This window comes from Chitinophagaceae bacterium, from assembly GCA_016699815.1.
In the GTDB taxonomy this organism is placed as follows: domain Bacteria; phylum Bacteroidota; class Bacteroidia; order Chitinophagales; family Chitinophagaceae; genus Ferruginibacter.
Genome location: CP065012.1, coordinates 403,701 through 865,073, shown reverse-complemented (window position 1 = coordinate 865,073; position 461,373 = coordinate 403,701). Strand labels below are relative to the sequence as shown.

Here is a 461,373-nt window from a genome sequence, read left to right as displayed (position 1 = left end):
CGTATGTGATTGGGTATCAATAAAAAAGCCCTCTTAATATTAGAGGGCTTTTTTAATTTAAAACGGGTTCTTACAAAACAAGTACTCTTCCTGTTTTTATACGTTTGCCACCTCTGTCGGCAAGCTCAACTGTATAAATTCCTTTACTTAAATTAGAAAGGTTTACAGGCATATTGGTATATGGACCAAATATTGTGAAAATTTTGCTGTACACCCTTGCACCTTTACTATCAAATACATTTAAAGTGCGGCCACCCTGGTTGGTAATACTGTGATACCTCACATTAAATTGTCCGTTAGGTGCCGGGCTAGGATAAATAAATAGTGTAGCTGTTGCAGAATCTCTAATAGTATAAGATGCAGAAGTGGCCATACAACCATTTACGTCTTCTACTACAGCATAGTAATTACCAAGATGATCTACATCAACAGGCAGGTTTGCTTGTGTACCTGCCACAGATCCATCATATATCCATTCAATAGATTCTGCAGCATTGGGTGATGTAGCAACTGATAATGTAGTAGTGAGGCCGGGGAACAAAGCAGAGTAGGGATTGGCTGCAACAACAAGTGTTGGGTTTGGATATACGGTTAATGTGCCTGCTGTAGCCTGCAAAACGCTGTTACAAATAGGTACATACATTGAATCGTAATATACATAGCCATTCATATCGGGGTTAATTGAGCTAATGCTCAATGAACTTGTTGTGACACCGCTATATCCGCCACCATTACTTAATGCAGTAAAGGTTGCTCCTCCATTTGTACTTAAATACCATTGGTGATTAATTATAGAACCACCTTCTGGTTCTGAGGCAGTAAAGGTAACACTACTGCCATCGCATGCTGCCTGGTTATCTACTGTAGAAGTACCGGAAATGGCTTCATTAACGGTTACGGGTACTGTAGCTACAGTTGATTGACATGTAGCTGTACTGAAACTTACATTATAATTGTTTACACCTGCTGCAGTAGGTAGTACATAAACTGTAGTTGCAGGAGTTCCGGTGTAAGGAGTAGTTGCTGATGCATCCGTAAATATTGTACCTGCAGGGCCTGTCCATACACCTTGTGCAAAGTTTGGTGCAGTATAAGTAATGAATAATTCAGCTGCATTTACACTACCTACATCACCGCCACCAAGGTCTGCTACAAGTATGTTCCAGGTACCGTTGATGGTAGATAATAAACCTGCCCACGTAGTATTTGTTGTAGCGATATTACCAAAACTTGGATTGGTAATCAACCATCTTTCTGCGCCAAAGCTACCCGTTCTTGGAGCAGGTGCGCCACTTATAGCTGTGGTTGAAATAGAATCAATTGTTGTATTGGTAAAGTTTGCAGTACCATTACTACCTGAAGCATTATCCAATAATGCAAACATGCTTAATGAAGTGTTGTTTGGCGCTTGCAGGTTCATCACAACATCACCTACCCATGTATGAGGTAATGTAAATTTAATACCAATATTTTGGATAATAGAGCCTGCCGGTATTCCCGAAACTTGTATAGGAACTGCTAAAGCATTGGTTATTGGGAAGGTATTATCCGGAATATTAACCGGTAAACCTGTTGCAACAAACGTAGTTGTTTGTACAGAGGAAACGGTATTTGTTAAAGATAATTGTTGAATGGTTCCGCTGCAAATATTTGCAGATGGAGGATTTACCACAGGATTTAAAGGAGTGATAGATAATGTTACCACACTACTAAAATCAACTGCGGCGCAGCCACCCTGGTAAACTGCACGGTATTGGTATCCATTTATTGAACCAGGTGCATTTGTTATTAAAAGTGTTGCAGTATTTACATCACTGTAAGGTGCTGAGTTGGGTACATTTTGCCAGTTGGCAGAAGCACTTGTTCTATATTCCCAGAACACTGATGGGCTGCTACCAGCCAATCCTATATGGAAGCTGGCGTCCTGTCCGCAAGCTGTTGATTGGCTTGTGGGTTGCTCCGTAACGGTAACAGGGATACAGGGTAAAATATTTACCAGGTAATCTTCGGTTTCTCCAAATGCCAGGGCATTACAGGCATTTCCTCCGGTAAATAATGTTGAGAATTGTACCCTCACCCTCATACGGGTAACACCTGTTAGTGCAGTGCCTGGTACATTAATAGTACCTGCATGTATGCCACCACTGCCAGCGGCTGTTGTACCTAAAGATGTAAATTCACTGGCTTCAAATGTACCACTTTGGTTATAGTCAATCCATACACCCACGGCTTCTGTCCAGGAATCTTCGGTAGTTACAGAAATAGGCGCTGCATCACCTGCAGTAATATCTGTTGCAGGTATGGTTGAAGTGTAATCACCATATCCGTTAGTAGAGCAAGCAGATGTATTATTTAAAGATGAACCGAAGGTAACATTGGTCATTACATCATCATCGGTGCAATTGAAAGCAGTGGTTGGAGGAATGCAATAACAGGATGATGGCGGGTTCATCGTAATTCCAACTGGTGTTGAGGTTGCACTATTGGCACCGCAGTTTACTACGCATTGATAGAAAATAGCGCTTGACGTATTGGTAACATAAGTTGCTGTTGTAGCACCGGTAATATTTGTCCATGGGCCGGTAGCAGATGGGCCCGATTGCCATTGATAAGTTATACCAAGGCCACCTGGATCTTGTAATGATAAAGTAAAAGGAACACCGGGGCAAGCTGTAGTTGTTGTAGATAGGGTGTTTCCAGGAGTTGGCGTGCCACTGCAAGATGCGCCGTAAGTAACCTGGTCAATTCCCATATAATCAGAATTGTTACCTGCTGGTCCGCCATCTTCCACAAAATATCTAAAGGCAAATCTTCCAGTTGTTGGCCCGGCTAAACCTGAAAGTGTTACGGTAAAAAGCGTCCAGGTATCCGGGTAAGTTGCGTAAGTAGAGTTAATATCTAAAAGCAAAGTGGTAAAATCTCCAACCGAAGTTTCAGATGTTCCTGCATTAACGCTGGAGCCTGAAGTACTTAAACGTAGTTGGAGCCTGTCAGGAAAAATACTTCCTGTACCACGGGTATAAAATGAAATAATATTTCCATTGGCTAATGGAACTTCCGGGGTAAACAACCAGTTACTGATTGTTCCCGAACCTGCAACATTATTAAAATTTGCAGCAATGTAAGAAGTAGGTGCGCCATTATAGGCATTGAAAACAGTAGTGTTACCCTGAAACCAACCGGTACTGCCAATTGTTGGTCCACTAAGGTTTTGAGAGGCCCAGCCGGTTGGCAAAGGAATTGCCGTTGTAAAACCCTCGTTTATTTGGGCAAATACATTTGTTGCAACTAAGCTGCTGATGATTAATAAGAACAGCCTTGCTTTCTTGTAAAAATGTTTCATGTGATGAATGGTTTAATGAAAAAAAGCACTTTTGGTAAATTCAGTCATAAAGTTAGGGGAAAAAAAGGGGCTGACGAAAATCAGCCCCTTTTTTTTAAAAAAATATCAATCTTTTTTATAAAACTAATATTCTTCCTGTTTTAATACGCTTTCCGCTTCTTTCTGCCAGTTCTACGGTGTAAACACCTTTACTAAGGTTTGAAAGATTAACGGGCATATTGGTATACGCTCCAAAAATTGAAAATGTGTTGGAGTAAACTCTGGATCCTTTGCTGTCAAATACATTTATCGTACGGCCACCCTGGTTAGAATTACTGTAATACCTTACATTAAACTGACCATTATTTGTTGGATTAGGATAAATGAATAAGGTTGACGTTACGGAATCCCTAATGGTTATTGATGAAGAGGAGCCTTCGCATCCATTTTCATCTACCACAGTTACATTATAAGTACCTAATTCATCTACATTTACAGGTAAGCTTGAGCTGGTATTTCCAATAGTTGATCCATTGTAATTCCAGGTATAGCTTCCGGATGCGCCATTTACATTAATCGTTGTGCTTATTCCCGGGAATAAAGCAGATGGATTTGCTGATAAAGACGGTGTTGGATTTGCATGTACGGTAAGGGTTCCGTTTCCTGAATGGAGTGTACTGTTACATACAGGTATGTATAAAGAATCATAATAAACATATCCATCCATACCCATTGAAACACTGCTAATGGAAAGTGATGCTGTGGTAGCCCCACTGTAAATTCCACCGTTATGTACTTCAGTAAAGGTTGCTCCACCATCGGTACTCATATACCATTGGTGATTTACCGGCTGGCCGTTTTCGGGTGTAGATGAACTAAATGTAGTACCTGTTCCTTCACACGCTGATTGATCATCTACTGTTGATGTTCCGCTTAAAGGAATGTTTACAGTAACAGGAACGGTTGTTACACTTGATTGGCAAATAGCAGTACTGAAGCTTACATCATAATTGTTTACGCCGCCTTCTGTAGGCAATACATATACAGTAGTTGCAGGTGTGCCTGTGTAAGGAATGGTTGCGGCTGCATCGGTAAAGATGGTACCTGCAGGGCCTGTCCATGTTCCTTCTGCAAAAGTTGGAGAAGTGTAAGAAATAGTGATGCTCCAGTTGTTAAGCGTGCCATCATCCGATGCATCAAAATAATCATAAAATGCCAGTGTCCAGTCGCCATTTAAGGTACTATACAAATTATTCCAAGTGCTGGTAGTTGGAGTATATCCTACAGGGCCGCTTGGTGGGAAACCAGTTGGAACAGTAGCTGTCATGGCATCTGCTTTGAAAAGCCCTGTCCATGGGTTTGTGCCTGCATTTAGCACAGTGGTTCCCAAAGGACTAAATACGGTATTCGTAAAACCAGTAGATATGTCTACTCCACCAGTTCCTGTTAAGAAGTAATCAAGGTTTAATACTTGTCCGTTTGGCCCTTTCAGCACAAAACATGCATCGCCAATCCATGGGTGTGCAACATTTAATGTTACTTTAAAATCGGTAATAATTGAGCCTGCAGGGATACCGGAAACAGGTATCACATTTGAATCAAATAAACTTCCATCATCTGCAGAAGGTATTGCAAGGTTTACACTACCTGAAGCAAAGGTGGAAGATTGCAGGGTAGAAGTTAAATTGGTTAATGATAATTGCTGAATAGTACCTGCACAAATTGTTGCAGATGGTGGATTAACATCGGCAATTAAAGGCGTAACTGTTAAAGTCCCTATACTGCTGTGGTCTAATGCAGTACATGCCCCCTGAAATACGGCACGGTATTGATATCCCTCTAATGCTGATGTAACTGCAGTAATCGTTAGTGTGTTGGTATTTACACCGCTATAGGGTGCAGCATTAGGTACATTTTGCCAAATGCCGCTAGCACTTGTCCTGTACTCCCATGAAGCCGAAGGTGCGCTTCCGGTTAATGCTATAGAGAATGTTGCATTTTGTCCGCAACTTGCCGATTGACTTGTTGGTTGCGTTGTAACGCTTATTGGAACACAAGGAGTAACATTTACGGTGTAATCTTCTACTTCACCCCAATTATCGGTACCGCATGATCCATTATTATCGCTATCTGTATTATCATACAACCGTATTCTCATTCTTGTTGCACCAAGGGTAGCACCGGAAGGAATGATGATGGTGCCATTGTATGGTCCTGCACTGTTTGTAGGCGCTAAATACACTTGTTCACCCGGATCTGTAAAGTCAAAATCCTGGTTAAAATCAATCCATATTTTTATCCTGTCTCCACCAAAACCATTTGTTGAAGTTACGGTAAAAGGCATGGTTGCTCCGGCAATTACATCTGTAGAAACAGCGGTAAAATCCTGGTATCCGCTGCCGCCTGTTGAGCTATTATCAATAGTTCCTAATTTTACGTTTCCAATTCTTTCAAAACTGCCCGATGCACCTGCATCGCAATAGCAGGGTACCATATTAATAAGTACCGGTGTTGAAGTGCCATTGTTACCACTACAGGTAACAACGCATTGAAAATATGTTGTGGCTGTAAGTGTAGTGGTATAAGTAGCATTTGTTGCTCCTGTTATATTTGTCCAGGTTGTTCCATCTGCTGAAGATTGCCATTGGTAGGTAACTCCTGCACCGGAAGTGGCATTTTGTAAACTTAAGTTTAAAGGAATATTTTGGCAAATTGTAGTTGCGCTTGCAATAGTATTACCAGGAGCTGGCGTACCGGAACATGAACCGGTATTATAATCGAGTTTAAATGGCATGTCCTGTGCATTAGCACCATCTAATAAATTTACCCAGGTAGCAGCATTTATGTCATGTTGTTTGCCGTTCCACCCTGCCTGGGTTACCTGGCCCACAATTGTTGCCGGAGGTGAAAAGTTGCTGATACCACCATTACCCAATTGCCACTCTATCCAATATGTACCCGGGGTAAGTGAAGTGTTAATGTTTGCAACAATTTCCCAAATGCGCCTTGTAGTACCAGGTGCACCATTAAATATGCGATACATATTTGCATCTGCAGAAGATACAAACCTGTTGGTTGTAAGGTTGCCAAATATTGGCGTAGGTGAACCTACTGAAGGGTCGGTATTAAAAATTTGTATTCTCACATCTACAAAAGGAGATGTAGTACCAGCAAATCCTGTAGAATAGGCATAAAATCTTGCTGTAGTTAAATTCCAGCCGCCTGCAGGTACAGTAAAATCATCGGCAACGGTGAAGCCTGCAGTAATATTGGCGCCAAAACCGGCGTTGGTATTACCTGCCTGAACTTCGCTCCAGGTATATCCTGTAGGGGCGGCAGTACCTGTAGATGAAGTGGCTCCGGTGCTTAAAGGGCCGTTGGTATATGTTTGGGCTCCTGCCAAACCTGTAAATAAAGTAAGGAAAGTTATGGCTGTTAATGTCCATAATTTCGACAACTTAATTTTGTTGATAGTAGTTTTGGATTGCATCATTTTAATTTATTTAAAGAAGAGCATGGCTTAAGCAATGCATAATACCGGGTAAATTTTACCCGGGATAAAGAGATTATGTTACAAATTATTAATTGTCTTTTTTATCTGCTTTTAATTTTTCCCTGGAACCTTGTGAAGTAACAGCAGGAGTAAGTTTGCCTGCTTCAATAGCAGCAGCTTTTTCTTTTTTAATTTTTACTTTTTCCAGGTATTCAGGAGTGTTGTAAGGATTGGTGGATTTATCCGCTGTGCCAAATGTACGCTGGATAACTTTTTTCTTTTTGACAACTTTTGCCGATTCTTGCGCATAAACTAAATTGCCAAAACAAAACCCAACAAAAAGAGTAAGTAAGATTTTTTTCATTTTGATATATTTTACATTAACGTATTGTAGCCCAAATATAAGAGATAAAGTTTTACCGAAAAAATCATTATTATTTTCAAATATATGTTTGCCTGATTGAGCTTTAAATAGAAATCTTTTTTATCCCTATATTTGAAATGGGTATTATATAAATACTTAATCAGACTTGCAGCCAAAAAATGCAAAAACTTTTTTATTCTATCAAAAACTCATCAATTGTAAAAGGGCTGGTGTATGGTTTTGTTGGCATTTTTACATATCCCGGCTTAAATATTATTAACCGTATGAAAATTTACGGCATGGAAAACCTAAAAAATCTTCCCCGTAATAATGTACTATTTGTTAGCAACCATCAAACCTATTTTGCCGATGTAATTAGTTTTATACATATTTTTTGTGCATCCCGCTGGCGAAAAAAAAACAGGCTTGGATTGCCCTATTACCTATTATGGCCTTTTACCCGTATAAAATATGTTGCCGCAGAAGAAACCATGAAGGCAAATTGGCTTACCAAATTATTTACACTTGCGGGCGCCATTACGGTAAAGCGTACCTGGCGTGCCGAAGGCCAGGAAGTAAGGCGTGGATTGGACCCGTCGGACACCAGGAAAATTACTGAAGCTTTGCAAAAAAATTGGGTAATTACTTTTCCGCAGGGTACTACTAAACCATTTGCACCAGGCCGCAAAGGAACCGCATTTATTATAAAACAAAATCAACCTGTAGTGGTACCTGTGGTAATTAATGGTTACTGGAGGGCATTTAATAAAAAAGGGCTAAAGTTTAAAAAGAAGGGTTCGCAGCTTTCCGTAACCTTTAAAGAGCCTATGTATATTGATTACAACGATACTGCCGAAAATATTTTAGACAAAGTAATGGATGCCATTGAGCAAAGTAAAAAATATATGCTCAAAGGCAAGCACCATTTAATGAGCCTTGCCGATAAGTAAAAAAATACAAAATCTTTTATCCTTTTATAAACAAAGCTTTGAGCTCCACTGCTTCATTAGGGCTCATTTTACCACCAAGTATCAGCCGGAGTTGCCTTCTTCTTAATGCGCCATCAAAAAGCCGTATTTCATCATCAGTTTCGGGAATAATTTTAATAATGGGTTTTGGTTTCCCATTAGGATCGAGCGCTACAAAAGTGTAATAAGCTTCATTGCTCTTATATTTATATTGCTGCAGGGCATCTTCTCCCCACACATTAATGTGTATTTCCATGCTGCTGTTAAAAGCCCGGGTTACCTTAGCTTCTATATGCACTACGTTACCCAGTTTTATGGGAGATTCAAAAGAAATATTATCTACCGAAGCCGTTACTACCGGCGAAGCACAATGCTGCATTGCCGATAAAGCTGCGGCAATATCCATCCAGTACATCAACCGGCCGCCCATAAGGTTACCAAAGGTATTGGTATCATTGGGCAGTACAATTTCCGTCATTATTACCCTCGATTCGGATGCTTTTTTATCCATAATTTTTTTTGCAAAGATAGTGGCGAAAAGCTGTTTTCACCTGCCCTATATTATTTTGACATTAATAACTATTTTTGCTAAAAATTTTTCATCTTATATTGCCATTATGCTGTCATTCGATAACACCGAGCTTGCGTATGCTTACAAAACCAATGCTGAATTAAAAAAAGCCAAATTTCTTTTTTGGGCAATGAACAGCCCATTATTACTAAAAATAGGCCTTGCTATTACGCCGCCTGCTATTAAATGGAATTGCCCGTTTGTAAAACCGCTTTTACGCAAAACAATTTTTAGCCAGTTTGTTGGCGGCGAAAACCTGCAGCAAACCGCATCAGTAGCCAAAAAACTGGGTAACTATAATGTAAAAGTAATTTTAGATTATGGTGTGGAAGGTGGAATTAATGGCGAAGAGGGTTTTGACCATGCAACAGAAGTTTTTATTGATGTAATTAATTATGCTGCCACGCAAATTAATGTTCCATTTATGAGCATTAAAGTAACCGGAATTGCCCGGGGCGCTTTGCTGGAAAAATTAGATACATCAATGAAAGGCAGTGAAGGCACTTTAATGAACCGCTACAGCAAAGCGGTGGATGCATTATCGCAAAATGAAAAAGAAGAATGGCAAAAAGTAGTAAACAGGCTTGCTAAAATTTGCGAAGTTGCAGTGCATAAAAAAATAGGTGTTTTGGTAGATGCAGAAGAAACCTGGATACAAGACCCGGTAGATGCCATTACCCTAATGATGATGGATAAGTTCAATAAAATTGCACCGCTAATTTATAATACTGTTCAACTTTACCGCCACGACAGGCTGGCTTTTTTGAAAGAATGCCACAAGGCGGCGCTTGAAAGGGAATTTATACTGGCTATAAAAATTGTACGTGGCGCTTATATGGAAAAAGAAAGGGAAAGGGCTGCTGAAAAAGATTATCCTTCGCCCATACAACCCGATAAACAAAGTTGCGATAATGATTTTAATGATGCCATAAAATATTCGCTGGAGCATATTGGTTCCATTTCATTAATTGTAGCCTCACACAATGAATTTAGTAATATGCTTACCACCCAATTACTCGATGAAAAAAAGCTACCTCACAACCATCCACATATTCATTTTTCACAACTCTATGGCATGAGTGATAATATTACGTTTAACCTTGCCCACAGCAATTTTACCGTAAGCAAATACCTGCCATTTGGCCCCATAAAAGATGTAATCCCATATCTCATGCGCAGGGCACAGGAGAACAGTTCCGTATCTGGCCAAACAGGCAGGGAACTCAGCATTATTCATAAAGAAATGATAAGGAGAAAAGCGAAAAATTAGCAAAAAGACGGTGCAGGGTATTTATTTTATACCTACATTATTTTCATCACTTTATTTTCTGCAATTATATACACACTATCATTTTTTTTTGGGCTTACGATATGTGTACCTGTAAAATTTCCAAATGCAGGTAATACTGCATGATATTTGGAGAAATAAAAACAAGGAAGTGTTAACGACTGCTTGCCAGCCCCGCTCAATTTTACTGCCGGGTGAATATGCCCGCAAAAAGTATAAGAGTTGCCTGGTAATGCCGAAATATCTGCATCATGCATAAAGCAAAATTGATTCAATATTAATTTTTCCTCATAAAGCGAAATGCCTGCATCTCTGTACCATTGTTCATTCAATACATCGTGGTTACCTAAAACCAGTTGAAAATTTACATATGCAATACCTTTTTTCCACCTTAAAAAAAAATCATGCTCCTTGTTGGCATGGCTATGAAAAAAATCGCCGATAATTAATACATACTTTGGTTTAAAATATTGTATTAGCGATAGCAACTGCTGCATATCTTCTTTAAAAATGTTTTGAGGAATTCCGATACCGTTTTTGCGAAAATGGCCACTCTTGCCTAAATGCAAATCTGAAAGCAATAATGTTTTTTGGTTTTCCCAATACAGGCATTTTTGAGGCAACACTAAAAAATTTTCGTTTTGTATTGTATGTACTAAAAATCCCCTCATTTAAAACAAAGGTAAATGTGAAGAATTTTCATTTGCTTAATTTCTTTTGCCTGCTTAAATTGTGAAAAATTATTTTATTATGGAATTTACAACCATTGACCAGGGCGAATTTGAAAAACCTAAATTGACAAAAACGCTAAACATTCTTACTATTTTAACCATAATTGGTTCGGCATTTTTCCTCATTTCAATACTCTTAACACCTACTTGCTCCGGGTTTAGTAAAAAGATGATGGCCAAAGCTGCAGAATCTGGCCAGGAAATTTCTGCAAAGGATATGGAAAATATTAGAAAAGCCAATGTAAAATTGGAGATAATAGAAAAGAACATGGTTCCCTACATAGCAGTTAATATTCTTGGCGCCGGGCTTTGCCTATTAGGTGCTGTACTAATGCGTAAATTAAAAAAAGATGGTTACTGGCTTTACATTGCAGGCCAGGTATTGCCCTGGGTTGGTAATTTATTGATATTGGGAGCAGGATATTTTTCCGGGGAAATGGCAACCACTATGGTAATGGCAATGATAACTCTTTTGTTTATTGTGCTCTATACCATGCAGCGAAAAAATCTTATTTATTAGTTAAATATTCCTGCAATTTTTTTATAGCAAAAAAATGGCTAATTTTGCGCCTCAATAAATTGAAAATTTTTTATGAAGAAACTTCTTTTTGTTACCTTAATCACTGTACTTGCATTTTCCGCAAATGCACAAAACAAAACAGCCAACAGCTTAAGTTATAAAACGGCAGCAGGTATAAAAATTTGGGATGGCGCCGGCCTTTCCTTGAAAACTTTTCTTAACGAAAAAAATGCATTGGAATTTGTAGGCTTCTTTAATTCCGCAGGCGTAAGGGTTGTGGGCCTTTATGAAATTTACGGCGATTTAAATACCGAAGGCAACCTTAAATGGTATCTTGGCCCCGGTGCACACGTTGGTTTTTACAAAGGCAACAATAGTGTTATTGGTGTAGATGGCGTAATAGGTATAGATTACAAATTTGCAGAACTGCCTTTAAATTTATCACTCGACTGGCAACCCTCTTTTGAATTTACAAAGGGATATGGTTTTGCAGGTGGCTGGGGCGGCCTGGGCGCACGCTATACATTCTAAAAAAATAATGTTCAATATTTTAAGGCGAAGTATTAAACTTCGCCTTTTGTTTAATACAATTATCCGCTTTAAACTTCTTAATTTTGCAGTTATGACAATTGAACAAATTAAAGATATGAGAGACCGCATCCTGGTTTTGGGGAGGTTTCTTTGACGTGGACAAAAGAACGGCATTAATTGCCAACGATAAACAGCTTACACTTTCACCCGGATTTTGGAACGACAATGCCCGGGCAACAGCCATTTTAAAAGATATTAAAGAAAACGAGTATTGGGTAGATCTTTATAAAGCCGTAAATGGCGCAGTAGAAGACTTTGCCATATTATTCGACTTTTGGAAAGAAGGCGAAGCCGAAGAAGATGAAGTAAAAATGGCTCATATTAAAGCTAATGATTTAATTGAAGAAGCAGAATTTAAAAGTACACTCAACGACCCCAGCGATGCCTTACCTGCGGTGCTGGAAATCAATAGCGGAGCGGGTGGAACCGAAAGCCAGGACTGGGCAGAAATGCTTGCCCGAATGTACCGCATGTACGGCGAGAAACAAGGCTGGAAAGTTACAGAACTGGATTGGCAATGGGGCGATGGCGCCGGCATTAAAGCCGCAACCTACCAGTTTGACGGGCCTTTTGCTTATGGTTTTTTAAAAGCAGAAAGCGGCGTTCACAGGTTGGTGCGTATTTCACCTTTCGATAGCAATGCCAGGCGGCACACATCCTTTGCCAGCATACATGCCTACCCACTTGTTGATGACAGTATTGAAATTGACATAAAAGATGCCGATGTAAAAATGGAAACTGCAAGAAGCGGCGGTGCAGGCGGCCAAAATGTAAATAAAGTGGAAACCAAAGTTTTTCTCACCCACATTCCTACAGGCATCACCGTAGTGTGCCAAACCGAAAGGAGCCAGTTAGGCAATAGGGAAAAAGCTATGCAAATGCTTAAAAGCCGCTTGTATGAAGAAGAATTAAAAAAACGCAATGAGCTTAGGGATGCAACAAATGCCAACAAGAAAAAAATAGAATGGGGCAGCCAGATACGCAGTTATGTTTTTCATCCCTATAAAATGATAAAAGACCACCGCACCGATTACGAAGTAGGCAATATTCAACCGGTAATGGATGGAGAACTCGATGGATTTATTAAAGCGTATTTGATGCTGGAAAAAGAAGCAGAAAGTAATTAAGAAAATAAAAGAATATGGGGTATTAGAATGATAAAAAAAGTTGAAAAGACGAACTGTATCTTTGTGTGCTTATAATTAAGGATTTAAAATCTACTAATAAAATAAAATACCATGCAATACGGAGACTATTATTACCCTTTACCCGCTAATGAACCTGTATTGAGCTATGCTCCGGGCAGTGTCGAAAAGAAAAGGTTAAAAGAAGTTTTGAAAGAATTAAAATCTTCAAAAATTGATGTTCCCATGTACATCGGCAATGAAGAAGTAAGAACCGGTAAATTATCAGATATTCGCCCGCCACATGAACACCAGCATAGCTTGGGAAAATTTCATGCAGGCGAAGCAAAGCATGTAACCAAAGCTATTAATGCAGCATTAAAAGCAAAAGATAAATGGGCAGCGCTTAGTTGGGAAAACCGGGCCAATATATTTTTAAAAGCCGCCGATTTAATTGCAGGAAAATACAGGCCGTATTTGAATGGCACCACCATGCTTGGCCAAAGCAAAAATGCTTTTCAGGCAGAGATTGACAGCGCTTGTGAAATTATTGACTTTCTCCGTTTTAACGTTCATTACTTAAGTGAAATTTACCGGCAGCAACCTATCAGTAGCCCGGGTGTAAACAACCGTTTGGAGTATCGCCCATTGGAGGGTTTTGTATTTGCATTAACGCCATTTAATTTTACGGCAATTGGCGGCAACCTGCCCACAAGCGCCGCTATGTGCGGCAATACCGTAGTGTGGAAATGCGCCAACACACAGGTTTTTAGCGCTCAAATGTTTATGCGTATTTTAAAAGAAGCCGGCTTGCCCGATGGTGTTATCAACCTGGTTTTTGTAGATGGGCCTACAGCAGGCGAAGTAATTTTTAATCACCCCGATTTTGCAGGCATCCATTTTACAGGCAGCACAGGTGTGTTTAACCGCATGTGGGAAACCATAGGAAAAAATATGAACCTCTATAAAAGCTATCCCCGAATTGTTGGCGAAACAGGTGGTAAGGATTTTGTAATAGTACATAAATCTGCCGATGTAGATACCGTAGTTGCCGCCCTTGCCCGTGGCGCATTTGAATACCAGGGCCAAAAATGTTCGGCAGCATCAAGGGCATATATACCCTCAAATATTGCGGCTCAGGTAAAAAAGAAACTGGTAGATGAAATTAAAACTATGAAGATGGGTGCTGTGGAAGACTTTACCAATTTTATAAATGCAGTGATAGATGAAAAAAGCTTTGACAAACTCGAAAGCTATATTAAAAATGCACGCAAGCGCAACAGCGGAGCCAAAATTTGGGTGGGTGGCCATTGCGATAAATCCAAAGGTTATTTTATTGAACCTACCATTATTGAAGCAACAGACCCTAAGTATGTAACCATGTGTGAAGAATTATTCGGGCCGGTTTTAACCGTTTATATCTACGATGAAAGTAAATATGAAGAAACCTTAAAGCTGGTAGACAGTACTTCAGGATATGCATTAACAGGGGCCGTAATTGCCACTGACAGGCAGGCCATTGAAACTGCCGTAAACAAATTACGCAATGCTGCTGGCAATTTTTATATTAACGATAAACCAACAGGAGCCGTTGTAGGCCAGCAGCCTTTTGGCGGCGCAAGGGCAAGTGGTACCAATGATAAAGCAGGCTCTGCTTTAAATCTTTACCGCTGGCTGAGCGCAAGAACGATTAAGGAAACTTTTGTTGCCGCAACCGATTACAGGTACCCGTTTTTACTTGAAAAATAGTTTTAATTTTTTGTGAAAAACATGTGAACAATACCCACTGTTAAAGGCTTGCAACATCTGGTTTAGCTGCTGTTAAATGCGTACTTTTGCAAAAATTTTGAATACATGTTAACAAAAGTTCATTTTACACTTCCTGCAAATTATGTAGCAGGGGCAACTGAAGGTTTTTTACTAGGTGAATTTAATAAATGGAACCCAGAGGAAGCTGTGGCATTGCAAAAAAATGAAGATGGTTCCATGATAGCAGAAATCAAACTGGAAACCGGAAAATCTTATCAATACCGCTATCTTTTAAATGACGGCCGATGGGTAAACGATGGTACCAATACCATTTTGCTGCATGAGCAGGGCAATACTATTGAAAATTGCATAATTCATGTTCAGGCAAATGAAGAAAAATCTGTTCTGCCCCAAAAAACAGTTAAAGCTGCTGCACCAAAATCCAAAAAAGTAAAACCACAGGCCGATGACCTTACAAAAATTGAAGGCATTGGAAAAAAAATAGCCAGGCTTTTAAACGAAGCAGGTATTTACCGTTATAAAGATTTATCTAAATCGTCAATTAAAAATCTTAAATCAATTTTAAACGAAGCCGGAAACAAATTTGCATTGCATGAACCAAAATCATGGCCAAAGCAGGCTAAACTGGCTGCAGATGACAAATGGGTGGAATTAGGCGCATTGCAGCAATCACTAAATGGAGGAAAAGAATAGCAACCCTGTATGCTGTTTTTATATAAGATTATTCTGGATCATAAGTAAATATCAAATCCCTGTTATATTGCAGGGATTTGTTTTTTTGTAAAGGTTAAAACGGCTAATTTTATCGAATAAATTATCGCTTTTGAAAATAATTTTAGACAGTAACCAGTTGCAGTTTACCATTAAAAGGCTGGCCTATCATTTAGTAGAAGGTTATGCCTCGCTTAGTGATGTGGTTTTTATTGGCCTGCAACCCAGGGGAACTGCGGTGAGCGATAAAATAGTAGCCATAATTCAATCTCTGCTTCCCCATGAAAAAATACAATATGGTCTGCTGGATATAACCTTTTACAGGGATGATATACGGGAAGAACTGCACCAGCCGGCAAAAACAGATATTAGTTTTTCTATAGAAGGGAAGCAGGTTGTACTTATAGATGATGTGTTGCATACCGGCCGTACCATAAGGGCCGCATTAGATGCATTGAACGATTTTGGCCGCCCTGCCGGGGTAAAATTATGCGTACTGGTTAATCGCCGTTTTAGCCGGCAATTGCCCATTCAGCCTGATTATTGTGGTATTGCAATAGATACAAGCCCTTCTCAAAAAGTAAAACTCAACAGGCAAACCAACGAAGTGGAGCTTTACTAATGGTAAATGTTTTTTAATGGAAATAGCAAAACCCAATTTTTTACTTTAGCTTTGACTTTTAATGCAGCTTTCAACCAAACATTTACTCGGCATTAAAGAACTCACCTCAGGAGATATTTCATCTATTTTAGCTACCGCAACCAATTTTAAAGAAGTACTGCAAAGGCCCATTAAAAAAGTACCTTCCTTAAGAGATGTTACCATCGTAAACCTTTTTTATGAAAACAGTACCCGTACAAGGATATCATTTGAACTTGCCGAAAAAAGACTCAGCGCCGACACTATAAATTTTGCTGCATCGGGTTCATCGGTTTCAAAAGGGGAAACTTTATTGGATACGGTAAACAATATCCTTAGTATGAAGGTGGATATGCTGGTAATGCGCCATAGCTCAAGCGGTGCGCCACATTTTTTAGCCAGGCATTTGCCTCATACTGCAATTGTAAATGCAGGTGATGGAATAAATGAACACCCGTCTCAGGCATTGCTCGATGCTTTTTCCATCATTGAAAAACTCGGCACCCTCCAGGGGAAAAAAATTGTTTTGGTAGGAGATATTATGCATTCCCGAGTGGCGCTTAGTAATATTTATTTGCTTACCAAAATGGGCGCAGAAGTAATGCTGGCAGGCCCGCCTACTTTAATTCCAAAATATATTGAACAAGCCCTCAACGTAAAAGTAGAATACAACTTACGTAAAGCTTTGGAGTGGTGCGACGTAGCCAACATATTGCGTATCCAATTAGAAAGGCAAAACCAGGTGCTTTTTTCTTCACTTAGGGAGTACAACCTTTCCTATGGCGTAACTTCCAAAATGCTGGATTCTATAAAAAAAGATATTGTAATTATGCACCCTGGGCCAATAAACCGTGGTGTGGAAATTGACAGCGATGTTGCCGATAGCCGGCATTCCATAATTTTACAACAGGTAGAAAATGGCGTGGCAGTGCGAATGGCAATTTTATATTTACTTGCAGGTAACAAAAGCCAATCATAAATTATTAACTAAACTATTTCTTTATGAAAATTTGTTTGTTTCCGGGAACGTTTGACCCAGTAACCCTTGGCCATAAAGATATTATAGACCGTGCGCTCCCATTATTTGATAAAGTGGTGATTGGCATTGGCAGTAATATGAATAAACAACCCATGTTTAGTGAAGAACAACGCCTTAAATGGCTTAAAGATATGTATAGGAGCAACCCAAAAGTAGATGCTGTAGTGTATGGTGGACTTACCATTGAATGTTGCAAGCAGGTAGGTGCAGAATATATTTTAAGAGGCATCCGTTACGTAAACGATTTTGAATATGAAAAAGCCATTGCCGATATGAACCGCAGCCTAGCCAATAATATTGAAACTATATTTTTAACCTGCCTTCCTCAATATACTTCAGTTGCATCCACCCTGGTGAGGGATGTATTGAAAAACGGTGGCGATGTTTCTTCATTTCTTCCCGATGTGGTGAATGAATCTTTAAAACATATTTCGGTTGTTTAAGGGTAAACAATTTTTAATTTCTTTTATTATTAAATAAATTTTTGTGAGCAAACCTTCAATTTGGTTCAATAAAACTATTGACATTAGCCAGCTTAAATCTATAAAGCCCATGGGCATGAGTGCATTATTAGGTATGGAGTGGGTGGATATTGGCCCTGATTTTTTGAAAATGAAAATGCCGGTATCAGAAAATACCATTCAGCCTTATGGCTTATTACATGGCGGCGCAAGCTGTTCCCTGGCGGAAACTATTGGAAGTATTGGCTCTTATTTGGTAATAGATAATACAAAATATATTTGCGTTGGTATGGAGATAAATGCCAATCATATTAAAGGGGTACGAAGCGGATTTGTAACCGCAACTGCTACGCCGCTGCACCTGGGTAAAAGCTCCCATGTGTGGGATATTAAATTGGTAAATGAAAGTGGCCTACTGGTTTGTGTAAGCAGACATACCGTGGCCATTGTGGACTTTGACAAAATAAAATAGAACATATTATTAAGCTTTGTTGAAATTTCCAGCAGATTTTTTAAACTCTTTAGCCAACTGTCCGGGTTTTGAAAAAGACAGTTTTATTGCTTCACATGAAGCTGGAGAGCAGGTTACGGCTGTCCGGATCAACACCCAAAAAAATTTTTGCAACAACTTGAATTTCCCTTTTCGGAGCATGTTCCCTGGAATGCCGATGGGTATTACCTTCCTGAAAGGCCTTCGTTTACACTCGACCCTTTTTTTCATGCAGGCGCATATTATGTGCAGGAAGCAAGCAGCATGTTTTTAGCAGAAGCGCTCAGGCAAACCTGTAACCTTAAAGAAAATTTAACGGTACTGGATTTATGTGCAGCACCAGGTGGAAAATCAACACTTATTCAATCCTTGATTTCAGAAGACAGTTTACTGCTTAGTAACGAAGTAATAAAATCCAGGGTAAATATACTTTCGGAGAATATTGCAAAATGGGGCGCAGCAAATGTTGTGGTAAGCAATAATGATTCATCTGATTTTAGCAGGCTTAAAAATTTTTTTGATGTAATAGTAGTGGATGCGCCATGCAGCGGCAGCGGCCTTTTCAGGAAAGATGAAGCGGCCATGAGAGAATGGAGTTTAAAGGCAGTAGAATTTTGCAGCCAAAGGCAACAAAGGATTTTAGCTAATGTATTGCCTGCTTTAAAGCAAAATGGTATTTTAATTTATTCCACCTGTTCTTATTCCCTCCAGGAAAATGAGGCTATTACAAATTGGCTGATGCAACAAAAAAATATGGCTTCCCTGGAGCTTTCAATAAATCCATTATGGAATATTGTTGCGTCAAAAGCTGAAGGCAGCAATGCTATTGGATACCGATTTTATCCGAATAAATTAAAAGGCGAAGGGTTTTATATGGCTGCTTTCAGAAAAAATGAAGATATCGGAACCATAAAAATTGCAGTGGGAAATAAATTTAACCCGCTTTCAAAAAATGAAATAAACCTGGTGCAGCAGTATACCGATATTAAGGGCGATATTGCTTTATTTAAATTCAATAATGATGTATTTGCTTTTCCGCAAAAGGGGTTTGCCCATTTGCAACAATTGCAGCAAGTACTTTATTTAAAAAAAGCCGGTGTGCAGGTGGGCGCTTTGTTGCGTAATGAGTTGTTGCCACATCATGAGTTGGCTTTGGCTACACAAATTGCCGGAAAATTTCCTGTTATCGAAGCAGAGAAATCAATTGCACTCGATTATTTACGCCGGAAAGATATCCGTATTGAAACAGCGGTAAAAGGCTGGGCATTGCTAAAGTATAAATCACTCGGAATTGGGTTTATTAAAATTTTACCCAATAGGGCCAATAATTATTATCCAAAGGAATGGCGTATCCTTAACAAATAAGCATATTTTTTAACGCTATTTTTTTGCATCTTTGTAGCCACTAATTATTAACCATGAAAAAAATAATTGCCCTGTTGTTGTGTGCTTTGCCATTGGCTGCAATGGCGCAAAAAACACATACAGTTGCAGCCAAGGAAACACTTTTTTCAATAGGCCGTTTATATAATGTTCATCCCCGTGCACTGGCAGAGTACAACCATATTCCATTTGATAAAGGCCTTAGCCTTGGGCAGGTTTTAAAAATCCCATCATCGGCAGCGCCCATGCCGCAAACGGCTGCTACTACCGCTGTTACTGAAAAACCAGCCGAACCCATAAAGAAAAATGTTCTGGAGCCTGAAAAGAAATCAGCTCCCATTGCACAGGAACTCAAAAATTTACCGGCAATATATTATACAGTTCAACCCAAAGAAGGGTTATATGGTATTAGTAAGCGGTTCAACACTTCTATAGAGAATATTAAAAAGTGGAACCATCTTTCTGGTGAAAGTTTAACAATTGGTGAAAAGTTGATTGTAGGGTATGAAAATGGCAACGCTAAAACTGAAATTGTACAAACGCCAATTAATAAAAATTCAAAAAAGCAGGATGAGCCGGAAATAATAAAAGAAAAAGTAGAAATGTCCCAATCAAAACCTGTGCAGGAGCAGCCATCCAAAACTACAGTTACCAGCTTAGGTTTTTTCCAGGCAAAATACCAGGAGCAATCAACTAATAAAAATCTAAAATCAGAAACCGGCTTGGCCAGCACGTTTAAAAGTACCAGCGGCTGGGACGATGGAAAATTTTATTGCTTATACAATATGGCGCCGGCAGGTACCATAGTAAAAATAACTTCGGCGCAAACGCAAAAAATAATTTATGCCAAAGTGCTGGATGTAATTCCCGAAATGAAACAAAATGATGCGTTAACCATAATTGTAAGTAATGCTGCCGCCGCCAGCCTTGGTGATGGGGAAACCAACTTTAATTGTTCAGTTCAATATTAATGTAAAATGAAAAAATTTATTTTTTGTATTTGTTTTGTTACAAGCTTTTTATTTTTATCTGCCCAGGATATCCCGGAAGCATTAAAAAATGATTTTAGTATTGAAAAAGCAAACCTTGCCACCGCAGTAAAAAACCAGGGGCAAACGGGTACCTGCTGGTCTTTTTCCACCACATCATTGCTGGAGAGCCAATTGCTAAAAAATAACAATAGCAATATTAACCTCAGCGAAATGTTTACGGTACGAAATATTTATTTAGATAAAGCTACCAATTATGTTATGCGGCAAGGAGCAGCACAGTTTGGCGAAGGCGGGCTTGGCCATAATGTAATAGAGGCTATTGCCAAATACGGATCCATGCCCGAAGAGGCTTATAGCGGCTTATTGCCCACCCAGCAAGAGTATAACCATAGTAAGTTAGTGAATGAATTAAAAATTTATCTTGACAGCTTATTGAAACATAAACCACTTATGCCGCATTGGCAAAAAGGAGTAGCACAAATCTTGGATAAATACATGGGCGCAGCTCCTGATAAATTCAATTTTGAAGGCAAAGAATATACGGCAAAAAATTTTGCAGTAGAAGTCTTGAAGTTTAATGCATCGGATTATGTAAACCTTACTTCGTTTACGCACAAGCCTTTCTACGAGACTTTTATTATTGATATACCCGATAATTTCAGCAATGGGAGTTATTATAACATTCCAATGGAAGAATTAATAAAGGTTACCAAAGCAGCCATCAACAACGGCTTTACGGTATTGTGGGATGCCGATGTGAGCAATAACGGTTTCAGGCAAAAAAAAGGCTTGGCCTTGTATATTGACCCGGTTAAAAAAGTTGCTGCCGATTCTTTTACTGCCGATATGCCCGAAGCAGAATGGAACCCGGCTATACGCCAAAAGTTATTTGAAAACCTTACTACGCAGGACGATCACCTGATGCATATCACCGGGCTGGTTAAAACAAAAGAAGGCAAAGAATTTTTTACAGTAAAAAATTCCTGGGGAAATATTGGTCCGTATAATGGGCTCATTGAAGTTTCCGGGCCTTATTTTGCCATTAATACCATCAGCCTGGTAATGCCAAAGGCGGCGCTGAGCAAGGAGTTTTTGGCCAGGTTGAAACTAAAATAAATGCAGGTACTACGCAATTTACAAAATGGAATTTCCATTTATGGTAATGGGTATACTCGCCCTGCTTTCATGCCTTTCTATTTTATAGGTTACATAATAGCTGTTTTGTGTAAAAAAGTGCTCAGTAGCTAAAAAGTAAAAATAATTTTAAAAAGGCTTCATTAAATATAATTTATGAGCAGTAAGTACAAATTCCTTATTCAAACCTATATCCTCTTAAAAACTCATCAATCTTCATTTTCTTTTTTCCTTCAAGCTGCAATTCCAGTACGCTGATATATCCATTGCTACAGGAAAAGTACAAAAAATTCTTTTTATCCGATTGCCATTGCCCGGAAGGTATTTGTGGCTGCGTTTTAATTATTGCAGCTTTATAAATTTTTAATTTTTTATTATTAAGTATGGTCGAGGCAGCAGGGTAGGGCGATAATCCCCTGATTAAATTAAATACTTCGTTAGCTGGTTTATTAAAATTAATAAGGCAGGTTTCAGTAAATATTTTAGGTGCATGTTGCAAAGCCCTGTTATTATCTGTTAATTGAGGTTTAGCTTTAAGCGTTCCAGATGCAATGGCTTTTACGGTTTTAAGCAGAACAGCGGCGCCAATTTTTTTCATTTTATCATGTATGCTACCGGCATCATCCGTTTCTTCAATGGCAAAACCTTCCTGTAATAAAATATTGCCGGTATCTATTTCGTGTTGTAATAAAAATGTAGTTACACCGGTTTGTTTTTCGCCATTAATTATGGCCCAGTTAATGGGTGCGGCGCCCCGGTATTGCGGTAGCAGGCTTCCATGCAGGTTTATGGTGCCCAAGGGTGGCATATTCCATACTATTTCGGGCAACATCCTAAAAGCAACCACAATTTGTAAATCTGCTTTCAACTCTTTAAGTTGATCAATAAAATCCTTATTTTTTAACTTTTCGGGTTGTAATATTTTTAAATGTTTGCTTAATGCATATTGTTTTACGGCGCTTTGCTGCATTTGCATCCCACGTCCGGCGGGCTTATCGGGCGCTGTAATTACCGCAACAATATTGCAACCCTCATTTACCAAAACCTCCAATGAAGCAACGGAAAACTCAGGTGTACCCATAAAAACAATACGTAAATCTTTATATAGAATCATGCAACAAAGTTAATGGCCAAAAATAAAAAAGCGGCAGGGAAAACTACCGCTTCAAAAAATCATTAATCATAACTGCTATGGGAAAATTCCCAGTTCGGCATAGCTGGTTGCCACTTTATTAATAGCATTTACATAAGCTGCTGTACGCATGTCGGGGATAGCAGGATTGCTTTGCCATATATCCATAATTTCCCGTGTTGCAGAAATCATGGTTTCTTCCAGTCCGCTATGTACCAGGTCAACCTCTTCGGGCCCATGCATAATAAATTTGCGTTCCTCATCGCTCACTTGTTTATCGGTAAGGGTTTCCATTGTGGAAAGTATATGGGCATTTTGGTTTTCGGTAAATCGTTTTTCCATACGGCCGTAGCGTACATGGCTCAGGTTTTTTAGCCATTCAAAATAACTTACGGTTACGCCACCTGCATTAAGATACATATCGGGAATGCATAGGATGCCTTTTTTTGTAAAAACTTCATCGGCTTCAGGCGTACAAGGGCCATTGGCTGCTTCGGCTACAATTTTTGCTTTTACCCTGGGTGCGTTTTCGCCATTAATAACATTTTCTAATGCGGCCGGTACTAAAATATCGCATTCCATTTCCAGTGCATCGGTATTTTTTGCCAGGTTGGTTGCCCCTGGAAAGTTTAATATAGACCCTGTTTTTTTACGGTGTTGAAAAACCTCATCTTCATTAAGCCCGCTGGCATTAAAAATTGCGCCTTCGTATTCGGCAAGTCCTATAACTATTGCACCAGCTTCTCTAAAAAATTTGGCAGAGTGATAGCCTACATTACCCAATCCCTGCACTACCACTTTTTTGCCGGCAATACCTGTAGTTAAACCCATTTTTTTCATTACATCTTCCATATTGCACACTTCCCTGGTACCAAAGAAAACGCCCAGGCCGGTTGCTTCTTTTCTTCCCCTTACGCCACCTTGTGTTACCGGTTTCCCGGTAACGCAGCCTGCAGCATCTATTTCGCCTGGTTTAAGGGATGCATAAGTATCTACAATCCAGGCCATTTCCCTTTCGCCGGTTCCATAATCCGGCGCAGGTACATCTATGCCCGGGCCAATAAAATTTTTCTTTACCAACTCGGCAGTATAGCGCCTGGTAATTTTTTCCAGTTCATAAGTAGAGTAGTTGCGTGGGTTTATTTTTATGCCGCCTTTACCACCACCAAAAGGTACGTTTACAATGGCGCATTTATACGTCATTAACGCACTTAAAGCCATTACTTCGTCCTGGTTTACTTCATCACTAAAACGGATACCTCCTTTACATGGCGATTTATGCTGGCTGTGTTGCACACGATACGCTTCAATAACTTCAATTGTGCCATTATCTCTTTTAATGGGGAAGCGCATCCTGTAAACACTGTTACAGGCTTTTATTTGTTCTAAAATTCCCAAATCCCATTTGGTAAATTTTGCAGCTTTGTCAAAACTTTTTTCTACACTTTGAAAAAAACTGTACTGTTGTGAACTCATATGATTTATTTTTTTTGTGAAAAGGGCAATTACCCTGCAAGCAATAAAATTAATGCAACAAATGTATAAAAGCTTTAGGTGATTTAGTTCACCTGTTGGGCTTTATTGATTTTTCTCCAGCCTGGTTATTTTACGGTCTAATCTCCATACGTACAAAAACAAACCAATGAGTATTACCAGGCACACCGTAACTACCACATAAATTTTTCCATTACTCCTCATGGTATCTGCCATTTCAGGCTGGTTTTGGGCAAATGAGTTTATAGAACCCAGGCAAGCTAAAAATAAGATGCTGCAAAATCTTTGTAAATAATGGGCCGTAATTTTATTCATGCAATAAAGATTTTTCTTTCATTAATTCTAATCGTATTTTTAAAGTGCCAATCCATACGCCCAGCAAGGTCCAGCCGATAACTGCCGGATAAAAAACCATTCTTAGCCTGCTATCTATATCTTTAAAATTAAGGGCAGGGTTACCACTATCGCTGCCCGGTGCGCCAGGATGGAGGCTGCCAACAAGGCGGGGAATGATCCAAATGCTGGGAAAAAGCATGGAAAATGCAAAAATATTATACACGGCGCTTACCCTTGCTCGTTTATCCATATCTAAAAATGAACCCCTGAGTACAAAATATGCACAGTAAATTAATACGGCAATTGCTGCGCCAATAAGTTTAGGCTCTTTAAGTACTGCGCCAAGGCTTTGGCCCTGATCGGTAACCCAGGTATAATTGGCCCATATTGCGCCGGTAGCATAGCCTAATAACCCAAAGAGTACACCTACTGCTGCATAGTTTTTTGCATAAATATCGTAACGGTAGTTGTTATTACCCAAGTATTTAATACTATAGATAATACTTAAAGTAAAAAGCACCATCATTGCCATCCACATACACACATGAAAGTAGAGATTACGAATGGTTTCATTTAAAATAAACAAACGGGGAACATCACCTAAAAAACCGGCAACAATTGTATAAACCAGTATAAGAAAAGATAATATTTTCCACCAACTTTTACGCACCCTTTGAACTACTTTTGTAGATTGAGCCGCAAAGTTATGGTAAGGATAGTTATAAAACCTTCTTTTTTAAATTTTTAGAGGAGGAAATACAGAGATTAATTTTTTTTTAAAACTCTTGCCTAAATTCGGTAAAAAGCCCTAACTTTGCCGCCCCAAATAGTTCTTTAAGAATTTTTTTATTGGGAGTTTGCCTGTTGGCAGACGTTAACACCAAAATTTTTTAAAAATGGCAAAAGAAATTACCGGCTATGTCAAACTTCAGTGTAAAGGAGGACAAGCCAATCCAGCGCCGCCAATTGGCCCGGCACTCGGCTCTAAAGGTATCAATATCATGGAGTTTTGCAAGCAGTTCAATGCTCGCACCCAGGATAAACAAGGAAAAGTACTTCCTGTATTAATTACCGTTTATGCCGACAAATCATTCGATTTTATTATTAAAACTCCACCGGCTGCCGTTCAGCTAATGGAAGCTGCAAAAACTCAAAAAGGCAGTAAAGAACCCAACCGTATTAAAGTGGGTAAAGTAACCTGGGCACAGGTAGAAGCAATCGCTAAAGATAAAATGGAAGACCTGAATGCTTTTACAGTAGAAAGCGCCATGAGCATGGTTGCCGGAACTGCACGCAGCATGGGTTTAACCGTAGAAGGCCAGGCTCCCTGGGAAAAAAATTAATCATCAACCTGTTTGTAACAAAAGCAAACTTTAAAAATCTTTTACAATGATCTCTAAAAAAAGAAAATTAGCAAATGCTAAGGTTGATGCCAACAAAGCCTATACGCTGAGTGAAGCCTCAACTTTAGTAAAAGAAGTAAACACAACTAAATTCGATAGCTCTATTGACCTCCATGTACGTTTAGGAGTAGATCCTAAAAAAGCCGATCAGGCAATACGTGGAACTGTTTCCTTGCCACATGGTACCGGCAAAACCAAAAAGGTATTGGTACTTTGTACACCCGATAAAGAAGCAGAAGCAAATGCTGCAGGCGCCGATTTTGTGGGCCTGGATGAATTTATAACCAAAATTGAAAGCGGATGGACGGATATTGACGTAATTGTTGCAACACCATCTGTAATGCCAAAAATTGGTAAACTGGGTAAAGTGCTTGGGCCACGTAATTTAATGCCAAACCCTAAAACCGGTACGGTAACCAATGATGTAGCAGGCGCAATAAACGATCTTAAAGGTGGTAAAATTGCCTTTAAAGTAGATAAAGTGGGCATCATTCATGCCTCTGTAGGCAGGATAAGTTTTGCCCCCGAAAAAATTGCCGAAAACTGCCAGGAGTTCATCAATGCTATAATTAAATTAAAACCAGCCACTTCAAAAGGTACTTACCTCAAAGGAGTAAGCATGGCCAGCACAATGAGCCCCGGCATTATGATTGATACAAAATCTGTTCAAAACTAAACCTAAGCAATAGGTTATAAAATATATTTGTTATGACAAAGCAAGAAAAGAACGAAGTAATAGAAGTGCTTAAGGGCAAGTTTGCACAGTACAACAACTTCTATGTTACCGATACGGAGAGCCTTACTGTAGAACAGGTGAGCCAGTTACGCAAACATTGTTTTAACCAACAGGTAGAAATTAAAGTGGCTAAAAATACTTTAATAAAAAAAGCGCTGGAAAGCCTGGATGCGGAAAAATATGCAGCCGTTTATGATTCACTGCATAAAGTAACTGCACTTATGTTTAGCGAAAACCCCAAAAACCCAGCGGTTATCATCAGCAGTTTTCGTAAGCAGAGCAATGGTGAAAAACCTGTGCTTAAAGCGGCATTTATAAATGGGGATGTATTTGTAGGCGATAACCAGTTAAAGGCGCTTACACAAATGAAAACCAAAAATGAACTCATTGGTGAAGTTATCGGCTTGCTGCAATCACCAATTCAACGTGTTATTGGCGCTTTGCAAAACAGGCCCGAAGCAGCAACTGCGGAGTAATTTTTTTAAAATACACCTGGCTGACGGTACAAGAAAAAGGCAAAACAATTTTTTTAATCATCCTCCGGATCCGAAAATTTTTTGGATATGAAGGAGGAAAAAATTTAACTTAAAATGGCAGACGTAAAATCATTAGCAGAAAGCCTGGTAGGCTTAACAGTAAAAGAAGTTCAGGAATTAGCTGAAGTACTTAAAGCAGAATATGGTATTGAACCCGCTGCAGCAGCAGTAGTAGTAAGCGCCGGTGGTGATGCTGGCGGAGCAGCAGCAGCCGAAGAAAAAACGGCTTTCAATGTAGTGCTGAAAAGCGGTGGTGCAAATAAACTTGCTGTAGTTAAAATCGTAAAAGATTTAACCGGCCTTGGTTTAAAAGAAGCTAAAGACCTGGTAGATGGCGCACCTAAAGCTATTAAAGAAGCTGTAGATAAAGCCACTGCAGAAGAAATGAAAGCTAAATTAACTGAAGCTGGAGCCGAAGTTGAAATAGCCTAATTAAGCGTTCAATTTATTTTATTTAAAGGCTGTATCATATTTGATACAGCTTTTTTATTTTTAATAAATATCGAAAAGGTATTTTTTTCCGCAAAGCTTATATTTGCTGCCCAGCAATATTGATCACTACAGCTTCACTCAGGCGTTTTTTTACAAACTCTTCATTTCGTATATACAAGGTATTATTAATATCCAGTTTATTTTTTTGAGTAAGCTTTCTTTCGTAGGGCGAATATGAATACGTGTTGAAACCCTGCTGTAGTAAGAAATAGTGCATTTCTTTTTCATCGAACCCATATTGTTCCCCAAGGCCGTTTAGTTCCATAATTATTGCTTTTACCGCAGGGTTGGATAGCAATTTATTGCTGCCCTTCAATACTGCTGCCTCAAAACCTTCTACATCTATTTTCAATAAAATATTGGAATGATCAGGTTCTATTATATTGTCTAAGGTATCCACAGTAACCTTTACTGTTCCTTCCTCTTCTTTATATTTAATGTTATTAATGGTATCATAGGTTGAGGTAATCAACAGTTCTGTTTTCTCATGGCCAAGTGCAATATTTAGCGGCTTTACTTTGGGTAAAATATGATTGATGGCAATATTGTTCATTAAGTTTTTAAAAGTAGAAGGTACTGGTTCTACACTTATAGTATTTGCACCTACATGTCCGCTTGACAATATGGTATAGCTGCCAATATTGGCGCCCACATCAATAAATAAATCTTCCTTTCTTAAAAAGTGCATTAAAAAAACCATGTCTTCAAAGTCGTGTAGCCCGCAGTAATAATTTCCTGTTGCACCAGTCATTCCTTTTTTAATAATCAACCAGGTTTTATCGGTAAAAGGAACAATTACAGGGTAATTTAAAATTTTGGAAGCAAGTTGCCATTTTATAAACCGCTGAAAAGCTTTCAACTTATGTTGCCTGTTAAACGGATGATTGAGGATATTGGAAATTACCCTGGTAAAATTCATATTGCTTTATGCTTTAAAAAAAGATTGAGTGGAAACTTACCATTTTTTTATCGAAAAATCCGTGATAAATATTCACCTGCTGTTGGCAAGTGAGCAGTTATTCCATTATAAAAACCTTAAAATAATTTCATTTCAAAAAAAATGAGGCCTTATTGTGTAAATAGCCCAAAAACCGCCATTCAAATAAAAAAACTACTTAAAAATAACCAATAGTATTTTTTTTGTATACATTGTGTACTTATTAAATTTTTAATCTTTAACTGGCTAAAATGAAAAAAATTATAATCTCCTATGTTTTAATTTCACTGTCTGCAATATCAGGTGCACAGCAAATTGATGCCGGGCTTTTCCGTTTTCCGGATGTTTCCCATACACAAATTGTATTTACTTATGCCAATGATATTTGGATAATGCCCAAAACCGGGGGAACGGCACAAAAGCTTAGTTCACCTGCAGGCCTTGAAGTATTTCCAAAATTTTCTCCAGATGGTAAAACGGTAGCATTTAGCGCCAACTACGATGGCAATAATGAAATATATACGCTTCCAGTTACCGGCGGTGTGCCCGAAAGGCTCACGTATCATGGGTTTACAGAAAGGGTAATAGACTGGACGCCGGATGGAAAAAATGTACTCTTTGGTTCCGGAAGGGAAAGCGGCAGAAACAGGTTTGGCCAGCTTTTTACCATACCTGCAAAAAAAGGAGCAGCAACAAAATTACCCTTTGCTTATGCAGAGTTTGGTTCTTATTCGCCAGATGGCACCAAAATGGCCCTGGTTTTTGTTTCGCAGGCTTTTCGTAACTGGAAACGCTACCGGGGTGGTTGGAAAGCCAATATCCATATATACGATTTTGTAAAAAATACTTCACAAAATATTTCAAAGAATGAAGTTGCAGGTAGTGAATTTCCTATGTGGAACGGAGATTATATTTATTTTTTATCCGACCGTGGCGCAGAGCAACGTATGAACCTCTGGCGCTATTCTTTGGGTTCTGAAAAACTGGAACAACTTACTAAGTTTACCGAATACGATATCCATTTCCCATCTTCCGGACCCGATGATATTGTATTTGAACAAGGCGGAAAATTATACCTTTTTTCATTTGCCACCCAAAAATGCCAAAGCGTTAATGTAAGCCTGGTAATGGATAAAACCGATTTAAAACCCAAAAATGTATCAGCAGAAAAATATGTGCAGCATTTTTCCATAAGCCCCGATGGCAACCGGCTGCTTGCAGAAGCCCGTGGCGATATTTTTTCGTTGCCCGCAGAAAATGGTTTTGTGAAAAATATTACCCAAAGCCCGGGTTTTGCCGAAAGGTACCCGGCATGGTCGCCCAATGGCAAGCAACTTGCTTACTGGAGCGACGAAGGCGGTGAATATAATTTATGGATAAAAGAAAATGACCTTGCACCAAAAAAAATAACAAATTTCACTTCAGGGTTTAATTATAGTTTATACTGGTCGCCCGATAGTAAAATGCTGGCATTTATTGATAAAGCAATGAAGATAAAATATTGCGATGTTGCTACCGGCAAAACCTATGATATAGATAAGGCGCTTTATTTTATGCATGGCGCCTGCGAAGCTTTTATTTTAAGCTGGTCGCCCGATAGCAGGTGGATTGCTTATACACGGGATTTAAGCAATTTCCATAAAGCAGCCTTTATCTACGATACAAAAAACAAAACCACAAAGCAGGTAACCAGTGGCTATTATAATATTGGCGACTTGGTTTTTGATGAACAGGGAAAATATTTATTATTAACCACCAACCAGGCTTTTAACCCCTATTACAGCGATTTGGATAATTCATTTGTATATGGCAATTCTACACAATTGGCTGCTATTTCCCTGAAAAATTCAGATAAATCATTGCTCTATACACAAAATGATACAGTAGATATTAAATTGAATGATAAAAATGAAGGAAAAAAAGAAGAAGGAAAAGAGGATAAAAAGAAAGATAGTGTAAAATCAAAAAATGATATAAGCGCAAAAGAAAAAGATAAGGTTGATGTAACCATTGATTTTGATGGTTTGGAATCAAGAATGGTAATATTGCCGGTTGCCGCAGGCAATTATGCCAACCTTTCTGCTGTAAAAGGAAAAATTATTTACCAAAAATACCCTAACCTTGGCAGCCCCGATGATGCAAAACCAGCCTTAAAATATTACGATATTGAAGACAGGAAAGAAAAAAATATTTCAGAAAATATAGAGAGTTACCAACTGAGTGCAAACGGGGAAAAAATACTGGTAAAGCGGGGCAATAGTTATTCGGTAATTAAGCCATCGGAAAACCAAAAAATGGAAAAAATGATTCGCTTAAACGAAATGGAAATGAAGGTGGACCCTGCAATGGAATGGAAGCAAATATTTACCGATGCATGGCGCCTGGAACGGGATTATTTTTATGACCCCAACATGCATGGCGTAAATTGGAACCAGGTAAAAGAGCGTTATGAAATTATGTTGAAGGATGCGGTAACCAGGGAAGAAGTAGATTTTATTATTGGCGAAATGATAGGCGAATTAAATGCATCACATACTTATCATGGCGGTGGCGATATGGAAAGGTCGCCGGTAAAACCCGTGGGCTACCTGGGTATCAATTGGGAAGCAGATGGTAACTTTTTTAAAATTAAAAAAATTATTCGTGGAGCAAGCTGGGATGCTTCGTTAAAATCACCACTTGATGAACCGGGCATTGGCATAAAAGAAGGCGATTATATTTTGGCAGTAAATGGCATGCCCATTACAACCGAAACCGAGCCCTATGCTAATTTTCAGGGCCTTGATAAAAAAACAGTAGAATTAACCTATAATACAAAGCCTGAATTTGCAGGAGCAAAAACTGTAGTGGTGGAAACAATAGCCAATGAATATAATTTACGGTACATGGCCTGGGTAGAAGACAACCGTAGGTATGTAGCCAAAGCTACAAATGGAGAAGTAGGCTATATTTATGTACAAAGCACCGGTACCGACGGGCAGGAAGATTTGCTACGCCAACTCAATGCACAATGGGATAAAAAAGCATTAATAATTGATGAACGGTTTAATAGTGGCGGGCAAATTCCCGACAGGTTTATTGAGCAACTCAACCGTACACCATTGGCCTATTGGGCAACAAGAGATGGCGAGCCCTGGCCCTGGCCGCCTTTTGCTCACTTTGGCCCCAAGGTAATGCTCATAAACGGCTGGAGTGGTTCCGGCGGAGATGCCTTTCCTGATTTTTTTCGTAAGAAAAATTTAGGATTGTTAATTGGCACCCGTACATGGGGCGGCTTAATTGGCATAAGCGGTGTGCCAAACTTAATTGATGGAGGAAGTATTACTGCGCCTACTTTTAGGATGTACAACCAGGATGGAAAATGGTTTAGAGAAGGCCATGGTGTGGACCCGGATATTGAAGTAGATGAAAACCTTGCCGAAATGGCCAAAGGCAACGATGTGCAACTTGACAGGGCAATTACCGAAATTAAAAATGCCTTAAAAAACAAAGGCTATAATGCACCCGTAACGCCTGCTTACGAAAAAAGAAATTAAGTAAAATTTTATTTTAAACGAATGCCGGGAGTTTTCTTCCCGGTTTTTTTTATTAATTTAATACAATGCTTTTTAACTTTACACAGCAATTGAACTGTGAATATGAACATACCCATTTTAACCGATGAATTAATATTCCCCCCAGTAACCCAAACCGGCCCCACTGGTATTGTAGCCATAGGCGGCGATGTAACGCCTCAAAGGATTTTACTGGCTTATCAAATGGGCATTTTCCCCTGGTACGAAGAAAACTGCCCGGTGTACTGGCATTATCCCAATCCCAGGTTTGTACTTTTTCCCGATAAACTCCGTATCAATAAAACCGTAAAATCATTAATCAAAAAAAAATGTTTTGAAATTACCGTAAATCAAAGTTTTTCTAAAGTAATTGAAAATTGCAAAAATCTGGAGCGTACCAACCAGTTGGGAACCTGGATCACTAACGACCTTATGAACACATTTGTGCAGTTGCATAAAATGGGGGTTGCCCATAGCGTGGAAGTATGGCAAAACGAAAAACTTGTTGGCGGCCTGTATGGCATTAAGCTGGGCAAAATATTTTTTGGGGAAAGTATGTTTAGTAAAGTAAGTAATGCTTCCCGTTTTGGTTTTGTACACTATGTGCAGCAATTGCAAAATGAAGGCATACAAATAATAGACTGCCAAATGTACACCGATTACCTGGCAAGCTTTGGTGCAGAAATGATCAGTGCAGAAAGATTTACAAAAAAGATACATTCATTCATAAATAAGTAATCATTTTTTATGTGCAATTTCTATGGCCATAAAGTAGATAAGATGAATTTTATCCGGTTAAACAATATAGAGCTGGAGCTGGGCTATATTGCGGCAATAGAAGAATTACAGGAACTCATCAACGGCTTTAACTATGGCAAAGCTCCAGTAATCCGAAAAAAAAATGAAAGCAGTTACGAAGTAGTGCCCATGCATTGGGAGTTTATCCCTTTTTGGATAAAAACAATGGAGCAGGTGCAACAGGCACGCAGGCAGGGGATACCCTGGCTCAATGCTTCATCTGAAAAACTGCTGGAAAGTAAAATGTTCAGGGATGCAGCGCTCAAAAGAAGATGCCTGGTTTTGGCATCGCATTTTTTTGAATGGCGCAGTTTTAAACCTGCAACGAAAAAAAAAGAAAATAAATATCCATACTGTATTGAACTTAATAATAAAGAGTATTTTTTTATGGCCGGCATTTGGCAACCTTTTACCGATAAAGAAACCGGCGAAACCATGGATACCTTTGCCATTGTAACAACAAAGGCCAATGCCTTAATGGAGCAGTTGCATAACCATAAAAAACGCATGCCGGTAATACTCACCGAAAAACTTGCGGAAAAATGGTTGCAGAATGATTTAACTGAAGAACAAATTAAAGAGATTGCATCATTTCAATTACCCGCAAATGATATGGTTGCTTTTACTATTGCCAAAAATTTTAAAACAAGTATAAGCCCTTTGGAAGCTTTTTATTTTGAAGAGTTACCAGAACTAATAAAATAAAAAATACGTTACTGTATTTTGTTAGTGACCCCTCAGGGACTCGAACCCTGGGCCTACTGATTAAGAGTCAGTAGCTCTACCAACTGAGCTAAGGAGTCAATTTGTTCTCAACATTTCAGTAATAAAAAAAAATTGAAAACTCTTGCCACAAAATTTTTGTAGCGGGTAAAATTAAATTTTAAATTATTGCAAAACAAAACTAAGGCCAATTGTATCACAGTGAAACTACCTGGTTGCTTTAAATTGTATGCAAATCCCGTTAAATAAACATTTTTTTATATAACATTAGGTTTGTAGCAAAATATTTTGTTTTTTAAAAAACCAGGGTTAAGAAATGCCGGATTAGAAAAAATTTGAAGCATAAACTGTTTAAACTTTTGGCTCATACTAGTAAAATGGCAAAAAATACTACTATATTATAATTATTCAATATTTGACAGTTTGGTAAAATATCAAAAATCTTACCATCTTTATAAAAAACCGCATTTTGTTTCTATTAGTCCGGTCAAAATTCCCTAACTTTGCCGTCCTTTATGAAATTTGGGTTAGTGGCATTCCGCAAAACCCTTCTTAAAATAAAGGTCTTCGCACTTTAAAACGTTTTAAATAAATATGTCTGCAACAAAATCAAACGCTGCTAAACGTATCAATTTCGGTAAAGTTGAACTTTTAGCAGAGCAACCCGATTTGCTCGGAATCCAGATTCAATCGTTCAAAGATTTTTTCCAGTTAGAAACCACACCCGATAAAAGAAACAACGAAGGTTTGTTTCGTGTATTTAAAGAAAACTTTCCCATCACCGATACCCGGAACATTTTTGTGTTGGAGTTTTTGGATTATTTTGTAGATCCACCACGCTATACCATTGACGAGTGTATTGAAAGGGGCCTTACTTATGCGGTGCCTTTAAAAGCAAAGCTGCGCCTGAGTTGTAATGATGAAGAGCATGTGGATTTTCAAACCATTGTTCAGGATGTTTTCCTGGGCAATATACCCTACATGACGCCAAGGGGAACTTTTGTTATTAATGGCGCCGAAAGGGTTGTAGTAAGCCAGCTGCACCGTTCACCAGGTGTGTTCTTTGGCCAAAGTGTGCATCCCAATGGTACCAAAATTTATTCTGCCCGTGTAATTCCTTTTAAAGGTGCATGGATGGAATTTGCTACCGATATCAACAATGTAATGTTTGCATACATTGACCGTAAGAAAAAATTTCCGGTTACTACATTATTGCGTTCTATAGGTTACGAAACCGATAAAGATATTTTGGAATTATTCGGCATGGCCGATGAAGTAAAAGCCGACAAAAAAACACTGGAAAAAAATATTGGCAAGCGTCTTGCTGCCCGTGTACTGCGTACCTGGGTGGAAGACTTTGTGGATGAAGATACCGGTGAAGTAGTATCGCTGGAAAGAAACGAAGTGATATTAGAAAGGGACACCGTACTGGATGAAGCCAATATTGCCCTCATCCAGGAAATGGAAGTTAAAAGCGTATTTATCCAAAAAGAAGAAGTAAGCGGTGATTACGCAATTATTTATAATACCCTTAATAAAGATACTTCCAATAGTGAGCTTGAAGCCGTGCAGCATATTTATAAACAACTGCGTGGCGCCGATGCACCCGATGATGAAACGGCCCGAGGCATTATTGATAAATTATTTTTTAGCGATAAGCGCTATGATTTGGGCGAAGTAGGCCGTTATAAAATTAACCGCCGCCTGGGCTTAAATTTTCCTATTCAAAAGAAAGTGCTTACCAAAGATGATATCATCGTAATCATTAAAACCCTGGTGCAATTAACCAATGGTAAAAGTGAAGTAGATGATATTGACCACCTGAGCAACCGCCGTGTACGTACCGTAGGCGAGCAATTATATGCACAGTTTGGCGTGGGCCTTGCCCGTATGGCACGTACCATTCGGGAAAGGATGAACGTAAGAGATAATGAAGTATTTACTCCGGTAGATTTAATTAATGCCCGGACTTTGTCTTCGGTTATTAACTCCTTTTTTGGTACCTCACAGTTATCACAGTTTCTCGATCAAACCAACCCGCTTTCTGAAATTACCCATAAGCGCCGTATTTCTGCACTCGGGCCCGGCGGCTTAAGCCGGGAAAGGGCAGGCTTTGAAGTACGTGACGTACACTATAGCCACTATGGCCGCTTGTGTACCATTGAAACGCCTGAAGGACCAAATATTGGTTTGATTTCTACACTTTGCGTTCACGCAAAAATCAACGAAATGGGTTTTATTGAAACACCCTATCGTAAAGTAGATAATGGAAAAGTAGATTTGAAAAAAATTACTTTTTTAAGCGCCGAAGAAGAAGATACCGCAAAAATTGCACAGGCAAATATTGATATAGATGATAAAGGGAATTTTGTTGAAGACATGATCAAAAGCCGTCAAACCGGCGATTTCCCCATCTTACCCAAAGAAGAAGTAGAGTTTATGGATGTGGCGCCCAATCAAATTGTGGGCTTAAGTGCATCCTTAATTCCTTTCTTAGAGCATGATGATGCCAACCGTGCACTCATGGGTTCAAACATGCAACGTCAGGCGGTTCCGCTTATTAAGCCCGAAGTACCCATTGTAGGTACAGGCCTTGAAGCCAAAGCTGCCCGTGATGCAAGGATACAAATACATGCCGAAGGCGATGGTGTGGTAGAATTTGTAGATGCCAACGAAATACATGTTCGTTATAAAAGAAGCGAAGCACAGCAACTGGTAAGTTTTGAAGACGACCTTACCATTTATAAACTCACCAAGTTTGTGCGCACAAACCAGGAAACCTGCATCAACCTGCGCCCTGCTGTTGTTAAAGGCCAAAAAGTAAGTGAAGACGATTTCCTTACCGAAGGCTATGCTACCAAAGGCGGTGAACTTGCACTGGGCCGCAACCTTAAAGTGGCTTTTATGCCCTGGAAAGGCTACAACTTTGAAGATGCTATCGTAATTTCTGAAAAAGTTGTAAAAGAAGATTTATTTACTTCAATCCATATTAGCGAATTTGAAACTGAAGTAAGAGATACCAAATTGGGCGAAGAAGAATTAACGCCGGATATCCCTAACGTAAGCGAAGAAGCCACAAAAGACCTGGATCAAAATGGTATCATCCGTATTGGGGCCTCTATAAAAGAAGGCGATATAATTATTGGTAAAATAACGCCCAAAGGCGAAAGCGACCCAACTCCTGAGGAAAAATTATTGCGTGCCATCTTTGGCGATAAAGCCGGCGATGCAAAAGATGCTTCCTTAAAAGCGCCAAGCGGAACCGAGGGTGTAGTTATTGATAAAAAATTGTTTCAGCGTGCCAAGAAAGATAAAAATGCCAAAGTGCGTGAAAAAGCACAACTGGAAAAAATAGAAAAGCAACACGAAGACAATGAAAAAGATTTGATGGAGTTGCTGCAAAATAAATTGCAAAACCTGCTGAAAGATAAAACCAGCCAGGGCGTTACCAATAGCTTTGGCGAAATTTTAATTGGCAAAGGCGTGAAGTTTACCGTAAAAAATATTTCCGGTATAGATTTCAGCAATGTAAACCCACTAGGTTGGACGGGTGATGCAAAAACCGATAACCTTATCAACGTTTTATTGCACAACTATAATATTAAGTTTAACGAAGAGCTGGGCCGTTACAAAAGAGAAAAATTCAACATCAGCATTGGTGATGAGTTGCCTGCCGGTGTATTAAAACTGGCAAAAGTTTATTTGGCCGTTAAACGCAAACTAAAAGTAGGCGATAAAATGGCGGGCCGCCATGGTAATAAAGGTATTGTTGCCAAAATTGTAAGGCCAGAAGATATGCCTTTCCTGGAAGATGGCACACCCGTAGATATTGTATTGAACCCACTTGGTGTACCCAGCCGTATGAACCTGGGCCAGATTTATGAAACCGTATTAGGATGGGCCGGCGAAAAGCTTGGGGTGCGTTTTGCCACACCAATATTTGACGGCGCTTCTGTAGAAGAAATAGATGAAAGGGTTAATGAAGCTGCGCTACCAAAATTTGGCCATACTTATTTATACGACGGCGAAACCGGTGAACGCTTCGACCAAAAAGCAACCGTGGGCATTATTTATATGATTAAGCTGCACCACATGGTAGATGATAAAATGCATGCCCGTTCTATAGGGCCCTACTCACTCATTACGCAACAACCCTTAGGTGGTAAAGCACAATTTGGTGGCCAGCGTTTTGGTGAAATGGAAGTGTGGGCGCTTGAGGCTTATGGCGCATCCAACATTTTGCAGGAATTACTTACGCTTAAATCCGATGATATTATTGGCCGTGCCAAAACTTATGAGGCAATTGTAAAAGGCGATAATATCCCTAAAGCGGGTGTTCCGGAATCGTTTAATGTATTGGTGCATGAATTAAGAGGCCTGGGTCTTGAACTTACTTTTGAATAAAAAAAATTACTGTTTAGCAGTAGTGAAAACAAATATTTTACTGCTGTGATTTTGGCCAACTCTATTCTAATTATATTTTTTAAAAATTATTAGCTTTTAATATGGCATTCAAAAAAGAAAACCGACAAAAACAAACGTTTTCAAAAATTACAATCGGGCTTGCTTCACCGGATACTATTCTGGAAAGGAGCTATGGTGAAGTGCTAAAACCAGAAACCATTAATTACCGTACCTATAAACCGGAAAGAGACGGCTTGTTTTGCGAAAGAATTTTTGGGCCCGTAAAAGATTTTGAGTGTGCATGCGGCAAGTATAAACGTATCCGTTATAAAGGCATCGTATGCGATCGCTGCGGTGTAGAAGTTACCGAAAAGAAAGTTCGCAGGGAACGTATGGGCCATATTAAACTTGTAGTTCCTGTAGTGCATATCTGGTATTTTAAATCTTTACCCAACAAAATTGGGTATTTACTGGGCATGAGTTCCAAAAAACTCGAAACAATAATTTACTACGAACGTTTTGTGGTAATTCAGCCCGGTATGCGTGCCGATAAAGGTCAAAATTATGGCGACTTGCTTACCGAGGAAGAATACCTCGATATTTTAGATGCCTTGCCAAAAGAAAACCAAATGATGCCCGATGAAGACCCCGATAAATTTGTGGCCAAAATGGGCGCAGAAGCCGTTCATGCTCTATTGGAAAGATTGGACCTTGATCAACTGAGCTTTGACTTAAGAACAGCTGCAGCAAATGAAACATCTCAGCAGCGTAAAGCAGATGCTTTAAAGCGCCTGAGCGTAGTAGAAAGTTTCCGTGAAGCAAATTCAAAAATCAACAACCGTCCGGAGTGGATGGTTATGCAATACATACCAGTTATTCCACCGGAATTGCGTCCATTAGTTCCTTTAGATGGTGGCCGCTTTGCATCATCCGATTTAAATGACCTGTACCGCCGTGTTATTATCCGTAACAACCGTTTAAAACGATTACTTGAAATTAAGGCGCCAGAAGTAATTTTGCGCAACGAAAAACGCATGCTGCAGGAAGCTATAGATTCTTTGTTTGATAACAGTCGTAAATCCAACGCCGTAAAAGCCGAAGGTGGACGTGCATTAAAATCTTTGAGTGATGTGCTTAAGGGTAAGCAGGGTCGTTTCCGCCAAAACCTTTTGGGTAAACGTGTGGATTATTCCGGCCGTTCTGTAATAGTTGTGGGCCCCGAATTAAAAATGCATGAGTGCGGATTGCCAAAAGATATGGCGGCAGAATTATTTAAGCCATTTATCATTCGAAAACTTATTGAAAGAGGAATTGTAAAAACCGTAAAAAGTGCCCGTAAACTGGTAGATAAAAAAGAAGCCATTATTTGGGATATTTTAGAAAATATTTTAAAAGGCCACCCCGTAATGCTAAACAGGGCGCCAACGCTTCACCGGTTGTCCATACAGGCATTTCAACCCAAGTTAATTGAAGGAAAAGCAATACAGTTGCATCCTCTGGTAACTACGGCTTTCAATGCCGACTTTGATGGTGACCAAATGGCGGTACACGTTCCGCTAAGTAATTCAGCAATTTTGGAAGCGCAATTGCTCATGCTTTCATCTCACAACATCCTTAACCCGCAAAATGGTACGCCTATTACCCTTCCTTCACAGGATATGGTGCTTGGCTTGTATTATATCACCAAAGGCAAAAAATCTACACCTGAAGAAAAAGTAAAAGGTGAAGGAAAAGTATTTTATAATGCCGATGAAGTAATTATTGCCTATAATGAAAAGCAAATAGATTTACATGCCAACATAAAAGTAAAAGCCAACTGGCGTAATTCCGATGGCACATTAACCTATAAGCTTATTGAAACTACAGTAGGCAGGGTAATTTTTAACCAGTTTGTTCCCAAAGAAGTAGGTTTTGTAAATGCATTGCTTACCAAGAAGAACCTGAGGGAAATTATTGGTGACATTATTAAATGGACAAGTGTTCCGGTAACCGCCAAATTCCTCGATGATATTAAAACACTAGGTTACCGTATGGCATTCCGTGGTGGTTTGTCATTTAATATTAATGATCTTATCATTCCACAGGTAAAAGCAGACCTTATTGCAAATGCCCAAAGCGAAGTTGCAGAAGTGTGGGAAAGTTATAATATGGGGCTTATTACCAATAACGAAAGGTATAACCAGATTATTGATATCTGGAGTCGTGTAGATACAAAAGTAACGGAAACACTTATCCGTGAACTTTCAGCCGATAAGCAAGGATTCAACTCTGTGTTTATGATGCTGGATAGCGGTGCCCGTGGTAGCAAGCAGCAAATTAAGCAGCTTGCCGGTTTAAGGGGATTGATGGCAAAGCCACGTAAAAGCGGTTCCTCTGGTTCAGAAATTATTGAAAACCCCATTTTGGCCAACTTTAAAGATGGTCTAAGTGTATTAGAATATTTTATTAGTACCCACGGTGCCCGTAAAGGCCTTGCCGATACGGCATTAAAAACAGCCGATGCCGGTTACCTAACCCGTAGGTTGGTTGACGTTGCACAAGATGTGGTAATAAATGAAGAAGATTGCGGCACCTTGCGTGGTATTGCTATAAGCGCATTAAAAGATAATGAAGATATTATTGAACCATTGAGTGATAGGATTGAAGGCCGTACTTCATTGCATGATGTTTACCACCCTGTAACCGACGAATTAATTATTAATGGCGGTGAAGAAATAGATACAGAAACAGCACATAAAATTGAAGAAAGCGGAATTGAAACGGTTGAAATACGCTCTGTATTAACCTGCGAAAGCAAAAGAGGTGTTTGTGTAAATTGCTACGGTAAAAACTTAGCTAGCGGAATTTTGGCACAGCGTGGCGATGCAGTAGGTATTATAGCCGCACAGTCCATTGGTGAGCCGGGTACACAGTTAACGCTGCGTACATTCCACGTAGGTGGTGTGGCAGGCAGTGCATCTGTTGAAAGCAGCCTCTACTCAAAGTTTGATGGAACCCTGCAATTTGATGGTTTGCGTACTGTAGCTACCGAAGCTGTAGATGGAAAGAAAATACAAGTGGTTATTGGCCGTACCGGCGAAATAAGATGTATAGATGTAAAGAGCGACCGCTTACTCAACAGCATGCACATTCCTTACGGATCTGTACTTATTGTAAAAGACGGACAAAAAATTAATAAAGCTGATGTGATATGTACCTGGGATCCGTTTAACAATGTAATAGTAGCCGAAAGCAATGGTATTATAAAATTTGACAGCGTAATTGAAGGTATAACTTACCGGGATGAAGCCGATGAACAAACAGGTCACCGTGAAAAAGTGGTTATTGAAACAAAAGATAAAACAAAGTTACCGGCAATTGTTGTAGAAGGAAAAGATAAGAAATCTTATAACCTTCCTGTAGGTTCCCATATTGTTGTGGAAGAAGCCGATGACGTAAGGAGTGGCCAGGTGTTGGTAAAAATTCCACGTATACTTAGCAAATTAAAAGATATTACGGGCGGTTTACCACGTGTAACTGAACTTTTTGAAGCAAGGAACCCAAGCAACCCTGCCGTAGTTTGCGAAATTGACGGTGTGGTAACATTTGGCGCTATAAAAAGAGGTAACAGAGAAATTATTGTTGAAGCAAAAGATGGCGTAATTCGTAAATACCTTGTACCCTTAAGCCGCCAGATACTGGTTCAGGACGGAGATTTTGTAAAAGCCGGTTCACCACTGAGCGATGGCCAAATTTCACCTGCTGATATTTTGGCAATAAAAGGCCCATTTGCCGTACAGGAATATGTGGTAAATGAAATACAGGAAGTTTATCGTTTACAGGGTGTAAAAATTAACGACAAACACATTGAAGTTATCGTAAGGCAAATGATGCGTAAAGTAACCATTGAAGATGCCGGCGATACCAAGTTCCTGGAAGGGGATACAGAAGATAAAATGGACTTTAATACCGAGAACGATTACATTTTTGATAAAAAAGTGGTAACCGACCAGGGAGAAAGCGCCAAACTTAAAACCGGTCAAATTGTTTCTGTAAGGGAATTGAGGGAAGAAAATTCTACCTTAAGAAGGGCAGATAAAAAGCTAGCCGAATTCAGGGATGCAAAACCTGCAACATCTTCACCCTTGTTGCTGGGTATTACCAAAGCATCATTGGGCACGCATAGCTGGATATCCGCAGCATCCTTCCAGGAAACAACCAAAGTGTTGAGTTCTGCAGCCATCCAGGGCAAAACAGATGATATGCTCGGACTTAAAGAAAATGTTATCACAGGCCATCATATTCCAGCAGGCACAGGCTTAAAAGAATTTGAAAACATGATTGTAGGCAGCAAGGAAGAATATGAATTACTGATGACAACCAAAGAGGTAATGAGCTTTGATGAGGAAGAATAACAGGGTTGAATAATCAAAAATTATTAGAGCAGGTTTATGGCCTGCTCTTTTTTTATAGGTTAACCGGAAAGATTTAATGTAAAAGTATTTATTACTCTTTTACCTTCTTCAAAAACACCACATACACCGGAAAGTGATCGCTATAACCATAATTATACGTATTACCGTCCCAGGTTCTTTTTCCATACCCACGGTATTTACCCGTTTTTTGCACCAAAAAATCTTTATTGAAAATTAAAGCTTTATTATAAAAATAACCATCCTTTTCTTTATTAAGCCAGCCATGCGAAATGATCACCTGATCAAATAATCCCCAGGCATCCTGATAAGCCAATGTACCAATCCCTCGCCTGTACATTTCCACCCAGGGGTTAAAAAGTTGCCCGGGGCCCACTTCTTTCATTTTACCTTTTGCACCCAAAACTTTGGTAATGCTTGGGCTTATAGGATCATCATTTAAATCGCCCATTAATAAAACTTTTGTTTCAATATTAATAGCCATTAAGGAATCAATAACTTTTTTTGCAGTAGCAGCAGCTGCAGCCCTGCCCGGCATGGAACGCTCTTCGCCACCACTACGGCTGGGCCAGTGGTTTACAAAAACATGAATGGTATCTCCATCCAAAATTCCTTTTACATACAACACATCACGGGTAAGGTATGAGTCTTTTGCCCCACCAGGTAATTTTACAAAAAGTGGTTTACTATAAACTGGGGTAAAATATTTCGGGTTATAAATAAGCCCTACATCCACGCCACGTATATCTGGCGAATTATAATGCACATATTTTAGATGCCTGTTTTTTAATTTTTCCTGTTTCACCAAATCATTGAGTACGGTATCGTTTTCAATTTCTGCAACACCTAGCATGGCCAACCCATCAGGTGTAATATCTGTACCCATTTGAGAAATAACATCGGCAAGTCTGCTCAATTTATCCCAATAAATCCTTCCATTATATTGCCTTGTGCTATTAGGCAAAAACTCTTCGTCATTTTTATTTGGGTCGTTAATAGTATCGTACAGGTTTTCTAAATTATAAAAACCTATTAAAGAAACATTGTATTTGTTTTGTGCAAATGTTGAACTATTGATAATCAATAGACTAAAGAAAATAATTTTTTTCATAACTATAAAAAAGTAATCAAAGATAGGGTTTGCCTGAAAAATAATGGAAAATATTGGGTTATGGTTAAAGAATGTGTAGAAGTCTTAACAGTTATTTCGCAATTGCTCATTACCTTTGCCGCTCTCAAAAAAATGTAATTATGAGAAATTTTACTAAGGGTTTTGTTCTTTTATTATTTTCTGTTTTTTTAATACAGGTTATAGCTATTGCCCAGGAGTCGCAAAAAAACTCCAGGGATAGCGTTATCCTTCAGGAAGGCAGGGAAAGTATGCTGGAAAATATTCCGGTAATTTCTTTGGATGAAAGTGATATGCAGGATGGCAGCGCCCAAAATATTTCATCACAGTTAAGTGCTGGAAGAGATCCTTTTTTAAGTGGTGCTTCTTTTCATTTTAATGCCGTTAGGTTTCGTATCAGGGGTTATGATGCAGATATGTTTAGTACCTATATTAATGGTATGCCCATGGAAAACCTCGACAATGGCTTTACTCCTTATGGCCTTTGGGGCGGCTTAAACGATGTAATGCGTAACCGTGATCAAGTTCATGGTTTAAAAATTAATCCTTATGCCATGGGTGATATTGGCGGCCTCACTTATTTTGATACCAGGGCAAGCAGGCAGCGTGTGCAAACCAGTATCAATTATGCCATAAGCAATAGAAATTACAGTAACCGTTTAATGGTAACCCATAGTACCGGCCTCAATAAAAAGGGATGGGCATTTAGTGTTTCCGCATCTCGCCGCTGGGCTACCGAAGGATATTCAGATGGTTCTTACTATGACGGTTATTCAGGATTTTTAGCAGTAGATAAAAAAATTAACGATCGTAATTTGCTTTCTTTCACCGCAATGTTAGCTACAACCGAAAGCGGCAGACAGGGTTCTTCTGTTCAGGAAATGCTGGATATAGCCGGAGATAAATATTATAATCCATATTGGGGATATCAAAACGGCAAAAAAAGAAACTCCAGTGTTGCAAAAACAACTCAGCCGGTATTTATTCTTAGCAATGAGTGGAAACTTAATGATAAAACAACCATCAACTCTGCACTGTCTTATATTTTTGGTAACAGGAGCGTAAGTGGGTTGGATTGGTACAACTCTGCCGACCCAAGGCCCGATTATTACCGCTACCTGCCAAGCTACCAGCTTGATCCCGAAAATGTAGATGCAGTACGCCAGGCAATGCTCAATGATGTAAACCAGCGCCAGGTAAACTGGGACAGGCTTTACAATGTTAACTATGGTAATATTGCAACCATCAACAACGTAAACGGTATTGCTGGAAATAACGTAACCGGGAAAAGAAGTGTTTACATTGTGGAAGACAGAAATATATTTACGCAAAAGGCTGGCGCCAATACAGTTTTAAATACTTCGCTTGGAAAAAATATTGATTTTACCGCAGGTGCTTCTTACCAGCAGCAAAAGAACCATTACTTTAAAGATGTAAATGATCTTTTAGGTGGTGACTTTTATGTAGATTTAAACCAGTTTGCAGAAAGGGATTTTGCAACCGATAACCAGGCCAATCAAAACGACCTAAATCATCCCAACCGAATTTTAAAAGTAGGCGATGAATTTGGCTATAATTACGATATCAATATTAAAAAAGCTGCAGCCTGGGTACAAGCAGTTATTAAATTCAATAAAATAGATTTCTTTATTGCCGGCGAACATTCTTATACAGAATTTTACCGTACCGGAAATGCAAAAGTAGGTTTATTCCCAGATGATTCTTATGGCAAATCGGCTAAGCAAAGGTTTTATAATTATACCGCAAAAGCAGGGATAACTTATAAAATAGATGGCCGTAATTATATTTTTGTAAATGGTGCTTACCTTACCCGTGCACCATTTTTTGAAAATGCTTACATAGCGCCACGTACCAGAGATTTGGTACAGGATAACCTTACAAACGAAAAAATACATACTGCCGAAGCAGGTTATGTATTGAATGCACCCAAAATTAAAGCAAGGCTTACCGGCTACTATACCCAAATAGAAGACCAGATGAATGTACTTACTTTTTATCATGACGAGTACAGGAACTTTGTAAACTATGCCATTAGCGGAATTGATAAACAACATTTTGGTGGAGAGTTTGGCGTAGATGCAAAAATTTATAAAGGCTTAAGTTTAAATGCTACTGCAGCCGTTGGCCGCTTTTATTATACCAGTAGGCAAAATGCAACGGTAACGGTAGATAACAGCGCAACGCTTGTTTCTAAAGACCTGATTTACTCCCAAAATTACCGCTTGCCTACACCGCAGGAAGCTTATTCCATCGGGCTCGATTACCGCTCTCCAAAATATTGGTTCCTCAATATAAACTTCAATTACTTTGATAACATGTGGTTCGACTTTAACCCTTTACGCAGAACCGAATCTGCGGTAAGTGGCGTAGATCCTTCATCTCCGCTTTGGGGACAAATTATTGGCCAGGATAAATTGAAATCGCAATATACGCTTGATGCTTTTGCAGGATATTCGTGGAGAATGAACAATAAATTTAAGAACCTTAAAAAAGCAACCTATATTGTATTTAATGTGGGTGTAAATAATATCCTCAATAACCAGTCAATTGTTACCGGTGGATATGAGCAGTTGCGTTTTGACTTTGCAGAAAAAAATGTAAATAAATTTCCATCCCGTAGATTTTATGCTTATGGTATCAATTATTTTGCCAGCATTGGTCTCCGGTTTTAATCTTATTAATTTTCAACTTTTTAAATAAACATTTATGAACAGGTTTTTTAAAATTTCATTAGTTGCAATTTTCCTTTCAGGATTTGCAATTTTATTAAACTCGTGTAAAAAAGAATTTGATTCGCCTTCAGGCCCAAAAGACCAGGATATTGTAGCCAATACTACAATTGCCGATCTTAAAGCAATGCACCCGGGAAATGGCGCTTATACCATAGTAGGTACCGATATTATTATTTCCGGTATAGTGGTAGCCAATGATAAAAGCGGAAATTTATATAAGCAATTATATATAGAAGATGCTACCGGGGGTTTGCAAATTTTATTAGACGCTTCCAGCCTTTATGGATCTTATCCTATTGGCAGAAGGATTTATATTAAATGCAAGGGCCTTTGTTTAAGCGATTATAACAGACTCATGGCTTTGGGTGTAAAAGCCAATGTTGCCGGGTTACCTTCGCAGGAAGGTATCCCTTCGGCTTTAATTAACCAATATGTAATTGGTGGTTCTTTGGGCAATGCAGTAACTCCTCATATTGTAACTCTTAATGACCTTACTACAAATATGCAGGACCGCTACCTGGGTTCTTTGATACAGTTGGAAGGGTTTTACTTTCCTAATTTAAACCAAACCTATTCCGATACGTCTGCTTACAAATCAACTCAAAACAGGGATATTAAAAATTGTGATGGATTAACCACTATTATCCGTACCAGCGCTTATGCAAATTTTGCCGGGCAAAGAGTGGCACAGGGCAGAGGAAGCGTAACCGCTATTTACACTGTGTTTGGTAACACCAAGCAATTGCTAATAAGGGATACAGGAGATGTAAAATTTAATGAGCCTTATGATTGTCCTTTACCTGCAGGCGTATTATTCCAGGAAGATTTTGAGGGACAGGTAACGCCGGGCCCATTAGTACTCAATAATTGGTTTGTAGGAGCAGAAGCGGGTACAAAAACATGGGAAGCCCGTTTGTTTAGTTCTAATAAATATGCACAAATGAGCGCTTTCTCCACCAACGATGCATCTGCAAAAGCATGGATGGTAACAAAAGCCATCAACCTGGGAACTTTTGCTTCTAAAACTTTAACCTTTGAAACCAATGCAGGTTTTCATAATGGCGCTGTGTTAAAACTTTTGATCTCTACAGATTATTCCGGCACCGGCAACCCATGGGCAAGCGGCGTAAACTGGACAGACATCAGTTCATCGTCATCATTTTCACCTGGTTTGCCCAGTGGATACCCACCTTCTTTTACTCCATCAGGCAATGTAGATTTGAGCAGTTATTCCGGCACGGTATATATCGCTTTTAAATATGAAGGCGCAGATCCTTCAGGAAGCTCAAGTGACAAAACCACTACCTGGCAGGTAGATAAAATTAAAGTAACCGGTTTATAAATTTATTAATGTAGATGAAGCTGCAGATTGTTGCAGCTTCATCTTTTTATAAGATTTTGTAGTTCATTTTTTAATATGAAGTTTATGAAGAAAATATTTACCTTCTTATTGTTGATATGTTGTATGGCCGGTTTTTCACAATCCACTACACTGGTAATAAGCCAGGTGTACGGCGCAGGTGGAAACAGCGGTGCAGTGTTAAATGCAGATTATGTAGAGATACATAATATTTCTGCTACGCCTCAAAGTTTAAATGGTTTATCGGTTCAATACGAATCGGCAACACCTGCGGGCCAATGGAGCGGGGCAGCTGTTTTACCTAATGTATCCATTCCTGCTGGCGGATATTACCTGGTACAAATGTCAACTCCTGGTTCCAATGGAGTACCTTTACCAACGCCAGATTTTACAGCCGTAATACCCATGGGCGGATCAAATGGAATAGTAGCCATTATTAATGATATTGACACTATTACAGGTTGCCCTTCTACTAATGTAATTGACCTTGTGGGTTACGGAACGGCAACTTGTTTTGAAGGTGCTAGTGCATCTCCAGCAATTAGCGCCACTTTAGCCGCATTCAGGTTAAATAACGGTTGTACAGATACCAATGTAAACGGAAGCGATTTTTCTACAGGTGCACCAGCTCCAAAAAATAGCGCTTCACCTGCATTTATTTGTGGTGGTGGGCCTACACCTCAATTAACCGTAACCGGAACAATAAATGATTTTGGAAGTTTACAAGTGGGTAATACATCTGCATCCCAAACCTATAATTTATCAGGCACAGATTTAACCGGCGCACCGGGAAATATAACTGTAAGCGCACCTTCAGCAGATTTTCAGGTTTCAAACGATAACAGTACATGGTCGGCATCTGTAAATATTGCTTATGCTAATTCCACACTTTCTGCAACACCTGTGTATGTAAGGTTTTCTCCGCAAAGCGCAGGCTTAAAAGCAGGTGATGTAACCAATGCCGGTGGTAGTGCAGCTACAGTAAATGTTGCGGTGAGCGGTACAGGCACCTCATCAGGTGGTGGTACTGGCACATTGGTTATTAGCCAGTTTTATGGTGCAGGTGGAAACACCGGCGCATTATTAAATGCAGATTATGTAGAGATACATAATATTTCTTCTGTACCACAAAGCCTTAATGGTTTATCTGTTCAGTACGAATCGGCAACACCTGCAGGCCAATGGAGTGGAGCAGCGGTTTTACCCAATGTATCCATACCACCCGGTGGATTTTATTTGGTGCAAATGTCAACTCCCGGTGCAATAGGAACGGCCTTGCCTGCACCAGATTTTACAGCAGTGATTCCCATGGGCGGATCAAATGGAATTGTTGCCATAATTAATGATGTTGACACTATTACAGGTTGCCCTGCAACTAATGTAATTGACCTTGTGGGATATGGATCGGCCACTTGCTTTGAAGGTAGCGGCGCAGCGCCACTGGTAAGTGCTATACTTGCAGGCTTTAGGATAGATAACGGTTGTACAGATACCGATAACAATACCCCTGATTTTATTACAGCAACACCAGCCCCAAGAAACAGTGCTTCACCGGTGCAATTGTGTTCTTCTTTACCTGCCCCTTTGTTAACAGTAACTGGAACAATAACCGATTTTGGAAATATTGATATTGGTACTAATTCTGCATCACAATCATACAGCCTTTCAGGTGCAAACCTTACAGGCGCACCAGGTGTAATTACGGTTACATCTCCATCAGTAGATTTCCAGGTTTCAAATAATAACAGTACATGGGGAGCAAGCACAACAATTGCTTATACTTCTGCAGTATTGGCCGCAACAAATGTGTGGGTAAGATTTACCCCGCAAAGCGCCGGGCCCAAAGCAGGTAATGTAACCAATGCAGGTGGTGGCGCTGCTACAGTAAATGTACCTGTAAGTGGAAATGGTATTGTGCCTTCAACACCTACCATTACTGCAACAACGCTTACAGCATTTGGAAATATTTGTACCGGCACAGTTGCAGGCCCAAATTCATTTACTATAAATGGTACTAATCTTACCAATGCCAATATTGATATTGCTGCATTGGCCGGCTTTAGTTATGCTACATCATCTGCAGGGCCATTTAATGCTACTCTTTCATTAACACAACCCGGCGGAACTTTCAGCCAGCAAATTTTTGTACAATTCAATCCAACTGCTTCACAATCTTACGATGGAAATATTGCCATTAGCGGAGCTGGTACTACGGCAATTAGTGTTGCTGCAAGTGGCTCAGGAAATAATAACCCACCAATGGTTAGTACTGGTGCAGCATCTGCAATTACAAGCAGTAGCGCAACCCTTGCAGGAACTATTACGGATAATGGTTGTACTGCTGTAACTGCTTATGGAATTACTTACAGCTTAGTAAATGGTTTTACTACTGGTACAGATGTAGCTTCAACAAATATTTCTTCCGGAAGCTTTACTTCTTCCATAAGTAGTTTGTTGCCTTCTACTACTTATTATTACAAAGCTTATTCAACCAATAATGGTGGAACTGCTTTTGGCGTGCAACAATCATTCACTACTGCGGCTCCGGTTTTAACTGCTACCACTTTAAACAGCTTTGGTAGTTTGTGTGTAAATATTGCATCTGCAGCCCAAAATTTTACAATTACAAGTACTGCTTTAACCACAGCTAATGTGGTTGTAGGGCCATTGGCGGGTTATACTTTTGCTACTACAGAAAATGGTACTTATTCAGCCTCTCTTAATATTACTCAACCCGGTGGGGCTTTTTCACAAGTGGTTTATGTAATATTTACACCTGCTGCAATACAATCTTATAATGGCAACATCCCTGTTTCTGGCGGAGGAGCAAATACTTTGAATATTCCTGTAAGCGGAAGCGGTTATAATGCACCGGCCGATGTTGTTACCGGTGCATCAAGCGCCATTACTGCTAATACTGCTACACTTGCAGGTGTATTGGCAAGTACGGGTTGCAGTAATATAACTTCTACCGGTATTGACTTTAGTGGTATTAGTAACATGGGCATTTATACAAGGGTGCAATCTTCTAATTTAACTGGGGCAGATTTTTCTGTTAACCTTAGCGGCCTTGTACAGGCTACTAAATATTATTACAGGGCTTATGCCATAAATGATGCGGGCATTGCTTACGGTGTAATTGATTCATTTATTACAAAATCTATTCCAGATGGATTAACACTGTACAATATACCGGCAGCTAAAGGGCAGGTTTTACATTTTACCTTTAAAACAAACCGTACCGGCCATTATGCTGTGAAACTTTTCAATGCTTCGGGCCAACTGGTTTTCCAGAAAGGCTTTACCATGCAGCTTAATTTTATGGACGAAAGATTTGTAATCCCTTCTTCTCTTGCTCCCGGGGTTTATTTGTTTGTACTGGAGAGTGTAAACGGCTTTAGAGAAAAACGCAGTATCCTTATTCAATAAGCGGATAGCACAATATTTTTTAAAGCGGTTGGGTTTTCAACCGCTTTTATTTTTTTAATAAGGAGAATACAACGGTATCTAAAAACCTGCCATTATAAAATAAACATTCTTTAAAATAGCCTTCTTTAATAAAACCGTTTTTGATTAATATTTGTTGCGATGCTGCATTGGCAGGGTTGATATGAGCTTCAATGCTATGCAGTTTCATTTTGGTAAAACCATATTGAATAACGGGCTGAATAGCTTCATGCATAATGCCTTTGTTCCAGCAACCGGGGTGAAGGATATAGCCAATTTCTGCCCGGTAATTTAGTGGGTCAATTCTCCAATAGCAAATAGTGCCAATCATTTTCTCTGGCATTTCTTTAAATGATATAACCCAAAGAATGGCCTTGTTTTCAAACTCATTATTTTGAACCGTGGTGATTAATTTTGTTGCTTCTGAAAGTTTCTTCATGGGGTCCCGGTCAATATAACGCATTGCCTCTGCGTTGTTCCTTATAGCAAATAATGCAGCGGCATCTTTTTTTAAAAGCCGTCTCAATACCAGGCGCTGCGTATTGATTTTTGGAAAAGGATGAAAATTGAGGTGCAGCATTTTTTCATTTAAAAAATAATATCGCTTATTACAAAAATGGAAAAAATAAGGGAAGCAATTCCATTGGCTGTCATAAACCTAAGGGTTACTTTGCTCAGGTCGTTGGGTTTTACCAGGGTATGCTGGTAAAATAAAACCCCTGTAAATACAGCAGACCCAATCCAATACAGCCATCCAAACCCTCCATACCATCCGGCAAAAATTACACATATTGCAGAAAGTACATGCAGCAGTGAAGATATGCCCAGCGCATTTTTTTTGCCCACAGCAGACGGAATGGAAAATAATTTGTTTTCCTTGTCGAAATCTTCATCTTGTAATGCATATATAATATCGAAACCGCTCACCCAAAAAATTACGGAAAAAGAAAAGAGTAGGGGCAACCAGGCAAATTCACCGGTTACAGCAAGATAGGCGCCAATTGGCGCTAAAGATAAGCCCATGCCCAAAACCAGGTGGCATAACGGCGTAAATCTTTTGGTATAGCTGTAAAACAAAACTACAAATAATGCCAAAGGTGATAAGTAAAAACAAATTTTATTAATAAAAAATGTAGCAATAATAAATAGGATGCAGTTAATGATTACAAATCGCAATGCATGAGGAGAAGAAATGATCCCACGGGGAATTTCCCTTAAAGCCGTTCGAGGATTTTTGGCATCAAAACTGCGGTCTAAATACCGGTTAAAAGCCATTGCTGCCGAACGTGCCGTTACCATACAAACAATTATCAAAACAAAAATTTTTAGATAAAATTCTATTGGTGGGTTTAACCCATGCAACACATGCCCGTTTACATGAAACTCAAAGGGGTTTTGGAGTAGTAGCTTTATTGGGGAATCGTACCTCACAGCAAGGGCAAAGCCAATTAACGCAAAAGGCATGGCAAATACTGTATGCGAAAATTTAACCAGGGATAAATAATTTTTTATAGTAGACATGGTCAAAATGATATCAGAAAAAAGTTACGCAAATTTATATAGTTTTTGTATAGCCTAATGAGGCTGCGGTTTGCATCATATATTCGTAAGCGGCCTCGTAATTATTACTTATGTTACCGTCTAATATAGCATTGCGTATAGCATCTTTAATAACACCCACCGGCTTTGAAGGCGCAAGGTTAAAAGTTTTCATAATTAATTCTCCGCTTATAGGCGGCTGCCAGTTGCGGATATGGTCTTTTTCTTCTACTTCGGCACAGCGCCGCCTTACGAGTTCAAAATTTTCGATGTAGCGCTTTACTTTTTGTTTGTTTTTGCTGGTAATATCTGCCTCACAAAGCAACATGAGGCTTTCAAAATCTTCGCCGGCATCAAAGAGCAGCCTCCTTATTGCAGAATCGGTAATTTCTTCTTTACTTAAACTTATGGGCCGCAAATGCAGCTCTACCATTTTTTTTACAAACCGCATTTTTTCATTTTGTGGTAATTTGAGATGGGCAAATATTTTTGGCACCATTTTAGCGCCAACCACTTCATGCCCATGAAAGGTAAAGCCATGGCCTTCTTCAAATTTTTTGGTTGCAGGCTTGCCAATATCATGTAATACTGCAGCCCAGCGCAACCATAAATCTCTGGTGGTTTTTGCAATATTGTCCACTACCTGCAGGGTATGATAAAAATTATCTTTATGGCCTTTGCCCTCCACATATTCTGCACCGGCAAGCAGTACCATTTGCGGAAAAATTTCTTTTAGTAAACCGCTTTTATACAATAAGTCAAACCCTATTGAAGGGGTATCGCTCAGCAAAATTTTATTGAGTTCATCGGCAATGCGTTCTTTACTTACAATTTTTATCCTATGCACATTTTTAGTAATAGCATCAAATGCTTTTTGCTCGATATTAAATTGCAATTGCGTGGCAAAACGTATTGCCCTTATCATCCGCAATGGATCGTCACTAAAAGTAACTACCGGTTCCAAAGGCGTAATGAGGCGCTTTTCCATTAAATGTTTTAACCCATCAAAAGGGTCAATCAACTCGCCAAAATCACCATCATTAAGGCTCATGGCCATTGCGTTTATTGTAAAATCCCTCCTGTTTTGGTCATCCTGCAGGGTACCGCTGCTTACCTCGGGCTTTCGGCTATGCATTTGATAGCTTTCTTTTCTGGCGCCAACAAATTCTACTTCAATGCTGTTGCTTTCATTTTCACCGCCTGTGTTTTCAAAAAAATATTTAAACTGTGCCGTTCCAAAAGTTTTAAAAAAATTTACCATTGGCCTTGGCTCCAATTTTTCGGCAGTTTTGCTGGCCAGCGCTATGCCATCGCCTATGCATACAATGTCTATATCTTTTGTAGGCCTGTTCAATAGCTTATCCCTTACAAAGCCGCCTACAACCCAGGCTTTAATACCCAGTTCTTTGGCGGCCTGTGCCGTTTTTTTAATAATCAATAATTCTTTATCCGAACATGATAAATTCATGGGGCAAAAATAAAGCCTTTATAATTTTACAAAGGCAGTTTTTAATTATTAGTACTTTAATACAAATGCCTGCAAATGCAGGCATTTAAAGAATATGGTATCAAATATATTATTCCGGTGTATTTTCTTCTGGGTTTTCCAGCTTTTCCTGTTTAATTAGTTTTCCTAACCCGGTATCTGCTTTTTTGCTTTTTTGCGATTTTGGGGCAAACATTACATGCATCCTTTTTCCTTCCATTTTAGGCATGCCTTCAAGTGCGCCAATATCTTTTAACCTGTCGGCAAATTTTAGTAACAATAATTCTCCTCTTTCTTTAAACATAATAGCCCTTCCTTTAAACTGTACATGGGCTTTTACTTTATTGCCATCCTGCAAAAACTTTTCGGCATGTTTACATTTAAATTCAAAATCGTGGTCATCGGTATTGGGCGTAAAGCGAATTTCTTTAACCTCACTGGTTTTCGCTTTTGCCTTCATTTCTTTCTTCTTCTTTTTTTCGGAGTAAATGAATTTATTGTAATCAATAATTTTACAAACGGGTGGATTGGCGCCTGGAGAAATTTCTACAAGGTCCAAGCCCTCATCCTGGGCCATTTTAAGAGCTTCCGGTGTGGGATAAATCCCCGGTGTAATATTTTCGCCTACAAGCCGCACTTCGGGTACTTTTATCATGTGGTTGGTACGGTGCTCCTGCTGTTGTTCTTTTTTAAACCTGGGATTAAAAGTGCCCCTGGGTTGCCTGGGTGGAAATGCCATTTAATTGTTTTAGTTTACAATAGTATTTAGTGATGCAAATAAAGTTAAAAATTATTAACTCTTTGGTTAATTTCTTGTTTTATTGTTGAAATAAATTCTTCAATTTTTTGTGTGCCCAAATCGCCTTTTCCATGCTTGCGAATTGATGCCGTGCCTTCGTTCATTTCTTTTTCGCCAATTACCAGCATGTAAGGTACTTTCATTAATTCAGTATCTCTTATCTTTTTGCCAATCTTTTCGTTTCGGTCATCAATTTCTGCACGAATATCTGCATTTTTAAGAGATTGCAAAACCGAATTTGCGTAATCGGCAAACTTATCACTGATAGGTAATATTTTTACCTGTAAAGGCGCCAGCCATGTGGGGAACCTCCCGGCATAATGTTCCAGTAAAAATCCAATAAAGCGCTCATGTGTTCCCAGCGGCGCACGGTGAATAATCAACGGTATTTCCAGCTGGTTGTGTTGATTGGTGAATGATAGTTTAAAACTGCGGCTTTGGGCAAAATCTACCTGGTTTGTAGCCAGGGTAAATTCCCTGCCTATGGCGCTCCAAATTTGTACATCAATTTTTGGCCCGTAAAATGCACCTTCGCCTTTTACTTCTACAAAGGGTACACCGGTTTCAATTAAAACATTACGTACCAGTTCTTCGGTTTCCTGCCAAAGCTCGGGCTCGTTTACATATTTCTGGCCAAGTTTTTCGGGGTCGTGTAAGCTGAGTCGCATTACATATTTTTCAATGCCAAATATTTTAAAGTACTTAAGATATAAATTATTTACGGCTTTAAATTCCTGTGCAAATTGCTCTTTGCTGCAATAAATATGTGCATCGTTCATGTGCAGGCAACGCACACGCATAAGGCCAAATAGTTCCCCGCTTTGCTCATACCGGTAGCAGGTACCGTATTCTGCAATCCTGTAAGGAAGGTCTTTATAACTTTTGGGCTCGGCATCAAAAATTTTATGGTGGTGTGGGCAATTCATTGCTCTCAGGTAATATTTTTCACCATCCATTTCCATAGGCGGAAACATACTATCGGCATAGTAGGGCAAATGGCCACTGGTGAGGTACATGCTTTCTTTTGCAATATGCGGTGTAACCACTCGCTTATAACCCGCTGCATTTTCTGTTTCTTTGGCCAGCTTTTCCAGTTCTTCAATAATTACAGTGCCATTGGGCATCCATAAAATAAGGCCCTGGCCCACATTATCGTCCATGGTATAAATACCCAGTTCTTTGCCCAGTTTTCTGTGATCCCTTTTTTTGGCTTCTTCCAGCATGGCCAGGTATTCATCCAATTCTTTTTGTACCGGGAAGCTGATGCCATAAATACGGGTGAGTTGTTTGTTTTTTTCATCTCCTTTCCAGTAAGCGCCGGCTATGCTGGTGAGTTTTATAGCTTTTATAAATCCGGTATGTGGTATATGCGGCCCACGGCATAAATCGGTAAAATTTCCCTGGTTATAAAAAGTAATTTCCCCATCGCTGAGGTTTTGTAATAAATCAAGCTTGTATTGATCGCCTTTTTGGGTAAAATAACCTTCAGCTTCTTTCTTAGGCATTTCTTTTCGGGTAAAAACATTGTTCTGCTTTGCCAGTTCATTCATTTTCTTTTCCAGCAAAACAAGGTCTTCTTCTGTAACCTTGGTTTCGCCAAGATCCATATCATAATAAAAACCTTTATCTATTGCCGGGCCTACCCAAAACTTTACCCCTGGAAAAACAGCTTCTACGGCTTCGGCCATTAAATGCGCCGACGAATGCCAAAAAGTTGATTTTCCTTCGGCATCATCCCAGGTTAATAATTTTATTGAAGCATCATTATTTATGGGCCGGCTGGTATCCCATACTTCGCCATTTACTTTTGTTGCCAGTACTTTTCGGGCTAATCCTTCACTTATACTTTTAGCCACATCCATCGAATTAATGCCTTTTTCAAATTCTTTTACCGAACCATCAGGCAAGGTTATCTTTATCATTTTTTAATATATGTAGTAATTTTTTTGGAATGCAAATTTAACGAACTCTTTGCAGAGGAAAAACAAATGTGGAATAACTTTGAAAATCGGCCAAAAACCGCATCGAATATGATTAAACGGTTACTAATTTTAATAATTTTTACTTATGGGTTTTGTGAGGGATTTGCCCAAAAAATTACCGGGCAGTGGAAAGGTATTTTTATAGATAAAAGTACATCGAGTATGCACTGGGGCGGGGACAGGTGTGAATATACTTTAGAACTCGAAATGAATGGTACAGCAGTAAGCGGTTATTCCTATACTTATTTTACCGAAAATGGAAAAAGATATTATACCATTTGCAAACTAAATGGTTTTTATGATGCACATACAAAATATGTGGAGGTAAAAGAAATACAGCGTACCAAAACCAATGTACCAGTGAATGTTCATAACTGTTTTCAAATACATAAATTGAAGTATACAAAACAGGGCAACGATGAATTGCTGGAAGGTACCTGGGTTCCTGCAGAAGGGCAGGATTGGGATTGCGGTAAAGGAATTACCAGTTTGCGGCGCAGGGTGTTGAAAGATATTATTCCAGGGTATACCATGCCGGTGGTAAAAAATAATGTTGCACCTAAAAACAACACAAAGCCACAAACCAAAAACCATTTGGTAAAGAATAAAGCGCCACAAAAAAATATCGTAAATCCGGTAAAAAAGGCAACGGTAATTGCTAAAGATAACACCGCAAAAACAAAATCCACAGCACCCGTCATTGCCAGAGAAAAATCACTCATTAGAAAAATAGACCCGGTAGTAAGTGCTATTGAAGAGCCTGTTGTGGTACCATTGCCTGCCATATCCTTACCCAAAACTTATGAAAAACGGATAAGTTCAATTGTAAAAACCATACCTGTAAAAAATAAGCAATTAAAAATTTGCCTGTATGATAATGGCGAAATCGACGGAGATAGTGTATCCTTAATTTTTAATGGAAAACTTTTGTTATCTCATAAGCGCTTATCTGCCGGGGCTTTGAGTATAACCGTAGATTTGGATAATGATAATAATGCCGTAAATGAATTGGTAATGTATGCAGAAAACCTGGGCTCTATACCGCCCAATACTGCTTTAATGGTAATAACTGATGGCACCCAAAAGTACGAACTGAGGATAAGCAGCGATATGAAAAAAAGTGGGGCAGTGCGCTTTTTATATGTGCCCGATAAAAAGGAGCCATAATTTTACCGATGTTTTTTTTATAGGAATTGAATAACAGGAGTTTAATTTTAGTAATAATAGAGCCAATTCCACCAGTTTTTTCCATTTGCACGTTTGCCATTAATGAGATAAATTTGCCCACTTTTACTTAAACCAGAATTATAAAATTATGCGACAAATTGCATTCAGGGAAGCTTTGAGAGAAGCTATGTCGGAAGAAATGAGGAGAGATGAAAGGGTGTTTTTAATGGGTGAAGAGGTTGCGGAATATAATGGCGCCTATAAAGTAAGCCAGGGAATGCTGGATGAATTTGGGCCTAAAAGAATTATTGATACTCCAATAGCCGAATTGGGTTTTACAGCTATAGCCGTAGGCGCTGCACAAAACGGGCTAAGACCGATAGTAGAATTTATGACCTGGAATTTTGCCGTTTTAGCATCGGATCAAATTTTGAATACGGCATCAAAAATGCTGGCCATGAGTGGCGGGCAGGTAGGTTGCCCTATAGTGTTTCGAGGTGCAAATGGCAGCGCAGGCCAGTTAGGCGCACAACATTCAACTGCTTTTGAAAGTTTTTATGCCAATATACCCGGCATAAAAGTTATTTCAGTAAGCAACCCTTACGATGCAAAAGGCCTTTTAAAAGCTGCCATAAGAGACGATGACCCCGTTGTATTTATGGAAAGCGAAGTAATGTATGGCGAAAAGGGAGAAGTGCCCGAAGAAGAATATATTTTACCCATTGGAAAATGTTTTATTAAAAGAACAGGTAAAGATGTAACCATAGTATCTTTTAATAAAATGATGAAAGTAGCGCTGGGCGCTGCAGAAGAACTGGCCAAAGAAGGTATTGAAGCCGAGGTGATTGATGTGGCCACGATTCGTCCGTTAGACTGGCATACCATTTTGGAAAGCGTTAAAAAAACCAACCGCCTGGTAATTGTTGAGGAGCAATGGCCATTTGCTTCGGTAAGTTCCGAAATTGCTTACCGCATACAAAAAGAAGGCTTTGATTACCTGGATGCTCCAATAAGGCGTATCACCAGCGCCGATGCACCTATGCATTATGCACCCAACCTGGTTGCAGCATATCTTCCCAATGTTCCCCGTACGGTGAGCCTGGTAAAAGAAGTAATGTATATGAGAAAATAAAAAGTCAATTTTTTCGTAAATACCATGGAGATTATAAATGAAAAAATATATTACTTTATGGATATTTGTTGCTTTGGGTTACCAGGCCTACCCACAAAAATTTTTTACAACCTTTTTTGGGGGAATCAGTAACTATAATGGCGACCTGAATGGGTCAAACCTTTTTTTACGCAACTCCCGCCCGGCATGGGGATTGGGCATTATGAACGAAATTAACGACAGGATGTTCATAAGGGCAGATTTTACTTATGGTAAAATAAGAGGCGATGATAAGCTTGGCGATAAAAATAAATCCAGGAACCTTTCTTTTGAAAGTAATATTGCAGAATTTTCTTTGGCTTTTGAATACAGCCTTTTTAATTTATACGATTTCAAGGTTTCTCCCTATTTCTACACAGGCGCTGCAGTATTTCAGTTTAAACCTACTACACACGACAAAAACGGGAACTACATTATTTTGCCCGATTATAATACCGAAGGCCAGGGTTTTTATAAAGACCGGAAACCCTATAAATTACGGCAATTTGCCATTCCATTAGGTGCTGGTTTATTGTGGGCAATCACCGATAACAAACGCATTGGTGTGGTATTTGGATACCGCAAAGCTTTTACCGATTATTTAGATGATGTTAGCACTACTTATGTTAGCGCTACATCATTGTCTCAACATTATGGAAACGGCGCTGTGGCCATTGCCTGGCGTGGCGATGAAATTAATGGTGCTGCATACCCTGCCGAAGGCGCAGTAAGGGGCAATCCCAAAAGCAAAGATTCCTATTTTTTTTCAGGGCTTACACTTAGGGTGCGTTTACAAACAAAAGGTAAAAGAAGGATGGGCGACTTTGGATACCCCATTAAAAGAAAAGCCCGGTACGATTGCCCTGCTGCAGTTTGGTAAATGAATTAATCTATATCTATCCCAATTTTTTTCATGAGCAGCGATGCATTGAGGCTGGTACAAATACCTGGCTTTAATAAATAATCAAAATGCAGTTCTTCATTGGTTACCTTTACATCAAAGTGAAAGTTTTTTATATTGCCGGGATGTTCTTTTTCTAAACCGGCAAGGGCAACATCATGGGTAGCAATTATTGCCGGCGCTGCTTTGCGAATTAACTGTTTAATGAGTGCTACGGATCCGGTGTGCCTGTCCAGTGAATTGGTACCCCGTAGAATTTCATCCAGTAAAATAAAAACAGGCTCCCGGTTATTTACTTTTTCCAGTATGGATTTTAGTTTTTTTAATTCTGCATAAAAAGTGGAGGTGTTTTCTTCCAGGTTATCGGTAATACGCATACTGCTTATGAGTTGCACCGGCGCCATGCTGAATGCTGTGGCACATACAGGTGCACCTGCCATTGCCAATACAATATTAATCCCTACGCTCCTAAGGTATGTACTTTTGCCAGCCATATTGCTTCCGGTAATGAGCATAATTTTTTCATTTCCGGCAATTTCAATGCTGTTGTTCACCCTGTTTATCTCTGGTATAAGTGGGTGCCCCAATTTATTTGCGTTTATATTAAAATCCCCTTCTTGTATCGCTGGCATTACCCATTTGGGATGGTTGAAACGCAAAATGGACAGGCTGCAAAGGGCATCAAATTCAGCCAATGCACCCAGCCAATTTTTTATTGATGAAGGGTTTTGTTGTTTCCATTTTTCAAGTTCAAGCGCCTGTTGTAAGTTCCATTGCAGTAAAAGATTGAGCGGCGCAGCCATTACGAGGTTGTACCGCATATCCATTTTATGGAGTATAGTTTTTAATTTCTTAATTTCTATTGAAGCAGGAGTATTAGCGTTGCCTTTAAATTTCTCAAGAATTTGTTGCAATAACGGCGCCTCAAATTTTTCTTTTTCAATTAATGAAATTATTGCTGCAATACTGTCTATTTCATCAGTTACCTGAGATAATTTATTATGTATGGGTGAAAATACCTTATTTACCTGATAGGCTACAACTGCCATAAGAAATAATACAAGGTAAAAACCATTTAATGGGAAATAACCAAATATGGTAGTCGCAAAAGCCAGCAATGCTATTGCAGGCAAAACATACCTTAGCCATTGCCAATGCCTGAACTGGATAAAGGATGTAGGTTGCTGCATCCAGCTTTCTAAAATGGATGCAGAGTTATTGGTTAATTTTTGCCTTTTACCAATACAGCAAAGTTGTTGTATCCATATTTGTTTTTGAGAAAGCTCGTTAATAGCTTGTTGCCTCTTTTTTATTAAATCAAAATTGGCTGATTGTGCCAGCATTTGAGCTAAATTATCACTGCCTGGTTCTGTAAAACTCCGGTTTAGGTATTGAAATAATGAAGCATGTTCAAAAATATCAAGATCGTTGCTATAAGGATGGTCTTTATGATGGTATTGGGCTCCCGGCTCAAATTGAAAATATTCCCCGTTTAAAGCATTCCGTTCGTCCTCGTTAATGTCAATTAACCTTTCATTATCTTCCAAAGCCTGTTTATTGTTCAAGTCTTTTAAAACCAAACGGGTAAATAAAATTATTAAAAGGAGCGCTGCTATAAATATTGCCCACCACCCAATATCCCATAAAATATAAAGCGAAACAAATAAAGCTACCAATGCACCCAGCCGAAAAATGCCAAAGTACTTTTTTTTGGTGTTCAATATTTTTTGTTCCAATTGGAGCGTTTCCAGTCTTTTGTTGTAAAAAACATCAGGCATTGAGCAAAAGTAGCCGTTTAAATGCAAATAATTTGGCTTGCAGAAGCAAATGAAATTTGAAAATTAACATTAAATCAAAAAGCTAATTCGTAAATTTGCAGGCTGGCTTAATTTGAAAGATTAAGTTCAATTGGGGCCGTTTTGGTTTTGACAGCAAAGTTCTTTGTAGGTGTAAGCATGTACTGCGTTGCGTAATTAGCAGTTAAATCTGAATACGAAAACTTTAAATGGCAATACTTCGTATGCCATGGCTGCCTAATCAGTGATTAGATAGTCATTTGGGCCGCAGCACAGGATTGCCTGTTTCCAGATGCCGCCGCCGACTCAACAAACAAAACAGGTTGCTGCAGCAGCATGATGTTACTGTTGCTTAAGATAAACATCTAAGGAAATAGTTGGTTTGTTATGTTCCGGCTGTTTCCCTACAATTAATGCATAAATAAACATGTAGAAAGCTTACGATGGGTTTGTTTGGACACCGGTTCGAGCCCGGTCGGCTCCACATTTTAAAAGGAAGGGTGTACCAAATTTTATTTTATATAAACTTGTTGCACCCTTTTTTTATCCTATATCTTCTTCGTCTTGTTTAATGGAATAACTAAATTTCAACTCGCTGTTTAATTCTGTTTCGGCATCTTCAAAAACAGTAATTAATTTTTCAAATTTTTTTAAATGAAAAGGGCCCAGGTTCAGGAATTTTATTTTTGCCGGCAGCTCAATATACCCGGTAAGGCAATCATAAAGTGCATCAAGGTTATTGCCAAAATGTTCAGGCAAATTCAATTGATGTTTTATTTCCCTGTAAAGTTTTTTCCAGGTATGTATTTGTTGAAAATCTATTTTTACCAGCCTGTTCATTTTTGGGTAAAGGTTTTATAATGATCAAAGGTTACAAACAATAATCCATCGCCGGAAAACAGCAACCGGTCTGCATTACGATGGCCGCAATTATAATTTAAATCTGCCTCAAACCATTTTCTTCCTTTTTTTTGGGGTAATTGTCCTTCTCTATTGGTAAAAATATCGCCACCAATGGCTTTGCCCGGTAATACGTTGCAAAGGTTTCCTTTTGAAGCATTCCACCCACGGCGCCTTGCTTGCTGCTTAGTGATATAATAATCTGGTAATTTTACGTGTTTTTTTACAAAAGCTACCACTACATCGGTCTTTGTAAGTTGATCTATATCATTTACCTGGTTATTATTTTCAGGCTTCATTTCTTTGTTGCCCGTATTGTTTTCGGGCTTCCTGTTGTCTTCAATTGCCGGTGGGTTTTTAGGCGTATCAATATCTTTTGTTGCGGGTTTATAATTTTTAAAAACCAAAAGCATTATAATTACCAGGAGCAGTGCGATAATTATTATGCTTTTGTAGTCTTTTGTTTTTGATTCGTTCATACCGGTAAAATAATAAAAGCGCTACACTTATACTTATTTAATTTTAAACCTGAAGCCAAAATAAATGATTCTTTCATTAACAGGCCCCCATACCATGCCCGCATCAAAGTAAGGACTGAATGGGTCATCGGCAGAAATAATAATATTTTTTTGGGTGTAATTGGTTATATTTTCTGCACCAGCATAAAGGTCCCATTTTGTACCCAACGTTTTAGTAACCTGCGCCATCATTTGAATATAAGCTGGCGAAAAATCTGCCATTTGCTTATCTGTCGGGTTCGATGATGTATTTGGTATCCTTTTTTTGCCGTTCCATTGTGTAGTATAGTCAAATTTCCAATTGGATTCTGTTTCGTATGCAAGGTTAATAAATGCCCGATGCTTTGCAATAAGTGGTTTGGCAAGTGTTCCGCTCATGTATTTTGTTTTTACATCAAGGTAGCGGTAAGCGAGGCGTATATCGAACCTATCCAAAGGGGAATAATTTAATTCGGCTTGTATGCTGCTTGAATAAGATTTGCCCTGTAACGGATAAATATTTACCTGTTGCGGATTTGCGTCAACGTCAATTACTGTTTGCTTGTTAAAATTTGTACGGTAAGCATCAATACTCAAACTGCCATGGTTGGTATTGATTCGAAATTTATGGGTAAAATTGAGCCCAAAGTTCCAGGCTTTTTCATAGCCGAGGCCATAGCCGTAATTATTTTGCGACTGTATTAAAAAATTACGGTTACTTGCCAAATGGCTGATATTATCTGCAAAAATATTGGCAGTTCTAAAGCCGGAGCCTGCTGTAAACCTAAAGCTGCTGTTTTTGTCAATATCATATTTTAAGTGCAGGCGAGGGGTTACCAAAAAACCATATTCATTGTGTTGGTCTGCACGAATGCCGGCAATAGCGGTAAAATTAGTAATTGCACTCATGGTATATTCAAAAAAAGCACCGGGTACGGTTTCCCTTCTTTTAAAATTTTTATTGATGAAGTTTTCCTTTACGTTTTCATTGGTAAAACTTAAGCCGGTTCTAAATTTATGAAAACTGTTTCCTATAATGGATTGATAAATGAGGTTACCATATAAAGTATTTTGTTTTCCTGTGTAAGGCCTCATGCCATAATAAGCTTCATTTTTAAAATCTGTTGCAGAAAGTATAAGGCCCAGGCTTTTGAATTTTTTTTGTGGAAACGAAAAGCCAATTTTTGCAGTAGCGGTATATTGCTCAATGTTATAACCCAAGCCGTAGTGGTTGCTGGTAAATTTATCTTTGTTTGGATTAAAATCTACTTCGCCTGCCTGCTTTTTGTCATTCACCGCTTTTATGGCCAGTTGCACTATCCAGCCTTTGTTGTCCATATATTTCCAGCGGTTAATAAGGTTTATTTGCCTGCCCATAGGCATATCTAAAAAGCCGTCTTTGTTATTATCGTTTTTGGCAATTGCGGTACTGTAATGGGAGAGCAGTGCAGTGCTCCATTTATCATTTAATTTATGGATTAAGTTGAGGTTGCTTTCCAGCCTTCCCATATTATTGGCATAGCCGTTAAGTAATAATTTTTCAGCTTTATCAGGTTTTTTTTCTTCAATATTAATTTGCCCGCTAATACTTTCATAACCATTTACCACGCTGCCTATGCCTTTGGTTACTTCAATACTTTCCAGCCAGGTACCGGGTACAAAGTTGAGGCCAAAAGTTCCGGTAAGCCCCCTTATTTCCGGTACATTTTCAGTAATTAATTGTGAGTAGCTACCAGATAAACCAAGGAGTTGGATTTGTTTTAAACCGGTAACGCCATCGGAATAATTTACATCTACCGATGGGCTGGTTTCGAAACTTTCGGAAAGGTTGCAGCAAGCAGCTTTGGTGAGCTCTTTTGAAGTAATGGTTAATGTATTTAAGGTGCTTAAATTTGAAATGTAGGTTGACGGCCTTTTTGATTTTACAATTACTGCTCCAAGGTTTGTGGTAGAGGAGTTTTTGAGAATTACTTTTATTTCGCTTAAGCTGGTAATACTTACCGTGTCTGACTTAAAGCCTACATAGCTAATTACCAGCTGGGTGGGTATTTGCGTGGTAAAACGAAATACACCGTTACTGTCTGTCATTATCATGTTATTATTGTGCAGGCTATGGATAGATGCATTACCAATAGGGGTAAAAGACCCTTTTTTATTTTCTTCCATTACTACTCCGGTAAGAATGCCGCTAGCTGCAAAGCCAGCTTCATCGTTAATACCTGCGGGGCCCGAAGGGCTTTTACGGTTATATTTACAACAATCGGGTAAATTGTTATAATCATACGCAGATGCTTTTACATCATGCGTATCATGGCCTGATGCAGCAATTTTTTTCTCAATTTTTAAACGGTTCAGTTTGGTAGAATCATAGGTAACGGTTAGCATGTTGGTTTCTATAACCCATTCTGCAAAATTCACTTTTAATTTATGGGCTACTCCTTCAATTCTTTCTTTACACATTTCACAACTCCCCAAAACCCTGAAAGATTCGGTTTTTAAATTAATCTGGCTGTAGGTAAATTGAGTGAACAGCAGAAATACTATGGATAAACTTATTGTTTTCATTCTAAAATTATTATTGATAAGAAATAAAATTCATTAAGGCAATTATTGCTTATCAAAATCAAATCCTGAAAACACAAATGAATATATTTTTTCCCTGCTCAAATGGTTTTGGCGGGCTTTTATATGTAGTTGTATTTAAAAATGCTGTAAAGCTTGTAGCCTGATGTGGTAAAAAAGATAAAGGAAGTAATGTAAAAGATTTGTTAACAGGGTTTAAGCCTATATATTTCTGGTCTTGCTGGTCAATATTAAGGTTAAAATTTACCAGTTTATTCTGGCAGCAATTTTTTTTAAACGTTTCACCCGAAATTGGAAATGAAGCTTGCTTTTTACTTTTGCAGCAGGATGATGTTTTGGGTTTAACAACCTGCTTTGAACAATTTTTGCTTTGCTCTTTTAAAGAAACCGATTTTAAAATACCGCAACAATAAAAAAAGTTTACACTCAGCCCCAGGGTGGAGAAGCTGTAGCAAACCAATAATAGTATGGCGATAAATTTTTTCACCCTGCAAAACTAAATAAAAAAACATCTTTTTTTATAATAATCCGTCTTTTTAACTGTTAAATAGGCGCTAATCTGATTGTTTATCATGGTTAAAAGTTCGGCAAATGTGCATTGAAGAAAATAAATAGCTGCAAATGCTGTAAATCATTATAAATTTGGAGGTTTTTACCAGGCAAAACTAAAAAGTTTCTTTTGTGAGTAATAATGTTAATAAGGTATCTACCGTTGGTTTGTTGGTTGCGTTAGGTATCATATTTGGCGATATTGGTACTTCGCCGCTTTATGTATTTAATTCTATAATTAAAGGCAGGGAGATAAGTGAAGCGCTTATACTTGGGGCACTTTCATTAATAATTTGGACCATAACCATGCAAACTACGGTAAAGTATGTAATCATGGTTTTGCGTGCCGACAACAAAGGTGAAGGTGGCATTTTTGCACTTTATGCCCTGGTAAGAAGAAGGCGTAAATGGCTTGTGGTTCCGGCAATGATAGGAGGCGCTGCATTGCTTGCCGATGGCATAATTACACCACCCATTACAATTACATCTGCAATTGAAGGGTTAAAAGAAATACCCACTTTGGCCAATATGGAGCAATCTACAATTGTGGCTATTGTAATTGGTATTTTAGCATTGTTTTTTTTCTCCCAGCAATTTGGCACCCATTCCATAGGCCGGTTTTATGGCCCGGTAATGGCGGTGTGGTTTTCCGTTTTGGGCATTTTGGGTATAATGCATATTTCCGATGATTTTACCATTTTAAAAGCGCTCAATCCTTTTTTAGGGATTCAATTTTTAATTACCTATCCTGAAGGATTTTGGATTTTGGGAGCAGTATTTCTTTGTATTACCGGTGCAGAAGGTTTGTACAGCGATCTTGGGCATTGCGGCCGTGGAAACATCCGTATATCCTGGATTTTTGTAAAATCAATGTTGTTGCTCAATTATTTTGGCCAGGGCGCCAGCCTGCTCAAGCACCATACCGGAAAGGTAATGACGGCAGATGTAATTTATAACGATGGTATCAATGCCTTTTTCGACCTTATGCCGCAATGGTTTTTAATTCCCGGAATCATAATTGCCACTTCGGCAGCAATCATTGCAAGCCAGGCAATGGTTTCGGGGTCATTTACTTTAATTAATGAAGCCATCCGTTTAAATCTTTGGCCTAAAATGAGGATTATTTATCCATCAGAGGCAAAAGGCCAATTGTATATTCCCGGGTTAAATTTATTGCTTTTTGCAGGCTGTGTAGGTGTTGTATTATTTTTCAGAGAATCGGCAAAAATGGAAGCTGCTTATGGCTTAGCCATTATTACCACTATGTTTATGACCACCATATTATTTGCCAACTTTATGGTATTGCGCCGCTGGCCGGCATGGTTTATTTATATTTTCCTGGGCAATTATATTATAGTAGAAACGGCCTTCTTTATTGCACTAATGGATAAATTTAAACATGGCGGTTATATTACTTTAATGATTGGGTTGCTAATGTTTGTGGTAATGTTTGTGTGGCTAAAATCGAGAAAAATTAAAAACAGGTATGTAGAATTTGTAAGGGTAGATGAATATGTGCCCAGGCTGGAAGAGTTGAGTAATGATATGACGGTACCCAAATATGCCACTCACCTGGTATATTTAACCAGTGCAAATAACCGCAGGGAAATTGAACATAAAATAATGTACAGCATTTTGAGCGGCAAACCCAAGCGTGCGGATATTTACTGGTTTGTGCATGTAGATACATTGGATGACCCTTACACAGCCGAGTATAGCGTGGAACATATTATCCCCAACGATATCATCAGGGTAGAATTCAGGCTGGGCTTTAGGGTTGCACCCAGGATTAACCTTATGTTTAAAAAAGTGGTAGAAAATTTAGTGGCCAATAAAGAAGTAAATATTATGAGCCGTTACGAAAGCCAGCAGAAAAACAATATGGTGGGCGATTTTCAATTTATTGTAATGGAAAAATTCCTTAGCCAGGATAATGAACTGCCCTTTATTGAAAACATGATCATGAAAATTTATTTTTGGCTCAAAGAACTTAGCCTTAGTGAAGAAAAAGGCTTTGGCCTTGAGCAAAGCAATGTTGCCGTTGAAAAATTCCCTCTTATAGTTGCACCGGTTAGCCGCCTTAAACTCACCCGTATTTATGATAAAGAGGAGGAATAAATCATGAAATCCATATCTGCAATGGAATTATTCCAAATAGTACAACGCAAAGAAAGTTGCCAGCTAATAGATGTAAGGGAGGTGGTTGAACATAATGATTTTAATATTGGCGGAGACAACATCCCCATGAGTGAAATTTTTGAAAATATACAACGGCTTTCTCCAGATCAACCGGTTATTATTTATTGCCAAAAGGGCATCCGTAGCGCCATAGTAATACAAAGGCTCGAAGAAAAATTTGGTTTTATCAATTTAATTAACCTTAGCGGTGGGGTAGATGCCTGGAGAAAGGATATTATTGACTGATTTGATTTGCATTAGTTAATAAAGGTTACTTTTAATTAAAACTGCAAAGTGAACCCTTTATTAATTTATATATTGGGCGGTTATTTAGCGCTGTTACTTATTATTTACCTGGTACAGGAAAAATTTATTTTCAAACCTGAGAAACTCCGGCAGGATTTTAGATATAAATATGACATCCCGTTTGAGGAACTTTTTTTTAATGTAGCGCCGGGTGTAAAAATTAACGGCCTCCATTTTTTCAACGAGAAACCGCATGGTCTTATACTTTATTTTCATGGAAATACCCGTAGCATTAAAGGCTGGGCAAAGTATGCCAAAGATTTTTACCGCTTTAATTATGATGTGGTACTGGTAGATTACCGGGGCTTTGGAAAAAGTACCGGTAAAAGAAGTGAAATAGAAATGCTGGGCGATATGCAATTTGTGTATAGCCAACTTGTGCAACAATATACCGAAAGCCACATGATAGTTTATGGCCGCAGCCTGGGGAGCGGCTTTGCTACAAAAGTAGCCAGTGATAATAACCCACGCTATCTTATTTTAGATGCACCCTATTTTAGTTTTGCCAAAGCCATTGAACGGTTCCTGCCCATACTGCCGGTAAGGTTAATTTTGCGCTTTCATTTGCGTACCGATTTATGGCTGGGTAAAGTAAAATGCCATACTTATATCCTACATGGAACAAAGGATTGGCTTATACCCATAAGCCATAGTGAAAAGTTAAAAGCAATAAACCCAAGGATGATAACCTTAATTAAAATAGAAGGAGGCAAGCACAATAACCTTCCTTTTTTTGATGCCTATCATAATATCATCAGGGATATTTTAAAATACTAAAACAGGGAGTTTAAACAGCCGTTTTGTTACAACCTAATTTTTTTACCTACATGGTTATCAGTTCATATTGAAACTTTGGCTTTCCCCTTGTACCGCCATCGGCGCCTACTCCCATGCTCAGGCAGCGTAATTTATAATTATTGCCATTTGCATCTTTAATTAAATAAAATCGGTCAAGTTTTGCACCGGTTGCAGGTTGTGTGCTTCTCCATTTGCCGGCAATGACCCACTTTCCGGTTGCGGTTGCATTTGCCAATGCATTTACACTGTCTTTATTAAACGCAGTATATGCGGCTGTAGCTGCGTTGGCATCAGCATAAATTTTTTCTTTTACCTGCACATTGGATAAATGGTTTGTTTCAATAAGGTCGGAAAAATTATAGGGCACCATACCACCGCCAAAATTTGTTTGGTATAAGGAATAGGTCCAGGCCAAATCCCATGCATTTTTCCTGGGCTGTCCATTGTTCAATACCCCATTGTCAAACGAAAATAAAAGATAATGATAGGCTTCATCTTTTGCAATATGCACTGTTTGATATGTGGATGATAATATGCCGGCATATTGAATAGTGTATCCATTGGCACCATTGCGTAAAACCCTGAGCTTTATCCATGGCCTTTCTGCAATTCCTCCACCGGCGCCACGGTTTATAATAACTACATTATTATTGGCGCCTGTTGCAGAAATTTCAGGAATTACCGTTCCTGTAATTGCCCCATCTATATGATCAAAATATGCAAAATCGGCAGGTACAGGTGCTGCATGGTTTACCGCAAGTGTAAGGCCAATAGTATCGGCAGCATTTACTGCAGAAAGATCATTGATGGATAAAACTTTTGCTCCTGCACCCGAAGTATTATTCAGTGCAACCCTAAATTCGTTACCGCAATAAAAAGCAAGGTCCCAATTTGCCCTGGTTACATTTGTAGTAGTGTTGCTGCTTAAATCCAGGTAAACGGTATTGCCTGCTGTTGCACCACTCATTTCGGTTCCGGTTAATCCATTTAATACAAGTGTAGAACCGGTAGATGGCGGAACAATTATTATCGGGTCCTGGTCTTTTTTGCAGGAAGCAAAAAGGAACATTGAAATGATAACAAGGGCTTGCAATTTTTGAGTATTCAACATAATGGCTGGTTTATATTTTATTGATGTTTTGTATTTAATTGAAAGCTGAGGCCAATAAAGTATGACCTGCCATAGGACATATCAATGGCAGCACCGGTACTGTGTACGCCATCGGGATTGGTGGATGTATTGGTTAGCTGGGTTACGTTAAAAATGTTTTTTACACCACCCGAAACCGAGAAGTAGGTAAATAACTTTTTGTTTATTGTAAAGTCGGCAATATGGCATCCGTCAATATGGGTAAGGTGAATTTCCTGTGCCCCGGTGCTGGTATTGGTTACGGCTTCATAACCCGGTTTTTTTCCTGAAAATTTATAAAACAATGCCAGGCTTGCGCCAGTTTTTGAAAATTCGTAAATCATACTGGCATTTAGCTCGGGCGACCACATAAAATGCGGTAGGTTTTCATTTTTGAACCCTTCCGCATCTGCCAGTTGGTTATAGCGGCCAATATAGGAAAAGCCAAGGCTTGCAGTAAAATTTTTCGATTGCAGTTTATCCTCAATCATAATTCCTGTGGTTTTGTACTTATCTATGTTTACGGTAATGGTTGTATCTGTTGATGTAGGTGAAGTAGCGTAGTTAATTAAGTTGTTGAAAGTATTGTAAAAACTACTTAATGTAATTACGTTTTGATGGCCTTGTTTTGTTTTAGGCAAGGTACAGCTTAATGAACCGTTAAAGCTGCTGGAGTGCTCTGCTTTTAAATGTGGGTTGCCCACAATAATATGATTGGCATCTACAAAATTGTAATAAAGCTCTCTCAATGCCGGAGAGCGAAAACCATAAGCATACGCTACTCTTAAATCAAAATTATTGTACAAAGTAAATTTGGTATTGATAGATGGAATTACCGGCGGTGCGCTATAAACAGAATTTTTAATGAACCTTAAACCGGGCCTTATGTTTATTGTGTTGTTGGGTTTTATTTCTGAGGAAACAAAAAAAGCAAAATCATTTATTTCGGGGGTGCCGTCAATTCTTGCTCCGGTTGCTTTTTCATGATTAATATCTATACCCGGTTGCAAAGAAACAGCAGGTGAAATTTGGTACTGTAAAGTATTACGGAAAACTAAATTTTTAAATGTAGATTTATCCTGGCTGCCGGGCTCGTTACTTAAATAATTGATGCCATCGCTAAACTGGTGTTTAATGGTTTTTGTGCGCCTGCTGTAATCTGTAAAAGCCAGAATGGATGAAAGTTGCAGGTTATTATTAATATTCCAGTTGTTTTGCAGTTGCTGTAAAAATCTTTTGCTTATGTAATATTGGCTAATGGCTTCGTAAGTAACTGGGTTCATGGCCATGCGGTTGGAAATGTTTTCGTGCATGCCGTCTAATTTATAATAGAGATCAATTTTTTTATTATGAAAACCAATTCTTCCATTGCCCAGCCATTGTTCTTTTGGTCTCCAGCTTTTTCCTCTGCCAAAGCTATCGCCACCATATCCGTCAAAGTCAATATGGCTGCTGCCTAATGTGTAATTCCATTTTCCTTTTGAACCGCTAATGCCTGCGCTTTGTGTATGCACCCCTTTGTAACTAAAGGGATAATATTCCTTACCTGCTGTTTCTTCCTGCACTTTTGCAAAAATGGAAAAGCGGCTTTTTTCTGGTCTTTTAGAAATGAGGTTTACCACACCTGCAAGTGCATCTGAACCATAAGAAACACTCATTGGGCCTTCTACCATTTCAATCCTGTCAATAGTGTTTAAGTCAACCTGGTTAAGGCTTTCACGGGTATCGCCCCGGTCAACAAGGGGCACACCATCCAGTAATATTTTTACGTTGCGCCCACTCATGCCCATTATTTGGATATCTGATGTGCCTAGTGTATTATCATTTGAAAAACTTAGGCCCAATTGATTAAAAAGTACCTGCTGAATATTTGTAGCGCCACTTAAAAGTATGCGCTGGCTTTTAATAACATTTACTTTATAAACCGAATTTTTTAAAGACTGTGGCCTGTACTGCCCGGTAACTACCAATTCATCCAATATTTTTGAAGTAGTATCTATTTGTGAAAAGCCAATTGCTGCAGTGGAAAGCAAGGGTAATAGCAGGTAAATTTTTTTCATTGTTGAAGGATCTTATGAGGGATAATTTTGGTTGCAGGCAAAATTCAATCATTGTAAATGAAATTCATTTAAGAAAAAAAGAAAACATGGCTGGAATTATGAAATCTTACTTTGTTATGACAAACCTGGCAATACTTATGTCATGAGTTTGTCATTGTTAATTATAGGTAAGTTGTATTGGGTTGATCATTCTATAAAAAAATATTCTTGTTAAGTAACTGAATAGGATTTTTGAAAAAAGCCTGCAGGCCAGTTCATTATTTTTTGAGTATAATTGCTTCGAGGTATTTCAATTTTTTAGTATGAAAAATTTGCCGGTAACCAGCGCTTAAAAATAAATGTTGTTGCAGTGGGTTAAAATAAATTATGGTAATTGGTCGTGCATTTTTTTGTAAACTTATTTCAATATTTTCCAGCACGCCACTCATAATTACGTCGTCAAAAGGGTTGAAGAGAAAGATGCAGTCCACATCGGGCGGAATGGAAAAATAAAATGCATCATTGGTAAAAATGGAGTATTGAAGGTTGGGGAATTTTTGTTTGGTGAGGCTCAGGTTTTCGATAGCTTTTTGGCAAAATGATTTTGAAAAATCAACACCGGTAAGTTTTGTAGCGCCAAAATGAGCGGCAACACAAAGCGCCCTGCCTTTGCCACTTCCAATATCTACGATATGTTTATAAGAACCCATATCAACTTTTTGAAAAGCCCATTCCAGCAAGCCGTATGGAGAAGGCATATAAATTGTGGCATGTTCAATATCTATATCCTGCTTTTCCAGCGATTGCAATTCATCGGCTCCGGTGGTATTGATGCCATATTTTTTTTCACCTTTTATTTCCTGCTGCAGTAAATGCCAGGCAATACGGAGGTTCCAGTTTAGGGCAATATAAAAAAAATAGCGAATGAATTTCATGAAGCAAAAGTATAAACAATTTTAGCGGTAAGCTTATAATGCCATGTATTGGCCGGGCCTTAAATCAATTACTTTCAGTTGCAATGATTTGTTGCCGTTCCATTCATTTTCATCTATGGTAAAAACCAAATCAACCGGTTGGTTACCGAGGAGGTAAGAAAATTTATGGGCCAGGTTAAAACCAATGCCTTCAAAAATTTTGCTTTGCTGACGCATCGAAAATTTGATGTGATTGTCTTTTACAATTTTGCTGTAACCCGTGTCGCAAATGTTTTTTACTAAAAAATGGGGGCGCATATTTCCCGGGCCAAAGGGTTCCATCTGGCAGATAATATCATAAAATTTTTCGGTAATATCGGCAAAGGAAATTGTTGCATCTATATTTATTTCCGGTATCAGCAAGTGTTCATCAATAGTTGCAGCCACCACTTCTTCAAACTTTTGGCTAAAGGCGCCAACATTTTCGGGCAGCAAACTAAGGCCGGCAGCAGCAAAATGCCCGCCATATGCTGTGAGGTAACCCCGGCATTCATAAATAGCATCGTATAAATTAAAGCCGGGGATACTCCTTGCGCTTCCGGTTGCGGTATCCCCACTTTTGGTAAGCACAATTGTAGGGCGGTGGTAGCGCTCAATCAACCTGCTGGCTACAATTCCCACAACTCCTTTGTGCCAGCCTTCATTATATACAACGGTGGTTTTTTTTATTTCGGCTGTTTCAATTTTCCTTAGTATTTCCAGTGCCTGTAATGTAATACTGCTGTCGGTTTCTTTACGGTTGGCATTATCGGTATGCAAAGCTTCGGCATATTCAAATGCTTTGTGTTTATCTTTTTCTATAAACAGTTGCACCGCTTTTCGGGCATCATCCATCCTGCCGGCTGCATTTACCCTGGGTGCAATTACAAATACCACTGTGTTTATGGATAGTTTTTTATTTACGCCACCAAGTTCAATTAGCGCTTTAATGCCTGGCCGTGGATTTTTATTAATTACATCTAAACCATAAAATGCCATCACCCTGTTTTCTCCGGTAATAGGAACTATATCTGCGGCAATTGCCGTGGCAACCAAATCCAGGTAAGTAAAAATTTTATCTTGTGGGATAAATAACTTTTCGGCAAGTGCAGTTATGAGTTTAAATCCTACACCACAGCCGCATAATTCTTTATAAGGATAAAAACAATGCGGTTGCTTTGCATTTAAAATGGCCAAAGCTTTGGGTAAAATTTTATCGGGAAGGTGATGGTCGCATACAATAAAATCAATACCCAGCGTGGATGCATAAGTAATAAGTTCGGTAGATTTAATACCGCAGTCGAGGCAAATGATCAGTGAAAACCCATTTTTTCTGCAAAATCTATCCCGGCTTTACTCACACCATAGCCTTCTCTATATCGGTGCGGAATGTAAAAATCCAGCAATTGGGTTTCATAAACAGAACATAAAAAATCATACATGCAGGCAACGGCAGTTGTGCCATCCACGTCATAATCGCCAAAAACCAGTATTTTTTCTTTTTGTAAAAATGCTTTTTCAATTCTTGCTACGGCTTTATCCATGTCTTTCATTAGCCATGGGCTGTGGAGGTGCTCAAGTGAAGGCCTGAAAAAATTACGGGCTGCGGAAAACGTCTCTATATCCCTTTCTATCAATAAGCGGCAGAGGCTGGTATTAATGTGGAGTTGCTCTTTTAAAAGGGCAACTTTGTTCTCATCTACCGGTTGTATGGTCCATCTTTTTTCCAAACTAGTATTTTCGTTCTGTTGTAAATTTCACCAGGTTTTCTAAAGTATCCCTTACTTCACCCTGTGGAAATTGGTTTAAAATATCCAAAGCTTCAAGTTTATATGCATTCATCTTTTGCTCTGCATAAGATATGCCGCCTGTTTGCTGTACAATAGCTATAACTTCCTTTACTTTTGAGGTGTTCTTGTTCTCGTTTTTAATAATATTGATAATTTGCCTTTTGGTTGGTTTATCAACTTTGTTTAGCGTATATATTAATGGTAAAGTAAGTTTTTTTTCTTTTATGTCGTTGCCGGTAGGTTTCCCAATATCCTGGTTGCCATAGTCGAAAAGATCATCTTTAATTTGAAAAGCAATACCGGTTTTTTCACCAAAAATTTTCATTTTTTCGGTAATGGTTTTATCCTGCGTTGTGCTCCAGGCACCGGCAGCGCAGGCAGAGGAAAGAAGAGAGGCTGTTTTATTTTTTATAATTTCAAAATAAACCTGTTCTTCTAAATTAAGTTTTCTCGATTTTTCAATTTGCAGCAGTTCGCCTTCGCTCATTTGCTTTACGGCTTCAGATAAAATATGGAGCAATTGGATATCTTCATTGGTGGTTGCCAGTAACAAACCTTTGGAAAGCAGGTAATCACCCACCAATACAGCAATTTTATTTTTCCAAATGGCATTTATTGAAAAAAAACCCCTTCGTTCCATAGATTCATCCACTACATCATCATGCACAAGGGTGGCGGTATGGAGCATTTCTACAAGCGCTGCTGCCCTGTAACTCCTTTCATTTACCTCGCCATGTAATTTTGCGCTCAGTAATACAAACATGGGCCTTAGTTGCTTACCTTTTCGCCGGATAATATATTTCATAATCGTATCCAGCAAGGGCACATCGCTTTTAACGGCTCCAGAGAACCTGGATTCAAAAGTCTTCAGTTCTGCTTCAATAATATTTGCGCTAAACTTCATTTGTGGCGGCAATTTAAGCAAGCGCAGATGATTACCATAATATAATTATAAGAATAAGATAAAAATGTACTGTATTACAAAGCAGCTAATTTATTCTCGTGTTCATCTATATACCACAAATTTTGCAATCTCAATATATTAAATATTTAAATAATTGCTAAAAAAATTTGTATTTTGAGCCTCAACCCCATAAATTTGCAAATTAATCAACTCGTATATTTAGAAATCTATCAATCATTTAGTTATGTTTAGCAAAAAGTTCAACTTATTATTTATGGCATTTGCGCTTATGGGAACCGCCGCAATTGCACAACAAAAAGACGATGGAGGCTATAGTATATACGACTCTTCAGTTATAAGAGCCAAAAGCCTTCCGCAACAAACCGAGTTCATGGCCAATAATTACGACTATCCCGCAAAGCCTCGTAATATGTGGGAAGTGGGTGCCTCTATTGGCGCATTTACCATAAGCGGCGATGTATCTCCCGAATGGTTTACCATGCCTAACTTTTCCGTACATGTGAGAAAAGCATTAGGGTATGTGTTCTCTTTACGTTTGCAATATTTAAATGCAACCGGTAAAGGATTAAACTATACGGCAGCTCAAAATTATTATAAAAACCCAGCCTGGACAACCAGCCTTCCTGTAGGCCAAAGATATATGACCATTGGACCCGATGGTACCATTAATGACCAGGCAGGAAATACACAGGGTAATGTAGATTTTGTTTTCTATAACTATAAAGCCAAAGTTCAGGATTTAAGCCTGCAAGGCCTAGTAACTTTAAACAATATCCGTTTCCATAAAAATAAAACTGCCCTTCAAATTTATGCAGGTGGCGGTATAGGTGGTACTTTATACCAAACAAAAATTAATGCCTTAAATTCAAATGGTAATACTTATGCCAGCGCTTTTAATACCATTGCCTCTAAATATAATTATGGCGGATGGGATAGCAGGAAAGATGTAAAAAAAGATTTGAAAGCTGCTATGGATGATGATTATGAAACAGATGCCGAAAACCAGGGAAGGAGAAGGAAGCATTTGGGTAATAATACTTTCAGGCCATCTGGTTCTATTTTATTTGGTGTGGCATTTAAACTGGGCAAACGCATAAATATTGCACTGGAAGACCGCCATACCTTTATTAAAGACGATTTGATTGATGGGCAAAGATGGCAGGAACACCCAACTGGTGATGCTTCTCTTACAAGAGATTATGATTCATACAACTATGCATCTTTAGGCCTTAATTTTAATATTGGCGGAAAATCAGTTGAGCCGCTATACTGGCTTAACCCACTAAACTATGCATACAGCGAGTTAAACAATCCAAAACACATGAAATTGCCAAAACCAGTATTGGATGATGCTGATGGTGATGGTGTTACTGATCAATTTGACAGAGAACCCAATACACCTGCAGGTTGCCCTGTGGATACTCATGGTGTTTCTTTGGATACAGATGGTGATGGTGTTCCGGATTGCAAAGACAAACAATTAATTACACCTACCGAATGTCAACCGGTTGATGCAGACGGTGTAGGCAAATGCCCTCCTCCTGCATGTTGCGATTCACTAAGGGCGGCTCCGGTTTCTGCTTGCCCTACAGATTATCCAAGCGTTAATTTCCGTAACGGAAGCGCTTCTATAAGTTCTGATGCTAAAGCAATGTTATCTACTGTTGCAGCTAAACTTAAAGCTAATCCAAATTGTTCAATTACCTTAAATGCTTATCCTGAAGCCTCTAAAGCCTCACAAGCATTAGCTCAGCGCAGGCTCGATGCTGCAAAAGCTTACTTAGTTGATAAAGAAGGTATTAGCACCGATAGGATTACAACCAATAGCGAAATTGGGGGTGGCGATAAGAATACAGTTGACATCAGTTCAAACTAAAGATAGTTTTAATTCCACTTTTTGCTCAATGTACGGCCCTCCCATTTGGGAGGGCTTTTTTATTTAAGTAATCCTTAACTGGCCGCTTTTGGATAATATATATTTATAGCTGATTTTTGGCCAAAAACCGCTAATTTTGCGCTTCTTATGAAATTTAAAGTATTTCTTACCGGTATTGTTTTGGCATTAGTTTTTGCATCCTGCAGTAAATTTTCAAAGGTTCAAAAAAGTAAAGATGTTGATTATAAGCTAAAAATGGCCGATGAGTATTTTGCCAAAAAGAAATACAACCATGCACAGCAACTTTTTGAAGAATTGTTTCCTATTTATAAAGGCACACAAAAATTTGAAGATCTTTATTACAAGTATGCATATTGCTTTTTTTACCAGGATTTTTATATGGACGCTGAAAACCTTTTTAAAGGTTATTTAGAAGTGTTTCCCAATAGTGTAAAAGCCGAAGAAATAGATTATATGAGGGCATATTCTTTTTACAAGCAAAGCCCAAAGCTGGAGCTGGAGCAGGTAAATACCTTAAAGGCAATGAACATGATGCAAACATTTATTAATACACATCCTGGCTCGGCAAGAATAAAAGATGCCACAGAAATTATTGATAAATGCAGGGGAAAAATGGAAATGAAAGAATTTCGATCAGCTCAATTGTATTATAACCTGGAGCAATATAAAGCTGCGGCACTTGCATATACCAACCTACTCAATAATTTTCCTGAAACACAAAAAGGAGATGAGTATAAATTAATGGTAATTAAAGCATACTACCGTTATGCAAAATTAAGTGTAGTGGAAAAACAGGTTGAACGCTTTGAAAAAGTGATTGAAGAATACCAGGATTTTATGGACCGCTTTCCGGATAGTAAACTTTTAAAAGAAGCGGAAGAATATAACAACTTAAGTATAAATCATCTAAAAGATAAAAAAAATGAGCAAATTTCGTCGTCAGCTAAGCGCTAGTACCAGTAGTGTAGTAGAGCCAAAAAAATTGAGCGAACTTAAATCCAAAACTGGTAACCTGTATGAATCTATTTCTATAATTGGAAAACGTGCCAACCAAATTAATATTTCTATTAAAGAGGAATTGCACAGCAAGCTGGAAGAATTTGCCAGCCATACCGACAGCCTTGAAGAAATTCATGAAAATAAAGAGCAAATAGAAATTTCTAAAGCTTATGAACGTATGCCCAACCCGGCATTACTGGCTACAACAGAATTTTTGGAGGATAAAGTGTATTTCCGTAAAAACGACGAAGACCTGTTTAGCTAATAAGTTTTTAGCTTTACTTTTAAAATAGAATGTATAATTTTAACGGCGGTAAAACCGCCGTTTTTACTATATGAATCTTAAGGATAAAAAAATTTTGCTGGGTGTGAGCGGAAGCATTGCAGCTTATAAAACTGCTATGCTGGTGCGCCTTTTGGTAAAAGAAGGGGCAAAGGTAAAAGTAATTATGACCCATGCAGCAACCGATTTTGTAACCCCATTGACCCTTTCTACATTAAGCAGGAACGAAGTGCTGTATGAATTAAGCGACAATGCCACCTGGGCAAACCATGTAATGCTTGGGCGCTGGGCAGATATTATGCTTATTGCACCGCTTAGCTGTAATACCTTATCAAAAATGGCACATGGTATTTGCGATAACCTTTTAATGGCTGTTTACCTTTCGGCAACCTGCCCTGTAGCCGTTGCCCCGGCAATGGATGAAGATATGTGGAAGCATGCTTCTACTACTGAAAATAGAAATAAGATAAATTCATTTGGTAATATGCTATTGCCTGTAAATAATGGTGAATTGGCAAGTGGCCTTATTGGAGAAGGTAGAATGGCTGAGCCCGAAGAAATACTGCGATGGCTTTTGGACTATTTTCACAAAAAAAATGAACTCAGCGGAAAAAATGTTTTAATTACAGCCGGTCCTACTTACGAACATATAGATCCGGTGCGGTTTATTGGTAATTACTCATCCGGCAAAATGGGCATTGCCCTTGCAGTAGAAGCTGTAAACCGTGGTGCAAATGTTACACTTGTGCTTGGCCCCACTTTTGAGCCTGTTCCCAACGGCATTGATGTAATCCGGGTAAAGTCCGCCACTGAAATGTTTGAGCAATGCACTGCAAGATTTTCAAAAATAAATATTGCAATTCTTAGCGCAGCAGTTGCCGATTATGCCCCTGTAAAAGTGGCAAAGGAAAAAATTAAAAAAACAGAAGATCATTTTGAACTGGGTTTGCAAAAAACACCCGATATTTTAAAAACATTGGGCAGCCAAAAAAAAGCTGGCCAGTTTTTGGTGGGCTTTGCTTTAGAAACCAACAATGAAAAAGAAAATGCCTTAAAAAAATTAAAACAAAAAAATGCCGATATCATTGTGCTCAATTCACTGGCTGATAAAGGGTCAGGCTTTGGCCACAACAGCAATAAAATAACTATTTTTGACAACAATGGAAAAGAACTTGCTTTTGAATTAAAACCCAAAAAGCAGGTTGCAAAAGATATTATTGACACTATTATATCCTACACTCATGAGTAAAGTTTATTTAACCGTTATTGCAGCCACCCTTGCCTTTTCCACCTATGCTCAGGAGCTAAATGCCCGGGTAACCGTAATGGCCAATCAGGTAGGCAATGCCGTAAACCGGAGCACTTTTACCACTTTGCAAAATGCGCTGATGAATTTTTTAAACAACCGCAAATGGACATCAGATGTATTTGCGCCAAATGAAAAGATACAGTGTAATTTTTTACTCACCATTGAACCTGCAGGCGAAACTAATGTATATAATGCCTCGTTAACGGTTCAATCCGGCAGGCCGGTGTTTAACAGCAGTTATATTTGCCCGCTTATTAATTATAAAGACGACAATATAAAATTCAAATACGTAGAATTCCAGCAATTAGATTTTAACGATAAAAGGGTAACCGGACCCGATGAACTGGCATCGAATTTAACTGCTGTTTTTGCTTATTATGCTTATATGATTTTGGGTTTTGACTATGCTTCTTTTTCAATGCACGGCGGCGATGCTAATTTTCAAAAAGCGTTAAACGTAGTAAATAATGCACCGGATGGAAGGGGAATCAGCGGCTGGAAAGCTTTTGATGGCTTACGTAACCGCTATTGGCTGGTAGAAAATATGACCAACTCCCGATATGCTATTATGCATGATATTTACTATGGTTATTACCGCCAGGCGTTTGATAAATTAGTGGAAGATGAAAAAGAAGCAAGAAACGCCATGCTTGCAGTGCTAAGAAAAATGCAAACCTATAGTACCGATAACCCAAACACCATGATCGGCCAGTTTTTTTTTCAGGGTAAGTCAGATGAACTGATTAATATTTTTAAAAAAGCGCCACAACCGGATAAAGCGGCTGCAGTTGAAATATTATCTAAAATAGATATTTCCAATTCTTCAAAATATAAGGAGCAACTGAAATGATAAGGGTATCCTGTTTTATATGGTTGCTGGCATTTTTTAGCTGTAAGCAAAATAAAAATAATGAAATATTACCACCCAAAATAATGCAGCAGGTGTTGTGGGATTACATAAAAACAGATGCTTATATTACTAATTATGTTACTAAAGACAGTTCTCAAAATTCTCAGCTAATCAATGCTAATTTGCAGCAGCAAATTTTAAAAAGATACCATATTACAAAAGAACAGTTCGATAAAAGTTATGCCTACTATGTAGCTCATGGCAGTGAATTGGTAAAAATTACAGATTCTATTTTTGCAAAGAACCAAAGGGAACAATTAAGTAAATTTGTACCGGGTGCATTGCCGGCAAAAAAGAATAGAATGGATTCTGTGCAGATAAAAAAATCAAGAATAAAAAAATTAAGCATTGATTCACCTATAATTAAAAAGCCAAACATCAATAAAAAATTGTATGAATAAAGTTTTTAAAAATGCAGATGATGCCATTAAAGATGTGCAGGATGATGCAGTGATAATGATTGGCGGGTTTGGCTTATGTGGCATACCCGAAAATTGCCTCAAAGCACTGGTAAAAAAAGGAGTAAATAATATTACCTGTATTTCTAATAATGCCGGCGTAGATGATTTTGGCATAGGGCTTTTATTAAAAGGCCGGCAAGTGAAAAAAATGATTGCATCTTACGTAGGTGAAAATGCAGAATTTGAAAGGCAGTTGTTAAGTGGCGAACTAGAGGTAGAGCTTATTCCCCAGGGCACATTAGCCACACGCTGCATGGCAGCAGGGTATGGTATGCCTGCTATTTATACACCAGCTGGTGTAGGTACCGAAGTGGCCGCTGGAAAAGAAAGCCGTGTGTTTAATGGAAAAGAATATTTGATGGAATATGCATTTGATGCAGGGTTTGCATTGGTAAAAGCATGGAAGGGAGATAAGCTGGGCAACCTTATTTATAAAGAAACTGCACGCAACTTTAACCCTTTAATGGCAATGGGTGGTAAAATAACTATTGCAGAGGTAGAAGAGCTTGTAGAGCCAGGCGAACTTGATCCCAACCAGGTGCATACACCGGGTATTTATGTACACCGCATTTTCCAGGGAACAAATTATGAAAAACGCATAGAACAGCGCACCGTAAGGTCCAAAAAATCTTAATTACTTAATTATGGCATTAGATAAATACAAGTTAGCACAGCGAATTGCAAGGGAATTAAAAGATGGTTACTATGTAAATCTTGGCATTGGCATACCTACTTTAGTAGCCAATTATATCCCCGATGGAATAAATGTAACCCTGCAAAGCGAAAATGGCCTGCTGGGCATGGGGCCTTTTCCTGAAGAGGGACAGGAAGACCCGGATTTAATAAATGCAGGGAAACAAACCATTACTACTTTGCCCGGATCGGCTTTTTTTGACAGTGCCTTAAGCTTTGGGATGATAAGGGCCGGTAAGGTTGATTTAACCGTACTTGGCGCTATGGAAGTAAGTGAAAATGGAGATATTGCCAATTGGAAAATACCTGGAAAAATGGTGAAGGGGATGGGCGGCGCTATGGATCTTGTTGCCAGCGCTAAAAATATTATTGTGGCCATGATGCATACCAACCCAAAAGGCGAAAGTAAATTATTGCCCGAATGTAGCCTGCCATTAACCGGTATTAAATGCGTGAAAAAAATTGTAACCGACCTTGCTGTAATTGAAATCGTTAACAATCAATTTAAATTACTGGAAAGGGCTCCGGGAGTAACGGTGGAAGAAATTAAAAGCAAAACAGCAGGTAAGCTAATTGTAGAAGGTGAAATACCAGAAATGAAATTTTAAAAAAATAAAAGGTTGCCCGTAGAGCAACCTTTCCGTAATCATTAAATTTTTTATCGTACTTAAGCCACGGCTTTATTTACAAGTAATGCTGCTTCACTCAATAGTATGGCGCTTTGTACTTTTAAACCGCTTTCATCTATTAATTTTTTAGCCACATCAGCATTGGTACCCTGCAGGCGCACAATAATGGGTATATCAATATTGCCTATGCTTTTGTAAGCATCAATAACACCCTGCGCCACCCTGTCGCAACGAACAATACCCCCAAAAATATTGATGAGTATGGCTTTTACTTTTGGGTCTTTTAAAATTATTCGAAAGCCTGCTTCCACCGTTTGGGCATTAGCGGTTCCGCCCACATCAAGAAAATTTGCTGGTTCGCCACCACTCAGTTTAATCATATCCATTGTAGCCATTGCCAAACCAGCGCCGTTGACCATACAACCTACATTACCATCCAGTTTCACAAAGTTCAGGTTATGTTTTCCTGCTTCAACTTCTGTGGGGTCTTCTTCTGTAATATCCCGTAAGGTAATAAGGTCTGCATGGCGCATCAATGAATTTTCATCAAGGTTCATTTTGCAATCCACAGCAATTATTTTATCATCCGATGCTTTAAATAATGGGTTTATTTCCAGCATGGAGCAATCCAGCCCCGTAAAAGCATTATAAAGGTTGGTTACAAATTTTGTACAATTTTTAAATGCCTCGCCACTAAGGCCAAGGTTAAAAGCAATTTTTCTTGCCTGAAAGGCTTGCAGGCCACCGGCAGGATGTACCCATTCTTTAAAAATCTTCTCAGGTGTGTTATGAGCTACTTCTTCAATATTCATTCCTCCTTCGGTGCTGTACATAATTACATTTTGACCTTTGGAACGATCCAGTAAAATAGAGAAATAAAATTCTTTTCTCTCACTTGGGCCATCATAATACATATCGGCAGCAACAAAAATTTTATTCACCACTTTACCTGCCGGCCCGGTTTGTACGGTAACTAAAGTACCGCCCAATATTTTTTCGGCAAATTCCTGTATATCTTCCATTGATTTGGCAACTTTTACCCCATTAATGCCATTTTCCTTTATGGTGCCTTTTCCACGACCGCCTGCATGTATCTGCGCTTTTACAATCGCAAACTTGCTACCAGTTTGGGTTTTTATTTGGCGGTAGGCATCTTCTGCTTCCTGAACTGTTGTGCAGGCATAGCCATATTGTACGGGTACATTGTATTTTTTCAATAATTCTTTGGCCTGGTATTCGTGGAGATTCATTGTAGAAAAGATTTTGGCGAAGATAAGTAAAAAAATGCTTTCTCATTTTGAGCAAAATAAGCCTTGATATTTTTTTGGTGCATGCAATATTGCTGCCTTTTTTGGTAATAAATATTTTGTTCTTTGCCTGCTTTTTTAAATGGGATTATTTCAATTTTTTAAATTAGTAGCAGATTGTTTTTGGGGTGATTAAAAGAGACCATAATTTAACAAATCGTGCAAATTTAGATGGTACAGCAGGTTTGCCTATTGGAGCTTAAAACTTACATTTGCACATAAAATTTTAGGAATTATGATGCAAAAAATACATGAAGCAGTAGCCTATATAAAAAATATAATTAATGCAGAACCTGTAGCAGGTATTGTATTGGGCAGCGGACTTGGAAATTTTGCTGAGGAAATAAAAGTAAAGCATGAAATTGCTTATGGCGATATTCCTCATTTTCCCGTAAGCACTGTTGAGGGCCATAAAGGAAAATTAATTTTTGGCGAATTAAGTGGAAAAAAAGTAATTGCCATGGCGGGCCGATTCCATTTTTACGAGGGTTATCCCATTCAGGATATTGTATTTCCTATAAGGGTAATGAAATTCCTGGGTATTAAAACACTTTTTTTGAGTAATGCCGCAGGTGGTACCAATCCTTCTTTTAAAGTTGGCGACCTAATGATTATCAGAGACCATATTAGCTTTTTTACGCCCAATCCCTTGGTTGGAAAAAACGTGGATGAACTTGGGCCACGTTTTCCGGATATGTCGGAGCCTTATTCTTTGTCATTAATCAGTGAAGCCAAAAAAATTGCAGCCGAAGCAAATATTGATATTAAGGAAGGCGTTTACATTGCAGTTACCGGCCCAACATTTGAAACTAAGGCCGAATATAAGTTTGTAAATATTATGGGCGCCGATGCAGTAGGTATGAGTACGGTTCAGGAAAATATTACAGCAGTTCACATGGGCCTGCCGGTTTTTGCCGTAAGTGTAATTACCGATTTGGGGATGATGGAAGGCAACCACAGCATCACCCACCAGGAAGTACTGGAAGCCGCAAAAGCTGCCGAACCCAGGCTCACCCATATTTTTAAAGCGTTGATTGCACAGCTTTAATTGCTCCAATGAAAATAATATTTTTTTTATTGCTGGTTTTTGGTTTGCATTCTCTGGTTTTTGCACAGGATCTTGAAATTATCAGGCGGGCTGGAGCCATTGGAAAATCTGTGGGCGCAGGTTCCCAAAGGCAGGATACTATTGCTTTTGAACATCGTAAAGATGATACCCTTTTTTTAAGTTACCGTTACCTGGATTCTACAAGAAGAAGTACGCTGGATTCTTCCATTAATGATTTTGACCACTATTATTCCGTTCCTTCTTATTGGCAAAACCTGGGCAATAACGGAGCTGCGGCCACAGCACTTATTTATAACTCTTTTGCAAAACCCGGGTGGGATGCAGGCTTTCATAGCTTTGACCTTTACCGCTTTACCACCGAAGGAACAAAACTGTACAAAACAAACCGGCCTTTTTCAATGCTGGCTTACCAGTTGGCTTCAGGAAAAGAACAAATGATACAGGTTGTGCATACCCAAAACCCAAGGCCCAATGTAAACTTTGGATTTGATTACCGTTTAATAAATGCACCGGGATTATTCCTTAACCAAAACAACAACCATAATGCATGGCGTTTATATGGAAATTACCAGGGCAAACGCAAAAGGTATAACGGAACAATAATTTTATTGGGCAGTAATATTAGGGCATCTCAAAATGGAGGAATTGTAAACGACTCCCAACTGGTAGATAAAAACAGGAAGCAAAGATTTGCCGTAGATGTAAACCTTGGGGATATAAATGGCTACAGGCCAAACCCTTTTGTAACCTCGGTAAAAACTGGTAATATTTATAAAGACTTTACTTTTTTCTTACGGCAAAGCTACGACTTGGGTAAAAAAGATTCTATTGCCATTAACGACTCTACAACCGAATATTTATTTTATCCCAAATTGCGTTTTCAGCATACGTTTACTTTTAATAAATATAGCTATCGTTATTTAGATGTGGAAGCAGACTCAACACTATATGAAAACTGGTTTGCAATTCGCTTGCCCAATGCCAATGATACCGTAGTGCTCAATGAAAAATGGCAGATATTGAGCAATGATTTTTCGCTGTTGCAATTTCCCGATACTAAAAATACCGCTGAATTTTTTCTTGCAGGTGCCACTATTCAAAATATTAAAGGAACACTTGATTCGGGAAATACCAACCTGCATAATATTTTTGTGCATGCCGAATACCGCAATCGCACCCGTAATAAAAAGTGGGATATTTTGGCCAAAGGCGAATTATATTTCAATGGATATAATGCCGGTGACTATGGCGCTTATGCCAGCCTTAGCCGTTACTTTAATAAGCGCTGGGGTTATGTAAATCTTTTTTTCAATAATGTAAACCGGAGCCCATCATTTATTTTTGACCCACGCAGTAGTTTCAATTTGGGCAATGCCGGAAATTTTAAAAAGGAAAATATCATCAGTTTTGGCGCTACTGCCAATAACCCTTTTGTTCAATTGGGCTTTACCAATTATCTTATTACCAACTATGCTTACTTTGAGGGGAATACTAAAACTGCCCAGTTTTCAAAACCAATAAACATTAGCCGCTTTTCAGCTTCAACTAAATTAAAACTCAGTAAAAAAATTAACTGGTATATTGAAGGTGCTTTGCAGCTAACCGATGCAGCGGCACCAATTAAGGTACCCAATATTTATACCCGTAACAGGCTTGCTTTTGAAGGTAAATTCTATAAAAACCTCATGTTAAGTACCGGCCTCGATGTGCGGTATTTTACGCCTTATAAAGCTTATGGCTTTTCTGCAGTAACCGGGCAGTTTGTAACGCAGGATTCTGTAACTATAAAAAACCTCCCCGATGTTGCAGCCTACCTTCATTTTCGCATCAGGGGTTTTGCCGCATACATCCGGGCCGAAAATTTAAATACGGTAAGCACAATAAACGGGTTTGGATTTATTAATAATAACTTTGCAGCGCCGCATTACCCAACGCCGGGTTTAATAATAAGGGTGGGTATACGCTGGTGGTTTTTGAATTAATTACTGTGAAGTTTGTGCATACCATATTGGCCTTTCTTAAGAAAATAGGTAAAGCCATTTTTGTAAGAAAAAAAGAATGCTGCAAGTAACTATTCGCTGGCTTTTGCTATTCCGTAAACCAATTTATTAAGGTTGCGTTCTTTAAAAAAGTCAGTACAAATGGTATGGCAATAGTGCAGTATTTGCTCAAGCGCTTTGGCATTACCCAGTAAAATTTCGCCGGCCCTTGCTATGGCTTTTTCTTTGTCAAGGTTTTCGGTATGTTCCAAAGCTGCTGCAAGCTGGTATATACCCAGGCCTTTATCTTTCTCATTGCCCAGTTCATTTATCATCCAGCTCAGCGAAAAGAAATAATTTTTTTCCAGCAGTAAAAAATATTTATTGCTCCCTGCTTCAGGAAAAATATTATAAGGCGAGTTTAATATTTCCGGTGTTAAGTATTTAGGCAGTTCTGCAATAGGGTGGGCGCTGTTGGTATATTGAATACTGCCCAGCATGGCTTGCGGATAAATGCTTAACCAGCGTAGTTTTCTCCTTAATTCATGTACCTGCTCTTCCAGTTGGGTAAAGCCATTGCCAATTTTTTTATAAAAATCAAATATCTCTTTTATTTCATTATCATAAAAATCCAGCAACAACTTTATTTCCTTTTTCTCTTTTTTCCAATCTGCACCTTCTAGTTTTTCTTTAATACAAGTAATGCGGCTTTTATTTTCATCTATCCATCCGTCTTTAATCAGTATTTCATTTAAATCAGTTAATTTTTTTTGCATCTGCTCTTTTAAATATGCAATTGCCGTTTTGGGTATGGTTATAATGCCTTCAAATTCTTTAATATAAAAATCATAATAATCAATTTGGCCAAGGCCGTCTTCAATTATCTTAAAATAATTGTTTCTTATTTTTTTAAACTTTTTTTTATTGTGAAATGCTTCATGGATTTTTGCCAGGCCTTGCAGCATAAAAAAAGGCGTGCGGCCATTGTGCTGCAGTAGCCATAATGCCGGGTTGGGCTGCTTCGCTGCATTGATTATTAATTCATTTGTTTTTTCTAAAAAATGGATAAAACGGATATATCCGGGCCGCATAGTAATTGTTTTTATTGCTTAAGTTTAATTGGTTTACATTTCAAAAAAAGCCACAGAGCCACCCACCCAATCTTTATCTTTATTATAACGTGTACCAATCATTTTTCCTTTACTCAGTCTTGCCAGGTTAAGTACGCCTACGGGTTTTTGCCATTCGTTTTTCCAAAAATAGAATAAGCGAATTTCTGCTTTTGCCGGTTCATTGGGCGTTTCTATTACGGGAGCGTAGTTTACTTTTTTTTGCAATATCCAGTTTTCCGGGTCTTTTATGGCATCAATGTCTGATTGCTGTACATCAATTACCACACCCATTCCGGCAAATGAAAACAATGGTTTTAATACAAATTCATTTAAGTTTACAGCTTGTTTTATTTCATTGAGAAAATAAGTTTCCGGCACACATTGATGTTGTATAAAAGGCAAAGTAAATTTGCTGATGCGGTTGAACCAATTTGGGTGCGGCGCCCATTCTACATCATATTCTTTGCTTAAATCTATAATGGGTGGTAAATTTTCTTGTTTTTGCAGGTCGTCAAAAATTACCCTGTTGTAAATTCTTTTGATAGCTGTTTTTTTTCCTGCATTTTCATAATAAAGGTTTTTTCCATCGGCTTTTACTTTTGTGAGGCAAACGGTTTTAATGCCCAATAAAGTTTCGGTGCAATAAAAATCTATCCTGGTTTTTTGTTGCTCAGGAAAAATTTCCAATAAAATTACATTTTCGGCGTTCAGGTTGCCTACAATTATTTCTTTTAAGAGTTGGGTATAGGATTCTTTATTGTATCCGTTTAAATAAGGGCTGTAACTTGCAGGGAGTGCAGCATATTCGGCTGTGAGTTGGCTGTGGTACACCTGAAAGCCAAATAAGGTTGGGAAGCCCTGCATTTCTATAAGCTGGGGCTCCAGTTCGCCTGCAGCATTTTGGCAAACACCAAAATCAAAAACCAAAAACTGGGTGTGGGCATCCTCTCCGGGTACGTTCATATCTTTGGGGATGCTGTTTTGGGTAAGCTCCATAAAGTGCGGATCGGTTATTACTTCAATAATTTCATCGCAGGCGCTTAGCATTTTTTCTTTGAATGCTCTGGGAACAAAAACAGGTGTTTCGGCATTGCGAAAATCTAAAGCGCCTGGATGCAACGCTTCAATTTTTTGCATGTAAGTATCATATTTTTCCTGGGTAAATGAACGATTGAATTGGTCTCTTAATTTTTTATCCATAGTATTTAAATCTTGTAGCTAAAAGTACGCATAAAGCCATAAAAAAAATTTAATAACCTGTATTAAATATTTGTACTTTCATATCATAAAAAAAATAATTGTATGCAACATATCCGTACCGAAGATATTATCATCATAGATATTGAAACTGTTTCTGAAAAACCATTTTTTACAGCGTTGCATGAAAGCTGGCAGCAGCTATGGCAGGGTAAAGTGGAAAAACAACTTCCACAGGATGTAACGGCAGCAGATTTTTATACACAAAGGGCAGGAGTGATGGCAGAGTTTAGCAAAATTGTGTGCATCAGTATGGGTTATTTTATGAAAGAGCCGCAATTGAGGATGCGTATTAAATCTTTTTACGGCCACGATGAAAAAAAAATACTGGATGATTTTTTGGAAACTATGACAAAAATTGAAGGCCGGAACAGTAAATGGTGTTTTGCCGGGCATAATATCAAGGAGTTTGACATTCCATTTATTTGCCGCAGGCTATTGATCAACCGTATCCCTATTCCCCGGTTTTTGGATTTTCAAAATATGAAACCCTGGGAAACCAACCTGGTAGATACTTTTCAATACTGGAGGTTTGGCGATTATAAAAATTTTACATCGCTTAAATTGCTGGCGGCAGCGCTTGAAGTGCCATCGCCTAAAGACGATATTGATGGCAGCATGGTAGGTAATGTGTATTGGAAAGAAAACGACCTGGAACGCATAAAAATTTACTGCCAGAAAGATGTTGCCACTGTGGGTAATATTTTTTTGCGTCTCAAAGGAAAAGGCCTGGTTCACCCCGATGATATTGAGTATGTATAATAATTTTTTTGCTGTTAATAAGCCCACTTTACCCAAATAGCGCCCCAGGTAAAGCCACCGCCAAATGCTGAGAGAATAATATTATCTCCTTTTTTTAATTGGTTTTCCCATTCCCAAAGGCATAGTGGTATAGTGCCAGCCGTGGTGTTACCCAGTTTATGGATGTTGATCATTACTTTTTCTTTGGGTAAACTCATGCGGTTTGCGGTAGCATATATAATACGTAAGTTGGCCTGGTGGGGCACAAGCCATGCAATATCGTCTGCAGTAAGGTTATTGCGTTGCATCAGTTCATAGCTTACATCTGCCATTCCTTTTACAGCAAATTTAAAAACGGCTTGCCCTTCCTGGTACACATAATGTTCTTTGGCCAGTACGGTTTCAACCGAAGCTGGTTTTACAGAGCCACCGGCCTTTTGGTGTAAATATTGCCTGCCGCTGCCATCGCTTTTTAAAATACTGTCTTTTATACCTGTATCTTCCTGTGTTGGCTCTAATAATACGGCGCCGGCGCCATCGCCAAAAATAATGCAGGTTGCCCTGTCGCTATAATCAATAATACTGCTCATTTTATCGGCGCCGATAACTATTACTTTTTTATAACGGCCGCTTTCAATAAATGCAGCACCGGTACTAAGGGCATATAAAAAACCCGAACAGGCTGCGCCAATATCAAAACTAAATGCATTTACAAAACCTGCTTTATCGCTTACAATATTTGCCGTTGCCGGAAAAACCATATCCGGTGTAACGGTGGCACATATTACACATTCAATTTCTGCAGGATTGATGCCAGCTTTCATGCAAACTTCTTTCGCTGCTTCTGCTGCCATATCGCTAGTGCCTAAACCTTCACCTTTTAAAATTCTTCTTTCTTCAACACCGGTTCGTGTACGTATCCATTCATCATTGGTATCTACCATAGTTTCTAACTCCTTATTGGTAAGCCTGTACTCGGGTACATAACCACCCACAGCCGTTATGGCAGCATTTATTTTACTCATGAAAAATAATTTGCCACAAAATTAATGGAAAAAACAGGTAAGGTTTTACAGTAGCCCAATCTACATTGTATTACCGCCGGATTCATCCCGGATAAAATAATAAATAATTATGCAAAACTGTAATATATAGAGTGCTTCTTTATGCCGAAAAAACCTTATTTTCGCCACTTTACCAGTTAATAATGATTGCATACCTGGAAGGAAGATTGGCATTTAAAAGCCCGGCTCTATTGCATTTGGATGTGAATGGTATTGGTTACGAGGTGAATATAAGTTTACATACTTACAGCGCTATACAATCATTAGAAAAGGTAAAATTGTACACTTATTTGCAGGTAAAGGAAGATGCACATACTTTGTATGGTTTTTTTGAACCGCAGGAAAAGGAAATTTTTGTATTATTGATTAGTGTTTCGGGTGTAGGTGCAGCTACGGCAAGAATGATGCTGTCTTCTCTTAAACCCAAAGAGATTGTAGTAGCAATTTTGGTAGGAAATAGCAAGGCACTTGAAGCAATTAAAGGAATTGGCAAAAAAACTGCTGAGCGATTGGTACTGGAATTAAGGGATAAAGTGCAGCGCCATGAAAATACCGGAGAAATGCCAACAACCTCAAACAATACAATGGAATATGATGCGTTAAACGCTTTAACTGCATTAGGTATTCCAAAATCGCAGGCAGAGCAGGCTTTAAAAAAAGTTGCCAGCTCCCAAACCGGCGAATTACAACTGGAAGATTTGATAAAAAAAGCACTTAAAGCCATTTGACAGAATCTCTACGTAAACCCATTTATTACCTGAATGTCGCTAAGCAGAAATTCTTTCTTAAAATTGCTCATGATACATGTGCTGGTATTGCTATGGGCGCCAGTTTCCTTTGCTCAAAATAACGACAGCCTCCATTATCCTATTCACGACAGGTATTCAGATGTACTTTCTTCAGGCGGCAGAAGCGCTTTTGACCTCAACGACCCTTCTAATATTAAAGACTCTGTTGTTTACGATGCCATAAACCGCCGGTACACGGTTTATGAAAAAATTGGCGATAAATATTACCGGGTTCCCATTACTTACAGCTTTGATGAATACTGGCAAATGCGCAACAGCCAGGCCGAAGAAGAATATTTTAGAAAAAGGGCAAATACTACCAGCCTGCTCAACCGGGGAAAATTCACCAAACCAAAATTATCTTTATACGACAATTTTTTTAACCGGCTTTTTGGAAGCGGTAAAATAGAAATTAACCCACAAGGCAATGTAGATATAACCGCAGGTTACCAGGGCCAGAATATAGATAACCCAACCCTACCCGAAAGGGCAAGGCGCAATGGCGGGTTTGACTTTAATATGAATGCCCAGGTAAATGTAAATGCCAATATTGGGGACAAACTTAAGTTCCCTATAAACTATAATACCCTCGCCAACTTTGATGTAGATAACCAACTAAAACTGGATTATACAGGAAGCGATGATGAAATTATTAAAAGGTTTGAAGCAGGTAATGTAAGTTTTTCCAGCCGGGGAACTTTAATACCCGGGGCGCAACAACTGTTTGGATTAAAAACACAGTTGCAATTTGGAAAGCTATATATCACCACCGTATTGGCCAATCAAAAATCGCAAAGGCAAAGTATGGATTTACAGGGTGGAACAGCCGCACAGCCTTTTGAAATAAAAGCAGATGAATACGAAGAAAACCGCCACTTTTTACTAGGCCAGTATTTTAAACGCAACTACAACCAGCGCATGAGCAATTTGCCGGCAATTACCAGCCCGGTACAAATATTGCGCCTCGAAGTATGGGTAACCAATAAAACAGGTATTACTACAGAAACAAGGGATGTAGTAGGCCTTATGGATCTTGCCGAAGACCAACCCTACAGCCCTGTGGTTACACCTACAGGTACATTTCCTGTTCCATCAAATAATTCCAATGATTTATTGCAGCAGGTTTTATCAAGGCCCGACCCACGAAACCCTGCATTGGTGTACAACAATTTATTGGGCCTGGGTTTGCAGCCCGTTCAGGATTTTGAAAAAACCTTTGCCCGTAAATTAGATTCTACACAATTTATATGGAATGCTCAAATAGGTACCTTATCCTTAAGCCAGCCTCTGCAACCCGATGAAGTACTTGCTGTGGCTTACCAGTTTTCTTATAATGGAAAAATTTTCCAGGTAGGTGAATTTTCACAAGATGTACCGCCAGACAGTACAACGGCAACACAAAAAGTATTGTTTTTAAAATTATTAAAAGCCACCTCTCAGCGTACCAGCCTTCCGCTTTGGCAATTGATGATGAAGAATGTATACACTATTGGTTATGGTGTAATATCTCCACAGGATTTTAAACTGGATGTTGTTTACCAGGAACCCGGCCTTGGCGCAAAACGCTATGTACCTTTTGGTGATAAAGAAAATGGCACACCAATAATTTCTTTAATTAACCTGGACCGGCTAAACTCTCAACTGGATCCGCAGCCCGATGGCGTATTTGATTATGTAGAAAATTTTACGGTGGTTTCGCAATATAGCCGGGTTATATTTCCGGTGCTGGAACCATTTGGACGTGACCTAGCCAATAAAATTTATACCACCGTTCCCGCTACGGCAAAAGATACTTTATATTATGCATTGTATGATTCTATAAAAGCCGTAGCACAGCAATATCCCAACTTAAATCGCTTTGTATTAAAAGGCCTTTCAAAAAGTACAGGCTCATCCGATATAAGTATAGGCTATAATGTTCCCCGTGGTTCGGTTTCTGTAACTGCTGGTGGCCGCTTATTGCAGGAAGGTATAGATTATGATATTAACTACGATTTAGGTACCATTCATATTACCAACCAGGCCATAATAAATTCAGGTATTCCTGTACAGGTAAATTCTGAAAACAATGCCACATTTGGCCTGCAACAAAGATCGTACATGGGTTTAAGGCTTGATTATTTGGCAAAAAATACCGAAAAAGAACAACTCTCTTTTGGTTTAACAACCGTAAGGCTAAGCGAAAGGCCCTTCTTCACCAAAGTAAATTTAAACGACGACCCTATACGCAATACTATGTATGGTATAGATGTGAGCTACAAAAAAGATTTACCAAGGCTTACCAAGTGGCTGGATAAATTACCTTTTTATACAACAACAGTACCCTCTGCAGTAAATGCATATATTGAAGGAGCAGTTTTAAAACCCGGCCATGCACCGCAAATAGGCAGGGGAAATAATGGCGTAATTTATATAGATGATTTTGAAGGAAGCAAATCAGGTATTGATTTGCGTTTTCCACCAATAAGCTGGATGCTTGCATCTACACCCTCCGGCTCAAAAGATATTTTTGGAAATGCAATGTTTCCTGAAGCAGACTCATCCAATAGCCTGGTATATGGAAAAAACAGGGCTAAAATTTCCTGGTATCAAATAGAGCAGGCGCTGCAACAATACAAAGGCGCCAATAACCCTATTGAAAATGTAAACTTGCTGAGCGACCCAAGGACTCGTGCCGTATATCAAAAAGAAATTTTTCCGCAGCGTACCACAGGTTTTGGAGAAAGCCAGTTGGTAACTTTTGATTTATCTTTTTATCCAAGGCAACGTGGGCCTTACAATTACTCTTCAGCTCCTGCAGAAATTGAAGCAGCAGGTAATTTAATTAATCCCAAAAAGAAATGGGGCGGAATGATGCGTAGCCTGGACCAAACAGATTTTGAAACAGCCAATATTGAGTTCATAGAATTCTGGATGCAGGATCCCTATATTTTACCGGAGTACAATTCTTCCTCAGGCGGTAAATTATTTTTTAACCTGGGAAATATTTCAGAAGATATTTTAAAAGATGGCCAGCGATTTTATGAAAACGGCTTGCCAACACCCAATGCACCTGCGGCAGTAAACAATACTATTTGGGGCAGGGTGCCTCGCAATCCCATACAGGTAACCAATGCATTTAGCAATGTGCCCGAAGACAGGGTTTACCAGGATGTAGGCTTCGACGGGCTTTCCGATACGGCAGAAGTAAACTACCGCCAAATTTACTTAAATGATTTGGCAGCCAATTTTGGAACCGGTTCACCCATTTACCAGCAAGCATTGAATGACCCATCTTCTGATAATTTTAAAAATTACAGGGATGGAAATTTTAATGGGCAGGATGGGATACTTGCCCGTTATAAAAATTATAATGGCCCCGATGGAAATTCTCCCATCAATTCTGGCGGCGTTTATACCACAGCAGCAACTTTATATCCCGATGCTGAAGACCTCAACAGGGATAATACACTCAATGAAACAGAAGAATACTTTCAATACAAGGTTGATATTAAACGTACTGATGCACCCGAAATGCAAATTGGCAGCAACTACATTGTAGATAAAAAAGTGGTAAATATAAGTTTGCCCAATGGCACCAACAGAGATGAAACCTGGTACCAGTTCAGGATACCTATTGGCAGCTACGAACAAAAAATTGGCAATATCCCCGATTTTAAATCTATCCGTTTTATGCGGATGTATATGACAGATTTTGACGACAGCCTTGTGGTGTTACGTTTTGGCCAGTTGCAACTGGGCCGTAATATCTGGCGCAAATTTCAATACAAAGTAGATACCACAGGTATGTTCAATACCGCAAGCACTACACCGCTAAATGTAGGCGCTGTAAATATTGAAGAAAACGATAAGCGTGTGCCTTTGCCTTACCGTACACCCAGGGAAATTGAAAGGGTGCAAACAACCAGCAATAACGGTGTAAACCTTTTGCAAAATGAGCAGGCTATGACTTTGCAGTTTTGCGACCTGGATTTAAAAGATGCCAAAGCCGTGTTTCAAACATTTGCCGACAGGGATATGCGCCAGTTCAGGAAACTGCAAATGTATATCCATGCCGAAGAAGCAGTAAAAAATGCGCCGGGCAACCCGATAAAAGACAAAGAACTTACCGCAGTAATTCGCCTGGGAACCGATTTTGTAAACAACTATTACGAAATTCGCATACCGCTTTATGTAACGCCATTGAGCGCTGGAAATATGAACCCAGATTCGGATGCTTACAACGATACACTTTGGAACCCTCATAACTCACTTGACCTGGATTTTGCCGTACTCACCAGGCTAAAACAAAACAGGAACCTTTCTTCAATTCCAATTGGCCAAATTTATAAAGAACTGCAATCCAACGGGCAAACCTATTCAGTAATGGGCAACCCCAACCTTGCAGAAGTGAGAGGAATGTTAATTGGTGTGGAAAATACTTCACATGCCGAAGTAGCCTGCGGCGAAATTTGGGTAAACGAACTAAGGCTTTCATCTATTGATGAAAAAGGCGGATATGCCGCATTGGGCAGGGTAGATGTAAACCTTGCCGACCTGGGTACTTTATCCCTATCCGGCAATATGCATACTGCTGGCTTTGGTACACTGGAGCAAAGAATAAATGAAAGGTATCGGGATAATTTTTTCCAGTTTGATGTAACCGCAAATTTAGAATTGGGAAAACTGCTTCCTAAAAATACAGGGTTGTCTATACCCGTAATGGCAAGCTATTCCAAAACGGTAAGCAACCCCGAGTATGATCCTTATGATAAAGACATTAAGCTAAAAGATAAATTAGCCAATGCCAATGGCCCGCAAAAAGATTCTATAAAAAATGCTGCTGCGGATATTACCACCATTAAAACGCTCAATTTTACTAATGTAAGAAAACAAAAAACCAATGGGAAAAAGCCAAAAATTTATGATATTTCCAACTTTGATGTAAGCTACTCTTATATCAATACCCATATTCAAAGCCCGTTAATAGAATATAATGATGTAACACGCCATAGAGGCGTTTTGGGCTATAATTTTGCGCCACAGCCAAAATACATAGAACCATTTAAAAAATTATTTAAGAAAACAAAAACGCATTGGTTTGACCTGATTAAGGATTTTAATTTTAACTATGTACCATCGCAGTTAAGTTTCAGGGCCGATCTTACCCGGCAGTTTGGTGTAATAAGGGCAAGGAGCATTGGTGGCGATGATAAATATAAAGTGCCCGAAACCTTTGATAAATATTTTGTGTTTCAGCGGGATTATATTTTACGCTGGAACCTTACCCGATCAGTAACGCTGGATTATACAGCAACCAATAACAGCCGTATAGATGAACCTTTTGGCAGGATAGATACCAAAGAAAAGAAAGACACCGTTTGGAAAAACCTATTAAAAGGCGGAAGAAATACCATTTATAATCAAACGGCTTCATTTCAATATGCAGTGCCTACAAATAAATTACCATTAATAGACTGGACCACAATTAACCTAAAGTACCAGGCAACCTATAACTGGATTGGCGCCAGCCGCCTTGCTGTAAACCTGGGAAATATTATTGAAAACGGCCAGCAAAAAGAAGCTACTGCCCAATTTGATTTTACAAGGCTCTACCAAAAAAGTAAATGGCTGCGCCAGTTAGATGCACCCAAAAATATTGAGGATAAAGAAAAATGGAAAAACCGGGTAACTAAAGTAAAAGATACCGTAATAACTAAAACCGGGAAAAAAGTAATTAAAACACGGCGTATTGTAGATAAAACCGCAATGCCTTATGTGGGCACGGCAGGCAGGGTTTTGGGCAAATTACTCACCAGTGTTAAACAAGCCAATTTCTCCATTACAGAAATGGCCAATACAAGGTTGCCGGGCTATATGGACAGTACGCAATATGCAGGTGAAAACTTCAGGAGCATGCAGCCCGGATTCGATTTTATTTTTGGCAAACAGCCCGATAAAGCATGGCTCAATAAAAAAGCGGCACAAAATGTAATATCCAGGGATTCTACATTTAATACCATGTTGCAGCAAAATTTTGATCAGCGTATAACCGTTTCCGGTACTATTGAACCAGTAAAGGATTTAATGATAACGGTTAACCTGAGTAAAACATTTAATAAAAATTATACCGAAACCTTCCGCTTTGTAGATACCAGCGGCGGCCCTAACCCCAGCTTTATGCACCTAAGCCCTTATGCAGGCGGAGGCTTTGATGTTTCTTATATTTCATTTAAAACACTTTTTGAAAAAACAGGGCCCAATCAGGTTTCGGAAACCTTTAAAAAATTTGAAGCCAACCGAATCATTCTATCCCGTAGGCTGGGCAAGCAAAATCCTTATACGCAGCTCCAGCCAGGCCAGGGCCAGCTTGCCGATGGCTATTATTACGGGTATAATAAATATGCAGTGGATGTGTTGATTCCGGCATTTATTGCTGCATACACTGGCCAGGATCCTGATAAAGTGGGCTTGATTGACCAAAATAATGCAAATATTAAATCCAATCCGTTTAGATCTATAAAACCTAAACCAAACTGGAAAATTGATTATACCGGCCTTACTAAAATAAAGGGCATGGAAAAAATATTTACCAATTTCACCCTTTCCCATGGCTATACCGGTAACTTAAGTATGAACGGGTTTACTTCTGCATTAATGTACCAGGATCAAAGCAACTTTGGGTATCCTTCTTTTTACGATAGCACATCTGGCAATTTTATTCCTTTCTTTTTAGTACCCAATATCAGCATTGGTGAGCAATTTAGCCCATTAATTGGTTTTGATATGATGTTCACCAATCAATTGCAGCTAAAATTTGAATATTCAAAATCGAGGCAGTTAAGTTTAAGCTTATACGATTACCAACTGAGCGAAGTTAAAAGTACAGAGTATGTAATTGGCGCAGGCTACCGTAAACGTGGGCTTAAATTATTTGGCGGTTTAAAACTTCCAAAATTCCTCAGCTCAAAAGCTGATGGAAAATTAGATAATGAAATTAATTTCAGGCTCGATTTCAGGATAAGAGATAATATTACTTCCAACAACCGGCTTGACCAATCCACCAATTTCCCCACAGCTGGCAGCAAAGAAATTTCTATTAATCCCACTATTGACTATTACCTCAATAACAGGGTAAACATAAAACTCTACTTTGACCAGCGAAGGGTAATTCCATATATTTCCTCTAGCGCTCCCATAACTAATACCAGGGCAGGTGTGCAGGTGCGTATTTCACTTGCACAGCAATAGAGCTGTTGTTTTATTATTTCCCTATAAGAATTTTTTTCCAATATAAATGCCTTATACCACAAATTGCGTATGTCTTTTTTATTAAAATCAGATAATTTGTGAATAACTGGTAAATAAATTAAAAAAAAAATTACAGCATTTTCCACAAGGCAATTTTTTTATACTTGTATTTGTATATTTACGGCATATAAAGAACCCGGATAAAATTTTTTAGCAATGGTAAATACTTTAAAGGAACAATTTGAAGAAGCTGTAATTAATAGCAAATCACTTTCGCAAAAACCCAGCAACGAAACCTTATTAAAATTATATTCATATTATAAGCAAGCTACCGAAGGCGATGTAAGCACCGAAGCGCCATCTAACCCTTTTGATTTTGTTGCTAAAGCCAAATACGAAGCCTGGGTATCTTTAAAAGGCACAGCTAAAGAAAATGCAATGAACGATTATATCTACCTGGTGGAAAAATTGCAGGGATAATAGCCGTTCTTATTACTCTTTTAACATCTTTTGCCACAGAATTTATTTTTTGCCTGGCTTTTACAGCACAATAATATCCATCATATTATCGTAAAACAGGGATAAATGCTAATTTTAGCAGGTATTAACTCCCATTGAATTTAAGAAACATATACCTGGCTCTATTTTTCCTGCTTACCTGGTCGGTGGCCTGTGCACAGCAAAATCCATTATCTAATTTGCGTAAAAAATGGATTGGCAACTCTGCGGCTCCAATTGTAATCGATACACTTAGCCTGGTTCCAGGCACTTTTATTGCCGAAGGAGTACCTAAAAATTCCTATGCTTTGGATGAAATTAATGCTACCTTAAACTGGTTGCAAATGCCTGCTCTAGATTCGGTGCTTGTGCGTTACCGGGTTTTTTCTATAAAACTCAATGCCGTTGCAAGGCACTTACATTACGATAGTATACGGTTTAAATTTACTGCCGAAAACCCGGTTACCATCCGCAATGCACAAAACCCCGTAAACCCTTTATTTGATTTTGGCGGATTGAAAACCGAAGGAAGTTTTGGCCGTGCAATTTCTTTTGGTAATAGCCAGGATGCCGTGGTAAACAGCAGCATGAACCTTCAACTCAATGGCTATATTGGCGACAGCCTGGAAATTACTGCAGCCGTAACCGATAACAACCTTCCCATTCAGCCGGATGGTAATACCCAGGAGCTTAGGGATTTTGACAGGGTTTTTTTACAGGTAAAGAAAAAGAAATGGCAGGTAAATTTTGGCGATATTGAAATAAGGGAAAGTCAAAACTACTTTATAAAATTTTATAAACGTTTGCAGGGCGCTTCGTTTATTACCGATAATAAAATAGGTAAAAATATTAATAATTCATTGTTATTTAGCGGAGCAATTGCCAAAGGAAAATTTACTAAAAATATACTGGTGCCTCTGGAAGGAAACCAGGGCCCGTACAGGCTTTATGGCGCCAACAACGAACTGTATTTTGTAATACTTGCAGGAACAGAAAGGGTTTACATGGATGGCGAATTGTTACAGCGTGGAGAAGACCAGGACTATGTAATTAACTACAATACCGCAGAATTAACCTTTACCCCAAAACGACTGGTAACCAAAGACAGGAGGATACAGGCAGAGTTTGAATATGCCGACAGGAATTTCCTGAATTCTCAGTTTTATGTAAATGATGAAATCCGGTTTTCTAAAAAACTGGATATTTATTTGGGCGCTTATGCAAATACCGATGCAAAAAATTCAGCCATTGACCAAACCCTTGATGCATCACAAAAACAATTTTTAGCCGGCATTGGTGATAGCATTAACCTTGCTTATTACCAGGCAGCTTTTAGGGATACATTGGGTACGGGCAAAATTTTATATAAAAAAATTGATACACTTTATAATGGCACTTTGCACGACTCTATATTTGTACAATCCAATAATGCCGCCGACCTGCTGTATTCACTTGGGTTCACCTATTTGGGGCCCGGTAAAGGCAATTACCGGCAACTGCTCAATGCTACAAACGGTAAAGTATTTGAATGGGTGCAGCCCGATGCAGCCAATAACAAAATGGGCGACTGGGAGCCGGTAAGTTTATTGGTTACTCCCAAAAAGCAGCAAATTTTCTCCGCAGGGTTCAGCTATGCATTGTCCAAAACTTTTAAGCTAAAATCCGAACTGGCCATGAGCAACTATGATGTAAATACTTTTTCTTCAAAAGATAAAAGCAACGATAATGGCCTGGGTGGAAAATTTTCATTAACAGCACAAAATACGGGTATTCACATTTTAAACAAAACCTGGAAACTTAACAGCAACTTAGGTTATGAATTTGTGCAGCAAAAATTTAAACCGCTGGAACGCCTGCGTAATATAGAATTTTTAAGGGATTGGGCATTGGCCTTTGACGCAGCACTTACCGATGAAAAAATTATAGATGCCAGTGCCTCAATTTCCGATTCTGCAGGTAATCAATTTCAAATTGGCATAGTAAACTATATCCGCAGCGATGGCTATAAAGGATGGAGGCAATATTTGGTACATCAAATAGCCATTAAAGGCTGGAAGTTTAGCAGCAATAGCAGTTATACTTTGTTTAATACTTTATTAATTAAAGGAAATTTTTTTAGGCCGGGATTGGAGCTAAGCAGGCAACTAAAAAAAATGGGAAATTGGGAAACCGGTTTAAAATATAATGGCGAGTTTAACCAGAATTTAAACAAACAATGGGACACACTCAATACTTTAAGTTTTGGGTTTAATATTTACGAATTATATTTACGCAGCAACCAGGCATTGCAAAATAAATGGGCATTTTCCTATATTAAAAGAAACGATAAACTTCCCGTTGGCAATAAATTACTAAACGCCAACCATAGCGATAATTTTAAAATTGCTTCCGAGTTTTTAAAAAACGAAAATCGCAAACTAAGGCTTAGCTTCAATTACAGGGTTTTAAAAGTTACTTATGCTGGCTTTACAAACCTCAAGTCAGACAATAGTATTTTGGGCCGGGCAGAATATGAGTTTAATGAATTTAAAGGGTTTTTAAACGGCTTTTTTCTATACGAAACCGGGAGTGGGCAGGAGCAGAAAAGAGAATACAGTTATATAGAGGTACCTGCTGGGCAGGGCCAATTTACCTGGATAGACTATAATAATAACGGTATACCGGAACTCAACGAATTTGAAGAAGCCCTTTTTCCCGACCAAAAAAAATACATCAGGGTTTTTACGCCGGGTAACGAATATGTAAAAGCCAACTACATACAATTTAATTACGGTATTAACCTGGAACCGAAAATGATACTTAAACCCGGAAGGGGTTTGTTGCGTAAAATTATTACCAGGAGTAATACGGCATCGGTATTACAGATCAATAAGAAAGATTTATATAACGGTAATTTTTTGTTTAATCCTTTTAGTAAAGAACTTGCCGATACCAGTTTAATAACCTTAAGTTCTTTTTTTAGTAATACCTGGTTTTACAACCGTAGCAGTACAAAATGGGGTTTGGAATTTACGTATAGTAAATCTTCAGGTAAATCGCTACTGGCCTATGGATACGAAAGCCGGGCGCTGAGAAATATCATTGGTAAATTAAGGGTGAACCTGGGAAGGAGTTTTATAAGCAGCCTTGCCATTAAAGAAACCAAAAATGTTTTAAACAGCAGTGCAATAAGTTTTACTAATCGCAATTTTCATATCAATCAGTATAGCATTGGCCCCAATTTTAGTTATGTATATAAATCCAATTTCAGGGCAAGCTTTGAATATAGTTTTACACACAAGCAAAATACCATTGATTCAATGGAGAAGGCTACCAACCATTCACTTTCCGGCGGTATAAAATATAATATCCTTTCCGGAAGCAGTTTCAATGTAAATTTTACTTTTAACCAAATAAATTTTAATGCATATCCAGGAGCGCAAAATACTACTACGGGTTATATGATGCTGGATGGCTTGCTCCCCGGCAAAAACTTTTTATGGAATGCTGAATATACCCGTAGAATTGGTAGTTCTATTGAGCTTAGCATAAGGTACCAGGGCCGAAAACCAGGCAATACCCGAATTATTCATACTGCAAATGCGTCCGTAAGGGCTTTATTTTAAATTTTGGGTTCAAAATAAAATTACCCCGGAATACGGGGCAATTAAATGTTGTGGTTGCAACTGTACGTCTTTGGATAGATATTCGATTTTAAGCTTAGCTAAAAAGCCCGCCTTTTTTTAGTGGCCTGTAGGCTTCGCCAACTTTAAAGCCATTGTTAAATACTTCAATTTTGTAATTGCCCGTTTGGAAATTGTTATTTTGTTTCCAATCGAAACTAACGGTCTTTTTCTGGCTCTTAATATATTCTACATTTATTTTTTTTGTATAGGGTTTCGATTCTCCTTCACGGGTTACAAAAGTACCGGAGCCTAATGCCTCTACAGATATGGGGCTGCCATCGGGGCTGGTTATTATCACATACAATTCTTTAGTGCCCGAAGAGGTGATCCTGTTTTCATCCAAATCAAAAGTAATACGGAGCTTATCTACCTTTTTTGCTTTTGTAGTGGGCTTTTCTTTGCTGCTTCCTTTTTCATTTACACCCACAATATTAAAATTAGATACATGTAAAGTAGAACCTACATCAATGAGGTCGTCTTTTGTTTTGATTACCGTTTCCGCAGAATCCAGGTCCTTTCTTGCCCTGTCTCTTTGCTTGGTTACAAATTCTTTTTCCTGGGTTAATTGTATTTTTTCGCCCTGTAATACTTCTACCTGTTGCTTGTAGCCTTCTATATCGGTATTTAAAGAGGCAATAAGCTTTCTTGCTTCTGCTAATTCTGATTGTGTGGCGTTTGATTTAGTAATGATGGTTTGAATGCGGATTTTCTTTTCTTCAATTTCTTTGTCTTTTGCCGTTATTACACTGTCCTTTTTCGAATTAGATGTTTTTAGCATATCATAACGCATAGCCGCATCTTCCAGTTCTTTTTGTAATTCATCACGCTGAACACTTGTAGTTGCAATAACATTCTCTTTTTGATCAAGCGTTTCCTTGGTTTTATTTTTATCATATATAATATAACCCCAGGTACCTAACAAAGCTGCAACTAATACAGCGGTTAAAACCGTTCTACCTGTATTGCGGCCAGAAGGCGGAGGGGAAACCTCAGAAGGTTGCTTTTCTGTTTCGGGAAAATTTTCAAAAGCCATAATAATAATTTTTCAGTTTAATAATTGTTGTTAATTTATCATTCCAGTATTTAATACCTGCTCAATTATGCGGTACATTTGCCTGGGATATTGAAACATTTTAATATTTTTTCCAAAACTATGCCAAATTCTATTTTTAAAATGAAATAGCTCGTTAATACTGGTTTAAATTACAGGTAAACAGCATATTATAATAATATGAGTGTAGAAAAAATTATCAGCAGCTGGAAGAAAAAAAGCTTTAGTGCGGTATATTGGCTGGAAGGAGATGAAGATTTTTATATAGATGAAATTACTGCTTATGCGGAACACCATATTTTGCCCGAACAGGAAGCTTCCTTTAATCTTACGGTTTTTTACGGCAGAGATGCAGATTGGGCTTCGGTTATTAATAGTTGTCGCAGGTATCCCATGTTTGCAGAACGACAGGTGGTGATACTCAAAGAAGCCCAGCAAATGAAAGATATTGATAAGCTGGAAGCATATATTGCGGCTCCGCTTACAAGCACCCTGCTGGTAATTGCATTAAAAGGTAGCAATACCGATAAGCGCACTAAATTTTATAAGCTGCTTCAATCAAATACCGTTTATTTTAACGCTGCTAAAATAAGAGACAATAAAGTGGTAGATTGGATTACAGATTACATTGCTTCCAAAGGATTATCTATAAAACCCAATGCTGCGGCGCTTTTAGAAGAGCATATTGGCAACGACCTTAGCAGGCTGGCCAATGAAGTGGGCAAACTCCAAATTAACCTTAAAGGAAACCGTAAAGAAATTACAGAAGATGATATAGAAACCTATATCGGCATTAGTAAAGAGTATAATGTTTTTGAACTTCAGGCCGCTATTGCCTACCGAAACCTTGCAAAAGCCATTCAAATTATTAATTATTTTGAAAGCAACCCAAAAGCTAATCCTATTCAAAGAATTTTTCCGGCATTATACAGCAATTTTAGCAGGATAATTTCGGTATACGGGTTAACGGATAAAAGTGACAACGCACTTAAACCTTTATTTTATTATAATCCCGATGCGTTGACCCAGGCAAAAGCTATGATGAAAAATTATGGTTTACCAGGCATGGAAAAACTTATACTGTTGCTGCACTTATATAACCTAAAGAGCCTTGGTATAGGCGATACAGGCAATGATGGGGCCACGCTTTTAAAAGAAATGATGGTAAAAATAATAGAGTAACCTACATTTATAAGTAAAACTAAAACCGGTAATTAACTTGGCAAATAATATGAAGTTTGTGTTGGGGATTTTATTTTTTATTTTCCCATCAACGTTTGTTTTTTCTCAAAAAATTTTTGGTACGGTTTATAACGAAGTAGGCGATTTGCTCCCTTATTCCTCCATTACCATTAAGAACAGCACAATGGGCGCCAGCGCAAATGAAAATGCAAAGTTTTCCTTTAAGCTTTCCCCTGGAAAATATACCCTTATTTGCCAGCGCATAGGATATACGGCAACCGAAAAAACGGTTGAACTTAAGGCCAACGAAAATGTAGAATTTAGTTTTATTTTAAAATTGCAAAAACTTATTTTAGATGAAGTTGTGGTAAAAAGCGGAGGAGAAGACCCCGCTTATGAAATAATTCGCAACGCTATTAAAAAAAGAAAGTTTTATCAAAACGACGTAAAAGGCTTTTCCTGCAATTTGTACGAAAAAGATATGGTAAAGCTGCTCCACCTGCCCGATAGAATTATGGGATTTAAAGTACCCAAAGAAGACAGGCAGCAAATGCAACTCGATTCTTCCGGGCAGGGAATTATTTATCTTTCGGAATCGGTGGCAAAAGTTGATGTGCAAAGGCCCAATAAATTTAAAATGAATGTTACCAGCAGCAGGGTAAGCGGTAGCGGCAGTTTTGGATTTACGTTTCCGGCCTTTATTAGTTTTTACAGCAACAATATCAATGTATTTAGCGGCCAGATAAATCCACGTGGGTTTGTATCGCCTATTGCTGATGGGGCTTTAAATTTTTACCGGTATAAATTTATGGGTTCTTTTGTAGAAGATGGCAGATTGATAAATACCATACGGGTATGGCCCAGGCGCAGCTACGAACCTTTGTTTTACGGCGTAATTAATATTATAGAAGATAGCTGGCGCATCCATAGCCTGGACCTTACACTTACCAAAACCGCACAACTGGAGTTGCTGGATACATTACAAATTGTGCAACAGCATGTGCCTGTGGGCAACAATGTGTGGCGGGTAAAAAACCAATTGCTGCATTTTAGGTTTAAGCAATTTGCTGTGGCGGCATCGGGCAATTTTGTAAATGTTTATTCCAATTATGAAATCAACCCGGCATTTGATAAAAAATATTTTGACAAAGTGATTATTAAATACGATACGGCTGTGAATAAACGCAGCCGCCAATATTGGGATAGCATAAGGCCAGTGCCTTTGGAATATGAAGAATTGAAAGATTATAAAGTAAAAGACAGTGTTTATGATGCATCAAAAGATTCACTGTACAGGAAATTTAGTTTTGATTCTTTAAATAGAAAGCAACCTAAGTTTTCACTTTTCAGCGGGCTTTTAAACGGTTACAGCCGCACACATTACGGGCATAAAAAATATTATGAATGGGGCATAGAGCCGGTTTTGCCAAAAATGGAATATAATTTTGCCGAAGGCATTGTGCTCAATTTTTCTGCCCGGTATAGCAGGTATTTAAAAAGGCGTAAAAATAAAATTACCCTGCTGCCCTATTTGCGCTATGGTTTCAGCAATGGGCATTTTAATGCCTGGGCTTCTGTAGTTATAGATAAAAACAGGAATGCCATTTCGCAAATGCAAACCACCAAACGTTCCATAACCATTAGCGGCGGAAAAAGGGTGAGTGAATTTTACAAGCAAAGCGCTATAGATCCTTTGGTAAACAGTGTGTCTTCTTTACTTTGGGGCACCAGTTATATGAAAACCTACGAAAACTGGTTTGCCAATATCCATTATAAAAAAACTTTGGAGTCGGGTTTGCAGTTTTATGTAAATACGCTTTACGAAAACCGCATACCGCTCAACAACAGTACCCATTTTACCCTTCGAAAAAAAGACAGCATCCACATTACGCCAAATTACCCTGATGAAATAATGGCAGGCCAGTTTCAACCGCACCAGGCTTTTGTGGTTTCGGCAATGCTCAGTTTTAAACCGGGGCAAAAATATATTCAGTTCCCTTATAATAAAATTCCGGTAAGTTCAAAATATCCCACTTTCACCATTGCATATGCAAAAGGCATCAATCATATTTTTGGCAGCGATGTACATTTCGATAAATGGCTTTTCAGCATTAACGATGATATGAATTTTAAACTGGGCGGGCTTATGAAATATAAAGTTTCGCTTGGCTGGTTTATTAATAGCAAAGCCGTAAATGTTCAGGATTATCAGCATTTTAACGGTAATATTGGGGTGCTTGCAGGAGAATACGTAAACAGCTTTCAGGTAGCCGGATATTATAGCCAAAGTACCGTATCGCCATTGTATTCACTGGCGCATATTGAACATCATTTTAATGGCATGCTCACCAACAAAATACCTTTGTTTAAAAGACTGAACTGGAATTTAACCGCAGGTGGAAATGGGTTGCTTACCCGGCAAAATAAATATGGGGAAATGTTTGTTGGCCTTGAAAATATCCTCAAAATTTTCAGGGTAGATTGTGTGTGGGCTTTTAGGGAAACGTATAAGCCGGAGCTGGTGATGCGTATAGGAATGGGTGGCCTTTTAGGTGGAAAAATGCAACGTTCGCAAAATAAACCTGTACTTGAAGGTGGCTTTTAATTGATTATTGCAACGCTGATGATTTAATAAATCCCCCTAAATAAAGTACCTTTGCAGGGTTAAAATTTGGTTTGCCCTGCAAGCATCCAATCATTTTTTGATTTTTTACAAATTTTACTGTTATGGCAGTTTTGCACAACCGTGTAAACCAGGATGAGTTAAAAAAACGTTTATACGAGGAAACTGAAAAGCGGGTTACCGTTTCATTTTACCAGTATTTTTTTATTGAAGATACACAGCAGTTCAGGGATGATATGTATAAAGCATTGGCTGCATTAAATGTATTTGGCCGTATATACATTGCCCATGAGGGTATTAATGCCCAGGTGAGTTTCCCCCAATCGAATTTAGAAGGGTTTAAAAATTACTTATACAGTATTGGGCCTTTAAAAGATTTGAGGCTGAACATTGCCGTAGATGATGACGGAAAATCTTTTTGGGTGCTGAAGGTAAAAGTGAGAAATAAAATTGTGGCCGATGGTATTGAAGACCCTTTGTTTGATATGCGTAAAAAAGGCAAATATGTAAACGCAGAAGAGTTTAACCAGTTAACTTCCGATGTAAAAACAATTGTTGTGGATATGCGAAATCATTATGAATATGAAGTAGGGCATTTTGCCAATGCCATTGAAGTGCCCAGCGATACTTTTAGGGAGCAATTACCTATGGCTGCCCAAATGCTGGCCGATAAAAAAGACAGCAATATCATTATGTATTGTACCGGTGGTATCCGTTGTGAAAAAGCCAGCGCCTATATGCTGCATCATGGTTTTAAAAATGTATTTCATCTTGAAGGCGGCATTATACATTATAGCAACAGCGCCAAAGAAAAAAATCTTCCCAATAAATTTAAAGGAAAAAATTTTGTATTCGACAACAGGATGGGGGAGCGCATATCCGATGAAATAATTGCTCAATGCCACCAATGCGGCATGCCTGCAGATACGCATGTAAACTGCCTTAATGAAGCCTGCCACTTATTGTTTATACAATGCAGTATATGCAATGAAAATTATACGGGCTGTTGCAGCAATGAGTGTAAGGCGGTTTATCAGTTACCTGAGGAAGAACAAAAGCAATTGAGAAAAGGAATAGTTAAAGGGAGGATGGTTTTTAATAAATCCCGGCAAAGGTTGCGGCCCAAACTAAATAAAAGATAATGTATTAAGGCCCTTTATAATCGTACTGTATTTTAATCATGTTATTTAACCCGTAATTGGTGCTTATATCATAGGCCTTGCGGTATTTGCCATCAATAATTTCCAAAATTGATGTATTGGGTGGAATAAGCCCTAAATTATCTGCAACAAAAATAATATCATTATTGCCGGGCTGTAATGTAACGGTGAGAAACTGGGGTTTTTTCTTAACCGCAAAACCTTGTACAATCCATTGTTCATTCAGGCTTAAAGAAATGGTATCTCCATCTTCTACGGCATCATCCCAAAGGGCCAGGGTAATTTCTGCAGATGTAATTTTAAAACTGTCGAGTAGTTTGGTGTTTCTTTGTAAAGCCCTGTCGGTAATTTGTTTTTGCCCGGCTTGCGACGTGTTGATTCGGATGTTTCCCGGAAAATCTGGTATGGAGGGCTTGCTGGATTCCTCAGGATAATAATAAATTTTTGCCACAATAAAGGTTGCCGAAATATCGGCTTTATCCGTAAAATCCAAAGAGCGGTTTATCGTTCCAAAATTCACTTCCAGCTTTCCGGTATTGGGTGGAGTTTTTCCAAAATTGTCTGCAAAAAAAACCAGCAGGTTCATACCGGTATCGAGGCGTATATCATCATCGGGTTTAAACTGGCTTAAGTCAACATTATCAAATACAGATTTACCGTTTAATACTACGCTTACAGAATCTTCATCGGCCCGTTTGTTATCTGCCAGAGAAATATAACCAAAATCTGAATTTACATGAAAGGTATCAATAAGCCCATAATAAAATGATGAAGTGGAAGGGTTCAAAATTCTCTCAATAGTGGGGCTTTCCCAGGCATTGTTATTTAATTTTTGTAAAATAAAATTTTCATCTTTTAAAATTTCCCGTAACTGCAAAGCAGTGCTTCTTTGCTCTTCAATAAAAGTCATAATGCCCGGCATGGTAACGCCATATTTTTTTGCAGCTATCCTGTTTACCATTAAATAAGGTTCTCCCTTGTTATTTTTTTTCAATGCAAGGGTTCCATTTAAATAAACGGTCCACGACCCGGCGCTAAAGGGTTTTTCTTCTACGGGTATTTTATTACGGCCAATTGCCAGCTCACCGTTGTTTTTTTTCACCAGCAATAATTCATAGGTAGCAGAAAATTCCTTTAAATTAATTTTAAGCTGTGCCGGATAGAGTTGTTTTTTTTCGCCAGCAGCTATTTGAAGGGTTATAGAATAGCTGTTGCTGGAATCGCCGCTTAAAATGCCTATGGCCTGCCATGTGCCCTGGTACTTATCGGCTTGTGCTATAAGCAAAAACGGAAAATAAAGTAAAGTGCATAATATGATGAATGGCTTTATAGGCATTCGTTTGTTTTATTATTCAAAAATATCCAATTTATTTTTAGGCCTCCTGGAATCTTGCCAATGAAACCCTTTTAAATATTTGGAATCTGGCGGAATTTGTTTTAAAGGATATAAAGTTCCATCTACGGCATTGATGAATTTTATTTTATTCAACTCTTTGTTAATAAAATAAATATCTATTACATCGCCGGAACTTCGGTTCATGCCCACATAAGCGCTGTCGTCATCTATGGGAAAATATATACTTTCGGCTGGCGATCCTTTTACCCTCACATAATCTATATTGCCGTTAATAAAATAAGCATTAAGGGTACGCCCTGTAATTTGATTGTACATCTGCTCGTTTTCCCTGGCAATTACCATACTGTTGTAAAATACATATAACTGTTCCGGCTTTTGATTTTTGGTAAACAGGTACATAGTATCGCCGCTCACCTGGTTATTTCCATTCCAGCATACCGGGTTTTGATACATGCGAAAAACCGAGTCTTCGGTGCCGTAATACAGGCTGTCGCTGGCTGCCTGAAGTGAGTCATTGTATATTTTTACATGGTGAAAGGCCAAAAAATACCTTATGGTATCCTGCTTTTGCGATGTATTAATGGCAATAGTATTGTTTACCGTATCTCTTTTTACAACAGTATTTTTTGACGTAGAATCGTATTTTCTTACTCCGGAAAATAAAGTATCGGCAGTAATATAGGTACTGTCATTGTCCCGGTAAATTATCATTACCGGTTTACGGGTTCCTAAAAAGGTATTTTCTTTTTTATTCAGGTAAAGTTCGTCGCCCAGCATTATTATATTATTCACACTATCTACAATTTTACCTTTATCCTGTACTTGTAATATCCCGCTTTTTTCATCGTATGCAATTCTGCCGCCGGTTACGGAAAATGTACTGTCTGCCATAGATGTACGGTCAAAAAATTCTGCCTGTCCAGTTTCTAAATTATATATTCCGTTTTTGGTATTAATTACCGTACCATTTTTATTTACAATTCGGGTAGGCGCAATAAAATAAGCTTCTTTTCTAAGGGTATTGTAACGCAGGCTGTCTGCTTTTATATCGTTTTGTGGATCGGTAAGGTGAACAAATTTTTTGAAGAACACATCTTTGGTATCGGTAAAATAAGTGGCATCGGTACTCGTAAGTATGGTATTGCCGTTTACCACTTTGCCACCATTGGCATAGCTGCCTACGCCGCTGGCAATATTATAAACCATATCATCGGTAAGTAAAGTACCTTTTCCATCGGTAAGTTTTACTTTTTTCTTTAAATAGGCTATGCGTTCCTGGCCAATATATTTTAAATACTGGGCGTAGGTATGTACACTGTCGGCATCGTTGATATGTACATTTCCAAAACATTCGGCTATACCAGTGGCCTGGTTTACGGCTATACTATCGGCAGATATAGTGCTGTTGTCTTGTTTTACTATGGCATTGCCGGCAAGTGTTATTAATGTTGTGGAATCGCTCAATTGTAGCTGCCTCATTCTTTCTCCATTAACGATATTGATGGTACGAGTTGGTTCAGTTTGTGCATACAAAAATATGCAGCTTAAAAGCAGTGGAAATAAAAGTAAATATTTTTTGAAGGGTAGCGCTAATTTCAAGTGCATGTATTAATTACTGCAATATGCATAAATATTAGCTAATACAATCATAAAAATCAATTACCTGAGGTAGCCTTCTCAATATAATAAGGCGAATTTAAAGTATCGGGCAGGGGAATAAGCAGTGGCTCGTTTTTTTGTTTTTTGCCAAAAACAGATACGTTGATATATCTTTTGGGATGGAGCCTGATATCGTCTAAAAGCAGGTTGAGCTTATTGCCTGTTGAAGCCAGGTTTTGGTAAAGCGTAGGGTCATTCATTAGTTTACCAAAAGTGCCATTGGGGTTGTTAAATTGATTTAGGGCAACTTTAAAATGGTTAATAGCCGAATCTAAAGTTAGGTAGGTTTTTTGAATATCCAGTTGGGCAAATTTGTCGGTTGTTTTTTCCAGGTTAGAAGTGATGTTGCTTATTTTTTCGTTATTAGCGGCAAGGTTGCCGGTTATTGAGTTGGCATTTTTTAAGGTTTGTGCCAATGCGCCATTTTGGTGGTTCATCAATACATTTAAAGAGGCAGTAGTGGTTAAAAGCGCTTCTGATATTTTATTGAGGTTGTGGAGCATGGAAGCAATATTGTTTTTTGCCGAAGGATCCAATACGGAGTTTACATTACCGGTAAGCGTATCAATGGTAGTAATGGCTTTTCTTACATCGAGTAATAAAGGGTCAACCTTTGTTAATACTTCGCTAAACAGGCCGGCATGTGCAACAGTGGGAATGGTATCTTTATTTTTGAGAAAAGTTGATGCATTGCCCAAAATAATTTCTACCGATGATGTGCCTAATGGATTAGATTTTATAAACGCAACGGAATTGGAAGGTATCGTAATGTCCTTGGTGATATTCATTTCCACAGTAATGGTTTTCATATCTTTTGCAGGGGAAATTTTATATACCGTACCTACTTGCATACCGTTTATTAAAACCGGGTTGGAATTTTGCAGGCCCTGTATGTTTTGATATAAACCATAAAAAGTGGTGGCGTTGCTAAAAAGTTTTTTGCCTTTAAGAAAGTTAAGGCCAAGTATCATCAGTGCAATGGCAACAGCCACAAGTACGCCTACTTTGGTTTCGTTTGAAATTTTCACTTATTACAATATTTTGAATTCAATTAAGCCGGCCGGCTTAACTAATAAACGTACTTTGGGCTTTGTTTATTACTTTTTTTTAATTCCGGCAAAATTAAGTAATTATCTGGGAGTAGCGGCTGTTTGTATTGGGGTTGTTGTTTTATGTGATTCTATAATTTTTTTGTACCGTACAACAGCTTTGGTAATTACTTCAGCAAGTTCCTGCTGGCCTTTTTCACTGTTGAGATACCTTTCGTCTTCGGGGTTGTTTATAAAACCTGTTTCAATAAGTATAGCGGGCATATTGGTTGCCTGCAATACCCAAATCCCTTTTTGGCGCTGGTTTACACCCAGGGCAGTGCGGTTAGTTTTTTCCACTTCTTCATTTACCAGGGTTGCAATTCGATCGCTCTTTTCCTGGTAGCGCTTGGCATACATTTGTGCCATTACTTTTCCTTCGGGTGTGTTAAAATCAAAATTATTATAAGTAGAATCTGCTTCGCCGGTTTCAATTTCAAAATCACCCTCTTCTTTCATGATGGCTTTTAATTTGTCGCTGGTTTTATGTGCGGCAAATATCCATACACTGGTTCCGGAGCGGGTAAGCGGTAATTTAAAGTGTTCATACACCGGTACCGTAACCTGGTATGCTGTAGAAATTTTTTTTCTTTTCTTACCTTTTCCTTTGTAGCTAATTTTATGGCGTGTTACTTCATGTGTGCCAATTTGCCTTTTACCGCTTTTTAAAGGCCCGGAGTCGGCGTGGATGCATAAGAATAAATCGCCTTTTACTTCATTGGCAATATTGGCCTTCTCTTTAGGATCTTGGTAAATATCAGTTGTTCGGGTAGGTACAATAGTTACATCCGGCAACTGCTTTTTTAATTCTGCCACCAATTTTTTTGAAATGGCAAGGGTAATATCTTTTTCTTTTGAGCGTAAGGAATGTTCGTACTGGCCAATTGCGCCAGGGTCGTGAGCACCGCCATGGCCGGCATCTACAACAATTGTTTTTAATTTTTTGGGCAACTGTGAAAAAACAGTGGTGCTGAATAAGGAAATAAAAAAACAAAAATGTAAAAGTGCAATAGGTTTTACTTTCAACATCGGCATGCAGATTTTAATGGGTTGGGTTTATCACAATAATATTAACAATAGGTTTTGTATTAATAGCTAAATTTGCTGCTCTACAATTTATGCGCTACTGCTACAAAGTTAAGGTAAAAAATAAATTAACCTGGCTGTATGGGTTATTATTCTTATTGATATTAACACAATCATCTGCACTTTATGCAAATAGTGCAAATTATTTTCACACTTGTTTAACTATTTCATTACAACAAGAACCCAGCTTGCTACAGCAAGATACTACCACTAGAAATAAGAGGAACAAAAGTGCAGACACTGTTTCCCTTGCAACTATAGATACTTTTAATTTTAAAATGTCTAAAGATTCATTAACGGCCCCGGTAGTTTATCATGCCGATGATAGCATGGTGATGGATGTTCCTCAAAAAAAATTATTCCTCTATGGCAAAACATCTTCGGTAAAATATACCGATATGCATTTATCGGCACCATTAATTGCTTACGATCAAAAAACCAGCCTGGTAAAAGCACAGCTTTCAAAAGACAGTGTAGGCAATGTTGTGGCTTTTCCGGCATTTGTACAAGGCGATTCAAAAATGGTAAGCGATACCATTGTGTTTAACATGAAAACAGGCAAAGGGCTCACCAAGGGAACTTATACTCATCAGGGGGAATTATATGTTTACGGCGAAAAAATTAAACGGGTAGATGAAAATGTTTTTTATGCACTTAGGGGCAGGTTTACCACCTGTAATTTAGATACGCCGCATTTTGCATTTATCAGTAAGCAAATAAAATTCATTAATAAAAAATGGGCTTTTTCGGGCCCGGTTCACCCGGAGTTTGAAGGAGTGCCTGTGCCCATAGTTTTGCCTTTTGGTATCTACCCGTTAAATGCAGGCAGACATTCAGGTTTACTGGCGCCCACTTTTACTACCAACAATCAATATGGTGTAGGCCTTGAAAACCTGGGTTATTACCATGTGTTTGGCGATTACTGGGATTTGGAAACAAGGGCCTCTATTTTTTCATACGGAGGCCACCGCTTTACTGTGCGTCCACGTTATTTAAAATTGTATCGCTTTGCTGGAAACTTTGAATTTAATTATCTCAACACCAAAGTGCTGGATGTACCGGCTGCAAAATCATTTAATATAAGATGGAGTCATAGAATAGATAATAAAGCAAGGCCGGGTGTGAGTTTTAGTGCAAGTGTAAATGCTGGTAGCAGTAAATATAATTCCAGCGTACCCAATAGCCCTGTGCAAAATTTCCAAAGTACAATGACGTCATCTATTGCTTATGCAAAAGTGTGGAAGAACAAACCTTACAATATCTCTATTACTGCCAACCATGATCAAAATACTTTAACCAGGCTGGTAAACCTCAATTTACCTTCGGTAAATTTTAGCATGAATACCATTTACCCCTTTAGGAGAGAAGAGCCAATAGGGCCATATAAATGGTACGAAAATTTAGGTATTGGTTTAAATACACAGGCCAATAGCAAAACTTTTTTTTATGAGGACACTACAACAAAAGCAACGAAACAGATAGCAGATAATTTTAAATGGGGCGCAATACATTCCGTTCCCATTACTTTGTCATTGCCATCCCTTGGCCCGGTACAAGTTACGCCCAACGTAAGTTACAGGGAGCAATGGTACCAGCAAAAAATATTAAGAAAATGGAATACCGATAAAAAAAGGGTTGATACATTATCACTTAAAGAGGGTTTTTTTGCAGAACGGGATATTTCATTTGCAGTAGGCGCAACCACACGTATTTTCGGTATGTTTACCTTTAGTAAAAAAAGCAAAGTACAGGCAATAAGGCATGAAATAAGGCCTACTATAGGGTTCTCTTATAAGCCCGACATCAATAAAAATCATTACCAGTATATACAGTCAGATACCGCTGGCAGAATGCAATATTATGGCCAGTATGCCAATAATCTTTACCCGGGATTTAGCAAAGGAAAAGCTGGTAATATAAATTTTGGTATAGACAATATTATTTCCATGAAGGTGAGGAACAAAAAAGATACTTCGGCAGGGGCAGTTAAAAAAATTGTATTGTTAGATGGGTTTAATATCTCCGGGAGCTATAACCTATTGATTGATTCTTTTAAAATGAGCAATTTAAGCATTTCGGCACGAAGCAACCTTTTTGAAAAAATTCAAATTACAGCAAGTGCATCAATGGACCCTTATCAAATAGACCCTGCAACCGGCAGGAGGATTGATAAGCTCGTTTGGGGCAAAAGACCCTTTTCACTTGGCCGTATGACATCCGGCGGTATTTCTTTACAAAGTTCTTTTAATGGCGGCAACAACAAATCGGGAGGCGAAGACAATTTATCTATACCCAAAAAGCGTGGCGTAAATTTAGTAGATGATTTTGGAAATGCGATGAATGATTATGAGGCCGAAACACAATATATTCGAAACAATCCCGGCGAATTTGTAGATTATAATATCCCATGGGATATCAGCTTTGGATATTCATTGCGGTACTCTAATTTTTTAAATGCTAATGGCAGCTTTTCCAAATCACTAAGCCAGGATGTGAATATAAATGCATCTATGAACCTTACTCCTAAATGGAAGTTGGGCGCCAACGGATCATATAATATTTCAGCAAAAGAAATAGGAATGGTAAGCATGTTCCTTAGCAGGGATATGCATTGCTGGCAAATGTCCGTTAATATTTCTCCGGTTGGAAAGTTCAGGTATTTTAGTATCAATATTTCCCCCAAGTCTGCAATTTTGAGGGACCTTAAAGTAAACAGAACAAGGTCGTTTATGGAATTGTAAGTTACTTTATTTACTTTTTTTTAAAAGCGAGGTAAGCATAGAATCGTAAACTTTTTGTTTTAGTGCTTTATCATTATTTCCCGGTTCTATAGGTGTTAAAAAATGCATAGATAATTTTGTAGGCAACAAATAAAATGTTTTGTTTATGGGCATGGCTTTTTTTGTACCGGTAATAATACAAGGTAAAATGGGTTTTTGTGTATCAACTGAAAGTTTAAAAGCACCATCATAAAAATCTTTTAAAGGTTTGGCGCTGCGGTTCCTTGTTCCTTCGGGGTAAATGCACATGTGCATACCCTCTGCTAAAACCTTTTTCATTTCTTCAAAACTTTTTATACGGCTTTGTTCATTTTTTCGGTTTACCAGCACCGAACCCCGTTTATAAAACAGGCCAAATACCGGTACTTTTGAAAAGGAGTCTTTTGCAATGGTTTTGTTTGCCCCAGGTACAAATGGCGCCGAAAGAGGTACATCTAATAAGGCATTGTGGTTAAAAGTAACAATATAATTTTTGCCTTTTTCAAAATTTTCATAGCCTTTTATTTTCAAAGGACAAGCTATGAGAAACAGCCAAACCTTCATCCACACACGGGCTACGGCTATAAAATAATCCTGGCCTTTACATTGGTTATTAAATGCATAAGCCATCATTGATACGGGAAAAAAAAGGAGGAAGGTAAGGGTGAAGCTAAGCATACTCCAAATAGCCCAAATACGGCCAAAAATATTTTTTAATAAAGTCATGTTTTTATAATGCTTAAAATTAAGGGCTTAATAAGGCCCAGTCCACAGGTTCAATTCCATTTTTTACTAGTAATTCATTGGCTTTAGAAAAATGCCGGCATCCGTAAAAACCCCTGTCTGCCGAAAAGGGAGAAGGGTGTGCTGCCTTCAAAATAAAATGTTTGGTTTCATCAATTAATATTTGTTTTTCCTGGGCAAACCTTCCCCAAAGGATAAACACAATATTTTCTTTGCTATCGGAAATTTTTTGAATTACCGCATCAGTAAATTGCGCCCAACCTATTTTGGCGTGGCTAAAAGGTTCGCCGCACCTAACTGTAAGCGCTGCATTGAGGAGCAGTACACCCTGGTTTGCCCAGGATGTAAGGTTGCCATAACCTATGGGCATCTTTAAACCCAGGTCTTTTTCCATTTCTTTAAAAATATTTACCAGCGAAGGTGGTGGCGCTACGGTATTAGGAACAGAAAAACTTAGGCCATGTGCCTGGCCGGGGCCATGGTAAGGATCCTGACCAAGGATAACAATCTTAACTTTGTCAAAAGGAGTTTGGTTAAAGGCATTAAAAATGAGCGTGCCCGGAGGATAAATATTTATACCGGCTTGCTTTTCGGTTTTGAGGAAATATACCAGTTCGCCAAAATAATCTTTGTCAAATTCTTCTTTTAATATTTTTTTCCACGAAGGGTGAATTTGTACTTGCATATTTATTGAAGCATTAATTTTTCATTCGAAGTACAATTCAGATTAATTAATATCAAAAAACTTAGTGATCTGGATTGGATTCGAACCAATGACCCACAGCTTAGAAGGCTGTTGCTCTATCCAACTGAGCTACCAGACCAATTTTGGGCTGCAAATATAGCATACCCATTATATTTGCAGGTTAGTTTTTCGGCAAAGGTAAATATATACGAATAAATAATTATTTATAATAATAATTTAAACCTATATATTTGTTAAAAATTTGTTCGATTGGTTCAGTTTTAGGCATTACCTTTGCCACATCTTAACCATAAAAAACAACTAAGTCGCCCTTTGGCGCATTTAAATTAAAACTTAGCGTTTATGAAACAAAAACTTGCGTTAGCATTTATCTCGGTTCTGTTTTCTTTTGCCGCATTGGCGCAGAATTCGAAAAGTAATTTCCGTTCAGAAAAGAAGCCGGCACTTTTTGGTATCCATTTTAGTGCTGCTGATTTTACTACTCCCGTAACTTTTAAAAGCCAGGGTGTAACTCCACGGAACTTTGCCAAATTGAAAGATATGGCTCATGGATTTTCACTATCTTATTGGAAAGGAATAACTCCTACAATAGATTTCTCAGGAAAATTAAGTTCCATTTTTGCAGAGTATGCTGCAATGCGTAACGAATCAGGTAATTTTAAAGAATTTGGCCTGGAACTGGAACCCAGCCTTAATTTTCGCCCCATAAAAGATAATAACTTATTTGCTCCTTTCCTTACAACTGGTATTGGCGCAGGATATTATACCGGTGATTTTGGAGCTTACGTTCCAGCCGGTGGCGGTATCCAGGTAAACTTTAACAGCATGTCTTATATCATGTTGCAAATGCAATACCGCTTTACGCTTACTAAAGATGTAATGAAGGACAATATGTTTTATTCATTAGGTTTCCTCCAAAATTTTGGTCCTGAAAAACCTGCAGAAGTGGCTCCTCCACCTCCACCAGTAGTTTTAGACCGTGATAATGATGGTATTGCCGATGCTGATGATAAATGTCCTGATGTTCCCGGTTTAGCTTCTTTACAGGGTTGCCCCGATAAAGATGGCGACGGTATTGCCGATGCTGATGATAAATGCCCGGATGTAGCCGGTATTGCAAAATACCAGGGATGCCCAATACCCGATACTGATGGTGATGGCATTAACGATGAAGAAGATAAATGCCCTGCAGTAAAAGGTGTTGCCCGCTACCAGGGTTGCCCAATACCCGATACTGACGGTGATGGCATAAACGATGAAGAAGATAAATGCCCAACTAAACCTGGTGTTCCGGAAAATGCAGGTTGTCCGGTAATTGCAAAAGAAGTTATTGAAAAAATAAACTTTGCTGCTAAAAATGTATTCTTTAATTCAGGTAGCTTTAAGTTGATGCCTAAATCTTATAAATCATTGAACGAAGTGGTTAATATTCTTAAAGCAGATGAAAGCCTGTTCCTTGATATAGATGGACATACCGATGCTCAAGGTGCTGATGATAAAAACCAGGTATTGTCTGAAAACAGGGCAAAAGCTGTAAAAGATTACTTAGTAAGCAAAGGAGTTGCAGATAGCAGGCTTACTTCTACAGGTTATGGTGAAACAAAACCCGTTGCTGATAACGCTACAGCAGCAGGCCGTGCTAAAAACCGCAGAACAGAAATGACAGCTAGAAACTATTAATAATAGGATTTCTATAAATAAAAACCTCCGGAATTACCGGAGGTTTTTTTATGTTCCATATCTTTAATAGATTGTGGTTTATAATTGGGATAACTCAGTAAATAACTGTTGTTGTTTCTCGTTAAGATTTGTGGGTACAGTTACATTAAAAGTTACATATAGGTCGCCAAAATACTCTTCGGATTTGTAAATAGGGAACCCTTTGCCTTTTAACCGCATTATACTGTTATTCTGTGTGCCAGCATTTATTTTTAACTTCACTTTTCCATGAAGCGTATCTAATGTTATGGAGCCACCCAAAACAGCGGTATAAAGGTTGATGTCTTTATTTACATACAAATCGTTCCCTTTGCGCTGAAAAGCTGTGTTGTTTAAAATGTGAAATGTTATATATAAATCGCCTGCAGGGCCATTACTTAATCCACTTCCACCTTGTCCGGTGAGCTTAATTTTTTGGCCATCTTCCACACCTGCCGGAACGCTAATGCGGATATTTTTGCCATTGATGGAAAAGGTTTGTTTGTTGGTAGTAAATACATCGCTTAGGTTGAGTTGTAAAGTGGCTTGTATATCCTGTCCCTTCATTTTGCTACGGCCTTGTTTCCTTCCATTTCCAAATAAAGAAGAAAAAAAGTCGGAGAAATCACCATTTTCAAAATTGCCGGTAAATTCATAATCATCAAAACCTCTTCTTCGGCTCCCAGCATGTTGTTGCCGTGCTTTTTCAAAGGCATCACTATGTTGCCAGTCTTTGCCGTAGGTATCATATTTTTTTCGTTTGGCAGGGTCGCTTAAAACTTCATTGGCTTCATTTATCTGTTGAAATTTCCTGTTGGCTTCTGTATTATTGGGATTTACATCGGGGTGGTATTGCCGGGCAAGCTTTCGGTAAGCTTTCTTTATATCTTCTGCACTGGCAGTTTTGGAAACAGCAAGAATTTTATAGTAATCAATATATTCCATCTTACCGGGTATTTTATTTACGAATACTCCATAGCTTCTGCTATCAAATATTGTGCTATGCAGTAGGTAGCCATAATAGCAAGGCCATGTAACGGAAATGTTGTCATAAACTTACTGTAAGCCAGCAGGCTATCTGACAATACAAACAGCAATGCACCTAACACAAACCTAAACCCAATTTTTTTATCCAGGCTATTATAGGCATGAATGCTAAACAAAAACATACTGCCAATTACAAAAGTATAAATAATTACAGGAACTTTTAATGGCCCCAAATGAGGGTACAGGCAAAAAATAAAGTTAATAATATAAGCGAGCAGTAACAATCCAATAATTGGGCTTTGTTTTAAAAGAGTTGGTTTGACTTGTGGGATTTTTATAAAATAAAGGATATAAAGCAAATGGGTAATTAAGAAACTTGCTAAACCAAAAATAAACATATTGGCGTTTGAATTTTCAAACATGAGCAAAGTATCGCCTGCTGCAGCAAAAAGTAAACCGCTAATAATTAACCATGTATTTTTGTTTTTTGCTGCCGGTAAATACATCACATATACGGCAAGAACCAGCATGAGCAAAGGCTTGGTAAATAGCCTTAAAAAATCTTTTTGAAAGGCTATGAAAAGTAAATCGGTAATGGCCAAAAACAAAAAGAGAATTTTTCCATATCTCAAAAAAACATATTTCATACCATAAACTTAGGTTTAAAATTCAACATAGGTTTTTGCATCAAAAAATTTGCGCAGAGAATCTTTTGCCCTGCTGGTATCGGCTAAATTGTTTTTAAAAGGTATGTACAGTTTATATTTTGTAGAGTCTACCTGGTACATCATTACTTTATGGCCAAAGTTTGTATAACGCTGCAGCGCTTTTTCTGCTATAACTTTGTTGTTATATTCCCTAATCACTACTTTAAAAGTAAAGCTGTCTGTTGTTTTTTGGGTTAATAGTTGTAGAGAGTCGGCTTTTTGTTTTGCGGCAACACTATCAGTAAAAAGTTTTGCCCTTTCTTTTTCTACGGCAATAGAATCGGCTGCCTTTGCATTTTGTTCTTCTGTGTGTTTACTTTTATTTTGGTCGTAAAAATAATAAGCAACGGCAGCAGCACCGCATACTAAAAGGGTAATAAGACCGGCAAGCCATTTTTTAGAATTGCTGCTGGTTTTTTTGGGTGACGTGGAAAAATTGACTTCTGCAGATTCTTTTTCTTTTAACTGGCTGGCAGGGGAAGATAACTCCAGCTTTGGGTTCAAGGCATCTCCTTGTAAAAAAGCATAGGCACCTTGCTGTGTTTTGTATAAACTGCCCAGGCCGGGAATAATTAAAGGTTTTCCAATATTTAAAAATTGGCGGGTTAATATGGAGTAAGATTCCAAATCGGAACTTGCCAGGGGTTTTATTTTTCGGGTATGCTTTACAATAAAATCCAAAAGGCCTGCATCTTGCGCAGCATTGCTGTTATACACAAAATTGATAGCATTAGGCGGAAGTGAAACCGGATCATTTTCGGGTAAAAGGTCTACTTCAGGTGATAATTGAAATGTACCAATATTTTCAAGCGTTACGGATTTTGCTTCATATAGGTATTGTACAACCAGATTTTCTATTTTCATTTTAGATAATTAAATTAAACATTTGCTAAGATAGTAAAGCTATCCTTAATTTTACACTATGTTATCAGATAAGGAACTGAGTTTTATTGAATATTGGAAAGACCGAAGACTCCCTTACAGCAGTTTGCAAAGCAAAATTGCAAGGGGTTTACCTATGGCCACTCTTTTTTGTGTGCCGGTTATTATATTGTTGATAGTTGTGTATTTGTTTTTTCCCGACTGGTATGCAAAATTAGCACCCAGTTTTGGATCGGTAGTAGTAACGGTAATTGCACTGTTTATAGCCATGATTTTTATGGCTTTTTTTCGGATGCATTTCAACTGGGAAATGAATGAACAGGTATACCAGCAACTCCTGAAAAAAAAGGAAATGGAAGATGAATTTACCGGTAAACAAAACCAGTATTAGCTGAACATTTCCCTCACCTTATCAAAAAAAGATTTCTCTGTTTTTTCCGGGTGTGGTTCAAAGTTTTTAGAGCCCTGCATTTTTTCAAGCATGGATTTTTCTTCCTGTGTAACTTGTTGTGGGGTCCAAATACTTACATGTATTAACTGGTCGCCTTTTTCATAACCCTGTACCTGTGGAAAACCTTTCCCTTTTAAACGGAATATTTTACCGCCTTGGGTTCCGGGTGGTATTTTTATTTTGGCTCTGCCATCAATGGTGGGTACTTCTACGGTGGTGCCAAAAACTGCATCGGGAAAAGTTAAGTAAAGTTCAAAAGCAACATTTAGTCCATCTCTTTGTAATTGCGGGTGTGGTTCTTCTTCTATTTGTACTAAAAGGTCGCCTGGGCTACCGCCCCTTTCACCGGCATTACCTTTGCCCGAAATGCTCAGCTGCATTCCTTCACTTACGCCTGCAGGTATATCCATATTTACCGTTTCTTCGCCATAAACACGGCCTTCTCCACGGCATGCGGTACACTTATTTATTATTGTGGAGCCTTCTCCATTGCAGGTAGGGCATGTAGTTACCGTTTGTACCTGCCCTAAAAAAGTATTTTGTACACGGCGTACCTGGCCCGAGCCATTACAACTGCCACAGGTTTGTACGCTGGATTTGTCTTTTGCACCACTACCTCCGCAGTTAGTGCATAATATATTCTTTTTTACTTTAATGGTTTTACTGGCGCCTTTGGCAATTTCTTCAAAAGTCAATTTTAATTTTACCCTTAAATTAGTGCCACGGGAGCCGCTGCCACGGCGGGATCTTCCTGAGTTGCCCCCAAAAAAACTTCCAAAGCCACTGTCGCCAAAAATATCCCCAAACTGGCTGAAGATATCGTCCATATTCATTCCGCCACTACCATAGCCGTTGCCCCTGCCATTGCCAAATGCATTGTGGCCAAAACGGTCGTATTGCGATCTCTTGTCCGCATCATTCAATACCTCGTATGCTTCTGCTGCTTCTTTAAATTTGTCTTCTGCTTCTTTATTGCCGGGGTTCCTGTCCGGATGAAATTGCATGGCCACTTTGCGGTATGCTTTTTTAACTTCTTCGGCAGATGCGTTTTTTGCTACACCTAATATTTCGTAATAATCTCTCTTCAAAGTAAATGGGAGTTTTTTTAATATTGGGTGATGGTTAATTGCCTACTACAACTTTTGCAAAGCGGATGAGCTTATCGTTAAGATAATAGCCTTTTTGAAGTACATCCACTACTTTTCCCTTCATTTCTTCACCTGCATTAATTTGCGAAACCGCTTCATGTTTTTCTACATCAAAATTGCTGTGGATGCTTGGCATTTCTTTTAAACCTTTTTGCTGTAAAAGAGATTTTAGTTTAGCAAAAATGAGTTGGTTGCCTTCTGCTACTTTTTCTGCATCCGTTTGAATTTCCATTTGCTTTTCGCCACGGTCCATATCATCTAAAATTTCCAGCAGATTTACAATTATATCTTTGCCCGCTGTTTGTATAAGCTCAATTCTTTCTTTGGCGGTACGGCGTTTATAATTGTCAAATTCTGCAAATAAACGCAAGTATTTGTCTTTTTGTGTTTCCAGTTCAGCAGTTAATGTTGCTAATTCCGAATCATCTTCTTTTAACGGGTTATTGAGATGCGTTTTACCGGGTAATTCCGCATCGGAATTAATGTCTATTTCTATCTCTGAATTTTTGTTATCCTTCATTGATTCATGTTTCGTATGGTTATCCTTCATGATGCTAATTTTTTAATGGCTGCAAAGGTAAGCAGACAAACATTCTGCCAATACATTTTTGGCAGTCAAAATGGCACTAAAATAGTAAAGGGAAATAATTATTTAATTACCTGGAATTTTCCAGACTCTATTATGGAGCCGAATTTATCCCGTAACTGGTAAATATAAACCCCACGATAAAAATTATCGAGGTTTACTTTTAATTGAGAAGGGGGGTTTTTAAATTCCTGTACTTTTTTACCTATAAAGTTGTAAATCTCTATGGTATAGGACTTATCATAGCTATGTTGAAAGCTGAAGTTGATAACTACAGAAGCAGGGTTAGGATAAGTCTTTATCATTTTTTGCTGCATATTTACAGGATCTGTATCAATACTCCTGTTTTGTGCAAATGATGTAAAACTAAGTCCTATTGTAAAAATTAATATATATACTAAACGTTTCAATTTCACTTAAAAGTAATAAATATTCCGATAACAGCAAATTTAAATAATTATGGCTAAATACTTAACTCCAAATGGTTTCTCTTATTGTTATTTAAGATAGTATTTGCAATACAATAATATATAATTATTTCTTAATTTTTTTTGGCAAATAAATATAAAAAAATATTCAAATATAAATGAGATAGTATTAAAAACAGAGAGCCCTGCTCTGCAGCAGGGCCTCCGTTATCCAAACAATCCATAAAAACAAAATTTTACCTTAAGTGCACTTATTTTCAAATAATTATAAATATATATAAAACATATATTAATATGTATTCTTGCATTAAAAAAATATGTATCAGGAAATAAGTAGAAGTTGGTTAAGCGGTGTTTTTCTATGGTTATTTCCGGGTATAAAAATTATTATATAGAACGGCTAAAAAGTGAAAATATTTTTATGAGTGATTTCATTTTATCCACAAAAAAAATGTTTAGAGCCTTCTCATATAAAGCCTGGTAACGGCAGGGTCGGGCATTCCCCATGGGGCAAGTTTCATTATGGGCAGGTTTTTTTCTAAAAAGCGCCAGCTGCGGTTAAAAAAATCAAAGCCTGTAGGTGGGCTAATAAAATTTACAGTAAGCTTGCCGTATTGTTCTGTAGCCAGCCAGGTGCCATTTATTGTACTGTCGGCTTTTTTGGCCGTAATTGGGCCGCTTGCAAGGTCTGCGCCTTCCAATAATTTAATTTTAAAACCGGCAAACCTTGCTGTAACATCAATACCATTATTGTAAGCGGAGTCAATAACAAAATCGCTGTTGAGGATATTGTTTTTGAAATATTGCTGGGCAATATCCATTTGGGTATCTTCTACAATTTTTTTACAACTAAATAAGAACAGGATTAAAATAGCCGTAGCAATTGCAACAGCAAAGCGCCATTTAAAAAAAACTTTTATAAAAATGCTTTTGTGTGGCATGTGAATTTCGTTGTTTTGAGCATCCATCTTTTAGCAACTTTTGATAGGTATAACGTTGTACCTGGCAATATGTTGTTGCATAAGACAGTATCGGCATGCAAAATGATGCTTGTAATTATATAGCTTTTTTTCCGAACTAAATTATCGTGTTTTTTCATAAAAAAATAAAAATATTACAGAATATTGAAGGTAGCTTGCCTTTGGAGGAAATAGTTTAGTTAGTTTTATAAGGCAAAAGTATAACTATGAGTATAGGAGAAATTATTAAGCCATTAGAAACCTTTGCTCCACTTGCATTACAGGAAGGTTATGACAATGCCGGGCTTATTACCGGCAATGCAAATTGGCCATGTAGCGGAGTGCTGCTTTGCCTGGATGCCACTGAAGCAATTGTAAAAGAAGCCGTAAAAAAAGGGGCAAATTTAATTGTGGCCCACCATCCCATTATATTTCGAGGTATTAAAAAGTTAAATGGAAAAAATTATGTAGAAAATGCAGTAATTGCTGCTATTAAAAATGATGTAGCAATTTATGCCATACATACCAACCTGGATAATGTATTAAATGGCGTAAATGACCGTATTGCAGATAAGCTGAATTTGCAAAACCGTAAAATTTTGGCTCCCAAAACAGGAATTTTACAAAAGTTGGCTGTTTTTGTACCTCATGCCCATAAGCAAAAACTTATGGAAGCCCTGTTTGCAGCAGGTGCAGGGAATATTGGTAACTACAGTGAATGTAGCTTTTGTGTAGATGGCATGGGAAGTTTTAAGGGTAATGAAACCTCTAATCCATTTGCAGGCAAAGCCACGGAAAGGCATATTGAGCCGGAGAGCAGGGTAGAAGTAATTTTTCCGGAATGGCTTGCTGCACAAATTGTAAAGGCCATGAAAAAAGCACATCCTTACGAAGAAGTGGCTTTTGATATTTATTCATTAACAAATGCTTGCCAGCAAACGGGCAGCGGTATTGTGGGAACATTAAGAAAACCGGTAGAAACCACCGTTTTTTTGGCAAATTTGAAAAAGATTTTTAAGGTTCCTGTGGTGAAACATAGCCGTATTTTAAAGAAAAAAGTAAGAAAAATTGCTATTTGTGGCGGCGCAGGTAGTTTTTTAACCGGACATGCAATTGCTTGCGATGCAGATATATTTATTACTTCTGATATAAAATACCACGAATTTTTTGATGCCGACGATAAACTGGTTTTAGCCGATATAGGCCATTATGAAAGCGAGCAATATACAATTGAACTTCTTTTTGAGGTTTTAAAGCTAAATTTTCCTACCTTTGCCGTCCAAAAAACGGCGCTTAACAGCAACCCGGTGCGGTACTTGCTCTAATGGCTGAATAGGATTAATAACAGTACAAGTGAGTGACACAACCGTGGTTGATGGAAGTACAAATGCCCGTTACAAAAAAACAAAAAAATTTCTATGGCAAAAGTTGCAGATTTTTCAATTGAAGAAAAATTAATCTCTCTTGTACGCTTGCAAAAAATTGACAGCAAGCTTGACCAAATACAAATTTTAAAGGGGGAGCTCCCGATGGAAGTGAAAGACCTTGAAGATGAAATTGAAGGTTTGCATGCAAGGCAGGTAAGGGTAGAAGAAGAAATTAACGGCATCAACGAATTTATTGAGCAAAAGAAAGATGAAATTAAAGAAGCGCAGGCGCTGATTAAAAAATACGAGAAGCAAAGCGATAACGTAAAAAACAACCGAGAGTTTGAAGCCATCAATAAAGAAATTGAAATGCAGCAACTCCAGGAAAAACTTTGTGAAAAACATATTAAGGATGCTACGGAAGAAATAGCGGATAAAGCCCGGCAACTGGAATTGGCCAAAAAAGCCGTTGGCGCCAAAGAATCTAACCTTGCGGCTAAAAAAGGTGAGCTGGAAAAAATTATTGCTGAAACAGAAAAAGAAGAAAAGCATTTTGATAAAAACATACAGGCGGCAAGGGAAGATGTAGAGCCCAGGCTATTGATGAGCTATGACCGCATCCGCCAAAATTACCGCAATGGATTGGCCGTGGTGCCCGTAGAAAGGGATGCCTGTGGTGGTTGTTTCCATTCTATTCCACCACAAAAACAAAGTGAAATTAAATTGCGTAAAAAAATTATGGTATGTGAAAACTGCGGCCGTATTTTGGTGGATGACGAGCTGAATGAAGGCGTAGCTTTAAAATAATTTTTTATAAACTACTTATGGCCCTGCAATTTGCGGGGCTTTTTAATGATATGCTGTTTAATAAATTAAATAACTTTAATGTAGGTTTGCAACCAACATGATGCATAGCAACGAAAAATATTTTCCAACTGTAGCCATTGTAATTTTAAACTGGAATGGTAAAGCTTACCTGGAAAAATTTTTACCCATTGTACTCAAAAGCAGTTATGAAAATAAAACGGTAATTGTTGCCGATAATGCTTCTACGGATGATTCAGTATTATTTTTGCGTAACCACTATCCTGGTGTAAGACTAATTGAAAACGCAGCCAATGAAGGGTTTGCCAGTGGGTACAATAAAGCATTGCAACAAGTAAACAGTGAGTATTGCATATTGCTTAACAGCGATGTGGAGGTAACTGAGCAATGGATTGAGCCGGTAATTGCAATTATGGAGGCCAATAAAAAGATAGCAGCATGCCAGCCAAAGATTTTAAGCTTTAAACAAAAAAAATATTTTGAGTATGCAGGCGCTGCCGGCGGATGGATAGATAGCATGGGTTACCCTTTTTCCAGGGGAAGGGTTTTTGATTGTTGCGAAACAGATAATGGTCAATATAATAATGCATCACCCTGTTTTTGGGCAACTGGAACCGCAATGTTTGTAAGAACAGAAGTGTTTAAACAATTAGCGGGTTTTGATGAAAGTTTTTTTGCCCACCAGGAAGAAATAGATTTATGCTGGCGAATGCAACTGGCAGGTTATGCTGTTTTTGTACAGCCAGCGTCAGTAGTGTATCATATTGGGGGCGGCACTTTGCCCAGTGGAAACAGTAGAAAAGTTTATCTCAATTATAGAAACAACCTGGTTATGCTGTATAAAAACCTGCCTGTTTCTGAAAAAATTTGGAAAATACCTGTGCGTTTGGTATTGGATGGTATTGCCGCCTGCAGGGAATTAGTAAGTGCAGATGCCGGTTATTTTATGGCAGTAATTAAAGCCCACATGTATTTCTATGGCTGGCTCATTGGCAAAAAAAAGAAAAATAAATTTACCCCAAAACGACTGACAGGTTTACATGGAGTTTATAAAGGGTTATTGATATGGGAATATTTTATTAAAAAGAAAAAAGCCTTTGCAGAAATTGTAGGAAATAATTCATAAATTATTGATTTGAAACCTTATTTTTGCTACGAAAAAATATATAAAAATGGCACAAACAGAAAAAGAAATTATTGATAATGCCAATCTCGATCTTAAACACAATTGGGTATCCACATCAAGATTTATTTGGTTTGCCCAGGTTTTTTTGTTTATAGCTCTGGTTTTGGGAGGTTGTTATAATTTGTATACCCATCGATATAAGCATCCAGATGTAAAAGTTCCCGAAAATACCCTTTACAATCCGAAATACAAATAAAATTTTTTCATTCGGATTCAAGCTGTAAATTTGCACTCCGAAAAAAAGGAAGAATTCTTTTTATAAAGTATACGGAAGTAGCTCATTTGGTAGAGCATCTCGGCTGAGCCGAGACCAAGGTTGTGCTGGCTGGTTATTAAAATTTGCAAAAGTTCTTTTTTATAAAGTATGCGGAAGTAGCTCATTTGGTAGAGCACGACCTTGCCAAGGTCGGGGTGGCCGGTTCGAGCCCGGTCTTCCGCTCCATTTCCTCCGGCCTATTTGGCGGAGGTTTTTTTTTGAGACAGGATAAATTACCTTATTGCCCCGGTGGTGGAATTGGTAGACACGCAGGACTTAAAATCCTGTGGTCAGCAATGGCCGTAACGGTTCAACTCCGTTCCGGGGCACAAAATTTAAGCGGCATATGCCGCTTTTTTGTTTCCGTCATTATTATTCGCTTCCTTTTTATTGCTTATTTTTATTTAATGTTTTCTCAACTTTTTAACTGGAGAATTGGGCTTGCTGCTGCAGCCATAGCCATTGTTGTGGCAAGTTTATATTTATCTGATTTTTTGGCAAAAAAAATAGCGCTGGATGAAAGAAGAAAAATTGAACAATGGGTTGAAGCTGTTAAGGAAGTAGGTTCAAATATGGTGCAAACCAATTTAACCGGGAGGATATTAATTGAAAACAGTAAAGACATACCTATAATTGTTGTTACTGAAAAAGACAGCATCCTGGATCATCAAAATTTAGATAGCGCATCAATTTCCAAAGACCCTTCTTATATAAATAAAAAACTACGTGAGTTTAAAAACATTAATAAACCCATAATATGGAAAAACCCTTTTAACACAAAGCAAAATAATTTTGTTTATTATGGCCAGTCAAAATTGTTAAAGCAAATCCGTTATTTTCCCCTGGTTCAATTACTTGTGGTTTCCTTGTTTATTGGTGTGATTTTATATGCTATTCAAACCCGTAATAAAAGTACACAAAACCAGGTATGGGCAGGCATGGCAAAAGAAACTGCCCATCAGCTTGGCACCCCGTTAAGTTCTTTGCAGGGTTGGGTAGAAATGCTCAAAGAGTCAAACGGTAACGAAAAAATTGCTTTAGAAATGAGCAAAGATGTAGAAAGGCTTAAATTGGTTAGCGACAGGTTTGGAAAAATAGGAAGCACACCGCACCTTGAAGAAGAAAACCTGGTGAAGCAGGTAGAAAGTATGATTGCTTATATTAAAAGAAGAACACCGGAAAAAGTAAATTTTTCGCTTAATGTGCATCAGCAAACCCATATACCGGCAATGATTAATGCGCCACTATTTGACTGGGTGATAGAAAATTTATTGAAAAATGCCCTGGATGCCATGGATGGCCATGGAAAAATTGATATTGAAATTAAAAATGAAATTTCACAGGTAATAATTGATGTAAAGGATAGTGGTAAAGGTATAAGCAAGGCTAACGCAGCAAAAGTTTTTAAACCGGGCTTTACTACAAAAATGCGGGGTTGGGGCCTTGGCCTTTCATTAAGTAAACGCATTATAGAGCAATACCATAAAGGTGAATTGTATGTAAAGCACAGCGAGCCGGGCAAAGGAACCACATTTAGGATTGTATTAAAAAAATAATGAGATGAAGCTGGCTTTTGAAACTAGGTTATTAAAGTTTGGTAAAATGGGAGAAAAAACCGGCTGGACCTATTTTAATATACCCGCAGCCCTTGCCCATAAAATTGCACCAGCAACAAAAAAATCTTTTAGGGTAAAAGGAAAAATTGATAAAATGGAAATTCGGCAATCATCCCTTTTGCCCATAGGTGATGGTAATTATATTCTTCCGGTAAATGGCGCAATGCGAAAAACCCTCAACAAAAAAAACGGAGATAAAATACAAGTGGTTTTACAGTTAGATAAAGAAGAAATAAAAATAAATTCGCTTTTACTCGATTGCCTGGCCGATGAACCGGAAGCCTTAAAACAATTTAATGCCATGCCCAAATCGCATCAAAAATATTATTCCAAATGGATTGAAAGTGCAAAAACAGAACCTACAAAAATAAAACGTATTGCCCTTGCGGTGAGTACACTTGCCCAAAAAATGAATTATTCGGAGATGATACAGTCGCAGCAGGCAGGTAAAAAATAATTATTCTTCCACTACCAGTTTATAAGCTAGTATTTCCCTGCCATCTGCTAAAATTATTAATGGATATTCGCCTTCGGTTTTACAGGTGTAAGTAAATTGCATGCCCGCTTCTGCCGAAGAGAATTTAACCAGCATAGGTTTTGGTTTTTTTCTTTCTTCACCTGCAAGTATTTCCAGTTTTGTAATTTCTTTTTTTCCATTTTGCAAAATCGTAAAATTAATTTTCCCTCCTAATTTCGATTTCAGCATCCCGATAGCAGGAGCCGGTTTTTGAATACCCAGCTCAAAAGCAGCGGAGCCAATTACAGGCAAAGCATAAAAATCTTTCAGGCTTTTTGGCCCCGGGCCGAGTTGCCATGCGCCATTATCGGGGTAATTGCCCAGGTTAAACAAATTTTTATCCGCAAAAAAGTAAGCGCTGCAAAATTGTGGCGTAAAAATAGATTGCTTTTTATCGAGGAAGCCGGCTGCTTTGGCAGCATCTACATAATACCATTCATCTTTACTTTGGCCAAGTTGCACTACGTTCCAGGAGTGGTTCATTTCATCTGCCGGGTCGTTAATTTCTCCTGCAAAATTTTTGCTGTACCCATCTACCGAAAGGCACCGGATACCTGCCTGGCTGCACATTTCCTGAAACAGTAAAGAAAAGCCAAGTGGCGTTGCTTTTCGGAGTTCAATAACTTTCACAGGGTCGCTGTTTTTCTGGTCATTGCTCCGGGTGGCTTTGGGGTCAAGGGCAATATTTTTTGCAATCCAATAATAAATAGCACGGGCTTTACTAATTTTTTCAGGAAAAGCGAGTGTAATAGTTTGGGCAATTGTAGCTACATTTTTATCGCTCATGCTACCAAACTGTTTTACAGCGCTATCAACACTTGCAAAATTTTGCGCAATTGCCGGGGATACCAATACCGTAAAAAGGAACAGTAAAACATTTTTTATGTACCTCATTTTTTTCATGCTATAAAAATATAACAGGTAAAGTTAAAACTATCCAAAATAGGTGCAGGTTTTTTTTACATTTGCGGTCTATTGACGCATCAATTTATATGTATCTTTAACAAAATTCCCGGTTATATGAAAAAAATTACTTTTTTCCTTTTGATATTTATTTTTACTGCCTCCTTTTCTTCAAGGGCAGATGAAGGCATGTGGTTACCTCAGCTTTTGCAAAAGCTTAATGAAAGCCGCATGAAAAGCCTGGGGATGAAAATAAGCGCAGCTGATATTTACAGCATCAACAAAGGCAGTTTAAAAGATGCCATTGTAAGCCTGGGTGGTTTTTGCACTGCCGAAGTAATCTCTTCAAAAGGGCTTATACTCACCAATCACCATTGCGGTTTTGATGCTATACAAAACCATACCTCTTTAGAAAAAAATTATCTTAGGGATGGGTTTTGGGCAAAAGATAATGCTGGTGAATTACCCAATAAAGGGCTTTTTGTAACTTTTATTGTGCGTATAGATGATGTGAGCAATACCGTAATGAAAGGCGTAAACAACAATATGGACGAAAAAGAAAGGCAATCACTAATTGATAAAAATATAGCAGGAGCCATAAAAGATGTACAAAAAGAGGCAACTCAGGATGCTTTTATCCGAGGTTTTTTTGAAGGCAACCAATATTATCTTTTTGTAACAGAAACTTACCGGGATATTCGATTGGTGGGTGCACCGCCATCTGCTATTGGCAATTTTGGTAAAGATACCGATAACTGGATGTGGCCAAGGCACACTGGTGATTTTTCAATGTTTCGCATTTATGCTTCCAAAGAAAATAAACCGGCTGAGTATGCTGCAGACAATATTCCTTATTCCCCAAAAAAATCTTTAAAAATTTCATTAAAGGGAATCAAAGAAAACGATTTTACCATGGTATTTGGTTTTCCGGGAAGAACCATGGAATACCTGCCTGCAATTGCCGTTGAACAAATTAGAACGGTAAACGACCCTGCAAAAATTGCCATTAGGGACAAAGCACTGTTGATTATTGACGGTTATATGAGAAAAGATGAAGCTCTTAAAATTAAGTATGCTGCTAAGTATGCTTCCATTCAAAATGCCTATAAAAAATGGCAGGGAGAAGTATTGGGCCTTACAAAAACCAACGCTTTTTTAAAAAAGAAAAATTACGAAAATATTTTTCAGCAAAGGGTAAATGCCAATGCCGGCTTGAAGCAGCAATACGGTAATGTGTTGCAAAACCTGGCAGAAGCATATAAAAATATGGAACCCTTTGGCCTGGGAAGGGATTACTATAATGAGCTATTCAGTAAAATAGAATTGTATGCCATTGGTATGCAGTTAAACAGTTTGGTTACTGCCCATAGTAAAGGTGAAGCAGTATATGCAAGCCGTTTAAAGCAGGTGCAAACTTCTATTAATGATTTGCTGGACGAATATGATGTACAGGTGGATAAAAAAATTTTTGAAACCCTTATTGAAATATATGCCAAAAGGCAGGATAAAAATTTTGTGGCTCCTCAGCTTTTACATGAATTGGAAACTACCGATGGAAGCTATGCTGCATTTACCAACAGAGTGTACAGCCAGCAAAATTTATATAACAGAGACAGCCTGAATGCCCTTTTTGCTAAACCCGCAGAAGAAGCAATTGCACAAATAGGCAAATTTGATGCTATTAACCTTTTTAAAAGTTTACAAGTTACTTATCAACAAAATGTGCAACAGAAATTAAACGAATACCAGGCACAGATCAATAAATTTCAAAGGCTTTATACAAAAGGACAGTTGGAGGTAATGAAAGAAAAAAAATTTTACCCCGATGCCAACAGCACTTTAAGGGTTACCTATGGCCAGGTAAAAGGGTATAATCCAAGGGATGGGGTTTATTATAATTATTATTCCACATTGGATGGTTTAATGCAAAAGTATGTACCCGGAGATTATGAATTTGATGTACCCGAAAAACTCCGGCAACTGTATGCAACTAAAGATTACGGAATATATGGTCACAACGGCGTTATGCCAGTATGCTTTATTGCCAGCAACCACACCACAGGCGGAAATTCCGGCAGTCCTGTGCTGGATGCATACGGCAATTTAATAGGGTTAAATTTTGACAGGGTTTGGGAAGGAACCATGAGTGATATTAATTATGACGCTTCTATTTGCCGGAATATTATGGTGGATATACGATATGTTCTTTTTATTGTTGACAAGTATGCCGGGGCAACTCATCTCATTAAAGAAATGAGCCTTGTAAAAGCACGTTAAGGACAATTTGTTCACATTTATTTTTGGGGTAATTGAATTTTGTTGTTTACAAATTATTAAACTTTTAATTTTAAGGAGCAAAATCTTACTTACAAAATATTATGTAAGTAGTTCGAACAATTGTTCAGGATAAAAAAGATTATTATGCCCAAAAAAGGATACCAGCATGGTACACGAAAATTTCAATTTAGCGAAGCCTATGTTGACCAGGAGACCAAGAAGAAAATAGACGAGCACTTATTCAATTTCAATCATCAAATTTCAGCCGAAGATTTGCAAGGCGCCAAAACTGATATTTCCCTGCTTACAAAACCGGGGAGCCAGCAAAAAATAACAAGGGAGTAATATTTTTTTGAGTAAATTTATTTTTAACGAATCGGTATATACAACATATATTTTCCCCGAAAAAAATCTTCCTCAAAAATTTTTTCCAGTTCCCATATATAAGGCCTGCATTGACTTTCATGAATTTCACGGGAAAGGTCGCCGCCTTTTAGGCAAATGAGACCATTGGGTACATTGTTACCTTTTTCTTTATTTTTTTTGAGTAAAGGTTTACTCCATTTCCATAAATCTTTAAGAGGTGCTACGGCACGGGAAACCACTACATCAAAATTATTATCCTTAAAATCTTCAGCTCTTGAATGCGTAGTAATGATATTTTTAATTCCTGTTGCCTCTGTAACCTCATTTATTACTTTTAGTTTTTTATTGATGCTGTCTACCAGTTGAAACCTTGCGCCGGGAAAAAATATTGCCAGCGGCACCCCAGGAAAACCACCACCAGTGCCGAGGTCCATCACTTTCATATCCTGGGTAAAATTAAATTGAGTTGCAATAGCCAGGGAGTGGAGCACATGGTGCACATAAAAATTATCCATATCCTTGCGGCTTATTACATTTATTTTACTGTTCCAGTCCTCATACAAATGCTTGAGCAGTGCATACTGTTGTAATTGCGACAGTGAAAATTCAGAAAAATATTTTTGCAATATGCCACTATCCATTATTTCCAGGTTTGTGCAGGTTTTTTAAAAAGAGAAGTGGAAAATATAAGGTAATAAAAAAACATCCATATATCAAATAACCAAAACCAGGGGAGCAGGTCGTGTTCATTGAGCTTTTTGGTACTGCGATAAAAAATTAAAAATTGCAGCAAGTACCTAAATGAAAAAATACAAAGGCTAATTTGCCAGTTATAAAAAATACAACTCGCAACCAATAAAGGGTAATACAGTATTTGCGAAATGGCATAATGCGATAACAAAAACTTGTGCTTTGCTTTATAATATTTTGATGTGGTATAGTGCCTGCTTTTTTGGGCTTTCCATTGTTTCCAGCTTTGGGCAGGTTTGCTTAAGGTAAAGCTTTGTTTATCGGTATTAATCCTTGTGTTTTTTGCCGTTGCTGCCATATTAATAAACAAGTCATCATCTCCACCGGGAATGCTGTTATAAGACGAAAAACCTTTATGCCTGAAAAATACACTGCGTTTATATGAGAGGTTCCTGCCTACACCCATATAAGGAATGCCAGCCAATGCATAACTCATGTATTGTAAGGCAGTATGAAAAGTTTCCCAGCGTATGAGCTTATTTAATATGCCGGGTAGTTTTTGATAGGCGCCATAGCCCAGTATAATTTCTGTTTCGGGCCGGTAGGCATCCTGCATACTTTGTATCCAATACTCTGTTGCCGGTACGCAATCTGCATCGGTAAGCAATAAAATTTCATGTTTTGCCGATTTGATGCCTATGCTCAAAGGGAATTTTTTGCCCGGTATCATTTTAGCTTCCTGGGTAAGTTCAATTATATGCAATTGCCGGAACTGTTTGCGCAATTCTTCCAAAATGTATTTGCTTTCATCATAAGAATTGTCGTTTACCACTACTACTTCATGGGTGCTGTTGTATTGCTGTACGAGTATGCCCGGGAGGTTAAGGGTAATATTTTGCGCTTCGTCCCTTGCACATACAATTACCGATACAGCATGGGTTTGTGAAACATCTTTTTTTTTGTTTTGATAAAAAGCCAGCCTAATAAAAAAAAACAAGTAGTAAAAAATTTGAATAAAGGCGATAATACAAAAAGCAATAAACAGTATCAGCTGCCAGTTATGTTGCAGCAGTTTTGGTAAATCCATAAAGCAAAAATAAGCCGATATTAAGCTTGCTGAAAATAAAAATTCAGAAAAATAAAAAACTGTTTACGGTTCATTCACCACCGGCCTTATTTTAGGGTTTCAGCCAGCCATTTATAAAACTCTGCCTGCCATACTTGTGCATTCTGCGCCTGTAAAACCCAGTGGTTTTCGTCGGGCAGGTAAACCAGTTTACTTTTTATACCTTTTAATTGTGCTGCCTGAAAAGCCTCCAGGCCTTGTTCAATGGGCACCCTGTAATCTTTGCCGCCCTGGTAAATTAAAATTGGTGTGTTCCATTTCTCTACCAGGTTGCTTGGGTTAAAATTATCGTATGAGTTTTGGGCTTCTTTATTGTGTTTGTCCCAATAAGGCCCGCCCATATCCCAGTTTACAAACCAAAGTTCTTCGGTAGTGCCATACATGCTTTTAAGGTCAAAAACACCATCGTGTGCTATAAAAGTTTTAAAACGGTTGTTATGGATGCCGGCTAAATAAAAAATGGAATAACCGCCATAGCTTGCACCCACTGCACCCAACCGGTTTTTATCTACAAATTTTTCTTTGCTCATTTCGTCAATTGCAGTAAGGTAATCCTGCATTACCTGCCCGCCCCAGTCTTTGCTAATTTTTTCGTTCCAGGTAGTTCCATGACCGGGCATTCCCCTTCTGTTGGGCGCAACTACAATATAGCCATTTGCAGCCATTAACTGAAAGTTCCACCTGAAGGAATAAAACTGGGTGAGTGCAGATTGTGGCCCACCCTGGCAATAAAGTAACGTAGGGTATTTTTTTGTAGTATCAAAACCCGGAGGATAAATAACCCATACCAGCATTTGTTTTCCATCTGAAGTGGTCATCATTCTTCTTTCTGTTTTGCTCAACCCAATTTTTGCATATACATCATTATTTACTGTAGTTAATTGTTGCATGTTGCCTTTAGCAATATCTACTGTATATATTTCAGAGGCATGGTTCATGTCGGTACGGCCTACAACAAGCGTGCTTCCTGCCTGGCCTATAATATTGGTAACATCAAAATCGCCATGAGTAATTTGCCGTATAAGCGGCAGCATTTTTGTTTTGCCCGGGTATTTTAGTTCAAAAAGTTGCGTAGTGCCGTTTACTGCTGCAATAAAATAAATAAATTTTCCATCGTTGCTCCAGGAAAAACTGTTTACATGTAAATCGTCCCTAAACCTGGTGAGGTTCATTTTTATGCCATTGGCCATAGTTACAATATCCTGTTTATCGGCTTCATAGCCATCTCTTTCCATACTCAGCCATGCCAATACGCCATCTTTACTGTATGCAGGATTGAGGTCGTAGCCTTTCATTTCTGCCGTTAAATTTTGGGTAATACCGGTGGCAACATCATAAGCATATAAATCGGTATTGGTACTTACAGCATAGTCTTTACCATATTTTTTTTTGGTTACATAAATTACCTGCCTGCTATCGGGGCTCCAGATATAATCTTCATCTCCGCCAAAAGGTTTTTGAGGGCAATCGTAAGGTTCATTGGGCATAATATCCTTTTCCTCTTTTGCATTTTGGGTTGGGGCAATAAATACATGGTCAAAATTTCCATCTTCCCAGGTATCCCAATGACGGTAAGCAAGGTTATCGAATATATATACATTTGATTTTGTGAGTTGCGGGTAATAATCGGAGCCTAAAATATTTTTAACTTTCACTTCTTTGTTGCTGATGCGATATTTTCCATCGGGAGAAATATTTTTGTTGGCAAGCAACGAATCGAGATGAGTAATTATTTCTGCAGTTCCACCGGTAACGGGTACCCGGTAAGTTTTACGGCTACTTTTGTTGGTTTCTACATTTGGCGTGCTTACGCTGTACACTACCCACTTTTTATCTTTGGAAATGCCCATTGCAGAAACCCTGCCTAGTTTCCAAAGTAATTCGGGTGTCATTACCTCTTGTGCATTGGCAACAGAAAAAGAAAAAAGCAATAAAAAAAAGAGCAAGCGGTTCATAAAAAAATATTTTTTTAAAGTTAAGCATATTGCTTTAATGGCAAATAATATTAGCGCATCCTTATAAAATTATTATTGGTACTGCCAAATAAAAATTTATTTTTTTAAGGGATTGCATTTACCCTTATTCCTTCGCTATGGCTGCTAAATTCCGGCGCATACATACATTGAATACTGGTGATGCCATTGCTAAAATTACCGGCATGGGTTACATACATTGGGTATTCAAATACAAAATTGCCTTTGGGTAAATATGGAAAGAAAAAATTGGTGCTGGCATCTTTTGTGCTTTCGTAATAACCCAATCCGCCCTGCCATTTATAACTGCTGAGCACATTTACCGGTTCCATGCAGGCGGCACGCATATCTTTCATGTGTACATACTCCATTTCTCTGTCTGCATACAATTCTATACGCACCACAACTTTATCGCCTACTTTTAATTCGTCGCCTTCATTTATTACCTGCAATACTGGCCCGGAGGCAGAATTTTTTTCTACAAATAATTTTTTTACCAGTTTCAAAGGCGTTTGGGCGGTTGTTATTTTATCCAGGTCTTCAAAATATTGCCAATACACAGCGCCCCAGCTTGTAGCTGTAGATTGCGGCTTTACAGTTACTATTATATTGCCCATGCCCTGTTGTACTTTATTTCCGGCAATTGTTTGTTTAAAATAACCTGTTCCTGCTTCAACTTTATCATCTGCAGTACTAAGCGATAAATTTCCCAGTTGAATAGTTACATTTTTATCTTCGCTAAGCCAGTTGCTGCCCTTGAGTAATAGTGCGTAACATGCTTCGGCAGTGGCTTTGGTGCTTTCCCAACTGTTGGTTTGTTTGTTTTTTAAAAGCCATGTTTTTAAATTATCAACTGTTTGTAGGTTTTTATCAATATCCGAAAAAGCTTCAATTAAAAGAGAATGGCTCTCAATTGGCGACTGGTACCAATAGTATCCTCGTTTTGTAAAATCTTTCCAATACATGCCCATTTCTTCGCTCTCAATGGCATTTTCTTTTAAGGAGTTAATTATTTTTTTTGCGGTAATTTCATCACTATTGCGAAAAAGTGATAGCGCTATCATTCCCTGGTAATATTTCCCAAAACCGGTCCAATATTTTTTGGATTGACTGCGGTAGTAATTATCTGCTTTTTGCAAAGAAGAGCTAATGGGATATTCCGGAAAAAAACTACGCATGTACAAATATTGAATGGCATAACCAGAAAGGTTGTTCTGACTCAATTTTATTTTATGTTTTATTAGGTATATATAATCTTCTTTTATTCTTGCATCAAGATATTTCAACGCCTTTTCCACAATAGGGGTGAGGCTACTGTAATCATCTTTTGAAATGGCATTAAGCTTGCGTAAATGACCAATGCCGGTAAGGATGTATTGGGTGATATACCGGTCATCAGGTCCGCCTTTAAACCAGCTAAAACCACCGTTGGATGTTTGCGCTTCGGCAATTTTTTTAAGTGTATTATTTTTTTCATTGGCCAGGCGAACCAAATCAAAAAGAAGGGCAATATTTTTCTTTTGCTCATTTTCATTTTGCGCCTGCAATACCCAGGGTGTTTCTTGCAGCAATACCAATTTTAATTCTTCATTTTTTTGAAGATTACCCAATATAGCAGCGGTATCAATTGTTTTCCATTTTTCAAAAACAGCTTTTATTTTTGGCATACTGCCGGCAATAAATGCAGCTAAACTATTGGCATAATAGCGGTTAAAAGTTTGCTCCGCACATTCGTATGGATATTCCATTAAGTAGGGTAAGGATTGAATGGCATACCATGCCGGGTTGCTGGTAAATTCAACCGTAAGTGATTGATGGGTAAGCGTGCCACTTACATTGGCATTGAGCAGTTTGCTAAACGTAAAATTTTTATTGCTCGTATTACGCAGATTTAAGGGCAACGATTCGGTAACCAGTGTTCGGTTGGTTAATACAGGTAATGCCATTTCTTCACCATCAGAAAACGATCCGTCTTTTGCAATGGCTTTTATGCGGTAAACCATTGCGCTGTTGAATTGGTAAGGTATTTCCATGGGAAATTTTACCAATACACTTTTGCCGGCTGCAACTGTAAAATACTGGTTGGGAAAAACGTTTTTAAACCATCCGTCAACCGGTTGGTTGGTTGCTGCATCCAGCAGTTGCAATTGAGATGTGCCGGTAATTTCTTTATCACTGAGGTTTACAATTTTTGCGCTAAATTCCATTTGGTCTCCTTCTCTCATAAAGCGTGGCGCAAAGGGTTGTACCATCAATGGTTTTTGGGTGATTATGGTTTTTTCATCGTACACGCTGGCCAGGTTTTTATCATAAGCCAGGGCCATCATTTTCCAGCTTGTAAGCGCTTCGGGCATGGTAAATGAAAATTCAATCGTGCCTTCTGCATCTGTTTTTAAATCCGGTAAAAAGAGGGCGGTTTCATTAAAGTTTTTACGAAAAGTAAAATTGTTGTTTTGGGGGTTATTAACTTGCCTATCTGAAATACTGTCTGATAGTATTTCTGCTATGCCTGAAGCTTCTCTTTTTTGTTTAGGAAGTTTCATGTGTTTGGGATTGTCTGCATCGCCTTCTTCTATTTCTGTAGGAGCAGCCATAGCAATATTTCCTTCATTAATTTCAGCGTTATTCAACGTAGAAAAGCCGACAGTATTTTTTTGCTTTGGCTGAAATTCATTAAAGAGCAAGCCTTTATCCAGTAATACATCATAAAATTTTTCTTTCTCCTGTAGGTATTTTACAGATACGTTATTAAACTCAGTAGAATTGAGAAGCATAAAATTCCTTGAGGTAAAGCTGCTATAATTATTAAGTAAAGGCCAAAGGTTTATTAAAGAATTCCATGAATGAGGTTTAAACTGGTCAAGCGATGCATCGTACATGCTGATGAGCGCTTCGGCAGCAACCTTATCGGCTTTTTCGCCGCTAATTTTTATTTTCCATTTTTCTTCGCTGCCCGGCAATAATTTTTCCCTAAAAGTTTCATAACGGATATGTAGTTTTTTATTGCTCCAGGGTATTTGAATGGTATTGCTACCTGAATATACCCGGTTGTTTTTTACAAATACATAGGCAATATTAATACCGCCACGGTCATTTTCGGTAATCGTAAGTTCGGTATTTAAAGGTTTGTTGCCGGTTACAAATGCGTATTGGGTAGTGGTACTGTTTTCGTTTCTGCTTATAGAAACTATGGACCATATTTTATCAAATCCGGTTTTTAAAGTAAAGTTTGTTTTTTCTCCGGGTAAGGCTTTCTCATTTGCTTCGGCCATAACGGGATCCTTAATTGTGTTGTCTTTTGCAAAAAGGTATACCAATCTTTCTGCGTTTACTTGTTCCCCGTATTTATCTTTTGTAATTGCTGATATTTTATACCATCCTGCGGCTAAAGGTTTTTGGGAAAAACTGTATTTCCCATTTTCCTTTGTACTGTCTGTTTTTTCAGTAATGGTTTCATTTACAGGCCATGTGCCTGCCTGGTCTTCATTGGCATAAACATCATAAGGAAAATTTTGGTAGTATTCTTCTTTTGACATTATAAAAAGGTCGGGCTGGTGCCAGTAACGGTTACGGGAAATGCGATTGGGTGCGCTTAATTTTTGTAACGTAACTTTTACGGCCGTTTTTTCAAAAATACCATTGCTGTTTTTACTGGTTATTAAAATACTGTTGATGCTGTCTGCAGGTATTTTTTCAGCAGAAGCAATTTTGAGTTGCAGCGCCTGGTAGCTTACGTCAATATTTGTTTCTGCACTTCTTGTTTCTCCGTTAATATCGGTTACATTGGCAATTACCTGGTAGGTAAAAACGGGTTGATTTTTTTTGTCGGCGGTTTCATCGGGAATGGCCAAAAATTTAATACTAAAATTTCCATCGGCACCTGTTTGTGTAGTGCCATTGCTAATTTCCACTTGGTTATTGTTGCCATGGGGCGGCCATATTTTTCCCCTGTAACCCCACCAATATGGGTATTGCACCATGCGTACCACACGGTATTTTACCAGTGCGCCATCTATATTATTTCCAGCATAGCCTTTTGCATTACCGGTAACCTTAATGCTGTCGTTTACACGGTAGGTTCCAGCAGGCTTTATAATTTCTACTGAAAATTTGGGCCGTTTATATTCTTCCACACTAAATGCAAGCATGCCATTATTAACTGAGTCTTTTAAATAAAAAATTCCATTTAGCAATCCTTCCGGCAGTTTAAAACTACCGTTAAAAGAACCGTAATCATTTGCGGTAGATTGGAGCGATGTAATTTTTTTTGCGTTTGCATTTAATAGTTGTACTGTTGTTTTATATCCTGCTGCTATTTCACTTTTTCTTGTTTTTTGATTGGTGCTTAAGGCAATACCTTTAAAAAATACTGTTTGCCCTGGCCGGTAGATGCTCCTGTCTGCAAAAAAGAATGTACGGTGGTATTGTCCTTCGGGATAAACACTATTATGTCTTTCATAATAGTAATCATCGGTAAATAATTCATCTTTTTCGTGGGTTATTTGATACAGCTCGGAATTATAATCTTCATCTTTATTTACCAGTTGTACAAACCCGTTTTTATCTGTTGTGTATTTTTCTTTTTTTAAATCTACATAGCTGCGGCTGTTGTAATTGTAGTTTTGTTGCCAGGTTTGTACCGTAGCATTGGCTATGGGCATTCCAGAACTTCTGTTCAACACATACAGTTGAGACTTATTATTGGTTACATAGCTAATGTTGCTGATAAAAACAATTTGCTTTGCCATGTAATTGTTAACAGTTTTAAAATTTGGTTCCACAGAGGCAAGTATTATGTACGTTCCTTCATTTAATGAATTTGCTTTAATTTCTAAACTGTGGTTTTGAAAATCGTTGGTTTGCGGTAAATTAACTATCCATTCTTTTTCTGGTTTTTTAGCGGCAATTTCGCTCCATTGCTTACTGTAATCGTTGTAACTATGAATTTTTTTAAGTTCCTGTCGGCTGGTTTTTATGGCACGCAAATATATTTTTTCAATATTTTTAAATTGTACAAGTATGCGAAAAGGCATATTGGGCACATTCACTTTTTCTGCGCTCATTTGCAGTGAAGGGGCGTTGATTTGAGAAAGGAGGTTGCTGCAATTAATGGCGCCATCTGAGTTGGGATATTTGGTTATGGCAACTTCACAAATTTCTTTTGCCTTTTTTATTTCAAACCGGTTTGTCGTATCCGTTAAAGGGTTGTAATCATTTCCTTTGTTTTTATAAATAAGGGCCCGCAAATACATGGCTTGTGCTGTAGCAGGAAGGGTTGAATAATTTTTTTCAACAGCCAGCAGTGCATTTTCATACAATTGGCTTTTACTGTTAAATATACCTTGCTGGTTTACAAAATTGAGCCTTATTAAATCGGCATCTAAAAGCGCTTCTGTATTTATATCTGCAAGGTGAAATTTTAGTATGTTTTGCAGTAAATGAAGGGCCTGTAAATATTGGGAACTACTGTCTTTTGAGGAAAAAACGGTGGTTACAAACTGGTCCGCAGGCGAAAATGCTTTTTCATCGTTAATGATGAATTTATAGGAAGGGTCAGTTACATCGTTTTCCTCATCCATATAATAATTGAGCGCCCTGTGTGCCAGTAAATCATATAAAGTAGGCCGGAGTTGCCTTGTGTTTGTGCCTTTTTGTAAAATGGCTTCAAAGTTTTGTAAAGAAGTGTTTTTAAGTAAATCATCATTTTTTAACGATGCTGTATATAATGCATTTATTTGCAGGTTTAATTTTTGAAGGCTCCAAGTACTGATATCCTTACTGTTTTCATCAACCAGTGCAGTGCGGCTGTATAGTTTATAACGGTTAATTTTTTTATAATTCCAATACATGCCAGCCTGTATGGTTTGCAAAATATTTTTTGCAGGTGCGCTGGTTTTGCTTATTAAAGTATCGAGGGTGTAAATACTCTTCTCTAAATAAGTTTCTTCAAAATAACTGCGGCAAAGTATTAAATAAATGGCTGCTTTTACCTGCTGTGGCTGATTTTTGCCGGCTAAAGCCGATTGCATAATTTTGTTTATGCCTGCTAATGCGCTTTTGGGTAAACCTTTTTGTATAAGTTGATCTATTTTCTTCCATTCAGCTGTGTAATTATTCGTTTGTGCCATAAGGGTAATAGAAAATAACATACTGGACGAAACCAGGATGCAGGTTAAAAATTTTTTCATTTTCAATTGTATTGTTTCCATATTATCAGGATAAACAAGGTAATAAATTTTATTGTTTTATAGTGTATAGATGTTGAATTCTATATATTGCATAAGTATTCCATTAAATTATGGGTTTAACTTTTTATTAATGATTGCCAAGTAAACTAAGAACATTTTTACCAATCCTAAAAGTAGTATCAGCTTTATTTCACCTTAAAATCTACAACAATGAAACAAATTTTTACCCTTTTACTGTTTACCCTGTGTTTTTTATCAATTTCAGCTCAAAACAGGAATGGCCGCACCAAACTTACCATAACTAACGGCAGTAATGAGCAAATTAAAGTTCAGGTTGATGGCAGGCAATATAATATGAATGGCAGAAATGATGATGTTGCCATAAACAACCTTGCAGCAGGCTACCACTCTGTAAAAATTTACAAGGAAGACAGGAAACGGAATAACGGCAGATGGTCTTCTTTGAGCCGTTACAAAATTGTTTTTCAAAAATCCGTTTACCTTTCCAGGGGTTACCAGCTTGATTTAATGATTAACCGTTTTGGAAAAGTATTTATGGATGAAGCAGTGTTGGATAATAACTATTACAATGACCAGTTTCCTGATGAAGATGATGACAATAACTGGAGCAACCAGCACCGTGAAATGGACCAGCAGGTATTTAACCAATTAAAGACTTCATTACAAAATGAATCATTTGATAATAGCAAGCTAACCATGGCCCAGCAGGCAATTGCGGCAAATTGGGTGAGTACAAACCAGGTGAAACAATTACTGGAAGTTTTTTCGTTTGAAGACAATAAATTAGCCCTTGCTAAATATGCGTATCCTTTTACTACCGACAGGAATAATTATTTCCTGCTTTACGATACATTTACTTACAGCAGCAGTAAAGAAGCCCTGGCAAAATTTATAAGAGAATATAAAGATTAAATTATTTTTTACATTTAAACTGGTAATAAAAAGCCGGCTCAAAATGAGCCGGCTTATATTTTGAAACAACACCAAATTATTGCTTTACAAAACGCAAAGTTTGTTTTGTGCCATCTTCACTAAGGGTATTAATAAAGTATGTGCCTGCAGGTAAATGAGCCAGTTTTAGCATTAATGTATTTGAACCTGTGTTTAAAACCTGCGATTGGGTAAGGATAATTTTACCGGCAACATCAGTAATTTTTATGATCAGCTTTGATCTTACTGTACTTACCATTTCAATAGTGGCATTTGTTTCAACCGGGTTGGGAACCAACCTTGCCATTTCAAAAGCCTTATCGTTATTTAAAAGGGTAATAATTGTACTGTAATTTCTGTCGCCATCAGCATCTATTGTTCTTAAGCGGTAATAATTAATTCCGGTAACCGGGCTATTATCCGTATAATCGAAAGGTTGCTGGCAGCGAATATAATCAGCAGTAATATTATAGATGGGCTCAAACCTCCTGCCATCTGTACTGCGTTCTAAAACCATATTGGCTTCACCACTGGTACAATTTATTTTCCAGTTAATGAGGTTTGAAGTTTTAGAAAGTTTTGAACCCTTAATATATTGGATGGTTATGGGCAATGCTGCACCAGAAACACTTATGTTGAATGGAGCAGAGCTGCTGTTATAACCATAAACCCTTACATAATAAGTTTGGTTTGCCAGTAAACCGGTGAGGTTAAGTACTTCATTATCGCCGGTTACGGTTGCATCTGCACAGTCTATTGGAACCAGTGCGCCACAAGTTCCGGAAAATGCCTGTACAACAATATCCAGGCCGGGGAACGTGGTATTTTCAACTAAAATAGATGCACCGCCATTGGATGATGTAGTAAACTGATACCATACATCATTAGCATTGGGCGAAGTAAAGCCGCCACAATTTACCGCCGGCATTGTTTGCGTACCGCCAACATTTGTACTGCTAATAGCGGTTGGTCCAATGGTTATTGCGCCGGTGCATTCATCGTTTGAAGGCGCATCTGCCAAAGTTTGAAAATTCATCACTAAAGAATTTGCACTATAGCCATTGCCTGTACCAGTACAATTTTTTCTTACATATACAGAGTATATTGTAGTAGCAGTTAAACCGCTAATTGCCTGAGCAGAAACCGCAGGATTAATAACCGTACCACCAACTCCTGCTGTAGCGCCTGTTCCCGGAGTAAACCCCGGAGGACCATATTCCAAAACAAAATTGCCTGAACCACTCCAGGAAATATTTGCTGTATTTGCAGTAACATTTGCCACCGTAACATTTGTAGGAATGTTACATGTACTTGGGCAGGTAATTTGTAAAGAATAATTTCCATAGCTAAATACAGAATTATCGTATCCGCCCAAAAGTATATAGTAAGTTGTGCCTGCTGTTACATTAAGTAGCATCGCCGCTGGACCAAACATAAATCCGCAACCACTATTATCATAACCAACACAAGATGTAATTGTACCACAACTTGTGCCTGTATAAACCCTAAGGTAGTTGTCATAATCAGATTGTGCACAGGTAGAAATGGATACTTCCCCACTTGTTGCTGCGGTGTATCTAAACCAAACAGCTTTATAAAATCCGTCTGCAGTATTGTCAATACCACCACAACTTACGGCTGGTAAAACGTCATTAGTAGCATTTACTGTGCTTCCTGTATAAAGCGTTCCGCATGTTACCACCGTTGCGCCTGCGCAATTATCATTTGCCGGCGGAGGGCCAAGTGTGGTAAAAAATGCCACATCAGAGTTAAGGCTAAAACCGCTGCCTGTACCGCTGCAATCCTGGCGGATATATACATCATAAGATGTGCTGGTTGCAAGCCCGGTAATGGTTTGTACAGAAGTTGCAGGATTAATAACCGTGCCACCAACACCTGCTGCGGATCCTGTACCCGGCGTAAAGCCCGGAGGACCATATTCTAAAATAAAAGTTCCGGTTCCATCCCAGCTTACATCAACAGTGCTTGATGTAGGATTTTGTGCAAATACATTCGAAGGCCTTACACATGCTGTAGGGCAGGAAACCGATAAGCTGTAATCACCCGAACTGGAAGGGCCATAGCCCCCAAGCAAAACGTAATAGGTTGTTCCAGCTGTTACAGTTACATCAATGGATGAAGGACCTGAAAAAGTACCGCAACCATCATCGTCTGATGCTTCGCACTGGTTAATAGAAGCGCAATCTGCACCTGAGTAAACTCTTATGTAAGTATCATAAGTAGAGCCGCAGGCAGAAAAAGTAGATTGCCCGCTTACTGTAGGTGTATATTTAAACCATACGCCATGATAAATGCCAGTTGTTAAATCAACGCCACAATCAAGAACACCGGTTGGCAATACATCGTCAGTAGCAGATAATGTTGTACCTGCATAAGTAATGCCGCAGTTAACCGTAGTGGCAGTTGCGCAATTATCATTTGCAGGCGCTGGTGGCGGTGTGGTAACGCTTAAAGTAAATTCGCCGCAATCCGGCGGTGGCCAGGTATCCACAAAAATAAAATAAAGGCCATTGCTGGGAAAATTTACTACCGTTTGTCCAAATCCCGATTCATTGGTAAATACACCCCCAATTGCATTGGCAGATGTAGGAGGGCAGGAGGTATGTACCGACAAGATTTTCCATTCTGCAGAACCTCCTAAAGTAAATTGGTAACTTACGGGTGCGTTGTTTACAAACATACTGAAAACATAATCTTCCCCATCTCCGTAAAAAGATGAAAAATAACTTCCCTCGGGATAATCATTAACCGTACCGCATGTGGTTAATGTACCGCTGATATACGGTATGGATGTGATTGGGACACTAATGGCACAATTATTTTGTGCATTGGCAAAAAATGAAATCAATAAAAAAAACAACAGCAGGAGCTTGTAGAGTTTCTTCATACAATTAATTTAAAGTAATAAAAACTAATTACAGGATCGTTTATATAGGTGGGGAGCTATCAAAGTTATATAAAATGTGGACAAACCCAATAGATTTGTTGATAATTAATTTAAGGTAAAATTGATTTTTTTTGAAAGAATGCCGGCTGTTAAATGCAGGCTGCTATAGCCATTGCTACTCTTTCGCCATCCATTGCAGCGCTTACAATACCGCCGGCATAGCCAGCGCCTTCTCCACAGGGATATAAATTGTTAATTTGCGGGTGCTGTAAATTTTCCTTGTTTCTTGGAATACGAACCGGGCTGCTTGTACGGCTTTCTGTGGCAACTAAAATTGCTTCGTTGGTTAAATAACCCTTCATTTTTTTTCCAAATGATTGAAAGGCCCCGCTAAGTGCATTGGATAAAATTGCGGGTAGGATTTCATGAATGGCTGAACTATTGACTCCCGGTAAATAAGAATTTTGGGGAAGCGACGGTGAAATTTTCTTTTGAACAAAGTCCTGCATTCTTTGAGCCGGGGCAACAAATTTACCAGATCCTGCTTTAAAGCATTCCTGTTCCAGCATTTGCTGAAAATGCATAAAACGCAAAGGATCATTATTGTTTACGGCATCCTTATAATATTTATCCTGCATTAATGTATTATCATTTACTTCTGCTACCATTCCGCTATTGGCAAAAGGGTTATTTCTTTTAGATGGGCTCCATCCATTTACCACTAGTTCATTTTGGGCTGTAGATGCCGGGGCAATTATGCCACCCGGGCACATGCAAAAAGAAAATACCCCATTATTATTTACCTGTTGCACCATGGAATAGGAAGCCGGCGGCAGGTATTTATCCCTTACTGCGCAATGATATTGGATACTGTCAATTAATATTTGAGGATGTTCAATACGTACGCCAAGGGCAAAAGGCTTGGCTTCAATAAGCCATTTTTTTTGCTGGAGCAGCAAAAAAATATCCCTTGCGGAGTGGCCGGTGGCTAAAATAAAAGCATCAGCCAATATTAAACCGCCATCAGATGTGCCGGCACTGATAATCGTATTGCCGGAGGTATTAAAATCAATTAATTTTTTTTCAAATAATATTTCACCTCCATTGATAATGATGCATTCCCTTAGTGCAGTAATAATACCCGGGAGTTTGTTGGTGCCAATATGTGGATGAGCTTCAAATAAAATATTTTCGGGTGCACCAAAATGAACAAACAACTGTAATATCCTTTGAATATCGCCCCTTTTGCTGCTTCGGGTAAATAATTTGCCATCGCTGTAAGTTCCTGCACCACCTTCGCCAAAGCAGTAATTACTTTCGGTATTCAATATTCCTTCTTTATTCAGTTTTGCAAGGTCTCTTCTACGGTTTCTTACATCTTTTCCCCTTTCAATAATAATGGGCTTAATACCCGCTTCCAGCAATTTTAAAGCGGCAAATATGCCGGCAGGCCCGGCACCAATAATAATTACTTTTTTAGCATCGGGGCCGGGTATTTTGAATTGTGGCTTAAAATGGGAAAGCCGTTGGGGTGGTTCATTAATATATGCCGTAAGCGAAATATTGATAAAAACTTTTTTGCCACGGGCATCAATAGATTTTTTATGGATGCAATAACCGCTTAAAGCAGATTGATTTACAGGCAAAACATCAAAAATAGCTTGCTTTATACAGAGCTCATTTGCCGCTTGTGAAGGTAAAAGTTTAATAGAAAGTTTTTGTTGCATTGGTTGTGTAGGTTGCAACCCGTTGCCACTGACAATTTTTGAAAAAGGAAATCCAAAAATTGAAATTTGCTACGAGGTTAGATAGTTATTCTAAAATTCGTAAAAAAGAAAATTATTATAGGTTTATCCGTTTAAATTCCTTTTAAAAGGGAAGGTCGTCTACTGCATCCTGGTTTGTGGCAGTAAAAGTATCCAGCGGCTCCATATATTCACTATCCGTTTGTGATTTGTTGCCCGTTGGTAAAATTTGTTCTATCCGCCATGCGTCAAGGTTGGTGATATAATTTGTTTTACCGTCTCTTTCCCATTTGGAACCTTTAATATTGAAATATACTTTTATGTCATCTCCAATATTTACTTTATCAATAATGGCTGTTCTATCCTGCACGCACTGAAACTTTACATAATTTACCGCTGTACGTCCATTAAATTCATCGGTTTTTTCCACGGCAAATTCCCGGGTTTTAAATGTTTCAGTTTTTTGTACGGCATCAAATTTAGCCACCAATTTCCCCGTTAATTCGTAACTCATATAAAATGATTTTAAAAATTTTGCAGGTATCTTTTTAAGAAGGGTACCTTTATTTTAATATAAGGCAAATTAAAGCCTTTTCAAAGTTACAATATGTACTTATCATTACTTTAGTTTTTTATGCCCATCCCATCTTACTTTATTTAAAAAAGAATGTGGAAAAGTTGGGAGCATTGTAATTTTAAAGTTAGCCAAAATAAGTAGTATTCCTAATTTTTTTTGTAGAATGATATTTTTTTCCGGGCTGTATTATTTTGCCGGCAATAATAAGCTAAGAGGCGTTTCCATATTAGGTTTCCATGGAGAGGAATTAAGTATAAAAATGCTTAATTATGAGGGTACGGGTAATAATGGGAGAAATCAAAGGAAATTAAAATTTTTTTTTCAACAATTTATTTTGATATTCGCTGTCCTGCCGAAAATTTTTCCTGTATCAGTACATTTTTAGCAGAGAACCACCGGAAGAAAAAAAATAATAACTCAATATATAAATTACATTAATTGTAATGGAGAAAGCGTTTGATAAAATTTGGTCTAATTGCTTGGAGATAATAAAGGATATTGTAGAATGGCAACATTTTAAAACATGGTTTGAACCCATTAAGCCGGTAGCGTTAAAAGAAAAAGTTTTAACTATACAGGTGCCCAGCCAGTTTTTTTATGAATATCTTGAAGAACACTATGTATCGCTATTAGCTAAAACACTAAAAAGGGAATTAGGTAAAGAAGCAAGATTGGAGTACAGGATAATGGTAGATAGTGGCAACAGCAAAAATAAACCACTCACTATGGATGTGCCCGGCCATGGCTACAGGCAATATCCTAATAATGAAATGGATTTTCCTTTGGCAATCAACAATCATAAAGTAACCAACCCATTTGTAATTCCGGGATTAAAAAAGGTGCAAATAGATTCGCAGCTTAATGGTGCTTATATATTCGAATCGTTTATAGAAGGCGATTGTAACAGGGTTGCCCGAAGGGCAGGTAAAACTGTTGCAGAAAAGCCCGGCGCCACTTCCTTTAACCCTTTGGTGGTTTATGGCGGCGTAGGTTTGGGTAAAACGCATCTTGCCCAGGCAATAGGTAACGAAATAAAAAGGCTTCATCCTAATAAAGTGGTGCTTTATGTAAGTTCAGAAAAATTTATCAACCAGTTTATAGATCACAGTAAGAACAATGCAATAAATGATTTTATTCATTTTTACCAGTTGATAGATATTTTAATCATTGATGATATCCAGTTTTTTAACCGGGCAGAAAAATCGCAGGATGCTTTTTTCTCCATTTTCAACCATTTGCACCAAAGCGGTAAACAACTGGTTTTAACCAGCGATAAATCCCCCAAAGACCTGGAAGGTGTGCAGGAACGTTTATTAAGCCGTTTTCGATGGGGATTGAGCGCCGACCTGCAAAGCCCCGATTACGAAACCAAAATAGAAATTCTGGAAACTAAAATGAAGCAGGATGGCTTTGATATGCCCAAAGAAGTGGTTAAATACATAGCCTATAATATTAATAGTAATGTACGGGAGTTGGAAGGTGCATTGATATCATTATTGGCACAATCTTCGCTTAATAAAAGGGAAATAGATCTCGAATTGGCAAAAAAAGTATTACGCAACTTTGTGAAGTCGTCAAGTAAAGAAATTACTATTGATGCAATACAAAAAATGGTATGCGAATATTTTGGCGTGCCCTACGATAAGTTGTTGCAAAAAACACGAAAAAGAGAGATTGTACAGGCAAGGCAAATTACGATGTACTTATCTAAAGCATTTACCAAAAACTCGTTAAAAACCATTGGCGAACATTTTGGCGGAAGGGACCATACTACAGTAATTCATAGTTGCCAAACTGTAAAAGATTTAATGGATACCGACACTTTATTTAAAGAAAGTGTATTGGAATTACAGCAAAAGGTACAATTAGCAGCTATGTAAATTTCATAAAAGTAAATTTTATCAACCGGGGTTAAATCCCCGGTTTTTAATTTACGTAAATCCCCGAAAATGATTTGGGCATTATAATTTGGAATTGTATTTTTGCAGCCCTCAAAAAAGGGATTGTATTTGGAGAGGTGCCTGAGTGGCCGAAAGGAACGGTTTGCTAAATCGTCGTACGGGTTAAACTGTACCGTGGGTTCGAATCCCACCCTCTCCGCTGGTATTTGATAGCTGATAAGCAGTATCAAACAATAAGGCAGCTTAAAGGTTATTAATTTTAAGCGGAGATTAGAGGATTTAAATTATTGATATACAAATGTTCGGGATGTAGCGTAGCCCGGTTATCGCGCCTGGTTTGGGACCAGGAGGTCGCAAGTTCGAATCTTGCCATCCCGACTATATCTCAAGCGCCTTTCATTTTTATGAAAGGCGTTTTTGTATTTAAAAGGAGAGGTTTGCAAGTATGTAAAGTAATTTAAAAATGACTGGATACGCTGGAATTAAAGTTTAAATTATATGATTATTGTCATTTAATTTTTAGTAAAAAATGCTTAAACCAGTATTATTTTGGCAGATAAAACCATATTTAAAAATTATTTTTTTAGTGAGTTTGGCTACCAGTATAACTTAATCAATATCTGCGATTTATATAAAAAAATATTATAATAATATGACTACAATCATACTATAATTCATAATCACTGTTTACTTTTGTGCTCAAATTAATAAAAACAATAAAAATGAAAAAGCTAATCATAACAGGCATAGGCATTTTAGGCATTATGTTCTTTATTTCCTGTGGTGGTGCTGATACAAAACCAGCTTCCGATACAACATCTGCAGAGCAACCCAAAGCAACTACAGGAACAACTTCTGATTATGATCCTAAGCGTGGGGAAGGTAAGTTTGATTCAACCAATGTAACCATAGGCCCTTTGGATGCTGCTATGGCTGCAAAAGGCAAATCAGTTGCTGAAACAAAATGCTTTTCCTGTCATAAAACCAGCGATGAAAAGCTTGTAGGGCCAGGATGGAAAGGTATTACTGAAAGGAAAACCCCATATTGGATTATGAACTTTATTACTAACCCCGATCCTATGATTGATAAAGATCCGGAATTGCAGGCACAACTGGAAATTTGCCTGGTGCGTATGCCCAATCAAAATCTGGTGGATTTAGAGGCGAGGGAATTAGTAGAGTTCATGCGCCAAAACGACGGAGCAAAATAAAAGTTTCAAGTATATAAGACTGTTCGTTTTTTTTAAAGGCGGCAAAATTGAAAAAATTAGCCGATAGGGTAAGATTTGCATTTTTTTGAATTAGGAAACTATAATTTTCAAGTATAAAACTACATTTATGTTTATTAAAAAATCCCCATTATTAATGTTGGCTATAACAGCACTATATTTTAGCGCCTGTAAGCCAAAAAATACTGGTACTGCTGTGAGTGGTGATGCTGCATCAAAAGTTTATGTGGCACCCGGTAAGTATGACGAATTCTACAATTTCGTTTCCGGTGGTTTCAGTGGCCAATTGGCAGTTTATGGACTTCCAAGCGGTCGTTTACTTCGTGTAATCCCTGTATTTTCTGTTGATCCGGAAAAAGGCTGGGGATATAGCGAAGAAACCAAACCTATGTTGAATACCTCACATGGTTTTGTGCCCTGGGATGATTTACACCACGTTGAAATGTCAATGACCAATGGCATGGCAGATGGTAAATGGGTTTTTGTAAATGGTAACAATACCCCAAGGTTGGCACGTATTGACTTAACCACTTTTCGTACTGCAGAAATACTGGAGCTTCCTAATAGCGGGGGTAACCATAGCTCGCCTTTTGGAACAGAAAACTCTGAGTATATTGTTGCCGGTACCCGTTTTAGTGTTCCTGGTGATGATGTAAATGGGGACGTTCCTATTGATACCTATAAAGAAAACTTTAAAGGCCACATTAGTTTTGTAAGTGTTAATAAAGATAATGGCGAAATGAATATCGCTTTTCAGTTAAAAACACCAGGTGTAAACTTTGACCTTGCCCGAGCAGGTAAAGGAAAATCCAACGGCTGGTTTTTCTTCAGTACTTATAATACAGAACAAGCCAATACCTTACTTGAAGTAAATGCTTCTAAGAATGACAAGGACTTTATTATGGCGGTAAACTGGAAAAAGGCTGAAGAGTATATTAAAGCCGGTAAAGGCAAAAAACAAGCGGTAAAATATGCCCATAATAAGTTTAATGAGGAATCACATACTGCATCCAGTGAAATGAAAAATGAAGTAACCGTGCTGGATGTGGCTGAGTATCCTGATATTGTTTACTTCATCCCTTGCCCTAAATCGCCGCATGGTTGCGACGTAGACCCAACTGGTGAATACATTGTGGGCAGTGGTAAATTAGCGGCATTGCTACCCGTATTTAGCTTCGATAAAATTCAAAAAGCTATTGCCGATAAAGCATTTGAACAGGAAAAATATTCCGGCTTACCGGTTATTAAATACGAAGCAGCATTATACGGCGAAGTACAAAAACCAGGCTTAGGCCCATTACATACAGAGTTTGATGATAAGGGTAATGCTTATACTTCTATGTTTGTTTCATCAGAAGTGGTGAAATGGAATATTAAAGATTTAAAAGTAATTGACAGGCAACCTACATTTTATTCAGTAGGCCACTTAATGGTTCCCGGAGGAAATACTAAAAAACCATTTGGGAAATATTTAGTTGCTTATAATAAAATTACCAAAGACCGTTACCTGCCCACAGGCCCAGAATTATCTCAAAGTGCACAACTTTACGATATTAGCGGAGAAAAAATGAAATTATTACTTGACTATCCAACCATTGGTGAGCCACACTATGCTCAGGCAATACCAGCAGAATTGATTAAGGACAAACAAGTGAAGATTTTTGACATCAAAACCAATAAACATCCGTATGTTGCCAAAGGTGAAGCTGAAACAAAAGTGGTAAGAGAAGGAAATAAAGTACATATTTATATTACTGCTATCAGGTCGCACCTGGCTCCGGATAATATAGAAGGTATTCAAGTAGGAGATGAAGTACTGTTTCATGTTACCAACCTTGAGCAGGATTGGGATGTGCCACACGGATTTGCCATTAAAGGCGCTAATAATGGTGAGTTATTAGTAATGCCTGGTGAAACAGTAACATTAAAATGGGTTCCTGAACGCACCGGTATTTTCCCATTCTATTGTACAGACTTCTGTTCTGCATTGCACCAGGAAATGTCTGGCTATATCAGGGTTTCACCCAAGGGCAGTAATGTTCCTATTAGTTTTAAACTTGGCGTTAAAAGAACAGACTCGATACCCGCTGCAAAATAATTTGTAGGTTAGCAAACTTATTTACAAAGGGGCAGCATTAAAAGTTTGCTGCCCCTTTTTTATTGCTATGGATTTTTGGCAGAGCAATCCAGCATATGAAATTGAAAACTACTTGAAGATGGATGCTATTATGAATAAGAATGAATTTTAAAGAGGAAAGATTAAATTTATTGTATGGAAAACAAAATTTCAGGTTTCTCAAAATTACTTTTGCTGGCAGCAGCATTGTTTTTAATTGTATCCTTATTTGTTCCTTTATGGAGTATTTACCTGGATGCACCACAATACCCGGAAGGATTAATGTTGGAGATATGGCCAAATAAAATTGCAGGTGATGTTGATATTATTAATGGCCTTAATCACTACATTGGTATGAAAACTTTGAAAACCAGCGATTTTATTGAGTTTACGGTATTGCCGTATATCATTGGTTTTTTTGCACTTTTATTTTTACTTACTTTGGCCATAGCCCGAAAAAAATGGCTATACATAGTTTTTGCCAGTTTTGTAATATTTGGCATTATTGCTATGGTAGATTTTTGGAAATGGGAATATGATTATGGCCACAACCTTGATCCTAATGCTGCAATAAAGGTTCCGGGTATGGCATACCAGCCGCCATTAATAGGGTTTAAGCAGTTGCTCAATTTCGGCGCATATTCAATACCTGCTTTGGGTGGTTGGCTGTTTATCTCATCAGGCTTATTGCTACTTATTGCAGTTTTAAAAGAAAATAAATTTTTTAATAGGTTTAAAAAGAAAGGCCCTATTGCTGTAGCATCCATAGCCAGTATTTTTTTACTTGTATCCTGCAGAAGCAATGGCCCGGTACCTGTAATCCTTGATAAAGATGCCTGTGAGTTTTGTAAAATGAATATTTCTGATGCTCATTTTATGACAGAGTTAATAACTCAAAAAGGAAGAGTGTACAAATTTGACGATATCAGTTGTATGTTAAAATATGCTGAAACAGTTGACAAAGGAACTATTAAAAATTTTTATGTGGGCAATGTGGAAAAATCAAATGAATTTATTGATGCAACTACAGCCTGGTATATTACTCATACCAGCTATAAAAGCCCAATGGGAGGCAACACTGCAGCTTTTGCAACAAAAGAGGCGGCAGTAGCACAGGCAAATAAAATAACCGCAACAGCAGTAGATTGGAATACTTTACATCAAAATTCAGAAAAGAAGGAAGCAAGCAGCCATGAAGGGCACGATCATTAAATTATATAGTTTTAGTGCAACAATAGTACTGCTTTCACTTAATATTAAAAATACAAGTGCAGCCATATTAAAGGTGGGTAAAGGACAGGTATATAAACATATTAAGGAAGCGGTAACCCAAAGTAAAAATGGCGATACCATCATTGTGTTTAACGGGCTTTATAAAGAGGGAAATATCATTATTGATAAGTCAATTTATTTGTTAGGTGAGGGTTTCCCTGTATTGGATGGAGAAATAAGGTATGAAATTTTTTCTGTTAAGAGCAGCAATGTAACTATCAAAGGGTTTCAATTGCAAAACTCCGGGCGTACCGTAATGGAAGACCCTGGTGCAATTAAAGTGTATGAGTGCAGTAATATTTTGATTGAAGGCAACATCTTCATTAACAATTATTTTGGTGTTTACTTGCAATACACACAAAATTGCATTATTAAAAATAACGTCATTAAGGCCTCGCAAAAAGAAGAATACCAATCCGGAAATGGCATCCATTGCTGGAAGAGCGATAGCCTGCAAATTACTGGTAATAGAATAAGTGGGCATAGAGATGGCATTTACTTTGAATTTGTAACCCACTCCGTTATCTGGAGAAATGTTTCAAAAAACAACCTTCGTTACGGGTTGCATTTTATGTTTTCCAACGATAATGCTTACATTACTAACTACTTTAAAAATAACGGGGCAGGCGTAGCTGTGATGTTTACTAAAAAAGTAGTGATGATGAACAATACATTTGAAGAAAACTGGGGAGATGCATCTTACGGGGTTTTGTTTAAAGAATTATCGGACTGCTACCTATCGGGAAATAAATTTTTAAATAATACTACCGGAATTTTGTTTGATGGCTCTAACCGGATTAGGGTTGAATATAACCTGTTTAGCGGAAACGGCTGGGGAATGCGACTGCAAGCCAATTGTATGGAAAATGTTATTGCCTTTAATAATTTTATGGGAAACATTTTTGATGTAGCTACCAATGGTACACTTACTTTAAATCATTTTACTGAAAATTACTGGGACAAATATGAAGGATATGATTTAAACAAAGACAAATTTGGCGATGTGCCCTTTCACCCATTAAGCCTTTATTCGGTAATAGTGGAAAAAAACCCACCGGCAATGTTGCTTTACCAGAGTTTTATCGTAAATCTTTTAGACAAATCAGAAAAAGTAATACCGAGCCTTACGCCTGAAAATTTTGTTGACAATAAACCCAGTATATTCCCTTATCCATTATGATAGAAATTAAAAACTTAACTAAAAATTTTGGAAGGTTAACCGCATTAAATAATGTAAACCTGCAACTTAATAAAGGCGAATGTATTGCTCTTATTGGCCCAAATGGTTGCGGTAAAACAACACTTATTAAATCTATACTGGGAATGGTTTTGCCTGAAAAAGGCGAAATTTTTTTTAAAGAAAAAAATATTAAACAGGATATTGCCTATAAACACCAAATTGGTTATATGCCACAAATTGGGCGCTATCCGGAGAACATGAAAATAGGGCAGGTTATTGATTTAATAAAGAGTATCCGAAATGCTAAAGTGGCAACAGATACCACACTTTACGACCAGTTTTTATTATCAGGGATGCTGGAAAAAAAAATGCGTACCCTAAGCGGGGGAACTACTCAAAAAGTAAGTGCAACACTTGCATTTATGTTTAAGCCTGAAGTATTGATACTGGATGAACCAACAGCCGGGCTTGACCCGGTTGCTGCCGAGATCCTCAAAGCAAAAATTACTGAAGCAAAAAACTCCGGTTGCCTTATCCTTATTACTTCTCATTTACTAAGTGAACTGGAAGATATGGTAACCCAGGTAATTTTTATGCAGGACGGATTTTTGAAATTCCACAAGAATGTTGTTGATCTTAAAGCCGATACCGGTAAAGTAACTATAGCAAAGTCTATTGTTCATCTTTTAAAAAGTGAAGAGGCATGATGCGTATTTTGAAATATGTGGTTTTGGATATTTTAAAGAATAAGATTGTAATAGTATATGCAATTATACTGGCCTTGTTTTCCTGGAGCGCCTTTAGCCTTGAAGACAACAGCACCAAAGGGTTGCTTACTGTACTCAATATTATTTTGCTTACGGTTCCGTTGGTATCAGTGCTTTTTGCCACTATTTATGTTTATAACAGTAATGAGTTTATTGAACTGCTGGTAAGCCATCCGGTAAAGCGAAGTGTAATTTGGAAAGCTTTGTTTTTGGGTATGTCGGTGAGCATGGTTGTTTCCTTTATTATTGGGGCGGGTATTCCGTTATTGATTTTTGCCGATGCAGGCACGGCTTTAATGATGATTGTTTCAGGTTCCCTATTATCGGTAATTTTTGTTGCTGTTGCATTTTTGAGCGGTATATTGAGTAGGGATAAAGCAAAAGGTATTGGTGTTTCCATTATGCTTTGGCTTTATTTTGCACTTTTATTTGACGGGTTGGTTTTATTTATTTTTTTTCAGTTTGCGGATTACCCAATAGAAAAGCCTGTGGTATTGCTCAGCGCATTAAGCCCAATAGATTTGTGCCGGATACTCATTCTTTTGCGGATGAATATTTCAGCAATGATGGGCCACACCGGGGCAATTTTTAAAGATATTTTTGGTAGCCAGTTGGGGATTTTGCTTTCATTTATATTACTGATGCTTTGGGTATTTGTACCATTTTATATTTCTCTTATTAAATTTAAGAAGAAAGATTTGTAATGGGTTTAAAGGTTATTTGAGTATGAAGCCAGATATTACCGGTAAAAAGGACATTGTAATTATAATGCAGTTTTTTTATGAAAAGGCAAAAGCAGATAAAGTTATCGGCCACTTTTTTACTGATGTTGTTGAGGTAAACTGGGAAAAACATATTCCCACAATGAGTGCCTTTTGGGAGAATGTATTATTTTATACCGGTGAATATGACGGCAATCCGTTAGATGCCCATAAAAAAATTCATACCCAAAATGCTACATCTTCCCTCCATTTTGAACGCTGGTTACGCATCTTTAATGAAACAATTGACCAGCATTTTTCCGGTAAAAACGCCACAAAAATGAAATTACATGCAAGTGGTATTTCTGCTGTAATGCTGCAACAGTTATTATAGCTTTTATAAATTTACCGGAAAAATTAGGTTCTAAGTCTCGTTCAAGTTTATTTTAGATGCGCTGTTGTTTTTAAACTGCGAAGTAAATAACAAAAAGGCCGAAATGAAAAGGATAACTGCTGCGCCAAATAACATAATAGCAGAATGGGGAATAGTAAAGTAAAAAAAGGCCGCAAAACCCAAAATTGCCAAAACCAGTTCATTAATTACCACTCCACACAAAAAAGAAATTGCTGCAAACTTTGCAAGGTTGCTGGCTTGAATATTTTTTTTAACAAACATATAGCCAATAATAAAAAGACTGTAAATGCCCAACAGGATCAGGTGGAGGAATGCAATCACAATAGACCGGATACTAAAGGCAAAATGGCTTAAATACGGTACTACAGAAACTGCCTGTAATAAAAATTTTAGTGTAAGCGCCGTAGCTGCTGCATAAAAAAACACTTTTACCCATTTGGGGTAATTGATGGGCAGCTTGCTTAATGCCGGCCAAATTTTTACCATTAAAACCAGCCAGGTAACAAATTGTAAGATGCATGCTGTTACCGTAACAACGTATAACCAAGCCGGAAGTTTAAACCATAAGATAGATAAAAAATATGCGGGTATTACAGAAATGGCAAATAACCGGTAGTATTTGTTCAATACAGCGCTGCTCATGGGAAGCTTATTGGCAATAAGGGCAATAAAACCAAAGAAAAACCAACCACTATACTGAAAATGAAGGAAATAATAAACGGAAGCCAGGTAATTATATTGATCAATATTTTTACTAGCCATCATATATGCCAAATAAAATGGCCCGGCAGCAGAAATTACATTTAAAATAAGAGCTGTTTTTGCCCAGGGTTTTGCTGCATGTTGTGCCGGGAATTTTTTTGCATCGGCAATAAAAAATGCGGCAAAAAAAAATGCCGTTATAATAGAAAGCATAGAAAAAGCAATAGAAAAAAACTTATAACCCTGAATGGTGAATGCTATTAACATGCCAAAAGCACTTACCAGGTTAAGCAGAATAAGTATTTTGTATTTTGGCCTTGCTTTTAAATTTATATACGGTGCAACAAGTAAAAAAAATCCACAGTATAGCACGTGGCTAATCCATCCTGTAAAAGCAAAATGGGAGTGGGCGTGTAAAAGGTTTTTCTGCTCAAAAAAAGGAAAATCAAAGGCAATTTTATAACGCATCAGCGTTCCATATAAAGCAACAATTGCGAGGTTGAGTAAAGCAATCCGAAACCATTTTGGTGATAATATAACGCCCATTTTTTAATAATATAATTTATGATCTATAATTTTTACTTTTCCATGCTGGCTAAGCCTGGAGAGGGTACGTATCACAGTTTCAACCCTAAGGCCGGTAAAATCTGCAATTTGTTGCCGGGTAAAAGAAACCATTTCCTGTGCTTTGTGGTTGTTGTAGGTTTTTATATTCTCTAAAAACTGGATAATTTTTTCTTCAGGGGTACGGCTTACCCAAATTTGGGCAGATATGCTTTTTTGATAAAGCCTGTCGGCAAACTTGAAAAATAAATTTTGAAGAATTTGCGGATAATCATTAAAAATATCCAATAGCTTCTCCCTGGAAATTTTAATAACAACGCTGGCTGCAGTAGCTTGTGCCGAACTGGGGTATAATTTATTAATTAATAAGGGTGGCTCCCCAAAGCTTTGGCCGTTTGAAAAAATACCCTGTATAAATTCTTTTCCTTTTGTATTGCTGGTAAACACTTTTATGCAACCTTCTACTACCTGGTAATAAAAAATGGGTGTTGTGCCTTCATGAAAAATAAATTCTCCTTTGTTTACCCGGTAAGCTACAGCTCCATAGGTTATAAGTATGTTGTCATCAATTTGCATAGCGCTTGTTTATGAAATAATAAACCAATAATTTTTCCCCCAGTATCTAATGTCCAAATGCCTGGGTAAAGAACCGCATAGTACCAAAGGGGCTATGGATAAGATACCAAGTTTAAAAAAAATTACACTTTGTTTATAGCAAAGATGTTGAATTATTATCACGATAATATGCTATTTTAGAAATAAACATTTCTGCCATTTTATTTGCTCTCCATTTAGCTTCTTCGGCAATTGCCCCTTTAAAATGCTCATTAATGGTTTGCTTCCAAATGTCCAGCCAGGTATCAAAATGCTGCTGATGCACGGGTAACTTTGCATGTGGCGAGAAGGGCCCCCCTTTATAGGTTTGTTTTTCAAGCAACACGGTTTCCCAAAACCGGTACATTTTTTCCAGGTGCTGCGGCCATTTATTTTGAATTACGGTAGTAAAAACCGGGCCCAGTAATTCATTTTCCTTCACTTTTTGGTAAAATTTATCCACTAAAAATTTTATATCTTCCAGTGAGTAAATCTCCCTTTTTTCAGTCATTGGTTTTTATATTTTCAAAAAAGTTTTTCCTTTTTTCATTTGAATAGCCATGAATTGTACCGTTGTGCTTTCCAGCATTTCCAGTATCCCTTCTTTTACTAATTTAAATTTATTGTGCACAGGGCAGGGTTTTTTGTCGTTACATTTATTTAAGCCAAGCCCGCAGTTTTCAAATAAACTATTCCCATCAATCACTTCTACAATATGTTTTAGGCAAATATTTTGCAATTGATTTTTAGTAAGGTAAAACCCGCCATTGGGCCCTTTATCTGCGCTTACTACTTTGTTACGGGTAAGTTTTTGCAATGTTTTAGCTGTAAAGGCTTCCGGGCCATCAATAGCTGTTGCAATGGCTTTTTGGCCTGTTTTTTTGTTTTGCATAGATTGGCCAGCAATAAAAATAGTTGCTTTTATGGCGTATTCGCAAGCTTTTGAAAACATGTGTTGAATTTATTTTGCAAAGGTAAGGGATATCCCAAATGGAGGATAAATATGTCTTTTCCTATTTTAAATTATCTAATACTTTTTTTAACACTACAGCCTGGTTCATTTCTGTGTTTTTGGCAGAATATAACAGGGTTATTGTCTTGTTTTTTGCTATTGCTGTTATGCGCTCCAATTCATGGGAAACTTCTCCAAGCTCTTTTTTGTACCGCTTTTCAAATTCCGGAAAATTTTTGGGTTTATGGCCAAACCATTTTCTTAATTCGGATGAAGGCGATAAAGTTTTGATCCATTCGTTAAAATGCACTTCTTCTTTTTTTAACCCTCTTGGCCATAACCGGTCTACCAATATACGGTATCCATCTGCTTTTAAGGGTTTATCATAAATTCGCTTTATTTGAATAGATGACATAATGCTTAAAGTTACAAAAAAATTGCAAGAGTTGCATCTTAGGAATACATGAAATACAATTGTAATTACACAAGCATCAATCTTTCCACAAAAAGGGAAATAATATTACGGCAAGTGCAATTACCAACGCATCGAGGCCAATAATAATTCCGGTAAGTTGACCTACAGCGCCCTCTCTAAAAATTTCTGCAAAGGCTAATTTACTCAATCGCATTAGCAGCAGCAATAAGGGTAAAATAACCGGAAAGCCCAATATGGCAATAAGTGCCGCATTATGTTGTGCTTTTGCGGCAATAGCACTCATTAAAGTAAATACAAGGCTTAGGCTTATACCACCAAGCATCGAAATAAAAATAAAAATAAATGGGTTTACAACCGGGAAGCCGAGAAAAACATAAAAAAATAATATGCTGATCATATTCATGATGAGCAAAAGACAAATATTGTAAATTAATTTGGCTAAGATAAATTGCACGGGTGAAGCAATCGTGTAATAATACAACAAGCGTCCCCGGCTGTCCTGCAAAAAACTTTTGGCAACGGTATTTACACAAATAAATAATTGTATTACCCAAAACAAGGTTTGCCAGGTAATGGCTTCCGGTGCTTCGGGCAAAGCCAGGTAAATAATAAAAACGGTAGAAGCTATATAGAGGATAAGGCCGTAAAAAGTATGTTGCTGACGCATTTCCAGCATAATATCTTTTTTTACCAGCGCCAGTATTTTTGTAAAATTACTCATTCTATTACCTGTACAAAATATGCAGTAATGAGCCATTATTCCCCAATGGCATTGTTAACTTTTTTTGCAGCAATGCCTGCAACGGGGTTCGTAAATATCTTTTTCTCCCAGTAATACCTGGTCTTTACTGGCGCTTTTGCGGTAAGAAATATTAGCAATGCCCCCACAAACCACACAAATGGCATGAAGTTTAGTGATATAATCGGCTTTAGCCAATAATGCGGGCATTTGACCAAAAGGGTTGCCCTGAAAATCCATGTCCAGCCCGGCTACAATTACCCTAATGCCACGCATAGCCAATTCTTCGCATACGTTGCCTATTTCGGAGTCAAAAAACTGGGCTTCATCAATGCCCACAACATCAACTGCTTGTGCCAGCAATAATATATTTTGAGAACTTTCTACCGGTGTACTGTTGATAAAATTAGTATCGTGGCTCACAATTTTTACTTCATCGTACCTTGTATCTATTGCAGGCTTAAAAATTTCCACTTTTAAATTAGCAATTTTTACCCTTTTCAACCTGCGGATAAGTTCCTCCGTTTTACCGCTAAACATGCTGCCGCAAATCACTTCTATCCAACCCCTGCGCTCACCCCTTAAATTTGGTTCTATAAACATTCACTTAAATTTTTTGAAATTCTATTGTAACTTAGCTTGTAGCTTGCAAAGATTATTGTTTTGTTTCACAGGACAAAACAAATTTTGTATGAACCTTATTTTGTAATAAAATATTTCAATATGGAACGGGTGAAAACCCTAACCGAAAAGTTGGTTAATCAAATTAAAGAAGGGGCGTCTTCTGCACAGCTTTTGCTTACGGTACAAATGTTACAAAGTGAATTGCAGCATAAAGCGGCCAGTGCAACCGAAAACCCCGATAATAATTTTGTCGCCTTGCACCTGGCGCCTGTAATGGAAAGTAGGGTGGAAGTAAAAGTACCTGAAACTACCCTAAAGCAGGTTGAAATGCATGTACCAGTACCTGTTAAGGAAGAAGAAAAAATTGTAGAAGTATTGCAGGTAGATGAAGCAGAAATGGAAGCCGAACTGGAAGAAATTAAACGAAAAGCAGAAGAAATTAATAAATTAAGTACCCAAAACAAGCCCGGTTTGCTTTTTGACCCTATTGACGATATCCCAACAATGATCCATCAACAAACCGATGGACCGCCCAAAAAAGAAATACATGAAGTGTTGCCAACAGAACGGGGCGCTTCTTTAAATGAAAAATTGAAACAGGGAAAAATAGAACTTTCTGAAACCCTTGGCGAAACGCCGATAAAAGATTTAAAAAAAGCAATTAATATTAATGACCGTTATGTATTTATTAAAGAGTTGTTCCGGGGCGATGAAAATATGTACGAAAGAAGCATTAAAACTATCAATGGGTTTTCTATTTTTGCCGAAGCCGAATACTGGATACGCAGGGAATTAAAATTAAAACTGGGCTGGAACGATAAAAATGAATTGGTGAAACATTTTGAAAAACTGGTAAAACGAAGATTTACCCAATAAAGATTACCGTGTAATAAAGGAAATTATTTTTTCTGTTGCGCCTTTATTATTATAAATAAATAGTTTTGCTTTTGCAGCGTATCCTTCCCTCAATTCATCGCTTGTAATTAAATTGTTCAATACTTTTTCCAGCTCAAGGGTGTTTTCTACACTTATGGCACCGCCGTATGCTATCAAATCTGTTGCTTCGGGAAATTTTTCGTAGTTAGGCCCAAAAATTACGGGCATGCCATATACGGCAGCTTCAAGGATATTGTGCAAACCATCATCTCCAAAACCACCGCCTACATAAGTAATATGTGCATATTTATACAACCGGCTCAACATCCCAATATTATCTATCACCAATACATTTCCTGTTTGTACATTGCTTTCGGTGAGTTGAGAATAGAGCAGGCAACCCGTAAACCTGGTTTGAACTTCTTCTATATTGCTTTTTGCTGTTTCATGCGGTGCAATTATAAATTTAATAGCTTTATTATTTTTTACAAAATGCAATAACTCTTCTTCATCTTCGGCCCAGGTGCTTCCGGCAACAACTACTTTTTGGCTGCCGCAAAATAGTTTTATTAAGCCGGGCAATGCCTCAAAATTTTCAGCAGTATTAATTACACTGTCAAAACGGGTATCGCCGCTTACAGTAACATTTTTTTCAATGCCTATGATTTTCAATAATTCGGCCGATTGCTGGTTTTGTACAAAAATTGCTTTAAAACACAACAACATATTTCTCCAAAGGCTACCGTAAAATTTAAAAAAAGGCTGGCCGGGCCTAAATAAAGCCGAAATGAGTACCACAGGAATATCCCTTTTTTTTAATTCGGATAAATAATGGAACCAAAATTCGTATTTTACCCAAATTACCAGGCTCGGTTTTATTATGCTGATAAACTTCCTGGCATTAATTTCACTATCGGCAGGTAAATAAAAAATATAATCGGCCCCGGTATAATTTTTTTTATTTTCATAACCGCTGGGGCTAAAAAAAGTGATGACAATTTTATAATCGGGGTAAATGGATTTTAGCTGTGTAATTACCGGCCTGCCCTGCTCAAATTCACCAAGGCTTGCAGCATGCATCCAAATTACCGGAGATGAGTTTCCTTCAAATGACAGCTTTATTTTTTCCAGTAGCTGCTTTCTGCCTTGTACCCAAAGCCTTGCTTTGCTATTCCAAAAAGAAGCCAGGTGCAATGCAGCATTGTAAAAGAAAACAAATAAGCGGTAAATAATTTTACTCAATGGAAAAATTTGTATCAAAAATAATGGATATTTCTGCAAGCCGTGTTTGATAAATTATGCACTACCCAAAACCGGCAATACTGGTAAATTTTATACCTTCAAAGCTTGTATCATGCGTATTGTTTCTGGCTTTCAAAGCCTTATCTTTGCGCCGGTAAAATTAATAATATGAAGCCATTGCAAATGGTAGATACTAAAACACAGTATCAAAAAATTAAGGCAGAAGTAGATGCAGCCGTAGGTGCGGTAATGGAGAGCTCCCAGTTTATTGGTGGAAAAGTGGTAAACGATTTTGCGATAAACCTGGCGGCTTATCATAATAGTAAGCATTGTATACCCTGTGCAAATGGCACCGATGCTTTGCAAATTGCCATGATGGCTTTAGATATAAAGGCCGGAGACGAAGTGATAACACCTTCTTTTACCTATATTGCCACAGTAGAGGTTGCGGCTTTATTAGGTATAAAACCTGTTTTTGTAGATGTAGATCCCCAAACTTTTTGTATAGATCCAAAAGCCATTGCAAAAGCCATTTCGCCTAAAACCAAAGCCATAGTGCCGGTGCATTTATACGGCCAGGCGGCAGATATGGAAGCAATAATGAGCATTGCCAGGGAACATAACCTTTATGTAATTGAAGATAATGCACAGGCTATTGGCAATGATTATACATTTAGCAGTGGAAAAACCCAAAAAACCGGTAGCATTGGCACCATCGGTTGCACTTCTTTTTATCCCAGTAAAAATTTAGGCGCTTTTGGCGATGGTGGTGCAATGTTTACCCAGGATGATGCGTTAATGGAAAAATTAAAAATGATAGCTTCCCACGGGCAAAGCATGCGGTATTATCATGATGTGGTGGGATGCAACAGCAGGTTAGATGCAATGCAGGCGGCTATTTTGGATATTAAGTTAAAACATTTAAACGCCTATATAAAAGCAAGGCGCAAAGCAGCAGATTTTTATGATAAGGCTTTTGCCGGTAATAATAAAATCAACATACCTTTTCGTGCAGCAAATAATAACCATGTTTTTCATCAGTACACTTTACTTGTGAATGATGTAAACCGGAATGCTTTAAGTGACTGGCTTACGCAACAAATGGTACCCAATATGATTTATTACCCGGTGCCTGCCCACCGGCAAAAAATGTTTGATGCTTTTGGCGGGGGCAACTACCAATTGCCGGTTACGGATTGGCTTACCCAAAGGGTAATATCTTTGCCAATCCATACCGAACTGGATGAGGAGCAACAAAGTTTTATTGTAAATAAAGTACTTGAATTTGTTAACCAATAAACAAAATAGTTAAAATCGTATATGAAAATTGCAGTAGTTGGAACTGGTTATGTAGGCTTGGTAACAGGAACCTGTTTCGCCGAAACAGGAAATACCGTAACCTGTGTTGACATTGATAAGGGAAAAGTAGACAAACTTAATTCCGGCAGGATTACCATTTATGAACCCGGGCTCGAAAAAATATTTTTACGTAACCAAAAAGAAGGCCGTTTACATTTTACCACTTCCCTTGCAGATGCCGTTAAAGATGCAAGTATTATTTTTCTGGCCTTACCAACACCTCCTGGAGAAAACGGCAGCGCCGATTTAAAATATATACTGGGCGTTGCGGCAGATTTAGGCAATTTACTTGCTGCAAACGATTACAAAGTAATAATTGATAAAAGCACTGTTCCAGTTGGCACAGCAGATAAAGTAAAGGCGGCTATTATTAAAAATGGTGCGCCGGAAACATCATTTGATGTGGTGAGTAACCCCGAATTTTTAAGAGAAGGCGTAGCCGTAGATGATTTTATGAAACCAGACAGAGTAGTAATTGGTACTACTTCTGAACGGGCAATAAAATTAATGAACGACTTATATGCACCCTTTGTTCGCCAGGGTAATCCTATTATTTTTATGGATGAAAAATCTGCGGAACTAACCAAGTATGCAGCCAATTCATTTTTGGCAGTAAAAATTAGTTTTATGAACGAAATTGCCCAGCTTTGCGAAAGGCTGGGTGCAGATGTGGATATGGTACGAAGGGGCATTGGCAGTGATAGCAGAATTGGCAAACGCTTTCTTTTTCCCGGCATAGGCTATGGCGGCAGTTGCTTCCCAAAAGATGTGCAGGCCCTGGTAAAATCCAGCGATGAAGTAAAATATGAGTTTAAAATATTAAATGCGGTGATGGATGTAAATGTTACACAAAAGTTGCACTTGCTGCCCAAAATAAAAGCGTATTTTGATGGGTGTTTAAAAGGGAAAAAGATAGCTCTGTGGGGCCTTGCCTTTAAGCCCAATACCGATGATATCCGTGAAGCGCCGGCATTGGATATGATTGATGTATTGATTAGCGAAGGCGCAAGCGTTACAGCTTTTGACCCGGAGGCAATGGAGAATGTGCAACAGTTAATTAAAGATAAAATAAGCTATACCGAAAACCAGTATGATGCACTTGAAGGTGCCGATGCACTGGTAATTGCCACTGAATGGAATGAGTTTCGTACACCCGATTTTGATAAAGTACTTGCCCTCTTGAAAAATAAAGTAATTTTTGACGGGAGAAACTTATTTGAACTGGACCGTATGAAAGAATTGGGTTTCCATTATGAAAGTGTGGGAAGGGCAGTAGTAGCATCCAAATAAAAACCAGCATGAAAAAAAGAGTACTCATTACCGGTGCCGCAGGCTTTTTAGGCTCACATTTATGCGACAGGTTTATTAAAGAAGGCTATCATGTAATTGGCATGGATAACCTCATAACAGGCGATCTGAAAAATATTGAACACCTTTTTCACCTGGAACAATTTGAGTTTTTTCATCATGATGTATCAAAATTCATTCATATACCCGGTGAGTTGCATTACATTTTACATTTTGCATCACCTGCAAGCCCTATAGATTATTTAAAAATTCCCATACAAACTTTAAAAGTGGGTTCCCTGGGTACGCATAACTGCCTTGGTTTGGCAAAGGCAAAAAATGCAAGGATATTAGTAGCCAGTACAAGCGAAGTTTATGGCGATCCATTGGTGCATCCGCAAAACGAAGATTACTGGGGCAATGTAAACCCCATTGGCCCAAGAGGTGTGTATGATGAAGCAAAACGTTTCCAGGAAGCCATTACAATGGCCTATCATACTTTTCATAATGTAGCAACAAGAATTGTACGCATATTTAATACTTATGGCCCACGCATGAGGCTTAATGATGGGAGGGCTTTGCCCGCATTTATTGGCCAGGCGCTAAGAGGAGAAGATTTAACCGTATTTGGCGATGGTAGCCAAACCCGGAGCTTTTGTTATGTAGACGATTTAATTGAAGGTATTTATAACTTACTTATGAGTGATTATGTGTACCCGGTTAATATTGGTAATCCCGATGAAATATCATTGAAAGATTTTGCCGAAGAAATTATTTTGCTCACCGGTACAAAACAAAAAATTGTGTATAAGCCATTGCCGGTTGACGACCCCAGGCAAAGGCAACCCGATATTAAAAGAGCCAAAGAATTATTGGGATGGTCGCCAAAGGTAAACAGGGCGCAAGGTTTAAAAATTACTTATGATTATTTTAAATCTTTGTCCAAAGAAGAATTGAGTAAACAACCCAAAGAATTTGAAAGCAGGAAATAAACCAATGGTATCCTGAAAGAAAATTCAATAAAAAATTTTAAGTATCCAAATAAATGTACCAGGATTTAATTGAAAAGAACAAAAAGCTGGCAGTAATCGGCCTGGGTTATGTAGGTCTACCTATAGCGTTGGAATTTGCAAAAAAAATCAAAGTTATCGGCTTTGATATTAATGCAGATAGAGTAAAAATGATGCAAAACCGTATTGACCCAAGCCAGGAACTCGAGCCAGAAGCATTTGATAATGCCGAAATAGAATTTACCAATGACCTTGATGTATTGCGCCAGGCAAATTTTTTTATAGTTGCCGTTCCAACACCGGTAGATGATCATAATATCCCCGACCTTGTACCGGTTTTAAAGGCAAGTGAAACCATTGGTAAAGTGATTAAGAAAGGCGATTATGTGGTTTATGAAAGCACAGTGTATCCCGGTTGTACCGAAGAAGATTGCCTTCCTGTAATTGAAAAAATTTCAGGCATAAAAGTTATTAACGATTTTAAAATTGGTTATTCGCCGGAGCGCATCAATCCCGGCGATAAAGAACATACCATCACTTCTATTACAAAAGTAGTAAGCGGATGTGATGCAGAAAGCCTTGATGCTATTGCAAAAGTGTATGAGCTTGTTGTAAAAGCGGGTGTGTATAAAGCATCATCCATAAAAGTGGCAGAAGCAGCAAAAATTATTGAAAATACGCAACGGGATCTCAATATTGCCCTCATGAATGAGCTCTCTATCATTTTTGATAAAATGAATATCAATACTTACGAAGTATTGGAAGCAGCAGGAACCAAGTGGAATTTTCTTAAATTTCAACCCGGCCTTGTAGGTGGCCATTGCATTGGTGTAGACCCGTATTACCTTACTTACAAATCAAAAGAATTGGGCTACGACAGCCAGGTGATTCTGGCAGGCCGGGTAATTAACGATGGAATGGGCGCTTATGTTGCCAAAAAAATATTGCAGCATATTATACAAAACGTATCCGATGTAAAAGATGCCAAAGTGCTGGTAATGGGTGCAACTTTTAAAGAAAACGTAAGTGATATCCGCAACAGTAAAGTAGCAGATGTAGTAAAAGAATTAAAATCTTTTTCATTAAATGTAGATGTTACCGATCCACATGCCAAAAGCCATGAGTTGGAGCATGAATATGGGTTTGGCCTTGTGCCCAATATAGCCAGCGACTATGATGCGGTAATTATTACAGTTCCCCATTCGAAATACAAAGGCCTTGACGAAAAATATTTTAAAGCTATTTCAAAAGATAAAGCCGTAATTGCCGATTTAAAGGGCATTTACAGAAATAAAATTTCGCAAAGGGCTTATTGGAGTTTGTAAAATAATTTTTTAAGCATTGTTTATATGCCTATGCTGTTTCATTCAAAAAATTTATCTGGAGATTCTTTTCTCATAACCGGTGGCGCTGGTTTTATTGGTAGCCATATTGCCGGCTATTTGCTTAAAAACGGCGCTGCTAAAGTGCGTGTGCTGGATAATATGAGTAACGGCTTTGAACACAATCTTAACCTGTTGAAACAATACCCGGCTTTTGAGTTTATAGAAGGAGATATTAGAAATACGGAAACCTGCCAGGCCGCCTGTAAAGGTATTGATTATGTGAGCCACCAGGCAGCATTGGGCTCTGTGCCCCGAAGCATAAAAGAACCGGTATATTTTAACGAGGTAAATGTGGGCGGATTTGTAAATATGCTTAAGGCTTCAGTAGATAATGCAGTAAAGCAATTTGTTTACGCTTCTTCATCTTCTGTTTATGGCGATGAACCCACCTTGCCCAAAATAGAAGAAAAAGTGGGGAGATGCTTGTCGCCTTATGCGGCAACAAAAAAAACAAATGAATTATTTGCCCAGGTTTTTGCTGATGTGTATGGATTAAAATTACTGGGGTTTAGGTATTTCAATATTTTTGGCCCAAGGCAGGATCCAGACGGGTCCTATGCAGCAGTAATTCCATTATTTGTAAAAGGAATATTAAAGCGCAGCCCGGTTTATATTAATGGAGATGGTGAGCAAACCCGGGATTTTACCTTTGTAGAAAATGCAGTGCAAATAAATATTAAAGGAATGCTCACAAGCAATGAGCAGGCGCTAAATAAAGTTTATAATGTTGCCGTGGGCGACAGGTTCTCGGTAAATTATTTATACGAAACATGTAAAAGCCAGTTGAACAGCGATTGGGAAGCCACTTACCGTGAGCCAAGGAGCGGCGATATAAGGCATTCGCAGGCAGATATTTCTTTGGCAACAAAATTATTGGGTTACCAGCCAACTAAAAATTTTGAAGCCGGGTTAATTGAAACTATAAATTATTTCAAATCAATTTATTCAAAATAATTCAAGCAAATGCCGTTTATAGCTACAGGATTACCGGGGTTAATGGTTTTTGAACCAAAGGTTTTTGAAGACAGCCGTGGATATTTTTTTGAAAGTTATAATAGCCAGGTTTGTAAAGATGCGGGTATCTCTATTCAATTTGTGCAGGATAACCAGGCAAAATCTTCTTACGGTGTGGTAAGGGGCTTGCATTACCAGCTATTGCCATATGCCCAAACCAAATTTATACGGGTGCTGCAGGGCACCATACTCGATGCCGTTGTAGATATTAGAAAAAGCTCACCCACATATGCAAAAGTTTTTACTATTGAACTTTCTGCCGAAAATAGAAAGCAATTATTTATTCCAAAAGGCTTTGCCCACGGCTATTCTGTGCTAAGCCCAATGGCTGAAGTGCTTTATAAATGCGATGAATTTTATCATAAAGAATCAGAAGGCGGAATAAATTTAAATGATCCGCATTTGCAAATAGATTGGGGAATTTCGCCGGAGAAACAAGTACTATCTGAAAAAGATAAATTATATCCCGGCATATTTGAGTGTAACAACAATTTTGAATTTGATAAATTTTAAATAGGTTGGGCCATCCACTAAAAATACTGGTTACAGGCGCCAATGGCCAGCTGGGCATGGAGTTAAGGCAATTGGAAAAGTTTTATCCTGGCTTCCGGTTTTTCTTTGCAGGCAAAGAAGAATTATCCATAGCAGATAAAAAAAGTATAGATCAATTTTTTTCTGCTCATTTGCCAAATTACTGTATCAATTGCGCTGCTTATACGGCTGTTGACAAAGCAGAAACTGAAATGGGGCCAGCTTATAACATAAATGCTTTAGCTGTGGGTGTGCTGGCAAAAGCATGCAAAAAATTCCAGGCAAAGTTTTTTCATATTTCTACCGACTATGTATTTGCCGGCAATGGCAGCAGGCCTTATGCTGAAGTAGATGCAACTTCACCCTTAAATTTTTACGGTTATTCCAAACTTCGTGGTGAAGAAAAGGCATTAAAAGAAAATGCTGAAATCATTATCCTCCGCACTTCCTGGGTATATAGTAGTTTCGGAAAAAATTTTGTAAAAACCATGCTACGGCTTATGGCCGAAAAAGAAAGCATTAGCGTTGTTGATGATCAATATGGTTCACCTACTTATGCGGCAGACCTTGCAGGTGCCATAATGCAAATTATTGCAAAGGATAATTTTGTGCCAGGTGTGTACCATTATTGCAACAATGGCATCATTAACTGGCACCAATTTGCAACGGCAATAAAAGAATTTACTCAATCTAACTGTTTGGTAAACGCAATTTCTACTGCTGGTTATCCAACACCTGCAAAAAGGCCCTATTATTCTTCGTTGGAAACGCAAAAATTCCGGCACACTTTTAATATAATAATACCGGACTGGAAAGAAAGTCTAAAAAAATGTTTGGCTATTTTAATAAAACAGGGTAATTGATTTTCTTTTAGAAATAAAAAAAGCTGTTTTTCAACAGCTTCTCTTAATAAAGAATTTTGAACTTTATTTTTTCATCTTCTTTTTTAGGTTCTCATCAATAGTATCTAAAAATTCTTCTGTGTATAAATAATGTTCGCCATGTTTTACTTTATTACCATGGATGCAAATGGCGAGGTCCTTGGTCATTTTACCGCTTTCCACCGTTTCAATACAAACCGTTTCCAGGGCATTAGTAAAATCAATTAGTGGTTGGTTGCCGTCCAGCTTGCCACGAAAAGCAAGCCCCCTTGTCCACGCAAAAATAGAAGCAATAGGATTGGTACTGGTGGGTTTGCCGGCTTCGTGGTCACGAAAATGCCTCGTAACTGTTCCATGTGCAGCTTCGGCTTCCATAATTTTCCCATCGGGGGTTACTAGCACCGAAGTCATAAGGCCTAAAGAGCCAAAGCCCTGTGCAACCGAATCACTTTGCACATCGCCATCGTAATTTTTACAAGCCCACACAAAGTTTCCATTCCATTTTAGAGCGCTGGCAACCATATCATCAATAAGCCTGTGTTCGTAAACAATTTTGGCAGTTTCAAATTGTGGTTTAAATTCTTTTTCGTACACTTCCTGAAAAATATCTTTAAAACGGCCATCATATTTTTTAAGAATGGTATTTTTCGTTGAAAGGTATAAAGGCCATTTTTTGGTTAATGCCATATTAAAACAACTTCTGGCAAAGCCATAAATACTTTCGTCGGTATTGTACATAGATAAGGCAACGCCATCTCCCCTAAAATTATACACTTCAAAAACCTGTGGCTGCCCACCATCTTCGGGTGTAAAAGTCATGCTGAGTTTACCTTTTCCTTTAATTACTGTATCGGTTGCCCTGTACTGGTCGCCAAATGCATGACGGCCAACAATTATTGGCGCCGTCCAGTTGCTTACCAGCCTCGGAACATTTTTCATAACTATGGGTTCACGAAAAACCGTTCCGTCTAAAATATTACGAATAGTGCCATTGGGGCTTTTCCACATGTGTTTCAGGTTAAATTCTTTTACCCTTGCTTCATCCGGTGTAATGGTGGCGCATTTAATACCTACACCACAGGCTTTAATGGCATTAGCGGCATCAATCGTTACCTGGTCTTCGGTTTTGTCCCTGTATTCTATGCCTAAGTCAAAATATTGAATGGGAATTTCCAGGTAGGGTAGTATTAATTTATCTTTTATAAATTTCCATATTATCCTTGTCATTTCATCGCCATCAAGTTCCACTACCGGGTTGTTAACTTTTATTTTACTCATATTGTTTGCAAGTTTAGAATTGTGAATTGTGAATTGTGAATTGTGAATTGTGAATTGTGAATTGTGAATTGTGAATTGTGAATTGTGAATTGTGAATTGTGAATTGTGAATTGTGAATTGTGAATTGTGAATTGTGAATACTAAAAGATACGTAAGTTATATAAATTAACCAGAAACCAGTAATGTTAAACGCAAAACGGGTAAATAGAAAAAATGGTTACAAACCCGAGCTCTTTTTCAACTGTGCATCACCTGTTACTGTTCCCATATTTTCAATTATAGCATTTCCAAATTCTGTTGTTTTTAGTAATGTAGCGCCGGTCATTAAATTATAAAAATCTATGGTTACGGTTTTTCGCATTATAGTGGCTTGCAAAGCAGAGGTAATTAATGCTGCGGCCTCTTTCCAGCCCATATATTCCAGCATCATGCATCCGCTTAATATTACCGATGAAGGGTTCATGCTGTTGGTTCCTGCAAATTTTGGAGCTGTTCCATGTGTAGCTTCAAAAACAGCATAACCTGTTTTATAGTTGATGTTTGCACCCGGCGCAATACCAATGCCACCTACTTCTGCGGCCAATGCATCTGAAATATAATCGCCATTTAAATTAAGCGTTGCCACAACCGAAAAATCTTTTGGGGAAATTAATATTTGTTGCAAAAAATTATCAGCAATAATATCTTTTACCAGCAACCTGCCTTCATGCAGGGCTTTTCTTTGTACTTCATTTGCCTTTTCTTCACCTTGCGATTTTTTTATTTCGTCCCATTCGTCCCAGGTAAATGTTTTATCGCCAAACTCCTGCCTGGCAACTTCATAACCCCACTGTTTAAAAGCGCCTTCGGTAAATTTCATAATATTGCCTTTGTGCACAAGGGTTACACTGGGCAAATGATTTTCTAAAGCATATAAAATTGCAGAACGTACCAATCTTTTGGTGCCTTCGGAAGAAACAGGCTTTACACCATAACCTGAACTGCCTGGGAAGCGGATATTTGTTACACCCATTTCCTCTATCAAAAATTTTTCAAATTTTTTGGCTTCTTCGCTGCCAGCCTTCCATTCAATACCAGCATAAATATCTTCTGTATTTTCCCTGAAAATAGTCATATCTACTTCTTCAGGATGCACAACGGGAGATGGCACACCCTTAAACCATTTTACTGGGCGTACACATGCATAAAGGTCAAGGTCCTGGCGCATGGCTACATTTAGCGATCGGATGCCACCACCAATTGGTGTCGTAAGCGGCCCTTTAATAGAAATAATATAATCCTTCGCAATCTTTAAAGTTTCGGCAGGGAGCCATTCGCCGGTTTGTTTAAAGGCTTTTTCGCCTGCCAGCATTTCTTTCCATTCAATTTTTCTTTCGGCATTATATCCTTTTTCGATTGCATGGTCAAACACTTTTTGGGCTACTTTCCAAATTTCGGGGCCTATGCCATCGCCTTCAATAAAAGGAATGATGGGTTGATGCGGAACATTTAGCTTACCATTAGCACCCATTGTTATTTTTTCTGCCATCTTTAATAGAAATTATTTTTTGAAGCGCTGCAAATGTACAGCACAAACTACAAACAATAAAAACAGCCTTGGAATTCACAAGTTCCTGCCTTTATTTAATGTACAATAAAGCTGGAAATTCAGGCAATATACTATTTGATTTCTATGGAGCAATTCACCCATTCTGCATCAAAATGGGCATTATATTTTTTGTAAAAATCTATGGCAGGCTTATTCCAGTCCAAAACCTGCCAGGTAATTCCCGTATAGTTCTTGTTTTTGGCTACTTTAATAAGTGTATCCATAAGTAATTTACCTATTCCTTTACCCCGCATTTTTTCTGTTACTAAAATATCTTCTAAATACATCCGTTGCCCTTTCCAGGTGCTATAGCGGATATAATATAAAGCAAAACCTGAAATATATTCATTTTCATCAACAGTTGTAAATGTTGCAACATAAGCCCACCAAACAGGCGTAGGCCCAAAGCCTCCTTCAATAAACTGCTCCATACTTACCGTTACTTCATCTGGCGCTTTTTCAAAAAGTGCTAGCTCTTTAATTAATTTCATCATTGCCGGACAATCTGCTTTTGTTGCCGGCCGAATTTTAATATTCATTACAGGTAATGTTTATTTTTGCTTTGAAAAATAATGTAGCATGAAAAATTTACTCTTGCAATATGCAGAATATAATCTTTGGGCCAATAAAAGAATTGCAGATATTTTAAATGAGTTACCGGAAAATATCCTTAATCAGCAATTTCCTTCAAGCTTTAAAAGTATTTTGGAAACAGTGCAGCATTTATGTTTTGCAGAAAATTTATGGTATAAAAGAATTAAAATATCCCCAATAGAAAATATACCGGCAATTTCCCTGGATACAACAATCCAACAGCTTAATTACAGTTGGCTTAATTGTTCTCAATTATGGATAGATTTAATAAAGTACTGCAATGAGAATGAATTACAAAAAAACTTAGATTATACCAGCCTTAAGAGTGAAAAGTTTTGCCAGCCACTCTGGCAGCTTTTACAGCATCTTTTTAATCACCAAACCTATCACCGTGGCCAGTTAATTACACTGTTTCACCTTGCGGGAATCTCAGGGCTCCCTGCAACAGATTTTATTGTTTTTACACGCCAGGATGCTCATATTCAATAAATTTTTCACTAATTACTGAATTTTCTTTCATTTTATTTACCCAATTTTTTTACTATTAAAAATCTTATATCTTTGCATGACCTCTAGGGTGTTTTTTCATGCCCCTTGGTCTTGATTTATAAGGCAATTTTCTTGAATATCAAAATTTATTGGAACTATTTTGAGTTTTGCATTCGGCAATGCTTTAATTAATTGGTTTTTTACAAAATTTGTTTGGGTTGCCAGTGCGAAGCTTTTTATATTTTTTTTATGGCAAAGTATATTTTTGTTACAGGAGGTGTTACATCTTCACTGGGTAAAGGAATTATTGCAGCTTCGCTGGCAAAGTTGTTGCAAAGCCGTGGCTTAAAAGTTACCATTCAAAAATTTGATCCTTATATAAATGTAGATCCAGGAACTTTAAACCCATACGAACATGGCGAATGTTATGTAACCGACGATGGTGCAGAAACCGACCTGGACCTTGGCCATTATGAAAGGTTTTTAAACAGCCCAACCTCACAGGCAAATAATGTTACAACAGGCCGCATTTATCAAACCGTAATTAATAAAGAAAGAGAAGGCGCTTACCTGGGAAAAACCGTTCAGGTAGTACCACATATTACCGACGAAATAAAGCGGCGTATGTTGCTATTGGGCACATCGGGCGAATATGAAATAGTAATTACCGAAATAGGCGGTACGGTAGGCGATATTGAAAGCCTTCCATTTATTGAAGCCGTAAGGCAAATTCAATGGGAGCTTCCAGAGGAAGATTGTCTTGTGGTTCACCTTACACTTATTCCTTACCTTAAAGCGGCAAAAGAATTAAAAACCAAGCCTACACAGCATAGCGTGCGCATGCTTAGCCAGGAGGGCGTACACCCCGATATTATTGTATGCCGTACCGAGCATCCTTTATCGGCAGACATTAAAAGGAAAATTGCGCTTTTTTGCAATGTAAAACCCAATGCAGTAATTGAATCGGCAGATGCCAGCTCCATTTATGAAGTGCCACTAAAAATGCTGGAAGAAGGATTAGATATTATTGCTCTTAAACAGTTGCAATTAAATGGCTATGCTGCGCCAGACCTTGCCCTGTGGCGTGGTTTCCTGGCAAAACTCCACAATCCAAAATCAAAAGTAAAAATTGGGTTAATAGGTAAATACCTGGAACTGCAGGATGCCTATAAATCTATTTTAGAAGCTTTTGTTCACGCCGGCGCCTTAAACCAATGCAAAGTGCAGGTAGTGAATGTACACAGTGAATATATAAACCACAATAATGTTGCAGAAAAATTAAAAGACCTCGATGGCCTTTTAGTAGCACCGGGTTTTGGCAGCAGGGGAGTAGAAGGAAAAATTACTGCTGTAAAATATGCAAGGGAAAACGATTTGCCATTTTTTGGAATTTGCCTGGGAATGCAAATGGCGGTAATTGAATATGCTCGTAATATATTGGGATGGACCGATGCACACAGTACCGAAATGGAAACCGCCACAACTTACCCGGTTATAGATTTAATGGAAGCGCAAAAGCAAATTAAGAACAAAGGTGGTACCATGCGCTTAGGCGCTTACCCTTGCGAAATAGCCCAAAATTCACTGGCAGCTAAGGTTTATGCTGCTACTTCTATTACCGAAAGGCACCGCCACCGTTGGGAATTTAATAATAAATACCTGGCCGATTTTGAAAAAGCAGGTATGATTGCCAGTGGAAAAAATCCGCAAACAGACCTTGTGGAAATTGTAGAAATCCCTGCTCATCCTTTTTTTATAGGTGTTCAATACCACCCCGAATTAAAAAGTACAGTAGAGAAACCACATCCTTTGTTTGTTGGGTTTATAAAAGCCGCAAAAGAATATGCAGCCCAAAAAGAAGATTTGGGATCATCTGTATTAAGTAAAGATTAAAATGCCCGAAGCAAAAAAACTTAAGATGGATGAACTGAACCGCAAAACGGTGCAGGAGTTTAAACAAGCCAATAAAAATCCCGTTATTGCAGTTTTGGAAAATATACGCAGTGCCTATAATGTGGGCAGTGTTTTTAGAACAGCCGATGCATTTTTGCTACAAGCAGTTTATATCATAGGCTATACTTGCAGGCCACCGCATAAAGAAATTAAAAAAACAGCGCTTGGCGCAGAAGATACTGTAACCTGGCATTATTTTAAAACTTCGGCAGAAGCTATTGAACAATTAAAAATAGAGGGTTATAAAGTATATGCTGTGGAGCAGGTAGTTAATAGCCTTAAACTCAACCATATCCGGTTTTCAGAAAATGAAAAAGTTGCCGTGGTTTTTGGCAACGAAGTAAGCGGTGTGGAACAATCTACTATAAGTATTTGTGACGGTTGTTTAGAAATACCGCAAATGGGAATGAAACATTCCCTCAATATTGCAACCGCTGCAGGCGTGGTTTTATGGGAGCTCACAAAGAAATTTGTAAAAGTATAAACGCCTGTTAGTAAAAATATATTTAAAAGGTTTTTGCCCTAAAATATACTTGCCCTTTTTCTCCTATCTTTACAACATGGCAATTTTAAGGTTTAGGATTTATTGGGAAGAAGATGAAAGCGTTTACAGAGATGTAGCGGTAAAGCATACTCAAAATTTTTTAGATTTGCATGATGTTATCTTAAAAAGTTTTGAATTTGACAATAAACACAAAGCCACCTTTTACCGCAGCAACGATGGCTGGCAGTTTGGCCGGGAAATTAGCCTTGAAGAATATGAAAAACCTTATGTTGTTGCCCCGCTTTTAATGGCAGATACCATTATAGGCGATGAAATTAAATCGCCCAATCAAAAATTTGTATACGAATACGACTTTAATAAATACTGGCATTTTAGGGTAGAACTGATACAGGTGGAAAAAGAAGAAAGCCCAAAACTTATTTATCCCTGTTGTGTACGCATCGAAGGTTTAGCGCCTTCTCAATATGGTACCAAGGGCCTGGTAGATAAGCGCCTTGCAGAAATGGAAGAAAAATACGACCTGCAACCCGAAGCCCTCAATGATAATTTTGGCAGCGAAGGCGAAAGCGATGCAGAAACTGAAAGTGATACGGATGAACTTGCCGGCGAAGGAAATGAAAGCAATGACGGATATTAATTGCTGCCGGGTTTTATTTTTCACTATTTTCAAATAAAATATAAACCGGGTATATTATACACCATAATTTTTTCTATTTTTTGAGTTGAAGTATTGCATCATTATTTGCGGCCCAACAGCTATAGGTAAAACGGCGCTTGCCATTGAGTTAGCCAGCCATTTTTTTACTGAAATTATTTCTGCCGACAGCCGCCAATGTTATAAAGAACTGGATATAGGCGTAGCCAAGCCCACCGGTGAGCAACTTAATAATGTTCAGCATTATTTTATCAATTCTCATTCTATTTTTGACCAGGTAACTGCTGCCGGTTTTGAGCAATACGCAATGGCAGCTGCAGAAAAAATTTTTCTTAAAAATAATGTGGCCATTATGGTGGGTGGCACCGGCTTGTATATACGGGCCTTTACGCATGGCATGGATGAAATTCCGCCTATCAATAACGAAACCAGGAAAAAAATTTTGGCTCTCTATTCAGATAAGGGAATAAATTGGCTTTTGAATGAAATTAAAATACAAGACCCGGCGTACTATTTATCTGGGGAGATAAATAACCCACAACGCTCCCTGCGTGCCCTTGAAGTAAAATTGTCCACAGGAAAATCTATTTTGGACTTTCAATCCGGCATAATAAAAAACCGAAATTTTCAATGTATAAAAATTGGTTTGCAAATGAACAGGCCCTTGCTTTATTCCCGTATCAATAACAGGGTAGATGAAATGATAAAGCAAGGGCTTGAAGATGAAGCAAGGGCTTTATATGCCTACAAGAATTTAAATGCCCTGCAAACGGTAGGTTACCAGGAATTTTTTGAATATTTTGATGGAAAAATTTCCAAAAACCGTGCCGTTGAATTAATTAAACAGCATACAAGAAATTATGCCAAGAGGCAAATTACCTGGTTTAAAAAAGAGCCTCAAATACAATTTTGCAACCCTTCTGCTCAAGAAATAATTGCATTGCTGCAGGAGCAAATAAAATATTAAAATTTTTTATTTTAAGTAGTTTAAAACGGCAAAACAGGCTATTCGGCTTAAAAAGTATTATTTCTTCAATATTTTCGGGCATCTTGGCAGAAATCTTTGAAATTGTGGCAATGGCATTTTTTTTGAAAGCCACTTACTATTCATTAAACATTCTAAATATTATATGGACACAACTATGCAAAAGGGAAACATAAGGGTTCAAACGGAAAATATTTTTCCCATAATAAAAAAATTTTTATACAGCGAACATGATATTTTTATACGGGAACTGGTAAGTAATGCCGTAGATGCTTCGCAAAAACTTAAAACATTATCATCAATTGGCGAAGTAAAAGGCGACCTTGGCGACCTGCGGATTGATGTTAAAATTGATGCAGAGAAAAAAACGGTAACTATTTCCGACAACGGGATTGGTATGACGGCCGAAGAAGTAGATAAATACCTCAACCAGGTAGCGTTTAGCAGCGCCGAAGAATTTTTGGAAAAATATAAGGGCCAAAGCGAAGCCAATATTATTGGACATTTTGGGCTGGGCTTTTACAGTGCATTTATGGTGAGCGAAAAGGTAGAAGTATTCACAAAATCATTTAAAGAAAATGCTGCAGCCGTAAGATGGGAGTGTGATGGCAGCCCGGAATATACCATTGAAGAAACCGAAAAAAACGAAAGGGGAACTTCTATTGTAATGCATTTAAACGAAGACAGCAAAGAATTTTTAGATGCTTATAAAGTGAAACAAACCCTGGATAGATTTTGTAAATTTTTGCCGGTTCCTGTTTTTTTTGAAGACAAGCAAATTAACAATACCGCCCCGGCATGGATAAAAAAGCCCGCTGAATTAAAAAAGGAAGATTACGAAAATTTTTATAAAGAGCTTTATCCATTTAGTGAAACGCCTTTGTTTTGGATACATCTCAATGTAGATTATCCGTTTAACCTCACCGGTATTTTGTATTTCCCAAAAATTAAGCAGAATTTCGAAATCCAAAAAGATAAAATACAGTTGTACAGCAACCAGGTTTTTGTAACCGATGAAGTAAAAGATATTGTACCTGAGTTTTTGATGTTGCTGCATGGTGTTATAGACAGTCCGGATATTCCATTAAATGTGAGCCGTAGCTATTTGCAGGGCGACCCCAATGTGAAAAAAATAAATGCACACATTACCAAAAAAGTTGCCGATAAGCTGGAAGAAATTTTTAATAGAGAAAGAAATTCTTTTGAAGAAAAATGGGAAAGCCTGGGCTTATTTGTAAAATATGGTATGATGACGGATGATAAATTTCTTGAAAAAGCCAGCAAGTTTTTTATTATGCAGGATACATCCGGAAAATTTTATACCATGGATGAATATAAAGTTGCAACAGAAACACAGCAAAAAAACAAAGAAGGCAAGCATGTGATTTTATACAGCACCAACCCCATACAACAGGATGCTTATATACAACAGGCCAATGCAAAAGGCTATCTTGTAATAAAAATGGAAACCCTGGTGGATGCAGCATTTATTAATAGTATGGAAATAAAATGGAGCGATGTAGTTTTTACCCGTGTAGATGCTGATATTGCAGACAACCTGGTAGATAAAATTGATGCAGCCGAAAGTGTTTTAAGCAAAGACGATGCTGAAAAACTAAAAAAACTTTTTGAACAGCCCGGCGAAAACCTGCATTTACAGGTAGAAGTAAAAGGCCTAAACCCCGAAACGCCGCCGGTAATCGCAACAAGACCCGAGCAAATGCGCCGCATGAAAGATATGGCGGCTTTAGGTGGTGGGATGGCAGCATTTTATGCGCAAATGCCCGATGAAGTGAACCTTACAATAAATGGCAACCATGGAATTTTTAAAAATATCCTTTTGGAAACAGATATTGTAAAGCAGGAAAAACTGGTAAAAAATCTTGCAGACCTGGCCTTGCTCTCCCAGGGATTATTGAATGGTAAAAACCTCACCGATTTTATTAGCAGGAGCGTGGACTTAATGGAACATAAATAATACAGAAAGCAATAAATTAAGTAGCCGGTTAATTTTAACCGGCTTTATTTTTATTGAAAAACTACAGCGTGAATGCTTGAGTCAAAATTCAAAAAATTTCTTCAGCATAATCAAAATCATAAATGCCTTTATTAAATAACTATCCTTTCCATACAACCCGGCATATCTTCTGTAATGTAAAAATTATGATATTCATACACATCCGTAATTTTTTCCATTTTTTAAGTACAAATAAAATGTCCATAAAATTGCGGCTGTTTTCCTCAACAAAGCGAAAGCCTATTTGAAAACAGGTACATCTATTGCAAAACCCTTTATAGAGTTCAAGTTACTTGATACCATCCTGCAGGAACTTGCAGAATGCAATATGTAGTTTTGCAAAAAATTTTTTCTTGGCTTACAGGCATTGTACATCCTGCATAAGAAAATCAGCCATATCCACATCCAGTTTCTAAAAAAATGGATTTTGGCATCCAGTTAGGCTTACAGCTTTTTGCGAACGGATGGATATTTAAATGGAAGCCCGGGTTGCATAGCGGCTTTTGTTTTATATTGATTGGCTAAAGTAAATTTAGCGTATAAATTATTTTCTTTAGCCTGTGGGAAAAATAATTATCGCTTGGGTAAAAGGAGATAATACCCGCCTAATTTTCCTGCTTTGCAACAATCGCTTTTTTAATTTTTTCCCAAAGCCCGTCAAATGCCTGGTGGTTTTCATCTTTCCATTTTTGGCTGTAAGCTTTTATTTTTTCTACTTTATCTTTTTGGGTAATGGTAAAAAAAATGTTTATGGTTTCTTTATTGTTTTCAAAAGCCATTTGATTATAATATTCTTTTAATTGCTGCTCCTGTTTTATATTGCCCCTGGCTACTTCTCTTTCCATTTCTTCCCTAAGCGTCACTTTTTCATCGTAGCTGCCCACGGGCAATATGGTTTTTGCAATTACCGGCATAAGTTCTATAAGCATAAGGATGCATACAATAAGGTAATAGCGCATTTGCAGTGCATTGTTATTCTTAATGAGGTTATTTAATGCCTCAATACGGGTAAGGAACCCATCATTAAAATAGCCTGCAAATACAGCCTCTTCGGCAATTATTGCATTATTTATTTTTTTAACAGTGGCATCTGAACTATCAATTTTAGGTAAAATATTTTTTGCCATGAGCTGGTATTCGGCATCTAGTTTTTCATATTCTGCTTTTTTTGCCAAAGCAATATCTTTAATACCCACTTTACCGGTTCCGCCGCTTCCATCCGATTCGGCAAGGAAATTTTCCCTGGCCTTTTGTACTTCATCATATTTTTGGGTCAAAGTTTGTTGCAACGAATTTTTTTGAGTTTGCAATGTTGCTAATTGATAGGCATATAGCGTATCCAACTCATGGCGCTTACTAATTTTCTTTTGTTCATTATCAAGCGAAGTTTGCAATTTTATTTCTTTATTGAACATATAAAGTATGGCGGGCTGTGCCATAAAAAAACCAATGGTAAGCGCCATCAACCCACGAAATAGGAGTGGAAGAAATTTATGTTTATTGGTTTTGGTGATCCCTTTTATGAGTGTGCGATCTATAGTGAGTATGATAAAACCCATAAAAAAACCCAGGAATATAGAAATGGTAAATGAAGAAACAACGATACTGAAAAAATATGCCCAGGCAAGAGTGGCAAAAAGCCAGGTGGCGAGTACGCTCATCCCAATAATTTTATAGCGGTTACGGTCAATTTCAGCGTCAATGAGTATTTCTTTTTCTGCGGTGGAAAGCCACCATAAAAATTCGGTGAATAAGGATGGTGTATAACTCTCCCTTTGGGTAAGTGCAATATTTTTTTCCATTAATTTAAAAATTAGTTGTTACAGGTAAATGTCTGCAATAGGAGAGTTGAGTATGAAGCAAATGCAAAATAATATCTTTTCTATACCTTAATACCTCAATTTTGTATATTTAATATAAATAAACAATAAATTAACAGATTGACGGGAACAAGGTTTAAACCTGGGTTCTGCAAATTCATCAAATGCTTATCTTTGCCCACTTTTTAAATGGTTTTAAATTGATATTTTTACATTATGAAGAAATTTAACTTATGCCTGACACTTATTTTTTCCTTGTTTTTGGGTACGCAAGCACAATCTTCAAAAGGCTTGGGCAGCAACGACCCGGAAGCCAAAAAAGTATTGGATGATGTAAGTTCAAAATTCAGAACGTATAAAACCGTACAGGCAAAGTTTGTGCTTAAAGTAGAAAATGGATCGGGCAAAAGCATGGGCGCAAAATCGGGCTCTGTTTTTATGAAAGGTTCAAAATACAGGGTAAGCCTTCCCGACCAGGAGATATTTTCCGATGGCTCCAATGTTTGGACTTTTAGTAAAGAGGATAATGAAGTTACCATTACTAAAATTGATCCTTCATCCGGCTCATTAACCCCTCAAAAATTATTTACTAATTTTTACGATAAAGATTTTTTGTATAAACTAAATGGCGTGGCAACCCTAAACGGTAAAAAAATGAAAGAAGTGGAATTAACACCTGTAGATAAAACCAAGCCTTTTTTTAAAGTTTTACTGTATGTAGATAAAAGCGCAATAAACACTACAAAAATATTTGAAAAAAATGGTAGTCGCTATACATATAGTACAAGCAGCTTTAAGCCCAATGTGGTAATTGCAGATGCAACATTTGTTTTTGATGCCAAAAAATATCCCGGAGTGGAAGTGATAGATTTAAGATAGTAATTTAGTGAAAATATTTATTTTACCGGCAGTTTAATATTGCCGGTTTTTTTTATGTTTTAAATTGCCCTCTGTAGAAAAGTAAGCCATTATACCTATAAGCGAACCGAACAAAATTACAAAAACCCAAAAGGCTTTACGGTGTGGCTTTAAATTTTGATTTTTGAAAACTTTATAACAGCCAAATACTAAAATAAAAAATTCGGCAGCTACAATTAAAGCATATAAAAAATGAACAAAAACGAAATTTAATAAGATCATTTTGTTTGAGTTAAAATTAATTCCCCCACCTAAAACTGTTTACAGGCAAGCCTGCAAGGTCTAAAACCCGGTCAACAACAGTGGCTGCAACTTCATCAATATTTTTTGGGTGGCTGTAAAAAGATGGTGTGGCCGGGCAAATAATACCACCAGCAAGTGTAATGGTTTCCATATTGCGGATGTGTATTAAGTTATAAGGCGTTTCTCTGGCAACACAAATCAATCTTCTTTTTTCTTTTAAGATTACATCAGCAGCTCTTGTAATTAAATCATTGGAAATACCATTGGCAATTCTTCCTAATGTGCCCATGCTGCAAGGGCAAATAATTAGGGTATGGTACTGCCCCGATCCTGAAGCAAATGGAGCAGTAAAATCATTAGTTGCATAATGTTTGATGCCCATGGGAACCTTAAATTCTTCATCTAACTCTGTTTGCCATACCTGCTTTGCGTTGTCGGTAACTACTACGGAAATTTCATAGTGAAGGCTATTTAAACACTGTAATTTTGTTAATAATTGCCTGGAATACACCGAACCGCTTGCGCCGGTAATAGCTATAACAATTTTTTGCATGTGATATCCGTTTAACCCTTAATTTAGACTAAGCTACAAAATTTTATTTTTATGCAAAAACTTAGGAAACCGGTTTCCCTCATACTAATTTTATCAGTTGTATTTTCTTTTACTAATAGCCCCCACCAAAAGTGAAATGGATGGATTTTAAAGAAATGCAAGAGGCTTATGCAAAAGAACCCAGGCCCATTCTTATAGACATGTACACCTCCTGGTGCGGATGGTGCAAGGTGATGGACAAGAAAACTTACACTAACGAAAATGTAGTTGCATATATTAATAAAAATTTTTACGCTGTAAAATTTAATGCAGAATCAAAAGCTACCTTATCATTTTTAGGAAAAGATTATGCCTACAATAAAAAAGAAAAAATACACGAGCTTGCAAAAAAACTGGCAGGGTATGAGTTAGGTTTCCCTTCTACTATCTTATTAAGTAAGCCCGAGGCACCGCCTGCAGTAATTTCTGGTTATATGATACCCAGTGAAATGGAAGCGCCACTAAAATATTTTGGGAGCAATGCAAACGAAAAGCAATCTTTTATTGAGTTTGAAAAAGCGTTGAAAAAAGAATGGTAAAGCTGCTTTTTTTTGATTTTACTTAGAAGAAATTAATGGGTTACCCGGGTTTATTTTTAGCAGTAACGAAACCTGTAAGAAATGTTTGCCCTGTTTGCTGTTTTTCGAAATATCGTATTGATAAACATAAGCTGGCTGCAAAGTAACATATTTATTAAAGGTATATCCCGGCCCAAATAAAAACCTGCTCCTGCTAAAATGTGGCGCTTTATCAGTAAAAAATATTTCTTCAAAGCAGGTGAAATATAAGTTTCCCGACTTTCCATTTTTGTTGTTTAAAGGAACGGTTAATGCAAGTCTGTAGCGAAAGCGGTTACGGTAATCGGCACCTGAATATATTCTTTGTTCTACCCGTAAGCGCTGCTCAAGCTTTAGGGCTTTTAATTGATGGCTCATTACGGCTTGTTCCCAAATGCGTAACTCATCAATTGTTTTGGGTTTTTCAAAATTTCCTCCATTGGTGTAAGTGCCAAAATTACCTACGCCCAATGCAAACTTAAATTTTTTGCTGAGTGTATATTCAATCCCACCTTTAGCCTCATAATAAAAATAATTATTAAAAAACGATTGTGACCTTAGTTGCAATTCTCCAAATATGGCCCATTTATTCACAAATGAAAGTTGTGTATTTACTATTGTCCAGCTCCCAAAATGTGATTTTTGGGCAAACGCATTTAAGTAAAAGAGACTTACAATAACCCATGCAAAAAAATATTTCATAATGGTTACAATTTAGTCCAATTGTAATTTAGTTTATCCTTTGTGCCAATCTTTTTTTTCTATAGCATACTCAAAATGGTTCTCTAAATTGCCATTTTGTGTTATGGTATATTCCCGTACTTTTTTTGCACCAATCTTTAGTATGGCGGTCTGCGAACGTATGTTACTGGCTCCAATATGAAAGAAAACTTTCTCAACCTTTTTAAATGCATAATCAAGTAACAATTGCTTAACGGCTTTATTTGTACTTCCTCCCCAAAATTGTTTTGCTAAAAAAGTATAGCCAATTGCAATGGAGGATTTGGAGGCATTAAATTCGTAATAGCGTGTGCTGCCAATAATTTTGCCGGATTTTTTTTCTCTTATCAAAAAAGCAGATTGAGAAGCGAGTGCGCTGTTGAAATAATTGCGGAATACTTCCTTCTTGTACCTGTCCTGATCCGGGTGTTGTTCCCAAATTTCAGGGTCTGCAGCAACATGGTACAAGGCTTCAAAATCTTTTTGCTGAACCGCACTTAAAATTACTGTTTCGTTTTGCAGGCAATCAGGTTGCCAGTTAAAATCACCTTGACGCATCAATATTTTTTTTATACTTCTTAAGAAAAAAACCTTTCCACATTGTGAAAAAAAATGTGCAAAACAACTTTTCGTTAACAAATTTATCAATCTTTACTGGTCGAAGTATTGAAAAATTAACGAATTTTATTTTATAAATTTAAAATATCCATACAATGAAATTAAAGTTAATCCCCTTTATGCTGATATTAGCATTTGGTTTTTCAACCGCAAATGCCCAGGGTTTTAAAATAGGTATTAGGACCGGAACCGATATTCAGAAGCTGAGTGGAAAAACATTTAGCCAGGAGTTTGCTTATGGCTACCATTTGGGCGGAGCTTTTGAAATTGGTATTACACAAAAATTTGGGATACAGCCCGAAGTATTGTTTAGCTCGGTTAATATTGATACCGGTTCTTCTTTTAGCAGCATTTATAAATTTGAAAATATTTCCAAAGCAAAGTTGCAATACATCCGCATTCCATTATTGCTCACCTTTAAGCCCAATCCTTTTATGGTATTACAAGTTGGCCCACAGTACAGCATTTTAAGGAGCGCCGATAAAAACCTTTTGGAAAACGGGCAACAAGCTTTTAAAAATGGCGATTTCAGTATGCTGGGCGGTTTGCAAATTAATATTTCTAAAATTAGGATTTACGGCAGGTATGCCGTTGGCCTTACCAACCTTAACGATATTGACAACCAGGAAAAATGGAAAAGCCAAACGGTTCAATTGGGCCTTGGGCTTACTTTTTAAGGCCTTAATATAATAATTTTGCCTTTTGCATCAACGGTTACTACCGTACTTGGAGAAGCTATTTTCTGAACATCACGAGAAAACTCCACCACATAACTTACGCCTTTTTTAATGGCAATATCAACGTCGTAAAAATTTCCCGGCGCAGGGTAACCGCTTAAATTGGCAGAAGTGCTCACAATGGGTTTGCCAAATTTTTTCAACAGATCTTTGGCAAAACCTTTTTTTACAATCCTAATGGCAATACTACCATCTGCATTTAATAAATTGGGTGCAAGATTTTTGGCTTTGGGGTAAACAACGGTAACCGGTTTATGTACCCCTTTTATAAAATCAAATACTGTGGGGAAAGCTTCATTGGTAAATTGCGTAATTTCACTTTCATCAGCAATTAAAACAATCATACTTTTTTTCTCGTTTCTCTTTTTTAGGTTGAAAATTTTTTCAACTGCTCCTTTGTTTTGTGCATCGCATCCAATTCCCCATACAGTATCTGTTGGGTATAAAATCAATCCACCTTTCTGTAATATGTCCAGGCATTGTTCAATATCGTGTTGATATAATTTCATAATTGGGTGTAAACATCCATTACAGATGCGGCACAATTTTGTACAGTAAAGCGTTGGGCATATTGCCAGCCCTTTGTTTTCATGCTTTCCGTAAAGTTTGGGTCACTGTATATTTTTAAGATTGCTTCAGCAATTTCCTGCGGCTTGGCGGGATCTATTAAAAATGCGCCATCTCCGCCTGCTTCAGGCATGCTGCTGGTATTTGAAGTAATTACAGGCAACCGGCTCCACAAAGCTTCCAAAACGGGTATGCCAAAGCCTTCAAAATAGGATGGATATACCATGGCAGTTGCAGCTTGGTATATAGCCGGAAAATCTTGGGATGATTTAAAATCTTTACTTTGGGCCGCAACACGCTGCGAAAGAAAAATAATACGGCTTTCCAATTTATTTTCTGTAATAAATTTTTCTACTTTTTGCTTATAACAATTGCCTTCACCAATTATTACCAGCGGTAGCGGGCATTCATTGCGTAATAGTAACAAAGCTTTGCAAACATTCATCAAATTTTTTCTTTCAATTATGGAGCCAACGGAGAGTAAAAATTTTTCGGGCAAGCCATACTTTATTTTCACTCTTTGTATTGCTTCCTCCGGTAAGGTATGGCTAAATACAGGGTTACAGCTTTGGTAACAAACGGTAATTTTTTCTTCTGGTACTTTATAAAAATCTATTAAATCTTTTTTTGTTTGGTTGCTAATGGCAATAATGGCTTGTGCATGCGTACAGGCATGGCGGTATTTTTTAGTATAAATCTTTACATCAACAGGGTTAAACTGATGTGGATAGCGTTCGTGAATTAAATCATGTATGGTTACCACAGTTTTTATTTTTGTAGCATTAATGCCAAAAGGTATTTCCTGGCTTAGGCCATGATAAATATTTATTTTTAATTTTTCTAAATCTTTCGTAACATTTCTACTGCGCCAGGCAGAAGAAAATAGGTTATTGAAAAAACCTTCCGGTAAAATTTCTCTGGTATTTTCCTCTTTAAATGAAATTAAACCTGATGGTTTGGGATTAAATAAAAAATATTGGTGCTGGGGATAAAATTTGGCCAATGATGCTATAAGCGTTCGGCTGTAATGGCCGAGGCCCGTAGTATTATGAAAAGCCCTTTTTGCATCAAAACCAATGTTCATACAAGCAAAGATAAGCGCTGCAATATGTATTAAATGCTATGTTTTTTGTATTTAATATCTACGCTAACCTAATTTCTTATTTTTAAAATTGAATAATTAATTTCGCAAAAAATTTATAACATGAAAATACTCATACAAGAGGCTTGGGAAAACAGGGAATTGCTGAAAGAAGATAAATATACAGCAGCAGTAAGAGCGGTAATTGAGGAGGTGGACAAAGGCCGCTTGCGTACTGCCGAGCCAATGAAAAACGGCTGGCAGGTAAACGAATGGGTAAAGCAGGCCATATTGCTTTATTTTGGGGTGCAGCAAATGCACACATGGGATTTACCGCCTTTTGAATTTTACGATAAAATGTTGTTGAAAAAAAATTACCAGTCACTTGGTGTGAGGGCAGTACCACATGCTGTTGCACGCTATGGCGCTTATCTTGCAAAAAATGTTGTGCTTATGCCATCGTATGTAAATATTGGCGCTTATGTAGATGAAGGTACCTTGGTAGATACCTGGGCAACCGTAGGCAGTTGTGCCCAAATTGGCAAAAACGTACACCTGAGTGGCGGCGTGGGTATTGGTGGTGTGCTTGAACCGTTGCAAGCAAGCCCTGTAATTGTAGAAGATGGCTGTTTTATTGGCAGCCGTTGCATTATTGTAGAAGGCGTAAGAGTGGAAAAAGAAGCTGTTTTAGGCGCTAATGTAGTGCTTACTCAGTCCACAAAAATAATAGATGTTACGGGTAAAGTACCTGTTGAAACAAAAGGGCTCGTTCCATCGAGAAGCGTAGTAATTCCGGGAACATATAATAAAAAATTCCCAGCCGGGGAATATGCTGTTGGCTGCGCTTTAATAATTGGCAAGCGTAAAGAATCTACCAACCTCAAAACCAGCCTCAATGATGCTTTACGGGATTTTAATGTGAGCTGCTAAATAGCAAAAGCATTAATTTAAAAATGCAAATACAGTATCTTTGCGCTTCATTTATTGAAATAACTATATGTTCAATTCACTTAGTGAAAAGTTAGATTCGGCTTTTAAAAATATAAAAGGCCAGGGCAGAATTACAGAGCTTAATATTGCCAATACTGTAAAAGACATCAGGCGAGCATTGGTAGATGCAGATGTGAATTATAAAATAGCCAAAGAATTTACCGACAGGGTAAAAGATAAAGCCATTGGCAGTAAGGTTTTGCTGGCAGTAAATCCCGGTCAGCAAATGATAAAAATTGTTCAGGATGAGCTTACCGAATTAATGGGCGGTACAGAAACGGGGTTTGATGTTTCAGGGAACCCGGCAGTAATTTTAATTGCCGGTTTACAGGGTAGCGGTAAAACTACTTTTAGCGGCAAGCTGGCCAATTATTTAAAAACGGCAAAAGGCAAATCTCCGTTGCTGGTTGCCGCAGATATTTACCGGCCTGCAGCAATGGACCAGTTGGAGGTTTTAGGAGCGCAAATTAACGTGGATGTGTATACGGAAAGGGAAACTAAAGATGCAGTGCTCATAGCCCAAAATGCCATTAAAGAAGCTAAAGCAAAAAATAAAAATGTCATCATTATAGATACTGCAGGCCGGCTTGCCGTTGATGAAGCCATGATGACCGAGGTAGCCAATATTAAAGCAGCCGTAAACCCAAATGAAATATTATTTGTGGTAGATAGTATGACCGGGCAAGATGCTGTGAATACCGCTGCAGCTTTTAACGAGCGTTTAAATTTTAGCGGAGTAGTGCTTACCAAACTGGATGGCGATACAAGAGGTGGTGCAGCACTCTCCATTAGGCATACGGTAAATAAACCCATAAAATTTACCAGCAATGGCGAAAAGCTGGATACACTGGATGTGTTTTATCCCGAAAGGATGGCACAGCGTATTTTGGGTATGGGTGATATTGTAAGCCTGGTTGAAAAAGCCCAGGCACAGTTTGATGAAGCCGAAGCAGCAAAACTGGAAAAAAAGATCCGTAAAAACCAATTTGACTTTGAAGACTTTAAAACACAGTTACAGCAAATAAAAAAAATGGGTAATATCAAAGACCTTATGGGAATGATACCCGGCGTAGGCAAACAAATAAAAGATGTAGATGTAAATGATAATTCATTTAAAGGTATAGAGGCCATGATAAACAGTATGACCTTGCAGGAACGCCGCAACCCCGATATTATCAGCCCTTCCCGTAAACAACGTATTGCAAAAGGCAGCGGAAAAGACTTAGCAGAACTCAACCAGTTTTTAAAACAATTCGAGCAAATGAAAAGCATGATGAAAATGATGAATAAAATGCCGGCAGGTAAGGGTATGCCGGGCATTGGCCGCAGGTAATTAATGAATCTGTTCTTCCAGTACAAATCTCAAATTATTGTTCTTTAATGAGGTAAAAAGATTTTTTTTAATAAAAGGCAACCCATTTCAAAAGATGCCCGTTTGGTAATTATAAATCTTTAAAGCCCATAATACATTGCCGTTACAAGGCAACTTATTTGATATTATCCAGGGTTGCATCAACAACAACCGAGGTAGCCAAAGAGCCTTTTATTTACGCTACTATGGCTATGCGGCAGCTATTTGTGTACGCTATTGTAATAATGATGACGATGTAAACCTCATAATAAACGACGGGTTTCTAAAAATTTATCGTTCGCTTGGCCGTTTTAACCCCAAACATTCCAATTATGAGGCCGATTTAAAAGGCTGGATGAAACGTATTATGATCAATACGGCTATTGACCATCTCCGTAAACAAAATAAAAATTTTGTTTTAGCAGAAGTTCCCCCTCAACATTTTGATATGGCCCAGGAAACTGCAAGCTCTGTAGATCACCTGCAGTTTAAAGAAATACTTGCCATTATTCAAAAGCTTTCACCGGTTTACCGAACGGTTTTTAACCTGTATGTAATGGATGGGTTTAAACATGAAGAAATTGCGGCACAACTTAAAATTTCAGTAGGCACTTCAAAATCAAACCTGGCAAAAGCCAGGATGAATATTCAAAAGATGTTGAAAGAATCAGATTTTAATTATTATGAACAAAAAGCCATATAACCAGGTAGAAGAGAAAATAAAAACTGCTGCCCAAAATTGGGAGCCGATTTTTGATGAACAGGCATGGACGCAAATGGAAAAATTGCTCAATGAAACCGATGATCATAAACGGCCATTTGTATGGTGGTTTTGGTTGCTGCCTTTAACGATTGGTATTGCCACTGTAGGGTATTTCTATTTCAAAAAAGGCTCAACTTCAACTAAAGCCTACCGTCAAATGATCACAGCAATATCAACTGACACAAACAAAAACTTAAACGCAAATGTAGCTCAGCCACTCCTGGATTCTTTTTCTGATGCAACGGTAAAGGATGCAATACCTTCAACGAATATAGTAAGCACGGAAAGTAATGTAAAAAATAAAATTTTTGCAATAAATCAAAAAGAACGCACAATAAAGCTCCAAGCCAATTCAGCCAATAAAGAAAGTATTGGAAATATTCGCTTAACAAATAGCGATAACAACTATTCCAAATCAACACATTCTAAAAAGGTAAAAGAAAAATTAAATACCAGCATTACAAATGCAGGTACAGAAAACACCGAAAATAAAGACCTGCAAAATTATGAGGATGAAGAATCATTTAATGCCGCTTCTGAAAATTACCAGAAAACAGCAAACAATAATTTGCCCAAAGAGGAACCGCAATCAGGCACAGATAGCGCCCATAAGCAAAGAGAATTAACCATAGATTCAATAAGAATCTATGAGAACGATTCTTTGCCAATAAGCAAAAAAGAAACTCCTGCCCCAAAAACAAAAGCTTCAAAATTTTATTTTTCATTGCTCTCAGGAGCCGAAGGCAGCGGTGTGAAATTTCCCGGGTTAAATAAATTTAGTTTTCGGGCAGGCTTTTCTGCAGGGTATTATTTGAGCAAAAGGGTAAGCATACAGGCTGGTTTTTTTAAAGGAACTAAAAAATATATTGCCGGTAAAAAAGACTATAAGGCAAAGCCCGGCAGCTATTGGGGTACAGTTGACATTAAAAGAGTTGATGCAAATTGCCTGGTATATGAAATACCCGTTTCTGTTCGCTATGATTTTTCAACAAAAAATAACTGGCAAATTTTTGCAGGCACTGGTATTTCTTCTTTTATTATGAAAAAGGAAGAGTATGCTTACGATTATATTTATTACAATACTCTGCACCATGCAAAGGCATCATATAATGGCAACAAGCATTTGTTTTCTGTACTTAGGATTGATGTAGGCGTGGAAAGAAAGTTCAAGAGTAATTTTTCAATTTTTGTTCAGCCCGGCCTTGCCATACCCATGGCCGGAGTTGGCGAAGGACAAATAAAATTATTCTCCTCCGAAATTTTAATTGGACTAAAATTCAAACCACAAAAGAAAAACTAAGGCAACCAAATTATTCAATTGTTCGTATAAGCAGGAAACAGCTTGTATGTATAAAATTAAACTTTGGGCAACCTTAATGGTTGTTTTTATAACGGCCGGCAGCCAGTTAACTTCTTGTAGCAAAGGCGGCAACGATCCTAATCCCGACCCTTGCGCAGGCAAAACCATTGTAATTACCGCCACACCTTCAGCTTCAGTAGGCTGCGGCGCACCCAATGGAAGCATTACCGTAACAGCAACAGGTAGCAGCGGTTTCCAGTTTAAATTAAATGCTTCAGGAACTTACCAGTCTTCAGGAATTTTTAACGGATTGTCAGCAGGTACATATACCGTATTTGCCAAAGACGCTGCAGGTTGCGAAAAATCACAACCAGCAAATGTAACAGCAACCGGAACCGGGTTTACCATTAATGCTGTACCATCTGTAACCAGTGGCTGCGGCAGTTCCGATGGAGCAATTACCGTTACTGCAACAGGAAGCACAGGTTTTCAATATAAGCTGGGCGCTGCAGGAACCTATGGCAGTGCAAATACTTTTAACAATCTTGCCGAAGGCAGCTATACTGTATTTGTAAAAGATGCAGGCGGATGCGAAAACTCACAAACCGTATCGGTAATTTCAGGAAGCCCGGGTACAAAATTTTCTGCTGTGCGCACATTACTCAATGCAAAATGTATCGGTTGCCATAGTGGCCCTTCGCCTGCTGCCGGTAAGGACTGGACAGTAAACTGTACTGTTGTGGCCAATAAAAACCTCATTAATAACAGGGCTGTTGTAGTTGGAGATATGCCTCAGGGCGGACCTACTTTATCCGCTTCCGAAAAACAAATTATTACCGATTGGATAAATGCCGGTGGAAGACTTACAGATTAATGCAGTTATGAAAAAAATTACGTTTGTTTTTTGTGGTTATATTTTCTCTATGATGGTATCGGCACAGCAAAAGCAGGCCATTACCGATAAAGAAATAACTACATTTGAAACTGCTAAAGTTTTTGCCACATTTAAATCAACAAAGGTTATACTTTCTCATTCTGTTGATATGCTCCGTAAATCGCAATTGGATGTGAGAATACTGCATCGCTTTGGATATGTAAATAAAGGTATAAAAGAGTTGTTTGGCCTGGATGAAGCTTCTATGCACCTGGGTTTTAATTATGGATTAACCGATAACATTAGTTTAGGAATTGGCCGAAGCACCTATCGAAAAGAACTGGATGGTTTTATTAAATGGAGGATTTTGCAACAAACATCCGGGCAAAAAACAATGCCTTTATCGTTGGTTTTGGTTGCAGGCAGTACAGTTTGGGCAGAAAAAAGCTTTGCTACTCCAAAGCCTTCTGCAGCCGACCGGTTTTCCTATTATCTTCAGGTAATTGCCGCAAGAAAATTCAGCAACAAATTTTCCGGTCAAATAAGCCAGGTATTTGTACACAGTAATGCGCCACTTAATGGAGAAGCAAGAAATATTACCGCACCGGGCATTGGCTTAAAATATAAAATAAGCCGCAGAACATCTTTAACCCTGGATTACCAGCATATTTTAAAAGGCCTCAGTTCAATAAGCCATTACCCATTAGGAGTAGGAATAGATTTAGAAACCGGAGGCCATATTTTTCAACTCCACTTTTCCAATGCAACCGGTATGAACGAAAGGGCTTTTTTATACGAAACCTATGGTAGGTTTTTTAATGGAGATATCCGCTTTGGCTTTAACTTAAGCCGCTTATTTCATATAAGAAAAAATAGCTATTAAACAAGTTAAAATATTATTTTCTTTCATACAAATGATTTGTTTGGTAAATAGTATCCTGCTCATTATCTTTGTTCTCCTTTTTTAAGGAAAGTAAACCCTATTTATTCACAACCAAGAAAATTTCTATTTTTTATGGCTGTTAAAATGAGATTGCAAAGGCATGGCTCAAAAAAGAGACCATTCTATTTCATCGTAATTGCGGATGCCCGTAGTCCACGAGATGGTAAATTTATTCAAAAACTAGGTTCCTACAACCCACTTACCGTTCCTGCTACCGTACAAATTGATCGCCAAAAGGCGTTGGATTGGTTGCAGAAAGGTGCGCAACCCACCGATACAGTTCGCCGTATCCTTTCATACAAGGGCGTACTTTATTTAAAGCATTTGTTGCGTGGGGTAAGCCTTGGCTTGTTTGATGAGGCCACTGCTATGGAAAAATTTACTAAATGGAGTACAGAGCATGATGCACAAATGGCTTTGCGCCAGGCAAACCACAAAAAGGTACGCCAGGATAAACGCAATGTACCCTTTGTAAAAAAGGTGAAAGATGTGCCTGCGGCCGAAAGTCCGGCTCCTGAAGCCTCTGAAGAAGCAAAAACAGAAGAATAATATTTTGTTTGTTTCATCAAATCATTATCCTCCCTGTTTTGTACTGGGAGGATTTTTTTTATTGAAATTCCGGTTTCAAAATTTATTAATTTGCAGGCCATCTTATGTTGCAATACTTTAAAATAGGGAAATTTGTGTCCAGTTACGGCCTTGCTGGTGAATTACTGCTTGCGCATAAGCTTGGTAAAAAAACTGCATTAAAAGGTTTAAAAACACTGTTTTTAGAAGAAGGCAAAAACAGCTTTTTACCATATTTTATTGAAAATGCTGTGGCAAAAAACGATGAAGAAATTTTAGTAAAGCTGGAAGGAATCCACTCAAAGGAAACCGCCAAAAAAATTACTTCAAAAGAAGTATGGCTTGCCGAAAACGATTTCAAAAAATTTGCCGCTAAAGCAGCGCCTATTTCTATGCTGGGGTTTACATTATTCGACGGTAAGAACAGCCTGGGGGAAATAACCGAAGTAATAGAACAGCCCCATCAATTGCTTTGCAGCATCCTGTATAAAAAAAACCATGCTTATATTCCTGTTCATGAGCATAATTTAATAAAGGTAGATAACGCAGCAAGAAAAGTGTATGTAACACTCCCACCTGGCCTGCTGGAAATTTATGAGTAATGCTTAAATTTAACACTGCAAAACATACCATATTTTTTGAGCAGGCAACAACGCATTATCGCCCATTTCGACCTCGATTCTTTTTTTGTTTCCGTAGAGGTAATTAACAACCCACAGTTAAAAGGCAAACCTGTAATTGTAGGTGGGCAGGATAGAGGTGTGGTATCTGCTTGCAGCTACGAAGCCCGAAAATTTGGTATCCATTCTGCTATGCCGGTACAAAAAGCCAGGCAACTTTGTCCGCAGGCAATTTTTCTTAAAGGCAATTATGCTGCTTACGGTAATTATTCAAGATGGGTAACCGATATTATTAAAGCCGAAGCGCCTTTGTTTGAAAAAGCATCGGTTGATGAATTTTATATTGACCTAACCGGGATGGACAAATTCTTTAACCCTTTTGAATGGACGATTGCCTTACGCAATAGCATAATAGAAAAAACAGGTCTCCCCATTTCTTTTGGCTTATCCGCTAATAAAATGATGGCTAAAATTGCCACCAACCTTGCAAAGCCCAATGGTTACCTGCATATTCCTTATGGTACAGAGAAAGAGTTTTTAGCACCATTAAAAATTGGAGAAATACCAGGCGTGGGATTGCAAACAGAAAAATTGTTGAATAGCTATGGCATCAGCACAATTCAAAATGCATTTGAAACCGGCAAGATAGAACTGGAAAATATTTTAGGAAAATGGGGCGCCGACCTTTGGGAAAAATCACAAGGCCTGCATTTTTCAAAAGTGCAACCTTACCATGAAGCTAAATCTATTTCCAGTGAAAATACATTTGATGAAAATATTACCGATGTAAAATTTTTAAATGCAGAGCTGGTAAGGCTTACCGAAAAAGTGTGTTTTGAATTAAGGCAGGATGGAAAGCTGGCAGGCTGCGTGGCTATTAAAGTAAGGTTTCCCAGCTTTGAAACTTTTACACGCCAAGCTACAATTGACCCTTCCCATGCAGATGATGCCTTTATACCTGTAGTAAAAGAGTTGTTTAAACGGTTTTATAAAAAAAGCGAACCGGTAAGGCTGCTTGGCGTAAAACTTAGCAGCTTTACCAATAATGCCACCCAAGCCAATTTATTTGATAGCACAAAATCAAAGGGCGAATTATATAAAGCTATTGATGAGGTAAAGAAAAAATTTGGGAAGTATTCGCTAAAAAGGGCTTCGTCTAATTAAATTCTTCATTAACTTATCCTGCTTACAGGAATTGCAATGAATATTCCCATTCAATTTAATAACCTATAATTTTATAAAACGCAAATAAATTGTACGCCCAATAGAAACAGGCAATCAAAAAAAATAAGCACTTAAAATTTACATCATCTGGTCATACCATCTTACCAGGTCAATTGCTGTTACAATACCTACCAGTGTTTCATCATCTTTTATAATGGGCAGTGCATGAAAGCCACCTTTTGAAATTTCTTCAAATGCAGATTCAATAGTATCTGTTGTTTTTAAACAATAAGGGTTTTTGGTCATCACACTATCCAAAGAAAAACCACTACTAATTTCTGATATAGAGGTAGTTTTACCTTCTTCCAATACACGGCCCAGGTAACGGATAACATCGCTTAAACTCACAATGCCAATAATTTTATTATTTTGTGTAATGGGCAGGTGATGGATTTTGCTGCGGGTGAAAAAATCCATAATTTGGGTAAAACTATTATGGCTGTCGGCAACTATAAGTTTCTCAGCCATTATTTCAGATACTTTTGATTTTCTATTCATATCAGTGTAATTTAACGCTAAAGTTTACAATAATTTAGGTGAATTCAAACGATATTTTCCAAAAACATCGTTTTTTACCTAAAATTCTCATTACCGCTGTATTTTATAACCTAAAACCCTTATCTTTGCCGCCCAAAAAAGAGCAATCTTTCAGGAATAAACATTTCCCACATGGCCCAAAAAGTGTCCGTCTGTTCGGAACGCCAGCAGGGAGTAACGATCAAAAGTTATGTAATGCCAAAGGTTAAAACCAACAGTAGCGCAAAAAAGCGCTTTAAAGTTACCGGTGGAGGTAAAATCACTTTCCAAAAAGCTTTCAAACGCCACATTCTTACAAAAAAATCTACCAAGCGCAAACGCAATATGCGTAAGGACGGTGTTGTGGCCGATGCCAATTTGCATTTTGTAAAACGTTTACTTTGTATGAAGTAAGCCCCAGGAAAACTCAATCTTTAACTTTAAAAAAATTAAAATATGCCACGTTCAGTAAATGCCGTAGCCAGCAAGGCCCGCCGTAAAAGGGTACTCAAAGCCGCCAAAGGTTATTATGGCAAACGTAAAAATGTTTATACCGTTGCTAAAAACGTTATGGAAAAAGGGCTTACTTACAGTTATGTAGGCCGTAAAAATAAAAAGCGGGAGTACCGTGCCCTTTGGATTGCCCGTATAAATGCCGCAGCAAGAGAGCAGGGAATTACATACAGCGAACTTATTTTTAAATTAAACGCAAAAGAAATCGACTTAAACCGTAAGGTGCTTGCCGATCTTGCTATGAATGAACCCGAAGCCTTTAAGGCGCTGGTAAATTCGCTTAAATAATTTTACCCAAACCAACTGGTAGCCGTCCTTTCGAAAGCAGGGGCGGTTTTTTATTTTAATCAATTATATTTGCGGCTGTTTTCTTTCTTAAAATAATTTTTAACCATTCAAAGGAATGAATAATACTTATAACGACCTGGTACAGCAAACCTTTAATTTCCCCCAGGATGATTTGAAAGTAAAAGATAATTATTTACAGTTTAATAACATTGATTTAAAGCTGTTGATAGATAAATATGGCACCCCTTTAAAAATGAGTTTTTTGCCCAAAATCGGCTGGCAAATCAATAAGGCCAAAAAAATGTTTGCCGATGCTATTAAAAAAAATAAATACGAAGGAAAATATAATTATTGCTATTGCACCAAAAGCTCCCATTTTAGTTTTGTTTTGGAAGAAGCCATAAAGCACAATATCCACCTGGAAACTTCCTATGCTTACGATATTGAAATCATCAATTCTCTTTACAAGCGCCGAAAAATAAATAAGGACATATTTATACTTTGTAATGGGTTTAAGCAAAAAAACTATACCAGCAGAATTGCACGGCTGATTAATACCGGCTTTAGAAATGTAATTCCCATATTGGACAACAAAGAGGAATTAAATATGTATAAGCGCAGCATACGTACCAAAGAGCCTTTTAAACTGGGTATCAGAATTGCTGCAGAAGAAGAACCCACTTTTCCGTTTTACACATCCAGGCTTGGTATAAAAGCAAAAGATGTATTGGAATATTATGTAGATGAAATAGAAGGCAACGAAGATAAGTTTCAACTAAAAATGCTCCACATCTTCCTCAATAAAGGCATAAAGGATGATATTTATTACTGGAGCGAACTGCAAAAAAGCATTAACCTTTATTGCCAGTTAAAAAAAATATGTCCCGAGTTGGATTCTATAAATATCGGCGGCGGCTTTCCCATTAAACATTCACTGGCATTTAATTACGATTACCAGTTTATGATAAATGAAATTGTAAGTACCATTAAAAAAGCATGCAAAAAAGCCAGGGTACAAATGCCGCATATTTTCACAGAGTTTGGCAGCTACACCGTAGGCGAAAGCATGGCGCATATTTACAGCGTTATTGGCCAAAAAGTGCAAAACGACAGGGAAACCTGGTATATGATAGATTCTTCTTTTATCACCACACTACCCGATACCTGGGGCATTGGTGAAAAATTTTTAATGCTCCCCATTAATAAATGGAATAATGAATACCAGCGGGTTGTTTTAGGAGGTATTACCTGCGATGGCCACGATTATTACGACTCCGAAGAACATATCAATGAAGTATTTCTGCCAAAATTAAATAATACCAATGGCGATATGGAAAATAATAAAGAACCCTTATACGTTGGCTTTTTTCATACCGGCGCCTACCAGGATCAAATTAGCGGCTATGGCGGCATAAAGCATTGCCTTATACCATCACCCAAGCATATAATTGTAGATTTCGATAAAAACGGAAAGCTTACCGATTGGGTTTATGCAAAAGAACAAACGGCCCAAAGTATGCTTAAAATATTGGGATATTAGATACAAATTTTCTACCGATTTTTTTTATAAGTATTTATTATTTCAATAGCTCATTAACTATTGCTTAAATTAGCAACTGTAAAACCAGTTATGGCTCCATCAATAAATAGTTACCAGCATATTTTTTTTATTGGGGTTGCAGGCGCAGGTATGAGCGCAATTGCCCAATACCTTGCCGGTACAGGAAAAGAGGTAAGCGGCAGCGACAGATATTTTGTTGCTGGCGAAGTAAACGAAACACGAAGCAAACTGGAAGCCGAAGGCATTAAATGTTTTTTGCAAAACGGCGATGGCATTACAAACAAAACACAACTGGTTGTGGTGTCAACAGCAATTGAAGATACCGTTGCCGAAGTGCAAAAAGCCAAAGCGCTCAACATACCCATTTTAAAAAGGAGCCAGGTACTGGCATTAATAGCAAATAGCAAGCGAACCATCGCCGTAGGCGGCACATCGGGAAAAAGTACTACCAGCGCTATGTTGTTTCAAGTATTGCAACATGCAGGTATGCAACCCAGCATTATAAGCGGCGCAGGCTTAACCAGTATTATTAAAGAAGGCAAAATAGGCAATGCAAAAGTAGGCGCAGGCGAGTGGCTCGTTATTGAAGCAGATGAAAGTGATGGGTCTGTTATTGAGTACAGGCCCGAAGTGGGTTTGCTCTTAAATATTGATAAAGACCACCAGGAGATTGACGAACTCTTAAGCATTTTTTCCATTTTTAAAAATAATACCACAGGAAAATTCATCGTAAATCAATCCAATGCTTTGGCAAAGCAGTTGTCGCAAAATTTACAAAACGATTTTTCTATAAACGGCAATGCAGGCACCAACGCAATTAATTTTAACCAGCAGGCTTTTGAAATTTCTTTTGAAATTAATGGAATAAAATTTTTAATGCACGCAATTGGAAAGCACAGTATGGAAAATGCGGTGGCTGCCGCAGCCGTTGCTTTGCAGCTTGGCGTACCATTAGCAGTATCTGCCGAAGCATTAAAAACTTACGAGGGTATATATCGCCGCCACCAGGTATTAGGCAATAAAAACGGCATTTGGGTAATAGATGATTATGCCCACAACCCGGCCAAATGTGCCGCATCCATTGCTGCCTGCCAGCCACTGGCACAAAAAGTTGTGGCATGGTTTCAGCCACATGGTTACGGGCCTACAAGGTTTTTGAGAAATGATTTTGTAAAAGAAATTGCCGAAACACTTCGGCAACAGGATGAAATATGGATGAGTGAAATATTTTATGCAGGAGGAACCACAGTTAAAGATATTTCTGCAAATGATTTAATACAGGATATTAACGCATTGGGAAAAAATGCCTTTTTTGTGAAAGACAGGAATAAATTTTTAGAAACTGTAAGGCCGCATTTAACCGAAGGCACCGTGCTGTTGTTAATGGGCGCAAGGGATCCGGGCCTTGAAAAATTTAGCAAAGATATTTTTGAACAACTGTAAACATGACGGTTTTATTTACCCATATAAGCAAATTAATTAACAGCAGGGAAACCTATGTGCAGTTGCGGGGTAAAGCATTGGCTGATTTACCTTGTATTGCTGATGCCTACTTACTGGTAGAAGATGGCCTGATAGCAGGTTACGGGCCTATGTATGAGCTGGAGTTACGTGTGCCGCATTTGCCCAAAAATGTGGTAGATATTTATGGCCAAATGATTTTACCCTGCTGGTGCGATAGCCATACGCATATTGTATTTGCCGGGAGCAGGGAAAATGAATTTATTGATAAAATAAACGGGCTAAGCTATGCCGAAATTGCTGCAAAAGGAGGAGGTATTTTAAACTCTGCAAAAAAATTAAATGAAAACCCAGAGGAGGAATTGTTCCAATCGGCCTTAAAAAGGCTGAACGAACTTGCGGCGCTGGGTACAGGAGCCATTGAAATTAAAAGTGGCTATGGCCTTACGGTAGAAGCAGAGTTGAAAATGCTGAGGGTTATAAAACGGCTAAAGCAGCAATCGGATGTTACAATAAAATCCACATTTTTAGGCGCACATACCTACCCTGCAGCTTTTAAAGAAAACCATGAAGGTTATATACGACAAATAATTGATGAAATGCTACCGGTAATTGCCGCAGAAAAACTGGCCGATTATATTGATGTGTTTTGCGAAACTGGCTTTTTTTCACCAGATGAAATGATAAAAATTTGTAAGGCAGGCGCTTTCCATCAGTTAAAACCAAAGTTGCATGTAAACCAACTCAACAGTATTGGCGCAATTGAAGCGGGCATTAAATTAGGCGCTGTATCACTGGATCATTTGGAAACGGTAAACAAAGAAGAAATCCAAATGCTGGGTTTATATAAGGGCTGCAGTACTTTACTGCCTACTGCAGCATTCTTTTTAAGAATGCCATTTCAACCGGCAAGAAAATTAATTGATGCAGGTGCAGCCGTAACACTTGCATCGGATTTTAACCCGGGTTCATCACCCAGCGGTAATATGAACCTGGTAAATGCAATGAGTTGCATACAAATGAAAATGCTTCCTGAAGAAGTAATAAATGCTTCTACCTTAAATGGCGCTTACGCCATGGAATTGGAAAATGAACTGGGTTCTATTACTATTGGTAAAGCGGCAAACCTCATATTTACTAAACCAATTCCTTCCCTGGCTTATCTTTTCTATAGCTTTGGCAGCAACCATATAGATAAAGTAATGCTCAAAGGTAACTGGGTACAATAGAGAGAATTCCCTTAAATTTTTTTGTTCAACACATTTCCTTTAATTACTTTGCTTATCATAGTATTAGGCAAGCAAAAAAATATGAAGCACTTTAAGTTTTACAATAAAAAAGATATTCTTTCTCTTACTAAAGTACGCCGGTTTGAAACAAAACTGGGTGAAAGGCTGCAATGCCTGCCGGAAAATGCCGAATGGCCCGAAGTGCTTGCCCAATCCAAAGCAAAATATGTATTGCTGGGCATACCCGAAGATATTGGCGTAATGGCCAATTACGGCACCGGTGGCGTAGATACTGCATGGTATCCTTTTTTAAACACTTTCCTTAATGCGCAAAGCAACGATTTTTTAAATGGGGATGAAATATTGCTCCTGGGGCATTATGATTTTGGCGATATAAAATACCTTATAGAAAACAATGCTTACAACCCCGAAGAAAAAGTAGATGCCTGTCGCCATGCCGTACACATAATTGATGAAGAAGTAGAACAAATTATAAAGTCCATTTCATTTTATGGTAAAATACCATTGGTAATAGGTGGTGGCCGCAATAATGCTTACCCATTAATAAAAGCAGTAGCAAAAGGACTGCATAAATCAGGAAAAATTCCGCTTGCCCAAATTAATGCAATAAGCCTTTCCGGCGAAGCGGGCTACAGCCCTGCAGAAGGCCGCCACAGCAGCAACGCATATAGCTATGCCGAAACAGATGGCTACCTGGGAAAGTATGCCATCGTAGGTTTGCAGCAGCATAGTGTTGCACAAAATGTATTAAATAAAATGCACGATAATCATTTTATTCATTACCGTTTTTATGAAGATATTTTTATTCATGAAAGGCAAAGCTTTATACAGGCAGTGGCCCACGCAACAGGTTTTACAGAAGAGAATTTTTGCGGGGTGGAATTAAGTATAGCCTTAATTGAGCATCTGCTCAGCAGCGCACATTCTCCTGTGGGGTTAACGGCTTTGCAGGCAAGGCAATTCATCAGCTTTGCAGGCACCGATGTAAAAGCAGCTTTTTTACATATTTGTGATGGCGCCTGCCAAATGCATGATGGTTTAAAAAGCGATGAAACGGCTAAGTTAATAAGCACGCTGATAAGCGATTTTGTAAAAGCCAATATTGCGTAATCTTGAGGAAAAGATTATTTCTCCATCAAAATTTATGGCTGTTAATAATGTAATATCTTAGCTTTAAAATTTATTGTTCATGCAGCAACTTATAGAATGTGTGCCTAATTTTAGCGAAGGCAACGATCTTTCCATAATTCATCAAATTACACAGCAAATAGAAACTGTTGAAGGCGCAAGATTACTCAATGTAGATTCCGGAAAAGCAACCAACAGAACGGTGGTAACCATAGTAGGTGAGCCGGAAGCTGTGGTAGAAGCGGCTTTTAGGGCTATTAAAAAAGCCGGCGAACTTATAGATATGGCTAAGCACAAAGGGGAGCATCCCCGTATGGGCGCTACAGATGTTTGCCCTTTTATTCCTATTGCAAATATCAGCATGGAAGAAACCGCCGCTTACGCAAAAAAATTGGCAAAAAGAGTGGGGGAAGAATTAAACATACCGGTTTATTTATATGAAGCGGCGCAACCCAATAAAGAGCGCAGCAATTTATCGGTAATAAGGGCTGGCGAATACGAGGGATTTTTTAAAAAAATAAAATTGCCCGAGTGGCAACCTGATTTTGGCCCAACAGTATTTGACGCAAAGCGTGGCGGTACCGTTATTGGCGCAAGAGATTTTTTAGTGGCCTACAATGTAAACCTCAACACTACCTCTACCCGCCGTGCCAATGCTGTGGCTTTTGATGTAAGGGAAGCCGGCAGAACTGTAGAAGAAAACGGGGCAAAAGTACACAAACCGGGAACGCTTAAAAGTGTAAAAGCAATTGGATGGTTTATTGAAGAATACGGCATTGCCCAAATAAGTATGAACCTCACCAATATTAATATTACGCCCATGCATATTGCATTCGATGAGGTTTGTAAAAAAGCGGATGCAAGGGGAATAAGGGTTACCGGAAGTGAATTGGTGGGTTTAATTCCCTTAAAAGCCATGACGGATGCCGGTAAATATTTTTTGCAAAAACAACAACGCTCCCTTGGTATTAGTGAAAAGGAATTGATAAAAATTGCCGTAAAATCATTGGGGCTTGAGGAATTAACGCCTTTTAAACCCGAAGAAAGAATTATTGAATACCTGTTAAAAAATGCTACCGACAGTAACCTGGTAAACATGCAACTCCATGCATTTGCAAATGAAACGGCAAGCGAAAGCCCGGCTCCAGGCGGAGGCTCTGTTGCAGCGTATGTAGGCAGCCTGGGCCTATCACTGGCAACCATGGTGGCCAATTTGAGTTCACATAAAAAAGGCTGGGATAGCCGTTGGGAAGAATTTAGTAACTGGGCCGCAAAGGGCCAGCAATTGAAAGATGAACTCATTCGCCTTGTGGATGCCGATACTTTAGCTTTTAATAAAATTATGGATGCCTTTGCTTTACCAAAAGCTACAAACGAAGAAAAAACTTTTAGGAACAAGTCCATTCAGGAAGCCACAAAATTTGCAATTGAAATTCCTTTTAAAGTAATGGAAGTATCCTTTGCAGGTATGGAACTTATAAAAGCAATGGCAGAAAAAGGAAACCCCAATTCGGTATCGGATGCAGGTGTGGGTGCGCTTTGTGCAAGAAGCGCTGTAATGGGCGCTTTTATGAACGTACGTATTAATGCCGCCGGTTACGATGATAAAAATTATGTTGCTGAAATAGTGAAAAAGGGAACCGATATCCAAAATAAAGCCATAGCTATGGAAGCAGAAATTGTAAAACGGGTAAATGATAAAATAGGCCTATAACAATTTTTTGTTGTACTGTATTTCGGGGTAGCCATACATGCGCTGCACCTCTTTTACAAATTTTTCAATGGCAGCATCATCCCCATCTTTTGGGTTGTAAGGTTGTTTTAAACTGCTGTTAAAAAAGAAAGCAATGGTTTGGTAAAAACGTGCCGTTAAACCACCTTTATATTCTTTTATTATCTCGTAGCAGTTGTTGTTTGTTTCCCGGTTAATAAGTTTCATCAACACTTTCCCCTGGTAAACCGAAAGGTCCATTAATGGCTTAGTGAATTCTTTCTTCAATTCGGTTTCCCGGGAATTTATATATTTTTTGCGCTTGTCTTTTTCGTAGATGTTTGAAAGTTTTGCATTAATATCGTTCATTACAACACCGGCACGGCGTGCATAAGGATATGTAACATAAACGGCATTGCGTAAGCGGTTGTATTTTGCCTTAGCTTTTAATTGTTCATCGGTAAGTTTACATACCAGTAAAACATTTTCCAGGGTTTTTGCTTCAATAGTATCGCCGTTGTAAATTACGGCTGCGGTAAGTAATGTATCGTAAATGCCTTTGCCTGCAATAGCTTCCAGTTGGGCATATGTAGGTATTACACAGCAAAAACCCGAAGCCATTAGCAGGGCCAATAAATACTTAAATTGATTTTTAATAAAAATCCTTTTCATTTGCTTAAAGCAGTTCTTACTTTAATATACCGGTAGGCATAAAGTAACCTAAATTAGCAATTAAATTAAAAATAAAATTGTTAATTCGCAAGCAGGAACATGTAAAATATGGCAACAGCAATGAGCAAAAGGGCTACAGAAGATATTTTGGTATTGAACCCGAACCTTTTAAGCATACTCAACGCCAAACCGATACCCATTATAACCAGGCCCAGCCATACCAGGTTTATGTAGGGAAAAATATAGGTTTTAACGGATATAAAATCAATGAGTTTTTCCGATTCTTTATACCCGATTTTTACATGAGAATGCTCAGCTACCCCGGCAAACCTCAAAAAAAGGTTTTGGGCATAAATGGTATCATCAATATGGTTAATCATATCTAATGAATCTATGGCAATAAGAGGCATGGCTTTGTAGCGCATACTGTCGTTGCTTACCACGGTAATATCTGCCATTAGCGCCATATCATCTTTGCCATAATTGTACCGTTCATTTTGAGGCGATTTTACCACTTTATTGAGTACGAAATATCCTTTATCATAAAAAGAAGTATCGCCAATATGCATTTCTTTTATGGAGAAAGATGAAGTATCTTCTTTAGCGTTTTCGTTGAGAGCCGAGGTAAGATAAGTAAATACATCTTTGGTAAGATAGTTCCTCGTGTCGGGGTTGCTGCTCATGTTGTTGTCCTTCATTTGGTATACATCGGGCAGCAGGGTAAATGTTTCAGTAATTTTTCCTGTTTTATCTTTTGCCACAAAATTCATGCGGTAATACTTCCGGCCTTTTTCGGAGCCAGATGAATCACCAGTATAGGTTACTTCATAGTGGCCCATTGTTGTGGGTACCATTCTTAATAAAGTAAGGTTTTCCCTTGGGTCGTCCTGCTGGCGTGTCATTGGGTCCACCACAGTAGGCAAATTAATTCCATTTACCCTGCTATTACTAATAACTTCTTTGTTGGATGAAGAAATAATCATTCCAAAAAGCATAAAAGCAAAACCTGCATGGGAGATAGATGCGCCGGTGCTAAAAAACTTTCGGCCCTGAACGGCATAAATATAAAATGCATTGGCAATTAGGGAATAAAGTGTTGCAAATTCGGCAATATACAAGGCTACTAAAAAACCAATACCATGCTTGCGAAAATTTAACGGATAAAAATAAACCAGTAGCGAAAAAAGCAGGGCAGCAATTACCGTAGGCCAAAGTATTTTTTTTATGAAATACCTTCGTGGCGTGCTTTTATATTTAAAATATTGGCCAATAGCCGTAAGCATACCTATAATAATGGCAATCATTGCGGCCACTTTGTTGTAAGAAAATTCTACATCCTGCGGTGGTGCAAAGTTGGTGCCTATAACTTTATTGACTAACGGAACCGATGTTTTGGCAATAATAAATAAAGCGGTAAGAAAGAAAATTAACGAACCAATAAACATCCAAAACTCACGGCTGTTTAATGCCTCTTCTGTATGTGTTTCTTTTATTTGTTTAAACCTGCCGAAAAATAAGGCTAATCCACCCAGGGAAAATGTTGCAAGAAAAGCCGTAATCATAATGTTAATAGCTTTTCCCGGATCGGTAAAAGAGTGCACGGATGCATCTCCCAGTACACCCGTTTTGGTAAGAAAAGTGGAGTATAAAACAAATGCAAAAGCAAGGATGATAAAAAGGAAACTGGCTTTTAAGGAATGGCCTGTGTGGTTATACACCAGCATGGTATGCAGGCCAGCAATTAAAATTAACCATGGAACGAGGGATGCATTTTCTACAGGATCCCAGGCCCAGTAACCGCCAAAACTCAGGCTTTCGTAAGCCCATTTTCCACCCATCATAATGCCCATGCCCAATACACAGGCGTTCAATAAAACCCAGGGCAATGCCGGTTTTACCCAGTCGCCAAATTTTTTGCTGGTTAATGCACCATAAGCAAACCCAAAAGGCACAAGGGTAAGAGCAAAGCCCAAAAACAATACCGGCGGGTGTATTACCATCCAATAATTGCGGAGTAAAACATTTAATCCCATACCATCTTTTACAAAATCCAGGTAATTGGGTTGGGTGAAAATAGGTGCTACTATTTCATTTCTTGTAAGGGCAAACAGGCTATTGCCAATTCTTACATCTCCAATATAAATACCCAGTATCATAAGCATCATAAATGCCTGTGCAAGGTTAATAACCGTAAGTACCGGGCTTTCCCAGGGTGAGTTGCGTTTAAAAATAAATACCGACCCAATTATAACATGCCAAATGCTCCACAATAAAAAACTTCCTTCCTGGCCTTCCCAAATACAGGCAAGCAGATACTTGGGCTCCAGCTCCCTGGAAGCATGCTTGTACACATACATGTACTCATACAAATGATTGGCGCAAATGTAATATACCAATCCAAAAACGGTAAGGATGCTAATGGCTTCTAATAAAAAAGAAATACGGGCAAGTTTTAACCAGTAATTTTTTTGCTCTTGTTTTTTTTCAAAACTATATGCCGCATAGGATATAAAGGAAACCAGTGAAGCAACAAAAGCTAAGATAATAAGTAAGTGGCCAAGCTGGCCGGCAAATAAATGTTCTCCAATAAAATTCATGCTTTGGTTATTTTCAGTTGATAACTGAAGTTTGTTCGTTGAGGTTTTTTTGCACAGCGCCTTTTTCTTCTTTGTATTTGCTGGGGCATTTTAAAAGAATGTCGCTGCATTCAAAGTTTCCGTCGGCCTGCATTTTACCTTTTAGCACCAGCCTTTCACTTTTTTCCAAATCGGTGGGTTTGCTGTTGTGAAAAACCACTTTTGTTTTTCCGCCCAGGCTGTCAACAGCATAAAAAGATAAATAATTGGGGTTTTTAATGGGGTCAAATTCCACCGGTTGAGTTTTATCCAACTGGGCAATAATGTGTACAAATTTTCCCGGTTTTTCTTTGGCAGAATTAATACTGTCGTAAGTAGAAAAATCGGCTGAATAAGCCAGTAATCCGGCAATAACAACTGCAATACCAATTAAAATAATAATATGCGATCTTTTCATGTTATGAAACTTTGCTAAAATTGGTTGCAAAGATAATTTAAAATCGTATGAGTATGATAGATTATTTAACTTATACAAGGTAGTTTAACATTTAGTTCCAATGCCGTAAAAATGAAATTAAAATCATGCAATACCAATAAATAACCCTCTATCTTTGCTGCCCTAAAACGATTACCCATCATGGCAGACCTGTCAACTTTTGACCCCAATAGTGTAGGAAATGTCAATAATAATATTTTCGGGCTTCCTTCTTCAGAAGACGATGCACGCCTTATTATTATGCCTATTCCCTGGGAGGTTACCGTAAGCTACCGTGGCGGTACAGCTCGTGCCCCAGATCGTATTTTTAAAGCCAGCTTCCAGGTAGATTTGTTTGATACAGAACATCCTGATGAATGGCGAAAAGGTATTTTTATGCGTGCCATAAATGAAAAAATACTCACCAAAAGCGATTACCTGCGTAAAGAAGCCGAACTGTACATCAATTATATTTCGGAAGGTGAAATTATTGGCGACAATAAATTTATGTGCAAAACATTAAAAGATATAAATGCAGGCAGCCTTTTTTTAAATGATTGGGTTTACCAGCAGGCAAAAGGCTTATTGGATAAAGGCAAACTTATTGGCTTGCTAGGCGGAGACCATAGTACGCCTTTTGGTTTTATAAAAGCCATTGCAGATAAATATAATGATTTTGGCATTTTACAAATTGATGCCCATTGCGACCTGCGTAAATGCTACGAAGGTTTTGAATACTCTCATGCCTCAATCATGTATAATGTTTTGGAGCAAATACCTCAGGTAAAAAAACTGGTGCAGGTAGGCCCAAGGGATTATTGCCAGGAAGAAGCAGAATTTATCAGCGCATCCAACTACCGGGTAAAATGCTTTTTTGATAATGAAATTAAAGAAGCCCTGTATGATGGCGCTACCTGGAAAAATATTGCAACAGCTATTGTTGAGCAGCTTCCGGCAAATGTATATATCAGTTTTGATGTAGATGGCCTCGATCCTAAATTGTGCCCTTTTACCGGAACGCCGGTGCATGGCGGCCTGGAAGTAGAGCAGGCTTTTTACCTCTTTAAACAAATTATTACTTCCGGTAAAAAAATAATTGGCTTCGATTTAAATGAAACTGGTGTAAGTAATAATGAGTGGGACGAAAATGTTGCGGCCCGTATCCTTTTTAAACTAAGCAATTTATTGTTGCATTGTAATAGTTGATTATGGCCTCTTTTCAAATTTGGGTAAAGGAAAATAAAACCTATGTGATAAGTACAACAGTACCTTTATGTATTTTAATTGCAGGCTGGTTCCTTAATATTGCAATGGAAAAAAAACTAGCTTTTTTAGGTGTTGCGATTGCATTGCTTACTTTGCTGCTGGCCATAATTTTCAGAAAAGATGCTAAAAGGCTTTCCATTTTTACCTTAGATGGTTTTTTGATACTTGCTTCATTATCTTTTTATATGCATTTTTTTCTAGCTGCCGTTTTTCTGTTAGTTTTAGCGGTGGTAAGTTTTATGGTAAACAGGCCAAAGCAAATTATTATAGATGAAAGCGGTATTTTATTCCCTTCTTTTATCCCTAAAAAATATGGCTGGAAGCAGGTAAACCAGGCATTGCTTAAAGACGATATACTTACTATTGATTTAACCAGTAACCATTTGTTGCAGTTGGTATTTGAAGAAAATGAACTTACTGGTATAGATACAGTAGCGTTTAATTGCTTTTGCAAACAACAGGTTGAGGCTTTAAATCTTTAAATGTAAAGTATGTTATTATCGCATTCTCCATATTTATTATATTCTGATGGTAAGGGAAATATTTTTGAAGATACTTCGCTTTACACAACAGGAAGAACAGGCTGGGAAGCTATACTTGTACCCGAAAATGAATGGATAGAATTACCCGAAGGCGGCCAGATGTACGAACTGCCCGGCAGGCGTGGTATTGGCGTAGATGTGGCAACAGGCCAAATGCGTATTTGTGAAAAAGGCTGGGCTGTGGCTGCATTTATTCCGCCTGCTTTTACGGGCTTTTATATTGCCGCTTACGAAACCCTGCCCGAAGCGCCTACGCTACCTTTATTTTGTTATACGGCAACAGGTTGGTACAATAATAAATTTTATGTGCCGGCAATAAGAATTGAAAAAGACATCCGGCAGGAACATGCAGGTTTTAATACCGATGAAATTGAAATTGGCGCAAAGCATTTATTAAAAGCTTATCCCGAAAACAGGCTGGTAAAACATTTAATGGAAAACTGCTGCCTAACTTATACCTGCCCGGCGGCAAGAAATTTTGCATTGAGCAGGTGGGAATGCCCGGTACCGGTTTCTCCTGCTTGTAATGCCAATTGCCTTGGATGCATTAGTTTTCAACCGCAGGAGGAAACGATAGTAAGTACACAGGACAGGCTGGTTTTTAAACCCAGTGCCGAAGAAATTGTGGAATACACGGTGCCACATTTGAAAACGGCCCCTTTTCCAATTGTAAGTTTCGGGCAGGGTTGCGAAGGCGAACCTTTATTAATGTGGGAGACCATTAAAGAAGCCATAATTGAAATTCGTAAACATACAGCAAACGGAAGCATCAATATTAATACCAATGGAAGCAAACCCGATGCCATAAAAGCCTTGTGCGAAGCAGGTTTAAACAGTATGAGAGTAAGTTTAAATTCTGCCAGGGAAAAAGTTTATACGCCTTATTACCGCCCCAATAATTATGTTTTTAACGATTTAATAGAAGGCCTTAAAACAGTACGGAGCTATGGCGGATGGACAAGCCTCAACTATTTTGTTTTTCCCGGAATGACGGATAGCGTGGAAGAATACGAAGCCTTATGCAAACTAATTAAAGAAACAGATTTATGCATGATACAATGGAGAAACTTTAATATTGATCCTGATTGGTATTTGGGTAAAATTGGCGTTACCGAAACTGGTGAATGCCTGGGTATGAAAAAGCTGCTGCTCAATATCCGGCAAAAATATCCGCATCTAAAATTCGGCTATTTTAATCCTTCCATGGAACGTATAAAAGGAAATTTTGAAAACGACTTTGCTCACTAATCCTTAAAAAAAATTGCAGTAGTTATTTAATTTACCTGCTGTGTAAATATTTCAATTTCTTCCATGGCAATACCATTATGGCTTTCGGCGTAAATACATTCCCCGTTTTTTATAAGTAAAACTTGAGGAGATTCATGGTTTACATGGAATTCAGTGGCAATTTTATTGGATAGTTCCCTGAACTTAATTAAATCCATAAAATAATAATCAATATTTTTAGGCGCATTTGCCCTTTCTAACCTGCTTTTTGCCATACTGCTAATGCTGCACCTGGTACTATGCTTAAAAATTAACTGAAAACGGGTAAACGATTTTTCCTTTATATCTTCCAGGTGGCTGTGATATTCTATTGAAATCCAATTCATTGAGAAGAGAAAAACTTTAGTGGATAATTTTTTCGTTCATGGGGCAGCCGGTTTTTCTACTGCCACTGCAACTGTAAAATAATACCGTAAGAGAAATCATTATAGTAAATACAAAAAGTATTTTTTTCATTTGTTGGTGAATTGTATGCAAATATAAAAATAAATTGGCATCATAAATTATTATTGAATTTACATTTACATTTGCATGATTTTACCTTGAAAATGTAAATCTGATAACCTTAATTTTATAAAATGAAGTTGAACCTAAAACGCCCTATTTGTTTTATTGATTTGGAAACAACTGGAGTAAGTCTTTCTACCGATCGTATTGTTGAAATTGCCATGGTAAAAATTATGACCGATGGCAGTAAACTGGCCAAAAGAAAGTTATTAAATCCGCAAATTCCCATTCCGCAAAGCGCCACAGACATTCATGGTATTAATGATGCAATGGTAAAAGATGCGCCCACTTTTAAGCAGGCGGCAAATGAAATAAAACAGTTTATTGATGGTTGCGACCTTGGCGGCTACAACAGCAACCGTTTTGATATCCCTATGCTTATGGAAGAATTTTTACGTTCAGAAATGGACCTCGATTTAAGTAAGCAAAAAATGGTGGATGTGCAACATATTTTTTATGTAATGGAACCCCGTACTCTTTCTGCGGCGTACAAGTTTTTTTGCAATAGAGAATTGGAAAATGCCCATAGTGCCGAAGCAGATATTAACGCAACAATTGAAGTACTGGAAGCTCAGCTTGACCGCTATACCCAATTGGGCAATTCTACCGAAAGCATTCTTGAAGTAATAGGTGAGGATAAAATTATAGACTATGCCCGCAGGTTTATTTATGATGAAAAAGGGGAGGAAGTTTTCAATTTTGGAAAATTTAAGGGTAAGCCTGCATCTTACGTGTTTAAAATTGAGCCACACTATTATGATTGGATGATGAAGGGCGATTTTGCATTGCATACCAAAATGAAAGCCACGGAATTGTTTAATAAATGCCTGTTAAAAGTGAAATAATCTGGCAAATTTTCGCTCTGAATAACCGGAATTTTTTGTAAAATTGTATTTCATCAAAGCGGAAACCATCATTTTTTGGATAAGGTAGTAATTATACCCACTTACAACGAAAAGGAAAATATTCGTTCCATCGTAAATGCTGTAATGGCATTGCAAACAGAATTTCATGTACTTATTATTGATGATTGCTCACCCGATGGTACGGCTTCAATTGTACGGTCTTTAATGCCGGAATATCCAGGCCGCCTTTTTTTAGAGGAGCGCCAGGGCAAGCTGGGTTTAGGAACAGCGTACATTCACGGATTTAAATGGAGCCTCGAAAAAGGCTACCAGTATATTTTTGAAATGGATGCCGATTTTTCCCACAATCCCATAGATTTAGAAAGATTGTATGATGCATGTTATGAAGGCGGCGCCGATGTTGCGGTTGGCTCAAGGTATGTACCCGGAGGTGCAGTAGAAAACTGGCCTTCGGACAGGATCGCTTTATCCAAAGGCGCTTCGTTTTATACCAGAGTTATTACGGCAATGCCCATTAAGGATCCTACCGCAGGGTTTGTTTGTTATAAACGCAATGTGCTGGAATCTATTAACCTCGATGCCATAAAATTTGAGGGCTATGCTTTCCAGATAGAAATGAAATTTGCTGCCTGGAAACTAGGTTTTAAAATTAAAGAAGTTCCCATCACTTTTATTGACCGAAAACTCGGGTTGAGTAAAATGAACAAGAGTATTGTAAAAGAAGGTATTTTGGGAGTGCTATCTTTAAAGTGGCATAGTATGTTTAAAAACTACCGTAAAAAAGTAATGCTTCCCGCTGAAGCGCCATTGTATCCGCAGCAAAATGCCATTGTATAATTTTGCCAGCTTAAATTATCTTCACTTCGTAAATAATTTTTTCGCCCATTGCCTCATTAATTCGTTCTATTATTTTTTCTTTTTGGTAAAGCAATTCGTTTTTTAAAGACGCTACTTTTGAAGTAATGAAAAGTGTATGGCCTTTTATCTCCAGCTTATCGGTGTATTGGGCAATGGTTTTGCCCATTACCTCTTCCCATACCTCTTCTATTTGTACCGATTGAATGCCCTGTTTTAAACGGCTGTGTTTTAAAAACTGCTTCATGGCATCCTGCATTGAAAATTCTCCCATAGTGTAAAAGTAGGATTAGTTTAGTATTACATCAGCTCTATTATTTAATTAAAATTACGGTACCTTTTTTTTGAATAATTTTTCCGTTTTTATCCATACCGTTTAAAAACCATATATAAGCACCAGGAGGTTGTATTTGTCCTTTGTACCGTCCATCCCATCCTTTAAGCCATTGGCTGGTTTCAAAAACCATTGTGCCGTAGCGGTTGTAAACGCTGAACCTTTTTGTACTGCTGATGCCAGCAGGTATTGGCCTGAAGATATCGTTACGTCCATCAGCATTTGGGCTAAAAGCGGTAGGCACATAATAAGCCGGTCCTTTTAAAACTTTTATCAGCACCGTATCCATAGCGGTGCAACCCGCTATATCCATTACCCGAAGAGTGAACCTGGTATCGTTGTATAAAACAGCAATGGGGTTTTGAGCAGCAGCATTATTGAGTACATCTGCCGGCGCCCAGGTATATTGCAGGCCACCGCTTCCCAAAAGTTGATGGGCTTCACCCAAAACAGCAATGCTATCGTTGCCAGCAAATACAGGTACACGGGGCAATACGGTAACCAGCAAGGTATCGGCGCTAAAAAAATTGCATCCATAATTATCCTGTACCATCAAGGCATAAAGATGCGTACCTGCCGTAGCCGGGTTTGCAAAAGTAACGGGCAGGTAAATGTTGTTTACAAAAATGGGAGGATGCCAGTTAAAATTCACCGGTCCCGAAGCATATAATAAACGGCCATTAAGCAAGGCAGTATTGCCAAAACAAATAATGGTATCGTTACCCACTTTTACCCTGGGCTTGTACAGGAGGTTTGCGGTAATGGTATCAAAGCGATGGCAAAGGCCCCATGATGCATGCAGAAAATAAACAGAAGTATCAACAGGGGATACTACTGCATTTTTTACAGAGTCATTGGCAATAGTTGAAGCCGCATTAACAGAACCCCAATGCCATGCAAAAGCATTGCCGGGAATATTATCATTCACCACAGGATAAAGCGTAGCCGATGAACCTTCGCAAACATTAATACTTTGCTCAAGGCTAAGGCGCATGGTATCGTTGAGAGGAATAGTAAGCGGTACATCAACCGTATCCTTACAACCATTAATATCCATTGCAGTAATAAAAGGGTAAGTACCCACAGGCGCCGTAATTAAAGTATCGGGGCGAAAAAAACTGCCATTGACAGCGGTCCAGTATTTAGGAGTGCCACCAGTAATGGAAACAAGTATTTTACCATCGTTGCCAAAGCAAGAGGCGGCGTTAATAAGGGAAGCCGTTGCCACAAGCGCTAAAGGTTGCGTAAGCACAATGCTGGTATCTTTAGTACAGCCAGCGCTGTCTTTAATAATAAAATGATGAGTGCCAGCAGCAAGCAGGGTAAAATTGGAACTGTCCTGGAAGCTGGCGCCATTATTAATAGAATAAGTGTAAGGATAAATGCCGCCAGCAGGCATAAAAGTTATTGCGCCATCTGCGTTGCCATTACAGAGCGGTTTATCCAGTTTTGCAAAAGGTTTTATTGGCGTGTTAAACCCCACAACTACATTGCCTCCAATACCGGGGCAAGCAAAAGCATCGGAGAAGTTGTAAGTATAAGTACCGGCAGCAAGGTTATTAAAAACAATTGGCCCATTGCCACTATAGGTATAAGGCCCGCCAGGCCCTGTAAGCGTTGAAAAATACGGGCCAATACCCGTAGTAGGCGTAATAGTAACAGAGCCGGTATTGTTAACTGCAGCACAAAAAGCATTCTTAACAAAGAGGGTATGAGAAAGTGTAGCGTTGCCATTAACCGAAACGGTAAAAGCGGTATCGCAACCACGGGAGTCCACCACAAGAACGGGATAGCTGCCTGCATAAAGGCCGGTGAAAGTATTGCTGTTTTGTAAACTGCCGCCGTTAATAGCATACTGGTAAGGCGGCACGCCAAGGCTATCGGTAACAATAATGCTAATGCTGCCGGAGTTGTTGCCGCAGGTAGCAGGAACCACGGAGGCGGTTGCAGGCAGGTGATATTTACGCACTACATTAATGGTATCAAGGGTAATGAATTCTTCTGCAGCCTGGCAGGTAAGAAACCTTGTTTTAATAATATATTTAGTAAGCGTAGGCCCCGGGCAAATGTTTTGAAACTGGAGGTCTAAAAGCCCGGGTAAGGAAGTGGCGGTATCGGCAAAGGCGAGTGAATTACCGGCCATATCTAAAATTTCGGCGCCTAAAAACCGGGAAGCGCTGTCGGAAGGAATGAAGCGGTAAGACTCATGATGGGCTGTCCATAAGGTGCTGTTTTTGCCGGGGGCAGTAACAGACTTAGCCCTGCTCCAATCCTGTATGCCAAGTATTGCATTACCATAAAAGTGAACAGGAAGACATGTTCTGTTGCCAATATGTACATCTATAAGGCCGCTTGTTTCGTGCAGTACAATCTGGAAAGTGTTGGGTGTAAAAAAACATGGAGAAATGTAAGTAGCACTGCTATCATTTCCAAAAGAACCTATCTTATAGTAACTCACAATAAATTTTCTTTTTGGAGCGGTGCCTTCTACCCTCCATTGAATTTTCCTATCAAAAGGAGACGTACAGAGGGTAGTATCTTCATTTTGAAGGAATCTTGCCGGGCTTAGATTGGAATACATGCCCATAATTGCAGCTCGTGGTACCAAATTTGAATTTGGCGGCAACGGCAATTGGTAATTAGAATAGAGTGGGCAAGAAAGGCCACTAAGAGATGCATCAAAGCTGATAATACCAATTGAACCTATCACAGCCTGGTTATACTTTTGGCCATAAAAACAAAAATTAAAAGGCAGGGAAAAAGCTAAACTGAATCGCTGAGTTGTGTACGTTCGATAATCTTCTGTCCCACCTTCAACAAAATAAGGAAATGGGGCATAGGGTATTTCAATTACTTTATAATCTGTGCCGGCTTTTAAATGGGGAACTTTTACGCTTAGTGGTACACAGGAGTCGCTGCAGGTAAGAATAATTGTAGAGCCATTAAGGTTACCACCCGGCAGGTTGTTTTGTGCATAAACCATACCTGTAGAAAAAAGATATAGTACAATATTAATTATAAATTTTTTCATGAGGTTGGGCTTGTAGTGCAAATGAAATATAAAAAATAAATTGCCACTAATTTCTTTTTTATATAAGGGAATTAAATTTTCATAAATTGAATTTAAGGGCATGTGAGCCCTGCACCTTCCTCATAATAAATATCATATTCATACCCACTGGGGTTATTATCAAACAAACTCAATATGATATCGTTAGTCTTACTAGCGGGAAATGTTTTACAATCAATCTTTATACTGGGGTTGTCGTCTCTTGTAAGATATACCCTGCCTGCAGGGTGGTTTGCAGGTATTTGCACTGTGGCTTCTACTATGCCGGTAGGGTTGCCAAATAAAATTAAATTAGCCGTACCCCCAGGGGTAATATTAGTTGCATTATCCGAACCGTTATTATCCGATGTTTCAACATAAGGGATTGTAATAGTTCCGTTGTTGTAAAAAGTAGAAACAAATGAAAGCTTACTATGTTGCACTTTAACTTCTGTAAAACCTGCAAAAAGTAGTAGCAAAAAATTGCAAGTAAAAAAAGTGCTAATTGTTTTCATAACAGCAAGTATAATAGTTAAAAAAATAAAGGCAGGGATGTGCCAATAAAGATACGAATTATATTTTCATAAAATTCTGTGCTACTGTATAGAAAGCATACAGTACTTAGCTCATTCACATCAGCTCTATTATTTAATTAAAATTACGGTACCTTTTTTTTGAATAATTTTTCCGTTTTTATCCATACCGTTTAAAAACCATATATAAGCACCAGGAGGTTGCATTTGTCCTTTGTACCGTCCATCCCATCCTTTAAGCCATTGGCTGGTTTCAAAAACCATTGTGCCGTAGCGGTTGTAAATGCTGAACTTTTTTGTACTGCTGATGCCAGCAGGTATTGGCCTGAAGATATCGTTACGTCCATCAGCATTTGGGCTAAAAGCGGTAGGCACATAATAAGCCGGTCCTTTTAAAACTTTTATCAGCACCGTATCCATAGCGGTGCAACCCGCTATATCCATTACCCGAAGAGTGAACCTGGTATCGTTGTATAAAACAGCAATGGGGTTTTGAGCAGCAGCATTATTGAGTACATCTGCCGGCGCCCAGGTATATTGCAGGCCACCGCTTCCCAAAAGTTGATGGGCTTCACCCAAAACAGCAATGCTATCGTTGCCAGCAAATACAGGTACACGGGGCAATACGGTAACCAGCAAGGTATCTGCGCTAAAAAAATTGCATCCATAATTATCCTGTACCATCAAGGCATAAAGATGCGTACCTGCCGTAGCCGGGTTTGCAAAAGTAACGGGCAGGTAAATGTTGTTTACAAAATTGGGAGGATGCCAGTTAAAATTCACCGGCCCCGAAGCATATAATAAACGGCCATTAAGCAAGGCAGTATTGCCAAAACAAATAATGGTATCGTTACCCACTTTTACCCTGGGCTTGTACAGGAGGTTTGCGGTAATGGTATCAAAGCGATGGCAAAGGCCCCATGATGCATGCAGAAAATAAACAGAAGTATCAACAGGGGATACTACTGCATTTTTTACAGAGTCATTGGCAATAGTTGAAGCCGCATTAACAGAACCCCAATGCCATGCAAAAGCATTGCCGGGAATATTATCATTCACCACAGGATAAAGCGTAGCCGATGAACCTTCGCAAACATTAATACTTTGCTCAAGGCTAAGGCGCATGGTATCGTTGAGAGGAATAGTAAGCGGTACATCAACCGTATCCTTACAACCATTAATATCCATTGCAGTAATAAAAGGGTAAGTACCCACAGGCGCCGTAATTAAAGTATCGGGGCGAAAAAAAACTGCCATTGACAGCGGTCCAGTATTTAGGAGTGCCACCAGTAATGGAAACAAGTATTTTACCATCGTTGCCAAAGCAAGAGGCGGCGTTAATAAGGGAAGCCGTTGCCACAAGCGCTAAAGGTTGCGTAAGCACAATGCTGGTATCTTTAGTACAGCCAGCGCTGTCTTTAATAATAAAATGATGAGTGCCAGCAGCAAGCAGGGTAAAATTGGAACTGTCCTGGAAGCTGGCGCCATTATTAATAGAATAAGTGTAAGGATAAATGCCGCCAGCGGGCATAAAAGTTATTGCGCCATCTGCGTTGCCATTACAGAGCGGTTTATCCAGTTTTGCAAAAGGTTTTATTGGCGTGTTAAACCCCACAACTACATTGCCTCCAATACCGGGGCAAGCAAAAGCATCGGAGAAGTTGTAAGTATAAGTACCGGCAGCAAGGTTATTAAAAACAATTGGCCCATTGCCACTATAGGTATAAGGCCCGCCAGGCCCTGTAAGCGTTGAAAAATACGGGCCAATACCCGTAGTAGGCGTAATAGTAACAGAGCCGGTATTGTTAACTGCAGCACAAAAAGCATTCTTAACAAAGAGGGTATGAGAAAGTGTAGCGTTGCCATTAACCGAAACGGTAAAAGCGGTATCGCAACCACGGGAGTCCACCACAAGAACGGGATAGCTGCCTGCATAAAGGCCGGTGAAAGTATTGCTGTTTTGTAAACTGCCGCCGTTAATAGCATACTGGTAAGGCGGCACGCCAAGGCTATCGGTAACAATAATGCTAATGCTGCCGGAGTTGTTGCCGCAGGTAGCAGGAACCACGGAGGCGGTTGCAGGCAGGTGATATTTACGCACTACATTAATGGTATCAAGGGTAATGAATTCTTCTGCAGCCTGGCAGGTAAGAAACCTTGTTTTAATAATATATTTAGTAAGCGTAGGCCCCGGGCAAATGTTTTGAAACTGGAGGTCTAAAAGCCCGGGTAAGGAAGTGGCGGTATCGGCAAAGGCGAGTGAATTACCGGCCATATCTAAAATTTCGGCGCCTAAAAACCGGGAAGCGCTGTCGGAAGGAATGAAGCGGTAAGACTCATGATGGGCTGTCCATGGGGTACAGTTTTTGCCGGGGGCAGTAACGGCCCTGGTACATTCCCAGTTTTGAATGCCAAGTGTGGCAACCCCTTTTTGGGGCAAAGAAGGCTGACAGATCCTGTCTTCAATATGCACATCAATAAGGCCGCTTGTTTCGTGGAGCACTATTTGAAAAGTATTGGGGTTGTAAAAACAGGGTTGTACATAACTGGAGGTACTGTCGTAAAAAGCATTTCCAATTTTGTAATAGCTTGCAATAAATTTTCTTGAAGGGGCCGTGCCTTCCACCCGCCATTGAATTCTTCGGTCGTAAGGTGAAGAGCATTGGGGAAACCCGTTGGGGGGAGCTGGCGCTTGATTATCACAACGCCTTGTGTCAAATGTTGAAAACATGCCCATAATGGTTGAACGTAAAAGGAAAGCAATATATGTGGAAGTGTCAGGTTCAAAGTAAGGTAAAGTATTACCTATACCATTACTACCAGATCCCCAGTTTGCTAATGATATGTCAAAACTGAGGTATCCATTTCCACACACCATTACTTTTGAATAAGATTGACCATAAAAACAAAAGTTAAAGGGTAAGGGAAAAGGGACACAATAACTGCCTCCTGCTACAGAATATAGCCTTACTGAATCTTCATGACCATCCTCAACTATATATTTAAAGGGCTTAAAAGGTATTTCTATTACCTTATAATCAGTAGCAGATTTTAAATGGGGAACTTTTACGCTAAGCGGCACACAAGAGTTGGCGCAGATGAGGGTAATAACTGAGCCGTTAAGATCTCCTCCCGGCAGGTTATTTTGCGCATAAATTTCTCTAATAAAACTAAGGTGAATAATAGAGAAAAATAATATTTTATATATTAATCTTAGCAAACAATATTGTTTTTTAACATAGCAAACCATCAAAAATTATAGTGTAAGAATCTCCATTGGGGCTATTGTCAAAAAGAGAGACGATGATTCCATTTCCTCCTGCTCCAAAATCATAACAATTAAATGCTACATTTCCCCTTTTTACAGTTACTCTTCCCTTTGGATGGTTTGCAGGTATTTGAACTGTTATCTCAACCGTACCCGATGGACTGCTTGAATGGATGAGGTTTCCCGAACTGTTTGCCGAGATATTGGAAGCGTTATCCGAACCGTTATTATCCGATATTTCAACATAAGGGATTGTAATAGTTCCGTTGTTGTAAAAAGTAGAAACAAATGAAAGCTTACTATGTTGCACTTTAACTTCTGTAAAACCTGCAAAAAGTAGTAGCAAAAAACTGCAAGTAAAAAAAGTGCTAATTGTTTTCATATTATTTTATTTTTAGTTGTTAAATTGCCTACTAAAAGTAGTCTTTTTATTTTTTATAAAAAAAAATTTATAGCATATATAATTCAACTATTTGATGTTCAATTTGAAGTTTTGCAAATGAATTTTCCATACGTTGTTTATGGGTATCGGTAATGAGTACCTGGCCTTTGTTGTTGCTGCAAACCCAATGCAATAAATTATGCATCCTGTTTTGGTCTAATTTTTCAAAAACATCATCCAGTAATAATAGTGGCGCTATGCCTTTATTTTTTTTAAGGAGCTCGTACTCGGCCAGTTTTAAAGCAAACAATAAAGTTTTACGCTGGCCCTGCGATGCGGTATTTCTAAAAATATGTTTATTGATTTCAAAACCTAATTCGTCTTTGTGTATGCCGGCGCTGGTGCGTTGCAGGAGCCGATCCCGCTGCCTCATTTTTATCAGTAAATCTTCCATGGTAGAAAAATGGAGGTTGCTTTCATAGCGACAGCTTATCACTTCGTTATTGCCGGCAAGTTGATGATAAAATTGTACTATGAGCGGTATCAATTCCTCACATACCTGCGACCTTTTTGTAAAAATATATTTTGCCGGTTTGGCCAGTTGCATATCCAGTACATCCAGTAGTGAAAAATCAATTGCATGTTCAACAGCTGCAGATTTTAAAAAGCTGTTGCGCTGCTGTAAAATTTTATTGTATTGCATTAACTGCTGCAGGTATTCTGCATCTACCTGGCTTATGAGGATATCTAAATATTTCCGTCGTTCTTCACTTCCGTTACTAATAAGCCCGGTATCATCTGGCGCAACCATTACCGCTGGAAAACGGCCAATATGCTTTGATAATTTTTCATATGGCACATCATTTAAAAAAAATTCTTTTTTATTTCCCCGGTGAATGCATTTTACGGTAAAAGCAATGCCGTATTCTTCAAAAAAAGCTTCCAGCCTAAAACCCTCTTTGCCAAAGCCGATATTTAAAGCATCGGTGCCCGAAAAATAACTTTTGGTAAAGCAACAATAATAAATGGCATCTAAAAGATTGGTTTTTCCCGCACCGTTTGGCCCGCAAATACCTGCAATATTTTGGGCAAAATCAAATTGCTTTATTTCATAATTTTTAAAATGCGTTAATATAATTTTTTTAAGCAGGAGCATTGCGGCTGCAAGATAGTTTCAAATCACTGTAAAAAATTACGGTATTTACCCATAAAAAGCAGTTTTATTGCTAAAAAACCTTACGCAATAGCAGTTGAAAGGCTCAAAGTTTTCCCCTATATTTGCAGCCTAAAAAACCAGGCCTTGGCTACAAAATTCTCAAAAGATACTTATCTCTATTGGTACGAATTGATGCTCTTGTTGCGCCGCTTTGAAGAAAAAGCAGGCCAGCTTTATGGTATGCAAAAAATACGGGGGTTTTGTCATTTATATATTGGCCAGGAAGCAGTAGCTGCAGGTTGCATGACGGCCACGAACCCAGATGATAAATTTATTACCGCTTACCGTGATCATGCATTGGCAATAGCCAAAGGTGTTTCTGCAAAATCTTGTATGGCCGAATTATACGGCAAAGCAACCGGTTGCAGCAAAGGCAAAGGCGGTAGCATGCATTTTTTTGGTTTAAAAGAAAATTTTTATGGCGGCCATGGTATTGTAGGCGCACAAATTGGTACTGGCGCAGGGCTTGCATTTGCAGAAAGATACAAAGGCACACAAAACGTAGTGCTTTGCTTTTTTGGAGATGGCGCTGCACGCCAGGGAATGCTGCACGAAACTTTTAATATGGCCATGCTGTGGAAACTGCCTGTAGTTTTTATTTGCGAAAATAATAACTACGCCATGGGAACTTCGGTAGAAAGAACCAGCAATGTACTGGATATTTATAAACTTGCAGATGCCTATGAAATGCCCGGCGATGCAGTAGATGGCATGAGCCCGGAAACAGTACACGACGGCGTGTTACGGGCAGTAAACAGGGCAAGGGAAAAAGGTGGGCCTACTTTGCTGGAAATAAAAACTTACCGCTATAAAGGTCATAGCATGAGCGACCCTCAAAAGTACCGTACTAAAGAAGAGTTGGAATCATACAAAGAAAAAGACCCAATTGAGCATGTACTTTCCATACTTACCAAAACGCATAAAGTAAGCGAAAAAGAAATTGAAGCCATTAACGAAAGGGTAAAAGCTGAAGTAGAAGAAAGCGTAAAATTTTCTGAAGAAAGCCCCTGGCCTTTGGATGACGAACTGCTTAAAGATGTGTTAACACAGGAAGATTATCCATTTATAACCGATTAATCATTTGCCTTTTTTTAAAGGCAGTATAATAAACAAAGAAAAATGTCATTAAATAAACCAGCAACAGCAACAACTGTTACGCATCATGAAGAGAACGAAGCCCTTGTAAAAGTATTGGGCTTTTGGGATAAATACAGCAAGCCAATTATTTATATTGGCTCGGCAATTATTTTGGCAATTGCAGGCTATTTTATTTATAAAACTTTTGTAAAAGAGCCCAAAGAACTCAAGGCCGCTGAAACCATTTTTCCGGCACAAAAACTTTTTGATAAAATGGCATCTGCAGGATTTAATAAAGATTCTGTAAATATATTATTGAATGGCGGTGTATTGGAAGGCCAGCCCGTAACTGGCCTTTTGAAAATACAAAACAGTTACAGCGGTACGCAGGCGGCAAACCTTGCGGCATACATGACCGGCGCTGCTTATTTGCAAATAAAAGAATTCGACAAAGCCATAAAATACCTGAAAGAATTTAACGGCCATGGCGCAACACAGGTAGAAAGCAGGGCTTATGTAATGCTGGGCCATGCATATGCTGAAAAAAAGAACAGCGATGAAGCCTTAAACTATTACAAAAAAGGCGCTTCGGTAAATTCCAAAGATGAAACCTTTGCTGCAGATGCTTTGCTCCTTGCTGCTGCTTATGCAGAATCTTTAGGAAAAAATAAAGACGCAATAGATTTGTACACACAGGTGCAGGATAAATACCCAACAAATAATGCAGCTGTAAGCGGAGAAATTGACAAACACCTGGCAAAACTGGGTGTAATTAAATAATGGCACAATCATCAAAAAACATTTTTGAAACCAGAGGCACCAGCGTAAAAGCCAGTGCCTTTGTTGTAATAGTATATACCGCATGGAACCAGTCTGTGGTAAATGAGTTGCTTGCCGGCGCAAAAAAAATATTAGCAAATAAGAAAGTAAAATATATTTTGGTTGAAGTGCCCGGCGCCGTGGAAATACCTTTTGCCATAAACAGCTATTGGAATAAAATGTCGAAAAAGCCTGATGCTTTTATTGCATTGGGCTGCGTAATAAAAGGCGATACACCGCATTTTGATTATGTGTGCACTTCCATTACCAATGGTATTACCCAATTAAATATTACGCTTCCTGTGCCTGTAATTTTTGGGGTGCTTACAGTAAATAACTTAAGGCAGGCAAAGGAACGCATTGGTGGTAAGCATGGCCACAAAGGCGAAGAAGCTGCAGCTACCGCACTAAAAATGATAAGTTTAAATGAATCGTTCCAAAAAAAGCCCGTGCAATAATTTTACCAACACTTTCTTTCAACAGGTTGTTTACATCTTGTGCCTTTTCGTTCCTGTTTTAATTTTATTTTCACCTAATTTGCAGCTATGAGAGTTCAGCTTTTTGTTCCCTGTTTTATTGATCAGCTCTATCCGCAAACGGCTTTCAGTATGGTAAAAGTATTGGAAAAAGCAGGGTGCGAAGTGTTGTACAACCCAAATCAAACCTGCTGTGGCCAGCCCGCTTTTAATGCTGGTTTTGTAAATGAGTGCAGCAGTGTTGCTAAAAAATTTTTATACGATTTTAATACCGCCGATGTTATAGTTGCCCCCAGCGCAAGTTGCGTTGGCTTTGTAAGAAATTATTTTCCGCAGGTATTTAACGATACCACACAAAAAAATGAAGCCAATAACATAGGGAAACGAATTTATGAATTTACCGAATTTTTAATCCTGGTTTTGAAGCAGGATGATTTTGACGCAACGCTAAATGTAAAAGCAACTTACCACGATAGTTGTGCTGCATTGAGGGAATGTAATATTAAAGAAGGGCCACGTAAATTGCTTGCTAATGTAAAAGGTTTGCATCTCACAGAAATGAACGACAACGAAACCTGCTGTGGTTTTGGTGGCACATTTGCAGTAAAATTCGAACCAATCTCTGTTGCCATGGCACAGCAAAAAATTACCAATGCTTTGGCTACAGGCGCAGAATGCATCATTTCAACCGATTCCAGTTGCCTGATGCATATTGATGGCGTAATTAAAAAAAATAATACTCCGCTTAAAACCATGCATATTGCCGATGTGCTTGCAAGCGGATGGTAAGCAAATAAAGCATTGAAACTAAATAGTATTTTTACAGTATGAATTACTGGCTTATAAAATCTGAACCCTCTGTATACAGTTGGGATCAATTGGTTAAAGATAAAAAAACCATGTGGGATGGCGTACGCAATTACGCAGCACGCATCCATCTAAAAGCCATGAAAAAAAATGATGAAGTATTTTTTTATCATAGTAACGATGATACGGCAATTGTAGGTATTGCAAAAGTGGACAAAGCGTTTTATACTGACCCAACTGCTGATAGCGATGCCTGGGTAGCGGTGGATGTAAAACCGGTGAAACAATTAAAAAACCCTGTTACCCTGGCGCAGGTAAAAGCCAATAAAAAGTTGTTGAACATGGCGCTGGTACGCATTAGCCGTTTATCGGTACAGCCGGTTAGTAGTGAAGAATGGAAAATTATTTTATCTATCGCCGGCGAAAAATAAAATTTTATAAATAATGATGCATATAGTATTTAACGAAGCAGATGTAACTGTTTTGAATGAGGCAATTGGAATGGACGAAAGCCTTGCCGGTAACGTAATTTTAGTAAAAGACGATTATGCCGTGGGTCCGTTGGATAATATTTATGAAACATACGGTATGGAAGATAGGCGGCAGTGGTGGAGAACTGTACTGGAGGATGGCGACTATGCCGGCAAAGCAGGAAGCGGCGAAGTAGATGATCAAAAAACCGCAAATTACCTAATAGAGAAAATGCATCAGGATGAAAATGAAGTAATTTGGATTTGGGCTGCACAAAATGGCCACGATATTTGCGGCTATTACTGGCTGCTCAATTATGTAAGGGAATTTCAAAGCCGTGTTTTTATTTTATATTTAAACAACCTGCCTTTTTTTAATGATAAAGGCCAGATATTTTATCCCAACTGGCTGCACCAAATACCTGCAAAAGAATTTTTGAAAGCCAAAAGAATGGCCAGGGAGATTACCATAAGTGAATTTGAAGTGGATACCGACGAATGGAACAAAATTTGCAGGGAAGGTTTTGGCGTAAGAGTACTTGAAGGCGGAAAAAAATTAGTTCAGCAGAACTATGATTTTTTCGACAACGACCTTAAGAAATTTATTTCTAAAGACTGGCAAAAAGCATCTAAAATTATTCACCAGTATTTGCATAAAGCAAAATATGTAACCGGCGATGCTTACCTGCTTTGGCGATTGAAAACATTGATTGCAGGAGAAATTTATGATGTGCAGGGAAAACTGGGAACCATGAAGGATTTTGAAGTAAAAACCAAAACAGCAATTACCGCTTAATGAAATGGAGTTTAAAACTGGAAGAATTGGCAATGCTGCTCATGAGTATTTATTTTTTACCTTTTTTGCATGCAGAATGGTACTGGTATGTATTATTGCTCATTGGGCCCGACATCAGTATGCTGGGCTATTTGCTGAATAAAAAAACAGGCGCAATTTGTTACAATTTTTTTCACCATAAAGCCGTAGCTATTACCCTGGTTTTTATTTGTTATTTTTTTCCATCCGATTATTTGTTGTTGATGGCCGTTGTAATTTTTGGCCATTCATCGCTAGATAGGTTTTTGGGCTTTGGTTTAAAATATTTTGACGGATTTAATGTTACACACCTGGGCACAATAGGTAAAGGCACATGAATATAATGAGCATTCACCATATTGCCATTATTGCCGGCGACTATGAAAAGTGTAAATATTTTTACACTGAGGTTTTAGGGTTTAAAATTATTAGGGAAACATACCGGCAAAATAGAAATTCGTATAAGCTTGATTTGTCGGTAAATGGCAAATACCAAATTGAGCTTTTTTCATTTGCCGATGCAAAAGAAAGATTAAGTTTCCCCGAAGCAAAAGGATTAAGGCATTTGGCTTTTGCCGTTGAAGATTTGGATGCAGCAGTTGCACATTTAAAAAAAAATAAAGTAGCAGTGCAGGAAATAAGGCTTGATGAATTAACCGGGAAGCGCTTTAGTTTTTTTAATGACCCAAGTGGACAGCCTTTGGAGCTTTATGAAACAAGTGGATAAATTCTAAATAATTTCTAAATAAATCAGAATAGCATAAGATTGCATAATGATGAGTGAACAAAAAGAAAATAATAGCGGTGTAAGCGGCCAATATAAAACCTGGTTTTTAGATTATGCCAGTTATGTAATTTTAGAAAGGGCAGTGCCTGCAATGGAAGATGGTTTAAAGCCTGTACAGCGGCGCATTTTACATGCCATGAAAGAAATGGATGATGGCCGTTTTAATAAAGTGGCAAATATTATTGGGCAAAGCATGCAATACCATCCTCATGGCGATGCAAGTATTGGCGATGCTTTGGTAAATATGGGCCAAAAAGATTTACTCATTGAAACACAGGGAAACTGGGGCGATGTACGCACCGGTGATGATGCAGCAGCAGCAAGGTATATTGAAGCAAGGCTAAGCAAGTTTGCACTTGATGTGGCTTTTAATGCAAAAACCACCGATTGGCAATTGAGTTATGATGGCCGCAAAAACGAGCCGGTAACCTTACCCATGAAATTTCCTTTGTTGCTGGCGCAAGGTGCCGAAGGAATTGCTGTGGGATTGGCCACAAAAATTCTCCCTCATAATTTTTGCGAACTCATAGAATCTTCCATAAAATATTTACGGGGAAAAAAGTTTGAGCTGTTGCCGGATTTTCAAACCGGTGGAAGCATAGATGCCGCTAATTATAACGAAGGGTTGCGAGGCGGTAAAATAAGGGTAAGGGCAACAATTGAAGAAGCCGATAAAAAAACCCTGGTTATTCGCAGTGTGCCTTATGGCATTACTACAACACAAATAATGGATAGCATTGTAAAAGCCAACGATCAGGGAAAAATTAAAATTAAAAAAGTTACTGACCATACTGCGGCCAAGGTAGAAATTCTGGTGGAACTGGCGCCGGGTATTTCGCCGGATATTACCATTGATGCCTTATATGCATTTACCGATTGCGAAGTAAGCATTTCTCCCAATGCCTGCGTAATTGTAAATCAAAAGCCACAATTTCTAAGCGTACATGAATTATTGAAAATTGCCACCGACCATACCAAAGACCTTTTGAAAAAAGAGCTGGAGATCAAACTCAGCGAATTGCAGGAAAAATTACATTATACATCCCTTGAGAAAATTTTCTTTGAAGAAAAAATTTATAAGGAGCTGGAAAAAAAGCATGAAACCTGGGAAAAGGTGATTATTGCAATTGACAAAGCTTTTGATCCGTTTAAAAAACAACTGAAACGCCCCGTAACCCGTGAAGATATTTTAAAGCTTACCGAAAAACCCGTTCGCCGTATTTATAAATTAGATATTGACGAACTTAACGAGCAGATAAATGCGCTAAATGCAGAAATAAAACAGGTAAAATTTGATTTAAGCAACCTGGTAGATTTTGCCGTAACCTATTATGAAAACCTACTGAAAAAATATGGTAAGGGAAGGGAACGCAAAACAGAAATTAAACAATTCGACATTATACAAGCCAAAGCAGTGGCTATTGCCAATATTAAATTGTATGCCAATTATGCTGATGGGTTTATTGGCACAGGATTAAAGAAAGATGTACTGATAACGGATGTTTCTGAACTGGATGATATTATTGCGTTTACCAAAGGGGGTATTATGAAGGTGGTGAAAGTTGCCGATAAAGTTTTTATTGGAAAAGATATTTTACACGTTGCGGTATTTTTAAAAACCGACGACCGCACTACCTATAATTTGATTTATGCCGATGGAAAAACCGGCGTAAGCTATGCCAAGCGTTTTAATGTAACCGGAATAACCAGGGACAAAGAATATAACCTTACCAAAGGCACCGAGAAAAGCAAAGTGCATTATTTTTCTGCCAATCCCAATGGTGAGGCTGAAGTAGTGAAAGTACTCCTTAGCCCCAATTGCAGTGCAAGAAACAAAGAGTTTGAGTTTTATTTTGAAGTACTGGAAATTAAAGGCCGGGGCAGCATGGGCAACCAGGTAACAAAATATCCCATAAAATCTATAAAATTTAAAGATGCCGGCCGATCCACATTGGAAGCTAAAAAATTTTGGTTCGATACCAAGTTTGGGAGGTTGAATATTGAAGAAAAAGGAGAATACCTGGGTAAGTTTGATGCAGAGGACAGGATTTTGGTAATAGATACCGATGGTAATTATGAAATAGTAGGGCAGGAGCTTACACAACGCTTTGACCCCGAAAAAATAGTACTGATTGAAAAATTTAATGCAGATAAAGTTATAACCGCTGTTTACCTGGACAATGATAAATTTCAGTTTAACATCAAAAGGTTTAAAATAGAAACCACAACTTTAAATAATAAATTCTATTTTATAAAAGAAGGCAGGGGCAATCGCCTGGAAACCGTAACCACGGATGCAGATCCTGTATTAAAAGTAAAAAAAGGCCGGGGACAGCAGGTGAACACTATTAAATATAAGGTTGGAAAAAATGTAGAAGTTACCGGCTGGAAAGCGGTGGGTGTAAAATTGGAAGATTTTAATAAATCCGTGGAAATGGAGTGGGAGCTTAAAGAAAATAAATGCAACCAGGGCGAGTTATTTGACTAAACCGAAATTTCAATATTCATAAATTGTATTTCCTGGCTGGTAGTAGGTACCGCTGGTTCGAATCCAGCAATCCATATTGATGATTTACAGGTTTTTTACAGGTTCTTTATATTTAATTCTTTCTTTTTTAACAGGGTAAGTATCAAATAAAATATTTGTGCATCCTGGGAGATATATATTACCGCATTCGTTTTATCCAAGGCCATTTAGCAGAAATAACCTCTTCTGCAAGTCACATCTCATTGTTGTATATTTGATTGCCTGGATAAATAGATTAATACCAATTCATATCCTGGCTTGCATGTTTGTTCCTGTATTTCGGCCTACGCTTTAGAGCGTTGGCTCAAAAGTTTTCCTTATAATTTTTTGTGAACCCATAAAATATATTTTATTTTACGGTAACCTTTTATAAAAAAATACCCTAAGTAAAAAACGGCAAAAAATTTTTCTAAGGAGCAATTTATTGAATAAAATAAACTTTTATTATTTTATTATTTTCAATTTCATAGAGGGCAATGGCTTCAATTTTTTGTGGTTGCCCAATACCAGTAATACTTTCATGGTCAATAATAAAATTGTCTTTAATGATACGTTTTTTAAGTTCGCAATGTAAACCGGGTAAGTTTTTAAACATGCTTTCATATTGCTGGCGCATCTGCTCTTTGCCTTTGCTCAATAAGGTACCCGGAAATTGATACAGCTCTACACTATCTGCATAAGGTTCTAAAAAGGCATTTATATCCCTGGCATTATAAGCATTGAGTTGTCGCTGTACCAGTATTTCAGGGCTTAATGGTAAGAGTTCATCGGTTTTAAGTATTACACCTCTGTGTATTACTGTAGGGATATAATATAATGCAGATAACCCAAGCAAAGGGTTTTTATCCAGCAATAATATATCTGCAATTTTATTTTTTTCTATGCTTCCCCATTCTTTTTCTTTTCCAAAACCAGTTGCAGCATTGATAGTGCAGCTTTTTAAAATTTCCCATTCACTTAAGCCTGCAGATTTCATCATTTCCAATTCTTTTAAAAAAGAGGAGCCATGATGTGTGCCTATATTACCTGCATCGGTACCGGCAACAACGTTGATACCGGCCTTTGAAACAAAAAGTAAATTTTTTGCCAAAATTGTATCTATCGCATTGGGCAATTTTATAACTGTGCGAAAATAATTATAATCAATTCCCGAAACGGTTGGGTTGATATGCTTAAGGTCCATGGTACTGCCCAGCATAAATGGATTGGCATATTTATAATCATGCGGTTCAAATGAAAAGTTTTGTATTCTCAACCTCATATAATTAGCGTAAACCTGCAGGGTAGGGATATAAGTAACATTTTTTGTTTTGAGCAATTGAAGAAAAGGTTCATCAAGTAATTTATCATCAATACTGTGCACTAAAATATCGGCGCCTGCTTCTACTGCTAATTTTGCGGTTTCGTATTCAGTTGCATGAACACAGGCTTTTAAGCCATTACGGTGAGTTTCATCTATGGCTGCTTTTACCATGGGTAAGTTATGGAGGGCATCTTTTTTATTTTCTGCTAAATACCATATTTTAATAAAATCGGGTTTGTAGGGAAGTTGTTGGATAATTAAAGAAATTGCCTCCTCTGCAGTAGATGCTTTAATAATAGGTAAATTATCTTTTATAAAACCCTTTGGTTGCAGTGTTGAAATTAATGGGCCGGTTACCAGGGCATTGGGCGAAGTAATTTCATTATTCACCCTTTCTCTTATTTCGAAATTACTCATAGGCCCGCCTACATCTATTACATTGGTAACGCCGCAGGCAATGTACCTTGCCATAAGGTCGTACATATTTTCTTTAATCCATTGCTGGTCTTTTTCGTAGGGATAAATGCCGGGAACATTAATGCCATCGGGCCGGGTATAAAGGCCTCCGCTTTGAAAAAAGTGGATATGCCCGTCTGTCATTCCCGGCATTGCATATTTGCCCATTGCATCAATAAGGGTAGCATTGTGGGGTATTTTTATTTTTTTAAAAGTACCTACTTCAATTATTTTATTTTTATTAATGAGAATGGTTTGGTCTGCATCAATTTTTCCGGTAATTACATTTACAATATTTGCATGGGTTATGGCTATAGGCGCCACAGGTAAGGTATATTTTGCAGCAATTGGATTTGCCACGGAGTTTTCCAGCTTTGCAATTTGTTTTTTATAAACGGAAAGTTCTGCATCCTGTAAGCCGGAAAATTTTGTATCTACATATGCAAAAATCAAGGTAATGGCATTTCTAAAGCTGATGCTTTTTGCCGTGTCGGCAGGAACCGCAGTTAAATATTTTTTTTTGGTATTTTCTGCATTGGCGTTTTCTGCATCCTTTTTATTGTTTATAATCCGTGGCAGGTCTTCCAATGTGGTTTTTTGAAATAATGTGCTAAAAGTTTCTTCATATTTTTTTTTGAACTGCAGGCTATCGTTTTTAAAGGGAAAAGCGGCAATATAACTTTCAATATATGCCTTGCCCACTTTTTGTAAATAAGGGGTTTTATTGCTTTTGCGGTATTGATGTATCCTGTCTGTGAGGCCGTTGTAATTGCCCGATGCAAATGCACAGGTAATGTACAAGTGCATTTGGATATCTGCCGGTATATCTTTTAAAACCCAGGAGCTGTCTTTTATTTCTTGAAAATAAGCTGCAACAGTTTTGGACAAATGTTGTATTGCTGCCTCCTCTTTTGATAGTGATGCAGCATTTTGTAAAGAAAAAGTAACCCCAGCAGGGTCAATAATTTTATTTTGGGCAAAAAGGGAAAAGGCGATAAGGAAACTGATGAAGGTAAATGTAACTTGTTTCATTTTAAGAATTTTAAAATTGATTAGGTTGATGAAACTCAGTTGAAACGCTTTGGTTATTGCTGTAGGGTGGATACCATAAGAAACTAAACCGGAATTGAATTTACTACTAAATGGCCAAATGAAATTGATTTAATTTATTTTTTTGACTGATATATTTAATGAATCGGCGTTCTGGCTTGTATATTTTTTTAACTTAATTTTCCCGGAGTTATTGTAGTTTGAGAAATGAAAGGTTGACCATTCGTAATTTTGAGACGACCAAGAACCATCGAGATACTCAGCATTCGCTTTAACCTTATATTTTAAATTAAATTTTTGTAAACTTGAAATTACCTGGGTTGTAGTATCAACTACCATAAGGGTAATTTTGTTTTTCTTTCTTTTTAGTATTTCTACTTTATTTACAACAATAGAATCCATATTATTGTATTTTTTTACAAGTTTATGGCTATGAATGTTAAGAAAACCTTTATTATCTAAGTTTATAAAAAGTGTGATGGTATACGAATAATGAGCTTTTCGAAAGCCATATTGATAGCTCCCATGCCAAATGCCGGTAAGGTTTTGTGAAAAAGATTGCTGGATGCAAAAGAGCAATGCAAAGAAAAAATATTTTTTCATAAAGGATAATTCCTTTAATTAAAGTTAAGACATTTTTAATTTCAATAATTATTGGATGAATTGCACTGGGAAATAGATGACTTGGCATTGTATAAAAAGATACCGAAAGCACTGGTTACTACACTACCCATTTTTTTGTTGGGTGCGGTTTTGCCAGGTTATTATTTCGTTTTTTTTACATTTAGTCAATATTGCTACAGCAAGCCAATAAAGTAAAAAAAACGAGAAACCCGGAATAAAGAAGATCAATAAAATTTCAAACCTTTTTGGAATATTAAAGTGGGTTATCATTATTACTATTGCAGAAACAATACCCAATAAACCCAAAATGGAACTGATTATTGGATGCCAAATTTTAATTAGGCGCAACTTGTATAAATGTATGGAAAGCCATATTATTGACGAAAACTGTAAGAGTCTTCCTATAACGCCAATATTAATGATATTGATATTGTCGTAATTTTTGCCGAAATCTTCTGCTTTTTTACCCTCGCTTATCCATTCTTTCAATGCTTCGGGGTAAAAGTAATGGTGAGTAAACTCCCAAATAAATTCTACAAAGGCAATAAAAAAAACAATCGTAATTATCCATTTTGTTGGGGATTTTATTACTATTGAATTATTTCTAAGTAAAAGAAAAATAAAAACCCCAAAGATTATTGCCGCTAAAAAGAGAAATAGGTACCTTAAATGCTCCCTTTCTGGGTGATCAAGCATTTTAATGCTAAGATCAGGTGGTGCAGCTAAGCCAACAATACCAGCTATTGGGCAGAATAGCAACATGAGGAATGCACCAGCAACTAATATTTTTTTAAAAGAACGGTGAATAAGCTTTACTGCTAAAATCACAACTGAAGAAAAGGTAATTGAAATGATTGCCCAAATTATTACATAAGTAGTAATGTTGTTCGTTTCAATATAGGGTGAATATTTACCTATAAGAATCCCTATAAAAAACGGAAGTACTATTAAAACCAGAGTAAAGAGTGTTATTAATATTTTCTTTTTCAAATTTAGGCAGATGAAATTATTTTTCTTTTGAAATAAAATCAGCAACTAAGATATTCTATTTCAAAATGCCTGCTTCACCCAATGTGTACGTAATTTAGCGTATAGCAATAAAGTATAGCCCGGCTTATTGCGTACAATTACTGATATTTTGTTTTTTACTTTGCTTACAGGTATTGATAATCTATAAGCCATTTTGCAACACGTTTAAGCATAAACTGGTTTTTGTCTATACTCGTATCGGCTACAATAATTTTATCTTTTTCCGGCATAGGTACTATTCTTTTGTTGTTATCTTTTGCGGTAAATACTTCCATATTTTGAGCATTGTTGCCGCCGGCAAAAGAAATTTTTGCAATGGTTATACCAGAAGGAAGCTGGAATTCATAAAAATCCTGGCCATTATATGAGCCAGTAGGTTTAAAGCTGCCAATAATTTTTGAGTTTTGTTCAATGGTTTTATCCGCATTTATAGAAACAGGCCAGGAGCGGCTTCTGGGCACCATGCTATAATCAATAGCTATCCTGGGGCTGGCGCCTTTTGCGGCAATAAAATCCCTTACTTTTTCATCGTTTGTTGTGTCTTTAATTATAATGCCGCTTTTGCCAATGAGTTTTGCAAAACTTTTCTCCTGACCCAGCGAAGCTACTTTAAATATGCCCACCTGCTTGGAGGTTAAAAAACTGAGCCTGTAAAATAAGTAGGTATTATCATTTTTATCCTGGTCAAATTCTGTTGCTACAACGGCAATAATTAATTTTTTACCAGAAAGAGAAAATACTTCAAAAGATTTGGTAAGGCCAAAATTTTGTTTTTCTACTTCCACTCTTGCATAATCGTTTCCATCAACTATGATCATTCCTTTTTTGTATTCCACATCCTGTGCGCTTAAACTAGTGCAGCAGAAAAAAAGTACTAAGGGTAAAAAGGCTTTTTGCATATAAAATAATTTGTAGTAAAGTTAGCTAAAAGTACAAATGATTATTTAAATATGTAGTGATGTGTGCATGAGTTAACTGTAATAGTCGGCATTTTCATTTTATACTGGTATTTTTTGCAAAAAAATAATTTCTTTCATGTGTTCGGGTACTCAGGCACAAGTAGCAGTACATAACTAAAAAAGAAAGAAAAAAAATTAGTTTCATTTATTTATTTATTGTTGCCGGTTTTTGTTTTTTTAAAATTAGATTCATAAATACCTATCCAGTCTTTTGCGCTCATCTTCTTCATTAATTCACCTATGAGTTTATAGGGTATATCATCCATATTTTTAAACCGTATACAACTTTTTCCCATGTCGGGATTTTTTTTGCTATGCTTCGGATATTCACTTACAAACCATTCTAGTAAGTTTGGGTTTGAATATATGCCCATGTGATAAAAATTAATACTATTTTTTTGCGAAGCAATGCCGGCAAAAGGGAGTGGCTCACTGGGTTTGCAATGGTAGCCACCGGGATAAAGCTTGTGCGGTACTACATATCCTAAGCCACCGTAGCTAATTGCTGCTTCAAAACCTTTGGGTAGATTTTTTACAATTACCAGGTGTAGCTTGTTAAATGCTTCCTTTCTTTCTGGAGGTACAGATGATAAGATTTCATTTACTGTTTTTCCGGTTGCTTTCATTTTTGAATTTTATTTATTTCAGTTTCTATTGGTATTTTGTTTTACTGATGAAGATAATAAAAATAGAATTAATTGCAGGTTTTTGGTTTTTTTGTTCTTTCGCAAATTTATTATTTCTAAGTTAACCTGTCTTTTGGACAAAATAAATTGGATACCTAAGAAAATATATTACTGTATTGCTCCTTCCCCAACCAAATGTTTTTTTAAAAACACAGCCATTGCTGCAAAGATATAATCCCGGTTTGCTTTTTTTGCTAAGCCATGTCCTTCATCTTTTGCCCGGATATAACTTACGGCAACGCCATTTTGTTTTAAGGTTGTTACCATTTGTTCCGATTCGGATAGGGGAACTCTTGGGTCGTTTTCGCCCTGGTAGATAAACATGGGCTTTGTAATATTTTTAATATTGGTTAAAGGGCTTATTTTTGTTAAAAACTCTGCCATAACAATATCCCTTTCATCACCATATTCAACTCTTCTCAGGTCGGCCCTGTAGCCTGAAGTGTTTTTAAGGAAACTTACAAAATTTGAAATCCCAAATAAATCTATACCACAGGTAAGCCGGCTGTTGTAATGCGTCATACATGCCAAACTCATATACCCACCATAGCTGCCACCATAAACCGCAACACGTGATACATCTAAATTGGGTTGAGTGGCAATCCAATCGAGTAAAGAACCAATATCATTTACTGAATTTTCACGCAATTTGCCATTATCCAATTTTAAATAAGTTTTTCCATAACCAGCCGAACCTCTAACATTTGGTAGTAAAACAGCAATACCCAATTCGTTTGCCAAATATTGATTCAATACATTAAAATTTGCCCTTGATTGACCTTCGGGGCCTCCATGAATGCTAATGAGTACAGGTAATTTGCCAGTTGTATTTTTGGGCATAACCAGAAATGAGGGAATCATCCGGTTTTTTCCCGTTTCAGTATTTTTGTCAAAAGTAGGATATTCTATGAGTGTTGTTGTACTAAATTTATCTGGATTCAAGCCGGCTGTTTCGCTAAAGGTCCAGCGTATTGTAGAGTTGGTTTTTAAATTATGTACAAATACTTCAGAAGCTTGAGTAGGAGTATTTATAGTAAACGCAACCCGGTTATTGTCTTTATTGAAGCCTATATTTGAAATAGAAATATTTGCACCTAAATTTAAAAGAGAATACTTCATTGTTTTGATGTTCAGCAGGTAAGGTTTTGAATAACCAGCATCATTAACTACAAAAACAAGTTTTGAACCATCTGCAGCAAGTTCAATCCTGTCTACATCATAATTCAGGTTGGTTATTTTCAACATTTTCTTTGATGTAAAATCAAAATACCAGAGGCTAAGAAATTCTGCATCTTCATCTGATGTGAGAAAAATGCCTTTGCCATCTTTTGAAAATTTTACATTTCTGTTTGAATAAGAAATTTGTTTGCCGGAAGGGTTAATTTCTTCCATTTTTCCTGTGGCAATATCAATCAAATAAATTTTTGACTCGTTGATGGAAGTGTAGTTTATGGCTATTAATTTATTGCCATCATTGCTCCAGTCTGCCAGCAACCATCCGCCACCTTTATTTTCCTTAACCAGTTTTGCTTCCGAAGGATTGCTAAGAGGAGCAATGTAAAAATCTAAATCTTTGCCGGTTCGTTTGGTAGTGGCAAAGGCTATTTTATCGCCCTTTTTATTCCACAAAGCATTAGTATTGCGGCTTTTTCCATCGGTGAGCATTGTATAAACGCTGCTTTGTATATCGAAATAATAAATTTGATAATTTTCGTTGCCTCCAATATCCTGGCTGAAAAGAAAACCGTTTTTACCAGGATTGGGACATTTAGAAACAGCGGTTACAGGTTCTTTGAAAAAAGTAATTTGCTCACGGTAAGCTCCAGGCTTACTTACATGATGTATTTGAGCTACATCGGCAAAGCGGGTAACTATATACAGTCCATTACCCGTGGCATCCCAGTCTGCAAAACCTGCAGTGCGGATATTATTATACTGATCGAGCTTTTCCGAAACAGCTGAAGGTATTTCGCCTGCTGCTTCAACTAAAAGATTGCCCACTGTAGTGCGTTGTGCCAATACCGAAAACCCTATAATTAGCAGCAGGGAAATTAAAATTGATTTATTAAGGATGTTATGTTTCTTTATCATTTTAAAATGTGTTTATGCAACATTTATTTATATTTAATTAAAGGATATTTTATAAACTACTGTACAGTATTTCTATTTTTTTTTCCTTGTTTAGCAATAATTATAATTTGGCCTAAATGGTAAGCATCGTGTTGTATAATTCCCTGGATAAGTTCATAATTTGTCATTTGCCCCGGCTCATAACTTTTTTGCAAATCAGTTTCATTGATGTTGCCCAAAAATTGCACCCAATCTCTTTGTGAATTATCAAGTTTTTTCAAAGTTTCGGCCCAGGCTGTTTTTGAAGTATCCACTACTTTTTGAATGTAATTATTGCCCGGTGTTTTAATGTTGTTACCCCTGATGCGTTCCTTTACTGCAATTCTCCATGCTATGAGATGATTTACAATTTCCCAAATTGTGTTGCAATTATCTAAAACCCTTGCTGCGGCTTGTTCTGCAGTAAGTTTGGCCAGGGTAGATTTAATTGTTACATCTATCCATGGTTCACCGTCATATAAATTTTGAAACAGGCTGATTATTCTTTCATTTTCCATCATTGTAATGTATTTCTTAGGTGCTTATTGAAATTGTATTGCCTAATGTAGCTTTTGATGTGTTGAAAAAATTTTCGGATGAAAAGCGAAACCGTAATAGTAAAGTTTCATATTGAATAGTTTAAAGTTGTATTGATGCCCTTATGTACAGAGTATTTAAATTAGGGTCGAAATATCTGTAAAAACCTTTTTGCCTGTATATTTACTAAAGATAAATAATAAAATTTCGAAGCAATGGAGTGAGTTCGATTTCATTTGCTGCCCTTAATTCAAAATAATTTTATTTTACTAAAAAGCAGCTCTAAATATTGTAATTATTATTAAACATCTATTAGTCTTTATCCTGAAATTTTGGGGCTATAAATTCCCATTCTTTTATATGAGCCTGCTGGTGTTCTTTCTTTAAAATTTCTTCAAATTTCTTTATCAGATCCGGATGCTTGTATGCTACATTTACGGCTTCATACTTGTCCGTAGCAAGGTTATATATTTCCCAGGTAGCTTCTAAATTACTTTTCATATTGCTTTTTACTCCTTTCCAATTACCCATACGTATCGCTACCTGCCCGCCTTTTTCCGGAAATTCAAAATACAAAAATTCATGTTTCTTTTGCTGTTTGTTGTTGCCTATTAGTGCAGGCAAAAAAGAAATACCATCATTTGGCCATGCTTTTGCATAGGTTAATTCTGCAAGGGTAGGCAGTAAATCATATTGTGCAAAAACAAGATCAGAAGTTTTTCCCCCGGGTATTTTCCCCGGCCATCTTGCAATAAAAGGAACTCTGATGCCTCCTTCATATAAGTCCTGTTTTCTGCCTCGCAATCCCCCGGTTAACTTAAAATATTCTGCTTTTATACCGCCTGCATCAAATGTGGTTCCATTATCACTGCTAAACATAACTAAAGTATTTCTATCTAAATTTAATTCTTTTAATAGAGCCATTATTCTCCCAATTTGCTTGTCCATATAGGTTATCATAGCTGCGTAAGTAGATAAAGGATATTTGCAGGGTGCATAGCCTTTATCGCCATAATAAGGTAGCTCATCAAACTGGCCAATGTATTCCTGTACTGCTTCATCAGGTGCCTGTAAAGAGATATGCGGTACCGTATAAGGCAGATATAAAAAGAAAGGTTTGTTTTTATTGGCTTTAATAAAACTCAGTGTTTTCTCTGCCATCTTTGTAATGGAATAATCTTTTCCTTTGAAATGATCAAATGCTGAATCAGGCGAGTTGGCTGGAATTGTACGGTGTACAAAAAAATAAGGATTATTCAAGGTATCCCATTTTCCATTTTCCCAAAGGTGGGTAGGATAAAAATTATGGGATTGTTTTTGGTCAAGATAGCCGTAATAATAATCAAAACCCTGCTTATTGGGGTTGCCCGTTGTATTATTCATGCCCAGGCCCCATTTGCCAATCATGCCCGTTGAATAACCTGCATTTTTCAGCATTTTTGCTATGGTAAAAGTGCCTTCTGGTAAGGGCATTTGCCCACCTTCCTTATCATCCTCAAATCCTCCTAATTCGTAATTGCCACGTATGTAGGCATGGCCACTGTGTTTTCCTGTCATCAACATTGTTCTTGCCGGGGCACATACAGGAGCTGATGTATAGTGCTGTGTAAACAAAATGCCTTCCCTTGCTAATTGATCAAGGTTGGGTGTTTTAATTTTTTGCTGACCATAAGATCCTAATTCACCATAGCCCATATCATCTGCATAGATATAAATAATATTGGGAAGTTTTTTGGGAGTTTGTGCAACAATTGTTGTTATAAAAAGTATGGTAAGGAAGGTTAAAAATAGTTTGTGCATGATTATTTTACACGTTGAATTTAATTGAAGTTTTTATTTGCCGATTCAGCTCATATATTCAATAAGATTGCCTACGATAATAAACAAACCAATGTACTTTGTTTAGAGCTTGCTCTAAAGTAATACAGCAAAACGAGTTTGAGAAAAAATACTTATCCCTCAAATATACACAATCTGTAAAAAAAATTAAACATCTAAAGTATTTGCGTAAAATCCATTTGCTTTTCAAGCCCGAGCCGCAGTACAATAGAATTATCCCGATAAATTATCGGGACTGATTGCTCTTCTGTCCTCACTATTGGCAATACTAATGTTAGTGGCTGGCAAGTTTATCGGAAAGTCGTTCTGCCAAGTTTTCAATGTCTTCATGTCTCGCTATTCGTTGTAACCAATTTTTAGGAATTTTGTCAAGTCCGTAAAGAAGCCCTGCAAGTCCGCCTGTAACCGCCCCTGTGGTGTCGGTGTCGCTACCCAAATTAACGGCTTTCAAAACTGCTTCTTTATAGTTTTTTGTTGTAAGTAAACACCAAATACTTGCTTCAAGTGTATGTAAAACATAACCACTACTTTGAATTTCTTCTTCTGCCAATTTGTAAATATCGTCTTTTAAAAGTCTGTCAAACAATGCAATTTCTGTCGAATTGATAGAATGACTTGTCAAGTAGTTTGTGATTTCGGTTTGTAAATCTTTGTAAGTTTCAAATTTGTCTTTGCCCGAAAAAAGTTGTAAAGCAAATTCAAGGTAGTAGAAGCAAGCAATTACTGAACGAATATGCCCGTGTGTGATTGACGAAACTTTTTTTGTAATGTCGTAACGCTCGTTAATTGGTTTGTCAAGCAAATAAAAAAGTAATGGTAAAATTCGCATAAGCGAACCATTACCATTATCGGTTTCGTCAAAACCGCCTGCTAACTCTGGCTTTGCGCCTTTTGCTAGTCGTGAGATTGCTTGACTTGTTGCAATGCCAATATCAAAAACGTGTCCGTGTGGTGTCCAATAATTTTCGTGTTTCCATTTCACAAAGTTTTGCCCGATTACATTAAGGTCAAAATCTTGTGTCAATGCTTCGGTAAGACAAAATGTTAGGGAACTGTCGTCTGACCAAGTTCCTGCTGGCAAATCGTATGTTCCGTAACCAATCATATCAGTTACTGGATTTTTACTAATCGTTTGTCTGCTGTTGAATTCAACTGGAACACCCAAAGCGTCGCCAACGGCAACACCAAAAAGCGCAGATTTTATTTCTATTGAATAATCAACTCCTTGGTTACTAAAAAGCATATTCCCAAAATTACTCCAACCTTTTACCATATCTGTTTCTGATTTTATGTAGTGTTTAGAGTAAATGTTCCGAACGTCAATTCCTAAAAGACCTCTTGCAATAAGAAATGAAAAAATTTCAATATCAGAATTGTCCTCAGTGTTATTATATTTTTCTTGATTTCTTTCTACCCAAAATTCTTTTATTGAATAGCCTTCAGTTCCTTTGCTGAGTTTTGCTTTGTAAATTCCATAACCTGTCCAGGAACGATGAAAATAAAGCCATTCATATTCATAAAAGATGAACCATTTGTCCTCCATTTGTTGAGGGATAAGCCCTTTGGTTAGTTTTGAAAAGTGTTTGTCAGAAAATTGCAAATCAATATCAATCCGTTTTGGATTGTCAATAGGGTGATTTTCCCAAGTTGATTTTGTCGCTGTTTCGTTCATTTGCACAGGGTCAGTTTTGCTTACGGTTTGCGGCTTGGCGTAGTGGCGGATTTTTAGCACAAAAGTTCAATCGAAGAACTGCACTTGAACCTACCACAAAACTGTCATACGAAGCACTGAACCCGCCATTACGCCAAACCGCTGTTAGCAGTAGGCCTTCTGTCCACCGTCTTTGCAAACCATTGTCAATATTGAGTTTATGTGTCATTGAGTGTCGGCTGTGCGTTGCGTTTTTTATTTTTTTTGAAGGGTCAGGAAATTTTTTAAAAACAATTTTGTCCTGCGTTGGCTTTGCAAGCTCTTTGTCAAAGCTTTGGTCTGTGCTTTGGCTTGTGCGGCTTTGGCAATGTGCTTGCAAATGCGTGGGCAATATATTATTCAATATCAAAACCATCTTCAATTATAAACTTCTGTAACAAATTGTGAACTCTGATATTTACTTTGAAAGCAGGAATAGTTGTCCCCTCCAGTTTTTCAAAATATGCTTTTGCTTTGTCCTTGTCAACCGTGTTTTTTAATTCGTCAAAACGTCCGTATTCGTTAATATTTGCCTCTGTCAATCCTGATGACATGTGAGAACGCAGTTTTGATTCATCAAGGCCGAGTAAAGTTGCGATTTTCTTTATCTGGTCATTCTTTGCGTTGAACTCGTATTCTGTGATATATTCTCTAAACGTTTTTCCGCTCTCAAGTTTTGCAACACCACTTTGAACGTCACGAATAAAAAGGTTGGCGTATTTCTGTTCTTCTTGTGTCAAGGTTGCAAATGATTTATACAACTCATCTAAAGTGTTTTGTAATTCAGTTGGGTCAACATCTCCTTTTTTTAGCTCCTTAATGAACTTGTCAAATCGAGAGTTCATATAGTCTGAATCTATTTTGTCGGTGTCTATCTCTGTCAAATAACCTTCAATCTCATAAGGTACATCACCGCCACCACCGCCACCACCAGTGTTAAATAGTTCTTTGTAACGAAGAGCCAATATCAAGTAGGTGTTTTCGTCCAACGCCATTTCAATTGTTACCTTGTCTTTTCCTTTTCCAAAGTTGTATGACAATTTGCTCCAATTGAAACCTTGAATTTTAGCGGCTTCTAAGTAATTATTAAAATCTTTGAACAGTATGGCAAATCTTCCTCTTTCTGATAAATCATCAGGAAGTCTCTCGAAATTTTCAATTCCAGCGGTTCTGAATAAGTTTTCAATTTCACCGTAAACGTGATTCATTGAATTGAGATTTGAATCTAAATGCTCAACGAAAAGTGCAATTGGTTTGTCGCCTGAATAAAGTTTTATAGCATCATTGATGTTTCGCTCCATTGAATGGGGCATACGGTAATAGCGAATAGTTCCGAATGGTTTATCAGGACCAAATAAGCGATTGGTTCTTGAAAATGCTTGAATGATATTTTCATATTCAAGCACCTTATCCATATACAACGTATTTATCCATTTGGAATCAAAACCTGTCAGCATTTGGTCAACCACAATCAATAAATCAATTTGCTTATGCGGTGTGGATTCTATTCTTAAATAAGGCTCTTTGTGTGCAAGTCTTGCGGCAATGTCTTTTTTGAATTTTGCATGATTGGCAAGCCTGAAATCTTGCTCATAGCGTTCGTTGTAGTCGGTCAATATTTCAACAAGTCCATCCTCTTTGTATTCAGTGTTTCCGTTGTTGTCAATGTGTGGGTCAAATAGTGCAGTAATTTTTAAGTTCGGATTTTCTGCTTTAAACAAACGGTAATACAATATTGCGTCAGCAATACTACTTGTGGCAAATATGGCGTGGAATTTTCCGTATTGACTTAGAACTATCCAATTCCTTAGAATGTCCTCAACAACTGCATGATGGTGTTCGTCACGGTCATATTGGGAAGTGGGCAAATAATCTTCAATACCCCGAACATAACGACCTGAAGTTTCAAAATGACCAGCCATTCTAACTCTGGTCATGTATTTATTAAATACTCTTGCTTTTCTTGGGTCTGCCAATGCTTCTGCTTCATTGTTGGCTCTTGCTTTTTCCAAGGCAACAGCTAATCGTAAATCTCGGTCTCTGTAAGTAAGAATTTTATATGGGTCAAAACCGAGAACGTTTTTATCACGAATACCATCTGCAATACTGTATCTATGCAATTCATCACCAAATACAGTTGATGTGGTATTCATTTTCTTTTGGTTTTCATCTTGAATGGGAGTTCCTGTGAATCCAAAGAAAATAGCAGATGTAAATGTGTTTTTAATTGCCCTAAGCATATCACCGAAAGTGGAACGGTGTGCTTCATCAACAATAAAAACAATTCGCTTTTTATTCATGAGCAAAATGTCGTGGGCATTTAGCCCACCATCTTCATCTTTGATGTTGCTCATTTTTTGAATGGAAGTTACAATCAGCGTATTTGCAGGGTCTGAACTTTTAAGTTTAGTAACCAAAACGCCTGTGTTTTCCGTTGCTTGCACGTCTTCATTATCGTCAGCAAAACCTCGATATTCTTTTAAGGATTGTGTTCCAAGTTCAATCCTGTCCATCAAGAAAATTACCTTATCTGCGTCTTGTGAATTGGCAATTAGTTGGGCAGATTTAAAACTGGTCATGGTTTTGCCCGAACCTGTGGTGTGCCAAATGTAACCGCCTAAAGCATGTTTGCTTTTCCAATCGGTTTTGGCAACTTTATCTGAAATGGCATTTGCAGCAAAGTATTGGTAACTCCGCATGACTTTTAAAACACCATCATTGCTATCTGCTACGGTGTAGAAACCAATTAACTGGTGAGCCATTGGAATAAACAATAACGAAGAAGCAATATCACTCCAATCGTTTATTGGCTCATTATTGAAGTCTGCCCAATGGAAATAAAAGTCTTTATTGAATTTACCATCGGGACCAGGGTTGGCGAAATACACCGTTTCTTTTGGCTCCATTGCCACAAAAATCTGAACCAGTGAAAACAAGCCTGAAAAAACGCCTTCTCTGGAATATTTTTCTATTTGATGACAAGCCTGACTTACCGAAACTCCGTTCTTTTTTAATTCAATATGAATCAATGGCATTCCATTTATTAAAAGCATGATGTCGCCACGTCTGTCATTTAGTATTTTAGACTTGGTAGGGAAAACGGGTTGTTGTGCAATTTGGTAACGGCTTTGCCCTGCTGCAATTTCCAATCTGTCATAAATTTTTAGACTTACTTCTTTGCCAAAGTGCAACACATCAGCAGGGTTATCTCTTTTTATGGAAACTGTTTTGCCATTGATAAAGCCATTTAGTTTTAAAGGAGTTCGCAAAGCATTTATCTGCTCCAAAATCTGTTGCATTTCACCTTCGGTAAGTGGGTAATCATTTAAGCGGTCTTTGCCTCGGTTGTTTTCAAACAAGATGTTTGCCCAGTTTTGGAGCAAGTCTTTTTCGGTAGGACGTTTTAATACTTCCTTTTCCCAACCTTTTTTAGAAAGGGTTTGGATTAGTGCTTCTTCAAATTCTGCTTCTGATGTAAATGTCATTCTATCCTAATTATTAAATAAACATTTTAGTTAAAAATGCTTTTTTGATGTTTGATAACTTGACTAATTGGATATTATGATTCCTAATTAGCTCATCAAGATTATTAAAGTAAGTTCCGATTTTCTTTTGTTCATCACTATTATTTGGAATATAAAAATCAAATGCGTTGATTTCTTTTGGTGATACATTTGGTTGTGCTCCTGCAACTAAAACAGATTTCATTTTATCACTGAATAATGCTGACCTTAATAGGATGGAAATAAAACTATAATCAACAACGCCTTTATCTTGAAAGTAACCAACTCGTTGATTTTGATATACTTTCTTATCTTCTTTAAATTTTAGGATTGATACTTTTCCAGTTGTTGCCCCAGACATTGCTAAAACAGCAGAATTGTTTGGCAAAAGGAAATTTTCGTCTTGTAGTTGTTCGTCATAAAAATCAAAACGACCACCAACTTCACCTGTTGGAAGAATATTCGAAATCTTTAATATTGGAACACCTTCTTTTTTGAATTCATTACTCTTAAATGCAAAACCTCCTCTTATTGGTGAAACATCTCCCAGATTATATTTAATCCATTTCTCCTTAAAACCATCAAATCGAATTTCAGGCAACTCGTTTCCATTTTTAGGAAACACCTTCTCCAACATTGCCTTTCTTAGAATTATAAACTTTTCAAGCTTTTGTTGATGCTCAGCAATTAGTTTGTCTATGTTTTTAAAAAAGTTACCGATTAGTTTTTGTTCATCTTTACTTTTTGGAAAAGTGAATAACATTTTTTTGATTGCAGTTCCAGATGTTAAAGCTCTTGTTGTCATAGAGCTTTTTTTTACCATTTCAGAACGAAATGAGTTTGTAAAAAATGCATATTGTTTGAAACCAATTTCTAATGGGTCTTCATTTATTGCTCTTGCACGTAAAACAAAACCACTAAAAACAGCTTGTGTCGGTTCATCAAGCATAACGGAAGGTTGCCCAATTTCTTCAATAGTTTCTGATGTTCGAGTAAAAAACAAGTCGCCTTTTTTTACGCTGTAATTGTTTATTTCATCTGATGTTACATCTACCTTACCATTTAGTTGGTTTGATAAAAGCCCCCTATTATGGAAGACATCCGTAAAATTTACAATCGGTTTCCCATATCCAAAATACTCTTTGCTTTTATTTAAACCATTTTTAAAATCATAGTATTTGCCTACAAACTCTTTTTGCCAGTCATCAAGAAAACCAGCAAAACGCACTTCGGGGTTTGTATTTTTCTTAGCCATTTTGCTCCTCTGTTTTTAGAAGTGATTTCAATTCGTTCAATCCTTTCATGTCAAACTCGTTGCCTTCCAAGTCTCCAATCAAAGATGATAAAGTGCTTTCGGCTGCTTTAATTTCTTTTGCTACATCTGAATAGGTGATAGCGTATTTATCTGCCGATGCCTGCACTTTGTTGGTAAGGGTGGTGATAATGGTTTCGGGCAAATTGTTTAAGGATGAAACCACAGGAACAATCCATTTTAATTCAAGCAATTCAAAAACTTGTTCGTCTGTCAGGTTTTCAATGGTTTCTTTGGTCTTTAAATGAAGTGCTGCGGCTTCTACTTTTATTTGAGCTTTTAAATCTTTCTCGTCTGTCAATAAGGTTGATGCTTTCACCATCTTGTTTTCAAAAGATTCATCAGGGAAAGTAAAAGTTGATTGCAATTCAAACAGGTATTTGTTGATGTTTGCCTTGCCAAAAGTGCCATCATTATTGGCTTCCATTTTTGACCAATTCACCTCTTTGTGCGATTTGATGAAGTTTTCTTTTTCGGGCTTTTTGGCTTTGTCTTCCAATAGGTTCAGATACTCCTTCAATGCGTTGATTTCTTCGGTTTTTACATCCGCAAAAATCTCTTTCAGATATTCGTTGAGTTCTTTTACTACAAAAGCATCATTGTTGTCATTTAAAATGCTCGTTTCCCTTTCTTCTTCGGTAAGTGAATCAATAATTTCCTCTAACTCTGTGGCAATTTCAGCAACTCTGTTTTCTTTGGCTCTCAAGCTATTTAGCTCGTCTTTTAAATACGTTTCCTGCACCAATAAAAACGGCATAATTCTACCAATCCAACCGTCTTGCACTTCTTGTTCAACTCCGTCTTTCTTACGAGTTACCATGTTTGGGTCAACTTTTTTTGTTGCGTCAAATCCTTCTGTTTGTATAATCTCTAAATCAACATTGATTACACCCCATTCATTGTCTAAAAGTTGGTAGGCCTCATATTTATCAATCAGTTTGATGTTTTCCAGTCGCTTAAAAATGTCGTCACTTAAAACCGTTTTCTCCCTGTTGATTTTTACGGTTAGAATGTTGGTCAACAATTCGGTTTTCAAAAAAGTGCCAAAGTCACCAAATGCTGTATTGAAACCATTTACAAAAGCCTGAACACTTTGATGTTCCTTTATTGCAGCGTTGATGTCATCTACAATTAGGTTTGAGTTAATAGGAGAGTTTTTTTCAAATAGTGTTTCTCGGAGTTCAGGAAATGCCTCCCAAAATACTTGCAAGTCGTCAATTTCATTTTCAGGAATACCACCAAACATAGAAGCGTAGATGTCCCAACTTTCAGGATTTTCAGAAGAGTCAACATAGCGTGGAATGTTCAGGTTATATTCATTCTCTCTGATTTCTTCTCGTGTTACCACTTTTGAAAATTTAGGTAATGTTTCACGGTCACGAACGGTGTCTGAAATTCGCTTAATGTCTGATGCTCTCAGCTTGTTGTTTTTTCCTTCTTTGACAAATCCTTTGGATGCGTCAATTATCAAAACATCTGTATTGGCACGTTTCTGTTTTAATATCATTACAATTGTAGGAATGCCAGTGCCAAAAAAGATTGCTGGCGGTAAACCAATTATGGTATCAATATGATTGGCTTCAATTAGTTTTTCACGAATAACGCTTTCCTCACCGCCACGGAATAAAACACCATGTGGCAAAACGATTGCCATAATGCCATCAGGCTTGATGTGAAATAGGTCGTGAAGTAAGAAAGCGTAATCTGCTTTTGCTTTCGGTGCAAGTCCAAATCGTGAATAACGTGGGTCAGCTTCTTTGTGAGAAGGGTCCCACTTTTGCGAATAAGGTGGATTTGAAACTACTGCATCTACATAAAGCGGATTGTAAGTGTGTATTGGGTCGTTTTCATCAAAATATGGCCAATCATCTTCTAAAGTGTCTCCGTTTCGTGTGATAATATTGTTCGGCAAAAGTCCTCTCATTACTAGGTTCATCCTAGTTAAGTTGTAAGTATTTTCTTTGAGTTCTTGTGCGTAGAATTTTATGTTGTTTTCATCATCAATGTGTTTCGCAACACTGCTGCCAATATTGATGAGCAAAGAACCTGAACCGCTTGTCGGGTCGTAGATTTGAATTTCTTTTTTGTCTCTTAAATGATGTGCAATTATTTCTGACATTAAAACTGAAACTTCGTGCGGAGTATAAAATTCACCTGCTTTTTTTCCTGCATTTGCAGCAAACATTCCAATCAGGTATTCATAAATAAAGCCAAGCACGTCATAGTCTTGCCTGCCGTCCATTGGAATATCTTTGATTAAATGCAGCAAGTCACGAATAGCTTTTGTTTGAGAAGCTGCACTGTCGCCCAATTTGCTTAGTCCAGTTTGTAAGGTGTCGAAAATATTGTCAAACAATTTCTTGTGAGCAGGACTAATCAAACGACTAAAAGCAGAAAGAGCATCACGAACATTGGCAACATCAAAGTCTTTGCCCATGCTTATCCATGTCGAGAATAGATTGTCATAAGCTATGAAGTAGCCGATGTTGCTTTTGATGTGTTCAACAGTTTCGGTGTCTTCTTCGCTTAGTGCTTTTATGTCCGCCTCAGTGAAGTCTTCTTTCTTTGCAAATTGAAGTTCCTTTTCTGATAGGTATTTGTAAAAGATGAAACCTAAAATGTAGTCTTTGTATTCGTTAGCTTCAATTTTTGAACGCATCTGATTTGCAGAAGCCCAAATTTTGGCAGCGAGTTTTTGTTTGTTCATATTTTCTTCCGGTTTGAAACAATTAATACTTTGATGTCAACGTCAAGGATTTCTGCAATACGGTATAAGTCCTCCAAACTTGGTTGTCTTACGTTACGAGCATACTCATTGATGGTGTTGTAGCTCTTTTCCATTTTATCGGCAAGCCACGTTTGTGATATTCCTTTGTCCTTGAGCACTTCTTTAATTCGGTTCATAGAATCCTAATTAATTTTTAACAGGTCAAATGTAGTAAAATTACCCTGACAAATAGTGTAAATGTTCACTGTATTGTTGTGGGTGGGTAGGGGCAAGCTCTTTTGGTTTTTTTGCGTTGGCTTGTGCGTTGGAAAAAACCAAATGTGCTTGACCGTGCGGTGGGCTAAAATTGTTTTTAAAAAATGTGCGGTGGAAAAAAAATAAAAAACATCGGGTCGACTTGAGTGTAGGCTTACTCGTTGTCCTTTTGTAAAATGTTCAGTATTTTGGTCACCTGACTAAATGGTTTGTCCTTGTAATAATGTTCAGTTTTTAGTCTTCTGTTTATGGTTGCACTGTCGTCATACACTTGCCGGTAACGGTTTACGTATTGGCGATGGTGGGGCATTTGAAAAACGTCAGCCCAGCATTTGCACCTATGCCTAATAGAATTACAAATGTTGAGTTTACAACTGTCAGCCCCACTATTGCCAATACGATGTTATAGCCAGTGGTTCTTTCCGTCATTAAAGTTGAAGGGTCAATTTTAAGTGTCCGCCAAGTCCTTGTTGAATTATTTTCATAAGTGTCGAAAGGCGAATGTCGGAAGAGTTGTTTTCAATGCGTGAAATGTATGATTTATTTGTCCCGCACTTGTCTGCAAGTTCCTCTTGTGTCATACCAAGTTTGGTTCGTGCTTCTTCAAGCAAAACCCCAAGTCTAAACGCTTCAAATTGTTGCTCCCATTCTTCACGTTTGGGTTGTCCTTTTTTACCATACTTTTTGTCAAGTATTTGGTCTAATGTCGTGATATTACTTTTTGTTTTCATTTTGATATTCCTCCATTATTTTAAGTGCTTTTTCTAATTCTTGTTTTGGTGTCTTTTGAGTTTTCTTTTGAAAAGCGTTTCCAAGAACTACTAAATTACCCTTGTCGAAGAACGAGAAAATGCGGTAAATATTACCAGCAACTTCAACTCGAATTTCATATAGTCCTTTCGTGCCTTCTAAGTGCTTAAAATACTTTTCTGGAACTTGTCGAGTTACCCGAATTAAGTTTAACGTCCACTCAATTTTAGCTTGAACATTGTCAGGTAGCTCCTCGTAAAAGTCGAGAAAATAGTTTTTATAAGCAATTACTTGTCTGTCGTAAGTCACGATGCAAAGTTAACTATTCAGACAACTATTTCCAAATTTATTTTCGGTCCGTTTGTCGTTACACGGTCGTCTGTTAGCATTGCCTATAACGGCTACGGCTTGGCGATGTGGCGGTATTTGAAAATCGTCAGCCCATAACCGAAGCTAAATTTATAAATAAAAGCTCATTGTTTATTCTATTGCTTGGCTTTATTCGTCGGCTGGAACTGAAGCCGAATAGCGAACAAAAAGCTGAGCATTTATTCGTCGCCCCGCCATATTGCCAAACCGCCTGTTGTACGCATACTCTATCTATTCTGTCCTCTACAATGTGGGGCTGTGTCAAACCGAATGATGCTTGCCGTGTGTAGGCCGAGCAGGCTCTTGGGCAGGTTGGCTTCTGTGGGTTGGGTTATGTGCCTGCCCATGTGCTAGACTTGCAACGTTGGCTTGTTAGAGTGGTCTTGTCATTAACTTTGGTCGTCTTACCGGTAATTACAATTTTCAACCGTTACTATATTGTTAAGTAGTCCTCTTGTTTTTTGCACCCATAATTAATAAGCACAAGCAAGTTCCAATTTTATTCAAAGTTGCAGGCATACTTATATAGGTTGAAATTCCAAGAATTGAATAATCTGGTATTAGAGAATTTCCCCAAAAGTTTATTAATACCCAAAACAGCCTTACAGTTGATTATTTTTTAAACAAAACTTCTATTTTGATAGATTCACTTTTATCAGAAACTAATTTCAATTCTTCAACCAAATTTAAAGTAGTTGCTGGTTGTAATGGAAATTTATATTTTGCTAATAAATTTTTCAAAGCCAAATTGATTTTTTCTTCACCAATTAATAAATACAATTCATACATGTTTACTAAACCTTTATTGTAGATTACATTTGCATTTCCAGGGTTTGAGTTGAATAAGGCTTCTTCGCCACTAAATGCTTTTTCGCTATCGTACATATTTTGATATAGCTTTACCATTTCCATCATTTTATCTTTCCCATGTTCTTTTTTATATATCATTAATTTTGTGTATTGAGCTAATGTTTCAGTTAGAACGCCACTTCCTTCACGATAATCGGAGTTTAGTTGTGCATTTCCCCACCATTGATGCGAAAGTTCATGTGCTGCCAATTCATTTATAATATCTAAGCCTTCCTCTTGATCTAATTTTACATGAAACTGTTTTTCATTTATAAAAACACTTGCAGGATAAGCCGTTGCTGCAAAGCCTTTGGTAAAACTACTTATCTCAGCAAAGCGAATTGTTTTGTACGGATATTTTCCAAAATTGGTTTCGCAATATTGCATTGTATTTTTAATGCTTTTCATTAAGTGAGTAATGTTTTGATTATGCTTTGGTTCATACAAAAGTTCAATACTAATATCGTTGTAATTAGATTTTTGAATTGCATAGGTTGCAGTTGAAACCGCAAACCGAAATGGAATATTTTCCGCTTTATAATGAAAATAATTTCTATTGTTTTTGGAGTAACTATTCACTAAATCACCAACAGAAATTGCAGTTTGATTTGCAGCAGTAGAAATTATTGCATCAAAATTAATAAATTCATAATTATAAGGATTTTCTAATGGAGCATCTACTTTGGTAAGTACATCTTGCAATGGCATTTTTCTGTTTTTTCGTTCTAATTCATCACCTATTTCATTCTCTAAATTATAGCCAATTTTTGGGAAATAATTGCTGATTCGCATAAAGGCACCATTTTCTACAATGGCATTAAACGATTGGTGATTATTGATTGGGTGTATTTCATATTCAAAATCAAAACTAACAACAATGCTATCATTTGGCAACATTTTTTGTTTTGTTTTAAATAAATATTGCCCAAACTCAGTATCCTTTTTTTCTAAAATTAATTTCGATGAAGTGATTACATTCCAAATAATTTCATTTGAAGTATTAATCAATATTTCTGATATTTCAAACTTTGTTTTATTTACCATAATAAAATTTCCTGTAACATTATAACTATTTTTTTGGGGAAATAAATTAATATTAGTTTTTACATCAGTAATACTTGGTTGTGGTTTTTTCTGATACGATTTATATTTTTCTTCGTACTGTTGTTGCCAGGTCAATTGATCTGTTTTGGAAGCCTTATGGTAATTTTTAAAAATTAAAAACCCTGATGAAAATAGAAAAGTTAAAGGTAGAAGTAGTAATCGAAAAGATTTTATTTTAACTTTTTTAAGGGACTTTTCAAATAGTAAAATAGCTATAACGGAAAGTAATAATGTAAATGAAAAACTATAAAACATCTTTATTATAAATGCTTTTGAGAGATAACTAAAACCAGCAATATCGCTATACACATCGGGCATAAAATTGGCAAAACGAGTTAATGGATGCGAAAAGCCAAATGCATTCCCTAATAAAGAATTAGTTATCACTAAAAAGGCTGCTGCAATTATTAATGCAATGTATTTGTTTTTGAAAATGTATTGCAAAGCAATAATCAACAAGCCACAAAGTGAAGCTGGCAAACCAATATAATAGAATAATGATAAATACGCTTTGAAATCTATAATTGGATAATTGTAAATAAATTGAAATAAAACGCCAAGAACAATACAGAGAAAAATCAGAAGTATTGAAATGAAAAATAGGGTTACAAATTTTGAAATAAACAACGCAACATTTGAAAATGAAATTGAATTTTCGATAGATGAAAAATTTAAGCTTTTACTTTTCCAAACCAATTCGCTACCATAAAAAAGCATTGCTAATAATAGTAAAATTGGCAAAGTAGCTGAAATTGCATTTATCATTAAAGCTGTTGTTACAAAATATTGTGGTAAACGAATTCCGCCATTGATTGCACCATGCATTTCCATACCTAGCATAAATAAAGTAAGCACAACTAATACTACAAAAGGTATACTTTTAATAGTCGATTTTAAATCAATTTTCAAAAACGATAATATCGTTGAAAAAAAATAACCTTTTCCGCTTAATTGAGTAGCAGTTTTGTTATAAACATACTTTTTAGTTTCCTGGTCATTTGCAATTGCAATTTTCTTTTTCTGTTGGTTAGTTAGTTTAAATTTGAAAAATTTATATGCTGCTATTAGCAGTAGGAAAGCCAATAAAATAACTCCAATTCTATTCCATAAAAAATTCCCTGAAAGTTGTAAAACTGTTGTATTTCTTTGCAAAGCAGTCCAATATTGTGTTTGCTCAAAAAAAGCAGCCATGCCAAACAGATCTATTTTTGCCGACAAATTCATAGTACTTTCCGATACAGGAACACTACCTGCCATGAATGGCGAGTTGGAAAAAATAGAAACTACCATATACAAAATATAAATGCCCAAACCGCTTAAATAAACGAACATTTTATTTTTGGTAAACCATGCTGTGCAACAAACAATAACAGTACACAGAAAAATATTTGGCAATACAATGGTAAAAAAGCAATGGAGATAATAGCTCAAATGGAAAACTCCCCATTGTTCGCTGTTGTTTATCGTTAATAAATGACCAATAATATAACCTATTAAAAACAACAAAAATGTAAAAACAGCGAAGCCAAAAACCAGGGAAAAACGACTGATAAAATAGTTACGAATTGTAATTGGTGTAGCATATAAAATTTGTTCGAAACGATTGTCTTTTTCTCGTAATAAACTTTGCGTAGCCATTAGTACAATTGGAAAAAGACTTGCCAATGAAAACAAGCCAAGAAAGAAATTAATAGCATATGGGGAATTGTATGTAATATTAGGAAATGAAATAACAGCCGAAGTTCCAGTCATTAATCCCAATCCGAAAAAAGCTAACAGTATTAGATAAAACGAAATTTTGCGACTATAAAATTTCCACTCGAATAATAATAAATGACGTAACATAATTATTGCATTTTTTGTAATGTGGTGAAATAAACATCTTCTAAATCGGCTTCGATTGGTGCAAATACGTTTTGTGGATTTTCATTAGCAAAAACTCTAATATTCAACTTTCCAGCTTGCAGTTGAGTAGAAATAATTTTATATTGATTTTGATAAGCAACCAATTCATTTTTATCTATTTGTTTCTTCCAAACTTTACCCTTTAGTTTATCAATAAATTGTTCGGAATTGCCACTTAACAACAATTCGCCTTTATTGATAATCGTCATTTGTGTACATAGATTTCGAACATCTTCCACCAAATGTGTTGATAGTATTACAATAATATTTTCTCCAATTTCGCTCAACAAATTATTGAAACGATTTCGTTCCTCAGGATCTAAACCCGCAGTTGGTTCATCTACAATAATAATTTGTGGATTGCCCAATAGTGCTTGTGCTACGCCAAATCGCTGACGCATTCCGCCACTATACGTACTTACAGCTTTGTTTTTGTGTTTCGACAAATTAGTTTTTTCCAATAATGCTAAAATTTGCTCCTTTCGAGTAGTAGCATTGTTCAAACCTTTTAAAATTGCTAAGTGATTCAGCAAATCATACGCCGCAATATTGGGATAAACACCAAAGTCTTGTGGCAAATAGCCCAATTGACTTTTAATAAATTTTGAATTTTCAATTACATTTTCCTTGTTGAAAAAAATGCCACCACTATCTGGCTGCTGCAGCCCCACAATGGTTTTCATTAAAGTAGATTTTCCAGCACCATTTGGCCCTAGTAAGCCAAACATGCCGTTTTCAATTTCCAAATAAATGTTACTCAAAGCTTTTACACCGTTGTCGTAAGTTTTTGTGAGATTGGTAATTTTTAAGCTGTTCATATTTATATTTTTCTTTTTCAAACAATTGGGGCGTTGGTTGGGTGGTTATTGGAATAAACGTAACCAGGAAAAGTAATGTTTGTTGCACTTTACTTTAATTGCAATTGTTTATTAATATTTCTAAGCGAGATGTTAAATTATTTTGTTCAAGTTTTGTGATTCCTTTTAAAGCTTGTTTGCGGTTGTTTTTTACTATTGGAGAGATTAATTCGATCATTTTTTTGCCATTTTTTGTAATTTTTAATTCAAATTTTCTTCTATCACTATTGTTTATATGCCTTTCGACTAATTCTTTTTTTACCAAAAGTTCAATAATTCTTGTGATTGAAGCCATGTCTTTGAATACTAAATCTGCTATTTCGTTTTGCGACAAGTGACTGTTTTCTTGTAGAGATTTTAGTACCAGCCATTGATCTATAGTTATATCAAACCCAGCATTCGCTATTTGGGTTTGTGCATATTTCCTATATACTTTAATTGACTTTTCCAGAGTATAAAAAAGTACTGCATTGATGTTTTCCATTTGAATAATATATTTGATGCAAATATAATTGATATATCAATAAAAAAATTTTTATACCAAAAACTTCAACAATATCTATAAATGTTTTAGCTAATAAAATAAAAAGGCGAACCTTTACAATTTAGAGGAAACTGTCTTATAGGGCGGATAATCAATTGTTTAAGGGTATAAATGAAACTAGAAAGGGCTAATACTGATATTGGGTTTGTCTGTCCGAACTAAGGGTCTGTCTTCGAGTGTTGGCAATTGCAGCTCTTTTGCGATGTTGGCTTTTGTGCTTTGGGTTTTGTGGGCCTTTCAAATGTGCTGCAATTTGCGGCGGGCAGTTAGAGACTTTGAATTGAATGTCTTGGAACTTGAAGGTGAACGGAATTTCGTTTTAGGGTTGCGTACAACTCGTAAATATATGATACTTCCTCAATCTCTTAAAAAGGAAATCTCCCTGAAAACCAATACTTTGTTTTTGTTACTCCTGAATTTTTATTAGTACAATACAATGTTAGGTGTTTTAATAATATTTTGCTCAGCTACCCACTAAATATTATTCTTCAAAGAAATGTTCACAAAAAAATCCCCCGGAAAAACCGGGGGAAATATTTGTACAATATGGATAGTTTTTAGTACCGGTACATATCAGATTTAAACGGCCCTGCTACAGGTATGCCCAGGTATTCTGATTGTGCAGTGGTAAGTGTATCCAGCTCCACAGCAATTTTTTTAAGATGCAGCCTTGCCACTTTTTCATCTAAATGCTTGGGCAATACATACACATTGTTTTCGTATTTGCTGGCATTGTTCCATAATTCTAATTGTGCCAAAGTTTGGTTGGTAAACGAATTGCTCATTACAAACGATGGATGGCCTGTGGCACATCCCAGGTTTACCAGGCGTCCTTCTGCCAATACAATTACATCGTGGCCATCTACATTATATAAATCTACCTGTGGTTTAATGGTGTCTTTGGTATTGCCATAATTTTTATTTAACCAGGCCATATCTATTTCAATATCAAAGTGGCCAATATTGCATACAACGGCTTTGTCTTTCATTGCTTTAAAATGTTCGCCGGTAATAAGATCCCGGCAACCGCTTGCCGTTACAATAATGTCGGCTTCTTTTACTGCATCAATCATTTTCTTTACTTCAAAGCCATCCATTGCTGCCTGTAATGCACATATTGGGTCAATTTCGGTTACAATTACCCTGCATCCTGCACCTTTTAAAGATGCTGCAGATCCTTTGCCAACATCGCCATACCCGCCTACAACGGCTACTTTACCGGCAAGCATTATATCAGTGGCCCGGCGAATGGAATCTACCAACGATTCTTTACAACCGTACTTGTTATCGAATTTAGATTTGGTTACACTGTCGTTTACATTTATTGCAGGCATGGGTAATGTACCTTTTGCAACCCTTTCATATAAGCGGTGTACTCCTGTTGTGGTTTCTTCGCTTATGCCTTTTACGCCGGGTATAAGTTCGGTATATTTATCCAGTACAATATTGGTAAGGTCGCCGCCATCATCTAAAATCATATTCAACGGACGATCTGGTGAACCAAAAAATAAAGTTTGTTCTATGCACCAGTCGGCTTCTTCCTGTGTTTGTCCTTTCCAGGCATATACACCAATACCGGCTGCAGCTATTGCTGCCGCAGCATGATCCTGCGTAGAAAAAATATTGCAGGAACTCCATTTTACTTCGGCGCCTAAGGCTACCAGTGTTTCAATTAATACCGCAGTTTGAATGGTCATGTGGAGGCAACCTGCTATACGTGCACCTTTTAAAGGTTGGCTTGCGCCATATTCTGCCCTAAGGCTCATAAGGCCGGGCATTTCAGCTTCGGCAAGTTTAATTTCTTTACGGCCCCATTCGGCGAGGCTGATATCTTTTACTTTGTTGGCCAGTTTAAAATCTATGGCGCTTGTAATAGCTGTTGACATAATATAATTTATTAGGATACAAAGATAACTCTTACAGAATAAAATTCTAAGCAAATATATAAAATCAGGATAAAATACAATTTTTTAGTAAATTTATAGAATAAAATACATGGTAATGGCTAAAAATACTGCTTCAAAAGAACAAACGGCTTTCGAAAATGTTTTATTAGATGCCAACGACCTTGCTATTTTAAAACTGCTGCAGCAAAATGCAAGGATCACCGTTAAAGAAATTTCCGGCATTATTCACCTTAGTACCACTCCTGTTCATGAGCGTATTAAAAGAATGGAACAGGCAGGCATCATTAAGCAATATGTTACTTTGCTGGATCACCGAAAGGTTAAAAAAGGGCTCATGGTTATTTGTTATGTATCCTTAAAAGAGCATAACAAATCTGCCGGCGTAAAATTTATTAAAGCCGTTAACGAATTAAATGAAGTAATTGAATGCTATAATATCAGCGGTGAGTTTGACTTTATGCTTAAAGTGGTTTGTGAAGATATGGACAGCTATTATCATTTTCATGTGAATAAACTCAGTCAGTTAGAAAACATGGGTAATGTGCAAAGTGTGTTTGTGATGGGTGTAATTAAAGAAACTATTCAGGTTGTATGGTAAAGTTTAAATTACTTTTTAATATCTAGTTTTTCCTGGAAATTATTTTCCGGGTTTTTTATTATAGTACAATTTTACATAATCTTTTACGTTTTGGCTTAGTGTAGTCCTGTTCCCCCAAATGATTTTTGGGAGATTTTAGAAATGGTGGTCTTTGTTACCTTTAAATTAAAGCAAACAGCTTCTAACCAATTATCAATGAAAAAATTTTTATTTGCCATCAGTGTGGCTGTTCTTACTGCTACTATACCCTGTACATCAATTATTGCCCAAAGTGTAGGTATCAATACCACTACTCCCGACCCATCTGCAGTATTGGATGTTTTTTCAGGCGACAAAGGTTTCCTTATGCCAAGGCTTAGTACAGTGCAACGAAATGCCATTACTGCACCAGCCGAAGGTTTATTGATCCTTAATACCAGCACCGGTTGTATTAATGTATTTTATGGTGGAACCTGGAGCAATACTTCAGAACGTAAAAACTGGTATGCCGATGCCGATGGAGATGGCTTTACAGATCATAGTAGTTTGAAAACTTCCTGCTTTCAGCCTGAAGGATATTTTTCCATTGACAATAACGATTGCAACGATAATAATGCAACGGTATATCCCGGCGCAACAGAAGTATGCGACGGCCTCGATAACGACTGCGATGGCCAAATTGACGAAGGCGTTAAAACAACTTTTTATGCCGATGCAGATGGCGATGGCTATGGCAACGCAGCCAATACAACCATGGCATGTACAGCGCCAATAGGTTTTGTAACCAACTCAGGCGATTGTGATGATAGCAATCCTGCAATAAATCCCGGCGCAACAGAAGTATGCGACGGCCTCGATAATAATTGCGATGGCCAAATTGACGAAGGCGTTAAAACAACTTTTTATGCCGATGCAGATGGCGATGGCTATGGCAACGCAGCCAATACAACCATGGCATGTACAGCGCCAATAGGTTTTGTAACCAACTCAGGCGATTGTGATGATATCAATCCTGCAATAAATCCCGGCGCAACAGAAGTATGCGACGGCCTCGATAACCTATGGCAACGCAGCCAATACAACCATGGCATGTACAGCGCCAATAGGTTTTGTAACCAACTCAGGCGATTGTGATGATAGCAATCCTGCAATAAATCCCGGTGCAACAGAAGTATGCGACGGCCTCGATAACGACTGCGATGGACAAATTGACGAAGGCGTTAAAACAATTTTTTGCCGTGCGATGGCGATGGCTTGGCAACGCAGCCAATACAACCATGGCATGTACAGCCATGGTTTTGTAACCTGTTTTCTCCCCCCCCCCCCCACATTGATGATAGCAATCCTGCAATAAATCCCGGTGCAACAGAAGTATGCGACGGCCTCGATAACGACTGTGATGGATTGATAGATGCATCAGATCCTAATCTTGCCGGAGCAGTTCCATATTATTTAGATAGTGATGCTGATGGATATGGTGATATTTCAAATGTAGTAATGGCTTGTTCGCTTCCGATTGGATATGTTGGAAATGGTTTGGATTGTGATGATAGCAACCCATTAGTTTATCCTGGTGCAAATGAGTTGTGCAACGGAATTGATGATAATTGCGACGGGCAAATAGATGAAAACCCTGTTGATGGAAACACATATTATGCCGATGCAGATGGCGATGGATTTGGAAACCCTTCTATTAGTATGCAGGCATGTGCTGCACCCAATGGCTATGTGGCCAATAATACCGATTGTAATGATAACAATCTTTCAATTTACCCGGGCGCTAATGAAATATGCAACGGAATTGATGATGATTGCGATGGACAAATAGATGAAAACCCTGTTGATGGGAACTCATATTATGCCGATACAGATGGAGATGGTTTTGGTAATCCAAATATAAGTATACAGGCATGTTCATTACAAAATGGATATGTTACCAATAATACAGATTGTGACGATACTCAAACTGCTGTAAATCCAAATGCACCAGAAATTTGTGATGGATTGGATAATGATTGTAATGGAACCATTGATGATAACCCGGTAGATGGTACCATTTACTATTATGATTTTGATGAAGATGGTTATGGTAACCCAACTGCTTTTGAAGTACTATGTTCCCCTCCAATAAATCCTCCTGCTGCAATGGTGCTGGATGGAACCGATTGCGACGACTTTAATTTTTCTGTAAATCCGGGAACGCCTGAGATATGCGATGGCGCAGATAATAATTGTGATGGCACGATAGATGAAGGTTGCGATGACCTGGATAATGATGCTGATGGATATTCAACAGCAGATGGTGATTGTAATGATTGGGATCCTACTTCATATCCCGGCGCACCCGAGCTTTGTGACGACTTTGCAGATAATGATTGCAATGGTTTGGTAGATGAACAATGTGATACCGATGGAGATGGTTTTTCGGTTTTGGATGGTGATTGTGATGACTACGACCCTGCTGTAAACCCTGCAGCAACAGAAATATGCGATGGCTTAGATAATAATTGCGATGGACAGGTAGATGAAGGCCTGGGTTGTAACCAGGATAATGACGGCGATGGCTATTCTGCTTATGGCGGAGATTGTAACGATACTAATCCTGCTATCAATCCTTCAGCAGTAGAAACATGTAATGGAATTGATGATGATTGTAATGGAGTAATTGATGACCCTTATTCTATTGGTGCCCAACTATTTTTTAGAGATGCGGATGGCGATGGATATGGAGATCTATTGAATACAGTTTTATCCTGTTCAATGCCTACAGGTTATGTTGCCAATTCTTCTGATTGTAATGATGCCAGCGCAAATGTAAATCCCGGACATGCCGAAGTACCCGCTAACGGTATAGACGATAATTGTAACGGGCAAATAGATGAATAAATCAAAACATTGGTATTCTCTATTTTTCTGTAAAAATTTATTTCCTTTACAGGTCGTCATAACGGTAAAGCGGATCTATAGCTGTGTTGGCTTTTAAATGATATATTGGGTTAATAACGCCATCATTTAAGCTATACACCCAGCCGTGTAAATCCGGCGCCTGCCTGTCTTTCCACGCTTTTTGAATAATGGAAGTTTTCATGAGCCTGCGTACCTGCTCTACTACATTGAGTTCGGTAAGGCGGTTTTCTCTTTTTTCCATATCGGCAATTGCATCAAGTTCTTCCCTGTTTTCTTTATATACATCTTTTATTTTTCTTAGCCACATATTGAGTATTTGCTTAAAATCGCTATTGCTCATAGCAGCTTTAATACCGCCGCAGCCATAGTGGCCGCAAACAATTACATGCTTTACTTTTAAATGGTTTATGGCAAAATATAAAACACTCAGCAGGTTTACATCGGTGTCAATTACTAAATTAGCAATATTGCGGTGCACAAAAATTTCACCGGGCTGTGTGCCGGTTATTTCATTTGTTGGCACACGGCTGTCGCTGCAGCCAATCCATAAAAATTCCGGGGTTTGCAATTGGGCAAGCCGCTTAAAAAATTCCGGGTCGTTGCTTTGCCGGTTTTTAGACCAGGCTTTATTTTCCGATAATAATTTTTCAAAAGAACGCATGAGTTATTATTTAAGATTTTTTCTTTACTCTGTACATGTTCCCATTATCGGTTACGGTATAAAGCATCCCATTGTGGTAAGCAATATCCCGGAACCTTTCGTTTAAATTAGTAAACAACCGTTCTTCACCCACTACTTTATTTTCTTTAAATATGAGCCGGGTAATAAGCTGGCTGCTAAGGCCGCCAATAAATAAATTATTTTCCCATTCAGGTATTTCATGGCCATTATAAAAAGCCATTCCGCTTGGTGATATTACGGGATCCCAATAATATACCGGTTGTTCCATTCCTTCTTTTTGCGTAATTGCAGCACCAATAGTTGCGCCGTAATATTCAATACCATAAGTAATAGTGGGCCAGCCATAATCTTTCCCGGGTTTTATTAAGTTTAATTCATCACCGCCCCTTGGGCCAAATTCTGCTTCCCATAAATCTCCGGTTTTGTTAAACTCCAGGCTTTGCGGATTGCGATGGCCATAAGAAAATATTCCGGGTTGTGCATGTGCATTATTGATAAATGGGTTGCCTGGTGCTGGTTTTCCTTCTGTAGTTATTTTAAAAATTTTACCCAATCCCGATTTTAGGTTCTGAGCCTGTTTTCTTCCCTCTAAAACAGAGCGTTCCCCGGCGCTGAAATATAAATATCCTTCTTTGTCAAAAACCAGTCTGGATCCATAATGCAAAGTGCTGTTTAATGCAGGTAAAACCCTGAAGATTACCAATACATTTTCAATTTTATCTTCGGTTTCATTTATTGTGCCTTTGGCAATAGCGGTAAGGTTGCCAGCTTTTTTTTGTTGTTCGGAAAATGCCCAGTAAATGGTTTTGTTTTGGGCAAAAGATGGATCCAATGCCACATCCAGCATTCCGCCCTGCGCCCTGTTATCTACTTGTGGAAAACCGGTAATTTTTTTCAATACGGTTCCTTCTTCGCTTACTATTTGCATAAAGCCCGTTTTGTCTGTTACCAGCAGCCTGTTGCCTGTAAAAGGAATTATAGCCCAGGGCTCACCCAGCTTTGATGCTATTTTTTCTACGTTTATTGCAGTAGTTGTTTTTACCGCATTTATCCTTGTTTGCCCAGCAAATGCAGGCTTATAGCTGCTGTTGGGCTTTTGTGTTTCTACTGGCGGAAGCCTTTTATCCGTTTGCTTTGCCGTAGTATCTATATTATTTTTAAGGTTAGTATTGCCGTTATTACAGGCTATTAAACTTATAAAAAAGCACCCTGGTAAAATAAATTTTTTATAGCACATATAGCAGTATTAGGCAGTAAAGCTATTGAATATACGCTAAACATGTTTTGAGGAAAATAAAGTTCCTGGTTATTGCCCCTCTTCAATTTTCATTATTTGTTCAAAAATTCCTTCGTATTCCCCATTTAATTTTTCCAATTCTTTTTGGGCATTTTTATAAAGGTTTTCGGCGGCAGTAAATTTTTGTGTTTCTGCATAAATTTCGGGGTTGCTTAGGGCTTGTTCCAGGCGGTTGGTTTCTTGTTGTTGTTTTGCTATTTTCTCTTCCAGTTTTTTAAATTTGGATTTTAATTGCTGTACTTCTTTTTTTTGATCCTGGTTTGGCGGATTATTTTCGGGTTGTTTTTTTACTTCTTTTGGGGTTTCAATTTCCTTTTTTTTATTTTTTTGTTCGGCTTCTCTTCTTTGTTTCCAGTCTTCCCATTCGGCATAGCTGCCTTTAAATTCAATTATTTTATGGTCATCTATTTCCCAAATTTTATTGGCAAGCCGGCTTATAAAATACCTGTCGTGGCTTACCAGTATCAGGCTGCCCTCATATTTATTTAAGGCTTCAACCAATAAATCTACAGAGTGTATGTCCAGGTGGTTGGTAGGCTCATCCAGCATTAAAAAATTGGCTTTGCTGGTAATGGTTTTTGCCAGCGCTACCCTTGCTCTTTCGCCCCCGCTAAGTACCTTAATTTTTTTATCTACATTATCGCCGCTAAATAAAAATGCGCCAAGCAGGCTCCTCAGTTCCAGTTCGGTTTTTCCGCTACGTGTGGTTTGCATTTCTTCCAGAAGGTTGTTCTCTAAATGCAATGCCTCCAGCTGGTGCTGGGCATAAAAGCTTTCTACAACATTATGTCCCCATTCCCTTTCACCGTTAAAGGGTTCGGCGCCGGAAATAATACGCAGCAAGGTACTTTTGCCCTTGCCATTTGCGCCTATTAACGCTATTTTATCGCCCCGGTCAATTTCTGCCGAGGCATTTTCTACAATATTTACTTCTTTAAAATGCTTGCTGATTTTTTTTAAGGAGCAAATAATTTTTCCCGGTTGTTTTTCAACTGAGAAATTTATTTTCATGTTTGGCCTTTCTAAACTTACATCTTCAATGCGATCTAATTTATCGAGCCGTTTCATGATGCTTTGTGCCTGCGCTGCTTTGCTGGCCTTGGCTTTAAATCTTTCAACAAAGCGTTCCTGCTGCCGTATATAGTCCTGCTGGTTATCAAAAGCTTTTTTTTGAAGGTCAATTCGCATGGCTTTTTCGGTTTCATAAAAGCTATAATTACCGGTATAAAAATGTAATTGCAGTTGATACAATTCTACAATTTTAGTTACCATCCTATCCAGGAAAAACCTGTCGTGGCTCACTACCACTACAGCACCCGGATAATGCATTAAATATTTTTCCAGCCATTCAATACTGGGTAAATCCAGGTGGTTGGTAGGTTCATCCAGCAATAATACATCGGGGCTTTGCAAAATCATTTTAGCCAATAGCACACGCATCCTCCATCCACCACTAAAATTCTTATAGGGTTTTTGTAAATCGGCATTGGCAAATCCCAGGCCCTGTAAAATTTCTTCGGTGCGGTGGTGAATGCTGTAGCCATCCAGCACTTCCATTTGATGCAGTAAATCGGCATAATCATGCGCCAACTTTTCATCTCCGGTTTTGGAGAGTTCTTCTCCCATTACTTCAATTTTATGCTCCAGTTCTTTTACTTTTTCAAATGCGCCAAGTGCTACATTTAAAATAGAATCTTCCGTATCAAATCCCAATAAATCCTGGTGAAGAAAGCCTACGGTGGTTTCCCTGCCTTTTTCTACTGTACCTTTTGATGGTGAAAATTGATGGGTAAGTACTTTCAGCAAAGTACTTTTACCGGTTCCGTTATAACCAATTAACCCTATTCTTTCGTTGGGTTGAATATGCCATGTGGCATTCTCAACAATAGTTCTTGCGCCAAACTCAAATGTTACATCCTGCAATCCTAAAAGCATTTCAAAAAAATTTTTGCAAAGTTACGCAGATGTACCTTTCAAAAGGGTGAGAATTTGACGGGTACTAAAATAATTCCTGTTGCCCGTTACAAAATTTTGCTTCGTGGTTCAGCAGCCATTTTTTTCTCCATAAGCCGCCGGCATAGCCTACCAGCTTGCCATTACTGCCAATTACCCTGTGGCAGGGAACTACTATGGCAATATTATTTTTACCGTTTGCAGTTCCTGCAGCCCTTATGGCTTTTGTATTGCCCAATCTTTTACTTAGTTCAAGGTAACTTATAGTTTGGCCGGGTTTAATATGGCACAACTGTGCCCATACTTGTTGCTGAAATCCTGTGCCGGGTTGGTTGATTTTTAATTGAAAGGATATACACTCGCCACTAAAATATTTTTGTAATTGGTTAATGCAGTTTTGGAAAACTGGGTTATGGCTCGTGATCTGGATATTTGGTGTTTCAAGCTCCTCAGTAAAATTAATCCCGGTAATAAAATCCCTGTCGGCAGTAAGTTGTATCAAACCAATAGGGCTTTTAAAATAAGTAGATTGAGTCATATACAAAAATACAAAAACTGCCCAGGTAAATAAATACATTTATCTTTGTTTTATCAATGGAAACGGCACAAAATTCCCAAAACTGTTTTTACGAAAAGGCAATGGCAGCAGTAGCCGATCCCTACCGTATGAATATCATTTTGCAAATACGGGAACGGGGCTTTATGCGCTGTTGCGATGTGGTGGAACTTACCGGCCTCTCTCAACCCACATGCAGCCACCATATAAAATTACTGGCCGAAAGTGAATTGATTGTTTGCCGCAAAGAAGGCAGGAACAACTTTATTACATTAAACAAAGAAAATTTTAAAAAACTGGGAAAATTTATTGAACATTTTTCTGAAGCATAATTTTAATGCACAAAAAATTTAGTGTTTCTTCATTTTATATTTCTTGTTTACTTTGGGGTCGTTAAAATAATCATCCAGTTCTTTTTGGTTGGGCGTTGCTTCGGGCATGGGAATATCAATGAGTTGTATCCTTGTTTGCTTTAGCTCGTCTTTAATACGGTTGGTTTTTATTAATATATTAGGGTCACGTTCACCTACCAGTTTGTTTTCGGAGAGCATGTACTCCAGTCTTTTAATGTTGTTGCGTATAGATGTAGCCGAGTTTTGTTCGTAGCTGCTGTTGGGCGAAGTAGCTTCTTTAACCGGCACCAAAGCTACGCCTACACTGGGCAATATTTTTCCGGCGGTTTGCTGGCCACTGTTGGGCATAGAAGAAAATACCGTGCCGCCCAAAGCTGTAGTGGCAGATGCTAAATCGAAGGTGGTTCGGGTTTGCTTGGTTTTTTTAATTCTTTTGTCTACTATCCTGAAACTGCTTTTAAGGTCGGTGATATAATCTTCGGTTTCTGCTTGCAGTGATAAAAACTCTTCAATTTGTTGCGGGTAATTAATATTGTCTCTCACCATAATTTCAATAATGGCGGTATCCCGGGTTTTAGATTTGGTTGCGCCAATAAAATTCAGGTATAATTTTTTTTGTTTGTCTTTATCAGATGGTTTAATAAAATCAAACGGGATTACCCAGGTAAATTCATCATCGCATTTTTGTACCGGCGTTAAAGATTTAATGGCGTAGTTGCTCACAAAGGTAATTTCTTCAATGGGAAAGCTGCCGTTGTCGCATTGGATCTTAAAGTTTATGGTGTCGCCCTCATCTGCAGTAAACTTGTCGGTAACTGTGGGTTTTAATAGGGAAGAAATAATTTCGGTATTAAAAAACAAAAGGGTAAATGAAGTATCAACACGGTCTTCGGGAAAATCGAGGTTTTGTACACTCAGTAAAATTTTATACTCAAAATCGTATTTTAATTTTCCGGAAAGAAAATAAGATTTATCGGCTTTAAAAGTAAGCAGGCCGTTTCTTTTCCCTATTTTAAGTCCAACCGGGCTGTTTTTTAAAAACCAGTAATAATGCGCCGTATCCCTGTTGATTTCTAAATTGTAATTCAAGAGCGAATCTACATGCAGGGTAATGTAGGGTTCCAGGTTTTTTATCCGCAGGCTACTATCGTTATTAATATGCACACTGTCTTTTATTTGTGCGGTGCAAAAGTTTGTGGCTGTAAGTAAGGTTAAAAAAATAATCAGTCTGCTCATGTATCATATTGGGTTAAGCCGCAAAATTAACGATAAGCGCACACTTAAAAAACAAACCCTGCCAGGAATGGTAGGGTAGTACCTTAATCAAACTATTTAAGGTAATTAACTGTATGTATCTAAAATCTCAATCAACAATATTTATTAATGAATAGAAATTTGCCTGGTATCGGGTTTTGCAACGGCTTTTTTGGGTAATTCCAGTTTTAAAATGCCATTTTCATATTTGGCATCAATTTTTTCAGCATCAATTTTTTCATCAATGGTAAAACTGCGTTTAAAAGAAGTAAAGCTAAATTCCCTGCGAACAAATTTTGGGTTTTCGTCTTTAATTTCTTCCTTTTTTTGGGTGCTGATGGTAAGCAAATTGCCATCGAGGTTTACGGTAAAATCAGCTTTTTCAAAACCCGGTGCTTTTAAATCGAGCAGATAAGCATTGTCGTTTTCGGTAATGTTTACCGGTGGAAAATGCAGGTTGCTTTCTCTTGTGCCGCAATTTTGTGCTGGGGTTTCTGTAAAAAGTTCTTTTAAAAACCCATCAATTGATCTTTCAAAATAATTGTCTTTTCTTACTAACATGGCTGTATTAAATTTTGAGTTTATAATCTTATTCATCGGTTACACTTCAAATTATATTCCTGTTTATTTTTTGGGCCAAATATTCATTAACCACTCATTAATTGCGCCAATATGGCATTTACAATTAATTTAATGCGACACAATGTCGCCTGGTCACAGGCTATTATTCAATGGTAAATTGGCTATGAGCTTGTAACTTTGCATTTTATAATTTTAAAACACACTACAATATGTATCCCCAGGAACTTGTAATTCCCATGAAGGAAGAATTAACCGAAAACGGATTTTCTGAATTGCTTACCGCAGAAGAAGTAGATAAGGCTTTGGCCCAAAAGGGAACCACTCTGGTAATGATTAACTCCGTATGCGGCTGCAGCGCAGGTACGGCAAGGCCGGGGGCTGTTTTGGCCGTAATGCACAGCCCGGTAAAACCCAATCATATAACCACAACTTTTGCCGGCTTTGATACCGAAGCAGTAAACCAGGTAAGAAAGCATTTATTACCCTATCCGCCATCTTCACCATCCATAGCTTTATTTAAAGATGGCAAAGTGGTGCATTTTGTAGAGCGGCACATGATTGAAGGGCAAAGTGCGCAAATGATTGCCAAAAATTTGATGGGCGCTTTTGAAACCTACTGCAATTAATTTTTACTTTTTTTTGAATGTTTAAAAACCCCTTTTCATTTAACGGAAGGATACGCAGGCTGGAGTATGGGCTGAGCATTTTAATTATTTACGCCTATATCATTTTAATATCGTTCATTGTAAATTTTCCTTTATTGGAAGACCATGTGCAACCCAGTGAAACATCTGTATTATTATTTTTACTTGGTTTAATACCTGCTTACTGGTTTGCCTTTGCTCAAGCCGCAAAGCGCTGCCACGACAGGGATAACAGCGGTTGGTTTCAGCTTATTCCCTTTTATGGTTTTTGGTTGTTGTTTGCCGATGGCTTCCCTGGCAAAAACCAATATGGCCCTAATCCCAAGGGCATTGGCAATATTGATGAAATAGATCAAATTGGCAATTATTTACAGTAAACAAATTTGTTGCCTGATAAAATTAAACCTGTTGGTAAACAAGCCTGCAGGTTTTTTTATTGTTTTTTTTCAACGATGATTTTATTAACCTTTACCATGTGCCGTGAATTAATTATTTTTACCTATTAAATTTTTTGGATGTATCCCAATTTATATTATTTTTTTAAAGACTGGTTTGGAGTAGAGTGGAGCAGCCTTAAAGTGCTGAATGTATTTGGCCTCATGGTTGCCCTGGCATTTGTAGGCGCTGCATGGGTGCTGGCGCTGGAGCTGAAGCGAAAAGAAAAACAAGGCCTGCTCATTCCCCGTGAAGAAACCGTAGTAGTAGGTAAGCCCGCTTCTTTAATGGAACTTATTTCCAATGGATTGATTGGGTTTTTATTTGGCTATAAATTTATTGGCGTTATTTTTAGCAAAGCGCCGGAAGTAAGTGCACAGGAATATATTTTTTCAAAAGATGGCAGTTTTTGGGGTGGTTTATTGGTTGCTGCAATTTTAGCTGCTGCAAAATGGTACGAAAAAAATAAAAGAAAATTAAAAACGCCGGAGTACCGCCCCATACGTATTTGGCCGCACGACAGGGTAGGGGATATTGTTATTATTGCATTGTTGTTTGGTATTTTAGGTGCAAAACTTTTTGATGCCGTTGAACATTGGGACGATTTAATTGCAGACCCGGTTGGCCAAATTTTTTCTGCATCGGGCCTTACTTTTTACGGAGGCTTAATTGTAGCTGCAATTGCCGTTTGCTGGTATGCATATAAAAAGGGTATTAAAATAAAACATCTTTTAGATGCTGCAGCGCCTGCTTTAATGCTGGCTTATGCCATTGGCCGTATTGGTTGCCAGGTTGCCGGCGATGGCGACTGGGGAATATTTAACAGCGCCTATATAAGTAACGAATATGGGAAGGTAACCACTGCTTTCCCCGGCGAGTATGAGCAGCAACTCAAAAAATATGAAACGTATTTTTTGCAGGGAAAAGTAAACGACAGTAACCGTATGATATATGTTACCGATCGAACCTATGCTACATTGGCAACTGTACCCCATAAATCTGTAAAGGCTGTTGATTTTTTACCGGTATGGTTATTTGCCTATACCTATCCCAAAAACGTAAATGCAGATGGCATTTTAATACCTGGTGATACCGATGAGCACAATAGGGTTTTGCCACAACCGGTTTTTCCTACACCATTATATGAAACAATTTTATGTGGCTTAATTTTTATCTTTTTGTGGGCAATAAGAAGAAAAATCTCCACTCCATTGGTAATGTTTGGTATTTATTTAATACTTAACGGATTAGAAAGATTTTTAATAGAAACCATCCGGGTTAATAAACTCTACAACTTTTTAGGGATGCAACTTTCCCAGGCAGAAATGATTGCCCTTGGGATGGCATTAGCAGGTATTGGACTTGTAATTTTTGCCAAATCTAAACTTAATAATAAATCTTAGCTAAATTTATAGCTATTTAAATAACCATTTTTACTGCATAATTAGTTATAATTCAATTAATTACAACTGTAATTGCCTGGCTCCTATCATTGGCTGTTTAACCTTTTTTACTTTACCCGTAACTATTCCATAGGTACATCGTATTACGTTATATTCTCCTGTTTCTACCATTTATCCAGTTATTTTACCGTCTATTATAAAACATTGTACCTTGCAATGCAAAGTACCTACTTTTGTGAAGTAGTTATTAAAGTATATAACTGCTTAATTAATTAGCCAAAACCGCTTAGCCGGCGGAAAAAATTAAAGTCATGAAAAAACAATTACTCACCGTTGCAATGGCATTACTGGGCCTTTGCAGCTTTGCCCAATCCGGTGGCAAAATTTCCGGAAACATCAAAGATGGAGGCCAGCAAGCCGTTATTGATGCCGCCTCTGTATCGCTTTTACTGGCCAGTGATTCTTTACTGGTTAAAACTTCTATAACTGATAAAGAAGGTAATTTTTCTTTTGAAAATGTAAAAGAGGGCAACTACCTGTTAATGGCAAGCTCTATTGGCCATACACAGGTGTACAGCAACAGTTTTTCTATTTCTGCTTCAGTGCCGGTATTTTCTGCAGGAACCTTGCAGTTGCTACCCTACAGCAAAAAACTTGCTGAAGTAGTGGTGAGCTCAAAGAAAAATTTTGTTGAAAGAAAAATAGACAAAACCATTATTAATCCCGATGCCATGATTTCCAATACAGGCGCATCGGCAATGGAAGTATTGGAAAAATCACCCGGCGTAACCGTAGATAAAGAGGGCAACATCAGCCTTAAAGGAAAACAAGGCGTAATGGTAATGCTTGATGGTAAACCTTCTTATATGAATGCCGCCGACCTTGCCAATTACCTCCGTGGCCTTTCCTCAACCGTTGTGGACCAAATTGAAATAATGACCAACCCTTCGGCAAAATATGATGCAGCCGGCAATTCGGGCATCATAAATATTAAAACCAAAAAAACAAGGCAGGTAGGTTTTAATGGCAATGCCAGCGCTTCTTATGGCCAGGGAAAATACCAGCGCAGCAACAACAGCTTAAATTTAAATTACCGTAAAAATAAAGTGAATATTTTTTCCTCGCTTAGCGGAAACTTCAGGAAAGATTACCAGCAACTGGAAATTTACCGCAGGTACATGGACGATTCAAAAGCCACAGAAGCCATCTTTGAACAAAATTCTTACGAAAAGAAAAAACGCCAAAACTATTTTGGTAAAATAGGCATGGATTATTTTGCCGGCAAAAATACAACCCTGGGTTTTGTTTTTAAATCGGGTTACAACAAAGGCAACAACAACCCTACGAATTTGAATTACCTCAAAAACCCTGCAGGCATTGTAGATTCTATTGTTTCTGCCTATGGTAGCGAAAAAAGCATTTGGAAAGACAATGGCATCAACCTTAATTTACGCCAGCAGATTGATTCTTTGGGTAAAGAACTTACTGCCGACCTTGATTATATCCACTATAACTCTACCAAAGACCAGGTTTTTGATAACCGTATTTTAAATGCCGACCAAACCTTAAAAAGTAAAGAATTGCTCATTGGCGACCTGCCATCGGACATTACGATCTACTCTGCCAAAACAGATTATGTGCATCCTTTTAAGAATGGTTTAAAAATGGAAGCCGGTTTAAAATTCAGCAATGTAAAAACCGATAATTATGCGGGCTATTTTAATGTAATTGGCGAAGTTAAAACCATTGATTACGATAAAACAAACCGCTTTAAGTATAATGAAAACATTGGCGCTGCTTATGTAAACTTTAGCCGCAACATTAAAAAATGGGGTATACAAGCCGGCTTAAGGTTAGAGCGTTCCAATTACAGCGGCCACCAATTTGGCAATCCGCAAAAAACCGATTCTAGTTTTGCAAAAACATATACCAGCGCTTTTCCTACCGTTTACCTAAGCTACGATGCTAATGATAAAAACAGTTTTGGTTTATCTTATGGCCGCCGCATCAACAGGCCAAGTTATGAAGACCTGAACCCTTTTATGTTTTTTATAGATAAATATACTTACGGCCAGGGAAACCCTTTCCTAAAACCCATGTTCAGCAACAATTTTGAAGCTTCGCATACCTATAATAAATGGCTTACTACCACTTTAAATTACAGCCTTACAACAGATATGCAGGCAGAGTATTTTGAAAGAGAAGGTTTGGCAACGGTAATCCGCACTCAGAATTATGGAAAAATGCACAATGTAAATTTATCGTTTAATGCACAGTTACAGCCAGCAAAATGGTGGAGCACTATGGTTTATGCCGAAGGCAGGTACCAAAATTATATCGGTTTGTTTAACGGCTATAATGTAAACCTCAAGGCAGCAAATATTGCCGTAAATATGAACAACCAGTTTACGATAAATAAAAAATGGAGTGCCGAATTATCAGGTTTTTACCTGAACAGGGAGTCCGAAGGCCAGATAATAATTAAACAACTGGGCCAAATTAATATTGGCGTGCAAAAGAAAGTTTTGAAAGATAAGGCTACACTCAAGTTTGCCGTATCAGACCTTTTAAAAACCATGAACGCAAAAGGGTACATTGATTTTAAAGGTACTTATGCCAGTTTTTCACAGCATAGAGATTCAAGAATTGCAACCCTTACTTTTAGTTATCGGTTTGGTAAACCCATTAAAGGGTTAAAAACCCGTAAATCAGGCGGCGCAGCCGATGAACAAAACAGGGTAAAAGGAGCTAATTAATAAATAAGAACACAACTAAAATGGGCTGGTTATTGCAACCGGCCTTTTTTATTTTGCCTGTTAAGTAAAAAACCTGTTTGCAGTTAAAATATAAACAATCATGTATTTGCTATCTTTGTAAAAATATTTTTATTATGCCTTCATTTGATTTTTCCAGCAAGGTAGATTTGCAAACTTTAGATAATGCCATTAATGTGGTAAGTAAAGAAATTACCAACCGTTTCGATTTTAAAGGCTCTCATGTGCTAATAGAGCTCAGCAAAAAAGATTTTAAACTCAGCCTCGAAGCCGAAAGCGAAATGAAGCTCAACCAAATAATTGATGTGCTTATTAGCAGGAGCATGAAACAGGGCCTGGCGGCAGAAATTTACGACTTCAGTAAAGAAGCCTATGTGAGCGGAAAAACAACCAAAAAAGAAGTAACCGTACGCAACGGCATAAAACAGGAAGATGCCAAAAAAATTGTAAAGCTCATTAAAGACAGTGGCCTTAAAGTACAGGCAGCAATTATGGATGATATTATAAGGGTTACCGGCAAAAAAATTGACGACCTGCAGGATGTAATACAAGCCAGCAAAAGTTGGAACCTCGGTATAGCGTTGCAGCAGGTGAATATGAAAAGCTGATAACTCATCAATCATGGATAATGGATAATTGTGAATTGTGAATGGATAATGGATAATTGATAATGGATAATTGTCCAAAAATTCTGAACCTTAATTAATAATTCACAATTCACAATATTCACAATTCACAATTATCAATTCATCACTCATAACTCCCTAATTTGTCCTATTTTTGCGCCCTCAAATTAGCGAAGCAAGTACATGAAGAATATCCGGAATTTTTGCATTATTGCCCATATTGACCACGGCAAAAGTACCCTGGCCGACCGCCTCTTGCAATCTACCAATACCATTAGCGAAAGAGATATGCAGAACCAGGTTTTGGATGATATGGACCTGGAAAGGGAAAAAGGCATCACTATTAAAAGCCATGCCATACAAATTGATTATACTTATAAAGGCGAAAAATATATCCTCAACCTTATAGATACACCGGGCCATGTGGATTTTAGTTATGAAGTAAGCCGTGCATTAGCTGCCTGCGAAGGTGCACTTTTGCTGGTAGATGCCACACAAGGTATTCAGGCCCAAACCATCAGCAACCTTTACCTGGCCCTGGAAAACAACCTGGAGATTATTCCCGTAATCAATAAAATTGATATGGACGGCGCCATGATACCCGAAGTAAAAGACCAGATTTTTGATTTAATAGGCTGCAAAGATGAAGAAATTTTGCTGGCAAGTGGAAAAAGCGGTATTGGCATAGATGAAATATTAGCCGCAATAATTGAACGCATACCTGCGCCCAAAGGCAATGCCGATGCACCTTTACAGGCATTGATATTTGATTCGGTGTTCAACAGCTTCAGGGGAATTATTGTGTACTACCGCATTTTTAACGGTACTTTAAAAAAAGGCGATAAAATTAAATTCTTCAGTACGGGCAACGAATATGAAGCCGATGAAGTAGGCATTTTAAAATTGGGCATGAACCCAAAAGAAGAAGTGCGTTGCGGAGATGTAGGCTATATAATTACCGGCATAAAAAATGCCAAAGAAATAAAAGTGGGCGATACCATTACTACAGTAGAAAACCCAACCGAAAAACGCATTGAAGGCTTTGAAGAAGTAAAGCCAATGGTATTTGCCGGTATTTTTCCTGTTGTTACTGAAGATTTTGAAGAGCTGAGGGATTGCATGGAAAAACTGCAACTCAACGATGCCTCATTAACCTTTGAGCTGGAAACCTCACAGGCGCTGGGCTTTGGCTTTCGCTGCGGCTTCCTGGGTTTGTTGCACATGGAAATTATTCAGGAGCGGCTGGAGCGGGAATTTAATCAGGCTGTTATTACCACCGTGCCCAACGTAAGTTTTATTGCCTACAGCAGCAAGGGCGAAAGGATTGATGTACACAACCCAACCACACTGCCCGACCCAAGCAAAACTGCCTCCATAGAAGAACCCTTTATTAAAGCCCAAATTATCAGCAATGCCGAGTACATCGGTAATATTATGAACCTGTGCATTGGCAAAAGGGGAACATTGATTCACCAGGGTTATATAACCACTACAAGGGTAGAGCTAACCTTTGAAATGCCGCTTACCGAAATAGTTTTTGATTTTTACGATAAATTAAAATCCCAAACCCGTGGTTATGCATCCTTCGATTACCAGCCCATTGGCTTTAGAGAAAGCGATATTGTAAAAATGGATATACTTCTCAACGGCGATAAAGTAGATGCACTCAGCGCACTCATACACCGCAGCAGGGCACAGGATTTTGGCCGCAGGCTTTGCGAAAAATTAAAAGAACTGGTGCCCCGCCAGCAATTTCAAATTGCCATACAAGCCGCTATTGGCGCCAAAATTATTGCAAGAGAAAACATAAGCGCCATGCGAAAGGATGTAACTGCAAAATGCTACGGTGGCGACATAAGCCGTAAACGCAAACTCCTCGAAAAACAAAAAGAAGGTAAAAAACGGATGCGGCAGATTGGTAACGTAGAAGTGCCGCAGGAAGCCTTTCTTGCCGTATTGAAGTTGGATGATTAAAGTTGCGTATTATGTGGTTTGGGGTTGCTGATTAAGGTTGTTTAGGGTGTTTAAGCCCTTTTCTTAGTTTCTGGTTTCTGGTAACTTAAGTATACCTATTGTAAAACTTTCCATTATACATTATTATTTATTCACATTTAGCCCTAAAAGCGGGAAAACATTAAAAAAACGGGCAAAAATTACCTTCTGTATAAAATAAATTGTAGATTTACTTTACCAAAATGTACCTGGCGGATAACCACTTTCCCCGGTGCTAAACAATCTTAATATCCCGTATAAAAACCAGAAAGTTTTTCTTAGGTATTTTATTGCATAAAAGATGAACGCCCGTTTTAAATAATGAGGTTTATTGCAGCATAATATTTATTTGCTGTAGCATTTTTAAAATGGTTCATTATTAATTTTAATCACTGTATTGCTATTTTAACTTTTTGAAAAATTACAACATGAGAAGATTTTTTACCTTACTTTTTTTGCTAACAATTTTTGTTGTTATCAATCAAAAAACCTTTGCCCAGGCAGCGCCTATTTTTTCTGAAAATTTTGAAAGCAGCTGGACAACGCCTAATACTTTAGGAACAACCGGCTGGACGAGCAATCCGGCATCTCCCGAAGACCAGGTATGGCACAGAGAAGATTATACAACCGGCTGGACTTTCCCCGGTAATGGAGGTTATACGCCTGCTGGTGCCAACGCCACATCTCATTCTGCACGGTTTCATACTTACGGCGCCGCAAACGGAACCACGGGAGAAATGACTTCTCCAGTTTTAGACTTTTCCTGTTATGCCGGCCAAAATATTTTAATGTCTATTTATTATAGAAACGCAAGTGGAAGTGATAATGTTCGGGTTGAAATGTCTTCAAATGGAGGTGGAAGCTGGTTGGGCTTAACCCTTTCGGGTACTAATACAGGATGGACGGCTTCATTAATAAATTTTGGCAATACTTTTGGAACAAATAATGTGTTGATCAGGCTCAGGGGTACTTCTGATTTTGGTTTATCAGATATGGGTATAGATGAGATAAATGTTTATGCCGGTTTTTTTAGTGCAACCGCTGGTAATTATACCTGGACAGTACCTGCAGGCATTACTTCTTTAAATGTTGCAGCTTTTGGCGGTGGCGGAGGCGGAGGAAGTAGTAATAATGGAACTGCAAGTGGTGGTTCCGGTGGCGGTGGCGCAGCCTATGCTAATGGCAACCATACGGTGGTTCCAAGTACCTTACTTCATTATAGGGTGGGTGCAGCGGGTATTGGTGGGCCTGGTAATTCAACAACCCAACCTACAAATGGCCTGCCTACCTGGCTTAATGCTACAGGAGCAAATGCTCAACCTGCAACAAATGTAATTGGTACTTTGGCCGATTTTGGCAGGGCAGGTGTAAATAATTCCACCGCAACCCCAACTAACAGAGGTACGGCAGCGGCAAGCATGGGTAATATTGCAACTGCAAATGGCAATAATGGAACAGGAGGAACAAATAATGGTGGAGGTAGTGGTGGCAATAGTGCAACAGGCGCTGCAGGAAATATTAACTGGCAGGGTGCAGGTGGGGCAGGTGTAAATTCAGGGGTAAGCAACCCAGGCGTAGTACCAGGTGGAGGTGGTGGAGGTAGTGATGATGTTGCATCAAGGGCAGGTGGTGCAGGAGCAGCAGGCTTTATTGTTGTAACTTATAGTTTTCCAAAACTTTCCTCACCAACCATTACCACAAATCCAATATGCTCAGGCAATTCTATTACGGTTTCCGGCACTAGCTCAGAGCCTAATGGAACTACAATAACACTCTACGGAAATGGATTACCCCTTGGCACAACAACCGTAACCGGCGGTAACTGGACAATGACAGGTTTAAATATTGCCGGAGGCGTAGTGTTAACTGCAAAAGCATCTTCTACAGCATGTAATTACAGCAATCCTTCAGCAGCCGTAGTAGTAACCTATTCCCTTACTTCTATTGCCACAAACCCGGCGCCAAATAATAATTCTATTGATGTGTGCTATGCCGGTGGAGCTGCTTTTACCAACTTATTATGGGACGTTGTTCCCGGTGCATCTCAGTATGATGTTTATTTTGGAATAGGTGCGGTACCGGGAGCAATTACTGCAACAGTTGCAACCAATACATGGCTTATTACACCAGCGCTTGTTGCCAACACAACCTATTTTTGGAAAGTAGTTCCTAAAAACATTTGTGGCTTAACAACGGGCACAGCCCAAATTTGGACATTTACTACAGTTGCAGCACCTTGTTTAAACTATTGCATACCTACACACACTACAGGAGTAGTAGCCAATACTATTTCTTTGGTAGAATTTGTAGGAACACAAAATGATGTAACCAATAATTCCGGAACAGGATTTACAGGCGCCTACCAGGATTTTACTACACTACCACATGCCGTACAGGAACAGGGCGAAGCAGTTAATATCAATGTATTTAGTGGCACAGCATCTACCTATTGGAAAGCCTGGGTAGACTGGAACCGGGATGGTACCTTTCAGGATCCTGCGGAAATGGTGTATACCTCTGGTGTTACGCAATTTACATTTTCTACAACATTAGGTTTTCAAATACCTTTAGGCCAGGCTCCAGGTTCTTACCGGATAAGAATAAGAACGCAGGATTATAATGGATGTACTTTTGGAGGCGCATGTGGTAACAATACATTAACTCCCTGTACAAATATGCAGGATGGCCAGGCAGAAGATTATTTATTTGAAGTAATTGCCCGATGTAATGCCCGTATTACAAATTATATAAGCGATACGGTTTGCAGTAATAACCCGGTTACACTTACCCTGGGAGCAGAAGGTACTGCACAAACTACGGGCTTTAGCTGGTATGCAAACCAAACAGGTGGCTCTCCATTAGCAAGTACCGTTGCAAGTGGTGCGCCGCCTGCTGCAAGTTGGACAACGCCTTCCATTAATACCACAACAACTTATTGGGTTACTGCCACGGGTACCAATACTGCCCTGCAAGCCTGCGAAAGTTATACAAGGGTTCCGGTGGTAGCGTTTAAACCAACGCTGGCAACTATTAATTTTGTAGGAGGCAACCCGGTTTATTGGTGCAGCGGTGGTACCAGTATTAATGTAACCGGAAGCTCCGGCACCATTGAAAATAAATTGATAGATGTGGATTTTGAAAATGGTACATTGGGTGAATTTACGGTTCAAAATATAGGCACATTACAGGATCCGGTAAACCAACCCTGGGCTGTTAAAACCAGTATTTTTGTTCCAGGTATGACGGCCGTATGGAAACCTGCTGTTTCATCAGGCTTTGGCGCAAACAAATTTGCCTTTGCCATTGCAGATATTTTTAATAGTGGCACTTATCATACTTTCCTTACCTCTGCGGCACATAATACTACAGGTTATACCAATCTTAGGTTAGATTTCAGGATGTATTTTGACCACTACCTGGCAGATGGCCAAGCCGGTATTTTAGATACCGTTACCGTTCAGGCATCTAATAATAATGGTACAAGCTGGAACACCTTGCAATCATTTATAGGAGACCAGGGCAAGGCTTCAAACTTTGCAGACTTTACTTATAATTTAGCCGCATCTTATAATAACCAGGCCAATGTAAGGGTGCGTTTTGTTTTTGGCGCTAACTGGACCAATGGTGTTGCCATAGATAGTGTACGTTTATCGGGTACTACATCGGCTTCCAGTAATTATGTATGGACGCCTGTTAATGGTAACTCAGGCGGTAATTTATACTTGCCTCCTTATCCTCCGGGTACTGCTTATGCCGGCCAAAATGTTTCCAATATAGTTGTAGCGCCTACGCCTGCTCAATTATCTGCCGGTGATCCATTAGATTTTGAGGCTGCATTAACCCTGGGTAATGGTTGCGTAGCAAAAGATACTATTAGTGTTATAATTGATAACAATATTTGGCTTGGTTATACCGCAGACTGGAATAGTAATACCAATTGGTGCGGTGGTATCCCAATATTTGGAAGTAAGGTTTTTGTTCCTACCACACCTATTGGTGGCAATATGCCAATAATTTACAGCCCAACAACTGGTACCGCAACATCGGTTACTATTGATAATGGCGCAAGTCTTACTATTAATAATGGCGCTGCTTTACAATTAAGAAGAGACCTTGATACCTATGTAGGCGGCACTTTTACCAACAATGGAACGCTGGAAATGATGGGCGATAATGTGTTTACCCAAAACCTGCCCGGCCCCGGAACCATATCACCAATGAATAATCTCACTATTGATTATACCGGTTCATTAAGCGTAATACTGAATGCGCCAATAACCATTACCGGCAGGTTAAAACCTAAGCAGGGAACTTTTTATCTTGGCGAGGATAGCATAACCTTAAAAAGTACAGCAACTTCCACAGCTTACGTAGATACCGTAAAAAGCACGGCTGGTATCACTTATGGCACGGCAGGCCGCTTTGTTGTAGAACGTTATATCAAGTACTACAAAAACTGGAACATGCTGGCATCGCCTACGGCCGAGGCACAAACTATTCGCCAGTCATGGCAGGAAAATGGCGTGAATAATGCCGGCTATGGTACAATTATTACCGGCCCAGCTCCGCTGGGTACCGGCCTTGATGCGGTTTCACCATTGCCTTCAATGAAATGGTACAACCCCAATATTGATACATTTAAGGCGGTAAACAATACCACACTAACAAATACCGATTCATTGGTTAACCGCAATACAGGATATTTCCTTTTTGTACGTGGCGACAGGAGTGTAGGCGTAGGAGGTGCAGGAAATAATACCACTTTAAGAAGCCGTGGTAAATTGTATATAGGCTCTACCGGAGGAACAGCATTACCACCGCCTAATGTAAGTTTTAATGGTTTAACTACTGGTGAATTTGTTTCTATTGCCAATCCATTTGCATCAGTAATAGATCCTACCATAACTACGGCAACAAATTTAAAAAGCGCTTACACGGTTTGGGATCCATCCAACTGGGGAAATTTTGGAGCCGGCGCTTATATTACTTTCACACAATCTGCCGGGTGGATAGGTACACCAACACCTTCGGGTGGATCACCTTACCCATCAGGAGTTTACAAATCCATACAATCGGGCCAGGCTTATTTAATGGAAGTAAATACAGGCGGTGGAAATGTAAGTGTGGGCTTTGAAGAAAACGATAAAAATAACAGTACCATCAATACAGTAACCCGTTTAACCGAAATGCCTCCAGGCTTAGTGATGATGAGTACCATGTTGCATAATAGCGCCGGATTAGTGGCCGATGGTAACCGGGTATCTTTTAACGAAATGTACAGTAACAGCTTAGGTAATGAAGATGCTACTAAGCTCATGAACAGCGGTGAAAACTTTGGCATATTGCAGCAGGGCAAAAAATTAATAATTGACGGACGTAAGCCGGTTGCCGATGCCGATACTATTTTCTATGCTATGAGTGGCTTGCGTATTCAAAATTATATGTTGAGTTTTGAACCCGTTAATCTTGTTGCACCCGGTTTAACTGCTGAATTGATTGACCAGTTCCTCGGTACAAGAACGGCAATTAGTTTAACCGACAGCAGCTTCTATAATTTCTCGGCAACCAATGATCCGGCAAGCAGGGCAATCAATAGGTTTTACCTGGTATTTAAAGCCCCGGCTGCCCCGGTTCCGGTTAAATTTGTATCCATTACGGCAAGCAGAAATACCGACAGAAGCATAAAAGTAAACTGGGCCGTAGTAAACGAAATCAATATAAGCCATTACGAAATTGAGCGCAGCGAAAACGGCATCAACTTTACGGGCATAATAAATGCAGCTGTTGCTAATAATAATAATTACAGCCGGAACGACCTTAGCCCATTGGTATTTGACAACTATTACCGCATAAAAGCCGTTGGCATCAATGGAGATATTACTTATAGCCCAATTGTAAAAGTAGCGCCGGAGAATATTCTGGCTGCAATTACCGTAGTGCCCAACCCTGTAAAAGGTAAACAAATGCAACTGAGATTTACAGGAGTAAGAGAAGGAAAATACAACCTGGTATTACAAAGCGAAGCAGGCCAGCGCATTTACCGTGAAGCAATAAATATTGGCAGCAATTATGAAGTAAAAAATATTAGATTGAAGAAAGCGGTAGCTGCCGGTGCTTATTTTATTAAACTGCAAAACAGTGATAAAGAAACTATTGCAGTTGAAAAACTATTTATTGAGTAATTGATATAAATTAATTTTTGGTGGGTTCTACCCCAAATTCAACCTGCTTTTCGCAAGCCTGCGATAGAGGCAGGTTGAATTTTTTGTTTATTTTTATAAATTATTTTAAAATCAATCATCCATTTGTTCATTAACGCTAACCAATTGAACTTCTTTTTACCTTGCTCAATACATAAGTTTTTATTGAGCGGTTTTGCATTTTTTCTTTTTTTGCAATTACCAGCGCAAACGGTTTTGCTTAATCCAAACGCAGCCGGTGGTTTTGAAAACGGAACAACATTTGCTGCAAACGGCTGGACACAGGTAGCATCTACAAACCCCAACTGGTATGCAGGAAATGCCGCAGTGCCTTTTGCAGGAGCAAGAGAAGCACATATAGGAACCAGCGCAACAAATTTTTCTGGTACTACAACTGCACCTGGCGCCAGGCATTTTTACAGGGATATTGCCATACCTGCTGCAGCAACAAATATTTTTCTCAGTTTTTATTTAAAGTTGCCGTTAGAAGATGCCGGGTATGATTTTTTGAATGTTTACAGCACTACTACTGCCAATACACCAGTAAATGGTACCGTGCCGGGAGCTGGTTATACCCAGGTTTTTTCTTATACTTCACCGGCATTAGCTACTTATTGGGGAATGCAGGGAGTACAGCTTTCCAATGCACTTGCAGGCACTACGGTGCGCCTTGTTTTTAGTTTTATAAATGATGGACCAAACCCCGATGCCTATTTTGCGGTGGATAATATTTCTCTTACTTATGGCGGTTATTGTACTGCTTGGGGCTCTGTTGCAGGTTTTGAAAAAATTTCAAATGTTACACTTACCGGAGCAGGCATTAATAATAATTCCACTTCCAATGCAGGATATGAAAATTTTACTGCCATTGCCGGAAATGTAACTGCCGGACAAACCTATGCTTTCTCAGCATCGGCTGCAACAACATTTGCAGATGACCAGGTATTTGTGTGGATTGATTGTAACCAGGATGGAGATTTTGATGATGCTGGAGAATTGGTTTTTACCAGCGCTGCCCAGGTTTCTCCATGGGCAGGCAATATTAGCATACCACTTACGGCAAATGCAGGCACCACAAAAATGAGGGTGCGCCTTCACGACTCGGTGAATGGAGGCAACAGCACGCCCTGTGGCGGTTCGTTTTATGGGCAGGTAGAAGATTATACTTTAAATATTGCTGCGCCACCGGCATGTTCAGGCGTACCAAACCCCGGTAATACCCTTACCACTCAAAATAACGTGTGCAGCAGCACCAGTTTTACGCTTAGTTTACAAAACAATCCTGGGGTAAGTGGGTTAACTTACCAATGGCAAAGCGCTGCTGATTTTGCTTTTACTACGCCTGTAAACTTAGGTACGGCAATAACACAATCCATTACACAAGTGGTTGCAACTTATTACCGTTGCATTGTAACCTGTGCAGGCAACAATGGAATTTCCAATCCTGTGCTGGTAAATATGGGTTCTGGTTGCCAGTGTGGCGCTTATCCCAATTCTAATTTCAGTAGTGCATTTTTTGAGTATGTTTCCAACGTAAATTTTGCAGGCATCAATAATTCTTCCGGAGGCAACCCCGGTGGGCCGGTAAATTATTTAAATCAAAGCGCAAGCGTGCAGCAAGGCAATAATTATAATTTAAGCGCTACTATTTTTCCTGCAGATAACGACTATGTTTATACATGGATTGACTGGAACCAAAATGGGAGTTTTTTAGATGCTGGCGAACAATATACTTTGGCAGCAGGCACATTTTTTGCCGGTCCGCATACGCTGAATATTACCGTACCATTAACGGCAGTATTGGGTTCAACAAGAATGAGGGTGATGGTAATTTATGATAATGCCCTACCTAATCCATCTATTAATTATAATTACGGAGAGGCAGAAGATTATTGTGTAACAGTTACGGGAACGGCTTTGCCGCCAACTATTAGCGGGCTTTCGGCTACGGAAGTTTGTACAGGCTCATCCTTAATTATTAGTGGCAGTAATTTATCGGGCGCTTCATCTATAACCATTGGCGGTACGCCGGTTACATCAATAGTTTCCAACACTGGAGCAGCTATTACGGTAATTGTTGGCGCAGGCACTACAGGTATTGTAAGTGTTACTACTCCCGGCGGAACCGCAAATAGCGCAGCAACGGTAACAGTGAAAGCAACACCTGCAACGCCTGCTGGGCCTACATCTCCACCTGTATGCCCACCGGGGCCAAATTTTACTATAAACTGGAGCGGCACGCCACCGGTGGGTGAAAACTGGTATTGGCAGGTAACCGCATCAGGTACAAGTACGGCAAACAATGCCAATCCTTATATTGTAAGCGCTCCAGATGTATATTATTTACGCTCTTACAATGGAACCTGCTGGAGCAATGCATCGGCAGCAATTTCGGTGGATTTTGCAAAAGTGCCCGTAGTATCGGCAGAGCCAGATCCAAAAATTATTTGCTCCTCAAATACAACACAACTTTCGGCAAGTGTACTCAATGAAAATATTACCGGCTATAATTTTACGGCTGTTGCCGGAACATATGCGCAGCTTTCGGGCGGTACAGATGTAGATGAAATAGAAAATGACGAAGCCGTTTCTGGCGCTATACCCATAGGCTTTAATTTTAATTATGCCGGCGCTTATTACAACGAAGTATTTGCAAGCTCCAACGGTTTTTTATCTTTTAATTCAAATGTAAGCAGTAGTTTAACCAACGATTTGGCAAATGCCGCAGCAAATATTTCACCAGTTCTTGCAGCCCTTTGGGACAATATGGATGGCATTGATGGCACCGCATCCTATATAACATCGGGCGCAGCGCCCAACCGGATATTTACTTTTGAATGGCGAAACTGGTACTGGGATTGGTTTACGGCTTCCTCCGGAATACCGGTAATTTCTTTTCAGGTAAAATTATACGAAAGCAACGGTGTAATAGAATTTGTGTACAGAACAGAATCCGGTACACTCAATACAGCCGATGGTGCAAGCATTGGTATAACAAGCGCTGCTACAGGTTCCTTCATCTCTTTAAATAACGCAAGCGCCGCTCCCATTGCAAGTACCGTTACTTCAACTAATAATATTGCAGCAAAGCCTGTAAACGGGCAGGTTTATCGTTTTACGCCGCCTGCTTTTGGCTACACCTATTCCTGGACTCCTGCAGCAGGCCTTAGCAATACCAGTATTGCAAACCCGGTTGCAACAGTTAGCGGTGTTCCCGGAAATTATTCTTATACGGTAACAGTTACCAATACAGATGGATGCACCGCTTCCGATATTGCAACCGTTGCCATTACCGGCGCATTAAATGGATTGTATTCTGTTGGCGCATTAAATATTGGCGGTGAGCAAGGCCACTTTAATACATTAAGCGAAGCCGTAGAAGTTTATAATGCCAATTGCGGATTAACAGGCCCGGTAATTTTTGCTTTAACCGATGCCTTGTATAGCGGCAATGAAAGTTTTCCTATACAAATAAATACCAACATTAATGCAAGCGCTGTAAATACGCTTACTATAAAACCACATACTGCTGTAAATGCCAGCATCACAGGCAACAACAGTAAGGCATTAATACAATTAAATGGTGCAGATTACATTATAATTGACGGAAGCAATAACGGAACCAACTCACAAAACCTTTCGTTCAATAATACCAATATTTCCGGCACTGGTTCTATCGTTTGGTTAAATAGTGTAAATGCAACAAATGGCGCAACCAATAATGTGGTGAAAAATTCCATTTTCTCCGGCGCTACAGCAACAGGTTTAAATTGCGGAATAATTTCCAGTGGAAAAGTGTGGGGTTCGGTGGCAGAAGCACAAAACAGCAATAACCTTTACCAGGGCAATAATTTTAATACCATGCTTACGGCCATTGCAGTTGTAGGGCCAACCGGAAATGAAACAGGAACAAAAATTATCAAAAATAATATCGGCTCAACCATTGTTGCCAATAAATTGGGTTTAAGCGGCATTGAACTTTACCAGCAACAGGCCGCATTGGTTGCTCAAAATAATATTGCAGGCATAATAAGTTCAAGCAGCGTTTTTTCACCCGTTTCGGGTATTGCCATTTTTGGCACAAGTTCTGTAAACAGTATAAAAAACAACAGCATTTCCAATATAAGCATGAATGGCCTTTATGGCGCTTGTGGCATTTTGCTTCAATCAAGCACTACAACCGCCGGCGATTCTGTAATCAATAATTTTATATCGGGTATTTATACATCAGGCTTTAATGGCTTTACTGCAAATGATAATGGCAATGGTATTGTGATAAATTTTGGTGGTGCCTATAAAATTTGGAACAATACGGTACGCTTAAATACCAATCAAACTAATACTACAGGCAACCCAGCTGCATTGCTCATTACATCAACGGTGCCATTGCCCAATAGCCTGAGTGTGATGAACAATATTTTTGTAAACGAGCAAACACAATCAGGCCCTCGCTATGCCATTATTTGCCGTGTAGCCAATACGGTATTTTCAAATGCCGCTGCATTTAATTATAATGATTTTTATACAACCGGAACCAACCTTGGCTATCTCAACGGCGCAAACAGAAATAACCTTGCTGCATTGCAGGCAGGTTTTGCAGGAAGCAATGTAAATGCGGTAAACATACAACCCAATTTTATTTCAGCAACCGATCTTCATTTGGATCCTGCAAATAATACCACATTGGATGATCTAGGAATTCCTATTACCAACATTTACACTGATATTGATGCCGACATTAGAAATACGATAATGCCCGATATGGGCGCAGATGAATTCAGCACTTGCAGCGCAACAACAGTTACATGGCTTGGTAAAGCAGATACCGACTGGAGCAATGGCCTTAACTGGTGTTCGGGAGCTGCACCTACCAGTGCACAAAATGTTATTTTGCCACAGGGAACGCCAAACGATCCCGTAATTTTTAATACCATAAACGGTTTTTCTAACAATATTGATTTAAAGGGAACAGCCATTTCCTTAACTATTAATAATGGCGGAAGCCTGGATACAAAAGGTAATTTTAATAACGGCGGAACTTTTACCAACGATGGTACTTTAATTTTAACCGGAACGGGTACACAAAATTTTCCGGGAAATACAGGCACGGTTGCAGAAATGAATAATCTTACCATTAATAAAAGCAATGCTGCAACTGCTTCATTGAATAACGATATAAGTATAAGAGGAGAACTAAAATTAACACAGGGAATTTTAGGATTAAACAATAATGATATTACGCTGCGGTCCACTTTAGCAAGTACGGCTTTTGTTTCTGCCTTAGGCACAAATGCCGCAATAACTTATGGAACAGGCCGCTTTAAAGTAGAAAGGTTTATACAGTATATTAAAAACTGGAATTTGCTGGCTTCACCCACTGCAGAAGCGCAAACAATAAATGCATCCTGGCAAAATAGTGGTACTTATGTTCCCAATTATTTCACCAATATTTCCGGCCCATCGGGCACAGGACTCGATTTTGTTTCACCATTTTATTCTATGAAGTGGTACAGCAACGGCGCTTCACAGGATGCTTATATTAATGTAGCCAATACCACATCAACAGTTGCCGATTCTTTAATCAACCGCTTTACCGGTTACTATTTATTTGTAAGGGGAGACAGGAGCATTGGGCTTGGGGGAACAGGCAGTCCGGTAACTTTGAGCAGCCGGGGAAAACTTTTTACCGGCGATTTATTTATTGCTGCCACAGGAACAGGAACACAATTAAACCCAACAACTGCATATCCTTCGCTTACTGCAGGAAGGTTTATTTCTGTTGCCAACCCATATGCATCCGCAATAGACCCAACGCAAATCATCAAAATAAATTTGAAAGATGCATATACTATTTGGGACCCTACCATGACAGGGAATTATGGGTTGGGGGGGTATATAAGTTTTAACCAAACCGGCGGATGGCTGCCAACACCTGCGCCAACCATGGGCTCGCCATATCCCACCACTACTTATAAAGCCATACAATCGGGCCAGGCTTTTTTAATGGAAGCTAGTGGTGGCATACCAGCAGTTGCATTTAATGAAAGTCAAAAAAATAACAGTACATTAATTACTGCAACACGTTTGCAAGATAATGCAACCGATTTGGTGATGATGAGTGCCATGTTGCAAACCAATGATGGAACAGTTTTGGATGGCAACAGGGTTGTATTTAATGAAATTTATGACAATGCAGTGGGAAATGAAGATGCAACAAAACTCATGAATGTTACCGAAAACTTTGGTGTAATTGTGGCAGTCAAAAATATTATAATTGAAGGCAGGAAACCCGTTGCGGCAGGCGACACTATTTTTTATCATGTAAATAATTTACGCAACCAGGCATATACTTTGAGTTTTACAGCTCAAAATATGGATGTGTTAAATGTTACTGCAGAATTAATAGATAATTTTCTGCAAACAAGAACAGCAGTAAGTTTAACTGGCAATACAGGGTACAATTTTTATGTAACCAATAATTTAGCAAGCCGTGCACCCAACAGGTTTATGCTTGTTTTTAAACCTGGCGTTAATACGGTGCCGGTTACTTTTATAGAGCTGTCCGCCGTTCGCAATTCCAGTGGTTCCATAAAAGTTAACTGGAAAGTGGCCAATGAAACCAATATTGATTTTTATGATGTTGAAAGGAGCAGGGATGGAATTAACTTCAGCAGTATTTTACAATCCGCAGCCAACAACAGCAGTATTTACAGTAAAATTGATTTGCAACCTTTGTCTGCAGATAATTATTACCGGGTAAAAGCTGTGGAACAAAATGCTGTTTTTCTTTATAGTAAGGTGGTAAAGGTTGCTGCAGAAAAAGTATTCATAACCATTTCACCCAATCCAGTAAAAGATAAAAGGCTGTCCATACAATATTCAGGGTTTACTTTTGGGAAATACCTGTTGGCAATAGAAAGTGCCGAAGGAAAAAGGATTTTAGAAGAAAAGTTTGAAATACAAAATACGAATGGTTTTAAAAAGATACATCTTAAGAAGCCAACCGCTGCAGGTATTTATTTTATTAAAATAAAAGATGAAGCTGCAAAAACTTTGGTTACAGAAAGAGTGATTATTGAATAGGGAAGAAGCCCAATAAAACGAGCTTCTTCCCTGTTAATTTATTTTGCTTTTTTTAAAGGTTCTGCATAAGTGATATTTCTGCCTTTAAGGTCAATATCTTTCTTTTTAGCATCTACATCAAGCTCTAAAAGTTTAAGTTGTATTTCTCTTACCTTTTTATTATACGCTTTATCTTCGGCTTCTTTTTGCTCGTCGTATACCTGGTATTGCCCTTTTATGGATAAATAAATTTGCACCATGGGCTCATTTACTACAGGGTTAATCACTTTGTCAAACTGTTTATCGGATACTTTGTCGTAGTAAATGGTTTTATTTTTTTCTGCATAATTATAAGTGGTTTTTGTGGGCTTTTTATCGTTGTAACTACTGTAAGTAGCAGGCATTGCCGTTTTTTGGGCCATGTACTGTTCATACCTTTCAGCAGGATATGCCGAGCCGTTTTTTTCTGCAAGATTTACAAAGCGGGTAAAAATTCCGGCTTGCTCCAGCAGGTTTTTTTTTGCAAGTATAATTTTTAATGCTTCGTTTCTTATTAGGGCCAAAGCGCCTTCCAGGTCATCTACCGAGTATTCTACTTTTACCAAATCATACACTTCGGCTTTAGCGGCTACGGTTATAATCTCGTTTATGTCTGATTGATTTTTAAAGCTAACATGGATATTTTTTTTCATTTCAAAGCCAGTAGGCACTTCGTTATATGTTTTACTGTATTTTTTTTCTGTTACTTCCATTTCGTAAGTGGGTACCATGGTAATGGGATCAATAAATACCTGCAAGGCTCCGGTATTGGATTGCTGTATCATCTTTTTAAAAAAATCGGTGCGGCTTGTCATAGCGGCTTCTACATCTTCAATGGTTTTGCCGGTTTGTGTTAGGCTAAAAATAGCCACATAGCCCGTAGCTTTTACATTGATCATAACGCTGGCTTCCAGTTGCGTGCCATAACTATAGCTGTACACCGCATCGGGGTTGAGGTTTACCGGTTTTTGAATATAGCCGTTAGGGTTGTTGTAAAGAATGTTGCCCGATGCTTCGGCAACGGCATTGCCTGCAATTTGAGCATGGCCCATTGTAAAGCAGGTGCATACTAATGTAACTTGTAGTAAGCATAATTTTTTCATAATAAAAAGTTTTATTTCTTACCTGTACACGCCGGTGAAACTTTCGTTCAAATAAATTTAATAAACTTCGCTTATGAAGGCCAGTAATGAGCTGTCTGCATCTACTGAGGGGTTGATAACATTACTGTAAAGCGGCGTAGTAATATTGCTTTTTTCATCTTTTTGAAGGAGGGTATCTGTTTTAATTAAAGCAATGTTATTGCTTTTTTGCTTTGTGGTTTCAGTAGGGGAAGGAGCTGGCAAAATGAGAACAGGGTTTGCCGTACTGTCTGGTATGATTATTTTATTTACAGCCGGGGCAGGGTTGTTTTTTACAATAGGGTTTTGCTGTTCTTTTTTTTCTGTAGTTAAAAGAAAAATTATTAACCCTGTAATAGCGGCTGCTGCTGCATACCAGCCAAGCCAGTTGGTTTTTTTATTTTGCTTTGTTGCGCTATACAACTTTTCCTTAAGTATTGGGTTTAGTGCAGGCACAAGGTTATTTTCTTCCAATGAAACCCTTATCATATTCTTCAGCAGGTTAAACTCCTGTTCATCTGCTGCAATACCGGCAACCAGTAATTTTTCTTCAGGCGTAAGTTCGTGCCATTGCTTTTGCTGTATTATGTCGTCTGCATTCATGCTCATAAAATTTAGTTTTATGGGTAAGTTAATAGCCCTTTATATTCTTTAAGTTCATCTTTTAATTCTTTTAGTAAATAAAATATCCTCGATTTTACCGTTCCTTCAGGTAAATCCAATATCGCAGCAATTTGGGGTACGGTAAGGTTTTCCATAAAGCGCAATACATAAAGTTCTTTCTTGTCTTCGTTTAAAGTTTGGGTGTAGTTATGCAATGCTTTTTTAAAATTTGCCAGGTCGGGGTTTGGGCTGCTATCATTAATGTGTACCACTTTCATTTTTTGAAATTTTATTTTGGTTTCCTGCTTCCGGTATTCGTTTTTGCACATATTGTTGGCAATGCTGTACAGCCAGGTGGCAAAACTTTTGTTTGTATCAAAGGTTTCGGCATTCCTGATAAGCTTTAAAAATAAATCCTGTGTAAAATCTTCGGCCAGTTCTTTGTTTTTCCATAACATTTTATAAAAGAAGCCAAACATTTTTTGGCCATACCTCATGTATATTTCATCAAATGCAGCAGTATTGCCCTTTTGCAATAGGGATAATAACATTTCAGCGCTGCCGTTTTTGATATCTGCCATATCGCTTATTTCAGTTGTTTATAGAGTTCTTCTGAAATTCCGGCCTGCCGGGCAATAAAATCCATTTTTTGCAATAGCCATTTTGCCTGTGGTGCATTTTTATTTTCATAGCTTTTATACAACAGCAAAAATGACGGAAGATAATTTTTGTAGAGCTGCTTTTCATGCCCGGTTAAAATAGTGGCATTGTTTAACCTCTCTTTAGTGAAATCGTTACTAATATGGTTTTTCAATTCAGTAAAATCGCCTGCAGGGTCGAGGCTTACTAAAAGCCCGGTATAATAGGCAACGGGATATTTGGCAATTTCATCTTTTCCTATGGAAAGGCATAAGTAAGTATTGGGTGCAGGGATCACGGGTTCTTCGTAATACATTAGGGTAATGTCTTTTCTTATATTGGTTGCCTGTTGTACCATTGCCAGGGCTACCAGGTCGCCAATGCCACGGGCATAAATTACCGCATTGGTATTGGCCGACATTAAGGTATTGTATTGATATTCGTAAACATTGGGCGGCAGCGGCAAAGCGGCATATAATTTTTGGGCATATTCTGCCAGCATTATTTTATCCCGGGCAATAATGCTGTATTGAATTATGTAGGGATAAACAGCAACTTTATCTTTGGCCAGTTCTAAAGCTTTAAAAACGGTTTCTTTATTTTTTTTACCAGAGTGTATAAAGCTTATGAGGTTGTATTGCCAGCTTTCTTTAATAAAGGATGCAGATGCTTCGGCTAAAAAATTAAGTTCATGGTTTTTTGTATCCGAATCAAATTTTTTGTCTCTTTGGGTATTCAGGTAAAAAGCCAGCCATGCATCGGGGTTGTAGAGGTTTTGTAACCCTTTCTTTTTTAATAATGCTATAGTTGCAGCAGTACCACTTACAGGGTTTTTTGTTTGTTGTTGATTTGTAGATTCCGTTACTGACTGTGCAGGTACCCAAAAGGAAATACCGAGCATAAAAAAAAGTAAAAAATATTTCATACTATTAAGTACAACTATCTGCTAAAAACGTTTAAGAAAATTATTGCTTTTTTTGAAAATTGTTGAAAAGCAACCCTTAGCAACCAATGGTTTCAATAGAATTTTGAATTTTCGGTAACCGGGTTTTGGAATAAACCTGTTGATAAACTTCTTAATTTTACCCGTATGAGCAAAATTATAAACCTTTTTGTAGCTTTTGCAGTATTAATTTTTTTTAATGCCTGTAAAACCGGCAACCAATCGTTAAAATTGCCCCTGGAGCCTACACAACACACAGTTTTATGGGAAATATCCGGTAAAAACCTAAAGCAACCAAGTTATATTTTCGGCACTTTTCACCTTATGTGCAAAGAAGATATTGTATTTAGCGAAAACCTTAAAAAAGCGCTGGCAGGCAGTAAAAAATTATACCTGGAGATGGACCTCGATAATTTAAGCAATACCATGGGCGCTTTATTTTGTATGAATATGAATGGCAATAAAACGCTAAATGAGTTTTATACCCCGGAGGAATACAAGCGTATTGAAACGTATTTTAAGGACAGCCTTAAAATGCCTTTTACTATGTTTAATAAGGTAAAACCTTTGATGCTTGAATCAATGCTTTACCCAAAATTAATGCAATGTAAAACTTTGAGCGGGGTAGAAGAAGGGTTGATGAAACTTTCAAAAGAGCAAAATAAAGAGGTAGAAGGTTTTGAAACCATACAGTTTCAATGTGCCGTGTTTGACAGTGTGCCTTACGAAACCCAGGCAAAAGGTTTATTGCGTACACTTGATAGTATAGCCAGTTATAAAAAAGCGTTTCAGGAAATGCTGAATTTATATAAATCCCAGCAATTGGGTTTATTGGATAGCCTGATGACTAAGCAAAGTGAAGAAACAGGCGCAAGTATGGACATACTTTTGTATAACCGCAATAAAAACTGGGTGAAACAAATGGAAAAACTGATGCCCAAAGAAAACCTTTTTATAGCTGTAGGCGCCGGGCACCTGCCGGGTAAGCAAGGTGTTTTGCAATTATTACGCAACGAAGGGTATATGGTAAAGCCCATAAAGAATAAATAATTTTTTTACATTAATTATTGAACAACTGCTTTTAATTTGCAGTACAAAAAATCAGGCTAACTATTGTGAGAAAATTTGAAGATACTTACCGGCATAAAGGGCTAAGAAAAAAATTGATAGGCTCTTTAAGGGACAAAGGCATTACCAGCGAAAAAGTTTTGGACGCCATGAACGAAGTTCCCCGGCATTTTTTCCTGGATACAGCGCTGGATAATATTGCTTACGAAGACAGGGCGTTTCCAATTGCCGTAGGGCAAACTATTTCTCAACCCTACACAGTAGCCTATCAAACTTCGCTGCTTGAGGTACAGCCACAGGATAAAATTTTGGAAATTGGTACAGGCAGCATTTACCAGGCAACCGTATTGGCCGAAATGGGTGCAAAGGTTTTTACCATAGAAAGGCAAAAAAAGCTTTTTGAACTTACTCAAAAATTTGTTTTAAAATCCAAATACCCTGGTATAAAATTTTTTTACGGCGATGGCTTTGAAGGCCTCCCTACATTTGCGCCATTTGATAAAGTATTGATTACAGCTGCTGCTCCTTTTATTCCTCCCAGGTTGATTGACCAGTTGAAGATTGGCGGCAAAATGGTATTACCCCTTGAAACGGAACCGGGAAGCCAGCGCATGTTGCGTTTAACAAAAACCGCCGATGGAAAATTTGCAGAAGAGGAATTTGAGCAATTTAAATTTGTGCCCATGCTTAAAGGAAAAAAAAATTAGCATCGTTTAAAGGCTTTGTCAATCAACTGTTACATGGCCTTTGCTAAAAGATATGATTTCATTTATCACTTTGTCATTTCTGTAAATTTTATGATGCCCAAGGCCCTGGGTAATATAAAAACTGGTGTTAACCGGTTTGTCCTCCATAACTTTTTCTACATCTTCCATTGGGGTTATAAAATCTTCGGTATCCTGCACCCATAATATTTTGGCCTTAATATTTTTAATTGCCCTTTTTACACTAAACCATTCTGGCAATTTACCACTTCGTTCCCGAATGGTTTCAATCATAAGTCTTTTAATTTTTTTGTTGCTAATGTTTAAAATAGTATAGGCATTGTCTAATGCCCTTGTAGTTTCTGCGGCTGGCGCTATCAGGGCCAGCACCGTATTTTCCGAATGAATAATTTTTTCTAAAGCCAGGCATGCAGCAAGTCCGCCAAAGGAATGCGCAACATAAATATCAATAGGGCCGTAAGTTTCATTTATTTTTGGTATCATGTTACAATAGTCTAAAGCATTTACCGTTTTACCTTCACTGATGCCATGGGCCGGGGCATCAAATGCCAGTACTTCGTAACCGCTTTGAGAAAATGCCAGCGTAAGTTTTTCAAATTTGTGGATACTGGAACAGAAGCCATGCAGCAGCAGCACTTTGTTTTTACCGGAAGCAGAAACCCTAAACCCGTTAATTCTTATGTTATTCAGCAAAAACGATAAGGGTTCGGCAGTTTCAAAAATTTTTGCTTTGCTGCCTTTGAATTTTTCAGGAGGTGTACAGAAAAGTGTAAAAGCGTAATTTCCACATTTTTTAGGAAATAGGATTGAAAGGAGAATTAATTTATAACGTAAAAAAATATATAGTACTTTTTTTTGTATTTTCATTTTACAAAGTTATCACTTATGAAAATTGTATTAATAGGTTCTGGTAATGTTGCCACAGTTTTGGGAAGGCTGTTTATAAAAAACGGGCATACTATCCAATCTGTAATAAGCCAAAACATTGACCATGCCAAAACCCTTGCAGATGAATTTCTATCTGAATATAACAATTTTTCCAAGCCAATAAATATGGATTGTGATTTGGTGATCATTTCCGTATCGGATTATGGAATTGAAAATATCATTACAGAAATAATAGATAAGCGAAAACCGGTTGTTCATACCTCTGGTTCTGTTTCCAAAGATATTTTAAAAAAATATTCTGATAATTACGGGGTTTTATATCCATTGCAAACCATCCGAAAAGAAATGGAGACAATTCCGCTCATTCCTTTTTTAGTAGATGGTTCCTCAGAAGAAATGACCATATTTTTAGAAAAATTTGCCCAGACAGTTTCTGATAATGTACAAAGGGCAAGCGATGAACAACGCTGTAAAATGCACCTTGCTGCAGTAATTGCCAGCAATTTCAGTAACTATATGTATTGCCTTGCCGAGGAATATTGCATAAATGAAAAAGTAGATTTTAATATATTAAAACCATTGATTCTGGAAACTGCAAACCGGGTACAGCAAAATTCACCATGCAGCTTACAAACCGGCCCGGCTATAAGAAAAGATATCCAAACAATGGACAAGCACCTTCGATTGCTTACTACATATCCAAAGCTGCGTACAACCTACCTGCGTATAACAGATAGCATCATGAACCCTTAATGGTATGGTAAAATAATATTTGTTTGCACCTTGTAAGGATTTTTTAATTTTCCTTTTTCATTCATTGGGTCATCCACATACACCTCAAAGGCGGTACCGGCTTTTTTGCCGGGCTTAATTTCTTTGAGCATATCTTTTAAAGCTGTATAACCTTGTGCGGTTAAATTATAAGGGCCAAAAAAATGGGCCACTAATGCACTGTCGCTTTGGGTTTGTTTGGTAAATACTTTTTTGGGAAGTTTAGCGGGTATTTTATCTACAGGCAACCCAGCTTCAAAAAAATAGGGCGCTTTATTTTTTTGGTACCAGCAAGCCGGGGAACCTTTAAGGCTGAGTTTATTGGTTTTTATTACTTTCGTTAAAATACTATCGAAAATTTTGTTGAACTTTTTGGCCAGTAATTCCTCATTTGCCGCACTATCTTTTACCATTATGTAAATGGCTTTCGAAGTAAAACTATCTATAATATTAATAATAGGTGCTTTTAGGGTTTCATTTTCTTTCTTTTGAACGTTTATTGCAGGTTTGTTTATTGCCAGGCTGCTGTCTGAACTTGCATGTTTTGTATGGTTGTTATTGCCTTTGCAGGACATGATGGCAAATAAATAAGCGGTAAAAATTACCAGCACAAAAATTTGTTTTGTCATTACAAAAATAGTTTTAGTGTTTACCGGGAATACCGCCAAATTAAGCTTTTGTTTGCTTGTTTTTAATAAATAGCATCTTTTATTTTCCTTTATTAGTAATTCCTTTTAGGTTTGCAGGCCGAAATTTGCACTATGTACAAGATTACATTTAAATTTGAACAAAAAGGATTAGCACCTGTTACCCTCGAAAATATTGAGCCCAACCAATCGCTACTTGAAGTTGCATTAAAAAATGATATTGACCTGCACCACAACTGTGGTGGCGTTTGTGCCTGCAGTACCTGCCATCTTTATCTTGAAAAAGGTGAAGAGTTTGTAGAAGAACTTAGTGATGGTGAAGAGGATTTTATTGACAGGGCAGTAAATCCAAGGTTAAATTCACGCCTGGGCTGCCAATGTGTATTATTAGAAAATGAAGAAGGGGAAATAGAAGTTACCCTGCCGGATCAAACACAATTTTTAGGTGAATAATAGGAACCCTTATGCTGGTTTCATTTCATTTGCTTGTAGCATATTCAAAAAATTATTATGACATTTGAACCGCCAATTTACTGGAACGATTATGAAGATATTGCCCAAAAACTCTATGAGCGCTTTGGCGATGAATTCAACGAAGGGAAAATTTACCGTATCCGTTTTACCGACCTGCATAAATGGGTTATGGAAATTCCTCATTTTAAAGGCAAGCCCGAAGAAAGCAACGAAGGCCACCTTGAATTGATCCAAAGCACATGGGTGTATGAATGGCGGGATCAGCAAAAATAATTTTTGTATGAATGTACTATCCGGGTTTAAAAAAATACAGGTTTTTGTGCTGGATGTTGATGGCGTTTTAACAAACGGTAACCTGTTATTGCTGGATGATGGCCAAATGGCCCGGGTAATGAATATTAAAGACGGGTATGCCATGCAGCTTGCCATTAAAAAAGGCTACCACATTTTAGTTATTTCCGGGGGAAAATCTGCAGCCGTTAAAACGAGATTAAACCTTTTGGGCATTTCAGATGTTCATATTGGCGTGGAAGATAAACTCCAGGTATTAAAAAATTATATTTCCCAAAATTCTTTTTCTAAAGAGCAGGTTTTGTTTATGGGAGACGACCTGCCCGATTTTGAAGCCATGCAATTTGCCGGGATGGCATGTTGCCCTGCAGATGCCACTGCCGAAATAAAAGCACAGGCGCAGTATATTTCTCCTTTCAATGGCGGCCAGGGATGCGTAAGGGACGTTATTGAAAAAGTACTAAAGCTCAATGGGCAATGGGTACATAGCAATGGCACTTCATCTATTTAGAATCTTTACCGGCAATTCATTCCTTAATAGTTATTTCAGCCCTTGTTCTTTACATTTGTAATGCATGAAATTACTCACAGCATTTTTTCAACTGGCCAGGTGGCCAAACTTATTTTTTATTGCGCTTACACAATGCCTTTACTATGGTTGCCTGTTTAAAGCAGTAGCGCCGGCATATAGTTTGCGTGCAGATTTGTTCCTGTTCCTGCTGTTGGTTTTTGCATCGGTTTTAATTGCCGCAGCCGGCTATATCATCAACGATTATTTTGATCAGCAAATTGATAAAATAAATAAACCCCAAAAAGTAGTGGTAGGCAGAATTATTCACCGCCGATGGGTTATCCTTTGGCATTGGGTATTATCTGTAGCCGGCATCGGCATAAGTTTTTATATAAGTTACAAAACCGGTAAATGGATTATTGGCTGGGCAAATTTAGCTTCTTCTTTGCTGCTTTGGTTTTATTCAACCACTTTTAAAAAAAAGCTGCTGATAGGTAATGTAATTATTTCGGCGCTTTCTGCATGGGTAATTTTGGTAGTGTATTTTTTTGTGGGTGCAGGGTTTAACCAATGGTACCAGGGAGAAAATTTTATAAATTTTCAACGTTTTTTTAAGTTTACCACTGTTTATGCAGGCTTTGCATTTATTACTTCACTCATTCGGGAAGCGGTAAAAGACCTGGAAGATATGGAAGGCGACAGGCAATATAACTGCCGTACCATGCCCATTGTTTGGGGCGTTCCTGCATCTAAAGTGTATGTTGGCGTATGGTTAATTGTATGCATGGCTGCATTAATTATCCTTCAATTATATACCTGGCAATCCGGCATGAGGGAAATGTTGTTATTTATTGCCCTGTTTTTATTATTGCCATTAGTATTTATACTTAAAGGATTATTTAAAGCAGAAAAGGCAGCAGCTTACCATAAATTGAGCACATTAATTAAACTGGTAATGCTCACCGGCATTTTATCTATGCTGTTTTTTCTTTTATACCGTTAATAAATTATGCAAAAAATAATACTGGCATCGCAATCGCCCCGCCGCAAACAATTGCTGCAATGGGCAGAGCAACCCTTTGATGTAATAATTAGTGAAACGGATGAATCCTATAACACCGGCGATAGTTTCAGCAATATTGCCATACATATAGCACGCAATAAGGCAAGAGCCGTACTGGAAAAAACGGGTACTTCTTTACCCATACTTGCAGCAGATACCATCGTAATTTGTAACAACCTAATTATTGGAAAGCCAAAAGATAATAACGAAGCCATTGATTTTTTAAAGCAACTTTCGGGCAATACACATTCGGTTATTACGGGTGTGGTAATACTCCAGGGCAATAATGAAAAGTATTTTGCCGATGAAACAAGGGTAACTTTTCATGAACTAAGCAATGATCAAATAAATTTTTATGTAGAAAAATATAAGCCTTATGATAAAGCCGGCGCTTATGCCATACAGGAGTGGATAGGCGTGGTAGGTATAAAAAAAATTGAAGGCGATTTTTATAATGTAATGGGCTTGCCGGTAAGCAGGGCAATAAAATTGCTACATGAATTTTTTTCCTAACGGGCCTTTCGTAACTTCCCGTAAATCTTTTCCGTATGACCGAGCAACTCCTCCAGTTCATCTGGCAATTCCGGTATTTTAATTTGCAGCAACTGGCAACAACCCAAAACGAAATTTTGCAAATTATCCATTCCGGCAACCATAATACAAACCAGGGTCCCGATTTTTTAAATGCCAAAATAAAAGTGGGCAATACGCTTCTTGCCGGTAGCATTGAGTTGCACTTAAAGGCGACAGACTGGATAAACCATAAACACAGCACTGATAAAAATTATAACAATGTAATCCTTCATGTGGTTTGGCAAAACGATAAAAATATCGGCCTTCCTTTTCCTGTGCTGGAATTGCAGAACAGGGTTTCCGTCCTTTTGTTGAAAAAGTATGCAGGTATAATGGATACAAAATCATTTATTCCCTGCGAAAAGCATATTGGCGCACTGCCTGCCCTCACCATAAGTTCCTGGAAAGACAGGGCTGCAGCAGAAAGGATGCAGCAAAAAGCAGCTTATATCCAATCTTTATTGCAGCAAAATAATAATCATTGGGAAGAAACTTTTTGGTGGCTGCTGGCACGCAATTTCGGATTGCCCCAAAATGCAGATGCATTTGAGGCAGTTGCAAAATCATTGCCTATTACTATTTTGGCAAAGCATAAAAACCAGTTGATTCAGACTGAGGCTTTACTGCTGGGCCAGGCAGGGTTATTAAACGAAGACTTTGAAGAACACTATCCAAAAATGCTAAAAAAAGAATATTTATTTCTCCAAAAAAAATATCAATTACCCGCCATTCACATCCCGGTAAATTTTTTACGCATGCGGCCGGCCAATTTTCCTACAGTAAGGCTGGCACAACTGGCAGCGCTCATCCACAGCAGCGTACACCTGTTCTCAAAAATAAAAGAAACCACATCTTTAAAAGAGATTATTAAGCTGTTGCAATGCACTGCCAACGATTACTGGAATTACCATTATCGTTTTGAAAAGGAAACAACAGTAAAACCCAAATCACCCGGAAAACAAATGTCGGGCATCCTTTTATTAAATACCGTTATACCTGTATTGTATACTTATGGGCTGCTGAATAAAAAAGAGGAATATAAAACCCGTGCCATTTTATTTGCAGAAAGTATTGCGCCAGAAAAAAATTCAATTACTGCAAACTTCGGTCATTTGGGTATTACCTGCCTTAATGCTTACGATTCGCAGGCGCTTATTTACTGGAAAAAAAATTATTGCACTGAAAAACGTTGCCTGCAATGCAGCATAGGTAATAAAATATTAAAGCCGGAAAAAGGTTAACCCCAATGATAAACCACTACCAACTCAATATCAGGATGAAGGCTTTTTACAACCGGGCAATTATCGCCAATTTGCTGTAATACTTTTTGGTTATGCTCAGCAATGTTGCCGGGCAAATAAAGATAAATTTCAATTTTACCAATTCTTCTTGGGTTGGCCAGCATGTGTTTGGTAACTTCCAGTTTTGTGCCGCTAAGTTCTACGGCCATATCCTGTGCACGAATGCCCATTGTAGTTATCATGCAGGTGGCCAAAGCCACACAAACCGTATCCGTTGGGCTAAAGCGTTCACCCTTTCCAAGGTTATCGGTAGGGGCATCGGTTTCTATTACTGTACCACTTTGTACATGGGTGCATTTGCAGCGTAAATGGCCGGTGTATTCAATATTTGCAGTCATTTATTATATATTTTAAACGTTAAAAATGTCTATAAAGCAATTAAGAATTGTTATAATGCTATAACTTACAAAAAGGCCGTTATTTTTGTGTAAATTTACTTAAGTAAATCCCATTCATGAAGAAATTATTTTTATTGCTAATGAGTTTTGCCCTGGTACTGGGCGTTTGTGCCCAGGAAAATACCGAACCTAAAAAATCAAAAAAGGAAAAGCGCAAAGAAGAAAAGCAAAAACGCATCAACGAAATCATAAGGCAGGAAGAAGAAGGAATAATAACCTATAGAAAACATTTTGTTTTTGGCGCCAAGCTTACTACGGATGGTTATGGTGGATTTTTTGAAAAAGCCCGGGCAAAAACTTTGAAAAAAGGAATGCTTTACCAACTGGAGATTACCGAGCGCAAACACCCAAAGGAAGAGAAAATTCAATCGGCAATTGCCTATAACTCATACCCATTTGTTTTTGGAAAAATGAATTTCTTTTATCCGGTAAAATTGGGAGTGCAGCAACAAATATTGCTGGGCAATAAAAGCAATAAAAACGGCGTGTCCATTACCGGGAATTTTGGTGGCGGTATTACTTTAGGTTTATTGCGCCCTTATGAAGTGCAAATACAGGATTCGCTGGGCCAACTTAAATATATAACTTATGAGACAGACAGCCTGGCTTATGCAGATGCCTATTTGCATGGAGCCATTATTTCGGGGCCATCTTTGGGCCGTGGCTGGAGCAAATTAAAATTAAGGCCGGGAGTATATGCAAAAGCAGCAGTGAGGTTCGATTACGGGCAATACAATGAAATGGTGAATGCATTGGAAATAGGCATTGCCGGTGAGTTTTATGCAAAAAAAATCCCACAAATGGTTTATAACAAGCAAAAGCAATTTTTCTTTTCAGCTTTTGTAGCAATTGTTTTGGGAAAAAGGAAATAAATAAAGTATAACCGTAAATTAAAACTAAGGTTTTAACCAGTAATAAAATATGAGTTGCAATACAGGGATAATAGAAAATGTACCCAGTGAAGAAAAAATTAAAAAACCATCATGGTTAAGGGTGCGGTTGCCAATTGGTGAAGAATATAAGCATGTAAGGAGCCTGGTAGATACGCATAAACTGCATACCATTTGCGAAAGCGGAAATTGCCCCAATATGGGTGAATGCTGGGGCGCAGGTACTGCAACATTTATGATACTGGGCAATATTTGCACCCGTAGTTGTGGGTTTTGCGCCGTGGCAACAGGAAGGCCGCTTGCAGCCGATTGGAACGAACCACAACGTGTTGCCGAAGCTATTCATTTAATGAAAGTAAAACATGCAGTTATAACATCTGTTGACAGGGATGATTTAAAAGATGGAGGCAGCGCTATTTGGTATAATACAATTAAAGCTGTAAAAAACTTAAACCCCGAAACTACTTTAGAAACCCTGATACCCGACTTTAAAGGAAATAAGGACCAAATAAAGTGTGTGGCCGATGCAGCTCCGGAAGTAGTAAGCCATAATATTGAAACTACAGAACGCCTCACCAGGCAGGTGAGGATACAAGCTAAATACCGCAGGAGCCTCGATGTGCTGGAAACACTCAGGTCATTGGGTATGCGTACCAAAAGCGGTATAATGCTGGGCCTGGGAGAAACCCGGGAAGAAGTAGTGCAAACTTTAAAAGATTTAAATAATAGCGGTGTAAACGTAGTTACACTTGGGCAATATTTACAGCCTACCAAAAAGCATTTAGCCGTTCAGCGTTTTGTACACCCCGATGAATTTAAAGAATACCGTAATATAGGCTATAAACTTGGGCTCGATTTTGTGGAAAGCGGCCCATTGGTACGCTCCAGCTACCATAGCGAGAAACATGTTATTGCCGGGTATGGCAGGCAGCAATGGCTTAGCGAACAGTAATCGTTGAAGTTTTTCTTACGCCATTCCGTTTACTTATCTTTGCGCCTGTTTATGAAATACGATAGCGAAATCAACAGGCGAAAAACCTTTGCCATCATTAGTCACCCCGATGCCGGTAAAACCACACTCACCGAAAAATTACTTTTGTTTGGCGGAGCCATTCAAACCGCAGGTGCCGTTAAAAGCAATAAAATAAAAAAACATGCTACCAGCGATTTTATGGAAATTGAACGGCAGCGTGGCATTTCTGTTGCTACCAGCGTAATGTCGTTTGAGTATAAAAATTTTTTGGTAAACCTGCTGGATACTCCAGGCCACAAAGACTTTGCCGAAGATACCTTTCGAACGCTTACTGCTGTGGACAGCGTGGTGCTGGTAGTGGACAGTGTAAATGGAGTGGAAGAACAAACCCGCCGGCTTATGGAAGTTATCAGCATGCGCAAAACACCGGTTATTGTTTTTATCAATAAAATGGACCGGGATGGCAAAAACAGATTTGAACTATTGGAAGAAATTGAAAAAGAACTAAAAATCCAGTTGCACCCAATGACCTGGCCCATTAACAGCGGTAAAGATTTTAAAGGCGTTTATAATATCCATGAAAAAAACCTTGTACTGTTTACCGCAGGTACAAAAGCCGTTGCAGCAGACCAAATAAAAATTGAAGAACTTTCAGAAAATATTTTAAACAAAAAGATTGGGGAAAAAGATGCGGCTGCATTAAGAGAAGATGTAGAACTGGTAAGTGGAGTTTACGGTGAACTTAATACACCCGAATACCTTGCAGGAAATATTGCACCGGTATTTTTTGGCAGCGCTGTAAATAATTTTGGCGTTAAAGAAATGCTCGAAACTTTTATTCGCATTGCACCTACACCCAGGCCAAGGCAAACCAATAAAAGAGAGGTAGCGCCATCTGAAGAAAAATTCAGCGGATTTGTTTTTAAAATACACGCCAACCTCGATCCCAGGCACAGGGACAGGATAGCTTTTTTAAGAGTGTGCAGCGGAAAATTTGAACGCAATACCTATTACCACCATGTACGGCTCAATAAAGATTTTAGGTTTAGTAACCCCTATTCTTTTATGGCCAGGCAAAAAGAAGTTATAGAAGATGCCTATCCCGGCGATGTGGTAGGCTTGTTTGATACGGGAAATTTTAAAATTGGCGACACGCTCAGCCAGGGCGAAGATTTTTTTTACACTGGCATACCCAGCTTTTCGCCTGAAATATTTAAAGAAGTGGTAAATAAAGATCCCATGAAAACCAAACAACTGGAAAAAGGACTGCTGCAACTTACCGATGAAGGCGTAGCCCAGTTGTTTACCCAATTTTCGGGCAATAAAAAAATTATTGGTTGCGTGGGCGAATTACAGTTTGAAGTAATTCAATACCGGCTGCTGCAGGAGTATGGCGCATCTGTACAAATGAATAACCTGCCTTTTTATAAAGCCTGCTGGATTACTTCCAAAAGCCCGGAAAAGCTGGATGAATATACAAAATACAAACAGGCCAATATTGCCGAAGATAAAGATGGCCACCTCGTATATCTTGCCCAAAGCGAATGGTTTTTAAATACAGAACGCAGCAATAACCCCGATATAGAATTTCACTATAGCAGCGAAATTCACAAATAAATGCAATTGTGAATTAATTGAGTAGGCAGTAAAAATTTATCGGCCTTAAATTTGCTGTTTAAGTAATGTAAGGCTGAATAAACGGCCTGTTAACCTCTATAATTTATGAAATATTTCATCTTTGCTGCATTGCTTTTTGTAATGCTTCCTGCATCTGCACAATTAAAAGCAACTGCCCGTTGTCCGGAAATGCTTGTAGATATTTTAGATGGGCATATAAACAGGGTTTCCCCCAAATTTACTGCTGGTGAAATTAAAAAAGTATTTCCCTGCTATACCAGCGAAATAGAAAAAACAGACAGCATGGCCTGTGCAGGTGTTTTTATTAAAGATAAGGGCTTATCGTTTTTTACCGACAGGAATTATATTGAAATAACTGATGTATATAAAGGCAAAATGGAACCTGCAGTAATGGGCGCACCAAGAGGCAGCCTGTTTAAATTTTTGGGCAACGCATCCATAAAAGATGATAGTTGGGATGCTTTTATTACCAGGTATGGAACTCTTATTTTATATTACAATACTACCGGTAAAGTAAATAAAATTCAAATGAGCAGCAGGGCTGCAGATTATATTAAGTTGTGTAATTAAGTCTTCTAAACTCCGGTATAGTTTTGCGGCGTAATACTTTTTAATTCTTTTTTTATTGCAGCGCTTACTTTTAGCTTTGCAATAAATTGATGAATGGATTTTTTATCCACCACCTTTTTTCCCCTGGTTAATTCTTTAAGCGCTTCATAAGGTTGCGGATAGTTTTCCCTGCGTAAAACGGTTTGAATGGCTTCGGCCACCACAGCCCAGTTGGCTTCAAGGTCGGCATGTAATTTTGCCTCGTTTAAAATGAGTTTGTTTAAACCTTTTTCAATAGATCGAATGGCAATACTGGTATGGGCAACGGGTACGCCAACATTTCTTAAAACCGTACTGTCGGTTAAATCCCTTTGTAATCTGGATATGGGAAGCTTGGCCGAAAGGTGCTCCAACATTGCATTGGCCAATCCAAGGTTACCTTCTGCATTTTCAAAATCAATGGGGTTCACTTTGTGGGGCATTGCACTACTGCCTACTTCATTTTTTTTTGTTTTTTGTTTAAAATAATCCATGCTGATGTATTGCCAAATATCCCGGCACAAATCAATTAAAATGGTATTGATGCGTTTAATGGCATCAAAATGTGCGGCAAGTGTATCGTAATGCTCTATTTGGGTACTGTATTGCTGCCGCTGCAAACCCAGTTTATTTTCCAAAAAATCGTTGGCAAATTTTATCCAGTTATATTTTGGATAAGCCACATGGTGGGCATTAAAATTTCCGGTAGCACCGCCAAATTTTCCCATAAAAGGGATATAGCTAAAAAGCTGTACCTGGTTTTCCAGCCGTTCTGCAAATACCATCATTTCTTTTCCCAGCCTTGTTGGCGAAGCTGGTTGTCCATGCGTTCTTGCAAGCATAGGAATGTTTTTCCAGGCGGATGCAAGTTTTATAATATGTTGCTGAAGGTTCAAAACATCTGGCAGGTATTGTTGTTCAATAGCATCTTTCCATAGTAAGGGGAAAGCCGTATTGTTAATATCCTGCGATGTAAGGCCAAAATGCACCCACTCTTTTATGTTTTCTTCTCCTAGCTGTTCCAGCTTTTCTTTAATAAAATATTCTACTGCTTTTACATCATGGTTGGTGATTGTTTCCGTTTGCTTTATTTTTTGCGCATCTTCCTCACTAAAAGATTCGGCACAATGGGTTAATGCCGTTTTGGTTTTGGGATTTAGTTTAAAAAATTTTTTTTCCGATAAAAACAAAAAATAGGCTACCTCCACTTTTACACGGTACTTCATTAAGGCATATTCCGAAAAATACTCCTTTAATTGGATGCTGTTTTTATGATAGCGGCCATCAATTGGCGAAATAGCAGTAAGTGGCGTTAATTGCATATAGTAATAAGAAGTAAATTTGCACAAATTTAAATGAAAGCAGTTGGACAGAAAAATAAGGATAGGCGCTGTAAGTTACCTCAATACAAAGCCTCTTTTATATGGATTTGAAAAAGGGTTGCTGGATACAGAAACATCAATAATAACCGATTACCCGGCTGCCCTGGCAGAAAAATTGTTGCATGACGATATTGATGTGGGCCTTATACCGGCAGCAATTTTACCGGCGCTTAAAGAGCGGCATATCATATCAGAATTTTGTATAGCTGCAAGTAAACCAGTGGCAAGTGTGTGTATTTTTAGCGAGGTACCCATTACCGCAGTAAAAGAAATTTATTTAGATTACCAAAGCCGTACTTCGGTGGCGCTGGCAAAAATATTAGTAAAGCAATACTGGAAAATTACGCCCAAATATATAACGGCACATGAAGGGTACGAACAAAAAGTTGGACACACAACTGCTGCATTGATCATTGGGGATAGGGCGCTCAATAAATTATCATCGGTGCCTTATGTTTACGACCTTGCAGAAGCGTGGCAGCTCATGACAGGCCTGCCCTTTGTTTTTGCCGTGTGGGCCGCCAATAAGCAATTACCATCAGCATTTATTCATACGTTTAATGAAACAACAGGAATGGGTTTAAAGCATATTCCCGAAATTATTGCCGCAAACCCTTTTGAAGCTTACAACCTGCATACCTATTTTACTCAAAATATAGATTACAGGATGGATGAAGCAAAAATGCAGGGTTTGCAATTATTTTTAGAAATGTTGTAATTGGGTTACCTCAGCAAAATAACATTACCTTTTCTTGAAAAAGGCCCGCAACCTGTTTTTCCGCTAATTTGGAACACATAAGCGCCTGCATCAGCAGGCTGGCCTTGAAATTTACCGTTCCAGCAATTTGCAGGGTCGTTGGTTTCAAAAACCTTATTGCCAAAGCGGTTAAAAATCACAAACCTGAATTCGGAAATAGAAGTAAATCCCCATTTTTTGATACCGAAACATTCGTTTCTGCCATCGTCATTGGGTGTAAAAGCGCTGGGTAGCTGGTAATCATTAATATTAATGGCTATCCTGTTTACCAAAATACTGTCCTTATTGGTACAGCCATTTTCATCTTTACCGGTTACCACATACATAGTGCTGTTGCTTGGATGCGCTATGGTGGCCGGGGAATTATTGCTGCTTAAAGTACCGGCAGGTTGCCAGGTATAAGATGAAGCGCCGTTGGCAAATAAAACGGCAGTTAATGTAGCGCAGGAAATATCGTTGGATTTAGTTACAGTAATATTGGGTAAAGCAATTACCCTTACTGTTACAGTGAAGATGCTATCCTTATTACAATTTAAATCGGTAAGGGTAAGTTGAAAATTTTGCGTAGCAGGTGGGTTGGCAATTGGGTTTATACTATTAAGATTACTCAAATAGGGCGAAGGAGCCCAGGTATATTTTACGCCATTTATACCATTTGCACCATCTAATGTTACGGAACCATTTAAACAAAATTCTTTCTCTGGTGGCTGAAGAAATGTCTTTGGGTTGGTTACTAAAATGGCTACGCTGTCTCTATTGCTGCATCCATTGCTACCGGTTCCTGAAACATACAATACATGGTTCCCAGCCGGGCCGTTAAAAACAGGGTTTGCCGTATTGGGGTTATTTAAATTGCCTGATGGGCTCCAGGTATAGGATATTGCACCGGTTACGGAAAGTGTAACGGCTTGATTGTTGCAAATACTTGTATCGGCATTGGCTTTAACTACTGGCGGAATTTTAACAGTAATAACAATAGTATCTTTTCCTGTGCAATTACTGGCGCTTGTTCCGGTTACATAATAAGTGTAGGTGCCGGCTGCAATAAACGAAAATATAGGATTGGCAATATTTGGATTATTTAAACCTGTTGCCGGGCTCCATGAGTAGGTTGAAGCGCCTGTGGTAGATAAAATAATTGGTTTATTTGGGCATACCGCTGTATCCACAATACTATTTATGGGAAGCGTTCCACTTATAGCAATGTTTACAGTATCTTTTGCAATGCATCCATTTGCTGCGGTGCCGGTTACATAAAAAACATAATTACCCATGGCTCCCGAAAAAACCGGGTTTGAAATATTTGGATTGTTTAATCCGGCTGCAGGGCTCCAGGAGTAAGTGGCAGCGCCGGTTGTTGTTAATACAATTGTGTTGTTTATACAAGCAGATGTATCATTAAGTGTTTTTACATTGGGCAGGGCTTTTATGCTCACCAAAACGGTATCTTTTGCAATACAGCCAAGTGCATTTACCCCAGTTACAATGTATTGCTGTGTAGCTAAAGGGCCAGCAACAGGATTGGCAATATTGGGATTGTTTAAACCGGTTGGCGGACTCCAGGTATAAGTTACTGCGCCCGATGCACTAAGTGGTACAGATTGATTTTTACAAATTGCCGTATCAATGGATGCGGTAATATCGGGGTTGTCAATAAAAACAGTAACGCTATCATGCCTTATGGTAATGGCTGCAAATGAAATATCATCCAATGCAAAATCATTGCCTTGCACCAAAATATTTTTATTGATAATGGAAATATTTGCCGTGGTATTGTTGCCGGAGTTCCAAGTAGTACGAAATTTTGCCCAGGTACAGGTGGGAAGGCTGGCCGTAATAGGGCTACCAATAGCATTTCCGTTTATAGAAAATTGCAGCTGTGCCGGGTTGATGGCCCCTAATGCCTGTATCCAGGTAGAAAAGGAATAATTGGTATTTGGCGTAACGGTAATTGTTTTTTTCCAAACTTCAAGGTTTGGGGTTGGCGATCCGTTTACGAGTAACATATTACCGCTGCCGCTTGTATGGTCTATGCAATTGCTCAGTGCAGCATTCCATGTTTGTGGATTGTTGCCAACATAATATTCGCCTTCGGTAGTGTTGGTACCTGCGTAAATATATTGCGAAGTAAAACCAGTATTACCCAATGAAAAATTACCGTTGTTAATAAGGTTATTGCCTATTACAGATGCATTGAGATAATAAGTGGTAGTTTGAGATGGGGTTGCCACCGGGTTTTGAATTGTTATACTGCTTAAGCCTGCAGCAGGCCACCAGCAATATTCCTCAGAAGCCTGCGCCTGCAGGCTTAATGAAGCTCCCGGGCAAATAGTGGTATTGTTGGTTACCACTAATGGGGTTGAATTGATGACAGAAACATTAATGGATTTTATAACTGTATCCATGCAGGTTCCGGTATTTTGTACCAGTTGAACGTTGTAGGTGCCTGCGGTGCCATAAGTATGGTTAGCAAGTGTTGACCCGTTGCTGGTAGCGCCATCTCCAAAATCCCATTCAATACCTGTGCTACCCTGGGTAAGGCAACTGAATGTAAGGTTATTGGGGTTGCAAATATTTTGTGTAAAGCTAAAGTCCTGGTGGCTGCTGCAGGCTGGTAAAACAATTACGCATGAGTCTGCAATAAAGTTGCATTGCGGTACTGTAGCATTAATGGATGCGGCGCCTGCAAGGGTTCCGTTAAATGCAGCATTGCCCTGCTTGTTCAGCAGGTTGTCAAAAATATAATATGCCATCAGGCCCGTTTGCGTGCCAGGCGAGGGAAGTGAGCTGTTCATGTATTGCTGAATTTGCGCCTGGGTTCGGGCTACATTCCAAATGCGGATTTCGTTCATATAGCCATAATGTTGATAATTGGGACCGGGTGATGTCGCTCCTTCTCCAATAGTTGTTAGAAAATCATTTGTTATTAGATTACCAGTACATGAAATACTACTCATAAGAAAACCATTTCGGTAGAATTTTAATATTGTACCATCATATACCATTGCCACATGGTAAACTTTATCTTTATTTGGCATACAAGTAACGGGTGTATTTTTATAACCATTTGTAGTTGTAATTTCCGCAGTATAGGGCATTAATGAATAATTCACATCAGATGGCCCGGTATGTTTCGATACAAGTTTGCCAAAACCAGTATTACCCCATGCACTATTAACATTTACTAATGCTTCTACAGTAAGTTGATCGCCATTAACGTCAATATCTCCTATGGTAACATTGGAAGAATAGGAGGGAGTTTCAAGCCAGTTATTGCAGGTTAAAACAGAGTTACAGGATGACAATGCCGAAATTTCATCTGCATTTAATACCTTGTGATATAGTCTTACCTCATCCATCTTCCCTTTATAAAAATCACCAAAGGCATCTCCCTTTTTGCCAATTGCAATTTTTGATGCCGGCCCGTCTTGTAAAATAAAAAAGGTTTGCGTTAAATCCTGATCTTCTAAAACACCATTTACATACAAATGCCAAATACCGTTTTTATAAGTAACAATAATATTGTACCAGCAAGGGTTTGTAGTGAATAAGGTGCTGCCATTTACAACATGCGTGGCAGAGTATCCACTCATTGCATTATAATTGAAAACATAAGTGCCGTAATTCCATTGCGATGCATTAAAATTTGGGTTAGCTGGAGATTTTACCACTATTGCCTGTGCAGGCCAGGCATTTCCGGCATCGGGTAATACATCTACCGAAATAGTAAAAGAATCCTGGGGTGAAAAATTATACAAATTAGAATAAGGAAGTTGAATGTATGAGGTACTTCCATCAAAATAATAAGCTGCATTTGTCTGGCCAAATTTATCTGATGTGAGTGATGCATTGTTTACTGTTCCATTAATGTTATTTCCACTTGCATCTGAAGCGGTTCCGCTAAAGGGATAATAGGCTACCAATCCATTACTAAGATTTACCTGAGAAAAAGAAAATTGACAACAAATGCAAAGAAAAATAAATAGAGCAAAATTTCTCATATAAAGGCTTTGGCAGAATTAAAAAAACGGGTATATTCTTTAAAATAAAGATAAGGATTTTGGATTATTTGCCCGAAAATCTTTTTAGTACAGATTCTATAACGGGCTTTACATCTGGCGAAATATTCCTAAAATATACGGCTGCAATAAACAAGAGGCCAAAAAGGGCCGAACTGCCAACCATAGTAACCAGGCCGGTATTATTGTTAAAAACCAAATGAGTTATAAAATAGGCAAGGGCAGCAAATAGCAATACTTCAATAGTTTTGGACGTAAAGGGTTGCAGACGAAATTTTTTCCATAAAAACCAAATGCGTACCAGGTTGTAAAAAATAAAGGAGATAAGGTTGCTTAATGCCGGGCCAATAATACCAAATTTTACAGTAAGCGTGTAACTTAGCGGAATAATTAAAGCCGTAAGTAAAAGGCTTGTCCATAGTTCAAAGCGCCAGTAAGTGGAAGTGCCAATTATCTGGCTGTTTACCCCGGTGCCCATTTCTATTATAGTTACTAAACCCATAATAAAGAAAACCCATTTACCAATCAGGTACTCCGGGTTGATATTAAAAAAGGAAATTGCATTGGAAAAATTTATCCAAATAAGTATAAAAACAAAAAGCGAAAAACAAAGCAGGTTAATGGAAGATCGCTGATAGATTCTGCCTATTTCTTTTGTATCCTTATCTTTCCATGCACGGGATAAAATAGGGATGGTAATGGCCACAATACTCCTGAAAGGCGCCTGCATAATGGATGCCAGGTAAGTGGCAAAGGCAAAAAAAGCGGCATTTTCCAGGTTTATTTTTGATGCAAGCACAAGGCTGTCAATACTGGAACGCAGCACGCCTACAAAAACCACCAGGCTGGTAAAAGCCAATATGGCTATAATCTTTTTCCTGAATTTTTTGGTTACCCTGCTGGTAGCAAAGCTTACCCAAAGTTTTTTTTCACGGTATAAAATAAAGGCCAGTACAATAAATATTACCAGAAACTGCAAGGTAAACAATTGCATAAAACTGCGAAAGCTGATAATACCCGCAATTTTTAAAACTATAATTACAAGTGTATAAAAACGCACCAGCGTTTCTTTTAAAAAGCTGGTGAGTACACCCTTACCAAAACTATAGGAGTAGGCCTCCAGCACCTGGAAAAGCAGGATGCAGAAACCCATGGGAATAATGTAATAAAAATACTCCACCAATAAAGGTGAATTTTCGCTGAATTTTCGGATTACCAGCGGTTTTAAAATATATAAAATAGACGACATGGCAATAAAGCCAAACAATGCAACCTTTAAAGCAAGGCCAAGCATATCGTTTTTTTGCGGCGCCAGGTTGTCTTCGTAATAAGGAAAAAACTTGTATAAAAAAGAGGTTACCCCAAGTGCAGATAAGCCGCAAACCAGCATACTCAGCTCCCTTAACGATGTAGTAAGGCCGTATTGTGCAGCCGAAAACCAATGTAAATTGGTGAAAAGATAAACATTGATGGCCCCAATTAAAAAGCCAGTATAAATCCACCAGGTAGCTTTAAGGGTTCTTTTTCTTATTTGGGACATTAATTTGCTTTAAATTGAAGCGAACAATTAATAAGCTATTTTTGCGAAATTATGGCAAAGCAGGGCAATAGCCAATAATTAATCAACGGCTATAATTTAGCGGGATTTGATTGGGCAACCATGCCTGAACTGTATTTCAAAAAATAAAAATTTAAGGCAGATAAACCTGTATGAATAAAAAAATAAAATTTGCTGTGGTGGGTTTTGGCCATATTGGTAAGCGCCATGCAGATTTAATTGTAAAAAACGCAGATGCGGAACTTGCGGCTATTTGTGATATTAAGCAAAAAGAGCTTTTGAGATTAGAAAATTATGCGGTGCCCTTTTATCAATCAATAGAAGATTTACTCCATTCAGGAATAGCCGTTGATGTAATCAATATTGCCACACCCAATTCACTCCATGCTTCACAGGCATTACAATGCCTGGCCCACAATAAACATGTGGTGGTGGAAAAACCATTATCGTTAAAGAAAAGTGATGCCGAAGAAATTGTTTTTAAAGCATTGCAGGTGCATAAGCATGTATTTGCCGTAATGCAAAACCGGTATTCGCCACCATCAGCCTGGCTTAAAGAAATGGTAAGCTCCGGCATTTTGGGAAAAATATTTTTGGTGCAAATCAATTGCTTTTGGAACCGGGATGAACGCTATTATGTAAAAAACAGCTGGCACGGCAGCAAAGAACAGGATGGGGGAACTTTATTTACCCAGTTCAGCCATTTTATAGATTTGATGTATTGGGTTTTTGGCGATATTGAAAATATAAAAGCCAGGATGGCTACTTTTAACCATAAAGAGCTAACTCAATTTGAGGATAGCGGGTATGCATTATTTGATTTTAAAAACGGCGGTATGGGCAACCTTAGCTTTTCCACTTCGGTATGGGATAAAAACCTGGAGAGCAGCATGACCATTATTGCAGAAAACGGCAGCATAAAAGTGGGCGGGCAATACATGGATAAAGTAGAATATTGCCATGTAAAAAATTACGAAATGCCCCAATTAAAGCCCACCAACCCGGGCAACGATTACGGCGCTTACAAGGGCTCGGCAGCCAATCACCATTTTGTAATAGATAATGTGGTGGAGGTGTTGAATAATAAATCATTTATTACCACAAATGTTTTAGAAGGCATGAAAGTGGTGGAAATTATAGAACGTATTTATGCAGCAGCAACAAAGGTTTAATTGATAAATCAAAATTTAATATGAGTTTGAAAAATAAAAAAGTATTAGTTACAGGAGGTTCAGGTTTTGTAGGTTCAAACCTGGTTAAAAAATTGATTAACGAGCTTCAGGCAAATGTTACCGTATTGGACGACCTCTTTACGGGGAATAAAGATTTTTTAGCGGGCCTGAATTGTTCGTTTGTACAGGGAACAGTTGAAGATGCGGATTTGGTAAACGGTTTGGTGAAGGAAGCCGAAATTGTATTTCATCTAGCGGCAAGAAATATTATTGTATCCAATGCCAATCCACGGGAAGATTTGTCTGTAAATGTTGGCGGCACTTTTAATGTACTGGAAGCCTGTAAAATTAATGGCATAGAAAGAGTAGTATATTCATCCACTGCTTCGGTTTATGGCAACCCCAAAACACTTCCCATACCCGAAGATGCTCCAAAAGAATTTTTGAGCTTTTATTCGGCATCAAAATTTAGCGGTGAAGTGTATGCCCAAACCTTTTATGAAGTGTTTAATGTTCCTGTAGCCGTTGTAAGGTATTCTAATGTATATGGGTTTAACCAACTTCCCCAAAACCCTTATTGCGGCGTAATAGGTAAATTTATTGACAGAAGTTTAAAAGCTGAACCCGTTTTAATACATGGAGATGGTGAACAAACCAGGGATTATACTTTTGTTTCCGATGCAGTGGAAGCCACAGTTCAGGCGGCTATAAATCCCCGTGCAATTGGCCAGGTGTACAATATTGGTACAGGTGTGGAAACATCTGTAAAGCACCTTGCAGAAACAATTATAGAACTCAGTGGGGGAAAATCTGTTATTGAGTATGTGGACAAACGGGATATTGATAATATCCGAAAAAGATATTTAAATATTGACAAGATAAGGCATGAACTAAAATTCAGCCCTTTTACAAGGATAGAAAACGGGCTGAAGGATACAATAGACTGGTATAAAAAATATGCTAATGGTAAATGAGCCTAATCCATTAATTTCTGTTTGCATTATCAACTATAACCAGGGCCGTTTTTTTGCTGATGCATTAAATAGTTATTTGAGCCAAAACTATAACCCTTTAGAGTTGATAGTGATTGATGATTGTTCAACCGACAACTCAGTTGAAATAATTAATAACCTTCTAAAAGAAAAGAATGTAAAAGCGAATTTTATTGTTAATCCTGTAAATTGTGGGATCTGTAAAAATATGAATCTTGCAATTTCCTTAAGCAAAGGAAAATATTTTTCTGTAGTAGCTTCAGATGATTATTTTGGGCCAACAAGATATGAGAAACTAATCAACGCTTCAAAACAGGTTGACGAAAGCTACAAATTGTTTTACAGTAATTGTAATATGGTTGATGTGGCTGGAAAATTAATTACTACTAATTTTTTTAACTACTGCCGCCCCGATCTTTCAATAAAGGAGGGAGATATTTTTCATGAGTTATTAAAAGGAAATTTTATACCCTCTATAGCTTTACTTATTCGAAAAGATGTGTTTAATGATGTGGGACTTTTTGACGAATCCCTTCATCTTGAAGATTTTGATATGTGGCTTCGAATTGCAAACAGATACAAAATAGGCTATGTGGAAGATGATGAAGTCTTTTATCGACAAGTAAATAACTCATGGTTAAGAATTTTGCAAAAGCGAGGGTCAAATTATTATAAAGATCATTTTAATGTTTTGTATAAGCATTTCAGTTTCTTAAATCATAAGGAAAAGAAGGATGTATTTCTAATGCTTTACAATTTATTTAAGGCACATATTAAACGTAACCGTAAAATAGATTGGGGTTTATCAAAAAAAATAATAATTGTCTTTCTAAAAACTATTATTTATTAATTGGCTATGGGAAAACCATTTATATCAATTTGTATTCCTGCATATAAAAGAGTTGATTACCTCAAAAGGCTGCTATTGAGTATTAGGCAGCAAACTTATTCAAATTTTGAAGTAATTATTACTGATGATAGCGATGATGAAAGTGTAGAAAAATTAATTAAAGAATGTAATATAAAACAAACTGTAAGTTATTGTAGAAATTCGCCAGCGTTAGGAACACCAGCTAACTGGAATCTTGCCTTATCAAAAGCTAAGGGTGAATGGATTAAAATTATGCATGATGATGATTGGTTTTCAGAGAATGAGAGTTTAGAATATTTTGCAAAAGCAGCTTTGAATCATAATGATAGGTTTATTTTTTCTGGTTATATCAATTACTATTTTACTGAAGAAAAAAAGGAAATTATTAGTCCTTCATATATTAGGTTGAGTTTAATTCGAAGAGATCCCTATTCGCTTCTTTCACAAAATATTATTGGACCTCCAAGTGTTACTTTACTTAAAAATGATAAGCATTTTTATTATGATACCAACATTAAATGGCTTGTTGATATTGATTATTATATCCAAAGGCTAAAACAACAAAAAATTTTCTATATCAAAAAGACTTTGATAAATGTTGGGATAGGGGATGACCAGGTTACAGCAAGTTGTCATTTAAATCCAAAAATTGAAATACCAGAGTATCTTTATTTTCTTGAAAAAACAGGAGTGCAACATTTGAAAAATATTTTAGTATATGATACTTGGTGGCGACTTTTGAGAAATTTCAAGATCAATAGATTAGAAGACCTTGAGCAATATGATCAAAGTAAAAACACCAATTTTGTAAACTATATTCTTACTGATGTAATTATGATTCCTAAATATTTTATAAGAGTTGGCATATTTTCTAAATTTTTTATGCTCATTTCATACTTAAAGAACAGAAAGTATATTAGATGACAGTTTCCATTATTGTTATTAACTTTAATACATTTGAAATCACATGCAATTGTATTCGCTCAGTGATTGATAATGCAATTAATTTTACTTACGAAATCATCCTTGTTGACAATTTTTCCACGGAGTGCAACCCTGCTATGTTTAAAGAAAAGTTCCCTTCAGTTAAATTAATAACAAATAAATCTAATTCAGGATTTGCAGAGGGTAACAACCTGGGAATTTCTAATGCATCGGGTACTTATATTTTGTTGCTCAATAGCGATACTTTTTTAACTGAAAACTCAATAAAAAAATGTTTGGCAGTATTTAATAAGAACAAAGATATTGCTGTATTGGGCTGCCGTATGGTTTACCCAAATGGTGAAGTGCAACACTCCGCAAGGCGTTTTCGAACTATAAATTGGGAAATTTTTGATTTGCTAAAATTCGCCCTTTACCTTATGCCTTATCCGCAACGGTCAAAAAAAATGCTGGGCAAATATTTCCGGCATGATGAAGATATAGAATGTGATTGGGTTAATGGTGCCTTTTTTATGTTCCCCAAAATAATTCTTGATAACTTTCCTCAAAAAAAATTAGATAACCGTTTTTTTATGTATGGAGAAGACCAACTTTGGTGTTGGCAAATAAAAAAAGAAGGATATAAAATATTTTTTTACTCAGGTACCACTATTGTGCATATAAATAGCGGAAGTACAAAACCTGGAAAAATATTGGAGTTAAAAAAGATAATGATGAAGAACGAATTGATTATAGTAAAAGAGAGGCTGGGAACGAGTATTTCTTATGAGATATTCAAAATTATTTTCCTTTTCAAAGAGTATTCCCGTTATGCTATTAAATGGGTTTACTGGATTCTTTTTCGTCGGCTTCTAAAATAACCTCCGCCTTTCCTGCTATATTTCCCCAGTAAAAATGTTCAAAAAATGCAAAGCTGGTTTGTTGTGGCTCAAAACCGGTAAGTAATGTTGCTGCAAATGCAGCCCAGTCACCGTCTTTTATTATTTTCATTTTATTGCCTGTGGTTTCCTGCGGTACACCAATGGCGCCACTTTGGGTGGTTACCACATTTAAGTTCTGCCCCAGCGCTTCTACCAGTTTTGTTTTTATGCCGCCACCTTCAATTACGGGGTTTAAAAATACATCGGCGGCTTTAAAGTACACATCTATATCTTCTACAAATCCGGCATAAATAATATTTTTACCGGTATATGCTTCCAAATTATTTATAGCTGCCGGAAGGCCCTTGCCACAAATAATAATTTTATACTTAAATGTTTTACTGCCCAGTAATGTTTCATTAATTATACTGGTAATTACTTTTACCGCATCCAGGTTGGGTGGGTAGCTTAAGGTGCCGTTAAAAAGAAAAATCTTTTCGTCATTAAGTTGATATAATTGCTTTATTGTTTCCCTTGCGGTTTTAATTGCTCCCTCATCCGGAGCGGCAGCCCTTTCTGTACCATAAGTTATTACAAAACATTTTTTGTACGAAAGTTTGTAATTGTCCATAGCAAAGCGCCGGTCTTCTTCGGTAATAAAAAATGCAAGGTCGGCATTTTTAAAAACCAATCTTTCATAATGCCATAAAATTCCCCACCACCATTTGCCTACGCTTTTAAACCGCAGCGCTTCTATATTATGCGATTTGGCAATGAGCTTTACTTTGCAAAAATATTTTAGCAGTAAGGCCAGCCAGCCGTAGTAAGGGTGTTCCAGCAAAAGCCATTCTATTTTATTTTCTTTAATAATTTTTCGTAAAGGGAAAAAATAGAAGAGATTGATATAGCGCAACCCACTTTTGCCAAAGAGTTTTACCAGTGTATAGTTTTCTGCAAACTGCTGGTTGTTTTCTTTTACGCCTGCACAGGTAAGGTTAACTTTTTGCCCGAAATATTTATAAAAAAGTGCAATACCTTTTTGCCCGCCCATTTTTGCCGGCAGAAAAGGATAAGAAACAATACTTAGTACATTAGTCATAATTTTTACAATTGGCTGCCTTTACTTTTTTTTAAAAGAAAAAATAATCCTGCAGCTAAAAGTAAATAAACCAATAGGGCGCACCAGAAAGAAATGGTATTGCCGGTATAGTAAGCCCTGGGTTCAAATTTAAATTCAATAGTATGCTTGCCCGCCGGTAAAGCTATGCCCCGCAGCACATAATTTACTTTTGCGTAGTTGGTTTTTTTGCCATCAATAAACGCATCCCATCCACGGTTGTAATATATTTCACTAAATACGGCAAACTGTGGCGTAGCAGCATTGAATTCATATTTTATAGCATCATTTTCACGGCTTATTATTTTTATAGATGCGGTAGAATCTACCTGTGGCAATGCAGGTATGCTGCTTTTAAAACTTTCGTTTATTACAGCAGTGTCTCTAAGGTTGGTGCTATCCAGCGCCAGCATTTCTTCATTGGGTGTTTTAACCCATTTAATACCTTTTACCAGCCAGCAAGTACCATAAGCGTATGGATTTACCTGGGCCATGGGTTGCCCGTTTGCGCCCTGTGTAATAATGTATTTTGTATTGAGCATATTAAATACATTCACATTGCCTTTGCTAATCTGGTGTTCTATTAAATCCTGGTAAAGGCCCAGTTTTGCAGGGTGGTAACCGCCAATAGAATTGTGGTGGTAGGAGGTAACGGACTCGTTAGTAAAATTGCCCGACTGGTTAAATACCCTAAAGTTGGCATGGTCGGGGTCTTTCATAATTTGTTCATCGGCTGCAGAAGGCGTAAATAAATTACTTACTTCTTCTTTATCCATAAAATCGGTGCTGTTTAAATAACGGGTATCCACACCCATTAAATCTATTAAGCAAAGTACGGTTAAGGTTATAGCAGCTACGGTAATATTTATTTTCTTTTTTAAGGCAAACCATAAAACGCCTGCTGCAAGTACCATAAAAATAATTGACCTAAAAAGGTCGCTTCCGGTTTCGCTTTTGCGGTCTTCTCTTAATGCCGTCATCAGGTCTTTGGCCATTGACTGTGCCTGTTGCTGCATTTGAGGGGAAACGGGCTGGCCGGAAGCCGATTGGGTAAAGCTGTGTTCAAAATTTGTTTTAATATCTGCATCACCTTTACCGGAGTAATCGGCCGAGAGCCAAAAGCCGGCAATAATTGCCAGTGCGGCTATTGAAGCAATAATCCCTTTTTTTAATTTTTTAAATGCTTCGGTATAATTTGCTTCTTTAAGTATTTTATCCAGCGTAAGAACGGCCAAAACAGGGATGCAAATTTGCGGAATTACAAATGCCATACTCGGCGCCCTGAATTTATTATAAAAAGGCAGGTAATCCAGCATAAATGCATTAAAACCCATAAAACTGTTTCCCCAGGCCAATACAATTCCCAATAATGATGCGGCAACCAATGGCCATTTTAGCCAGTTATCGAGATAAAATAATCCAATAATAAAAAGAAAACAAATGATGGCGCCAAGGTAAACCGGCCCGCTGGTAGTTTCATTTAAGCTGCTCATATTACCCCAGTAAGAGTAGGCATTCAGCATGTTCACGGCATTTTCTTCGGGTACACCTACTGCTGCAAGTTTTTCTACAAATTTTGCATTTACACTATGTTCGTTACCTCCATTGCTTCCGCCAAAAAGGCCCGGAACCATAAAAGTAAAGGTTTCCATTTTTCCTGCACTCCAGCGTAATGCATAATCTTTATCTAAACCGCCCTTGGATTTATTGGATGCTTTGTCGCTTTCGCTAAGGGTAAGCTGCGATACGCCGCCACGCATGGTTTCTTTGGCATAATCGTAGGTGGGCATTATTAACGATGCATTTATGCCCAGCCCAATAATGCCGCCAATTGCCGCTAATGCAAGGGCAATAATGCCGCTGCCAATTTGTTTTTCTTTAAATGATTTTAGTAAAAACCCAATACTTAAAGCGCCAATAATAAGGATAAGGTAATACACTATTTGCAAGTGGTTTTGCCCAATGAGCACGCCGGAAAAAAAATGCAGTTATTAAAAGCCCGGCAATATATTTTTTTTGAAAAGCAGCAGCACTCCTGCAATTACCACAGGTGCATAAGCTATGCTCATCATTTTGGTATTATGGCCAACAGATACAATTATTGGGTTATATGTGGAGTAGGCATAAGCCAATCCGCCTAAAATACCCACCCAGGGATTTAAACCCAGGATAATACATAAAATATAAAACGAGAGGCTGGCAATAAAAAAATACGAAATGGGTTCTGGCAGCCATAATGAATAAGCTTTGCTGATAAAAGAAATACCGGCACCAATATTGGAAGTGCCTTCCATGGCAATTTGATAGGCGGGCATGCCAGCAAACATGCTATTGGTCCATAAAGGAAAATGGCCTGTTTTTTCTTTTACTTCAAAAGACTGCTGCGCCATACCTTTCCAACCCTGGGAGTCGTGCTGGTTAAGCACTTTACCTTGCAATACAGGCTTGCAATAAACGATGGCTACTATAGCAAATACCGCTACTGCAATAAAATGAGGAAGTAATTTCTTAAACCATGTACCCTTCATGAATATAAATTTTAAGAGGTGAAGATAATTTATTTTGTTTGTTTACCGGGAAGCGTATAGATCAATTTTGCATGAGTGAATTTTTTGCTTATTTTTGCTTCCCTTTCGCTCAAAATGGTAGCCATAGCTCAGTTGGTTAGAGCATCAGATTGTGATTCTGAGGGTCGAGGGTTCGAGCCCCTTTGGTTACCCGTTCAAAACCTTCATTCCCGAAGGTTTTTTTTATTTCCTTTACCACTCATCCCTAAACTTTTGCACATTTACTGTTTAACAAAACATTATTGCCGTAAATGCGTTTACAAAACAAGTTTACTGTGTGATTTGTTTTATTTTTACGAATGCAAAAAATTGCAGATTTTATTATGAGTAAAAAATTCTTACCGGTTGTATTGGCGCTTACCGCCATAAGTATTTTTTGGGGTTTTAGCACCCGTGGGGGAAATAGCGATGGCGAAGATAACCCCAAAGCCCGCCATGCAAAAATTTTACGCAATGTAGGCATCCTGCTGGAAGAAGGCCATTTTAGGCCGCATAAAATTGATGATGCTTTTAGCAAAGAAGTGCTTACAAAATTTTTGAAAGACCTCGATGGCGATAAAAATTATTTTAGCCAGGCCGATATAGATGCCTTTAATAAATACGGCAATAAAATTGATGATGAAATACATGGTTCGCCGCTGGAATCTTTTTATGCAATAAACGATGTATATACCAAAAGGGTAAACGAAGTTTCGCAATTATATGAAGATTACCTGGCAAAGCCATTTACTTTTACTAAAGATGAAGACCTGGAAAGGGATGCCGATAAACTGGCCTATCCCAAAAACATTGCGGATAGAAACGACCGTTGGCGGAAACAACTTAAGCTACTTGTTTTAGAAAAATATGTTTTGGCACAGGAAGAGAGGGAGAAAAATAAAGGCAAAAAAGATTTTGTGGCAAAAGCAGACAGCACCCTCGAAAGGGAAGCCCGTGAACAGGTGGGCAAACAGTTCGACAGGTTTTTTACTACCAAAAAAAACAGGGAAACCCTGGATGCCAATTTCAGCATTTTTGTAAATGCCATTACCGGTGCCATGGATCCCCATACCGATTATATGCCGCCCTTAGACCTGAGGACATTTAAAGAAGCCATGAAGGGCAGCTTTTTCGGTATTGGCGCACAGTTAAAAGAAGACGATGGAAAAATTAAAATAGGCACCCTTGTAAGCGGCGGCCCTGCATGGAAGAGCGGCGAGCTTAAAGAAAACGATGAAATTATTAAAGTAGCGCAGGGTGCAGAAGAACCGGTGGATGTTACAGGCTATAGCGTTACCGATGCGGTAAAATTAATAAGAGGTTCTGCAAAAGGTTCAGAAGTAAGGCTCACCTTAAAAAGGGCAGATGGTACCATTAAAGTAGTATCCTTATTGAGAGATGATATTAAGCTGGAAGATACTTTTGCACGTTCTGCCATCATTAATGGCCCACATAAAATTGGCTATATTTATTTTCCGGAGTTTTATGCCGATTTTGATAAACCCAATGGAGCAAGGAGCGCAAAAGATGTAGCCAAAGAAGTAGAAAAATTAAAAAACGAAAAAGTAGAAGGCATTGTACTCGACCTTCGTGGAAATGGAGGCGGCTCCTTATATGACGTAGTAGAAATTGCCGGCTTGTTTATAGACGAAGGCCCGGTGGTGCAGGTAAAAGGCCGTGGCGATAAATCGCAGGTGCTTAAAGATAAAAATAAAGGCGTGCTTTACGATGGTCCATTAGCAGTGCTGGTAGATGAAACCAGCGCTTCGGCTTCGGAAATTTTTGCGGCAGCCATACAGGATTATAAAAGGGGAATTATTGTTGGCAGTACTTCTACTTATGGTAAAGGTACCGTGCAAAGAAATATCCCACTCAACCCCGAAAATGAAATACAATTATTTGGCAGCTCGGCCAAAGAAGACCTGGGTACGGTTAAACTTACCCTGCAAAAATTTTACCGTATTAATGGCGATGCCACACAATTGCGTGGTGTAATTCCAGATGTAATTTTGCCGGATAGGTACGATTTTTTAAAAATCAGGGAAAAAGATAACCCTTACTCTTTAAAATGGGATGAAACCGGCAAAGCCGATTATGCTCCCTGGAGCAGTAGCAGTACTGATGCTTATTTTATTGCCAGCGCAAATGAAGAAGTGAATAAAAGCAACACCTTTGGTAAAATAAAAGCCAATGTACAATGGCTTGAAAAGAACTTAGATAAAACTTTTTCACTCAACATTAATAAATACAAGCAGGAAAAACAAAAGCTTGTAGATATCAATAAGCAAATGGACGACTTGTATAAATTACCGGTTCCAATGAAAGTAATCAATTTACCTGCCGATACTGCTGAAATAAATAGTGCAACAGATAAAGCGGATAATAACAACAAATGGATAAAAGCCGTAAGTAGTGATATTTTTATTGACGAAACAGTAAAAATAATTGGTAAAATGATTGAAGGCGGAAATATGGCGAGGAAAGATTAATTTTTAAAATATACGCTATAAAAAGGCCGGATAATTCCGGCTTTTTTTATTGGTACTAACTTTGTAAATATCTTTCTTCAATTATTTTTTTATGATGATTTACATGGCCGGCAATAATAAAACCCAGAGCCAATACCGAAACTTGTTTGTTATTTGCGCTGCCACTGCTTTCAAGCTGTTGCCTGGTAAACCCTTTGAACAATAATAAAGTGCTTCTCCTTACAGCATTAAATTCATCACACAGTTCCTGCCAGTTCCTTGCATTGGCCATACTGTTTGCCGCATAATTATTTTCTTCAAATGAAAGTAAATCCTGTTGTTCTTTTCGGGCAAAGCATAAAGCCCGGTAAGTAAATATGCGTTCACAATCTATAAGGTGTTGCAAAACTTCTTTTATGGTCCATTTGCCGCTGGCATAAGCAAATTCATGTTTATCTTTTGGCAGCGCAGAAAAAAAAGATGTAATAACAGGTTGTTGGTTATTCAATGCCTCTATTAAATCATTTTCTGCTACAGTGTTAACATAAGTATCAAAATAAACGGGATAAGAACTTTTAGCTGGCCTTGGCATAAAATTGTTTTTATAAAAATAAGCCTTCTCTGTTAAAGGAGAAGGCTTATCGTTAAGAAAAGGGTAAGGGTTATCCTTTCTTATTTTTCTTTATTGTTGACTTGGGCAATTTAAATTGGGGGTTAGGAGTTGCCGCCATTTCCGAAGCATTTTTACTGCCGTATAAGCATTTACCACTCCACCCGTACGGCTTAAGGTTTCCATTTCCACCATTTCGCCGGTTTCGGGGTTTTTTACTTTTTCCTTAATGGGCGCTACTGAATTTTCTATTGCGGCTTTTACCTGCAACGGCGATAGTGAAGGGTAGTATTCCAGTATTAATGCAGCAATACCTGTAACAATTGGTGCTGCAAAGCTGGTACCCTGCGATTTTCCATAGCTGTTGTTAAAAGGGGTTGTAGAAAAATTTGTACACCGGGAGCAAACACATCCACTTCTTTTTTTTCCATAATTGCTAAAGGAAGCGATAAGCCCACCGGACTTTTTTATCGCCGCTTGCGCCTACGGAAATATAATTTTCGGCCCTGCCGCTATTATCGGCATAAACAGGGTTAGGAAAATTATTTTCGGTATCAATATTTTTACTGTCGTTTCCGGCTGCATGTACCAGCAATACGCCTTTGCTGTTGGCATAACGTATGGCATCATCTACCCATTTTTTTTGTGGTGAAAAACTTTTTCCAAAACTCATATTAATTACTTTGGCGCCGTTATCTACCGCATATTTTATGGCTAAGGCAATATCTTTATCGTGCTCATCGCCATTGGGTACGGCCCTTATGGCCATTATTTCTACATTATCGGCAATGCCGTTTAATTTATCGTTATTATTATGCGCTGCTGCAATAATGCCGGCGCAAAAGCTACCGTGAAACGGCGTGCTGGCCATTAAATCGTTGTTGCCATAAAAGCGGTCGTTAATATCGTTTTCGTTATCTTTTACAATATCGCCACGGTAAGCAGGAGGTGCAGTATTTACTTCATCTCCTTTTCGTATTTGTGCATTGAGGTCATCTAAAACCATTTCGTTGCTTAAGTCATCGCTTTTATTTGCGCCGCAAAGCCCCATGAGCATTGACCTGGTTTGTAAAGCCGCTTTATTGGTTGTTTTATAATTTTTTAAATCGTTGCAGGTGTACACTTCTTTGCCCAGTTCTTTACGAATTACCGAATCGCCCTGTAAAAGCGGCGTGCGGATTTGTTTCATAAACGCTATTTCATTTTCATTTACATCTTTGGTAACACTTTCTTTAGCCCTTAAATAAGTTTCATATTCTGCTTTATCATCTGCAGATAAAGTTGCAACGTCAATTGTTTTATCGCCATATTTGGCTTTAAGCAGGTGATAAACTCTTGAGGCTTCATAGCTGTCGTCTTTTACATTACGGCCATCTTTACCACCTAAAAATTCCAGCCATGTACGTCATCAACGTAACCGTTCTTATCGTCATCTATACCGTTTCCGGCAATTTCGCCGGGGTTTGTCCAAAGTACGGGTTTAAGGTCTTCATGTGTGGTATCAATGCCGCTGTCTATTACAGCCACAATTACTTTTTTACTTTTAAGTTTTGTGCTTTTTAAAAAACTGTAAGCTTTATCTATACTTACACCCTGGAAGCCTGATGTTGCAGGATCCAGTTGATACCAGTTGTTGGGAACCGTATCTTTTTGCAGTGGGGCAGCTTCCCTGGTCTGCGCAAATGCAAAAAAAGTAAAGAACATCATTTGCAGGGAGAGCAGCATTAATTTCTTCATCATTTTATATGGTTATTATTTGTTCGAAAATAGAAAAGCCATGATATATTTATGTACCATTCTTATATTTTAATATAATTTTTTATTAAATTAAGTTATAAATCAAACTTAATGCCCTGGGCCAGTGGAAGCTTATCGGTATAATTGATGGTATTGGTTTGCCTTCTCATATAAGCTTTCCAGGCATCGCTGCCGCTTTCCCTGCCGCCGCCGGTTTCTTTTTCGCCGCCAAAAGCGCCACCAATTTCGGCGCCGCTGGTACCAATATTTACATTGGCAATGCCACAGTCGCTGCCGCTATGCGATAGAAATTTTTCTGATTGCCTTAAATTGCTGGTAATAATGGAAGAAGATAAACCTTGTGGAACGCCGTTTTGCAGCGCAATAGCTTCATCCATGGTTTTATATTTCATAAGGTACAAAATAGGTGCAAAGGTTTCCTGCTGTACAATCTCAAAATGGTTTTTGGCTTCGGCAATACAAGGTTTTACATAGCAGCCGCTTTCGTATCCTTTGCCTTTAAGTACTGCGCCATTTGCAATAAAATTGCCGCCTTCTTTTTTACATTTTTCAATACTTGCTACATAAGCTTTTACGGCATTGGTATCTATAAGTGGGCCTACATGGTTTTTTTGATCGAGTGGGTTGCCAATTTTTAACTGGCTGTAAGCATTTACCAGCATGGTTTTAAATTTGTTGTAAATTTTTTCATGAATAATGAGGCGGCGAGTAGTAGTGCAGCGCTGCCCGGCTGTACCCACGGCGCCAAAAACTGAAGCAGTAATGGCAATGCCGAGGTCGGCATTTTCAGTAACTATAATGGCATTGTTGCCACCAAGTTCCAGCAGGCTTTTGCCCAGCCTTTTTGCAACTGTTGCGCCTACAGCTTTACCCATTGCGGTGCTGCCGGTTGCAGAAACAAGGGCAATTCTTGTATCGGCGCTCATCCATTCTCCTACTTCCCTGGCTCCGGAAATAATGCCGCTTACGCCTTCGGGTACATTATTTTTTTTGAGCACCGACTGAATAATATTTTGGCAGGCAATGGCGCATAAATTGGTTTTTTTCGCTGGGTTTCCAAATGCATACATTGCCGCAAACCCAGGCCAGCATACTGTTCCAGCTCCATACTGCCACGGGAAAATTAAAAGCGCTTATAATGCCTACAATGCCCAAGGGGTGATATTGTTCATACATACGGTGGCCCGGCCTTTCGCTGTGCATGGTGTGGCCATGCAACTGCCGGCTGAGGCCCACAGCAAAATCGCAGATGTCTATCATCTCCTGCACTTCTCCCATGCCTTCCTGCAGGCTTTTGCCCATTTCGTAACTTACCAGCTTACCTAAATCTTCTTTATATTTTCTAAGCTCTTCACCAATTTGGCGCACCACTTCACCACGTTTTGGCGCAGGCCAATGCCGCCATTCTTCAAATGCTGCCTGGGCTTTTTTTACAACGGCTTCATAGCTTTTTTCATCTGTAGTGGTAAAAGCTGCAATGGCTTTGCCATTTACGGGTGAGTAAGAAACAATTTTTTTGCCTTTTGATTTTAGCCAGTTTTCTCCGGTGCTTACGCCACTGTTTTCGGCTTTTATTTTTAGTTTTTTCAAAAAATCCATAACTATATTTTTTTACCCTGCAAAGGTAGCATAAATATAAAAGCCCGTTAAGAAATACGGGCTTTATAACTTTAGAAACAGTATAATTTTACATTAAATATCGGTGGCTTCGCCATAAGCTACGGCGGTTGCTTCTTTAATGGCCTCACTCATGGTTGGGTGGGGATGAACGGCATTTAAAATTTCGTGTGCTGTAGTTTCCAGTTTGCGTGCCACTACTGCTTCTGCTATCATTTCGGTTACGTTCATACCAATCATGTGGCAACCCAAAAACTCGCCATATTTGGCATCGTATATAACTTTTACAAAGCCATCGGTAGCTCCTGCAGCAGTAGCTTTGCCGCTGGCAACAAAAGGAAATTTACCAACTTTTACTTCGTAGCCGGCATCTTTTGCTGCTTTTTCGGTATAACCTACAGAGGCAACTTCGGGCAGGCAATAGGTACAGCCGGGTATATTATTGTAATCCATTGCTGTTACTTTATGGCCGCTTAAATGCTCTGCTGCATTTATACCTTCTTTTGATGCCACATGTGCCAGTGCCTGGCCGGGTGTGCAATCTCCAATGGCATACAAGCCTGCAATATTGGTCATTTGGTTGGCATCTACTAATATTTTTCCTTTTTCAGTTTTTACACCCAGCGCTTCAAGGCCCAGGCCTTCTATATTGGCCACAATACCTACGGCGCTCAATAAAATATCGGCTTCAAGTACCTGTTCGCCGGTTGCTGTTTTTACGGTAGCTTTTACGCCACTGCCCGAAGTATCTACTTTGGTAACCTCACTGTTTACCATAATATTAATGCCTTGTTTTTTAAATTGTTTCTCCAGTTCCTTGCTCACATCATCATCTTCTACCGGTACAATTTTTGGCATAAATTCCACTATGGTTATTTTGCAGCCAAGGCTGTTGTAGAAATAGGCAAATTCACTGCCTATAGCGCCGCTTCCGCATACTATCATGCTTTTGGGTTGCGTGGGTAGCACTAATGCTTCTCTGTATCCAATTATTTTTTTACCGTCAATAGGCATACTGGGCAGCTGCCTGCTGCGTGCACCGGTAGCAATAATTATATTTTTTGCTTCGAGGGTTTGCTTGCTGCCATCTGCTGCGGTTACTTCCAGTTTTGTGGGAGATATTAATTTACCCGTTCCCATTACCACATCAATTTTGTTTTTCTTCATCAAAAACTGAACGCCTTTACTCATTTTATCGGCTACGCCACGGCTGCGTTTAATTACTGCATCAAAATTACTGGTAGGGTTGTTTACTTGTATGCCATAATCTGCGGCATGTTTTGCATATTCAAAAACCTGGGCGCTTTTTAATAAGGCTTTGGTAGGAATACAACCCCAGTTGAGGCAAATACCGCCTAAGCTTTCTTTTTCTACAATTGCCACTTTTTTACCTAACTGGCTGCTCCGTATTGCCGCAGGATATCCGCCCGGGCCGCTGCCTAAAACTATTACATCATATGCCATAATATAAATTTATTTACGTTGAAAGTGGGGCAAAGTTAGCCTGTAAGTAGCAGTTGCCAAAAAGATATTTTCTATGGTGATTAAATGCTGTATTTATGAAAATGTCATTTTTGCCGGTTGTTTTTTATGCTTTTTAAAGGGGTAAAACAATAATTTCTTTTGTAACTTTGACGCCGGTGCCACATCAATGGAATATTGTTTTAAACTTAATTTCCCTGTGTGTGTGGATAATTGTTCAGCAATGTACAAATGTACAAGTGAGTGACACAACCACTGCTGCATTTTTTACCTATGCCGGTTAAATTAAAAATTAAAATTTTACAATATGAATACGCAGGTTTTAGCTTCCAATAATGCCACAACTGCCGAAGATTTTTTGCCTTTGCAGGGAACTGATTATGTGGAGTTTTATGTGGGCAATGCCAAGCAGGCGGCACATTTTTATAAAACGGCATTCGGGTTTCAATCGCTGGCTTATGCCGGGCCAGAAACGGGCCGAAAAGATATAGTGAGCTATGCGATAAGGCAAAATAAACTTACCTTTGTATTAACTACTCCACTTAAACCCGGCAACCCAATTGCGGAGCATATTACCCAGCATGGTGATGGCGTAAAGTTTTTAGCATTAAAAGTAGAAGATGCCAAAGATGCCTGGGAGCAAACCACAAAGCGTGGCGGAAAAAGTTATGCTGAGCCCTATGTGTTAAAAGATGAAGAAGGCGAGGTGGTGATGAGCGGCATACATACTTACGGCGAAACCGTGCACCTGTTTATTGAAAGAAAAAATTATAAAGGCGCTTTTATGCCTGGCTATAAAGTTTGGCAAAGCGATTATAACCCTTTGCAAGCCGGCTTGCAATATGTGGATCATTGCGTAGGCAATGTGGGCTGGAACCAAATGAACCGCTGGGTAAAATATTATGAAGAGGTAATGGGCTTTAAAAATATTTTAAGCTTTGATGACAAAGATATTTCTACCGAATATTCTGCATTGATGAGCAAGGTGATGAGCAATGGAAACGGTTTTGTAAAATTTCCTATTAACGAACCTGCAGAAGGAAAAAAGAAAAGCCAGGTGGAAGAATACCTGGATTTTTACCTGGGCGAAGGGGTACAGCATGTGGCTATTGCCTCCCGTAATATAATTGAAACCGTAACTGAGCTTAAGAAAAGGGGAGTGGAGTTTTTGTCCATACCAGGCAGTTATTACGAAACCATACTGGACCGAGTGGGCCATATTGACGAAGACCTAAAAGAACTGGGTAAGCTGGGTGTGTTGATTGACCGGGACGATGAAGGGTATTTGTTGCAAATTTTCACTAAGCCATTGCAAGACAGGCCCACGCTTTTTTTTGAAATTATACAGCGCAAGGGCGCAAAAAGTTTTGGCAAGGGAAATTTTAAAGCTTTATTTGAAGCGCTGGAAAGAGAGCAGGAGCTAAGAGGCAACTTGTAATAGTTTTACTACAAATAATTTTTTGCAGGCCGTTTTTTTTAACAAGCCGAAAGGAATATAAACCTTATTTTCACGTTTTGGTTTTGTAACCCCTTTTTATTTTAATGAAACGCTTAATTTGTTTTTGTGGTTGGGCATTTTGCTTTTGCGTAGCAGTGATACCGGTATGTGCCCAATCCTCGGCCGGTGCGCAAAAAAATTTTTTGCGACAGCAGGGTTCCTTAAATAAAATTGAAGACAGCCTGCAAAAGCAATTTGAAAAATTAAACCTTAGCTGGCCGCCTGCAGCAATGTATATCCGCTCTTTTAAGTACGACAGGCAACTGGAGATATGGGTAAAAAATTCCCTTGCTTCGCCGTATCAACTTTTTAAAACTTATAAAGTGTGCATCCAAAGCGGCACTATGGGTCCCAAGCGTATGGAAGGCGATTATCAGGTGCCGGAGGGGTTTTATTACATCAATGAATTTAACCCCAACAGCGTGTACCATTTATCGCTTGGGTTAAATTATCCCAATGCGTCAGACAGAATTTTGAGCGACTCCATAAGGCCGGGCAGCGCCATTTATATACATGGTAACTGCGTTTCTACGGGCTGTATTCCCATTGGTGATTTTCAAATAGAAGAAGTTTTTGTAATCGCCTCGGCTGTAAACGCTGAAGGGCAGGAGTTTATTCCTGTGCATGTTTTTCCGGTAAGGTACAATGTAAAAAACTCCCTTGGTTATTTAAATAAAGCTATAGAAAACAACGATTATTTACAATCGTTTAATGCCAATATACGGCAGGTGTACGACTATTTTGAAACAAAGAAACAACTTCCGGTGATAATGGTAAACAAAAAAGGTGAGTATGTTTTGAACTAATGGTGAGCATAAGGGAAAACTCTGTTGCTTGCAGGAGATGTTGCTGTGAAATATGGTTATTTCATCATTGAGTTTACAAACTCCTTTGATAGGCGATACTCAATTTGTTTCAAAATATAGGAACCATTGCGCTGATGTTTATTACTTAGCATTTTTCTTTTTTGTACTTGCTGTTGAAAGAAAAATTAAATGCAAAGAAAACGGAAAAGTTATTGTAAAGAAAGCAAAGGGGTCAATTGGCGCAAACAATTTTCAACTATAGCCTTTTATTTTTCTACAAACTATTCATCAAATAAATTGGGATAGTCGCTAATGATGCCATCTACACCCATGTTTTTTAATTCCTTTATTTTTTCTTTTTCATTTACCGTCCAGGGAATTATTTGCATATTTTTTTCGTGGCATTGCCGGGTTAATTCATTTGTAACCAGGTTGTAGGATGGGCTGTAAACAGTAGGCGTAAAACCCAGCTGTTCTATGTGCAAATTTATACTCCGCCTGTCGTAGCTTTCTATCAATAGGGCAGTTTTTACCTGCGGAAATTTTTTATGCAGGTATTGAAGTGTACGTATGTCAAAAGATTGAATGGTTACCTGCTCTTGTAAATTAAATTCATTTACTACAGCCATCAGCAATTCCACAAATTCTTCAGGCGCCGGGTGAAAAATATTATCTGTTTGTACCGTGGATTTTGTTTCTATATTAAAGTAAGGAAAAGGCCGCTTGCGTACCATCATTTCGTTTTTAATAGCCGTAAACACATCGCTCAAAAGTGGTTTTATGGCTTTTATTTTTTGCTGTTGCGTAAAGCGTGGGTGTGGCTTCATGCCTACATCAAAAGTTTTTACTTCGGTATACATCATTTGATAAATGTTGTATTTTTTTTCTTCATTTTCATTTAGGTATGAGCCATCGGGTTTTGTGGTTATTTCATGGTTAAAATAAGGGTCGTGCGACAGCACTACTTTTTTGTCTTTGCTAATCACTACATCCATTTCTAAAGTGGTTACATTTAAGTTGAGTGCATACAGCATTGCAGCCACGGTATTTTCCGGCATCAGCCCACGGCAGCCACGGTGGCCTTGCTTGTCAAATTTTTCCGGTTGATTTGCTGGTTTTTCTGTTGTCATTTTTTTATTGTTGTTGCATGCAAAGGCTAATGCAATTAAAAAAAATAGTAAATTATTTTTCATCACTGTTATTTTCATTATTAAAAATACAAATGTTTTTTGCAGGGAAAAACACGCAAAAAATTCCTAAGGTAAGGTTGCAGCAAAAACAGTATTTATTATTTTATTATTACCGAAAGTTTTTTTCTTACCCTGCTCAGGCTTTCGGGGCTTATGCCCAGGTAAGAGGCAATCATCCATTGTGGCACCCGTAAAGTAAGGTTGTAATAGGTTTCCACAAAATCGAGGTAGCGTTTTTCGGCATTTAGGCCAAGCAGTGAATCAATTCTTTTTTGAAGCTGGCGGATATGGTTGTGCAATAAATTTTTATTGTATTCCCTAAAGCTTGCACTTATATTAGACGCTTCAATTAAAAAATCGTTATCGAAAATTATTAGTTCACTTTTTTCCAATGCATCAATAAAATATTCTGAAGGTAAATTAAAAAGTATACTGCTCCTGTCGGTAATAAACCAATTTTCTGGGGCAAACTGGTTGATGTGTTCTTTACCTCCGTCATCTACCTTATATGCCCTGAGCAAACCTTTTTCAACAAAATAAATTTTATCGCAAACTTCCTCCTGCCGTAGTAAATATTCACCTTTTGCAATTTTTTTTTCTCCTGCTAATTTTTCCAAATGGCGAAATTGTTCATTGGTAACCTGTGCTTTTTCTTCAAGATATTTTTTAAAAACTTCCACCTGAAAATACTAAGGTTAAATGATGTGGCTATTTTAAGATGCTCCTGCTTATTACAATGCGCTGCACTTCGCTGGTGCCTTCATATATCTGGGTAATTTTTGCGTCACGCATCATGCGTTCTACATGGTATTCTTTTACAAAGCCATAACCACCGTGTATTTGCACGGCTTCGGTAGCAGTCCACATTGCGGTTTCGCTGCTAAAAACTTTTGCCATTGAACCACTAAGCGTATAATCGAGGTTATTGTCTTTTTCCCAGGCTGCTTTAAGGCAAAGTAATCGGCTGGCTTCAATTCTTGTAGCCATATCGGCAAGCTTAAATTGAATAATCTGGTGGTTCATAATTTCGGTACCAAATGCTTTACGTTGCCTGCTGTAGCTTTTAGATAATTCGTATGCGCCACTGGCAATACCCAATGCCTGGCTGGCAATGCCTATGCGGCCGCCGGCCAATGTTTTCATGGCAAACTTAAAACCAAAGCCATCTTCACCTATTCGGTTTGCCTTGGGTACTTTTACATCGTTAAACATAATGCTATGCGTATCGCTTCCCCTTATGCCCAGCTTATTTTCTTTGGCGCCTACAACTACACCAGGCCAGTTTTTTTCTACAATTAATGCATTAATTCCTCTGCTGCCTTTGGATACATCGGTTTGGGCAATTACCAAATAGGTACTGGCGGTATTGCCATTGGTAATCCAGTTTTTGGTGCCGTTTAATAAATAATAGTCGCCTTTATCTTCTGCGGTTGTGCGTTGGCTGGTGGCGTCACTGCCGGCTTCGGGTTCGCTCAGTAAAAATGCGCCAATATGCAGTTGCCCGTCTTTTTTTCCCTGCGCCAACGGTACTAAATATTTTTGCTTTTGCTCTTCGGAGCCATACTCCTGCAAGCCATAACAAACCAGGCTGTTGTTTACGCTCATGCACACACTTACGCTGGCATCTACCTTGCTTATTTCTTCCATAGCCAATACATAACTTACCGTATCTAAGCCGCTGCCGCCATACTCGGCTTTTACCATCATACCCAAAAAACCGAGGTCGGCTAATTTTTCTATTTGTTCTTTCGGAAATTTTTGGGCTTCATCTCTTTCAATAACACCGGGCAGGCATTCGTTTTGGGCAAAATCCCTGGCTGCCTGCTGTATCATTAATTGTTCTTCGGAAAACTGAAAATTCATATTGCGGCAATTAAATTTTTTAGATATGCAAAAATAGGAGATTGGCCGTAAATGGTTGAATAGATTATACCCAATTATACCGTTTTTTATACAATAAATTACCAAATAAATAATTTGCATATTGTATTTAAAAGCGGCAAATACCCAAAAATCCAGAAACCAATATCTTTGCAGCATGCAATCTGCACAGCAAAACCTCAAAATACAAAAGGCCATTGCGCTCTTATCGGTAATTTTATTTTTGGTTAAAATTTTTGCCTGGTATCTTACCAGTTCTGTAGCAATACTTACCGATGCTTTGGAGAGTATTGTGAATATGGCTGCAAGTTTTTTAGGTGTTTATAGCTTGTATGTTTCTGCAAAACCCAAAGATGCCGATCATCCGTACGGGCATGGAAAAGTAGAGTTTATTTCAGCTTCGGTAGAAGGAACGCTTATAATTGTTGCCGGCCTTTATGCCATTTACCAGGCGCTGGATCATTTAAGGGATAATAATGTGGTAAACCGGTTAGACAAAGGTATTTACCTGGTAGCTGGTGCGGCATTGCTCAATTATATTGCCGGAAGTATTTGTGTTAAAACGGGAAAAAAAAATAATTCGCTGGCATTGGTATCCAGTGGCAGGCATTTAATTTCCGATACCTATACAACTATTGGCATTATTGCGGGCCTGGTATTATTGTATTTCACAAATTTAAAATGGATAGATAGCGCTGTAGCCATATTGTTTGCGCTTATAATTATTTACACCGGTTATAAAATAATACGTAGTTCCATTGCCGGTATTATGGATGAGGCCGATGAAGAATTGCTCAACGATATGGTGGTAACGCTCAATGAAAACCGTTCGGAGAACTGGATTGATTTGCACAATATTCGTATTATTAAGAATGGCGCTACTTTACATTTGGATGGACATTTAACTATACCCTGGTATTTTAATGTACAGGAAGCGCATAAAGAAATAGATTCGCTATCGGAACTGGTTAAAGGCAAATATGGCAAATCCATGGAGCTTTTTGTACATTCCGATGCCTGTATGGATTTTAGCTGTTTTATTTGCAACAAGCAAAACTGTGCCGTACGCAAACACCCATTTAAAAAAAGGGTAGAGTGGACGGTGGAAAATATAAGGAGCAACAGCCGCCACAAATTGCTTGTTGATAATATTCGGTAAGAGTATTTTAACTTTGCATTTTAGGCACCAATATTTTATTAATTACGTCTTAACCTTAAATTAATCACACATGAAATCTTTTTTAACCTTATTGCTGCTAAGCTGCATCTCTGTTACCGTTAATGCGCAGGCAAGAACCGGCTCGGTAGAATACCAAAAAGTGGCAAGAGCTGCCCTTATTAATGAAATACCTTTTCCATCAAAAACAATTGAAAATGCCCTAATCCAGGACTTTGGCAAAGCAGGATATAAATCCTCAACATCTAAGGGCTTTATTGTTTTTAAAGGAGTAAGGCTTACCGCACTTGGGCCCGATGCTTATGATTTATATTTTTCTTCGGAAAGGGTGAGCAGAAAAGAAAAAGACAACAGCACCGTTACCTTGCTTATCTCCAAGGGCTTTGATGCATTTGCAGATGAAAGCAATGATGCGCAGCTTTTTGAAAATGGGAAAACCTATATGAATAATTTAAGGGATGTAATTGCTGCCTACGACCTGGAACAACAAATTATTGCACAGGAAAACGAAGTTAAAAAGGCCGATAAGAAAAGCGCAAATTTAATAAGTGATGCATCTGATTTGCAAAATAAGCTTAAAAAAATTGAAAGCGAAATCCAAACCAATATTAAAGACCAGGCCGACCAGGTAAAAGAACTGGATAGGCAAAAACAAATATTGGAAAACCTAAAATTGCAACGCAAATCATAGAATAGTAAAATTTATATTTGATGAAAAAGCATACCAAAACGGTATGCTTTTTTTATTCCGTTTATCTTTGTGCCCATTTTATGGCAGCATTAGCATTTAGCGTACAGTATAAAGACAGTTTATCCAAAGCAAGGGCTGGTTTAATTACTACCGATCACGGACGAATAGAAACGCCTATTTTTATGCCTGTTGGCACAATTGGCTCCGTAAAAGCAGTAACGCAGCGGCAACTGCACGAAGAAGTAAAAGCACAAATTATACTGGGCAACACTTACCATCTTTATTTAAGGCCGGGTACCGAAGTGATGGAACTTGCCGGTGGCCTGCACCGTTTTATTAATTGGAACAAACCCATTTTAACGGATAGTGGCGGCTTTCAGGTTTTTTCACTTTCCGGACAAAGAAAAATTTCTGAAGAAGGCGTTATTTTTAAATCGCATATTGACGGCAGCAAACATGTTTTTACCCCGGAAAAAGTAATGGATATTCAGCGCAGTATTGGCGGCGATATTATTATGGCTTTTGACGAATGCCCGCCGGGAGCCAGTGAATATGCTTACGCCAAAAATTCGTTGGAACTTACCAAGAGCTGGCTCACCAGGTGCTTCACCCAATTTAATAATACCCCGGATAAATATAATTTTACCCAAAACCTTTTTCCAATTGTGCAGGGCGGAACCTATAGTGATTTACGCAAAGCATCCTGCGAATTTGTTGCTTCCAAAAATGCTACCGGCAACGCTATTGGCGGGTTAAGCGTAGGGGAACCTACAGAAAAAATGTATGAAATATGTGCATTGTGTTGCGAAAACCTTCCCCTGGATAAACCCCGTTATTTAATGGGCGTAGGCACACCCTGGAATATTTTAGAAGCCATTGGAATGGGCATTGATATGTTTGATTGCGTAATGCCAACACGAAACGGGAGAAATGCTATGCTCTTTACCTCCAGTGGAATAATTAATATTGATAATAAAAAATGGGAAAAAGATTTTTCAGTTTTAGATGAGGGTATAGATTGCCTGGTGAGTAATTATTATTCCAAAGCTTATTTACGGCATTTGTTTAAAAGTGGGGAATATCTTGGGTTAACTATTGCCAGTATCCATAACCTGGCTTTTTACCTTTGGCTGGTAAAACAGGCAAGGATGCACATTGAAAAAGGCAATTACCAAAGCTGGAAAAATGAAATGGTAGAAAAGTTGCAACAACGCTTGTAATAAAGATTGCTTTAGATTAATTAGTTTAATAAATTAATGAACATATCATGAAAAAGTTTTTTGCAGGTACTTTATTGTTGCTGGCAATTTTAATGCAGGCAAATGCACAAAAATTAAATCCATCGCAGCAAACGGTTAACAGCGTTATATGGCAACAACAAAGCGGCGAGTACAAAGCCTTGTGTTACCAGGCTTATTATTTGGCACGGCTTACCCTTGCCGACATTTTGCATACCAATAAAGATTCTATGCCTTTGGCCATTGTAACGGATATTGATGAAACCATTTTGGACAACAGCCCCGATGCGGCAAATTCTATTTTAAACAACCACGGCTATACTGATACCAGTTGGAAAAAATGGGTTGAACTTTCAAAGGCAGAAGCCATGCCGGGAGCAAAAGAGTTTTTTAATTATGCGGCGCAGTATGCGGTGCAATGTTTTTATGTTTCCAACAGGGGAATAAAAGATTTGGATGCTACAATAAAAAATTTGCAGTTAATGGGTTTTCCGCAGGCGGATAAAGAACATGTAATATTAAAAACAACCACCAGTGATAAAGAACCCCGCCGCCTCGAAATTGCCAAAAAATATAATATTGTTTTATTGCTTGGCGACAACCTCAACGATTTTGATAAAGCGTTTTACAAAAAATCTGTTGCAGACCGTAATGCTGCTACGGATAAAATGCAAACGCTCTTTGGTACAAAATATATTGTATTGCCCAACGCCACTTATGGCGATTGGGAAAATGCCCTGTGGCCCGATAAAAGGCTGAGCGAAGCTGAAAAAGCAAAGATTAAAATGCAGGCACTCAAAGGGTTTTAAAAAAAGCAAGCTGGTAATTTTAAGTTTTTGGCTATAAAATGGTGATAAGCTGTGAAAAACTAAGATTGCCATTTTTGCAGAATAAGGCAAAATAAATTGCAAATTTTATTGTAGCATCAAAAAAACCTTATATTTTTACAGGCGTCAGTCCATTCCCTGCCGAAAAGCACCACCTCCCGCTACAAGATATTTTTAATTTAAAAACTCATAACCCTTAACAGGTTTATGTATAACTGCTTGTTAATATCTAAAATTTCAAAAAAAAATTTATGAACCATTTTTACGCCCGGTTCCTAACGGCACCGAAAAATCTTTTTGGTTTTTGCTGTAAAAAATTATTAATTGCCTTGCTGGCAATTTTTTGCATGGGTACAGTATCGGCACAGGTAAGCCTTACCTTGCCCAATTCGAGCTATGCCCAGGATTTTAATACATTAGCAAGTTCGGGAACATCTTCAACCTTGCCTGCAGGATGGTTTTTCATAGAAACGGGTACAGGCTCAAATGCATTATATACTGCTGGAACCGGAAGCGGAGCTGGAGGTGATACCTATAGTTTTGGCGCATCAAGTTCTACAGAAAGGGCTTTAGGTGGTTTACAATCGGGAAGTGTTGTGCCTGCCTACGGAGCAGCTTTTACGAATAATACTGGTACAGATATAAGCTCTTTGGTAATTAGCTATACCGGTGAAACCTGGAGAGTAGCTGCAATAAACCGGTCAGACAGGATAGATTTTCAATATTCAACCGATGCTACATCTTTAACTACCGGAACATGGATAGACGATAACGTATTGGATTATGCAAATCCCGGCCAGGCAACAGGTAGCGGTAGTATGCAACATTCTGCAAGTTTATCCAATTCCCTCTCTATAAACATTCCAAACGGTGCAACAATTTGGATTAGGTGGCTTGATTTGAATGTTTCCGGTTCAGATGATGGTATAGGAATTGATGATTTTAATGTTTCATATAACAATGTGGCGCCGCCTGCAGGTAGTGCAGATATTCCACAGAGTTTTGCCATTGTAAATTTTGGAGGCCCGGATGTTTATTACGATTTAAAAGCATCAACAGCTAATCCGGATTTTGATGGAGCCTACCTGGGTACTTTTGCAAGTGGAGGTTCTATTTGGCTTGATGGCGCTCAAAATAAAACTGAGAAATGTGGCACTTATGATATTACCGGCAACAGGTTATATTATCGTATTTATCCTACAGCTTCACCTACGGGTTCTTACAACAATATTAACCTACCCTGGTTGTCCAATGATGGTGGTAGCGGTGGTTGCACCGATCAAACATGGCAGGAAGCAGGCGCAGGTATAAATTTATTAAATGGTTTATGTGATGGAAATTATACGGTAGAAGTTTATACCGTTGCAGATTATACTGGCGGAAGTGGCGGAACTGTGCTTGCCAATAACGGCGGGGCAAATTATAAAGCAAATTTTAGCATAAGCAACCCTGTAAACTCTGGCATATTTGAAAGCTATGCAGTGGTAAATGGTAATTTTTACGATTTACAGGCCGCTACCGTAAATGCCGATTTTAATGGCGCTGGTTTAGGCGTTTATAATTCTCTAACTGGTTCTTTAGTGGTAAATGGCGGTCAAAATAAAACCTTTAAATGCCCTCCTGATGATATTACAAGTGGTGCATTGTATTACAGGGTTTATCCTGCTGGCTCACCAAGCGGAAGTTTTACCGTTGTAAATTTTAATTGGGCAAGTAACGATCCGGGAGCGCTTTGCACCGGCGGACAAAACCAAACCTGGCAGCAAACAGCCAATAGTACACCAAACCTTATTACGGGTTTGCCGGATGGTATGTACTCTTTAGAAATTTATACCGATGCAAATTTTAATTCGGCTTGTGGAAGCGCTACACACTATTCCAATAATGGCGGCTCAAATTATATTGCCAACTTTCAGGTAGGAACCCCTCCTTCGTTAACTAATCCCGGCACACAAAATGTAAGTGCAGCCGCAGGATGTGTTGCAGTAGTAAATTATTCGGCCACGGCAACAGGCACTGCACCAATTGCTTATTCATTCACATTTAGCGGCGCAACTTCAGGTTCTGGTAGCGGTACCGGAAGTGGTTCTACATTTAATTTAGGAACAACTAATGTTTCTATTACTGCATCAAATTCTTTTGGTAGCGATGTGCAAAGTTTCAGTGTAGTTGTTGCCGATAATAATGTTCCTACAGTAATTACTCAAAATGCAACTGTTTATCTCGATGCAAGTGGTAATGCTTCAATTACTGCTGCTCAAATAGATAATGGTTCGTCCGACAATTGTGGCGTACAATCCATAGCTGTTGCTCCATCTACTTTTAATTGCACCAATTTGGCTCCCAATGCATCCGACTTATTGATTTCGGAATATGTGGAAGGATCAAGCAATAATAAAGCAATTGAAATTTATAATGGAACAGGCGCCGCTGTAAACCTCCAGGATTATGCATTAAGGATATTTACTAACGGCGCTTCTTCTCCCTCTAATGGTATTATTTTGCCCAACTTCAGTTTAGCAAATGGTGCCACTTATGTAATTGTTAATAATGGCGCCGGCATAATTACAACATACAATTTAATATCAGCAACTGTAATTAATTTTAATGGAGATGATGCCTTGGCCCTGGTTAAAAACCCAACTACCACAACAACAGGTGGAACCTTTGTTGATATTTTTGGAAGAATTGGGGAAGATCCAGGAACTGCCTGGGTAAATTTACCAAATACAACGCTTGATGCTACATTGAGAAGAAAATCTACTGTAATAAACGGCGTTAACACTAATCCTGGAGCAAGTTTTCCTACTTTATTATCTGAGTGGGAAGTTTTTGCTCAAAATAATATTTCTGGGCTTGGTACACATTCTATAAGCTCTGTTAATACGGTTACGCTAACGGTAACGGATATACATGGTAACGTTGCTTCCGGAACTGCTAATGTAAATGTAGTAGATAATACAGTGCCAACAGCGCCAACTATTGCAGATGCAACCGGCGAATGTTCCGTAACTGTAACCGCACCATCTGCTACAGATAATTGCGCTGGTTCAGTAACCGGAACTACCACCGATCCTACAACATACAATGCACAGGGTTCTTATACCATCACCTGGACATTTGATGATGGCAACGGCAACACATCTACCGCAACACAAAATGTAATTGTAGATGATGTAACAGCGCCAACAGCGCCAACTATTGCAGATGCAACCGGCGAATGTTCCGTAACTGTAACCGCACCATCTGCTACAGATAATTGCGCTGGTTCAGTAACCGGAACTACCACCGATCCTACAACATACAATGCACAGGGTTCTTATACCATTACCTGGACATTTGATGATGGCAACGGCAACACATCTACCGCAACACAAAATGTAATTGTAGATGATGTAACAGCGCCAACAGCGCCAACCATTGCAGATGCAACCGGCGAATGTTCCGTAACTGTAACGGCACCAACTGCAACCGATAATTGCGCTGGTTCAGTAACCGGAACTACCACCGATCCTACAACATACAATGCACAGGGTTCTTATACCATCACCTGGACATTTGATGATGGCAACGGCAACACATCTACCGCAACACAAAATGTAATTGTAGATGATGTAACAGCGCCAGCAGCGCCAACCATTGCAGATGCAACCGGCGAATGTTCCGTAACTGTAACGGCACCAACTGCAACCGATAATTGCGCTGGATCAGTAACCGGAACTACCACCGATCCTACAACATACAATGCACAGGGTTCTTATACCATCACCTGGACATTTGATGATGGCAACGGCAACACATCTACCGCAACACAAAATGTAATTGTAGATGATGTAACAGCGCCAGCAGCGCCAACCATTGCAGATGCAACCGGCGAATGTTCCGTAACTGTAACGGCACCAACTGCAACCGATAATTGCGCTGGTTCAGTAACCGGAACTACCACCGATCCTACAACATACAATGCACAGGGTTCTTATACCATCACCTGGACATTTGATGATGGCAACGGCAACACATCTACCGCAACACAAAATGTAATTGTAGATGATGTAACAGCGCCAACAGCGCCAACCATTGCAGATGCAACCGGCGAATGTTCCGTAACTGTAACCGCTCCAACTGCAACCGATAATTGCGCTGGTTCAGTAACCGGAACTACCTCCGATCCTACAACATACAATGCACAGGGTTCTTATACCATTACCTGGACATTTGATGATGGCAACGGCAACACATCTACCGCAACACAAAATGTAATTGTAGATGATGTAACAGCGCCAACAGCGCCAACCATTGCAGATGCAACCGGCGAATGTTCCGTAACTGTAACCGCTCCATCTGCTACAGATAATTGCGCTGGTTCAGTAACCGGAACTACCACCGATCCTACAACATACAATGCACAGGGTTCTTATACCATCACCTGGACATTTGATGATGGCAACGGCAACACATCTACCGCAACACAAAATGTAATTGTAGATGATGTAACAGCGCCAGCAGCTCCTGCATCTTTACCAGATGCAACCGGCGAATGTTCCGTAACTGTAACCGCTCCAACTGCAACCGATAATTGCGCTGGTTCAGTAACCGGAACTACCACCGATCCTACAACATACAATGCACAGGGTTCTTATGCCATCACCTGGACATTTGATGATGGCAACGGCAACACATCTACCGCAACACAAAATGTAATTGTAGATGATGTAATAGCGCCAACAGCGCCAACCATTGCAGATGCAACCGGCGAATGTTCCGTAACTGTAACGGCACCAACTGCAACCGATAATTGCGCTGGTTCAGTAACCGGAACTACCACCGATCCTACAACATACAATGCACAGGGTTCTTATACCATCACCTGGACATTTGATGATGGCAACGGCAACACATCTACCGCAACACAAAATGTAATTGTAGATGATGTAACAGCGCCAACAGCGCCAACCATTGCAGATGCAACCGGCGAATGTTCCGTAACTGTAACGGCACCAACTGCAACCGATAATTGCGCTGGTTCAGTAACCGGAACTACCACCGATCCTACAACATACAATGCACAGGGTTCTTATACCATCACCTGGACATTTGATGATGGCAACGGCAACACATCTACCGCAACACAAAATGTAATTGTAGATGATGTAACAGCGCCAACAGCGCCTGCATCAATGCCAGATGTAACAGCAGAATGTTCAGCAACACTTACAGCGCCTGCAGCAAATGATAACTGTGCAGGTACCATTACTGCAACTACAGTAGATCCAACTACATATAATGCACAAGGAAATTATACCGTTACGTGGACATTTGACGATGGCAATGGAAATATTTCATCGGTAGATCAGAATATTATTATAGATGATATCACAGCGCCAACAGCGCCAACCATTGCAGATGCAACCGGCGAATGTTCCGTAACAGTAACCGCACCATCTGCTACAGATAATTGCGCTGGTTCAGTAACCGGAACTACCACCGATCCTACAACATACAATGCACAGGGTTCTTATACCATTACCTGGACATTTGATGATGGCAACGGCAACACATCTACCGCAACACAAAATGTAATTGTAGATGATGTAACAGCGCCAACAGCTCCTGCATCTTTACCAGATGCTACCGGAGAATGTGCCGTAACCTTAGACGGACCTGTGGTTATAGATAATTGCGGAAACAGTATTACCGGTACGGCAATGGATCCTATTACAGGAATTGAATCTACAAACATCACCATTATTGACCAGGGTGTAACAACTGTTACCTGGACATTTACTGATGCCAGTGGAAATTCATCCACAGTGAATCAAACGGTAATTATTGATGATGTAACTGCACCACCTGCACCACCAAGTCTGCCCACTTTAACTGATGAATGTAGCTATACAGTTACCACTTTCCCAACTGTAGAAGATGAATGTGTGAAAACAGTTGAAGGCATCCCAACAGATCCAGGAACGGGCAATGTACTTTCTTCTCTTACATTTAATACACAGGGTATCCATACCATTCGTTGGGTATTTGATGATGGCAATGGCAATACATCTTTCACCGATCAGGATATTGTGATTCAGGATGTAACAGCTCCTGCAATTACCTGCCCTGCAAATATTACTTTGAGCAGTTCACAGGCAACAGCTACATGGACAGACCCAACTGCAACCGATAATTGCGGAGCAGTAACGGTAACACAAACAGCAGGTCCAGCATCTGGATCTACATTTGCACCGGGTAGCACTACCACTATTACCTACACTGCTACTGATGCAGCAGGCTTAAGTACAAGCTGCTCATTTACCGTAACCAGGAATGTCGGCATCAATGTAAATGTTACCTATACTCCCATTAACTGTTATGGTGGATGGTCATTGGTTCATGTAACAGCAAGTGGCGGGTTTGCACCATATTGGGGAGTTGGTTATTTCTTTGTTCCTGCTGGTACATACAACTTTACCGTTTGGGATTCTCATGGTCAAAATGGAACAACCACAGTTACCATTACCCAACCTACACCAATAGTGGTAGCATGCGGAACAAATAATCCTGAATTGTTCTTTGGCTATAGTGCAGATAATACGGCACAAATACTTGCATCAGCTACCGGCGGTACGCCACCTTATAAAATTTCTTATAGCATGAACAGGCGTTTGAAATGTAATGTGGGCAATTCATCAGGCGATGAAACCTGGGTTGCAGGTGCTGGTACAGCAACAAACACTTATACGGTTTGTCCTGGTTCAGGATCATACTGGCAACCGCCGGTTTCCACTTCTACTGCTACTTTGGGCGAAGGCGATACTTATAGCTTAACGGTTTCCTTAATGGATGATGCAGTAATTACGGCAACTATTACCGATGCAAATGGTTGTGTTCAAAAATGCACTACACCAATATTTGCAACAGATGTAAGATGTTCCGGCAATAAAGTGAAAATTTGCCATAAGCAAGGTGCACACGGTTGCCGTACCACTTGTGTGGATGAAACTGCAGTGGCAGCACATTTGGCACATGGTGACTTCCTCGGCGAATGTAATTCCCATTGTCATCCTCATGATAATAACCCATGGTGGGGCCCAGGCTGGGGATGGTGGGGTCCAGGCTGGGGTTGGTGGGGCTGGTGGCAAGGCTGGGGCTGGTGGGGCCCGGGATACGGCAACCCAAATCCAGGAAATCCCTGGGGCTGGAAAGGAAACAGCAATGCTACAATTGCTACCGAAACAACCAAAGGCGGTGTAGCTGCTCCTGAAGCTAATGATTTTGAAATATACAACCTTAAAGTTGCACCAAACCCAAGCTCTACAGAATTTGTTTTGCAGGTAAATACAACAAATAATACCGATAGGATGCTGGTAAATATTTATGACGTAAGCGGAAAAATTTACAAACAATTTAAAGCAAACCCTACTCAACTGATAAAATTTGGAACAGGAATGAGACCGGGAACCTATCTTGTAGAAGTATTACAGGCAGGGCACAGAAAAACAGCAACCGTAATTAAATTATAATTACCCATAACCTGATATGTAAAGACCGTTTTAAATAACGGTCTTTTTTTATGCTTGTAAATATTAAAGCAATATTTTATAAGATTACAAAACCGGCTATTTCTATACTGCCATTTTAACAAATCACACAATAACATCATCAGAAAAAAGTTATAATATTACGCTTCTTTTAACCGCTTGAAACTTTAAAAACATGAAGAGTAAAATTTTATTTGCCCTGTTTTTTGTAATTCCCTCTTTGCTGCTGGCACAAACCGGCAATGAGCAAAATGCAGCCATTCCTAAAGATGCGCCCATAGATGTATCGGTAACCAATTTTAAAAATGAAATGCTCAATGGAGAAATTATCGTTTTTCGCAGCCAGAAAAACGATAAAGAATACCAGGGCCTTACCAATGAACAGGGTAAATTCAGCCTCAGGCTCCCGGCTGGCGATAAGTATGAAATATTTATTCTGGGGTTTAAAGATTCTACAAGTTATAATGTACTGGATATTCCCATGCCACAGGGAAATGCATATTACAAAAGCCCATTTAAAATTGATATCCAGTTTCAGCCTGCAAAAACATTTGTATTGGATGATTGCAATTTTGATTTTGGAAAGGCTACGCTCCAGGAAAGTTCTTATACAGTGCTGGATGAGCTTGTTGCCTATATGAACCGTAAGGCCGATGAAAAAATTGAAATTGGCGGTCATACCGATAATATCGGCAGCCATGAAAAAAATCAAAAATTATCCGAAGAGCGGGCCAATACCGTAAGGGCTTACCTGCTAACGAAAGGTATTGACCCGGACAGGGTAACGGCAAAAGGTTATGGCATGGATGAACCCATTGAAGAGAACAGTACAGAGCAGGGCCGTGCCAAAAACCGGCGTACCGAAGTAAAAATCATTGAATAAAAGTATTTGTTGATCCGGCTTTGCCGGATTTTTTTTTACTAAATATTTTCTTTTATTAAGCGTGCAACAACTTTGTCAATTGGAAGGGTTACACTTTCCGGTGAAAATTTTTCCCAATCAATAAACCGGAACGTTTCTGTCATTTGCATTGCTGCATATACTTTTAATTGCTGCTCATCAAAATCAAATGCTTGGCTTCTTAGTGGAACGCTGATTGGCTCCAATGCATTTACCAGGTAATAAATAGAAATAATTTGCTGCTGTGGATGAAAAGCGCTTTTTTGAAAAAAATCTGTAGTATATAAATGCCGGGTAACCTCAATGTTTAAATTCATTTCTTCTAAAAACTCCCTTTTGAGGCAATCTCTTGTTCCTTCGCCAAACTCTAATCCACCACCGCAAAATTTAGTATAATATTGACCCCTGATATATTCATCACTTACCAGTACTTGTTTTTTTTCATTGATTAGTATACCATATACCCTTACGTTAAACATGCTTTAGCGTTTGTATTGCTTTACAAAATTATAGATGGCATAAGCTAAAATGAGAAGGCTTACAGCCGTAGGAATCCAAAATGCAAAATGCGAATCCTGGTAAGGCAGTGGAACATTCATGCCATAAATACTGGCTATTAAAACCGGGATGCTTAACAATATAGTAAGTGTGGCAAGCCTTTTCAATACCAAATTTTGGTTATTACTGATAATGCTGGCATAAGCATCCAATGTGCTGCTGAGAATATTGGTATAGGTATTGGCTGTTTCAAGCGCCTGCGAATTTTCAATAACCAGGTCGTCCAGGAAATCCTTTTCATCCGGCTCCAATTGCAAAAAATTTGTTCGGGCAAGTTTCATCATCAGCAATTCATTGCTGCGTAGCGCCGTAATAAAATATACAAGGCTTTTTTGTATGCGCATCAGTTGAAAAAGGTCTTCGTTCCTGTTGGCTACGTAAAGCTTTTGCTCCAGTAAATTCCTGCGTTGGTTTATTTCTTTGAGGTAATCCTGGAAGTTGGTAATAATTTTTTCAAAAATCTTCAGCGCCATAAGATTTTTTTCTTCCGGCGGGTTGTGCTGGAAACTGTTAAGGAATTTTTTTATGGCTTCATTTTCAAATGAATTAACCGTTACAATCTGGCCGTTGGTTATAATAATACAAATAGGTATGGTAATATAAAACGCATCGCTTTCGTTAAACGAATTATTTTCAGTAGGCGTTTTAATCACAATCAATTTTACTTTTTCTTCCGTTTCAAAACGGCTGCGTTCATCAATATCCAAAGAGTCTTTTAAAAAATCAATAGGGATGAACAGGTCTTTGCTTAATTCGTAAAATTCTTCTTCTTTGAGCGGCGGCAATACATTTACCCAGGTTGCTTTTTCGGGGTTGTTTATAGCGATACTCTTTTTGTCTTCTATGGAAAAATATTGTACCATTTATAGGTTAAGCTTTTTTAAATTTCAATTTCGCCCTTAAATGAAAAATTTGCCGGACCACAAAGCCAAATGTTTGAATACCGGTTATCGGTTTTATTGAACTCTACGCTCAAACTGCCGCCTGGTGTTTTTATCGCAACCCTGTTAAAGCCAGGATTATTGTGTGCGCACAACAGGGCAGCAGCCGTAACGCCGGTGCCGCAGCTTAAGGTTTCTGCTTCCACACCTCGTTCATAAGTACGTACATAAATGGTTTCTTTATCCAGCAATTCCACAAAATTTACATTGATTCCATTTTCTGCAAAATCTTTGCTGTACCTTATTTCATGTCCTTTGGTAAGTACATCAATACTTTTTACGTTTTGCACAAAAATAATATAATGCGGAGACCCTGTATTTACCAGCGAAAAATCAAGTTGCTCATCCACTGCATTTACATCTTGCATTTTTAAACGTATGGTGCCGTCAATATCTATTTCAGCTTCATGCTCCCCGTCTGATGCTATAAATTTATAGGTATATTTTTTAATGCCGATGTCGTTGGCAAATTGTACAATACACCTGCCACCGTTGCCACACATGCTCCCGGCTTTTCCATCACTGTTATAATAAACCATTTCAAAATCATAGCCATCTTTTTTGTTTATCAGCATTAAGCCATCTGCACCTATACCAAAATTGCGGTTGCACAAATGGTTAATGGTTGCCTGGCTTAGGTTGCTAAATTCGCCGCTGATATTATTAAAAAGAATGAAATCGTTTCCGGTTCCCTGGTATTTATAAAAACTGGCTAACATTTTATTGGTACTATACTATTTTTGATGCGATAATTTCTAAAGTTTTTTGAATGAGTTTTTCCACTGCGGTAGCTCCATCATTACTAAATTCGCCGGTAATCCTGTTGGCAACTATTGCGCTTAAGGATAGGCATTGGTGGCCCAATATTTTTCCCATGCCATAAATTGCTGAAGTTTCCATTTCAAAATTACTAATGCGGTGGTTGCCAAATTGAAAACCGGTGAGCCTGTCAATCAACTGCGGGCTTGCTAAACCCATTCTTAACACACGACCCTGTGGCCCGTAAAAACCCGGGCAGGTTACGGTAATTCCCTGGTGGAAGCCACTTACAAATTCTTTTAATAACTGTATTGCTGCTGCGGTGATATACGGGCTTGAAATATCCTGCTGCAATTGTACATGGGTTTTAAAAGCCTGCAGTATTTGAATGTCTTCTTCGGTTTTATTTGTGGTATAAAAATTTAAGAGGTTATCAATACCCAATCCATGCGTACTGGCCACAAAACTGTCTGTAGCAATTTCTTTTTGCAAAGAACCTGCCGTGCCCACTCGTATTATTTTGAGTGAAGTAAGCTTGGGTTTAATGGTACGGGTTTCAAAATCAATATTCACCAGGGCATCCAGTTCATTCAAAACAATATCAATATTATCGGGCCCAATACCGGTGCTCACCACCGAAAGGCGTTTGTTGTTTAAAAACCCGGTATGCAGTATAAATTCCCGGTGCTGGTTTCGAAATTCTATACTATCAAAATATTTACTTACTTCCTTCACCCTGTCTGGGTCCCCAACGGTAATAATAGTGTGTGCAAGCTCTTCGGGCCTTGTATTTATATGATATATTGCCCCTCGGTTATTAATGATTAATTCAGATGCTGCAATACTGTTCATTTTAGTCAAAACATTTAATTTATGGATAAAAATACCCTATTTTTGCCAACTCAAAGAGGAATAAATTTTAACCGTAATTTGAGTAATAAGGTCCTTTGGCCGAGTGGCTAGGCAAAGCTCTGCAAAAGCTTCTACAGCGGTTCGAATCCGCTAGGGACCTCAAAACTTGCCTGTGAGCGGAACCTTACGGGCTTTTTTTATATCATGAAATATTTCCCATTTGCCGGTATTGCCTTTTGCGCAATTATTATTATCAGTTGCTTTATGCCCTGGGCTTTTTACCCCGATTTGCAGAAAACTTTCAATGGTTTTTTTTCGGAAAACCAAATCTATGGCAAGCCCGGAAAATACCTCATCTTCTTTTCTATATGCTGCATTGCTGGTTATGTTTTCAAAAGTAAATTTTTGAAGGCTATCGGTTTTTTTACAAGTGCGTTAATGGCGGCTTATGCAGTAAAAACATTTATCTTGTTCAGCAGTTGTTACGGTGCCTATTGCCCCGTTAAAAAACCGGCAATTGTTATCATGTTGTCTTTAAGTATCCTAAACCTTATTTTGGCTTCATCAATGGCCATGGTAAAACGACAAGTTGTAAAAGGGCATTAAGTTTGGCCTGTTTTTTTCATTTTTATTATAGTACTGCATTGAGAAAATTGAAAATGGGTTGGATTATTTAGTTTTTCATTTGCTTGAAAAATTTAGTTTAAATTTACATTAAGCGATAGTATATGGAAACCTACGGTAAAATATTATTGATTGCCATGCCTGCTTTTTTATTGCTGGTAATTTTCGAAAAATGGTATGGGTGGAAAAAAGGTTTTGAAACCGTAAAAACAATGGATGCTATAAGCAGCCTTGCCAGTGGCGTTACCAATGTTACCAAAGATGTGCTGGGCTTAAGTATTGCCATACTTGGCTACGAGTGGATGTACAAGCACTGGGCAATAACCCATATTGGTACTACCTGGGTTACTTATGTAATTATCATCATCCTATTGGATTTTGCCGGTTATGCAGTACATGCGCTGCAGCATAAAGTTAATTTTTTTTGGAATGCTCATGTAATCCACCACAGTAGCGAAGAATTTAACCTTGCCTGCGCATTAAGGCAAAGCATTTCTATTTTTGTAAAATTATTTGCACTTTTATTATTGCCTGCTGCACTTTTGGGTATTGAGCCCGTGGTAATTGCTATTGTAGCCCCGCTGCATTTGTTTGCCCAATTTTGGTACCATACCCGGCACATTAATAAAATAGGGTTTTTAGAAAAATTTCTAGTTACTCCTTCGCATCACCGTGTGCACCATGCCATCAACCCGGAATATATTGACAAAAATTTTGGCCAGATTTTTATTTTTTGGGATAAATGGTTGGGAACATTTCAGCAGGAAATGGAAGAAGTATCACCTGTGTATGGTGTTACGAGACCTGCCAGAACATGGAATCCCATAAAAATAAACTTTCAACATTTGGCTTTATTACTTAAAGATGCCTGGCATACAAAAGAATGGAAAGATAAACTCAGGGTTTTTTATAAGCCAACAGGCTGGAGGCCAGAAGATGTAAAACAAAATTTTCCTGTTTTTAGTATTAGCGATGTGTATGATTTTGAAAAGTATGATACCGTTGCAAATCCATTTTCAACATTCTGGTGCTGGGCTCAAATGCTGGTATTGCTTTTGCTGATAAGTTACCTTTTTGGAAATATTGCTGCTATAGGTTCACCGGAAATGTTTATTTACGGTGCATTTGTGTTCCTTTATATTTATGCTTTAACCGATTGGATGGATACCAATAAATTTTCCTGGATTTTTGAAGTGTTAAAATTTATATTTGGCGCTGGTATCATTTTTTATTCTGGCGATTGGTTTGGCATATCTGGCCTTGCAGTATGGTTGCCTTATGCTGTGCTTGCTTATTTATTCATTTCTTTGTTTGTGAGTATTTGCCTTGCCATTAAAGAAAAATCAAAATTGCTTACTTCTTCTTTACGCTGATGCTGTAAAACGCATTAATGCCTTCCGGGAATATTATTTACGGTTCTCCAAAGTTGTAAAGGATTTTCATTTTTTAATTCTTCGGGCAAATGATTGTTTGGCCAGTTTTGATATGCAATAGGGCGGCAAAACCTTTTTATACCATCGGCACCCACTGCGGTAAACCTGCTGTCGGTAGTAGCCGGGTAAGGCCCGCCATGCTGCATTGCCAGGCTTACCTGTACACCGGTGGGCACAGCATTAAATATTATTCTTCCGCAAAGGGTTTTCATACTATCAATTAAATCTTTGTGCACATTCATTTCATTTTCACTTGCAATAATGGTAGCGGTTAACTGGCCCTGCATGTGCTGTGCAACCAAAAGCATTTCGGCATAATCGGTACATTTTACCATAAGGCAAAAAGGGCCAAAAACTTCCTGCATTAAACTTGGGTTCAGTATAAAATCCTGTGCATTTACCATGGCCAAAGCCGGTAGCGCTTCATTGGGCAAAGCTTTTGCTTTGGGTATTTCAATTTTTTGAACAGCATGTTGCTGCAAAATTGATTGCATTGTTGATTGATAATTTTCAAAAATACCCTGGTTCAGCATTTGCGCTGCTGCATAGGATGAAAAATTTGTTGATAGTGCAACAATAAAATTATTGAAGCTATCATTATTAATACCCACAATAATTCCCGGGCAGGTACAAAACTGGCCTGTACTGCTGTTGATGGAAGCAGCTAAAAGTTTGGCATATTCTTCGGCTTCGGTTATTAATTTTTCCTGCAAAATAAATACCGGGTTTACGCTGCTCATTTCTGCAAAAACAGGAATAGGTTCGGGCCGCTGCTGCCCCCAGTCAAAAATTTGTTTTCCTCCTTTAAATGAACCGGTAAACCCTACGGCTTTTATGAGTGGATGGCTTACCAAAGCTTTTCCAATTTCTTTTGAAACGCCATGCAGGTGCTGAAAAATATTTTTTGGCATTTTCAATTCAATTAATGTTGCGGCAATAATATCCGCAATAAGCTGGCTGCTTTGGGCATGTGCCGGGTGGGCTTTTACTATTACCGTACAACCAGCTGCTAAAGCACATGCTGTATCTCCGCCTGCAGTAGAATAGGCCAGTGGAAAATTGGCTGCGCCAAAAATTGCAACAGGCCCAAGTGGTATTTGCATTTTGCGTAAATCGGTTGTGTTTTTTCCCTTTCCTGCATTATCAATCCGTATATCCATCCATTGGCCACTTTTACAATAATCCGCATAGCTATTCAATTGCCAGCATGTACGGCTGAGTTCTGTTTTTAGCCTTGGCGGCGAAAGATGCGTTTCTGTTACGGCAATTTTTATTATATCTTTTTCTGCCTGCTGCAGGTTATAGGCCGTTGCGTATAATAATTTTGCCCTTTGCTGCAAACTATATTGTTTATACAGGGTAAATGCTTTGGCAGATTGATTTATTATCTCTTCCAGTTGATATGGTAATATATCCGGATAATTAAACATTGATACCTATTTACTTAGATGATTGCGAAGAAGTTAATTTTCTTTTTTAATAGATAATGTAAAAACAATTATATAATTTTACAATATATCAGGTACTAAATTACATATGAAAAAACAAATTTTGCTTTTCATTGCATGCTTTACAGGTGCAATGGCTTTTGCTCAAAATGCAGCTAAGGAACTTTTTAGCAATAATTCTTCCCGTATAGCAGTAAATGAAAGGGCAGTGAATAATCTTTTTTCAACAACAAAAGGGCAAACAGCAAATTTATTTTTAGAGGGTATTGGACAATTAGAAATACTGGTAAATATGAATGAGTGGAACGAAGAAAAAGTGAGGACTATTGGCGGAAAGTTAAAAGGTATGGAAGACGCTATTATCACTATTACACAAATGGATCAGCCGGGCAGCCTGATTTATGAAGGCTCAATTATTTCCGCCAGAAAAAATTCTGCATTTAAAATCACCACTTCCAACGGGCAGGTATTTTTTGAAAAAACCGAAAAAGACAAAATAATTGTTACCGACTAAAGTTTAGTTTACCCTAAGATGAGCAAAATTTATCTATTTTATTTTTTATTGTCATTTTCTGTTTTTAAGGCAAGTGCACAAGTGCCTGTTTTTAACAGTTTGTCCGGGGCAGACCATGTAATTTTCCTCGATTTTGACGGCCATACCGTTTCAGGCTCTGCATGGAACAGTAGTTTTAATAGCGGTAACCCTATTTATTGTGCCTCATCCGGATATAATGATACACAGGTGGAAACCGTATTTAAAATGATGGCAGAAGATTACCGGCCATTCAATATTAATATTACCACTGACTCATTGATTTTTTTACCACCCTTCTGCAAAAAGAATGAGGGTTTTATTTACGCCATCAAGCAGTTGGTATCCCAACCCTGCAGGAGGTGTGGCTTACCTGAGTACATTTGGCGGTATTGCAAACAAAGTGTGCTTTGTTTTTGTAAATGCCATCGGCAACGAGTATAATGCAGCCGAAGCAGGATCGCATGAAGCAGGCCATACACTTACTTTAAACCATCATAGCCAATATGATGGTAGTTGTAATAAAACAAATGAATACTATTATGGTATAGGTTCCGGAGAAATTGGCTGGGCGCCAATAATGGGAGTAGGGTATAATAAAAATATGTCTACCTGGAGCAACCTTGCATTTAATGCCGGTTGTAACTATGCACAAAGTGACCTTGCACAAATAATTTCCCCGTCAAACCAGGGCGTAACCTTTCGTACCGATGACCACGGAAACGATAATGCCTCTGCAACAATGTTGAATGTTGTTGCAGGCGCTTTTACCGACAGTGGTTTAATAACTACCAATACCGATGTGGATGTATTTACATTTTCATTAAGCGATACGGCTTATGTTTCAATAAATGCCTTGCCTTACAGCCTGGGGTCAAATATAAAAGCTAACCTGGATATTTCATTAGTGTTGAAGAATGACTTAAATGAAACTTTAAGAATAAGTAAACCTGCAAGTATATTAGATGCTTCCATAAATAATTTTTTATTGTACCCGGGTAATTATTTTATTTATATTGATGGCGTTTCAAATGCAAATCAGTCGGGTTACGGTAGCCTGGGTAAATATTTTTTAAATGGCACTATTTCCGAAAATATCCCTGCTTTACTTAATTCGGCATTAATTTCCAGTGATAATAATATTTGTATTGGTACCGCAGTAAATTTTTCCGACCAGTCAACAGGCAACATTACTTCATGGAACTGGAGTTTCCCCGGTGGTAGCCCATCTTCCTCTACTTTGCAAAACCCGGGTTTAATTACCTATAACGCTCCAGGCAATTATGCGGTTAATTTAGTGGTGTCAGACGGTACAAATTCCGATAGTCGCAACCTTTCAAATTATATACGGGTAAATACATTGCCCAATATTTCCATTAGTCAGTCGGCGCCTTCTGTTTGCGGCTTTCAGTCTGTTGATTTAACTGCAAGTGGCGCCAGTTTTTACAATTGGACTCCTTCAGCAGGCCTTAGTAACACAGTGCTTGCAAAAACACGAGCACAAATAAACGTTACTTCTACTTTTACTGCGTATGGAACAGATGTAAACGGATGCGTAAATTCAGCCAATGTAACCATTCAGTATTTTCCTTCACCAGTTTTGAATAAAAACCCAACTGATGAAACAATAATGGTGTGCCGGAACGATTCAACCCTTTTGAGCGTAAATGGTGCACTTACTTATACATGGTCGCCTTCAACAGGGTTAAGCAGCACAACAGGTTCATCGGTAAAAGCAAGGGTGCAATCAGGCTCTATATATTATATGGTTACTGGCACAGATGCCAATGGATGTACTGCTGCTGTAGGTTTCCGCCTTACTTCAAGGCCATGTGATTCTTTGGTAGCAGATGTAAAAGTGGACCAGGGCGCCATTTGTGCACCTGCTTGTGTAAATGTTTCCGATTTTTCTACAGGCAGCCCTACGGAATGGTTATGGAATTTTCCCGGCGGTACCCCATCTACTTCCAGCTTGCAAAGTCCGGGAGTTGTTTGTTATACCAATCCCGGAACCTATGCGATGGAACTAAGGGTTGTAAAAGGAACAGACACCAGTAATAAAGTTTTTAATAGTGTGGTAATTGCAGGTGCTTATCCCCAAATAGTGATGACGGCAAACCCGGCTACTATTTGCGAATTGGATTCCGCAGGTATTAAAGTATCCGGTGCACAATATTATAGCTGGGGTTTTAAACCATCCTTATACATCATCGGTTATGCCGATTCGGTAAATGTAAAGCCTATGGATACTACCTGGTATGTAGTTACCGGGCATACCAATGTATTTAATGGCGGTACAGGCGGACAGGGTGGCCAGGAAAATTTTACCATTTGTAGTACTATTGATTCTATTAAAGTAAACGTAATTAACTGTACTACTGTTCCTCAAAAACTGATGTATTTTAATGCGCTGTATAAAAATGATGCAGTGGATACTTACTGGCAAATGCTTACGCAAAGCGATGTAGAAAGTTATGAAGTTGAACGCAGCATAAATGGGGTTGTGTTTAATGCCATAGCCGAAATTGATAAAAGCAATTCGTCCACTTATAGTTTTACCGATAAATATTTACCTCCCGGAATTAATATATTATACTACAGAATCAAATATTTGCAGGCAAATGGTACTGGGTTTTATTCTGAAATTATAAAAGTAGAGATACAGGAAAAAATAAGTAACTGGGCAAGCATATTGCCCAACCCGGTAAAAGATAAGCTTACTGTACAAGTGTTTTCAAATGAAAAATCTGCCGGAAAAATAATCATTTCTAATGCCGCTGGCCAAATATTATTACAAAAAAATGATGTGCAATTTTTGCCAGGGCTTCAAAACATTAAATTACCCGTAGTACAACTTCCGCAGGGATTGTATTTTGTGAAAATAATAAAAGGAGCCGGTAGCAAGGTTTGTAAACTTTTAAAAGCTGACTTTTAATTTCCTTTGCTTTTTAATTTTTCTTTAGCTTCAAGCATACGCATTTCTTTGGCATCCTGCAAAAATTCCGAAGCAAAAATAAACTGGTTCAGTTGTTTGTTGTCGGAAAAATAATATCCTTGCTTGTGCCGCTCCATTCTTTTTTACCGTTCAGCAGATAAAGAATGTTGTCGCCAATTTCCATTACGCTGTTCATATCGTGGGTATTAATAATGGTAGTTATGTTTTGTTCCACCGTTATTTGCTTAATCAACTGGTCAATAACCATAGATGTTACGGGGTCGAGGCCGGAGTTGGGCTCATCGCAAAATAAATATTTGGGGTTTAATACAATGGCACGTGCAATTCCCACCCTTTTTTTCATACCACCGCTTATTTCTGCCGGAAACTTTTTGTTAACTCCGCTAAGGTTCACTTTTGCTAATACTTCATTTACTCGGGAAAGTTTTTTGGAGTTACTATCCGTAGTAAACATGTTTAAAGGAAATTTTACATTGTCTTCCACCGTCATGCTGTCAAATAAAGCCGAACCCTGGAACAACATGCCTATATCCTGGCGCAATAATTTTCTCTCTTCGGCAGACATGGCATTAAAACTTTTGCCATCATAAATTATTTCTCCTTCATCGGGTTCAATTAGGCCAACAAGGCATTTTTGCAAAACGGTTTTACCGCTGCCGCTGGTACCTATGATGAGGTTGGTTTTGCCGGTTTCCATTACATGGCTTACACCATCTAAAACTACTTTGCCCGAAAAACTTTTTTTGATATTGTTGAATTCAATCATAATTTTTTTTATTAAAGAAGCAAAGCGGCCAGTAAATAATCAGCCAATAAGATTACCACACAGCTTACAACCACTGATTTTGTACTTGACTTGCCAATTTCTAAAGCGCCGCCTTTTACATAATACCCGTAAAACGCCGATACACTGCTTATAATAAATGCAAACGTATAGGCTTTTACCAATGCAAAAATACATTAAACGGAATAAAGTTTTGCATTAACCCAATATCAAAAGTGGCACTGGATAAAATATTGGATAGATCTCCGGCAAGCCTTCCACCCCAAATTCCCAGTACCATGGATAGTACAATGAGCATAGGAATTACAATAACTGCGGCAACAATTTTAGGCAGTATCAAAAACGTTTTTGTATTGATTCCCATAATTTCCAATGCATCGATTTGCTCGCTCACCCTCATATTGCCCAGTTCGCTGGCAATTTTGCTGCCAATAACCCCTGCAAGTACAATGCAAACAAGGGTAGGGGAAAATTCCAGTATTACCGTATCTCGTACAATTTGGGCAATAGTAGTTTTAGGTATAAGCGGGCTTACGAGCTGGTATGCTGTTTGCACCGCACTTACCGCACCCATAAATACAGAAATAATACATACTATGGGCAATGCACCCATGCTAATTTCGGAGCATTGGTGCATAAATTCTTTCCAATAAAGTTTTGGGTTTTCCGGCTTGCTGAACATTCCCTTCAGCATAAGCATATATCTGCCAAGTTCTGTAAAAAATTTCATCTTTTATTCTTTTTGCGGGAATAGGATAGGGTGTTAAATTTTTGATGATGATTTTGAAAAACGTTTCCACCAGCGTTTTCTTTTCATTTCATCCTGTTCATTTTGCCTGCTTTTTACCTGAGCATCTACTACGGCAATTAATACCATATTAAAAATGCCACGGCTGCTGCTGCCCAATTGCAATACATGTACCGGTTTGTTTAATCCTAAAAGTATGGGCCCAATACTGTCTGCACTGCCCAGTTCCTGCAATAAGTTATAGGCAATATTACCCGAAACAAGATTGGGGAAAATTAAAGTATTTACGTCTTCATTCACCAGTTCCGAAAAAGGATAATTTTCTTTAAGTATTTCTTTATTGAAAGCTAAAATACCCTGTATTTCGCCATCGCATTTAAGCGTGGGTTCTTTTTGCTTTACAATTTCCCTTGCCTGCCTTACCAGGTTGGCTTCGGGTGAATTACTGCTGCCAAAATTTGAATAAGAGAGCATAGCAATCTTGGGTTCTATATTAAACTGTTTTACTTCTTTTGCCACCATTAAAGTTATTTCTGCCAGTTCCTCTGCTGTAGGCCTGAAGTTTACGGTGGTGTCTGCCAAAAATAAGGGTCCTTTACGGGTAAATAAGAGGTACATACCGGCAATTTTTTTAACTCCCGGCTCGGTGCCTATAACCTGTATGGCCGGCCTTATTGCTTCGGAATATTTCCTGCTTGGCCCGCTGATAAGGCAATCGGCAATGCCAGTTTCTACCATCATACAACCAAAATAGTTGCGGTCTTTCATCATTTTGTAGGCTTCGTATTTATTTACGCCTTTACGCTGCCTTTTTTCAAAAAAGAGATCGCCAAATTGTTTGCGCAGGTCTTCACAATCATCATCTTTACAATCTATAATAGGTATTTCATTTAAATCAATACCATAAGTTTCGGCAATAGATTTTATTTTCTTTTCTGCTCCCAGTAAAATGGGGAAACCCACAGCTTCTTCCAAAACCAATTGTGCGGTTTTAATAATTTTTACATTTTCACCATCGGCAAATACTACACGCTTTGGATCTTTTCGGGCTTTTGCGCTTATAACCCTGCTTAGTTGGTTATCTAATCCCAGCCTGTGATTGAGCTCCTGTTCATAAGCTTCCCAATCGCCAATGGCCTGCCTGCTTACGCCACTTTGCATGGCTGCTTTTGCTACTGCTGGGGCAACGGTTACCAACAACCTGGGGTCTATCGGTTTAGGAATAATATAATCCCGGCCAAAGAAAATAGTATTATCATTATACGCAAGGTTTACAATTGTGGGTACTGGTGATTTGGCTAAATCTGCAAGTGCTTTTACTGCAGCAAGCTTCATCGTTTCATTTATTTGTGTGGCCCTCACATCCAAAGCGCCCCTGAAAATATAAGGGAAGCCTAATACATTATTAACCTGGTTGGGAAAATCACTTCGGCCTGTTGCCATTATCAGGTCTTTGCGGCTTTCTGTCCCTTCTGTATAAGAAATTTCAGGATCCGGATTGGCAAGAGCAAATACAATGGGGTTTTTGGCCATTGACTTTACCATTTCTTTTGTAACTACATTGCCTACGCTTAAACCCAAAAAACATCGGCATCCTTCATGGCATCGGCAAGTGTAAAGTTTTTATATTTTTCTGTTACACAATAAGCTTGTTTAATTTTTTCTATATCGCTTCTTCCCTGGTGAAGAATACCATTAATGTCAAATACTTTAAATTGGGCAGGCCTTGCGCCTAGTGCGGTGTAAAGTTGTATGCAGGCCATTGCTGCAGCGCCTGCGCCACTTACCACAATTTGTATTTTATCTATTTTCTTTTTTGTATTTCCAGTGCATTCAATAAAGCCGCAGATGAAATTATTGCTGTGCCATGCTGGTCGTCGTGCATTACCGGTATTTGGCATTGCTTCTTTAATTCCTGCTCAATATAAAAACATTCCGGGGCCTTAATATCCTCAAGGTTGATGCCTCCAAATGTGGGTTCCAGCGCTTTTACAATTTCTACAAATTTTTGGGGATCGGTTTCGTTAATTTCAATATCAAATACATCAATGTCGGCAAATATTTTAAATAACACTGCCTTGCCTTCCATAACCGGCTTACCGGCTCCAGCACCTATATTACCAAGGCCTAATACAGCAGTGCCATTGCTTATTACGCCTACAAGGTTGCCCTTTGCAGTATATTTATAAATGTCCTCGGGGTTTGCGGCAATTTCTTTGCATGGCCATGCAACGCCTGGTGAATAAGCAAGTGAAAGGTCTCTTTGTGTTTTTGCTTCTTTGCTCGGTATTACTTCAATTTTTCCAGGTCGCCACCTGGCGTGGTATTCTAATGCTTCCTGCTTGCGGATTTCTTTAGCCATATAAATATTTACCAGCAGGTTTCAAAAATGGTTAATGCTTACTTTTTAAAACCCGGCAATAATGATGGCAAAATTAAGAATTTATAGTGGAATTGCTTTTACAGGATATCATTACCTGCTGATTGCTTAAAACTTGGTAAGGCTGTATTAAAAACGGGTTGTAAGCATGTTTTAATGCAGCAGAAAATACGTTACCGGCTATTTATTTTATGCGCTTTTACTTTGAAGCTCCAGGTTAAATAAAAAATCGGCCACTAGTTCGTCTATTTTGTTTTTACCTACAGCCCTTACTGTTACGGAAACACTTTTTCCACTGGATACTGTTTCTTTAATGGCCATAGCAATACGCTTTCCTTCATCGCAGGTAAAAGTGGTAATACCTGTTGCTTTTTTACTAAATGTACCTTCCACTTTTAATACAAGCATACTTAAAGGAGGGTTTTGCCCATAGCTGTGGCCCATGGCCAAAACGCCTGTACTCATTTCGGCAGCCATAGACAGGCAGGCGAAATAAGTACTGCGAAAAGGGTTGCGGGAAAACCATTTATAGGGAACGGTTACTACGCATTTATCGCCATCAACATATTGTACCCTTACACCACTGAAAATGCGCTGGGCAAATTTTTAAAAAGAAAAATGAGGAGTTTAAAAGGATGTATGGTAAGGCGTAAAAAATTTTTCATTCACAGCAGTTCACTTTAGTATTTTGGTAATGGTTATCGTTCAATTCTACGGTTCATCAAAAAACGATGCAGGATTTCTTTAATGTTTTCATAAGTGTTGGATGCAGGAACTTTAATATCACGGGTTTTAAACCATTTTACCTCAGTAATATCTTCTTCCGTTTGGGGCACAGCCTCCTGATTGGGAGACGTAAAATAAAACCAATGCGTTTCTTTTAGAATTGACTTGCCATATTCGTTATAGATATGAAATGTACTGCCAATTTTCTTTTTAAAATAAAGGTTTTAATCCCGGTCTCTTCCTCAATTTCTCTTGCTGCGGCATTTTCGGGCAGTTCTTTCTTTTCAATTTTGCCTTTGGGTAAATCCCATTTGTTGCGCCTGTAAATGAAAAGTATTTCTTTATTTTCGTTTTGCACAATACCGCCGGCAGCTTCTACTATTTTAAAATTCCTGAAAAACATTTTTTTTGAGTTTTTGTAAATCCGGGAAAAGCAAGATGCCTGCATGTAAATTATCTTTTGCAATTTCATGAAGTAAAGTATGGATGGCAGGAGTGGATACTTCATCTATAAAAACTGTATCTGGGTGCTTGAGTAATGCCTTGTGGCTGGCATTTAATACATCACACAAATAAACGGGTTTTTCCAAAAATAAATTTTTATTTCCATGCCGGTAAATTTGCTGCAATAAAAGTATGCAATTGGGACAATATACGTATATGCATTTAACCTTGCGCTCCTTATCTTTGATAAAATCAAGTATTTATTATGCTGGCAAATGAATCGGTTGTAGCGGAAAAACTATTGCAGGTGGATGCAGTAAAATTAAATGTAAGCATCCCATTTACCTGGGCAAGTGGCTGGAAAAGCCCAATTTACTGCGACAACCGTAAGCTGCTTTCTTTTCCTTATGAACGGGATTATGTAAAAAGTGAATTATGCAATGTAATTTTGAAAAATTTGCCGATGCGGAAATACTGGCTGCTGTTGCTACTGCAGGAATTGCCTGGGGAGCAATGGCGGCTGACCAACTTAAGCTACCGTTTATTTATGTGAGGCCAAAACCAAAGGAACATGGGCTAGGCAACCAAATAGAAGGTAATATTGTACCCGGTGCAAAGGTTGTAGTAGTTGAAGATTTGATTTCTACCGGAAAAAGCAGTTTACAGGTGTGTGAAGTTATTAAGCTGGCAGGTATGCAGGTAGTGGGTATGGTATCTTTATTTACTTATGGTTTTGAGCAGGCCCGGGATTCTTTCGAAAAGGAGGCAATAACTAATTTTTCATTAAGTAACTACGATGCATTGTTACAAATTGCCTTTAAAAAAGGATTGGTAACGCAAGATCAGTTCAATTCTTTGTTAAACTGGCGCCAATCACCTGAAAATTGGGGCAAATGAGGTATTTTTATGCCAAAATTTTAAAGAATGAAACATTTTAAACTATTAGTGCTTGCCCTTACAGGTTTTGTATTATCGGCAAATGCACAAAAAATCACAGATAAGGCGGTAATTAATACACCTACTATACAATGTGATATGTGCAAGGGTAAAATTGAAAAGTATTTATCCCGGGCCGAAGGTGTAACTGCTGTAAAAGTAAACGTAAAAAAAAAAAACCACATCGGTTTCATGGATTACAGACCGTACCAATATTGAAAATATTAAAGCCCAAATAGCAACAGTAGGGTATGATGCTGATGATGTAACAGCGGTTCCCGAAGCTTATGCTAAACTTCCAAAATGTTGCAAAAAACCGGAAGACCAGGGTGCTAAACCCGTTGTAGCAGACGAAAAACAATAAAAATTTCTTAGTAGCTAAAAGCCACCAATTTGGTGGCTTTTTTTGTGTCTTTAGTTTCTTCAATTTAACAATATTGCATACAAAGTATAAAATACTTAATCCTCCGGCTATTTAAGAAAAGAGAATACCTGTTTGGAAGTATAATCTACCGGGAAGGATTTATAAATACCGCCCTTACCCACTTTAATTTTTCCTATTAACCGCACATTTACTTCTTTGTTTGTAAACGCCGTTAAACCATTTTTAAGCAGGTTTTTCATATCTATATCTACTACCATTGGAAGGGTAAATTCTTTTCGTCGGGGAATAGAAACCTGTAAATCCTGGCTGGAATGACCCAGTAATTTATCGTTTATAAAAATGTCCAAATCTGTATTATTTAACTGCATTCCAAAATTATTGGGGTTATAATAAATTAAATCTACCAGAAGCCTTGTTGAGGAGAAACCTAAATTTTCAAGGCGCATATTTTCATAATCCCTAAATTCTAAATCTTTGATATTACGACAAGATGACATAAAAACGATAATCGAAAATAGAAGGGAGAAAAAATAGGGAAGAGGCCTTTTCATTCAAGTTATTTATGCAAAAATAGTGGATAAGCACATTCAACTTTGTTAATTATAAAAAAATACAATCTAATATTATTAGTATGCGAACACAAAAACTTTTAAATAGTATAAAAATATTTAACCTAAAAAAATAAGTAAAATATAAAAATGATAACAATTTGATTTTTAAATGTTTATTTATATGTATATATATATTAATTTTAGTAATTTTTTAGCGTAAACTGACTTATAAGAATATGAGGGATAGATATATTCAACATATTAGATGTAATATTTTAATAGTTATATAAAGTATAGATTTTCAAATGAATATTGATTTAATATAAATAAATAATTGATATAAATTTTTACATTAAACAAAATACACACTTAAAATTGCAATGCTACCCTACTTTCTGCGAAATAATTGAACTGAAGACAGATGCATAAAAATGGATAAACCACGGATTAATGTATTTTTGAACTGTAGTTTATATTTAATGACAATGTGGCAAATAAATTTTTCCGCTTGAGTACTTATGTATATTTTTTAAGTTATAGCTAATAAAAGCACTGAATATTCTATAAATGATATTTTATTTTGAAAAATTTACAAAATTTAGCGATTTGATAAAAAATTTCAAAGCGTCTATACTGGTAATGATATTTATACTCTAAATATGTGGAAATTACTGTTCAAAACTTTGGATTTGCAAAAATGGATACTATGTTTGCATCAGAATTACGGCAAAAGCTTACCTCGCTCTTTCCGGTTCTTACCACCAATCTTCTTATGCAGTTGAAAAATTTTCAACATATAAACCAGGCTAAGTTTTAATAATTTTAAACCACAGAAAATGAAATACACTTTTACACTTATTTGGAAATCTTCCAATCTTTCTCTTGAATATTTGGGCAGGTATATAACGTTAACTTTTTTTCCTCAAACTATACTTTTAATATTGCAGCCTGTAAGGGTAAAATAATTTCGCCTGCCTCTTTTAACTATCAAAGCTATAGGCTATTTAAGTCCCAATATCCATTGTATTTAACTATAATGATTTTAAAACACAATGGAACAAATGAAAAAATATTTTATATCTGTTTGATCCTGCTTGCAGGTACAAACGTTAAAGCCCAGGAAACCAAATCCGCTAATGGCCTTAAATTAACTACCCAAAACAATGAATTATTTATGGAATGGCAGGATAAAACTGCTACTGATGATACCCAATGGGTGGTACAGGCAAGTGAAAACGGTAAAGATTACATTGCCATAGGTTATGTATGGGGTGCAGATCCCCAGGAAAAGGGAACCTATAGATTCAAGCAAAAACTCAATAAAATAAGTAAAGCTGTTAAATATTTTCAGGTTTGGAAAATGGAAAATGACTACATGGTACTTGCTGTAGAAGCCAAAAGCTTATCAAAATAATTTTAATAAACCGTTGGTTTATTAAGTAAGAGGTTTTCTTTGGGGGTTACAGAACCAAAAAGGTTCTTAACAAGGGCGGTATTTCTATACGGCCCTTTTTTTATTTTCCGCTCTTCAAATTGTCTATAAATTTTGGATTTTAAGTGGTAATTTAGACGTTCAATTAATGTATTGTTCCAAAAATATTTTACTCCTTGACTATTAATTTAGTTACATCCACTTAAATGAAAAAAGTTTTACAATTAATTACCTGCTGTTTATTGATTAGTTCAGGCATTTTTGCACAAAATTTTTCCAATAAAGGCAAGGAGTTTTACCTGTGTTTTCCAAACCATGTACCCAGCGCCAATGTTTTGGCAACTTTAAGCATTTGGATAACATCCGACAGGGCCAGTTCCGGAACAATAACTATGGCCAACGGTGCTTTTACAGCAAATTTTAGTATTGCAGCAAATGGCCTTCAACAAATACAGGTACCACATTCAGTGGCGCATATCAGCAATGCCCAATCGGGTATGGTAATTCAAAAGTCAATTAAAGTAAAAGTAAACCCCGGCCAGCCTGCAGTTGTAGCTTATGCACAGCTTTGGGGCCAGGCAAGGAGTGCGGCAACGTTGCTTTTGCCCACATCAGTTTTAGGAAAAAAATACAGGGCAATAAGTTTTACTCAGGATGGGGTAGATGGTTCGGGCCAATTGGCCAGGTCGCAGTTTCAGGTAATTGCCACAAAGCCCAATACATTAGTGAGGGTTACACCAAGATTGAACGGAGTGGTTGGCCCATCATTCGATATTAATTTACCGCTTGCCGGAGATATGTATCAATACCAGGCTACTGAAGATATTACGGGCACATTAATTGAATCTATTGCATCTGGTTCAAACGGATGTTTTCCTATAGCTGTATTTTCGGGCAGCTCAAATATTACATTTGGTAGCGCTACCTGTGCCGGAAGTTCTTACGATCCCTTATTTCAGCAATTATACCCAATTACCACATGGGGCAAAAATTTTGGTTTCATTCCTACGGCAGATTATCCCAACGGAAACGCATTGAGGGTAATGGCATCTGAAGATAATACCACTGTATATTTTAATGGAGTTTTAACTGCAACCTTAAATGCGGGTGATATTTATCCCAATGCTTTTATTTCCAACCCAACCCTTTATACCGGCCCTGTAAATATTACCGCAGATAAGCCGGTATGTGTTGCCCAGTACATGCCTTCGCTGGATTGTGGAGGTGGTGGATATGGTGACCCGGATATGGTAATCCTTAACCCGGTGGAGCAAAATATAAGTGACATTACAATTTTTTCATCAAGCCAGCAAAACATTACACATCAGTATGTAAATATTCTTCTAAAAACTATAGCAATACCTAGTTTTACTATTAATGGCGCTGCACCAAGCGGTACATGGCAGGCATTTGCTGCAATGCCGGGTTATTCTTATTTAAAGCAAATTTTTCCCGGCTCGGGTTCGTATAGGTTAAAGGCAGATAGTGGCTTTAATGCTATTGCTTATGGCTTTGGCACCAATTATGAATCGTATGCATTTTCTGCAGGTACTAATGTTATAGACCTGTACCAAACCGTTGGCGTATCTATGCTTTATGGTATTGAGCCAACACCATCTGTGTGTACTAATTCTCCATTTAAGTTTAAAATTTCATTGCCATATATGGCAGATTCTATAAAATGGGATTTTACCAGTTTGCCCGGTTCTCCGCCAGTGGTTACTACGATATATAATAATCCACCAAGCCCTGCTGTTCCACCAGATTCTATAACCGTAGTAAACGGCAAACAGATTTACTGGTATTCTGCTCCTGCACTTTATACTTTTTTTACGGTAGGCAGTTTCCCGGTAACAATTTATACTTATGCACCTAACCCCGAAGGTTGCGGAACGGAACAGGAATTGAATTTTGACCTCGATATTTCAGATCCGCCGGTTCCCAATATTTCGTTTACCACGCCGGTATGTATTGCCGAAACAGTTCAATTTAATGATATTACGCCACCTGGTACCAAGCCTTTATATAAATGGTATTGGAATTTTGGCGACCCTGGAAGTGGAGTAACCAATCTATCCATTTTACAAAACCCTGCTCATTTATTTTCAACACCCGGAAACCATACCGTACAGTTTTCAACTATCACTACTGCCGGTTGTGTTACAGATACATTGCCTTTTGTAATTAATATACCCGATTTGCCTTCGGCAGGCGTTAGCGGTGCTACAACTGTTTGTTTAAATTCCACTTCACCTGTAATTACATTTACCGGCTCTGGTGGAACGGCGCCTTACATGTTTACGTATAGGTTAAACGGTGGGCCGCTTCAAACGGTTACTACTACTGGTACTTCAAATATTGCTACGGTAACTGTACCTACAGCTACAGCCGGAACTTTTACTTACTCTTTGGTAAAAGTAGAAAATACCGGCTCTGCTCTTTGTGCAAGAAACCAAACCGGAAGCGCACAGGTAATTGTAAAGCCATTGCCCAATGCAGCTTTAAGTGCATCAACAGCATCTGTTTGTCAAAACGGGCCGTTACCCAATATTATTTTTGCAGGCGCAGGTGCTACTGCTCCCTATACATTTACCTATACAATTAATGGTGGAACACCTCAAACCATTTCAACTACTGCAGGCAATGCGGTAAATTTACCGGTTTCCACTGCTAATGCAGGTACCTTTACTTACGCCATTACACAGGTTCAGGAAGGTAGTGCAGTTGCATGTACTAAGCCGGTTACAGGAGTTACAGTTCCTGTTATTGTAAGGGCATTGCCATCAGCTACCATTTCCGGAGATGCCAATGTTTGCCAGAATACAGTATCACCCAATATTACATTTACAGGATCGGGAGCAACAGCGCCTTATACTTTTTCTTATAAAATAAACAGTGGAGCGGTGCAAAGTATTACTACTGTTTCGGGCAATAGTGTAACATTGCCTGTTCCTACTAACACAATCGGCACTTTTAAATATATTTTATTGAGTGTAAGGGAAGGTAGCCCGAATACCTGTTCAAAAACAGTAGCAGATACGGTAACAGTAACGGTGAGCAGGGTACCATCTGCAACAGTTACAGGTACTACAACTATTTGTTTAAACGGTTCAGCGCCTACACTCACTTTTACCGGAAGCAACGGGATACCACCATACAGTTTTTCCTATAACATAAATGGTGGGGCAACTCAAACGGTTTCATCAGCAGCTACTAGTAATACGGCAACAGTTACTGTTCCTGCATCAGTTGCTGCTGTATTGAATTACAATTTAATAAGTGTAACCGATGCAAGCCCGGCTTTATGCAGTAATAATCTCACTTCAGTAGCAACAGTTACTGTAAAAGACCTTCCTGCAGCTACTATTACAGGTACAACTGTTGTTTGTAAAAATGCAATACAACCGCAGGTAATTTTTACTGGCTCCGGTGGCAATGCGCCTTATAAATTTACCTATACATTAAATGGCGGACCAGCATTAACTGCTCAAACCACATCCTCAAGTAATAGTGTAAACATATTGGCGCCTACAAATATTCCGGGTACCTATACTTATACATTACTTGCAGTTACAGAAGGCAGCGCTAATCAATGTAACAGGACTTATACAACAGGTAATACTACAATTATTACCGTTAATCCACTGCCTGCGGCAAACATTAGCGGAAATGCATCCGTTTGTCAAAATGCAACACAGCCTTTAATAACCTTTACAGGAACCGGCGGCTCTACACCATATACTTTTACTTATACTTTAAATGGAGGTACGCCTCAAACTATCAATACAGCTGGAAGCAATACTTCAGTTACTTTATCTGTACCCACAATGGTAGATGGAATATTTAATTATAACCTGGTAAATGTAAAAGATGGAAGTGCAACACATTGTTTACAAAACCAAACCGGGTTAGTTTCTGTTACCGTTTGGAAATTGCCGGATGCAGCATTTACCTGGGCGCCAATTACCTGCGAAAAAGAAGCAATTGTATTTAATGCAAATACATCTGTAGCCAATGCCGGAACCATTACCGGTTATAGCTGGAATTTTGGCGACCCGTCAAGCGGTACTTTAAATAATATTACGGCTGCTGTGCCAACAGCTTCTCATATTTTTAACAGCCCCGGTAATTACACCATAAAGTTAACCGTAACTACAAGTAATGGATGTATAAGTTTGGTTAAACAACAAACCATTACTATAAATAAAAACCCCGTTGCAGGATTTGTGATGCCTGAAGTTTGCCTGCTGGATGCATTTGCCCAATTTACAGATACAAGCCATGCACCTGCAGGTAGTGTAATTCAGCAAGTGCTTTGGAATTTTGGCGATGCTGCAAATTCCACTCCTTCAAATCCCAATACGGCGGCGGGCTCTGTGGTACAACATACCTACAGTTTAGTAGGGCCATACAATGTGCAGCAAATTGTAATTACCGATAAAGGTTGCAGAGATACCTTACTGCCTTTGCCAGTTTTATTTATCAATAGCGGCGATCCACAGGCACATTTGGTATCGGTGAGCGGCAATAATTATTGCGCTTACGATACAGTTGCCATAAAAAATATTTCAACAATTACTACAGGTAGCATTACCCGTATAGAACTCTTTTGGGATTATGCCGGTGCGCCTGCTGTTTCTGAAATAGATGAAACCCCATTTATTAATAAAGTGTACCAGCATAAATTTCCTGAGTTTAATACACCATCTTCAAAAACTTACCAGGTGAGGATGATTGCTTACTCAGGCAGCACCTGTTTTACCGAAGAAACTTTGCCCTTAACAGTACATGCCAAGCCCAAACTAAAGTTTGATGATTTGCCTTTGGTATGTTTAACCGATCCTGCATTTCAAATAGTGCAGGCGAGCGAAACTACGGGAATGCCGTCAGCTTCTACCGGTACAATTTTTAGCGGCAATGGCGTTTCAGCTTTCGGCGTGTTTAATCCTTTAGTTGCCGGTGCAGGAAACCATATCATGCAATATACATTTACATCAGTGGCAGGTTGTGTAGATTCTATTAGCAAAACAATTACCGTTTATCCAATGCCTGCAGTTGATGCAGACCGAGGACAAGAGTGGGTGATGCTGGAAGGCGGTACGTTAATGCTGGATCCGTTTGTTACCGGAAATAGCCTTTCTTATTTATGGACAAATAATTTAAGCATCAGTAATAGCTTCCTCAATAATAGTACTATTAAAAACCCATTGGTAAAAGCAACAGATGATATTGTATATACCTTAACTGTAACGGCATCCGGAAACTGTAAAGCGAGTGACGATGTATTGGTAAAAATATTAAAAGCGCCGAGGATACCCAATACATTTTCACCGAATGGAGATGGTATAAATGATAAATGGGTGATAAAATACCTGGATACTTATCCCGAATGTAAAATAAAAGTATTTACCAGGGCAGGGCAAAAAGTTTATGAATCCAATGGCTATAAAATCCCCTGGAACGGCACTATGAACGGCAAATCTTTGCCCATTGATACTTACTATTATATTATTGAACCTGGCAGTGGCCGCAAACCTTATTCAGGTTATGTTACCATTGTAAAATAAATGAACTTATCTGTGAAGAAGATAATTGTTGTGTTTTTTGCTGTAGTGATTTGTATTGTTGGTTTTGCACAGTCAAAGCCTTATTTTACCCAGTATGTTTTAAATAATTATATACTTAATCCAGCAGTTACCGGTATTGAAAATTATGTAGATTTAAAAGTGAGTAACCGCAACCAATGGTCGGCTATTGAAGGCCATCCCCGTACAACTTATATCAGTATTCATGGGCCAATTGGTAAAACAGATTATCGTACAAGCGCAACATCCTTTGCTGTTCCCGGTGAAAACCCAAGAGGAAAAAGTTATTGGGAAGTATACACGGCGCCAAGCCCACACCATGGTATTGGGTTTATTGGCATGAATGATAAAACGGGCTATTTCAATCGCTGGAGCGCTTATGCAACGTATGCATATCATAAACCTATTAGCGTTAAAACCACGTTGAGCTTGGGTTTTCAGGCAGGCGTAAGCAGCATTCAATTAGATCAAAGCAAAGTGGTATGGGCCGATCCGGGAGTATATGATCCCGCTATTGGAACAACCAGTGGCACTATTAATAAAATTAAACCTGAGTTAGGCGCCGGGCTCTGGTTGTATTCTGCAAAATATTTTGCCGGGCTTTCGGTTTTAAATATTATTCCTGGTAAAGTTTCTTTTGGCGAAAAAAACGATCGGTCAACTTATTTTGAACCCAATTATTTTTTTACTGCTGGCTACCGCTTGTGGTTAAGTGATGATGTAAGTTTAATGCCTTCTGCAATGATACAGTATTGGAAGCCCCAGTTATTTGGTGTGCATGTAAATGCAAAAGTTCAGTATATGGATAAATTTTGGGTGGGTGGCGCTTACCGGTATGGGGATTTAGTAGCAGGGTATTCGGCAATGGCAGGCATACTGGTATCTAATACATTTAATATAAGCTATGCTTACGAATCTGCTACTACCAATCAAATGCGTGCCTATACCGGGCAAACGCATGAAATAATGCTTGGCTTTTTACTCAATAATAAATACGGCGATAGTTGCCCCAGGAATATTTGGTAGCCTTTAATAATAGTGTTGCAAAGTAGTATCTATATTTTGATGTACACTATCTTCCGCTTTTTTATTTTCAACCATCCACAATAGCGTAATTTCCCATTTGCCGTTTTTATAACTCATTTTGTAAGATCGGGTAATGGAGTTTCCCCCGGCTGTTTCTTCACTCACAATAATTTCAGTAACACTATCTGCTTGTGCAATATAATTTACGGGCACTAAGTTGTAGTAAGCATCATGTTCAATTTCGCCAGTAGGCTTTGTTCTCTTTTCTTTTGATGCAGTTTGACTAACAGCTACTGTATTACTCCTGCTTTTGCTGCTTAACGTTATTTTAGGTAGGGTAGGTATAACATAATCTGTTGATAAAATTTCCGGCATTGAAATTTCTGAATTAAATGGAAGCGCAGTGCGAATGAATGATGACGATACTGTTTTAATTTCTTTATTTTCTGTGGGTAAAATAACCGCCAATAATAATGTTATAAAGGTTAAAGAAAGCAAAGGAACTATCACCAGCTTTCTTTTGGGTAAAAAATGATTATTGGTATCGGTAAAGAATAAAATACGGTGGAGCAGTAAACCCTCTTTTTGTGCGGCAGTTATGGAAAAAGCATTTGCAAATAAATGTTGTGCTGCCGATTTATATAATGCATTTGCATAGTGCAAAGGCGAATAATATTTTTTCATCACTTCTACATCGCAGGAAAGTTCCCTGTTTTTTCTTATTTCGCTTGCCAGCAATTTTATAAAAGGGTTAAAGAAATATAAGGTTTCTATTATCAATAAAATCCAGTTTAGCAAAAAATCATTTTGTTTAATATGTGCAAGTTCATGAATAATTAATGCTTCGGTTTCTTCAATGGTTAAATGGTTTGCCAGGGAAATGGGCAGCAAAATTACCGGTTTTAAAAAGCCGTATGTGAGCGGGGAGTGGATATGTGGGCTATGCCAAATTTTTACTCTTTTTGTAATACCCATACTTTTTGCCATAGCATGAGTAAAAAAACTGATGTCGGCTCCAGGTTTTAATAAAGAGTTGCCACAATGCTTTTTAAATTGATCCCATTGGTAAAAAAGGAAAAGCAGCTTTAAAAATACAATGCCAAAGTAAACTACAATTAAGTAACCTGAAAAACGGTTTAGTAAGGTGGAGCCGGAGAAACTAACCCAGGCACCCCATTGCCCATTTATATGAATAGAATTATTAAAATAAATAAACAGAAAAGTAAAAAGGCTTACAAAAACTTGCAGTAGTAGCAATAAAATTGCAGAGTCTCTTTTTGCCGCCGGGTGAGTGTGCGGCATTAATTTGTTTGCAAAATAATAAACGCTTAAAATTAAAAATGCCTGCCAGGCAGAGTGCAAAGTTGTTATAATAAAACTATGGGCAAAATGCTCCATGCTGTTTATTTTTTAGTTTTTAATTCCTTTAAAAGTTCTTCTATTTTTATCAGTTCTTCGTTGCTGGGGTGGCAGCTGCCCAGCGCCTGCAAAACCAGTTGTGCCGGCGAACCCGAAAATAAACTGTTCACCATTTTACTTACGAGTTGCTTTTGGGTTTTTTCCCTGCTTACGGCAGGCTCATACACATGTACTTTGCAGCTACTGTCCCTTGTTAGTAGTTTTTTGTCTAACATTATTTGCATAAATTTTAAAGTAGTAGTGTACCCGGTTGGTTTGGTTTTACTAATTTCATCATGAACAGTACGAACCGATGATTTACCATATTTCCATAATATGGATAAAATTTCCAGTTCGCTCTCAGTAGGGCGGGGAATTGCTTGTGTATTCATTTTACGATTAATTTCGTATGCAATGTATGAAATAATTCGTATTTGATGTATTGGGTTTTCTTAATTTATTTTGTTTAAAAAAAATCAGGGCAAGCAAATTTTACTTTTATAAATAGCTGGTTAATAAAATGTTAAAGGTTTAAGTAAACCTTAACAAACCAAACGGGGCAATTATTGTTAATTGAGAGTAATTTTGTACTCGATTTTTTTCTACATAAACTTTCAATTTTTAAAAGCCTATAAGCAGAACTTCTACATAATTTTTTTACGGTTTTGTTGTTAATTCAAGTATGATGAAGTTTTGTGTTCAACCTGCTAATATATTGGGGTTATTGGCTATAGTTGCCATATTACATACACCGTTTGTATTAAAGTCGGCAAAAGCTAATTTTCCCGATTATGCCAATGATGTATCAGCAAACTTACCCGCTGTTAACAATAATGGCCCATTCCGTATTATATATGATAGCTTAAGGCTTTCGGCAAAAGGCCTTGCAAGCGAAGCATTTGATAATGCCATAGCTGGATATACTATATTAAGAGAAAATGGGGAGCTGGATAAAGATGATATACTTACCATTGCAGATTTTACTCAGCTTTCTTCCCAAAAAAGACTTTTTGTGATTGATTTAAAAAACTGCAAGCTGCTTTATAATACCTATGTGGCCCATGGCGAAAATTCTGGTAAAGGAATGGCAACTTTATTTTCCAATAAAAATGAAAGCCTGCAAAGCAGCCCGGGGTTTTATGTAACCGCCGGAACCTTTGATGGAAAACATGGTTTTTCCATGAAGTTGAAAGGCATGGAAAAAAATATTAATGATAAAGCCGAGGAAAGGGGCATCATCATGCACAGTGCAAATTATGTGAGTGAAACATTTATCCGCTCCCACGGTTACCTTGGCCGTAGCTGGGGTTGCCCGGCGGTTTCAAAAGAAATGAATAAGCCCATAATATCTAAAATAAAAAATGGTAGTTGCCTTTTTATTTACAGTAAATGTAAAAATTATTTTAAGCAATCGGCTTTATTAAAATCTGTATAAGTTATTACTCCTGGGAAAACCATTGATCAAGTAAAATGTAATATCTAAGATTTCCCCTCGTTTTTGAGGGGTTTTCTTTTCCCTTCACCCGGCCACAATTAAAACTATCAGGCGTCCAAGTTTGTTTTAGTATTAATCTATTTATTTCAATGGGTAATTTTGTTAAACATAACGTAGTTGTATAAAAATTACCGAAATTTGCATAACGATTGTTCGCCTAAATATATGTCTTGATGAAAATTAAATCTTTGCTGGTAAAGCCCTTTGCCACCTATACGGCCAAGCAAATTAAAAAGGGAATGGCCACTGCCCTTGAAGACCAGCAAAACCTTTTTAATGAATTAATAAAAACCGGCGCTAAAACAGAGTTTGGGAAAGCACATGATTTTGCTTCTATAAAAACATACGCAGATTTTAGCCAAAAAGTACCCATTAGAGATTATGAAGGCTTTCGCTCTTACATTGAAAAAATTAAAGAAGGGAAGCATAATATTTTATGGAAAGGCTTGCCGCTTTATTTTGCAAAAACCAGTGGTACCACCAGTGGCTTAAAATATATTCCTATTACCAAAGACAGTATAGATAACCATATCAATACGGCCCGTAATGCATTGCTTTGTTATATGGCCGAAACGGGCAATACAGCTTTTGCCAATGGTAAAATGATTTTTTTAAGCGGTTCGCCAGTTTTGGAAAGAATAGGCGGCATACCTACGGGCAGGCTTAGCGGCATAGTAAACCATCATGTGCCCCGTTACCTGCGGTCCAACCAATTGCCAACTTACGAAACTAATTGTATTGAAGACTGGGAAGAAAAACTCAGTAAAATTATAGATGAAACCATCAATCAAAATATGTCGCTTATTAGTGGTATACCGCCATGGATGCAAATGTATTTTGATGAACTGGAAGCCCGTTCCGGTAAAAAAATTGGAGCGCTGTTTCCTAATTTTAGTGTAATGGTACAAGGCGGTGTAAACTTTGCACCGTATAAAGCAAAATTAATGGAGAGCATTGGCCGCAAGGTGGATATAATTGAACTCTACCCGGCAAGCGAAGGTTTTTTTGCTTTCCAGGATACGCAAAAAGGGCCGGGTATGTTATTGAACAGTAACAGCGGTATTTTCTTTGAATTTGTACCTTTGGAAGAATTGGGAAAAGAAAACCACAGGCGTATAATGCTTAAAGATGTGGCAGAAGGCGTAAATTATGCACTCATCATTAGCAGTAATGCAGGTTTATGGGCTTATAATATTGGCGATACAATAAAATTTGTTAGTACAAAGCCTTACCGGCTTGTGGTTACCGGCCGCACCAAGCATTTTATTTCGGCATTTGGCGAGCATGTAATTGCAGAAGAAGTAGAAGAAGCACTGCTTGGGGCAATAGAAAAAGAAAATATTGCCATAAGGGAATTTACCGTTGCACCCATGGTAACTGCCGATAAAGGAAAAAGTTTTCATCAATGGTTTGTAGAATTTGAAAATGCGCCAACAGATATTACCGCCTTTGCAGAAAAAGTAGATGAAAACCTTTGTAAGAAAAATGTGTATTACCAGGATCTTATTTCAGGAAATATTTTACAACGCCTTAAAATTACCCCGGTAAGAAAAAACGGTTTTGCCGATTACATGAAAAGCATTGGTAAACTGGGCGGTCAAAATAAAGTACCCAGGTTGAGTAACGACAGAAAAATAGCCGAGGACCTGGAAAAATTTGTTTTCGGTAATTAATAAAAGCAAATAGACAATTTTACCGGATTAATTATTAGTTGCCCTTTGCAAATTTCATTCAGTTTAAAGGTCAGTAGGGCGTTTGCTTAAATAGCAATACATCGTTATCTTTACCCGTATTCAATTTCACTTATGCACGCAAAAAAAAGGATTGCTGTTTTTGGCTCAACAGGTTCTATAGGCACACAGGCGCTGGATGTAGTGCGTTCGCATCCCGAACTTTTTGAAGTAACAATTCTTACCGCTCAAACCAATGATGAATTATTGCTGCAACAGGCTATGGAATTTAAACCGGCCCTGGTAGTAATTGGCGATGATTCAAAATACACAAAACTAAAAGCAGACCTTGCATCAACCAATATAAAAGTGGTTTCCGGAGAAGAGGCCTTAGTAGATGCTGCGGCCTTAGATAGCTATGATGTAATGCTTGCTGCAATTGTGGGCTTTGCAGGGCTTAAGCCTACATTAAAAGCGGTTGAAAAAGGTAAAATGATTGCTTTAGCCAATAAAGAAACCCTTGTGGTTGCCGGCGATGTAGTAATGCATAAGGCTTTTGAAAATAAATCGCCAATATTGCCTGTGGACAGTGAGCACTCCGCCATATTTCAATGCCTGGTAGGCGAGGCGAGAAACCCTATAGAAAAAATTATTCTTACGGCAAGTGGCGGCCCTTTTTTAGGTAAAAAACCCAACTTCCTGGTAAATGTAAAACGAGATCATGCATTGCAACATCCCAATTGGACTATGGGGGCAAAAATTACTATTGACTCTGCCACTTTAATGAATAAGGGCCTGGAAATGATAGAAGCAAAATGGTTATTCAATTTGCAGCCCAGCCAGGTAGAAGTAGTGATACATCCACAAAGCATTGTTCATAGCCTGGTGCAATTTGCCGATGGCAGCATTAAAGCACAAATGGGGTTGCCCGATATGAAATTGCCCATACAATATGCTTTAGGTTTCCCTAGCAGGCTTAAAAATGATTTTCCCCGCTTTAATTTTCGCAAATATTCAAGCCTTACTTTTGAAGAACCCGATTTTAAAACCTTTCGCAACCTTGCACTGGCAGCAGAAGCATTGGAGAAAGGGGGAAATATGCCCTGCATCCTCAATGCAGCCAACGAAATTGCCGTGTGGGCATTTCTTAAAAACCGTATTGGATTTTTAGATATTACTGCCGTTGTGGAAAAAACTATGCAAAAAGTTAACTTTATTGCAAAACCTAACCTGGAGGAATATTTTGACAGCGACGGCGAGGCACGTAACTTTGCAGCCTCAATGATGAAATTATAAAAATATGAATGTGTGGGTAAGCCGATTTTCAATTATTAATGCCGGAGTAGTAAATTTTATTCCCACATCAGCCTTATTCATTTAAAAAATAATTTACCTGATGAATTTAGATACCATTTTTTTGGCAATTAACTGGAGTAGTGTAGGGCTAAAAGTAGCCCAACTGTTATTGTCATTATCCATACTGGTTATATTACATGAATTTGGCCATTACATTACAGCAAAATGGTTTAAATGCCGGGTAGAAAAATTTTATCTTTTTTTTGATCCCTGGTTTTCGTTATTTAAAAAGAAAATTGGTGAAACCGTTTACGGTATTGGCTGGTTGCCCCTGGGCGGTTATGTAAAAATTGCGGGAATGGTGGATGAAAGCATGGATAAAGAGCAATTAAAACTCCCACCGCAACCTTATGAGTTCCGCAGTAAGCCGGCCTGGCAAAGATTGATCATAATGATTGGCGGCGTAACCGTAAATATTATCCTTGCTTTTTTAATTTATGCCATGATATTGATGGTATGGGGAGAAAAGAAAGTGCCGGTATCTTCTTTAAAATACGGTATTACTTTTAACGATTCTATTTTTTATAGCCTTGGGTTTAAAAATGGCGACAGAATTTTAAATGTAGATGGAAAAACAATTGATGATTATAATAAAATTTTAAAAAAACTATTGGTAGTTGACCATAAAGTTTTAATAGAAAGAGATGGAAAAGAAATGGAATTAATAATGCCACAGGATTTAATTGGTCAACTGGTAGAAAAAAGAAAAAAAAGCGATGGGCCGCTCATAAGTCCAAGGGTTCCTTCTTTAGTAACCGAAGTAAACGATACCAGTATGGTGTATAAGGCCGGGCTACGCAAAGGCGATTACATAACGGCTATTGACAGCATACCGGCACAATATATGGATGAGCTTAGGAACATTGCCGCAACTCATAAAAGTACACAAGTTGTTTTACAGGTAAACCGGGCTGGAAGTAACGTAAGCATCCCTGCTAAAATTTCTAATGAAGGCAAAATTGGTTTTGCAGGTATTGCCTTTGTAGAGCAAATGGACAGCCTGGGCATATTAAAATATTCAGTTCGTAAATATGGTTTTTTTGAATCCTTGCCTGCAGGCGTTCGACGGGCAGGTGAGGAATTGGTTTTTTATATTGATCAGTTTAAAAAAATACTTTCACCATCAACCGGCGCTTATAAAGGTGTGGGTGGTTTTAAAGCCATGGGTTCCGTATTTAGCGGCGATACCTGGGATTGGGAACATTTTTGGACCATTACGGCATTCTTTTCCATTGTTCTGGCATTTATGAATTTATTGCCCATTCCAGCACTCGATGGCGGCCATGTATTATTTACACTTATTGAAATGGTTACCGGCCGTAAACCCAGCGATAAATTTTTAGAGTATGCACAAATTGGTGGAATGATTATCCTTTTGCTGCTGATGCTTTATGCAAATGGAAACGACTGGTTTGGATGGGGAAAAGGAAGATAGCGAAGGGTTATAAATAAACATCTTCAATAAAAAAATATTTAGCATTATCTTTTTGCATCGTAATAGCCAATACATCAAACTGAATTCTTTTTTGAGTAGGGTAGCGGTTTAAATATTCTACTGATGCATTTAAGAGGTTTTCAATTTTTTTTAAAGAAACGGATTCTTCAGGCAATCCATAATTTTGGGATGATCGGCTTTTTACTTCAATAAAATGGAGCAGGTTGTCTTTTTCTGCAATTATATCCACTTCAAGCCTTTTGTGCCTCCAGTTTTTTTCCAAAATGGTAAAGCCTTTTTTTTCTAACCAGTCCGCTGCCAGTTTTTCCCCAGTTTTGCCGGTTTCGTTATGCCATGCCATCCTTAAAAATATCTAATTTAATTATCTATACTTCAAATTATTTTATTATTACTTATTTTTGCAGTAAAATAATAGTTGAGATGAAAAAACAAAATTCATTTTTTTGGATTGCATTAATAATGATATTGATGGCTGCCTTAATGCGGCTTTGGATATATCCTGCAAATTTTAGCCCTGTAATAGCCATGGCTTTGTTTGGCGGGGCTGTTTTTAAAGATAAAAAAATGGCATTTCTTTTACCCTTGCTGGCAATGTTTATCTCCGATGCTGCAATGGAATACTCTGGTATTGCTACAGGCTTTTGGGGATGGGGACAAGTGGCCGGCTATTGCATTTTAGGCTTAATAACCATTTTGGCCTTTAGCATGAAAAAGATAAATGTGAAAAATGTATTGCTCTATGCCATTGGCGCATCGTTGTTTTTTTATATGCTGAGCAATGCCACAGTTTGGATTTTCGACAGCCATCAAATGTATGCAAGAAACTGGCAGGGTTTTGTGAATTGTATGGTTGCAGGCATCCCCTTTATTAAAAATACCCTTATGGCCACATTGGTTTTTAGTGGGGTATTGTTTGGCGGGTATGCTTTGTTATCGTCAAAATTCACTTCGGTGCAACCAGTATAAAATATATTTCATGAAATTTTATTTTCCCTCTTTAGCCGGAGGGATTTTTGTTTTATACCTGTTGAAAAATGTAACTTACATAATAATTTAACCGGTTAAAATTTTTGCCATGATTCCAATAGGCGACGATAACAGTGCAAATACTATAAGGCCCTATGTAAACTACATTTTAATAGCAGCTAATATCCTGGTATTTATTCTTTTTCAGAGTATGGGAAGCAACCAGGCTTTTGTTATGAGCTTTTCTACGGTTCCTCAGGAAATTATTACGGGCAGCGATATAGTTGGCGGGCCAGCAGGATTGTTACCCACACCAATACCTGTATTGGGTACAATATTTACAGCTATGTTTATGCACGGCAGTATTGCGCATATTGCAGGTAATATGCTCTACTTATGGATTTTTGGCGATAACCTCGAAAACCGAATGGGACATGCAAAATATCTGGCTTTTTACTTGATTTGCGGAATTTTGGCAACCCTTGCTCATGTATATGCTTCGCAAGCTTTGGGCAGGGATATGTTGATACCAAGCCTTGGCGCTTCTGGTGCAATTTCAGGCGTACTGGGAGGTTACCTTATACTTTTTCCCCGAAACAAGGTAAGAGTAATTGCATTAAATATTATTATTAACGTACCGGCTATTGTAAGCCTGGGTATTTGGATAGTAATGCAACTCGTTAGCAGTATGAGTATGTTTGGCGGAGAAGGGAGCCAGGGTGGTGTAGCTTATGCTGCGCACATCGGGGGTTTTATTGCAGGTATGATACTGGTGAAATTTTTTACAACAGCTGCTGCTTTGGAAACACGGTAATGCCTATTCACCTTATGCGCTTTCTTTTTTTAAAGTAGTGATTTTATAACTGTCTTCAAGCGTCCATTTATTGGATTGTAGTATTTCGGGGAGCAAAGTACGCATTTGTTCTGCCGCCATTTTAGATAAATCACTATTGAGCGCTGCAATTTCCACTTGCTTTTTACCATTTTGCTGGATTTTTGATAAATCATCACGGCTAAACATGTCAAAAATATTTTCTTCCATGTTGTAATATTTATAATCGGTTTCAATAGAGAGTATTTCTGCTTCGGGAAATTCAATCAGCTTTATTTTTTTATTAATTTCGTCAACTTCCCATTTCATTTTTTCAAAATTAAAACCTACCAACACTTTGGCTTTAATAATAACCAGGGCTTTTTTGGTAGAGGGCAGGATGCCCAGCAATTTTTTGGTTTCTTCATAATTATACAGCTCATTAAATTGTCCTTCGGCACATACAATTTTAAAAACCTTTCTTACGCTTTCCACTACAGTATGGCTACTTTCAATTATTTGTTTTTTGCCACGGGCATTCATCCGCAATAAAATGTACATTAAGGTGCCGCCAAGAAGCAGGCCTGTAATTAATATAGGCACTATACTATTATTGCCCTGTATTGTTGCAGGGCGGAAAAACAAAGCATAAAAATTACCAATAATGTACAAGGCAAGCAGCGCCGCCAATACCCATAAAATTGTTTTCCAGTGTTTAAAAGGAAACATAGTTGCCGGTTTTGTGCAAAGTAACGAAATGTGCCGTTTTGTTAGCGTTTTAAAAATTGTAATAAATATTTTTACTGCTGAAAAATTTGTTTCTTTGCATCCATGGCTTTGTATTTTGCATCTCTCAACTCTGGCAGCAACGGAAATTGTTATTATGTAGGTAACGATATGGATGCGGTTTTGGTAGATGTAGGCATTTCTTGCCGTGAAACCGAGAAACGGTTGAAACAACTTCAACTGGACGTTAAAAAAATTAAGGCGGTTTTTGTTTCCCACGAACATACCGATCACATTAAAGGGGTTTCGGTTTTTTCCAATAAATACAACTTGCCCGTTTTTATAACCCATAAAACAGCTAAGAAGGGACCTTTTTTAATTGGACATTTAGCTAAAAATTTTAAGGCCGATACACCGGTACAAATAGGCAGCATAAGCATTACTGCTTTTGCCAAACAGCATGATGCCGATGATCCGCATAGTTTTGTAGTAAGCAGTAAAAATGTACATGTGGGCGTGTTTACCGATATTGGAAAAGTATGTGATAAGGTGAGTTATTATTTTAAGCAATGCCATGCGGTATTTTTAGAATCTAATTACGATGATGCTATGTTGGAAAATGGTACTTACCCGCTGCATTTAAAAAACCGGATACGGGGAGGGCAGGGCCATTTAAGCAACAGCCAGTCGCTTGAATTATTTTTGAATTGCAGACCGGCATTTATGACCCATTTATTGCTTTCGCATTTATCAAAAGAAAATAACCATCCCGATTTGGCGCTGTCTGTATTTAAACCCCACGCAGGTAATGTAAATATTGCAGTAGCTCCAAGGCATGATGTTTCTGAATTATATTGTATTGCACATGCAGAAGAAAAAAAAATGCATTACCGTGCAAAGCCTGTGCAAATGGGTTTATTTCCCGGATAGGGTTTTCATTTTTACCTTAAAAAATTTTTCATGGCATACCGTTCATTGCAGCAATGTTTAACCGACCTGGAAAAACAAAAAATGCTCATTAGGGTTAAGGAAGAAGTGGATCCGCATTTGCAAATGGCGGCCATTCATTTAAGGGTGCATGAAGCAGGCGGGCCAGCGCTGCTTTTTGAAAAAGTAAAAGGCACAAAGTTTACGGCGGCTTCAAATATTTTCGGCACCATGGAGAGGAGCCGTTATATTTTTCGGGATACTTTGCATACCGTTCAGCAACTAATTGAATTAAAGAATAACCCTATAAAAGCATTAAAGAGCCCTATTAAAAATTTTACCGCCGGTCTTACTTCAGTTTATGCGTTGCCTTTAAAAAACCCATTTTGTAAACCTGTTTTCTACCAGGAAATAAGCATAGCTGATTTGCCTTTGATAAAACATTGGCCAATGGATGGAGGTGCGTTTGTAACTCTTCCGCAGGTTTATACCGAAGATGCGGATCAGCCAGGAATCGCTCATTCCAATTTGGGCATGTACCGTATCCAGTTAAACGGAAATGAATATGTGCTAAATGAAGAAGTAGGATTACATTATCAAATACACCGGGGAATTGGCGTTCACCAGTCAAAGGCAAATAATAAAGGCATTCCCTTAAAAGTAAGTGTATTTATAGGTGGGCCACCTGCACATTCTGTTGCGGCGGTAATGCCATTACCGGAAGGTATGAGCGAATTGATGTTTGCAGGTGTGTTGGGCGGCAGAAGGTTTAGGTATTGTTATAAAAACGGATATTGTATAAGCACAGATGCCGACTTTGTAATAACCGGTGAAGTGTTGCCCGGAGATAATAAACCCGAAGGCCCATTTGGCGATCACCTGGGTTATTACAGTTTAAAGCATCCATTCCCGGTAATGAAAGTAAAAAAAGTGTATGCTAAAAAAAATGCCATTTGGCCTTTTACCGTTGTAGGAAGGCCGCCACAGGAAGATACCAGTTTTGGAAGTTTAATTCATCATATAAGTAATACCGAGTTACAAAAAATAATTCCGGGTTTAAAAGAAATTAATGCCGTAGATGCCGCCGGTGTTCATCCTTTGTTACTGGCTATTGGCAGCGAAAGGTACACGCCCTTTATGCCAGTAAAGTGCCCGGCAGAATTACTTACAATTGCCAACCGTATTATAGGAACGGGGCAACTGAGCCTTGCAAAATTTTTATGGATAACCGCTGATGATTCAAATAAATTAAGCATTAAAGATATTGCCATGTTTTTTCAATATATGCTGGAGCGAATTGATTTTTGCAGGGATGTTCATTTTTACAGTAATACCAGTATTGATACTTTGGATTATTCCGGCAGCGGCTTAAACAGCGGGAGCAAAGTGGTATTTGCTGCCTATGGCGATAAAAAAAGGGAGTTGGCAGGCATTTTGCCAGGAGATTTTAAAAATATAAGCTTTTTGCAAAATGTACTTATGATAATGCCGGGAATTGCCGTTCTGCAAATAAACCCTTTTTCTACTTACGAAAAAGTAAATACAGAAATGCAGGAACTGGAAAACCAGTTGGCAATACAAAAGGAAGGGTTAGTAAACCTGCCACTCATTATTGTAGCAGATGATGCTTCATTTACTGCCCAAACTTTAAATAATTTTTTATGGGTAACCTTTACCCGTTGCAACCCATCGCATGATATTTATGGCGTAGATAATTTTACCATCAATAAGCATTGGGGTTGCAATGGCCCGTTAATTATTGATGCAAGGATAAAACCCCATCATGCACCAGCATTAATAAAAGATGAAGCTACAGAGCGTAGTATTAACCCAATATTTGAAAAGGGCGGGAGTTTATACGGAGTTATTTAACACCTGCTATACTGTGCCTAATTTTTTCAAATGCAAAGTATGCGAAATAATGGCATCTCTCATGTGTTTAAACTCAATGTACTTCACATTAAAATCATCGCAGGTTTTCTTTACAATCTTGCTGATAGCTGGGTAATGAACATGCGAAATTTTAGGGAATAAATGGTGCTCTACCTGAAAATTGAGGCCGCCAACGAGCCAGCTAATCAATTTGTTTTTTGTAGCAAAATTTGCCGTAGTGGCTATTTGATGCATGGCCCATTCGTTTTCAATGTCATTTTCGGGCATTATGGGTTCGGGAAAACTGGTGTGTTCTACAGTATGCGCCAGTTGAAATACTGTACTTAAAATAAACCCGGCAGACATGGCCAAAATTAAAAAGCCAATCAGCCAGCTTAAAAAGCCAACCATATAAATAGGCAGTGCAATCATAGTAAAATAAAAAAATAGTTTAGCTACCCAAAAAGAAATATGTTCCCAGGTACTCATTTTTTTAATGGCAACTGGGCCCACTTTTTTGCGAAAATATTTTACAAAATCGGTAGCAAATACCCAAACAATATACAATTGCGTATAGAGCAGCCATACATAAATATGCTGGTAGCGGTGAAAGAAATACCTTTTTTGAGAAGGGCAAAGCCTTATCAGCGGTTGAATTTCTATATCATCATCTACGCCGCCAATATTGGTGTAAGTGTGGTGAATTATGTTGTGTTTATTGTTCCACATTATTACACTTGCGCCCAATGCATTTACAGAAGATGCCGCAATTTTATTTAAAATTTTACTGCTGCTGAAACTGCCGTGGCTGCCATCATGCATTACATTAAAGCCAATAGCTGCTGTAGCGCAGCCCATTACCAGGCATTCCAAAATGGCTATCCATGCGGCAGGTGTATAAAATACCACATGAACGTAAAGGGCAATGTAAATAACCCAAAATAACCCAGCTTTAAAATAAAGCGAATAATTGCCTGTTGGCTTTTTATTATTCGTGTCAAAATATTCCTGCACCCTTTTTTTAAGTTCCTGGTGAAAGTTGGAATTTTTTTTATTCCTGAACTTTGGGGTTGGCGATGTTTTCATGCCTAAGTTGTTTTTTGGGTTAATACATTTAAAGATGAAATACCAATTGTTTTTTCGCTTATAAATCCTTCCGCATATTCCACGCCAATCATTTTGCCAAAGATCCTTGCCCGGTGTTCAATACTTTCTAAAAAACCGGGTTTGGAAATATAGGTTTCAGGCTCATGGGAACCCTCATCAAAAAACTGGGTTTTAAAAGCCCTTATGGCTTCAATTTTTTTTAAAAAATAGGGCGTTATGTCGTAAACAAAATTTGGTTGCAGATACCTGTCCTGTATAAAATGAAAAACATATTTTGGTCTCCAGGCTTCCTGCTCTTTTCCGTTTTCTGTTGTTTCAATTTTTTTAAGTCCCGAAAGAAATGCCGCATCTTTAATTAACTGTGCACTGCGCCCATGGTCGGGGTGGCGGTCTTCGGGTGCCGTAGCTATAATTATTTCGGGCCTGTATTTTCTTATGGCAGCAATTAATTTCCGCTGGTGTTTTTCATCATTTTGAAAAAAGCCATCTGCCATTTCCAGGTTTTCCCTTGCATCTAATTGTAAAATTTTTGATGCTTCCCCTGCTTCCTGTGACCTGGATTCTTTAGTTCCTCTTGTGCCAAGCTCCCCACGGGTGAGATCTATAATACCCGTTTTTTTGCCTGTTGATTTTTCGGCAAGCAATAAACCTGCACATCCAAGTTCAACATCATCGGGGTGGGCGCCTATTGCCAATAAGTCTAATTTCATAAAGCCTGTACTGCTATAAATTTCAGGCCGCAAGATACGGTTTTTACAGCTTCTGTAGCCAGTTATTTTGGGTGAAAGGCCGGATGAAACTGCTCTAACGTGGCCCGAAGGAATTCCCTGTTTAAATGTGTATAAATTTCGGTGGTGGTTATGCTTTCGTGGCCCAGCATTTCCTGTACCGCCCTCAAATCGGCGCCGCCTTCTACCAAATGAGTGGCAAATGAATGGCGAAAAGTATGTGGGGAAATATTTTTTTTGATGCCGGAATTTTTGGCCAATTCTTTGATAATGAGAAAAATCATAACCCGGCTAAGCCTGCTGCCCCGCCGGTTTAAGAAAAGGAAATCTTCTTCTGCTGGCTTAATGGCAATTTTATGGCGAATGGTATCCCTAAAAATGTTGATAAAATTTATTGCATCGCTGCCAATAGGTACCAGTCTTTCTTTATTGCCCTTGCCGGTAACTTTAATAAAACCTACATCTAAAAAAAGGTTGCTGATTTTTAAGTTTACGAGTTCGCTTACCCTTAAGCCACAGCTATACATGGTTTCTAAAATGGCTTTATTTCGCTGGCCTTCGGGCCTGCTGAGGTCAATGGCAGCTATCAACAATTCAATCTCTTCAAAGGAAAGCGTATCGGGTAAATGCCGCTTTAGCTTCGGGGCTTCCAGCAGTTGTGTAGGGTCTTGGGAACAGATTTGCTCCATTACACAATATTTAAAAAAACTCCTTAAGCCGGATATTACCCTAGCTTGTGAAGAAGCCGCAATTCCCAGGTCGTTAATCCATTTTAGGAATTGCTCCAGGTGCCATAACTCAATAGCTGCAGGGCCTGGTGAACCTTGTTGTAGCTGCAGGTATGCTATAAGTTTTTCCAGATCCTGTATATAAGCCGCAACGGAATTTTCTGAAAGCGATTTTTCCAATTGCAGCCAGGCTATGTACCCTTTTATATAAGGCTCCCACATTTTCAAAACTGTTAATATTTTTTTTCAAATTTATTGCGGTAATGGCAAAGTTCAATATTTTTTCATGGGTGTGCCTTGCATTCATTAATTTCGCTGCTTACTTATTTTTCATTGCTTTAAATCTTTTATGCAGGCACCTATTGTACGATCGCTCAAACGAAAATTAGTTTACCACCGCAAAACCTTCAGGAGTTTCATTAATAAATCCGAAAAGAAACCACCCCGTGGTATTGATAAATTAACCCCAGTAATTGAAAAGGAAGTTTGGCAAGATATTGACTGCCTTACCTGCGCCAACTGTTGCAAAACCATGACGCCCACTTTTACCAAACAGGATATAAAACGTATTGCAGCACATTTTAAAGAAACACCCGAAGCATTTAGGAAAAAATGGCTGGAGAAAGACCGTAATAAAGATTTGGTTAATAAAAATCAGCCCTGCCAGTTTTTAGACCTTAAAACCAATATGTGCAGCATTTACGAAATTCGCCCCGTGGATTGTTCGGGTTTTCCGCATTTGTCCAAAAAAAGATGGGTAGATTATGCCCACGTTCACAAGCAAAATATTGACTATTGCCCCGCTACTTATAAATTGGTGGAGAAAATTATGGAAAGGGTAGGGCCGATAAAATAAATAGCTATGCGTTTTTTTGCTAAACTTGTTTTGCTGTTCAATGCCTGCTTTTTGGCAACTATCCCACTACGTATTTATGAATTAAGCTACAAAATTTCAAATCCGGATAAAGCTTTTACAGGTGCGCTGAAGGTTAAGCCACTTGAAAGTACATTGGTGATATTGGGCTATTCGGCCATTTTTATCAATATTATTTTTTTGTTACTCGTATTAATTTTAGGGAAAAGAAAATTATTACCCCAATGGTTATTTTGGAGCAATATGGTTATTCTTTTTATACAATTGTATTACTTCTTTTTTTAGTAATTTTTGAAAGTAAATGCTGTGATAAGTAATAACTGGTTATTTGCTTTTTTTCTCATGCTGTGATTTTCCTGAAATTATAGAATCCCTTTTTTTGTGAACACTGTTGCTGTCTGTTTTGTATTGTAGCATACTATCCTGGGTTGAGGCATCCGTTTCTTCTTCAACAGGAATAAAATAATCCGAAAAAATATTGGCCAATTGGTTTACATGATAAGTAGCCCTTGTAAACCTGTTGTTTAAGGCAATAATAGTTACATCTTCATCCAGCAGGCGGATAAATGCAGAGTTATTGCCATGCCACCAGCCGTTGTGAAAAATAATTTTTTTACCATTGTCATACAAATTCATACGCCAGCCCAGGCCATAATTTTTAATTCCGGGGTGTTCATGGCTGTATGGCGTATAAGCTTCCTGCAGGGTTTCTTTGGTAAATAGTAATCCCGAACTTAAAAACCTGTCCCATTTCAATAAATCCCGGGCAGTGCTGAAGATATTTTTATCGCCATAAACAAAATCAAGGTAATTTAATGGTATTTCAGTTCCCCTCCAGTCGTAACTGGGTGTGGCTTTTGTAGGTTCTTTTACAGTAAGCACAAATGTATTGTTCATTTCAAGCGGATCGAAAAAGTTTTGTTTCAGATATCGTGGATACGTTATTCCCGTTACCTTTTCAATTAACAACGCAAGCAATGCATAATTGGTATTGCAATATGAAAAACGGATGCAGGCAGGAGAAATATCGGTAAGTTCCTGTTTCCTGTTAATCAAATAATCCAATACATCCTGGTTGCTTGCAAATTGGTTTTGCGGCCATCCCAATTTTTCAAAAAAATAAACATAGTTGGGCAAGCCACTCCTGTGGCTCAGCAGGCAACGCACCGTAACTCCCGGATAATTGAACCCGGGAAAATAATGTGATAGTTCTTCATCGAGTAGTATTTTTCCTTGCTGGCAAAGCTTTAATATTGCCATTGCCGTAAACGTTTTTGAAACCGAAGCAATATGAAATATGGATGAAGCCGTAATGTTATCATTACCCTCTAAATGCAGTGTTCCTTTGTATTTTTCAAATAAAATATTCCCTTTTTGTGCTACGAGTACAGCGCCGTTAAAAACCGTTCCGGAAAGGGATTTGTCATACCATTGTTCACAGGCTGTTTTAATTTTTTGCATTTCTGCCTGGGGCATTTTGCCAGGTGCTGATAAATTGTATTTGGGTAAAGCCAAAAGGCTGTCAGTTACTGAAGTATTGCCCGATAAATTTTTTGGCCTGGATGTGGACTGGCAGGCAGATAACAATACTAAGCATATAAACAATACATACCTGGCAAGTTGGGTTAATCGCAAATAGTTTTTCATGAATAACAGGTTATAAATAATGATATCGGGCTATAGGATATCTTTGTGCAAAATACTACTAATTTCACAGTATGAGCGATAAAAAGGCAACGAGTTACCCCAAAGAAAAAATTAATATTCTCTTCCTGGAAAATATCAGCGATGTTGCTGTACAATATTTTCATAAAAGCGGTTATGCCAATGTGTGTAAAATGAATGGTGCAATCAGCAAAGCAGAATTAATTAAAGCCATTAAAGAGGTACACATTTTAGGCATAAGGAGTAAAACGGCAATTGATGCAGATGTATTATTTGCGGCTAAAAAATTACAGGCGGTAGGTTGTTTTTGCATTGGTGTAAACCAGGTAAATTTAAAAGAAGCCACAAATAATGGGGTGGCGGTTTTTAATGCGCCTTACAGCAATACCCGTAGCGTAGCCGAGTTGGTTATGGGCACTGCAATAATGCTGGTAAGAAAAATAATAGATAAAAATAAAGCAGCGCATGAAGGTAGCTGGCAAAAAGATGCAAGCGGCAGCCATGAGTTGCGTGGCAAAACCCTGGGTATTGTAGGTTATGGAAATATTGGTAGCCAGGTGAGTGTAATGGCCGAAGCGCTGGGTATGAAAGTGGTTTTTTATGATGTAGAAACCAAGCTGCCCCTGGGTAATGCATCGGGCATTAAAAGTTTAAAAGAGTTGCTCCAGCAATCTGATGTGGTAACGCTGCATGTGCCCGAATTAACCTCAACAAAAAACCTCATCAATAAAAATAATTTACCCTTTTTTAAAAAAGGCGCCGTGCTCATAAATTATGCAAGGGGAGAAGTAGTGGATTTAACAGCATTGAAAAAGTTTTTGCTTAACGGGTATATTGGCGGTGCGGCTATTGATGTTTTTCCTAAAGAGCCGGAAAAAAACGGCGATAAATTTTCATGCATATTGCAGCAGGTACCCAATGTAATCCTTACACCGCACATAGGCGGCAGTACGGTTGAAGCGCAGCACAACATTGGAGAAGATGTAAGTATCAAACTCTTTAATTACCTGGAAAAAGGCACATCAACCGGTTCGCATACTATACCGCCACTGGCATTGCCGGCACAGGAAGGCGCCCACCGCATTTTGCATATCCATAAAAATGTACCCGGTGTATTAAGCCAGATCAATACCTTGCTTAGTAAAAACAAAATCAATATTGTGGGACAATATCTTAAAACAAATGATGCCATAGGTTATGTGGTATTAGACGTGGAAAATACACTAAGCAATACCGCCATTCACCTATTGAAAAGTATAAAAGAAACCATTAAAGTGCGGATGCTGTATTGATACGGGTAAAAATTTTTTATTTTTTTAATCCATCCTGCATTTTTTTTATCCTGTCTTCCAGTTTTTCCGAGCTGATATTTTCCCTCATGCTGTCCACTTTAATAGGGAAACAAAATGGCGTTAACTGGTTGGGCGCTGTAATAATTATTTTTCCTTTTGAAATCCTGCACAGCATATCTCTAAGCCTTGCTTCATCCATTTGCTGCTCTATTACTTCCCGGTAAGCCTGCCTAATCAATAAATTTCCTTCATCATATTCTTCAAAAACATTAAAGAGCAAAGATGCCGTTGATTGCAAGTGCCTTTGCCGGGTTTTTTCGCCGGGCATCCCCTGAAAAACCAATCCGCCAATCACCGCTATATCCCTGAATTTCCGCCGGGCCATTTCTGTACTGTTGATGCTTTGGTTTATATCGTTAAGTAAATTTTCTTCAGTAAATAGTTCAAATACATTGGTATCATTTATAGGTATTGGCTGGTCGCTAAGTAATTCAAAACCATAATCATTCATGGCAATAGAAAAACTTATGGGTTTTATTTTTGAAAGCCTGAAAGCTAAGAGCGCTGCCATGGCTTCATGCACCAGCCTGCCTTCAAAAGGGTAAACAAATAAATGATGGCCGTCTTTGGTATCAATCAGTTCTATCAATAATTCATTTTGCTGCGGCACGGCAGATAATTTTTTTTGTAATTGAATGAGTGGTTCCAGCGCTTTTAATTCTTTGTCGTGTATGTCAAATTTTTTTTCTGCGGCGTCATTTAATTTTTTTCTAAGCAGGTAGCCGAGGTTGGCACTTAGTGCCATTCTGCCGCCACTCCAACTGGGTGTTATATATTTTAATGCATTGCTCCTCCTTACTATTGCTGTCATTTCCTTTAGCATTATAAATTCCAGTTTTTGCCCGGCCAGCGTAAATACATCACCGGGCCTGAGCCTGCTGATAAACCATTCTTCAATGATGCCTGCAAAACCGCCGCTTAAAAATTTTACATTAAGCATGGCATCGCTTACTATAGTACCAATATGCAACCTGTGGCGCATGGCTATTTTGCGGTTGGTAATGGTATAGAGCCCATTTATGATTTCCACTTTTTTAAAATCATCGTATTGCGCAAGCGCTTTTCCACCCTGGGTAATAAAATGTAAAAGCTGCTTCCATTCTTCATCGGTTAAATAGGTAAAGCAAAAAGTTTTTTTTGCGATGGCCAGCATATCAGCGGCAAAAAAACCATCACCCGTAGCAATTGTGCATAAGAATTGCAGCAACACATCATAGCATAATAATAGCGGGTTCCTGCTTTCTACAATTTGTTTTTCAATAGCTTCATTTAATGCAGCAGCCTCCAGTAATTCCATTGAATGTGTGGGTAAAAAATAGGCTTTGCTTTCTGCACCCGGTGCATGGCCACTGCGGCCCGCCCTTTGCAAAAAGCGGGCAACACCTTTGGGGGAGCCAACCTGTATTACCATTTCCACCGGCCTAAAATCTACACCTAAATCCAGGCTCGATGTGCTTACTACAGCTTTTAATGTGCCAGCATGCAAGGCATCTTCTACCCAAAACCTTAATTGCTGCTCTATGCTTCCATGATGCAAAGCCAGCACCCCGGAAAGTTCAGGATTTAAAGTAAGCAGGTGCTGGTACCATACTTCACTCATTCCCCTGGTGTTGATAAAAATTAATGTGGTTTTGCTTTTTTCTAAAATAGGTAAAACAGATGGTGCAAGCTTTAAACCAAGGTGCCCGGCCCAGGGATAGGTTTCTACCTGCTTTGGTAAAATAGATTCCAGGTTGATTTTCTTCTTAATTGTAGCTCTTACAATAAAAGTTTCATTTTCTTTTAATGCTAACGGAGCCATAAGTACTTCCTTCGCTTGTTGCAGGTTTCCTATGGTTGCCGAAATGCCCCAAATACAAGGGGGATTTAATTTTTCTTTTTTTTGATGATGAACAATGTAAGATAGAGCCAGCTCAGTTTGTACGCCTCTTTTGCTCCCCAGTAATTCATGCCATTCATCAACTGCAATTATTTTAAGTGTGCAAAATATTTGTTTATGATCTTTTGATGCAAGGAGCAAATGCAGGCTTTCTGGTGTTATTAACAGCACCTGAGGCATACTGCGCTTTTGCTGCTGCCTTTCTTTAATGGAGGTATCGCCATTTCTTATTCCCACCTTCCAGGGTATTTGTAATGCATCAAGTACTTCTTGCATTGCACGGGCCAAATCTTTGGCTAAGGCACGCAATGGCGTTATCCATAGTAAATGGAGCCCCTGGTTTTGATGCGTTTTATAATTTTTGGGATGGTTATTAATGTATTGGATTATAGCGCCTAAAAAAACGGCATAGGTTTTACCATATCCTGTAGGTGCATTTACCAGGCCCGATTGACCTTTGATTATACGTTGCCAGGTTTGCTGCTGGTAAGCAAATGCTTTCCTGTTTTTTGCTGCCAGCCAATTTGTTATTATGTTTTCTGCATCCACTAAAAATTAAAATTAATTCTTTGAGGCCTAATTTTTTTTAATGCAAATTATAAATTAGTAAAGAAATTTAGTTATTTATAAATTTAAATATTTTATAATTTATATTTTAAAGGATAATTTCAATTTTTTAAATAAAATATTTATCAATGGGTTTCTTAATAAATAAAAGTGAAACACACTGGCGTAAAAGCTGATGAAAAAAATATAAAAGGCAATTAATTTTCAAAAAAATAAGGCGTTGGTTGAAAATTTTATGTGTTATTTAATTTCCTATATTTACAGCCCAAATAACATTTATTCAAAACTTAATTGCATGAAAAAAGCTTTACTCCTTTCATTTTCATTTGCTTTGTTTGTTGCTTTCGGTTTTTCACAAACCGGAAAATACTGGACTGCCAATTTAGAAAACCGCAGTGCCATTATAAAAAACAAAGCAGTTGCGAGGCTCACATTCCCTACAGAATTCAAATTATACCATTTGGATTTAGCTTCAATAAAGCAACAATTATATAAAGTAGTAGATAACTCGGTTAGTCATACTACGGTTATTTCCCTCCCTAATGCCGATGGCGGATTTGAAGACTTTGAAATAGTGGAATCTTCTAACTTTGACCCTGCATTACAGGCCCGTTTCCCTCAAATAAGGGCATTTTCGGGTAAAGGAATTTCCGACAGAACAGCAACGTTAAAGTTGAGTTATTCTCCCAAAGGGATACAAACCATGTTGTTCCGCAACAATGGCAAGCCCAATGAGTTTATAGAAACCTATTCGGCAGATGGAAATACTTATGCCGTTTTTAAATCGAACCGTAAAATTGGCCAGTTACCCTGGACATGCTCAACACCCGAAGCCGATATGGCAAATGAAATAACTGCAAAAGTTGTTTCATCTAATTTTACCAGCAGCAGCGATGGTAAGTTAAGGACCATGCGCCTTGCCCAATCATGCAATGCCGAATATTCTAACTGGTTTGGTGCTTTTAGTGCTGCGGATGTAGCCTTGGTTTTAGCAGGCTTTAATGCAACGCTCACCCGATGCAATGGTGTTTATGAAAAAGATTTTGCACTCCATTTAAATTTAATTCCCAATACCGACCTGGTAATATATTATAACCCCAGTACAGATCCTTACACTACCATGGGTAATTGGAACAACCAGTTGCAAGCTGCACTTACCGCTAATATTGGAGAAGCCAATTACGATATAGGTCACATGTTTGGCGCATCTGGAGGTGGTGGTAACGCAGGTTGTATAGGTTGCGTATGTGTAAACGGCCAAAAGGGCAGGGGTATTACTTCTCCTGCCGATGGTATTCCACAGGGTGATAATTTTGATATTGACTATGTAGCCCATGAAGTGGGCCATCAATTAGGCGCCAACCATACTTTTTCAATGAGCAATGAAGGTACTGGTGTAAATAAAGAAGTAGGTTCTGGCATTACCGTTATGGGTTATGCAGGTATTACCGGGCAGGATGTAGCGCCTCATTCTATTGATATTTTTCATCAGGCATCTATACAGCAGGTTCAGGTAAACCTGGCAGGTAAAGCCTGCCCAATTGTTACAGATATTACCGCAGCAAATGCCACACCGGTTGTAGCTCCGGTGAGCAATATAACCATCCCTATTTCTACGCCATTTGCCCTTACAGGCTCTGCAACAGATGCCAACGCAGGTGATGTATTAACTTATTGCTGGGAGCAAAACGATAACTCTACTACTACAGGTAATGCAAGTGTAGCTAGCCCCACAAAATTAACCGGGCCCAACTGGCTTTCATTTTTACCTACAACTAATTCTACAAGGTTGTTTCCAAGGTTATCTACGATATTAACAGGAGCCAGCATTACACCTTGTTTCCCAGGTGGCGACCCTATAGCAAATATTGAAGCTTTAAGTTCTGTGAGCAGAACTTTAAATTTCCGTCTTACTGTAAGAGATAATTCAGCTTATAGTTCTACTGCTCCTATTAAAGTAGGCCAAACGGCTTATACTGATATGGTGGTTACAGTATCAAATACTGTTGGTCCGTTCTTAATTACCACTCAAAATGCTGCGGTTTCTTATGCCGCTGGAAGTACACAAACTTTATCCTGGTCAGTAAATGGTACTACAGGGGCACCTACCAATACTGCTGATGTAAAAATTTCATGGTCAACCGACCAGGGTCAAACATTTACCACATTAATTGCCAGCACACCAAATGATGGTACAGAAAACATTGTTATTCCATCGGTGGTTACCAGCCAGGCACGTGTAAAAGTTGAGGCAATTGGTAATGTTTATTTTGATATAAATAATGCAAATATTACGGTAACTGCACCACCCACCGGCTTCTCCTTTACAGCTCCCGGGCCAACAAGTATTACCTGTGCAGCAGCAACTCCGGCTACAGTTACATTAGGTACGGTTTCCAATGGTGGTTTTAATACACCCATTAATTTAACAGCAACAAATGGCGTGCCTGCAGGTACAACCGTAAGCTTTACGCCTACACCCGTAATTCCCGGAAACAGTACAGTAGTAACACTTAATAATGCAAATACATTAAGCCCTGGCACTTACGATATTACGGTTACTGGTGTTGCTGGTGCAAATAACCAAACCCAAATTGTAAGCTTTATAGTTTTGCCAGGTTCTGGACCAGCAATTACAGGCCAGCCAATAGACCAAACAGTATGTAGTGGTTCAAATGCCATATTTAGTGCAACATCTTCCGGTACATACCAGTGGCAGGTAAGCACCAATGGTGGAACTACATGGAGCAATATCGGCGGAGCCACTTCATCAAGCTATACCGTAAATGGAGCTACAATGGCCGAAAATAATAATGAATACCAAGTAATTGTTACCGGGCAATGTGGAAGTACAACTTCTTTTTCTGCTACTTTAACGGTAAATCCTCCAACTGATATTACCAACCAACCTACTAACTCTGTAGTTTGTGAAGGCAGTGCAGCAACATTTACTGCTTCTGCAACTGGCACCAACCTCGGTTACCAATGGCAGGTAAGTACAGATGGCGGCACATCATGGAGCAATATTGCCGGTGAAACTTCATCAACTTATACCATTCCCAATGTAACCAACGGAATGAATAATAACCAATACCATGTAGTAGTTTCAGGTAATTGTGCGCCAACAAGTGTAACCTCTTCTGCCGGCACATTGATTGTTGGTAATCCTTCTTCAATTACAGATCAACCGGATAATATTACGGTTTGCGAAGGGTTAACAGCAAACTTCTCTGCTACTGCTACAGGTTCATCACTTACTTACCAATGGCAGGTAAGTACAGATGGCGGAACAACATGGACAGATGTTGCAGGCGCAACTTCTTCTGATTTAAGTTTAAGCGGTGTAACTCCTGCAATGAGTGGTTATCAATACAGGTTGCAGGTATTTAGCTGTACACCAACACCAATTATTACAACAGAAGCTGTATTAACGGTTAATACAAATGCAGCAATTAGCGCACAACCCAATGCGGTTACGCTCTGCTCTGGAAATGAATCCAGCTTTAGCGTTACGGCAAGTGGTACAGGAATTGGCTACCAATGGCAATATGCGGCAACTTGTGGTGGTACATTCACTAATATTGCCGGCGCAACTTCTGCCGATTATACTATAAGTAATACACAGGTAGCCAACGGTGGCGCTTACCAGGTAGTAATTACCGGTACATGTAACACTATTACTTCAAGCTGTGTTGACCTGGTAGTAAATAGCCCGGTTGCTGTATCAGTACAACCTGCAGATGCATCTGTATGTTTGCCTACAACAACTACGTCATTAAGTATTACAGCTTCAGGTACTGCGGTTACTTATCAATGGCAAGTAAGTAGCGATGGAGGCACTACATGGACAAATGTATCCGGTGCCACTTCTGCTACCTTAAACCTAACGGGATTAGCGGCTTCTGATAATGGTAAAAAATACCGTGTTCAATTATCAGGTACTTGTACATCAAGCCTTACTTCAGATGTAGCAACACTGGCAGTAAACTCACCTGTAGAAATTAATGCACAACCAGTAAATGTAAATGGTTGTACCGGCGAAAGCCAGTCATTCAGCGTAACGGCTACAGGTTCTACTATAACCTACCAATGGCAGGTAAGTGTAAACGGTGGTCCGTTTGTAAACATCACAGGCGCTACTTCAAGTACGCTTACATTAAATGATCTTGGCCTATCACAAGATGGTAATATGTACCAGGTAATTGTTTCGGGTGTTCCTTGCGGAGCTGTAACTTCTCAACCTGCAATGCTTACTGTTAATATTAAACCGGGCGCTACTTTAGCGGTTTCATCTCACCAGGCTATTACACCTTATACACCATCAGGGCTGTTTGTAACTGTTAGTCCCGAAATAGGGCCTTACTCATACGAATGGTATAAAGACGGTGATTTGGTAGCAGGCTGGAATGGTGCTTCTATACCTGTAAATACCGATAATTTTGGTAATTATCAGGTAACAGTAACCAATACTTTAACTGGTTGTTCCAATACCACCAACTTAGTGCAGTTAACGCCAAGAACAGCTCCACAAAGCATGCTGTTTATTTATCCTAATCCTACAAAAGGTAAATTCTCTGTAAGGCATTACAGTTCAACTGCAACAACACGTTCAGTAGTAGTTTATGCCAGTAACGGGGCAAGGGTTTGGGCAAAAGAATATGCAACCCAGGGTATTTACGAAAGTATGGATGTTGATATTAGCGGCGCTGCAGCAGGTGTTTACCACGTTGTTGTAAGAGATAAAAACGGTAAACGCTTAGCAACAGGCAGGGTAATGAAAAGATAATATAAAGTAGTAATTTGTTATATAAGCCGCTCATTCATTTTGGGCGGCTTTTTTATTAAGTTTATAACCATGCTTTATTTATTGCTGTATGCTAATTAAAACCAGTTGAACATTTTATATATTTTTTATAAAATTCTTTTGCCAATTAAACTCAACCCCTTACCTTTGCACTCCAATTTAAAAAATGGATTTTAAAGTTCTTTGCATATGTCACAACGAATAAGGATCAAACTACAGTCTTACGATCATAATTTAGTAGATAAATCTGCTGAAAAAATCGTTAAAACAGTACGCAGTACAGGCGCCGTGGTAACAGGACCCATTCCTTTGCCAACGCATAAAAAAATATTTACCGTGTTGCGTTCGCCCCACGTAAATAAAAAAGCACGGGAGCAGTTCCAGTTGTGCACACACAAAAGATTATTGGATATTTACACCAGCAGCAGCCGTACGGTTGACGCTTTAAGTAAGCTTGACTTACCCAGCGGTGTAGATGTAGAAATTAAAGCCTGATAAATCATTTGGTGAACCTCCCTTTCGGCTTACAATAGAAAGAGCAGGCGCCAGATAAGTTCTTAGTGAATTCGCTTATCTCCTTATGGCGGCATTTTAGTAAATGCCTGAAATAAAAAAGCAATAAGGAGCGCTGGGCACAAAATATAACAAATGAAAAGTATTATTGGTAAAAAGATTGGCATGACCAGCATCTTTGATACTACAGGCAAGCAAACAGCCGTAACCATCATTGAAGCAGGGCCATGCGTTATTACACAAAAGAAAACCGTTGAAACCGACGGGTATAATGCACTCCAAATTGCATTTGGCGACAAAAAAGAAAAGCACTCTACTAAGTCAGAAATAAGCCACTTCTCCAAAGCGAATACCGCTCCTAAAAAAATAGTAAAAGAAATACGCAATAGCGAAATGTCTAAAGAGGTTGGTGAAACCATTACGGTAGACATATTTGCCGAAGGCGATAGCGTAGAAGTAGTAGGAACCACCAAAGGTAAAGGATTTCAGGGTGTGGTAAAGCGCCATGGTTTTAGTGGCGTAGGTGAGCAAAGCCATGGTCAGCACGACAGGCAAAGGGCGCCGGGCTCTATTGGTAACTCTTCTGATGCCAGCCGTGTGTTTAAAGGGATGCGTATGGCGGGCCGCATGGGTGGCGACAGGGTGAAAATGAAAGGGCTGAAAGTGGTGAAAATTTTCGCTGAAAAAAATTACATACTCGTTAGCGGTTCGGTTCCGGGCCACAACGGTTCAATTGTTTTAATCAATAAATAAAAAAATCATTGGCGCATTAGCTCATTGTTAAAGTGCCGGAGGAAAACAGGAACGAAATTCAAAATAGGATGTATTAATGCGCAAAAAAGCAAATTAACACATAAGCAAATTTGACAACTATGCAACTCGATATTTTAAATAGCAAAGGACAAAAAACAGGCAGAACAGTAGAACTGCCAGAAGAAATTTTTGGCATTGAGCCCAACGATCACGCCATTTACCTTGCAGTAAAGCAATTCCAGGGTGCACAGCGCCAGGGTACGCATAAAGTAAAAACCCGTACAGAAGTAAAGGGTTCTTCTAAAAAACTGCATAAGCAAAAGGGTACAGGTGGCAGCCGTAAAGGGAACCTGCGTAACCCTATTTTTAAAGGCGGAGGTACCATTTTTGGCCCTAAACCCCATGGATACGACATAAAAGTAAACCGCAAGGTAAAAGACCTGGCTAAAATAAGTGCCCTTTCCTACAAGGCAAAAGATAATGCCATTGTGGTTATGGAAGATGTACAATTTGATACACCAAAAACAAAATCGTTTACAGGTATTTTGAAAGACCTTGGAGTAGATAAGAAAAAATCTTTGTTTATAATTCCGGAGTACAACGATAACCTGTACCTGAGCCTAAGGAATGTACAGGGCGTTACCGGAACTGTTATCAGTGATATTAACACCTACGATATTTTAAATGCCAATGTGTTGGTATTGAGTGAAAGTGCAGCAAAATTGTTTACTGAAGAGGGAATAGAAGCATAAATTTAAAATTTGACAATTAAAGAATTTTCAAATTAACAAATCATCAAATTAGAACCATGAAATTGTCTGATGTATTAATAAAACCGGTACTGTCTGAAAAAGCAAATAAGCAGGCAGAAAAAGCCAACCGCTACACATTTATTGTAGACAAAAAGGCAAATAAACTGGAAATTAAAAAAGCGGTTGAAGGCTTTTATGGCGTACAGGTAGAAGAGGTAAATACTTTGGTAAGCCCGTCAAAAGTAAAAGCAAAATATACCAAGAGTGGATTTTTGGTAGGCCGTAAACCCGCCAAAAAGAAAGCGGTAATTACCGTAGCAAAAGGCGACACAATAGATTTGTACGGCACAGTTTAAAATTACTAAATTAAGTATGGTACACCTGCTACCGCTAAAGCAGGAAATATAAAAAAAATGGCACTTAAAAAATCAAAACCGGTAACCGCAGGCACACGCTGGAGAATTGGTAATGCCTATGCCGAAATTACAACCGGCACACCGGAAAAATCTTTACTGGAAAAACAAAAATCTACCGCAGGGCGCAACAGCTCTGGCCGACGCAGTATGCGTTATATGGGCAGTGGTAATAAAACCCAATACCGTAAAATAGATTTTAAACGCAATAAAAAAGAAGTACCCGCTACCGTTAAATCTATCGAATACGATCCCAACCGTACAGCATTCATCGCATTACTGGCGTATGCCGATGGCGAAAAAAGATACATTATTGCACCACAGGGTTTACAGGTGGGCCAAAAAATTATAAGTGGAGATGCAGTAGCACCGGATTTAGGCAATGCCTTAATGATGAAAAATATGCCCCTGGGTACCAACGTACACAATATTGAAATGCAACCCGGCCAGGGAGGTATTTTGGTACGTAGCGCAGGAACCAGTGCACAGCTTAGTAATAAAGAAGAAAAATATGCGGTATTAAAAATGCCCAGTGGAGAAATCCGCAGGGTATTGGTAAACTGCTATGCAACAGTAGGCGTAGTAAGCAATAGTGATCACAGCCTGGAGCGTGCCGGTAAAGCAGGCCGCAACAGGTGGAAAGGCATCCGCCCAAGAACACGTGCCGTAGCCATGAACCCCGTAGATCACCCAATGGGTGGTGGCGAAGGTAAAGCAAGCGGTGGCCATCCACGCAGTCGTACCGGTAAATATGCCAAAGGCGAAATTACCCGTACAAGGGGCAAAGGATCAGATAAAATGATCATTCAGCGTAAAAACGGAAAAAAATTAAGTAAGTAAATTTCTATTGTTAAAATATTCCGCTAATAACGGGAAAATAAACAAACATTAAATATGAGTCGTTCGTTAAAAAAAGGCCCTTTCATTGATCTGAAACTAGAAACAAAAATCCTTTCTATCAATGAAGGCAAGTTAAAAAAAGGCGTAATCAAAACCTGGAGCCGCAGGAGCACAATTTCTCCCGATTTTGTTGGCCATACACTTGCAGTGCACAATGGTAACAAATTCATTCCGGTGTATGTAACCGAATTTATGGTAGGCCATAAGTTAGGAGAATTTGCTCCTACAAGAAACTTTAAAGGACACTCAAGCAAAAAAGTAGTATAAAACAGTTGCTCATATCGTTTGCCTGTTGCCGATGCAACAATGAAACAGATAAAGAGAAACGAGAAACAAAAATATAATGGAAGCAATAGCAAAACTCAGAAATTACCCTACTTCACCACGTAAAATGCGCTTATTGGCAGATTTGATCCGTGGAATGGAAGTAGAAAAAGCTTTAGCTACTTTGGAACACCATCCAAAGCATCCTTCGGTTCCTTTGCGTAAACTGGTATTAAACGCCATAAACAACTGGAAACAAAAAAACGAAGGTGCTGATGAAAGCGGCTTAATGGTAAAAACCATTTTTGTAGATGGCGCCAGGGTACTTAAACGTATGCGCCCGGCACCGCAAGGCCGTGGCTATAAGGTACGCAAACGCAGCAACCATGTAACCGTAATTGTAGACGCAAAATTAAAATAAAAAAATCTGGTTGTGCAGGTGCACAATCTCAAATTTTGAAATAAAAAATATGGGTCAAAAAACAAATCCGATAGGCGCCAGATTAGGCATCATCCGTGGATGGGACAGCAACTGGTACGCAAACAAAAAAGATTATGCTGCAAAACTTATCGAAGACGATAAGATCAGGAATTATCTCAATGCCCGTATCAACAAAGGCGGCATTGCCAAAATTGTAATTGAGCGTACTTTAAACAAGTTGATTGTTACCATTCATACTTCAAAGCCGGGTATCATTATTGGTAAAGGTGGCGGTGAAGTGGACCGTATTAAAGAAGAATTGAAAAAATTAACCGGTAACAGTGATGTGCAAATCAACATCCTGGAAATACGCCGCCCGGAACTGGATGCCAATATAGTAGCCGATACCATTGCCCGCCAGTTGGAAAACCGTATCAACTTTAAACGTGCCATTAAAATGGCCATTGCCTCTGCATTGCGTATGGGAGCAGAAGGCATTAAAGTAAAAGTAGGTGGCCGCCTTGGTGGAGCTGAAATTGCCCGTAGCGAAGAAATTAAACAAGGCCGTACCCCATTGCATACCCTGCGTATGGATATAGACTATGCCAGCGTATTTGCCTTAACTGTTTATGGAAAAATTGGGATAAAAGTATGGATTTGTAAAGGCGAAGTATTGGGTAAAAGAGATTTAAATCCCAACTTGCTTGCCGGCGGCAAACACGATGGCGCCGATAGGAAAGAAGGCGGCTTTGACAGGGGCGGAGACAGGCGAGGCGGCGGCGGACGTAGCGGAGACAGGAGAGATGGCGCAGGAAGGGGCGGAAGAAGATAATTTAAAAATTACAAAAGGATAAGGATTGAAACAATCCGTTAAAAAAATATAAGAAATGTTACAACCAAAAAGGACCAAACACAGGAAAACCCAAAAAGGAAGAATGAAAGGCAACACCAAGCGTGGCGCTACACTTGCTTTTGGTACTTTCGGACTCAAAGCATTGGATAGTGTTTGGCTTACCAGCCGCCAGATAGAAAGTGCCCGCCAGGCAATGACAAGGCACATGAAAAGAGAAGGAAATGTATGGATACGTGTATTCCCCGATAAGCCCATTACTGCAAAACCTGCCGAAGTGAGGATGGGTAAAGGTAAAGGTAACCCCGAAGGCTGGGCAGCCATTGTACAACCAGGCCGCATTATTTTTGAAGCCGATGGCGTAACCGAACAAGTAGCTAAAGAAGCAATGGAACTGGCAGCTCAAAAACTCCCTATACTTACAAAATTTGTAAAAAGCAGGGAGCTGGTTAGCTAATCCAAAACAATAAAATTAGGAATAGAGTTTAAAAAATAAAGAACATGTCTAAAAAAGCAGATTTTGTAAAAAGCATTAGCGCCTTAAGCAACGACGAACTGGTGGCTAAAATTAAAGAGGATGAACAGCGTTTAAAGAAGTTGCATTTTGCACACGCAATTGCACCCCTGGAAAACCCTCAAAGCATCCGTACGCTTAGAAAAGATATTGCACGCTTAAAAACACTATTAAAAAAAGTTCAATTGGGTGCTTAATTCACCCGGTAAATATTTAAAACGATGACAGCAACAACAACTTTGGCAGAAAACAGGAATTTACGTAAAACAAAAACGGGTGTAGTTTCCAGCAATAAAATGGATAAAACCATTACCGTAAAAGTAGAAAGAAAAGTAAAACACCCTTTGTATGGCAAATTCGTAAAAAAATCTACAAGCTTTCATGCCCACGATGAAAAAAACGAATGCAGCATCGGCGACCTTGTAAAAATTATGGAAACACGCCCTTTAAGCAAATCTAAACGCTGGAGGCTGGTTGAAGTGTTGGAAAAAGTAAAATAATATTCAGTACTAAGTACACAAATTAAAATAAAATGATTCAGCAAGAAAGCAGATTAAACGTAGCAGATAACAGCGGTGCCAAAGAAGTATTATGCATTCGTGTATTGGGCAATAGCGGGCAGGATTATGCAAAAATTGGCGATAAAATTGTAGTAAGCGTAAAAGATGCAATGCCTGCAGGCGGTATTAAAAAAGGAACCGTAAGTAAAGCGGTAATTGTTCGCACTACCAATAAGCTGCGCCGTAAAGACGGGTCTTACATCCGTTTCGACGATAATGCCGTGGTATTGCTCAACAACTCCGATGAGCCAAGGGGTACACGTATTTTTGGCCCGGTTGCCCGTGAACTCAGGGATAAAGGCTACATGAAAATTATTTCACTGGCACCGGAAGTGTTGTAAAAAATAAACATTAAAACTAAAAGTTGCCAGCTTCAGGTTGGTTTTACTTTAAAGCATAAATTATGAGCACAAGATTTAAACCAAAGTTCAACATCAAAAAAGGCGACCAGGTAGTAGTAATTGCCGGGGATGATAAAGACCTTACCAAACCCCGTAAAGTATTGGAAGTACTGGTAGAAAAAGCCCGGGTATTGGTAGAAGGCGTAAATATTGTAACCAAGCATACAAAGCCAACTGCTCAAAACACCAAGGGCGGAAGGATAAAACTCGAAGCGCCAATAGCTATTAGCAATGTAATGCTTTGGGATAAAAAAAGCGGCGGCCCTACAAAAATAAAACGCAGCCGTGAAAATGGTAAATTAGTTAGAACTGCAAAAAAATCAGGGGAGGTAATTAAATAATGAGCACTAAATTAAACACAACCCGCCTTGCGGATAAGTACAAAAAAGAAGTGGTTCCTGCACTTATGAAAAAGTTCAGTTACAAAACCATAATGCAAGCTCCACGCTTAACAAAAATTTGCTTGAACCGTGGTGTAAACGGCGCTGTTAACGATAAAAAGCTGGTGGAAATTGCCGTAGAAGAACTATCTACCATTACCGGCCAAAAAGCGGTTTCTACGTTTTCGAAAAAAGATATATCCAACTTTAAGTTGCGTAAAAACATGCCCATTGGCGCAAAAGTTACCCTTCGTGGCGTAAAAATGTATGAATTTTTAGACAGGCTGGTATCGGTATCATTACCCAGGGTGCGTGACTTTAAAGGAATAAATGATAAAGCATTCGATGGCCGTGGCAATTATACACTGGGCGTTACTGAGCAAATCATTTTTCCCGAAATTGATATTGACAAAGTAAATAAAATCACCGGCCTGGATATCACTTTTGTAACAACGGCAAATAGCAATGAAGAAGCAATGGAATTATTGAAAGAGCTGGGCATGCCGTTTAAAAATGTAAAAAAAATAATTAATCAATAAGAATTTAAAAAAACATGGCAAAAAAATCAATTGAAGCCAGGCAAAGAAAAAGGGAAAAAACTGTTGCCAAATTTGCAGAAAAAAGAGCTGCATTAAAGGCAGAGGGAAATTATGCAGCATTAGCCGCACTTCCCCGTAATGCATCACCTGTGCGGTTAAAAAACCGTTGCCAATTAACCGGCCGTCCCCGTGGCTTTATGCGCCATTTTGGTCTCAGTCGTGTAATTTTCAGGGACATGGCTTTACAGGGAAAAATTCCGGGAGTAACCAAAGCAAGCTGGTAATTTCCACGGATATTCAACAGGATATCGCATTGTAACAAACATTAAAAAATCAATTAACTAATATAAACAATGGTTACTGATCCAATTGCAGACTATTTAACAAGAATTCGTAATGCCCAAATGGCCAACCACCGTATCGTGGAAATTCCTGCCAGCAAATTGAAAAAAAGGATTACGGAAATTTTGTACACTAAAGGATATATCCTTAAGTACAAATTTGTAGATGATAACAAACAAGGCACCATTAAAATTGCCTTAAAATACGATGGTAACACCAAGTTGCCCGTAATTCAAAGCCTGGAAAGGGTGAGCCGCCCAGGCCTGCGTACCTATGCAAAACCCGAAGAATTTAAAAGGGTTAAAAACGGCCTGGGTATTGCCATTATCTCTACTTCCAAAGGAGTTATGACAGATAAAGAAGCCAAAGCCCAAAATGTAGGCGGAGAAGTTCTTTGTAACATTTATTAAAATAAAATCAAGCAATTATATTGAAAATGGATAGTTGCAAGGATACAGATTGATAACATAAGCCTTTTATACGGGCTGAACACAATCTAAAAAAAATACATTTTCGTTCATAAGTATAAAAATTATTACAATGAGTCGTATAGGTAAGCAACCCATAAATCTCCCGTCAGGAGTTACTCTTACAGTTTCAAAAGTAAACGAAGTAACAGTAAAAGGCCCAAAAGGTGAATTGAAACAACCCATTGACAGGGATATTAAAGTTGAAGTAAAAGAAAACATTGTTGAACTGGGGCGCCCAACCGATCAAATACGCCACCGTGCGCTGCACGGCCTTAGCCGTGCCTTAATCAACAATATGGTTAAAGGCGTTACCGATGGGTATAAAAAAGAAATGGAACTGGTAGGTGTGGGTTTTAAAGCAGCCAACCAGGGCAATACGCTGGATTTATCATTAGGCTATTCTCATAATATTATTTTTGATTTACCCAAAGAAATTAAAGTAGCCACAGCACAGGAAAAAGGGAAAAACCCAACCATAACATTAGAGAGCAACGACAAGCAATTGCTGGGCCAGGTGTGCGCTAAACTACGCAGCCTGCGTAAGCCGGAGCCTTACAAAGGAAAGGGTGTGAAGTTTGCCGGTGAAGTATTGAGGAGAAAAGCAGGTAAAGCAGCAGGTAAGTAATAGTTAAAAGTTCAAATATTTTCCCGGCAGCATCGGGAGTTAAAATAAAAATAAAATGAGTAATAAAAAAACAGCGGCAAGGCAAAAGATCAGGTTCCGCATCCGCAAAAAAATAAGTGGTACTTCCGAAGCGCCACGCTTAAGTGTATTCAGGAGCAATTCAGAAATTTATGCTCAATTGATAGATGACAACTCCGGGCTTACCCTGGCTTCGGCATCCTCAAAGCAAAAAGATATTAATGCACAAAAAGCGCCTAAAACCGAATTGAGTAAAATGGTGGGCCAGGCTATTGCCAAAAAAGCAACTGAATTGGGTATTAAAAAAGTAATTTTTGACCGTAGTGGTTATATATATCATGGCCGTGTTAAAGCCGTTGCCGAAGGCGCAAGAGAAGGCGGACTTGAATTTTAATTAAAAAATTGTAAAAAGCAAAAATGTCAAACGTAGTTTCAAACAAAGTAAAAGCAGGCGACCTTGAGTTAAAAGAAAAAGTAGTTGCCATTAACCGTGTGGTTAAAACAACCAAGGGTGGCCGTGCATTCAGCTTTTCTGCTCTTGTTGTAGTAGGTAACGAATCGGGCGTTGTTGGCCACGGATTGGGCAAAGCCAAGGAAGTACAGGAAGCCATTACCAAAGGCATTGAAGATGCAAAAAAGAACCTGGTAAAAGTTCCTATAAGGCATGGTACCATTCCGCATGACCAGTTTACCAAAGAAGGTGCAGCAAAAGTATTGATTAAACCTGCAGCGCAAGGTACTGGTGTAATTGCCGGTGGCAGCATGCGTGCCGTTTTAGAAAGCGCAGGCATTACCGACGTTTTAGCTAAAAGTCTTGGCTCGGCAAATCCGGCCAATGTAGTTAAAGCTACAGTAAAAGCGCTGGCAAGCCTTCGGGAACCAATTGCCGTTTCAAAAACAAGAAATATTTCATTAAAGAAAGTATTTAACGGATAATTAATGAGTTTATAGTTGCAGGCACTTTAATAAACCAAGAGCCTTGAACCATCAACCAAATAATATGAAAAAGATAAAAGTAACGCAGGTAAAAAGCGCAATTGACAGGCCGGAACGCCAAAAAAGAACCTTGGTTGCATTGGGTTTAAAAAAAACAAATGCATCTGTAGAAGTTGAAGCTACTCCACAGGTTTTGGGTATGGTGAACAAGGTAAACCACCTGGTAAAGGTTGAAGAACTGGCCTGATTTGGCAATATTATCTTGATAATGGCCTTTTGGTTTTTAACCGGCACATTATCTGCAAAAAAAAAATCAAGTAATCAACAAGCGAGCCCCGAATGCTTTCGGGGCGTAAGTTTAAAATAAAAGCAACATGAAATTACATTCTTTAAAACCTGCAAAAGGTTCTACACACAAAGAAAAACGCCTGGGCCGTGGCGAAGCAAGTGGTAAAGGCGGTACCTCTACAAAAGGTAACAAGGGCGGCCAGAGCCGTGCCGGCTATAAAAGCAAAAAAGCACACGAAGGCGGACAAATGCCCATCCAAAGGCGCTTGCCAAAACGGGGTTTTAAAAACATCAACAAAGTAGAGTATAATGTATTTAACCTGGGAAGAATTGACCAGCTTGCAGAAAAATACAGCCTTACCGAAATAAGCCCCGAAAACCTTTATATCAACGGGCTGGTAAATCAAAGGGCTTTAATAAAAATCCTCGCTACCGGTGAGTTAAAAGGTAAGTATACTTTCAAAGTAAACGCCATAAGCCAAAAAGCCAAATCGGCTATTGAAAGCGCAGGCGGCACCGTTGAAATACTTAAATAATTTCACGATATTTGCAAACGCTGCAACCAGCTATTTCTTTTTTGGACAAATTTAAAACAGCAAATCACAAGTGAAGAAGTTTATTACCACACTTAAAAATATCTGGAGCATTGAAGAGTTACGCAATAAAATATTGTACACGCTCCTTCTTTTGTTCATTTATCGCCTTGGTTCTTTTATCGTAATTCCGGGTATTGACCCCAACAAACTGGATGCACTGCACAGCAGTACACAAAACAGTGGTATGCTGGGCCTTTTAGATGCATTTGTAGGCGGCGCTTTTTCCAAAGCCTCTATTTTTGCCCTGGGTATTATGCCTTATATCTCTGCATCAATTTTTATGCAGCTGGTAACCATACTGGTTCCGCAAATGGCCAAAATTCAAAAAGAAGGCGAAAGCGGAAGAAAGAAAATAAACCAATGGACCCGGTACCTTACAGTAATTGTAACCGTATTTCAATCTGCAGCTTATATTGGCTATTTAAAAAGCCCGGCAAATGCAGGCGCTTTAATACCTGGCTACGGTGTAGCATTTTTTTGGGTTTCTACCGTAGTGTTGCTCACAGTAGGTACATTATTTGTAATGTGGCTGGGCGAAAAAATTACCGACAAAGGTTTAGGTAATGGTACTTCCATCATTATTATGATTGGTATCCTTGCCCGCTTACCCCAATCTTTTATGCAGGAGTGGACAGCCCGTTCTACCGGCGGTGCAGGTGGCTTGCTCATTATGCTGCTCGAAATCCTCTTTTTGGTAATTGTAATTTTGGGAATTATTATGCTGGTAATGGGCACAAGAAAAGTACCGGTAAACTATGCAAAACAAATTGTAGGCAACCGCCAGTTTGGTGGTGCCAGAAACTTTTTGCCCTTAAAAGTAAATGCATCAGGGGTAATGCCCATCATATTTGCCCAGGCAATTTTATTTTTGCCCACCTTTATTACAGGCTTTACCAATAGCGGCTTTGCCAAATATTTTACTGATCATACCAACTGGATTTATATGCTGGTATATTCCTTCTCGGTAATTGCTTTTACCTTTTTATACACGGCTTTGCTTTTTAACCCCAAGCAAATGAGTGATGAGTTAAAACGCAATAATGGCTTTATTCCCGGCGTAAAGCCCGGGCAGGATACCGCCAATTATATTGGCACCATTATGGACAGGATAACCTTACCCGGCGCTATTTTACTTGCCCTTGTAGGTATTTTGCCCGGCCTTGTAGAACTTGGCTTTGTAGGCATGCAGCAAAGTTTTGCTACATTTTTTGGGGGCACCTCTTTATTAATTATGGTAGGGGTAATTTTAGATACATTACAGCAAATAGAAACTCAGTTGCTCATGCGCCAATACGATGGGTTAATGAATAGCGGGCGCATACAGGGAAGGCAGGCCGTATCTTCCGGTATGTAATTGCATTCAAAAATATATAATTCAAACCCCGGCGCACACTCGTTGGGGTTTTTTGATAAAAATGATACAGTATAAAACTAAAGAAGAAATTGAAATCATGCGCCAGTCCTGCTTACTGGTAGGCATGGCGCATGCCGAAGCTGCAAAAATTTTAAAACCGGGTATTACCACATTGGAAGTAAATAACCTGGTGCATCGTTTTATTGTAGATAATGCTGCTGTTCCATCTTTTTTAAATTATGGTGGTTTTCCGGCAGCAACCTGCATTTCGGTAAATGATGAAGTAGTACATGGCTTTCCTAAAAACGAACCACTGAAAGATGGCGATATTATTTCGCTGGATATTGGCGTTTTAAAAAATGGCTTTCATGGCGATAGCGCATATACTTATGCTATTGGCGAAGTAAGCGCTGAAGTAAAAAAACTTTTAAAAGTTACCAAAGCATCTTTATACATTGGTATTAATAAAGCCCGTATAGGAAACCGCATAGGCGATATTGCTTTTGCCATACAGGAATATACTGAAAAAATTCATGGCTATGGCGTAGTGAGAGAACTGGTAGGGCATGGCCTTGGCCGCAGCCTTCATGAAGACCCACAGGTGCCCAACTACGGAAAGCGTGGCACAAAAGAAAAGCTCAAAGCAGGCATGGTGCTTGCCATTGAGCCCATGATAAATATGGGAACAAGGGAAGTGGAATTTTTAAAAGACGGGTGGACCGTATTAACCAAAGACAGGAAACCCTCTGCCCATTTTGAACACGATATAAGCATCACGGATGGAGCGCCCGATATTTTATCTTCATTTGCAGCGTTGGAAGCTGCAGAAAAGGCCAACCCAAATTTAACCTGGAGCCACGATTAACAACCCAAATAAAATGGCCAATCACAAACTCGTAGTAATTGGTGCTGGCGCTGCCGGTTTTTTTTGTGCCGTAAATGCAGCAAGGCTTTACCCTTCTTTGCAGGTAATTATTGTTGAAAAATCTTCTAAACTTTTAAGTAAAGTAAAAGTAAGCGGCGGAGGCCGTTGCAATGTTACCCATGCCTGTTTTAGCATTGCAGAAATGATAAAAAACTATCCCAGGGGAAATGCCTTTCTCAAAAAAGCTTTTCATCATTTTTTTACAAGCGATACCATCCAATGGTTTCAGGATAGGGGCGTGCAATTAAAAACTGAAGCCGATGGCAGGATGTTCCCCGTTACCGATAGCTCACAAACCATTATGAATTGTTTGCTGAGTGAAGCCAATAAATATAAAGTACAAATAATGATGAATGCTGCTGTGGAAGATATTATTCCAGGCAAAGAAAATCACCAGGTAGTTTTTCAAAACAAAAAAAAAATTACTGCAGGCTATGTATGCATTGCCTGTGGTGGGTTTTCTAAATGGGAACAATTTAACTGGCTAAGTAAACTTGGCCATACCATTGTGCCACCGGTACCCAGCCTTTTTACTTTTAATATTGCCCGTAATTCTGCGGAGAAATTAATGGGTATTTCAGTACCCAATGCGCAGGTTAAAATACCCGGTACTAAATGGGAACAGGCCGGTGCCGTATTAATAACGCATTGGGGTTTTAGCGGGCCAGCGATATTAAAGCTAAGCGCTTTTGCGGCAAGGGAGTTGTACGAAAAAAGCTATAACAGTAAAATTAATATCAATTGGATAGGTAACGTAAGTGGTATAAAGTATAACGAAAACCTGCTGAATGAAAAATTATGTCAACTACGTTTTGAAAACGCAGCACAAAAAATTTATAATAAAAATCCCTTTCAGTTGCCCGCAAGGTTGTGGGAATTTTTACTGGCCACTATAAATATCAACAGCAGTTTGCGCTGGGCCGATTTGCCAGCAAAGCAGCAAAATTTATTAAGTAAAATATTATGTGCACAGGAGTTTGAGCTAAAAGGTAAAACAACATTTAAAGAGGAGTTTGTAACGGCCGGTGGTATTGCACTAAGTGAGGTAAATGCATCAACCCTGGAAAGCAAAAAGCAACCGGGCATTTATTTTGCCGGCGAAATTTTAGATATAGATGGTATTACCGGAGGCTTTAATTTTCAAAATGCCTGGACCACGGGGTTTATAGCTGCACAGGCTATTGCAAAAGCCGCTTTTAATTGCGTTTAATGCTAAGTTTTTTCTTATTTGTAATTAGGTGCTGTTTTAAATTAAAAGATACAAACTCCAGGATTCCTATAGGATTTACCACTCCTCCACGCTTTGGTTTGTGGCACACGAAACAATTTTCCGTAATAAAATATCTTATAACTTTAAGCGGTGAAAACAGTACGCAAATCTTACACCGAAACAAATAAGATTTATTTTTTTACGGCAACCATTTATAAATGGCTGCCATTATTTAATGACAGCGAAAACAAAGCGTTGATAATAGCGTATTTAAAAGAACTTTAGGAAAGAGATTTGATAAGGGTATTTGCTTTTGTAAAGATGCCCAACCATATTCACTTTATTTGGGAGCAAATAAATAAAAATAGGAAGGATACAGCGCAGGGTAGTTTTTTGAAATATACAGCCCATATAAAAGTATAAATGAGTATATACTCAAATTTTTTTTTGTTAATTAAAAAATAATCCTACATTTATTTGGTAATTCGTTTTTGAACCCTTCAATACCTGGCAATGTACCCGAAGGTTCTAATATCAACGCTATCGCTTATACTTGCTGTATTGCTTTGCCATGCACAGGCAGACAGTATTGAAGCAACTATCTTAAAAATCCCCGATAAATTTTTTAGCCAAACAGGCAATAAGATAGATAAATATAGCAAACGGATAACCGGCAAAACAAAAAAATCTTTAGCGAAGTTAGCACGCTGGGAAACCAAAATTAAAGCGCTGCTGTAAGCGTCCCCTTTTTTCGGTCAACCCAAAATTTTGAGTATAATATACGTGGCTGGCTACTGGGTATGAACAGGCTATATTTAAAAAATGATACCCAAAATAGTTTTTTTGGCTACGAACTGGGCTATAGCGATACTTTAAACAGCTTATTAGGTACCAGTTACCAAAAAGCCCTGTATAATGGAAACATTACCGGAACGGTATGGAGGAGCAAAGGCGATGGCCAGTTGCGTAAATACGATTATAGTTACGATGCCGCAGGCAGGCTTTTGAGCGCCGCTTTTACCCAATTTACCGATGGCGCTTTCAACCTCTCGGCAGGTATAGACTATTCTGTAATGATGGGCAACGGGCAAAGCCCTTCAAGCGCTTTACGATGCCAACGGCAATATTTTATATATGGTACAATATGGCTTAAAACTTGGCAGCAGCGCCCTCATTGACAGGCTTAGCTATGCCTATACCAGCTCCGCCAATAAACTTGCCAGGGTAACCGATGCCGTTAACGACCCCAATACCAGGCTTGGCGATTTTAAAGACGGCGCTAATACAGGCGCCGATGATTATTTATACGATGTAAACGGCAACCTTACCCAAGACCTCAATAAAGGCATTGCCAACATAGTATACAACCAGCTCAATTTGCCTGAGTTTATAGACCTTGTAGAAAAAGGAACGGTGCGCTATACTTATACCGCCGCAGGTACAAGGCTCAAAAAACAGGTTTTTAACAGGCAAACTCAAATTACTATTACTACGCTCTATCTTTCTGGCTTTGTTTATGAAACTAAGCAAGATTCGGCAAATAATGTTTTATACAATAACAAATTGCTTTTTTGCGGCCAGGAAGAAGGCCGCATAAGAGCTTTGTACGACAGCCTTAGCCAGCCCGGCTATATTACCGGCTTTGCCTGCGATTATTTTATAAAAGACCACTTGGGCAATATAAGGGCCGTTATTACCAGCCAAAAAAAGGAAGACCAGTACCCACCTGCCAGTATGGAAACCGCACAAGCCACAACCGAAGAAGCCTTGTATGCCAACCTGCCGCAAACAAGAACTTTAAAAACCACGGTGCCCGGCTACCCAGCCGATACTTATACCAGCCCCAATGATTATGTTGCAAAAGTAAGCGGCGATGGAAACAAAATAGGCCCTTCCATTACCCTAAAAGTAATGGCCGGCGATAAGTTCAACATAAGGGTAACAAGCTGGTACCGGCTTAATGGCGCAGCGCCTGGCAACCCTGTAAACCCACTTACCAGCCTGCTTGCCGCAATGCAAGGCGGCGTAGGCGGTGCCGCTGCGGCCAGCCATGGCGCTACTATTGGCGCACAGTTACAAAACGGTAATATACTTACCCCCGCCGCCACCCAGTTTTTAAACAGCCAAACCTACAATAGCCAAAAACCCAAAGCCTTTATAAACTGGATATTGCTCGATGAGCAGTTTCAATACACCGCCGGCGGTTTTGAGCAGGCCGGCAACAATGAAGAATTAAAAGAACATATTTTTAACCAGGTATCCATCACAAAAACCGGTTACCTTTATGTATATGTAAGCAACGCCACACCCAACATAGAAGTGTTCTTTGATAATTTGCAGCTAACGCACAGCCGGGGCACACTGCTCGAAACCAATGAATACTATCCCTTTGGGCTGCTCATGAAAAATATTTCGTACCGCAGCCAAAGAGAAGCGGGCTTTGCAGAAAATAAATATAAATACAATGGCAAAGAAGAACAAGCCAATGAGTTTAGCGAAGGCAGCGGCCAGGATATGATAGACTATGGCGCAAGAATGTACGATGCACAAACCGGCCGCTGGCAGGTAATAGACCCACTTGCCGAAATGAGCAGGCGCTGGACGCCCTATAATTACGGCTATAACAACCCCATACAGTTTATAGACCCCGATGGCCGGCGGCCGGTAACACCCAAAGAAGGAGGCTGGAACCCAACAGCAACGCTTGATTTGCAAAATAAATTAAACAACTCAAGATATGATTGGAGCGGTGCAGATGCCTGGGAACGCCAGGTTGCTATGGACAATGGTAATTCAAATTCTTGGTTTAGGCCGGGTGCAGGAAATAATGGCACTTCTTATTTTGATGCAAAGGGTAATTTGTTATATCAAACAACAAGTCAAAACTATTGGAGGGTATTTGTAGTTTCAGATATATACAAACAACAGTTCATTAATAATGTAGCACAATTCAAAAAGGGCAACCCAAGTACTATAATGCAACTGTATTTTGATATTAGTAATATCTTATGGAATGAAAATAATTTTGGTGCAAATGGCGATGCATATGATTTAAATTCCATTAACCATTTTTACAAAGAGAATTATCAAAAATTCAACATTCAAAAAATTGATAATTTACCTATTGAATTAATGGATAAAATTACGTTAGATGGAAATGAAGTTTCTAAAAAATTTATAACATCTTTAAAAGGTGCCGAAGCAAGTTTTAGCATGAAGAAAGACAAAGGAGTATGGACTGTTGACATGCAGACAATCAGTTCAAATAATAGTTTTAATACTTCAGATGCGGGAAGTTCTGGGGTGCCCAATGGACATTTACATCCGTATGCAGCATCATTAATAGGCCATGATTTATCTTATTCTTTTGGCGGCAAATGGACTCATCTCGGAAGAGTTAATAATGGGGCGCTTGTTTCCCAACCTGATTTTAATAGGGCGAGAGACCAAAATAAAACTTTTGGTACTCAATATAATATTATGATTAACATTAACTCTATTATACTTTATAATGCGTCAGGAAACAATCCTATTTACATTAACCGTTAATAAAATATTGATATGAAACTATTAGCATTTTGTATAACTATTATATTTCTATTAAGTTGTCATTCCCCTGTAAAGCAACTGGAAACGGATCAAAAAAATCAAACGCAAATAAATTCTATCCCATCCAACAGAAGAGGTGTAAAGATTAAAGATTTGAAATCCATTGCATCTGCGCTGGATACAGTAAACAAATACGGATTTGCCACCATAAATGATTCTTTAAGAAAAATAATCTATGGTATCAATGGATTTTGTTTCTATGAAGGACAAGGCAAATGGTTTCCAGCAATGTTTAATGTGGTATTGGTTGAGATAAAAAAAATATCTCAAAGAAGTTTTGAGTTTAACTATTCAATATTTGCTAATGATTCTTCTGCTGTTCTCTTGCAATTCAATGTAGGTTGCTATGATATTCATACGTTTGAATATGATTATATTGAGAAAAAAATAATAAAAACTTCAATTGGTCAGGAAACATCAACGATTGCTGGTGATGGGATTATCAGCATTTATAAAAGAAAAGTTAATAGTAATGAGTTTAAAAAAAATATTGAACAGTACCATAATCTGTTGAGTGCTGAGTTTATTAGGCTTATGACAGATCGAATTAAAAAGTGATGGTTTATCGGGCTTTGCAGAAAATAAATATAAATACAATGCCTGCACAGAACTCAACGAAGAACTGGATGTACAGTATTACGAAACGCCCTTGCGTAATTACGACCCACAAACGGGCAGGTTTAATTGTGTAGATGTACTGGCCAAAAAAACATGGGGAGTATCGCCTTACCAATATGGGTTTAATAATCCTGTATTTTTTAATGACCCTACAGGTGCGCTTACAAAAGCAGAGTTTGATAAGTTAATAGAAACACTATGGGGAAGCAATTATGGTGGCCATTGGAGTGCAAAGGAAAATACAGGTACTTTTGAATATGGAGGAGGATCGTATTCTTTTTTTGGCAGTGCCGATGAAGCATTTGGGGCAGGAGCAGGCCTTATGGCAGATAATGGTTGGTGGGGGCTTAATAAAGGATGGGCAACAAATTTTGAAAGTGCATTGCAGGCGTACAATGGAGGAAAATTTACCCCGGGTATGGTTACAGGCTATTATATGCAAAAATGGGAAAGCCAGCAGGCATATAATATCAGCAGCGATTACTCGCCCAATGGCAAAGGATTTAATACGGTGTACAACACCGAGTATATTGGTACCATGGAAAATGTGCTGAATAAATATACTTCCTATGATAAGATGATGGAATTGTTTGCAGGTAATAAGAAATCATTTGAATGGACCTGGGGTTTAGATATGGCATTAGGAGCGGCGGAAACTAATGCAGGGAACATTATTAAAAACAGGTATATCATCTCATGGCCCGGATATGGCCCTCAACCCGTGCAGGGCCCTGTAACGGTTAAGTTGCCAATTGGGAAAACTTTTGATGTAAGTAGAAAAGTATTAAATAATACAGCAGGTGTTTTGAAATGGGGTGGTAGAGCATTAGGTGTAGCAGGAATTGTGGGCACGGGTATTGAAATCTATAATGGAGAAAAAAGTTTAATAGGTGAAGGCGGTTTAGATTTAATAATGGGTGGGGTAGGTTTTATACCGGGAGGGGGTTGGATTGTAAGCGGTGCTTATTTCGGTGGTAAAGCGTTATTGGAATGGGCGGATTGGGATTTTTGGAACAATTAAAATTGTACTCATTCATGAAAGCTTTTTACTTTTTAAACTATGTGATTTATGCTTACTATGTAAGAAAAAGAGATAGTGTGCCGCTAAGTGCATCTTTTTTCTTACCCATTTTATTTTTATACTTTAACATATTTTCAATTATTTATTGGTTAAGCATCTTTTTTAATTTTCAACCACCTTTTACAAAGGGGTATGCCATATTTTTTTTTATTCTGCTAGCAATGCTAAGTTATTTTTCGTTGTATCATAATTCCCGATACAAAAGCATATTTGCATACTTTGACGAGCAAGCAAACAAAAACAAAAAATACAGGAAATACGTTTTTATTTATATCATAGCATCCATAGTACTATTCTTATCAACATTAGTTGCCGCAGATATTAGGTTTGATGGGCATCTATGAAGTTAAAAAGAGTTTAATTGGTGAAGGCAGACTTGATTTAATTATGGGCAGAGTTGGCTTGGACTGCAGAAATTTTAAATGGCACATCATCCACCTGGACACAAGCATCCGGCTCAACAGAAGGTAGTGAATCTCAAACATTAAATACAGTAGTAATTGGGCAAACCACTATGAAAATTAAAGATTATTGGGGATATGCAATGGCATGGGGAGAAGCCAATTCGGAAGCATCGTATAGCTGGTATGGTGGGAAGCAGTATTATGATGTAATGTGGAACCACAATTATGAACTTTTTAAAAGTCGTAAGCAGCGAGGGGTGGCAGTACAAAGCTCTGGAGACAGAGCCAGCTATGATAGACAATTGCCGGGCTTGATGGCACAATATCAGAGAGAACAAAGTGCTTTACACACAGAACGCATGATGTATGCAGGTATTGGCGCAGGCATTGCAGCGCCACTTGCAGTATCGGCGGTTTTGGAAAGTGGTGCGGTGAATGGTGCGATGGGGTTGTATAGTACTATGTCAGTTTCTGTTTCCGAATTATCTTTCAACTTTGGTTCATCTGTTTATGCAATAGCTAACAATGTTCGTAATACAATAGGAATCGGCACTGCATCATATTTTACAAGAAATAGTGAAATTGCAAAAGTGCTTAATAAATGGGGTGATGGTACATTTCAACCATTAACCTCTGAAGGATTGATTAATTTTAGAGAGAACTACCAAACTGTTCAGTATTATTTCCCAAATTTATTACCTCAAATGCCATAATAATGTCTCCTGAATTAAATGAATTTAGTCAATATCTAATTGACAAAAAATTCAAATTGAATAATAAGCAAAAGCAAAATCTACACTTTAACTCAATCATAAATTTCTTTTTTCACTTTGACAATTTAACAGAAGGGAAAGACAAGAGAGATGTTGAAAATTTACTATTAGAATATTTTGAAGTTGTAAAAACAAAAGGGTATTCATTAGATTTAAAGGACAGAAAGAATTATTTTTATTCTCACATAGAAAAAATTGGAGGAATCTTTCATTTGCAACTAGGATTTAAAGTGTTTATGGGAATCCCTTCTGCACTTTTTGGAGGTATTATTACAGATTTGGTTATGCTTGTTTTTGGGGTATTAAAATTATTGTACTATATTCCTCTATTTACGTTATTATTATTAGGATACAATTTTTTTTTATTAAAATTTTATGGGAACAAAAAAAAATTGTATGGCCCAAGTTATTAATTGGACACAATGTCCTCGTGGGAAGGCTTCACGGCGAATTATTCTTCCAATCCTTTTGTGTTTGCCTTTTCTTCCCAACAGCGTCTCCGGCAATGCTCGGTGAGTACCCTACACATTGTTTTTTTTACACAAAACCACACCAACATTAACACAGCGCATCAACAAAAATGCAAAAAATTCCGCCTAAGAGTAGCATTACCAAGGCCCATGCTACCAAAGAACAAAAGTTGCGTAAAGCTGTTACCCGAAATCGGGCTGTATTCGATTTCGGGGGCCTTTTTTTGTTACTTTTTTGGGCAGGCAAAAAAGTAAAGAATAAAATTTAAAAAAAGCGCAGAGAAAAAAGTCCGCAGAGTTTCCGCAGAGTTTGTTTTTCGTTGCAAATTCTATATGTTCTTTGAGTGCACTTTGCCTTTTTTTTCGCTTTGTTTTCTTTTGCCAAAAAGGGAAAAAAAGTATTTCTGCAAAGTGATTTCTTATTATTTAGTTGTGATTCGTATTTAAATTGAAAATTAGATTTGATTCATAAATTTTTATAATACTTAAATAAAACAGCCCGGAAATACCGGGCTGTTTATTAGCAAAAAGTAAAACAAGAACAAAGTTTAAATATTAATTGTTCCTTTTATAAACAATTTCCATCGTTTTAAATTCTTTGCCATCCGGGCCTTCCATATACATTTCCATAACATGAGTGTTATCATCTACTACAGTAAAAGTTTCCTTTACTTTTGAATCTTTACCTGTCATGGGGTCGGTCATAAAACCGTTAAGGGTCATTACTTTTTTAGGGTCGTTCCATTCTCCTTTTAAGTGCATTATACCTGTACCCATATTATCTATCCAGGTACTTTCAAATACTTTTTTGGCATTATCATAAGCCAAAATACTCATGCCTTCAAAAGGCATTCCATTAAAATCACCAGTATGCCTGCCAATTTGATAGCGTCCATCCATATCCATTTTATTCAACAGGGTTCCTTTGGATTGGGTAGGGGGCGCACCAGGTGCCATCCACAGGCTAATATTGGCAGTCCATTGCCCTTCCCATGAAGCCATTAGTTCATGCATTTTTCCCGGCTTCATGTAATCGTTCCATTTTTTCATCTCATCTTCTGACTGAGCCCTTACATTTTGAGTAAACGCCACAAGCGCAAAAAGGCTTGCCAGTGTAAATATTTTTTTCATAATTTTTTCTTTTAAAGGTATAGATATTTACTTTAATTTAAACAATTTTTATGAGCCAAATCATAAAATATTTTAGCCTTAAAATAAGCCAAAAGCAGGGTTTGAATTGGTAAAATAGCCAGTTTCTGATTGTTTTTAACGGCATTTTCTAAACAGGCCTTGTTTTTTTAAATTATCTTGCCCCTGTAAATGAAGAAGATAGATAAGTATATTATTTCTAAATACCTCTCCACTTTTTTCTTTTGTCTTTTACTTTTTACCGTTATTGTAGTAGTAGTAGATATAAGTGAAAAAACGGATGATTTTGTAAAAAGCAATTTGAATGCCTGGCAAATTTTTAAGGAATATTACCTGGGTTTTATTCCCCGGTTTGATGCCATGCTTTTTCCTTTGTTTGTTTTTATTTCGGTAATTTTTTTTACTTCAAAAATGGCCGGCCGCTCAGAAATTATTGCCATTTTAAGTAGTGGTGTAAGTTTTCGGCGCTTTATGCTCCCTTACATTGTTTCTGCAATGTTTCTTTCCTTATTGCTTTGGCTGGGCTACCGATCGCTGGTGCCAAAAGCAAATGAAAAATTTGGCAATTTTAATAAAAACTATGTAGATGTAAATAAAGGCATGCACAACAAAAATACCTCATACCTGCAAAACCTTTATTTTAGAATAGATCCTGTAACCTATGTAGGGATGCGGTCTTACGATACCATCAGCAAAACAGGCAATGGCTTTTTTATTGATAAGTTTCAAAATAATAAAATGCTTTATAACCTAAGAGCAGGCAGCATAATGTGGGATACAAGCTCAAAAAAATGGAAGCTCTCAAATGTATTGGAACGGCACATTGATTCCTTAAAGGAAAAGCTGGTAAAGAATAGCAATTTGCTGATGAAATACAACTTTAGGCCATTGGATTTAAGAAAAGACGAATACCTCAAAGACCAAATGCCCACCAGGGAACTTGATGATTTTATTAGGAGGGAGAAAATGAGGCAATCCGAAGGGTTGAGCGACCTTTTGGTAGAAAGGTATAACCGTGATGCCATACCGGTTTCTGTTTTTATTTTAACCATTATTGGTGCTTCATTGGCCAGCAGGAGGCTTAGGGGCGGCAGTGGCGCACATCTTGCCCTTGGTGTAGTGATAAGTGTGAGCTATATTTTATTTAGCCGTTTTAGTGTTGTATTTGCAATTAAAGGCAATTTTTCGCCCTTTTTGGCCGCATGGACGCCGAATATACTTTTTGGTCTGCTGGCATTTTATATTTACAAAAAGGCCCCCAAATAATATTGCCGTCAATAATAATATTGAAGGTTTTTTGTATTAGCTAAAGTGGGAAAAATCTGCTGTTTCCTTAAACTTTATCGGCTTTCATTTGTTTACCCAATTCAGCTATCGTAAATTTGGCGATTATAAAAACCATCTTGAAAAATTAAGATAATATGGGAATTTTAAAGGAAAGATTTGCTTCTAAATTTGAAACAGTATCCACAGAAATTAAAGAAATAATTAAAGAACACGGCAATAAAAAGATTGGGGAAGTATCCCTTTCGCAGGTTTACCAGGGTATGAGGGGAATTACCGGTTTGGTTACTGAAACCTCGCTGCTCGATTCACAGGAAGGTATCCGCTTTCGTGGATATACCATTCCCGAACTCCAGGAAAAATTACCTAAAGCGCCCAATGGCACCGAACCATTGCCCGAAGGGTTGCTTTATTTAATGTTGATTGGCAATTTACCTACAGCCGAAGATGTACAGCATGTAACCAATGTACTGCAGCGCAGGAGCCATGTACCCAGCCATGTATTTGCCACTATTGAAGCATTGCCTATTTCCTCACATCCTATGACGCAGTTTGTGGTAGGCATTATGGCTTTACAAACTGAAAGCGAATTTGCCAAAAAGTATGCAAAAGGCATGAGCAAAAAAGATTACTGGGAAGCTACTTTTGACGATGCAATGATTTTGCTTGCACGGCTACCCAGGATTGCAGCTTATATCTACAGGAGAAAATATAAAAACGGCGATCATATTCAACCCAACGGCATGCTGGACTGGGCTGGCAATTTTGCCCACATGCTTGGGTTCAGTGATAAATCTTTCCGTGACCTCATGCGGCTTTATATGACCATTCATGCCGATCATGAAGGTGGTAATGTTTCTGCCCATGCAACGCACCTGGTGGGTTCGGCCCTTAGCGATTGTTACTTAAGCTTTGCTGCCGGTATGAACGGGCTTGCCGGGCCTTTACATGGCCTTGCCAACCAGGAAGTAATTAAATGGATTTTTGAACTGAGAGAAAAAATTGGCAGCGACAACCCTACAAAAGAACAAATAGAAAATTATGTAAAGCAAACACTCAGCGAAGGAAAAGTGATACCCGGATATGGTCATGCCGTATTGCGTAAAACCGATCCCAGGTTTACTGCACAAATGGAATTTGGTAAAAAACACATGCCCGATGACCCACTGGTAAATACGGTATGGACAATTTACGAAACCGTTCCAACCATACTTTCTTCAATGGGGAAAATTAAAAATCCCTGGCCCAATGTTGATGCCCATAGCGGCGCTTTACTGGTTCACTATGGAATGGTGGAATACGAATTTTATACTGTATTGTTCGGCGTTTCCCGTGCATTGGGGGTTTTAACAAGCCTTTGCTGGGATAGGGCCCTGGGTATGCCTTTGGAAAGGCCAAAGTCCATTACCACAGAATCGGTGAAGCTTTGGCTGCAGGGTAAAGATGAAATTTGGGGAGATTAATACTTTTAACTTTACCATATTTTACTCGTTTTTACGGGTTTTTTTATTGCTACATCTTTATAATTTTTATAAATATTTACAGCAAATACCTAATTGAGTATCTTGTGCCTGTTTCTAAATTTTTTTAGTATGCGTTATCTGTACACGTTATTTTTTTGTATTTTATTTAAGGATACTTTGGCCCAAAAAATTGTACAGGTAGGCACCGGCGAATATTATACAGCCTACCTTACCGATAGTGGTAGCGTTTATATACCTATTTCTGTGGGTAACCGCTATTTTTGCAAACAACTCAACAGCCCGGAAATTTTTACGGATATAGCCTGTGGATTGGCACAGGCTATTGCAACAAATACCCAGGGCGAAGCATTTATTATAGGCCCGGGTAAAACCGGCAGGGGAATTTTTGCCGGCATAGTGGCAAAAGATATTACCGGCAAAAATTTTACAGGCGTAGAAAAAGTGTATGCTATTGGAAATACATTTTTTGCATTAAAAAAAGGAAAGCCTTTCGTTTGGGGTGAAGATATACTTTACGTAAATGGCGGAAAAAATATTATAGCGCCATTCCCTGTGCCTGTTCCTGCAAATGTTACTTTTACCAAACTTGTACCGCTTTCATTTGACAATAGTTCGGTTCTAGCTTTGGCAAGCAATGGCACGGTTTGGAAATACTCCCGTAATGTTTTAAAACCTGCCAAAATAAATATTCCCGGCCTGGCCAGGGATATTACAGGCATAGGCTCTGGCGTTTATGTTGTTGAAACCAGCATTGATCTTTATGCATGGGGATTTTTAGGGTCTTATCTTGGAGTGGGAGATATGGGGCACCGGCCAGTTTCTATCAAAAGCAAATGGGAAGCGGCAGGTTGCCGTTTTCCAGCTAAACAAATTTCGGGCAATTATGGTACGCTGCATATTTTAGATGCAAACAATAATTTATTTGGCGCAGGTGATAATGTGCATGGCGATGTGGGAAATGGCCGGCAATGGCCGGACTGGAGCAGTTATGCTCCCTTGCCCTATAGCTGGAGTTATGCCCACGGGCAATTAATTCAAAAGCCGGTGCAAATAACGGGTAAGTTCAATAAAATTTGTACGGCACCCAATAATGTATTTTATATGTATGCCCAGGATATGGGTGGCAACTGGTATAGCTGGGGAAGAAATAAAGCCCGCAGCCTGGGAAATGGAATTACTTTAACGCCAATGGATGAAGCTCGTTATCCCGAGGCTTTAAATATTCCTGCACCCGAGTTAGTAGATCCTATAAATACAAAGTGGCGGCAAATTGCCTCTTTTGATCCTGATGAAAGAAGGTTTCCAATTGCAAATGCGGGTATTAATCAATACATTTCTTCAAGCTTTACAACTTTAAGCGCTGCATTTTCATCGCAGCAAAAGGGCAGTATTAACAGTTTTTTGTGGCAAAATGAAAATGCACAACAGGCTGCAGTTATAGAATCGCCTGCTGACGAAAAAACAAAAGTGCATAACCTGCAACAAGGTGAGAATAGCTTTAAACTTACCGTTATTAATAATTACGGAGATTCTGCCAGTACTACGGTAAAGGTATTTGTAAACTAGCTTTAAAATTTTCTGTAAAATGCATCTGTAGCCAGGGCCAGCATTTCTTTATCACCTCTGCTGTCGCCGTAAGCAAATATTTTTTCGTACAGCCCAATATCAAATACCTCTTTTATCCTAATTGCTTTTTGGGCGCCGTTGCAATTTTCGCCGGATAAATTTCCGCTAATACAATCATTTTTTATTTCTAATGCTGTGGTTATATATTTCCACTCATGTAACTGGCAAAATGGCGCAACCCAGTTTTTGGCCGATGCAGATACCACAACAATTTCGTGGTCTTGCTGCCGGTGCCAGTTTAATTTATCCATAGCTTCCTTTCTTAATAAACTTTCCAGCTTTTTATGGGTAAATTTTAAGCATAAATCTTCAAAACTTTGCTTGTGCATACCTCCAAAAAAATAATGGAGAAATTTTTCTTTTGCCTCCCTGCTGCCTGTAAGGCCAAGTTTTAAGCCCATTAGCGAAGGCAGCAATAAAAGCATCCCCTTTAAATAGCCTGCTTTGCCTTTATGAAACTTTGCAAGTTCCAGAAGGGTATCTTTAGTGGTAATGGTACCATCAAAATCAAAAAAAGCAATTTGTTGCGGCAAGGAAATTAAGTTTCAAAAAGTGAAAAGTCTTTTATATAAAGAATTACATAGAAGCACACAATCCATAAAATTAAACAAACCTGTATAAACCTGTCTTTATACAAAATTTTAGTAGGCGATTGAGATTTTTCATCTACATAAACGAGTTGCAGGTACCGGAACAAACCCATGATTACAAAAAGCGCCGTGTAATAAATCCTGTAAGTGCCAATGCGCTCCTGCACTTCATTGGACATTGTGTACATAATGTAAGAAACAATAATAATGGAGCTTATGAGCGAAATACCCACATTAATAAATTGCAGGTTGTAGCCTTTTACGGCTTTTCGCATATCCATTCCCGATTGGTTCTTTAAAATTACATCGTCCCTTCTTTTTGCCAGCGCCATAAATAAAGCAAGTAAAAAAACCATTATGGTAAGCCATTCCGTAAGGCCTACTTTGGCAATTACTGCCCCGGCTTTTATGCGCAACACAAAGCCAATTGCAATGATAACGATATCAACAATAGGTAAATTTTTTAAACCGAAACTGTAAGCAAGGTTCAGTAAAAAATAAAGGGCCAGTACAAACATAAACTTGTCCCTAATAAACCATGCGCCGGTAAATCCTGCAATAATGAGTAGTATGGCTAATATTACAGCTTTAGGTTTCGATATTTTTCCGGAGGCCAACGGACGACTGGATTTTTCCGGGTGCAGCTTATCAAATTCAATATCCCTGTAGTCGTTAATAATATATACGGCACTGGCAATGGCGCAAAAACAAAGAAATCCATAAAAAAGTTCTTTGATGGTTTCCATTTCAAATAACCTGCCGGCAAAAAACAAAGGCACAAACAAAAAAAGGTTTTTTGCCCAGTCTTTAGGCCGTATGAGATGAATAATATCCTTCATTATTACATTATTGGTTAAGTTTTAATTTTATCGGATAAAGAAAAAATATGTTGCTCAGTAAGCCATAGTATCATGGGCATAAAAATAAGAATGATGGGTACCAAAAATAACCGGGTTTGATATGCCGGAACAGAAATATAATGTACCAGGAACCAAATAGGCGCCAAAAATAAAAACCATTTTTTTAATAAGTAGGGAAATGCCTTGAATTTGTACAGGATGATTAAAGGAACAATGCCAAAAGTGCCAATTAATTCCAAATAGCCTTTTAAGCCAACAGCGCTCATTAAATTTAATTTAAGCATGGGCCATCCTGCCGGAACTTTCCACATTTGCTGCGGTTGGTAACCAAAATACCAGCGTAAATAAACAAATACGGCTAAAAAGAGAAGGTAAAGTACAGCGGTAAACATCCAGGTACTGAGATGGGGCCAAATAATTTTTTTGAAAGAAAATTTGCCTGCACACATTTGAGAAAAATCTACCTGAGAAATAAAGTATAATGCAGGTATCAACATGCCCGTTTCCCGGTTAAAAGATGAAAGTATAGTAATGGGAACAAGCCACATTTTATTTTTCTTCTCAACAATAATGAGGGCTGCTAAAAGGTAAAAAATAATATCGGCATAAGTATTAAAGGCAAGGTCGGCAATAGCTACAGCGTTGCCCATGGCCAGTGCAATAAAATTTACCCCCAATAAAGCCAGCCAGTCACTTTTAATAAAGTGGCGCCAAAGCCGCCATGCCAGTAATAAAATAAGAAAGTTTAGCGCCCACCTTACCAAAATAAAAATAATCATGTACCGGGCAGCGCCGGGTGTTTGCATCAGTTTAAGAAATTGGTCGGTTTGCTCAACCGTACCGGATGTTTTATGGAAATTAAAATTGATTTTTTGTTCAATTGGATAAATCTTATCAATGGAATGGTTGTATAGCCAAAATAAACCCTGGTTGATATAAGGCATCAAAACCCGGTATTGCCACGGGTTATAAAACTCCGAGCGTTTTTCTATTACGGCAATATGCCGCTCGTAAGTTAAATGCGCCTGGCTGTAATAAAAATTTTTATAAATAGGGTATAAGGCAAGCAATGCAAGGCAAATGATAATAAACCATTTGCTTAATTTGAAATTGTTTTGCAAAGTATGCGTATCAGATAAAGGCATAAGCGGTATTGATTGGATTGGCTGCTAAGGAAATCTAAGATATTACATTTTCATCTTTTTAAATATAAATTCCGGTATGTTGCGTATCATAAGCATGATTAAACGCCAAACAGGAGTAACATATACTACATTTTTTTTTCTTTTCCAGGCTTTGTAAATTATTGCTGCAGCTTTTTGCGGGCTGGCAGTAAGCAGTTTAGGCGTTTGGATACCTGCTGTCATTTGCGTATCCATAAACCCTGGAATTACCGTAAGCACATGTACACCCTTATGAAATAAATAATTTCTTAAACCCTGCAAATAGGTGGTAAACCCTGCTTTGGCGCTGCCATAAATAAAATTGCTTTGCCTTCCTCTTTCGCCGGCTACGCTGGTTAAGGCAATAATGGTACCCATGCCTTTGGCTTCAAATTCTTGTGCAAAATGATTGAGTAATAACACGAGGTTGCTATAATTGATACAAGTTATTTTTTGGGTATTGCTATCGTCATACAAGCCATTTGCAGCATCTAATCCCAGGTAACCGCTTGCACAAAAAACCATCTTGCTATCAATATTTGCCAGTTGGGTATAATCATTTTCTTTACTAAGGTCAAAAGCGATAATTTCAAATTGTTGTTGATATTTCACTTCAAAATGCCGGGCTATCCTTTTTGCATTTTCTGCATGGGAACTCAATAAATAAATAACCGGGTAGCGTTCATTTTTGCTTAATACTTTTTCAATAAAAGCTTGTGAAATATCAGAGTTGGCGCCGAGTATTACCATTGTTTAAAGCGTTGAATTGATGCGTTCGTTTTGTAATGAATTAAATTTGGGAGAATCAATATTTTTTAAATAAGAAGTTAATGATGGTTTGGACATAGCATCTTTAGTACGGTAAATCCTTCCTCCGTATTTTTCTACAATACCGTCCAGCGTTGCAACCAATGCAGTTAATTTGTTGTTTACTTTAAAATCCAGCGCTAATGTGTAACCTTCAAAAGGAAAAGCATTGTAAGCAAGTGGGTTATTGCGCCCAAATAATTTTAAAACCACCAAAAAAGACCCGTTACCACTGGCTGCAATGGTTTCTAAAATTTGCCGCATACCTTCTTTGCCTTTATGCTTTGGTATTACAAACTGGTATTGTATAAAACCTTTTTTGCCGTAAATTTTGTTCCAGTTGTGGATAGCATCCAAAGGGTAAAAGAAACTCTCCAGGTCTACAAAATTTTTTAAGTGCTTTTTACCTTGCTTATGATAAAATAACCAGTTAAAAATTTTAATAGTAACCGGGTTTAATGCAAAAGATGGAAAATAAAATGGAATGTCAAACGAAATTTTTTTCTTTGGATTTAATGCATGTTTTTTCAATTTTTTCGGCAATTCATCTAAGCGGGCATGTTCACCACGAAGCATTATGGATTTGCCAATATTTTTTCCTTTTTGCAGGCAATCGAGCCATGCAACATTATAGGTCCAGCTTTCCGATGCATCAAAAAGAGTAAAAATTTCATCGAGGTTTTTTGCTTGTATGGCTTCATTACGGATATATGCTGTTTCAATTTTTTTAAGTTTGAAACGGGCAGTGAGTATAAGCCCGGTTAAACCCATTCCACCCATTGTTGCCCAAAACAAATCTTCATTTTCATCCCTTGAACATTTTTTGATTTCCCCGTTTTCGGTGAGCAGGGTAAAAAAAATAACGTGTTCACTAAAGCACCCGTCTACATGGTGGTTTTTTCCATGAATATCCGAAGCAATTGCTCCGCCAACTGTTACAAATTTTGTACCCGGCGTAACCACAATAAAAAAGCCTGCTGGTATGATTAGCTCTATAACTTCAGATAATAATACACCCGATTCACATTCTATTTCACCATTTTGCCTCTCAAAGGCAATAAATTTATTCCATCGTTTTGTTGCAATAACGGTTTTTTGCAAAGAGGCATCTCCATAGCACCTTCCATTTCCCCGGGCAATAATTTTAGAGCAACGGCTAATTTCTTCCCTTGCTTCATTTACCGATTGAAAAGCCAAAACTTCAGCATCAATAGCAGGGTAATTGCCCCAATTGGTAATATTTTCTGTTTTTTTTATGGCCATTGTGGAAAAGGCTAAAGATACTTACATTATTATCAAGCAATCTAAGTGTTTGATATTCTGCAAAGACTGTAAGCTATACCCATGTAAAAATACTATAAATCAGTCTAATTAATGCATTTACGCACATTACATTTAAGTGGTTATAATGCCTATTTATTTATAATACCTTTGTGCTTTCTGGCCAGCCAAGAACCTGAGAAATCCCATATTCTTTTAAAAAGATACCGGCATAAATGAAAATTACTTTATTGTATTTAGGGATTATTCTCACCCTTAATTTTCCTTCATCTGCACAAAATAAAAGAATTTGTTTGGTGGGTTCTTCTACCTCTTATGGATATGGTGTGCCAGCAGACAGCAGCTATGCCGGAAGGATAAAAAATTTTTATAAAACTGCGGGTGTTTTAGATACGCTCTATAACATTGCAGTTCCAGGTATTGATTGTTATATTGGGATGCCCACATCCTTTGTCCCACCTCCTGGAAGAAATGCACCCAATCCGCAGTTTAATATTACAAGGGCCATTCACTTTGATCCTAAACCCGATGTAATTATTGTAAATTTTCCCAGTAATAATTACCAGTGGATGCCTTATGCTGAAATAATATTTTGCTTACAAACAATGAAAGATTCAGCCAATGCGGCAGGCATAGCGTGTTATATTACCACTACTCAACCCAGGGACGACTTTAACCCTGCCGGTGGTGAAAGGCAAAGGTTAAAAGATTTAGAGTTACTGATTAAACAAAATTTTGGCAATTGGGCTTTAAATTTTTGGGATGATATTGTGCAAGACCCGCCGATAATTATTAAACCGCAGTTTGCCTTAGGCGACAATGTTCACCTCAACCCTGCAGGCCATGCTATGCTTGCCAATATTGTGTTGCAGAAAAATATTTTATTTGCAGAAATAGGCAACCGGTGGACTGGTGTTAAGAATGAAGACTGGGCAGATGCTGCAAACTGGATTACCAATAAGGTGCCTGTACCCACTGAAGCAGTGGTTATTCCTTCGGGTAGGCCGCATTATCCAATAATTCAAGCCGATGTGGCAATTAAAAAACTTACCTGCGAAGATGGCGCTACACTTACGGTTGGCAGCAACCATGTAGTGCAAATTATAAGTGATGGTGAGTAATTTTCTCAAGCAGCTTTATTCTTTCACTATATAGGCAAACCTGTTTTTCAATTTAAGGAAAGGCAGTTCAAAATATTTGTAACTCAGCAGGCTTAAACCTATTGTAATAACCAGGCTTATTACCGGTTGCAAAATGATTACCTGCCATAAATGTGCATCTAACCCAAATTTTTTAGAAATTGCCGTAACTAAAGATATAATTATAAAGTGGATACAATACAGGCCATAAGTAACCACACCCAATTGTGTAATTTTTTTTAAGCCGCTCATTTTAAAATAAGAAGTTTCGGCAAAGCATTGTTCCAGTATTATGATAATTATGGCCAGCGCCAGGATGCTGCGTTCAAATATCCTTAGGTAAGGGTTATTGATAAAAATATCCTGCCGGAAAAATAAAAAAAGGAAAAAGAGGGCATAAGCAAAAAAAATAATTACTCTTGGCATTAATTTAAAATAATGAAAGCATTTTTTATTTACAATGCTCAGCCAGGCGCCAAAAGCGCCCATGGCCATATCGCCAATGCAGGAAAAGGTATGCATTTCATGCGGCTTAAAATGGGCGTCAGCTACAGGGCTGTTATGCAAAGCCCTATAAACCCAGCTACCGGCAAGTATTACCGCAAACGCTATCCAATACCTTTTAATAGGAATTATGGAGAGCAGCAATGGCCATACCAGATAAAATTGCTCTTCTACGGCAATGCTCCACAACACCGATAGGCCCGGAGCATCAGGCATGCCTTTATGGATATAATCAAAGTTGGCAGCAAAAAATAGATAATGCCAAAAATCTGCTGTTTCATTTCCGGCATCACCCACAAATGATTTCATTAAAGGGAAAAGAAAAAAGCCAATAAACACACACACAATATATAAAGGCCAAATACGGAGGATACGCCTAATCCAAAAATTTGGTACGTTTATCCTTCCATTCAGTTGTTTTTCTTTAATCAGTAAATAGGTTATTAAAAAGCCGCTGAGTACAAAAAAAAAGTTTACGCCTAAATAGCCATTGGCAAATAACCTTTCCTTTAAAAAAATAAAAAAAACCGAAGAATAAATTTTATGGTTATCGGAATGAATACTATGAAAGCAGAATACGGCAAAAAAACACAGGAACCTTATTCCATCGAGGTTGGAAAAATAAATTTTAGGTTTTTGTGCCGGCACTTCATTCATGAAGGTTCAGGAAATGGTGATAAGGAATGATTTTTGTATTTTGCCCACTAAGATAAGCACTTCGGGTAAAAGCATAAAAAATTTTGAAAGGGATGAAGGATCTATACCTGCCTGTATTTTTCTGAGGATAAAATTTTGGAGCTTTATTAATTTAGATTTATTAGTTTTATAAAGCTATACCTGCAGAATATAAACCAAATGTACATGATGCGATTTTTCTTTTTTCTTTTACTATTAATTGCCGGTGCCCCAGATGCCTGCTTTGCACAAAAAACAGAGCCACAGGATACTTTTTTCCTTGCCAAAAAGAAAGGGTTGCTGGGTAAATTAGGGAAAAGTATTTCCCGTTCTGTTCCGCCTTTGGAACCGGTTACCATTGCAAACCCTTACTTAAAATTTAAAGGAAAAACCATACGCTCCGTGGTGATTATCCCACTGGGTTTCGACAGGAATATTTACGATACCAATATTGTTAAGAAAAATTTTGGCACAAGGTTAGCCAATGCCCTGCACAACGATACCAAAATGCAGGTAATAAAAAATAATTTGTTTTTTACAAAAGGGGATAGGGTAGCGCCTTTGCTCATTGCCGATAACGAACATTTTTTAAGGGAGCAGGAATATTTAAAAGATGCAAGGATAATTATAGAAGATATGGAAGGATACGAAAATTCAGTAAAGGTTATTGTTTATACCCGTGATGTTTTTTCTATTGGCGGCAACCTGAGCCTGTATAGCCCGGACAGGGCAAAAATTGAAATACGGGAAGATAACCTTGGTGGCGCCGGCCATAAATTATCATTTTACGGATTAATGGACCAGGGCCGCAACCCAAAATATGGCTATGGCACAGATATAAGCTTTAGAAATATTAAAGGAAGCTTTTTAAATTTTACTACCGGGTTTAAAACTTTTAATCCTTCGTTTAGCAGTGGCAGGCTGGAAGAAAATAATTTTTATACCCGGTTAGATAAACAATTGGTATCCCGTTATTCTCATTGGATGGGCGCTGCAGAGTTTTCTTTTGGTAAAACTACAAATGGCTTTCATACCGACTCATCTTACAACACTTATTTTGCCTATTCCAAGCAAACCATAGATTTATGGATAGGGTATAACTTTGGGTCAAAAGCTAAAATAGAATCTGATAAGCCAGGGAAATTGAGGCATTTTGTGGGGATACGGTCTTATTACAATCATTTTTTTGAATTGCCCGAATTTTATAACACCCATTACAACTCCAGCTATGCCGATAGAAATGGCGCTTTACTTTCATATACCTTGTACAAGCAAGACTTTGTAAGAACAAGTTTTATTTACGGCTTTGGCCGCTATGAAGATGTACCCGAAGGTCTTTCGGCAACCATTACCGGTGGTTATACTAATGTAGAAGGCACTAAAAGACCTTATTACGGCTTGTCATTTGAAGGTACCGATTTTACCCGTAAATCTTTTTTTACGTATATGGCAAAACTGGGCGGGTACTACAGTAATAGATTTGAGGATGTAAGTTTGCTACTTGGTGTTTATCATTTTACCAAACTGAGGCAGTTGGGTACTAATTGGCGCAACCGAAATTTTGTAAGCCTTTATTACAGTAAGCAAATGAACAGCAGGTATAACGAACCGCTTTACTTAAACAGCCAGTATGGCCTTCCTTATTTTCATGCCGATTCCATTTTTGCCAAAACCCGTACCACGCTAAAACTTGAGTCTGTTTTCTTTAACCTTAATAAATTTTTGGGTTTTAGGTTTGCACCATTTGTATTTGCAGATTTTAGTTTTATACAGCAGGTAAATGTACCCACATCTAAAACGCATGGCTATACGGCAATTGGCGCAGGTGTGCGCACCAGAAACGAAAACTTTACCCTGGGTACCATTGAAATAAGGGGTTATTATTTTCCAAGTCCCACAGCAGGTATGAAGGGTTTCCGGGGCGACTTAAGCACCAAAATCCGGTTTAAATACAATAATACTTTTATCCGCCGGCCAGAAAGGGTTTTAATTAATTAATCTCTTCAACAAAAGCCTGAAAAATTATTTAAATTTGTAGGGTACTTTAATTTTTTGAAAAAAACATTAGTATGAAATTTCTGTTTTTCTCACTGGCTGCACTGTTTTGTTTTACAGCTTGCAATAATAATATGAAACCCAAAGCAACTGAAATGGAAGCAAAAAAAATACCTGTAATTATAGCTGAGCCTGTAACCTATACAGGAGATTCCATAACAATGAATGGGTTTGTTGCTTACGATTCTGCTTTGCAGGGTAAGTTACCTGTAGTGATGATCATTCATGAGTGGTGGGGCCTTAACGACTATACAAAATCACGGGCAAAGCAACTGGCCGACCTGGGCTACCTTGCCATGGCCGTGGATTTATATGGAAACGGCATTAATGGCAACAACCCCGAAGAAGCTACAAAACTTGCAACACCCTTTTATACTAATCCATTAACGGCACAAAAAAGATTTGATGCGGCGCTGGAAAAAATTAAAACCTTTCCTCAGGCCGATACCAGCAAAATTGCAGCAATTGGTTATTGCTTTGGCGGCTCTATTGTACTCAATCTTGCGGCATTGGGCGAAAACCTTAAAGCAGTAGTAAGTTTTCATGGTGGCTTAAGAACCGTACCTGCAGAAAAAAATACGTTAAAGGCAAAAATTTTGGTATGCCATGGTGCTGCTGATAAATTTATTTCGCCTGAAGAAATTGCAAAATTCAGGCAAAACCTGGATAGCATTGGGGCGCAATATACTTTTAAAGCTTACGATAGCGCTTTGCATGCTTTTACCAACCCGGAAGCTACAGAAATGGGTAAAAAATTCAATATAGCTGTGGCTTACAATGCAGCCGCAGACTCTGCTTCATGGAAGGATATGAAAGCTTTTTTTGAGCAATATTTACATTAATTGCATAAGGGAGAACGTATAAAAAAGAAAAATAGAAAAAAAAAGGAAAGCAGTTAATACAACAGGCTATTCTGTTTCTTTTTCTTTTTCAGCCGCTGCAGTTAAAGATTCATCTTCATTAGGTACTGTCACTTCATCAATGATTTCAGTACCGGTAGCAGGTTCAGTAATTTCATTTTCCTGTTCTATGCTCAATAAAGTTTCCTCTGCTTCTGCGGCTTCATTATTGGCGATTAAATCTTTTACCACAGTAGCTTTTTCAAACTCCTCCATCATTACTTCACTTATTTTGGGCAGTTCTTCGGAGCTGTTAATGCCAAAATAATCCATAAACGATTTTGAAGTGGCATAAATCAACGGCTTACCTACGGCATCTTCATTTCTGCCGGCTATTATTACTAAATCTTTTTCCAAAAGTTTTTGTACAGCATAATCACAGTTTACGCCACGAATGCTCTCAATTTCACTTTTGGTAAGGGGTTGTTTATAAGCAATAATGGCAAGGGTTTCAAGAGAGGAAACCGAAAGTTTTTTCAAAAACTTGTCGCCATTGAGCAGGGCAACAGTTTTATGGTATTGCGGCTTGGTTAAAAATTGCCATCCGCCACCGCTTTGCTTTAATTCAAAGGCATAAAACTCGCTATCATACTTTTCTTTAATGCCTTCAATAGCAGTATTTACCTGATCCAGGTCTGTACGGTCTTCAATAAAAGCATGTGCCGTGTTTACCAGTTCTGTAATTTCATTTGCCGTTAAAGGTTTGTCGCTGGCAAAAATCAATGCTTCAATATGCGGTATAATAAGAGCAAGTTCCATTTTTATTATTTAGCTTTTGAACAGTTGGGGGAAAGCTTTTACCAAATAACTGTTTGTAAAAGCAGGCAGTAAACTATCCGTTTAAGGCAGCAGCGCCACTTACAATTTCGGTAAGTTCGGTAGTAATGGCTGCCTGCCTTGCCCTGTTGTAGCTTATTTTGAGCGTTTTTAATAATTCATTTGCGTTTTCACTTGCCTTGTCCATAGCCGTCATCCTGGCGCCCTGTTCGCTGGCATTGCCATCCAATACAGATTTGTACAACTGTGTATTTAAAATTTTAGGCATCAGTTCGGCTATTAATGTATCTTTTCCGGGTTCAAAAATAAAATCGGCTTTTTTTGAATGTTCCTTACCTGCGGCTGCTTTGGCAACCGGTAAAAATTGCTCTACTGCAAAGCGTTGGGTAGCCGCATTTTTAAATTCGCTGTACACAATGTCCACGGCGTCAATTTCTCCTGCATCAAAAGCATCCATAGCATATTTAGCAGCCGTTTGTACCTTTTCAAAACTAAGGCCGGTAAAAATGTCCCAGTATTTATCCACTACTGTAAAACCGGCTTTACTAAAATGCTCAAAACCTTTTTTACCAATGGGCAATACACTTACCTTACCGGCGGCATGTTGTGCGGCATATTTATCTTTAATAATTTGCCTCGTAAGCTTTATAAGGTTGCTGTTGTAGCCGCCGCATAAACCCCTGTCGCTGGTAATAACAATAATCAACGCTTTTTCCACATGCCTTTCTTTGGCATAGCTGGCGCTTATGTCGCTATCGGAGTTGCTCACAATATTGCTGAGCATTTCCTGCAACTTTTGGGCATAAGGGCGCATTTGAATAATGGCATCTTGCGCTCGGCGCAACTTGGCCGCACTCACCATCTTCATGGCCTTGGTTATTTGCTGGGTGCTTTGTACGCTTTTAATCCGGTTTCTTACTTCTTTTAATGCGCCGCTCATGTAGTAGTATTATTTTTAATTGGTGTGCAAAATTAAGGCAATTTTCTATCAAAAATTGCAATAGTTTATAACTTTCCAAAGCTGTGGATAGTATTTAAAAACGGGGGTAAAAGCGCATTTTTTCTATCGGCGGCTGTTCTTACTGGCCAAAATAATACAACTTGTATTTCTATTGGGGATTGTTGGATAACTTTCTATTAAAAGTGCAGTTGGTTAAAAACCAGGAGCGGGCAACCCTTAAGGCAAATTTTTACCAAATTTCCAACTTTATTTTTTCCTGAATAACCCATTTCCCATTGCTGTTCTTTAATAAAAATGCAATGGTTCTACCTGCTTTTTGTAATGCAGCTATTGAAGATATTATTACAATATCTATAAATCAACTTCAACTTTTTTATCCCTTTTAATTTTTTAAAAGATTTTAATATTTGTTTTATTATTCTTGTTCCGGCAGAACCGGTATCAACACTTGCAGTTAAAATAGGCTCTTCATAAAATATCCTGCAATTATGCACAACACCATTTTTTCTGTTTAAGGCTTCAGATTTCTCATTGTAGGCCTCAATGGTTTCTGATATTACCTGCTCAATTTCTTCTTTGTTGCCGGTAAAATAAATGCGTAATACGGTGTCAACACCAAATCCAAAGACTTTTAATTCAAAAGGTAAGTTAGCTATTTGAAAAGGATGTGATTTTTTTTTCGGTAGCTACCTGTTTCCAGTATTCATCGGGTTTTAGGCCTTCTATCCAACACTCAAGGTCTTCTTCATCAAAATCTTCATCAGTAGGCTTTATAATTTTACCTGTTTTTGATTGCCAGCAAAAACTGACGTTATCGTTAAATTCAGGCATAATCCATATAACCAGGTTTAGTTTGGAAACTAATCCTGGTTGATAAATAGGTAATTCATTTCTTTGTTTATAGCCTGCTAATGTAACTTTTGAACTAGGCTTTAGGCCGGTTGTGTTCACAAATATTTTAGTAAAAGTTTCTGCAAAGAAATTGCAAAAATTTTTACTAAATATTAATCCCTCAAGATGAAATGCTTTAGTGCCTCCCCATTCATGTTCACAATAAATAAATTTATACATATTATATATTTAAAGAGCAAGTGCAAATCGTATTATTCTATAGGAAAGAACAAAACAAACCCAATCATCTGCAATACCGGCTCCTGCAGTAATCACATCTTCTAAAATTGTACCTACTAAAATAGTTATTCCAGCGCCTATAGCAGCACTTTTAATATAGTTTTTCAACTCGGGATATTGATAGAAAAATTCAGCAATTATTTTGTCTGCCTGTTGAAAATTTTGCCTAAGCCTGAGCATAGCTCAATGCAGATATTTGAAGAAATAAAACAAAAAATATACTTTTAGATAAAATCATTTTTACTGACATCCGGGGGTAAAATTTAAATTATGTGAATCATTGTGGAATATTATTCCATTTGACTGGAATGGAGCATGAATAGATGTATCGCTAGCCATTGCATTCATCGCTATTCCTCGGTTCGTGTCACACGAAACGAAGACAGAAGTAAGCATACTTTCCGCCAAACCATTCGTGTGCCACGAACGCAGGCGTAAAGGCCAAAAGCGGCAGAAGAAGTAAGATGTTTCATGTATTCTGGCTATTATCGTTTATACTCAATGAGTTTCATTTTTCCGTCATGTTGTTGTTTAAATATTTTCACTAAACTGTCTTTGTTTATAAAAGTTTGATACCCATTGGAGTAAAATTCTTTACAAATAAGTTCTTTTTGCTCACTATCAATAGTAGTTGTCCCATATATAAATACCGTATCAGAAAGATTTTCAAAACCTAACTTTTGTCCTTTAATTGTGCATCCAGCCTGAAATTCATTTTTAAAGTAATACAATTTTATTGAAAGTACCATACCATTATAATCATCAATAAACACTTTGTTTATTTTAGTTTTATATGTTACATTTCCTATTTTCTCGGTAGAAGTACATCCTAAGCCTAACACAATAATGATAAGAAAAAATAATTTGAAAAATGACCTCATAAGATAAAAATTTAGAATAACTCCCAAAAATAAATTTCTTTTGCATACTCAAAATAGCAACCCGATAAGCAACCGGAAGAGCTAAAAAAATCTGCATGTCCAGATGCGCCAAAATCCGTTCTTGATTTGGGTATCATAATATAAATACCCCATTTACCTTTTATTGCATTTAGAAATTGATCTGGTGTTTGATTCACTAAATGAAGTGGTGGATTATTTGGATAAGCCTTTAGCATGTATGATAACAAACTTGTAGCATCAAGCATATAATTTTTATTATCATCTCCTTTTTCTGTTTTTTGTTGTCCAGCATTATTTGAATAAACAGGTAAAGGATGATTGCTATAATTTAGAGCACATGATACCCGGATTGCGCAAGCATTTTGATAGTTTGAATTACCTGCTTGATGCGCTTGCCAAGGGTGTCCACCGACAAGTTGATAAACTTGACTGCTTGGCATACCTCCTGTCCCCACTTTAGGGAATGCGGTATAAAATTCATTTCTACCAGGCAAATTCGCATATGTTAATACTGAAATACTTGAATAATCATCAAAGTTAAAAAGAGCACCACCATCATTCCCTTCCGATTCCCCCATAAACCAATTTTGAAATTGTTCTATTGTAGTACCAGGGTTGTTGATAAGAAAATTAGTTGCCCAATAAATAAAATCTTTAGCTGCTGTTGAAAAGCTGTTTTCATACAAATAGTTTGAAAAAATCTGCACATATTGAGAATTTGCAACATTATTCCAAAATTCACTTTGAGCAGGAGAAAGTGTTTCCAAAAAATAAATGTAGTCATCATCCTCCAACGGTATCCATCCATCACCCGGGCCGGGTACAGGGCAATCGCCTGGGTCTTCAATATTATTGGTTGCGGTAAAGGGAGTTGGGTTGTTTTGTGTGGTTTCGCAGGGGTAAACATAAGGTATTGGCCCACCGCCATTGCTTCCGCTGCCTTCACCCGTTGAGCCGCCTCCTGTTGAGCCAAGTATATCGGGATAATCTATACCAGTACAAATATTTGTTGTGGTTGTAACCAAATGGCATGAATTTGTTGGGCAAGATCCTGCATCACATCCATCTTCGTCACTACATACAGCAGCCCCCGGAGTGCCGCAAACCGCTTGCGTTTGTGTAAATGAACTACATAAGATTAGGTATCTCATATTTGCACTATCTGTAATTGAAAAATTTATTTCATTAAGTTTAATTTTTTGCGTTGCTATATGAGCCGTATCGGTACTTAAAATTTTTGGGTTGGTTATTTTATAATACTCTTCATTGAACACTATTTTATTTAATGCCATACTCAGCATGGCAAATGCCGAAGATGCGGTTTTTGAATTATCTAATTTTTCTTCGTAAGCTTTATAATCTTTGGCAAGGGAATAGCTAAGGCTTACGCTATCGTTGAGCGTTGCACATATAAAACCTTTTACGCTAAACTCGCCTTCCATTACAAAGGGTATTAAAATAGTGGTATCGGTAACGCCATCGAGGCTATTGCCTGCAAGGCTTGCATGGGCATACTGCTTTTGGGAAGTGCCCATTAATACTTTATTCCAAACAGGGTAGCCATTGGTAGCGGCAAATTTTGAAATAAATTCTTTCACATTATTACGCCGTTTAATTTCATTAATCACTCTTGCAACAGAGGCATTTGTGCCTGAAGGTACTGCAAAGAATTTATTTGCTACATTAGGCTTGGCCTTGTAAAAATCTTCTTTTTTGCAGTTAAGTTGAAGAAAGCACAAAATTGCCAATACGGCTAAAAAAAGTGGGAGGAGAATTAATTAATTTACTTTTCATAAAACAGCAGGGTTAAGGTTAAAAACTTATGTACACAAATATAAAGGCAAAAGTTATTGCCAGGCAATACCCGGAATTAGGTATTTTTAGAATTTCCGTCTTTGTTGGTGTTGCGTGTTGCATTTTGCATTTGCAAAATCACCAACAAAAAAAGGCATGGGTAAGAATATTAAAATTAGCATTTTCTAAGTTGTTATCTGTTGGTCGCTCACCTGGGCTTCATTGCCTGCACGCAATACCAACAGCGTCGTAAAGTTAAAATGCCATACAATTTCTTGAAATACTCAGTCTTCCAAAACCTCTTCTCTTTTCAATTTCATCCCAGTCTGTATACGGTAACCGGTATCTCCAGCTAAAAATATATTCGCTCCAGCGCCAAAATTTTAAAGGATTAATTGAAAATACCCTGTATACAATTGTATCTTCAACAGGTATAGAATTGCATTGGTATTGGTTTGGTGCATTTATTATAAATTTTCCACCTGGGGGCCTTTTGAATATTCTTGATTCAATTGGAGATTCAATACCGGTGAATGTACCAGATTTATTACTATACATATAGTACCAATCATTTATGCCTGTTAAGTTCTTAAATCCAGGCCAATTTGAAATTAACAATACTGTTACAATTGCCCAAAGTGCCTTTTTAAATTTTCTTTTCATTATGGACAAGTTTGACTATTAGAGGGTGCATTACTTATTACACTAAATTCTTTGGTTATTTGGTTTGAGTTTGAAGCGAAAGTTTCAATAGCTTTATAAAGTTTTTGAGGGGAGTGCATAAAATATAAATTATTTTGAGTTGGAGGTACTCCAGCATTTACCACAAAAATATCACAAGAAATCTGTGGTGTAATTAATAAATTAAAGGCATTTAATGCCAATGTAGTACAATTATTATAAAAAATATTGTATGTATCATGTTCATGTTGCAATAAATTATTTTTTACGATTGTAAAGGCCGTTGAAGATAGTCCTGTAATATTAATTGCAGCATTATATTCATGTGCAGGAAACCCATTATTCTTAAATGCACCATTTGCATCTGGGTTAAATGGGGTTCCTCCAGTTCCTATTGGGTAAAACCCTACAGTTTGAGAAATTGTTTGCGTTCCATTTGTTTTGGTAAGAGTAAGGAATGTATGTCCCGGAGATTTGCCGGTAAGATTGAAAGGTGCATTCCATACGCCATTAACAGGTAGGTCAACACAAAGTTTTACAGAATAGGTTGCCCCGGCATCGGGTACTTGACTAAAACAGTTAAAAAGGCTTTGTAAAGAAACAGGAGGATCGTTTTCTGATATATCCGGGTAGGTGGGTGCATTGGGGTCGCTTATTACATCATACATATCTTCACCTTCAATCGGCGGCTCTTCTTGTGTACAGGGGTTTTTCCACTCACCGGTATTGGTATCTATTACATAAACTACCCAGTTACGGTCTTCGCCACATTCGTCGGGCAGGGTATTGGGTGGGTTGGTAGTACTGTCGGGTGTAGTAGTGCCTTCTCCGCCGCCTGGGCTTTCCGGCGAATCAGGTATCGTCGTACTCCAGCCGCCTCCGCTGCCATCGTCTTCATAGCATGATGAGTAAAATATTATTGTTGAATAAATGGGCACCCAATTACCACAACCTGGATCACCTGTGTTACTGCCTGGTGGGCATCCACCTTCTACATATCCTCCAATAGTCCAGCCACTAATATAAATAATACTCAGAGAGCAAATATCAGGAGTAAATTTTAGGGATATATAAAAATCCTGTGGCTTTGTAGTATCTGCCGGCCAGTTATCAAAAAAGCCGGTTGTCTTTTATATGATAAATTACCGTGCTGTCGGAGCTATAATACATTTCTTTTTCAAATGCCATAATTTGTTTTACAATATCCTCTGCATTGGGTGCGGTACGGTTGGGGTCTTTATCAAATCCATTGGATGCATATTGCTCACCCATAAATAATTTGTACAACACTTCGGTATTTATTTTTACTTTAAGTACGTCTTTTACATAAGCATCTCCATCGGTACTATGGGTACAGAAACCAGGGTGTCTGTACCTTCGGTATTGCTAACATTATCGGTATGGTTTCTTTTAATGGTAATTTTTGCGTATTTCCATACCGGCAAACCTTCATTTTTTACAAACTGCTCTACAAAAGGATGCAGGCTGTTTTTTTGTTTTAAATCTTCCACAATGCGTTTTAAAATGGGATCGGCATTTTTAGGGAGTTCAAAGAATTTATTTGCTACATTAGGCTTGGCCTTGTAAAAATCTTCTTTTTTGCAGTTAAGTTGAAGAAAGCACAAAATTGCCAATACGGCTAAAAAAACTGGAGCGGGGGGGGGGGAATTAATTTACTTTTCATAAAACAGCAGGTTTAAGGTTAAAAACTTATTTATACAAATATAAAGGCAAAAGCTATTGCCAGGCAATACCCGGAATTAGGTATTTTTAGAATTTCCGTCTTTGTTGGTGTTGCGTGTTGCATTTTGCATTTGCAAAATCACCAACAAAAAAAGGCATGGGTAAGAATATTAAAATTAGCATTTTCTAAGTTGTTATCTGTTGGTCGCTCAACTGGGCTTCATTGCCTGCAGGCAATACCAACAGCGGAGTAAAGTTAAAATGCCATACAACCTTTTGAAATTTTCAAATAGCCAAATCCTCTTTTTTTCTTTATAGACTTAACCACAAAAAACTCAGGAAGTTAACCCAATTGCAATTTTAGGGTTCAGTTCATCAGGCAAGCGTATTTATCCCTAACTTTGCCGCCCTGTCAATTTGGCTATTTTTATAGAGATAGCACCATATTTGAACGAACAGGTTATTCATAAAAATTCATATTTATCTTATAATTATTTTATGTCAGGTTTCCTTTCCAAAATCTTAGGTGGCAATAAAAGTGAGAAAGATGTAAAGAAAATTGCTCCCATCGTAACAAAATCAAATGACTTTTTTACACAATACACCTCAATATCCAATGATGCGCTAAGGGCAAAATCGCAAGATTTTAAGCAGCGTATTAAGGATTATTTAACCGAAATAGATGCGGAAATTGAGCAAAAAAAGCAGGCTGCCGAAGCCCTGCCCGAAACAGAAATAAGCCAAAGAGATTTTATTTATAAAGAAGTAGATGAACTCAAAAAAGGCAGAGATAAAAAAATTGAAGAAATACTGGAGCAAATACAGCCCGAAGCTTTTGCCTTAGTTAAAGAAACAGCACGCCGCTTTAAAGAAAACGAAAATATGGTGGCTACAGCCACTGAGTTGGATAAAGAGCTGGCCACAAAAAAAGCTTATATTACCATTGATGGCAACCAATCTACCTTTAAAAATACCTGGCTGGCTGGCGGTGGATCTATTACCTGGAACATGGTGCATTACGATGTGCAGCTAATTGGCGGCGCAGTATTGCACAGCGGAAAAATTGCCGAAATGGCAACCGGTGAAGGTAAAACCCTGGTAAGTACCTTGCCGGCTTACCTCAATGCACTTGCAGGCGAAGGCGTGCATATTGTAACGGTAAACGACTACCTTGCCAGGAGGGATAGCGAATGGAATGGGCCTATTTTTGAATGGCTTGGGCTTACCGTTGATTGTATAGATAAGCACGAACCCAACAGCGACGACCGCCGAAAAGCTTATAATGCCGATATAACTTACGGCACCAATAACGAATTTGGCTTTGATTATTTGAGGGACAACATGGTGCATAGCCCCGATGAAATGGTACAGCGCAAACACCATTTTGCCATGGTAGATGAAGTGGATAGTGTATTAATTGACGATGCCCGAACCCCATTAATTATTAGCGGCCCTGTAGGCCATAGCGACAATACCCAACAGTTTTTTGATTTAAAACCAAGAATTGAAAAGCTGGTAGACTCTCAGCGTAAAGTGGTGCACCAGTTTTTATTAGAAGCCAAAAAGAAAATAGCCGAAGGCAACGACGATCCTAAAGATGGCGGCCTGGCAATAATGCGGGCATTCAGGGGTTTGCCTAAAAACAGCGCACTCATAAAATACCTCAGCGAACCCGGCATTAGGGTAAAACTCCAAAAATCCGAGAACTATTACCTTGCCGACCAGCAAAAGGAAATGCCCAAAGTAGATGCCGAATTGTTTTTTAGCATTGATGAGAAAAATAACCAGGTAGAGTTAACCGATAGCGGCCTCAACCTTATTACCAGGCAAGGCGAAGACCCCGAGTTTTTTATACTTCCGGATATATCCACAAAGCTGGCAGAAATTGATAAAACAGATTTAACTGCCGAAGAAAAATTACAACGTAAAGAAAATTTAATAAACGAATACGCAACCAAGGCCGACCGCATACACACCGTACAGCAATTACTTAAAGCATACACTTTGTTTGATATTGATGTGGAATACGTAGTAATGGATGGCGCTGTAAAAATTGTAGATGAACAAACCGGACGTATTTTAGATGGAAGAAGGTATAGCGATGGCTTACACCAGGCTATTGAAGCAAAAGAAAATGTAAAAATTGAGGCATCTACCCAAACCTATGCTACGGTTACCCTGCAAAATTATTTTCGTATGTACCATAAGCTTGCCGGTATGACAGGTACGGCCGAAACCGAAGCTGCGGAATTATGGAGCATTTATAAATTAGATGTAGTATCAATACCCACAAACGTAAAAGTAATAAGAAAAGATGGACAGGATTTGGTATTTAAAACCAAAAGAGAAAAATTTAAAGCCGTAATAGACGAAATTGAAAAAAACAGGCAGGAGGGAAGGCCAAGCCTTGTAGGTACTACATCAGTAGAAGTGAGTGAACTGCTGAGCAGGATGCTAAAACAAAAAAATATTCCGCATAATGTACTTAATGCTAAGCAGCATAGTAAAGAAGCGCAAATTGTAACCGAAGCAGGTGTTACAAGCGCCGTTACCATTGCTACAAATATGGCCGGCCGAGGCACCGATATTAAACTTGGGCCAGGTGTAAAAGAAGCAGGTGGCCTGGCCATTATAGGTACCGAAAGGCACGAAAGCCGCCGTGTAGACAGGCAGTTGCGTGGTCGTGCTGGCAGGCAGGGCGACCCCGGAAGCTCACAGTTCTTCGTAAGCCTGGAAGATGATCTGATGCGTATGTTTGGCAGCGAGCGTATTGCTGGCCTTATGGACAGGATGGGTTATAAAGAAGGAGAGGTAATTCAACACAGCATGATTACCAAAAGTATTGAGCGTGCTCAAAAGAAAGTGGAAGAAAATAACTTTGGCATCCGTAAACGCCTGCTGGAATATGATGATGTAATGAACAAGCAGCGTAATGTAGTGTACACAAAACGCAACCATGCTTTGTTTGGCGATAGGCTTGCACTGGATTTGGATAATGCATTTTATTCCGTTGCAGATGGGCTAATCAATTCATTTAAAGAAAATGAAGATTTTGAAGGCTTTAAACTGGCGGTGATTTTGAATTTTGGCGTAGAATCTTCAATTACGCCTGAAGAATTATCTAAAGAAAATGCAACCCTACTTATCGAAAAATTGTATAATGAATCGGTTGCAACTTATAACCGTAAAAAAGAAGGGCTTGCAGCGCAAACCTGGCCCATAATTTCCAATATAAGAAAGGAGCAGGGTAACCATATTGTAAATGTGGCCGTTCCTTTTACTGATGGCAAAAAAGGAATACAGGCCCTGGCTAATCTCGATAAATACCTTGCCAACAAAGGAGCAGAACTTGGCAGCGCATTGGAACGCAATATAACCCTGGCTTTAATTGATGATGCATGGAAAGAACACCTGAGATCAATGGATGACTTAAGGCATAGTGTGCAAACAGCAGGTTACGAGCAAAAAGACCCATTGGTGGTGTATAAAATTGAAGCATTTAATGCTTTTAAACAAATGGACGACCAGGTAAATAAAGATATTGTAAGCTTTTTGTGCCATGCTGCTATTCCATTGGAACAAACCAATGCCGGCAGCAGAATTAAAGAAGGCCATGAGCAAAAAACCGACCGTAGCCGCATGAGAGAAAATAAAGCCGAAATAGATGCCGCAGGAGATGATTATGCAGCCAATGAAAAAGATTATTTTGACCCTTCAACACAAGTGAAACAGGAGCCGGTAAAAGTAGAGCCTAAAATTGGGCGCAACGACCCTTGCCCTTGCGGAAGCGGAAAAAAGTATAAGAATTGCCACGGTAAATAATTTTCAGCTGTTTTAGGTACTAAGGTCTGGCAACGAAACTATTGCTGCCTAATAAAATGTTTTTATGAGCAAAATAATTAGGCCATAAAGCAAGGTAAAAATAAAAATTCCTTTAGCAGTGCGGTCTTTGTGGGCATTAATATATAAAGTAAACAACAGTGCATTGGCCAATAGTGAAAGCGATAAAGCCGCAGAAAGCGTTCTGAAGCCCGGCTCAATCACTAAAAACTTAAAAAATTCATTAAAGCTGAAAACGCCAAATTTATATTGCTTAAAAATAAGCAAACCAATTAACGGCGCTACAGCGCCAAGTATAAGCCCAAAGCTGAGTTGATCCTTTTTAAAAATCATTATTAAAACAGTTTGCTCTTTTCGAGCTTTTGTTTGAGTTTGTAATGGGTAAGGTCATATTGAACGGGCACCACGCTTACGTAGTTATTCTGTAATGCCCACACATCGCTGTCTTTTCCTTTATCAAAATTTTTAAACTCACCGGTAAGCCAAAAATATTTTTTTTGGTGCGGGTCGGTACGCTCAATAAAATCTTCTTTGTATTTGGCATTGGCCTGGCGGCAAATTTTTATTCCTTTTATATTTTCGGGTGTGGCAATAGGTATGTTTACATTTAGCAAAAGGTTTTTATCAATTTTTTTATTGAGGATGGCTTTTACCATTTTATAAACTATTTGCTTTGAAGCGGTAAAATCGGCATCGTAATTATAGTCGAGCAAAGAAAATCCAATGCTTGGAATGCCTTCAATAGCTGCTTCCATGGCTGCGCTCATGGTGCCGCTGTACAATACATTTATAGAATGGTTGGCGCCATGGTTTATGCCGCTAAGGCACAAGTCAGGTTTTCTGTGAAGAATTTTATCTACGGCCAATTTTACACAGTCCACAGGTGTACCGCTGGTTTGCCAGGCTTCAATACCATTAAACAAATTTACACGGTTCATACGAAGAGGTGAGCCAATGGTAATAGCGTGCCCCATTCCGCTTTGTGGTTTATCGGGAGCTACAACCACCACCTTGGCTAAATCAGATACGGCTTCTACCAGGCTGCGAATACCTTTGCTGGTAATATCATCGTCGTTGGTAATTAAAATTACAGGACGGGTTTTCTTTTTAACCATAAGTTTATAGTTTCAGATAGTTTTATAGAGGTAAAACAAATTTATTTTGCTGTTATTGTTATAAAGGGCAAATAAAAGTTAAAAACCCCTGAACAGCGGCCGGGCTATTTCGGGCCTGAATGACCAGGGAATAGACAGTAAAATAAGCAATAATGCAACGCCAAAATAAAGCATCATTTTTTTGAATTTCTTATCATTATCGCTGCGTTTCACAACGGTTCGGCCTACGTGTACCAATATCCAGGCCATAACCATCAGCAGGCTATGCTCTATTATAAAAAAGCGGTCGTAATTGTTTTTCATCACTTCACTCATGCCAGCTTTTATTTTATCGAACCAGCCATTGGTAAAAAAAAGTATAAGGCCCAATAACAATTGAATGTCCATAAACACCATAAAAAATAAACTGGCTTTATCATCTTTAACGGAATAGGCCCTTTTAGACCTTATGCCCGATAGGGCATTAATAACCGTAACTATGCCAAATATCAAAATAAGCCAGCGGATAATATTATGTAATACCAATACTGTTTGCATAATAAATGTATTTCCTGCAAAAGTAAGGAAGTAAAAGTAAATGTAATTTCTGCCTTTAAGGAAAAGAGGCAAGGTAACTATTTAATAATCCATCTTTCTTAATGTGGGCGCTTTAAACCAGGTTACAATGGCAACGGCAATGGTCATGCATCCGCCAAAAATTACTGAAGGCACCGTACCCATTAATTTTGCCGCAACACCGCTTTCAAACTGGCCCAATTCGTTGGATGAGTTTATAAACATACTGTTTACGCTCATCACCCTTCCCCTCAATTCATCCGGCACTTTAAGTTGCAGTATGGTACTCCGCACTATTACGCTTATGCCATCCATACAACCACTTATAAGTAATGCAGTAAACGAGAGCCAAAAACTTTTTGATATGGCAAAAACAATAATGCAAATACCAAAGCCAAATACGGCAAAAAATAATTTTTTTCCCTGGCCATATTTAAAGGGGAAAATGGTGAGCAGTGTTACGGTAATTATTGAACCAATATCGCTTGCAGCATTTAATATGCCAAAACCTTCGGGCCCAACTTTTAAAATATCTTTGGCAAAAACCGGCACTAAAGCAACTGCACCACCAAATAATACGGCAAACAAATCAAGCGTAAGCGCCCCAAAAATTTCCTTGGTTTTAAAAACATACCGCAGGCCTTCTTTTACACTTTGCCAGGTAGATGCAGCTTTGCTGGCAAAAACAGGTTTGGTTGAAATTTTGCTTAACAAAATATACCCGGCAATAGTAAATAATAATACCGCACAAAAAGTTTTTTGGATACCGATCCATGCAATAAAAAAGCCCCCTAAAGCATGGCCGGTAATAGATGCCAACAGCCAGCTTGCAGAACTGATTGCTGCGGCTGCAGGTAAAATTTCTTTGGGCACTACCTGTGAAATAAGCGAAGAAAAAGTAGGCCCGTTAAACGCCCTTATAGCGCCGGTTATGGCAATAATGCTGCAAATGCCCGCTGCTATTGCCCATGGCCCGTAATTTTTTGATACATAGTTTGAGGAAAGCACAATAAAACAAATAATGCAGATAATGTAAAACAATAAGCAGCGTAAGAGCAACTTTCTTTTTTCATGCAAATCAATATAATGGCCGGCATACAGCGCAAGTGAAAGTGCAGGTATTACTTCGGACAAACCTACAAGGCCCAATGCCAGCTTGCTGTTGGTGAGTTCATACATCCACCAGCCAATTAAAGTTACCGTCATACGTATGCCCATCATAAATAGGGCACGGCCGCATACAAAATACCTGAATTCTTTAATGGCTAAGGGTGCATAAGGGTTTTTATCGGAGGGTTTAAATAACATTTTAAGGTAAACTAATGTAATGTTGCCCTTCGTTGTATTCTTTTTCTAATGCCTCAATTATTGTTTTTATGTGCAATTCATTGCCTATAAAATCTGCATTGCTGGTATCTATAAACAAGGTGGTAATATTATGTTGTTTAATATACTGCGTATAGGTTTCCTGTAGGGTAAATAAATAATCGTTGGGAATGCCTTGTTCGTAACTGCGGTTGCGTTTTTTAATATTTTCCTGCAATTTACTCACAGGTGAGTGAAGGTAAATGAGCAAATCGGGTTGTACAATTTGCGGATTAATGATATCAAAAAGTTTTTGGTACAGTTTAAATTCTTCATCGGGCAAATTTACTTTGGCAAACAGCAGGCACTTGGTAAACAAATAATCGGATATGGTAATGGCCTGGAACATATCCTTGGTTTGCATCAAATCTTTGAGCTGCTTATACCTTTCGGCCATAAAAAACAATTCCAGCGGAAAGGCAAACTGCTGAGGGTTTTCATAAAATTTTGGCAAAAAAGGGTTGTCGGCAAATTCTTCTAAAATCAGCCTGGCATTATAATGTTTGCTTAGTATATGGGCAAGTGTTGTTTTTCCGGCGCCGATATTTCCTTCAATTGTTACGAAGTTGTATTTCATCCGCTTGCAAAATACAGGCAATGTTATAAATGGCAATTAAATTTTGTTCACATTTAATTCATCTTTGCATTGCAGGAGCAATTGGTGTATTGATTTTTGCAATACCGGATGTTTAAAATTGGGCGAAAGCTCATTTAATGGTACCAATACAAAACGCCTTAAATGCAGGGCAGGATGGGGAATTGTTAATAATTCCTGGTTCATTTTTGCTTTATTATAAAATAAAATATCAATGTCAATGGTTCTTGGGGCATTTTTAAAAGAACGTTTCCGGCCTAGCGATTCTTCAATTAAAAGGCAGGCTGCCAGGCAGTTTGCAGCCGTTAAATTTGTATGAATGATTATAACCTGGTTTAAAAAATCCGGCTGAGTTATATTTCCCCATGCGGCAGTTTGATAAAGCGAAGAAAAGCGGGATACTTTTCCAATACTTTTTTTAATAAGATGAATGGCTGCATTTATATTTTTTTTTCGGTCGCCCAGGTTGCCGCCAAGCAATAGGTAAACTTTATTCATTTATTAAAAGTCTTTTATCGAACCTAAATGGTTTTACCCATTTTATTTTTACTTTCTTCATTTCGGGGTGGGCAGGGTTAAGGATAAAGTTATTTTCTTCATCCACAATGGCCGAAGGTACTTTTAGCACAAGCGAATGTTTGTTTTTAATAAATTCATTGCCAATAAACCTGCTGATTTCCACATCATCTTTCCAGTTTTTTTTCAATTTGGCTTTTGAAATTGCAATAACGGAAGAGTTCTCAGGAATTTCTATTTTCAAAATCATGTATTGCGAAGGGATATGGTTATTACCGGCATGAACCAAAATCTCCAATACTGCCAACGAAATATTTTCAGTAGTATATAAAGCAGAAAAGCCCGGCTCATTCCATCTGCCACCAAATAATTTGGCGCCGTTTCCCGTAAGGTCGCTGCTGTATCTTTGTGTACAAAGCCTGTAAACTATCATGCCAGTATACCGTGTTGTATCCTGCCCAGTTGTGTAAGTACCAGTTGAATGCCATGAGAAGTAGAGAGGGAATCTATGGTAAGTTCCCCGTCAATAGAATAGGGTTTGCTCTTTATCCAGCTATAAAACAGTTCCTGGCTGCCAAAAGTGTTTTTGCCTTCTTCCAGCAAGTGGGCAATTTGCAAAGCCCTCTCGGCATTTATGGCGGCAAAGGTACTGTTGCTTTTGGCATAGCGCTGCAGTGTCCTTTCGCTAAGGTGCAAAAAAATTGCCCATTCACTTTGGCTGAAAGGGGATTTATCGGCAATTTTTTTAAAGGCCGTAAAAGTAAAATCTTTTAACAGCGGCCCGGATATATAACCTTTGCGGTAGCGCATTTCGCCGTCGAATAATTGCTTTTTTTCCATTTTGGCGGGAGTAAGTTTAGTGGCTTCTTTTGATGTTGGCTTTTTCATGCTTTGCGTCATGTGTCTGGCTAATGTACGACAAATGTCAAAATAATTGCAAATTATTTGCTGGTTTTACGATATTTTTGTTTTTTTTTAGTATAATTTTTATGGCATACAACCAGTTCAGGGCCATGATGGCCATTACCAGGGGGAGTTTGCGGGCAATTTTACGTAGCCCTTCCGCAATTGTGTTTAGTTTTATTTTCCCTTTTTTATTTATCCTGGTTTTTGGGTTTATAGGCAATAGCAGCATGCAATCTTACCGGATTGTACTGGCACCAGGCAGCGATACTGCCAACGCATTATTTAGCGAATTAAAAAACAGCGATGCCATAAAATTTGTAAATTATGCAACAGAAAGGGAGTTAAACGAGGCCGTCGTTAAAGGGCGAATTGCCGGTACAATTTCAATAAAAAAATCGGGTAATGCAGTGGCTCCTTTTATGGTTACATTAAATAGTTCTACTTCCAGCAATGATAAATGGCCGCAGCTTAAAAATTTTATTGCCAGCACCATTAACCATATCAGTAATAGCATGTATCAAAACAGGCCGGCTTATGCAACTTTCGATTTTGATTATAAAAGGGATATAAAAGAAATTAGGCAATACAAAACCATAGATTTTATTTTGCCCGGGCAATTGGGTTTTTCGTTGTTGACCGCCGGAGTTTTTGGCCTTGCATTTGTATTTTTTAATTTAAGGAATACGCTGGTTTTAAAACGGTTTTTTGCAACGCCCATTAGCCGCACTTATATTGTATTAGGCGAAGCATTGAGCCGTGTAGTTTTTCAAATGGCAACGGCGGTAATTATTATACTTGCCGGGTATTATTTATTTGGATTTACTTTGGTAAATGGTGTGCAAACTTTTTTTGAAATGTTGCTGTTGAGTTTTTTGGGATTACTGGTGTTTATGGGTTTTGGGTTTATTATAAGTGGTGTTGCTAAAAGCGACAGCAGTATTGCACCCTTTGCCAATCTTATTACTATGCCGCAATTTTTGCTGGGGGGCACTTTTTTTTCTATTGATGTTTTTCCCAAATGGCTACAGCCTATTGCTAAAATTATGCCGCTTACGCATTTAAACACAGCCATGCGTAGTGTTGCTTTCGAAGGGCAAAGCCTTTGGGGCGTTCGTTCAGAAATTGGCATATTGTTAATTTGGGGGTTGGCTGTATATTTTATCGCCATTAAAGTTTTCCGCTGGGAAT

Annotated in this window: 386 protein-coding genes, 8 tRNA genes, 1 other RNA gene and 12 pseudogenes (1 of these 407 cut by a window edge); 229 read left to right on the top strand and 178 right to left on the bottom strand. The window is 38.3% G+C overall.

The window, feature by feature from the left end; genetic code table 11:
* Positions 1–70: 70 nt before the first annotated feature.
* The 3 genes from IPO46_03800 to IPO46_03790 form a co-directional block, all read right to left on the bottom strand.
* Positions 71–3,343, bottom strand: coding sequence for a T9SS type A sorting domain-containing protein (locus tag IPO46_03800; protein ID QQS63725.1), 3,273 nt, complete (start codon positions 3,341–3,343; stop codon positions 71–73).
* A gap of 115 nt (positions 3,344–3,458) precedes the next feature.
* Positions 3,459–6,815 carry a T9SS type A sorting domain-containing protein gene (locus IPO46_03795; GenBank protein ID QQS63724.1) on the bottom strand — a complete coding sequence of 1,119 codons (3,357 nt, stop codon included), beginning with the start codon at positions 6,813–6,815 and terminating at the stop codon, positions 3,459–3,461.
* Between the two features lie 88 nt (positions 6,816–6,903).
* Entirely contained in the window at positions 6,904–7,179 is a 276-nt protein-coding gene (locus tag IPO46_03790) for a hypothetical protein (GenBank protein ID QQS63723.1), read from the bottom strand.
* A gap of 179 nt (positions 7,180–7,358) precedes the next feature.
* Here IPO46_03790 and IPO46_03785 point away from each other — a divergent pair, with 179 nt between their 5' ends.
* A complete protein-coding gene (locus tag IPO46_03785; protein QQS63722.1) occupies positions 7,359–8,129 on the top strand; it encodes a 1-acyl-sn-glycerol-3-phosphate acyltransferase in 771 nt (256 codons plus the stop codon).
* Between the two features lie 16 nt (positions 8,130–8,145).
* Here IPO46_03785 and IPO46_03780 read toward each other — a convergent pair whose 3' ends face one another.
* Positions 8,146–8,658, bottom strand: a complete 513-nt coding sequence (locus IPO46_03780) for an acyl-CoA thioesterase (GenBank protein ID QQS63721.1) — start codon at positions 8,656–8,658, stop codon at positions 8,146–8,148.
* 106 nt (positions 8,659–8,764) lie between these two features.
* Between IPO46_03780 and IPO46_03775 the strand changes: the two genes are divergently transcribed.
* Positions 8,765–9,988, top strand: a complete 1,224-nt coding sequence (locus tag IPO46_03775; protein QQS64313.1) for a proline dehydrogenase family protein — start codon at positions 8,765–8,767, stop codon at positions 9,986–9,988.
* A gap of 32 nt (positions 9,989–10,020) precedes the next feature.
* Here IPO46_03775 and pdeM read toward each other — a convergent pair whose 3' ends face one another.
* Positions 10,021–10,677, bottom strand: coding sequence for a ligase-associated DNA damage response endonuclease PdeM (gene pdeM, locus IPO46_03770; protein ID QQS63720.1), 657 nt, complete (start codon positions 10,675–10,677; stop codon positions 10,021–10,023).
* 79 nt (positions 10,678–10,756) lie between these two features.
* On the opposite strand from pdeM, the gene IPO46_03765 reads away from it, so the two are divergent.
* The 12 genes and pseudogenes from IPO46_03765 (at position 10,757) to IPO46_03710 (ending at position 21,574) form a co-directional block, all read left to right on the top strand.
* On the top strand, positions 10,757–11,257 hold the full coding sequence (locus tag IPO46_03765) for a hypothetical protein (GenBank protein QQS63719.1): 501 nt from the start codon (positions 10,757–10,759) through the stop codon (positions 11,255–11,257).
* A 72-nt stretch (positions 11,258–11,329) separates the two neighbouring features.
* The gene (locus tag IPO46_03760) at positions 11,330–11,788 is read left to right on the top strand and encodes a hypothetical protein (protein QQS63718.1); all 459 of its coding nucleotides are present in this window, start codon (positions 11,330–11,332) and stop codon (positions 11,786–11,788) included.
* 91 nt (positions 11,789–11,879) lie between these two features.
* Positions 11,880–12,975 (top strand): peptide chain release factor 2 gene (gene prfB, locus IPO46_03755; protein QQS63717.1). Its coding sequence is split into 2 segments (ribosomal slippage): positions 11,880–11,939 and positions 11,941–12,975, totalling 1,095 coding nucleotides; the frame shifts between segments, so codons are not numbered across the junction.
* Between the two features lie 111 nt (positions 12,976–13,086).
* Positions 13,087–14,721 (top strand): L-glutamate gamma-semialdehyde dehydrogenase, encoded by a 1,635-nt coding sequence (pruA, locus tag IPO46_03750; protein ID QQS63716.1) that lies wholly within the window; start codon positions 13,087–13,089, stop codon positions 14,719–14,721.
* A gap of 105 nt (positions 14,722–14,826) precedes the next feature.
* Positions 14,827–15,435: a glycoside hydrolase family 13 gene (locus tag IPO46_03745; GenBank protein ID QQS63715.1), complete on the top strand. Its 609-nt coding sequence runs from the start codon at positions 14,827–14,829 to the stop codon at positions 15,433–15,435.
* A gap of 130 nt (positions 15,436–15,565) precedes the next feature.
* Positions 15,566–16,075 carry a bifunctional pyr operon transcriptional regulator/uracil phosphoribosyltransferase PyrR gene (gene pyrR, locus IPO46_03740; protein QQS63714.1) on the top strand — a complete coding sequence of 170 codons (510 nt, stop codon included), beginning with the start codon at positions 15,566–15,568 and terminating at the stop codon, positions 16,073–16,075.
* A 61-nt stretch (positions 16,076–16,136) separates the two neighbouring features.
* Complete coding sequence (locus IPO46_03735) at positions 16,137–17,072, top strand: aspartate carbamoyltransferase catalytic subunit (protein QQS63713.1); 936 nt, start codon at positions 16,137–16,139, stop codon at positions 17,070–17,072.
* 23 nt (positions 17,073–17,095) lie between these two features.
* The gene (coaD, locus tag IPO46_03730) at positions 17,096–17,575 is read left to right on the top strand and encodes a pantetheine-phosphate adenylyltransferase (protein QQS63712.1); all 480 of its coding nucleotides are present in this window, start codon (positions 17,096–17,098) and stop codon (positions 17,573–17,575) included.
* A 109-nt stretch (positions 17,576–17,684) separates the two neighbouring features.
* The gene (locus tag IPO46_03725; GenBank protein ID QQS64312.1) at positions 17,685–18,065 is read left to right on the top strand and encodes a hotdog fold thioesterase; all 381 of its coding nucleotides are present in this window, start codon (positions 17,685–17,687) and stop codon (positions 18,063–18,065) included.
* A gap of 19 nt (positions 18,066–18,084) precedes the next feature.
* Positions 18,085–19,448 (top strand): annotated as a pseudogene (locus IPO46_03720) (RNA methyltransferase).
* A gap of 53 nt (positions 19,449–19,501) precedes the next feature.
* The gene (locus IPO46_03715) at positions 19,502–20,437 is read left to right on the top strand and encodes a LysM peptidoglycan-binding domain-containing protein (GenBank protein ID QQS63711.1); all 936 of its coding nucleotides are present in this window, start codon (positions 19,502–19,504) and stop codon (positions 20,435–20,437) included.
* Positions 20,438–20,443: 6 nt separating this feature from the next.
* Positions 20,444–21,574: an aminopeptidase gene (locus IPO46_03710; protein ID QQS63710.1), complete on the top strand. Its 1,131-nt coding sequence runs from the start codon at positions 20,444–20,446 to the stop codon at positions 21,572–21,574.
* Between the two features lie 196 nt (positions 21,575–21,770).
* Here IPO46_03710 and IPO46_03705 read toward each other — a convergent pair whose 3' ends face one another.
* The 4 genes from IPO46_03705 to IPO46_03690 form a co-directional block, all read right to left on the bottom strand.
* Positions 21,771–22,673 (bottom strand): methionyl-tRNA formyltransferase, encoded by a 903-nt coding sequence (locus tag IPO46_03705; protein ID QQS64311.1) that lies wholly within the window; start codon positions 22,671–22,673, stop codon positions 21,771–21,773.
* 108 nt (positions 22,674–22,781) lie between these two features.
* Entirely contained in the window at positions 22,782–24,200 is a 1,419-nt protein-coding gene (locus IPO46_03700; GenBank protein QQS63709.1) for a Glu/Leu/Phe/Val dehydrogenase, read from the bottom strand.
* Between the two features lie 102 nt (positions 24,201–24,302).
* Entirely contained in the window at positions 24,303–24,491 is a 189-nt protein-coding gene (locus IPO46_03695) for a CcmD family protein (protein ID QQS64310.1), read from the bottom strand.
* A 34-nt stretch (positions 24,492–24,525) separates the two neighbouring features.
* Complete coding sequence (locus IPO46_03690) at positions 24,526–25,224, bottom strand: ABC transporter permease (GenBank protein QQS63708.1); 699 nt, start codon at positions 25,222–25,224, stop codon at positions 24,526–24,528.
* Positions 25,225–25,450: 226 nt separating this feature from the next.
* Here IPO46_03690 and rplK point away from each other — a divergent pair, with 226 nt between their 5' ends.
* The 4 genes from rplK to rplL all read left to right on the top strand — a co-directional run bounded on the left by rplK (position 25,451) and on the right by rplL (position 27,661).
* Positions 25,451–25,897 (top strand): 50S ribosomal protein L11, encoded by a 447-nt coding sequence (rplK, locus tag IPO46_03685; GenBank protein ID QQS63707.1) that lies wholly within the window; start codon positions 25,451–25,453, stop codon positions 25,895–25,897.
* Between the two features lie 46 nt (positions 25,898–25,943).
* Positions 25,944–26,633: a 50S ribosomal protein L1 gene (locus IPO46_03680; protein QQS63706.1), complete on the top strand. Its 690-nt coding sequence runs from the start codon at positions 25,944–25,946 to the stop codon at positions 26,631–26,633.
* A 32-nt stretch (positions 26,634–26,665) separates the two neighbouring features.
* Positions 26,666–27,169: a 50S ribosomal protein L10 gene (locus IPO46_03675; protein QQS63705.1), complete on the top strand. Its 504-nt coding sequence runs from the start codon at positions 26,666–26,668 to the stop codon at positions 27,167–27,169.
* A 114-nt stretch (positions 27,170–27,283) separates the two neighbouring features.
* Positions 27,284–27,661: a 50S ribosomal protein L7/L12 gene (rplL, locus tag IPO46_03670; GenBank protein QQS63704.1), complete on the top strand. Its 378-nt coding sequence runs from the start codon at positions 27,284–27,286 to the stop codon at positions 27,659–27,661.
* A gap of 97 nt (positions 27,662–27,758) precedes the next feature.
* Here the strand turns inward: rplL and IPO46_03665 are convergent, their stop codons facing one another.
* Positions 27,759–28,640 carry an FkbM family methyltransferase gene (locus IPO46_03665; GenBank protein ID QQS63703.1) on the bottom strand — a complete coding sequence of 294 codons (882 nt, stop codon included), beginning with the start codon at positions 28,638–28,640 and terminating at the stop codon, positions 27,759–27,761.
* A 269-nt stretch (positions 28,641–28,909) separates the two neighbouring features.
* Here IPO46_03665 and IPO46_03660 point away from each other — a divergent pair, with 269 nt between their 5' ends.
* The 3 genes from IPO46_03660 (at position 28,910) to IPO46_03650 (ending at position 33,715) form a co-directional block, all read left to right on the top strand.
* Positions 28,910–32,194, top strand: a complete 3,285-nt coding sequence (locus IPO46_03660) for a PD40 domain-containing protein (GenBank protein ID QQS63702.1) — start codon at positions 28,910–28,912, stop codon at positions 32,192–32,194.
* 102 nt (positions 32,195–32,296) lie between these two features.
* A complete protein-coding gene (locus tag IPO46_03655) occupies positions 32,297–32,950 on the top strand; it encodes a leucyl/phenylalanyl-tRNA--protein transferase (GenBank protein ID QQS63701.1) in 654 nt (217 codons plus the stop codon).
* Positions 32,951–32,959: 9 nt separating this feature from the next.
* Positions 32,960–33,715: an SOS response-associated peptidase gene (locus tag IPO46_03650; GenBank protein ID QQS63700.1), complete on the top strand. Its 756-nt coding sequence runs from the start codon at positions 32,960–32,962 to the stop codon at positions 33,713–33,715.
* A 25-nt stretch (positions 33,716–33,740) separates the two neighbouring features.
* Here IPO46_03650 and IPO46_03645 read toward each other — a convergent pair.
* Positions 33,741–33,813, bottom strand: a tRNA-Lys gene (locus IPO46_03645).
* A 514-nt stretch (positions 33,814–34,327) separates the two neighbouring features.
* Here IPO46_03645 and rpoB point away from each other — a divergent pair.
* Both rpoB and rpoC read left to right on the top strand, forming a co-directional pair.
* Positions 34,328–38,137: a DNA-directed RNA polymerase subunit beta gene (gene rpoB, locus IPO46_03640; GenBank protein ID QQS63699.1), complete on the top strand. Its 3,810-nt coding sequence runs from the start codon at positions 34,328–34,330 to the stop codon at positions 38,135–38,137.
* A gap of 101 nt (positions 38,138–38,238) precedes the next feature.
* The gene (rpoC, locus tag IPO46_03635) at positions 38,239–42,531 is read left to right on the top strand and encodes a DNA-directed RNA polymerase subunit beta' (GenBank protein QQS63698.1); all 4,293 of its coding nucleotides are present in this window, start codon (positions 38,239–38,241) and stop codon (positions 42,529–42,531) included.
* A 91-nt stretch (positions 42,532–42,622) separates the two neighbouring features.
* On the opposite strand, the gene IPO46_03630 is transcribed toward rpoC, so the two are convergent.
* Positions 42,623–43,660: an endonuclease gene (locus IPO46_03630; GenBank protein QQS63697.1), complete on the bottom strand. Its 1,038-nt coding sequence runs from the start codon at positions 43,658–43,660 to the stop codon at positions 42,623–42,625.
* 140 nt (positions 43,661–43,800) lie between these two features.
* Between IPO46_03630 and IPO46_03625 the strand changes: the two genes are divergently transcribed.
* From IPO46_03625 to IPO46_03615, 3 genes are all read left to right on the top strand, one after another.
* On the top strand, positions 43,801–46,371 hold the full coding sequence (locus IPO46_03625) for a TonB-dependent receptor (protein ID QQS63696.1): 2,571 nt from the start codon (positions 43,801–43,803) through the stop codon (positions 46,369–46,371).
* A 34-nt stretch (positions 46,372–46,405) separates the two neighbouring features.
* Positions 46,406–47,773, top strand: a complete 1,368-nt coding sequence (locus IPO46_03620; GenBank protein ID QQS63695.1) for a DUF5017 domain-containing protein — start codon at positions 46,406–46,408, stop codon at positions 47,771–47,773.
* 84 nt (positions 47,774–47,857) lie between these two features.
* The gene (locus IPO46_03615) at positions 47,858–51,220 is read left to right on the top strand and encodes a lamin tail domain-containing protein (GenBank protein ID QQS63694.1); all 3,363 of its coding nucleotides are present in this window, start codon (positions 47,858–47,860) and stop codon (positions 51,218–51,220) included.
* A gap of 46 nt (positions 51,221–51,266) precedes the next feature.
* Here the strand turns inward: IPO46_03615 and IPO46_03610 are convergent, their stop codons facing one another.
* The 5 genes from IPO46_03610 to thrS form a co-directional block, all read right to left on the bottom strand.
* A complete protein-coding gene (locus IPO46_03610) occupies positions 51,267–51,818 on the bottom strand; it encodes a GNAT family N-acetyltransferase (GenBank protein QQS63693.1) in 552 nt (183 codons plus the stop codon).
* Between the two features lie 8 nt (positions 51,819–51,826).
* Entirely contained in the window at positions 51,827–52,759 is a 933-nt protein-coding gene (locus tag IPO46_03605) for a UbiA family prenyltransferase (protein QQS63692.1), read from the bottom strand.
* 34 nt (positions 52,760–52,793) lie between these two features.
* Positions 52,794–54,245: an HD domain-containing protein gene (locus tag IPO46_03600; GenBank protein ID QQS63691.1), complete on the bottom strand. Its 1,452-nt coding sequence runs from the start codon at positions 54,243–54,245 to the stop codon at positions 52,794–52,796.
* 109 nt (positions 54,246–54,354) lie between these two features.
* A complete protein-coding gene (locus IPO46_03595) occupies positions 54,355–55,002 on the bottom strand; it encodes a translation initiation factor IF-3 (GenBank protein QQS63690.1) in 648 nt (215 codons plus the stop codon).
* 44 nt (positions 55,003–55,046) lie between these two features.
* Positions 55,047–56,984, bottom strand: coding sequence for a threonine--tRNA ligase (gene thrS / locus IPO46_03590; protein QQS63689.1), 1,938 nt, complete (start codon positions 56,982–56,984; stop codon positions 55,047–55,049).
* 108 nt (positions 56,985–57,092) lie between these two features.
* Here thrS and IPO46_03585 point away from each other — a divergent pair, with 108 nt between their 5' ends.
* The 3 genes from IPO46_03585 (at position 57,093) to IPO46_03575 (ending at position 60,241) form a co-directional block, all read left to right on the top strand.
* On the top strand, positions 57,093–58,211 hold the full coding sequence (locus IPO46_03585; protein QQS63688.1) for a hypothetical protein: 1,119 nt from the start codon (positions 57,093–57,095) through the stop codon (positions 58,209–58,211).
* Between the two features lie 148 nt (positions 58,212–58,359).
* Positions 58,360–59,343 (top strand): pyruvate dehydrogenase complex E1 component subunit beta, encoded by a 984-nt coding sequence (locus IPO46_03580; protein QQS63687.1) that lies wholly within the window; start codon positions 58,360–58,362, stop codon positions 59,341–59,343.
* A gap of 37 nt (positions 59,344–59,380) precedes the next feature.
* Positions 59,381–60,241, top strand: coding sequence for a hypothetical protein (locus tag IPO46_03575; GenBank protein QQS63686.1), 861 nt, complete (start codon positions 59,381–59,383; stop codon positions 60,239–60,241).
* A 5-nt stretch (positions 60,242–60,246) separates the two neighbouring features.
* Here the strand turns inward: IPO46_03575 and IPO46_03570 are convergent, their stop codons facing one another.
* Positions 60,247–62,040: a hypothetical protein gene (locus IPO46_03570; GenBank protein ID QQS63685.1), complete on the bottom strand. Its 1,794-nt coding sequence runs from the start codon at positions 62,038–62,040 to the stop codon at positions 60,247–60,249.
* A gap of 132 nt (positions 62,041–62,172) precedes the next feature.
* Between IPO46_03570 and ssrA the strand changes: the two genes are divergently transcribed.
* Positions 62,173–62,545: a transfer-messenger RNA gene (gene ssrA, locus IPO46_03565) on the top strand.
* Between the two features lie 56 nt (positions 62,546–62,601).
* On the opposite strand, the gene IPO46_03560 is transcribed toward ssrA, so the two are convergent.
* The 3 genes from IPO46_03560 to IPO46_03550 are packed head-to-tail and all read right to left on the bottom strand — an operon-like array spanning position 62,602 to position 66,020.
* On the bottom strand, positions 62,602–62,898 hold the full coding sequence (locus tag IPO46_03560) for a barstar family protein (protein ID QQS63684.1): 297 nt from the start codon (positions 62,896–62,898) through the stop codon (positions 62,602–62,604).
* The gene (locus IPO46_03555; GenBank protein ID QQS63683.1) at positions 62,895–63,437 is read right to left on the bottom strand and encodes a ribonuclease; all 543 of its coding nucleotides are present in this window, start codon (positions 63,435–63,437) and stop codon (positions 62,895–62,897) included. The genes IPO46_03560 and IPO46_03555 overlap by 4 nt, the downstream gene beginning before the upstream one ends.
* Before the next feature lie 33 nt (positions 63,438–63,470).
* Positions 63,471–66,020 (bottom strand): TonB-dependent receptor, encoded by a 2,550-nt coding sequence (locus IPO46_03550; protein ID QQS63682.1) that lies wholly within the window; start codon positions 66,018–66,020, stop codon positions 63,471–63,473.
* A gap of 699 nt (positions 66,021–66,719) precedes the next feature.
* Here IPO46_03550 and IPO46_03545 point away from each other — a divergent pair.
* From IPO46_03545 to IPO46_03535, 3 genes are read left to right on the top strand one after another with little or no spacing between them, the layout of a single operon-like run.
* A complete protein-coding gene (locus tag IPO46_03545; GenBank protein QQS63681.1) occupies positions 66,720–68,705 on the top strand; it encodes a KUP/HAK/KT family potassium transporter in 1,986 nt (661 codons plus the stop codon).
* A 3-nt stretch (positions 68,706–68,708) separates the two neighbouring features.
* On the top strand, positions 68,709–69,011 hold the full coding sequence (locus IPO46_03540) for a rhodanese-like domain-containing protein (protein ID QQS63680.1): 303 nt from the start codon (positions 68,709–68,711) through the stop codon (positions 69,009–69,011).
* 48 nt (positions 69,012–69,059) lie between these two features.
* The gene (locus IPO46_03535) at positions 69,060–69,848 is read left to right on the top strand and encodes an alpha/beta fold hydrolase (GenBank protein ID QQS63679.1); all 789 of its coding nucleotides are present in this window, start codon (positions 69,060–69,062) and stop codon (positions 69,846–69,848) included.
* 46 nt (positions 69,849–69,894) lie between these two features.
* Here IPO46_03535 and IPO46_03530 read toward each other — a convergent pair whose 3' ends face one another.
* The 5 genes and pseudogenes from IPO46_03530 to IPO46_03510 form a co-directional block, all read right to left on the bottom strand.
* Complete coding sequence (locus IPO46_03530) at positions 69,895–70,980, bottom strand: HmuY family protein (GenBank protein QQS63678.1); 1,086 nt, start codon at positions 70,978–70,980, stop codon at positions 69,895–69,897.
* A gap of 17 nt (positions 70,981–70,997) precedes the next feature.
* Entirely contained in the window at positions 70,998–73,058 is a 2,061-nt protein-coding gene (locus IPO46_03525) for a TonB-dependent receptor (GenBank protein ID QQS63677.1), read from the bottom strand.
* 257 nt (positions 73,059–73,315) lie between these two features.
* A complete protein-coding gene (locus IPO46_03520; GenBank protein QQS63676.1) occupies positions 73,316–73,972 on the bottom strand; it encodes a class I SAM-dependent methyltransferase in 657 nt (218 codons plus the stop codon).
* A 33-nt stretch (positions 73,973–74,005) separates the two neighbouring features.
* Positions 74,006–75,720, bottom strand: a pseudogene (gene recJ / locus IPO46_03515) (single-stranded-DNA-specific exonuclease RecJ).
* 1 nt (position 75,721) lies between these two features.
* Positions 75,722–76,684, bottom strand: coding sequence for a polyprenyl synthetase family protein (locus tag IPO46_03510; GenBank protein ID QQS63675.1), 963 nt, complete (start codon positions 76,682–76,684; stop codon positions 75,722–75,724).
* A 274-nt stretch (positions 76,685–76,958) separates the two neighbouring features.
* Between IPO46_03510 and IPO46_03505 the strand changes: the two genes are divergently transcribed.
* From IPO46_03505 to IPO46_03470, 8 genes are all read left to right on the top strand, one after another.
* Complete coding sequence (locus IPO46_03505) at positions 76,959–78,581, top strand: OmpA family protein (protein QQS63674.1); 1,623 nt, start codon at positions 76,959–76,961, stop codon at positions 78,579–78,581.
* A gap of 147 nt (positions 78,582–78,728) precedes the next feature.
* Entirely contained in the window at positions 78,729–79,556 is an 828-nt protein-coding gene (gene bamD, locus IPO46_03500; GenBank protein ID QQS63673.1) for an outer membrane protein assembly factor BamD, read from the top strand.
* Entirely contained in the window at positions 79,525–79,866 is a 342-nt protein-coding gene (locus IPO46_03495) for a DNA-directed RNA polymerase subunit omega (GenBank protein ID QQS63672.1), read from the top strand. Before bamD ends, IPO46_03495 begins: the two co-directional genes overlap by 32 nt.
* Before the next feature lie 70 nt (positions 79,867–79,936).
* Positions 79,937–81,133: a bifunctional phosphopantothenoylcysteine decarboxylase/phosphopantothenate--cysteine ligase CoaBC gene (coaBC, locus tag IPO46_03490; protein ID QQS63671.1), complete on the top strand. Its 1,197-nt coding sequence runs from the start codon at positions 79,937–79,939 to the stop codon at positions 81,131–81,133.
* Positions 81,126–82,043 (top strand): DUF4835 family protein, encoded by a 918-nt coding sequence (locus IPO46_03485; GenBank protein ID QQS63670.1) that lies wholly within the window; start codon positions 81,126–81,128, stop codon positions 82,041–82,043. The genes coaBC and IPO46_03485 overlap by 8 nt, the downstream gene beginning before the upstream one ends.
* The gene (locus IPO46_03480) at positions 82,040–82,504 is read left to right on the top strand and encodes a DUF4296 domain-containing protein (GenBank protein ID QQS63669.1); all 465 of its coding nucleotides are present in this window, start codon (positions 82,040–82,042) and stop codon (positions 82,502–82,504) included. Before IPO46_03485 ends, IPO46_03480 begins: the two co-directional genes overlap by 4 nt.
* Positions 82,497–83,198: a CoA transferase subunit A gene (locus IPO46_03475; GenBank protein QQS63668.1), complete on the top strand. Its 702-nt coding sequence runs from the start codon at positions 82,497–82,499 to the stop codon at positions 83,196–83,198. The genes IPO46_03480 and IPO46_03475 overlap by 8 nt, the downstream gene beginning before the upstream one ends.
* 10 nt (positions 83,199–83,208) lie before the next feature.
* Entirely contained in the window at positions 83,209–83,865 is a 657-nt protein-coding gene (locus IPO46_03470; GenBank protein ID QQS63667.1) for a CoA transferase subunit B, read from the top strand.
* A 59-nt stretch (positions 83,866–83,924) separates the two neighbouring features.
* On the opposite strand, the gene sucC is transcribed toward IPO46_03470, so the two are convergent.
* Entirely contained in the window at positions 83,925–85,136 is a 1,212-nt protein-coding gene (gene sucC, locus IPO46_03465; GenBank protein ID QQS63666.1) for an ADP-forming succinate--CoA ligase subunit beta, read from the bottom strand.
* A gap of 292 nt (positions 85,137–85,428) precedes the next feature.
* Between sucC and IPO46_03460 the strand changes: the two genes are divergently transcribed.
* Positions 85,429–86,241: a purine-nucleoside phosphorylase gene (locus tag IPO46_03460; protein QQS63665.1), complete on the top strand. Its 813-nt coding sequence runs from the start codon at positions 85,429–85,431 to the stop codon at positions 86,239–86,241.
* 8 nt (positions 86,242–86,249) lie between these two features.
* On the top strand, positions 86,250–88,244 hold the full coding sequence (locus IPO46_03455; protein ID QQS63664.1) for a hypothetical protein: 1,995 nt from the start codon (positions 86,250–86,252) through the stop codon (positions 88,242–88,244).
* 89 nt (positions 88,245–88,333) lie between these two features.
* On the opposite strand, the gene IPO46_03450 is transcribed toward IPO46_03455, so the two are convergent.
* Both IPO46_03450 and IPO46_03445 read right to left on the bottom strand, forming a co-directional pair.
* Entirely contained in the window at positions 88,334–89,332 is a 999-nt protein-coding gene (locus tag IPO46_03450) for a hypothetical protein (GenBank protein ID QQS63663.1), read from the bottom strand.
* A gap of 33 nt (positions 89,333–89,365) precedes the next feature.
* The gene (locus tag IPO46_03445; GenBank protein ID QQS63662.1) at positions 89,366–90,553 is read right to left on the bottom strand and encodes a hypothetical protein; all 1,188 of its coding nucleotides are present in this window, start codon (positions 90,551–90,553) and stop codon (positions 89,366–89,368) included.
* A gap of 102 nt (positions 90,554–90,655) precedes the next feature.
* Here IPO46_03445 and IPO46_03440 point away from each other — a divergent pair, with 102 nt between their 5' ends.
* Positions 90,656–91,372 (top strand): ribonuclease H-like domain-containing protein, encoded by a 717-nt coding sequence (locus IPO46_03440; protein ID QQS63661.1) that lies wholly within the window; start codon positions 90,656–90,658, stop codon positions 91,370–91,372.
* Positions 91,373–91,386: 14 nt separating this feature from the next.
* Here IPO46_03440 and IPO46_03435 read toward each other — a convergent pair whose 3' ends face one another.
* Positions 91,387–92,376 (bottom strand): ketoacyl-ACP synthase III, encoded by a 990-nt coding sequence (locus IPO46_03435; protein QQS63660.1) that lies wholly within the window; start codon positions 92,374–92,376, stop codon positions 91,387–91,389.
* Between the two features lie 182 nt (positions 92,377–92,558).
* On the opposite strand from IPO46_03435, the gene ruvA reads away from it, so the two are divergent.
* The 4 genes from ruvA (at position 92,559) to IPO46_03415 (ending at position 104,536) form a co-directional block, all read left to right on the top strand.
* On the top strand, positions 92,559–93,143 hold the full coding sequence (gene ruvA / locus IPO46_03430; protein ID QQS64309.1) for a Holliday junction branch migration protein RuvA: 585 nt from the start codon (positions 92,559–92,561) through the stop codon (positions 93,141–93,143).
* A gap of 33 nt (positions 93,144–93,176) precedes the next feature.
* Positions 93,177–100,433 (top strand): cell surface protein SprA, encoded by a 7,257-nt coding sequence (sprA, locus tag IPO46_03425; GenBank protein QQS63659.1) that lies wholly within the window; start codon positions 93,177–93,179, stop codon positions 100,431–100,433.
* A gap of 216 nt (positions 100,434–100,649) precedes the next feature.
* A complete protein-coding gene (locus IPO46_03420) occupies positions 100,650–100,913 on the top strand; it encodes an acyl-CoA-binding protein (GenBank protein QQS63658.1) in 264 nt (87 codons plus the stop codon).
* A gap of 134 nt (positions 100,914–101,047) precedes the next feature.
* Positions 101,048–104,536, top strand: a complete 3,489-nt coding sequence (locus IPO46_03415; GenBank protein ID QQS63657.1) for a hypothetical protein — start codon at positions 101,048–101,050, stop codon at positions 104,534–104,536.
* A 94-nt stretch (positions 104,537–104,630) separates the two neighbouring features.
* On the opposite strand, the gene IPO46_03410 is transcribed toward IPO46_03415, so the two are convergent.
* Positions 104,631–105,629, bottom strand: coding sequence for a hypothetical protein (locus tag IPO46_03410; protein ID QQS63656.1), 999 nt, complete (start codon positions 105,627–105,629; stop codon positions 104,631–104,633).
* A 198-nt stretch (positions 105,630–105,827) separates the two neighbouring features.
* Between IPO46_03410 and holA the strand changes: the two genes are divergently transcribed.
* From holA to IPO46_03395, 3 genes are all read left to right on the top strand, one after another.
* Positions 105,828–106,829 carry a DNA polymerase III subunit delta gene (gene holA, locus IPO46_03405; protein QQS63655.1) on the top strand — a complete coding sequence of 334 codons (1,002 nt, stop codon included), beginning with the start codon at positions 105,828–105,830 and terminating at the stop codon, positions 106,827–106,829.
* Between the two features lie 49 nt (positions 106,830–106,878).
* Entirely contained in the window at positions 106,879–109,434 is a 2,556-nt protein-coding gene (locus IPO46_03400; protein QQS63654.1) for a carboxypeptidase-like regulatory domain-containing protein, read from the top strand.
* 122 nt (positions 109,435–109,556) lie between these two features.
* A complete protein-coding gene (locus IPO46_03395) occupies positions 109,557–110,594 on the top strand; it encodes a rhodanese-related sulfurtransferase (GenBank protein QQS63653.1) in 1,038 nt (345 codons plus the stop codon).
* Positions 110,595–110,598: 4 nt separating this feature from the next.
* Here IPO46_03395 and IPO46_03390 read toward each other — a convergent pair whose 3' ends face one another.
* From IPO46_03390 to IPO46_03375, 4 genes are all read right to left on the bottom strand, one after another.
* Positions 110,599–111,897 (bottom strand): hypothetical protein, encoded by a 1,299-nt coding sequence (locus tag IPO46_03390; GenBank protein ID QQS63652.1) that lies wholly within the window; start codon positions 111,895–111,897, stop codon positions 110,599–110,601.
* Positions 111,898–111,960: 63 nt separating this feature from the next.
* Complete coding sequence (locus IPO46_03385) at positions 111,961–113,502, bottom strand: hypothetical protein (GenBank protein QQS63651.1); 1,542 nt, start codon at positions 113,500–113,502, stop codon at positions 111,961–111,963.
* A gap of 122 nt (positions 113,503–113,624) precedes the next feature.
* Positions 113,625–114,656: an MCE family protein gene (locus tag IPO46_03380; GenBank protein ID QQS63650.1), complete on the bottom strand. Its 1,032-nt coding sequence runs from the start codon at positions 114,654–114,656 to the stop codon at positions 113,625–113,627.
* A gap of 102 nt (positions 114,657–114,758) precedes the next feature.
* On the bottom strand, positions 114,759–115,745 hold the full coding sequence (locus IPO46_03375; protein QQS63649.1) for an N-acetylmuramoyl-L-alanine amidase: 987 nt from the start codon (positions 115,743–115,745) through the stop codon (positions 114,759–114,761).
* A 335-nt stretch (positions 115,746–116,080) separates the two neighbouring features.
* Here IPO46_03375 and IPO46_03370 point away from each other — a divergent pair, with 335 nt between their 5' ends.
* On the top strand, positions 116,081–118,543 hold the full coding sequence (locus tag IPO46_03370; protein ID QQS63648.1) for an LPS-assembly protein LptD: 2,463 nt from the start codon (positions 116,081–116,083) through the stop codon (positions 118,541–118,543).
* 6 nt (positions 118,544–118,549) lie between these two features.
* On the opposite strand, the gene IPO46_03365 is transcribed toward IPO46_03370, so the two are convergent.
* The 3 genes from IPO46_03365 to IPO46_03355 form a co-directional block, all read right to left on the bottom strand.
* Positions 118,550–119,287: a 1-acyl-sn-glycerol-3-phosphate acyltransferase gene (locus tag IPO46_03365; protein ID QQS63647.1), complete on the bottom strand. Its 738-nt coding sequence runs from the start codon at positions 119,285–119,287 to the stop codon at positions 118,550–118,552.
* A gap of 19 nt (positions 119,288–119,306) precedes the next feature.
* Positions 119,307–119,990, bottom strand: coding sequence for a uracil-DNA glycosylase (gene ung / locus IPO46_03360; protein QQS63646.1), 684 nt, complete (start codon positions 119,988–119,990; stop codon positions 119,307–119,309).
* Positions 119,991–120,055: 65 nt separating this feature from the next.
* A tRNA-Arg gene (locus IPO46_03355) sits at positions 120,056–120,129 on the bottom strand.
* A gap of 224 nt (positions 120,130–120,353) precedes the next feature.
* Here IPO46_03355 and IPO46_03350 point away from each other — a divergent pair.
* Positions 120,354–121,691 carry an OmpA family protein gene (locus IPO46_03350; GenBank protein QQS63645.1) on the top strand — a complete coding sequence of 446 codons (1,338 nt, stop codon included), beginning with the start codon at positions 120,354–120,356 and terminating at the stop codon, positions 121,689–121,691.
* Between the two features lie 78 nt (positions 121,692–121,769).
* On the opposite strand, the gene IPO46_03345 is transcribed toward IPO46_03350, so the two are convergent.
* Genes IPO46_03345 through IPO46_03335 form a run of 3 tightly spaced genes read right to left on the bottom strand, consistent with a single transcriptional unit; the run spans position 121,770 to position 124,267 of the window.
* Positions 121,770–122,654 carry a J domain-containing protein gene (locus IPO46_03345; protein ID QQS63644.1) on the bottom strand — a complete coding sequence of 295 codons (885 nt, stop codon included), beginning with the start codon at positions 122,652–122,654 and terminating at the stop codon, positions 121,770–121,772.
* Between the two features lie 17 nt (positions 122,655–122,671).
* Entirely contained in the window at positions 122,672–123,343 is a 672-nt protein-coding gene (locus IPO46_03340; protein ID QQS63643.1) for a lysoplasmalogenase, read from the bottom strand.
* 15 nt (positions 123,344–123,358) lie between these two features.
* Positions 123,359–124,267, bottom strand: coding sequence for a hypothetical protein (locus IPO46_03335; GenBank protein ID QQS63642.1), 909 nt, complete (start codon positions 124,265–124,267; stop codon positions 123,359–123,361).
* 58 nt (positions 124,268–124,325) lie between these two features.
* Here IPO46_03335 and IPO46_03330 point away from each other — a divergent pair, with 58 nt between their 5' ends.
* Positions 124,326–124,676: a hypothetical protein gene (locus tag IPO46_03330; GenBank protein QQS63641.1), complete on the top strand. Its 351-nt coding sequence runs from the start codon at positions 124,326–124,328 to the stop codon at positions 124,674–124,676.
* On the opposite strand, the gene dnaJ is transcribed toward IPO46_03330, so the two are convergent.
* The 4 genes from dnaJ to IPO46_03310 all read right to left on the bottom strand — a co-directional run bounded on the left by dnaJ (position 124,673) and on the right by IPO46_03310 (position 127,839).
* Positions 124,673–125,824: a molecular chaperone DnaJ gene (dnaJ, locus tag IPO46_03325; protein QQS63640.1), complete on the bottom strand. Its 1,152-nt coding sequence runs from the start codon at positions 125,822–125,824 to the stop codon at positions 124,673–124,675. The genes IPO46_03330 and dnaJ overlap by 4 nt on opposite strands.
* A gap of 34 nt (positions 125,825–125,858) precedes the next feature.
* Positions 125,859–126,404 carry a nucleotide exchange factor GrpE gene (locus tag IPO46_03320; GenBank protein QQS64308.1) on the bottom strand — a complete coding sequence of 182 codons (546 nt, stop codon included), beginning with the start codon at positions 126,402–126,404 and terminating at the stop codon, positions 125,859–125,861.
* A gap of 128 nt (positions 126,405–126,532) precedes the next feature.
* On the bottom strand, positions 126,533–126,880 hold the full coding sequence (locus IPO46_03315) for a T9SS type A sorting domain-containing protein (GenBank protein QQS63639.1): 348 nt from the start codon (positions 126,878–126,880) through the stop codon (positions 126,533–126,535).
* Between the two features lie 473 nt (positions 126,881–127,353).
* The gene (locus IPO46_03310; GenBank protein ID QQS63638.1) at positions 127,354–127,839 is read right to left on the bottom strand and encodes a hypothetical protein; all 486 of its coding nucleotides are present in this window, start codon (positions 127,837–127,839) and stop codon (positions 127,354–127,356) included.
* Positions 127,840–128,084: 245 nt separating this feature from the next.
* On the opposite strand from IPO46_03310, the gene IPO46_03305 reads away from it, so the two are divergent.
* The 8 genes from IPO46_03305 (at position 128,085) to IPO46_03270 (ending at position 133,564) form a co-directional block, all read left to right on the top strand.
* Entirely contained in the window at positions 128,085–129,182 is a 1,098-nt protein-coding gene (locus tag IPO46_03305) for a Nif3-like dinuclear metal center hexameric protein (GenBank protein QQS63637.1), read from the top strand.
* A gap of 93 nt (positions 129,183–129,275) precedes the next feature.
* Entirely contained in the window at positions 129,276–130,031 is a 756-nt protein-coding gene (locus IPO46_03300) for a hypothetical protein (protein QQS63636.1), read from the top strand.
* Between the two features lie 100 nt (positions 130,032–130,131).
* The gene (locus IPO46_03295; GenBank protein ID QQS64307.1) at positions 130,132–131,175 is read left to right on the top strand and encodes a glycosyltransferase family 2 protein; all 1,044 of its coding nucleotides are present in this window, start codon (positions 130,132–130,134) and stop codon (positions 131,173–131,175) included.
* A 46-nt stretch (positions 131,176–131,221) separates the two neighbouring features.
* Entirely contained in the window at positions 131,222–131,431 is a 210-nt protein-coding gene (locus tag IPO46_03290; protein ID QQS63635.1) for a hypothetical protein, read from the top strand.
* Between the two features lie 170 nt (positions 131,432–131,601).
* Positions 131,602–131,677: transfer RNA gene (locus IPO46_03285), tRNA-Gly, on the top strand.
* Between the two features lie 57 nt (positions 131,678–131,734).
* Positions 131,735–131,820, top strand: a tRNA-Leu gene (locus IPO46_03280).
* Positions 131,788–133,047, top strand: a complete 1,260-nt coding sequence (locus IPO46_03275) for a HAMP domain-containing histidine kinase (protein QQS63634.1) — start codon at positions 131,788–131,790, stop codon at positions 133,045–133,047. Before IPO46_03280 ends, IPO46_03275 begins: the two co-directional genes overlap by 33 nt.
* 4 nt (positions 133,048–133,051) lie before the next feature.
* Complete coding sequence (locus IPO46_03270) at positions 133,052–133,564, top strand: DUF1905 domain-containing protein (protein ID QQS63633.1); 513 nt, start codon at positions 133,052–133,054, stop codon at positions 133,562–133,564.
* On the opposite strand, the gene IPO46_03265 is transcribed toward IPO46_03270, so the two are convergent.
* Positions 133,565–134,518, bottom strand: a complete 954-nt coding sequence (locus tag IPO46_03265) for a hypothetical protein (protein QQS63632.1) — start codon at positions 134,516–134,518, stop codon at positions 133,565–133,567.
* A gap of 126 nt (positions 134,519–134,644) precedes the next feature.
* Between IPO46_03265 and IPO46_03260 the strand changes: the two genes are divergently transcribed.
* Both IPO46_03260 and IPO46_03255 read left to right on the top strand, forming a co-directional pair.
* Positions 134,645–136,804: a S46 family peptidase gene (locus IPO46_03260; protein ID QQS63631.1), complete on the top strand. Its 2,160-nt coding sequence runs from the start codon at positions 134,645–134,647 to the stop codon at positions 136,802–136,804.
* Between the two features lie 144 nt (positions 136,805–136,948).
* Positions 136,949–137,149 carry a hypothetical protein gene (locus IPO46_03255; GenBank protein QQS63630.1) on the top strand — a complete coding sequence of 67 codons (201 nt, stop codon included), beginning with the start codon at positions 136,949–136,951 and terminating at the stop codon, positions 137,147–137,149.
* Positions 137,150–137,172: 23 nt separating this feature from the next.
* Here the strand turns inward: IPO46_03255 and rsmG are convergent, their stop codons facing one another.
* The 4 genes from rsmG to IPO46_03235 all read right to left on the bottom strand — a co-directional run bounded on the left by rsmG (position 137,173) and on the right by IPO46_03235 (position 147,147).
* Positions 137,173–137,811, bottom strand: a complete 639-nt coding sequence (gene rsmG, locus IPO46_03250) for a 16S rRNA (guanine(527)-N(7))-methyltransferase RsmG (GenBank protein QQS63629.1) — start codon at positions 137,809–137,811, stop codon at positions 137,173–137,175.
* On the bottom strand, positions 137,811–138,947 hold the full coding sequence (locus tag IPO46_03245) for a glycosyltransferase (GenBank protein QQS63628.1): 1,137 nt from the start codon (positions 138,945–138,947) through the stop codon (positions 137,811–137,813). Before IPO46_03245 ends, rsmG begins: the two co-directional genes overlap by 1 nt.
* 86 nt (positions 138,948–139,033) lie before the next feature.
* The gene (locus IPO46_03240; protein QQS63627.1) at positions 139,034–140,941 is read right to left on the bottom strand and encodes a S9 family peptidase; all 1,908 of its coding nucleotides are present in this window, start codon (positions 140,939–140,941) and stop codon (positions 139,034–139,036) included.
* Between the two features lie 104 nt (positions 140,942–141,045).
* On the bottom strand, positions 141,046–147,147 hold the full coding sequence (locus IPO46_03235) for an alpha-2-macroglobulin (protein QQS63626.1): 6,102 nt from the start codon (positions 147,145–147,147) through the stop codon (positions 141,046–141,048).
* 210 nt (positions 147,148–147,357) lie between these two features.
* On the opposite strand from IPO46_03235, the gene IPO46_03230 reads away from it, so the two are divergent.
* On the top strand, positions 147,358–148,080 hold the full coding sequence (locus tag IPO46_03230) for a DUF4476 domain-containing protein (GenBank protein QQS63625.1): 723 nt from the start codon (positions 147,358–147,360) through the stop codon (positions 148,078–148,080).
* A gap of 76 nt (positions 148,081–148,156) precedes the next feature.
* Here the strand turns inward: IPO46_03230 and IPO46_03225 are convergent, their stop codons facing one another.
* The 3 genes from IPO46_03225 to IPO46_03215 form a co-directional block, all read right to left on the bottom strand.
* Positions 148,157–151,006, bottom strand: coding sequence for a T9SS type A sorting domain-containing protein (locus IPO46_03225; GenBank protein QQS63624.1), 2,850 nt, complete (start codon positions 151,004–151,006; stop codon positions 148,157–148,159).
* Positions 151,007–151,155: 149 nt separating this feature from the next.
* Positions 151,156–152,733, bottom strand: a complete 1,578-nt coding sequence (locus IPO46_03220; protein ID QQS63623.1) for an FAD-dependent oxidoreductase — start codon at positions 152,731–152,733, stop codon at positions 151,156–151,158.
* Between the two features lie 142 nt (positions 152,734–152,875).
* On the bottom strand, positions 152,876–153,265 hold the full coding sequence (locus IPO46_03215; protein QQS63622.1) for a DUF3127 domain-containing protein: 390 nt from the start codon (positions 153,263–153,265) through the stop codon (positions 152,876–152,878).
* Positions 153,266–153,771: 506 nt separating this feature from the next.
* Between IPO46_03215 and dnaA the strand changes: the two genes are divergently transcribed.
* From dnaA to IPO46_03165, 10 genes are all read left to right on the top strand, one after another.
* Positions 153,772–155,208, top strand: coding sequence for a chromosomal replication initiator protein DnaA (gene dnaA, locus IPO46_03210; GenBank protein QQS63621.1), 1,437 nt, complete (start codon positions 153,772–153,774; stop codon positions 155,206–155,208).
* 131 nt (positions 155,209–155,339) lie between these two features.
* Positions 155,340–155,428: transfer RNA gene (locus tag IPO46_03205), tRNA-Ser, on the top strand.
* A gap of 104 nt (positions 155,429–155,532) precedes the next feature.
* A tRNA-Pro gene (locus IPO46_03200) sits at positions 155,533–155,607 on the top strand.
* A 344-nt stretch (positions 155,608–155,951) separates the two neighbouring features.
* Positions 155,952–156,440: a cytochrome c gene (locus IPO46_03195; protein ID QQS63620.1), complete on the top strand. Its 489-nt coding sequence runs from the start codon at positions 155,952–155,954 to the stop codon at positions 156,438–156,440.
* Between the two features lie 127 nt (positions 156,441–156,567).
* The gene (nosZ, locus tag IPO46_03190; protein ID QQS63619.1) at positions 156,568–158,556 is read left to right on the top strand and encodes a Sec-dependent nitrous-oxide reductase; all 1,989 of its coding nucleotides are present in this window, start codon (positions 156,568–156,570) and stop codon (positions 158,554–158,556) included.
* Between the two features lie 174 nt (positions 158,557–158,730).
* Entirely contained in the window at positions 158,731–159,786 is a 1,056-nt protein-coding gene (locus IPO46_03185) for a nitrous oxide reductase accessory protein NosL (protein ID QQS63618.1), read from the top strand.
* Positions 159,767–161,026, top strand: coding sequence for a nitrous oxide reductase family maturation protein NosD (locus IPO46_03180; GenBank protein QQS63617.1), 1,260 nt, complete (start codon positions 159,767–159,769; stop codon positions 161,024–161,026). The genes IPO46_03185 and IPO46_03180 overlap by 20 nt, the downstream gene beginning before the upstream one ends.
* Complete coding sequence (locus tag IPO46_03175) at positions 161,023–161,733, top strand: ABC transporter ATP-binding protein (protein QQS63616.1); 711 nt, start codon at positions 161,023–161,025, stop codon at positions 161,731–161,733. Before IPO46_03180 ends, IPO46_03175 begins: the two co-directional genes overlap by 4 nt.
* A complete protein-coding gene (locus IPO46_03170) occupies positions 161,730–162,497 on the top strand; it encodes an ABC transporter permease subunit (GenBank protein ID QQS63615.1) in 768 nt (255 codons plus the stop codon). Before IPO46_03175 ends, IPO46_03170 begins: the two co-directional genes overlap by 4 nt.
* A gap of 22 nt (positions 162,498–162,519) precedes the next feature.
* A complete protein-coding gene (locus IPO46_03165; protein ID QQS63614.1) occupies positions 162,520–162,888 on the top strand; it encodes a group III truncated hemoglobin in 369 nt (122 codons plus the stop codon).
* A 30-nt stretch (positions 162,889–162,918) separates the two neighbouring features.
* On the opposite strand, the gene IPO46_03160 is transcribed toward IPO46_03165, so the two are convergent.
* The 7 genes from IPO46_03160 to IPO46_03130 all read right to left on the bottom strand — a co-directional run bounded on the left by IPO46_03160 (position 162,919) and on the right by IPO46_03130 (position 167,499).
* On the bottom strand, positions 162,919–164,157 hold the full coding sequence (locus tag IPO46_03160; protein QQS63613.1) for a hypothetical protein: 1,239 nt from the start codon (positions 164,155–164,157) through the stop codon (positions 162,919–162,921).
* Between the two features lie 3 nt (positions 164,158–164,160).
* On the bottom strand, positions 164,161–164,751 hold the full coding sequence (locus IPO46_03155; GenBank protein QQS63612.1) for a Crp/Fnr family transcriptional regulator: 591 nt from the start codon (positions 164,749–164,751) through the stop codon (positions 164,161–164,163).
* A gap of 133 nt (positions 164,752–164,884) precedes the next feature.
* Positions 164,885–165,280, bottom strand: coding sequence for a group III truncated hemoglobin (locus IPO46_03150; GenBank protein ID QQS63611.1), 396 nt, complete (start codon positions 165,278–165,280; stop codon positions 164,885–164,887).
* Between the two features lie 6 nt (positions 165,281–165,286).
* Entirely contained in the window at positions 165,287–165,721 is a 435-nt protein-coding gene (locus IPO46_03145; GenBank protein ID QQS63610.1) for an Rrf2 family transcriptional regulator, read from the bottom strand.
* A 61-nt stretch (positions 165,722–165,782) separates the two neighbouring features.
* Positions 165,783–166,136, bottom strand: a complete 354-nt coding sequence (locus tag IPO46_03140; GenBank protein QQS63609.1) for a DUF488 family protein — start codon at positions 166,134–166,136, stop codon at positions 165,783–165,785.
* Between the two features lie 76 nt (positions 166,137–166,212).
* The gene (locus tag IPO46_03135; GenBank protein QQS63608.1) at positions 166,213–166,878 is read right to left on the bottom strand and encodes a heme exporter protein CcmB; all 666 of its coding nucleotides are present in this window, start codon (positions 166,876–166,878) and stop codon (positions 166,213–166,215) included.
* A 54-nt stretch (positions 166,879–166,932) separates the two neighbouring features.
* Positions 166,933–167,499 (bottom strand): thymidine kinase, encoded by a 567-nt coding sequence (locus IPO46_03130; protein ID QQS63607.1) that lies wholly within the window; start codon positions 167,497–167,499, stop codon positions 166,933–166,935.
* A gap of 120 nt (positions 167,500–167,619) precedes the next feature.
* Here IPO46_03130 and IPO46_03125 point away from each other — a divergent pair, with 120 nt between their 5' ends.
* The gene (locus IPO46_03125; protein ID QQS63606.1) at positions 167,620–168,396 is read left to right on the top strand and encodes a hypothetical protein; all 777 of its coding nucleotides are present in this window, start codon (positions 167,620–167,622) and stop codon (positions 168,394–168,396) included.
* 3 nt (positions 168,397–168,399) lie between these two features.
* Here the strand turns inward: IPO46_03125 and IPO46_03120 are convergent, their stop codons facing one another.
* Complete coding sequence (locus IPO46_03120; protein ID QQS63605.1) at positions 168,400–169,638, bottom strand: 3-deoxy-D-manno-octulosonic acid transferase; 1,239 nt, start codon at positions 169,636–169,638, stop codon at positions 168,400–168,402.
* A gap of 168 nt (positions 169,639–169,806) precedes the next feature.
* On the opposite strand from IPO46_03120, the gene IPO46_03115 reads away from it, so the two are divergent.
* From IPO46_03115 to rfbD, 7 genes are read left to right on the top strand one after another with little or no spacing between them, the layout of a single operon-like run.
* Complete coding sequence (locus tag IPO46_03115; protein QQS63604.1) at positions 169,807–170,937, top strand: DegT/DnrJ/EryC1/StrS family aminotransferase; 1,131 nt, start codon at positions 169,807–169,809, stop codon at positions 170,935–170,937.
* Positions 170,938–170,958: 21 nt separating this feature from the next.
* A complete protein-coding gene (locus IPO46_03110; GenBank protein ID QQS63603.1) occupies positions 170,959–172,287 on the top strand; it encodes a UDP-glucose/GDP-mannose dehydrogenase family protein in 1,329 nt (442 codons plus the stop codon).
* A gap of 8 nt (positions 172,288–172,295) precedes the next feature.
* Complete coding sequence (locus IPO46_03105) at positions 172,296–173,276, top strand: SDR family oxidoreductase (protein ID QQS63602.1); 981 nt, start codon at positions 172,296–172,298, stop codon at positions 173,274–173,276.
* A 53-nt stretch (positions 173,277–173,329) separates the two neighbouring features.
* On the top strand, positions 173,330–174,619 hold the full coding sequence (locus IPO46_03100; GenBank protein QQS63601.1) for a nucleotide sugar dehydrogenase: 1,290 nt from the start codon (positions 173,330–173,332) through the stop codon (positions 174,617–174,619).
* 24 nt (positions 174,620–174,643) lie between these two features.
* Complete coding sequence (locus tag IPO46_03095) at positions 174,644–175,633, top strand: SDR family oxidoreductase (GenBank protein ID QQS63600.1); 990 nt, start codon at positions 174,644–174,646, stop codon at positions 175,631–175,633.
* A gap of 9 nt (positions 175,634–175,642) precedes the next feature.
* Positions 175,643–176,206: a dTDP-4-dehydrorhamnose 3,5-epimerase gene (gene rfbC, locus IPO46_03090; GenBank protein ID QQS63599.1), complete on the top strand. Its 564-nt coding sequence runs from the start codon at positions 175,643–175,645 to the stop codon at positions 176,204–176,206.
* A 5-nt stretch (positions 176,207–176,211) separates the two neighbouring features.
* Positions 176,212–177,087, top strand: a complete 876-nt coding sequence (gene rfbD / locus IPO46_03085; GenBank protein QQS63598.1) for a dTDP-4-dehydrorhamnose reductase — start codon at positions 176,212–176,214, stop codon at positions 177,085–177,087.
* A 63-nt stretch (positions 177,088–177,150) separates the two neighbouring features.
* On the opposite strand, the gene IPO46_03080 is transcribed toward rfbD, so the two are convergent.
* From IPO46_03080 to IPO46_03070, 3 genes are all read right to left on the bottom strand, one after another.
* The gene (locus IPO46_03080) at positions 177,151–178,383 is read right to left on the bottom strand and encodes an isocitrate dehydrogenase (NADP(+)) (protein ID QQS63597.1); all 1,233 of its coding nucleotides are present in this window, start codon (positions 178,381–178,383) and stop codon (positions 177,151–177,153) included.
* Between the two features lie 217 nt (positions 178,384–178,600).
* On the bottom strand, positions 178,601–179,911 hold the full coding sequence (gene icd / locus IPO46_03075) for an NADP-dependent isocitrate dehydrogenase (protein ID QQS63596.1): 1,311 nt from the start codon (positions 179,909–179,911) through the stop codon (positions 178,601–178,603).
* Between the two features lie 131 nt (positions 179,912–180,042).
* Positions 180,043–180,510, bottom strand: a complete 468-nt coding sequence (locus IPO46_03070; GenBank protein ID QQS63595.1) for a GNAT family N-acetyltransferase — start codon at positions 180,508–180,510, stop codon at positions 180,043–180,045.
* 40 nt (positions 180,511–180,550) lie between these two features.
* Between IPO46_03070 and IPO46_03065 the strand changes: the two genes are divergently transcribed.
* The 6 genes from IPO46_03065 (at position 180,551) to htpG (ending at position 187,130) form a co-directional block, all read left to right on the top strand.
* A complete protein-coding gene (locus IPO46_03065) occupies positions 180,551–181,054 on the top strand; it encodes a DinB family protein (GenBank protein ID QQS63594.1) in 504 nt (167 codons plus the stop codon).
* A 249-nt stretch (positions 181,055–181,303) separates the two neighbouring features.
* Positions 181,304–182,947, top strand: coding sequence for a CTP synthase (locus IPO46_03060; protein QQS63593.1), 1,644 nt, complete (start codon positions 181,304–181,306; stop codon positions 182,945–182,947).
* A gap of 25 nt (positions 182,948–182,972) precedes the next feature.
* Complete coding sequence (locus IPO46_03055; GenBank protein QQS64306.1) at positions 182,973–183,491, top strand: RNA methyltransferase; 519 nt, start codon at positions 182,973–182,975, stop codon at positions 183,489–183,491.
* Positions 183,492–183,567: 76 nt separating this feature from the next.
* Complete coding sequence (locus IPO46_03050; protein ID QQS63592.1) at positions 183,568–184,149, top strand: hypothetical protein; 582 nt, start codon at positions 183,568–183,570, stop codon at positions 184,147–184,149.
* 85 nt (positions 184,150–184,234) lie between these two features.
* Complete coding sequence (miaA, locus tag IPO46_03045; GenBank protein ID QQS63591.1) at positions 184,235–185,134, top strand: tRNA (adenosine(37)-N6)-dimethylallyltransferase MiaA; 900 nt, start codon at positions 184,235–184,237, stop codon at positions 185,132–185,134.
* A 175-nt stretch (positions 185,135–185,309) separates the two neighbouring features.
* Positions 185,310–187,130, top strand: coding sequence for a molecular chaperone HtpG (gene htpG, locus IPO46_03040; GenBank protein ID QQS64305.1), 1,821 nt, complete (start codon positions 185,310–185,312; stop codon positions 187,128–187,130).
* Positions 187,131–187,774: 644 nt separating this feature from the next.
* Here the strand turns inward: htpG and IPO46_03035 are convergent.
* The gene (locus IPO46_03035) at positions 187,775–188,971 is read right to left on the bottom strand and encodes a DUF4407 domain-containing protein (GenBank protein ID QQS63590.1); all 1,197 of its coding nucleotides are present in this window, start codon (positions 188,969–188,971) and stop codon (positions 187,775–187,777) included.
* Between the two features lie 234 nt (positions 188,972–189,205).
* Between IPO46_03035 and IPO46_03030 the strand changes: the two genes are divergently transcribed.
* Positions 189,206–189,868, top strand: coding sequence for an outer membrane lipoprotein carrier protein LolA (locus tag IPO46_03030; GenBank protein QQS63589.1), 663 nt, complete (start codon positions 189,206–189,208; stop codon positions 189,866–189,868).
* A 33-nt stretch (positions 189,869–189,901) separates the two neighbouring features.
* On the opposite strand, the gene IPO46_03025 is transcribed toward IPO46_03030, so the two are convergent.
* Positions 189,902–190,129, bottom strand: coding sequence for a PLDc N-terminal domain-containing protein (locus IPO46_03025; GenBank protein QQS63588.1), 228 nt, complete (start codon positions 190,127–190,129; stop codon positions 189,902–189,904).
* A gap of 16 nt (positions 190,130–190,145) precedes the next feature.
* Entirely contained in the window at positions 190,146–190,703 is a 558-nt protein-coding gene (locus tag IPO46_03020) for a UbiX family flavin prenyltransferase (GenBank protein ID QQS63587.1), read from the bottom strand.
* 140 nt (positions 190,704–190,843) lie between these two features.
* Here IPO46_03020 and IPO46_03015 point away from each other — a divergent pair, with 140 nt between their 5' ends.
* Positions 190,844–191,281: a DUF255 domain-containing protein gene (locus IPO46_03015; protein QQS63586.1), complete on the top strand. Its 438-nt coding sequence runs from the start codon at positions 190,844–190,846 to the stop codon at positions 191,279–191,281.
* Between the two features lie 18 nt (positions 191,282–191,299).
* Here IPO46_03015 and IPO46_03010 read toward each other — a convergent pair whose 3' ends face one another.
* Positions 191,300–192,001: a DUF2490 domain-containing protein gene (locus tag IPO46_03010; protein ID QQS63585.1), complete on the bottom strand. Its 702-nt coding sequence runs from the start codon at positions 191,999–192,001 to the stop codon at positions 191,300–191,302.
* Between the two features lie 33 nt (positions 192,002–192,034).
* The gene (locus IPO46_03005; protein ID QQS63584.1) at positions 192,035–192,577 is read right to left on the bottom strand and encodes a GNAT family N-acetyltransferase; all 543 of its coding nucleotides are present in this window, start codon (positions 192,575–192,577) and stop codon (positions 192,035–192,037) included.
* Positions 192,578–192,732: 155 nt separating this feature from the next.
* Between IPO46_03005 and IPO46_03000 the strand changes: the two genes are divergently transcribed.
* Entirely contained in the window at positions 192,733–193,314 is a 582-nt protein-coding gene (locus IPO46_03000) for an outer membrane beta-barrel protein (GenBank protein ID QQS63583.1), read from the top strand.
* On the opposite strand, the gene IPO46_02995 is transcribed toward IPO46_03000, so the two are convergent.
* Positions 193,311–193,883: a threonylcarbamoyl-AMP synthase gene (locus tag IPO46_02995; GenBank protein ID QQS63582.1), complete on the bottom strand. Its 573-nt coding sequence runs from the start codon at positions 193,881–193,883 to the stop codon at positions 193,311–193,313. The genes IPO46_03000 and IPO46_02995 overlap by 4 nt on opposite strands.
* On the bottom strand, positions 193,880–195,025 hold the full coding sequence (locus tag IPO46_02990) for a glycosyltransferase family 4 protein (protein ID QQS63581.1): 1,146 nt from the start codon (positions 195,023–195,025) through the stop codon (positions 193,880–193,882). The genes IPO46_02995 and IPO46_02990 overlap by 4 nt, the downstream gene beginning before the upstream one ends.
* Positions 195,026–195,145: 120 nt before the next feature.
* On the opposite strand from IPO46_02990, the gene IPO46_02985 reads away from it, so the two are divergent.
* From IPO46_02985 to dinB, 9 genes are all read left to right on the top strand, one after another.
* Entirely contained in the window at positions 195,146–195,952 is an 807-nt protein-coding gene (locus tag IPO46_02985) for a 2,3,4,5-tetrahydropyridine-2,6-dicarboxylate N-succinyltransferase (GenBank protein QQS63580.1), read from the top strand.
* A 67-nt stretch (positions 195,953–196,019) separates the two neighbouring features.
* Entirely contained in the window at positions 196,020–197,345 is a 1,326-nt protein-coding gene (gene ffh / locus IPO46_02980; GenBank protein ID QQS63579.1) for a signal recognition particle protein, read from the top strand.
* A gap of 136 nt (positions 197,346–197,481) precedes the next feature.
* Positions 197,482–198,066, top strand: coding sequence for a sigma-70 family RNA polymerase sigma factor (locus tag IPO46_02975; protein QQS63578.1), 585 nt, complete (start codon positions 197,482–197,484; stop codon positions 198,064–198,066).
* On the top strand, positions 198,047–199,426 hold the full coding sequence (locus IPO46_02970; GenBank protein QQS63577.1) for an outer membrane beta-barrel protein: 1,380 nt from the start codon (positions 198,047–198,049) through the stop codon (positions 199,424–199,426). Before IPO46_02975 ends, IPO46_02970 begins: the two co-directional genes overlap by 20 nt.
* 46 nt (positions 199,427–199,472) lie before the next feature.
* Positions 199,473–200,300: a hypothetical protein gene (locus IPO46_02965; protein QQS63576.1), complete on the top strand. Its 828-nt coding sequence runs from the start codon at positions 199,473–199,475 to the stop codon at positions 200,298–200,300.
* A 7-nt stretch (positions 200,301–200,307) separates the two neighbouring features.
* Positions 200,308–201,183, top strand: coding sequence for a hypothetical protein (locus tag IPO46_02960; protein QQS63575.1), 876 nt, complete (start codon positions 200,308–200,310; stop codon positions 201,181–201,183).
* A gap of 132 nt (positions 201,184–201,315) precedes the next feature.
* Positions 201,316–201,792, top strand: a complete 477-nt coding sequence (gene rpsP, locus IPO46_02955) for a 30S ribosomal protein S16 (GenBank protein QQS63574.1) — start codon at positions 201,316–201,318, stop codon at positions 201,790–201,792.
* Between the two features lie 104 nt (positions 201,793–201,896).
* Entirely contained in the window at positions 201,897–202,412 is a 516-nt protein-coding gene (locus IPO46_02950) for a 16S rRNA processing protein RimM (protein ID QQS63573.1), read from the top strand.
* A 36-nt stretch (positions 202,413–202,448) separates the two neighbouring features.
* Entirely contained in the window at positions 202,449–203,594 is a 1,146-nt protein-coding gene (gene dinB, locus IPO46_02945) for a DNA polymerase IV (GenBank protein ID QQS63572.1), read from the top strand.
* Between the two features lie 138 nt (positions 203,595–203,732).
* On the opposite strand, the gene IPO46_02940 is transcribed toward dinB, so the two are convergent.
* Positions 203,733–204,152: a CBS domain-containing protein gene (locus tag IPO46_02940; GenBank protein ID QQS63571.1), complete on the bottom strand. Its 420-nt coding sequence runs from the start codon at positions 204,150–204,152 to the stop codon at positions 203,733–203,735.
* 234 nt (positions 204,153–204,386) lie between these two features.
* On the opposite strand from IPO46_02940, the gene rpmI reads away from it, so the two are divergent.
* The 7 genes from rpmI to ftcD all read left to right on the top strand — a co-directional run bounded on the left by rpmI (position 204,387) and on the right by ftcD (position 212,085).
* Entirely contained in the window at positions 204,387–204,584 is a 198-nt protein-coding gene (rpmI, locus tag IPO46_02935; GenBank protein QQS64304.1) for a 50S ribosomal protein L35, read from the top strand.
* A gap of 42 nt (positions 204,585–204,626) precedes the next feature.
* Positions 204,627–204,971, top strand: coding sequence for a 50S ribosomal protein L20 (rplT, locus tag IPO46_02930; GenBank protein ID QQS63570.1), 345 nt, complete (start codon positions 204,627–204,629; stop codon positions 204,969–204,971).
* A gap of 115 nt (positions 204,972–205,086) precedes the next feature.
* Positions 205,087–206,511, top strand: coding sequence for an arginine decarboxylase (locus tag IPO46_02925; protein QQS63569.1), 1,425 nt, complete (start codon positions 205,087–205,089; stop codon positions 206,509–206,511).
* Positions 206,512–206,601: 90 nt separating this feature from the next.
* Positions 206,602–207,975: a UDP-N-acetylmuramate--alanine ligase gene (locus IPO46_02920; GenBank protein QQS63568.1), complete on the top strand. Its 1,374-nt coding sequence runs from the start codon at positions 206,602–206,604 to the stop codon at positions 207,973–207,975.
* Positions 207,976–207,977: 2 nt separating this feature from the next.
* A complete protein-coding gene (locus tag IPO46_02915) occupies positions 207,978–209,222 on the top strand; it encodes an imidazolonepropionase (GenBank protein ID QQS63567.1) in 1,245 nt (414 codons plus the stop codon).
* Between the two features lie 81 nt (positions 209,223–209,303).
* On the top strand, positions 209,304–210,353 hold the full coding sequence (locus IPO46_02910) for an arginase family protein (GenBank protein ID QQS63566.1): 1,050 nt from the start codon (positions 209,304–209,306) through the stop codon (positions 210,351–210,353).
* A gap of 79 nt (positions 210,354–210,432) precedes the next feature.
* Entirely contained in the window at positions 210,433–212,085 is a 1,653-nt protein-coding gene (gene ftcD, locus IPO46_02905; GenBank protein QQS63565.1) for a glutamate formimidoyltransferase, read from the top strand.
* Here the strand turns inward: ftcD and IPO46_02900 are convergent.
* The 3 genes from IPO46_02900 to IPO46_02890 all read right to left on the bottom strand — a co-directional run bounded on the left by IPO46_02900 (position 212,080) and on the right by IPO46_02890 (position 215,787).
* Complete coding sequence (locus IPO46_02900) at positions 212,080–212,754, bottom strand: DUF4294 domain-containing protein (protein ID QQS63564.1); 675 nt, start codon at positions 212,752–212,754, stop codon at positions 212,080–212,082. The genes ftcD and IPO46_02900 overlap by 6 nt on opposite strands.
* An 80-nt stretch (positions 212,755–212,834) precedes the next feature.
* The gene (ccsA, locus tag IPO46_02895; protein ID QQS63563.1) at positions 212,835–215,351 is read right to left on the bottom strand and encodes a cytochrome c biogenesis protein CcsA; all 2,517 of its coding nucleotides are present in this window, start codon (positions 215,349–215,351) and stop codon (positions 212,835–212,837) included.
* Positions 215,352–215,364: 13 nt separating this feature from the next.
* Entirely contained in the window at positions 215,365–215,787 is a 423-nt protein-coding gene (locus IPO46_02890) for a cytochrome c maturation protein CcmE (protein ID QQS63562.1), read from the bottom strand.
* Positions 215,788–215,967: 180 nt separating this feature from the next.
* Here IPO46_02890 and IPO46_02885 point away from each other — a divergent pair, with 180 nt between their 5' ends.
* The 3 genes from IPO46_02885 to IPO46_02875 are packed head-to-tail and all read left to right on the top strand — an operon-like array spanning position 215,968 to position 218,861.
* Complete coding sequence (locus IPO46_02885) at positions 215,968–217,011, top strand: agmatinase family protein (protein QQS63561.1); 1,044 nt, start codon at positions 215,968–215,970, stop codon at positions 217,009–217,011.
* Positions 217,012–217,013: 2 nt separating this feature from the next.
* Positions 217,014–217,553 (top strand): hypothetical protein, encoded by a 540-nt coding sequence (locus IPO46_02880; protein ID QQS63560.1) that lies wholly within the window; start codon positions 217,014–217,016, stop codon positions 217,551–217,553.
* Between the two features lie 9 nt (positions 217,554–217,562).
* On the top strand, positions 217,563–218,861 hold the full coding sequence (locus tag IPO46_02875) for a radical SAM protein (protein ID QQS63559.1): 1,299 nt from the start codon (positions 217,563–217,565) through the stop codon (positions 218,859–218,861).
* Positions 218,862–218,887: 26 nt separating this feature from the next.
* Here the strand turns inward: IPO46_02875 and ytxJ are convergent, their stop codons facing one another.
* Positions 218,888–219,226: a bacillithiol system redox-active protein YtxJ gene (gene ytxJ / locus IPO46_02870; protein QQS63558.1), complete on the bottom strand. Its 339-nt coding sequence runs from the start codon at positions 219,224–219,226 to the stop codon at positions 218,888–218,890.
* Between the two features lie 252 nt (positions 219,227–219,478).
* Between ytxJ and IPO46_02865 the strand changes: the two genes are divergently transcribed.
* A complete protein-coding gene (locus IPO46_02865; GenBank protein QQS63557.1) occupies positions 219,479–220,252 on the top strand; it encodes a 3'-5' exonuclease in 774 nt (257 codons plus the stop codon).
* Between the two features lie 75 nt (positions 220,253–220,327).
* Positions 220,328–221,110 carry a polyprenol monophosphomannose synthase gene (locus IPO46_02860; GenBank protein QQS63556.1) on the top strand — a complete coding sequence of 261 codons (783 nt, stop codon included), beginning with the start codon at positions 220,328–220,330 and terminating at the stop codon, positions 221,108–221,110.
* Positions 221,111–221,120: 10 nt separating this feature from the next.
* Here the strand turns inward: IPO46_02860 and IPO46_02855 are convergent, their stop codons facing one another.
* The 7 genes from IPO46_02855 to recF form a co-directional block, all read right to left on the bottom strand.
* Positions 221,121–221,402 (bottom strand): DUF721 domain-containing protein, encoded by a 282-nt coding sequence (locus IPO46_02855; GenBank protein ID QQS63555.1) that lies wholly within the window; start codon positions 221,400–221,402, stop codon positions 221,121–221,123.
* Positions 221,403–221,442: 40 nt separating this feature from the next.
* A complete protein-coding gene (locus IPO46_02850; protein QQS63554.1) occupies positions 221,443–224,493 on the bottom strand; it encodes a gliding motility-associated C-terminal domain-containing protein in 3,051 nt (1,016 codons plus the stop codon).
* Between the two features lie 92 nt (positions 224,494–224,585).
* Positions 224,586–224,990: a hypothetical protein gene (locus IPO46_02845; protein QQS63553.1), complete on the bottom strand. Its 405-nt coding sequence runs from the start codon at positions 224,988–224,990 to the stop codon at positions 224,586–224,588.
* A gap of 165 nt (positions 224,991–225,155) precedes the next feature.
* Positions 225,156–226,301 carry a gliding motility-associated C-terminal domain-containing protein gene (locus IPO46_02840; protein ID QQS63552.1) on the bottom strand — a complete coding sequence of 382 codons (1,146 nt, stop codon included), beginning with the start codon at positions 226,299–226,301 and terminating at the stop codon, positions 225,156–225,158.
* Entirely contained in the window at positions 226,222–228,264 is a 2,043-nt protein-coding gene (locus IPO46_02835; GenBank protein QQS63551.1) for a SprB repeat-containing protein, read from the bottom strand. The genes IPO46_02840 and IPO46_02835 overlap by 80 nt, the downstream gene beginning before the upstream one ends.
* 13 nt (positions 228,265–228,277) lie before the next feature.
* Complete coding sequence (locus tag IPO46_02830) at positions 228,278–228,694, bottom strand: hypothetical protein (GenBank protein QQS63550.1); 417 nt, start codon at positions 228,692–228,694, stop codon at positions 228,278–228,280.
* 67 nt (positions 228,695–228,761) lie between these two features.
* Positions 228,762–229,850 (bottom strand): DNA replication and repair protein RecF, encoded by a 1,089-nt coding sequence (gene recF / locus IPO46_02825; GenBank protein QQS63549.1) that lies wholly within the window; start codon positions 229,848–229,850, stop codon positions 228,762–228,764.
* A gap of 144 nt (positions 229,851–229,994) precedes the next feature.
* Here recF and pdhA point away from each other — a divergent pair, with 144 nt between their 5' ends.
* The 9 genes from pdhA to IPO46_02780 all read left to right on the top strand — a co-directional run bounded on the left by pdhA (position 229,995) and on the right by IPO46_02780 (position 237,648).
* A complete protein-coding gene (gene pdhA, locus IPO46_02820) occupies positions 229,995–230,987 on the top strand; it encodes a pyruvate dehydrogenase (acetyl-transferring) E1 component subunit alpha (protein QQS63548.1) in 993 nt (330 codons plus the stop codon).
* Positions 230,988–231,029: 42 nt separating this feature from the next.
* A complete protein-coding gene (locus IPO46_02815; protein ID QQS63547.1) occupies positions 231,030–231,767 on the top strand; it encodes a tetratricopeptide repeat protein in 738 nt (245 codons plus the stop codon).
* Positions 231,767–232,264 (top strand): 6,7-dimethyl-8-ribityllumazine synthase, encoded by a 498-nt coding sequence (locus tag IPO46_02810; GenBank protein QQS63546.1) that lies wholly within the window; start codon positions 231,767–231,769, stop codon positions 232,262–232,264. The genes IPO46_02815 and IPO46_02810 overlap by 1 nt, the downstream gene beginning before the upstream one ends.
* Positions 232,265–232,351: 87 nt before the next feature.
* A complete protein-coding gene (locus IPO46_02805; protein QQS63545.1) occupies positions 232,352–233,071 on the top strand; it encodes a (Fe-S)-binding protein in 720 nt (239 codons plus the stop codon).
* 38 nt (positions 233,072–233,109) lie between these two features.
* On the top strand, positions 233,110–233,520 hold the full coding sequence (locus tag IPO46_02800; GenBank protein ID QQS63544.1) for an EVE domain-containing protein: 411 nt from the start codon (positions 233,110–233,112) through the stop codon (positions 233,518–233,520).
* A 13-nt stretch (positions 233,521–233,533) separates the two neighbouring features.
* Positions 233,534–234,355, top strand: a complete 822-nt coding sequence (locus IPO46_02795; GenBank protein ID QQS63543.1) for a DUF1835 domain-containing protein — start codon at positions 233,534–233,536, stop codon at positions 234,353–234,355.
* Positions 234,355–234,711: a DUF4260 domain-containing protein gene (locus IPO46_02790; GenBank protein ID QQS63542.1), complete on the top strand. Its 357-nt coding sequence runs from the start codon at positions 234,355–234,357 to the stop codon at positions 234,709–234,711. Before IPO46_02795 ends, IPO46_02790 begins: the two co-directional genes overlap by 1 nt.
* A complete protein-coding gene (locus tag IPO46_02785; GenBank protein ID QQS63541.1) occupies positions 234,708–235,100 on the top strand; it encodes a VOC family protein in 393 nt (130 codons plus the stop codon). Before IPO46_02790 ends, IPO46_02785 begins: the two co-directional genes overlap by 4 nt.
* A 49-nt stretch (positions 235,101–235,149) precedes the next feature.
* Positions 235,150–237,648 (top strand): DNA gyrase/topoisomerase IV subunit A, encoded by a 2,499-nt coding sequence (locus tag IPO46_02780; protein ID QQS64303.1) that lies wholly within the window; start codon positions 235,150–235,152, stop codon positions 237,646–237,648.
* Between the two features lie 460 nt (positions 237,649–238,108).
* Here IPO46_02780 and IPO46_02775 read toward each other — a convergent pair whose 3' ends face one another.
* The 20 genes from IPO46_02775 to IPO46_02680 all read right to left on the bottom strand — a co-directional run bounded on the left by IPO46_02775 (position 238,109) and on the right by IPO46_02680 (position 266,031).
* Entirely contained in the window at positions 238,109–240,253 is a 2,145-nt protein-coding gene (locus IPO46_02775) for an amidohydrolase family protein (GenBank protein QQS64302.1), read from the bottom strand.
* A gap of 354 nt (positions 240,254–240,607) precedes the next feature.
* Positions 240,608–241,099: a hypothetical protein gene (locus IPO46_02770; GenBank protein ID QQS63540.1), complete on the bottom strand. Its 492-nt coding sequence runs from the start codon at positions 241,097–241,099 to the stop codon at positions 240,608–240,610.
* 123 nt (positions 241,100–241,222) lie between these two features.
* Positions 241,223–242,110, bottom strand: coding sequence for a hypothetical protein (locus IPO46_02765; protein ID QQS63539.1), 888 nt, complete (start codon positions 242,108–242,110; stop codon positions 241,223–241,225).
* Between the two features lie 164 nt (positions 242,111–242,274).
* The gene (locus IPO46_02760; protein ID QQS63538.1) at positions 242,275–243,048 is read right to left on the bottom strand and encodes a hypothetical protein; all 774 of its coding nucleotides are present in this window, start codon (positions 243,046–243,048) and stop codon (positions 242,275–242,277) included.
* A 209-nt stretch (positions 243,049–243,257) separates the two neighbouring features.
* Positions 243,258–243,734: a DUF1801 domain-containing protein gene (locus IPO46_02755; GenBank protein QQS63537.1), complete on the bottom strand. Its 477-nt coding sequence runs from the start codon at positions 243,732–243,734 to the stop codon at positions 243,258–243,260.
* Positions 243,735–243,902: 168 nt separating this feature from the next.
* Entirely contained in the window at positions 243,903–245,885 is a 1,983-nt protein-coding gene (locus IPO46_02750; protein ID QQS63536.1) for a S9 family peptidase, read from the bottom strand.
* A 56-nt stretch (positions 245,886–245,941) separates the two neighbouring features.
* Positions 245,942–246,424: a DinB family protein gene (locus tag IPO46_02745; GenBank protein QQS63535.1), complete on the bottom strand. Its 483-nt coding sequence runs from the start codon at positions 246,422–246,424 to the stop codon at positions 245,942–245,944.
* A gap of 328 nt (positions 246,425–246,752) precedes the next feature.
* Entirely contained in the window at positions 246,753–248,240 is a 1,488-nt protein-coding gene (locus tag IPO46_02740; GenBank protein QQS63534.1) for an arylsulfatase, read from the bottom strand.
* A 313-nt stretch (positions 248,241–248,553) separates the two neighbouring features.
* Complete coding sequence (locus IPO46_02735) at positions 248,554–249,522, bottom strand: ADP-ribosylglycohydrolase family protein (protein ID QQS64301.1); 969 nt, start codon at positions 249,520–249,522, stop codon at positions 248,554–248,556.
* 439 nt (positions 249,523–249,961) lie between these two features.
* Positions 249,962–250,345: a hypothetical protein gene (locus tag IPO46_02730; GenBank protein QQS64431.1), complete on the bottom strand. Its 384-nt coding sequence runs from the start codon at positions 250,343–250,345 to the stop codon at positions 249,962–249,964.
* On the bottom strand, positions 250,326–253,454 hold the full coding sequence (locus tag IPO46_02725) for a type I restriction endonuclease subunit R (GenBank protein QQS63533.1): 3,129 nt from the start codon (positions 253,452–253,454) through the stop codon (positions 250,326–250,328). Before IPO46_02725 ends, IPO46_02730 begins: the two co-directional genes overlap by 20 nt.
* A gap of 13 nt (positions 253,455–253,467) precedes the next feature.
* Positions 253,468–254,727 carry a restriction endonuclease subunit S gene (locus tag IPO46_02720; GenBank protein ID QQS63532.1) on the bottom strand — a complete coding sequence of 420 codons (1,260 nt, stop codon included), beginning with the start codon at positions 254,725–254,727 and terminating at the stop codon, positions 253,468–253,470.
* On the bottom strand, positions 254,720–257,491 hold the full coding sequence (locus tag IPO46_02715) for a type I restriction-modification system subunit M (protein QQS63531.1): 2,772 nt from the start codon (positions 257,489–257,491) through the stop codon (positions 254,720–254,722). Before IPO46_02715 ends, IPO46_02720 begins: the two co-directional genes overlap by 8 nt.
* The gene (locus IPO46_02710; GenBank protein QQS63530.1) at positions 257,488–257,688 is read right to left on the bottom strand and encodes a helix-turn-helix transcriptional regulator; all 201 of its coding nucleotides are present in this window, start codon (positions 257,686–257,688) and stop codon (positions 257,488–257,490) included. The genes IPO46_02715 and IPO46_02710 overlap by 4 nt, the downstream gene beginning before the upstream one ends.
* 507 nt (positions 257,689–258,195) lie before the next feature.
* The gene (locus IPO46_02705; protein QQS63529.1) at positions 258,196–258,498 is read right to left on the bottom strand and encodes a helix-turn-helix domain-containing protein; all 303 of its coding nucleotides are present in this window, start codon (positions 258,496–258,498) and stop codon (positions 258,196–258,198) included.
* Positions 258,482–258,826, bottom strand: a complete 345-nt coding sequence (locus tag IPO46_02700; GenBank protein ID QQS63528.1) for a type II toxin-antitoxin system RelE/ParE family toxin — start codon at positions 258,824–258,826, stop codon at positions 258,482–258,484. Before IPO46_02700 ends, IPO46_02705 begins: the two co-directional genes overlap by 17 nt.
* Before the next feature lie 672 nt (positions 258,827–259,498).
* Positions 259,499–262,684: an aminopeptidase gene (locus IPO46_02695; GenBank protein ID QQS63527.1), complete on the bottom strand. Its 3,186-nt coding sequence runs from the start codon at positions 262,682–262,684 to the stop codon at positions 259,499–259,501.
* A 2-nt stretch (positions 262,685–262,686) separates the two neighbouring features.
* Positions 262,687–263,562 carry an ABC transporter ATP-binding protein gene (locus tag IPO46_02690; GenBank protein QQS63526.1) on the bottom strand — a complete coding sequence of 292 codons (876 nt, stop codon included), beginning with the start codon at positions 263,560–263,562 and terminating at the stop codon, positions 262,687–262,689.
* Between the two features lie 94 nt (positions 263,563–263,656).
* Complete coding sequence (locus IPO46_02685) at positions 263,657–264,085, bottom strand: MarR family transcriptional regulator (GenBank protein QQS63525.1); 429 nt, start codon at positions 264,083–264,085, stop codon at positions 263,657–263,659.
* A gap of 617 nt (positions 264,086–264,702) precedes the next feature.
* Positions 264,703–266,031 (bottom strand): adenosylhomocysteinase, encoded by a 1,329-nt coding sequence (locus IPO46_02680; GenBank protein QQS63524.1) that lies wholly within the window; start codon positions 266,029–266,031, stop codon positions 264,703–264,705.
* 109 nt (positions 266,032–266,140) lie between these two features.
* On the opposite strand from IPO46_02680, the gene IPO46_02675 reads away from it, so the two are divergent.
* From IPO46_02675 to IPO46_02635, 9 genes and pseudogenes are all read left to right on the top strand, one after another.
* A complete protein-coding gene (locus IPO46_02675) occupies positions 266,141–266,650 on the top strand; it encodes an Lrp/AsnC family transcriptional regulator (protein QQS63523.1) in 510 nt (169 codons plus the stop codon).
* A gap of 345 nt (positions 266,651–266,995) precedes the next feature.
* Positions 266,996–267,367: pseudogene (locus IPO46_02670) on the top strand (putative metal-binding motif-containing protein).
* 15 nt (positions 267,368–267,382) lie between these two features.
* Positions 267,383–267,763, top strand: a complete 381-nt coding sequence (locus tag IPO46_02665) for a putative metal-binding motif-containing protein (GenBank protein QQS64300.1) — start codon at positions 267,383–267,385, stop codon at positions 267,761–267,763.
* Positions 267,714–267,983 carry a putative metal-binding motif-containing protein gene (locus tag IPO46_02660; protein QQS63522.1) on the top strand — a complete coding sequence of 90 codons (270 nt, stop codon included), beginning with the start codon at positions 267,714–267,716 and terminating at the stop codon, positions 267,981–267,983. The genes IPO46_02665 and IPO46_02660 overlap by 50 nt, the downstream gene beginning before the upstream one ends.
* 143 nt (positions 267,984–268,126) lie before the next feature.
* Positions 268,127–268,258, top strand: a pseudogene (locus tag IPO46_02655) (putative metal-binding motif-containing protein).
* 99 nt (positions 268,259–268,357) lie between these two features.
* Positions 268,358–268,666: pseudogene (locus IPO46_02650) on the top strand (putative metal-binding motif-containing protein).
* Between the two features lie 108 nt (positions 268,667–268,774).
* Positions 268,775–269,026, top strand: a pseudogene (locus tag IPO46_02645) (putative metal-binding motif-containing protein).
* A 33-nt stretch (positions 269,027–269,059) separates the two neighbouring features.
* Positions 269,060–269,302 (top strand): annotated as a pseudogene (locus IPO46_02640) (hypothetical protein).
* Positions 269,303–269,389: 87 nt separating this feature from the next.
* A complete protein-coding gene (locus IPO46_02635; protein ID QQS64299.1) occupies positions 269,390–269,515 on the top strand; it encodes a putative metal-binding motif-containing protein in 126 nt (41 codons plus the stop codon).
* A 46-nt stretch (positions 269,516–269,561) separates the two neighbouring features.
* Here IPO46_02635 and IPO46_02630 read toward each other — a convergent pair whose 3' ends face one another.
* From IPO46_02630 to IPO46_02615, 4 genes are all read right to left on the bottom strand, one after another.
* Positions 269,562–270,197, bottom strand: coding sequence for a carbonic anhydrase (locus IPO46_02630; GenBank protein ID QQS63521.1), 636 nt, complete (start codon positions 270,195–270,197; stop codon positions 269,562–269,564).
* Between the two features lie 10 nt (positions 270,198–270,207).
* Positions 270,208–271,455, bottom strand: coding sequence for a PQQ-dependent sugar dehydrogenase (locus tag IPO46_02625; GenBank protein ID QQS63520.1), 1,248 nt, complete (start codon positions 271,453–271,455; stop codon positions 270,208–270,210).
* 69 nt (positions 271,456–271,524) lie between these two features.
* Entirely contained in the window at positions 271,525–273,450 is a 1,926-nt protein-coding gene (locus tag IPO46_02620; GenBank protein QQS63519.1) for an ATP-binding cassette domain-containing protein, read from the bottom strand.
* 64 nt (positions 273,451–273,514) lie between these two features.
* Positions 273,515–274,006, bottom strand: a complete 492-nt coding sequence (locus IPO46_02615) for a methylated-DNA--[protein]-cysteine S-methyltransferase (protein ID QQS64298.1) — start codon at positions 274,004–274,006, stop codon at positions 273,515–273,517.
* Between the two features lie 56 nt (positions 274,007–274,062).
* Between IPO46_02615 and IPO46_02610 the strand changes: the two genes are divergently transcribed.
* The gene (locus IPO46_02610) at positions 274,063–274,356 is read left to right on the top strand and encodes a winged helix-turn-helix transcriptional regulator (GenBank protein QQS63518.1); all 294 of its coding nucleotides are present in this window, start codon (positions 274,063–274,065) and stop codon (positions 274,354–274,356) included.
* An 18-nt stretch (positions 274,357–274,374) separates the two neighbouring features.
* On the opposite strand, the gene IPO46_02605 is transcribed toward IPO46_02610, so the two are convergent.
* Entirely contained in the window at positions 274,375–275,613 is a 1,239-nt protein-coding gene (locus tag IPO46_02605) for a hypothetical protein (GenBank protein QQS63517.1), read from the bottom strand.
* 144 nt (positions 275,614–275,757) lie between these two features.
* Positions 275,758–276,228 carry an Hsp20/alpha crystallin family protein gene (locus tag IPO46_02600; GenBank protein ID QQS63516.1) on the bottom strand — a complete coding sequence of 157 codons (471 nt, stop codon included), beginning with the start codon at positions 276,226–276,228 and terminating at the stop codon, positions 275,758–275,760.
* 194 nt (positions 276,229–276,422) lie between these two features.
* Between IPO46_02600 and IPO46_02595 the strand changes: the two genes are divergently transcribed.
* From IPO46_02595 to IPO46_02560, 8 genes are all read left to right on the top strand, one after another.
* Positions 276,423–276,839 carry a BrxA/BrxB family bacilliredoxin gene (locus IPO46_02595; GenBank protein ID QQS63515.1) on the top strand — a complete coding sequence of 139 codons (417 nt, stop codon included), beginning with the start codon at positions 276,423–276,425 and terminating at the stop codon, positions 276,837–276,839.
* Between the two features lie 17 nt (positions 276,840–276,856).
* Positions 276,857–277,234: a DUF805 domain-containing protein gene (locus tag IPO46_02590; GenBank protein ID QQS63514.1), complete on the top strand. Its 378-nt coding sequence runs from the start codon at positions 276,857–276,859 to the stop codon at positions 277,232–277,234.
* A 138-nt stretch (positions 277,235–277,372) separates the two neighbouring features.
* Positions 277,373–278,695 (top strand): prolipoprotein diacylglyceryl transferase, encoded by a 1,323-nt coding sequence (locus IPO46_02585; GenBank protein QQS63513.1) that lies wholly within the window; start codon positions 277,373–277,375, stop codon positions 278,693–278,695.
* Between the two features lie 311 nt (positions 278,696–279,006).
* Positions 279,007–281,451, top strand: coding sequence for a TonB-dependent receptor (locus tag IPO46_02580; protein QQS63512.1), 2,445 nt, complete (start codon positions 279,007–279,009; stop codon positions 281,449–281,451).
* A gap of 134 nt (positions 281,452–281,585) precedes the next feature.
* Positions 281,586–282,077: a YajQ family cyclic di-GMP-binding protein gene (locus IPO46_02575; protein ID QQS63511.1), complete on the top strand. Its 492-nt coding sequence runs from the start codon at positions 281,586–281,588 to the stop codon at positions 282,075–282,077.
* 201 nt (positions 282,078–282,278) lie between these two features.
* Entirely contained in the window at positions 282,279–284,069 is a 1,791-nt protein-coding gene (gene lepA, locus IPO46_02570) for an elongation factor 4 (GenBank protein QQS63510.1), read from the top strand.
* A gap of 446 nt (positions 284,070–284,515) precedes the next feature.
* Positions 284,516–290,269 (top strand): hypothetical protein, encoded by a 5,754-nt coding sequence (locus IPO46_02565; GenBank protein QQS63509.1) that lies wholly within the window; start codon positions 284,516–284,518, stop codon positions 290,267–290,269.
* A gap of 210 nt (positions 290,270–290,479) precedes the next feature.
* The gene (locus IPO46_02560) at positions 290,480–297,370 is read left to right on the top strand and encodes an IPT/TIG domain-containing protein (protein QQS63508.1); all 6,891 of its coding nucleotides are present in this window, start codon (positions 290,480–290,482) and stop codon (positions 297,368–297,370) included.
* Between the two features lie 38 nt (positions 297,371–297,408).
* Here IPO46_02560 and IPO46_02555 read toward each other — a convergent pair whose 3' ends face one another.
* Genes IPO46_02555 through IPO46_02540 form a run of 4 tightly spaced genes read right to left on the bottom strand, consistent with a single transcriptional unit; the run spans position 297,409 to position 300,652 of the window.
* The gene (locus IPO46_02555) at positions 297,409–298,491 is read right to left on the bottom strand and encodes an SIMPL domain-containing protein (GenBank protein QQS63507.1); all 1,083 of its coding nucleotides are present in this window, start codon (positions 298,489–298,491) and stop codon (positions 297,409–297,411) included.
* A 57-nt stretch (positions 298,492–298,548) separates the two neighbouring features.
* On the bottom strand, positions 298,549–299,118 hold the full coding sequence (locus tag IPO46_02550) for a hypothetical protein (protein ID QQS63506.1): 570 nt from the start codon (positions 299,116–299,118) through the stop codon (positions 298,549–298,551).
* 11 nt (positions 299,119–299,129) lie between these two features.
* Complete coding sequence (locus IPO46_02545; protein ID QQS63505.1) at positions 299,130–299,693, bottom strand: sigma-70 family RNA polymerase sigma factor; 564 nt, start codon at positions 299,691–299,693, stop codon at positions 299,130–299,132.
* Between the two features lie 5 nt (positions 299,694–299,698).
* A complete protein-coding gene (locus tag IPO46_02540; protein QQS63504.1) occupies positions 299,699–300,652 on the bottom strand; it encodes a hypothetical protein in 954 nt (317 codons plus the stop codon).
* A gap of 189 nt (positions 300,653–300,841) precedes the next feature.
* On the opposite strand from IPO46_02540, the gene IPO46_02535 reads away from it, so the two are divergent.
* Both IPO46_02535 and IPO46_02530 read left to right on the top strand, forming a co-directional pair.
* Positions 300,842–301,744 (top strand): TraB/GumN family protein, encoded by a 903-nt coding sequence (locus IPO46_02535; GenBank protein QQS63503.1) that lies wholly within the window; start codon positions 300,842–300,844, stop codon positions 301,742–301,744.
* Positions 301,745–301,809: 65 nt separating this feature from the next.
* A complete protein-coding gene (locus tag IPO46_02530) occupies positions 301,810–302,469 on the top strand; it encodes a protein-L-isoaspartate(D-aspartate) O-methyltransferase (protein QQS63502.1) in 660 nt (219 codons plus the stop codon).
* Between the two features lie 18 nt (positions 302,470–302,487).
* On the opposite strand, the gene IPO46_02525 is transcribed toward IPO46_02530, so the two are convergent.
* Entirely contained in the window at positions 302,488–303,354 is an 867-nt protein-coding gene (locus IPO46_02525; protein QQS63501.1) for an alpha/beta fold hydrolase, read from the bottom strand.
* A gap of 18 nt (positions 303,355–303,372) precedes the next feature.
* Between IPO46_02525 and IPO46_02520 the strand changes: the two genes are divergently transcribed.
* Positions 303,373–304,128 (top strand): DUF2520 domain-containing protein, encoded by a 756-nt coding sequence (locus tag IPO46_02520; GenBank protein QQS63500.1) that lies wholly within the window; start codon positions 303,373–303,375, stop codon positions 304,126–304,128.
* On the opposite strand, the gene IPO46_02515 is transcribed toward IPO46_02520, so the two are convergent.
* A complete protein-coding gene (locus IPO46_02515; protein QQS63499.1) occupies positions 304,125–304,775 on the bottom strand; it encodes a hypothetical protein in 651 nt (216 codons plus the stop codon). The two genes, IPO46_02520 and IPO46_02515, sit on opposite strands and share 4 nt — an antisense overlap.
* A 132-nt stretch (positions 304,776–304,907) precedes the next feature.
* Between IPO46_02515 and IPO46_02510 the strand changes: the two genes are divergently transcribed.
* The 6 genes from IPO46_02510 to IPO46_02485 all read left to right on the top strand — a co-directional run bounded on the left by IPO46_02510 (position 304,908) and on the right by IPO46_02485 (position 308,946).
* The gene (locus tag IPO46_02510; protein ID QQS63498.1) at positions 304,908–305,246 is read left to right on the top strand and encodes a (2Fe-2S)-binding protein; all 339 of its coding nucleotides are present in this window, start codon (positions 304,908–304,910) and stop codon (positions 305,244–305,246) included.
* Positions 305,247–305,303: 57 nt separating this feature from the next.
* Positions 305,304–305,540 (top strand): Fe-S cluster assembly protein IscX, encoded by a 237-nt coding sequence (iscX, locus tag IPO46_02505; protein QQS63497.1) that lies wholly within the window; start codon positions 305,304–305,306, stop codon positions 305,538–305,540.
* A 7-nt stretch (positions 305,541–305,547) separates the two neighbouring features.
* Positions 305,548–306,069: an HAD hydrolase family protein gene (locus tag IPO46_02500; GenBank protein QQS63496.1), complete on the top strand. Its 522-nt coding sequence runs from the start codon at positions 305,548–305,550 to the stop codon at positions 306,067–306,069.
* 64 nt (positions 306,070–306,133) lie between these two features.
* Positions 306,134–307,072 carry a geranylgeranylglycerol-phosphate geranylgeranyltransferase gene (locus tag IPO46_02495; GenBank protein QQS63495.1) on the top strand — a complete coding sequence of 313 codons (939 nt, stop codon included), beginning with the start codon at positions 306,134–306,136 and terminating at the stop codon, positions 307,070–307,072.
* 6 nt (positions 307,073–307,078) lie between these two features.
* Positions 307,079–307,645, top strand: coding sequence for a septum formation protein Maf (gene maf / locus IPO46_02490; protein ID QQS63494.1), 567 nt, complete (start codon positions 307,079–307,081; stop codon positions 307,643–307,645).
* A 35-nt stretch (positions 307,646–307,680) separates the two neighbouring features.
* Positions 307,681–308,946 (top strand): DUF2851 family protein, encoded by a 1,266-nt coding sequence (locus IPO46_02485; GenBank protein ID QQS63493.1) that lies wholly within the window; start codon positions 307,681–307,683, stop codon positions 308,944–308,946.
* On the opposite strand, the gene IPO46_02480 is transcribed toward IPO46_02485, so the two are convergent.
* Positions 308,943–309,344: an OsmC family protein gene (locus IPO46_02480; protein ID QQS63492.1), complete on the bottom strand. Its 402-nt coding sequence runs from the start codon at positions 309,342–309,344 to the stop codon at positions 308,943–308,945. The genes IPO46_02485 and IPO46_02480 overlap by 4 nt on opposite strands.
* A gap of 116 nt (positions 309,345–309,460) precedes the next feature.
* Here IPO46_02480 and IPO46_02475 point away from each other — a divergent pair, with 116 nt between their 5' ends.
* From IPO46_02475 to IPO46_02460, 4 genes are all read left to right on the top strand, one after another.
* On the top strand, positions 309,461–310,276 hold the full coding sequence (locus tag IPO46_02475; protein ID QQS63491.1) for a hypothetical protein: 816 nt from the start codon (positions 309,461–309,463) through the stop codon (positions 310,274–310,276).
* Positions 310,277–310,325: 49 nt separating this feature from the next.
* Positions 310,326–311,246, top strand: coding sequence for a lipoyl synthase (gene lipA, locus IPO46_02470; GenBank protein ID QQS63490.1), 921 nt, complete (start codon positions 310,326–310,328; stop codon positions 311,244–311,246).
* A gap of 51 nt (positions 311,247–311,297) precedes the next feature.
* Positions 311,298–312,884 carry a peptide chain release factor 3 gene (locus IPO46_02465; GenBank protein ID QQS63489.1) on the top strand — a complete coding sequence of 529 codons (1,587 nt, stop codon included), beginning with the start codon at positions 311,298–311,300 and terminating at the stop codon, positions 312,882–312,884.
* A gap of 105 nt (positions 312,885–312,989) precedes the next feature.
* The gene (locus tag IPO46_02460; GenBank protein QQS63488.1) at positions 312,990–313,475 is read left to right on the top strand and encodes a hypothetical protein; all 486 of its coding nucleotides are present in this window, start codon (positions 312,990–312,992) and stop codon (positions 313,473–313,475) included.
* 5 nt (positions 313,476–313,480) lie between these two features.
* On the opposite strand, the gene purB is transcribed toward IPO46_02460, so the two are convergent.
* Positions 313,481–314,815: an adenylosuccinate lyase gene (gene purB / locus IPO46_02455; protein ID QQS63487.1), complete on the bottom strand. Its 1,335-nt coding sequence runs from the start codon at positions 314,813–314,815 to the stop codon at positions 313,481–313,483.
* Positions 314,816–314,858: 43 nt separating this feature from the next.
* Here purB and IPO46_02450 point away from each other — a divergent pair, with 43 nt between their 5' ends.
* The gene (locus IPO46_02450; protein ID QQS63486.1) at positions 314,859–315,593 is read left to right on the top strand and encodes a menaquinone biosynthesis protein; all 735 of its coding nucleotides are present in this window, start codon (positions 314,859–314,861) and stop codon (positions 315,591–315,593) included.
* A 5-nt stretch (positions 315,594–315,598) separates the two neighbouring features.
* Here the strand turns inward: IPO46_02450 and IPO46_02445 are convergent, their stop codons facing one another.
* Positions 315,599–319,633 (bottom strand): gliding motility-associated C-terminal domain-containing protein, encoded by a 4,035-nt coding sequence (locus IPO46_02445; GenBank protein QQS63485.1) that lies wholly within the window; start codon positions 319,631–319,633, stop codon positions 315,599–315,601.
* Between the two features lie 64 nt (positions 319,634–319,697).
* Positions 319,698–321,191 (bottom strand): polysaccharide biosynthesis C-terminal domain-containing protein, encoded by a 1,494-nt coding sequence (locus IPO46_02440; protein ID QQS63484.1) that lies wholly within the window; start codon positions 321,189–321,191, stop codon positions 319,698–319,700.
* A gap of 170 nt (positions 321,192–321,361) precedes the next feature.
* Here IPO46_02440 and IPO46_02435 point away from each other — a divergent pair, with 170 nt between their 5' ends.
* The 5 genes from IPO46_02435 to IPO46_02415 are packed head-to-tail and all read left to right on the top strand — an operon-like array spanning position 321,362 to position 326,049.
* Positions 321,362–322,381 carry a Gfo/Idh/MocA family oxidoreductase gene (locus tag IPO46_02435; GenBank protein QQS63483.1) on the top strand — a complete coding sequence of 340 codons (1,020 nt, stop codon included), beginning with the start codon at positions 321,362–321,364 and terminating at the stop codon, positions 322,379–322,381.
* 20 nt (positions 322,382–322,401) lie between these two features.
* Complete coding sequence (locus IPO46_02430; GenBank protein QQS63482.1) at positions 322,402–323,355, top strand: NAD-dependent epimerase/dehydratase family protein; 954 nt, start codon at positions 322,402–322,404, stop codon at positions 323,353–323,355.
* The gene (locus IPO46_02425; GenBank protein QQS63481.1) at positions 323,345–324,223 is read left to right on the top strand and encodes a glycosyltransferase; all 879 of its coding nucleotides are present in this window, start codon (positions 323,345–323,347) and stop codon (positions 324,221–324,223) included. The genes IPO46_02430 and IPO46_02425 overlap by 11 nt, the downstream gene beginning before the upstream one ends.
* Before the next feature lie 6 nt (positions 324,224–324,229).
* Complete coding sequence (locus tag IPO46_02420; GenBank protein QQS63480.1) at positions 324,230–325,168, top strand: glycosyltransferase family 2 protein; 939 nt, start codon at positions 324,230–324,232, stop codon at positions 325,166–325,168.
* Positions 325,165–326,049, top strand: coding sequence for a glycosyltransferase family 2 protein (locus IPO46_02415; GenBank protein QQS63479.1), 885 nt, complete (start codon positions 325,165–325,167; stop codon positions 326,047–326,049). The genes IPO46_02420 and IPO46_02415 overlap by 4 nt, the downstream gene beginning before the upstream one ends.
* Here IPO46_02415 and IPO46_02410 read toward each other — a convergent pair.
* Genes IPO46_02410 through IPO46_02400 form a run of 3 tightly spaced genes read right to left on the bottom strand, consistent with a single transcriptional unit; the run spans position 326,006 to position 329,694 of the window.
* Complete coding sequence (locus IPO46_02410) at positions 326,006–327,148, bottom strand: glycosyltransferase family 4 protein (protein QQS63478.1); 1,143 nt, start codon at positions 327,146–327,148, stop codon at positions 326,006–326,008. The two genes, IPO46_02415 and IPO46_02410, sit on opposite strands and share 44 nt — an antisense overlap.
* Before the next feature lie 5 nt (positions 327,149–327,153).
* The gene (locus IPO46_02405) at positions 327,154–329,106 is read right to left on the bottom strand and encodes a YfhO family protein (GenBank protein QQS63477.1); all 1,953 of its coding nucleotides are present in this window, start codon (positions 329,104–329,106) and stop codon (positions 327,154–327,156) included.
* A gap of 51 nt (positions 329,107–329,157) precedes the next feature.
* Entirely contained in the window at positions 329,158–329,694 is a 537-nt protein-coding gene (locus IPO46_02400; GenBank protein QQS63476.1) for a hypothetical protein, read from the bottom strand.
* 117 nt (positions 329,695–329,811) lie between these two features.
* On the opposite strand from IPO46_02400, the gene IPO46_02395 reads away from it, so the two are divergent.
* Positions 329,812–329,885: transfer RNA gene (locus IPO46_02395), tRNA-His, on the top strand.
* 168 nt (positions 329,886–330,053) lie between these two features.
* On the top strand, positions 330,054–332,201 hold the full coding sequence (locus IPO46_02390) for a carboxy terminal-processing peptidase (protein QQS64297.1): 2,148 nt from the start codon (positions 330,054–330,056) through the stop codon (positions 332,199–332,201).
* Between the two features lie 55 nt (positions 332,202–332,256).
* Here IPO46_02390 and IPO46_02385 read toward each other — a convergent pair whose 3' ends face one another.
* The 6 genes and pseudogenes from IPO46_02385 to lpdA form a co-directional block, all read right to left on the bottom strand.
* Positions 332,257–332,772, bottom strand: a complete 516-nt coding sequence (locus IPO46_02385) for a DinB family protein (protein QQS63475.1) — start codon at positions 332,770–332,772, stop codon at positions 332,257–332,259.
* Between the two features lie 90 nt (positions 332,773–332,862).
* The gene (locus IPO46_02380) at positions 332,863–333,261 is read right to left on the bottom strand and encodes a S8 family serine peptidase (protein ID QQS64296.1); all 399 of its coding nucleotides are present in this window, start codon (positions 333,259–333,261) and stop codon (positions 332,863–332,865) included.
* Positions 333,227–333,979, bottom strand: a complete 753-nt coding sequence (locus IPO46_02375; protein QQS63474.1) for a S8 family serine peptidase — start codon at positions 333,977–333,979, stop codon at positions 333,227–333,229. The genes IPO46_02380 and IPO46_02375 overlap by 35 nt, the downstream gene beginning before the upstream one ends.
* Before the next feature lie 194 nt (positions 333,980–334,173).
* A complete protein-coding gene (locus tag IPO46_02370; GenBank protein ID QQS63473.1) occupies positions 334,174–334,530 on the bottom strand; it encodes a hypothetical protein in 357 nt (118 codons plus the stop codon).
* A 92-nt stretch (positions 334,531–334,622) separates the two neighbouring features.
* Positions 334,623–336,147: pseudogene (locus IPO46_02365) on the bottom strand (aldehyde dehydrogenase family protein).
* Between the two features lie 93 nt (positions 336,148–336,240).
* Complete coding sequence (lpdA, locus tag IPO46_02360; GenBank protein QQS63472.1) at positions 336,241–337,629, bottom strand: dihydrolipoyl dehydrogenase; 1,389 nt, start codon at positions 337,627–337,629, stop codon at positions 336,241–336,243.
* Positions 337,630–337,954: 325 nt separating this feature from the next.
* Between lpdA and hppD the strand changes: the two genes are divergently transcribed.
* Together hppD and IPO46_02350 are read left to right on the top strand one after the other, a co-directional pair.
* Positions 337,955–339,085: a 4-hydroxyphenylpyruvate dioxygenase gene (gene hppD / locus IPO46_02355; protein QQS63471.1), complete on the top strand. Its 1,131-nt coding sequence runs from the start codon at positions 337,955–337,957 to the stop codon at positions 339,083–339,085.
* Between the two features lie 104 nt (positions 339,086–339,189).
* Positions 339,190–339,951, top strand: a complete 762-nt coding sequence (locus IPO46_02350) for a hypothetical protein (GenBank protein ID QQS63470.1) — start codon at positions 339,190–339,192, stop codon at positions 339,949–339,951.
* A 281-nt stretch (positions 339,952–340,232) separates the two neighbouring features.
* On the opposite strand, the gene IPO46_02345 is transcribed toward IPO46_02350, so the two are convergent.
* The 3 genes from IPO46_02345 to IPO46_02335 form a co-directional block, all read right to left on the bottom strand.
* On the bottom strand, positions 340,233–341,081 hold the full coding sequence (locus tag IPO46_02345) for a glycerophosphodiester phosphodiesterase (protein QQS63469.1): 849 nt from the start codon (positions 341,079–341,081) through the stop codon (positions 340,233–340,235).
* 158 nt (positions 341,082–341,239) lie between these two features.
* On the bottom strand, positions 341,240–341,821 hold the full coding sequence (locus tag IPO46_02340) for a Crp/Fnr family transcriptional regulator (GenBank protein ID QQS63468.1): 582 nt from the start codon (positions 341,819–341,821) through the stop codon (positions 341,240–341,242).
* A 28-nt stretch (positions 341,822–341,849) separates the two neighbouring features.
* Positions 341,850–343,004 (bottom strand): acyl-CoA dehydrogenase family protein, encoded by a 1,155-nt coding sequence (locus tag IPO46_02335; protein ID QQS63467.1) that lies wholly within the window; start codon positions 343,002–343,004, stop codon positions 341,850–341,852.
* A 175-nt stretch (positions 343,005–343,179) separates the two neighbouring features.
* Between IPO46_02335 and IPO46_02330 the strand changes: the two genes are divergently transcribed.
* The 6 genes from IPO46_02330 (at position 343,180) to IPO46_02305 (ending at position 355,370) form a co-directional block, all read left to right on the top strand.
* Entirely contained in the window at positions 343,180–344,181 is a 1,002-nt protein-coding gene (locus IPO46_02330) for a cation transporter (protein QQS63466.1), read from the top strand.
* A 70-nt stretch (positions 344,182–344,251) separates the two neighbouring features.
* Positions 344,252–344,890, top strand: coding sequence for a hypothetical protein (locus tag IPO46_02325; GenBank protein QQS63465.1), 639 nt, complete (start codon positions 344,252–344,254; stop codon positions 344,888–344,890).
* 80 nt (positions 344,891–344,970) lie between these two features.
* Positions 344,971–346,110 carry a tRNA guanosine(34) transglycosylase Tgt gene (gene tgt, locus IPO46_02320; GenBank protein ID QQS64295.1) on the top strand — a complete coding sequence of 380 codons (1,140 nt, stop codon included), beginning with the start codon at positions 344,971–344,973 and terminating at the stop codon, positions 346,108–346,110.
* Positions 346,111–346,157: 47 nt separating this feature from the next.
* The gene (locus tag IPO46_02315; GenBank protein QQS63464.1) at positions 346,158–346,937 is read left to right on the top strand and encodes a 5'-nucleotidase, lipoprotein e(P4) family; all 780 of its coding nucleotides are present in this window, start codon (positions 346,158–346,160) and stop codon (positions 346,935–346,937) included.
* A gap of 269 nt (positions 346,938–347,206) precedes the next feature.
* Positions 347,207–354,469: an HYR domain-containing protein gene (locus tag IPO46_02310; GenBank protein QQS63463.1), complete on the top strand. Its 7,263-nt coding sequence runs from the start codon at positions 347,207–347,209 to the stop codon at positions 354,467–354,469.
* 193 nt (positions 354,470–354,662) lie between these two features.
* Positions 354,663–355,370 (top strand): OmpA family protein, encoded by a 708-nt coding sequence (locus IPO46_02305; protein QQS63462.1) that lies wholly within the window; start codon positions 354,663–354,665, stop codon positions 355,368–355,370.
* Positions 355,371–355,408: 38 nt separating this feature from the next.
* On the opposite strand, the gene IPO46_02300 is transcribed toward IPO46_02305, so the two are convergent.
* The 4 genes from IPO46_02300 to IPO46_02285 are packed head-to-tail and all read right to left on the bottom strand — an operon-like array spanning position 355,409 to position 358,498.
* Positions 355,409–355,867 (bottom strand): NUDIX domain-containing protein, encoded by a 459-nt coding sequence (locus IPO46_02300; GenBank protein ID QQS63461.1) that lies wholly within the window; start codon positions 355,865–355,867, stop codon positions 355,409–355,411.
* Between the two features lie 3 nt (positions 355,868–355,870).
* Positions 355,871–356,809 (bottom strand): magnesium transporter CorA family protein, encoded by a 939-nt coding sequence (locus tag IPO46_02295; GenBank protein ID QQS63460.1) that lies wholly within the window; start codon positions 356,807–356,809, stop codon positions 355,871–355,873.
* A gap of 17 nt (positions 356,810–356,826) precedes the next feature.
* On the bottom strand, positions 356,827–357,606 hold the full coding sequence (locus IPO46_02290; protein QQS63459.1) for a diaminopimelate epimerase: 780 nt from the start codon (positions 357,604–357,606) through the stop codon (positions 356,827–356,829).
* 10 nt (positions 357,607–357,616) lie between these two features.
* Positions 357,617–358,498, bottom strand: a complete 882-nt coding sequence (locus tag IPO46_02285; GenBank protein ID QQS63458.1) for a nucleoside phosphorylase — start codon at positions 358,496–358,498, stop codon at positions 357,617–357,619.
* A gap of 89 nt (positions 358,499–358,587) precedes the next feature.
* Here IPO46_02285 and IPO46_02280 point away from each other — a divergent pair.
* From IPO46_02280 to IPO46_02270, 3 genes are all read left to right on the top strand, one after another.
* Positions 358,588–358,658 (top strand) — tRNA-Cys (locus IPO46_02280).
* Positions 358,659–358,702: 44 nt separating this feature from the next.
* Complete coding sequence (locus tag IPO46_02275) at positions 358,703–359,104, top strand: hypothetical protein (GenBank protein QQS63457.1); 402 nt, start codon at positions 358,703–358,705, stop codon at positions 359,102–359,104.
* A 122-nt stretch (positions 359,105–359,226) separates the two neighbouring features.
* Entirely contained in the window at positions 359,227–360,495 is a 1,269-nt protein-coding gene (locus tag IPO46_02270) for a sterol desaturase family protein (protein ID QQS63456.1), read from the top strand.
* A gap of 14 nt (positions 360,496–360,509) precedes the next feature.
* Here IPO46_02270 and IPO46_02265 read toward each other — a convergent pair whose 3' ends face one another.
* Positions 360,510–361,985, bottom strand: coding sequence for an aldehyde dehydrogenase (NADP(+)) (locus tag IPO46_02265; GenBank protein ID QQS63455.1), 1,476 nt, complete (start codon positions 361,983–361,985; stop codon positions 360,510–360,512).
* A gap of 106 nt (positions 361,986–362,091) precedes the next feature.
* Between IPO46_02265 and IPO46_02260 the strand changes: the two genes are divergently transcribed.
* Together IPO46_02260 and IPO46_02255 are read left to right on the top strand one after the other, a co-directional pair.
* Complete coding sequence (locus IPO46_02260) at positions 362,092–362,517, top strand: hypothetical protein (protein ID QQS63454.1); 426 nt, start codon at positions 362,092–362,094, stop codon at positions 362,515–362,517.
* A 328-nt stretch (positions 362,518–362,845) separates the two neighbouring features.
* Entirely contained in the window at positions 362,846–365,470 is a 2,625-nt protein-coding gene (locus IPO46_02255) for a PKD domain-containing protein (protein QQS63453.1), read from the top strand.
* Here the strand turns inward: IPO46_02255 and IPO46_02250 are convergent.
* The 7 genes and pseudogenes from IPO46_02250 to IPO46_02220 all read right to left on the bottom strand — a co-directional run bounded on the left by IPO46_02250 (position 365,467) and on the right by IPO46_02220 (position 370,719).
* Positions 365,467–366,257 (bottom strand): annotated as a pseudogene (locus tag IPO46_02250) (ATP-binding cassette domain-containing protein). The gene IPO46_02255 and the pseudogene IPO46_02250 overlap by 4 nt on opposite strands.
* Before the next feature lie 11 nt (positions 366,258–366,268).
* A pseudogene (locus IPO46_02245) lies at positions 366,269–367,005 on the bottom strand (ABC transporter permease).
* Between the two features lie 33 nt (positions 367,006–367,038).
* Positions 367,039–369,385 (bottom strand): annotated as a pseudogene (locus IPO46_02240) (NADP-dependent malic enzyme).
* Positions 369,386–369,592: 207 nt separating this feature from the next.
* Positions 369,593–369,994, bottom strand: a complete 402-nt coding sequence (locus IPO46_02235) for a DUF4442 domain-containing protein (protein QQS64294.1) — start codon at positions 369,992–369,994, stop codon at positions 369,593–369,595.
* A 107-nt stretch (positions 369,995–370,101) separates the two neighbouring features.
* Positions 370,102–370,239: a hypothetical protein gene (locus IPO46_02230; GenBank protein QQS63452.1), complete on the bottom strand. Its 138-nt coding sequence runs from the start codon at positions 370,237–370,239 to the stop codon at positions 370,102–370,104.
* Positions 370,240–370,283: 44 nt separating this feature from the next.
* Complete coding sequence (locus IPO46_02225; GenBank protein QQS63451.1) at positions 370,284–370,532, bottom strand: NUDIX domain-containing protein; 249 nt, start codon at positions 370,530–370,532, stop codon at positions 370,284–370,286.
* Positions 370,513–370,719: a hypothetical protein gene (locus tag IPO46_02220; protein ID QQS63450.1), complete on the bottom strand. Its 207-nt coding sequence runs from the start codon at positions 370,717–370,719 to the stop codon at positions 370,513–370,515. Before IPO46_02220 ends, IPO46_02225 begins: the two co-directional genes overlap by 20 nt.
* Before the next feature lie 119 nt (positions 370,720–370,838).
* Here IPO46_02220 and IPO46_02215 point away from each other — a divergent pair.
* Both IPO46_02215 and IPO46_02210 read left to right on the top strand, forming a co-directional pair.
* A pseudogene (locus tag IPO46_02215) lies at positions 370,839–371,470 on the top strand (orotate phosphoribosyltransferase).
* 27 nt (positions 371,471–371,497) lie between these two features.
* Positions 371,498–371,728, top strand: a complete 231-nt coding sequence (locus IPO46_02210) for a cation transporter (protein ID QQS63449.1) — start codon at positions 371,498–371,500, stop codon at positions 371,726–371,728.
* Positions 371,729–371,980: 252 nt separating this feature from the next.
* Here IPO46_02210 and IPO46_02205 read toward each other — a convergent pair whose 3' ends face one another.
* Positions 371,981–372,391 carry an LEA type 2 family protein gene (locus tag IPO46_02205; GenBank protein ID QQS63448.1) on the bottom strand — a complete coding sequence of 137 codons (411 nt, stop codon included), beginning with the start codon at positions 372,389–372,391 and terminating at the stop codon, positions 371,981–371,983.
* Between the two features lie 1,090 nt (positions 372,392–373,481).
* Here IPO46_02205 and IPO46_02200 point away from each other — a divergent pair.
* The 3 genes from IPO46_02200 (at position 373,482) to IPO46_02190 (ending at position 380,488) form a co-directional block, all read left to right on the top strand.
* The gene (locus IPO46_02200; GenBank protein QQS63447.1) at positions 373,482–373,859 is read left to right on the top strand and encodes a hypothetical protein; all 378 of its coding nucleotides are present in this window, start codon (positions 373,482–373,484) and stop codon (positions 373,857–373,859) included.
* A gap of 224 nt (positions 373,860–374,083) precedes the next feature.
* On the top strand, positions 374,084–379,444 hold the full coding sequence (locus tag IPO46_02195; protein ID QQS63446.1) for a gliding motility-associated C-terminal domain-containing protein: 5,361 nt from the start codon (positions 374,084–374,086) through the stop codon (positions 379,442–379,444).
* Positions 379,445–380,488, top strand: coding sequence for a type IX secretion system membrane protein PorP/SprF (locus IPO46_02190; protein QQS63445.1), 1,044 nt, complete (start codon positions 379,445–379,447; stop codon positions 380,486–380,488). It abuts the gene before it with no gap.
* 3 nt (positions 380,489–380,491) lie between these two features.
* Here IPO46_02190 and IPO46_02185 read toward each other — a convergent pair whose 3' ends face one another.
* Together IPO46_02185 and IPO46_02180 are read right to left on the bottom strand one after the other, a co-directional pair.
* Positions 380,492–381,886 (bottom strand): M56 family metallopeptidase, encoded by a 1,395-nt coding sequence (locus IPO46_02185; protein QQS63444.1) that lies wholly within the window; start codon positions 381,884–381,886, stop codon positions 380,492–380,494.
* A 5-nt stretch (positions 381,887–381,891) separates the two neighbouring features.
* Positions 381,892–382,278: a BlaI/MecI/CopY family transcriptional regulator gene (locus IPO46_02180; protein ID QQS63443.1), complete on the bottom strand. Its 387-nt coding sequence runs from the start codon at positions 382,276–382,278 to the stop codon at positions 381,892–381,894.
* 290 nt (positions 382,279–382,568) lie between these two features.
* Here IPO46_02180 and IPO46_02175 point away from each other — a divergent pair, with 290 nt between their 5' ends.
* The 4 genes from IPO46_02175 (at position 382,569) to rseP (ending at position 387,842) form a co-directional block, all read left to right on the top strand.
* A complete protein-coding gene (locus IPO46_02175; protein QQS63442.1) occupies positions 382,569–383,321 on the top strand; it encodes a murein L,D-transpeptidase catalytic domain family protein in 753 nt (250 codons plus the stop codon).
* Positions 383,322–383,554: 233 nt separating this feature from the next.
* A complete protein-coding gene (locus IPO46_02170; GenBank protein QQS63441.1) occupies positions 383,555–385,054 on the top strand; it encodes a GH3 auxin-responsive promoter family protein in 1,500 nt (499 codons plus the stop codon).
* 132 nt (positions 385,055–385,186) lie between these two features.
* Positions 385,187–386,347, top strand: a complete 1,161-nt coding sequence (locus IPO46_02165) for a 1-deoxy-D-xylulose-5-phosphate reductoisomerase (GenBank protein ID QQS63440.1) — start codon at positions 385,187–385,189, stop codon at positions 386,345–386,347.
* Positions 386,348–386,447: 100 nt separating this feature from the next.
* Complete coding sequence (gene rseP, locus IPO46_02160) at positions 386,448–387,842, top strand: RIP metalloprotease RseP (protein QQS63439.1); 1,395 nt, start codon at positions 386,448–386,450, stop codon at positions 387,840–387,842.
* 7 nt (positions 387,843–387,849) lie between these two features.
* Here rseP and IPO46_02155 read toward each other — a convergent pair whose 3' ends face one another.
* Positions 387,850–388,203 (bottom strand): YraN family protein, encoded by a 354-nt coding sequence (locus IPO46_02155; protein ID QQS63438.1) that lies wholly within the window; start codon positions 388,201–388,203, stop codon positions 387,850–387,852.
* A gap of 80 nt (positions 388,204–388,283) precedes the next feature.
* Between IPO46_02155 and IPO46_02150 the strand changes: the two genes are divergently transcribed.
* Positions 388,284–388,829 (top strand): hypothetical protein, encoded by a 546-nt coding sequence (locus tag IPO46_02150; protein QQS63437.1) that lies wholly within the window; start codon positions 388,284–388,286, stop codon positions 388,827–388,829.
* Positions 388,830–388,938: 109 nt separating this feature from the next.
* A complete protein-coding gene (locus tag IPO46_02145) occupies positions 388,939–389,643 on the top strand; it encodes a rhomboid family intramembrane serine protease (protein QQS63436.1) in 705 nt (234 codons plus the stop codon).
* Between the two features lie 12 nt (positions 389,644–389,655).
* Here the strand turns inward: IPO46_02145 and IPO46_02140 are convergent, their stop codons facing one another.
* Entirely contained in the window at positions 389,656–390,369 is a 714-nt protein-coding gene (locus tag IPO46_02140; protein QQS63435.1) for a DUF4230 domain-containing protein, read from the bottom strand.
* Positions 390,370–390,471: 102 nt separating this feature from the next.
* On the opposite strand from IPO46_02140, the gene IPO46_02135 reads away from it, so the two are divergent.
* Together IPO46_02135 and IPO46_02130 are read left to right on the top strand one after the other, a co-directional pair.
* Entirely contained in the window at positions 390,472–391,296 is an 825-nt protein-coding gene (locus IPO46_02135) for an MBL fold metallo-hydrolase (GenBank protein QQS63434.1), read from the top strand.
* A gap of 30 nt (positions 391,297–391,326) precedes the next feature.
* Entirely contained in the window at positions 391,327–393,165 is a 1,839-nt protein-coding gene (locus tag IPO46_02130) for a UbiD family decarboxylase (protein ID QQS63433.1), read from the top strand.
* 6 nt (positions 393,166–393,171) lie between these two features.
* Here IPO46_02130 and IPO46_02125 read toward each other — a convergent pair whose 3' ends face one another.
* From IPO46_02125 to xerD, 3 genes are all read right to left on the bottom strand, one after another.
* Positions 393,172–394,251 carry an acyl-CoA desaturase gene (locus IPO46_02125; GenBank protein QQS63432.1) on the bottom strand — a complete coding sequence of 360 codons (1,080 nt, stop codon included), beginning with the start codon at positions 394,249–394,251 and terminating at the stop codon, positions 393,172–393,174.
* Positions 394,252–394,253: 2 nt separating this feature from the next.
* Positions 394,254–394,982: a bacillithiol biosynthesis deacetylase BshB1 gene (bshB1, locus tag IPO46_02120; protein ID QQS63431.1), complete on the bottom strand. Its 729-nt coding sequence runs from the start codon at positions 394,980–394,982 to the stop codon at positions 394,254–394,256.
* Positions 394,983–395,044: 62 nt separating this feature from the next.
* The gene (gene xerD, locus IPO46_02115) at positions 395,045–395,950 is read right to left on the bottom strand and encodes a site-specific tyrosine recombinase XerD (GenBank protein QQS63430.1); all 906 of its coding nucleotides are present in this window, start codon (positions 395,948–395,950) and stop codon (positions 395,045–395,047) included.
* Between the two features lie 127 nt (positions 395,951–396,077).
* Here xerD and IPO46_02110 point away from each other — a divergent pair, with 127 nt between their 5' ends.
* Entirely contained in the window at positions 396,078–396,584 is a 507-nt protein-coding gene (locus tag IPO46_02110; GenBank protein ID QQS63429.1) for a YkgJ family cysteine cluster protein, read from the top strand.
* A 342-nt stretch (positions 396,585–396,926) separates the two neighbouring features.
* Here IPO46_02110 and IPO46_02105 read toward each other — a convergent pair whose 3' ends face one another.
* Positions 396,927–398,249: a beta-lactamase family protein gene (locus tag IPO46_02105; protein ID QQS63428.1), complete on the bottom strand. Its 1,323-nt coding sequence runs from the start codon at positions 398,247–398,249 to the stop codon at positions 396,927–396,929.
* A 71-nt stretch (positions 398,250–398,320) separates the two neighbouring features.
* Between IPO46_02105 and serA the strand changes: the two genes are divergently transcribed.
* The gene (serA, locus tag IPO46_02100) at positions 398,321–399,559 is read left to right on the top strand and encodes a phosphoglycerate dehydrogenase (GenBank protein ID QQS63427.1); all 1,239 of its coding nucleotides are present in this window, start codon (positions 398,321–398,323) and stop codon (positions 399,557–399,559) included.
* Positions 399,560–399,575: 16 nt separating this feature from the next.
* Here the strand turns inward: serA and IPO46_02095 are convergent, their stop codons facing one another.
* Positions 399,576–402,017 (bottom strand): ligase-associated DNA damage response DEXH box helicase, encoded by a 2,442-nt coding sequence (locus tag IPO46_02095; protein ID QQS64293.1) that lies wholly within the window; start codon positions 402,015–402,017, stop codon positions 399,576–399,578.
* A gap of 343 nt (positions 402,018–402,360) precedes the next feature.
* Between IPO46_02095 and IPO46_02090 the strand changes: the two genes are divergently transcribed.
* The 32 genes from IPO46_02090 to IPO46_01935 all read left to right on the top strand — a co-directional run bounded on the left by IPO46_02090 (position 402,361) and on the right by IPO46_01935 (position 427,791).
* A complete protein-coding gene (locus IPO46_02090) occupies positions 402,361–406,851 on the top strand; it encodes a T9SS type A sorting domain-containing protein (GenBank protein ID QQS63426.1) in 4,491 nt (1,496 codons plus the stop codon).
* Positions 406,852–407,058: 207 nt separating this feature from the next.
* Positions 407,059–407,364: a 30S ribosomal protein S10 gene (gene rpsJ / locus IPO46_02085; GenBank protein QQS63425.1), complete on the top strand. Its 306-nt coding sequence runs from the start codon at positions 407,059–407,061 to the stop codon at positions 407,362–407,364.
* A gap of 153 nt (positions 407,365–407,517) precedes the next feature.
* Positions 407,518–408,135, top strand: a complete 618-nt coding sequence (gene rplC / locus IPO46_02080) for a 50S ribosomal protein L3 (protein QQS63424.1) — start codon at positions 407,518–407,520, stop codon at positions 408,133–408,135.
* Between the two features lie 119 nt (positions 408,136–408,254).
* On the top strand, positions 408,255–408,887 hold the full coding sequence (gene rplD, locus IPO46_02075; GenBank protein ID QQS63423.1) for a 50S ribosomal protein L4: 633 nt from the start codon (positions 408,255–408,257) through the stop codon (positions 408,885–408,887).
* A 56-nt stretch (positions 408,888–408,943) separates the two neighbouring features.
* Positions 408,944–409,243, top strand: a complete 300-nt coding sequence (rplW, locus tag IPO46_02070) for a 50S ribosomal protein L23 (protein QQS63422.1) — start codon at positions 408,944–408,946, stop codon at positions 409,241–409,243.
* A 57-nt stretch (positions 409,244–409,300) separates the two neighbouring features.
* The gene (gene rplB / locus IPO46_02065) at positions 409,301–410,140 is read left to right on the top strand and encodes a 50S ribosomal protein L2 (protein QQS63421.1); all 840 of its coding nucleotides are present in this window, start codon (positions 409,301–409,303) and stop codon (positions 410,138–410,140) included.
* A 54-nt stretch (positions 410,141–410,194) separates the two neighbouring features.
* Entirely contained in the window at positions 410,195–410,467 is a 273-nt protein-coding gene (rpsS, locus tag IPO46_02060) for a 30S ribosomal protein S19 (GenBank protein ID QQS63420.1), read from the top strand.
* Positions 410,468–410,543: 76 nt separating this feature from the next.
* A complete protein-coding gene (gene rplV, locus IPO46_02055) occupies positions 410,544–410,885 on the top strand; it encodes a 50S ribosomal protein L22 (GenBank protein QQS63419.1) in 342 nt (113 codons plus the stop codon).
* A gap of 49 nt (positions 410,886–410,934) precedes the next feature.
* Entirely contained in the window at positions 410,935–411,717 is a 783-nt protein-coding gene (gene rpsC, locus IPO46_02050) for a 30S ribosomal protein S3 (GenBank protein QQS63418.1), read from the top strand.
* Between the two features lie 55 nt (positions 411,718–411,772).
* A complete protein-coding gene (gene rplP / locus IPO46_02045; GenBank protein ID QQS63417.1) occupies positions 411,773–412,192 on the top strand; it encodes a 50S ribosomal protein L16 in 420 nt (139 codons plus the stop codon).
* Between the two features lie 44 nt (positions 412,193–412,236).
* Positions 412,237–412,446 (top strand): 50S ribosomal protein L29, encoded by a 210-nt coding sequence (rpmC, locus tag IPO46_02040; protein QQS63416.1) that lies wholly within the window; start codon positions 412,237–412,239, stop codon positions 412,444–412,446.
* Positions 412,447–412,470: 24 nt separating this feature from the next.
* Positions 412,471–412,749, top strand: coding sequence for a 30S ribosomal protein S17 (gene rpsQ, locus IPO46_02035; protein ID QQS63415.1), 279 nt, complete (start codon positions 412,471–412,473; stop codon positions 412,747–412,749).
* A gap of 32 nt (positions 412,750–412,781) precedes the next feature.
* Positions 412,782–413,150 carry a 50S ribosomal protein L14 gene (rplN, locus tag IPO46_02030; protein QQS63414.1) on the top strand — a complete coding sequence of 123 codons (369 nt, stop codon included), beginning with the start codon at positions 412,782–412,784 and terminating at the stop codon, positions 413,148–413,150.
* A gap of 62 nt (positions 413,151–413,212) precedes the next feature.
* Complete coding sequence (gene rplX, locus IPO46_02025) at positions 413,213–413,551, top strand: 50S ribosomal protein L24 (GenBank protein QQS63413.1); 339 nt, start codon at positions 413,213–413,215, stop codon at positions 413,549–413,551.
* Positions 413,551–414,129 (top strand): 50S ribosomal protein L5, encoded by a 579-nt coding sequence (gene rplE / locus IPO46_02020; protein ID QQS63412.1) that lies wholly within the window; start codon positions 413,551–413,553, stop codon positions 414,127–414,129. The genes rplX and rplE overlap by 1 nt, the downstream gene beginning before the upstream one ends.
* A gap of 14 nt (positions 414,130–414,143) precedes the next feature.
* A complete protein-coding gene (rpsN, locus tag IPO46_02015) occupies positions 414,144–414,413 on the top strand; it encodes a 30S ribosomal protein S14 (protein QQS63411.1) in 270 nt (89 codons plus the stop codon).
* Positions 414,414–414,482: 69 nt separating this feature from the next.
* On the top strand, positions 414,483–414,881 hold the full coding sequence (gene rpsH, locus IPO46_02010; protein ID QQS63410.1) for a 30S ribosomal protein S8: 399 nt from the start codon (positions 414,483–414,485) through the stop codon (positions 414,879–414,881).
* Between the two features lie 130 nt (positions 414,882–415,011).
* Positions 415,012–415,566 carry a 50S ribosomal protein L6 gene (gene rplF, locus IPO46_02005; GenBank protein QQS63409.1) on the top strand — a complete coding sequence of 185 codons (555 nt, stop codon included), beginning with the start codon at positions 415,012–415,014 and terminating at the stop codon, positions 415,564–415,566.
* A 55-nt stretch (positions 415,567–415,621) separates the two neighbouring features.
* The gene (gene rplR / locus IPO46_02000; GenBank protein ID QQS63408.1) at positions 415,622–415,978 is read left to right on the top strand and encodes a 50S ribosomal protein L18; all 357 of its coding nucleotides are present in this window, start codon (positions 415,622–415,624) and stop codon (positions 415,976–415,978) included.
* A gap of 23 nt (positions 415,979–416,001) precedes the next feature.
* Positions 416,002–416,520 (top strand): 30S ribosomal protein S5, encoded by a 519-nt coding sequence (gene rpsE, locus IPO46_01995; GenBank protein ID QQS63407.1) that lies wholly within the window; start codon positions 416,002–416,004, stop codon positions 416,518–416,520.
* A 64-nt stretch (positions 416,521–416,584) separates the two neighbouring features.
* Positions 416,585–416,767, top strand: a complete 183-nt coding sequence (gene rpmD, locus IPO46_01990) for a 50S ribosomal protein L30 (protein QQS63406.1) — start codon at positions 416,585–416,587, stop codon at positions 416,765–416,767.
* A gap of 127 nt (positions 416,768–416,894) precedes the next feature.
* On the top strand, positions 416,895–417,344 hold the full coding sequence (gene rplO, locus IPO46_01985) for a 50S ribosomal protein L15 (GenBank protein QQS63405.1): 450 nt from the start codon (positions 416,895–416,897) through the stop codon (positions 417,342–417,344).
* A 70-nt stretch (positions 417,345–417,414) separates the two neighbouring features.
* Entirely contained in the window at positions 417,415–418,758 is a 1,344-nt protein-coding gene (gene secY, locus IPO46_01980; GenBank protein ID QQS63404.1) for a preprotein translocase subunit SecY, read from the top strand.
* Positions 418,759–418,819: 61 nt separating this feature from the next.
* Positions 418,820–419,623 (top strand): type I methionyl aminopeptidase, encoded by an 804-nt coding sequence (gene map, locus IPO46_01975; GenBank protein ID QQS63403.1) that lies wholly within the window; start codon positions 418,820–418,822, stop codon positions 419,621–419,623.
* 13 nt (positions 419,624–419,636) lie between these two features.
* Positions 419,637–420,893 (top strand): NAD(P)/FAD-dependent oxidoreductase, encoded by a 1,257-nt coding sequence (locus IPO46_01970; GenBank protein ID QQS63402.1) that lies wholly within the window; start codon positions 419,637–419,639, stop codon positions 420,891–420,893.
* Between the two features lie 513 nt (positions 420,894–421,406).
* On the top strand, positions 421,407–421,631 hold the full coding sequence (locus IPO46_01965; protein QQS63401.1) for a hypothetical protein: 225 nt from the start codon (positions 421,407–421,409) through the stop codon (positions 421,629–421,631).
* A gap of 62 nt (positions 421,632–421,693) precedes the next feature.
* Entirely contained in the window at positions 421,694–422,071 is a 378-nt protein-coding gene (locus tag IPO46_01960; GenBank protein QQS63400.1) for a hypothetical protein, read from the top strand.
* On the top strand, positions 422,028–424,442 hold the full coding sequence (locus tag IPO46_01955) for a hypothetical protein (GenBank protein ID QQS63399.1): 2,415 nt from the start codon (positions 422,028–422,030) through the stop codon (positions 424,440–424,442). The genes IPO46_01960 and IPO46_01955 overlap by 44 nt, the downstream gene beginning before the upstream one ends.
* Positions 424,443–424,454: 12 nt before the next feature.
* On the top strand, positions 424,455–425,060 hold the full coding sequence (locus IPO46_01950) for a hypothetical protein (protein QQS63398.1): 606 nt from the start codon (positions 424,455–424,457) through the stop codon (positions 425,058–425,060).
* Complete coding sequence (locus IPO46_01945; protein QQS64292.1) at positions 425,044–426,141, top strand: hypothetical protein; 1,098 nt, start codon at positions 425,044–425,046, stop codon at positions 426,139–426,141. Before IPO46_01950 ends, IPO46_01945 begins: the two co-directional genes overlap by 17 nt.
* Positions 426,142–426,598: 457 nt before the next feature.
* Positions 426,599–427,318 (top strand): hypothetical protein, encoded by a 720-nt coding sequence (locus tag IPO46_01940; protein QQS63397.1) that lies wholly within the window; start codon positions 426,599–426,601, stop codon positions 427,316–427,318.
* Between the two features lie 2 nt (positions 427,319–427,320).
* Positions 427,321–427,791, top strand: a complete 471-nt coding sequence (locus IPO46_01935) for a hypothetical protein (GenBank protein ID QQS63396.1) — start codon at positions 427,321–427,323, stop codon at positions 427,789–427,791.
* A 612-nt stretch (positions 427,792–428,403) separates the two neighbouring features.
* On the opposite strand, the gene IPO46_01930 is transcribed toward IPO46_01935, so the two are convergent.
* Positions 428,404–428,979, bottom strand: coding sequence for a DUF1579 domain-containing protein (locus IPO46_01930; protein QQS63395.1), 576 nt, complete (start codon positions 428,977–428,979; stop codon positions 428,404–428,406).
* A gap of 189 nt (positions 428,980–429,168) precedes the next feature.
* On the opposite strand from IPO46_01930, the gene IPO46_01925 reads away from it, so the two are divergent.
* The 3 genes from IPO46_01925 (at position 429,169) to IPO46_01915 (ending at position 433,331) form a co-directional block, all read left to right on the top strand.
* Complete coding sequence (locus IPO46_01925) at positions 429,169–430,263, top strand: LptF/LptG family permease (protein ID QQS63394.1); 1,095 nt, start codon at positions 429,169–429,171, stop codon at positions 430,261–430,263.
* A gap of 155 nt (positions 430,264–430,418) precedes the next feature.
* Complete coding sequence (locus IPO46_01920; protein ID QQS63393.1) at positions 430,419–431,744, top strand: citrate (Si)-synthase, eukaryotic; 1,326 nt, start codon at positions 430,419–430,421, stop codon at positions 431,742–431,744.
* Between the two features lie 129 nt (positions 431,745–431,873).
* Positions 431,874–433,331: a hypothetical protein gene (locus IPO46_01915; GenBank protein QQS63392.1), complete on the top strand. Its 1,458-nt coding sequence runs from the start codon at positions 431,874–431,876 to the stop codon at positions 433,329–433,331.
* A 2-nt stretch (positions 433,332–433,333) separates the two neighbouring features.
* Here the strand turns inward: IPO46_01915 and IPO46_01910 are convergent, their stop codons facing one another.
* From IPO46_01910 to IPO46_01890, 5 genes are read right to left on the bottom strand one after another with little or no spacing between them, the layout of a single operon-like run.
* Positions 433,334–433,924 carry an HAD-IB family hydrolase gene (locus tag IPO46_01910; protein ID QQS63391.1) on the bottom strand — a complete coding sequence of 197 codons (591 nt, stop codon included), beginning with the start codon at positions 433,922–433,924 and terminating at the stop codon, positions 433,334–433,336.
* Positions 433,925–433,929: 5 nt separating this feature from the next.
* A complete protein-coding gene (locus IPO46_01905; protein QQS63390.1) occupies positions 433,930–434,820 on the bottom strand; it encodes a decaprenyl-phosphate phosphoribosyltransferase in 891 nt (296 codons plus the stop codon).
* A gap of 14 nt (positions 434,821–434,834) precedes the next feature.
* Positions 434,835–435,986, bottom strand: coding sequence for a hypothetical protein (locus IPO46_01900; protein ID QQS63389.1), 1,152 nt, complete (start codon positions 435,984–435,986; stop codon positions 434,835–434,837).
* A 42-nt stretch (positions 435,987–436,028) separates the two neighbouring features.
* Positions 436,029–436,754 carry an SDR family NAD(P)-dependent oxidoreductase gene (locus IPO46_01895; GenBank protein ID QQS63388.1) on the bottom strand — a complete coding sequence of 242 codons (726 nt, stop codon included), beginning with the start codon at positions 436,752–436,754 and terminating at the stop codon, positions 436,029–436,031.
* A 3-nt stretch (positions 436,755–436,757) separates the two neighbouring features.
* Positions 436,758–438,074 (bottom strand): FAD-binding oxidoreductase, encoded by a 1,317-nt coding sequence (locus IPO46_01890; GenBank protein QQS63387.1) that lies wholly within the window; start codon positions 438,072–438,074, stop codon positions 436,758–436,760.
* Positions 438,075–438,307: 233 nt separating this feature from the next.
* On the opposite strand from IPO46_01890, the gene IPO46_01885 reads away from it, so the two are divergent.
* Positions 438,308–439,213, top strand: coding sequence for a hypothetical protein (locus IPO46_01885; GenBank protein ID QQS63386.1), 906 nt, complete (start codon positions 438,308–438,310; stop codon positions 439,211–439,213).
* 15 nt (positions 439,214–439,228) lie between these two features.
* Here IPO46_01885 and IPO46_01880 read toward each other — a convergent pair whose 3' ends face one another.
* Positions 439,229–440,392 (bottom strand): acyltransferase, encoded by a 1,164-nt coding sequence (locus IPO46_01880; GenBank protein ID QQS63385.1) that lies wholly within the window; start codon positions 440,390–440,392, stop codon positions 439,229–439,231.
* Between the two features lie 204 nt (positions 440,393–440,596).
* On the opposite strand from IPO46_01880, the gene IPO46_01875 reads away from it, so the two are divergent.
* Together IPO46_01875 and IPO46_01870 are read left to right on the top strand one after the other, a co-directional pair.
* The gene (locus IPO46_01875; protein QQS63384.1) at positions 440,597–442,408 is read left to right on the top strand and encodes a hypothetical protein; all 1,812 of its coding nucleotides are present in this window, start codon (positions 440,597–440,599) and stop codon (positions 442,406–442,408) included.
* A gap of 131 nt (positions 442,409–442,539) precedes the next feature.
* On the top strand, positions 442,540–443,307 hold the full coding sequence (locus tag IPO46_01870) for a dienelactone hydrolase family protein (GenBank protein QQS64291.1): 768 nt from the start codon (positions 442,540–442,542) through the stop codon (positions 443,305–443,307).
* 66 nt (positions 443,308–443,373) lie between these two features.
* Here IPO46_01870 and scpB read toward each other — a convergent pair whose 3' ends face one another.
* The 10 genes from scpB to IPO46_01820 form a co-directional block, all read right to left on the bottom strand.
* Complete coding sequence (gene scpB, locus IPO46_01865; protein QQS63383.1) at positions 443,374–444,123, bottom strand: SMC-Scp complex subunit ScpB; 750 nt, start codon at positions 444,121–444,123, stop codon at positions 443,374–443,376.
* 73 nt (positions 444,124–444,196) lie between these two features.
* Positions 444,197–445,081, bottom strand: coding sequence for an ATP synthase F1 subunit gamma (gene atpG, locus IPO46_01860; GenBank protein ID QQS63382.1), 885 nt, complete (start codon positions 445,079–445,081; stop codon positions 444,197–444,199).
* Between the two features lie 669 nt (positions 445,082–445,750).
* Positions 445,751–446,173 carry a hypothetical protein gene (locus IPO46_01855; GenBank protein ID QQS63381.1) on the bottom strand — a complete coding sequence of 141 codons (423 nt, stop codon included), beginning with the start codon at positions 446,171–446,173 and terminating at the stop codon, positions 445,751–445,753.
* A gap of 9 nt (positions 446,174–446,182) precedes the next feature.
* Positions 446,183–446,413 (bottom strand): hypothetical protein, encoded by a 231-nt coding sequence (locus tag IPO46_01850; protein ID QQS63380.1) that lies wholly within the window; start codon positions 446,411–446,413, stop codon positions 446,183–446,185.
* Positions 446,414–446,718: 305 nt separating this feature from the next.
* Positions 446,719–447,114 (bottom strand): hypothetical protein, encoded by a 396-nt coding sequence (locus tag IPO46_01845; GenBank protein QQS63379.1) that lies wholly within the window; start codon positions 447,112–447,114, stop codon positions 446,719–446,721.
* Between the two features lie 11 nt (positions 447,115–447,125).
* Positions 447,126–448,733: a hypothetical protein gene (locus IPO46_01840; GenBank protein QQS63378.1), complete on the bottom strand. Its 1,608-nt coding sequence runs from the start codon at positions 448,731–448,733 to the stop codon at positions 447,126–447,128.
* 451 nt (positions 448,734–449,184) lie between these two features.
* Positions 449,185–449,592: a hypothetical protein gene (locus tag IPO46_01835; GenBank protein QQS63377.1), complete on the bottom strand. Its 408-nt coding sequence runs from the start codon at positions 449,590–449,592 to the stop codon at positions 449,185–449,187.
* Positions 449,592–450,548, bottom strand: a complete 957-nt coding sequence (locus IPO46_01830; GenBank protein QQS63376.1) for a hypothetical protein — start codon at positions 450,546–450,548, stop codon at positions 449,592–449,594. Before IPO46_01830 ends, IPO46_01835 begins: the two co-directional genes overlap by 1 nt.
* A gap of 172 nt (positions 450,549–450,720) precedes the next feature.
* Positions 450,721–450,900, bottom strand: coding sequence for a hypothetical protein (locus IPO46_01825; protein QQS63375.1), 180 nt, complete (start codon positions 450,898–450,900; stop codon positions 450,721–450,723).
* 32 nt (positions 450,901–450,932) lie between these two features.
* Positions 450,933–451,244: a hypothetical protein gene (locus tag IPO46_01820; GenBank protein ID QQS63374.1), complete on the bottom strand. Its 312-nt coding sequence runs from the start codon at positions 451,242–451,244 to the stop codon at positions 450,933–450,935.
* 547 nt (positions 451,245–451,791) lie between these two features.
* Here IPO46_01820 and secA point away from each other — a divergent pair.
* On the top strand, positions 451,792–455,115 hold the full coding sequence (gene secA, locus IPO46_01815) for a preprotein translocase subunit SecA (protein ID QQS63373.1): 3,324 nt from the start codon (positions 451,792–451,794) through the stop codon (positions 455,113–455,115).
* Between the two features lie 48 nt (positions 455,116–455,163).
* On the opposite strand, the gene IPO46_01810 is transcribed toward secA, so the two are convergent.
* The 8 genes from IPO46_01810 to IPO46_01775 all read right to left on the bottom strand — a co-directional run bounded on the left by IPO46_01810 (position 455,164) and on the right by IPO46_01775 (position 460,167).
* Positions 455,164–455,466: a hypothetical protein gene (locus IPO46_01810; GenBank protein ID QQS63372.1), complete on the bottom strand. Its 303-nt coding sequence runs from the start codon at positions 455,464–455,466 to the stop codon at positions 455,164–455,166.
* 2 nt (positions 455,467–455,468) lie between these two features.
* The gene (gene surE / locus IPO46_01805) at positions 455,469–456,248 is read right to left on the bottom strand and encodes a 5'/3'-nucleotidase SurE (GenBank protein ID QQS63371.1); all 780 of its coding nucleotides are present in this window, start codon (positions 456,246–456,248) and stop codon (positions 455,469–455,471) included.
* A gap of 78 nt (positions 456,249–456,326) precedes the next feature.
* The gene (locus IPO46_01800) at positions 456,327–456,785 is read right to left on the bottom strand and encodes a hypothetical protein (GenBank protein ID QQS63370.1); all 459 of its coding nucleotides are present in this window, start codon (positions 456,783–456,785) and stop codon (positions 456,327–456,329) included.
* Positions 456,786–456,866: 81 nt separating this feature from the next.
* Positions 456,867–458,111, bottom strand: coding sequence for an MFS transporter (locus IPO46_01795; GenBank protein QQS63369.1), 1,245 nt, complete (start codon positions 458,109–458,111; stop codon positions 456,867–456,869).
* Position 458,112: 1 nt separating this feature from the next.
* The gene (locus IPO46_01790; protein ID QQS63368.1) at positions 458,113–458,745 is read right to left on the bottom strand and encodes a deoxynucleoside kinase; all 633 of its coding nucleotides are present in this window, start codon (positions 458,743–458,745) and stop codon (positions 458,113–458,115) included.
* Between the two features lie 36 nt (positions 458,746–458,781).
* Positions 458,782–459,261, bottom strand: a complete 480-nt coding sequence (gene folK / locus IPO46_01785; protein ID QQS63367.1) for a 2-amino-4-hydroxy-6-hydroxymethyldihydropteridine diphosphokinase — start codon at positions 459,259–459,261, stop codon at positions 458,782–458,784.
* A complete protein-coding gene (locus IPO46_01780; protein ID QQS63366.1) occupies positions 459,254–459,712 on the bottom strand; it encodes an RES family NAD+ phosphorylase in 459 nt (152 codons plus the stop codon). Before IPO46_01780 ends, folK begins: the two co-directional genes overlap by 8 nt.
* Complete coding sequence (locus IPO46_01775) at positions 459,709–460,167, bottom strand: DUF2384 domain-containing protein (protein ID QQS63365.1); 459 nt, start codon at positions 460,165–460,167, stop codon at positions 459,709–459,711. Before IPO46_01775 ends, IPO46_01780 begins: the two co-directional genes overlap by 4 nt.
* A 95-nt stretch (positions 460,168–460,262) precedes the next feature.
* Between IPO46_01775 and IPO46_01770 the strand changes: the two genes are divergently transcribed.
* Positions 460,263–461,373, top strand: partial view of an ABC transporter permease gene (locus IPO46_01770; protein QQS64290.1) — the 5' portion only. The gene runs 2 nt beyond the window's last position; 1,111 of the gene's 1,113 nt are visible here — the first part of the coding sequence; the start codon lies at positions 460,263–460,265; the stop codon is cut by the window's right edge — 1 of its three bases falls inside, at position 461,373.

Excerpts from the sequence above, each read along its gene's own strand:
- IPO46_02545 (QQS63505.1), bottom strand. The coding sequence starts at position 299,693 with ATGGCAGATATCAAAAACGGCAGCGCTGAAATGTTATTATCCCTATTG.
- IPO46_02635 (QQS64299.1), top strand. The coding sequence starts at position 269,390 with ATGCCTACAGGTTATGTTGCCAATTCTTCTGATTGTAATGATGCCAGC.
- IPO46_03785 (QQS63722.1), top strand. The coding sequence starts at position 7,359 with ATGCAAAAACTTTTTTATTCTATCAAAAACTCATCAATTGTAAAAGGG.
- rplB (QQS63421.1), top strand. The coding sequence starts at position 409,301 with ATGGCACTTAAAAAATCAAAACCGGTAACCGCAGGCACACGCTGGAGA.
- IPO46_01835 (QQS63377.1), bottom strand. The coding sequence starts at position 449,592 with ATGAAAAGAAAATTTAAAAAGGCACTTTGGGCAATTGTAACAGTATTG.
- IPO46_02760 (QQS63538.1), bottom strand. The coding sequence starts at position 243,048 with ATGCAAAAAGCCTTTTTACCCTTAGTACTTTTTTTCTGCTGCACTAGT.
- IPO46_01850 (QQS63380.1), bottom strand. The coding sequence starts at position 446,413 with ATGCTCAGGCTTAGGCAAAATTTTCAACAGGCAGACAAAATAATTGCT.
- IPO46_03715 (QQS63711.1), top strand. The coding sequence starts at position 19,502 with ATGAAAAAAATAATTGCCCTGTTGTTGTGTGCTTTGCCATTGGCTGCA.
- IPO46_03555 (QQS63683.1), bottom strand. The coding sequence starts at position 63,437 with ATGAACGAATCAAAAACAAAAGACTACAAAAGCATAATAATTATCGCA.
- IPO46_02915 (QQS63567.1), top strand. The coding sequence starts at position 207,978 with ATGACGGTTTTATTTACCCATATAAGCAAATTAATTAACAGCAGGGAA.
- IPO46_03650 (QQS63700.1), top strand. The coding sequence starts at position 32,960 with ATGTGCAATTTCTATGGCCATAAAGTAGATAAGATGAATTTTATCCGG.
- IPO46_02615 (QQS64298.1), bottom strand. The coding sequence starts at position 274,006 with ATGACTCAATCTACTTATTTTAAAAGCCCTATTGGTTTGATACAACTT.
- IPO46_03420 (QQS63658.1), top strand. The coding sequence starts at position 100,650 with ATGGTAAATACTTTAAAGGAACAATTTGAAGAAGCTGTAATTAATAGC.
- IPO46_02720 (QQS63532.1), bottom strand. The coding sequence starts at position 254,727 with ATGGCTAAGAAAAATACAAACCCCGAAGTGCGTTTTGCTGGTTTTCTT.
- rplL (QQS63704.1), top strand. The coding sequence starts at position 27,284 with ATGGCAGACGTAAAATCATTAGCAGAAAGCCTGGTAGGCTTAACAGTA.
- IPO46_03115 (QQS63604.1), top strand. The coding sequence starts at position 169,807 with ATGAAGCCATTGCAAATGGTAGATACTAAAACACAGTATCAAAAAATT.
- IPO46_02140 (QQS63435.1), bottom strand. The coding sequence starts at position 390,369 with ATGTTTCCTTTTAAACACTGGAAAACAATTTTATGGGTATTGGCGGCG.
- IPO46_02910 (QQS63566.1), top strand. The coding sequence starts at position 209,304 with ATGAAGCACTTTAAGTTTTACAATAAAAAAGATATTCTTTCTCTTACT.
- IPO46_02695 (QQS63527.1), bottom strand. The coding sequence starts at position 262,684 with ATGTTACGTCATTTATTATTATTCGAGTGGAAATTTTATAGTCGCAAA.
- IPO46_03015 (QQS63586.1), top strand. The coding sequence starts at position 190,844 with ATGGATTTTAAAGAAATGCAAGAGGCTTATGCAAAAGAACCCAGGCCC.
- IPO46_01900 (QQS63389.1), bottom strand. The coding sequence starts at position 435,986 with ATGCCTTTATCTGATACGCATACTTTGCAAAACAATTTCAAATTAAGC.
- lepA (QQS63510.1), top strand. The coding sequence starts at position 282,279 with ATGAAGAATATCCGGAATTTTTGCATTATTGCCCATATTGACCACGGC.
- IPO46_03725 (QQS64312.1), top strand. The coding sequence starts at position 17,685 with ATGGGCATGAGTGCATTATTAGGTATGGAGTGGGTGGATATTGGCCCT.
- IPO46_03145 (QQS63610.1), bottom strand. The coding sequence starts at position 165,721 with ATGTTTTCAAAAGCTTGCGAATACGCCATAAAAGCAACTATTTTTATT.
- rpsH (QQS63410.1), top strand. The coding sequence starts at position 414,483 with ATGGTTACTGATCCAATTGCAGACTATTTAACAAGAATTCGTAATGCC.
- IPO46_03020 (QQS63587.1), bottom strand. The coding sequence starts at position 190,703 with ATGCAAAAAATTGTTATAGCTATTACCGGCGCAAGCGGTTCGGTGTAT.
- IPO46_03240 (QQS63627.1), bottom strand. The coding sequence starts at position 140,941 with ATGAACCGCTTGCTCTTTTTTTTATTGCTTTTTTCTTTTTCTGTTGCC.
- IPO46_03025 (QQS63588.1), bottom strand. The coding sequence starts at position 190,129 with ATGATCTTATTAAATTTCGTTTTTGTTCATTTTTTATATGCTTTAATT.
- IPO46_03320 (QQS64308.1), bottom strand. The coding sequence starts at position 126,404 with ATGAAGGATAACAAAAATTCAGAGATAGAAATAGACATTAATTCCGAT.
- IPO46_02420 (QQS63480.1), top strand. The coding sequence starts at position 324,230 with ATGGGAAAACCATTTATATCAATTTGTATTCCTGCATATAAAAGAGTT.
- IPO46_02440 (QQS63484.1), bottom strand. The coding sequence starts at position 321,191 with ATGTCCCAAATAAGAAAAAGAACCCTTAAAGCTACCTGGTGGATTTAT.
- IPO46_01810 (QQS63372.1), bottom strand. The coding sequence starts at position 455,466 with ATGATTTTTAAAAAGGATCAACTCAGCTTTGGGCTTATACTTGGCGCT.
- IPO46_02965 (QQS63576.1), top strand. The coding sequence starts at position 199,473 with ATGTATAAAATTAAACTTTGGGCAACCTTAATGGTTGTTTTTATAACG.
- IPO46_01780 (QQS63366.1), bottom strand. The coding sequence starts at position 459,712 with ATGATAGTTTACAGGCTTTGTACACAAAGATACAGCAGCGACCTTACG.
- IPO46_03605 (QQS63692.1), bottom strand. The coding sequence starts at position 52,759 with ATGTCTACTATAAAAAATTATTTATCCCTGGTTAAATTTTCGCATACA.
- IPO46_01955 (QQS63399.1), top strand. The coding sequence starts at position 422,028 with ATGGTACAATATGGCTTAAAACTTGGCAGCAGCGCCCTCATTGACAGG.
- IPO46_02465 (QQS63489.1), top strand. The coding sequence starts at position 311,298 with ATGAAATACGATAGCGAAATCAACAGGCGAAAAACCTTTGCCATCATT.
- IPO46_01935 (QQS63396.1), top strand. The coding sequence starts at position 427,321 with ATGTCTCCTGAATTAAATGAATTTAGTCAATATCTAATTGACAAAAAA.
- IPO46_03095 (QQS63600.1), top strand. The coding sequence starts at position 174,644 with ATGCCTATGCTGTTTCATTCAAAAAATTTATCTGGAGATTCTTTTCTC.
- ung (QQS63646.1), bottom strand. The coding sequence starts at position 119,990 with ATGCAAGTACAAATTCACCCTTCGTGGAAAAAAATATTAAAAGAAGAA.
- IPO46_03160 (QQS63613.1), bottom strand. The coding sequence starts at position 164,157 with ATGGGCGTTATATTATCACCAAAATGGTTTCGGATTGCTTTACTCAAC.
- IPO46_03065 (QQS63594.1), top strand. The coding sequence starts at position 180,551 with ATGAAAAATTTACTCTTGCAATATGCAGAATATAATCTTTGGGCCAAT.
- IPO46_02940 (QQS63571.1), bottom strand. The coding sequence starts at position 204,152 with ATGAATAGAAAATCAAAAGTATCTGAAATAATGGCTGAGAAACTTATA.
- nosZ (QQS63619.1), top strand. The coding sequence starts at position 156,568 with ATGTTTATTAAAAAATCCCCATTATTAATGTTGGCTATAACAGCACTA.
- IPO46_03440 (QQS63661.1), top strand. The coding sequence starts at position 90,656 with ATGCAACATATCCGTACCGAAGATATTATCATCATAGATATTGAAACT.
- IPO46_02550 (QQS63506.1), bottom strand. The coding sequence starts at position 299,118 with ATGAGCATGAATGCAGACGACATAATACAGCAAAAGCAATGGCACGAA.
- IPO46_02725 (QQS63533.1), bottom strand. The coding sequence starts at position 253,454 with ATGACATTTACATCAGAAGCAGAATTTGAAGAAGCACTAATCCAAACC.
- IPO46_03185 (QQS63618.1), top strand. The coding sequence starts at position 158,731 with ATGGAAAACAAAATTTCAGGTTTCTCAAAATTACTTTTGCTGGCAGCA.
- IPO46_02995 (QQS63582.1), bottom strand. The coding sequence starts at position 193,883 with ATGAAATTATATCAACACGATATTGAACAATGCCTGGACATATTACAG.
- pdeM (QQS63720.1), bottom strand. The coding sequence starts at position 10,677 with ATGAGGGGATTTTTAGTACATACAATACAAAACGAAAATTTTTTAGTG.
- IPO46_02500 (QQS63496.1), top strand. The coding sequence starts at position 305,548 with ATGAATGTACTATCCGGGTTTAAAAAAATACAGGTTTTTGTGCTGGAT.
- rplF (QQS63409.1), top strand. The coding sequence starts at position 415,012 with ATGAGTCGTATAGGTAAGCAACCCATAAATCTCCCGTCAGGAGTTACT.
- IPO46_03480 (QQS63669.1), top strand. The coding sequence starts at position 82,040 with ATGATAAGGGTATCCTGTTTTATATGGTTGCTGGCATTTTTTAGCTGT.
- IPO46_02195 (QQS63446.1), top strand. The coding sequence starts at position 374,084 with ATGAAAAAAGTTTTACAATTAATTACCTGCTGTTTATTGATTAGTTCA.
- IPO46_01950 (QQS63398.1), top strand. The coding sequence starts at position 424,455 with ATGAAACTATTAGCATTTTGTATAACTATTATATTTCTATTAAGTTGT.
- rpsS (QQS63420.1), top strand. The coding sequence starts at position 410,195 with ATGAGTCGTTCGTTAAAAAAAGGCCCTTTCATTGATCTGAAACTAGAA.
- rfbC (QQS63599.1), top strand. The coding sequence starts at position 175,643 with ATGCCGTTTATAGCTACAGGATTACCGGGGTTAATGGTTTTTGAACCA.
- secA (QQS63373.1), top strand. The coding sequence starts at position 451,792 with ATGTCAGGTTTCCTTTCCAAAATCTTAGGTGGCAATAAAAGTGAGAAA.
- IPO46_03800 (QQS63725.1), bottom strand. The coding sequence starts at position 3,343 with ATGAAACATTTTTACAAGAAAGCAAGGCTGTTCTTATTAATCATCAGC.
- IPO46_02795 (QQS63543.1), top strand. The coding sequence starts at position 233,534 with ATGATGCATATAGTATTTAACGAAGCAGATGTAACTGTTTTGAATGAG.
- IPO46_02970 (QQS63577.1), top strand. The coding sequence starts at position 198,047 with ATGAACAAAAAGCCATATAACCAGGTAGAAGAGAAAATAAAAACTGCT.
- IPO46_02485 (QQS63493.1), top strand. The coding sequence starts at position 307,681 with ATGACCGAGCAACTCCTCCAGTTCATCTGGCAATTCCGGTATTTTAAT.
- IPO46_02345 (QQS63469.1), bottom strand. The coding sequence starts at position 341,081 with ATGACAACAGAAAAACCAGCAAATCAACCGGAAAAATTTGACAAGCAA.
- coaD (QQS63712.1), top strand. The coding sequence starts at position 17,096 with ATGAAAATTTGTTTGTTTCCGGGAACGTTTGACCCAGTAACCCTTGGC.
- IPO46_03265 (QQS63632.1), bottom strand. The coding sequence starts at position 134,518 with ATGAGGTACATAAAAAATGTTTTACTGTTCCTTTTTACGGTATTGGTA.
- IPO46_03010 (QQS63585.1), bottom strand. The coding sequence starts at position 192,001 with ATGAAATATTTTTTTGCATGGGTTATTGTAAGTCTCTTTTACTTAAAT.
- IPO46_02495 (QQS63495.1), top strand. The coding sequence starts at position 306,134 with ATGAAATTACTCACAGCATTTTTTCAACTGGCCAGGTGGCCAAACTTA.
- IPO46_02315 (QQS63464.1), top strand. The coding sequence starts at position 346,158 with ATGAAAAAGTTTTTTGCAGGTACTTTATTGTTGCTGGCAATTTTAATG.
- rsmG (QQS63629.1), bottom strand. The coding sequence starts at position 137,811 with ATGGATAGTGGCATATTGCAAAAATATTTTTCTGAATTTTCACTGTCG.
- IPO46_02625 (QQS63520.1), bottom strand. The coding sequence starts at position 271,455 with ATGTGCTATAAAAAATTTATTTTACCAGGGTGCTTTTTTATAAGTTTA.
- surE (QQS63371.1), bottom strand. The coding sequence starts at position 456,248 with ATGGTTAAAAAGAAAACCCGTCCTGTAATTTTAATTACCAACGACGAT.
- IPO46_03505 (QQS63674.1), top strand. The coding sequence starts at position 76,959 with ATGGCATTTGCGCTTATGGGAACCGCCGCAATTGCACAACAAAAAGAC.
- IPO46_03155 (QQS63612.1), bottom strand. The coding sequence starts at position 164,751 with ATGCAAATTGATGACAACATACTTATAACCTATGGAGCTGTAGCTTAC.
- IPO46_02675 (QQS63523.1), top strand. The coding sequence starts at position 266,141 with ATGGTAATGGCTAAAAATACTGCTTCAAAAGAACAAACGGCTTTCGAA.
- ffh (QQS63579.1), top strand. The coding sequence starts at position 196,020 with ATGTTCAATTCACTTAGTGAAAAGTTAGATTCGGCTTTTAAAAATATA.
- IPO46_03305 (QQS63637.1), top strand. The coding sequence starts at position 128,085 with ATGAGTATAGGAGAAATTATTAAGCCATTAGAAACCTTTGCTCCACTT.
- rpoB (QQS63699.1), top strand. The coding sequence starts at position 34,328 with ATGTCTGCAACAAAATCAAACGCTGCTAAACGTATCAATTTCGGTAAA.
- IPO46_02185 (QQS63444.1), bottom strand. The coding sequence starts at position 381,886 with ATGGAGCATTTTGCCCATAGTTTTATTATAACAACTTTGCACTCTGCC.
- IPO46_02310 (QQS63463.1), top strand. The coding sequence starts at position 347,207 with ATGAACCATTTTTACGCCCGGTTCCTAACGGCACCGAAAAATCTTTTT.
- IPO46_02710 (QQS63530.1), bottom strand. The coding sequence starts at position 257,688 with ATGAACCGAATTAAAGAAGTGCTCAAGGACAAAGGAATATCACAAACG.
- IPO46_02770 (QQS63540.1), bottom strand. The coding sequence starts at position 241,099 with ATGAAAAAATATTTTTTCTTTGCATTGCTCTTTTGCATCCAGCAATCT.
- maf (QQS63494.1), top strand. The coding sequence starts at position 307,079 with ATGCAAAAAATAATACTGGCATCGCAATCGCCCCGCCGCAAACAATTG.
- IPO46_02090 (QQS63426.1), top strand. The coding sequence starts at position 402,361 with ATGAAAAAAGCTTTACTCCTTTCATTTTCATTTGCTTTGTTTGTTGCT.
- IPO46_02135 (QQS63434.1), top strand. The coding sequence starts at position 390,472 with ATGGCTTTGTATTTTGCATCTCTCAACTCTGGCAGCAACGGAAATTGT.
- rplX (QQS63413.1), top strand. The coding sequence starts at position 413,213 with ATGAGCACAAGATTTAAACCAAAGTTCAACATCAAAAAAGGCGACCAG.
- IPO46_02605 (QQS63517.1), bottom strand. The coding sequence starts at position 275,613 with ATGAGCAGACTGATTATTTTTTTAACCTTACTTACAGCCACAAACTTT.
- IPO46_02475 (QQS63491.1), top strand. The coding sequence starts at position 309,461 with ATGAAGAAATTATTTTTATTGCTAATGAGTTTTGCCCTGGTACTGGGC.
- IPO46_02575 (QQS63511.1), top strand. The coding sequence starts at position 281,586 with ATGCCTTCATTTGATTTTTCCAGCAAGGTAGATTTGCAAACTTTAGAT.
- IPO46_02815 (QQS63547.1), top strand. The coding sequence starts at position 231,030 with ATGTCATTAAATAAACCAGCAACAGCAACAACTGTTACGCATCATGAA.
- IPO46_02565 (QQS63509.1), top strand. The coding sequence starts at position 284,516 with ATGAGAAGATTTTTTACCTTACTTTTTTTGCTAACAATTTTTGTTGTT.
- IPO46_03600 (QQS63691.1), bottom strand. The coding sequence starts at position 54,245 with ATGAATTTATCATGTTCGGATAAAGAATTATTGATTATTAAAAAAACG.
- IPO46_03000 (QQS63583.1), top strand. The coding sequence starts at position 192,733 with ATGAAATTAAAGTTAATCCCCTTTATGCTGATATTAGCATTTGGTTTT.
- IPO46_02755 (QQS63537.1), bottom strand. The coding sequence starts at position 243,734 with ATGAAAGCAACCGGAAAAACAGTAAATGAAATCTTATCATCTGTACCT.
- IPO46_03540 (QQS63680.1), top strand. The coding sequence starts at position 68,709 with ATGAAATCCATATCTGCAATGGAATTATTCCAAATAGTACAACGCAAA.
- rplP (QQS63417.1), top strand. The coding sequence starts at position 411,773 with ATGTTACAACCAAAAAGGACCAAACACAGGAAAACCCAAAAAGGAAGA.
- IPO46_02985 (QQS63580.1), top strand. The coding sequence starts at position 195,146 with ATGAAAATACTCATACAAGAGGCTTGGGAAAACAGGGAATTGCTGAAA.
- IPO46_02275 (QQS63457.1), top strand. The coding sequence starts at position 358,703 with ATGAAATATTTCCCATTTGCCGGTATTGCCTTTTGCGCAATTATTATT.
- ytxJ (QQS63558.1), bottom strand. The coding sequence starts at position 219,226 with ATGAATTGGATTTCAATAGAATATCACAGCCACCTGGAAGATATAAAG.
- IPO46_02885 (QQS63561.1), top strand. The coding sequence starts at position 215,968 with ATGGCAGACCTGTCAACTTTTGACCCCAATAGTGTAGGAAATGTCAAT.
- IPO46_03775 (QQS64313.1), top strand. The coding sequence starts at position 8,765 with ATGCTGTCATTCGATAACACCGAGCTTGCGTATGCTTACAAAACCAAT.
- IPO46_03175 (QQS63616.1), top strand. The coding sequence starts at position 161,023 with ATGATAGAAATTAAAAACTTAACTAAAAATTTTGGAAGGTTAACCGCA.
- IPO46_02880 (QQS63560.1), top strand. The coding sequence starts at position 217,014 with ATGGCCTCTTTTCAAATTTGGGTAAAGGAAAATAAAACCTATGTGATA.
- IPO46_03110 (QQS63603.1), top strand. The coding sequence starts at position 170,959 with ATGAAAATTGCAGTAGTTGGAACTGGTTATGTAGGCTTGGTAACAGGA.
- coaBC (QQS63671.1), top strand. The coding sequence starts at position 79,937 with ATGAATCTTAAGGATAAAAAAATTTTGCTGGGTGTGAGCGGAAGCATT.
- htpG (QQS64305.1), top strand. The coding sequence starts at position 185,310 with ATGCAAAAGGGAAACATAAGGGTTCAAACGGAAAATATTTTTCCCATA.
- rpsC (QQS63418.1), top strand. The coding sequence starts at position 410,935 with ATGGGTCAAAAAACAAATCCGATAGGCGCCAGATTAGGCATCATCCGT.
- IPO46_02740 (QQS63534.1), bottom strand. The coding sequence starts at position 248,240 with ATGCACAAACTATTTTTAACCTTCCTTACCATACTTTTTATAACAACA.
- rpsE (QQS63407.1), top strand. The coding sequence starts at position 416,002 with ATGTCAAACGTAGTTTCAAACAAAGTAAAAGCAGGCGACCTTGAGTTA.
- IPO46_02865 (QQS63557.1), top strand. The coding sequence starts at position 219,479 with ATGAAGTTGAACCTAAAACGCCCTATTTGTTTTATTGATTTGGAAACA.
- IPO46_02960 (QQS63575.1), top strand. The coding sequence starts at position 200,308 with ATGAAAAAAATTACGTTTGTTTTTTGTGGTTATATTTTCTCTATGATG.
- IPO46_03410 (QQS63656.1), bottom strand. The coding sequence starts at position 105,629 with ATGGCTTTTGAAAATTTTCCCGAAACAGAAAAGCAACCTTCTGAGGTT.
- IPO46_02805 (QQS63545.1), top strand. The coding sequence starts at position 232,352 with ATGAGAGTTCAGCTTTTTGTTCCCTGTTTTATTGATCAGCTCTATCCG.
- map (QQS63403.1), top strand. The coding sequence starts at position 418,820 with ATGATACAGTATAAAACTAAAGAAGAAATTGAAATCATGCGCCAGTCC.
- IPO46_02680 (QQS63524.1), bottom strand. The coding sequence starts at position 266,031 with ATGTCAACAGCTATTACAAGCGCCATAGATTTTAAACTGGCCAACAAA.
- IPO46_03220 (QQS63623.1), bottom strand. The coding sequence starts at position 152,733 with ATGCAACAAAAACTTTCTATTAAACTTTTACCTTCACAAGCGGCAAAT.
- IPO46_02610 (QQS63518.1), top strand. The coding sequence starts at position 274,063 with ATGGAAACGGCACAAAATTCCCAAAACTGTTTTTACGAAAAGGCAATG.
- recF (QQS63549.1), bottom strand. The coding sequence starts at position 229,850 with ATGCTCCTGCTTAAAAAAATTATATTAACGCATTTTAAAAATTATGAA.
- IPO46_03125 (QQS63606.1), top strand. The coding sequence starts at position 167,620 with ATGGAACGGGTGAAAACCCTAACCGAAAAGTTGGTTAATCAAATTAAA.
- IPO46_03060 (QQS63593.1), top strand. The coding sequence starts at position 181,304 with ATGGCAAAGTATATTTTTGTTACAGGAGGTGTTACATCTTCACTGGGT.
- IPO46_02890 (QQS63562.1), bottom strand. The coding sequence starts at position 215,787 with ATGAAAAGATCGCATATTATTATTTTAATTGGTATTGCAGTTGTTATT.
- IPO46_03575 (QQS63686.1), top strand. The coding sequence starts at position 59,381 with ATGAAAAAATATATTACTTTATGGATATTTGTTGCTTTGGGTTACCAG.
- IPO46_02430 (QQS63482.1), top strand. The coding sequence starts at position 322,402 with ATGAGTTTGAAAAATAAAAAAGTATTAGTTACAGGAGGTTCAGGTTTT.
- IPO46_02730 (QQS64431.1), bottom strand. The coding sequence starts at position 250,345 with ATGGTTTTGATATTGAATAATATATTGCCCACGCATTTGCAAGCACAT.
- rpsP (QQS63574.1), top strand. The coding sequence starts at position 201,316 with ATGGCTGTTAAAATGAGATTGCAAAGGCATGGCTCAAAAAAGAGACCA.
- IPO46_02285 (QQS63458.1), bottom strand. The coding sequence starts at position 358,498 with ATGAACAGTATTGCAGCATCTGAATTAATCATTAATAACCGAGGGGCA.
- IPO46_03370 (QQS63648.1), top strand. The coding sequence starts at position 116,081 with ATGTCTAAAGATTCATTAACGGCCCCGGTAGTTTATCATGCCGATGAT.
- IPO46_02200 (QQS63447.1), top strand. The coding sequence starts at position 373,482 with ATGATTTTAAAACACAATGGAACAAATGAAAAAATATTTTATATCTGT.
- IPO46_03745 (QQS63715.1), top strand. The coding sequence starts at position 14,827 with ATGTTAACAAAAGTTCATTTTACACTTCCTGCAAATTATGTAGCAGGG.
- ccsA (QQS63563.1), bottom strand. The coding sequence starts at position 215,351 with ATGAATTTTATTGGAGAACATTTATTTGCCGGCCAGCTTGGCCACTTA.
- IPO46_02105 (QQS63428.1), bottom strand. The coding sequence starts at position 398,249 with ATGAAAAACTATTTGCGATTAACCCAACTTGCCAGGTATGTATTGTTT.
- IPO46_02205 (QQS63448.1), bottom strand. The coding sequence starts at position 372,391 with ATGTCATCTTGTCGTAATATCAAAGATTTAGAATTTAGGGATTATGAA.
- bshB1 (QQS63431.1), bottom strand. The coding sequence starts at position 394,982 with ATGAAATTAGACTTATTGGCAATAGGCGCCCACCCCGATGATGTTGAA.
- IPO46_03335 (QQS63642.1), bottom strand. The coding sequence starts at position 124,267 with ATGAAAATAGAAAATCTGGTTGTACAATACCTATATGAAGCAAAATCC.
- IPO46_01890 (QQS63387.1), bottom strand. The coding sequence starts at position 438,074 with ATGGCCATAAAAAAAACAGAAAATATTACCAATTGGGGCAATTACCCT.
- IPO46_02410 (QQS63478.1), bottom strand. The coding sequence starts at position 327,148 with ATGACTAATGTACTAAGTATTGTTTCTTATCCTTTTCTGCCGGCAAAA.
- IPO46_02580 (QQS63512.1), top strand. The coding sequence starts at position 279,007 with ATGAAAAAACAATTACTCACCGTTGCAATGGCATTACTGGGCCTTTGC.
- IPO46_01960 (QQS63400.1), top strand. The coding sequence starts at position 421,694 with ATGAACAGGCTATATTTAAAAAATGATACCCAAAATAGTTTTTTTGGC.
- IPO46_01915 (QQS63392.1), top strand. The coding sequence starts at position 431,874 with ATGCGTTATCTGTACACGTTATTTTTTTGTATTTTATTTAAGGATACT.
- IPO46_02685 (QQS63525.1), bottom strand. The coding sequence starts at position 264,085 with ATGGAAAACATCAATGCAGTACTTTTTTATACTCTGGAAAAGTCAATT.
- hppD (QQS63471.1), top strand. The coding sequence starts at position 337,955 with ATGAATACGCAGGTTTTAGCTTCCAATAATGCCACAACTGCCGAAGAT.
- IPO46_02800 (QQS63544.1), top strand. The coding sequence starts at position 233,110 with ATGAATTACTGGCTTATAAAATCTGAACCCTCTGTATACAGTTGGGAT.
- rplN (QQS63414.1), top strand. The coding sequence starts at position 412,782 with ATGATTCAGCAAGAAAGCAGATTAAACGTAGCAGATAACAGCGGTGCC.
- IPO46_03310 (QQS63638.1), bottom strand. The coding sequence starts at position 127,839 with ATGCCACACAAAAGCATTTTTATAAAAGTTTTTTTTAAATGGCGCTTT.
- IPO46_03435 (QQS63660.1), bottom strand. The coding sequence starts at position 92,376 with ATGAGTAAAATAAATGCTGCCATAACGGCTGTGGGTGGTTATGTACCC.
- IPO46_02435 (QQS63483.1), top strand. The coding sequence starts at position 321,362 with ATGAATAAAAAAATAAAATTTGCTGTGGTGGGTTTTGGCCATATTGGT.
- IPO46_03165 (QQS63614.1), top strand. The coding sequence starts at position 162,520 with ATGAAGCCAGATATTACCGGTAAAAAGGACATTGTAATTATAATGCAG.
- IPO46_02210 (QQS63449.1), top strand. The coding sequence starts at position 371,498 with ATGAAACATTTTAAACTATTAGTGCTTGCCCTTACAGGTTTTGTATTA.
- IPO46_02850 (QQS63554.1), bottom strand. The coding sequence starts at position 224,493 with ATGAAAAAATTTATAATTAATATTGTACTATATCTTTTTTCTACAGGT.
- sucC (QQS63666.1), bottom strand. The coding sequence starts at position 85,136 with ATGAATCTCCACGAATACCAGGCCAAAGAATTATTGAAAAAATACAAT.
- IPO46_03375 (QQS63649.1), bottom strand. The coding sequence starts at position 115,745 with ATGTTGAAAGTAAAACCTATTGCACTTTTACATTTTTGTTTTTTTATT.
- IPO46_03140 (QQS63609.1), bottom strand. The coding sequence starts at position 166,136 with ATGTCATCTATTCAAATAAAGCGAATTTATGATAAACCCTTAAAAGCA.
- IPO46_02735 (QQS64301.1), bottom strand. The coding sequence starts at position 249,522 with ATGCTTTTTAGTAACCAAGGAGTTGATTATTCAATAGAAATAAAATCT.
- rplE (QQS63412.1), top strand. The coding sequence starts at position 413,551 with ATGAGCACTAAATTAAACACAACCCGCCTTGCGGATAAGTACAAAAAA.
- IPO46_03005 (QQS63584.1), bottom strand. The coding sequence starts at position 192,577 with ATGCGTCAAGGTGATTTTAACTGGCAACCTGATTGCCTGCAAAACGAA.
- IPO46_03595 (QQS63690.1), bottom strand. The coding sequence starts at position 55,002 with ATGGCATTTCCACCCAGGCAACCCAGGGGCACTTTTAATCCCAGGTTT.
- IPO46_03610 (QQS63693.1), bottom strand. The coding sequence starts at position 51,818 with ATGCTGCACCTCAATTTTCATCCTTTTCCAAAAATCAATACGCAGCGC.
- IPO46_03705 (QQS64311.1), bottom strand. The coding sequence starts at position 22,673 with ATGGGTACACCTGAGTTTTCCGTTGCTTCATTGGAGGTTTTGGTAAAT.
- IPO46_03275 (QQS63634.1), top strand. The coding sequence starts at position 131,788 with ATGGCCGTAACGGTTCAACTCCGTTCCGGGGCACAAAATTTAAGCGGC.
- IPO46_02150 (QQS63437.1), top strand. The coding sequence starts at position 388,284 with ATGAAAAAACAAAATTCATTTTTTTGGATTGCATTAATAATGATATTG.
- rplW (QQS63422.1), top strand. The coding sequence starts at position 408,944 with ATGAAATTGTCTGATGTATTAATAAAACCGGTACTGTCTGAAAAAGCA.
- tgt (QQS64295.1), top strand. The coding sequence starts at position 344,971 with ATGGCAGCATTAGCATTTAGCGTACAGTATAAAGACAGTTTATCCAAA.
- IPO46_02950 (QQS63573.1), top strand. The coding sequence starts at position 201,897 with ATGTTGCAATACTTTAAAATAGGGAAATTTGTGTCCAGTTACGGCCTT.
- IPO46_03245 (QQS63628.1), bottom strand. The coding sequence starts at position 138,947 with ATGGATTTACCAAAACTGCTGCAACATAACTGGCAGCTGATACTGTTT.
- IPO46_02415 (QQS63479.1), top strand. The coding sequence starts at position 325,165 with ATGACAGTTTCCATTATTGTTATTAACTTTAATACATTTGAAATCACA.
- IPO46_02660 (QQS63522.1), top strand. The coding sequence starts at position 267,714 with ATGGCATGTACAGCGCCAATAGGTTTTGTAACCAACTCAGGCGATTGT.
- IPO46_01925 (QQS63394.1), top strand. The coding sequence starts at position 429,169 with ATGAAGAAGATAGATAAGTATATTATTTCTAAATACCTCTCCACTTTT.
- IPO46_02350 (QQS63470.1), top strand. The coding sequence starts at position 339,190 with ATGAAACGCTTAATTTGTTTTTGTGGTTGGGCATTTTGCTTTTGCGTA.
- IPO46_01855 (QQS63381.1), bottom strand. The coding sequence starts at position 446,173 with ATGTATAAATTTATTTATTGTGAACATGAATGGGGAGGCACTAAAGCA.
- IPO46_03225 (QQS63624.1), bottom strand. The coding sequence starts at position 151,006 with ATGAAGAAACTCTACAAGCTCCTGCTGTTGTTTTTTTTATTGATTTCA.
- IPO46_02400 (QQS63476.1), bottom strand. The coding sequence starts at position 329,694 with ATGAAGGGTACATGGTTTAAGAAATTACTTCCTCATTTTATTGCAGTA.
- IPO46_02750 (QQS63536.1), bottom strand. The coding sequence starts at position 245,885 with ATGATAAAGAAACATAACATCCTTAATAAATCAATTTTAATTTCCCTG.
- IPO46_03765 (QQS63719.1), top strand. The coding sequence starts at position 10,757 with ATGGAATTTACAACCATTGACCAGGGCGAATTTGAAAAACCTAAATTG.
- IPO46_02270 (QQS63456.1), top strand. The coding sequence starts at position 359,227 with ATGGAAACCTACGGTAAAATATTATTGATTGCCATGCCTGCTTTTTTA.
- rpmD (QQS63406.1), top strand. The coding sequence starts at position 416,585 with ATGAAAAAGATAAAAGTAACGCAGGTAAAAAGCGCAATTGACAGGCCG.
- xerD (QQS63430.1), bottom strand. The coding sequence starts at position 395,950 with ATGTGGGAGCCTTATATAAAAGGGTACATAGCCTGGCTGCAATTGGAA.
- IPO46_02130 (QQS63433.1), top strand. The coding sequence starts at position 391,327 with ATGGCATACCGTTCATTGCAGCAATGTTTAACCGACCTGGAAAAACAA.
- rpsN (QQS63411.1), top strand. The coding sequence starts at position 414,144 with ATGGCAAAAAAATCAATTGAAGCCAGGCAAAGAAAAAGGGAAAAAACT.
- rpmI (QQS64304.1), top strand. The coding sequence starts at position 204,387 with ATGCCAAAGGTTAAAACCAACAGTAGCGCAAAAAAGCGCTTTAAAGTT.
- IPO46_03475 (QQS63668.1), top strand. The coding sequence starts at position 82,497 with ATGAATAAAGTTTTTAAAAATGCAGATGATGCCATTAAAGATGTGCAG.
- rplD (QQS63423.1), top strand. The coding sequence starts at position 408,255 with ATGCAACTCGATATTTTAAATAGCAAAGGACAAAAAACAGGCAGAACA.
- IPO46_03400 (QQS63654.1), top strand. The coding sequence starts at position 106,879 with ATGAAGTTTGTGTTGGGGATTTTATTTTTTATTTTCCCATCAACGTTT.
- IPO46_02840 (QQS63552.1), bottom strand. The coding sequence starts at position 226,301 with ATGGCAGTTTTTTTTCGCCCCGATACTTTAATTACGGCGCCTGTGGGT.
- rpoC (QQS63698.1), top strand. The coding sequence starts at position 38,239 with ATGGCATTCAAAAAAGAAAACCGACAAAAACAAACGTTTTCAAAAATT.
- IPO46_03455 (QQS63664.1), top strand. The coding sequence starts at position 86,250 with ATGAAAATAATATTTTTTTTATTGCTGGTTTTTGGTTTGCATTCTCTG.
- IPO46_02520 (QQS63500.1), top strand. The coding sequence starts at position 303,373 with ATGAAAATTGTATTAATAGGTTCTGGTAATGTTGCCACAGTTTTGGGA.
- IPO46_03105 (QQS63602.1), top strand. The coding sequence starts at position 172,296 with ATGAAAAAAAGAGTACTCATTACCGGTGCCGCAGGCTTTTTAGGCTCA.
- scpB (QQS63383.1), bottom strand. The coding sequence starts at position 444,123 with ATGGAACTTGCTCTTATTATACCGCATATTGAAGCATTGATTTTTGCC.
- serA (QQS63427.1), top strand. The coding sequence starts at position 398,321 with ATGAGCGATAAAAAGGCAACGAGTTACCCCAAAGAAAAAATTAATATT.
- IPO46_03790 (QQS63723.1), bottom strand. The coding sequence starts at position 7,179 with ATGAAAAAAATCTTACTTACTCTTTTTGTTGGGTTTTGTTTTGGCAAT.
- IPO46_03780 (QQS63721.1), bottom strand. The coding sequence starts at position 8,658 with ATGGATAAAAAAGCATCCGAATCGAGGGTAATAATGACGGAAATTGTA.
- IPO46_02630 (QQS63521.1), bottom strand. The coding sequence starts at position 270,197 with ATGCGTTCTTTTGAAAAATTATTATCGGAAAATAAAGCCTGGTCTAAA.
- IPO46_01905 (QQS63390.1), bottom strand. The coding sequence starts at position 434,820 with ATGAAGGATATTATTCATCTCATACGGCCTAAAGACTGGGCAAAAAAC.
- IPO46_02155 (QQS63438.1), bottom strand. The coding sequence starts at position 388,203 with ATGGCATGGCATAACGAAACCGGCAAAACTGGGGAAAAACTGGCAGCG.
- IPO46_03680 (QQS63706.1), top strand. The coding sequence starts at position 25,944 with ATGATCTCTAAAAAAAGAAAATTAGCAAATGCTAAGGTTGATGCCAAC.
- IPO46_02590 (QQS63514.1), top strand. The coding sequence starts at position 276,857 with ATGTTTAAAAACCCCTTTTCATTTAACGGAAGGATACGCAGGCTGGAG.
- IPO46_03030 (QQS63589.1), top strand. The coding sequence starts at position 189,206 with ATGAAGAAATTTAACTTATGCCTGACACTTATTTTTTCCTTGTTTTTG.
- IPO46_02510 (QQS63498.1), top strand. The coding sequence starts at position 304,908 with ATGTACAAGATTACATTTAAATTTGAACAAAAAGGATTAGCACCTGTT.
- IPO46_03450 (QQS63663.1), bottom strand. The coding sequence starts at position 89,332 with ATGCGGCCCGGATATATCCGTTTTATCCATTTTTTAGAAAAAACAAAT.
- IPO46_02370 (QQS63473.1), bottom strand. The coding sequence starts at position 334,530 with ATGATGAAGAAATTAATGCTGCTCTCCCTGCAAATGATGTTCTTTACT.
- IPO46_03070 (QQS63595.1), bottom strand. The coding sequence starts at position 180,510 with ATGAATATTAAAATTCGGCCGGCAACAAAAGCAGATTGTCCGGCAATG.
- IPO46_02445 (QQS63485.1), bottom strand. The coding sequence starts at position 319,633 with ATGAGAAATTTTGCTCTATTTATTTTTCTTTGCATTTGTTGTCAATTT.
- folK (QQS63367.1), bottom strand. The coding sequence starts at position 459,261 with ATGAATAAAGTTTACCTATTGCTTGGCGGCAACCTGGGCGACCGAAAA.
- IPO46_03260 (QQS63631.1), top strand. The coding sequence starts at position 134,645 with ATGAAAAAAATTACTTTTTTCCTTTTGATATTTATTTTTACTGCCTCC.
- IPO46_03700 (QQS63709.1), bottom strand. The coding sequence starts at position 24,200 with ATGAGTTCACAACAGTACAGTTTTTTTCAAAGTGTAGAAAAAAGTTTT.
- IPO46_03395 (QQS63653.1), top strand. The coding sequence starts at position 109,557 with ATGGCAGTTTTGCACAACCGTGTAAACCAGGATGAGTTAAAAAAACGT.
- ruvA (QQS64309.1), top strand. The coding sequence starts at position 92,559 with ATGATTGCATACCTGGAAGGAAGATTGGCATTTAAAAGCCCGGCTCTA.
- IPO46_01790 (QQS63368.1), bottom strand. The coding sequence starts at position 458,745 with ATGAAATACAACTTCGTAACAATTGAAGGAAATATCGGCGCCGGAAAA.
- IPO46_02595 (QQS63515.1), top strand. The coding sequence starts at position 276,423 with ATGTATCCCCAGGAACTTGTAATTCCCATGAAGGAAGAATTAACCGAA.
- rplC (QQS63424.1), top strand. The coding sequence starts at position 407,518 with ATGAAAAGTATTATTGGTAAAAAGATTGGCATGACCAGCATCTTTGAT.
- IPO46_02260 (QQS63454.1), top strand. The coding sequence starts at position 362,092 with ATGAAAAAACAAATTTTGCTTTTCATTGCATGCTTTACAGGTGCAATG.
- bamD (QQS63673.1), top strand. The coding sequence starts at position 78,729 with ATGAAATTTAAAGTATTTCTTACCGGTATTGTTTTGGCATTAGTTTTT.
- IPO46_01775 (QQS63365.1), bottom strand. The coding sequence starts at position 460,167 with ATGAAAAAGCCAACATCAAAAGAAGCCACTAAACTTACTCCCGCCAAA.
- IPO46_02110 (QQS63429.1), top strand. The coding sequence starts at position 396,078 with ATGCAGGCACCTATTGTACGATCGCTCAAACGAAAATTAGTTTACCAC.
- IPO46_01920 (QQS63393.1), top strand. The coding sequence starts at position 430,419 with ATGGGAATTTTAAAGGAAAGATTTGCTTCTAAATTTGAAACAGTATCC.
- atpG (QQS63382.1), bottom strand. The coding sequence starts at position 445,081 with ATGAGCGGCGCATTAAAAGAAGTAAGAAACCGGATTAAAAGCGTACAA.
- IPO46_02780 (QQS64303.1), top strand. The coding sequence starts at position 235,150 with ATGAGTGAACAAAAAGAAAATAATAGCGGTGTAAGCGGCCAATATAAA.
- IPO46_01870 (QQS64291.1), top strand. The coding sequence starts at position 442,540 with ATGAAACCCAAAGCAACTGAAATGGAAGCAAAAAAAATACCTGTAATT.
- IPO46_03795 (QQS63724.1), bottom strand. The coding sequence starts at position 6,815 with ATGATGCAATCCAAAACTACTATCAACAAAATTAAGTTGTCGAAATTA.
- IPO46_03235 (QQS63626.1), bottom strand. The coding sequence starts at position 147,147 with ATGAAAAAATTTTTAACCTGCATCCTGGTTTCGTCCAGTATGTTATTT.
- rplT (QQS63570.1), top strand. The coding sequence starts at position 204,627 with ATGCCACGTTCAGTAAATGCCGTAGCCAGCAAGGCCCGCCGTAAAAGG.
- IPO46_03625 (QQS63696.1), top strand. The coding sequence starts at position 43,801 with ATGAGAAATTTTACTAAGGGTTTTGTTCTTTTATTATTTTCTGTTTTT.
- IPO46_02830 (QQS63550.1), bottom strand. The coding sequence starts at position 228,694 with ATGAAAACAATTAGCACTTTTTTTACTTGCAGTTTTTTGCTACTACTT.
- IPO46_03655 (QQS63701.1), top strand. The coding sequence starts at position 32,297 with ATGAACATACCCATTTTAACCGATGAATTAATATTCCCCCCAGTAACC.
- IPO46_03665 (QQS63703.1), bottom strand. The coding sequence starts at position 28,640 with ATGAATTTTACCAGGGTAATTTCCAATATCCTCAATCATCCGTTTAAC.
- IPO46_03620 (QQS63695.1), top strand. The coding sequence starts at position 46,406 with ATGAACAGGTTTTTTAAAATTTCATTAGTTGCAATTTTCCTTTCAGGA.
- IPO46_03530 (QQS63678.1), bottom strand. The coding sequence starts at position 70,980 with ATGTTGAATACTCAAAAATTGCAAGCCCTTGTTATCATTTCAATGTTC.
- IPO46_03350 (QQS63645.1), top strand. The coding sequence starts at position 120,354 with ATGAAACAAAAACTTGCGTTAGCATTTATCTCGGTTCTGTTTTCTTTT.
- IPO46_02375 (QQS63474.1), bottom strand. The coding sequence starts at position 333,979 with ATGAAACAAATCCGCACGCCGCTTTTACAGGGCGATTCGGTAATTCGT.
- IPO46_03365 (QQS63647.1), bottom strand. The coding sequence starts at position 119,287 with ATGACTTTATTAAAAAATATTTTTGGCCGTATTTGGGCTATTTGGAGT.
- IPO46_02585 (QQS63513.1), top strand. The coding sequence starts at position 277,373 with ATGTATCCCAATTTATATTATTTTTTTAAAGACTGGTTTGGAGTAGAG.
- IPO46_03580 (QQS63687.1), top strand. The coding sequence starts at position 58,360 with ATGCGACAAATTGCATTCAGGGAAGCTTTGAGAGAAGCTATGTCGGAA.
- sprA (QQS63659.1), top strand. The coding sequence starts at position 93,177 with ATGTCGCTAAGCAGAAATTCTTTCTTAAAATTGCTCATGATACATGTG.
- IPO46_03495 (QQS63672.1), top strand. The coding sequence starts at position 79,525 with ATGAGCAAATTTCGTCGTCAGCTAAGCGCTAGTACCAGTAGTGTAGTA.
- IPO46_02515 (QQS63499.1), bottom strand. The coding sequence starts at position 304,775 with ATGACAAAACAAATTTTTGTGCTGGTAATTTTTACCGCTTATTTATTT.
- IPO46_02145 (QQS63436.1), top strand. The coding sequence starts at position 388,939 with ATGATTCCAATAGGCGACGATAACAGTGCAAATACTATAAGGCCCTAT.
- IPO46_02705 (QQS63529.1), bottom strand. The coding sequence starts at position 258,498 with ATGAAAACAAAAAGTAATATCACGACATTAGACCAAATACTTGACAAA.
- IPO46_02330 (QQS63466.1), top strand. The coding sequence starts at position 343,180 with ATGCAATCTGCACAGCAAAACCTCAAAATACAAAAGGCCATTGCGCTC.
- rseP (QQS63439.1), top strand. The coding sequence starts at position 386,448 with ATGAATTTAGATACCATTTTTTTGGCAATTAACTGGAGTAGTGTAGGG.
- IPO46_02385 (QQS63475.1), bottom strand. The coding sequence starts at position 332,772 with ATGCCAAGGCCAGCTAAAAGTTCTTATCCCGTTTATTTTGATACTTAT.
- IPO46_03180 (QQS63617.1), top strand. The coding sequence starts at position 159,767 with ATGAAGGGCACGATCATTAAATTATATAGTTTTAGTGCAACAATAGTA.
- rpmC (QQS63416.1), top strand. The coding sequence starts at position 412,237 with ATGTCTAAAAAAGCAGATTTTGTAAAAAGCATTAGCGCCTTAAGCAAC.
- IPO46_03570 (QQS63685.1), bottom strand. The coding sequence starts at position 62,040 with ATGCCTGATGTTTTTTACAACAAAAGACTGGAAACGCTCCAATTGGAA.
- IPO46_03135 (QQS63608.1), bottom strand. The coding sequence starts at position 166,878 with ATGAGTAATTTTACAAAAATACTGGCGCTGGTAAAAAAAGATATTATG.
- IPO46_02305 (QQS63462.1), top strand. The coding sequence starts at position 354,663 with ATGAAGAGTAAAATTTTATTTGCCCTGTTTTTTGTAATTCCCTCTTTG.
- IPO46_02810 (QQS63546.1), top strand. The coding sequence starts at position 231,767 with ATGGCACAATCATCAAAAAACATTTTTGAAACCAGAGGCACCAGCGTA.
- dnaA (QQS63621.1), top strand. The coding sequence starts at position 153,772 with ATGGAGAAAGCGTTTGATAAAATTTGGTCTAATTGCTTGGAGATAATA.
- IPO46_03510 (QQS63675.1), bottom strand. The coding sequence starts at position 76,684 with ATGAAGTTTAGCGCAAATATTATTGAAGCAGAACTGAAGACTTTTGAA.
- rpsQ (QQS63415.1), top strand. The coding sequence starts at position 412,471 with ATGACAGCAACAACAACTTTGGCAGAAAACAGGAATTTACGTAAAACA.
- IPO46_02925 (QQS63569.1), top strand. The coding sequence starts at position 205,087 with ATGAATAATACTTATAACGACCTGGTACAGCAAACCTTTAATTTCCCC.
- IPO46_03290 (QQS63635.1), top strand. The coding sequence starts at position 131,222 with ATGGCACAAACAGAAAAAGAAATTATTGATAATGCCAATCTCGATCTT.
- IPO46_03230 (QQS63625.1), top strand. The coding sequence starts at position 147,358 with ATGAAACAAATTTTTACCCTTTTACTGTTTACCCTGTGTTTTTTATCA.
- IPO46_03035 (QQS63590.1), bottom strand. The coding sequence starts at position 188,971 with ATGGAAAAAAATATTGCACTTACCCAAAGGGAGAGTTATACACCATCC.
- IPO46_02745 (QQS63535.1), bottom strand. The coding sequence starts at position 246,424 with ATGATGGAAAATGAAAGAATAATCAGCCTGTTTCAAAATTTATATGAC.
- IPO46_01845 (QQS63379.1), bottom strand. The coding sequence starts at position 447,114 with ATGAGGTCATTTTTCAAATTATTTTTTCTTATCATTATTGTGTTAGGC.
- IPO46_02265 (QQS63455.1), bottom strand. The coding sequence starts at position 361,985 with ATGTTTAATTATCCGGATATATTACCATATCAACTGGAAGAGATAATA.
- IPO46_02785 (QQS63541.1), top strand. The coding sequence starts at position 234,708 with ATGAATATAATGAGCATTCACCATATTGCCATTATTGCCGGCGACTAT.
- IPO46_02295 (QQS63460.1), bottom strand. The coding sequence starts at position 356,809 with ATGGTACAATATTTTTCCATAGAAGACAAAAAGAGTATCGCTATAAAC.
- IPO46_03055 (QQS64306.1), top strand. The coding sequence starts at position 182,973 with ATGGATGAACTGAACCGCAAAACGGTGCAGGAGTTTAAACAAGCCAAT.
- IPO46_03560 (QQS63684.1), bottom strand. The coding sequence starts at position 62,898 with ATGAACAGGCTGGTAAAAATAGATTTTCAACAAATACATACCTGGAAA.
- IPO46_02325 (QQS63465.1), top strand. The coding sequence starts at position 344,252 with ATGAAATCTTTTTTAACCTTATTGCTGCTAAGCTGCATCTCTGTTACC.
- IPO46_02790 (QQS63542.1), top strand. The coding sequence starts at position 234,355 with ATGAAATGGAGTTTAAAACTGGAAGAATTGGCAATGCTGCTCATGAGT.
- icd (QQS63596.1), bottom strand. The coding sequence starts at position 179,911 with ATGGCAGAAAAAATAACAATGGGTGCTAATGGTAAGCTAAATGTTCCG.
- IPO46_01970 (QQS63402.1), top strand. The coding sequence starts at position 419,637 with ATGGCCAATCACAAACTCGTAGTAATTGGTGCTGGCGCTGCCGGTTTT.
- IPO46_02855 (QQS63555.1), bottom strand. The coding sequence starts at position 221,402 with ATGGGAGAATTTTCAATGCAGGATGCCATGAAGCAGTTTTTAAAACAC.
- IPO46_02165 (QQS63440.1), top strand. The coding sequence starts at position 385,187 with ATGCACGCAAAAAAAAGGATTGCTGTTTTTGGCTCAACAGGTTCTATA.
- IPO46_03050 (QQS63592.1), top strand. The coding sequence starts at position 183,568 with ATGGCAATTTTAAGGTTTAGGATTTATTGGGAAGAAGATGAAAGCGTT.
- holA (QQS63655.1), top strand. The coding sequence starts at position 105,828 with ATGAGTGTAGAAAAAATTATCAGCAGCTGGAAGAAAAAAAGCTTTAGT.
- IPO46_02555 (QQS63507.1), bottom strand. The coding sequence starts at position 298,491 with ATGAAAAAATTATGCTTACTACAAGTTACATTAGTATGCACCTGCTTT.
- purB (QQS63487.1), bottom strand. The coding sequence starts at position 314,815 with ATGCAATTAACGCCACTTACTGCTATTTCGCCAATTGATGGCCGCTAT.
- rplR (QQS63408.1), top strand. The coding sequence starts at position 415,622 with ATGAGTAATAAAAAAACAGCGGCAAGGCAAAAGATCAGGTTCCGCATC.
- IPO46_03330 (QQS63641.1), top strand. The coding sequence starts at position 124,326 with ATGTTATCAGATAAGGAACTGAGTTTTATTGAATATTGGAAAGACCGA.
- rplO (QQS63405.1), top strand. The coding sequence starts at position 416,895 with ATGAAATTACATTCTTTAAAACCTGCAAAAGGTTCTACACACAAAGAA.
- IPO46_03215 (QQS63622.1), bottom strand. The coding sequence starts at position 153,265 with ATGAGTTACGAATTAACGGGGAAATTGGTGGCTAAATTTGATGCCGTA.
- IPO46_03735 (QQS63713.1), top strand. The coding sequence starts at position 16,137 with ATGCAGCTTTCAACCAAACATTTACTCGGCATTAAAGAACTCACCTCA.
- IPO46_02460 (QQS63488.1), top strand. The coding sequence starts at position 312,990 with ATGAAATATTTCATCTTTGCTGCATTGCTTTTTGTAATGCTTCCTGCA.
- IPO46_03675 (QQS63705.1), top strand. The coding sequence starts at position 26,666 with ATGACAAAGCAAGAAAAGAACGAAGTAATAGAAGTGCTTAAGGGCAAG.
- IPO46_02665 (QQS64300.1), top strand. The coding sequence starts at position 267,383 with ATGGCATGTACAGCGCCAATAGGTTTTGTAACCAACTCAGGCGATTGT.
- IPO46_01795 (QQS63369.1), bottom strand. The coding sequence starts at position 458,111 with ATGTTATTTAAACCCTCCGATAAAAACCCTTATGCACCCTTAGCCATT.
- IPO46_02175 (QQS63442.1), top strand. The coding sequence starts at position 382,569 with ATGATGAAGTTTTGTGTTCAACCTGCTAATATATTGGGGTTATTGGCT.
- pruA (QQS63716.1), top strand. The coding sequence starts at position 13,087 with ATGCAATACGGAGACTATTATTACCCTTTACCCGCTAATGAACCTGTA.
- IPO46_03550 (QQS63682.1), bottom strand. The coding sequence starts at position 66,020 with ATGAAAACAATAAGTTTATCCATAGTATTTCTGCTGTTCACTCAATTT.
- IPO46_03660 (QQS63702.1), top strand. The coding sequence starts at position 28,910 with ATGAAAAAAATTATAATCTCCTATGTTTTAATTTCACTGTCTGCAATA.
- thrS (QQS63689.1), bottom strand. The coding sequence starts at position 56,984 with ATGATAAAGATAACCTTGCCTGATGGTTCGGTAAAAGAATTTGAAAAA.
- IPO46_03130 (QQS63607.1), bottom strand. The coding sequence starts at position 167,499 with ATGTTTATAGAACCAAATTTAAGGGGTGAGCGCAGGGGTTGGATAGAA.
- IPO46_03760 (QQS63718.1), top strand. The coding sequence starts at position 11,330 with ATGAAGAAACTTCTTTTTGTTACCTTAATCACTGTACTTGCATTTTCC.
- IPO46_03460 (QQS63665.1), top strand. The coding sequence starts at position 85,429 with ATGATGCAAAAAATACATGAAGCAGTAGCCTATATAAAAAATATAATT.
- IPO46_02170 (QQS63441.1), top strand. The coding sequence starts at position 383,555 with ATGAAAATTAAATCTTTGCTGGTAAAGCCCTTTGCCACCTATACGGCC.
- IPO46_02190 (QQS63445.1), top strand. The coding sequence starts at position 379,445 with ATGAACTTATCTGTGAAGAAGATAATTGTTGTGTTTTTTGCTGTAGTG.
- rplK (QQS63707.1), top strand. The coding sequence starts at position 25,451 with ATGGCAAAAGAAATTACCGGCTATGTCAAACTTCAGTGTAAAGGAGGA.
- IPO46_02900 (QQS63564.1), bottom strand. The coding sequence starts at position 212,754 with ATGAAAAGGATTTTTATTAAAAATCAATTTAAGTATTTATTGGCCCTG.
- IPO46_01930 (QQS63395.1), bottom strand. The coding sequence starts at position 428,979 with ATGAAAAAAATATTTACACTGGCAAGCCTTTTTGCGCTTGTGGCGTTT.
- IPO46_02875 (QQS63559.1), top strand. The coding sequence starts at position 217,563 with ATGTTATTATCGCATTCTCCATATTTATTATATTCTGATGGTAAGGGA.
- IPO46_01965 (QQS63401.1), top strand. The coding sequence starts at position 421,407 with ATGTACCCGAAGGTTCTAATATCAACGCTATCGCTTATACTTGCTGTA.
- rpsJ (QQS63425.1), top strand. The coding sequence starts at position 407,059 with ATGTCACAACGAATAAGGATCAAACTACAGTCTTACGATCATAATTTA.
- IPO46_03100 (QQS63601.1), top strand. The coding sequence starts at position 173,330 with ATGTACCAGGATTTAATTGAAAAGAACAAAAAGCTGGCAGTAATCGGC.
- IPO46_03345 (QQS63644.1), bottom strand. The coding sequence starts at position 122,654 with ATGGAATATATTGATTACTATAAAATTCTTGCTGTTTCCAAAACTGCC.
- IPO46_03585 (QQS63688.1), top strand. The coding sequence starts at position 57,093 with ATGATTAAACGGTTACTAATTTTAATAATTTTTACTTATGGGTTTTGT.
- iscX (QQS63497.1), top strand. The coding sequence starts at position 305,304 with ATGACATTTGAACCGCCAATTTACTGGAACGATTATGAAGATATTGCC.
- IPO46_01800 (QQS63370.1), bottom strand. The coding sequence starts at position 456,785 with ATGCAAACAGTATTGGTATTACATAATATTATCCGCTGGCTTATTTTG.
- IPO46_02125 (QQS63432.1), bottom strand. The coding sequence starts at position 394,251 with ATGAAAACATCGCCAACCCCAAAGTTCAGGAATAAAAAAAATTCCAAC.
- IPO46_02335 (QQS63467.1), bottom strand. The coding sequence starts at position 343,004 with ATGAATTTTCAGTTTTCCGAAGAACAATTAATGATACAGCAGGCAGCC.
- IPO46_03080 (QQS63597.1), bottom strand. The coding sequence starts at position 178,383 with ATGAGTAAAATAAAAGTTAACAACCCGGTAGTGGAACTTGATGGCGAT.
- IPO46_03615 (QQS63694.1), top strand. The coding sequence starts at position 47,858 with ATGAAGAAAATATTTACCTTCTTATTGTTGATATGTTGTATGGCCGGT.
- IPO46_01875 (QQS63384.1), top strand. The coding sequence starts at position 440,597 with ATGATGCGATTTTTCTTTTTTCTTTTACTATTAATTGCCGGTGCCCCA.
- IPO46_01895 (QQS63388.1), bottom strand. The coding sequence starts at position 436,754 with ATGGTAATACTCGGCGCCAACTCTGATATTTCACAAGCTTTTATTGAA.
- rplV (QQS63419.1), top strand. The coding sequence starts at position 410,544 with ATGGAAGCAATAGCAAAACTCAGAAATTACCCTACTTCACCACGTAAA.
- IPO46_03520 (QQS63676.1), bottom strand. The coding sequence starts at position 73,972 with ATGAAATTCATTCGCTATTTTTTTTATATTGCCCTAAACTGGAACCTC.
- IPO46_03295 (QQS64307.1), top strand. The coding sequence starts at position 130,132 with ATGCATAGCAACGAAAAATATTTTCCAACTGTAGCCATTGTAATTTTA.
- IPO46_03150 (QQS63611.1), bottom strand. The coding sequence starts at position 165,280 with ATGACTGAAAAAAGGGAGATTTACTCACTGGAAGATATAAAATTTTTA.
- IPO46_03340 (QQS63643.1), bottom strand. The coding sequence starts at position 123,343 with ATGAAATATGTTTTTTTGAGATATGGAAAAATTCTCTTTTTGTTTTTG.
- lipA (QQS63490.1), top strand. The coding sequence starts at position 310,326 with ATGAGTTGCAATACAGGGATAATAGAAAATGTACCCAGTGAAGAAAAA.
- IPO46_03195 (QQS63620.1), top strand. The coding sequence starts at position 155,952 with ATGAAAAAGCTAATCATAACAGGCATAGGCATTTTAGGCATTATGTTC.
- IPO46_02620 (QQS63519.1), bottom strand. The coding sequence starts at position 273,450 with ATGCTTTTAGGATTGCAGGATGTAACATTTGAGTTTGGCGCAAGAACT.
- IPO46_02600 (QQS63516.1), bottom strand. The coding sequence starts at position 276,228 with ATGAATAAGATTATAAACTCAAAATTTAATACAGCCATGTTAGTAAGA.
- IPO46_02990 (QQS63581.1), bottom strand. The coding sequence starts at position 195,025 with ATGAACATTGGTTTTGATGCAAAAAGGGCTTTTCATAATACTACGGGC.
- IPO46_02425 (QQS63481.1), top strand. The coding sequence starts at position 323,345 with ATGGTAAATGAGCCTAATCCATTAATTTCTGTTTGCATTATCAACTAT.
- IPO46_03710 (QQS63710.1), top strand. The coding sequence starts at position 20,444 with ATGAAAAAATTTATTTTTTGTATTTGTTTTGTTACAAGCTTTTTATTT.
- IPO46_02300 (QQS63461.1), bottom strand. The coding sequence starts at position 355,867 with ATGTTTAACGTAAGGGTATATGGTATACTAATCAATGAAAAAAAACAA.
- IPO46_02540 (QQS63504.1), bottom strand. The coding sequence starts at position 300,652 with ATGCTCGGTATTTCCTTTTGGGTACCTGCACAGTCAGTAACGGAATCT.
- IPO46_02920 (QQS63568.1), top strand. The coding sequence starts at position 206,602 with ATGGCTCCATCAATAAATAGTTACCAGCATATTTTTTTTATTGGGGTT.
- IPO46_02225 (QQS63451.1), bottom strand. The coding sequence starts at position 370,532 with ATGTTTTTCAGGAATTTTAAAATAGTAGAAGCTGCCGGCGGTATTGTG.
- IPO46_02255 (QQS63453.1), top strand. The coding sequence starts at position 362,846 with ATGAGGGTTTTATTTACGCCATCAAGCAGTTGGTATCCCAACCCTGCA.
- IPO46_03445 (QQS63662.1), bottom strand. The coding sequence starts at position 90,553 with ATGGATAAAAAATTAAGAGACCAATTCAATCGTTCATTTACCCAGGAA.
- IPO46_01880 (QQS63385.1), bottom strand. The coding sequence starts at position 440,392 with ATGAATGAAGTGCCGGCACAAAAACCTAAAATTTATTTTTCCAACCTC.
- IPO46_02180 (QQS63443.1), bottom strand. The coding sequence starts at position 382,278 with ATGAATACACAAGCAATTCCCCGCCCTACTGAGAGCGAACTGGAAATT.
- IPO46_03300 (QQS63636.1), top strand. The coding sequence starts at position 129,276 with ATGGCAAAAGTTGCAGATTTTTCAATTGAAGAAAAATTAATCTCTCTT.
- IPO46_02690 (QQS63526.1), bottom strand. The coding sequence starts at position 263,562 with ATGAACAGCTTAAAAATTACCAATCTCACAAAAACTTACGACAACGGT.
- IPO46_02290 (QQS63459.1), bottom strand. The coding sequence starts at position 357,606 with ATGTTAGCCAGTTTTTATAAATACCAGGGAACCGGAAACGATTTCATT.
- IPO46_02715 (QQS63531.1), bottom strand. The coding sequence starts at position 257,491 with ATGAACAAACAAAAACTCGCTGCCAAAATTTGGGCTTCTGCAAATCAG.
- IPO46_03525 (QQS63677.1), bottom strand. The coding sequence starts at position 73,058 with ATGAAAAAAATTTACCTGCTATTACCCTTGCTTTCCACTGCAGCAATT.
- IPO46_02535 (QQS63503.1), top strand. The coding sequence starts at position 300,842 with ATGAGCAAAATTATAAACCTTTTTGTAGCTTTTGCAGTATTAATTTTT.
- lpdA (QQS63472.1), bottom strand. The coding sequence starts at position 337,629 with ATGGCATATGATGTAATAGTTTTAGGCAGCGGCCCGGGCGGATATCCT.
- IPO46_02775 (QQS64302.1), bottom strand. The coding sequence starts at position 240,253 with ATGCACTTGTACATTACCTGTGCATTTGCATCGGGCAATTACAACGGC.
- IPO46_02480 (QQS63492.1), bottom strand. The coding sequence starts at position 309,344 with ATGACTGCAAATATTGAATACACCGGCCATTTACGCTGCAAATGCACC.
- IPO46_03270 (QQS63633.1), top strand. The coding sequence starts at position 133,052 with ATGAAGCTGGCTTTTGAAACTAGGTTATTAAAGTTTGGTAAAATGGGA.
- IPO46_03630 (QQS63697.1), bottom strand. The coding sequence starts at position 43,660 with ATGAAAAAAATTATTTTCTTTAGTCTATTGATTATCAATAGTTCAACA.
- IPO46_03470 (QQS63667.1), top strand. The coding sequence starts at position 83,209 with ATGGCATTAGATAAATACAAGTTAGCACAGCGAATTGCAAGGGAATTA.
- IPO46_02525 (QQS63501.1), bottom strand. The coding sequence starts at position 303,354 with ATGAAAATACAAAAAAAAGTACTATATATTTTTTTACGTTATAAATTA.
- IPO46_03170 (QQS63615.1), top strand. The coding sequence starts at position 161,730 with ATGATGCGTATTTTGAAATATGTGGTTTTGGATATTTTAAAGAATAAG.
- IPO46_03485 (QQS63670.1), top strand. The coding sequence starts at position 81,126 with ATGAGTAAAGTTTATTTAACCGTTATTGCAGCCACCCTTGCCTTTTCC.
- IPO46_03255 (QQS63630.1), top strand. The coding sequence starts at position 136,949 with ATGCCCAAAAAAGGATACCAGCATGGTACACGAAAATTTCAATTTAGC.
- ftcD (QQS63565.1), top strand. The coding sequence starts at position 210,433 with ATGCAGCAACTTATAGAATGTGTGCCTAATTTTAGCGAAGGCAACGAT.
- IPO46_01885 (QQS63386.1), top strand. The coding sequence starts at position 438,308 with ATGAAAATTACTTTATTGTATTTAGGGATTATTCTCACCCTTAATTTT.